The organism is Alteromonas sp. B31-7, from assembly GCF_015767655.1.
Taxonomy (GTDB): Bacteria; Pseudomonadota; Gammaproteobacteria; order Enterobacterales; family Alteromonadaceae; genus Alteromonas; species Alteromonas australica.
On sequence record NZ_CP065233.1, the window covers coordinates 2,595,212 to 3,056,584 of the forward strand.

Here is a 461,373-nt window from a genome sequence, read left to right on the forward strand (position 1 = left end):
ATCCGTCACGCCAGATATGGACGGTGATGCCATTGGCGGCTCTGTGTCTGTAAAGAGCGTTAGCGCATTTGATAAGCAGCAAGACACCGCCAGCGTGACCGTACAAGCCAGTCAAAATGACCTGCGCGACGAAACTAGCCCTAAGATCTCTGGCACGTTTACGCAAAAAATCACCCCCGACTTTGGCGTGGCCGCGGCCCTGTCCTACTTCGACCGTGAGTTTGGGTCTGACAACATAGAAAGCAATGGCGATGATGAAGTTGAACAACGTCATTATTCTATTACCCGCGAACGTTTGGGTGCAGCGGTAAACTTTGATTACCGTCCCGATTTTAATAACCAATACTTCTTGCGCACTTTGTACAGTGAGTTTTCAGACGATGAGTACCGTATGGCGAATGCCTTTACCTTCGACGGTGAAGACTCAGAAATTGTTCGTTCAAGCAAAGACAGATACGAAAGCCAAAGTATATTTACTGTAGCCTTAGGCGGTGAGCATCAACTCGACACGTGGCAGGCAGATTGGCAAGTTGGCTATGCAATGTCGGATGAAGATGAACCTAATGCGCTCTATTACGATTTCGTCACCGAAAACGACAGCATTGAAAGTAATTTGGAAACCATGATCCCACAGGTCACCCAAGATGCTGACGCCATGGATTTGTCTACCTATGAACTGGATGAAATCGCGTTTGAAGATAACTACACAAAAGATACGGAAACCAGCTTCAAACTTGATTTAACTCGCCCTATCACCTTAGGTGACTATAAAGGTGAGTTAAAAATGGGGACTAAGTATCGCACCAGAGAAAAAGACAGAGATAGCCAAATCTTCATTTATGATGGTGATTTTGACGATATTGCCCCCGCTGATTTTGCGGGTGCGTCGCCAGACTACAGCCTAGGTGACTTTGGCCCAAGTTTAGATCGTACTGGACTGCGAGATTTCTTTAACACTAACCGCAGTAACCTAGAGTTGGCTGAACTCGATTCAGAAATTGAATCTAATGGCGCAACCTATGTTAACCAAGAAGATATTTTTGCCGCCTACGTCATGGGCAGTGTGGATATTAACAACTGGCACATTGTGGCAGGTGTACGCTATGAAAGCACAGATTTCTCCACCGAGGGAATGCGTGTAGAGCTAATCGAAAATGAAGAAACTGATGTTGAAGAAGTGGTTAACACCCCTTGGGCTTCTGACAAAGATTACGATCATTGGCTGCCAAGCATCAACGTGCGTTACAGCTTTTCTGAAAAGCTTCAACTTAGAGGCGCCTATACACAAACCATTTCTCGCCCTAAATTCGAAGATGTGGCGGCCTTTCAAATCATTGAAAGTAAAACCGAAGAAGATGATGGCGAATTTGTTACTGAGCGCGAAGCTGAAGTGGGTAATCCTGAGCTAAATCCGTATGAAGCACAGAACATCGACATTGCATTGGAATACTACCCAGGCGACATTGGCGTATTATCAGCAGGTTACTTCTACAAAGATATCGACAACTTTGTTGTATTTGCCGATGTAGCGGGCACAGAAGGCTGGGAAGGTTACGACGAGGTAATACAAGCTATTAATGGTGACACCGCCACCTTACACGGCTTAGAGCTATCGTGGGTGAAGGCATTTAATAACGGTTTCTTAGTGGCCGCCAATGCCACCTTTACCGACTCAGAAGCCACCACTTATCTGGAAGGTGAAACCTACGAAACGCAATTGCCGAACCAGTCAGATCGGGTGGGTAACCTCACGTTCGGCTACGAAGCTAACGCCTTTAGTTTACGCTTAGCCATGACCTATAAGAGCGAAAACTTTGAAGAAATTGACGGCGATATGCTGCGCTTTGAAGATGATCACACCCAGGTGGACTTCATGGCTAAGTACTTTATCAACGACGACATGCAATTGTACTTCAATGCCGTTAACCTCACCGATGAACCTTTCTACAACTACTTCGATACGCGCAACAAAAATGCGCAATATGAAGAATATGGCCGCACTTACCAAGTTGGCTTTACGTGGCAGCTACGCTAATTATTTGCCCTATACCAAGCTAAGCGGGTGCGCGTGAGCGCACCCTATCGATACAACAGAGACAACTTCATGCGACTATTTTTACTAGGTTGGTTATTGGCCTGTTCACTATGTTCAGCGCAAACCACTTCATTAGACTATTACAAACAACATGCTATTAAAGGCGTACCCACAGAAGCCCAAGGGGTTTCCTTTCTGGTACTGGGCGATTGGGGCAGAAACGGCCATTTTTATCAAAAAGAGGTGGCGAAATGGTTAGATATCGCCAGTTATCAGTTGGATGCCGAGTTTATTGTGACCACGGGCGACAATTTCTACGACAATGGTGTTGCATCAATACACGACCCCTATTGGATAACCTCCTTTGAAAACATCTATCACTATCCACATTTGTTTATTGACTGGTACCCAGTGCTAGGCAACCATGATTATCGAGGAAATTGGCAAGCGCAAATCGATTACAGCCAGGTTAGCCGTCGCTGGCAAATGCCTTCGCAGTATTATGAAAAGTACATCACATTGGACAACCAGCAACAGGTTCAGTTGCTGTTTATCGACACCAGCCCGCTAAACCCTGACTATGCGTTTGAAGAAAAATATCGCAACGCCTATTCACAGGGGCATGAAGAACAATTGGCGTGGATTAACGACAAATTGGCTAACAGCCAGGCCACATGGAAAATTGTTATAGGGCACCATCCTCTTTATTCCAGCGGTAAGCGCTACGGAAAAACGGACGCCATTAAAGACGTGCTTGAACCTATTTTTGAAAAATATCAGGTGAATGCCTATATCGCAGGGCATGAGCACGATTTACAACATAATCAAATTGCGGGCAGCGAACTGGTGCATATTGTCTCTGGCGGCGGCTCTGAAGTGCGCCCTGTGGGGCAATACGACTTTACCCAATTTGCAAAATCTACCGGTGGCTTCGTTGCCGTAAGCCTTAATAATGCGTTATTAACCTTTCGCTTTATTGACCACAACGGCCAACTTATCTATTCCCACCACATCAAGAAATTAGAGAAATAATAATGACAGCGCTATCCATACCCACGCTTCTTCCTACTCCCCTTCGTTGGGCTTTATCCCTTTTCGTTGCACTCGGTTGCAGTGCCTGCGCCACCAACACAGAAAACGCAACGCCCCCACTTGCGCTGCAAGCCGTTGAACATGAGCTGGCGGAATACCCGCTGCCTAGCGACATACGTTCAGCGTCACCTTCACATGTAGACACACTGTTTAGCAAGGGCGTTGAAGCGCTTTGTGCAGGAAAAATCGGCGCCTATTATCACATGATTAATGTTGATGCCGAAAACATGCTGCACCACTACGAATGGCGGGGCAATACCCCCACTCTATTGCGTTCTTTCGCCATCGGCCCTGGCATAAAAAGCTGTGCGATAACGGAAGCAGAAAACACGCAGCTAAAAAGCGCCACCTTATTCCTTGCCGATGAATTTTCGGGTCTTTGGGCCATGCCATTGCACCCAGAACATGAAGTATCGAAATCATTGCAATTCTATCAGCCTGACACCCCAGTAGAAGGGGTGGCAACAGGCTATTCGCACGCTACTGGCCCGTTAGTGGCGTGGGTAAGCCCAGCGCACAGCGGTGTGTGGCTGCAAACCCAATGTGCCCGTCATTACTTTTCTTTTGATAAGGACATTGCTCCTGAATTAGTCCGTTTTTCATCACCAGATTCGCCCGATACCCCAGTGCCCATGCTGTATGTTAACGATGACGAAACGGGCGCGGTTTATGCGGCAAGCCTTACCGATAAACTTAGCGCCTGTGATGCCCCAGCAGCGTCTTCGCAATCTACAGCGATACCATTACTCGCCGTGTACGAAACCACGCCCGTGGATAACTATGGCGACGCGGCTGACGACCCCGCTATTTGGTATAACAGTCAGTCCCCAGCGCAAAGCCTGATTATTGGCACCGACAAAAAAGGCGCACTAAACACGTATAGCCTGCAAGGAAAGCGCATGGCTAGCCACCCCATTGGTAAGGTGAATAATGTGGAAGTCGTCGCCATATCGTCAGCGGGCGTAACGCCTACTGGTACGCCCATTAACGCGCTCGCCATTGCGAGTAATAGAACCCACAATAGCCTGTCTGTTTTATCTGTGGCACAAGGCAGCGGCGAATTGGCTTTATTGTCAGATATACCCACACCACTTTCAGACATATACGGCCTCTGTGCGTTTAACCACAACGGCAATATTGATGTGTTGGTGAACAGTACCAGTGGCGAATATTTACGTTATCAGCTTAGTTTGAACCCTGATAGCGGCAACATTGATGCAAGCATGGTGCACGCCTTCACCTTGCCCTCGCAACCAGAAGGCTGTGTGGTTGATACACAAAAGGGGGTGGCATACCTTGGGGAAGAAAGCACAGGTGTATGGACACTAGATGTAAATCAAACACAGGCCAGCCCACAGCTTGCCATCACCATTGCTGCGCCCGTAGAAAGTGATGTTGAAGGGTTAAGTTTGTTTGATGTGGATGGTGTGCGCTATTTGATTGCATCCAGCCAAGGAAACAATCAATACGCTGTCTATTCCACCGATCACACCTTTTCGTTGATTGGCATGGTTGAAGTTGCCGCGAATAGAGAAAAAAGCATTGATGGCGCATCGGAAACCGATGGCTTAGCGACCTCTAATTATAACTTTGGTGGCGAATTTAGTGAGGGAATATTCGTGGTTCAGGATGGCAGAAACATTATGCCCAGTGAACGACAAAACTTTAAAATAGTAACCGGTGCATCACTGGCTAACGCCATACGTAGCCTAAATGCCGCTAACTAAGGGTTTCAAGCGATGTAGACGTACACGCTATGGGCGAAATAATGACAAAAATAAAAACCAATAAATAAAAAAGTAAGGCAAATTCGGCCGCTGAAAAGCGGCCTTTCTATTGCAACATTCATTGGTACTGGCTAAACGAAAAAACACGTTTCGCTAACTGGCCTGCTGATAACCTGACCGTAATTGAATATCAATGGCTTTAAGTACCGACGAACGGTTAATCGTCCCCAGTAAAACGCCGTCATCATCAACCACGGGATACACCCTGGGTTTATCGCGAATAAGTAACTGCGCTAACTCAATCACAGATAAGTAAGGTTTAATGGAGATCACTGGCGTTCGCATCATCTCTGATACCCGACAAATTTGTTCTCGATAATAACTTGAAGCAATCATCTGCGCGATGCAATCTTGCTCAGACAAAAAGCCAACCACCTTCCCTTTTTTATCAATAACTGGCCCGCCACTTTGCCCACTGATTAATAGCGCTTCTACAGCTTCAGCAACCGTCATCTCTGGATTCAATTTTACCGGATGCACATTCATATAGTCACTGACTTGCAACGATTCCATACATTTCTCCCTGCCGAAGCGCACATGGTTGTCGGTTACTGCTGGCAATGGCGTTACGGCACTGCATATTGTTAATATTATTTAGATATGAAGTTAAATTAACCTCACCTTTCAAGATTAGTCACAAATTTAATTTTCGGCTACTTTTTCCAGCATAAGGTTGGTGTAAATATGGTGTCTAGTGGATAAGTTTGGTAAACCACTACAGCCAGTGTACACTTCGCCTCAATATCTTTATTCAATTAAGCAATAGTAACGCAATGCACGAACCCTCTTTTCTCTGGTACGATTTTGAAACGTTTGGTACCAGCCCACAAAAAGACATGCCTTGCCAGTTTGCGGCAATTCGCACCGATAGCGATCTCAACATTATTGGTAAACCTATCAATATCATGAGTGCCATCGCGAATGATTACCTTCCCCATCCAGAAGCCTGTTTGGTCACGGGCATTACTCCGCAGCAAACCCTTCGGGATGGCAGTAATGAAGCCGATTTCGCTAAGCGCATTTACGAGGAAATGGCGACACCTAACACGTGTAGTGTGGGGTTTAACAGCATTAGGTTTGATGATGAAGTTGCTCGTTTTCTGTTTTACCGAAACTTTTATGACCCCTATGCCAGAGAGTGGCGAAATGGCAATAGCCGCTGGGACATCATCGATGTCGCGAGAGCTTGCTATGCCTTGCGGCCTGAGGGTATAAATTGGCCAACCAAAGAAGATGGCTCACCCAGTTTTAAACTTGAAGCGTTAACCCAAGCCAATAACATCAGCCACGAGAATGCCCACGACGCACTTAGTGACGTGTACGCCACCATTGCGCTGGCAAAGCTGATGAAAAACGCCCAGCCCAGGCTGTTTGAATATGCTTTTTCATTGCGTATTAAGCATAATGTATGGCAGCAAATTGACCTTACCAAGCCGTCTGTTTTGCTTCATATTTCGTCCAAACTCCCCGCACGTCAGGGATGCTGCACCTGGATAATGCCAATTGCAAAGCACCCGACTAACGGCAATGCGGTGATTGCTATTGATTTATCAAAACCTGTGGATGGCCTACTGAATGACACCGCAGAAGAAATAAAAGCAAACCTTTACCGTTCACAAGAGTCGTTAGGACAATCGTCGCGGCCAGGATTAAAGCTTATTCATGTAAACCGTTCTCCTTTTGTCACCACGGCGAAAGCCATGACACAAGAGAATGCCGATAGACTCGGCTTAGACAGAGACACCTGTTTAGAAAACTACCGCCGCCTCTCTCAGCACACCGACCTCGCCCTAAAACTCTCAAAGGTGTTTGAAGACGGTGAGTTTGATGACGATCAAGATGTTGATCATGCTTTGTACAGCGGAGGCTTTTTAAACGACGAAGACAGACGTTGGTGTGAGCAGGTATTAGAGGCGACACCTGATGCTTTAGCTGCACTGAGTGATCAAACTCAGCACCCAAGATTGAAAAGCCAGCTGTTTAGGTATCGGGCGAGAAATTTCCCCAACACCCTAACATTCGATGAAATGACCAAGTGGCAGCGCCACCGGCAAGCGCGCTTAACCGATGCCCAGTCACCGGCTTCAATCACGCTAGAGCCTTATATGCTGCGTTTAGAGCAGCTGGCTCAAGTACACAGTGATAACCCAGAAAAACAAGCCATACTGCGTGCACTTTATCAATATGCTGAAAACCTTTGACCTATTATCTTAAGGGCATTAAATTAGTCTTTCGTCTACCAAGGAAACTAGCGAAGCCCGCCTACATAAATGGCATAAATTTGCTTAACGCGACCAAATGACATTCATGTGTGGCAAAGCCTAGCCGATAAACAAAGATAACAATGACGTTTGCTGTCCAAAGGAATTTAAGTAGTGATGAACGGCGTAACTATTAGCTTCGACAAAACAAGAACATATATCAATCTTTCGCTGTCACCCTCAGACTTTGATAAAGAGGTGGATGAACGGGCGATAAAGCTTGAATTAGAAAAAGGTGAAACTAAACGCTTATTTGTTTCAGACACGGCACTAAAATCAGCCTGCGATACCGCAAACCACTACTTTAAAACTGGCGATGGCACTGTGGTTCAGGAACGTATTGGTGAACGGAAAAACGCGGAAGTCGTCTATCGCATTCCCGAAGACGGCATGTCTGCCAACTTAGTGCTTACCACGCCCTATGGCGGAAAGCTTCCCAGCTTAGGTACACTGAAACCCCTCGCAATAAAAAATAACATTCGCCGCGGTTTAGGCACAAAAATCATCCAATCTATGCTGAAAGAGGCGAAAACGGCCCCACCCGGCACCATAATAGAAAAAACAGTCGCGAAAGGCTTACCCGCAAGAAACGGGCGCTCATCTCGTTTCATTCCTTTGGTTCCCAACGCATTAGAGCGTGTGCTTCGCCCTCAAACAGGCGCAGGCGAACGCGTCGATATGCGCAATCTTGGGGAAGTCATTTGCGTAAAGGCAAATGTGCCCGTATTAAGACGGACTGAGCCTACGCCAGGTCGCACCGGGTTTGATGTAAAAGGTAATTTGCTTGACCCTAAACCCGGTGAATGGGTGGAGTTTCGCCACGGGAAAGGTACCGCCCAGTCAGGCAGCGATCAGAACACTCTCGTTTCCACCATTGCCGGTATGCCTAAATACCAAGACCAAACCATGAACATTGACGACACCTTCATATGTAGCGGCGTGAATGTAGGTACGGGGCATGTGACTTATGAAGGCGCAGTCTTGGTGAACGGTGACGTTACCGAAAAGATGGAAATTAAAGCGAAAGGCGATGTCACCATAAATGGTTTTGTAGAATCAGCACGCATTGAATCTGACGGCGACATTATTATCACCGAAGGTGCCATGGGCAAAGTGAATGACAACCCCGGTGAATTTAACTGTCAGCTGATAGCCGCGGGTAGCGTTCATGTTCAACATGGACAAGGCATAGATATCCAGTGTGCAGGCAATATCACCATTGGCAGACAGCTCGCTTACAGCAGGTTACGCTGCGCCGGATCGGTTACCGTGGGGAACATCGATAATCCGATGGGCAACCTATTTGCCTGCGACATTATCAGTCAAAATAAGGTCGAGGCAGGGACATTAGGGGCAATCTCTGGCAGCACACTACAAGTTGATTTTAGTCCTGGCTTTAATTTACTCATTGAGCGCAAAGAAGCATTAGAGGAACTGCTTCGTCAAATCAGAGAAAATAATTCAAAGCACAAAGAAAAAATAAACATTCTTAAAAGCAAAAAGGTACCGAAAGAACTTAAAGCCAAAGTGGCTGATGCTTTGGAAATGTTTAACAATGAATCTGCCCTTTTAGAATGGATTGAAAGCAAAGTCCTCGAAGTCAAAGAAACCAAAGATAGATATCACTCTGATATAAAACTCATTGCCAACAAACGGCTATACCCTGGGGTTTCCGCTAAGTTAAACAATCGCGCGTGGCGGTCAGATAGAGAATACGACAGAAGCCGCGTTAAATTTGAAGGGCACCAATGGTCCTGCGAACCTATGATCTCTTAAGCGGTGTTGTTCAACTGGGGTTAGGTTTTAAAGCTAAAGGCGTGATATAAACTAACGCCCTATTCAGCAATGGCTAATTTACCGAACCCCAGTCGCTTCGATTGATAAAGCGCTTTGTGCGTGCGTTCAAACCAGTCAGGAAAGCCTTCGCCTTCTTTTAAGTCAGACAATCCCACCGCCACTGTCATATCTGCCTCGGTAATATCCCTATTGGCCGTAACGGCGGTAATTAGCCGCTCGGCGAGGACTTCACCTTCTGCCAAATTGGTTTGTGGGCACAATACGGCAAATTGCTCACCTGAAAAGCGTGACACCACGTCAACCTCCCTCACCGTAGCCAAACAAACCGAAGCCAGTATTTTTAGCACTTGCTCACAATGTTGAGGGTCAGTCTCATGCCTTCTGTCTTTTGTGGGGATTAACTCAAGCACAATTAACGACGCCCGAGTATGAAAACGTAAAAAGCGTGAAATTTCTTCTTCCGCTTTTTGAATCATGTGATTACGATTATACAACCCGGTCAGCGAGTCATGGGCTGAAAGAAACTCCAAGGTACGGTTTCTGTCTAATAACGTGGTTTGCAAAGACTCAATTTCTGCATTTTTCTGTTTCATTAAGCGCTTGTATAGCGCCACCGTTCTATTGCGCCAAACTAGCCCTATCACCACAAGCAGCACAAACATCAGGGTCATGACCAGCTTCACATAATCCCGTTGATAGCGCACTTGTACATCGTTCCACTGACGGTATATCTCCACACGCTTAGTTTCTGGAATAATCGCAATAGCTTGATTAATAATGGGCAGAATATCGCTGATTGACTTGTTCACCCCAAAGCCAAGGGAGTCAAAAGGTTCGGCGTAGCCCACTATGGCAACATCCTGAATATTCTGATTATTAATGTGCGTATTCACGCTCATTAATGAGCCCACCATGACATCAAATTCGCCCTGCATTAATTGCAGCAACCCTTCACGCTCAGACTTAATCAATTTTAAGCGTAATTCCGGATAATAACGGGTAATGTACTCAACTTGTCGATAACCTTTTACAATACCCACAGAACGATTACCAATACCCGCATACCCTTGCAAAATAGGCGTTCCCTTTCTGGCGACCAAAATATTAGGGGCTTCAAAATAAGGGATAGAAAAATCTAAAAACTGCTTCCTAAAATCTGACACGTTAAGCATAGAAATCATCTGACACTTGCCCGCTTGCACAAACTCTAAACTTTCCTGCCAGCTCTCTGTAGGAACCAATTGAAAAGCGATACCTGTATAATCAGAAATTATTCGCATATAGTCGGCGGATATCCCTATATGCTGGCCGTTGCGAATAGCCTCGTAGGGTGCCCAGTCAGGATCCACGCAATAAGAAATGGTATTATCGGGGAGAATAGATGAGGTTGTATCAGAGGTTGGTGCTTGTGCAAGCTGTGCCGTGGCAAACGGCGACCACAGCAAACTGATAAACAAAACGCTAACGCTTAACCGCGCAATAAGATTCAAACAACACCACCCAAGGAATACTTACTTTTAAATTTTTATTGAGGCATCAGTATCTTTTGTTAAGCATTAAAATGCAACACGACCCTCTCTCGCATGCTCACGTTGCATGCAATTTCCAGCAAATTTCCCTATTTTAGTGTGAATATCCCTTCATGATAGCAGCACGTTTGCAAACATCAGTTTGCAGTTCTGTAAAACTTTGGTAAATGCTTTTCTCTTTTTCCCATCACGCTCGCCAACAGCGCGTGGAAAAGATGCGCATTTTTTCCCATCATTTTCATCAATACCGAAAATCTGGCAAATAGCATAGGCCTAATCTAAGACAAACGCCACCAAGGATGTACATAAAGTGCCAGTCTTTTTTACCTTGACCTCAACGCAACAAAAAACATCATTGATTCGTCAAGCAAACCAATGATGTTTATGATGAATTTCGTTATACGCTAACGTTAAAGCATTTCCACAGCCAAGGCGACACCTTCGCCACCACCAATGCATAAAGAGGCAATCCCTTTTCGTGCATTTTTTTGCTTTAATGCATGAAGTAACGTCACTAAGATTCTTGCCCCAGATGCGCCAATAGGATGACCAAGAGCACAGGCGCCTCCTTTAACATTCACTTTCTTTTCATCTAATTGTAACTGACGAATAGCCATCATAGTGACCATTGCGAACGCTTCGTTGATTTCGAACAAATCCACTTCTTCTTTAACCCAATTCGCTTTTTCTAAAACCTTCTTCATCGCCCCCACTGGCGCAAGTGTGAAATTTTCAGGTTCAATAGAATGGGTGGCATGAGCGACCACTTTCGCTAGTGGGGTTAACCCTAACTCAGCGGCTTTCGACTCACTCATCACCACCAATGCCGCCGCACCATCGGAGATAGAACTTGAATTGGCTGCGGTGACCGTTCCGTCTTTGGTGAATGCCGGGCGCAATGTAGGTATTTTCTCAGGTCTGGCATTACCCGGGCCTTCATCGGTGTCTACCACCACGTCGCCTTTTCGAGTCTTAATAGTAACCTCGACTATTTCATCACTAAAGCCACCACTATTAATGGCTTCGTGAGCTTTAGACAACGAACTTAAGGCGAATTCATCCATATCTCCACGACTAATATTTTGTTCATCCGCCGTAGATTGAGCAAAGCAGCCCATTGCCTTTCCGTCGTAAGCGTTTTCCAGACCATCAAGCATCATATGATCGAGTACTTGGCCGTGGCCCATACGATAACCGCTTCGGGCTTTGGGCAATAAATACGGAGCATTACTCATACTTTCCATGCCGCCAGCGACAATACTTGTAGCACTGCCCGCTTTAATAAGGTCGTGAGCAAGCATGACTGCTTTAAGGCCTGAACCGCATACTTTATTGATAGTGGTTACACCAGCGCCAAGCGGCAGACCTGCGGCTAATGATGCTTGACGAGCAGGAGACTGTCCGAGACCAGCAGGCAACACACAACCCATGATAACTTCGTCGATATTGTCGCCGCCTACCGATTCACACGCCGCTTTTATCGCCGTTGCACCAAGGTCGGTAGCGGTAACACCAGACAACGAGCCATTAAAGCCCCCCATTGGCGTACGTTTAGCCGCCACTATCACTACAGATTCTTCGCTCATTTTTAGCCCCTATTTTATTCAAATTCAGCTACTTAACTAAGTAGCTCTACACATGCGTATACAAATGTAGACACTCATTAATGTGGGAACTGCTCACCGCCCACATGAAAAATTGACGTTAGCAAAATGTTACTTTACCTTAACGTAAAATGTAATTAACGTTAACGTAAACCTCTCACAAACGTGTGTCAACAATCACTAACAGTGCAATTTAAAAACAGCGCTTGTTATTTGTACGAAAAAAGGTAGGTGCAATGATCACCCAAAATAATGAAGCCACCTATGCGATTGGTGAGCTAGCAAAAGAGTTTGATATTACGCCTCGTTCAATTCGCTTTTACGAAGAGCAAGGCCTGCTAAGCCCCAAAAGAACCGGACAAAACCGCATTTACGACAATAAAGATCGTGTGCGCTTAAAACTGATCCTGCGGGGCAAACGTCTTGGCTTTTCCCTGGCAGAAGTAAAAACACTGTTTGAAATGTACGACGCGAACCCAAATTCCGCGGTTCAACTTGAGGCCATGTTAGCCATGACAGAAAAAAAGCGGGCGGTACTACACCAGCAGCTTGAAGACATACAAATGCTAATGACGGAATTAGATGATGTAGAAGCACGTTGCCGCGAAGAACTCGAAGAACTAAAAAGAGGAAAAATTGCATGAACACTGCCTACCCTACCCTTAATTTTGGTTTAGGCGAAGAAATAGACATGCTGCGCCAGCACGTTTACCACTTTGCCAAAAGTGAAATTGCCCCTCTCGCTGAACACGCCGATACTAGCAATCAGTTTCCCAACGCCTTGTGGCCCAAATTAGGTGAAATGGGGCTATTAGGTGTCACAGTAAGTGAGCAATACGGTGGGGCAGACATGGGATACTTAGCGCACACGGTAGCCATGGAAGAAGTCAGTCGAGCCTCTGCTGGTATAGGCTTAAGTTACGGTGCCCATTCAAATTTGTGCGTAAACCAGATTTTTAAAAACGGGAATGAACAACAAAAAGAAAAATACCTACCAAAGCTAGTCTCGGGGGAACACATAGGTGCCCTGGCCATGAGCGAACCTAACGCGGGCTCAGACGTGGTAAGTATGAAACTTCGTGCCGAAAAAAGGGGCGATAAATACATTTTAAACGGCAACAAAATGTGGATAACCAACGGCCCTGATGCTCATACCTTTGTCATTTATGCAAAAACCGATGTTAGCGCAGGTGCAAAAGGCATAACGGCCTTCATTGTAGAGCGCGACTTTGCAGGCTTTAGCCGTGCACAAAAGCTAGACAAACTAGGCATGCGCTCGTCAAACACCTGTGAACTTGTATTTGAAGACTGCGAAGTACCGACCCAGAACATCTTGGGGCAAGAAGGAGAAGGCGTAAGAGTACTCATGAGCGGCTTAGATTACGAGCGGCTGGTACTGTCTGGCGGCCCTCTTGGCATCATGCAAGCGTGCATGGATATTGTGGTGCCCTATATTCACGATAGAGAGCAATTTGGACAGTCTATTGGCCAGTTTCAGTTGGTACAAGGCAAGGTTGCCGACATGTACACGCAAATGAACGCGGCGCGAGCCTACGTATACACGGTGGCGAAATCTTGTGACAGAGGGGAAACCACACGAAAAGATGCCGCCGGCGCCATTCTTTACGCCGCGGAACTCGCCACCAAAATAGCGCTAGATGCTATCCAGTTGCTCGGTGGCAATGGCTACATTAATGAATACCCCACAGGCCGGTTATTGCGAGACGCAAAGTTATATGAAATTGGCGCTGGCACGTCTGAAATTCGACGCATGCTCATAGGCCGAGAACTATTCAATGAATCTGCTTAATCCGGTTAATGCGCATTAAAACAAAAATAAAAACACACCGACACGACAGAAGCGATGTGAATTAAGGAGGGGGCATGCCCGTTCTACAATCCAAAATTAATGTGAAATCCGATGGGTTTGCAAACAACGCACAGCATATGCAAACCTTAGTCGACGATTTAACAAACAAAGTAAGCACCATTAAAAAAGGCGGAGGCGAAAGTGCCGCCGAGCGCCATCTAGCAAGGGGGAAATTGCTTCCCCGAGACAGAATAAACGCATTGTTAGATGCCGACACCCCCTTTTTAGAAATTGGCCAACTTGCCGCATGGGAAGTTTATGACGACTACGTCCCTTGCGCAGGCGTTGTGGCCGGTATTGGGCAAATTCACGGTACTTTGTGCATGATTGTGGCTAACGATGCCACGGTAAAAGGGGGCACCTACTATCCCCTAACAGTGAAAAAGCATTTACGCGCACAAACGATTGCCGAACAAAATCACCTACCCTGCATCTATTTGGTGGATTCAGGTGGTGCAAACCTGCCCCGACAAGACGACGTATTTCCAGATAAAGAACATTTTGGTCGCATTTTCTTTAATCAAGCCAACATGTCTGCCAATAACATTCCACAAATAGCAGTGGTAATGGGGTCTTGTACCGCTGGGGGGGCTTATGTGCCGGCCATGGCTGATGAGAGTATTATTGTAAAAGAACAAGCCACTATCTTCCTGGGCGGCCCGCCACTGGTAAAAGCGGCCACAGGCGAAGTAGTCACCGCAGAAGAGCTTGGTGGCGGCGACGTCCATACCCGTATTTCAGGGGTAGCCGATCACCTAGCCAACAATGATCATCACGCCTTACAGTTGGCCAGAGACGCAGTGGCAAGACTCAATAGAGATACCCAGCATAGCCTGCCCCCAAAGCCTTCTGTTTGCCCGCGTTATCAGGCCTCAGAAATTTACGGCATTGTGCCATCAGATAGCAGGCAAACCTATGATGTACGAGAAGTAATCGCCCGCATTGTGGATGATTCTCAATTTGATGAGTTTAAACCCCTCTACGGCACCACCCTAGTATGTGGTTTTGCCGATATTTTTGGCTACCCTGTCGGCATTGTTGCGAACAACGGCATATTGTTTGGTGAAAGCGCGCTAAAAGGTGCTCACTTTGTCGAACTATGTGCAATGCGAAAAATTCCTTTGGTTTTTTTACAAAATATCACCGGCTTCATGGTAGGCAAGCAATATGAGCACGGGGGTATAGCCAAACACGGAGCAAAAATGGTCACCGCGGTTGCTTGCGCCAATGTCCCAAAACTGACTGTCATAATTGGCGGCAGTTTTGGTGCCGGGAACTATGGTATGTGTGGCCGCGCCTACGACCCTCGCTTTCTATTTATGTGGCCAAATGCTCGCATTTCGGTCATGGGAGGCGAGCAAGCTGCTGGCGTACTTGCGCAGGTAAAAGCCGATCAAAAAGCCCGTGAAGGCACACCTTGGAGTCAAGACGAGCAAAACCGCTTTAAGCAGCCTATTCTTGATAACTACGAAAAACAGGGGCATCCCTACTATGCCTCAGCACGCTTATGGGACGACGGCGTCATTGACCCCGCTGACACCCGAACGGTATTAGGCCTTTCTTTAGCCTCTGCGCTTAACCGCCCCATTGAAGACACCAAGTTTGGTGTTTTTCGAATGTAGTGTTTTTCGAATAAAGTGTAAGGAGAATCAGAATGCACCAAGACGTTACCTATGAAGTTGATCAAAGGCAGGTTGCACTTATCACGCTTAACCGTGCAGAGAAACACAATGCCTTTAACGACGCCATGATAAACACCCTAACCCACTATTTCGAGAAAGCCGCACAAGATAGCCAAGTTAGAGCGGTCGTGCTTAAGGCGGAAGGCAAAAGTTTTAGCGCCGGGGCCGATGCGCAATGGATGAAGAAAATGGCCAGCTACAGCGAGCAAGAAAACCATGCTGATGCCATGAAGTTAGCCACTATGCTGCATACCCTTTACAGCTTGCCTAAAACCACCATAGCACGGGTACAAGGGGCGGCATTTGGCGGTGCCGTAGGCCTGATTGCCTGTTGTGACATTGCAATAGGCAGCAAGTTAAGTAAGTTTTGTTTAAGTGAAGTGAAAATTGGGCTTATTCCCGCCACCATTAGCCCCTATGTCATCGAAGCAATGGGCACTCGGGTTTGTCGACGTTACTTTCAAACCGCAGAAGTATTTTCGGCTAGACGCGCCCGCCGCCTGGGTTTATTAAGCGAATCCGTAACCGAAGACGAGCTAGACAGCACCATAGATCACATTATCCACGGGCTATTAAAAAATGGCCCGCAAGCCGTTAGCCAAGCAAAATCCTTGGTGGAGTTTGTGGCGAATAAGCCTATTAATGAAACCTTAATGAATGAAACAAGCCAGCGCATTGCAAAAGTGCGGGTGTCAGAAGAAGGGCAAGAAGGCCTGTCAGCCTTTTTAGAGAAGCGCGTTGCCCGTTGGCAGGAGCAATAACCATGATACAAAAACTACTCATTGCAAACCGTGGTGAAATTGCCTGCCGTGTAATCAAAACGGCAAAACAACTGGGTATACAGACCGTGGCGGTTTATTCGCAGGCAGACTGCAACGCCATGCACGTTAACATGGCAGACGAAGCGGTGTTATTGGGCCCTGCCCCTTCAAAAGACAGCTACCTGAAGTATGACGCCATTATTTCCCATGCCAAAAACTTAAGGGTAGACGCCATTCACCCTGGGTACGGTTTTTTATCTGAAAATGCTGATTTTGCACAACAATGTGAAGCCAACAACCTTGTGTTTGTTGGCCCGCCCGCCAGTGCTATACAAGCCATGGGCTCGAAGTCAGCGGCAAAGCGTATTATGGAAGACGCAGACGTACCTTTGGTGCCTGGTTACCATGGCGATGATCAAACCCCCGCAACGCTTAAGAAAGCAGCCGATGACATGGGCTACCCTGTGTTACTGAAAGCGGCAGCAGGAGGCGGCGGCAAAGGCATGCGTCAAGTTTGGCATGAAGACGAGTTTTACCCAGCGCTGCAAGCCGCTAAACGGGAATCTATGGCCAGCTTTGGCGACGATCACATGTTGGTAGAAAAATACCTTACTCGCCCCCGACACGTTGAAATACAAGTTTTTTGCGATACCTTTGGTCAGGGTGTCTACCTCTTTGAGCGGGATTGCTCGGTACAACGCAGACATCAGAAAATTATTGAAGAAGCACCGGCGCCCAATATGCCCGAAGGTGTGCGTGAACAAATGGGCGAAGCCGCGCTAAAAGCCGCTAGTGCAATTCACTATGTAGGCGCAGGTACCGTGGAGTTTCTACTGGATGACGACGGTGCCTTTTATTTCATGGAGATGAACACCCGTTTGCAAGTTGAGCACCCCGTTACCGAAATGATCACCGGTGAAGATTTGGTCGCTTGGCAATTACAGGTTGCCGACAAAAAGCCACTGCCCAAAACGCAAGCAGAATTGAAATGCCAAGGGCATGCATTTGAAGCGCGTATTTACGCAGAAGATGCCGACAACGACTTTCTGCCTTCCACAGGTCATTTAGCCCTGTTAAAGCCCCCCGCCACCAATGCCTTTATTCGGGTGGATACTGGGGTGACACAGGGCGACGATGTTTCTGTGTATTACGACCCCATGATCGCCAAATTGGTGGTGTGGGGAGAAAACCGAGAATTAGCGTTAAGCCGTTTGTATCAAGCCCTAGGGGATTACCATATTAGCGGCGTGACCACTAACATTCCCTTTTTACGCAAGGTCGCCAATAGTCAGGCGTTTAAACAAGCCGAGCTTACGACCACCTTTATAGAGAAATTCGCGGATCAATTAACTTTTGACGAAAGCGAATCACGTGGGCTTCCATTACCCGCCATGGCACTTTACGTTTTGTTAGACAGAGCCTCCAACGAAAAAATGGGGCGACACGTTAGCGAACGCGATCACACCTCCCCTTGGCAACAACTGGGCACATGGCGGGCGAATTCCACCTATGAAGAAACCCTGTCTCTTGAAGTAAATAACCACACTATTCGTGTTGAAGTGCAACATATCAAGCGCTTAAGCGTGACTGACCCGCGCCAGTGGCGTATCAAGTTACCTGAACAAGAGGTTGTTGTATCAGGCTCGCTCAATGGCAACACCTTGCAGGCCACCATTGGTGAAGTGAAATCGGCGTTTACGGTGGTCAAGCATAATTCACAATTTAGCCTGTTAAATGCAGGGATATGTACTAACTTTCAACTTATACCCCCTGATTTAGGGCTGGATGGTAGCGACAGTAAAGATACGAATACAACAGCACCAATGAACGGTACGATTGTGGCGCATCTGGTTCCCCCCGAAGAGCATGTAAAGCGGGGCGACCCCTTGTTAATAATGGAAGCGATGAAAATGGAACACACTATCACCGCCCCTAGTGATGGAAAAGTAGACGAGTATTATTATGCGGTAGGCGAGTTAGTTGATGGCGGTGCAGCCCTGTTTGCATTTACGCCACATACAACCGATTAGGAGCTAAACTATGTTGCCTAAGCAAGTGAGGATTGTGGAAGTGGGGCCAAGAGATGGCCTGCAAAATGAGAAAAGCCCATTTTCTGTTGAGCACAAAATTAACCTGATTAATCTACTCTCTCAAAGTGGGTTGAGTTACATTGAGGGGGGCAGTTTTGTCTCTCCTAAATGGGTGCCACAAATGGCTAACTCAGCACAAGTGTTTACCCATATTGACAGAGTTGAAGGTGTCACCTATTCAGCGCTTACACCGAATACCCAAGGCTTTGAAGACGCGTTAGACAGTGGTGTAGATGAAGTCGCCATATTCGGCTCGGCATCAGAGCGCTTTTCGCAAAAAAACATCAACTGTTCCGTAGACGAAAGCCTTGACCGGTTTGCGCCTGTCATCGAGCTAGCCAAGCGGTATGAATTACCCGTAAGGGGCTATGTTTCATGTGTGATGGGCTGCCCTTATGAAGGGGATATTCCCCCAGAAAATGTGGCGCATATTGCACGGCGCTTACACGACATGGGGTGTTACGAAATTTCCTTGGGCGACACCATTGGCGTTGGCACACCCACGCAAACCAAGCATATGCTAGACGCCGTGGGCAAGCAGGTTCCTATGGCCAATATTGGTATACACTTTCACGATACCTATGGGCAGGCTCTAGCTAACATTTATGCCGCCCTTGATTACGGCATTGCCAGTATTGACAGCGCAATAGCAGGGTTAGGCGGGTGCCCATATGCCAATGGCGCTAGCGGAAATGTGGCCACGGAAGATTTACTTTATATGCTTAACGGCATGGCAATAGACACTGGCGTCAACATGGATTTGCTCTTAAAAGCCTCAGCGTTTGTGTCTGAAATAACCCAACGCCCGGTAGAATCAAAAGTCGCAAACGCTTTGCTAAACGGATAATTCCCGTCAACGCGCTTCTGGGCAACGTAAAAGTGATGCTGTACCACAGCATCACTTTTCTTTAGGCAATAAAATTGTACTGATGATGGCCACCACCAGCATAGCGGCCATAATATATACAACAGAGAAGGTCAAAACCGACGAAAGAAACGCGTACAACCCGCCAAATGCCAGCAGTATCAGCCCTATGGCGGTATTGGAAAACCCGACTAATTCTGTGCGACCTTGCCCCTCTTTCACGTCTAAACTGTAGGTTTTTCTGCCGGTTCTCACCCCAGCGTGAGCAACAGACAAAACAAAAAAGAGTAATGCTGAAAACCACAAACCATTAGGGTTAAATACAAGCAATGCCACGCACGCGCTTAACGCCAATATACCGGCTATCTGCAAGGTGCTTCTCGCGCTTTTATCAGCGACCTTTCCCCATAAAAAAGACGACAATAACGCGGCCAATGCTTGTGCGGCCAGATACACGGGCAACAAGGAAGTGGCCTTTTGATCGCTCTCAAGCATAAAATAAGGTGCCACTAATGCCGAATGAACAAACAACCCTCTTACTGCAATAAAGGTATAAACCGTTCTATCAAAATTAACACTTAATAGCCGGCGATTTTCATCATCGCTCCCTTCTTGGCCCTTGTTGTTGTCCTCGGCTTTCACATAGGTTTTAACAGGCAGTAAACAAAGAAGCGTGATGATAAACGACACGCTAGACCCTGCAACCAATCCAATCACCGCATAGTTTTGCAACGCTTGTTGGTAATAAACTAATGGCACCGCCACACACAATGTCATTAAACCTGACGCCGTTGAAGCAATGCCCACCAGCCTGCCCCGTTCCCCTTTTTCTGCGACATCGGCTTCCATATCTTTAATGGTAAGAGAACACGCCGAACGGCCTATGCTTAAGGCAACAAGCGCCGTTAGCACAACGGCGCCCGCAGCCACACCACTTAGCACTAAGGCGGCAAGCAAGGTGGTGGTAATGGCGCAAATTTGTAAGGCCATTCCAAGGCGCCATACATGATGACGAGCTTCGTGTTTACGTAAATAAACGCCAATAAAAGCTTGTGGTAACAGTGCGCCAGACTCGCGAATAGGCACCAACCAGGCCACCATCCATACGGGTGCAGAAAGGGAAAGCAACAATGCGGGCAAGGTGGTTTTTGCGGATGCCAATAAATCCGCGAGTTTGTTAAAAGCCAGCGCTAGAATTAAACGACGCTTATTATTTGCCATTGGGTGTAGGCTCTCCGACTGGGCAATAAAATATACTCAACCACAAAAAAGGGCCGTTTTCACGACCCTTTTTGCATTTACATCCACATTGTTAAAGTCACCAGCACAATTTAGATCACTTTTTAATCTAACCACTTTACCCCTCTTATTTTAACGCTATCGGTTGCTAACCCTGGGGGGTTCACAACGTAGCAGCACATGAAGGCTAACTTTGGTTTTCAATCACCGTTTTCAAATTCTCTAACCCCATTTCAAAATCGGGACCAATTAAACCATCAATCATGAGTACAAAATAACGATCAACCGGGTTCATGCCTACCTCGCCTTCATCGGTCCAGGTCACCAAGGTGCCTTCTTCCGTGGGCGTAAGCGATACAGAACCTGTGGATCCCATATCAAAATCGGGAAAATACAGTCTATACTCCACATTTTTGTTATGTACTAGCTGGGTAATTTCCATTTCACCATTGCCTTCTGTGGCACTTTGCCACACAGAACGCATACCAATTGCTCTGTCTGGGCCACTGTAGTCAATGACCATGTTTGGATCCCGTTTAAACCAAACACCCCATTTTTGCCACGCTTTTAAATCCACCACTTCAGGATAAACTTCACTGGGGTTGGCTTTAATAAGAATGCGACGTTCCACACTGTATTCACTGGGCAAGAAGAAACCAATAACACAGACAATCACGATTAACGCACCTATGCCTATTAAGAGCTTTTTTAAAAACGCCATCTAGTTCTCCACTGGTAGTTAAAGAGTTGCTATCGCATCAAACATAACATTTAATTAACAAACTTAGTAGCCCTGGGTAAAGTTGAGAATGATTATTCTTAACTACAGCCTTGTGTTTCACATTAAATGGAAACGTTTCCCACATTTCGACGACGATCACGATTATTTTACATACGTATGCAAAACCCCATGGCATTCTAATTATTCTTGTGTAATATGAAGTTAGGTTATCTACAAGCCAAGTGTCAGGGTTTACATACCATCCCCTGTCATGCTTTCTTGGCACCTATTCAAACAGAGCTTAAGCTCGCCGACACTGCAGTTTTGTGTCTCAATGATGGAGAAATAAGATATGGCAGATAACAGTTCACGCTATATCAGTAACTTGACTCGCGATACCTACGCGCTCATCTTAGCTGGCGGTAAGGGGTCTAGACTGCATGAACTGACCACATGGCGCGCAAAACCGGCGCTTTATTTTGGCGGTAAATTTAGAATTATCGACTTCCCACTCTCTAATTGCATTAATTCAGGTATTCGACGGGTTGGTGTAGTCACCCAATATAAATCACACTCGCTTATTCGACACCTTGTACGCGGCTGGGGGCACTTCAAAAAAGAACTCGGTGAATCAGTAGAAATACTCCCCGCGTCTCAACGATTTTCCGATAGCTGGTATGAAGGCACCGCAGACGCAGTTTTTCAAAACATTGATATTATCCGCGACGAGTTACCTAAATACGTTATGATTTTGTCTGGCGACCATATTTACCGAATGGACTATGGCACCATGCTGGCGCACCACAAAGAATCTGGTGCGAAAATGACCGTCTCCTGTATGTCGGTTCCCATTGAAGAAGCCGCAGGCGCATTCGGGGTAATGTCAGTAGATGAAAACCTTCGTATTAATGGCTTTCAAGAAAAACCTGAACACCCTGCTCCTTTGCCCAACGACGACACCCGATGCCTAGCCTCAATGGGCAATTACGTATTCGACACCGAATTTTTATTCGAGCAGCTACGCAGAGACGCGGAAACCTCAGGCTCACAGCGTGACTTTGGTAAGGATATTATTCCTTCCATTATTAAAGACCATCCTGTTTATGCCTTCCCGTTTGAAAGCAGTGGCGGTGATAATGCCTATTGGCGCGACGTAGGCACCATAGACTCCTTCTGGGAAGCCAATATGGAAATGGTTGCGCCCGTGCCGCAGCTCAATCTCTACGATCAAAAGTGGCCGATTTGGACTTACCAAGAGCAACTTCCCCCGGCGAAGTTTGTGTGGGAAGACCACGACAGGCGCGGTGAAGCTATTAACTCAGTGGTGTCTGGAGGCTGTATTATTTCAGGCTCAACATTGCGTGCGTCCATCTGTTTTTCAAATGTACGTGTCCACTCCTATGGCCTAATTGAAGATGCGGTTATTCTTCCTGATGTTGAGATTATGCGCCACTGCAAGCTTAAAAAGGTGATTATCGACCGAGGCTGCACCGTACCCGAGGGCACTGTCATTGGCTACGATCATGACGCAGACAGGGCAAGAGGATTCAGAGTCTCTGAAAAAGGCGTGGTATTGGTTACCCGTGAAATGCTTGGCCAACCTGTGGGTGGCTTAGCCGCCGTGTAATGAGCAATAACACTACCATACTAGGTACACCTGGTGTACCTAGCGCGCATTCCACTTAGACAACGTGGTTGATATCAAATTAGCCACGTTTTCTGGGTGTTCTAACGGAAACATATGTCCCCCTTCTAAACTCGTATGAGTGATTGCATTTTGCTTCATTAACCTGGTGTACATTGTGGGCTTGCACACCTGGCTTTGCTTACCTGTAACAAGTAGCGCGGGACACGATAATTTACCTTTATATCGCCCCAAATTGTGTGGCACATTTCTAAACAATGCCGCTTCCACATCAGCTTTAAAACCTAATCTGGCCTCATCCCCTTGATGATGAATAACGCTTTTCACGTAATCCCGTACGCATCGTTTATCCATATTGCGAAACAAGGCTTTGCCATGAAAGTACGCGTCTAAATCTGTGTTAGCTGGCCAGCGCGTGTTACGAGTTTCAGCAAGTTTTGCTGGGGTAAGCTTGTTAATTAACGGTGTTTTCTTGGCAAAACGGAAGAAGTGGCTCATGGGCCCTACCACAAGCGGCGGGTCTAGCATGATGACGCCGCGAAACAAATGAGGCGCCTCACACGCCGCCATATAGGAGATAACCGCCCCAAAGGAATGACCCACGGCAAACACACCGCGCTCATCCCGGTTTTCCCGTTCAACGTGGTTAATTAACTCTTTCACTTGATTTCGCCAATTACCGTTTACTGGCAAGGCATCATCGTGACCAAACATACTCACATGAAGACGTTGAAAATGATCAGGAAGATAAGAAAATAATGTGTTGTAACTTGCCGCAGGGAAACCATTTGCGTGGGCAAAATGAAACGTTAATGATGATTGCGACAATGATATGCTCCTTTCACTGACGTACTGCTAATAGCATTAAAAACCGATGGCGTTAACCTAAAAAAACCTTATTAGGTACTTAGCGATTAAGCACCTAATAAGGGAACAGAGTCTACTACAGGCCCCGACGCTCTGCCATCTCCCAATCTTTGACTATCTTGGTGCTTGTCCATAAGAACACCATAATAGACAGCCCATAAGGAATTAACAGATACAAGAGCGCTGTGCGCAATGCTTCCGTTTCACCTAATGAAGGAACCAAGGCCTGACTAATAACACCGGTTAACGTAGGGCCACCACCTAATGCAATAATATTAAGTACAAAGAAAAATAATGCGGTAGACATAGCGCGCACATTAAGCGGTGCTAGAGTTTGTGCCATTGCGAAGCTTGGTCCTAAGTACGAACCGCTGGTAAACAATAAAAAGCCCATTAACCCCACAGACAACCACAAATCTTGTACTTGCAAAGAAAAGTAAAAGGCGGGCACGCCAATAATTAATGCGATAGCCGGCAATAACGCATACGCTTTTTTGTTTTTCTTGCCCCATTTGTCGGCCACATAACCCCCTAACCAAACGCCAGCGGCGTATGCGGTGCCGTTTATAATGCCAAACACAATGAGTAATTGCGTAATATCCAGCCCTGCAAACGCCCTGACGTAATAGTCTATTACCCAAGTGGAGATAGCATAGTTACCGAAGGAGCCAAAGGAAATCCCCAGTGCCATGCCCCACCATGTAGGCACTTTCAACAAGGTTTTTAGCGACGCGGTCACACTGGCTTTTTGCGCTGATGGCGCGTGAGAAGCCTGAGATTCAGACTGAAGCTGAGATTGGGTTCTCACCGGTTCTTTAACGGTAAATTTTAAAAGCAAGGCCAATAGCACACCGGGAATGCCCACACTGTACATCACCGTTCGCCAATCGGCGGTTCCTCCCTGCAAAAAGAATGCAGAGGCAAAAAACGCTAACATCACACCGAAAGGAATACCAAGCGAATAAATAGCTAACGCACCCGCCCGCTTCTCTTTTGGAAACAGGTCAGAAATAATGCTGTGTGAAGGAGGGCTTCCACCCGCTTCGCCTATGCCCACACCAATTCGCGCCACGGCGAGTTGTACGTAGTTAGCCGCTAACCCAGATGCCGCGGTGAAACCACTCCATAAGGTTAACGAAATAGCAATAATATTCACGCGACTGTATCGGTCTGCCAGCCATGCGATTGGGATACCCATCACAGTATAAAGCAGCGCAAAATAAATCCCTTTTAGCCAGCCTAACTGCGCATCGTCTAGGCCCAAGTCGGCCTTGATGAACGGAGATAAAATGCCGATAATTTGCCTATCAATAAAGTTAAAGGCATACACTAAGGTAAGTACAAAGAGGACATAATTGCGATACCGCCGCGAAGGTGCTGCATTCTCGTTAGCTGGAAGCCCGTGAGCATGAGTTAAAGCCATACCATTCCCTTTTAAATAGGTTGAACGGCTAGTCTACGCACCTAGTTAATTAAGTGGCAACTAATTGTTAGTTATTTGTTAACATAAGAAGAAATGTTGAGTCAGACTTTCTGTTCACTGCCGCTTGATGTAGGATGTTGACACCCTAACTGATCAGACCAGATGGATTACAATGACGGTAGATTCACTTTTAACGTTACCTGCATTAGATGCGGTTTCAGACAATAGCTGGAAAGTAGATAATCTTATTATTCCCAAAAATTGGGGACAAGGACGCACTGCGTTTGGTGGCATAACCGCAGGTATGCTGTACAGTGCAATAAGGCAACAAGTTGAAGAAAGTCGCGTTTTGCGTTCTTTCACCACTAACTTCGTTGGGCCGTTATCGTTAGATGAACCTTTTTCCATTGAAGTTACAAAATTAAGAGAAGGCAAAAATGTCTCTCAGTTTATTGCTCACGCCACGCAACAGGGAAAAAGTTGTATTTTCGTGCAAGCCTGTTTTGGTATTGGTAGAAAATCGGGCATACGGGTAGAAAATACCGAAATTCACGGCATGCCTGAACCCACCAAAGCCAAGTTTATTCCCCAGATACCCAAGGTAACCCCTAAATTTCTGCGTCATTTTGACTTAGCCATCGACGCTGGCGGTATTCCTTTCACACGTAAAAAAGACAGCATATACCATGGCTTTATGCGCTTTAAGCAGCCACCTGCAAGCATTAACGATGCTCACATCATCACCCTTATTGATGCTTGGCCGCCTACTCTGCTACAGATGATGAAATTCCCTGCTCCGGCAAGTACCGTCAGCTGGAATATTGAGTTTATTCACCCGCATAAGCCAGTGTCACCCACCGACTGGTTTGCGTATAAAGCGCATACGCGACAAGCCGCAGATGGATACGGTCACACCGAAGCTACCATTTGGGATAAACACAACGAAGTCATTGCTATTAGCAGACAAACCGTGGCGGTTTTCGACTAGGTAACACCAGCAACGTTGCTTGTTCAATAAGGCTACAACCGTCTTTGAGCGTAGCCTTAATACAACATAAACGCACTGGGGTTAAACAGCGAAATAACCGACACGCATTGTAAGTTCGTAATATCTAGCGCATCTTCCAGATCATTGTCGTCTAAGGCTAGCTGTTGCGGTAGGTGTGGTTCTAAATTGTTATAACTGGGGTAAATTTCCGGGTTAACGTTATCAAGCGCTAAAACGTACGAAAGCTGCAAAATACAGGTTTCCACATCGCTAGAGGGGGTCTCTGTTTTGTTCATCATGGAAATAGGTTGATAAATAGTCTCAGGCAGCGACCAAGCCTTAATAAGCGACGCACTTAACTCGGTGTAAGTAAACCCAAACACCGCTCGCTGTAACTCTACCGGTGACACTTGAGCAGTGAACCGTTGGCATTTTTTCACGCCATCGGGGTTGAAGGTAACTGCCACAAGCTCACCAATATTGTGCAAAAGGCCAGCAACGAACAGTCGCTCAGGCTCTCGAATATTTCTGACGTCAGTGAAATACTTAGCCAACAAACCACACGACACACTTTGCTCCCAAAACTTATCCAAATCAATTATTTGACTATCAATATCTTTGAATGCGTGACTCACACCGTAAGCTAACGCAAGGTCGTAGGTAGACCGCGTGCCCACCACCTGAATGGCTTTAGTGACGGTATCAATTCGATTGGGAAAACGATAAAGCGCGGAGTTCGACACCCGAAGCAATTGCGTGGTAAGCGCAGGGTCATAGGCAATAATTTCTGAAATATCATCAATGCTGGAAGCCTGATCGTCCATACACGCTTTTAGACGTGTTACCGATTCCGGCAGCACAAACAAATCGTTCGCTTTTTCCGTCATTTCTGAAATGTTCATGTCGGTGTTAGCTCCAAGTAAGGACGGTTATTTATAGTTAGATTAGACGCCATTATTAAAAGGCTCAATCAACCTTTAGTACATTGCGCTGGATTTTTCGAGTTTAGACTAGGAAGAATATGTTACAGCCTTTCGGCTTCACCATGCTAAAATTTGCGCTTTTATTACGTAAAACTAAATGCTTGTGTTAGATAAACTGCTTAATATTCTTGTAATAGGCTATGTATGGCCCGAACCTAATTCTTCGGCGGCGGGGAAAAACATGCTTTCCCTTATTCGTAGCTTCGTGGCCAAGGGGCATACGGTAACTTTTGTGACAGCCGCCACAGACAGTGTACATAAAGCAGATTTAACCGCGTTGGGGGTTAACTGTGAAACGGTAGCACTGAACTGCAGTAGCTTTAACCAGCAACTTTTGCAATTTGCACCCCAGGTAGTGGTGTTCGATAGATACATGACACAAGAGCAATTTGCATGGCGGGTTAAAGAAACCTGCCCAGACGCCTTGCACATTCTTAATACTGAAGACTTACATAGTTTACGGCATGCACGCTTTGAAGCGGTGAAGCGGGAAAACGACGCGACTAAGGCGCACTTAAATACTGCACTCGCTCAGCGCGAGATAGGCGCCATATTACGTAGTGATATCACACTGGTCATCTCAAGCGCCGAATACCAACTGCTTACACATGTTTACCGTGTGCCCGAATCTCAACTGTATTATTTTCCGCTAGATGCAGGCAAACCGCTAGAAAGCCCTCCCTCGTTTGAGGAAAGGCAAGATCTCGTGACCATTGGTAACTTTCGCCACGCCCCTAATTGGGATGCTGTTTTACAACTTAAAGCCATGTGGCCGGCTATACGAAAAGCATTTCCTTCGGTAAACATGAAAGTGTATGGCGCATACCCACCGAAAAAGGCCACCCAACTGCATAATCCCAAACAAGGGTTTTATGTGGAAGGATGGGCCGAAGATGCCGATAACGTTATTGCCCAGGCGCGCTTGCTGCTTGCCCCCATACGCTTTGGTGCGGGCATTAAAGGAAAGTTATTAGATGCCATGCGCTGCAATACCCCTACCCTTACCACCGACATGGGGGCTGAGGGGCTGTTGCCGCCTTTTGACCCCAACGAGTCTGACGAGCATAACCCTCTGTGGGGTGGCGCGCTATTACCCACTCCCTGTGAAAAGGACAGTCAAATACAGCCGTGGATCAACGCTATAGCAGCCCTGTATCATCATCAAGACCAATGGCAGGCCGCAGTGGAAAAAGGCCAAGCGCTGCTTTCTAGCTACCAGAAAGACGTGCAGCCATCAGCATTTATAAACCACGTGGAAAACTTGCATCAGCGCCTTGCTGCCCACCATGACTCCTTATTTTTCCATGGCTTGCTATGGCAGCAATCGCTGAATGCCAGCAAATACATGTCGCAGTGGATAGAAGCGAAAAACCGCGTGTAGCGGTTTGCCTCTTGCTTTTTGCCTTTTACTAAAGCCCAGATAATCTTGCCAGCACCGCATTGATCCCGTTCGCTCGCGACTGACTTAAGTGGCGTTCTAGATTGTTTTCACGTAAATACTGATGAAAATCAAACGCCCGTCTTTGTTCAGCAGTTAGCTGATTCGCTTTTTCCAGCAATACTGCCAGCACACCACGAATGATTTTACTGGGTGAATAAGCGGCCAGCGTAGTAGGGATATTGGTGTGTGTTTCTTCCTGCATTGACGCAGACGCATCTGATGCCACTTCACCTAACCATACGTCGCTGTCGCACCCTGGCACATAATGCTGTGCGGTGCGCAAAGCTTCGGGCAAAATAGGCAACTGCTTTGCTGCCAGCATCATTGCCCGCGTAGCCCCATCCCAACCTTTCGCACTGGCGACCGATTGCGCAATAGGTAATGGGTCCGATGGGAATTGACTGCTACACATAACGTATAAATTTACCTTTTTGCCTACACTAAACCATCAACAACCGAGCTAGCTTGCCAATTCTGCGGCAAGATCGTCGGCGCTCATCACCAAATTCTGCTCATCACTTTTCGTGGGAAACATCACCAATTCCACACCATTTTTTGCCAGTCCCGGCAACCACGTTTGGGTAAACTCATCAAGGGCCACGGCAACACACTCGCTATCAAGGCCGTTTTCATTGACCCAATCTTGTGCTAAATCCACATGAGGAAACAAAGGCAAGCGTACTTCATTGTCATCCTCAAGCATCACAAAACCGTCTTGCCCCTTAACCAGCCACACTTCTTTTGCTTTTGGTACGTAGGTAACCACCAGCATTTGACGGTCTTCTGCAGATAGGGATTTTGCTTGAGCAAGCGTAGCGTCGTTCAGGGTTTTGGTTAAAGTATCGGGGAACACGTTGGCGACCTTCGTGGCAATTAAAAGCGGCAAGTATACCCTGTAACTATGGCTACGCAATCTCTAAGCCATAAAGAATAAACTAGGTTCAATGGAACCTTCTTGTTACTATGCTAAATGCTTCAACAGGACACATTTATTCGCGAAGCATGGAAACCATCCATGCCGTTATTAACGCCATCAGCATGCCTTCACATAACTAATCTTTTATATGCACACATTATTTACTGAATTAAAAACAAAAACGGCTGAACGCCATCGTGAATTGGAAAACACCGCGCCTTTTTCTTCGTTTCACCGGTCTAACTCCATTGACGTCATTCAATACAGTGCCATATTGCAAACCATGTGTCAGTTTCATCAAGATGTCACGGCTTATTTAACCTCTCAACCAAACAGCGCCGGCTTACGCGCCCTAAATATAGACAGCATGCTGCCTTTTTTAGGCGCCTCTCAGGTGTTAGCGTCGCTTAAAACAGATCGTCAAGCCTTAGCGCAATATGCCCCGCAACGGGAAAAAAACCGTGGGAACGCTGCCATTACCGACGCCCCATTTACCCACAGTATTTCTTCTGTTATTGCTGCCATGTATGTTTGGTTAGGCTCTTCAATGGGCGCAAATATGCTTGTTCGCCGAATACAAAATCAAAACGAGCGAATAAGCCCTGCGTTACCTGTCCATTACTATGGCGAAATGGCCAGTAAGGCCAAGCATTGGGTGGCCTTTAAAGCTCATATCGACAACCGTCTTGCGCCGCTGTGCCAAACATTAGGCGTTACCGAAGCGCAATTTTCTTCATGGGTAGTGGCTGATGCAAACCAATGGTTTACGCATTTAATAGCATTAGGGAATCAAGCTTCTTTGCAACCGCGCCCCCACGAGTATTGCGGTTAATTCAGTGCAATAATTTGATAGAATACAAAAAATTTCCATGGGAATAGAAGTAAAATGAAGGTTATCTCTTTTAATATCAATGGCATTAGAGCCCGCTTACATCAGTTGCAAGCATTAATAGACACCCACCAGCCAGACGTAATAGGTTTACAGGAAATTAAGGTTCACGACGAACAATTTCCCGTAGAAGCGGTGGAAGCCATGGGATATCAGGTGTTTTTCCACGGTCAAAAAAGCCATTACGGCGTGGCCTTCTTAGCGAAAAAAGCGCCCTTGTCTGTCCAAAAAGGCTTTCCTACTGACGAAGAAGATGCCCAAAGACGGATGATCATATTAAAAACCACCGACGATAAAGGTGATCCGGTTACCATACTAAACGGGTATTTCCCTCAGGGTGAAAATGAAAAGCATGAAACCAAATACCCAGCCAAGCGCAAGTTTTATCAAGATTTAATGCATTACTTGAATACTTACCACACCCCTGATGAAAAAGTGATTGTGATGGGAGATGTGAATATTTCACACACAGACCTTGATATTGGCATTGGGGAAGAAAACAAAAAGCGTTGGCTACGTACCGGTAAATGCAGCTTCTTACCTGAAGAAAGACAATGGCTAAACACGCTAATAGACTGGGGCTTTGAAGACAGCTTCAGAACCCTAAACCCAGATACAGACGATAAATTCTCATGGTTTGATTATCGCTCAAAAGGCTTTAACGATAACCGTGGTTTACGTATTGATTTAATATTGGCTACACAAAGCTTGCACGCTGACTTGTCTGAAGCGGGCATTGATTATGAACTGAGAGGAATTGAAAAGCCCTCAGATCATGCGCCAATTTGGGCAACCTACACTAGCGAGTAAATTCAATAGGTTAAACACAGAACCAGAATATGACGTTAATTCAATGGGTATGTTTAGGCGTTTACGCACTTGTTCTTACAATAAGTATTAAGAACATCTCGCTTATAGGTTTATCAAAAGACAAACACCAACAACATTTGGTGTTTGGCACCGCTGCCACCCTTTTCGTGTTGTGGATGTTTAGGGCAGGTATTTTTGATGGGCTAAACGTGCATATTCTGGGGTTAAGTGCGGTGACCCTTATGCTGGGCTTTCGCTACGCGGTGATAACCGCCACCCTAACTCTGGTTGGTGCAACGGCCGCAGGCTATGGGTCATGGCAAAGTATCGGTGTAAACGGCGTTTTTGGCGTGCTATTGCCCATAGGTATCACTTACTTGGTACTTATGCTGACGTTTCACCGCATTGCTAGACATTTGTTTGTTTACATTTTTTTGTGCGCGTTTTTTCCAGGGGCATTATCCACTGCACTTAAAATTCTCACCCTAAGCGGCTATTACTATGCCGACAATCTGTATAGCTGGGATACCATTTACAATAATTATTTATTGCTCACCCCCTTACTCGTATTTCCTGAAGCGTTAATTAATGGCATGGCTATCACTATTTTGGTGATTTACCAGCCCAAATGGGTATACACTTTTCAAGATAAATTTTATTTAGACAAATAAAAAAACCGCTTATAAAAGCGGTTTTTAGTGATTCGGCTTTACCAGCAAACTTCATGTTTAAGGCTGGTTTTGTACGGACTACTTTTTAAATAAAATATCCATAACATCAGCCAGCTCGCCTTTACCTTCACGAATTTCTTCTTCAGATAAACCTGCAATCTCGTGAGGGAACACCAACCACTCATCGCTTTCGTTTACATAGTAATCTGGCACTATGTCAGTGGTGTTATTTTGAGGCTTGTACCACGGGCATGCAATACGAATGTCTTTGGGCATATTCAAGCGCATTAATTTGTTAATTTGCTTTATAAGCGCATCTACGCTGCGGCCAGAATCAAACACATCGTCAACAATTAATAGCTTATCGTTGGCGTTAGCGTTTTCAACCAAATAATGTAACCCGTGAACACGGATTTCTTTCGATTGCTTATTAATGCCATAGTAAGAAGAGGTACGAACGGCAATATGATCAGTAGGGGTATCTTTAAATTCAAAGAACTCTTGAACCGCGATACCAATTGGCGCCCCACCACGCCAAATACCAATAATGAAGTCGGGACGAAACCCGTCCTCATAAACCTTTGCCGCTAAGCGAAAGGAATCCTGTAATAGCGATTGCGAGGTAATAAAATTCTTATTCATGACGTCCCACTGGCCAAACTTTAAAAGACCGCGAGTATAGTGAATTTCACAACTATTTGCACGGCATATTCGTATTCTTATTCATTTTGAAGTGCCAAAGATGGCTGGGTTTTCATCGCTTTACGGGCTGGATAAATACTTGCACATAAGCAAAGTAGTAAAGAAAGTAAAACAACGGTTATAATTTGCGATAGGCGCATATCAATAGGCAATCCTTGGCCATCGGCAGACAGCGCGATAGGCGAACCTATCCAAGCTAAGAAAGTATTTAGCTGCAAGGTAACAACCACCCCCAACACTAGCCCTATACTTGCGCCTTTTACCCCATTAAATAAGCCATTGAAAATGAATATCCACATTATGGTACTTGGGGTCATGCCTTGGGTTTGCAGCACCGCAATGTCCCCTTGCTTTTCAGAAACCACCATCACTAAGGCAGAAACAATATTAAAAGCGGCCACAGCGATAATTAACACCAACATGAGAAACATCATGTTTTTTTCCATTTTTACCGCATCAAATAACGGCCCTTGGCGTTCTCGCCAGGTTTTTAATTGCAGCCCTGGCTGCTGTGCATTTAATTGCGCAACAGGCACCGCGTATTCAAAAGCATCATCTAAAAATAGGCGGGTAGATTCCCCAGCGCCTTTTGGGTCACGCAATAGTCGATTAACGTCATCTTTATGCATGTAAATGGCTTTGTCATCCATTTGCGAACCCATATCAAAAATACCACTTATGGTAACCAGCCTTTGACTGGGCATGCGGCCAAATGGCGTGTACACACTCGCACCGGCGACCATAATGCGCAGTTGGTCGCCTATTCTAGCGTCTAGCTTTATGGCCAGCGCGCGGCCTAAAATCACATGATATTGCCCCGCTTCAAGACTATTAAAACGCCCTTGTTCCATTTGTTGCGCCACCATGGCATTGGCTATCATAGTGTCGGGCACCACACCATGCACCTGCACGCCCCTTAACTCTGAGCGAGACTGCACCACGGCTTCGGTTTCTCTATAGGGCATCGTTGTTATAACGTGAGGCAAGGCGCTCAGCGTGCTTTCATCTACATCGCCCAGTACTTCAATGTGTGGCACTATGCCGAGAATTCGGGTTTTAAGCTGCCCTTCAAACCCGTTCATTACCGAAATAACAATAATAAGCGCGGTAAGTCCCAGCGCGATGCCTGCCACTGAAAAGCGATTAATAAAAGAAATAAAACTGTTTGCACCTGCAGATTGGCTAGGTCCAGACTTCGCATAGCGATATGCAATAAAGGCAGAGAGAGGATAAAACAATGCTACGCCCTAACGGTTGTGCCCTTTTCTCGTTTAATCCGTATTGAAAAGCAACCAGCTTATTCAAAAGGCGAGATGACGGGCTAATCTCAAAATAGTAAAGTGCGTATACTACGTGTAAGCTACTGGCCGTACAAGATAAGTGGCGGGAGAATGAAGTGGAAAACCTGAGCCTAGAACAAAAAAAAGCACAGTTTGAAGAATACTTTTCAATTGGGCACAGCATAAACGCCAATGTTATTGCTGTACCCAATGATGCGGTTCCTCAGGATGAAGACGAACTTGCCGCCGCTATGCCCTATGCATTTCGCATTGCCAGTGAAATGGCGAGTATAGAAGCCCAAGCCTTACGGCCACTGCGCCACTTAAGTGATCATGCTGAAGCCTTAACCGAATACCTTAACCATCAGGCGAAAAAAATTGACCTAATGATGTCGTTTATTTTGCACCAGCAAGATCAAGCTGACCATCGTTTTGAAACGGTAAAGTTTGGGGGTGGCGGCGTGGTTATTAAAAGCGCCACGCCGTTCGAACTAGGCAGCTTTGCCGAAATAAAGCTATTTTTAGATTCTGAGGCCGCGGCCATATTTTGCTTTGGTGAAGTAATTACTTGCGAGAATGTAGAGGATGATTACCATATAGCCTTTATCTTCACTACCATACGCGAGCAAGATCAGGAACTGCTTGTTCGAGCCAGTTTACATTTGCAAACGCAACAGCTTCGTAAACGCGCACAACAGAAAAAGTCAGGCGAATAAACACGCCTTTCGTAAACGTATTAAAAGTTTTAGGAACACATGACTGCGACCCTATTATCACTGCCAATACCCGCGCAGAAAAAAGCCACATCTTCTCAAGATCATAAACACTGGGGGCAACTGCAAGGCAGCAGCCCGGCGCTTTGCATTGCACAAGCCCAAGCACAATATAACGGCCCCATTGTTTTAATTACCGCCGACACACCATCGGCGTTAAAACTTGAAAAAGAATTGGCCTTTTTTATGGCCGACGATAATGTACCTATTACTCTGTTTCCAGATTGGGAAACCTTACCTTACGACACTTTCTCTCCCCATCAAGACATTGTTTCTCAGCGCTTAGAGACCCTATTTAGGTTTACCCAACAGGTAGATGGCATTTTCATTGTGCCCATCAACACCCTGATGCAGCGCCTTGCCCCCACCGACTATTTAGCCAAATACTTGTTAATGCTAAATAAAGGGGACACCTTAGACAGAGATCAATTTAGACGCAACTTAGAGCAAGCGGGCTATTTGCATGTAAGCCAAGTAATGAGCCATAGCGAGTTTTCGGTACGTGGCAGTATTATCGACTTGTTCCCTATGGGCAGCGATAAACCCTTCCGCATTGATTTATTTGACGATGAAGTAGACTCCATTCGCTTTTTCGATACCGAAACCCAGCGTTCTGGTGATGCCGTAGACAAAATACGTTTATTACCCGCCAGGGAGTTCCCTACCGATAAAGCGGCACTGAATTTATTTAGGCAACAGTTTTTAGAAAAATTCGACGCCAACAATGCGCAAGAGTCGGTATTTTCGCAGGTTACCAAAGGTACAATGCCAAGTGGCGTAGAGTATTACTTACCGCTATTTTTTGAAGCCACCGCCACTTTATTCGATTATTTACACCCGAAAAGCCTGTTGTTATTGCACGGAGATGTACAAGACGCCAGTGAGTTTTTCTGGGCCGATGTTCAAGAGCGCTACGAACAATACCGCTATAACCCGGCACGCCCTTTCTTGCCTCCAGAAGATTTGTTTTTGCCTATAAACGAGTTGTTTGGTGCCATAAAGCAATGGCCGAGAGCCTCGCTAAGCGCCTACGTATTGGACGACAAACCTGGGGCATTTAACCTTGGCTGCGACAAGCTTGACGACATTGCCATTAACTCGCAGAAAAAAGCCCCTGCGCAACAGCTAATTAACACGGTGAATGACGCCACCCAGCGTGGTGCCAAAGTGCTCTTTTGTGCAGAAACCCAAGGCCGTAAAGAAGGGCTATTAACGGTATTACGAAAAGCCGGTATAAAACCGAGTTTTACGCCATCACTCAATGCATTTTTAAGTGAAGGCGAGCAAGTAGGCATTACCGTGGGCATGGTGGAACACAGTTTCAGATGGGTGAATAACCAACAAGAACTGCTGTTCATTACCGAAACCGAACTGCTTGGGCACAAAGTAAGCCAACGCAGGCGCAGAGACAAACGCACTGCCACTGACGAAAGCGCCATTATTCGAAATTTGGCCGAACTGTCTATTGGCCAGCCCGTGGTGCATCTCGATCATGGTGTGGGAAGATACTTGGGCTTACAAACCTTGGATGCCGGTGGCGTGGCTACCGAGTATCTGTGTATTGAATATGCCAAGCAATCGAAGCTGTACGTGCCGGTGGCTTCCCTGCATTTAATTTCACGCTACACAGGCGGCGATGCAGACACCGCCCCCATTAATGCGTTAGGGTCGGATGCCTGGTCGAAAGCCAAGCAAAAAGCCGCTGAAAAAGTACGTGATGTGGCCGCCGAACTGTTAGACGTTTACGCCCGCCGTGCTGCCAAGCCCGGTTTCGCTTACCCGATTAATTGGGAAGATTACCAAGCCTTTGCAGACAGTTTCCCCTTTGAAGAAACCCCCGATCAGGCGCAGGCCATTGCGGCGGTTATTCACGATATGGGGCAACCGCAAGCCATGGACAGGTTGGTGTGTGGTGACGTGGGCTTTGGAAAAACAGAGGTAGCCATGCGCGCGGCTTTCCTTGCCGCAAACCAAGGTAAGCAGGTGGCTATATTGGTGCCCACCACCCTACTTGCCCAGCAACATCATGAAAACTTCAAAGACAGATTTGCCGCGTGGCCGTTTGAAATTGAAGTCATGAGCCGTTTTGTTAGCGGTAAAGCACAAAAAAGTATTATAGAGCGCATAGCCGAAGGAAAAGTAGACATAGTGGTAGGTACCCACAAACTGCTTTCCAGTGAGTTGAAGTTTAACGACCTAGGCCTTGTAATTATTGACGAAGAACACAGATTTGGTGTTCGCCAGAAAGAAAAACTGAAGTCGCTTCGCGCCGATGTAGACATATTAACGCTAACGGCCACGCCTATTCCAAGAACCTTGAATATGGCGCTATCGGGTATGCGCGACTTATCTATTATTGCCACCGCGCCAGCAAGACGTCTGTCGATAAAAACCTTCGTTCAGCAACGCAATAAAGCCGTAATCCGCGAAGCAATCATGCGTGAAATTTTACGCGGGGGTCAGGTTTACTTCCTTCACAACGAAGTAGACACCATTGCCCGAACCGTAGAAGAAATTGCCGAAATTGTGCCCGAAGCCCGCATTGCCATGGGTCATGGGCAAATGCGTGAGCGCGAACTAGAAAGCGTGATGAGCGACTTCTATCACCAAAGATACAATGTATTGGTGTGTACAACCATTATTGAAACCGGTATTGATGTGCCTACCGCGAACACCATTATTATGGATAGAGCCGATCATTTAGGGTTAGCACAGTTACACCAGTTGCGTGGCCGGGTGGGTCGCTCCCATCACCAAGCCTACGCCTATTTACTGACTCCGCATCCTAAGCGAATGACGAAAGACGCGGTTAAACGTCTGGACGCCATCTCCCAATTGGAAGACTTAGGTGCAGGGTTTGCGCTTGCCACACACGACTTGGAAATTCGTGGAGCCGGTGAACTCTTAGGTGATGACCAATCAGGTCAAATCGCCAGCATTGGCTTTAGTTTATATATGGACATGCTAGATAAAGCCGTTACTGCCCTTAAAAACGGGAAAGAGCCTTCGCTTGATGACGCTTTAGCAGGCCATACGGAAATTGAACTTCGCATTCCAGCCTTGTTACCCGAAGACTACATTGCCGATGTTAATACTCGCTTGTCGTTGTACAAACGCCTTGCCGGTTGCACCACGCAAGATGATATTGATGAATTTCAGGTAGAGTGCATCGACAGGTTTGGCTTACTGCCAGATGCTGCGAAAAACCTCGTGCAAGTGGCTGAACTAAAAATAAAAGCAGAGGCCTTAGGTATACTTAAAGTAGACTTGTCTGCCCAAGGCGGTACTATTGAATTTAAAGAGACCACCAAAGTAGACCCCGGCTTTATTATTCAGTTAGTGCAAACTAAACCGAATACCTTCAAATTTGAAGGCAGCCAAAAATTAAGAGTGGTTAAACATACAGAAACCGCAGAGCAACGTATTGCACTGATAAGCGGTATCATTGCCGATTTTGCCAAGGAGTCGCGATAGCATGATGTTTTCTCGCAAGCACGCTATTAAACGCGCTAAGTCACATTCGTTAGGTTCGTGTTCAGTTCGAAAGGTGCCCATGTTCATGTCAAGTGCACTGCTAAGCGCCTTAACAGTGATGTCATCGGCACAGGCCAACGACGACTGGTGGTTTGACGTAGAAGTGATTGTTTTTGAGAGAAAGCTGTCGCTTAGCGAGTTAGACGAGCAATTTGAATTTGTGTCGTCATTGGCAACACCGGATATTGAAGCCGATGTGATTGGCGATGTTATTCGACCAGACATTCGTTGGATAAAACAGAATTTACCCAGTTGCACGGCAGACACGCCTCCCCCCTACCCTGAAGAATCGCTGATTACCCTTACGTTTGACGACGCTATACCTTCTGATGAAATAGCAGAACAAGATTCGCCTCAAACACCGGAAGTTGAAAGCCCCGAGGTAATACCCCCCTTAGCAACTCAAAGAGAAGAAGCCAGCCCGTGGTCGGCTGAAGAGCTCAGCGTTTATGCAAAAGATTATGGACCAAGCGCAGACACCATAGCCGGCTATTGGTTGTCTTTTTATACCGAAGAAAACGCCTTATTTAACCCGGTGACCGTGCCCGAAACCCAGTTTTGCGAGCCCGCGTTTACCACCGACACATGGTTAAGCTTTGAACAAGGTGAATGGCAAACTCATTACCCTGATAATCGCTTGCCTGCACCTGCGGCCTTGCCCATTACCCCAGAAGGCAACGATTGGCCTTACGCCAGCCATGCGCACCTATTACCTGCATCCGCGCAAGAGCTTACCAGCTTGTCACGACAAATTCGCCAGAATAGAGAACTCACCCGATTACTCCATGTAGTGTGGCGACAGCCTGTTATGTTTGGCAAAGACAACGCCTTTAATGTGCGGTTATTCGCCGGTAAAAACTATGCAGACAGTTACGATATTATGGGTAACCCCATTCAAACGGCTGTTGAACTAGGCAGTACACTGGCAGATGAAAGTGGTGAAAATGATGACAGTGTCGAAAACGACGAAAATAAAATTCAGCTCAACGAAGACGCTAGCCCAACTAGTGACAGCCTAGTAAGTTCAGGAACACAAAACGACATTTTCAGTAACCTAGAGAAGCGGTTAGCCCAACCTACCCCAGTGGAATTTGACCACTTCACTGACGACGATGCTCACACTCAAAGCAACGATGAATTATTGAAGGTAGATGCTGCATTTCGCCCCCCAATTTGGCAACTAGACGGCAATGTTAAGGTGTTTTTGAAATACATTAACCGCGTACCCTATTTACACATTGACAGTAACTTGTTTTATCGACAACCCATTCCCCTTAGCGATTTGATAGACAGTGATGAAAGTGGCTCAGCAACCAATACTTTTGCGAATCAACCTGAAGATGGGCGACTTAATTCTGAAACATTACCTGAGTATAAATTAGCATCGGTGCCATTTAGCGAACAGCGTCGCGTCATTAGTAAGCAGCTGCACTACTTTGATCATCCCTTGTTTGGCATGATCATAGAACTAAGACGCTACCAACCACCTACGGCAGTAAAGGATTAATTGCGCTTATGAAAATTTATACGAGAACGGGTGATAAAGGCAGCACGCAAGTTTATGCCGACAAAGCATTACGGGTAGAAAAGGACGACACGGTAGTGCAAAGCTATGGCGATATTGACGAACTAAACAGTCAGCTTGGCTTACTTGCCGCCGTAGCAGCCCCAGAACACAGAGAAAGTATTTACACCATTCAGCGCAATTTGTTTCAGGCCGGTTTTGCCATTTCTGCAAGCTCTACCCTTACCCAAGATGACGTAGCGACACTGGAAACAGACATTGATGCGCTAAGCAAAAAAATGCCTCCGCAAACCGATTTTGTATTACCCGGGGGAAGCAAAGCAGGCGCCCAATGCCATGTGTGCCGTGCGGTATGTCGCCGAGCAGAGCGCGCGGTAATCTCGTTAAGCAAACACTACGACGTACCACCTGTAGTGCCCGCTTATTTAAACAGGCTTTCCGATTACTTATTTACCCTAGCAAGGTACATGAATGTGCAAGCTGGGGTAGAAGAAATAAAAGTATAAGCGCTTTAGCACTTAGTTTATTGGGTAGTGATTTAATAACGCTTTTGCTTGTTGGTATGCTTGAGCAGCGCGGGCTGGCAAAGGCACGTCACACATCGCTTTTAATGAGTCGCGTCCTACGCTGTTTGTATAGGTTGCCTCGTCGCACACGGTTTCAAGTGCATCCAAAATGGCTTCTGCCCCTTTCACGTTGTTACAGGCCAATACCATGTTGCAGCCCGCGTTTAACGCCGCCCTAGCCCGTTCGGGATAATCGCCAGCCACACTGGCACCGTGCATCGATAAATCATCAGAAAATATGGCACCTTTAAACCCTAAAGCTTGGCGTAACTGGGTTTGAAGCCACCAGGATGAAAACCCTGCAGGTGCACTGTCTAGCGTTTTATAGATGACATGGGCAGGCATGATACCTTGCAATAAATTCGCTTGAATCAGCGCCTCGAATACCACCATGTCGGTTTGTGCAATGGCGTGGAATTCCCGTTCATCAACGGGTAACGCCACATGAGAGTCTGGCGCTACGCTGCCATGCCCAGGAAAATGTTTTCCAATGGCGGGCATATCACAGGCTTGCAGCCCCGAAATCAAGCCTGTGGCAAGCGCAATCACTTCGCTAGCATTATCGGCGAATGCCCTATCGCCAATCACCTGAGACACCCCATTAATGTCTAACACGGGCGCAAAACTAACATCGATAGAATGTTGCTTTAATTCATAGGCAAAGGCAGTACCACATGCCTTTGCTAAGGCTATCCCGTCGGCTGTGTTGCCGGTAAGTTGAGAAATAGCCCCCATGGCAGGAATTGCCGTGAAGCCGTCTCGAAAGCGTTGCACTCGCCCGCCTTCGTGATCCACAGCAATAAGAATGGGCTTGATTGCCGCCGCGCGAATTTCTCGGGTGAGTTCGCTTAGCTGTGCTTTGTTGTAATAATTTCGACTAAAAAGAATGACCCCGCCGGTGACCGGGTGTGCTAATTTCTCTTTTTCTTCAGGCAGTAAGCGCTCTGCCTCGCAATCTAACATCAACGGGCCCATGCTTGCCTCTTTTCACCTGTCATAAAACATCACTTTAATTTTATAGTTTCGGTGGTTAGGATAGATAAAAAAAAGGAGTAATACACGTGTTAACTTGGATTAAGTGGTTGGTTTTAAGCGTTATTGCAATAGTCGCATTAGGAATAGGCGCGATTTACCTTTCCTTATACCTAAGTTTGCCCACGTTAGACGGTAATGCCAGTACTGAGCATATCCACACCAATACCCTGTTGTCTCGCGACGAGATGGGCCATGCCATTATAACTGCTCAAAATAAGCGCGACGCTGCCTACGCGTTGGGCTTTGCCCATGGGCAAGACAGATTTTTTCAAATGGATTTACAACGCAGAACTGCGTCAGGTGAATTGTCTGAATGGGTAGGAAGCGCCGCCCTTAATTTAGATAAAAAACACCGTTTCCATCAATTTTCTCAGCGCGCACAAACAGTTTTCGACACCTTACCCGCCAGCCAGCAACAAGTGCTTATTCACTATGCCCATGGTGTTAACGCCGCCCTTGAAGAAATGACTGTAGCGCCCTTTGAATATTTGGCTGCTGGCGTAACGGTTCGCCACTGGCGACCTACCGACAGTATTTTAGTGGCCTATAGCATGTACTTAGACTTGCAAGGCGGACAAGTTGCTATAGACCTTGCCCGTACAGCGCTAAAAGACACCTTTGGTGAGCCCTTATATCGCTTTGTTACCCAACCGAGCAACTATCAAGCGGCCTTAGATGGGAGTGAAATACCATTAAGTGACGACCCCATACCCGATTACCCACGCTTACCAGAAGTCAAACAAGAAGATATGGCCAACGCCAACATAGCGGGTGAAACGCATTACGATGCTACCCCACCCCCAGATATTGGCAGTAACAACTGGGCGGTTAGCGGTAAACTTACTGCCACAGGAAGCGGCATGCTGGCCAATGACATGCACCTTGGTTTACGGGTGCCCATTATTTGGTATAGAACCCAATTAAACTATACCGACAAAGGCAAAGACGTACAGGTAACCGGCGTGTCCTTACCTGGCCTTCCTGGCGTTATCGTGGGCACTAACAATTATATCGCGTGGGGTTTTACCAACGCCAACTTAGATAACGTGGATTGGATAGCCCTTGATGACGACACCCCAACCACACAAGTAGAAGAAACAATTAACCTCGGGGATGGCACCACCACATTTACGTTACACACCAGTGAATTTGGCCCGGTAAAAACCATCAACAATCAGCGCTACGCCTTAAACTGGGTAGCACACCACCCCTTTGCCGTAAACTTGTCGGTCACCGACCTTGCCCTTGCTCGCAGCGTGGACGAAGCCATTAACATTGGAAAGCAAATTGCCATTCCAACACAAAATTTAGTCATGGTAGATGTTCAAGGCAATACAGCTTGGATGCCTGGCGGTGCGGTGATGGAAAGACGTAAAGCAAGTTTTACTGCCATTCCCCAATCAGCCGCCGAAAATCTCCAGCCCCGCAAAGCCACTACACTGCCGGTAGTTAAAAACCCCTCCAGTGACAGAATATGGACAGCAAACGCAAGGGTGATTAACGCCAACGACCTTTCACGCTTAGGTGACGGAGGGTATGCACTAGGCGCAAGGGGAAGGCAAATTCGCGACCGCTTATTTGAAAAAGACACTTTTTCGGAAGAGGATTTTTACGCCATTCAATTAGATAACCACGCCCAGTTTTTAATTCCGTGGCACGACTTGCTTTCTGGCTTGCTTATTCAGCATGACATCGAGTTTAAAATGGACATTGCCTATTTGGGCAAATGGAAAGAATGTGCGTGCGAAGACTCAGTAGGCTATACCCTTGTTAAACACTTTAGACGCCAGGTAATACAAAAACTATTTGGCCGGCTTTTCTCTACACTCGACAGCCAAGGTGTGAATAGTCGTACCTTACTAAGAGGCATAGAACCCTCCGTATGGCAGCTTATTCACACGCAACCCAATGATTGGCTTCCTGACAACACCGACACCTTCGATGAACTGTTAGTAGATGCCTACAGAGAAGCAAAACACGCCCTGCTAGATACCTATTCCCCCAAAGAAGCCGACATGGAAACCCTAAGGTGGGGCGCCGTCAACGCCTTAAAGGTAGCGCATCCCTTTGCCTCACAAATCCCCTTAGTAGGCAGCTTATTGAACATGGACGACGTCGAAGGGTTTGGCGATACTTATATGCCATCGGTACAAGCACCGGGGTTTGGTGCCTCTGAACGCTTCTTTGTTAGCCCTGGTCACCTAGACCGCGCCATTCTCACCTTACCCGGCGGACAGTCTGGTAACCCGCTTTCGCCATTTTTCTCCCGTGGGTTTAACGATTACGCCACCCACGCCGCAACGCCGCTGTTACCCGGCGAGGTACTACATACCCGTCGCTGGTACAAAAAAGAAGAGTAACAGAGCAGTGAAAGAAAAAGAGGACAGTAAAAAATAATGACACCTGCCATCACACTGTTAAAAAAGAAAAAAGTACCCTTTGAAGTATTGCAATATAGCCACGACAGCAACGCCAGCAGTTATGGATTAGAAGCGGCTGACAAGCTTAATCTTGACGCCAACAGTGTGTTTAAAACACTCGTGGTGGCAGATGACAACAACAAGCTAGCGGTGGCACTAGTGCCGGTAAATACCAAACTAAGTGAAAAGAAACTAGCTAAAGCATTAAAGGTAAAAAAAACCGCCATGGCTAGCGCCGATGCGGTTATTGCGGCCACAGGGTATATTCTAGGTGGGGTTAGCCCCATAGGGCAGAAAAAACGTTTGCCCATGGTGATAGATGACAGTGCCAAGGCGTTAAATACCCTTTATGTTAGTGCAGGCAAACGGGGGCTAGAAGTGGCGCTATCACCGATAGATTTAGCCCAGATCACCGCAGCCAAGTTTGCCGCAATCGCCACCACCCAATCATAAACGGCTAATTCGACGTAGCCTGTGCTTGCCACTGAGTTTCCGCTTCTTTTAACGCAGCCTCACTGGGTGGTGTTTCACCAGAAAGTGTCTCTGCAATTTGACGTATTATGGCGTCACGCTTGGCAAGTAATGCTTCAGCGCGAGGGAACAAATCTTTCGCTTCCGGATACTTAGTTTTAAGCGATGCGATATCTTCCAAGGCATAATACCGTTGTTCAAACTCTTGGTTAAACAGCTGACGTTTCGCATTAAAAATAACATACTCGCGGGCGTGATTAGAGTGAAGGTAATCAATGTCTTGCTGCGACAGCGAGGCCGCCTTCCCTACTTCTACTGCTTGCGCTATCCAGCCATCAATAGCGGCGTAATCGTTATTTTCTACCGCTTGCTTTACACCGGCTTGTAAGTCAGAGGCGTGTAAAAGTTCCATCACCGTAATAAGCGGAACCTGCGCTGATTCATCTGCTTTGTTGTAAGCATGATTAGACAAAAAAACAAGCCAAGCCGCGGCGGCCAAAACTACAATAGAAAGCGCTACCAGTGCTTTTTTCACACTTCCCTCCATTTACTTATTAGGCGAAATAAAAATACAGATTCAAGGCGTCATCACTGAACGTGAAAAACCTAAATTGAGGAAACACAAAAAAGAGCGAGATCAGTCCCGCTCTTTTTTAGTCTTGTAACAACCAGCAGATTACTGGTCGACAGGAGAAGAGTTTTCTACACGACTCTTCAATTTTTGACCCGGGCGGAAAGTAACCACGCGGCGCGCTTTAATAGGAATGTCTTCACCGGTTTTAGGGTTCCGGCCCGGACGTTCGTTCTTATCGCGCAAGTCAAAATTGCCAAAACCTGACAGTTTTACTTGCTCACCAGCTTCTAGCGCGCCTTTAATCTCTTCGAAAAAAAGCTCGACGAGATCCTTTGCATCACGCTTGTTTATACCCAGTTTTTCGAATAGGTGTTCAGCCATCTCGGCTTTGGTCAATGCCATAGTTTACTCTCTTAACGCGGCCCCAAACTCAGATTCCAGACCTTTAACCACAATATCCACAGCCTGCTGAATTTCAGCATCTTCCAAGGTTTTTTCCGGATCTTGTAAATGAAGTGACAAAGCAAGACTCTTGTAACCAGGTTCAATTCCCTTGCCTTTGTACTCATCAAACAAGTTTAGGCCAACTAGTTGATTTACGCCAATTTTTTGTATGTAAGAAAGAACATTTCCTACACGCACTTCATCTTTAACCGTAATAGCAATATCACGGCGGTTAGATGGGAAGCGCGATACAGGTACCGCAGACGGCAACACTCGTGTTGTTATTGCATCTACTACTAGCTCAAACACAAACACTCGCCCGTTAACACCCAACATTTTTGAAAATTGTGGATGCACAGCACCAATATAGCCAACTTCTTCATCATTAAGCAAAACTTTTGCAGTCATTCCCGGATGCAACGCACTATGTGAAGCTGTTTCAAAGGTAAATTCACCGCTTTTACCCGTTAAAGACAGCAATGCTTCTACATCGGCTTTAGCATCAAAAAAGTCGACTGGGCTATCTTCCATATCCCAGTGCTCTTCGTTACGACGCCCTGCTACTACACCACCAATTACCTGCTGTTGCAATACTCCATTAGGTGTATCTGCTTGAGGTATAAAGCGTAATCCAGTTTCGAACAAACGTATACGGCTTTGCTGACGTTTTTGATTATACGCAGTAGCACCTAAAAGACCGGGCCACAAACTCACTCGCATTATCGACATATCGCTAGAAATTGGATGCGGTAACACTAACCCTTTCGATTCTGGGAAAAGCGCGTTTTGCACCTTGGGGTCGACAAACGAATAGGTAATGGCTTCATTGTAGCCGCGGCTTAGCAATAAAGACTTCAAATTATTGATATCAAGCTTAGCTTCTTGCGACGGCAACATGGCCAAGGTAGCTTTTGGCGCAACATTTGGAATGTTGTTGTATCCGTACACCCGCGCAATTTCTTCAATAAGATCTTCTTCAATGGCAATGTCAAAACGGTAACTCGGCGCAGTGGCTTCCCAACCTTCATTGGTTTCGGTTACCTGCAAACCTAAGCGTGTTAAGATTTCTGACACCTTGCCATCGTCAATGCTAATGCCCAAAACACGGCTTAAACGTTCACGGCGTAATACTACTTTAGCCTGTTGGGGAAGCTTGTCTTCTGCAACAGCTTCAACCACAGGGCCAGCGTTGCCACCACAAATGTCAAGGATAAGTGCCGTAGCACGCTCCATGGCTTTAGCTTGTAGTAGCGGGTCTACACCACGCTCATAGCGGTGAGAAGCATCAGTATGCAAACCGTACTGGCGAGCACGGCCCATAATGGCATCGCGACTAAAGAACGCGCTTTCAAGTAAAATGTCTTGAGTTTCGGTAGTCACACCTGAGTGAAGCCCACCAAAAATACCCGCCATGGCTAATGCTTTATTATCGTCGGCAATCACCAAAGTGTTGCTTTCCAGCTTAGCTTCAGTTTCGTCGAGTAACGTAAGGGTTTCACCTTCGTTAGCCAAACGCACATTAATGTTGCCTTCAATGCTAGCCAAGTTAAACGCATGCATTGGCTGACCAAGTTCAAGAAGAACAAAGTTAGTAACATCGACAATGGGGTCGATACTGCGAATACCACAACGACGTAGCTTTTCAACAAGCCACAATGGCGACGCGGCGTTTACATTAACGCCTTTTACCACACGGCCTAAATAGCGTGGGCAGGCATCATCAGCGCTTAGCGTAATTTTCAGCGTGTCATCAATCGTTGCGCTGACTGCTTCAACAACAGGCTCGCACACGTCTAGGTTGTTCAATACACCCACTTCACGGGCAAGACCACGAATACCTAAACAATCGGCACGGTTAGGAGTAAGGTCTACTTCAATGGTGTTGTCGTTCAGGCCAAGATAATCACGAATGTCCTCGCCTATTGGCGCATCTGCCGGTAATTCAATAATACCGTCGTGATCATCGCTGATACCTAGCTCAGAAAAACTACACAGCATGCCAAACGAAGGCTCGCCACGTAATTTCGCTTTTTTAATTTTAAAGTTGCCCGGTAACACGGCACCTACACAGGCTACCGCCACTTTAATACCCAAACGGCAATTAGGCGCGCCACAAACAATATCTAATAGCTCGTCGCCACCCACATTAATTTTTGTTACGCGAAGTTTGTCGGCATTAGGGTGCTGGCCACATTCAACCACTTCACCCACCAACACACCTGAGAACTCACCCGCTACAGGCTCTACCCCATCCACTTCAAGGCCAGCCATGCTCAACTGTTCAGACAGCGCATGCGCCGACAGCGACGGGTTAACCCACTCACGTAACCAATTTTCACTGAATTTCATGTGTATTCTCTGCCTTAGTTAAACTGCTTAAGGAAACGTAGGTCGTTCTCGAAGAACGCGCGTAAATCGTTTACGCCATAGCGCAACATGGTTAAACGCTCTACGCCCATACCAAAGGCAAAGCCAGTATATTCTTCAGGGTCTATACCCACCGACTTCAATACATTAGGGTGAACCATGCCACAACCCAATACTTCAAGCCATTGACCGTTCTTGCCCATCACATCCACTTCTGCTGAAGGTTCTGTAAATGGAAAATAAGACGGACGAAAACGCACTTCTAACGACTCTTCAAAGAAGTGATGTAAGAAGTCGTGCAGAATACCTTTAAGATCAGTAAAGCTTACGTTCTTATCTACCATTAACCCTTCCACTTGGTGGAACATTGGCGTGTGGGTTTGATCGTAATCGTTACGATAAACACGCCCAGGGGAGATAATACGTAAAGGCGGTTTTTCCGCTTCCATAGTACGAATTTGAACACCAGAGGTTTGCGTACGAAGCATCATGTCTGGGTTAAAATAAAACGTGTCGTGATCGGCACGGGCTGGGTGATTAGCTGGAATATTCAGCGCATCAAAGTTGTGAAAGCCATCTTCAATTTCAGGCCCTGTTTTCACCGCAAAACCTAGCTCACCAAAGAACGATTCAATACGCGCAATGGTGCGGCTTACAGGGTGTAAATTACCCGGTGCTTCAACACGGCCAGGTAAAGTGACATCCACCGCTTCTTCAGACAACTTACGGTTTAACTCTTCGTTACGTAAAAAGTCACCTTTTGCCGAAATAGCCTGCTGAATAACCTGTTTAGCTTGGTTAATTTTTTGACCAGCAGCAGGACGTTCTTCGTTAGATAACTTTCCTAACCCTTTAAGTAAGTCGGTAAGTTTACCTTTCTTACCCATGAATTCGACCCTAACCTGGTCTAGAGTGGCTGCATCTTGTGCAGCGTCAATCTGGCTTTGTGCCTGATTGATAATAGCGTCAAGCTCCATGTTTTCCTCAATTGACATGATGACTGGATAACCACGGCGAAACGGCACACGGCCTTAAAAGCGCCTAAATATGTGGTTTGCCTGATATAAAGGCAGTAGTTTACACGAGAGTGCGGCGAAACCGCTACCCTATATGGCTGATATTGGCAGATTTTGTTGAGAACCTGGAAACTTCACTGTGTGCTTCAACCACCTAAAGAAAGTAAATAGCTTTAAATAGTACAGTGATACTGTTCATGACACAGGTTTATGTGTATAAAATTAATAGTATCAGCCCACATAGGTACTAAAACGAAATGAAGTTCAGGGAAGACATACAAGGTCTACGTGCGCTCGCCGTATTGAGTGTAGTTATTTACCACATAAGCCCCCACCATTTGCCCGGAGGCTTCATTGGCGTAGATATATTCTTTGTTATATCTGGCTACCTAATAATGGGGCAAATATACAATAAAGTTCAAAATAGTACATTTTCGTTTTCAGATTTCTATGTAAAACGGTTTAAGCGTTTATTCCCGGCCTATTTTGTAACCGTGGCAATATCCTCCATTTTTGCTTTTTTCTACTTTCTTCCTGGAGAATTTGGCAAATATGCGTGGAGCTTAGTTGCTTCTTGCCTATACGTTTCAAATTTTTATTTTTATACCAAGTCAGGGTATTTCGATAGCGAACTTCAAGGCTCTCCCCTACTACATACTTGGTCGCTTTCAGTGGAAGAGCAGTTTTATGCCGTTATGCCAGTGATTATGGTAGTAGCGTTTGGTGTATATAAGAGGTTATCGCTTTTAATATTAAGCGGTTTGGCTGTATTGAGTTTTGCCCTATGTGTTTACTTAACCCAAAGTGACGTTAGTTTTGCTTTTTTCGCATCATTTACTCGGTTTTGGCAATTTATACTAGGTGGAGCTATTGCCATTTACAGTTTACACATACAAAAACATCGCATAGTTTGTGAGGCAGTGGCCGCTGCCGGCGTATTCACTCTGCTTACAAGCTGTATTTTATTAACGCATGATGAATTTCCTGGAATAAAAGCGGTTATTCCTACATTAGCGACAGTGGCTGTCCTCGCATTTTCAAGAAAAGATTTATTCATCTATCGATTATTGGCGCTTAAGCCTGCTGAATTTATCGGCAATATTTCATATTCCCTTTATTTGTGGCATTGGCCTGTCATCATTTTCTATCAACTTCATTTCGAAACAGACCTAAAAGCCCTTGATAAAATAGTTGTGTTAGCCTGCTCAATATTACTCGGCATTCTCTCCTATTATTTTATAGAAGAGCGCTTTAGAAAGCGTGTATCTAGTAAGGTAAAACCTGCGAAAAGAGTTTATTTTCAGGTGGCGACAATGAGTGCAGCACTGTGTTTTTTGGTGTATGGACTAACTGAAATAATGCCTATGCGCTTTTCAGAAAAACAATTGGCCTTTGAGCGGTTCATGGAAAACCACGAACCAGACTACTTTAGACCTGGCGTATGCTTCTTAACGAGCAAGCATCCTGACATTTCTTATTTTGACAAAGACGCGTGCTTAGTTGCGCAAGAACAAAAAGAAAACATTTTATTGGTAGGCGATAGCCATGCTGCACATTGGTATGCTGGATTAGCGGCAAATAAAAAGCAAAATCAAACAATAAGCCAAATCACCGCAAGTGGTTGCAAGCCTACTATAAGTTACAAAGGTAAAAAGCGATGCACAGCGCTAATGCGCTATGCGTTTGAGCAAGTAATTCCGTCTGGCAAATATGACAAAATCATTATTTCTGCAAGATGGAAAATGGATGACTTACCATGGCTACTTAGAACGCTAGAACAAATAGAAGTAACGAAAGCTGAAGTTACAGTGTTTGGCCCTATTATTGAATATACACAACCCCTGCCTCGTATTTTAGCGCACAGCGATTATGAAGAAAAATTAGTGCGAACGCGAAAGTATGACTTTATAGAAAGTATTGACGCAGAATTTAAAAGCAAGCTTAGCGATAGAAATGTGAATTATAAATCGATTTTACAAAATATCTGCGCCACTGCAGCAGATTGCAAAACTCTTGTAGAGGGCAAACCCATGCAGTTCGATTATGGACATTTGACTCAGGAAGGCTCGCTAATGTTAACTAAGGGATAAGTCTTTGAACCTCTGCTCGATAAAATATAAAATCTAAGCGTTGGGGGGGAAGTAGCCAAAAGTTTTAGAGGGTATATTTGACATGTCTATTTTTTTTACACGAGCATTAATCTCAGCTCACTAAAAACATATAACCACATGAATAAAAGGAAAAATATATTATTGGCACATTAAGTGCTTTAAGTTAAGTAGAATCTATTACCAACTCTTTGGAGCTGTTATGTTTAAAAAGTTTTTTCAGGCAACGCTAGCGGTAGTAACGTTATCGTCGGCTTTACCAGCAAGTGCTGCTGTTATCTTATCTTCAGATTTTACAGGTACGTCAGGTGACGCATCAAACGTTACTTGGACTGAAAATGATGTAAGTGTGACAAACACGCTTGATCCTCAGGATTCTAGCTTCAATTCGTTGGATTTGTTCAGTAATTCAACAAACATGTTTACAGTTGATCACAATATACATACTAGTGGCGACTGGTTTGTAGATATTGTGATTTCCGCTAGCGCGTTAATTGAAGACATTATCCTAGACACCTTATCGCTAGATGCTTCAATCTTTAATAACAGTGGTAGCTTACAGACTACTCAACGAGACCTAAGCTTCTCACTTGAAGTGTTCGACGGATTAAGTTCTGTTTTTTCTGATACAGTAAGTGTCTTTAGTGGTGATAATAACGATTCAGGTTTTGTTGCAACAGAATCTATCGAATTTGATTTGCTGGGTTTAATTTTAGACGGTGGTGAAGACTACACGTTTCGCTTGACGGCATCCGGAACAGGTGGTGGTAATAACGCCGGCTTCGATAACTTTTTGCTGGCAGGAACTTCTAATGCGTTACCTTCTGTAAGCGTATCGGCTCCAGGCAGCATGCTTCTATTATTAACTTCGCTGTTACTTTTGTTTTTTCGCTCTAGAAAAATTATTAAATAGAATTATTCAATATAATTTATTTAAGAAAGTATCCTGCCAGTTATACTGGCAGGTATTTATTTTGAACCACTACTTTACAATTATTTAGCTCAACATATTTAACCTAATAACTCCTATTCTATCCATTAGTGATAACTCATATTGTTGAACGCCATCACCAAAATCTCTATTATTGTGTTGTGAAAGATAGCGCTAGCCTTAATTAGAACTCCCAAGCAATATCTTACCCTCTTAAAGTTACAGCATGAAGCATGGTCGTCTGATCGCTATTTCCCAATTATGGTGCTGTCCACTTCCCCATTAATGACACAGTTCTAAACTGGAGTTTTCCAGTTTTTCTCGGTAAGCTGCCGGAGGCAGATTTCCGATACTTTCATGGGTTCTTTCTTCGTTATAATCTAGTCGCCAGAACCAAGACATTTCTCTCACTTGGCCGATATTCTCAAACAAGTAGGCATCTAGAAACTCTCTGCGGAATGAGCAGTTAAAGCGTTCAACAAAGCCATTTTGCTGTGGCTTGCCCGGCTGAATATATAACAGTTCAATATGATTGGTTTCACACCAATCTGTTAGCGTGGCTGAAATTAGCTCGGGTCCATTATCCATGCGCAGTTGCTTAGACAATCCGCGTTCAGTTTTAAGCTGTTCTAATACGCGTACTACGCGGCCAGCAGGTAATGAGGTGTCTACTTCAATGGCTAAGCATTTCCGTGTTCCTTCATCCACCACATTTAATGTTCTGAACCGCTTACCGCAGTATAAAGTGTCATGCATGAAGTCCAACGCCCATTGATGGTTCGCCTGCTCTAAGACTTCCAGCGGCTGTACTATTCGTTTAGGGAGCACACGTTTGGTTCTGCGCCTTAAATTCAATCCCATTTGACAATACACGCGATAAACGCGCTTATGGTTGAACGGAAAGCCTTCGAAACGCATTCGGCCAAAGCACTTCCAGAAGCCTGCTCGTGGCGACTTATCAAGCACAGCATTGATAGCATCAATGACAGCAGCATCTGCTTTGCGCCAGTCTCGTTCGGGGCGGTAGAAGGTCGAACGGCTAATACCAACAAATAGGCAAGCCTTTACGATACTCAGCCCCGCATCAACTAGTATGCTGACGCTCTCTCGTTTCTCTGCTGTCACCAACCCTTTTTTGCGACGAGTTCCTTAATCGCATTATTTTCTAGGCTAACGTCAGCGAACATCTTCTTTAGCTTGGCATTTTATTCTTCAAGCTCTTTCAGTCGTTTAACGTCAGACGCTTCCATGCCACCGTATTTGGACTTCAAGTTGTAATAAGTGGCACTGCTGATACCGTGTTGACGGCAGACTTCCTCAACCTTCATACCTGCATCAACTTCTTTTAACACCCCAATAATCTGAGATTCTGTATAGCGTGATTTTTTCATAGTCGTCTCCTGCATTAATCATTGCAGAAAACTCCAATTTTGAGCTGTGCCATTTGTAGGGCAACGCTCCATTAGTTACATTCTTGATAATTTAAGTAACATAAAATTAACCGGATAAAATTTCACTTTTATTTTCTTCTTTTAAAATTAGATTTTGACTCTATGTGCTTGAATTTGATAATGTAGAAAACTCCAATTTATATCGCTATGCTCATTTAGAGCGTTGTGCGAATTAGTTCACGAATTATATGAATCAAAAGTCGCTTCAAGATAAAACCTTTTCATCTATTGCATGGTCTGGTTCTATTCAAGTTCTATCCCAAATATTAAATTTTGGTTTGGGCATTATACTAGCTAGACTACTGACCCCAGAAGATTTTGGGATTATGGCGACCATACTGGTATTTATAGGTATTTCGCAGCTACTCAGTGACTTTGGATTAAGTTCCAGTTTAATTCAAAAAGAGAAAATTACAAATACAGAATCATTCTCATGCGCTGTTTTAAATACTATTTTCGGAGGGTTATTTACTTTCACTTTAATTATATTCCATAATGATATAGCTAATTTTTATAATGAACCCCAACTAAAATCTATAGTTTTAGTCATCGCCCCGATCTTTATTTTGCACAGTATGTGTAGCGTTCCACAAGCATTACTTAGCAGGGAATTAGAACATAAGAAGATATCTATAATCGGCCTAATTTCCATGATAACTAGCTCTATAATCGCAGTTGGTTTAGCTCTTGCAGATTTTGGAATATGGTCACTAGTATCCCAACAATACATAAATGTAACGCTAAGAACGATAATGCTAATCTACCTATCTGAACTTTCTCTCTCTCGATTCAATATTTCTTCGATACGTGGGCTATTTAATTTCAGTGCAAATGTTTTCTTGACAAGATTAATTCAACAAATAGCTCAGCAAACAGACAAAGTATTAATCGGAAAGTATCTCGGAACCTCTGAGTTAGGACTTTATTCAAGAGCCTTTCATTTTACCGCTTTTCCTATTAATAATGTCACAAGAGTAGTAAGTAATGTTTTATTTCCCGCACTTACAAAAGTAAATGAAGATTCTGATAAAGTCGCCTCTGTTTATCTAACTGTTATCGGTTATATAGCGATTATAACGTTCCCTACTCTATCGGGGTTTGCCTACCTTTCATCAGAGATTATAATAACTCTATTAGGCGATCAATGGCTTCCTATGCAACCATATTTAGTCTTTTTTAGTATTATTGGAATTGTCTCTTCGATTGGCCAAGTATCTACCCCCTTTTTCCTTTCTCAAGGAAAAGCAAATTTACACTTGAAGCTTAATTTATTTACACAGCCAGTTAAGACCTTTTTCCTTTTAATCGGAATCAGCTGGGGTCTTGAAGGGGTTCTGATAGCAAACGCTGCTTCATCTTTTGTTAGTTTTACATCGTCACTTCTAGTCTTAATGCTATTTGTGAATGTAACTGTAATGAGTATCATTAAAGTTTTGTATAAAACTTTATTGGCAACTTGCCTTATGATATTCGCACTGGAAGCTATAAATATTTTATTTATTTACAATTCACCTACACATAAACTTTTTTGGAACACACTGATAGGAAGTTTACTCTACATTTTATTAAATTACTTATTGATAAATAGGTCATTTCTAAATTTGATTAATTTATTGATATCAAGACTAAATAAATCCAAAGTTAAATTTAAGATTAATTAAAAGGTAAATTTATGCCACTTTATTTAAGTGAAAAGATAAATATATTATTTATACATATTCCAAAAACAGGAGGTACCACCATTGAAAATTGGATTATGAGTACCGGAAATTTTAAACAATTATTTTTCAGTGAGCATATATTAGAGGATACGCGAGTTACTGGTCAACACTTTGGTCATGAAACGCTTAGTGTTCTTATTGGTGATATAAATAATAGTCATTTATATAAATTTGCTGTAGTAAGAAATCCTTATGATAGATTAATTAGTGAGTTTTTTTATCGCGTAAAGACCAAGGACCTATTGTTAGGGAAACGCCCTGAGAAGTATTTTTCGACCTGGGTGGAAAATATTTTAAATAAGTATAAGGAAGATAATTCGATTTTAGACAATCATATTCGTCCACAAAGATTTTTTGTAGGAGAAGATGTGAATTATTTTAAATTCGAAAATGGAATTTATGGAATTATTGAAGACTTGGCTAATGAGTTAAATATAGAAATCACACAAACTATAGAAAGTAAAAAAGTTGGAGAGCGAAAAGAAGTCATGTGGAGTGAATCCGCTTTAAGAAAAGTAAAGGAAATTTACGAATGTGATTTTGAATACTTCAAATACTCTAAAGAAGAAATAATAACAGAGGAAGTAAATTTACTGAAGAGAATAGGTTGCAAAATTGTATTTTATTTTAGAACCAAAAAGAGGCTCATTAAATTAATAAACCTCTTTAATTAAATATAAAATCTAGAACTTAATTTTTCTATATAGAGCAGCCATGAAACTCCTTATATTTGATCTTTCTTTATTTTTAATTTCATCATTTAGTAATTTTTCATATATTCCGTCTACACCATATTTTTTTAGTGAGGATAGATAATGTTCTACATATGGCATAAGCAATTTATCTTTGCCAAAATAAACTCCTCGAAACAAACTTTTAGTAAAATGAATAAACACAATTTTATATTTATTGTTTATTAGTATTTCTCCATCTTCATTTCTCGACCTTTTGCAGTCAATTTGATTCCAATTACCAATATTGCAACCCATATGTCGAATTGATTCAACACCACCGTATCGACTAGGTAATATATCGAGGTATTTTTGATCGTCATGCATACCTCTTTCTCTATTCCTTTCCATCGAATAAAGACAGCAATATGCCCAATATTCCAAAGCTTCAACTCCTTCTGTAGAAGCGCCAACGAATCCACCGTTGTACATACCGTCCAGAAAATTCAGTTCGAAATTACGTGAATCTTTATAGGGATCAGACGATCTCCAGTGCGGCGAAAGCAATATAGAACAATTATCCAAAGCATCCATTAAGAATAAGTAATCATTAAAAAACTGCAAATCACTATCAAGATAAATGGCTTTTCGGCACCTATTTCTTAATAGAAATGTTAGCAGAACCGGCTTCATCCCCCATCTATAAGCATCATGATAATCATTAGAATACTTATTTTTAAGCTCCGCAATAATATTGCTATATGGTTCTATATCTTCATAGTAAAGAATCTCAATATTTTTATTTTCTAAGCTTGCTATAGATGACTTAGATAACTTATTGTCGGAAACAAAAACAATCAACTTAACTTCATCATCAAAAGATTTTAATGAATCATAAAGAACATGTGCATAAGCTAGATAATCTGCAGTAATAATTGTACAAAATGTATTTTCCATAAAAAACCTAATTTAAAAATTAAAAGACTACTAAATATTAAACCCAAAAAATCATTATTAAAATAAAAACAACCATATAAAAATGTTTAATAAAAAATACTGCTTTGGAAAAGCTAATGCATAACATAAAATTATTATATGACGTTGGCAATAATGGAATCTATCAAAATACCACCACCTTTCTCATTAGAACCTATATCCGAGTAAAATAGCACTTTTATCTCTACTTGATACGCTCTATCCGGAATAGGTGATGTTATGCGAACTAACTTCCCAGATGTCATATCTGAAACTGTAGTGTCTCTTAACTTTGAGGTTTTGCGTGTAGCGCTTGCAATTTCACTCTCAGTCATTGAATAAAAAACAGTTTCAATTGAAACGAATGAATTATCAGTATTCTTCGTAAGTTTTTCACAATGATACCGCACAGCCAGCATACAAAGGCTACTTGAGTAACAGTCCATTTTTTGAGAGATACCAATTGAACTTGCCTGCCCGGCAGCACATTGAATTTTCAGCATTTCCTTTCCATTTATACTTAATGCTCGTATTTCCCCAAAATCTCCTAACATTCTCCACCCAATAGGAAAACTAGAACTATTTGAGTGTTTAAAATCACCATTCAGCAAATACCTTCCAACCAAATTCTTCGCGATTGGAATTGGGCTATCTGTATAAAATAGGGAGTTAATATGCGCCCCCCCTTCAAGATAAACTCGACCACCGCCACCAACCAGTTCTAAGTAGCCATCGCTTTCATATTCAATGCCATCATCTTGATACGCGGCTAAATCGGGGCGATAATTGGGCGCCGCGTTGTAGCTAGGGCTTATAAATACTAACCCGCCAGCGTAAGGGTGCTTATTTTTGCTGGAGCCCGCTTTGCAGTAGAACAAGGTGCTGTAAATTGGCGTGTCTCTAATCACTATTTGGGGCTTATCCAACACACAATAGGCATGTGAACCTATAACCTCTAAAAAACGCTTATTTTTGGCGGTAGATTGAGGGTTTTCAAAATGCGGGCAGTTCATCTTCACTACAGCATCACCATTAATAACAACACGCATGTTATTAAATGAACTTCCGTAAATGATGAACTCACCTGTGTTAAAATTAACCTTACCTAGTTCATTATCTGCCACTCTTCGATGGTTATCGGCTATAAAGCAATTTGTTAGCTTTATACTTTCACCAAAATCAATGCCATTAAAATAAAAAGGGGTCTGCCAAGAGCCCCCCATAGTATTAACTTGCCGCAGCTCACAAGCCCACACCCCAGGGTAAAAGCTAACAACGTCATCAAAGTCGAAAACCGATACACGTGCTATGGTGAACTTACTGGTAACCACTGCCCCATTCATAGAACGAAGCGATTCTGAATGCCCAATACATAAGCCTATACCTGCTAACATATTGTTGTAACTACCAATATTGAAACCTTCTAATGGATGGTAGTTTGAGTTATTAACCAAAGACGCGTAATGATGGCCATACTTAAATCGGCCTAATATTTTAACGGCGTATCCGGCCTTAGGGGCACTTTTCCAATGTAACTTACAGATCCCGCTGCAATACCAACCGCCCGACTCTACATAGATATCGAAGGATGTATTGCTTGAAAACTCGTAAACAACATTTGCATCAAAAACCAGTCTGTTACGGGAACTTGCTGCCATACAATATTTGTTGGCGAGCTGGACATATTCCGATTGGCTTAAATCTCCATCATTGAAATCTTCAACAAAAACATCACCAAGGGCCTTTAAATAAAGGCCATCATTTAGGGGTAATGGCGTCTGTTCAGTGATGACCACCCATTTAGTTTGTTTGGTATATAACAAGTCACCCGCTTGATGGTTTCGAAAATTAAGTATGTCTGTAACATTTTGGAAGTTAACTAGATTAAACGCTCGCAGTAATGTTTGGGCTAGTTTATCTATACTTTCTATTTTAGGTTGTACAAGCGCTTTAAGATCGATCATAAGAAGTCTCCCGTGCTGTTTACGATACTAATGTAAGAATAAGTTAGGGTAACTTCGTACTTATATACTTCCACATTACACGAGAGCCATACTGAGACAAATGTCTCTCATCGAATATTACATTTTCAATATCGAGAACCGTATTACGAAAATGGTGCTCGTTACATATGTAGCCTATAATTGCAGATTAACTAGAGTAAATTTCATCCAATGCATCCGCGAGATCTCGCATTGTATAGGTCAATGTATATTCGCTGTTTAACCTTTCTTTTGTAGAAAACAGCCACTTTTTATCAGCGGTATTAAATAAGCGAACAAGAGACTGTTTTATTGGCTGCTCTAGTTGTATCGAAAATTCACTATTAGGTAATATTTCAGCTAGCCCTCCTGCCCCACTGTGAAATACAGGGCAACCACACACTAGCGCCTCTAGTGCTACTAATCCGAACCCTTCCCACCTAGACGGTACAATAAGTCCATCGCACCCCTTCATATACTGTAAGACTTCTTTTTTTTGCTTCCAGCCTAATGCAATTAAACGGGGATCTTTAAAGCACTCTGCGGTATCAGTGTTTGATACCACTGCGCCACCAATACAATAAACACGAAACTTGCTATTGTTACTTAATCGAACAGCCTCAGCCAAAACATCAAAGCCTTTTTGCTTATCGAAACGCCCTACGTATAAATAATTTATAAAATCATTATCTAACGATATAGGGAGAATTTCATCTTCTGCTAGCTCTACTGTATTTCTAACAACTTTTAGCTTTTCTTTCGCAATCCCAAAAGACACAGCAGATCGTTTGTCGTGTTCACTTATACACACTACATTGTCAGTGCACCCTAAAAGGCTTTTTTCTATAAAAGCAAATAAACGCTTAACCCAAATGGGCTTTTGCATATCAAATGCCCAACCATGGCTACAATAGACTATTTTGTATGGTTTCTTTTGTGTGAATAGCAAAGGTAGACGAAACCAAAAACCAGCAAACGTACTATGAAGGTGAACCACGCTGGGTTGAAACTCATTAACACCCTTTAAATATGTACGGGCCATTTTCCATTGGACTGGCACACTCCTTCTGTTTAGCTGTTCAAATGTATCAATAATACTAAGTGGTACGGTAAGCTCTTCTAGTTGCTCGCTAGCAACAATTAACTTAACGTTTTCTATCCCATATATGCTTATTTGGTGAGGTATAAGTTCGTTCAGGTAGGTCGCAATACCTCCCGTAACCGATTCGCAAATATGCAAAACTCTCATTTATAAATTACTCAATTAAAAATAGTGTGAAGTAAGCAAAGATAATGCCGTGCTAAAAAGGAATTTTTTATACGTATAGCTATAAGGCTAACATGTGAAGGAAAGTATCACCTATGTGATACATAAAAATGACAAATATCTGAAAGGCCTCAATTACACAAACTCAAGAATTTATACTTTAGTATAACTTTCAACAGCGCTATAATGTTAACAAATAGATAACAACCCATAAAAACCAACAAGGATTGATGGTGAAGAAAAAAGTTATTCAAATAGTGAGAGCCCCCGAAGGTGGTATTCGAAAACATATACTTTCTATTGTCGAAGGCCTCCAAGGGGAAAATTTTGAGTTTTATCTTATAACCAACGAGCAAGGTGGCGATGTTAAATACTTCAATTTCATTGAAAGTAATTCTTCGTACCAAACACGAATATTAAACTTACCCATAGTAGACCAACCTAATTTTTCTGACCTATCAAATTTATTCAAAATTTATAAGTATCTTAAAGAGATTAAACCTGATGTAGTTCACGGGCATGGAGCCAAAGGTGGGCTCTACGCGAGGCTTGTTGGAAAATTAGTGAGCGCAAAGGTTATATACACTGCACATGGTGGCTCCTTACACTCAATGTTTGGTATAGCTAAAAGCAAAGTCTATACGCTGGTAGAAAAGGCACTGTATTATTTAACCGACACTCTTGTTTTTGAGTCGAAGTATTCTATGACGCAGTATGTCGGTAAAGTACACAAACAATCTCAAAAGTTTTGCCTAAATTATAACGGAATAGAATTTAAAGAGAAGTTTCATCAGTTAAAACCACGAGTGATTGACCCCAAAAAAACGATAATAATAGGTTCATTTGGTCTTTTAAGACCACTGAAGGGGCATAAATTACTCATACAAGCTGCTAAGCTTCTGATATCTGCAGGAATAGAGGTAAAGGTAAAAATTTTTGGAGAAGGAGAAGAAAAAAACTCATTATTAGCCTTAGCACAAAATTTAAACATACAAGATAGCATATCTATTAACAGCTACATCGATAACGTTGACGAAGAAATTGAGCGCTGCGACATAGTGGTTCACCCTTCTTATATAGAGTCATTTGGCTATGTACCACTTGAAGCAATACGTAAAGGCGTGCCAGTTATAGCGAGCCTAAACGGTGGATTAGCGGAAGTTTTAAACAACGGCAGATTGCAGTATCCTATTTATGAAATGAATGCGCGCGCCATTGCTGAACAAGTTAAAATTATTTTAAACGAAGGAGAAAAGCTAGATGTGGTACGAAAAGAGGCTTTCGAATATTGCTATAGGAATTTTAACGAAGAGTCCTTTTTAAAAAACTTTATTGAAATTTATAGTAAGTAGACCGCGGGTAGATTGCTTAATGATAGCTGTCTGCGCTATTTTATAACCTTAAAAAATAATCTAACAAAATGACTTCATTAGATAGGCGAGCCTTTATAAAGGTATTTCTAGCATCAACTTTGTTTCAAGGTTGTGCAGGGGTGCCCTTCAACAGAGCATACACAGGGCAATTACTTTTTCGTAATGAACTAACAGGAAACTTGCACTTTGGAACTGAAACACTTAGTTGGTCGAGCGAGACATTAGCGTGGATGTGATTACCTAAGCTACTGCATCGCTCAAAACTAATCGCTCACTTGCTACTTTCTTGAAGGCTGCGCTAAGTTGAGCGCCAAAAGCCAAATATTTATAGAAGTGTACACTTTAAGCATATAAAAAAGAAAAAACAGTATGACAGTGTTTTTGGTGCTTTGCAGCTTTGCATGCACTATTGTTTTATAAGCGCCAACAGGAGGCAATATGCCTCTGGTAAACGACCATTTAATGGCCTCCGTGCGTTCTTTCTTATATCGCCCACCAGCAACCCTTTTCGCCTTTATGAGCAATTCCTTTAATGAATCTCGTGCGGGGTGCTGAACCATCACGTTATCATAATAACGCATGGTAAGCCCCTCTTCAGTCGCTCTTAAATTCCATTCAACATCACCGCCAGACATTAGGTCAGAATTAAATGGGCCAATCAATTCAAAACATTCACGTCGAGCGATTAAATTGGCCGTAACAGCAAAGCCACTTTCCACATAATCGGCCTGTTGAAATGCAAATACTGAATCGTATAACTCTACTAACTTAAAAGTTTCGTGCGCTGAAAATACTTTCACCCTGCCAGCAATTCTTTTAACCTCGGGAGACGCATTAAATATAGTTACTGCACTTTCAATCCAGTCACTAGCAGGTTTGCAATCGGAGTCAGTAAAAAATATCAACTTTCCGTTCGCTCTTGATAAGCCTAAGTTTCTAGCCGCATAAGAACCAGGTTTACTTTCAGCCAAAATAGTAACATTTTCAGCAAGTTCCATAGGTGGTGGCGTATCTTGAGGATCATTATTTACCACAAATATTTCTATAAGGCTTGCGCTGTAACTTTGCATTTTAAGCGCATCTAAACAAGCAGATAAACGCGGCCAATCGTGGTATGTGGGTATAATTACAGTTACTAGAGGGTTAGTCTCTATCATAGTGCTTTCCATAAGTATGATACAAAGATTTATTAGCAGATAGTCTAGACTCTATGTTCACATCATTATCAAGGCCACAACTTTCTATCCACAGCGTATTATTTACTACTGCTCTATAAAATTTATTAGTTCTTGGGTTAAATTAACAGAATTAAATTCATCTTCAACTTTCTTTCTTGCATTTTCTCTAATTTGAGCTAAGTCTGCTCGCGATACAGCTTGATTAATTATTTTATTTAACGCTACTGCATCTTTCTCTGGTGCCAGAAATCCGTTAACACCATTCTCTATCAACTCAGGAATACCAGAATGTTCTGTAGAAATGACGATAATGCCCGCAGCCATGGCTTCCATCAGTGAAACCGGAATACCTTCCATATCACCTTGAGTGTCTATCACCGAGGGTAAAAGAAAAATATCTGCTTTACGCAGGTATTCTTTAACTTCACTATGAGAGCGCGCACCCAGGAAATTTATATTTTCCGTATTAGCCTGCTCCACTTGATCTTTTAATTGCTGAACCAGCTGACCATTACCAATGTAGTTATATTCATAGGGAAAAGACAAGCCTAAACTAACCGCTTCAAAGGCATAGGTTAGCCCTTTTTTCTCGGTAGCTCTTGCTACAGTCAGTATGTTTATAATATTTTTCAAAGGCTTAGGCTGAAAGGGTAAAGATTGTGTATCTACCCCCATGTGCAGAACCGATACATGCTCCTCAGACGCTCCCCATTCAATCAATCGCTTTTTCCAAAAATCACTAATGGGTAATAACTGATTATTCCCTTTACACAAGCCAACATACCTTGTTTTCCATATCTTGATTTGTTCGTGTTCACTCATTTCATAGCCGTGGAATACAGTGAGAAGTTTGCCTGTAATGACTCCAGTATCTATCGCGCTTTGAGTTATTACACCAAATTGACCAAAGTGAGCAATGAACACACCTTTCTTATGTGCCTCCGATAGTTGAGTATTACAAGAAAGAAAATGATACAGCCTTAGTGAATTAACTGCATTTTTAAAGTCTCTTGCTTTTACCAGATGAAATGCCAATGCTATAACTGACTTAGCGCGAATTACAGTGAATAAGGAAAATACTATAATGAAGATTAATCTAGCTAACTTTCCTAATTTACCCTTTCCGGTATATATAAATTCCGTTCGTTCTAACAGATTGAATTTAGAAATACTTGATTGAATTTTCTCGTCAACTTTTTCTTGAGAAAGAGAAACTATTCTTACATCGTAATCATTCTCTATTAAATTATTAATCTGATCTATCACGAAGGTTTGTGACAAGACAGGAAATGACTTTAAGATATACGTAACTTTTTTCATCTAAAAAGTAACCCTTTAATTAGGCTTAATTATTGGTGACAAATAACTCATCACTTTTTGAGCATACCAAGGACGAAAATGATTACTGTCCTTAAAATAAAAATCTCCATCTAAAGATCTAGCCTCGCAAAACCGGCTACATAAATACTCTATGGGTCTGATTATTTCTATATTTTCAGCAAGGTCTATTTCGTTTAATGCTTTATTATGCAAATGATAAGAATTAATAATATCCTCGACAGGAATTTTCAATGATGTTCCTGTTCGGGCTATTACTTTAGGATCGAATTTTTTAGAACGAGGATCTTCGGTTAGAATATAAACGTTTTGAGCCACAGATGAAAATTCTTTCAATACTTTCCCATATTCAAGAATACGGTTTTTAAGAGTAGAATCTTTTTTTGATTCATTATCAGGAAGGTAGCCATCTAACGCGTAATAAGACGTAACTATTTTAACGGGTCTAACTATTTCCAAGAACTTTCCAACATTCTTAATATTATCGCAACTCCATTTGGGGTTCTCCATAGAAGCAGTTAAAAAGCAACCGCCCTTCGTCAAATAATAAACATTATAAAAATCGTTATATTTTTTTACAAAGGGGTAAGTATGCTCTATATGACTAGCACCAATAAAAAGTATATTATCTTGTGACGTGCCTTCAATAAAACGGACATCATGCCCCGCCACTCTCAAATTTGGCTCTGGATAATCAAAATCACCAATAGCTTCTAAAGCTTGTAAATTCAACTCCCGTTGCTCTCCACTAAACCTTGTTGCCACACCGTTATTAGCAATAATAAATGCACACACTGCAATAACGGGAATACTCAATATGATAGGTTTAGCTTTATAAAAACGGGTTAAAGGTATTTTGTTGCTTAAATTAGCACTCTCTATAAAGTGGTAACTCAATGCTCCGGCAACAATTGAAAGTAGAATACCGATTAAAAACCAGTTTTCTAAAGAATAGTAGTAACCTAACGTTACTATAGGCCAATGCCATAGATAAATGGAATATGACCATTTGCCTAAAAACTGGGCAACAATATTGTTTGTTATTGGTGAGCGTTGCTGATTCGATATAAGAACTAGATAGGTCGCGAAACATGGCAGCAGAGCCATATAACCAGGCCAAGCCATTTCACTTGAAATCACAAAACTTGATACCAGCATGAGTATAACACCAACTACATGCGCAATTCTTTTTACGTTTTCGTTAAGTGATAGTGGGTAAACAAACGCAATTCCCCCCAGTAGCATTTCCCACGCTCGCGTTGGCAACAAAAAGTACGACGCTACACTATGGCTTTCAGAAAAATAAATGCTAAATAAAAAGCTGAGAATCAAACCTATAATTAGGGCTAATTTTGTTATACCTAAACCTAGCAACCTGTAAATGACCGCTAGAACCACTGGGTATATGAGATAAAACTGCCATTCAACTGATAAAGACCAAGTATGTAAGAGAAGCTTTTCATTTGCAGCCGCAGCAAAATATCCAGATGTTTTCCAATAAGAAAAATTTGATAAAAATAAAATTGAAGCAATACTATCTTTAGCCAACGCTTTATAGTCAATAAGCGAAAATAAAAAATAACCTATAAATAGCCATGCCGCACACAAAAAGATAAGTGCTGGCAGTATTCGATTTGCCCGTGACAAATAAAACTGCCAAATCGAAAGGTTATTCGATTCTAGCTTACCTAATACAATACCCGTCATAAGAAAGCCAGATATTACAAAGAAGATGTCTACACCAACAAAACCACCTTGCAATAGGCTTTCGTCAAAATGAAAAATAACCACAAATGCAACAGCTAGTGCTCTTAATCCATTAATGTCAGTTCTAAATTTCATTAAATTGCCTTAACAATAAAGTGTCATATACGCTTTAGCTGTAGTAATAACGCGCATTCAAGCTAAGCGTTTTTCATTCAAGCTTTTCATTAAATAAGCAACCACTAGTGGCGCTATATAGTGGCCATCCGCAGGAATATAGAAAGAGGTAGACACTACAACAAACAAAAACATGACGTACAAATAAAAATCTTTCTTTTGATTGAGTTTATTTAAGAAGTACCTGATTGCTTTTATGTAAAAAAACAAAAATACCATGCCACCGATAATTAACCAGTCCATTAAAAACGTTTTTGTTCCTACACCTTTCACTTGGCCTACCACAAAGTATTTCATTACTTCACTGTAATTAAATGTATTTGGGAAAAGGTAATCCAATATATCCATAGCTATAGGGCCACAGTTATAAATGCTAGGAAGAAAACCAAAGTAACCAGCACCAATGGGATAATGAAACAAAGACACTATTGCAGTTAGTGAAATAGTTGAACGAGTAGCCACGCTAGTATATTTTTGAATATCCGTTGCAAACATGGCCGCAATCGAGTCTTGAGAAGCAAGTAATACCAGCGGTATTAATAATGCAGAGCTTAAATATTTTACTTTTGTAGATACCCTGAAAAAACAGATTATGTACGAGAGAAAAAAAGCTAACATAAAGCTTAATACACCGCCTTTCGATGTAGTAATGAATGTGAGTAAACTAATTGCAATGATGCTGTAAAGCGGTCTAATTTTTTTTATATGACAAAACAATAAGCATGCCAAAACAAACTGAAACGCAAAGGTACTAGCTTCTAATGTAAAACCACGCATACGGTGCGGTGAGAAAGCTGCATTGTGCTGCAAAAATGAGGGGGTGTTTACCACACTTGGCGCCAATAAATTCACTAAATAAATAAGAAAAATCATACAAGAAAGTATGAAGCACCCTGTAACCATAGTTTGCATACTTTGCCGCATTGTAAACAAGAAAACCGTGAACGTAGGGATAACAATTAAGACAAATCTGCTTCCTCTATCAATGAGAAACCCCGTATCGAACTCTAAAAAGAAAAGCAAACTTACAAAAGAAAGCCCTAACGTTAAGAAAAAGAACTTAATTACATTTAAATCGAAAGCTGGAAGTTTGCGGATATCGGTAAGAATAAGAAGCAGCATAACAGGCACCAAAATGATACCAAGCGGCGCGGTAAAAACGCCACCAATTGAGGCTAAAGCCGTGTTCTCAAACGGCAATAATACACAGAGCAAATAAAATACAATTCGTTTAATATTCATGTCGAACTTTACAGGCTTTAGTTAGCATTGGCTTTAAGATTGCGGAGGGAAAAAAACTAAGTATTTTGAAAACTAATGTAGCAAAATACCTTATGGAAAAACTACTTTTCAAATTTACCTGCAAGTAGGTTTTCCTTGCCAATGTTTCATCAATTACGCGAGAGCTATTGCATTTATTAGATATAAGTTTAAACAAGTAATTAAGATACATCGTTGCTACAAAATAGTTTTTATACTTAGTCGTATTGTCAGATACAGGTATATTCTTAATTACGTCGAATGCTTCAAAATGATTAAGCACCTTTTCGGTAGCCACTACATTAGTGACCGAGCCTTTGTGAATGAGGTAATTGTAATACCTACGTTGGTCAATATGCACCCACTCGGCATTGTTTATACATTCAACCATAAACAGTACATCTTCAGATAGTGCGAGTTTCTGGTTGAAAAAAATACCTTTACCCAGCAAAAATTCCCGTTTACAAAGAATACTACAAATATGACTAAATATTTCTTTGTTAAAATAATTTTTAAGCGCATTCGAACCAGAATAAATGCCTGGTGCACATTTGTGAGTTTGGTAGAGTGTTTTATTATTTATACGATCTATTATTCTGGAATCAAATATTAACAGCTCTGCATTCTGGCTTTCTCTGGTCGCCGATTCCCACATTCCGATAACATCAGAGTCATAAAAATCATCAGAATCCAAAAAGGCTATATACTCGCCTTTCGCAGCCTTTATTCCATTGTTACGAGCTCCAGACACTCCGGTATTCGTTTGCCTTATTAAATTAACCCCCTCTATTGCTTCTACCGTAATAGGTTTGACAGAACCATCGTCAATGATAAGGAGTTCAACTACTGTGCCTAGGCAGCCCATAGATACAAACGTATTTACTATTTGGCTGATGCCAGTTTGATTGTTAAATACAGGAATAATGATTGAATATTTAATGCTATTCATAACTTAACGTACTCGACCAAAGCTTGTTTATGTTTTCTTTCTCAGTTTCTCGTGCAAATTTAATCGCATTTTCAGACAGGCTTAGGTAAGTCTCTTTGCTTTCAGCAATCGTTCTAATTGCATTTACGAACAAATCAACATTATAAGGGGGAACTATATAGCCGTTCTCATCCTTTTTTATAACCCATTGCAGCGCATCGAAGGTATCGTAAGCAATGGTAGGCAAACCTTGACTTCTCGCTTCAATGAGCGTTTGGCCAAACCCTTCGTAATGGGAAGTCATCACAAATATATTGTGTTTTCGTAACACACTTTGAACGTCGGAAGTTGGGCCGTAAAAAGTGACATTAGAGAAGCCTTCTATCAATTGCTCTAACTGCGCTATCTCGTCTTTTGGCCCATCTCCGAAAATAGAAAGCGTATAGTCGGCAGGAAGATTACGCATTATTTCAATAAGCCCGGTGAAATTTTTCTGGTGTTCGTGAATTCTCGCAATCGTGATAAGTGCCTTCCCTGGTGTAGCGACACATTCTGCAGTAGGTAATTTACATCCTCTTGGTATCACAACAACCTCTTTAAACCACCCTCCATAACATTCATTTACAACTTGTTTATCTATTTCAGTATAGACAGTAAACACATCAACATATTTAGCTAGCATACGCATTACAAATGTTTCAAGGCCAGAGAAATAAACGTCTAGTCTATTCGTTTGCACTAAAACAATCTTACTTGCCGACCTTACATGATGGGGCATATAAAGAAGATCATTTGGGTGGAAAATAACGACAGTATTCGCTTTTTGATTGGTGACAACTTCGCCAATCATATTTCGCTGTTTAAACTTAGTAAAAATTTTATGGACAATAGCAGGGCTACCATTGCTTCCATAACTTACGTACTTCACCTTTGAGTTTTCAGAGAAATTTTCTAAAGATGGTGTATGTTGAAAAAGCTCAATGATAGTTTGTCCATCAAAACTTGTTTGAATTTCACGAATAAGTGTTTCTACACCACCGATAGTTGTGGATTTCATGGGGTTAATTGTAACCAATGCCATGTACAAAGTCCCTTTAACTCTAGCGTACCTCCCCCCCACTGCGTGCAGAGGCGAGTACTTATGATCTATTGAATATGTATCGAGAGTGCAACTTTTAAACACGTTGCTTGAGTTGTTGTACTGCTACTTTTTACTGTATACCGTCTCGTCGACGACTTAAATAGAATTTTTTATTATTTGGTCATTTCGCATACTAACGTGTTTTTTCAATACTCATTTGTACGTTTAGGGTTTAACGTCAATAAAAAGATATGCTTTCTTGGTCATAATATTATTATTTTATGGTACATTTTTAATTAATAGGCGAAATGCAAAGATTCTAATTTTGGTTCATCTCTTCCTTTACTCTAAAGCGAATTGCTCTCAGCGCCCCCATTTAGCAGGTAAATCTATAGCGTACGGATTTAGTTGCTTAATTATTGTGGCGTGCCTGCTTCCTAATGCGCTAGCCTCACTAAAAAGCATTTTCACTCAAGAGGTTTACACGCGTATTTCCGAACGCTATGGAAATACGGCATCACGAGAGATATCTGAATGGAATAAACTACTCGTAGACTTACAGGCTGATGACCTTGATGAGAAGCTATACAGTGTTAATCGTTTTTTCAATCGATTTGATTTTGTCAGCGATATCGAGCATTGGAAAGTGTCTGATTATTGGGCTACGCCCATTGAGTTTATTGCAACGGGTGCGGGAGATTGCGAAGATTATGCGATAGCGAAGTACTTTTCGTTAATTGAACTAGGCATTCCAGAGTCGAAACTTCGACTTATGTACGTTACAGCATTAAGATTAAAACAACCTCATATGGTACTAGCATATTATGATACTCCAACCTCAGTTCCACTGGTGTTAGACAATATAAATAAGCGTATACTCCCAGCAAATAAACGCCGGGATTTAGCGCCAATTTATAGTTTCAACGGTGAAGGGTTGTGGGCTGCTAAAGCAATGGGTAATGGCAGAAAACTTAGGGGCGGTGGTTCCATGAAAATGTGGGACGATATGATTGCCAGACTAGATGAAGTGATTGAAGGGAAATAAATAAAACCATGAAACTCTCGAATCAGCTTAGTATAAGCCTTCTTATATTTTTGCTTGCCGTATTTATCGGGTCATTCTTGATAAACGTGAAACTTACTCGCGAATATGTGAATGAGCAGCTTGCAACACATGCACAGGATACTGCGACTTCACTGGGTTTATCTATTAGTCCATACGTTTCTGAAGATGGAGGCCTCCCCATTGCAGAAACTATGATCAATGCAATATTTGATAGCGGCTATTACCAAACTATTTTGCTTACAGATTTAGACGGAAAGCCCGTTATTGTGAGAGAAAACCCAAACAAGATTGATACGGTACCAACCTGGTTTACTAATGTAGTAGAAGTCACTCCACCGACTAAAGAAACAAACTTGACTGACGGATGGAACATGTCTGGTTACTTAGCTGTAAAAAGCCACCCTGGATTAGCAAATGAAAAGCTTTGGGAAAGTATCACACAAAGCGCGATTATGTTCTCTGCCGCCTTTGTAGTCGCGTATATTGTGTTGTTTTTTATAATACGCGCTATTACTAAACCCCTTAGTATCGTTATCAGTAAAATAACCGATATTCAGCAGCTTGAATTTTCTCAAATAGAGTACAAGCCATTCACAAAAGAGCTTTCTTTTATTGTCGCGGCTGTGAATAAGCTTTCTCACTCTGTTGAATCTATGTTTAAAGAACTATCGCAAAAAGCCGAGCAATTTAAAGCGATAGCTTTTGAAGACTACGTTACAGGCTTATTAAATAGAAATGCGTTTAAACGTCATTTGAATGCACTGTTAAGTTCTTCCGCAACGGGTGAAAATGGCTATTTAATCGTTATACGCTTAGCGCAATTAGCGCATATCAATAACATGAAGGGCGCATCAGAGGGCGATGAATATCTCAAACGCGCAGCTAATGTTCTTCGAAAATTGGTAACTCGGTACGACGACAAAGCAAATTGTTTTAGAGTTTCAGGAGCTGATTTTGCAATTTGTATGGAAGGGATCCCACAAGCTGAATGTGCCCAACGCGTAGAGGAATTAACTCAACAACTAACGGCTGTTGATATGCTTAAAGATGGGAGTAAGGTTGTATGGGTAGGCGGCACAGAGTTTTCAAATGGAGAAATATTCTCTGATGTTATGGAAAAGGCTGATAGCGCCCTGCTAGCCGCAACAAAACTAGACAGGTGCTGGCAATTAGCATCAAAGCTTTCCTATATTCAAAGTAATACGGAATGGCGCGCTCGCTTAAATGGCATTATTGCCCACCAGAATGCCGATATTTTTATTCAGCCTATTTTAAACATGACGGATAACGAGGCTATTTATTGCGAAGCATTTGCTCGATTTAAAGACTTATCCAATGATGCGTATATCCCTATGTCGCAGCTTATTCCTGCATCTGAAAGACTAAACCTTATTCCACAAGTTGACACACTTGTAACGACATTAATTGTGAGAAAACTCCATACTAGTGATTTAACTATTGCAGTGAATTTATCTGCCGCCTCCGTATGCGATGACGAATTTGTTAAATGGCTAAAAGACTATCTTGCAGACAACAAAATTGTTAGTTCAAGGCTAGTCTTTGAAATCGAAGATGATGCGCTTATTCACAATAAGCGTGCTGTCATTGATTTTGCTAAAATAGTTCGCAGTGTTGGCGCTAAGATAACAATTGAACACTTTGGGGCTAACTTGGCATCTTTAACAGGCTTAAGAGCCATACATCCCGACTTTGTTAAAATTTCAGGAAACTTAACTAAAGAAATTAATGAAAGCAGCGACAATCAATTATTTATCAGCAGCTTAGTGAGCATAGCTACGAGTTTACAAATTGGTGTTATAAGTGAACTGGTTGAAAGCGAAGACGAATCCAACACGCTAACGAGTTTGAAAGTGACTAATCAGCAAGGATATTTTCACGCTCGCCCTGAAATTTGGAAATAATGGCCAAATTACCTAAACTATTTTTGGTTAATACGTATACAATATTAAGTGTATGGGATATTATTACGGTTATATAAAGCAATAACTTCTGAGGATGCTTTTATGAATAAATTTCGCGCTCTACTTTTTCTCGTTTTTTCAATATCACTGGTTAATGTTGCCAGCGCTCAAGACATCGTTGAGCCTGGAGAACAAATTAAAACTATTATCGTAGATAATACTAACGACGATTCAGCAAACGACGCTGTTGTGCAACAGGTTGTTGCTGCATTGCTGTCAGGTGATGTTTCAGGTTTATCTGAAGAGGCCATCGCTTACCTAGAAGCTAACGAAGATCTTCTTGTACAGCTTCTAGCGCTGATTGATGCCAACACAACTGGTTTTGACTTAGCAGCTGCAGGTATGGCGCTTTATCCTGATAACGCTGAGAGTGTGGCTATTATCGCAATGATGCTATTCCCAAGTAATAGACAAGAAGTTTATAACTTAGCATTACAAACCGGCGCTTTCACATCAGCTGAAAATGCTCAAATTGCCCTTGTGTCTGCGGGTGTTGATGTTTCAGGTCTATCTGAAACTGCTGCAGGCGGCGATGCACTTACAGCGGCGGCAGATTTACCAACTGGAACAGACGATACTACACCTGGCGCAGGTGGTGACACTATTTCAGCAAACTAAGACTACGCTCGGCAATAATCTAAATAACAAATGCCTAAAATGACAAGATATTCAAAGGTCGAAAAATCAGTTTTCGGCCTTTTTCTTTTATTGATGCTTTGGCTTCCAATTCCTCTTGGGTCTAACCGTCCATGGGCATGGGCAATACTAGAGTTAACCACTTTTACACTTTTAATCGCTTTGGTGATATTTTACTCTGCCGCTGTTTTTAAAAGCATCAGAGAAAACAGGCTTGTTTTCATTCTAGCGTTATTGTTTATTGTAGCCCAAGCTATTACTATTTTCCCTCTACCCTACCAATTGGTGGAAACATTACGGCCTGACAGGGTACTCGGTGTTGAGCAGTCTGTATTACCTTTCCTATCGATGAGTTTTGATGTAGCACAAAGTAAAATAGCACTGCTAAAAACGGTGGCTTATTTTTGTTTATTTTTGCTAACCCTCAGTTTAGTCACATCAACCAAGAGAATTAAATTACTTCTACTTACTCTCAGCCTTGCAGGTATTGTACAAGCTACCTATGGTGCCTTTGAGGTTTTGCTACATACAGAGGAAAGCTTAATTTTTAAGTATAATGTGAGCAATATTGCTACTGGCAGCTTTGTCTATAAAAACCATTATGCCAATTATTTAGTGCTTACGCTCAGTGCCGCGCTGGGCTACCTAATTGCTAGCAGTAAGTTTAAGCAAGGGAGCAACTCTAAGCGAGAAATTCTCAAGTACTGGTTAGATTTCATACTTAGTAAAAAAGCGTTGGTGCGTATAGGCATAGTTATAATGGTCATTGCACTCATCATGTCACGCTCCCGCATGGGAAATAGTGCATTTTTTGTAGCTATGACCATAACTTCATTGCTAGGCTTGCTGCTATTCAAACGAAAAAGCAGATCGTATGTATACCTCTTTATTAGCTTGTTAGTTATAGACATACTTGTTGTAAGTAGCATATTCGGGTTGTCCGAAGTTAAGCAAAGAATTGAACAGACGAGTATGGAAAAAGAAACCCGCGATGAAGTAATAGATGACACTTTACCTATTTTAAGCCAATTTATGTTTATAGGTAGCGGTGGCGGCACCTTTTATACCCTATACCCCAAAGTTCAGAATGAAAAAATTCAGCACTTTTACGACCATGCTCACAATGAATACCTTCAGTTTGCAATGGAATTTGGCTGGCTAGCAAGCGGTATTTTGATGATATTAGCTTTAATATGCTTTGCAACTTCTATAAACGCTTTACGCAAGAGAGAACGGCAAGCATACCTGGGAGCAGCATTCACATGTACTATGGCATTTATTGGAATGGTGATGCACAGCAGCGTTGACTTTCCGTTACAAGCGCCGGCTAATGCTGCAACCTTCATGGTTATTTTAGGCATTGGCTTAAAAAGCAGGAAGGTTTATTAATATTTGATTTTAATTTTTAAATAAATGTAATAAGTTAGTTAATAATTTTAAAGGCGTTTGGAAATTGCAATGACTGTTACAGGGAAAGATTTAAATGTAGGTATAGTGCACGATTGGTTACCGACATTGGGAGGCGCAGAAAAAGTTGTACAACAGTTAACCGATTTGTATCCCAACAGTGAAATATACACCCTATTTAACTTCCTCGATGAAAAAGACAACAACTTCATTGGCTCCCAAAAAATAAACGTCAGCCCGCTTAACAAGCTCCCATTTGTAGAGAAATACTACAGAAACTTACTCCTTCAATGCACTCGACAAATAGAACAATTTGATGTTTCACGACACGATGTGGTTATCAGCTCATCAGCAGCGTTAGCGAAGGGCGTTATTACCAGCGTAGATCAGCCGCATATATGTTATATGCATAGCCCCGCCAGATATGCATGGGACTTAAGTCACGAATACATCAACGACATTCAAGGCGTTCTAGCCCCAATAAAGAGAATGATAGCCAAAGAACTTATTTATCGCTATCGATTTTGGGATATGAGAAGTGTTAATACTATTGACGCCATAATCTCAAATTCTAACTTTATAAAGAAACGTATTGAAAAGGTGTATAAGCGAAGTTCCCACGTCATCTATCCACCAGTTGATATTGAAAAGTACGCATTAAATACACGTACTAGGGATGAGTATTATGTAACAGCCTCTAGATTAGTTGCTTACAAGAAAATAGACCTTATTGTAAAAGCATTCTCATTGAACAAGGCGAGGAAGTTAGTTGTAATTGGTGATGGTCCCGAACTAGCAAACATAAAAGCTCTCGCGACTCCTAATGTAGAATTCGTTGGCTACCAAGAGCAAGACAGTATGGTGCAACTTATTCAAAACGCAAAAGCTTTTGTTTTTGCTGCTTTTGAAGATTTTGGCATTGTACCAGTAGAAGCTCAGGCATGCGGCACACCGGTAATTTGTTTCAGTAAAGGTGGCACATCCGAGACAGTTATCGATGTAAATGACAGTATAACGCCTACGGGAGTCTATTTTCATGAGCAACATGAGAGACATATTGAAAACGCAATTACTCAATTTGAAAGTCAAATTGATAAATTTTCCGAAATAGCATGTAGACACAATGCAGAGAGATTCTCTCAAAAGCGATTTAGAAGTGAAATTTCAAGCTTTGTGAATAATATGATGAATCGAAATACGTAAACCGCTTTTCGCTATCTACAATCTTTAATCTTCGACCGTATACGAGACGGCTCACCTTCTAACAATCTACAGGCAAAGTCCTGCAACTGAAACATATTGATTGAATGCAGTATGTCGCGCTCACTCAAAGGGTTTCTCAACCCTAGCGCGAGGTGCTTTGGCAATTGCTTGTACACCAATACATACCCTGAAGATCTTGCCCTGTAATGTGCCAATCCAAACTTTACTATAAATTTGTGAACAGAAGCTTGCTGCGGGCCTGTGATTATCGCTTTCTCAAGATACTGCTTAAACTCTTCATCTAATTCCCCCAACTTCCATTTAACAGAGGCTAGGTTTATCCACGTCGGAGCCCACAAGGGTCTGTATGCCAAGCTAGTTTGATAATTTTGCATAGCTTCTTGCAATAGCAATACACTATTTTGTTTATCAACAATTGCTTTCCATTCAAATACTTGGCCCCTTGATTGGTAATACAATGGATTATCTGGCATTAGTGCAACTGCGCTATTAATACGCTCTAAGTTTTCATCAACATCTTTTAGTCGCAGTAACTCTGGATTTTCTCTCCAAAAATCAAGGCTGTTTTTTACATTATAATAGTGAAGTTGGGCAATCCCGAACACGAAAGCGTAATAAATCGAGCAAAGCAATACTGCAATAAAGCTTAATGTAAAAACTCTTCTCATTATTTATCACTATTTACTGCTGAAATAATGAGAGAGGGTGTGGTCACAAAGATCTTTTTCGCAAACTCAGCGTCTGTGTTAGAAACGAACTGAAATGCCTCTCTCATATCATTGGGTCGCTTAGTAAGATTATGCGTATCAGACGCGACGATGTGAACCTTTTTCGTTTCAACTAAGCTACGAGCAAAACCCTGAACTTTTTCACCGAACCTACCTGTAAGCGATCCTGCGGTGATTTGAAAAAGAGCATGAGTATTTCTTAGCCGCTCGAACTTTAAAGGCTCAGCAAGAAGTTCTCTGTTTCTTTCAGGGTGGGCTATAACGGACAAGATATTTTTAGAAAGTAACCATTTAATAAGCATTTCCACCCCCACCGGCACGTGACTATGGGGCATTTCTAATAGCAATACTTTTTTAGAGTTTAGAGTGCCTAAAAAAGGAATAGCATTGTTTGCTACCCACTCTGGAATTTGCTCAGAAACTCTCACTTCTGCACCATACGACAGCGATAAGGGTATTTTATCCTTAACCAGTGCGTGTTGTAACTCGTGAAAAACTGGTTTGATAGTTTTTAAACTGTTATCAAAATAGCCCGAATGTATATGAGGTGTGCATATCATATGGGTAATGCCATTTTCCACGGCTTGTTTAGCCATCTCTAATGACATCGATAGAGAGCGAGAACCGTCATCAATGCCCGGTAAAATATGACTGTGTATATCGATCAAGGTTACAAAAGCCTACTATGCGTTTTCACTAGTATAGCCGTATTGATCGTAAAAACCGGCATATTTATAAGATACATCAGATTTTCGTAAATCAACTTGATTAAGTACAACACCATCAACTCTGTGACCAACTTGGATCAGGCGAGATAAGCCATTATTAATTAGCTTGTCACTCGTAGCGTTTGCTCTTACAACATAGACTATAGAGTCTGTTCGTTCAGCCACTATCATTGAATCACTAACCGCCTGCGTGGGTGCAGTATCAATCACCACATAGTCATATTTTTCTTTTAGCTTGGTGACCAATTCAGTAAACCCCCTACTTGCCAGTAATTCCTGAGGGTTTGATGGTACAGTTCCAGCGGTAATAACATCTACACCCGATTCTTCATCATGATTTAGACACTCATCAATACTATGGGTTTGCATTATCAAATTTGCCACACCGGGTTGATAAGAGGGTATACCAAATTGCTTGCCAATACTGGGGCGCCTCAAATCCGCATCTATAAGAATAGTTTTCTTTAATTGTCCGAACGCAAAAGCTAAATTAATGGAAACCGTCGTTTTGCCCTCTTTGGGCACACTTGAGGTTACCATAACAACCTGTTTTTCTTTATCAATATTCAGTAAAGACAAACTGGTTCTAAGTGTTCTCAACGCCTCAGCAAATTGATGCTTAGATGAGTCAAAGTAAGACCTAACGGGTAAATCAGTTTTCTTTTTATGGGGCATCCATGGAATAAGCCCCAACATACGTTGCCCTAGCTTTTTCTCAACATCTTCTACAGACGTTATACCGCTATTCAACGTTTCCATAAGAATGGCAACGAATACCCCAAAACCGATGCTAAATACGAAAGCAGCAGCAATAAGCAGCTTTTTATTTGGTTTAGAAGGCACACTTGGTGCAATAGCCTTATCCAAAATTCTTGCATTTGCAGTTTCGAAGCCACCTAATTCGTCAGTCTCTTTCAAACGCGTAAAAAATGAATCGTACAGTTGTTGGTTAATATCCACTTCTCTTTGTAGGGCTAAACGTTGGTTTTCTAACGTTGAAAGTTTGCGGTAGTTCGATTTCGCTTCTTCGACCTGCGCTTGTAATAATTCTACTCGTTCTTTCGACAACAAATACTGTTTATTAATACTAGACACCAAGTCTCGCGTTTGCAGGGCTAAAGTTTCTCTAATAGAGCTTAATTCAGCATTTGCTGCAATCATGTTGGGATGTTTTGGCCCATAGACCTTACTTAATTCAGACACCCTTGTCATGGCTTTCGCTTCGTCTCGTCTCACATTTTGAATAGTGGGATGATTTAAAACCTCGGGTAAACTGGCTATGCCTTCAATGGAATTATTGGTTTGGGTCTGTCTGTAAATAGTCTCATTAAGTTTTAGCGCATTTTGCGCGTCAAGCAACTGCTGCCCTAACCCCTCAAGTTCGTCTGCAGCTAACCCAACGACACCATCCAGATTAACCACTTGATTTTTCTCAAAAAATTCTGCCAGCTTCTTCTCAGAAAACACCAATTTCTGCTTCAAGCCTTCTAAACTATCCGTTAAGAATGAGGTGGCTTTAGATGTCATTTCTAGCTTAGCTAACAGATAATTATCAATATATTCTTCCGCCAACGCATTCGCGATGGTAGCCGCCAACTTTGGTTTGTCCGAATTAACTGTCACTACCATTACTTGAGTTTTACTTACAAGAGACAGCTCGACAGAGCGCATGAGTTTACTCGTTGCTATACGGAGGTCTATCGCTTCTTGCTGTTCTTCCGTTCTTTCCACTTCTATTTTTTGAGGCATAAAAGGCAGAACTTCAGCTAGTGTTTCTTTTAAAGACGTCATTAACGGTTTGTCATCTTCACTTGGCATAAAATCAGCGTTTTTGTGGAGATTTAATTTCTTAACCGTTCTTTCAGCTATTTGACGTGAACGCAGAATTTCAAACTGTGTTTGCATGTAATCTTTTCTATTGCTATCGAAACCATAGACTTCTTCGATAGAAACAAGATTGGTATTTTCTGAATCAACCAAAATAGTAGCTGATGATGAGTAAATAGGCGTCATCCTAAATACAAGAAGTGCAACAAGTACTGTAAAAGTAATTGCTAAAAACACGATACGTAAGGTGTGACGTTTTACAATTTTGAAGTAGTGGGCAACGTCTATTGTGTCCATATCCGTTGTTTTTTGCCCTGCATCATCCATATTATTTACTGCCATTTTCAATCTCGCGCTCTTAAAAGAATCGTTGCTTTATGGTAATAATATCCCCAGGCTGGATCATATCAGAGACCCTAACATTCAATTCTTCCGCTACACCATCTAGTTCACGTACAATTATGACATTATCTTTTGAAGCTCTGTCGGTATAACCACCCGCTAAGGCTGCAGCCTTATTAACAGAGAGGCCAGGTTGATAAGGGTAGCCACCTGGGCGTTTAACCTCTCCGTCAATAAAGAAGGGCCTGTATTCTAAAAACGTGACTAATACTGAAGGATCAACAAGATAGTCACCTTTAAGGCCATTATATATTAGTGCCTCAACTTCGGCGGTGGTTAAACCTACTATCTTAATTTCTCCCAGAAAAGGGTAATTAATAGTCCCCACATCTGGAAGCCTAATTTCCATGGACAAATCTTTTTGACCAAACACCGTAATGCTTATTTTATCCCCAGAGCCCAATTGATATTGACTCATTCCTAAGTTACCTACTTGGGCTAACGCCTTACTACAGCAACAAATTAAAACAAAATAAAACAGCGATTTTGTTAATAGCTTCACAAAGTAACCTCAAATGAAACGCCAATGTTATTTCTATCGTAACCTAGGGTATCTCGGTTACTCGATAACTCTGAATACTCGTAGAAGAACGAAACACTCAACCATCTTCTTGCCTGATATGAAGCTGACATTGTATAGATGGTAAAATCATCCTCACGTTCAGTGATGGTATCGTCATTTAAAATATAGGTGTTGTCTATAGTGGTAACGCCCACATTAGTTGATAAGTAATCGTACCAATCGTGATTCCACGAAACACCGTAGTCTCTACTTCTAATTAAATCGCCTTCGCCGTTTGTTTCTCTTGTATCTGCACTGGTTGACAAGGTAATTGTGGTGTACTCAATTGGTTGCCAGTCTACCCCTACTTCCCAATCGGTGCCGTAAAAGTTATCTCGTTCCGTAGTTTCAAAGTCTTTTTCCTGATAACCCAACTTCGCGAAGCCCGTTGTAGCAGCGGTACTCTCCCACGTGGCACCTAGTAGAACCCTTGTAACATCACTGTTTCTGATAGTATCGGACTCAGGTTGATAATCGTATCGAACAAACGACTTTGCAACATCGACAACAATATTTGTAGATGGTGAGATACTGTAACTAAATTCTGCACCAAGTTTATTGATAAACCGATCTCGAATTAAGTAGGCCTCTTCTTCCTTGTCGTAGTCAAGAGTGTTACGAGATGCGGAAAATGTTAGCAGCCCTGCGGATGTTACACTGCCATAGATATAATCGGCATTAATAACTGTACTTTTGTAAGTATCAGGTGACGTAATATCTTCCCCACTGCCGATAGACAGTCCTGTACCTCTATCCTCGTGGCCATCTTCGTATAGCGCACTTACATCAATAGCGTGTCGACTATTTAACTCAAATTCACCATTGGCTGACAAAAAATGATCTGTGTAATCATCGTCGGTACTCGTGAGGTACTCGCCTCGCTCAATTCTATAACCCAAATTTATGGGGTTACTATTCACTTGCGTACCTAAGACTATTCTTGGAGAAAATGTAGCTTTCCAACTGTTAATGTTTTCATCATCATCAGTTGTACGCGTAATGTTGTCTATATAGCTAAGAGAAGAGTCAAACGTAGGAATGATATCAAAACTACCGGCTTGAATACGTCCTGCGTCCTGTGCTTGGGTGGCTGCGGTGGCAAAAATTGCCATCATGGCAGCTAACTTATTAATCCTTACAATCATATTTGCTCCTAATAATTAATATCGGCTTTAATGAACTAAAACCGTGCAATATTAACTACCATTGCACCATTAAGCGTTTCAACGTGGTTAAAATAAAGGTTTTTTCGAGAAAACGGAAGCCAACATAGCTATGCTAAATACATGCCACTGTCTACTACTCTAATTATGAAACATTGCAACTTTATTGCAAGGTTCTTCGTATACTGCACAGAGCATGAATACCGTTACGATAGTGTCACATATTGTTGATAAGCTTGGAATACTAAAAATAAAAATACTTTCAACAGAAACCGATTGTGGAATCAGTTTTGCTTATACTTTAGTGTACCCACAGCCATAATTATGAAAGTTTATTACCTTTTTTGCGATAAATACGATCACATTTAGCCCCAATAGCTAAATAACCACGTTAGCGACACTATTCAGATTCACAAAAGGGAGCAGTCTACATTGAATCAGGAGCACCATGTTCAGCGTAGTAAGAACGGAGCCATTATTGTAAAAAGCCAAAATGGGTTTTCTACGCTATATCGCCTTGTTGATATTTCTATTATCACGTTCTTGTTTTTAGTGGTTACAGGCTTTTCTCACACGTCGGTTACTACGGAAAATCTTTTACTTGTATGTACTTACATTATTATGTTCCAGCTTTCCGCCGAAGGTATGGAGCTTTACCGTTCGTGGCGCGGTTTTAGAACCCCAGAATTATTAAGGGCAGCAGCAATCACCTGGCTGTTAAGCTTATTAGGTACTTTTGCCTTGGGTTTTCTTTTTTCGCCGAAGGTCAATTTAGCGCCGGTGCTTATTTTAGGTTGGTTAGCGTTATGTTTTTTCTCGCTACTTATTTGGCGTTTTGTTATGCGGAAGTTTTTGTTCCGTTTAAGAAAGCGAGGGCTTAACTCTAGACGTTCTATTGTTATAGGTGCGACTCAGCTTGGCTATAATGTCGCACATCAGATACAGGAAAACAGTCATTTAGGTATTACCTTTAACGGTCTGTTTGATGACAGGAGCGAAGATAGACTAGCGCATGAATTCAAAAATCAAGTTTTAGGCACAATTGAAGATGCCATAGAGATGGCAAAGCGGAACGAGGTTGATTATCTCTATATTGCCTTGCCAATGAGTGCTGAGAGCAGAATACGGCACATTCTAGATAAATGCAGTGACACTACTGCCAATGTTTATATTATCCCTAACTTCTTCATGTACAACTTGTTAAATGCGCGCTGGCAATCTGTAGGCTCTGTTCAGGCACTCAGTGTTTACGACACACCCTTTCAGGGTGCTAGTAACGTATTGAAACGTACCGAAGATATTATTTTGAGTTCGTTTTTCCTTACTATGCTGGCTTTGCCCATGCTAGGTATTGCTGCCGCAGTAAAATTAACCTCTAAAGGGCCTGTTATTTTTAAGCAAAAGCGCTACGGGTTAGACGGTAAGCAAATCACGGTATACAAGTTTAGGTCTATGACCACGCAAGATAATGGGCCGGTCGTTAAGCAAGCCACAAAAAATGATAGCCGCTTAACCAAAATTGGGGGTTTCTTGCGCCGTTCTTCCTTAGACGAGCTTCCCCAGTTCATTAATGTACTGCAAGGGCGTATGTCTATTGTAGGCCCACGCCCTCACGCGGTTGCACATAATGAAGAATACAGAAAGCTCATTACCGGCTATATGCTTCGCCACAAAGTGAAACCTGGCATTACCGGCTGGGCACAAGTCAACGGTTTACGGGGCGAAACAGAAACCGTCAATAAGATGGTTCAGCGTGTAGAGTACGATTTAGATTACATTCACCGCTGGTCAGTGTGGTTCGATATTAAGATTATCTTTATGACGGTGTTCGGTGGCTTGGCTAATAAGAACGCTTACTAGAATATGTGATTACTTAATGCTGGCATAAGTACCTTCTGTTTATGTCAGCATTAAAGATAAGACACACAGAAACGAAAAAAGGCGAGCATCCTGCTCGCCTTTTTCCGAAAGAACTTAAACTTAATTAGTTAATAATTAAGCTAATGCGCCTTTAGCCGCTTCGACTAATGCGCTGAAAGCTGCTTTGTCATGTACTGCGATGTCGGCAAGGATCTTACGATCGATTTCAACAGACGCTTTCTTCAAACCGTTAATGAAACGGCTGTATGACATACCATTTTGACGTGCCGCAGCGTTGATACGTGCAATCCAAAGTTGACGGAATTGACGTTTACGTTGACGACGGTCACGGTAAGCATATTGACCAGCTTTAGTTACGGCTTGTACCGCTACGCGATAAACACGTGAACGAGCACCGTAATAACCTTTTGCCTGCTTGAGGACTTTTTTGTGACGAGCACGTGCGATAGTGCCGCGTTTTACTCTAGCCATTTATCAGTCTCCTAAGTCTTAAACGTAAGGCAGCATGCGCTGAACTAATTTAGTATCAGAGTCATGAACCAATTTTTTGCCACGTAGGTGACGTTTACGCTTAGTGCTCTTCTTAGTCAGAATGTGACGTAAGTGAGACTGTTTGCTTTTAAAGCGGCCAGAACCCGTTTTCTTGAAACGTTTGGCGGCACCGCTTACAGTTTTCATTTTAGGCATTGCTAAAACTCCGCATTGTTAAGTATCGACATATTTTGCGTGCAGTCGCGTTAATGTCGGTTAATGTTTAGCAGCAAGGTGTTTCAGGTTGCAGATTCCTGAAAACTTTAGACCGTTACTACTTCTTATTTGGGGCTAGCACCATGATCATCTGGCGGCCTTCCACACGACGTGGGAAAGACTCGCAGGTAGCGATATCTTCTAAATCGCCTTTAACGCGATTAAGGAGATCGATACCGATGTCTTGGTGCGCCATTTCACGTCCGCGGAAACGGATTGTGACTTTGGCTTTATCACCACCTTCAAGAAAGCGACGCAGGTTGCGCAGTTTGACCTGGTAATCGCCTTCATCAGTGCCAGGGCGAAATTTAATCTCCTTGACCTGAATTTGCTTCTGTTTTTTCTTCTGCTCTTTTTGAGCTTTACTTTTTTCGAAGAGGAATTTGCCATAGTCCATAACTTTACAGACTGGCGGCTCGGCATTCGGACTGATTTCTACTAGATCTAGGCTCGCTTCTTCAGCGGTACGCGTTGCTTCTGCAAGCGAAACCACACCAACCTGTTCACCGTCTTTGCCAATTAATCTTACTTCTCTGGCTTTAATCTCATCGTTTATGCGGGCTTTGTCGCCCTGAGCCTTGTTGTTAGCGCCTTTAATGTGCTATTCCTCCAAACATTTAATTCTTCTGTCTGCTTCCGGGTGGTTCGTATGAACCTGAAACTAAAAACCAAAAGCAGACACCATCTGTGCATTATACACAAAAATTGCTCAACTACTTAATGGTCTTTTCCATTACTTCTTGTTGAGCCATGGCAATAAAGTCTTCTAAGCGCATTTTGCCTAGGTCGTCGCCGCGACGAGAGCGTACTGCTACTTCGCCCGCTTCCATTTCTTTATCGCCTACCACCAGCATGTACGGAACACGCTTTAAGGTGTGCTCGCGGATTTTAAAGCCAATCTTCTCATTTCTCAAGTCAGACTTTGCTCTAAATCCACTTTCTTGCAGTTTTTTTACGCAATTAGCGGCGTAATCTGCTTGTTTGTCAGTAATATTCATTACCATAACCTGCTGCGGTGCTAACCACAGTGGGTAAAAACCAGCAAATTCTTCGGTTAAAATACCAATGAAACGCTCAAGTGACCCTAAGATTGCTCGGTGAATCATAACCGGTACTTTGCGCTCGCCATCTTCTGCTACATAGGTAGAACCTAAACGACCCGGCATTGAGAAATCAAGCTGAACCGTACCGCACTGCCATGCACGATCTAAACAGTCGTGTAACGTAAACTCAATTTTAGGGCCGTAAAATGCGCCTTCGCCTGGCTGATAATCAAATTCGATATCGTTGGCTTTAAGGGCATCGGCTAACGCGGCTTCTGATTTATCCCAAATTTCATCTGCACCTACACGCTTTTCAGGGCGCGTAGACAGCTTCACTTTGATATTTTCAAAACCAAAAGCGGCGTAAGTTTCGTACACCATCTTAATACAGCCGCTTACCTCTTCTAGGATCTGTTCTTCTGTACAGAAAATGTGAGCATCGTCTTGTGTAAAGCCGCGAACGCGCATTAAACCGTGCAGCGCACCTGAAGGTTCGTTACGGTGACAACAGCCAAATTCAGCCATACGAAGGGGTAAATCGCGGTACGATTTTAAGCCTTGATTGAAAATTTGCACGTGACCCGGGCAGTTCATGGGCTTAACCGCATATTCACGCTTTTCAGATTCTGTGGTGAACATGTTTTCTGCGTATTTGTCCCAGTGGCCTGACTTTTCCCAAAGTGAACGGTCCATCATTAATGGGCCTTTCACTTCGTCGTAACCATATTCGCGCAGCTTTTTACGTACAAAGCTTTCAAGCTCGGTGTAAATAGACCAGCCGTCGTTATGCCAGAACACCATACCCGGCGCTTCTTCCTGCCAATGGAACAGGTTTAATGCCTTACCAATTTTTCGGTGATCACGTTTTTCAGCTTCTTCTAGGCGCTGAAGGTAAGACTTAAGCTGCTTTTTATCAGCCCAAGCGGTACCGTAAATACGTTGCAACATTTTATTGTCGCTATCACCGCGCCAGTATGCGCCCGCCACTTTCATTAATTTGAAGTGGTGGCAGAATTTCATATTAGGCACGTGAGGGCCACGACACATATCTGTGTATTCTTCGTGATGATAAAGTGCTGGGCGGTCATCCTGACTGATGTTTTCATCTAGGATTTCCATTTTGTAGCTTTCGCCGCGCGCTTCAAACGCATCGCGAGCTTCTTGCCAGCTTACTTTGTTTTTAACCACTTGGTAGTTGGTTTTGGCCAGTTCAAGCATACGCTTTTCTAGCTTGGCTAAATCTTCCTGGGTGAGGCTCTCCTCCATATCAACGTCATAGTAAAAACCATTGTCGATAACAGGGCCTATCGCCATTTTGGTATTTGGCCAAAGTTGCTTAATGGCGTGCCCCAATAAGTGGGCACAGCTGTGGCGAAGTATTTCTAAGCCTTCGTCATCTTTAGCAGTAATGATTTGAAGCTGCGCATCGCTATCAATCATATCAACGGCATCGACAAGCTCGCCGTTAACTTTTCCTGCAATGGTTGCTTTGGCTAAACCAGGGCCAATATCGTTTGCAACGTCTAGTACAGAAACAGAATTATCGAAAGCGCGTTGGCTTCCATCAGGAAGGGTAATTACTGGCATTTGAATTCCTTTACAGTGGTGACGCCTACTCTGCGCCACTTGCGTATTTTAAATAAAATGCGTGCGTTATGCGCACGTCAACGGTTTTAGCTAGCCGTTCTAGTGCGGCTACGCATACAAAAAGCTGTTGCGGATTATAACGGCTCATAGGTCAACTGCAATGGGCAAAACAGGAATTTCGAAAAGGAGGCAGTCACTATTGGTGAATTTTGGGGTTTTCTATCATTTTCATCCATACTTATCAGTGAATTAACCCTTTGGGGCAGCTATACGTATGTGGCATTTTATTAGCGAACATATCTCTCAGGCTACTGGGCAGTTATTTATTTGTGAGCATGCGCGTGTGGCGCAAGGGGGAGATAGCCACGCTTGCTATATTATTCATGACCACCAGCATCGCTTTTTCGTTAAAACCCGCCCATATGATGACACCCAGCAGCTTAGCCACGAAGCTGAAGGGCTTACCGAATTAAGTGGTACTCAATGTGTACTTACGCCCTCGGTTATCTGCCATGGCGTAACACGGGACGAATCGCCTGAAATGGAATATCTCGTATTAAGTTATGTGAAATTTATCACGCCTTCCCAAGACGCTTATCAACGACTTGGTGAACAGTTAGCCAGCCTGCATTTATACAATGGATTTTCAAGCTATGGCTGGCCCCACGACAATTACATTGGGCTTAGCATACAGCGCAACGGAAGAAAGAGTGATTGGGCCGCGTTTTTTGCTGAATGCCGTATCGGCAGTATGTTAGAGCGCTTAGCAGAGCAAGGGCATTACATCGTTAATATCGATAATTTTGTTGATGACACCAAGCAGTATTTTTCTCATCACCAACCTCACCCTTCACTGCTGCACGGCGACTTATGGCACGGTAACGTGGGGTTTTGTCATAGAGGCCCTGTGGTTTTCGACCCTGCTATTTATGTAGGCGACAGCGAGTCAGATTTAGCCGTGGCTGAGTTATTTGGCGGTTTCCCCGCCGACTTCTTTCACGCCTACGCTGAGGTAAAACCCATTAGTCGTCATTATGCTGAAAGAAAACTTTTTTATCAGCTGTACCATATTCTTAATCACGGGTTATTATTTGGCGGGCATTATTTAGCCCAAGCTAAAGATTTCATTAACACGATTCGCTCGTAGTACGTACTGAATAATTCTAACGTGAATGAAGCATTGCTATTGATTGGAGTTTTCTTTTTATGCCCCGTAACGCCTCCTCTCCTGTTGCCTTAGTGACAGGCGCTGCCAAACGATTAGGCTTAGCCATGGCCACCCACTTACATCAACAAGGCTACAATATTATTGTTCACTTCGGCGGCTCGAAAGAAGATGCGCTTACCCAGGTGGCTACGTTTAATGCCCTGCGCAGTAACAGTGCAGTGGCCTTGGAGGCAAACCTTTGCGACATACAGCAAGTAGAAGCACTGGCTGAGCAAAGTTTAGCAAAATGGGGGCGTATTGATGTGTTAATTAATAATGCATCTAGTTTCTACCCTACCCCACTTGGAAACATTGGTGTGCAAGATTGGACCTCGTTAGTGGGTAGCAATGTGCAAGGGCCGCTATTTTTATCTCAAGCGTTACATGCAGCCTTGAAAGCTCAGTGTGGCTGCATTGTTAATATGGTTGACATGCATATTGATCGCCCGTTACCCCACCATAGCGTATACAGTTTAGCAAAGGGCGCGTTAGCCACGTTAACTAAGTCACTCGCCTTAGACATGGCGCCTGACGTTCGTGTGAATGCGATTGCGCCTGGGGCAATATTACTTCCCGAACGCGCATTAACGGAGCACGAAAAACAACAGATGTTGGCAAGCATCCCATTGGGGGAGCTAGGTCGCAGTGAAGACATTGCACAAACAATGGCGTTTTTAGTGAATTCACCCTACATAACAGGTCAAATTGTGTACGTGGATGGGGGCAGAAGCTTGCATACTGGTGCGAGTGCTTAATTGTGGCTTATAACAGGTGGCAGGCCGCAATGATAATCACTCACGTTCATCGCAAACTTAAGGGTGTGCCTATAGTGGGGAGTTCATGGGTTCCTGCAACAATAGTGAGCTTACTGCTTTGCGCAGTATTAGGCTGTTCAGGGCAATCTCAGCTTGAGTCGGCGGTAAATGAATATCGAGCTCGCTTAAATCGGGTGTTAGGTATTTCTATTCCGGCTGCTAAATGGGATGATTCGCTTACGTTTGCCCTTGCCTATCCTACTGCCTCTGCACTTAACGTGAACATAGTTCCTATGAACATCAACCTTAGAGACTTTTACGCCATTCAAGATTGTGAATTAGGCCGAATTGTCGCCGAGCGTAACACGGCATTAGGAAAAACTCAGCTGCCATCGCAGCGTTTTATCTATGAACAAAAATTACTGACGGTATTGGCCAAATGTGCCGCAATAAGCGCCGAGGGTAATCAAAAGCTGTCGACACAAATTGAACGCTGGCTAGAGCAAAAGCAGGCTCAGTGGCCAAAAGTTTGGGCACAGCTTATTCAAAATAGTACTGAAATGAAGCAAGGCCTTAGCTTGGCTAGCGCCCCTTTAAATACCCGTGATGGAAACGAAGGTGTTAGCGCGGTTAATGCACTGTTTTACCTTGATCATTTACGCCAAACTCAGCATGCCACCACCCCATTAGACAGCACGGAACTTGAAGCTCAACTTCAAATGATTGGTTCGGTACGTCTACCGGCAAAAATATGGCTAACCCAACGTATATTAGCCACCGAGTTACACCAATTAACTGAGCAACTAAAGCACCCCCTTGCGCATGTCAGTTGCCCTAACGGTAACGCCAGCGACAAGGCTAAAATATTACGAAATGTCTTTTATCTGTTCTTTATTGAAGAGATTCAGCCCATTGGCAGTAAGGTAAATCAATTTCACTATCAGCTTAATCCACTATGGCAAAGTTGGAGCCAATCAAGGGCGCTTTCACCTGCGTTTAAAGCCTTTATTGAAGGTAACGCAGAGCACGGATTTCAACAATATCAACAGTCAATGAAGGCGCATGTCACTATGTGGCAAACCTTTCTTTCTCGTTGCAACCTTGCGCCTGTGGCTGGTTGACGTTGCCGAACAGCCTAGAACCGGGCCCTACACCGCTTTCCAACGGCGAGTTAATGCCTAGAAAGCCGCTAGGATAGAATATTGTCGCCGCTTTCTGGGTCGCGAGCGCGCTGGGCCTGTTCACGTATTTCGTGGGCTTCGCTAGATACATCATCATGAGAGATATCCTGTGCTTTCTCGCCCTTATTTAAGGTAGCGTTAGAGGTGTCTATTTCGTTGGCTTTATCAGTTGGCGAAGGTGCTTTTACCGAAGGTGTATTTTCATGCTCTTGGGTGTTGTCATGTTCACCTTCAGAAGTCCCATTGTGTATGACTAAGCCTTCAGGGAAAATTCGCTCTCTTGCATCGTCAGGCATGCTAATGCCTTCTTGTGTGTAAAGGGCAACTAATTCGCGCATTAACACCGAGGACATTTTCAATACACTGGTATCCTCTACGTTTACCCAGAAATAGACTTTCAAATTGTAGGTGGACGCGCCAAGGTTATCGATAAGTATCTGTGGTTCAGGGTCGTCGAGTACATTAGGATGCGCGTTGACTGTGTTAAGCGCCAATGATTGGGCATGTTTTATGTCAGCATTGTACCCCACCCCTAATACAAAGTGCCCGCGCATTAAAGGGTTAGCCGTCAGGTTTTTAATCACTCCTTTGTAAATAGTGGCGTTTGGAATTTGAATGTGGTTTCCATCAAAATCCACCAATGTGGTGGCCCTTGCTGTCACCTTTTGAATAATGCCGGTGAATTCATTTATTTGAACAATATCGCCAATTTTAAAAGGCCGCTGTACCGTGAGTAGCAGGCTAGAAATAAAGTTTTCCGCAATATCACGAAAGGCAAAGCCTAAAATTAGCCCCACTACCCCCGTACCACTTATCACCGCGACGGCAAAACCGGTTAACCCCGCGAGAAACAGAAACAAGTACACACCTAAAAGCATGATCACTAAACTGATACTTCGCTGTACCACCGACTTTATTAACGGGGTTAACGAGGAAGATGCCGCGGGCTTTAACAATAAGCGAGAAACAGGCCCCGCAGCTAAAATAAACAGCACCATAATAAGCAGACCAAGAGCCAGACCTGGTAAGCGGTAGAGAAACCCTTGCCATAGCTCAACCATTAACGATTGAGCTTCTCCTAGCGGCACTGGGGCGTTGATATCTTGCTGCATCAGCAACACTTGTGGTGTTTCGAATACGGGTAGCTGGAATACGCCGTGTAACTGATTATTCATACCCACGTTTATGTGCCTCCATGTCCATAAATTTGCCCGCTAATGCTAAGCAATGAATACGCAAAATAAACTTGCACCTGTTAGGTAGATATCACCAAATACGAGCCTAAACCTACCGTAAATAAAAAACTACCCCAAATGGCGTGTTCAATAACCACAACCGGTGTGGAGTTTGTTTGCATGTATCGGTACCCAAAAATGGCGCCACCTACCCACGATATCACCACGGCAACCCAATTGCCGTACACGAGATGAGCCAACCCAAACACAAACGTACTTAGCCCCCACCTTGCATAGCGCGACGGCAAAATACGCTTGTAACGGTGAAAAAAGAAGGTACGAAAAATAATTTCCTGCGGGATCACCGAGACCACAGGATAGATAAGTAAGGTAACTACCCACATCCACGGTTGGTTAATTGGCCAGTGTAAAAATAACTCTGGTTTAACGAGGTATACCACAAGTGCAAGTAAACTTGCCCAGGGAATAAAAAGCTTCAACGTACTTTTTATATGCGTTTTGTAGTCGTCCCAATGCCATAATCGTACGCGGTGAAACTGCTTGTCGGCCAACAGGGCGGCTAAGCAGCACACCCCAATAATGCAAAGAATCGGCATTAACCAATCAGCGAAATGTTTTATCCAGTAGAGTACTGCAAAAGGAAGCGCTACAAAAAGCAGGATCAATTCAGCCCACAACTTTGCCACAACACACTCCAAATCATTACCATCTAATGACACTTTTGTGAAAGTGCATATGAAAGTGTAGTGCCAAATTGCGGTGATTGACGATATTATTGAATTAGTCTTTAGAGTAATTCCGTAAGTTATTGGTGTGTATTAGCTTTTCAGAAACACTAAATTATGAGTACACTAGAGGCTAAATGAATGGCTTTGCGCTTGGCAAACGCATTGTGGTTACAATGTGTAGGCCTAACAGACTGCGGGCAATTTTTACTGCCTGACAAATCGCCCTTAAAACGAATAGCAAAGGCAATGGATAACGATGCCAAGTAATAACTATGCCAAATAACAAGACTGCGAATGTTTTAAACCAAATAGAAAAACATTACGCTTTGCTATCGCCCGCCGGCAAACGAATTGCGCAGTACTTGCAGCAAACGCCACTGGCGGTAATTTCTCAATCTACCGCCCAAATTGCGGAAAAAACACAAACATCAAAAGCCACGGTCAGCCGTTTCTTCCGGCAACTCGGGTTCGACTCCCATCAACAAGCAAAAGACACCTTATTATCGTTGCGAGAGCAAGGTGTACCAGTGAATACCCATACTTCCTTTAGTCACCATCAAGAACATGAATTTAGTAATTTAACGCAAACCTTTGCCGGCATTCATGAAGATACCTTGCTTGATATTGCCGAACGCTTAGCCAAAGCAAAGCAAATTACCCTGATTGGTTTTCGTAATGCCTACCCCTTAGCGCTACACTTTCGACAACAACTAAAGCAAATTCGAACGTCAGTTAGGCTACTCCCACAACCTGGGCAAACATTAGGGGAAGACATTGTGGATCTCGGCGACGATGATGTTGTCATTCTATTCGGCTTTCGTCGTCGTACTCGACAATTTAAGTATGTACTCAGTGCCATTAAGCACGCTCAAGTCATTTTGATTACCGATCCCACTGGGCAAATTTATCGTAACCAAGTTAGCAAGCTTGTTGTTTGTCATTTAGGTAACGACGCACCGTTTGACAGTTACGCTGCGCCCATGAGTTTATTGTCTGCTATTTGCAATCGTACCTACTCTCTTTTAGGTGATGCGGCAACAGAACGCGTTAATTCAATTACGGAAACGTATGCGTCTTTAGACGAACTTGAACGTAAATAGTTGTAAAGAGGCTTGAAAATCCATTAAATTGATTAAACTTTAAGCGATAACGGCCGATAGTAAGTACGAGGCATTCGCTTTTACTAATAATACGTGTTGCCCAGTGCCGTACCACTCGCGCTGCCAAAGCAACCTTACTACGTTGTTGGAGTTTACATGGACAAGCCCCACCTTGTGCTTGAAGAAGCAAGTCGAGTACTTAGTTTCTGGTTTGATGACCTGAGTTCGGAGCAATGGTTTATGCAGGATTCTGCGTTAGACCGAACAATCTCATCACATTTTTACTCGTTACACCGGTCTGCGGCCTTAGGTGAATTGTGGCCATGGAGAGCCACACCAACAGGCAGATTAGCGGAAATTCTCGTATTGGATCAATTCTCTCGCAATATGTTTCGCCATACCGCACAAGCCTTCGCCTATGATGGAATTGCACTTGTACTGGCGCAAGAAGCGGTGAGCGTAGAAGCCGACAAAACCCTTACGCCACAACAAAGCGCCTTTTTATATATGCCCTTTATGCACAGCGAGTCTTTAGCCATTCACGATATTGCGCAGCAGCTATTCTCCGCCCCAGGCTTAGAAACTCAGTTGGATTTTCAGCAACGCCACGTCGCTGTACTTCAGCAATTTGGTCGTTACCCACATAGAAACCAAGTGCTGGGGCGTAAATCCACCGCAGAGGAATTAGCGTTTCTTGAACAAAACCCTCAAGGTTTTTAGCTTACCCATTTGTTTCACCCTAACTCTCTGACTAAGCGAGTGAAAATGTAAGGATGAAACACCCGCACCAGAAAAAGAAACAAACGTTTCACTTGACAAATATTAGAAACGATTGTTTCATGGTGCTATTGAAAATTTAACCAAATAGTCTGCTGTGTCTTCTCCATTTATTAGTATCTCAAGCGAATACGCTGTCGCCCGCGAGGCTTTTAATAGTGCCCGTGGTGAAAGCGCAACAAGCCAACCCTTAACTGGGCTTAGACTTGCAGTAAAGGACTTGTTCCACATGGCGGGCTTACCCACTGCGGCTGGCAACCCAGACTGGTTAGCCACACACCCGCTGCCTAAGAAGACACATAGCACGGTAGACACCTTACTCGATGCGGGCGCGCAATTTGTCGGGAAAACCATTACCGATGAGTTGGCCTACAGCCTACATGGGCAAAACAAGCACTATCCCACATTGCTAAACCCCGCTGCACCAGCGCATATTCCAGGCGGTTCTTCGTCGGGTTCAGCGGTAGCAGTGACTGAAAACTTGGCCGATATTGGCCTAGGTACAGATACCGGTGGGTCTATTCGCGTTCCCGCCAGCTACCAAGGTTTGTGGGGCTTGCGCACCACCCATGGTGCTATTTCCTGTGACAACATGGTGCCATTAGCGCCTGCTTTCGATACCGTAGGTTGGATGACAAGAGACCTAAGTACACTCGACGCGGTGGCTCAGGTTTGTTTAAATCAAGAGCACCAGCGTCCCGGTGCTACTGAGGTTAAACTTGGTGTGGCTGAAGGGTTGTTTAAGCAGGTAGCCCACAAACATTTATGTCGCGATTGGTTAGATCAGCTTCCCAAACACACCACGCTAAGCCAAGTAACACTCAGCGCGCTCCCAAGTTCAGCCCTTGATTTAGAGGCACTGGCCACCGCAAATACGTTTCGTATTTTACAAGGTGCTGAAATTTGGCAGCAGCACGGCAACTGGATAGACGCCCACAATCCCGACATTGCAAACGATATTATGTTGCGCCTCAACTGGTGTAAAACTATCACCTCTAGTGATATTCAAAGCGCCATGGCCCAACAACAGGTAATAATTAATCATCTTGATTCGCTATTTGCAGAGATAGACATATTAGTTATTCCTACCACCCCTGGCGTTGCACCACGTTGCGACGCCGACGATGACACACTGGCAAAAGATAGAAACACCCTACTCGGCTTTACCGCACTGGCAGGCTTAGCAGGGTTACCACAACTACATTTGCCCTTATTTACCCTACACAATGCCCCCTGTGGTTTATCACTGGTGGGCAAAAAAGGCAGTGATCTTGCTTTAATTAGTATGGCAAAAAAACTAGCGAATACCTGAGTTGCGCCTTAAAACAAATAAAACGAGACGTAACACAATAAAGAAAATATCGCTGTAATAAGCTTGCATCAACGCCTTGACAACAAGTGGAAAGAACAATGACTGAAAAACCGAATATTGCATTTACAGCTCCTCACTTTGCTGCCTCTCAAGTGGGCTTAAATATACTTGAAAAAGGCGGCACGGCGATTGAAGCCATGGTGGCCGCGGCAGCATCCATTGCTGTTGAATACCCTCATATGAATGGGTTAGGCGGCGATGGTTTTTGGTTGATAAGCGAACCTGGAAAAGCACCGATAGGCATTGATGCATCGGGCATTGCTGCGAAAGGCGCCACACCTGAATTTTATGCAGGGCTAGACGCTATCCCTAGCCGTGGTGGAAAAGCCGCGCTGACCATGGCGGGTGCCGTCGCGGGGTGGAACGAGGCACTAAAAATAAGCCACGAATGGCAAGACGGCCTTAAGCTTAGCACCTTACTAGACACAGCAATTAGCCAAGCCAATTGGGGTATTGAAGTAACACAAAGCTTAACCGATGCCAGCAATAAAACCTTCGATGACCTCGCCAGCGATGAAAACTTCGCGCAATTTTTAATTAAGGGCAAAGCGCTTAAGAAAGGCAAAATTCTTAAACTAACTGCCCTGTCGAAAACCTTATCTCACTTGGCAGAAAAAGGGCTAGACGACTTTTACAAAGGCGAGTTAGCGGAAAAGTTAGCAGCAGATTTAGCGGCGGCGGGATCACCAATTCGCCTTGAAGATTTTCATGAATACGAAGCCAAACGTGTTACGCCGCTGTCGGTAGATACCAGCAAGGGTAAGATCTTCAACTTGCCTGCGCCAACCCAAGGGGTGGCATCGCTCATTATTTTAGCGTTATACGACAAAGTACAACACCTTGGAAGCAGTGATGCAGATATGGTGCATTTGCTCATTGAATGCACCAAACAAGCGTTTATCGCCAGAAATGCCAACGTGACTGACCCATCACGTACTCCCGTTGACCTGCAAAGTTTATTAAGTGACGACGTGCTCGATGACATGGCTAAAAACATTTCGCTAGACACCGCGCAGCCGTGGCCCCATGTTGCCAAGCCGGGTGATACCATTTGGATGGGATGCTGTGATAACGAAGGCAGAATGGTGAGCTACATCCAATCTCTTTATTGGGAATTCGGCTCTGGCGTGGTTAGCCCTCAAACGGGGATCGTTTGGAATAACCGAGGCACCTCGTTTTCTCTTGACCCTGCCAGCAATCAGTATCTTGCACCAGGCTTAAAGCCTTTCCATACCTTAAATCCAGCGTTTGCTGAATTAAGTGATGGACGACGCATGAGCTACGGTACTATGGGGGGCGAAGGTCAACCACAAACCCAAGCTGCGGTATTTGCTCGCCATGTGTATCACAAGCAACCTATTGCGAAAGCTATCTGGCTAGGTCGTTGGCTGTTGGGCAGAACATGGGGTGACGAAAGTCATAACCTAAAAGCCGAAAGAGATTTAGTGGAATACGTAGGCGAGAGTTTAGTCGCTCGCGGCCACGACATGGTTACCGTTGACCCATGCAATGAACTTATGGGGCATGCAGGTGCTATTATCCGTGAGACCTCAGGTGAAGTCAGTGGTGCCAGCGACCCTCGTAGTGACGGTAAAGCCTATTTAGGTCACCGCTAAGCCCTTAATCAACTCAATAAGAGACCTTTTTACATGCAGTTTATACTCGATAATTTAACGGTTATTTTATCGTTAATTGGCACCGGCGTTTTTGCTGGTCTACTGGCAGGAATGCTAGGTGTAGGTGGCGGTATTGTTATTGTCCCCGTGTTGTTTTTCCTGTTTCAGGCACTTGGCGTGTCGCCGGAAAGTGCCATGGTCATTGCCACTGCCACGTCTTTAGCCACCATTGTACCTACATCGGTTAGCTCTATTCGTGCACACCATAGCAAAGGCAATGTGGATTTTGCCCTGTTAAAGGCATGGGCGCCCTTTATTTTAGTCGGCGTGTTAGCGGGCAGTTATTTGGTCACTGTGCTTAATGCCACCTATCTCACACTGTTGTTCGGCGTAATAGCAATACTCTCTGCTATCAATATGCTGTTAGGTAAAAAAGACGCCATATTTTCGTCTTTGCCGGGCCGAATTGGCCAGTGGATAATGGCAGCTTGCATTGGTTTGTTTAGTTCAATGGTGGGTATAGGTGGAGGCACACTAACAGTGCCAACGCTAACCTTTTGCAACTACCCAGCCCATCGCGCGGTGGGTACTGCAGCAGCAGTAGGGCTTATTATCTCTCTCCCTGCCGCCATAACCCTGTTATTCGCTGGAACAACCCCTATTGATGCACCTTTTGCTACCTATGGTTACGTTAACCTTCTTGGCTTTATTTGTATTGTTCCCCTCACCGTGTTTTTTGCCCCTATTGGTGCAACTATCGCGAGTAAATTAGATGCAGCCATGCTTAAGAAAGTATTTGCTGTAGTTCTTATCATCACTGGCTTGCGTATGCTAGCGCAAGTTTTCCTATAGGAGCGTATTCATGTCAGTTCTTTCTCCCCTTACACCGCCACCACGTTTATTGATGGGCCCAGGCCCAATAAACTGTTATCCGCGAGTGTTATCGGCCATGGCCACCCAATTAGTGGGTCAATACGATCCGGTCATGACAGGTTATATGAATGAAGTCATGGCCTTGTACCGTGATGTGTTTAACACAAAAAACCAACAGACTTTCCTGGTTGATGGTACCTCAAGAGCCGGTATCGAGGCGGTGTTAGTGTCTGCCATTGAGCCCGGCGATAAAGTGCTAGTGCCCATTTTTGGCCGCTTTGGACACCTACTTGCAGAAATTGCAGAGCGTGCCGATGCCGACGTTCACACCATTGAAGTGCCATGGGGTGAAGTCTTCACTGCCGCTGACATTGAAAAAGCCATTCAAGAAGTTCAGCCGAAAATGCTTGCCATTGTACAAGGTGATACGTCCACCACTATGCTTCAGCCACTAGAAGAGATTGGTTCTATATGTGAAGCCCACGATGTTCTTTTTTATTGTGATGCAACCGCTTCGGTGGGTGGCAACCCATTAAAGGTTGATGAATGGAAACTGGACGCCGTTTCAGTGGGGCTTCAAAAATGTTTAGGCGGCCCTTCGGGCAGCGCGCCAATTACCTTAAGCGATAAGTTTGTGAAAACCGTTCGCACCCGTCATCACGTAGAAGCCGGTATTCGCGACGCCCATCACGAAAGTGCTCGCGGCCCTAAAATTCGTTCTAACTATTTCGACTTACCTATGATCATGGATTATTGGGGAGAAGAACGCTTAAACCACCACACTGAAGCCGCCAGCATGCTTTATTGTGCAAGAGAGTGCGCACGGGTTCACCTTGAAGAAGGCCAAGAAAACGTCATAGCCCGTCACAAAGTGGCTGGCGATGCCATGTTAGCCGGTGTGCAAGCAATGGGATTGGCTCCCTTTGGTGACTTAAAGCATAAAATGTATAACGTGGTAGGTGTGTATATTCCTGACGACGTAGATGGTGAAGCCGTACGCGAAGCTTTGCTTTTACGCTTTAACATTGAAATTGGCACCAGTTTTGGGCCACTTAAAGGCAAAATCTGGCGCATAGGCACCATGGGTTATAACGCCCGAGAAGATGCCGTTCTTCACACACTACAATCGCTAGAAACCGTGTTACGCATGCAAGGTATGACATTGCCACAGGGTGCAGGTGTAGATGCGGCATTAGCCGTGTTTACGGAGGCGGCAAATGACTGAATTTGCCGATGCTGCTGCTCAGGTAATGGCGCGATGCGAAACCTTGGGAACACTAAGCCAAGATCCTTCTTGCCTTGATAGACGCTATCTCACAGAGCAGCATAAATTAGCCAACCAGCTTACCTCTGGGTGGATGATTGAAGCAGGTATGACAACCTGGCAAGACGCCGCGGGCAATATTTGGGGGCGCTATTCATCGGCGGTTCCTAACGCACCGCGAATGATATTAGGTAGCCACCTAGACACCGTACCCAATGGTGGGAAATACGATGGCATGTTAGGGGTTGTCGCCGCCATTACGCTCGTCGCCTTGTTTAATGGCGAACAAAAGAAGTTTCCTTACCACATCGATATTGTTGGTTTTTGCGATGAAGAAGGTACCCGGTTTGGTACCACCTTGCTGGGAAGTCGTGCACTTACCGGCAAATGGCAGGATGAGTGGCGTCGCTTAAAAGATGAAAACGGTGTGTCTTTAGAACAAGCCATGGCCGAATTTGGTCTTAACTTTGATGAAGTGCCTAGTGCCGCTATTCCAGCCACTGACGTATTGGCTTACTTAGAACTACACATCGAGCAAGGCCCCGTTCTTGAACAAGAGAACTTGCCCATTGGCGTGGTAAGCGCTATTGCCGGTGCAAAGCGTTTTAATATTAATGTTCAAGGTATGGCAGGGCACGCCGGCACTGTGCCTATGTCGATGCGCCATGACGCGCTTTGCGCAAGCGCTGAGATGCTGTTGGCGGTAGAGTCAATCAGCCAGCAGCGAGCGGGCGTGGTAGCCACTGTAGGTAAAATTGAAAATGCCCCAAATGGGGTGAATGTTATTTCGGGCAAAACTGTATTTTCATTAGATATTCGCAGCGAAGACGACAATTTGCGCGATGCCGTTTTGGCAGAAATATTGCAGAAATTTGAACACATTGCAGCACTTCGCAATGTAAAACTCGAAATAGAACAAACCCATAGCGCGCCAGCGGTATTGTGCGATGAAGCACTGAAGGCGGCTTTAGTTAAAGGTGTTGAAGCAAGCAATATTCCCGCAAAAATATTGGCTTCTGGTGCAGGTCACGATGCCATGGCCATGGCAGAAATATGCCCAGTTGCAATGCTCTTTACTCGCTGTAAAGGCGGTATAAGCCACCATCCTGCTGAGTCTATTACTCATCAAGACGTGGAAGCGAGCCTAAGCGCGTTACATCACACTATTGGTGCATTGCATTCAAACATAAGTGCACTGGGTTAAGCATAACAGGTATTTAAAGCATGAAAATTAAAAGGATATATAACGACGAGCATGGAAAAAGCCATTTTGGCGAGGTGGAGATCCCGCTTGCCGATGGTGGTCCCATAGGGCTGTTGTCTGAAAAGTATGGCGCTGGAAAAATCATTTTCCGTGAAACGCCCGCTGACTACGACTTTAAATGGCACCCTGCCCCGGCTCGTCAGCTATTGTTTATCATAAAAGGTCGTGCAGAATTTACTGTGTCAGACGGTGAAAGGCATGTATTCGGTGCTGGCGATGTTTTACTGTTGGAAGACACCGAAGGCGAAGGCCACTGCTCAAAAGCCATGTATAACGAAGTAAGACACTCCATTTTTGTTACCCTTGCGCCAGACGTCACCTTCTAATGTTTTTGTTCGCGGTAAACGGATGCGCGCCAAAATAGCGCACGCACCCGTTACTGCACCATAAAGGTGCGCCTTAATTATTCAAAGGTTCCTTCTCTTTTCTAGAGTCATATAATACCTCTTTAAATTCAACAAATTACAAATTTTTAACACCCCTAACCAAATGGTCAGCATCTTGCAAGTTAGCTGTTTTCACCGCTATGAGCTTGTATGTTGTTTACCCGTTTCTTTCTGTTTTGCGCTGCTTCTTTCTTCTTTAGTTTCCACCTGTTCGCCAACACGCTATCTCACCCGGTGTCGATGGATAGCTGGTTTAGCGAATTTAAGCGCAACGCTTCGCCCTCAGAGCTATATCAGTTTGTGCATTCTCTTCCTAAGGGGGGCGATTTGCATCATCATTTATCGGGCTCAGGTTACGGCCAATGGTGGTACGACATTGCGTCGTCAGCGGAAAAAAATGGCGGTTACACCTACTACACTCGGGTAAGCGATAAGGGCTGTACGGCCTTTGGGGATAATGCATTCGACTTTGAAACCCCGCACTTTCTTTTTCATACCATCGCCCAGCCTACATGGCAGGGGTTAACGCAATGCCAACAAAAAGAATATGTTGCGCTGGCGAAATTGGACCACAACCAACGCCTTGGCTTTATAAATAGTATTCAATTAGATAAACCCCATGAAGGCAGAGACGAGTTTTTCGAGCGCCATTGGCAACGGTTAAACGAACTAACCGCCAACCCTGTGCTTATGGCGAAAATATTGCTGTTAAACATGCAAGCCTACCAAAAAGAACATTTATATTACCTGGAAACACAGGTGAATATACGCAACAAAATGTACCCAGATGGCTCCCTATATACCCCCGAGGATGCGCTGGCCGTGTTTACCGACATGCTTAACAGTGCAGAAGCCAAAGCTACGGGAGTAACCGTTAGGTTTCAATATGCCCTAGTACGGTTTACCCCGAATACCGATGAACAATTAAAATGGATATATGCGTTTGTAGACCAACATCGTGATTGGTATGTGGGTATTAATCTGGTCGGGAGAGAAGATGATCCCAAAGGCCACCCAACGCGATTCAAAAAGGTGTTACGTCAATTACGGGCCCAATACCCTAAAATAAACCTCGCCTTTCATGCCGGGGAATCTGAATCACCTAACGAAAATATTAAAGACACACTTTTGCTTGGCGTAGACAGGATTGGCCACGGCATTAATTTACTGAGTGATGATGATACCTACCTGTTAATGAGAAATAACCGCTACTTAATAGAAACCAACCTTATTTCTAACTTGAAATTAGAATACATTGAACGTTTTAGTGAACACCCCTTTCCACAGTATTTGCGCACAGGCGTGCCCACTGCACTTTCTACCGATGATAAAGGCATGTGGAATTCTTCTTTAACCGACGAGTATTACGTTGCGGTTACCCAATTTAATTTAAGTTGGACAGAGCTAAGGCAGTTAAGTGAAAACAGCTTGGCCTACAGCTTTCTCCAGCCAAATGACAAGGCACAACACTTGCAGAAGCTCTCTGACGCACTCGATATATTTGAGCGCAACAGCGTCATGCAGCGGGGCACTAAAACAAAGCCCCGCTACAGCCCCTTTATTTGCCAATTTGAACCTGTGCTTTGTACTGAAAGGAATAGTCAATAATGTCTTCAAAAAGTCATGATTTACTCTATAGCTTGCATGACAAGCCTGGGGCGTTGGCCAGTTTCACTGCGGCCTATCAGCATATGCTAGCAAGTTTTGTGGGCATTATTACACCCACCCTGATTATTGGTGCCACCCTTTCACTGCAAGAATATGTTCCCTACTTAATCAGTATGGCCTTATTTGTTAGCGGCGTGGGCACAGCCATTCAAACCAAGCGAGTCGGCCCTTTTGGCAGTGGGCTTGTGGCCATACAAGGCACCAGTTTTGCGTTTATTAGCGCGCTACTACTTGCGGGTGCAAAAGTGAAAAGCGACGGTGGCACAGCCGAAGATATCTTGGCTATGTTGTTCGGTTTAACCATTGCTGGCGCCTTCGTTGAAATATTGTTTAGCCTTTTTATTACGCGCCTAAAACGTATTATTACACCGTTAACCACGGGCATTGTGATCACCTCCATTGGTTTGTCGTTAATCAATGTGGGTATGACTGATTTAGCCGGTGGTTTTAACGCTGAAAGCTTTGGTAGCCTATCGAATTTAGGTATTGGCGTGGCCGTATTACTGGTTATTGTCTTTTTAAATGCGTCGGCCAACCATTGGTTACGTTTGTCGGCCATTTTTATTGGCATGATTATAGGCACCTCATACGTTGCACTAACCCAAGGCATGGATTTTTCTCACCTTGCTACACTGCCCGCCATTGCCGTACCCACGCCCTTTGCCTTTGGCATAGATTTCGATATAAACCTCTTTTTACCTATTGCCCTTATTTACCTGTTTACTGCCATTGAAACGGCGGGCGATCTCACTGCCAATAGCTTGTTTTGCAAAGAGCCGGTGAGCGGGCCACTTTACCTTTCCCGCATTCGTGGCGGTATTCTAGGCGATGGTTTTAACTCAATTTTAGCGGGGGTGTTTAACACCTTCCCTAATACAACCTTTGGGCAAAATAACGGCGTAATTCAACTCACCGGTATTGCCAGTCGAAAAGTCGGGTTCTACGTGGCGGGTATGTTTATCTTTATAAGTTTCTTCCCTGTGGTAGGCGGCATCCTTAAAGCAATTCCAAAGCCAGTATTGGGTGGCGCAACCCTGGTGATGTTTGCCATGGTGGCTGTAGGCGGCCTAAAATTGCTGGCAAGCTACGCACTCGATAGGCGTAGCAGTTTAATTACTGCCTGTGCTTTGGGCATGGCCATTGGGGTAATGATGGTGCCCGAAGCATTAGACCAACTTCCTTTGTGGTTGAAAAACGTGCTCTTATCACCGGTCACCTCAGCAGGCTTAACGGCAGTCATCCTTGACCTTACCCTGCCCGGGGCTAAAAAAACCACTTGTACTGAAGATAGCCCGAGTGTTACGCCACAGAGTAAGGAAAAATCTGATAACGCCCCGCCACGTTTTAAGCAGGAAAAAGAAGCTTAACTGTAACTGGCCTGCTTATTAACCCGCTCATTAATCAGATATGCCGTTTGTCGCAAGAATACGTTCATTCATCGTGCAATCGGCGTATTTTGGTGCATAAATTCACCGCTGTTTTATCGCTAAGTTTAGATCTTACGTTTTAGCCATCAGCTTTTTTGTTAACCCCCTTCTTTAACTTTACTTAAGCAATTGAATTTACGTTATTTATTTTCTGCACCTAGGATTCAAGAGATTGTGAGCCAACGGAAAATAAAAAACTGACCACTTGGTTATGCTTGGCACGCCTTCTGCTCTTTCTTTACAAAACAGACTTAACTCACACAAAACATACATTGAAATGAAAGGGAATTTTATGGCACTAACCTATAAACCAAATCGTCTGTCACGTGTTGTGGCCATCGCATTATTGAGTTATCACCTACCAAGCGTGGCTCAGGAACAAACCACTTCAGACGAAAAAGATGACGTTGAACAAATAGAGGTTCTGGGTAAAAAGTCGGATTACTACTCGATAATGCCAGAAGAAGACTCCAGCGGCGCATTTGGACTCAATAAAAGCCTTTACGAAACCCCACGCTCTATTACTGAAATTAGTGAAGATTTAGTGGACAAGTTTGCCTTGCGCAGTGTCGATGACCTAGTACGCTTAACGCCTGGGGCTTTTACCAGTTCATTTTTTGGTATAAAAGGTGCCATGGATATTCGCGGTGAACCTGCAGACAACTACTTTCGAGGCTTTCGCCGTATTGCCAACCCAGGCGCATTTAATACCATCGTGCGAGGCGCGGAGAAATTAGAAGTTATGCGAGGCCCAGTTTCGCCTTTATATGGCAGTGGTAGTGTTGGTGGCCAACTTAACTATCTTCCTAAATCAGCGAAAGTAGACGGCAGCAAATACATTGACGACGTTACCGGTGAAATATCGGCAACCTATGGTTCGTATAATCAACGAATAGTATCGGGTAGCCTAGGCATTCCCCTTCAAATTGGCGGCAAATATGGTGGGTTACAGCTTTTCGCGGAAGTTGAAGACTCTGAGTCCTATTTTGATGGCTATGAACCTAGCAGCGAGTTAATACAAGCCGCAGTCGATTTTGACTTAAGCGACAACACCACCCTGCAATTCGGGCTTCAATATCAGACGACAGATAGCATTCAGGTTCCGGGTTGGAACCGTGTTACCCAAGACTTAATTGATAACGGCACTTATATTACAGGTGCAGCACCTACTTTAAACTCCGACAACGGGATAGGTGCAAACACATTATTGCCTCAAGAGTCGTCGTTTATTACTCCGTTTGCGCCAGGCTTTTTAAACAATGCATTTAGTAATGTGAACAGTTGGTGTACCGCAGCAGATGCAGACAGTGGAAACGCCACTTACAACGGGCTATCAGTTAGTTGTGCAGGTGGTTTTGGTAACTTTTTAGCCGACCGTAGTTTAGACAACCCGTACGCGTTAACCGATGTTGGCACCACACAAATTGACCATCAAACCACCTTCATAGACGAGGAAGATTACGCTGATACCACCGCCCTCACGGTATATTTCGATGTAACCCACGAGTTTGAAAGTGGCACCATTTGGAAGAATGAGGCATTTTACGATTATTTAGACCACACAAAGTATCAAAGCTGGGGCTTTACCGCCTATTACCCAGATGCCTATTTGTATGAATTACGCAGCAGTTTAACCTTTGAGTACGAGGCGGATAATTTTACTGCCACCAGCATTGGCGGCGTCAACTATCGAGAGGAACACCTCGATAATTACGCAGCTTGGCTTGATGAAACCTTCGATTTTCGCGATATTTCCGTGGGGCCGACTGCCAACGATCGTATATCTCCGGCCACCTTTGACCCCTACGAAAATGCTGAGCTTATTTATGACGATGAAGGTAATGTCACCGGTGTAGAAGGCACACTAGAACGTAATTTTAATGAAGTGCACCTGTCTAAATCGGCAAACGCGGGAGTGTTTTTCCTCACCGATATAAACTATGGCAAAGTGAATTTACTGCTTGGTGGGCGTTACGACTATTTTGATGTTGAGTCTGAAAATGGCTGGGTAAGTCTGCTGGGGGCAGAGCAAGGCAACGGCGTGGTTAGCGGAAGCGATACAGCGTTTAGTTTTAACACATCACTTTCCTATGATGCTGACGGTATTATTCCTTACGTAACCTATTCCGAGTCTAACTCACTGAGCACCAATCAGTTGGGCGGCATTATTCCTACCACTATTGAGAATAGTCAATATATTCAAAAGTCTACACTCACTGAAATTGGCCTTAAGATGAACTTGTTAGATAACAAGCTTTATTCCGCTATTGCGTACTATGACCAAGATAAAACCTACAGAGAAAGCCAAACCGGTGCGCTTGTTGCCGTGTACGGTGAAGGTTTAGAGTTTGAAGCGCGCGCGTTAGTGACTGAAAACTTGTCGATACTTGCCACTGCCACCCATACTAAAACGGAAGAAGTCAGTAATAGCGCACTTGCTGTGATAAACGGAGCCGACTTTGCAGCACAAAATGGCCTAAACCCTGAAGACGTATACGGTGGACGTATTGCGGGCCCGCGTGCCGCATTCGTTGGCGACAACGTACGCTTAGACAGAGGTGGTCTGCCAGACAACATTGTAAGCTTGTATGGTACGTGGGTGCAGCCTATGGGTGATGCAGCCGTAACTGGTAGCTTAGGGGTCACCTGGGTAGATGAAACCTACACCGACATCATGCAAACCGTTATGCTGCCAAGTTACAGTATTTGGAATGGTTCATTAAGTTATTCAAACGGCGCTGTAACGGCATTGTTGCAAGCGAATAACTTACTTGACGAAGAATATTATACCTCAGCGGATTTATTCGACTCTGTGGTTGTTAAGCCCTCTGCAGGCAGAACGTATTCACTCACGGTCACCTATACGTTTTAACCTGCGCAAGGTTAATCGCTATGCGGTTAACGCCGCATAGCGATTAACTATTGGGGCTCCTGTATAATAAGCTTCGCCGTGAGTTTCTGTACAATAGGGGCAACAACAAAAATAGTAGGGAATGCAATAACAAACGCCTTCCAATATGCGTCCATCCAGAGAACAAAAAAATCACTCACCCAGCCCAAATTAATGAAGGTAATTATTCCACTCATTAGAAAGCTCATTAATAACGACATAAAAAAAGCGAAAACCAACCGCTGATATTTTGCAGAGATCATAACTATCCAGAATGTGAAAAGATTAACTGACGATCGCGGTCTAACGCCAAACACTGGCGAAAAGCGTGTCTGCATGAAAAGAACCATAACCGCATAGCTTCAATATTGAATGATAGAAGTTTCAGTATCTTGGCGTCAAAGCAGGGATAGCACAAGTCTAAATGTGCATCAGCTAAAAAGAGATTAAGCGGTTTTGTACGAGGCGAGTTCCCTTTTGGTGCAATGCTTCACGGGATATCACTCTAGTGGTGCAATTAGGGCAACCCACCGACATTTTACAAAACTATAACATATGCTGAAATTTCTTACTTTGAAATGTCACTGTTTATCAATAACTTACAAGCACCTCAGAAATTGACCAGTTGGACAGGAAGCTGGCACTTATTGTGCTAAGTAACGACATGCATACTTTTATTATCCCGTGCATAAAAACCTGTTCCAAGGTTAATAAAAATAATGAGGAAAACATGATTAACACTACATTCAAATTAAACCCGCTTGCACGTGCTTTAACCGTAGGTTTGGCATTGTCTGCATCATCACTTGCTGTAGCGCAAGAAACAGAAGAGACCGTTTCTGATGCAGATATTGAAAAAATTGAGGTTAAGGGTTCACTAGGCAGCTTACCTGGCCAAGACGTAGAGTCTGTATTCGGTTTTGGTAAGTCAATCCTTGAGACGCCGCGTTCAGCTTCAACCATTTCGCAAGAACAAATGGAACGTTTCAACGTAGCCGATATTGATGAACTTGTGGCATTTGCACCAGGTACCTTTACCCAATCGTTTTTCGGGGTAGCAGGTTCATTGGATGTACGTGGTACACCCGGCGAAGTTTACTTTCGTGGCGTCAGACGATTAGACAACCCTGGTAACTACCCTACGCCTATCGGTGCTTCAAGTAGTGTTGATATTGTACGTGGTCCAGCTTCACCTATTTATGGTCCAGCGAAAATTGGCGGTTACTTAAACTTTAACCCTAAATCAGCGAAAGTTGGCCGTGGTCAGTATTTAGATGAGCCTACTGGCGCAATGTCGTATACCACAGGTTCGTGGGATAAAAATATTGTTACCGCAGAAGTTGGTGGCCCTGGTAAAGTCTCTGGTAAAGACTTCGGTTATTACATCTACGCCGAAATTGAGAATTCAGACTCTTACTACCGCAACAGTGAAACAGACCAGACTGTGGTGCAAGCGGCTTTTGATATGGATCTTACTGATAAGCTAAGCATTGAGTTTGGCGGTATGTACCATAAATATGATGGTAACCAGAACGCAGGCTGGAACCGTGTTACGCAAGATCTTATCGATAATGGCACATACATCACGGGTGATGCACAGCCTCTTGATACAGACGGTGATGGTAGCATTAGTCACTGGGAATACTTTGCTGAGAACTTATTTGTTGAAGTTGATCCGCTTACTGAAGACGGTTCTAGCTTCAGCGATGCTATGGCATTAGTTAACGTAGGTACTGCGAAACTTGGCCGCGATCAAACGCTAATTGCGGCAGACGATGTACTTGCAAACGAAGTAAGTACGTTCTACTTCGACATGCTTTACTACACTGATAACGGCTGGGAAATCAAAAACCAGTTTTTCTACGAAAGCTATGAAAACTTAAACGAAAACGCCTATGGTTTTTCTCAATTCCACGATGCTTACGTAGTAGAAGACAAAATTGTATTTGGTACAGAATACGAGTCTGACACCTTATTGGCACAATTCCAGTTTTCACCCTCTGTTCGTTACACTGATTTCGAAAGTGGTGACGATTTTATCAACGAATTCTTCGATCGTCGTGACCTTACCGGTGAATCGACTGCACTTGATAGACGTTTACTGGCAACCCGCGCAGGTTGGGGTTACTCAAACTACGACGTAGGTAACTACCTTAACCTAGGTATGGCAGCCATGACTGACCTAACTTGGGAAAGCGGCCTAAACCTTGTTCTAGGTGTGCGTTATGATTCAGTAGATGTTGAAAGTACTACACCAGGTGGCTCTACACTGTTTGGTGGCGATGCAGACGTTAGCGCAGAAGATACAGAAGACGGTTTCTCTTGGAATGCCAGTATCTCATTCAAAACTGAAATTGGCTTAATTCCTTACATTACGGCAGCAGAGCAAGCGACCATTGTAGCAGGTCAAGGTGCGAACATTGACGTAGAGAACATTCCAGGTGGCTATTTCGATACCTCTGAACTGTTTGAATATGGTGTTAAAGGTTCATTCCTAGACGATAGCTTGTACTTTGCTCTATCAATCTATGAGCAAGAGCGTACTGATATTAACGCTCAGTCTACGGTTACCAACAATACCACCAACAACGAAGGAACTGAGTTTGAGGTTCGTTGGGTAGTGAATGAGCAACTAGTACTGTCAGCCGTTTACACTAACATTGAAGTGACCAACCTGACCGCTGTTGCAAGTAGCTACCAGTTTGGTTTCTTAGGTGCAGAAGACTTCGCGAATATCGACGATCCTTCAATCTTCTTCGGTGGCACACCAAACGGTAATACTGCCTACGACAACGTTGAAGCCATTAAAGCCGGTATTCCTGAAAACACGTATGGCTTAACCGCTACCTACGATTTCCTTAACGGTTATGCAGCAAGCGTTAGCGTTGTGAATGCTGACGAGGTGGCATCGGGTTACTCTGGTGCGGTAACGCTACCTTCTTACACCTTGGTGAACGCAGGTTTATCTTACCAAGCTGAAGACTGGAGTGTTAACCTTACCGTTAAGAACCTAACTGATGAGAAATATTTCCGCTCTAACTTCCCTGACTTGTTCGGTAGCCAAATTGTACTGCCTGAACTACCACGTCACTGGAACGCGAAGTTCTCATACAAATTCTAAGCATTTAACGTTGAGTGCTTAACTTTAAAGGTGAACCTGTTATTCAGGTTTACCTTTTTTTTAATCTCGAAAAAGGACCACTATGCGCTTAGTCACTCGCTTATCCGCCCTTCTATTATTTTCACTTTTTTCTTTTAATACGGCATTGGCCGAATCCTCTTCACCAATAGAAATAAAAGCAGTTGTTGTTGCCATGTTTGAAATTGGCGAAGACGAAGGCGACCGACCTGGTGAATTCCAGTTATGGAAAGAGAAACAAAAGCTAACCAGCCATTATCCGCTTCCTCATGCTCATCATGATATCTTCGTAAACGAAGAAACCGGTGTTTTAGGCATAGTGACGGGAATGGGTATCGCCCGCGCTTCGGCAGCTATAATGTCACTTGGGTTAGACCCTCGCTTTGACTTAACTCACGCGTATTGGTTGGTGGCCGGCATTGCAGGGATTGATCCTCAAGATGGCACCATTGGTTCGGCTATATGGACAGATTATGTGGTAGACGGCGATTTAGCACACCAAATAGATGCCAGAGAAATACCCGCAGACTGGTCCACAGGCTACTTCCCTTTATTCGCGCATTCTCCGTATGCCAATGCAGAGGACGTTAACCCGCTCAATGCGCCAAACGGCGAAGTGTATGTGCTTAACCATGATCTCATGCAATGGGCATTTGAAAAAACAGCTAATATTCAATTACCTAATACATCAGCAATGGACGCCCTGCGCGCCAAATATGTAAAATTCGCCAATGCACAGAAAACACCTTCGGTAATGAAGGGGTCGCATCTGTCAGCTTCAACATTTTGGCACGGTAAGTTACTGAACGATTGGGCCAATGAATGGGTCTCTTACTGGACAAAAGACAATGGAAATTTCGTGACGTCAGGAATGGAAGACTCCGCAACATTACAAGCGCTAACATACCTTGATAATGCAGGAAAAGTCGATAAAAACCGCCTTTTAATTTTACGAACAGCAAGTAACTTTACCATGCAACCAGGGGATTTAACGGCGGCAGAAAACCTAAAATTAGAAAGCTCTGGTGAAGGCTATGCTGCCATGTTATCAGCGATTGAGTCGGCTTACCTTGTGGGTTCGGTTGTCATTGACGATGTAGTGAAACATTGGGATAAACGAAAAACACAGTTACCTACACCCTCACAATAATGCGTTAACCCCCGTTGGCTAGTGCTGTCGAATGGCTGAGGCTTTATTGTTCAGCACTTGCCTTAATATGTTGGTCACCGACGTTTGTTCAACTGGCTTGGCAAGAAACTCTGCCATGCCTGCCTTGTGGCATGCTTGGCGATCGTCATCTGTGGTGTTTGCCGTTACCGCAATAACACGGCCATTCACAGGAAGATAGCCCTCCTCCACGATGATTTTCGTGGCACTCAACCCATCCAGCACGGGCATAGAACAATCCATAAAAATAATATCGTAAGGTTTGGCCTTGGCCTTTTCTACCGCTATTCGCCCATTCTGTGCCTCGTCTGCCTTAAAGTTAAACTTCTCGAGCATAGAGCTAAGAACGATTCGGTTAATATCGTTATCATCCACCACTAAAATAGATAATGGCAACGCAAGTAACGTGGAAGGTAAACTGTCTGTATCAGACATTTCTTGTTTTTTTGCAGACGGCTTTTCAATAGGAATAGGAATAACAATGTCAAAACAACTGCCCTTTCCTTCCTCAGTGGTAATGTCTAACTCCCCTTCCATCTTATCAATGATCTGTTTTGCAATAGATAAGCCCAAGCCACTGCCACTGCCCTCAACAGACGAAAACTTATCGCCATGAATTAAAGGAACAAACAAGCTTTTAACCGTGGCCTCAGACATTCCTTTACCGGAGTCTTCAACGGAGATGAGTAAGTGCTGCACGTCCGCGACATCTTTGAGTGTCACATGCACGGAAATATGGCCTTGCGCGGTGTATTTCACAGCGTTACTCAAAAGATTATTCAAAACTTGGCTTATTCTTGCTGCGTCACTGTGTATATAAGTGTTGGGAGGAAAGGTCACTCCCGAATAGAGCCGTAAGCCTTTTTCTTGGCATTGCGGCTTGAACACATCAAGCAAATCTTCCACCAGTGCACGCACACAAAAATCGGACGTGACAAGTTCAAAATTTCCGCTAGACATATCTGTGTAGTCAAGCACATCGTTAATCAAGCTAAGAAGTTTGTCTGAACTTTTTAACGCCAGTTCTGTTTTTCTTGCGCGAATATGCTCTCTGTCTTCAAAGCGAATAGCTTGCAGCATGCCAGTAATACCATTTAATGGTGTGCGCAATTCATGGCTAATCCTTGAAAGCAATTCACCTCGAGCATTGTAGGCTTTCACTGCGGCTTCACGCTGTTCGTCCAACTCTAACCGCAGCGCCATGGCCTTATTCACATTCTGGCAAGTGCCAAACAAACGTACACACACACCATCTACCATTTCTGCCATACCGTGGGTTTCAATCCACACAGGATTCCCCTTTGCAGAAATCAATTGCAAGGTGGCATTCCATGACTCACCGGTTTTTATTGCAGTACTGACAATTCTAGAAATCTCGTCTCTATCGTACCCTTCTTTATAAAAATAGATTGCCGTGTCGAGTTGTGGAATAAAGTACTCATCAACTTCATGGATAACCCGTGTTTGACTAGACCAAGTCAATGAATTATTGAGTAAATCGACTTCCCACGTACCTATATTCGCTACGCTTTGCAGTTTTTCAAACAGGAGGTTATTTTTAAATGAGTCTTTGTATTCTACTTCGATTAAGAGGGATTTAAGCCAGCCATTTAACAGCGTGAGCTTATCTTTAAGCTCACGGCTATAGGTGATAGGGGTATCAAAAATAAATATAAATACAACTTGGTAAGAACCATAAGCATAAATGTCTCCACAAACAAAGGACGAAGCCCCAAGGTAAAGATTCGCCCAATGCAGAAATCTCGGTTCTGCTTGCTCATGAGACGTAGGCAAGGGAGAGGATTTTGCAAATGGCAAGGGAGGCATTAACGGTAACGAAGGCGGCTTTTGCAGTGTGGCGCGTGCAATCACATCGGTGTAGTCGTCTGCAAGACACAAGGCGACGCCTTGCGAGGCATTAAGCGACTCACACCCACATCGTAACAACTGTTCGATGCGGGCTACTTTTGTAGTATCTTCACTTGCCATGGCTTGCTGAAGGCCTGTACCGTTTACCATTAACTGCTACCTATTGCTTGCTCTACAAGTAAGTGGTTTTATTCAAAAACCTGAATGCTTGTTAAGTGTAGCGAGAATAGCGTTAATGAAAATTAAACAATAGGCTAGAGTTTATCGGCCTACGGCTCTATTTCTTCCAAATTCTTTTGCTTCGAACAAGGCGATATCCGCCTTTTCGATTAAATCAGAGATGCCTTCTTCAAGCACGTGCGAAGCCGATTGACTACAATAGCCTGCACTTAACGTCACTCTTCCTTTACTACTTGAGTCATGAGCTAGGTTCAAATCATACACAGCTTTAATAAGGTTGTCGGCCACTGTTTTTGTACCCGCCAGATCGGTATAAGGCAACAGTAAAATGAACTCTTCGCCGCCAAAACGAATGGCCGCATCCTTTGGTCTTTTCACATGACTATCAATTGCGCTGGCAACTTTTTGCAAACAAATATCACCTTCAAGGTGCCCATATCTGTCGTTGAACATTTTAAAGTAATCAATATCCATCATGATCAAGCCGACTTTTTGCTGATCTCTTGCTACCTGCTTAATCATGAGTGGCACTTCATTGGTCAAATACAATCGGTTGTATAACCCTGTAAGCTGATCATGAAACGTCATTTTCGCCAGTAACTCCATACGGAGTTTGTTTTGCAGGTGATTCTTAATTCGGTGCACTAAGGTGGAGGAGGTAACGGGCTTTACAATAAAATCTGACGCCCCTACTTCCCAGCACGCATTTTGAGTTTCAACGTCATTGGTAGACGTCACAAATATGATTGGAATATGCTGCCCACCCGGCATACTTTTAATATGCTCACAAACTTCTAGGCCATTCATGTCTGGCATGTTCATATCGAGCAACACCAAATCGGGCTGTATTTGCTTGCAGGATTCAATGGCTTCTTTACCACTTTCTGCAGAGTCACACGTAAAAAAAGGCGTAAGAATGCTAGACAATATTGTTCTGCTCATTGCTTCATCATCAACAATAAGCACACGACATTGTGTATAAGGCTTCAATTCTAACTGCATTTTATTTATTTAAGTCTAGCTATTTCATTAATAATGTCTAAAGTACCAATAAATTAGGGATTTACAAGCATTAGCATGCATTAAGACTTTTAAAAACCGTAAAGACACTTTACCTATACGATTATGGAAGATTGTTCTGATAGGTATTTTCGCAAGAAAGCGTTTTCAGCCAGTGGCCTACACATTAAATAACCCTGCCCGGTAAAGCACCCTAATTCTTTTAAGGCAGTAAGGTGCTGCTCAGTTTCTATACCCTCTGCGACTAACGCTAAATTTAAACTTAATGCTAGGCGTACTATCGCATTAACAATATCAAATGCTTGGCTATCAGTATCCATGTCTTGTACAAAAGATTTGTCTATTTTAAGCACTTGCAACGGAAACCGGCGTAAATACGATAGGCTGGAGTAACCTGTACCAAAGTCATCTAGCGCTAACGATAGCCCCAAACGCTTTAGGGCGGTAAGCATGTCTTTAATTTCTTCAAAATCAGCCATTAACGCTGACTCTGTCACTTCTAATTCTAATAGCGACGGGTCTATTTCAGACGCGCGAATAATGTCTTCCACTTCGTCAGCGAAAGCTTGGTTGGCAATTTGTTGAGCGGAAACATTCACAGCGAGCTTTATCGGCCTACCTTCTCGTTCGCTCGAGCGAATAAAGTCGCACGCTTTTCGCATCACTTGCGCCCCTAATTCATGTATAAGGCCCGTTTCTTCGGCTAAGGGAATAAATTCGTCAGGGGGAATAACACTGCCATCAGCGTCTATTAGACGCACAAGACACTCAGCGCCAATAATCTGCATTGTATTTAAATCGTATTTAGGCTGATAAAACAAGGTGAGTGCGTTTTCCTTAATTGCCTTGCGTAGCTTGGCTTCCGTTTTTATTCGTGACTGCATGGCAAAGTGCAAATCTTTAGAAAAGAAACTGAATTTGTCTTTCCCCGTAGATTTTGAACTGTACATGGCCGAATCTGCATGACGCATCATTTCTTCTGCGCTACTTGCATCTTGAGGATACAAGCTGATACCGATACTCAGGGTAACCTGGTGTTGATGCCCTGCAACGTGAATAGGCTCCCTGACGTGTTGTAGGCAGGCCATCGCAGTGCTTTCAGCTGAAAAACTGCTGTCAATATCAACAAGCAAACAGGCAAATTCATCCCCGCCAACCCGCGCTAGTGTGATTGAGGTGCCACAAGCCTGCTGAAGTCTGCTTGCCACCGACGTAATAATAGCATCTCCAATTTCATGACCTAGCCCGTCATTCAGGTACTTAAAATTATCGATATCGATAAGCAGTAAAGCGACGCTCTTGTTTACCACACGACTTCGGTTAATCGATTGCACGAGACGGTCGTGCAGGAGCAACCGATTTGGCAGGCCGGTGAGTTGGTCATGATTGGTAAGGTGAGTCATTTGCACGGCCATTGCTACCGCTTCCGATACATCCTGAAAGACGATAACCGCCCCTTTCAGCTCACCGCCATCGTCATAAATAGGCGATGCGGTATCTTCTACCCGAAACTCTTTGCCATGTTGGCTTATTAATTTAGCGTTATAGGCCATGCCCACGGGGTGCTTTAACTTTAATGCGAACAAAGCGGGATTAGCGAGAGGCTCGCTGGTGGTGGCATCGGCTAATTGCATGACTTTATCAATATGAACACCAGTGGCTTCAGCCTCCGAGAAACCGGTTAAGCGCTGGGCTACCGGGTTAATATAGTTCACCTTACCTTTTACATCTATCGCCACTACCCCATCTGCAATAGATTTTAAGGTAATGTCTAGGCGCTCTTTTTCTTCTGAAACCTTTTTATTTACCCGGGCAACTTCACGCTTTTGTTTTTGAATAAGCAACTGGTTTTTAACCCGCGTTCTACATAGCTCTACATCAACGGGCTTGCTGATAAAGTCGATGGCACCTAACTGTAGCGCTTTTCGTTCATTTTCCGTGTCGTTGAAAGAGGTGATAAATATAACTGGAGTATCTTTTAGGGAAGGATCGGACTTTAAAATAGTACAAATATCAAACCCGGTCAGTTGAGGCATGTTGATATCGAGAAGAATCACATCGGGTCGATGTTGTTCTATAAGCTTTATTGCACGATGACTCTCTGATGTACTGATAACAGTACCCAGTGTTTCTACAGCGGTTTCAATGATTAAAACGTTCGCCGGTTCATCGTCTACAATAAAAACCTTTTGCTTAACGTCGTCCATAATACTTCTCATTTCCTTTTTTGACGCATTAAGTATCGGCTAATGAATCAGATCATCTATTGTACTTTAGTATAAGTTAACAAAGCTTTTAGTAAACAACAACTAACACCTAACCTAACGACTAACATCATAAACTTTTATTGACCTTATGCTATTTAACGTTTTGAATACGGGATAGAACAAAAAATGGAAAGAGCCATGCGTACAGAAAATGAATTTCGAAACCTGAGTAATCACCAGCCGATTTGGGACAAGCAAGAAGCATTGAGACGACTGGGTAATAACGCGTCGTTGTTACACACCATCGCTGGGATGTTTATTGCACAAATGGAAGACAAATTAGCCGAATTAAACTCAGCGCTAGAAAAAGGAGATCATGAGGCTACGCGTTTTGTGAGCCACTCTATAAAGGGAAATGCCGGTGATGTTGGCGCAGTAGCAGTACATAAAATGGCAGCTGAACTAGAGAAACTGGCAAAAGCACAAAACCTTGATGATATAAACGCGGTTATGCCCCTTTTTACTGCTACCGTATCCGCTACCCTGGCCGCCATGGGTGAAGAGTAAGAATAGACTAAGCCGCTACTCAGCGGCGGCGTGGATATAGGCTTCAAAAGCCTGATTTATTGCATTCAAATGCAGCTGTTTTTCTTCCTTCGATAAGAAGCTGGCTTTGAAGCTGTTTTCAGCCAATGCTTTAATTTGATGTTGAGTAATGGGTAACGCACGGGCCAACGCTTCAAAATTTTCATTCATAAAGCCACCAAAATACGTGGGGTCGTCTGAATTGACGGTAACCAACAACCCTTGCTCTAGCAATTCCAGAATATTATGGCCTTCCATATCGTCAATGACACAAAGCTTTAAATTGCTTAGCGGGCATACCGTCAGTGGAATTTGTTTCTCATTAAGATAACGCATTAAGGCATCATCTTCTTGGCAGCGCACCCCATGATCAATTCTGTCTACTTGAAGTAAGTTAATGGCTTCCCAAATATAGGATGCGGGCCCTTCTTCACCTGCGTGAGCAACAATTTTAAAACCTAATGCTCGCGCCCGCTCAAACACCCGCTGAAACTTAGACGGCGGATGGCCCAGTTCAGAGCTGTCTAACCCTACTGCAGTAATCTCACTATAATACGGCTCAGCTTGCTCGAGGGTGTCAAACGCCTCTTCTTCCGGCAAATGCCGTAAGAACGACATGATGAGATAGCAACTAATACCCAATTCGCTTTTCGCCTTTCTCATTGCACGTAAAAAGCCAGGCATAAAAACGTCGAAGCCTATGCCTCTTTGCGTGTGTGTTTGCGGGTCGAACATAACTTCGGTATGGGTAATATGCTCTTCTGCGCAACGAGAAAGGTACGCCCACATAAGCGCAAAAAAATCATCTTCATCAATGAGAACACCGGCGCCTGCATAATAAATATCTAAAAAGCTTTGCAGGTCTGAAAACTGATAAGCCGCAGCAATTTCCTCCACGCTTTTATAAGGCAGTGTGATATTATGCTTTTTTGCCAGGTGCCACATTAGCTCAGGCGTTAAACTGCCTTCTATATGAAGATGCAGTTCAGCTTTTGGGAGTTTTTGTATTAATGATGAAAACGACATGGCCCTCTCCGTACCGAGAATACATTGCACCATAAAAGAGCATGCAAAGCTCAAAATCGTGCAATCTCTTGATTGTTATTGTGGATTTTAGCGCAATATCACGCTCTATACATAAAGCTTGTAAAAGTACTTGCAAGGCTTATGCACTCTTTCGCTGGCGTCCTGCTAACGAAGCGTCATCTGGCTATGATTACCGTAGCACAAATCGCACCAATAAACTGACTAATTGGTCAAATTATTGCAACGCAAACAATATCAACAAGCGCTGCTGTTAACATTTGCAGCAAATACGCTCAAAATGGCACGGTAAAATAGACGCTTTGTACTATTTTTAGTGTCGCTATAATAAAAATCGATTCAACGTATAGAGAAAACTGCATGTCCAACAACGTATTTGAACGCCTTTTTAAGCTTCAGGAACATGGCACAACCATTAAAACAGAAATTATTGGCGGCTTAACAACCTTTGCTGCCATGTCATACATATTGGTGGTGAACCCAGGGATTTTGGGGTTAAGTGGCATGCCCGTAGAAGGTTTAATTACCGTCACAGCTTTGGCTGCCTGTATAGGTACATTACTGATGGCCGCTATGACAAACTACCCCATCGCGTTGGCGCCCGGCATGGGTTTAAACGCATTCTTCGCGTTCACGATTTGTATGTCGAGAGAAATCCCCTGGGAAGCGGCATTAGGCATAGTATTCTGGAATGGGATACTTTTTCTTCTGCTATCACTTACAGGGGTGAGAACGAAAGTGGCCGAAGCGATTCCTCCCACCCTTAAAATTGGGGTGCAATGCGGTATAGGCTTGTTCATTGCGTTTATTGGGTTGAAAAATGCGGGGCTAATCGTGGATAACCCTGCCACCTTCGTGCAGTTAGGTGACCTTTCTGACCCTGCGGTTATGTTAGCCTTGGTAGGTATTATCTTTACGGTGGTGATGATGGTTAAAAAGGTCACCGGAGGCATTTTACTTTCCATTATTCTACTTACCGTTATTGGTGCTTTCATCCCCACCGAGAATGGAACCTTAACCGCCACACCCGAAGCGATTATTGGGTGGCCTGAGCCAATCTCTGATACCTTTTTTGCGATGGACTTTTGGTACCCCATTGACCATATCGGTGAAACTTGGGATCTTATCTTTGCGCTAATGTTCGTTAATATGTTCGACACTATTGGCACCTTAATAGGCGTTTCCCGTCGCGCAAATTTGCTGACTAAATCGGGTAAGCTACCAAAAATTGGCCCTGCCATGACCGCAGATGCATCCGCCAGTGTGTTAGGTGCCATGGTGGGCACATCGCCGGTCACCAGTTATGTAGAATCTGCCACTGGGGTGTCAGCGGGCGGTCGAACTGGGCTTACCGCTGTGGTTGTTGCCATCTGTTTCTTATTGGCGCTCTTTTTAACACCATTGATGAAAGTGATTCCTTTAATGGCCACTACGCCTGCCCTGCTTATGGTAGGCATATTAATGATGGAATCTATTCGCCAATTAGACTTTGAAGATTTGGGTGCTCTGGCAACGGCAACGGTGGCCTTGTTAGCGATGCCACTAACGTTCAGCATCAGTGAAGGGATTGCGTTGGGCTTTATTACTTATGTGGGTGTGAAAGTCGGTACCGGTAAATTTAAAGAGGTCACGCCCCTTACCTATGCGCTCGCGATCATCTTTATATTGCGTTACCTGTTCGACCTAAAATAGGGTTGAATGAAACTAATTAAAAAAAACCGAAGCGGTTTGAAGTGCACTGTTTATACGTGCGCTTCAAGACACGGCTTCGGCTTTTTTGTCAATACGCTGATTTGCTAAAATGGGCGGCGCTAAGCAGCCTATTCCAGCCCTTCGTAATTAAAGGTAACGGCCTTATTTCCCATAAACACAATTTTCACATGTTTGGCTTCTTCATTGCCCCATGTGCAAGCCACTGTACCCAGTGTTTTGCCGCAGTTATCAGCACTGCCTAAAATCGCTTCTACTTCTTTTTGAGACATGCCCATTTCAAGCTTGTCGTAATTTTCTTTGTTTAACTTAGAGCATCCGCTTAACGCGAGTGCGCCACATAAGGCAATTAACAGTTTTACTTTCATTGTTATTCTCCTAGTTATTCTTCTAACCTTTCGCTTGCTTCAAACGGATGAGTCGCTAACCAGTGTTGGGCAATTTGTTCGCGGGTTGCTAACCACACTTTGTCATGAGACTTTACGTACTCAATAAACCGTTTCAACGCCGCCATGCGTGCTGGGCGGCCTATAATTCTACAGTGTAGACCAATGGACAACATTTTGGGGGCTTCATTCCCCTCTTCATAAAGAACATCGAAAGCGTCTTTGAGATACTGAAAAAACTGCTCTGCGCTGTTAAACCCTTGCGGTGTTGCAAATCGCATATCATTGGTATCTAGGGTATAAGGCACCATAAGCAAGGGCTTGCTGTAGTGACAATCGTAATACGGTAAATCGTCAGCGTATGAGTCGGCGCAGTACATAATGTCGTCACGCTCAGCGATTAACTTAAGCGTATTAGGGCTGGTACGCCCGGTATACCACCCTGCGGGCTTGCTACCGGTCAGTTGCTCGTGAAGTAAAATAGCGTCGTCAATTTGCTTTCGCTCTTCGGCTTCATCCATATCTTGGTAATGTACCCAACGCATGGCATGGCTAGCAATTTCCCACCCAGCATCAAGCATGGCTTGCACCGCTTCAGGGTGGCGCTGCATTGCCATGGTGACGCCAAACACAGTAACAGGAATATCATAATTGGTGAGTAATCGGTGCAAGCGCCAAAATCCAGCGCGGCTACCATATTCGTAGATTGACTCCATACTAAGATGGCGATCTTTATAGGCTTGCGCACCTATGATTTCAGACAAAAAGATTTCAGAGGTGTCGTCGCCGTGCAATACACAGTTTTCGCCGCCTTCTTCATAATTCAAAACAAAGTTAATCGCGACTTTTGCTTTGTTAGGCCATTGAGCTTGCGGTACGTTTTGCCCGTACCCGACAAGATCTCTTGGATAGTGTGATGAATGTGCCGTCATTTATTCCCCTCTATACTTCTCTGGAATTGGCAATTTACAGCCGCCTAAAATCAGTTTCACAAGTTGTGCTTTGGCGTCTTCAAAGTCTTTTTTCACCATTTTTTTGCCTCTAAGGCGAGTTATCTGAGCGGCAAAATCGGCATAGTGCTGTGTGCTCGCCCAAATGGTGTATAACAAATATTCGCCGTCTACTGGCGCGAGTTTACCTGCTGCAATCCAATTATTAATAAGCTTAAGCCTGCCTTTCATCCATTTGGCATGCTCTTCATCGAAGTAGCCCGTTAAATTCGGTGCACCGTTTATAATTTCCATGGCGAAGATTTTGGAGGATAGCGGGTGAGTGCGAGAGACTTCAATTTTCTCTGCGATGTAGTCAGCGAGTACGTCTGCAGGGTCGTCTTCTACCGTTGCCCTATCAAAACGAGAGTTCCATAGTAATAAGGTTTCTTCTAAAACCGCAACATACAGCTCTTGCTTAGATTTAAAGTAATAAAGCACATTGGTTTTAGGTAAACCGGCTTCATCTGCAATTTTCTGTACTGCTGTGCCTTTGAAACCAAACTGAGCAAAGCATTTCTCAGCGGCTTGTAGAATTTTTCGTCGATTCATTGCGCCAACGCCACCGTCGGCTCCGTTTGTTCTTGTCATTCCTATCTACTTTCCTTCCAAAACCATAAGTGGTTTGTACTTAACGTCAACACGTTAGCATGCTTTTGGTGCAAGCTTAAAAGACTAATTATGCAATCTCTTTTTAACGTTTTAACATCTTAATAGTAAAAAATTGATTTTACTTACTTTTCTATTACCGAATTAGATACGTTAATCCTTGCACGATTCTTGCCTAATTTAAAACATACCAGGCTAAAACACTGCACGATTTGCAGCCTCATTTATGGGCTACGTCAAGTGAGCCTTTTTTTATAAGCAATTATTTGACCATATGGTCTACTTTTATTTTAAAAATCCAGCTATATTAGTAGGTACAACAATGAACTCTAGTTTTAAGGTGCGGGTATGATTCGCTTTCTTATTAATAAGGACTTAATTGAGCTTGACGATGCCCGAGCCGATTTAACCTTACTTCAATTTTTACGAGAACATCGTAAGCTAACGGGCACAAAGGAAGGTTGTGCGGCCGGAGACTGCGGCGCATGTACCATTGTGCTTGGCGAAGTTAATAACGACGGTTCTGCTTTACACTATAGAACGGTAAATAGCTGTATTACTTTAATGTCAGCGGTGCATGGTAAACAGTTGATTACTGTTGAACATTTAGCTGATGAAGGCACGCTGCACCCCGTTCAACAAGCACTGCTAGATTACCATGGGTCGCAGTGCGGCTTCTGTACACCTGGCTTTGTTATGTCCATGTTTGCCCTTTATCATAACGCAACGGCCCCCACCCGCGACGATGTTTTACACGCCTTGTCAGGTAACTTATGTCGATGTACTGGCTACCGCCCCATTATTGAAGCGGCGCTAGCTTCATGTCAGGGTGAAGCCGCCGACCACTTTGCAAAGACGGCATCAAACACACTCGCTAAACTGAAAGACATTCAAGACAATGCAGGGACGGCTATAGGCTCATCTGGCGTTATTATGCCAACCAGCAGAGAAGAGCTGGCTAACGCGATACAAGGTTACCCCGCCGCCCCATTAGTGGCCGGTAGTACAGATTTTGGTTTGAGCATCACTCAGCAGCTAAAAAATGTTGAGAAGGTAATCAGCCTTTCAGCCATGGATAACTTGAAAAAATGCACCAAAACAGAGCAATCACTTATTATTGGTGCAGGTGCTCCCCTTAATGATATTGCGTCACCGCTACTTTCCGCTTTCCCGCAATTGGCAGAATTAATCACGCGCTTTGCTTCGCTGCCCATTAGAAACCAAGCAACCCTAGGGGGAAATATTGCCAATGCCTCCCCTATTGGCGATATGCCACCCGCGTTACTCGCTTTAGGAGCCTCATTGCATCTCGACAACGGACAACAGGTTCGCGTAATTCCTTTGAAAGGCTTTTTCATCGGCTACCGCCAAACTCAGTTGGAAAAAGGGGAATGGATAAGCGCCATTGAAATCCCGCTATTGTCCAAGGACAATAACGTTGCTGCGTACAAAATATCTAAGCGCATGGAAGATGACATTTCTGCCGTATGCGCCGTGTTCAACCTGACATTGGTAGATGGCGTGGTGACGTCTCTTCAAACGGGGTTTGGTGGCGTGGCAGCCACACCTGAAACGTGTCCGACACTTGAGCGGGCGCTAATAGGAAAGCAATGGCAAAGTGCCGACTGCTTGCACCTAGGTAAGCAAATGCTGAAAGACGCGTTTAACCCTATTGATGATGTACGTGCCAGTGCAGCCTATCGTAATCAAGTGTTAAGTAATTTGTGGCATCGATTCTGGCTTGAAAACCAAGCCCAAAACACCATTGAAACTCGGGTGGTTCAACATGCGTAAACTCATTGAAGCAGGCAATAGACAGCACCGCCAATCGGCAGTACATACCTCGGTTAAGCATGAAAGCGCGGCGCGACAAGTGCAAGGCGGTGCCAACTACATTGATGACATCGTTGAACCTCAGGGTACGCTTTATGCCGCGGTAGGTTTGAGCCAACAAGCCGCTGGCAATATCAAAGACATCGACTTAAGTGACGTTCGAGCCAGTGAAGGTGTGGTTGACGTCATCACCATAGACGACGTACCAGGCCACAAAGACATAGGCCCTGTGTTTGCGGGTGATCCGCTACTGGCTCATCATGAAATTAAGTTTTATGGCCAGCCCTATTTCGCTGTACTTGCCACATCGGTAAATCTCGCTAGACAAGCCGCATTAAAAGGTAAAATCACCGTAGAAGAGACCTCTCCAACCCTTACCGTAGATAGCGCATTAGCGAAACAGTCTTTTGTTCGCCCCACCCATGAATTTGGCCAAGGCAATGTTGAACAGCAAATGGCTGACGCTACGCATAAAGCGTCTGGAACTTTATCTATCGGTGGTCAAGAGCATATGTATTTGGAAGGGCAAGTTTCGCTTGCCATTCCTGATGAAGACGACCGCATGAAGATTTACACGTCAAGCCAGCACCCCAGTGAAGTTCAAAAACTCGTGGCTGAAGTATTAGATGTAAAGCTGCACCGGGTGATGGTTGACATGCGTCGTATGGGCGGTGGTTTTGGTGGTAAGGAAACGCAGGCAGCCCAGTGGGCATGTATTGCGGCCTTACTTGCCTCGCGTAATCACTGCGCGGTGAAATGTCGACTTCCTCGCCAAGTGGATATGCATGTCACGGGGAAACGCCATCCCTTTGAAAACCGTTTTGAGGTAGGGTTTGACGACACCGGCCGTATTCTGGCCACCCACATGGATATTAACGGTAACTGTGGTCATTCGCCTGACCTATCCGACGCCATTGTTGACCGCGCTATGTTCCATGCGGACAACGGCTACTATTTAGGGGCCAGCCACATTGTAGGTCACCGTTTGAAAACCAATATGGTGTCTCATACCGCCTATCGAGGCTTTGGTGGCCCACAGGGCATGATCATGGCCGAAGCGCTAATTGATAAAGTCGCCCGCCACCTAGAAGTAGACCCGCTCACCATTCGCAAGCGCAATCTTTACGGAGAAAGCACTGGCACAGTCACGCCATACGGCATGGAAGTAGAGCATAACCTGCTGCCTGAGATAATGACCAAGCTAGAAACTGATGGGCACTATTGGGCGCGCAGAAAAGCGATAACGGCGTTTAACCGTAATAGCCCGGTGATTAAAAAAGGCTTAGCGCTAACCCCCGTTAAATTTGGTATTTCGTTTACTGCCAAGCACCTTAACCAAGCCGGCGCTCTTGTTCACATTTACACCGACGGTAGCATTCAAGTGAATCACGGTGGTACGGAAATGGGACAAGGCTTACACACCAAAATTGGTCAAATTGCGGCTAACGAGTTTGGTTTATCTATAGATATGATTGAAGTTACCGCCACACGGACCGATAAGGTGCCAAATACCTCGCCAACGGCGGCATCAAGTGGGACCGATTTAAACGGTAAAGCGGTTCAAAATGCCTGTGTCACGCTAACCACCCGTTTGGCAGAATGCTTTGCTGCGTCTCTCGGCATGGCCGACCAAGCGAATATGGTTCGTTTTGAACATGGCAATGTCATTCTGGGCGAGCACAGCACACCGTTCGCCGAATTAGTTCAAGCCGCCTACTTTGAGCGTGTATCGCTTTCAGCCAGCGGCTTTTATAAAACCCCAAAACTGCACTATAACCGCGATACCGGTGAAGGCCGTCCGTTCTTTTACTTTGCCTACGGTGCATCGTTGTCAGAAGTATCAATAGATACACTCACCGGCGAATATACCGTTGACCGCGTTGATATTCTTCATGATGTGGGTGATAGCCTCAACCCGGCCATTGATAAAGGGCAGATTGAAGGGGCATTTATTCAGGGTATGGGTTGGTTGACCACGGAAGACTTGCGCTGGAATGAGGCAGGTAAACTTATTAGTGAAAACATGGCCACGTATAAAATTCCTGCAATTGGCGATACCCCCAAGCACTTTGACGTGCAGCTGTTCGGTCGTAAAAACGCCGAAGACAGTATTTATCACTCAAAGGCGGTGGGTGAGCCTCCGTTTATGCTGGCGATTTCAGTTTGGTGTGCGCTTAAAGATGCCATATCAAGTTTGTCGGGTTACAAACTAGCCCCCCAACTTGATACACCTGCGACGCCAGAGCGCGTGTTAAACGCCGTGCTTGCAGCGCAAGGGCAATAAGGAAGGCATGCCAATGATGAAACCATCCAGATGGTACGAGGGCGTTGCCCATTGTCAGCAAAACGGTATTGGCTATGTGTTAGTTACCGTGGTGAGCGTGGCAGGTTCAACGCCCCGTGAAGCTGGCAGTAAAATGGTGGTAACCGGTACAGAAAGCATTGATACCATTGGTGGTGGCCATCTAGAATTTGACGCGATTAAACGTGCCAGAGAAATGCTTGCGAACCAACACTGTGCAAGCAGACGCACGGGCAATGATGCTAATCAACCGTCTCGCACCTATACCCACTCTTACCCATTAAGCAGTGCGTTAGGGCAATGCTGTGGCGGCGCAGTAAAAGTGCTATTTGATGTGTGTAACTTAGACGCACAACATATTGCCATATTCGGGGCTGGACATGTGGCTAAAGCACTAGTGCCCATTTTAGCGCAACTGCCTGTGAGAATTAGCTGGATAGACAATAGAGCATCGTTGTTTCCTGAGCAGGTGAGTGACAATGTGACGGTTGTGGTTGAGGAGCAGCCCGAAACCGAGGTAAATCGCCTTGAAGACAACACATGGCTTGTGGTGCTTACTCACGACCATCAACTAGATTATCGTATTGTGGAGCGTGCGCTTAAGTACCCAGCATTGCCCTTTGTGGGCTTAATTGGCTCAGATACCAAAGCAAAACGCTTTACGACAAAGCTTTCTCACCGAGGCTTCGATGAGCAGGCGTTATCTCGTTTAGTCACGCCCATTGGTCATTTATCCATTCCAGGAAAACGGCCAATTGAAGTGGCGGTATCTATTTCCGCCCAGATCATTACCATGCTGAACAGCCCGCCAACGTCTGTAGCGCCTGGGGTAGAGAAGCAGGTTGATGCACTAACCCTACGTGATGAGAGATGCTCAACCTCGATAACATCAGAATGACGAATTCAGGACACTCCACCATGACATTAAACGAACTAAATGCGCTGACGCCCAGCCAGGCCTATCAGTACTTTGAACAGGCTTGCGCGGCAAAAAACTGGGTTTCTCAGATGGTAGAGGCTCGCCCCTACTACAGCCTTGCGCGTATTGAAACCCAAGCCAAGCTAGCTTGGAAAGCCTGCAATAACGACGATATTCTCGAAGCCTTTACGGCGCACCCTATGATTGGCGATGTAGACTCCCTACGTGCGAAGTTTGCGAACACAAAAGCCATTGCCTCAGGAGAGCAGTCAGGCACCGCGCAAGCGTCTGAAGAGACCCTGTTGGCACTGAAAAAAGCGAATGAAGATTACCTTAAAAAGCATGGCTTTATTTTTATCATTTGTGCCACGGGCCTGTCTGCTGACACCATGTTAAACGCGCTTTTAGCACGTTTACCCAATTCAACCGATGAAGAAATAACCATTGCTGCCGGCGAACAGTTAAAAATTACCTTGTTGAGGCTGAATAAAGCACTAACAGAAGAGGAAAAAAGTGAATGAACACACTCTCTAGCCACATATTAGACACCACTAGCGGCAAACCCGTTGAGGGGATCAAACTGACACTATCACGTCCAGACGGCAGTACCCTAACCGGCACTACAGACAGCGATGGCCGCTTTAAGGATTGGGGCACCCCATTTGAAGCAGGTATTTACACCTTGCGTTTTCATTGCCACAAATACCTTATTTCTACCCACGGCAAAAGCTTCTACCCTCATATTGATATTTGTTTCGAACTAGGCGATGAAGGCGGGCACTATCACGTGCCTTTACTTATTTCACCCTTCGGCTTTAGCAGTTACAGAGGCAGCTAAATAACATGCAGCTTATTCGTGCGAACATTGCGCACTTTCCCACAGCCACAAAACAACCCGAACAGGATATTAGCATTATTCTGGATGGCGGCCTTGTGATTGATAACGGCACCATTGTTGCCGTAGCCCCATTTAACGAGGTTAACGCTAGCTTTCCACAAGCAAGCATTGTGGATCATTCTGGCAAATGGCTAGTGCCCGGTTTTATCGATAGCCACCTGCACTACCCACAAACACAAAGCATCGCCAGTTATGGCGAACAATTACTAAGCTGGCTTGAAAACTACACGTTTCCTACAGAGCGATTATTTAGTGAAACGGCTCACGCCAGCGATATTGCCCAGGTGTTTTTACGTCAATTATTGAAAAACGGCACCACCACTGGGTTTGTTTTTTCATCGGTTCACAAAACCTGTTGTGATGCTTTATTTACTGCCGCCAACGAAATCAACATGGCCATTGTGGCGGGTAAAGTGTGCATGGATCGTAACTGCCCTGAAGATTTGCAAGATTGTGCTGACTCGGCGCAACGAGATTCCGCTGACCTGATTGAAAAGTGGCACAATAAGGGGCGAAATAGGTATGCCATTACACCGAGGTTTGCGCCCACCAGTACAGAAGCACAGATGGCCAGCTTAGGTGAGTTAGCCTGCCAGTACCCCGATGTATTTATTCAAACCCATTTGTCAGAAAACCTAGACGAAATCGCATGGGTAAAAAGTTTGTATCCTAATGCAAAGAGCTATTTGGATGTGTACGACACTTATAACATGGTGCGCCCCCGCGCTGTGTTTGGTCATGGCATCCATTTGCACGAAGAAGAATGGCAGCGTCTGCACGACACTGGCGCAACCCTTGCTTTTTGCCCTACGTCTAATTTGTTTTTGGGTAGTGGGTTGTTTGATAGGGAAATGGCTAAGCAACAGGATGTTCATGTTGCCCTTGCCACCGATGTGGGTGCAGGCACTAGTTTTAGTATGCTTAAAACCTATGGGGATGCATACAAAGTAAGTCAGTTGCGTCATGCCCCTATAAACCCGTACGACGGCTTCTATTTAATGACGCAAGGGGCTGCGGTAGCACATAAGTGGGAAAATGAAATTGGAAATTTAAACCCGCAAAGCGCAGCGGACTTTGTCATTTTAGACCCCCATTTTGACGAATTAACCTCGTTAAGAATAAAACCTGACGCCCCCTTCGATGACGTGTTTTTCGCACTTAGCATTTTAGGTGATGATCGCGCGCTAAGTGAAACATGGGTAAACGGGCGTTGTCGTTATAATAAAAAGGAGTTAACCCATGCCATGGTTTGATTGGTTTAGTTTATTTATTCGCTGGTTTCACGTTATTGCGGGCGTGGCATGGATTGGCGCGTCATTCTATTTCATTTGGCTAGATAACAATTTACGTACTCCGCCAAAATGGAAGCAAGACAAAGGCATAAAAGGTGATTTGTGGGCCATTCATGGCGGCGGTTTCTATGAGGTAGCAAAGTATGCCTATGGCCCAGAAAAAATGCCAGAAACACTTCACTGGTTTAAGTGGGAAGCCTACACCACTTGGCTGTCGGGTTTTGCACTTTTAGTCTTGGTGTATTACTTCGGTGCATCCGCCTACCTAATAGACCCTAGCGTAAACAACCTTAGCCCCACTGAAGCGATTAGTTTGGGCTTAGGATTAATATTTGGCGGCTTGTTTGTGTATGAAATGGCGTGCAGAAGCCCACTAGCAAAATACCCATTACTGTTTGGCTTATGCCTAGTCGCGCTGATATGTGCGGTGACGTTTCTGTCGACACAATGGTTTAGCGGCAGAGGTGCCTATATTCACGTAGGTGCGCTAATCGGGACCATTATGGCCGGCAATGTCTTTTTCAACATTATGCCCAACCAACGCAAGATGGTAGCAGCGGTGGCACAAAAAGGTGACATTGACCCACAATGGGGAGCAGGCGCTAAGTTACGTTCAGTACACAACAACTATTTCACCTTACCTTTGTTGTTCATCATGATTTCAAATCATTATCCGATGACTTACCAACACGAGTATAACTGGTTAGTGCTCATTGCAATCATGGCGAATGCGGCTTGGATTAGACACTTTTTCAATCTGCGTCATGTGGGTAAAACTAAACCTGCCATTTTGGTGTCAGGTGCTATTGGAATGCTGCTTATTGCACTGGCTGTCTCTTGGCCTTCAAGCCAAAGCGTCTCAGTAGAAAAGAGCGAACATGGCGACCAAGCCCTTGCTGTGGTTACCGACAGCCGAATTGAGGAGTTAGTCAACACACACTGTGTTAGCTGCCATGCGAGCACGCCTACCGACGACATTTTCAAAGTGGCGCCACTGGGGGTTGTATTCGACAACTGGCAAGATATTGAACGCCAGTCAGCCCAACTTGTTCGACGCACAACCGTCACTAGAGACATGCCGTTTTTGAATAAAACGCAAATGACCGAAGAAGAACGACAAGAGATTGCGACTTGGTTTGCTCAGCGGCAAGCGGCCCAGGATTAGCCTACCTCTTTATCCACGCCAGCATTCGAATGATGCTGGCGTTTTTGTTCGTACATTGACGCATCTGCCGCATCTATCCATTGTTGGGGGTCGTTAATATCGGGGGTCCACTCACTTATTCCCACGCTAAAAGAAAGCGGAATAGTATTGCCAACCTCGCATTCTACATTGATAGGTGCGGCCAATAAGCGGTTAAAAAACTGTGTCGTGTCATTCCCATTAGTACCGTACAAAAGCAAAACAAACTCATCACCGCCTAGGCGGGCTAATTTGTCGGTTTCCCGTAAGTGCCCCTGCATATATTGCGCGAATGAAGTCAATGCTAAGTCACCGGCTTTGTGCCCGTAGGTATCGTTTATGACTTTAAAGTTGTTTAAGTCGATGAACACCAAGGTAGACACAAGCTCACTGCGCTTCATTTGCACGATAGATTGATCAAGATGCTGAAACATCTCACGCCTATTGGCTAACCCCGTGAGTGAATCTGTTTTCGATAATGCTTCTAACTTTGCTACCGCGTCCACTAAGGCTGCTTCTTGCTCTTTTTGCTGGGTTATATCATCAGCTGTGCCGGCAATCATAGAAAGCTTATCTTCTTCATCATAAAGCGGGATCCCCCTATCATGAATGTACTTAACCTTACCGTCAGGATCGTAAATACGGTACTGTACATCCCAAGGTGCTAGGGGCTTATTTGCAAAAACCTGCGCCACCCGCGTTCTATCCTCTGGGTGCACATAGCTTAAGAACTTTAAGGGGTCGTTCGCTACCACGGATACATCCCGGCCAAATATATTTTGAAAACCCTCATTGGCATAGTGCAGTTTAGCTAAATCTGCCGATGCAACCCATATATAAGTACGTGAAGAAAATGCCGATACAATTTCACTGAACAGTGCTTCTGCCTGAAACAGCTCCGACTCTACCTTTTTCATGTTGTCGATATCTTCAACAACGGAAATAAAATAATCTGGCTTGCCCTGTTTATCTCTCACTAACGAGACCGTGAGCTTCCCCCACACCTCGTGCCCCTCTTTATGCAGGTATTTTTTTTCTAGGCTGTAGGTATCAATTTCACCACAAAGGGTTTTGTTTAGCAGGTTTAAATCTGTTGCAAGGTGAGAAGGCGCAGTGATTTCTTGAATAGACAGGGTTGAAAAAGCCTCAATGTCATAGCCGAGAAAATCGCTCAGCGTTTTATTTACCCGTATGAATTCCCCAGAAGGACTTACATGAGCCAAACCCACCGCACAATGGTGAAAAGTTGTTTCAAACATTCCCTAATACTCCGTCACCATGGCATTCCATTACGCTGGTGTGCAATTGCTTAACTTAAATTGTTGCTATGCTGCTTCGTTGAAGTGTAGCTTAAAAAAATAAAAACACCTTTATTTTTTACTACTTTTGTCTAATAAAAATTAAAGAACAAAATAGACGTGTAGGAGAAGATAATTAACGGCTGAAGCGGCCCCCCGTATGGCTAGAGCTGCAGAAGCCAATAACCCTAAACAATGCAAATTTAGATGAAGTTCACCGCAATGCGCCACGTTTATTTGAAATGAACTAAAACGCGCATCAAGTGTGCGACACTTTTTGTCGCACCCTATCTCTATGATATCGTGAAGTTACTCACGTAAAAGTCAGTTCACCACAATGAGTGCATTTCAACGCAAGTTAGACATTCTCCAATTCGTGCCGTTTGCGCCTAGAAAGGTATCAAGTCGGCAAATATTCGAGAACCTTCAAAACTGTGGGCATCATAATATCGACATGCGCACGGTTCAACGAGACCTAGTGAGCTTAGAAAACATTGGGCTTTTTGGTCTAGACGTTGATAAACGCTCCAAACCTTACGGCTGGTTTATCAACGCTAATTTTAAAAAGCTCAATGTAAGCTTAATGGATGGCAATACCGCGTTAGCCTTTAAAGTGCTAGAGCAGTCAGGCGCAACGCTTCCTAATTCTACGTTAAAAGAAATGCAGCCCTATTTTGCAAAAGCGTCTCAGGTACTTGAGCAAGACAGCGAATCTTTGCTAACGCATTGGTTAAGATCGGTGGCCGACTCCCAAATTTCTCAACCACTTATACCGCCAGAAATAGATGCCACTTCCTTTGAACGGTTGAAAAGCGCCATCTTCTTTAAGAAGCAAATTTCTGCTGATATTAAACGTATATTTAGCGGTAGCACTGACATGGTTTGGAAGCACTACGACAGGGTTAACCCCATGGGGTTGGTTAAGCAAGATGGCCGACAACTATTTGTATGCACCTTCGGCGCGCTGCACAAAAGGCGCTACGCTTTACCGCTACAATTCATTAGAAACGTTACCGTAACTGATGAAGACTGCCAACAAGCCTTTGGCGAGTTGGAAAATATTCAGACATTAACAGCCAAAAATAAAGAAAACATACAGCTAGAGCTACGCGTGAATAACAACGCCCTATTTTTACTTCACGGCTATAGGCTAAGCGATGATCAGGTTATTACTCCGTCAAACCAGGCTGATAAATCGCGGTTAACCGCTACAGTTGAAGATACCAATAAACTGCGCGCATTTTTAAGAGGCTTAGGTGACAACATTGAAGTTATTGCGCCGCAAAAGTTACGGCAATACTTCAAAGCGCTGTCGAGCACACTGCATATGACTTATTTGGGAGACGTTGATAGCAGTAGTTAAACGGCTATCAACGATAAAGCGGCCTAATGCTCGGGCGCAATCAGCGTCATAGCAGCTCTTTTCCTCGAAGCCTTAAGTACGTTGGAATTTCAAGGTAGCCAGATGCGTGCTTCATCGGTATCACATTTTTCTCTTGGTCAAATTGCTGTTTCTCCACAGGCACCCCTGTTGCGATAATTAACACTTCACCAAAATGTGGTAGCTCGGGGGATAAAGTCACGCCAGTAATAATGAGAGTTTGGGGCCCATCTACGAGTAATTGAAGCGTGGCTAGCATTTCTTCATACATAGCCAAACTCGGCTCTTCTCTGCAGGTTAGCTGTGCGATAACCCCCTGCGCCCCCATTATGTTTTGCTTATCAACCAGCGGGTTTTCTAACGCATGCTTAAGTGCACTGCTCAATGAACTGTCGTCCTCTGCTATGCCAACACCTAAGGCGGTGTCACCCTCTAAGGAGAGAATGTGACTGAAGTCATTGATATCGACGTTGATGTACCCAGTGTTTGTTAACATCACGATGATGGCTTCCACTATGCTATGCATTTGGGCATCGCAATGGCGAAAAGCAGAAAGCAAGCCTACAGTTTCATCCAAGGCCGATATCAATGAATCGTTAGACATCACAAGCGTTGCGTTTGCTTTGCTACGTATTTCCGCTAGCGCGTGCTCAGCAATATCCACTCTCAGCCCTCCTTCAGTTTTAAAGGGGAGAGTGACAAAACACATGACATCAATTTCATTCTCTTTGGCTAAGTCAATAAGAACTGGAGAAGCACCACTTCCCGTTCCTCCACCTAACCCTGCAACAATGATAATAAGGTCAGCTCCCTCAATAAGCACTTGTAGCGCGGCCTCACTTTGACTCGCAGCGCGCCTTGCCACCTCAGGATCAGCGCCCGCGCCAAACCCCTTAGTGGTGCCCTCACCAATTAACACCACTTCATGGTTATGACATCGATGTAAAGCGGCGATATCTGTATTAATTGAACTGAATCTGATACGTTCGTGAGAGCACAGACTGGCCATATTTGTTACCGCGTTGCCACCGCAGCCACCTACACCGATGACGTGAATATTGATTTGACTGGTTTGAACGTTTTCCATGCTTTTACTCGTAATGGCTCACCTTTAATAAGCATGAAGCATGGATACGACAAAATGTGACGCACTCGGTGTATTAGAAGAAAATTAACGACGCTAACTGAACAAACGCAATAAAGCTCGCCACGAACAATAGGTAATTGCGCCGCCGAGATATGATGAAAACTGAGTATAGAAGAAGTGGTGCGTCTACCCTGATTCGAACAGGGGACCTCTACCATGTCAAGGTAGCGCTCTAACCAACTGAGCTATAGACGCAAATTGAAATGCTAACAACCATGAGGGTGTCGAGTTGTAGCAACGGCGCGTATAATACTGATGCAGCGCGCTGGCTGCAAGAAAAAATTCACGCCGTGGCATTCAAGTGCCTAATAAGCAACCAAATAGACGAATTAGCCCCCACGCTGGGCAAACGTGAATGGCTGTATTTTATCCACAATACTGCCATCTCCCGCTATTTTCATAAAGTACTCGCCTAATCTGTCTGTTTCACTCAGCACGGTTTGCCAATATGCGATTCGGGCTGGGGCGTCTAGTACTTCAAAATCTTTTCTATCGGGAATTTTGCCAAAAGGTAGGCTGGCGATAAATGCTTGTGAGGGCACCATCATTACTACGTTGTCGTAACTGCTCTTATGAGGAACGCGACGTTTTAAGCCCTTATCGAACCATCCCGGTATTGGCTTGTTGTAAAAATGGGGATACAGCACTAATCCATCTTCAGGGCCAAGGGATATATCGAAATGGTAGTCGATAATGCCCCCGTCTCTATACATGCCAGGGGGGGCGCCTTCTATGTCTGTCACACCTTCAATGACCACTGGTATTGAACCTGAGGCCAATAAAGCCGCATGTATATTACCCTCGGTTAACAGATGATACTGCGTGGGTAGATGATAGGGATCGCTTATGCTTAGGTTACTACCTGGCGATGAAAATACATAGCGGGTATACAACTTTGCCAAATGCTTACGGCCTATGGTGTTTGTTGCCGCGCTCATAGCAAGGCCGCGTAATTGTTGAAATTTACCTTCAAAGCGAGTGGCACCTAGGCATTTTGCTACAATTAAATGCGCTTTGAATCTGTCATTTTCCAGCGCACTTTTCTTGCCTTCATCGTCAATCATATAAGTGAGAAGATCTAAGGCTTTGGCGGTGATTTCTCGTGGAGTAGGCTTGTTGCTTGAGTAGGTGGTGGTGGAATAGGCACTGGCTAAGCGATTAATAGCCACAAGGGGATCTTGCTGTACGGCACACATGGCTCTAAATGCGCCAGCAGAAGAGCCTATGACTTGTACTTGGTGGTGAATGCCAGCAAACCATTCTGGAAATAGTACCCGGTCTAACCCCGCCAATGAAAACCATTTTGGCCCACCAGAGGCACCAAGAAAATACTGAAACAGTTGTGGCGAAAACCCCTCTTTTTGGATTCTAGCGCGCGCCGCTTCACCTGCGTAAATATCTAAAGGAACCAACGAATTACCCTAATTTGTTCACCGTGGTGCACAATTTACCAGTAATTTATAGAAAAGTAATAACTTCACACCAATTTAACAGAAATCATCGTGCTTATGGTTTAACCAAGCCATTTCTTTCTATGCTTTCTGCTGCGCTTATTCCGCCGGCTTGATACAACATAGCTCAACACGGTGTTAACCCTGCCCAACTGCAACGTAAAGTTTCTAGAACACCGTAATCTAAAGCAATACCTATCATATGCACGTTAACAATTGATTTACCTTTTCACCTTCTCTACTCTTTTGCCTATTAACCACATCATAACCAGACTTACCGCCTCCCTTCTTTACATCAAGCTACGTTCGAACAAACCATGAAGGCGGTAAAGGTGTTTAAGGAGCCGTCTGTGGCAAAACTGCAATACCTAACAGGTTTTAATAATGAACATGAAACAGAGGCCTTAGCAGGTGCGTTACCTATGGGGCAGTTTAGCCCGCAAAAGGTGGAGTATAACTTGTATGCGGAACAACTCAGTACTACAGCTTTTACGGCTTCAAGGGCAAGCAATAGGCGTAGTTGGACATACAGACTGCACCCTTCTGTTGCCATGTCAGACTTTGAGCCTATGGCTTTAGGTAACATCGTCACAGCCCCTCATACAACACCTTGCCCACCCAATGCAATGCGCTGGAGCCCCTTCCCTTTTACAGATGAACCCACTGATTTTGTAAACGGGTTAACTACCCTGGCGGCGAATGGCAGTGCGCATACTCACATCGGCATGGCGATACACCTCTACAGTGCAAATGCCAATATGGAGAAGAAAGCCTTTTATAATGCTGATGGGGAGTTATTAATTATCCCTCAACACGGGGAAATGTTGATTAAAACGGAGTTCGGCAGGCTTAGCCTTGAGCCGGAGGAAATTGCCGTTATTCCACGAGGCGTAAAATTCTCAATAGACGTTAGCTCTGAACATTGCCGCGGCTATGTGTGTGAAAACTACGGGCAACCTTTCACGCTGCCAGAACGCGGGCCTGTGGGGGCAAATGGCTACGCTAATCAGCGTGATTTTCACTATCCTGTGGCCTGGTTTGAAGATAACGACAGTCCACATACGTTAGTCACTAAATTTGACGGTCAGCTGTATCAAGCCACTTTGCTTCATTCTCCTTTTGATGTGGTGGCTTGGGTGGGTAATTCTGCGCCTTACAAGTACAACCTGAACGCGTTTAACGTGATTAATTCAGTGAGTTTTGATCATCCCGACCCCTCTATTTTTACCGTATTAACCTCGCCGTCTGCCCATGAGGGCACAGCAAACGTGGATTTTGTTATTTTTCCTGAAAGGTGGATGGTTGCAGAGCACACCTTTCGGCCACCGTATTATCACAGAAATATCATGAGTGAGTTTATGGGCTTAATTAAAGGCGCCTATGATGCGAAAGAAAAAGGGTTTGAACCTGGAGGCGCTAGCCTTCACAACTGTATGACGCCCCATGGCCCTGAGGCCGCCGTGTTTAATAAAGCAACCCAAGATACGCTGACCCCTCAAAGATACAAAGATACCCTGGCGTTTATGTTGGAATCGAGTTTAGTGATTAAGCCCACGCCTTTTGCATTGAACACCCCCTGCCGACAAACCGACTACATAAACTGTTGGAAGGGATTGAAAAAGCAATTTACCGGGCAACCTGAGTAGCGCGTACATGCACTGTACGCTTTACTGCACACTTGCGCGTTTTAAAATACAGAAATAGCACTTAAATTTCAATAAGTTAAACGATCACTCTGGAAGTTTAATACGGATTTTTCTGAACTGAAAACTATTCGTTACACTTGGTGCCGTACTCTCACTATTCCTATTGCTCTTCCACCATTGCTGAGTGAACCTGCTCGTGTTTACAATATTTTCACAAATTAAGCATAAACCCTAAATGAAAGCTTATTAGGGTAAGCACATAAAAATGTGAGGGATGTAATGGCTGACTTATTCGAAAACCCTATTGGGCTTGATGGCTTTGAATTTTTAGAGTTTACCGCCCCTGAAAAAGGGATACTTGAGCCTATTTTCGAGGCCATGGGCTTTACCCGCGTAGCGCGGCATAAATCAAAAGATGTAGAACTCTGGCGCCAGGGAGACATCAACTTACTGAGCAATTACGAAAAGCACTGCCACGCGGGTTATTACGCGGAAGAACATGGCCCATCTGCATGCGGTATGGCGTTTAGAGTGAAAGACGCACAACATGCTTACAGTGAGGTGCTCAGCCGGGGTGGCCAGCCTATGGATACTTATACCGGCCCCATGGAACTCAAACTGCCAGCGATTAAGGGCATAGGTGGCGCCATGCTCTACCTCATTGATAGGTACGAAGGCGAGAACACCATTTATGATATTGATTTTCATTGGATTGAAGGGGTAGACCGTTACCCAACAGGGTGTGGCTTTCATACCTTAGATCACCTTACTCATAACGTTTACCGGGGCAGAATGCAGTATTGGGCTAACTTTTATACTGATTTATTTAATTTCCGCGAAATTCGTTACTTTGATATTAAAGGTGAGTATACCGGCCTACTATCCAAAGCCATGACGGCGCCAGATGGTAAAATTCGTATTCCTCTTAACGAGGAAGCCGTGGGTGGGGGTGGCCAAATAGAAGAATTTCTAATGCAATATAATGGAGAAGGTATTCAACATATTGCCTTCGCTTGTGACGATTTGCCTGCGTGCTTAGATAAACTAAAAGCCAAAGGCATGAAGTTTATGACACCGCCTCCAGATACCTACTACCAAATGTTAGAAGAACGCCTGCCCGGCCATGGTGAGCCCGTTGACGAATTACAGGCTAGAGGCATTTTATTAGACGGCACGACGGAAAATGGCGAACCTAGGCTGCTTCTTCAAATCTTTTCAGAAACCGTGTTTGGCCCCGTATTTTTTGAGTTTATTCAGCGGAAACAAGATGATGGATTTGGTGAAGGGAATTTTAAAGCCTTGTTTGAGTCCATCGAACGCGACCAACTAAGCCGAGGTGTGTTAAAAGATAAAGCCAGTTAACCCAGCCTTACCTTTTTTCGTGCAGACCCAATTGGCCGTACTGATATTCACGGCGAATTGGGTTGCCGCGCTTAGCTGTTTTTTTCAAACAAACCACAGCTTATCCCCGCGGGATCCGTCACAATACAAAACCTATCTTCGCCAAACTGTCTAATTTTCCCTACCAGGGTGCCGCCTAAACGTTGACTTTTTTGCAATGCCGTATCTAGATGGCTCACGGTAAAATAGGGGATCCATCCATTCGGCATGTTTTCATTACAGCCTTTTTTATGACAGATACCCCCCGCTGGGGTACCGTCTGCTTTCATCATCACGTAATCGTTGTAATCGCCCATGTCGATGGCTTCTTTTTTCCATCCCATCACTTCAACATAGTAATCAGCTAATGTATCTGCCTTTTCAGTGGTGAGGTCGCACCATAAACTATCGCTCATTGTCGTCACCTTATTTTTATCGTTGTGTCTTTCGATTTGCTTATTAACAATCGGTTTTACAATTATAAACCCTACCCCTTTTAGGCCTATTTCGTCGACAAAAAATACGCACTGTCAAGAAAAGAAATTCAAAAATAGAAGAACATTTTCACAAAATTGTATAGACAGCGGTTGTGGAAAATGCTTGCAATACAGTGAATGTTATCCACTGGCTATTGTTTGTACAGTTTATTTATTTGTTTATTTTCATGCACTTATAATTAAGCCCCAAACTACTCAACAAACTTATCCACAGATTAAGTGGATAACACTTGGCAGTTAGTCACAGATGGTGGTTTAATGTGGATACTTTACTTCGTTAACATTTCCTTGGTTTTTCATGCCCAAACAAACCCTAGAGGTGCTCCCTCAATCTTTTACCATTCACAGTTTAGATGGCGACAGTGATATACCTGCTGAGGTGCTCAAAAGCCCATTATTTTTTCTCGGCAAAACCCAAGATGAACTGTCGATTGTGGTGCCTGATTCGGTCTCCATAGACTCCCTTGAAAGCGACGAAAATTGGAAAGCACTTGAACTTATTGGCCCACTTCATCTTTCAATGGTGGGCATTATGGCGCAAATAGGCGCGGTATTAGCAAAAGCCAAAGTGTCTATTTTCGTGGTTTCTACTTTTGAAACCGACTTTTTCCTTGTGAAAGAAAATAAACTCAACGATGCGCAAAAAGCCTTGGTGAAGGCGGGATATTCAGTAAGAGGAATGGTGTCTTGATCACAGATAAATTGCTTGTAGAGGCGCCAGACTCTTTTCAACGCGCCATTCCCATTGCGGCCCCCGTGTCTGGGAAATGTGCGAGCTTGTCCACACTCTCTGATCCCCTCTTTGCAAAGGGCGCGTGGGGTCCTGGCTTCGCCATACAAACTTCCGAAAGCAAAGCCCGCGCCCCATTCGAAGGAACTATTCTTGCTGTGGATCCCCTCAATTACGCCATTACCCTGAGGTCGACGTTTGGATTAAAATGCATCGTTAAGTTTGGCGAGCAAACGAATGGGTTATTGGGTGAGAAATTTCAGTGTGAGGTTAAACAAGGCGATAAAATAAATAAGGGTAGCCTGCTATTTTCTGTAAATTCTGCATGGTTGAAGCAACAAGGCGTGGCAAATATTTGTATAATGTCGGTATTAAATGCGCAGGCCTTGAAGGGGCTGCTGCCTACACAACAAAAATACGTTGACGGCATGCAAGACAGTCTCTTCACGCTTTTTTTATAAATGCACCTATTAACGTAAGTAAAATAGGTAGGTCGCCAAGACATAAATCACATTTTACACCTTCAGGATAGACATATTATGAGCACGACGCTTTACGGTATAGCCAATTGCGATACCATAAAAAAAGCAAAGAAATGGTTAGCTGAACACAACATTGATTTTGTGTTTCACGACTATAGAAAAGATGGCATTTCAGCGGCGTTCCTCACCACTGCTGAAAGCGCATTGGGTTGGGAAGTGATGCTAAATAAACGCGGCACCACCTACCGCCAACTTGATGATGCTGATAAAGCCAATTTAGATAAAGAAAAAGCGCTTTCGCTTCTAGAAACCCACCCTGCCATGGTTAAACGCCCTATTTTGCTTCACAATGGCACCTTTCACATTGGTTTTAAACCTGCGCAGTATGAGGACATATTTTGATTAACGATACCGTTATCGATATTGCAAAGAATTTAATGAATCGCCGCTCGGTCACACCCGAAGATGAAGGTTGCCAAGAAGCGATGAAAGCGTTTCTTTCTACACTAGGTTTTAATAATGAAACCATGGTGTTTGAAGATACCACTAATTTGTGGTCTCGCCGGGGTAATGAAGGCCCAGTGTTTTGCTTTGCAGGGCATACTGACGTTGTTCCTAGCGGCCCAGAAGATGCCTGGAAAACGCCGCCATTTACCGCAACTGAAGTAGGCGAATTCTTGCATGGGCGCGGCGCAGCCGATATGAAAGGAAGCCTCGCGGCAATGCTTGTGGCAACAAGAGAGTTTGTGCGGGATTATCCTGCCCATAAGGGCAGTATTGCGTATCTGATTACCAGCGACGAAGAAGGCCCATTTATTAATGGCACCACCCGCGTTATTGATACGCTAGAAGCCCGCAATGAGAAAATTACATGGTGTATTGTTGGTGAACCCTCTTCCACCACAGAAGTGGGTGACATTGTTAAAAATGGACGACGAGGCTCGTTAACTGGTGATTTAACCGTGAAAGGTATTCAAGGGCATGTGGCCTACCCTCACTTGGCCAGCAACCCTATTCACCTTGCCACCCCTGCACTGACTGAACTTGCTCAGTCTCACTGGGATGATGGCAATGGGTTTTTCCCGCCCACCAGCTTTCAAATCTCGAATATTCACGGTGGTACAGGGGCAGGAAACGTCATTCCTGGTGAACTTCAGGTATGTTTTAACTTCCGTTTTTCTACCGAAGTTACCGATAAACAGTTAATTGAGCGTGTTACCCATATCTTAGATAAGCATGAACTCGATTACGACATTAAATGGACATTCAACGGACAGCCGTTTTTGACCGATACTGGCGCATTGCTAGATGCTACCCAAGAAGCCATTTTAGCGGTTAAAGGAGAGCCCACTGTATTGTCTACGGCAGGTGGTACGTCTGACGGACGCTTTATAGCACCTACAGGTGCGCAAGTGATTGAGCTTGGCCCGGTAAATGCGACTATCCACAAAATTGATGAATGCGTAAAAATGTCGGATTTAGAGCAACTTGCTGATATTTATTACGGCATTCTTGTGCGATTACTCGCCTAGTCTCAGCCCCAATATCATGTTAACCCACCTTTCATACTCTTCATCTCGTTGGTTAGGCATATCGCCTCACCAACTGATGGACGCCGGCAACGGCCATTTACTTCTCCCCGCTGTATTAGACGCATTTAGCGCCATGCAGCAGGATGCCAAGCAAGAAGGTATAGACTTACAATTGGTGAGTAGCTACCGCAGTTTTGAACGACAGTGCCTCATTTGGAATAGAAAGTGGCGAGGAGAAGCGAAGCTTCTTGATATCTATGGCGTACCGTTAAACCCTGAACGTTTAAGCAACGTAGAAAAACTGCATGCTATTTTAATGTGGTCAGCGTTACCGGGCGGCAGTCGCCACCATTGGGGGTCTGATATTGACGTTTATGATAAAGCCGCGGTATCCCAATGGGATGGCGACTTTCAATTGGTTGAAACGGAATACGCCGCTGATGGCCCTTGCTATCCGTTGGCGCAGTGGTTAAATGAAAACATGGCGCACTATGGCTTCACTTTACCTTTTGCGCGCTATTGCGGTGGCGTGGCTCGCGAACCCTGGCATTTATCCCATGCCGACAGTGCAAATTTGTTTGAAAAACAAAGAAACCTAGCAAGCCTAGTCACGGCCATTGAAAATAGCGATCTTGAGGGCAAAAGCACCGTGCTTGACCACATCCACATGATTTACCGTCGCTACATTCTAAATTTGGGAGAGTAATACGCACATGGATACCACTTGGGTCGTTGTTATCATTGTATTGGTATTAGGCGTGGTGATTGGCAATATCACCCTACTAAAATACAGCGCGAAGTTTAAATTCCCGCAAGAAGTGAAAGATCAAACCCAGAAACACAAAGACAACAATAAAAACGGAAACGGGCAAGCAAAAAAAGGGTTCGATGACGAAGAAGACGAGTGGTAAGTCAAGCGAGGGAAATCCGCCATTTCCCTCGCCTTTCTGCGGCATTTAGCCGCAGATAGTGTATTGTAAGGGTTACAATGGTGAGGTCTTCACCGCGGTACCACTGATGCTGACCATCAGCATGCTGCCTTTATCGCCAATAACTTGGTAGTCTAAGTCAATTCCCACCACTGCGTTTGCCCCCATGCTTCTTGCCTCGTGCTCAATTTCATTGAACGCCAGCTTTCTTGCACGCGTAAGCTCTTCTTCATAAGAACCCGAACGGCCGCCCACGATATCGCGGATAGACGCAAACAAATCTTTGAAGATATTGGCGCCCATGACAGCCTCGCCAACCACAATGCCGCAATACTCATCTATTTTCTGACCTTGCAATGAAGGCGTAGTAGAAATAATCATAAACAAACTCCTTTGTTAAACGCCACTACTTTTTCAGACTATGTAAAAAAGTAGAGTAAATTAACGTTAGGCTAGCAAGCTCAATAGAAAAGTGCGAGAGATTCTCTGTAAGTAGATATTAATACACTAGCCTTTTCGATGTGGTAAGGGCATGCTGGTTGATTGCCCCAAACGGGCTTAGGCCAAGCCACATCATGGGTAAACCTTGCTACATGGTGAATATGCAGTTGCTTCACCATATTGCCAAGGGCTGCCACGTTAAGTTTATCGCACTGTGTTTTTTGTTTTAGTACATGGCTTACAAATCCAGACTCTTTTAAAAACTGCTGTTGCTGGGCTTCATCTAAATCAATAATCTCTGCCACATCGGCTACCCGAGGCACTAAGATTAACCACGGGAACTGGTTGTCGTTCATCAACAAGACGCGGCACAAAGGTAAGTCACTTATAAAAAAGGTATCTTTATCTAACCGCTCATCTAACTTAAACATCTAGCGTCTCCAGCTTGGTGGGGACCACGGTAAGCATAGCCCGTTGACCAATCGCCACGTCAGCATTAGGAAAAACAATCGCTTCACCGTCTTGCTGTGCGACATAGGTTTTACCTGACTCAGAAGCAAGCACAGTGCCCTTTGTAAAATCGGTAAAATTGGGCGTGTCGTCGTCAAAGTGCAAGGTAAAGTCATCTGCGTTTTTGATCACCACTTGATTCACCCGAAAAATATCCAATTCATCCATAGACACTTGCGGTGAAAAATCTTCGCGACTAATCAGTGACGTTATCGCCTCTTTCGCTAGCGTAAACCGTGACATATCGTTTTCACCAAACGGGCGCACTTTACCTAGCTCCACGGTGAATGCATGAGCACCGTGCTGGCGTGACGAAAAATAGCTAAAGGTAGTCGTTGGGTTTTCTGAAAGTAGAATTGTTTTTACCCCGCAGGCCGCCAGAAAAGCGAGCTGCCCTTTGCTGTAGCGCCTCTCGTGCAAATAAGGGTAAACCGCAAACTTCTCGTTTTTAGAGCTTCGTATTGCGGTGTGTAAATCGTAGTGGAATTTCTGTTCGTCGGCTTGTGCATGAGCGAAAAACTGGTTTATTGCCTCTTCCAATGCTTTTGCGCGCTGTCTTTCTATATTGTTACAGCCCTCGCCTTCCGAGTGAGCACCACTAAACAGGCGGTTCATGTTTTCTTCAACAAACCGCTTGGCAATATCCATTGCAGGTAAATTACCAAACAAAAACAAAACGCGATGGGTCACTTCAAGCCGCCCTGTAAGAATTGACTTAACCCAGTCATCGCACATTTCTATTGGTGCCGTTTCGTTGCCATGAACACCGCAAGATAAAACAATATGCTTAGTGCTTATGTTGTCTGAAGAAAGGGGCGTGAATTCAATAATCCCTGGCGCAGAGATAGCAACTTTCGTGTGATTATCGAGTTCAAATTGAATAGGGGTTTGAAAGCGCTGAGGCTCGGTTCGAGAGAGTGAAAGAAACTCACCGTGTTGTATAAGTTGTTGCATCAATTAAGCCATACGTGTTGCGAATGGCGATAGTCTAGCGACTTGCGGGGACTATTGCACGTTTGACGGTTTTAATCACAACCCATTTTTAGTTTTTCAATACAATATACTGTTAGGCTTGGCGAGGTGACGTGCCAACAATAATATCTCGCTGCGCTAATTGAATGAAACTCCCTAAAGGAACGGCCTTAGAAAACAAGTAGCCTTGCCCTTGGCGCACGCCAACTTCACGCAAAATATGCAATTGCTTTATGGTTTCTACGCCTTCGGCGATAACGGCACAGCCTTTCGCCTTCCCAATGATATTTGCCGCTTCGATAATGGCACGGTTGACTGGATGATCAGTTAGCTCCATCACAAAGGTTTTGTCAATTTTAAGGGCGGTGAGATCTAAGTCTCGTATGTAAGCTAAATTGGAATACCCTTTTCCAAAATCGTCCACCGAGATCGCGATCCCCATAGCCCTTAGCTCATCTAGTTGCTTTTTCACCATCAAGGAATTTGACAAGGCGACGTCTTCTGTTAATTCAAGCTCGACGCGATTCAGCGGCATACTGTATGTTTCGCTAAGCAGCTTTAACGAAGGCAATAAGTGATTGTCGTATAATTGGGTTGGCGAGATATTGACAGAGAGTGTAATAGGCAGACCGTGCTTTTCCAATTCAACCAAGCTTCTAAACGCTTGCTCTAGTGTCCAATAACCCAATTCATTCATCATGTTATACGATTCGGCTGCTTCAATGAGCGGCCCGGGGAACAACACGCCATCGAGCGGATGATTCCAACGCAATAAACATTCTGCACCAATAACGTTCAAGGTATTTAGATCGACCTTTGGTTGGTAGTACAGCTCTAGCTCGTTTTGTGATAATGCCCGTTTGAGGTCGGCTTTTAGCGCTAAACTACGACCGGTTTCGGTCTTATCATGCATGCTTAAAGCGTAGTAATTTTCGTACTTATTTTCTTTTGCTTGTTTTAAGGCCGCTTCAGCACGAGAAACAAATGCTGTAATTTCAAACTCGTCACACCGCCCCTGCACCACGCCGACATTAAAGTCTGCAATAAAGGCATGCTCGTCGTGATACATAGGTGTTTTGAAATGCTCCACTAGTCGCTCAAACATATCGCGAAGAAACGTTGCATTTGAGGTATTAAGGAACACTACGCCAAAAACATCGCCACTTATTCTTCCAATACGCACTTCCTTGTTGAAAAGTACGTGAAGCCTGTTTGCAATCTCTAGCAAGAACCTATCACCCACGGTGATACCCAGACTCGTTGTGACATCGGAAAATCGCACGATATCGATAAGCATAAGTGACAAAGAATGACACTGATTTGCAGAGGCGTCGATGGTGTTGATAAAGGCGTAACGATTGGGAATGGTTGCCAAAGTCGAATGCATTCGGCTCATAATTGTATCCTTGCACAAAACGGCGGCTAGGTGTCGAGCTAGTGTAGAAAACTCTGTCTTGCCTGACTACTCACCGGGCGCATAAAAGAGTATGTTTTTTAATACCTACTTATAAATTTTTGAAGTTTTACTTAACTAAACGCATCATTTACTTTCTGTTAAGGCCAAATGTGGGCACCTCATTGGCTAACCCAAGGTGCGTCAACCCTTAGCCCACAAAAGAAAAAGGCTCAGAAAGCGTAACACTTCTGAGCCTTTAGATACCTAAATGTGCGATTAGTTCTCAATCTTACACGGCGAAAGCTTCCAAATTCTATCGACGTAATCTTTTATGGAGCGATCTGACGTAAATTTACCCATCTTCGCCGTATTAATAATTGCCATTTCAGCCCAGCGTTCTTTATCTCTATAGGCTTCATCTACGGCAATTTGTGCATCAGAATAGCTTCTGTAATCCGCCAAAACCATGTAAGGGTCGCCATGATCCAATAGGCTTTGTTTAATAGAGACCAGCGCGCCTGGCTTACCCGGCGTGAAGTAATCCGTTTCTAACCAATCCAATACCGCTTTAATTTCAGGATCTTTATAGTAGTAATCAAGAGGGTTATAGCCCTTGGCTTTAAGCTCATTCACTTCTTCAACGGTAAGGCCAAAGATGAAGATATTATCGTCGCCTACTTCCTCTGCAATTTCCACATTTGCACCATCTAGCGTACCGATAGTCACGGCCCCATTAAGCGCCAACTTCATGTTACCTGTACCTGATGCCTCTTTACCCGCGGTACTAATTTGCTCAGACACATCTGACGCAGGAATCATTTTCTCTGCCAAAGACACACGGTAATTCGGTAAGAAAACCACCTTAATTTTGTTATTCACACGAGGGTCGTTGTTAATTTTATCTGCTACCTTGTTGATGGCATAGATAATGTCTTTCGCTAACTTATAACCCGGCGCCGCTTTTGCACCGAAAATAAATACTCTTGGGTGCATATCGTAGTCTGGGTTCTCAAGAATACGACGGTACAAAGCCATGATATGAAGTAGGTTCAAGTGCTGACGCTTGTATTCATGCAGACGTTTAATTTGCACATCAAAAATGGCATTAACGTCCACTTCTAAATCCAACGATTGACGGATTTCTTCAGCCAGCAATTCTTTGTTTTCTAACTTTACTTTCATGAATTGCTTTTGGAAGGTTTTGTTAGACGCAAATTTGGCTAACCCTTCTAACTTGTACAAATCTTTAGGCCAGTCTACGCCAATCTTCTTATCAATCAGTTTAGAAAGTGACGGGTTACACGCCTTCAGCCATCGTCTTGGCGTGATGCCGTTGGTCACGTTAGTGAGTTTGCCCGGGTATAATTCGTCAAACTCAGGAAACAGAGAAGACTTCACTAAGCGAGAGTGCATTTCGGCCACACCATTCACGGCGAAAGAACCGATAACAGACAAGTGGCCCATGCGCACCATCTTTTCATGGCCTTCCTCGATTATAGACAGTTTGGCTTTCATGGCGTTGTCGCCAGGCCACTTTTTGTCAACCTCAGCCATAAATCTGTGGTTAATTTCATAGATAATTTCTAAATGACGAGGCAGAATTTTTTCAATCATGCGAGCAGGCCATTTTTCTAACGCTTCTGGCAATAGCGTATGGTTCGTGTAAGCAAACACTTGTGTACAAATGCCCCAGGCTTGATCCCAATCTAACTCAGCTCTATCTACTAAAATTCGCATAAGCTCTGGGATGGCAATGGCTGGGTGAGTATCGTTAAGTTGAATCACCACCTGGTCAGCAAAACGGCTCCAATCATCACCATGAGCACGCTTGTAACGACGAATAATGTCTTTCAGTGAGCACGAGCAAAAGAAGTATTGTTGTATAAGACGTAATTCTTTACCCGCTTCGGTTTCATCATTGGGGTAAAGCACTTTCGAGATGGTTTCAGCCTGCACATTTTCTCGTTGTGCATCCACGTATCCCCCCGCGTTAAAGACATCCCAGTTGAAATAATCAGAGGCTTCTGACTGCCATAAACGCAGTACATTCACAGTTTTGCCTTCATATCCCACCACTGGGATATCCCAAGGCACCCCTTTTACGATAGAACCAGGATGCCATTCTTTAAGCACTCTGCCATTTTCGCCATATTTGGTTTCAACATAACCAAATAGAGAGACTTCTTGAATAGACTCTGGTCGGCAAATTTCCCAAGGGTTACCATAATCGCGCCAACTGTCTGGACGCTCTATCTGCGCGCCGCTTTTAATTTCTTGTCGGAATAAACCATGCTCGTAGTGAATACCGTATCCAATTGCCGGTAACTCCATGGTGGCCAAAGAATCAATAAAACACGCGGCAAGACGACCAAGGCCGCCGTTGCCTAATGCCATATCAGGCTCTTGCTCCATGATGTCAGTCAGCTCAACACCAAGTTCTTTTAGTGCCCCACTGGCTACCTCAAAAAGACCAAAGTTTTGCAGGTTGTTTGACAGCAAACGCCCCATAAGAAATTCTGCAGAAAAGTAGTGCACAGCGCGGGTGTCGTTAAGATAGTGGGTTTTCTGTGTTTTACGTAACCCCTCTAACACATGCTCTTGCATTGCGGCACAGGTGGCCTTCCACCAAGCGTGATTGTTCGCTTTGTTTTCATCCGTACCCAAGGTACAGTGAAGGTGCTTGACTACAGCGGCTTTGAAGTCAGATTTGTCAATTTTTGCGGGAGATTGGGTGTTGTTCGCTTTAGCGTTCATTGTGCGGTCTCACTCTATCAGAGAAGGTTTTCCATCACGCCAACATGTAATTAAATTACATAAATAGCACGTCACATGAGAGCAATATAGCAGCACTTAAACGATATTGTTGTGATAATTTGGTTAAAAAACGAAAAAATCGACTGAATTCGTATGCATTCAGTCGATTTTTAACATATTTATTACAAAACATCGATTAGCTAGGTTATTTTTTAACCTTATTTGATGATTTTACCTACTAGTGCCTCGGCTTCAGCAATCAATTCTTGTAAGTGACTTTCACCTTTGAAGCTTTCAGCATAAATTTTATAGATTTGCTCGGTACCAGAAGGACGCGCAGCAAACCAGCCATTTTCCGTAGAGACCTTCACGCCACCAATTGCTGCGTTGTTGCCTGGAGCATGGGTTTGCACAGCAAGAATGGGTTCACCGGCAAGGGTATCGCTGGTTATCACAGAGGCGTCCATGGCGGATAGTTTTTGTTTCTGTTCCAATGTTGCAGCAACATCTACGCGGCTATATACGGGAGCAGAAAATTGTTCCGTTAATCCTTTATAGTGTTCACCCGGATCTTTTCCTGTCACTGCCGTGATTTCCGCCGCAAGTAAACAAAGAATAAACCCGTCTTTATCTGTTGCCCAAGTTTCGCCGTCGCGCTGTAGAAAAATCCCCCCAGCACTTTCTTCTCCGGCAAAGCCAATTTTGCTTTGCGACAAACCTTCAACAAACCATTTGAAGCCTACCGGCATTTCAGCAAGTGGCTTATCTAGACTTTTTGCAACCCTGTCTATCATGCTGCTAGACACCAGTGTTTTACCAATATTTAGGCTCTGTGGCCACTGAGGACGATGGGTATAAAGGTATTGAATTGCCACCGCAAGGTAATGATTGGGGTTCATTAAACCTGCGCTTGGACACACAATGCCGTGGCGATCAAAGTCAGGATCATTGCCCCAAGCTAAATCAAAATCATCTTTTAATTCAATTAATCCAGCCATGGCATACGCGCTTGAGCAATCCATACGTAATTTGCCGTCTTTATCTCTGCGCATAAAACCGAATTGGGGATCGACCGCTTGATTAACAACGGTAATGTTCAGGCCATACTTTTCTGCAATCTTAGACCAGTAACCTACTCCCGCACCACCTAGGGGATCGGTGCCAAGTTTAAGGTTGGCATCGGCAATGGCTTGCATATCTATCACGCTGGCCAAATCGTCGATGTAGGGTTCCATAAAATCTTCTTCGCGCACCAAGCCTCGTGCTTTGGCTTGGCGAATATCTACCCGTTTTACTGCCACATTTCCATCAGCAATAAGCGCATTTGCGCGATCTTGAATTTGTTTGGTGACGTCGCTGTCGGCTGGGCCGCCATGGGGAGGGTTATACTTAAAGCCCCCATCTTCTGGAGGATTGTGTGACGGTGTAATCACAACACCATCGGCTTTATCACTGCTATTGCGGTTGTGTCGAATAATGGTACGAGAAATAACCGGTGTAGGCGTGTACCCCATACTTTCGTTGTCACTGCGCTGAATAATAACATCAACCCCGTTAGCACCTAGCACTTCTATTGCCGTTATCATGGCCGGTTCCGACAAGGCGTGGGTATCTTTACCTACGTAAAGTGGGCCCGTAATACCTTCTTGCTCTCTGTACTCAACCAAAGCTTGGCAAATTGCCGCAATGTGAGTATCAGTGAAAGTAAAATTAGCCGCGCTGCCTCGGTGCCCTGATGTACCAAAACTTACCGCTTCACCGGGTGCAGAAGCGTCTGGCTTATAGCTGTAATATTGACTTACCAATGCGGCAACATTGATAAGTTGTTCGGGAGCGGCAGCTTTACCTGCTTGCGGATGTAATGCCATGAAATCGTCCTTATTCAGTATTGACTGTTTTTATTTACCTTCCGGTGCAAATCGGTTCACCACCGTTTCAACTACCTCTGGTGCGTAACCCAGTTTACGCAAAACTTGTTCCAGCATGTTTACTTTCTTTGCCGTATTGTTGTTAGTCACAACCCAATAGTCGCTATCAGGTATGGCTTTCGGATTGGTACTGCTGCCATTTTCAAGCAAAGCTTCTTTGCTTTTTGCGAAGTAAGTTCTGTTTTTACCCACAATAGACTCAACCTGACTAAAGCTGTTCGCGTTGAGTTTGTGCGCTGCACTTAAGATAAACAAGAATTGATCAACGCGCTTGGTGAAGGTTGCAAGCGCATCCTGTGACACCGCATCGACAATATCGTTTTTCTTGTGCGTTTGAATATCTTCTGAAACAGGCGCTTGCGGAGATGGCTTAGCCGTGGCTGCTACCTTCGGCGTTCTCGCTGGGGCTGCCGTTTTTGTGGGCTGCTTTGGCGCAGCCGCAGTCGTTTTCTTAACGGCGGGTGCAGGCTTTACTGCCTCCGTGGCTTTAGCCGTTTCTACCTTAGGTGCTGCGGGTGTCGCTTGTGGTGTATTTACCGCTGCGCCATCTTCAGGCAACAATAACCTACGAAGAATTTGTGATGCACTCTCGCCAATATGCTTGGTTTGGCTAGCGATAAATGCATATAAATCGTCATCTATTTCAATGCTTTTCATAACTACTTCCTTAACATGAGGCACCATTATAGACAACCCAACTCGCTAACGCAGCACTATTTATGATCTGGTGAGTATTTTATCCATTAGGTGAAAACCGATTCACCTTGGATTGAAGATTATGCGTATTAAACATGACAATAACATGTAACTCAGTGCCAGGACGTTTTAGAAAATACCATGACGATATTCATAAGTGCTTTGCACTTCCCCCCTCGTCAGCGGCAAGTCAGCTTTGCTTCCTTGACGTTATTTATGTGTTCATATTGGTGCAGTCAAGGCTAATTTTGCACCAAGTTCGAAAAGAGCGGCTGTCCTCGCCTTGTTTCCATCGCAGACATCACAAATGCAACCAATTGAAATAAAAAGAATAAATATAAAGTTAATGGCGATGGCATTAATTTCGCTTAGTAATAATCACTTGTACTCGCACTGACTTACAATGACGTAAGTGCTTACATCGATGTAAGTAACAGCGGCTACATGAGGAATCTGCACTGGTCACCCGTAGTACGTGCATTCACAATTTGTTTATTCGGATAAAGACGTCCATAGCACTTTTCTTCATTGAAGAGCGCTGTGGACGTCTTTTTTCGTTTTAGGCAGGTGAAAACGGCAGTGACTGACATTTAACTGAACAACAACAAAGGTAATTAACTATGGCGTATTTACAACCCGCTGAATTTGCCACAAAAATGGTAGATGCAGGTGAAGCTAAAATTTACATGTCTACCCGAGACACTCTCATTCGCGCATTTATGGCTGGTGCTATATTGGCTCTAGCGGCTGTCTTTGCTATTACCGTTGCCGTGCAAACAGGGGTGTTCCTCATTGGCGCCGTTCTCTTTCCCATCGGCTTTTGTATGCTGTACTTAATGGGCTTCGACCTACTCACCGGTGTTTTCATGTTAACGCCACTGGCGTGGTTAGCGAAGCGGCCCGGCGTAACGCCCTCACAAATTCTCCGTAACTGGGGGTTTGTTTTCTTGGGTAACTTTGCAGGCGCACTCACCGTGGCCTTTATGATGTCGTACATTTTCACCATGGGCTACAACGTCGATGGCGGCGCTATTGCCACTAAGGTAGCCAGCATTGGTGAAGCAAGAACCTTAGGTTACGCTGAACACGGCGTGGCTGGCTGGATCACCATCTTTATACGCGGAATGCTATGTAACTGGATGGTGTCATTAGGCGTTGTGGGCGCGATGATTTCAACACATGTAAGTGGCAAGGTGTTGGCAATGTGGTTCCCTATCATGCTGTTCTTCTTTATGGGTTTTGAGCACTCGGTTGTGAACATGTTCCTGTTTCCATTTGGTTTAATCATGGGCGGTGACTTCTCAGTGATGGATTACTTCGTATGGAATGAGATTCCTACAGCCTTGGGGAACCTGGTTGGCGGCTTAGCCTTCACTGGCTTAACCATTTATACCACCCACGTGAAAACTGCACCTAAGCGCAAAATTCCGGTAGCAGGTAAACCTGCGACTAAAGCCGCGGTAGTTTAACGCTCAGATAACCGCCGGCCATTCGCTGGCGGTTTTTACTTATGAAAAACCAACTCACCACACTTACCTACAGCGAATATTCTAGCGCAGGCGCTAAACCAATTAATCAAGATGCCTGTGGCTGTCATATTATTGATGTCGCAGCAGTTACATCAAACCTTAGCCAGCAATTAAAAGGCCATTGCTTTGTCCTCTCAGATGGGATCAGCAGCAGTTCGGTAAGCCAAGTCGCGAGCGACCTCGCTGTGAAAACGTTTTTAGAAAGTTACTATCTCACGCCAGATACCTGGACAGTCATTCAAAGCGCGACCATGGTGATTCGCAATATCAACGCCACCCTTTATCGACGTACTCAAGATAGCCCTTATTGCTACTCGCCAGATAGAGGGTATGTATGTACCTTTTCCGTGATCATTATTAAGGGAAACAACGCCCATATTTTTCACGTGGGCGATGCATGTATTGGTATTTTTAAAGCAGATAATTATGACATTATTACGTCCGCCCACCGCACGGTAGGCGAGCATGGTGGTAGCTTTCTCGCGAATGCCTTAGGGTTCAAATCAAAACTGGATATTGAATACCACAGCATTGGGTTAGAAACAAAAGACACCCTGGTCATGATGACAGATGGCGTGCATGAATTTGTGCCAGCACATCAATTAGGCGAAGTGGTGCTCGGGGAGTCTCTCAATAACACCACTGCCGAACGTATTGTAGATTGTGCAACCGCGAATAAAAGTGATGACAACCTGACTTGTCAGGTGATTACAATTGATCAACTGGCTAACGCGCCGCTCGCGATAGAAGACACCCCACTCCCTTTGGCGAACGCATTAGAGGAAGGCGCAAATTTAGATGGTTACCTTATAGAAAGGTTACTGTATCAATCTGCACGCAGTGCTTTGTATTTAGCTAAAGAGACAAATACACAAGAAAGGTTAGTCATAAAAACCTTAGCCACTGAACTTGCCCAAAGTGAAAAGCAAGTGACGTTATTTAGCCTTGAAGAATGGCTGGCAAAGCGGATAACTAACCCCCACGTGATTAAAAGCCCTCCCCGCAAAACTGCACCAACGCAGCAGTATAGTGTGTTTCAATACGTCGAGGGGCAAACCCTTGCGCAATGGTTAGTTGATAACCCTACACCGAGCGTCTCTCAAGTGCGGGATATTGTGGAACAGATAGCCAATGGCTTAAACGCTATTCACCGTGAAGGTATTTTGCATCAGGATATTCGCCCAGAAAACATCATGATAAATAGCGCCGGTAAATGCACGATTATCGACTTGGGCGCAGCCTATGTGGCAGGAATAAGCGAGTTAAACCAAGACGAAAATGGCGATCAACACGTACTAGGTACCGCCACTTACAGTGCGCCTGAATATTTTCTCGGTGATACCGGCCGAGAAGTCTCTGATTTATTTTCATTAGCGGTACTTACGTATTACATGCTCAGTGGCCGATTTCCTTATGGCACAAATGTGGCCAAGGCGCGCACGATTTCAGCCCAGCAGCGTCTGCGCTACCACAGTGTGTTGTCATCGCATCGAGAAATCCCCCCTTGGTTAGACGATACACTTAAACGGGCATTGCAGGTGAACCCAGACAAACGGTTTCAGGTTATCTCTGAGTTTGTTTACCACCTTCATAACCCTACATCGTCTTACTTAAATAAAGGCCGTTTACCCCTTATCGAAAAGCACCCTATTCGTTTTTGGCAGGGCTTGTGCCTTGCTTTAGTTATAAGTCATTGCGTCACCATAATTTTGCTGAGCTCGCAGTAAAGCTCTTTAACAACATAGAGGAAATATTATGATTACCAGCCGAACCCAAGTTACCGATATGATCCAGTCAGCAAAAGTGCTCAAGGGCATTAAATGGCGTCAAGTTGCTGAGGTTGTTGGACAGTCGAAGGAATGGAGCACCGCGGCCTGCCTTGGTCAAATGGCCATGACAAAAGAACAAGCGACCGCCGTTGGTGAGTTATTTGAGTTAACCGACGAAGCTGTCGCTTGGTTACAGATAGCCCCCTATAAAGGCTCGCTACCTACCGAAGTGCCTACCGATCCACTTATTTATCGGTGGTATGAACTCGTCAATGTGTATGGCACCACATTAAAAGAACTTATTCATGAAGAGTTTGGTGATGGCATCATGAGTGCCATCGACTTTTCCATGGACTTACAGCGAGAAAACGACCCAAAAGGCGACCGTGTGAGCGTGGTGATGTCGGGTAAATTCTTACCCTACAAAATGTATTAAACGGATTGCCTTGGCCAAGCAATAGCGCATCTTTATCTATTGTTTGGCTAGAAATCTAAGACCCATTCGCTAGAGCAATAGGGGTGCGATAAACCGCGTAGGACGAAAGCGCCCTAGTTTTGCCACGCTGACAATTTGTGAACGAGGCCGTTTTTTACTGCCGGCCATTCGTTCGCAATAATTGAAAACACCACCGTATCTCTGATAGAACCATCGGCAAGCACTTGATGACTGCGCAATATACCGTCTTGTTTTGCACCCAGTCGAGCAATGGCAGTACGAGATTTTTGATTATGCCAATGAGTTCTAAACTCCACCGCTATGGTATTTAGCGTTTCAAACGCGTGGGTTAGCAGCAATAACTTACACTCCGTGTTTACCCAAGAGCGCTGAAAACTTTGTGCATACCAAGTATACCCAATTTCAACACGGCGATGATGGCGGTCTGCATTGCACAAACGCGTTGAACCTATGAGGGTATTACTTTGTTTATCAATCACCACATACGGCAGCGAAAGGCCTAAGCCTTGCTGCTCGAGCGCAGTATCAATGTAGGAATCAATAGCGTCCTCATTTGGCACAGAGGTAAACCACAACTTCCATAGCTTACCGTCAGAAGCCGCCTGTAATAGCGCATCTTTGTGCGTAACTTGCATTGGCACAAGCTTCACCTTATCCGATTCTAGCGCTGTTTCTATTAACTGCATGAACCTGTCACCGCGTTGACACTGAATACCGTAACTTATCGTGGCTTGGAATACATCGTCAAGAAACGTGACGTAGTCAGTGTTTAGTTTTCTAGAAAATTTTGCCGTCAGTATGAAGGAATACTAGTAAAAGTTATTCAGCGATTTTATTGCACCCACAAAAAAGCCGGTCATTCGACCGGCTTTTACAATGCTTAAGCAGTGAGCGAGATAAACTCCCTCAACGGTAAGGGCTAATTACTTAGCCGCTTTACGCGCTTTTGCTTCTTCAATCACTTTGTCAGATACGTTCTGAGGACATGGTGCATAGTGGCTGAACTCCATAGAGAACTGACCACGACCTGATGTCATTGTACGTAGTGAACCGATGTAACCGAACATTTCTGATAACGGCACGTCAGCTTTAATACGAACGCCTGTTAGGCCAGCTTCTTGGTCGCTTAGCATACCACGGCGACGGTTAAGGTCACCGATTACGTCACCCACGTGATCTTCCGGCGTGAATACGTCAACTTTCATGATTGGCTCAAGAAGTTGTGCACCCGCTTTCGGGATTGATTGACGGAATGCGCCTTTCGCTGCAATTTCGAACGCGATTGCTGATGAATCCACTGCGTGGAAGCCACCGTCAAATAGCTCTACTTCAACATCAAGTACTGGGAAGCCAGCAAGAACACCTTCGTCCATCATTGACTTGAAGCCTTTCTCAACCGCAGGCCAGAATTCTTTAGGTACGTTACCACCAACAACGGTAGATTTGAACGTAAAGCCTGAACCTTGCTCACCTGGCTTGATGCGGTAATCAATCTTACCAAACTGACCAGAACCACCAGACTGTTTCTTGTGCGTGTAGCTATCTTCAACTTCTTGCGTGATAGTTTCACGGTAAGCTACCTGAGGCTGACCAACGATAAGGTCTACACCGTAAGTACGCTTAAGGATGTCTACTTTGATGTCTAAGTGAAGCTCACCCATACCTTTAAGGATGGTTTCACCAGAGTCTTCGTCAGTTTCAACCTGGAACGATGGATCTTCTGCAACCATTTTACCGATAGCAATACCCATTTTCTCGTTACCGCCTTTATCTTTAGGCTGTACAGCAATCGAGATTACTGGCGTTGGGAATACCATTGGCTCTAGGGTTACTTTATCCTTCGGATCACACAGAGTGTGACCAGTTTGAACATTCTTCATACCCACGATAGCGATGATGTCACCCGCTTGTGCGCTGTTTAGCTCAATACGATCATCAGCTTGCATCTCTACCATACGACCAACACGCTCAGTCTTACCTGTGAACGAGTTCATGATGGTATCGCCTTTGTTCAGCTTACCTGAATAGATACGTACGAAGGTTAGTGCTCCAAAACGGTCATCCATGATCTTAAACGCTAACGCTTTAAACGTTTCGTCAGCAGATACTATGGCGTGCTCACCAGTTTCGTTACCTTCTTCATCCATCAGTGGCTGAGGGTCAACTTCTGTAGGCGCTGGTAGGTAATCAACAACAGCATCAAGTACTAGTTGAACACCTTTGTTTTTGAATGCAGAACCACAGTATGTTGGGAAGAACGCAAGATCACGAGTACCTTTACGGATACAACGCTTGATATCTTCAATAGAAGGTTCTTCACCTTCCATGTAAGCTTCCATTAGATCATCGTCTTGCTCTACAGCAGTTTCGATAAGTTGCTCATGGTATTCGTTAACTTTGTCTACCATGTCCGCAGGAACATCTTGGATTTCATAGTTTTCTGGAAGACCTGTGTCATCCCAAACGTAAGCTTTCTTAGTAAGTACGTCTACAACACCTACGAAGTCATCTTCAATACCAATTGGTAGTGTCATAACTAGTGGCACCGCACCAAGTACTTTACGTACTTGCTCAGTAACACGGTAGAAATCAGCACCCATACGGTCTAGTTTGTTAACGAAGATAATACGTGCAACTTCTGATTCGTTAGCATAACGCCAGTTGGTTTCTGATTGTGGTTCAACACCACCAGAACCACAGAATACACCGATACCACCGTCTAGTACTTTAAGTGAACGGTAAACTTCAACGGTAAAGTCAACGTGTCCGGGAGTGTCGATTACGTTGAAACGGTGATCTTTCCAGAAACAGCTAACCGCTGCAGACTGGATGGTAATACCACGCTCAGCTTCTTGTTCCATGAAATCAGTTGTTGATTCACCATCGTGAACCTCACCAGTTTTATGGATTTTACCAGTAAGCTTCAAGATACGTTCTGTTGTGGTCGTTTTACCCGCATCTACGTGGGCAAAAATACCAATATTTCTGTAATGAGATAAGTCTGACATTAGTTCACTTTCAATTGGTTCAGAGTAAAAAAACGGCTGGATTATAAGGATTTCTGTACCAAATTTACACCTTTTTTAGCACAAACAGAAAAATCGTTTGCACAAAACCAAGCCACCATCAATTCTTTTTCTTAAGTATCAGCAACTTACTAAGTTATGATACTTTTTTTAAAATAACAAAATCACACCTCATCTTCTGAAGTGCGAATAATTGTTACTGTTACTTCATCTCTGTCGTGGTAGAGATGCCTCACCTTTACCGAAAATGCATCATTAAGCGCATCTAAACGGCCTACCAGCAACGATATGGCCTGAGTTACGGTTTCATAACGTCGCTTCATTGGTAGCTTCAAATTAAAAATGGCATGGGTGGCCCAATGCTTTACCAGCCAATCCCCCATTAATTTAGCTACTCTGTCGGGTTGTTCAATCATATCACATACAAGTAAATCTACACGACCAAATTGTGGTTTATACGCAAACCCATCGGCTGCATGATGTTCAACCAACCCTGTAGCCATTAAGCTATCAGCAATTAAACCGTTATCAATCGCTTCTACGTACATGCCACGTTTCACCAATTGATAGGTCCAGCCCCCGGGGCACGCCCCTAGGTCCACTGCCCGGCCGCCACTGCGCAATACGCGCGTTTGCTGTTTGCTGCTAAGCATATTCACCAGCGCGTCTTCAAGCTTTAGGGTGGAACGACTTGGTGCATCACTTGGAAACTTAAGACGACATATACCTAAGTGATCCTGACTGGCATAGTTGGGTAAGGTATAGCCAATAAAACAGTTTTCAAATGATTCGAAGAAAATATGCAATTTTGGCTTACCCGCATTTTCTTTTGCCGTAAGCCAACCTGCTTTGCGCAGCGCCTGGCGTAAGGGAACCGTAAATTTACGACAAAACTTTGCCAGTGTTTTCCCGTCTTCTGTATCAGGGTACTCCACATCGATGGCACCAAAAATAGAATAGGGTAATTCACCTTCTTTTAGTGCTTCTAAAACTTGCCCCACCCTGTCGTCTTTTTCAATATCCTTCATTGCACAAAACACCGCCACGAGTTGGCGAGGAAAGATACTTTGACTCACAGCAAACTGCGTAATTGCATTTTCTAACTGGGTGTCGTCATACAGATGATATAACGCAAACCCACTTTGTTTTTTCGATACCGGGTACCCATAAATTGCAGCTTCGCCATATCGGGTGGTTAGCTCATTCGCCGTATCGTTTTCGTAACCCGGCCTACAATAGGCAAGTACGCTTGTATTACTCATGTCGGTTGCCTTTATTTTGTTTGCCTGTTTGCTTATTTCCTTTCAAAAGCGCCACCACTAACATTCCCCAACCGGTGATAAAAAACACCCCGCCTAACGGAGTTATTGGGCCAAACCATTTTGCACCAGTCATCGCTAGCGCATAAAGGCTTCCGCTAAACATCAGGCAACCGAGGACAAAACACAAAGCGACGGGATTGAGCCATCGGCTATGTGAGTAGGTAATTAACGCGGGTAAAGCGAGAATAGCTAAACCGTGATACATCTGATAGCGCACACCAGTTTCAAAGGTAGTTAAACTTTCTGGCGGTAATACCTGCTTAAGCCCGTGAGCGCCGAAGGCGCCAAGAATAACAGCCAGCGCCGCTAGCGCGGCGCCTATTACCAAGTAATACCGGGAAAAGGTTGAATAAGGATCGGTATGTAAGTTCATTTTTGACACTTGTATTAGATAAGTCGGGAGATGAAATCAACACAAAGCTTGGCGGCGTAAACCATGTGTTCGTGTTGTGTTTTTCCGCTCGCTTTGCGCGGTTTAAAGCTATGATCGCCATCGGCTAAAAACACGCAATCAATGCTTGCGGGCAAAGTGTAATTGAGCACTTCTTGTTCGGTGCCAAAGGTATCTCTTTCACCTTGAATAATGAGCATGGGCTTTGTCAGCGTTGGCATATGGGCAATGCGAGTTTTCTCAGGTTTACCCGGAGGGTGAAATGGATAACCGAATACCATCGCGCCGTGTATCTCGTCATGTTCTTGGTACAGCATACTGGCCATTCTGCCCCCCATTGATTTGCCGCCCACAAAGGTGGGTAAACTACTATGGATATTTTCAGTGATATGGGTAATAACCTCGGCAAAATGCGCTAGCAATTTGTCTGCTTTGTCTGGCGGTCGGCGTTTGCCCGTTTCCTTCATCTGCTGCATGTAAGGAAAGTTAAATAACACAACTTCTATGCCTCCGGCGACCAAATGAGAGGCCATCTCTTGCATAAAAGGGTGCTCTTTCCCTGCGCCAGCACCATGAGCCAAAATGAGCCTAGCAATGGGCGTTTGCGGTGACTTAACGTCTATATCGACGGAACTGCTTTTATCGATAGTCATTAAACATCCTCTTGTTCTTCTTCCACCAGCGCCAAGATCCAGTCTCTAAACGCGGCGATTTTACCCAACTCAGCCTGGGATTCTTCACACACTAGATAAAACGCATCACGACTTTCCACGCGTTCTTCGAACGGCATAACGAGGCGTCCTGCTTCAATTTCAGGGCGAGCAAGTATGGTATTACCCAACGCAATTCCCTGCCCCAAGGCGGCCGCCTGAAGTACCAACATTGAGTGGCTGAAAACAGGCCCGTGATTCACATTAACGCCAGTAACGCCAACATGCTTTAACCAATTTTTCCAAGCGGAGCGACTTAAATCATGAAGCAGCACGTGATGGCGTAAATCTGCCAAACTGGCCAACGGCTTAGGACTATTAAATAACAAAGGCGAACAAAGTGGCGTTAAAAACTCGCGATGGAGCTTATCGGCTTGTAAACCGCTCCATCGCCCTTTGCCATAATAAATAGCCACGTCCACGTCATCTTCTAAAAAGCCCTCATCAAAATCCACGGCTTTAATGCGTACATCGATGTCTGGGTGGGCCAAACTAAATTTATTAATACGGGGGACTAACCATTGGCTGGCAAAACTTGGCGGCATAGCCACTGTTATCGCCCCCTTGCTGCCCTTCGCAAGAAGTCTTTCTGTCGCCTCTTGCAAATGCTTAAACACATCTTTTAGTTCAAGGAAATATGCTTGACCTTCTTCCGTTAACAGCAACGTCCGATTCCGCCGTAAAAAGAGTTTCATTGATAAGAAATCTTCAAGGGCTTTAATTTGATGACTAACAGCAGCCTGGGTGACAAAAAGCTCGTCTGCCGCTTTGGTAAAACTTAAATGACGCGCGGCGGCTTCAAAGGCTTTAAGCGCATTTAGAGGGGGGAGTCTTCGGTGCATGCTGCCCTTTTAAACCTACTATGACCATTTGGTTAAATATACATTAGATTTTCTAATGAACACCCATACATTTACTCGTTTTATTTTTGCTCAATAAGTGTCTATTATTTACGCAAATCTTGAAAGAGTTAATATATTTCAAAACTTTACAAGGTTCAATTGTTAAACAATTTAACAATTAATACAAACTTTTAAATAAATTAAATTAGGTGTGAATTATGAAAACCATGAAAAAATTACTTGTCGCTAGCGTCTCTGTTATGGCGTTTGCTAGCGCCGCTGCGAATGCTAACGTAGAACCAGAAAAGATCAATCTTGAATCACTTATTAATGATGCAATGATCAGCATCAACATGGCAGACGTTTTGCCAAAAAATGATGCGCATATTGTAGTGAAGAAACAATCCACCATGATGTTGAACGAACAAACTCAAGAAGCGTTGCATAAAAACCTACTGGCCATGGCTAAGGCTAAAAAGGACGCACAGCTTTTAGTCGAAAGCGAATAAGTCGACATCACACCTGATTGGTATGCCAGCACTTCCTGTGCTGGCATTCACCATGATGCTTACATTCAAGTATTGCTCGTATCGAGCGGTGCGAAACCTTTTACCAATTCATCTAATGCTTTCATTTGTTGCAAATACGGTTCTAGCTTTGCTAACGGCAACGCGCATGGTCCGTCACATTTTGCTTCATCAGGGTTCGGATGAGCTTCAATAAATAAACCTGCTAACCCTAATGCCATTCCACTTCTGGCGAGCTGCGCTGCCTGCGCACGTCTTCCATCCGCAGAGGTTGCACGCCCTCCAGGCATTTGAAGTGCATGGGTAGCGTCAAAGATCACCGGCGCATAACTTTTCATTGCATCCATGCCCAACATATCAACCACCAAATTGTTGTAGCCAAAGCTGGTACCACGTTCACATAAAATCACCTTTTCATTTCCCGCTTCACCCAACTTAGCGATGATATGGCGCATTTCGTGAGGCGCAAGAAATTGTGGTTTCTTAACGTTAATGACATTGCCGGTTTTCGCCATAGCCACCACTAAATCCGTTTGGCGAGCGAGAAAAGCCGGTAGCTGAATAACATCGACAATTTCAGCCACTGGCGCGGCCTGATGTGGCTCATGCACATCCGTAATCAGTGGCACATTAAAGGTAGACTTTATTTCTTCAAATATACGTAAGCCTTCTTCCATACCTGGCCCGCGGTATGAGGTAACAGATGAACGATTAGCCTTATCAAATGAAGCCTTAAACACATACGGTATTCCCAGTTTTTGGGTAACCTCTGCATAGTGCTCAGCGATTTTCATCGCTAGATCTCGTGATTCTAAAACGTTCATTCCACCAAACAAGACAAAAGGTGAATGATTCGAAACGTCAATATCGCCTACGCGAATGACCTGATTAGACTCTGACATAGTGTTTACGTGTGTCCTGTAAAGTTTAAAATAATGGCTGCTTAGTAACAGCAACCATGGCCGTCGTCATAAGTACACCTAAGGCAGCAACAAAAGCCACCCATTTCCCCACCGAAGTTTTTGCTTTTTTCAGGGCAATAAGGCCTAACACAATATAACCAATGACCCCGATAACTTTATACGTAAGCCAGGCGTTAACAATGGGGTATTGAGATAAGATGAAACATAACCAAATGGCGCTTGCCAGCAAAATAGTGTCGATAATATGAGGGAGAATTTTCACCCATTTTTTATTAAGTGCTGTGCTGTCAAACTGAGACCAAATAAATCGGAATATAAAAAAGAGAATGCTTAATCCCACAGCGGTTAAATGGAGGTGCTTAGCCATCATGTACATAAATATTGTGTCCTGTTCGTTTTCATTATTTTTAATCTACGTATTATACGTAGTCTGGCACATCTGGGTATTGCTTTTGTATAAGCATGAAGTCATCAATGTGGTCGATGAGGTATTCAACCAGTCTAGGGTCAAAATGCTGCGCTTTTTCCTGCTCCAATACGCTGATGACTTTTTCCACCGGCCACGCATCTTTATAAGGCCGTTTGTTCACTAAGGCATCAAAAGCATCCAGCAAAGTAGCAATTCGGCTTTCCAGCATAATATGTTTCGCTGATAAGCCATCGGGATAGCCTTGTCCGTCCCAGCGCTCGTGATGTTGCTTAGCTAGCGTGGCTGCCAACTGGATAGTGGGACGCGTAGAATCTTTTAAAATTTGATAACCAAACTCAGCGTGTTGGCGAATGGCAAAAATATCTTCATCGCTCAACGGTGCTGTCTTTTGTAAGATGGTTGCCGGTACCCGTGAGTTACCCACATCGTGTAATACAATGGCTTGTTTAAAAACGTGCACTTCCGATTCTGATAAACCTATGCCCTGTGCCAGCACTTCTGCCATTTCTGCCATACGAGTAAGGTGGTGACTGCCTTGCTCTTCATGCTCCATGGCTTTACCCAAGCGTTCTATTATCTCCCGCTGGGTTTCCTCCACATCCATGGTTTTTAGTACATTATCAAAAGCCAGTTGTACGCTATTTGAGAAACGTTTAATTAAATGCTTGTCACCTTCACCGATGCGCCTCGGTAGCCCCGATAAGTAAAGTAATGCACCGTTCTGGGTTTTGCTATTACAGTAGGCCACCACGTGATCTTCAGCATAGACAATTTCCCGTGTCGCCATGGCACGCTGGCACAGCTCATATTCGGTACGCGACACAGCGTCTTTTAAGGGTACACCTTCTTTCTCTGCGTATTCACCATTCCCAGCAAAGACATAAAGTTGGTTGGTTTCTGTGCGATGCATTCGCTTTGGTGCAGCTTGCGGGGTGGCGGCGACAGCAGTGGTTATGTATGCTGCATCACGGGAGCATCCCAGTATAGAGGCCAATTGCTGAATAATACCCTGCATGAACTTTTCCAGGGAGTTCGACGAAAAAAGATCGACTGACGCATCGATAATTTTTTCAAGACCCGCTCGGTTCTCTTCAATTACCACGATGTCACGATAAGAACGCAGTGACGCAATAATGACCGTGAAGAGTTTTTGCGCTGTCAATTCAGTCTTTGATTTATAATCATTAATATCATAATTAATGATGACATCTTTTTCAGGCGCTTGCCCCGGTTGCCCGGTTCGCAGGATAATCCGCGTAAAATGATTATCTAATTCGTTTCGAATGTAGTCGGCAACCTTTAATCCCGCATCGTCGGTTTCCATCACCACATCTAACAAAACCACTGCAATGTCATTATTTTCGCGAAAGCATTGCTTCGCTTCTTCCCCACTGTACGCACTAACAAATGTCAGGGTTTTACCGTTGAGAGAAAAATCATTTAAGGCAAGCTTGGTGACGGCGTGAACCTCAGGTTCATCATCGACAATCAAGATTTTCCATGCACCTAAATCTTCTTCTATCTCATCATCATCTTCATCGATGAAAAGCAAGTCATCACTCATTAAAACATCCTGTTAGGCATTGGGTATAGACGAAATACTAATGCAAATAAGATTATTCGCAAGTTTGCCAATAGCCTACGGTGACTCTATCGAGTTGGCTATAGTCTTGATGTGTCTCAATATTGACAAATCCGCGCTGGCTAAATAGCGCCCTTATGGCGTCACCTTGGTTAAAACCATGCTCAAACGCCAGCAGGCCGCCTTCGTGTAAATAGCGGGGCGATTGCTGAATAATATGGCGAATATCATCGAGGCCGTCGTCTCCAGATGTCAAGGCTGAAGAGGGTTCAAACCTTACATCACCTTGATGTAAAAAAGGGCTAGATAATTCAATATAAGGCGGGTTAGAGGCTATGATGTGAAAACGTTGACCTTCAAGTGCGTCAAACCAGCTACTCTGCTTAAACACCACATTACTGATATTATTCCGCGATGCATTTTCCTTTGCCAGCGACACGGCCTCAGGTATAAGGTCAACGCCGGTAATGCGGGCATCGGGTAATTCTGATGCCAGGGCTAACGCGATGGCGCCGGTTCCGGTTCCCAAATCACAAATAAACAGTGGTGATGAACCAGAAAACTGTGACATATTGGCAAGCACCTGTTCAACAAGCACTTCCGTATCGGGGCGAGGAATAAGGGTATGCTTGGAGGTGGCCAAGGTTAACGACCAAAAATCCCGAGTCCCCGTTAGATAAGCTACAGGATAACCCTGTTTACGCCGTTCAATAAGTGCTTGGTATGCACTGAGTTCAGAAGCAGTGAGTGTGTTGTCTGGCCATGTAAACAAATAGGTTTGCGTTTTGTCGAGTACATGGCACAGCAACACTTTAGCATCCACAGACGGAGATTCCCCTCCTTCAAGGGCAATCACCGCCTGTTTCAAGGCTTCATCAATGGTGATCATTACTCGTCTGACAACGAGGCTAATAAATCGGCCTGATGTTCTTGCATGATAGGATCAAGCAATTGCTTTAAATCACCTTCAACCACTTCATCTAAGCGATAGATAGTGAGGTTAATACGGTGATCAGTAACACGCCCTTGTGGGAAGTTATAGGTGCGGATACGTTCAGACCTGTCGCCACTCCCAACTAAGCTCTTACGGGTTGACGCTTCTTCAGCTGCACGCTTCTCTTCTTCAATTTGATTAAGACGCGCTTGCAATACCGACATCGCTTTAGCCCGGTTTTTATGCTGCGAACGCTCATCTTGACATTCTACCACCAACCCTGTGGGTAGGTGAGTAATACGAATGGCTGAGTCAGTTTTGTTAACGTGCTGACCACCCGCACCCGAGGCCCTGAAAGTATCGATGCGTAGATCTGCTGGGTTTATCTCGATGGCTTCTGATTCAGGCACTTCCGGCAGTACTGCCACAGTACAAGCTGAAGTATGAATACGCCCCTGAGATTCGGTTTCAGGCACGCGTTGCACACGGTGTCCACCAGATTCAAATTTTAAAACGCCGTATACGCCTTCACCGCTAATATTAGCCACCACTTCTTTGTAGCCACCATGCTCACCCTCGTTTGCATTCACAAGTTCTACACGCCAGCCCTTGCTCTCGGCGTATCGACTGTACATACGGAATAAGTCGCCGGCGAAAATGGCGGCTTCATCCCCACCGGCACCGGCACGAATTTCTAAAAAGCAGTTGTTATCATCGTTAGGATCGCGAGGCAGGAGTAGTACTTGAAGCTCAGTTTCTAGACGCTCTATTTCGCCTTTTGCCTCTTTCATCTCTTCCTGCGCCATTTCACGCATTTCAGCGTCGTCTTCGTTCATCATTTCTAGCGCAGATTCGAGCGTTTCCTGCGCTTGCTGATAGGCATTAAACCCAGCAACAACGCCTTCTAATTGACTGAACTCTTTCGACAAATTACGAAACTTATCCTGATCGCCAATCACCGCTGGGTCGCCTAATAACGCCTGAACTTCTTCGAAACGCTCAACCAGGTTTTCGAGCTTTCTGACCACCGACTCTTTCATATTTTTCTTTTTACCTTATTTTTTAATATCTGACGTGGTGTCAGATAGCGATAATGCTTGCCCTAACCAGCGACTTAACGCTGGGTCGTCGTGCATTGCGGCCTCTCTTAGCGCCAATGTGGTGGGATGTAGCAAGGTATTGGTAAGTTTATAGGCCATTTCCGTTAATACTGACTCTGCATCTTTACCTTCGCCTAATTGCACAAGGGCTTTTTCAACTAATTCATCCCGATGCGTTATCCCTTTTTGACGATACTGCCTAACCAAATCAATAGACTGTTGAGATTGCTTCCAGCCCATGTAGTCGCTAGCCTGCTTTTCAATCAGCTTCTCTGCTTCTTGTGCAGCTTGCTCTCGGTTAGCAAGATTCTTCTGAACAATATGCTGTAAATCGTCCACTGTATACAAATAGGCGTCGCCGAGCTCGTTCACTTCAGATTCAATATCGCGAGGAACGGCTAAATCAACTAAAAACATTGGCATGTTTCTACGTTGTCTCAACGCTTTTTCAACCATACCTTTACCTATTAAAGGCAGCTGGCTCGCAGTAGAACTAATGACAATGTCAAAATCTTTTAAATGTTCAGGCACCTGTGACAATGTAAACACACTGGCATCTAAGCTTTCTGCGAGGGCCTCTGCTCTTGCCACAGTGCGGTTGGCTACAGCCAAACAGGTCACGCCCTGCTCTTTCAAGTGTTGCGCCACAAGCTCAATGGTTTCCCCGGCACCCACCAATAACACAGAACGTTTAGGTAACTCTGCGAAAATATGCTTGGCAAGTTGCACGGCCGCGTAAGCCACGCTCACGGCATTGGCCCCTATTTCGGTTTCACTGCGCACCCGTTTAGCCACAGAAAACGTGTGCTGAAATAGTTTGTCAAATTCGCTACTTACCATGCCTGAATGCTTGGCATCGCCAAAGGCTTGTTTCACCTGCCCCAGTATTTGAGGCTCACCTAAAATAAGTGAATCTAAACCACTGGCTACACGCATAATATGCTTTACAGCGTCATCTTGACTCAAGATATAACTGTTTTTCTCAATTTCATCTACGTCGAGGTGATGAAACTCTGATAGCCAAGATAACAGTGTCGTGGCAGAGTCATGTTGAGCATTGACATATAACTCCGTTCTATTGCAGGTAGACACAATCACCGATTCATTAACCCCCTCTAACTTTTTTAGGGACGCAAGCGCTTCCACCAGTGAATCTGGTGTAAAAGCCACTTTTTCGCGAAGTGCGACGGGGGCAGTTTTGTGGTTAATACCAAGGGCGAGTAGTGTCATTAAAATCTATGCTGGCAACGTCGGAGCGGCATTGTACGAAAAAGCCAAAATGATTGAAAGTGTTGGTGAAACTGTGTTCCCATAAACTGATAGAATTATTATAGACAAATATCATGACTCGACATTTACTCTTTTTGCTTATTATGTTGCTCACCATGAGCGCCTGTTCGGTGACCCCAGACGGCCCACAGCACGCGGTAAACCTTAGCGCGCAGCTACAGCAGGTGGCAAAAGTGCAGCAGTGGGAATTGCGCGGAAAGATGGCATTCAGGCAAGGTAAAGAAGCGGCCAGCGCCAACATTTCGTGGAAAACAGATGGCGACGATTTTAATTTTCGATTAACCAATTTGCTTGGCATTACCCTAGTGCACTTGGTGGTTGATGATGATCTGGCCACTTTAGAGGCAGACGGTAAAACCTATAAAGACGCCATTCCTGAGCCACTGATTTACTACGCTACCGGAATGGCGATCCCCGTGGCACCTTTATTATCATGGATTAAAGGAATGCCCTTGGCGAATGACAGTTATCAGTTGAATGACAAAGGTCTACTCGCCTCTCTGGAAAGTCAATGCAATGCCTGCGAAGGCTGGCAAGTCACTTATGGGAATTACGGTAACGTGGCCACGCCCACAGGTGGAGATATTTGGTTACCGCATGCAATAACCTTAACACAGGAAAGCCCGTTACCGATTAACGAGGCACCAAGTAATAAACCTGTTACCACTGTTTTAAAAATAAAAATATATCAATGGACATTACCGTGACCGTAAATAAAGACTGGTGGCCATCACCGGCAAAATTGAATCTCTTTTTACATATCTTAGGGCGATACGACAACGGCTATCACAAGTTGCAAAGCCTATTTCAAATGCTTGATTATGGCGACAAGCTCGCGTTTGATATCAACCATACAGGCACTATTGCCATGTCGACGCCCTTAAAAGGCGTAAAAGACGAAGATAATTTAATTATCCGCGCCGCTAAATTGTTGGCCGCGCAGACGAAAACTAAGCTGGGTGCCCACATTAGTCTAGAAAAATGCCTCCCTATGGGCGGCGGTATTGGCGGCGGCTCATCCAACGCAGCAACCACCTTAGTTGCCCTAAATGCCCTTTGGGGTACAAGGCTATCTGTCCATCAACTCGCTGATATTGGCCTACAACTTGGTGCCGACGTGCCCATTTTTGTACGTGGCGAAACCGCTTTTGCCGAAGGCGTAGGAGAACAAATTACGCCTGCCCCACAGCCTGAACAATGGTTTTTGGTGGCTAACCCCAATGTACATATTAGTACCGGCGAAATATTTACTGCACAAGAATTAACCAGAAATACCCCATCAATGGATTGGGCCGACTATAAATTCGAAGAAACTCGAAATGATTGTCAGCAATTAGTCGTTAATCGCTATCCGGAAGTTGCAAAATTATTACAGTGGTTGGTACACTACGCACCGTCGCGAATGACGGGCACGGGTGCTTGCGTATTTGCGCCTTTTTCTGATGAATCTTTAGCCAATGATGTTCAGGGTAAATTACCCAGTTCATGGCAGAGTTTCGTGGCAAAAGGTGTTAATCGCTCACCGCTATTAGAAAAACTAGAAAAATACAATAGTGTGAACGCCACATCGGACACGAACTAAAAATTGGGGTATAGCCAAGTTGGTAAGGCAGCGGGTTTTGATCCCGCCATTCGTAGGTTCGAGTCCTGCTACCCCAGCCAAACCTCTTTTATCAACGCACTGAGGAACCCACTTGTGCCAGATATGAAGCTCTTTGCAGGTAATGCCGTACCAGAACTTGCCCAGAAAGTTGCCGATCGCCTTTATACGAAACTTGGAAACGCCAAAGTTGGCCGTTTTAGTGACGGTGAAATCAGCGTAGAAATTCATGAAAACGTCCGTGGTTCGGACGTTTTTATTATCCAGTCTACCTGTGCACCCACTAACGATAACCTAATGGAACTGATTGTCATGATTGATGCGCTTCGCCGTGCATCAGCAGGTCGTATTACCGCGGTCATTCCTTATTTCGGTTATGCACGCCAAGACCGTCGTGTTCGCTCAGCAAGGGTGCCAATTACAGCAAAAGTCGTGGCCGACTTTTTGTCAAACGTGGGCGTAGATCGTGTTCTTACCATCGACCTTCACGCAGAGCAAATCCAAGGTTTCTTCGACGTACCTGTAGACAACGCATTTGGAACGCCCATTCTGCTTGCCGATATGGTACAACGCGACTTTGCTGATCCTGTTGTTGTTTCCCCCGACATCGGTGGTGTTGTGCGCGCTCGGGCAACCGCTAAGCTGCTTAACGATGCCGACCTTGCCATTATCGACAAACGACGCCCTAAAGCGAATGTTGCGCAGGTAATGAATATCATTGGTGATGTTAATGACCGCGACTGCATTATAGTAGACGACATGATTGATACCGGTGGTACACTAGCGAAGGCCGCTGAAGCTTTGAAAAGCCATGGCGCGCGCAATGTTTACGCTTATGCGACCCATGCTATTTTCTCTGGCAATGCAGCGAATAACCTTAAAGAGTCTGTAATTGACGAAATTATCGTTACCGACTCTATACCGTTAGCCGCTGACATGCAGAAGATTGGCAAAGTAAAACAGCTTACCTTGTCTGAAATGCTGGCCGAAACCATTCGCCGTATCAGTAACGAAGAATCTATATCAGCGATGTTCGAATACTAACGTTAAGTTAGTGCGTTGCTATATTTATAGCAGCTATATCGCTGATTGATGACCAATAAAAAGCGAGCTATTAAATAGCTCGCTTTTTTGTTTTGTAGCCCTGCATAAATAACGGTTGAAGATTAATTTTTCAGCGCTATTTTTTACACACTTAGCCATTTTTGCTTATAACATCGCGAAAATTAATGGCGCCAATTAGCAACATAACATTGTTGGTTTTACCCAATTCATGAGAAATTTTGAAAACTTTACAGGCTCTCGGTTCCATTCCCACTTTCCTTTTTACCACGTCATTGTCAGGTCTGCTGGGTAAAGGGTTTCTCGCTCATAAACAAAAACAGCCTCGTGAGAGGCTGTTTTATTTATTCAAGTGAATTGGCCATTAGTTTTTCGGCTCAGGGTCCACTTCTTCTTCATCTTCATCTGGCATATCGATGTCTACCACGGGTACTTCAACTTCTTTAGTTTCCGTACGTACGTCAACATCGGCGGTGTCTACGTCGTATTCAGGCATGTTACCGCCCTCGACATCGATATCTGGCATTTCGCCATCATCTTTTTTTACCACATCATATTCAGGTAATTCACCCCCGTCTGCATCCACGCTGGGCAATTCACCTTCTTCTGTTTTATTTACATCACAGGCACCGAGTGCAAGGGCTACAGCCGATACGGCAAATAGTTTATAAAGTTTAAGCATGTCTCTCTCCTTAACGTTGCTTATTAAAATACTTAACTTAAGATGGATAAAGCACGACGCATGCCAAGCTAACAACACACGTATATACAAGGGTAAAAAAATACCCTATTGAGTCAGCCGGCGATGAATGAGGCTTTCAATCAGACGCGATTCATTTTATGGTCACGTTATAGACAAAGAAGGATTTTCATTATGATGACGCTTCCCCGCAATCGGTGGCTTATTTCTGTTACCGCCTTATTGTTTACTGTTTCATGCTCTGGTGATGATGAGGCAAAAAACGGAAAGTCGGCCGACAAGACAGTCGAAAAGCATGTACCCAAACTTCACGATGCTGAACCGTTAAAACCTGAGTCACTGAAACCTTTGGAGAACGCCCCCGTGACTCCCCTTCCTCAACAAGGTCATGAAATGAAAGAAGAGGTGACGCTTACAGGATCTATTTTTTATAAATCGCTAGAAGGTGGCTTTTATGCATTTGTATCAGAAGACGGAAACCGCTACACCTTGCATGGGTTAAACGAAGCATTTCAACAGAACGGGTTAATTGTTGAAATCAGCGGCCACCCAAAACCTGACATGATGACGACCACTCAATACGGCACTGTCTTACAGGTAAACCACGTGAAGGTACTGGACGCGTCAAGAGTAATAGGTAAAGACGGAAACCCCACTCATTAGTGAATTTAGTTAGGGTTAGCGTGTTCATTTTGAGATTAATCTAATTTGAACTCAAATCACCCCATTTTTGCCTGGCTAATAATTGTAAGTTTTAAATACTAGTGGTAGAATTCGCCGCCCTAAAAATTTGGGGACGCTCATTATTCGCTGTTTTAAATTAAAAACGGTCGGTAATGTTAGCGACAATCACCGTGAGTTTTGGTCGCAAAAACTCACACCATTACATTTATTTTTGGAGACATATAATGTCTGACGCTATTTTTAACCTAGACGCTTCTATTCGTACAGACCTAGGGAAAGGTGCGAGCCGCCGCCTACGTCGCGAAGAGAAACTTCCTGGTATCATTTACGGTGGTGAAGAAGCACCTGTTTCTATCACGCTAGATCACAACAAAGTAAACAATGCTGCTGACTTTGAAGCGTTCTACTCTCACGTTCTTACACTTAACGTTGACGGTAAAGCGACTGAAGTACTGGTTAAAGACATGCAACGTCACCCGTACAAGCCAAAAATCATGCACATCGATTTCCAACGTGTTGTTGCTGGTCAAGACGTTCACACTAACGTACCTCTTCACTTCGTAAACGAAGAGAAGTCTGCAGCAGTTAAAGCTGGCGGTATTGCAGAGCACCACGTAACTGAAATCGAAGTAACTTGCCTACCTAAAGATCTTCCTGAGTTCATCGAAGTAGATATGGCTGCTGTTGAAATGGGTCAAACCCTTCACCTTTCAGACCTGACTCTACCTGCTGGTGTAGCTTCTGTTGAGCTTGCAAAAGACGACGAAACTCACGACCTTGCAGTAGTGACTGTTAAGCCTGCGCCTAAAGCAGCTGACACAGAAGAAGGCGACGAAGAAGCTGCTTCTGAGGAATAATCAGCTTGTCTGATATTCGTCTTATCGTGGGCCTGGGTAATCCAGGCCCCGAATATGAAAATACCCGACACAATGCCGGTGAGTGGTTTCTCAACCAACTAGCCGACACCTACCATACCCCACTTAAACCAGAATCCAAGTTTTTCGGTAAAACTGCACGCATAACAATGGCGGGTAAAGATATTCGTTTGCTCTATCCCACCACCTTTATGAACAAAAGCGGTCAAGCAGTCGCCGCCCTTGCAAACTTCTATCGAATAGAACCAGAACAAATTTTAGTGGCATTTGATGAACTTGATTTGCCTCCTGGGGTAGCCAAATACAAAATTGGCGGTAGCTCTAGCCAAAATGGTGTTAGAGACATTGTGGCTAAATTAGGTAACAATAAAAACTTCTTGCGTCTGCGTATAGGCATTGGACACCCTGGACATAAAAGTCGGGTTACAGGCCACGTATTAGGCAAGCCGCCAGCGGACGAAAAAACAGCCATTGAAAGCGCCATTGATGAAGCGGTTCGATGTACTGAGTTACTGTTAAAAGAAGACTTAAAACAAGCGCAAAACCGGCTTCATTCGCACAAAGCGTAAATTGCCAGATTAACTATTTCTAGACAAGGGTCCATCACATGGGTTTTAAATGCGGTATTGTTGGCCTACCAAATGTAGGTAAATCAACGCTCTTTAATGCACTCACAAAGGCAGGTATTGAAGCGGCCAACTTTCCTTTTTGTACTATTGAGCCAAACACAGGCGTTGTACCTGTTCCGGATCTTCGCTTAGATAAACTTGCAGAAATCGTTATTCCACAGCGTGTTATTCCTACCACAATGGAATTCGTTGATATTGCTGGATTAGTCGAAGGCGCATCAAAAGGTGAAGGCCTAGGAAATAAATTTCTTGCTAACATTCGTGAAACAGATGCTATTGGTCATGTAGTACGTTGTTTTGACGATGAAAACATTGTGCATGTTTCTGGAAAAGTCAGTCCGCAAGACGACATTGATGTTATTAACACAGAACTTGCATTAGCCGATTTAGAAACAACAGAAAAAGCACTACACCGTGTGGCTAAGAAAGCCAAAGGCGGAGACGCAGACGCTAAATTCGAATTAAAAGTGCTTGAGAAAATTAAGCCTCATTTGGATGAAGGCGAATTATTGCGCTCAGTTGAGCTAAGCAAAGAAGAATTAGCTGCCATTAGTTACATGAACATGCTGACGCTTAAGCCAACCATGTACATTGCCAACGTAGATGAAGACGGGTTTGAAAATAACCCCTATCTAGACATGGTAAAAGACATTGCTTCAAAAGAGAATGCCGTTGTGGTTGCTGTTTGCGCCTCAATTGAGTCTGATATTGCAGAACTCGATGACGAAGAGCGTGACGAGTTTATGCAAGATATGGGGTTAGAAGAGCCAGGCCTGAACCGCGTTATTCGAGCGGGCTACAACCTGCTTACCTTGCAAACCTACTTTACTGCAGGCGTAAAAGAAGTACGCGCGTGGACCTTCCCTGAAGGTTCAACAGCACCACAAGCCGCTGGTAAAATTCATACCGACTTCGAGAAAGGCTTTATTCGTGCTGAAATAGTCAGCTACGATCATTTCGTCGAGTTCAACGGTGAGCAAGGTGCAAAAGATGCGGGCAAGTGGCGATTAGAAGGTAAAGACTATATCGTTAAAGACGGCGATGTCATTCACTTTAGATTTAACGTTTAATCAATGTGATTTGCAACTGAGCAGCGCCAACTAAACCTAATAGAGAAAGCCGATACTCGCGTATCGGCTTTTTTGTGCTTTAGATACTGCTCTCGTTAAGAAGGGCCGAGAATTGAATTCTACGCTTTTTCAGCACGCTTTCGATTACTGAATCCTACTACACCTAATGCACACCCCATCATAATGAAAGTGCCAGGCGCGGATACATCTACCACATCGTAGTTGTATACCAGTGTTGAGCGTGCCGTAGCGTCTGCAAAAATCTCAGAAGTCACATCACCACCACTAAACAGCGCTTCTAGAACTGACGTGGCGTCTAACCCCAAGGACACGGTTCCATTACCTATAAACTCACTGAGTATAGCTTCGTCAGTCACTGTTTCAGAGGTGGCATCTGTGTCGCTAGAAAATGCGTATGTCACACCAGATGTTCCAGAAAAGTCAGTGGTGCCGTCATAAGTTTCTGCGAGAAAGGATTCCGAAAAGCTTGGGTTTACCGTTAATAGTGCGTTATTTGATGGTGAACTTAACGTAAGGGTAACCAACGCGGAAAAATCGATATCTGAACGGGCCAAACCATCTTCATTTTCTGCTTGCGCTTGCCCCATTATTTCGCCATCGAGGGTAAGGACAGCCGAGGTTAGTACTCGGGTTCCCCCCATAGTGTCGAATTGTTCGAAAAAGAAAGTGTCAAAATTAGGGTTTACGCCTGGTGTGCCAAAGTCTTGCACGCCATCTTCACCTAACTCCCCACTACTGTTATAAAAATCAACGAAGTCCACTTGCGCATCCGTGGAACCACTGCCAATAATTGTGGCTGCATTAAGCGCTCCACTCACTAAAATCCCCGTTAATGCTAACGTACCTATTCCTAACCGTTTATCCATATGTTTTATCTCACTTTTTTACAAAGAAAACGTCCCTTCTCTGTATTAATTCAGCAAGACCTATGCCGACAGCCTCCTTACTAAAAATAGATAAAATAGTTATAAAACAGCAAGTTAAAACAAGATCACACCCATCATATGGATCACCTACCAAGAGAATAATCTACACCCTAAAATAATTTCAATCGTTGTATAAACATTACAAATAATACATGGTGAGCAAAATGATAGTGCGTGAGCTGTAGTTGATTATGTAGTAGCGAAAGAGTATCAAAGTTGGAGGATAGCTATGTGGCAGGCATAAAAAAACTGGCCATCAAGGCCAGTTCTTTTTTTGATAATACTAAGTCAATTCTCTAAATAGTGAGAAGCTATATTACTAACTGATTTTTTTGCGGTTAACCATTCCAAGAAATATCAATACGCCGCAGAAAATGCCAAGGGTATTTGGCCCAGAAGCTGAAACGATAGTGTTCTCGTAAGTATACACGTAATTTAATGAGCTAATTGCATCATAATTCCAGCTTACACCGGCTGCACCAGATGCATCTGCAACTGTTTGGCTTAAGGTTGAGAAGAATAAAGAAACAGTGTCTGTACCATTTCCAATAAAATCACCAAGAGTATAAGCAGTGCCTGTAGTCGAACTATCAATGTTCAGTGTATCCGAAGCAGTTTCAGCCACCTCGCTACTATCACCGTCAGCTAAATTACCGATAGTAACTGAACTTTCAGGGTCCACCATCTCAATATATGTTGGACCGGTAAAATTATTTGTAAAGGGGTCGTACGAACCTAACGCCAAACCCATTAGCAAATTGCTCTGGTTAGCGTCAGAATTACCCGTATCGGAAGACCATAAACCAAATCTTAGCGTGAGTTCTGCTGTGATCTCTTTCGCTGCATTAACACCGTCGTCTGGGTCGTCATTATCCAGTTCAATCTCACCATAGGTTGTACCGGAGAATGCTAGGGATACATTAACCAATGTACCCAAAGAAGAATCGAATGTAGGAATTGATAAATCTTCGTAGGTATCATAAAGCGATCCCGAAGACCCTATAGGACCACCTGAAACGCTACCAGAAACGGTTTCGGTTACAACCGCAGCCTTTGCAAATCCACAAGCTAAAAGCACAGGCAGCGCAATCAGTTTTATTAGGTTACTTTTTTTCATATTAGGGACTCGGTTATTAAATAAACGCCGTAGCGCTTATTTATTTTAAATTATGCTGAATCTAACAAGAACTAGCATAGACCAAGCAGGAAGCGAGCCAACTTTTAAAGCACTGATTTACAATGAAATTATCAGATATAAATTTCAAATTGTAAATAATTCTGACAGAAAACATACATAAAACCGGCTTTACCCCCATTCGCTCAGATAATGCCTTACTCGCTAAGGTTTCTTAAATATCATCCGTCTTTAACTATATTTTTGGCACTCGCCGACTTTGGCTAGCTTCGAACAATAAATCTGCCATTCCTATTTAATGACTTATCGACTTACGTCTAACTGTAAAATAAATACCAAAAGCGGGACGCATTCATTTACGTTAGTATGAACAAACTATACCAATAAGAGAGTATACTTATGCACCTTAAACCCTTAATAGCATTGATGGTTAACTTCAAAGCTATGCCTTATCGTTCTGCACGAAGCTTCACTACCGCTCTCGTTGCCTTGCTGGCCCTCATTATTCCTTGTATACCCAGTTATGCAGTAGAAAATACTCATTGGCAGAAAGTTGTGGCTGACAATCTTGTTACCCTCCAAACCCACTACGGCCCGGTCACCATTGCCCTTGAACCCGATCTGGGCCCCCAGCACGTTGCACGTTTTAGAAACCTTATAAAGGAAGGGTTTTATGATGACCGTTATTTTTACCGCGTAGTTGATGGCTTTGTGGCGCAAGGCGGAAGTAACGAGACTCACGAAGTCACACCCAAAACCAGTCTTTTAAAAGCAGAGTTTACTGTTCCCTTGAAGGAAGCAGCAATGGTAGTTGAAAACAATGATCCCTTTGCGCCTGCTACCGGGTTTTATCATGGCTTCCCTGTAGGCATCGATAAATCAAGACAAGAAATGTGGGCCCTTCACTGCCCGGGCACCGTTGCTTTTGCCCGTGATAACGAAAAAGACACCGGCAGCACAGAGTTCTATATTGTTATTGGGCAGGCTCCCCGTCATTTAGACAGGAATATGTCAGTGGTAGGTAGAGTCGTCGCTGGCATGCCCGCATTACAAAATCTGCCTCGGGGCGACAATGACAAAAGCGGCTTTATTGAATCCCCTCCCGCAGAAAGCAAAATTGTCTCTACATATATAGGTGCAGCAAAAGCCTCAACAGCAAATGATGCGCGAGATACATTGCCATTTTATCTCCAATTGCCGACCCATAGTGAATACCAAAAGCGTATAGCGTTAGGGAAAAACCTTGAGAGCCCTTTCTTTCACGACAAAGTTTACGCCCCTAGGCCCATTGATGTTTGCTACTACACCACGAAAGCGACCCAGACGCCTTGGTAGTCAGTGTGGGTGATTAGCGCAATTTTGACTAATTTACCCGCATTTTGCTGATAGTTTGGCTTGTAAAGAACACATATTGACCAGTTAGAAAAAGTTAGTTAAAAAGGGGTTGACGGGTGCAGGGTGAATACGCATAATACGCGCCACTTCCTGAGAGGGAAGAGAAAATAGAAGGCTACGTAGCTCAGTTGGTTAGAGCACATCACTCATAATGATGGGGTCGCAAGTTCGAATCTCGCCGTAGCCACCACTTTCTCATATATCTCTTTTAGGAATGTCTAGCTGCGCGGAAGTGGTGGAATTGGTAGACACGCTGGATTTAGGTTCCAGTGCTTCACGGCGTGAGAGTTCAAGTCTCTCCTTCCGCACCACAACTGGGGTATAGCCAAGTTGGTAAGGCAGCGGGTTTTGATCCCGCCATTCGTAGGTTCGAGTCCTGCTACCCCAGCCATTCTTTTTGAGTCAGCTAGTGTCTATGCGGAAGTGGTGGAATTGGTAGACACGCTGGATTTAGGTTCCAGTGCTTCACGGCGTGAGAGTTCAAGTCTCTCCTTCCGCACCATTTGGGGTATAGCCAAGTTGGTAAGGCAGCGGGTTTTGATCCCGCCATTCGTAGGTTCGAGTCCTGCTACCCCAGCCATATTCTAAAAAGCCGCTCCCTTGAGCGGTTTTTTAATGAAGTTAGAAAGAAAGGCTACGTAGCTCAGTTGGTTAGAGCACATCACTCATAATGATGGGGTCGCAAGTTCGAATCTCGCCGTAGCCACCATTCTTTATAGTTTCAATCGTTTTGTATGTTTACGCGGAAGTGGTGGAATTGGTAGACACGCTGGATTTAGGTTCCAGTGCTTCACGGCGTGAGAGTTCAAGTCTCTCCTTCCGCACCAATTGGGGTATAGCCAAGTTGGTAAGGCAGCGGGTTTTGATCCCGCCATTCGTAGGTTCGAGTCCTGCTACCCCAGCCATATTCTAAAAGCCGCTCCCTTGAGCGGTTTTTTTTCGCCTTTCATTTGCTGAACACAGCAGAAACAGGTGAAATAAAACACACTATTAGCATTTGCATAAACTTTCGTTAACCAAGCATAAATCTTCACTTAGTAACTGGCTTTTCTAGCTTCATTTCACCAAGGGGCATGCTAGTATTGACCTTTAATCAACGATGGGCTTCACCTATTAACACGCTAAATAAAGCATGCATGCTCTTATTCTAGCTGCCACTGGCGCTTTATAGTGAAATTTCAGCCCGAATTAAAACAATAACAAAGGACAGTACGTGATAAACGAATTCGTTTCATTTGTGAATAATATTTTATGGGGCGACGGCCAAGTTCTCATTATTATGCTACTTGCTTGTGGCATTTGGTTTACCGTTAAACTTGGCGGTGTACAACTGCGGCATTTTGGCCATATGTTTAGCCTACTCAAAGGCAGTACTACAGCAAGTAAAGACGGAATAAGCTCCTTTCAGGCATTATGCACAAGTTTATCTGCACGTGTAGGCACGGGTAATCTAGCTGGCGTAGCTGTCGCAATTTCTTTAGGCGGCTCAGGCGCAATCTTCTGGATGTGGATGATAGCGTTATTAGGCATGGCTACGGGCTTTGCAGAAAGTGTGTTAGGCCAACTGTATAAAGTGCGTGATGAAAATGGCGAATTTCGTGGCGGCCCAGCTTATTACATTAAGCAAGGCTTGAATAAAACCTGGTTAGCCGTCGCCTTTTCTCTTTGCTTATTCTTCGGCTACGGATTTGTGTTTAGCGCGGTTCAAGCCAACACTATTACTGATGCGCTTAACAATGCCTACGCTTTCCCTAGCGAGTACGTGGGGATCGCCATTATTGCATTGGCTGCATTAATTGTTGTGGGTGGCTTACGAGGTATAGCGCGTTTTGCTGAGTTTGTGGTGCCTTTTATGGGCATAAGCTACGTGTTAGTGGCGCTAGCTATCACCTTTATTAATATTTCTGAACTGCCTGCTATGTTGATGGACATCATTACATCGGCATTTGGCTTTCAAGAAGCCGGAGCTGGTGCATTAGGTGCAGCCATTAAAAATGGTATTCAGCGCGGTTTATATTCAAATGAAGCTGGCAGTGGTTCAGTACCTCACGCGGCAGCCAGTGCAGTACCTAACCCTAATCACCCCGTTTCCCAGGGATACATCCAAATGTTAGGGGTATTTTTAGATACCCTTATTTTATGTACTTCCACTGCATTTATCATTCTTCTTGCTGGTGGCTCAAGCTCCGATCAAATGGAAGGCATTCGGCTCACCCAAGATGCCATGAGTAGCCACTTAGGCGAAGGTGGCACTGACTTTGTTGCCGCTGCCATTAGTTTATTTGCCTTTACCTCTGTGGTTGCCAACTATGCTTATGGCGAAAGTAATTTGCATATGTTTAAGCTAGATAACAAAATTGGCCGTGCCGTTTATACCATTGGTTACTTGGGAATGATTTATTGGGGCGCACAAGCCGCTCTGCCTCAGGTATGGGCCATGGCCGATATGGCACTTGGTTTAATGACCGTGATTAACATCATCGCCATTGTGTGGATGACACCCACCATAGTGTCAATAAGCAAAGATTACTTTAAGAAAAAAGACAGTGGTGAAAAGGTAGAATACAGCGTTGGCGATTGTGACATTCAAGGCAAGTCTGAAGACGGCGTGTGGGACTAAAACGAGTCGCCTTTTTACGCCATAGTTATGAAAAAGGGCTAACACACTGTTAGCCCTTTTTCTTTCTAACCTACAATTCAACCAACCCTATCCACTTTCCCATCTATGGCTATTCTGGTCTTAGCAGCTCAAAGTAATTTTCTTGAGAAATGGTGTAGTAGTCGCCCTGCCCGCCCCCACGACTGACAGGCGCACTCTTTAGCGTACTGTAAACACCGTTTTCTATCAGTGATTTATCAATATGCACTCCCACGACTTCACCCATAATAAACCAACTGTTCACCATATCGCCAGACGAGGATTTTAGCTGAACCACTTCGGTTAATTTGCATTCCATACTGACTTTACTCGCCTTAACACGAGGGACATTCACTATTTGACTTTCTACCGTTTCAAGACCCGCCGCTTCAAATTCACTTTCGTTAGGTGCCAACGGTTTACTGGTTACATTCATTGCCTCTACCAGGTCTTGAGAAACAAGGTTCCAGCAGAACTCGCCGGTGTCTTGCACATTGATGAGCGAGTCTTTTTTGCTACCCACACACGAAAAGCCAATAATGGGCGGCGTATAATTTAATGCATTAAAAAAACTATAAGGAGCAATATTAAGCACTCCCGCTTTTGATTTTGTGGAAATCCAACCAATGGGCCGCGGGGCAATAATGGCATTAAAAGGGTTATGGGCTAAACCATGTCCTTCATTAGGTTGATAAAAGTGACTTTGCGACAAAACCATTCCTTAAATTTTATGGTAGGGTAAACAACTATGAATACATATCTATAGCTTTTCAAGAATAACTAACCCGAGGTTTTATATGACTGCAAGAAGTGTCGCTTTTTCACGAACAAGACTCACAGAGTTGATGGTACCTTCATTTGCGAATTTCGGTGGAAAGGTTCACGGGGGCGTTATTCTCTCGCTTATGGATAAAGTTGCATACGCCTGTGCAAGTAAGCACGCGGGCGCCTATTGCGTTACAGTGACGGTGGATGGCGTTGAGTTTTTACAACCTGTTGAAGTAGGCGATTTACTGCATTTGGATGCCACGGTACATTTTGTTGGTAACACCTCCCTGGTTGTAGGCATTAAGGTAACGACGGAAAACATTAAAACCAACGAGGTAAAACACACCAATAACAGCTTCTTTACCATGGTGGCGAAAGACGACTGTGGCTCACCGGTTCAGGTCCCCGAATTAGAACTGGCTACCCATAACGAAATGCGTCATTTTGTGACGGCCATCCGTCGAGCTAAGATAAGAAAAGAAGCACAGGTGCGCCTACAACATGACTACGATGCCTTTATACCCAAGGAAGACTTTGCCTTGGTCGACACACACAGAGGAAAGATTACCTTCGACCGAAAAAGCTGAGTAAAGGGGATTGCGTTAGAAAATGCGGCGAGGCTTTATTTAAAACAATTCCATTTCCCGCCGCACTGCTTAGCTGAATACCAAAAACGTGGCGCGAGCACTACGCCTTTTTAAGTTTCTTCTTTAACTTTTTCAGCTTACCTTGTTGCTTTGAAATTTTAGCTTTCGTTGCTTTGATTTCTTTTTTTAGCTCTTTTTTCTTAGCCATATTTTTATTCCTTCCGTTATTATTGTATTTGCTACACAGTGACTACTCACTTTTTAGCTTGATATTTTCATCGCTCTGTCCTTCACCGTTCAGTGCAATGAAATCTCGAATGAAGCGCCTCACTTCCCGAGCGGCTGAAGTATCAAGCGCTTCACACAGCGCGATAAATTCTGCTCGCTCTTCATCATTAATGCGAATAATCATCTGACTATTCTTTTTCTTCTTTTTATTGTTTTTTTCAGACATCTTGAATCCTATGTTAGGCAAGACAACGCCATTCACTTTAAAATGTATATCTAATGTATATACATTTCAAGATGAATTTACCCTTTTTACGGGATGGTTTATAAAACGAGCAAGAATGCGGGGTATGGCATGATAGCGCTGGAAATGTAGGCGAAAAAAAACGGAAGCAAAGCTTCCGTTTTTTCATTTGGTATCATTTAGGTGACCATTCAAACTTTTTGAATGGTTCATCCACCGGTGTCTCAGCAATGTGATTGGTGTAGTTACTCATCACTTTTTGCGCAAGAATTAAAATAATCTCTAACAATTGCTGATGTTTATAACCAGCGCTATAAAAAGCGTCTAATTGGGCGCTATCAATGTTACCTCGGTTGCGGGTTACCGCCAGTACGGTTTCTTTCAGCGTATTTAGCTTAGCATCCGAAAGTGTATCGTCATTACGTAACTCTTCAATTAAGTCGTCGCGTACTTTCATGCTTTTTGCAATACCAGTGTGAGCAGGTACGCAATAGTGACAACCATGTTCAACATTCACTGCCTGCCAGACAACTGTCAATTCTTCTGCATCAAATGAAGTTTCTTGCGCTAACTTATGAAGTACTTGGTAACCTTCAAGTAACGTAGGCGCTTCAGCCATAACCCCATGCAAGTTCGGGATCATGCCGAAAGCTGCTTGTGAATTATCAAGTAAAGGCTTCGCTGCTTCTGGCGCTGACTCTTTCGAATGTATAGTAAAATCGCTCATGTCACTCTCCTATTGATGTGAACAAAAATATGGCATAACGCAACTTAGCGTTACCCAAATTCAATGCTATGAGATCAATAATAGGTTTACTTGAACGATCGTTCAAGTAATAATTGAACACATGTTCAAAATATTCACGTATAAGGTATGCAGCTATGAAATATGACCATGATAAAGTCATCGAGAATGCCACAACCCTTTTTTGGAAACGCGGCTTTCATGCGGCAGGTATGCGTGATATTCAACAAGCTCTCGATATGCGCCCAGGCAGCATTTATGCGCGATTCCAAAGCAAAGAGGGGTTATTCAAACTTGTTGTAGAGCGCTATGCAGAAAACAGCCAAGCAAAATTAAAGGCCGTGGCGAATGAAAGTTCTCCACTCGCAGCGCTGCGCGCTTTCTTCGAAAATGCCTTAATTAGCCCCAACGAACAACGATACATGCGTCAATGTCTGTTGGTGAAATCTATCGCTGAACTGGATGTGATAGGCGATATCGCGAAAAAAGCGGTGATTGATAGTATGGAAAAAGTTAAAGGCTGCTTTATTGATGTCGTCAACGCCGCCATTGAAGCGCAAGAGTTACCTGAATCTACACCTGTTACACTTGCCGCTGACTGGCTTCAAAATCAATTTGTCGGTATGCGCGCCTTTGCGCTATTGCAAGATGAAGAAGCGCCCATACAAACGATGATAGATAAAGTGTTGTTAGATATTAAAGGCCAATGGCCGGCCGATACCACACATTAGTCTGTATGTGCCGTCGCCAAGTGCTGAAGCTTGCTGGTGTGTCTTGAGCGTGTTAGGAATAGCCTACGGTTCTTTGCACACCATCAGCGGCTAAGAAAATAGTAACCGTAATAGCTGTGCAAGGAGCAATATGCCCATAAGGGGCCAGATCCACTTTGCCCATTTTGCAGCGTCTTGGTGACTAATGCGCAATTTAGAGCGCTCGATTAAAGGAATGATTAACGCTAGCGCGCCAAACAACACCGCCAGTAAAATTAGCACTTCCATTATCTTAATCCTATCGCGTATTTAAGCACTTCTCTCTTTGCAGGTTCAATACGCTGAGCAACCGAAAGAAGTTGGTTTCTAAACCATTTAATGGGGGCAAGATCATTACTAAACAAGGTATAAAACCCATCCATGGCACTCATCATTAGCGCATTGTCACGTCGCCGAGGCGCTTCATAGTTAGCTTTAAGCGCAGCACGAAATCCATTTGAAGATAAAAGCTCATGGGAAGATAACGCAGTATATTGGGCTGATACTGCCAATAACGCCTCAACGTCTTTGAAACCTAGGTTCACCCCCTGCCCCGCTAGCGGGTTAATCGTATGTGCAGCATCACCAATGAGTACACAATTCCCTCTTATATATTCACTTGCATGGGCGCGAGTCAAAGGAAATACGGCTTTATCTACAATAGTGAAGCCATTTCCATCAGCGGTGAGTTCTAAAGGAAACGCATTCATGATTTCTGAGGATAACTGCCCATTATTAAGCTTGGACAAATTCGCAAGCACATCAGGATTATCGTACCAAACCAACGAACCATAATTGCCAAACATGGGCAAAAATGCTCTTGGGCCTTGTGGTGTAAATTGTTGCCAAGTGATGGGCTTTACAGGTTTATCCAATAAAATGGTAATGCCCATTGCCTGTTGTTGATACTGCCAGCCCGAGCTACCAATTCCCATGGCTTGCCTCACTTGAGAGTGCGCGCCATCTGCGCCAATTAACCAGGTTGCACTCACGCCCTCCCCATTACAAAGCACTACCGAAACCTGTTTATTTTCTTCACCGCTGTCACTTTGCTCGATATGTTTTACCGACTGGCCACTGTAAATATCGACTTGGCTACATGCCTCTAGCGCTTTATGACAACCTAGTTGGATGAGCCTGTTTTCGACAAAATAGCCAAGCTGCTTTTCGCCCACACTTTGTGAAGTGAAATCGGTACGATGCTGTGGTGCATCCCATACACTCAGCCCGGTATACGCTTTGTAACGCATGGATTCAATGTATTGCCATGCACCGAGTTTACGCAACAAACTTACCGATGACGCACTAATGGCAGACACCCGTAGGTCTGGGCCATCTTCCGCATTAAACTCTCGAGGCAGCGTAGGTTCGATAACTGCAACTTTGAACCGCTGCTGCGCAAGCCCCAATGCTAGGGCGGCACCCACCATGCCACCACCGTTTATACAAAAATCGTACATATCGTCTCCCGCTGCCGTTAAGGTGTGCGAATTAGTATTAAATCATACGCTTGCATTATGTCGTAAAAGCTTAAGCTGTGGAAATGAAAACCTAGTCATGTCATCAGCTGAAGGATTTATCAAGGAATCCTATGAATACGCTGGGAAATTGCGACTATTACAGGTAAAATATGCGGCTATTTTGAACATCTTCCCAAATCTGCGCGCACCGGCTTTGTGTATCAACACCTAACGTGTTCATTTTTAATGGCTGGGCAATAGCTTACGGGAACTTTAACAGGTTATAGAATAGTTGTTATGACTAAAAAGCTGTATATCAAAACCTGGGGCTGCCAAATGAACGAGTATGACTCGGAAAAAATGGCAGACTTGCTCGATTCCACCCACGGGTACACGCCTGCAGAAACCCCGGAAGAGGCAGACGTGATTTTGTTGAATACTTGCTCTATCCGCGAAAAAGCGCAAGAGAAAGTGTTTCATCAACTTGGCCGTTGGAAAAATTTAAAACAGGACAAACCCGATTTATTAATTGGCGTGGGCGGCTGTGTGGCATCACAAGAAGGCGATGTTATTCGCCAACGCGCTCCCTACGTGGACTTAGTATTCGGCCCTCAAACTCTGCATCGTTTGCCAGAAATGATTAACGAGTTACAAGGTGGCGCTAAATCGGTTATTGATGTTAGCTTTCCAGAAATTGAGAAATTCGATCGCTTACCGGAGCCTCGTGCAGAAGGCCCTACTGCGTTTGTTTCCATTATGGAAGGTTGCTCAAAATATTGTACTTTCTGCGTAGTGCCTTACACACGTGGTGAAGAAGTGAGTCGCCCGGTAGACGATGTACTTTTAGAAATAGCCCAATTAGCGGGTCAAGGTGTGCGTGAAGTTAACCTGTTAGGTCAAAACGTTAATGCGTTCAGAGGCGAACACTTTGATGGAACAATATGCACCTTTGCAGAACTTTTAGAGCTTGTTGCGTCTATAGACGGTATCGACAGGATCCGTTATACCACATCGCACCCCGTTGAATTTACCGACGATATTATTGAAGCTTACGCGTCTATTCCTGAATTGGTCGATCATCTGCACCTTCCCGTGCAAAGCGGTTCAGATCGTATCTTGAACTTAATGAAGCGTGGCCACACCGCCATAGAATATAAATCAAAAATCCGTAAGCTTCGTAAAATTCGCCCGAATATCAGTATGTCGAGCGACTTTATTATTGGGTTCCCAGGTGAAACGGATGCCGATTTTGAAGCAACAATGGATTTAATTAAAGCCGTTGATTACGACCTTAGCTTCAGCTTTATTTATAGTGCTCGTCCAGGTACCCCCGCCGCTGACGCAGTAGACGATGTTAGCGAAGAGACGAAGAAACAACGCTTACACCTTTTACAACAGCGCATTACTCAACAAGCATTGAGAATTGCCCGCCACATGGTAGGCACCGAACAACGGGTGTTAGTAGAAGGGCCATCGAAAAAGAACCCAATGGAGCTTTCAGGACGTACTGAAAACAACAGAGTGGTAAACTTTGAAGGCACGCCGGACATGATTGGTGAGTTTGTTGATATTAACATTACCGACGTTTTCACTAACTCATTACGCGGCGATGTAATACGTAGAGAAAGTGAAATGGGCTTGCGAGTCGCGGTTTCGCCCCAATCTATTATGGCAAAGCATAACGCTGAGCAACCTGATGAATTAGGTGTGGGTACTTTCACCCCTGCCTAACCACAAAGAAAAGTGAGGAATACAGTAGTTTGAGTACATTGGTAAGTAACGAATTTGAATTAGAACCGGCAGATACTAAGCGTTTGTCGAGTTTGTGCGGCCCATTTGATGACAATATTAAGCAAATTGAACGCAGGCTAGGTGTAGAAATCACCTACCGAAACAATGCTTTCAAGGTGCTAGGTGAACCACAACAAATGAGCAGTGCTGCAGAGTTACTTAAATCACTGTATGTGGAAACTCAGCCCATTAAAGGGCGTATTCCTGAGCTTGAGCCCGAACAAGTTCACCTGGCTATTCAAGCGTCTCGCGTTATCGAGCAAGATGCTGAAGGTGGTTATGGCAAAGAAATTAATATTCGCACCAAACGTGGTGTCATTAAGCCACGAAACCCCAATCAAGCTCAATACGTGGCTAATATTGTCAATCACGACATTACTTTTGGTGTTGGGCCGGCAGGTACAGGAAAAACTTACCTTGCCGTTGCCGCAGCCGTAGATGCCTTAGAACGTCAAGAAATTCGCCGTATATTACTGACACGCCCAGCCGTTGAAGCGGGTGAAAAGCTTGGTTTTCTACCAGGTGACTTGTCGCAAAAAGTAGATCCTTATTTACGCCCACTGTACGACGCCCTATTCGAAATGCTTGGTTTCGAAAAAGTAGAAAAGCTCATGGAGCGCAACGTCATTGAAGTTGCACCATTAGCTTATATGCGAGGCCGTACACTTAATGACGCCTTTATTATTTTAGATGAAAGCCAAAACACCACGGTAGAACAGATGAAAATGTTCCTTACCCGTATTGGCTTTAACTCAAAAGCCGTGATTACTGGCGATATCACCCAAGTAGACTTACCTCGCGGCGTGAAGTCTGGTTTGCGCCACGCCATTGAAGTGTTGAGCCAAGTTGATGATATATCATTTAACTTTTTTAACGCTGAAGACGTTGTCCGCCACCCAGTGGTCGCTCGTATTGTCAGGGCCTATGAGCAATACGAAGCGGATCAGGAACGTATAAGAAAACAACGCAAAGAAGAAGCGCTGCAAGCGCAACGGGATGCTGAAGCTAAAGCGTCTGACAGTAGCGAAAACAAGCAGTGATTGCGATAATTGACTACCAACAAGCGTTTGAAGGTGATGAAGGGATAGCCAGTGCAATCCCTTCTTTGCCACAAATAGAGCAATGGGCAAATGCGGTACTTGAATGTCAGGGTTTAGGTGAACATGAAATTACGGTACGTTTCACCGATGAAGAGGAATCGCAGTCTCTGAACTATGAATACAGAGGAAAAGATAAGCCCACGAATGTGCTTTCCTTTCCTTTTGAAGCGCCACCAGGCATAGAAATGAATTTGCTGGGTGACCTTGTTATCTGTGTCCCTGTGATAATGCGAGAAGCAGAAGAACAAAACAAACCTCATTTGCACCATTACGCTCACATGGTGGTTCATGGCATCTTACATCTACTTGGCTTTGATCACATTGAAGATGACGAAGCGGAGGCCATGGAAGAAAAAGAAATTTCAATTCTAGCCACATTGAAGATAGACGACCCCTATCAAATTAAGTAACGTATTACTTTAACTACCGCTCAGCTGAAAGGCCATGGATGACAACGCCAATTCACCCTCGTGATATTAAAAATGACCCCGTTATAAGTCGTTTACTGGAAAAAATGCCAGATAAAGTGGCAGATTCATTTGACGAAGAACAGCTGTCTCATATTAGAAACGCTATTGGTGCCCGTGAATGGGGAAAACATAAACTTGATATTCGAGGCACCATTAAGTTCTTTAAATGGCGCTATTATTATGTTGTTTTAGCCGGTAGAAACCGACGTTCGTTGTCTGATGCTGAAGTTAGGTTTGCCACGTTAGTCAATGCCGCTTTTTTTGCTGTTTTTTTGCTGGTATCCATTTTAGTAGGTCTGATCGTTCTCTATTTAGTAAAATCAGCGCTTGGCATTAACCTTATTGACGGTTGGAGCCTTGGACTGTGGAGTTGGTTCAAAGAGAGCGTTCTTAACTAAATACAAGAAACCAAACACCACAACGTTAAATTTTATAATAACTTCTATACCAGTTTACAAAATTTGTTATGCCTTCCGTAATAGATACCTTGGGCATGTAACCTGTATTTTTATTTAAAGCATCAACATTTGCGTAAGTAGCAGGTACATCTCCAGCTTGTATAGGAAGTAAATTCTTTTTCGCTTTAACACCTAATGCATTTTCTAAGGTTTCGATAAAACTCAGTAAATGTACGGGCTCGTGGGCGCCAATGTTATAGATTCGATAAGGCGCTTTACTCGTTGAAGGATTTGGTGTTTTCCCGCTCCAAGACTCATCTGAAGCTGCGTTATTGTCAAGCGCCTTTAAGACTCCATCGACAATATCATCTACATAGGTGAAATCTCTATAATGATCGCCGTAGTTATACACTTGAATTTCATCACCCGCTAATATTGCTTTTGTAAACTTAAACAAAGCCATATCGGGGCGCCCCCAAGGGCCGTAAACTGTAAAGAATCTTAACCCAGTCGTAGGAAGCCCGTATAAATGACTATAAGAGTGGGCCATTAGCTCATTCGCTTTTTTAGTGGCGGCGTAAAGACTTACGGGATGATCCACATTGTCAGACTCTATAAATGGCATGGTTTCGTTCGCACCATATACCGAACTAGAAGAAGAATAGACGAGATGCTTTATATTCTCGTGTCGACAGCCTTCAAGAACATTAACGAAACCGACTAAGTTAGAATCTACGTAAGCATGTGGGTTTTCAATTGAATAACGAACACCAGCTTGCGCTGCCAAATGCACTACTTTATCGAATCTTTCGTCTTTGAATAATGCTGCGACGCCTTCTTTATCCTCAATCCCTAACTTCACAAATGAAAATTTATCGCCATGGGAACTTTGACTAATGTCCTGAAGCCGCGCTTCTTTAAGCTCTACTTCATAGTAGTCATTTAGATTGTCAATACCTACTACAGTATGCCCAGCGCCTAACAACGCTTTACACGTTGCTCCACCAATAAAACCTGCAGCGCCAGTAACCAAAACCTTCATGTTATCTTTATCCATATTTTAATATATTTGTATGTTCTAATTTTGCGCCATGAGATACAAGAAAACTTTTTATTTTTCCACCCACTTTTCAGTGTATCGAGTGTCGTTTCATTCGTTTAATGACTCTTAGCCAACAATATGCTTTAATCAATGATGGCCGATGAAAAATAAATTCTTACAAAAATCATGCTACTCCATACTATATTTCGGCTACCCTTAAAAACGCTTTTTACTGAACAATATTTGGTCGAGAGTTTTAAAAATGGATAAAGAGGCTTTAGCAGTGCACAGCGACATGGACCCCGATAAAATAAACACATCGTCAAAAGGGGGCTTTATAGTAAGAAACCAAAGCGGCTTCTCTACTGCTTATAGACTCGTTGACTTAGTTATCATCACTTGCATATTCTATGTTTGCCACCTTTATCTCGTCAGTTTTATCCCTGACAATAGCATTGTGGCCCTACTCATTTTTGCAGTTATATTTCAACTAGTTGCAGAAGCTATGGACTTATACCGCTCTTGGCGCGGATATAGCACCACTGAAATACTGAAAAATACAGGCTACTGCTGGAGTATCACCTGTATCCTCTCACTGACTGCGTATTTTATAGTGGGTATTAACACCTTAAACAATGCTGTTTTGATTTCGTGGTTCGTCACCTCTGCCGGCGCATTGCTCAGTTGGCGTTTCGTCATGCGTAAGTTTCTCTTTAAAATTAGACAAAGCGGCATGAACACCCGCCAAGCCATTGTTATTGGCGCCACCAAAACTGGGTATAGCTTAGCGCATCAAATTGTTGATAACGAACAGCTGGGCATTAATTTTCAAGGCATGTTTGATGATCGCGCCGAAGATAGGCTGCCACACAAGTTCAAAAACCAAGTACTTGGTGGTATTGAAGATGCCATTGAAATGGCGCGAGCGAATAAAGTGGACTACATCTATATTGCCCTTCCTATGAGTGCGGAAAATCGCATCCGCGACATCTTAGAAAAGTGCGCAGACACCACCGCAAACGTTTATATTATCCCTAACTTCTTTATTTATAATTTGATGAACGCGCGATGGCAAAGTATTGGTTCGGTGCAGGCGCTTAGTGTTTACGATACCCCGTTTCAAGGGGCCAGCGATATTCTCAAGCGCGCTGAAGATATTGTACTCAGTAGCATTATTTTGCTTATGCTGACATTACCTATGCTATGTATTGCCGCAGCGGTCAAGCTCACCTCTCCCGGCCCCGTCATTTTCAAACAGAAACGTTATGGTTTAGATGGTAAGCAAATTCTTGTTTATAAGTTCCGCTCAATGAAGGTACAGGATAATGGCCCCGTGGTGAAGCAAGCCACCAAGAACGACCCAAGAATTACTAAACTCGGTTCTTTTTTACGTCGAACTTCGTTAGACGAACTGCCTCAGTTTATTAATGTCTTACAGGGGAGAATGTCAATTGTGGGCCCCCGCCCCCATGCTGTTGCGCACAATGAAGAATATCGTAAGCTGATTAAAGGCTATATGCTTCGTCATAAAGTACGCCCCGGCATTACCGGCTGGGCGCAAGTTAATGGGTTGCGCGGTGAGACGGAAACCATTAACAAAATGGTGAAGCGTGTGGAATACGACCTTGATTATATTCATCGCTGGTCTGTATGGTTAGATTTGAAAATTATTTTCATGACAGTGTTCAATGGGTTCATTAACAAGAACGCGTATTAGTCGCTTTTTTCAGGTGCAACCATTCACATCAGGAGAGCATTTACCGCTCTCCTTTTTTATTCGAATTTAACCGTTTTTTCTTGCCGATTTGCCCATACTATTGCTACAAAGTAATCACTTAATGTATGTTTTTACACTTTCAACCAATAAAGCATTGACGACCTGTCGTAAGACATTTAACGTTGGCGTTGATTTAATAAAAAACTGGACACTATGAGCGACGATAATCCTCACTCTACCAACGGCTCCTCAGGCAAAAGTTGGTTAGATAAACTCAAGCTTTCAATCTCTGGCGAGCCGAAAAGTAAAGAAGAACTGGTGGAAGTTATCTCTGAAGCCGAGCGTAGCGAAATTATTGACCCGCAAACACGGGAAATGATTGAAGGCGTGATAGGTGTTAACGAGATGCGTGTGCGCGATATTATGATCCCGCGGGCACAAATGACCACTATTGATGTCGAGCAAGACGTAGAAGCCTTTCTTCCCGTGATGTTGGAATCTGCCCACTCACGTTTCCCTGTTATTAGCGAAGACAAAGACCATATCGAAGGCATTTTGCTAGCGAAAGATTTGCTTAGCTATGCGTTTAATGCTGAACGGGAATTTAATTTGCGCGATGTGTTGCGCCCTGCGGTTATTGTGCCTGAAAGCAAGCGTGTTGATGTGCTTTTGAAAGAATTCCGCCAACAACGCTATCACATGGCCATTGTGGTCGATGAATACGGCGGTGTGTCAGGCTTAGTGACGATTGAAGATATTCTTGAGATTATCGTAGGTGAAATCGAAGATGAATTTGATACCGAGGAAAGCGGTACCGATGATATTCGCCCGTTGAACAAATCGACCTATTCGGTGAAAGCGCTCACGCCCGTGGACGAATTTAACTCCTTCTTTGAAACCAGCTTCAGTGAAGAAGAAGCCGATACTATTGGTGGTATTGTGCTCAAGGCATTTGGCCATATGCCAGAAACCAATGATGAAGTCACCATTGGCGATATTCAGTTTAAAGTGACAAACTCAGATAAGCGTCGTCTTATTCAACTGAAAGTCTCAGTCCCTTCTTTGGAGTAATTCTTCTGAAGACATTACTCGCGTATTTGTTGCTAGCCATTTGCGGTGCTAGCCTTACATTAGCGTTTGCACCTTTTAGTATATGGCCCCTAGTGATTCCCGTATTGGCCTTGGCTATTCGCCAAATTGCCAAACTTCGCCACAGAGCTTTCTTAGCTGGCTGGGTGTTTGGCATGGGCTGGTTTGGTGCGGGAATTAGTTGGGTACATGTCAGTATTGCCGATTTTGGTGGCCTACCGCTGGTAGGGTCGCTAGCTATCATGGCGTTGCTTTGCGGTTACTTGTCATTATTTCCTGCATTGGCCTTTAGCCTCACTTCCCGCTTTTTCACGGTGAACTTGTGGCCATTAGCGCTCCCGTTTTTCTGGTGTTTAAGCGAATGGTTGCGTAGCTGGTTGTTGTCTGGTTTTCCTTGGCTGTCCTTAGGCTACAGTCAAATTGACAGCCCCTTATCGGGTTGGGCGCCTATTATTGGTGAAACAGGGTTGACAGCCCTGTTACTTATTGCCGCTTCACTTCTTGCTTGTAATGGGTTTAAGCGAGCAACCCTCTATGGCGGATTAATATCACTGGCCATTTACGTTAGTGGCTGGTTGGCTTTACAGCATGCTTGGGTTTCGCCAAAACAGACTTACTCTGTCGCCATGGTACAAGGTAATATTCCACAATCCTTACGCTGGGTGCCTGAGCAAGATCAACCCACCATGGATAAGTACTTACACCTTACCGAGCCGCTTTGGAATAGCGATTTAATTATATGGCCAGAGGCCGCTGTGCCAAAATTAGAGCCGCTGGCACAGCCCTATTTGGCTAGGGTTAATGAACGTGCATTTAACGAAAATACCGCGCTAATTACAGGCATCGTTAACTTTAATTGGGAAACCCAAGAAGCGTGGAACAATTTAATTGTTTTGGGTAAACGCACGCCTACGGCGACACTTCCTGATTACCAGTACTTTCATAACAATCGCTTTGCAAAACACCATCTGTTACCTGTGGGTGAATTTGTTCCTTTTGAAGACTGGTTGCGCCCTCTTGCGCCCTTGTTTGATTTACCTATGTCTTCGTTTGCTAGAGGGGCGTATCAACAAGCTAATTTAGAGGCAAATGGCATTCACTTAGCCCCTGCAATTTGCTTTGAAATTGCCTTTCCTCGCCAAGTGGCAGCAAACCTTTATGCTAATACGGATATGATTATTACTGTCAGTAATGACGCCTGGTTCGGTCGTTCTCACGGCCCTGCCCAGCATTTAGAAATAGCCCGTATGCGCGCCCTAGAGTTCGGGCGGCCAGTCTTACGGGCTACCAATAACGGTATTTCTGCGTTTATTGATGCGAAAGGACAAATTACCGCCCGCTTACCTCAATTTGAAGCGGGTAGCCTAACGGCACCGGTCACGGCAACCGAAGGGCTTACTCCCTATCGTCAACTTGGCGACCTCCCTATGGGAATATTATTAACGCTATTGCTCATCGTTAGCATCACCAGCAAAAAGCACAGACGTTTATTTAGCTAGTTCAGCGGTTTGATTCGCAAGGTGAACAGGTAATGACGCAACAAAAAAGCGGAAATGACGAGGTCATTTCCGCTTTTATCCATGCAAATGAGCACTCTCTTTGTATTACGCGCCCGCCGCTTGAATAGCCGTAAGTGCAATGGTAAAGACGATATCATCAACTAAAGCGCCACGGCTTAGGTCATTAACCGGCTTTCTCATACCTTGTAGCATGGGCCCTATGCAAACAAGATCAAAGCTTCGCTGAACAGCCTTATACGTGGTGTTACCCGTATTTAAGTCTGGGAATACAAACACATTGGCCTTGCCCGCCACGGGGCTATTTGGCGCTTTACTGCGCCCCACACTTTCAATGGCAGCAGCGTCATACTGAAGCGGCCCGTCAATAAGTAAATCAGGGCGTAGCGACTGTGCAATTTTAGTGGCTTCTCTTACCTTTTCTACGTCAGAGCCTGCACCTGAGTCGCCAGTACTGTAACTGATCATGGCCACCCGTGGCTCGATGCCGAACATCTCTGCCGATGTAGCAGATTGTATTGCAATATCGGCCAACTGCTGTGCATTAGGATCGGGGTTGATGGCGCAGTCGCCGTAAACCAGAACTTGGTCTGGTAATAACATAAAAAACACTGAAGACACTAGCGACGCATTTTCAGCGGTTTTGATAAGCTGCAAAGCGGGGCGAATCGTATTCGCAGTGGTGTTGACCGCACCGCTGACTAATCCATCGACATCGTCGTGTTGAAGCATCATTGTGCCTAAGGTGACATTGTCTTGCAGCAGTTCATTAGCAACCACATCGGTAACGCCTTTGTGACCTCTTAGCGCGACCAATCCTTCCACGTACTGCCCGCGAATAGCTGAAGGTGAGAGAATTTCCACCCCTTCACCCAGGGAAACACCTTGTTGTGCTGCCACCCTTTGAATTTCGGCTTCTTCACCTAAAAGTACTGGCCGTGCCAAACCACGCTTTGCACATATCGCAGCAGCTACCACTGTTCTTGGTTCATTACCCTCGGGTAAAACAATGCGCTTATTCACTTGTCGAGCACGATTCGTGAGATAAAAACGAAAGGCAGAAGGAGAAAGCTTTTTCTGACGAGACACTTTTTCTGTTAGCGAGGTAACCCAGCTAGCGTCTAAACTTTCTGCGGTGTGCACCATGACTTTTTCGATACGTAAGCTATCATCAACAGGGACTTCTTGATTAAACGCATGCAAGCCTTGTGCAGTTTGCCAGGTATTAGTATTCACCGACATCACTGGTAACCCGGTTTCCATGGCTTGGTTACAGAGTTTTTGAATATTCTCATCAATACTATAGCCGCCGGTAAGCAATAGTGCGCCTAACTTGGTGCCATTGAGCGCCGCTAAGCAACAAGAAACGAACACATCGCTTCTATCTCCAGACAGTACCAATAGCGCCCCGGGCTTAAGCGCATGTGTCATATTGTGAATTTCTCTCGCACAAAACGTCACACTGCTTAGACGGCGAGAGGCAATATCCCCTTCGTTTATTAACTGAGCGTCGAGGTGTTTCGCCACATCAATAGCGCGAGGCGACACTAAATCAGCATTCCAATCAACACTGCCCAAAAAGGCTAAACCTTTAGAGAAAATAGGCAATGAACGAAGCGCTTCACATCTTTCTTCATCGTGCTCAGGCGCGTCTATTGCACCAATATCAGCGCGAAGCCTTCCATGCTCATCTAATGGTGCATTCACTTTATTGAAAATGCAGCCTACCACTTTCTTACTTTTGTGGCCGCCATAGGTGTCCACCACAATTTCAAGACGATGGTTAATATCCACGGGGTTTTCATTGCCTGGTACGCACACAAATACGATATCGGCGTCTAGCGCACGACTAATTTCTAAGTTCAATCGCTCTGCATAAGGGTGGTGGCGAGTGGTCACTAGTCCTTCAATCACCGTGACCGCGTCACTTTGCTGATGCTGTTCGAATCGCTCAATAATCTCTTCAAGCAATTCATCAGTATTGTCGCTACTGATCATCTGTTCCACATAGCCTAATTCAAATGGCTTTATTGGCTTTACACTGCAGTGGTGACTAATGATGGTTGTAGAGCGCTCTTCACCATTATCACCTCTTCGTGGTTGGGCTAGTGGCTTGAAAAAATTAATCTTGATGGCTTGTTCTTCTAAAGCACGAACTAACCCCATGCTAACCGTAGTAAGACCCACACTGGTACCTACTGGAATTAACATAATTCTGCGTGACATATAAACTCCTGGTAAATTAGGCGAAGGTTGCGGCTTCAGCAGCAATCACCCACTCTTCGTTAGTGGGTACGACAAAAACACGCTTATTGGATGAATCAGACGCGATATCGCCGCCTTTACCAAACCGCGCCTGTAGATTTCTGTCGATATCAATATCTACACCTAAATGAGAAAAATAACCCATAGTGGTCTCACGAATAAGGGACGAGTTTTCCCCAATGCCGCCAGTAAATACGATGGCGTCTAGTGATGGCACCGCAATCATGTACCCGCTAATATATTTGGCTAGCCTATAACAGAACATTTCAATGGCTAATTTCGCCCCCTCATGCCCTTCAATTGCAGCATCTTCTAATGTTCGACAATCGTTGCTTAACTCCGAAATGCCTAACAAACCCGACGACTTGTTCAGCAAATCATTAATTTCATCTGCCGTTTTGCCCAGTTTATTTTGCAGGGTTCCGGGTAGGCTTGGGTCTAAATCACCGCTTCGGGTCCCCATAATGAGCCCTTCTAACGGAGTAAAACCAAGGCTGGTATCAACGGCAACCCCCTGCTCTATGGCTGTCACACTGCAACCATTACCCAAATGAGCACTAATAATACTGGTTTGTGCCACTGGCTTATCTAGCAGCGCAGCCGTACTGTCTAAAATAAACTTGTGACTGGTGCCGTGGAAGCCATAGCGTCGAATGCCGTGATCGCGATACAACGCTTTCGGAAGCGCATAAAGATACGCCTTTTCAGGCATCTTTTGAAAAAAGGAGGTATCGAAAACCACCACATGAGGCAAATCTGGGTAGGCTTCTTGCGCCGTTGTAATACCTTTTAAATTCGCCATATTATGCAAAGGTGCCATACTGGCGTACTTTTCAACGTCAGCGAGTACACTGTCGTCCACCAATGCGGCTTGCTTGAAACGCTCACCACCGTGAACGACGCGATGTCCAACTGCAATGGGCGCAACCCCAGTATCGGTAATCACCGTTTGAATCGCATTCAGTGCTTCTGTATGGCCGGCATTAGGCGACAATTGCACTTTATTTTTACTGCCATTATGTTTGAAAGTGAGACTAGCATCGCTATTTCCTAAACTTTCCGCTATCCCTGATAATCCTGCTTCACCGGTATCTGCATCTATGATGGCAAATTTAACCGATGAGCTCCCACAATTTAAAACAACGACGTCTCTTTTCATTCGATCACTTTAAGGTATGAAGTTAACAATACAAACACGGATAAGTGAAACAATTTTGGGCATTTTCACTTAGTAAACAATAGTTTTAATTGTAGCTTAAATATCATGAAAACAACATCTTAAATGAAAGTAATTCTCAACAACCGGGTTAATAATTCCCCCTTTCACTGAACAAAAATAACGATGACAAAAAATTTTTAATTTTTTTTGTTTTTTTTCTTGAAAAGCCATTTCCTCACCCTATATATGAATTGTCGGCGCTGAAAGGTCAGGTCGACAGAAATGCCGCCGAAGTATCGGGGCACAATTTTTAAACATATTGCTTTATATTGAGGATATGACTATGCGTACTATCGATCTATCTCCACTTTACCGTTCATTTATTGGTTCAGACCACCTAGCTTCATTAATTGATGCTGCGTCTCGTGCTGAAAAACAAAGCACTTACCCTCCGTATAACATCGAACTTCTAGACGATGATAAATATCGTGTCACTATGGCCGTTGCTGGCTTCAGCAAAGAGGATGTCACCATAGAAGTTCAGGAAAATACGTTAACGATTACGGGTAAAAAGGCCACTGAAGATAAGGAAGCCACTGAACGTAAGTTTTTACATAAAGGTATTTCAGAGCGTAACTTCGAACGTAAGTTCCAGTTGGGCGACCATGTAAAAGTACTTGCGGCCGACATGGAAAATGGCTTATTACACATCGATATGGAGCGTGTCATTCCAGAAGCGAAGAAACCAAGACAAATTGAAATTGGTTCAAGGTTGCTTGAAAACAACTAATTGATCTTCATGTTCCCTGGTTTTTGACGGCGCCTTATGGCGCCGTTTTTTGTCTTTCCCGATTGATTAGAGTAAACCTTTCAGCTTCGCTAGCCCATAAGCGTTGCAGGTTGACGCATCTTTTATTTCACCGCCGACCACTTTTTCATGAAATTTTTGTAGAGGCATGGGTACGATTTTTAAATCTTCCTCTTCAACATCTAGCGATTGCTTACCTTGGGTCAGACCTTTTGCCAAATAAATATGGTAGCCCTGATTACAAAAACCGTAGGCAAGATATTGAAACCCCACATAGATCATTTCATCGACAAGCATTCCCGTTTCTTCCTTAAGCTCACCTTTCGCTAATTCACAGGGATCGGCTTTTGGGTTGTCTTCCCAAGCTCCTTGAGGTAATTCGAGTTGGCGAGAGCCTATGGTATAGCGATATTGTTCAACAAGATAAATGGTATCCTTGTGTACCGGTAAGATAATGGCAAAATCAGGCTTTTCCACCACGCCGTAAAGGCCTTCTTTGCCGCTCGTTCTGACTATTTTATCTTCTCTAACGGTTAGCCATTTATTCTTGTAAACGGTACGAGACGCTAATGTTTCAATGTCCTTTTTCATTGCTTTACTCTTCACGTTTAAATAAAACCAGTGTAAAGACGCAAAACCGTATAAACAATGCGTAAAGGCAACATTATTCAGTTAATAACACGTTGCCCCTATTCGTTGTCCACTTTAAATCCGTCTATTGTGCGTTGAAGCAGAAGGTTATTCTCCTTCATTTCGCCAGATAATTCAGATAAATGTGTGGCAATGTTGACTTCATGTCGGGCCGCTTCTTCAACATTTACCACATCTTGTGCTATCTCTAAAGTGGTTGCAGATTGTTGTTCTGCGGAAGATGACATGGTGTTAGCCATACCTTCTACATTGGTGGCAGCTTCCTTTACTTTTTCCGCGGTGGAGCGCCCTTCGTTGGTCACTTCCATAGAATTGGTGATAGAGGCCACGTTTTTATTGATATCAGCAACGACTATCACACTGGCATCTTTTAAATTAGACAGCAAACTAGAGATTTTATCAGAGGAAGCACGACTACTTTGCGCAAGCTTCCTTACTTCATCGGCAACCACAGCAAAACCTCTGCCATGCTCACCTGCACGGGCTGCTTCAATAGCTGCGTTTAGCGCCAATAAATTAGTCTGATCGGAAAGCGAGTTAATGGTATCCAGAATAGAACCAATTTCTGTCACTTGCTGCTCCATGTCGGCGGCATTTTGTTGTACACCTTTAATATCATTAGATAATACTTCCATACTATGACGAATTTTGTCATTCGCCATTAACGACTGTTCAGCTAATCCGTCTAACTGCTTACTGGCACTTAACGTATCTACCGCTGCTTTAGCAATTTCTCGACTGGTTGCCGCGACTTGCTCAATGGCTGAAGCAATATTTGCCGTAAGCTGTTGGGTTTTCCCAGCATCTTCGAGCATTTCGCCACTGGAGTCTTCTAATTGATTAGAGAGTCGCGAACTCGTCAAAATGGATTGGCCTAACCCACGGACAAGATCTCGCAATGCGAGAATGGTGGCATTAACTGAACGAGATATTTCACCCAGTTCGTTCTTGGTGCTCATTGATAAATCGATGGTGAGATCACCCTCTTTGGATATTTTATCTAGGTTTGCCACCAACTTATTTAACTGTTGCGTAATAATGCTGTGCAAAGTGCGATATATGACAAAAATAAAAAGCGTGAGTAGCACAATGGCTACGAATGTTACCACTAGGTTTGTGTTCGCGCGGTTTGCTTTCGCGTTAACATTATTGACCACGTAATCAAACCGCTCACTTAGCAGGCCTGCAATTCCACCGATTTGCTCTGTGGCCATGGCGAACCACTCTGTATTCGTGGGCAGTGTAGAGAAGTCAGGGTTATCGGAGGTGACATCGTTGACTATTTGTGTAATTTGTTGGCTTGTGCCACTGTTCATCAACGCCTTAAACCTCATTAATGGGTCGCCGTCTAAATTCAGTAGCAGTTTTTCTTCTATGTACTGGGTTTCGTTCGTATAAGCCGCTATCTGCTGGCTAACCGGATTAGAGATACGTCTTGCGGCCAATACGGCGTTCACTTTGCCTCGACGCTGCCCCATTTTTTCTTTGGCTTTTGCAAATAGCAAGGCTTGCGACAATGCCCGTTTAGCATCCGGGGCATTGACTAGCATGGTCAGTGCGTTGGTGGCATTTAACGCGCGTTTATTCAGGTTACTGTAATAGGTAAAGGCGTGCTTCCCATTCGCCTCGTCTACTTGCTTTCTCACTTCAGCCTTTTCGTTTAATAGCGCCAATACCGGTGAAAGAATGACGCTAATCGACGGTGACTCCGACCAGTCTGAGTCCATTATGCTGTTGACTTTTTCAACCGCTGCGTCGGCTTTCTTTCTCTGACTTATCACTTTGTTTCTAGATGCGTCACTTGGATTACCTAAAAAACCTGCCGTTAATCCCCGTTCAACAGCATGATGATGAGCCACTCGCTCTACAGCCGTAATAATTGTCACTAGTTTAATGTCTCGATTAGCAGAAGATAAAACGTCTCTAGAGGCGCTTATGTCTTTGTAAGCGAGGAACATAATTGATATGAACAAGCAGGCTGTACCTAAAATGGTAAGCTGTAACACCGAAAGTTTTTTCAACGCCATAACGAATGACAGCCTCTTTGTAGATAGGGGTAACGGGTTATGTCATTTAATCAACACCATGTTGGCAATACGGGAAACGCATCAGGTTATTGCTAAATAACATATACACTTCCAAAAAGTAGCCTATTATCGGTGTATTTCACATCTATCAATTAGTTTAAGGTTTGTCGACATTGCAGGGCGTTGCACAGATATTTTTGGAGATAAAGAGGGGCTTAACAATGAATGAGAAATGAAGCTATGACGGGCACAAGGGGTGCCGAGAAGACTGAGTAAAACCAGTGGCCTGAGCCACTGGCATACGGTTTGTCAGATGTATTCAACTTCTATGATTTCGACTTCAACAGTGCCAGCGGGCGTTTGAATAGTCACCATGTCATCAAGTTCTTTACCTATTAAACCTCGAGCGATAGGAGAGTTAACCGATATAAGGTTATTTTTAATATCTGCTTCGTCATCACCCACAATGCGATACGTCGTTTCTTCATCAGTATCTACATTTAAAATGGTTACGGTAGTACCAAAAATGACTTTACCTGTATTTTCCATTTTTGTGACATCGATAATTTGGGCGTTAGAAAGCTTTCCTTCGATATCTTGGATACGACCTTCACAAAAGCTTTGTTGTTCACGCGCAGCGTGATACTCAGCATTTTCTTTTAAATCGCCATGCTCACGGGCTTCGGCAATAGCCTCGATAATCCGTGGGCGTGTTTTAGTTTTAAGCTCATTTAGTTCGTCACGCAGCATTTGAGCGCCACGCGCTGTCATTGGATACTGACTCATGAATACAGTCTCGTCTAGCTAGTTAATTTTAAACAGAAAAGTGCGCCTTCTGGCGCACTTTTATTCATTCACATAAATGTCATATAAATAGGATACCGCGTATCCCTTGTTATGTCATTAGTGTTCGAGTCTTGCGTGAAGCTCTTGTACAGACGCGACTTTATTACGGTCATCGGCAGATTTCGCACGAATAGTGGCAAATGCCGCATTCATTGTAGTGGTATAAGTCACCTTATTCACAAGTGCTTCGCGACGAATATAGACAGAATCCGTAATGGCTTGTCGACCTTCTGTGGTGTTAATCAAATAGGCATATTCACCATTTTTGATAGCATCAACAATGTTTGGGCGGCCTTCAGACAGCTTATTCACTACCGTGCTTTCAATGCCGGCTTCATGAAGTGTCGCTGCCGTTCCGCGGGTAGCTTCAATACTAAAGCCAGCTTCGGTTAGCGCCTTCGCCAAACCAAGGATTTTACTCTTGTCTGTATCACGTACAGAGATGAGAGCCTTTCCTGCCTTGGGTAACGGTGCGCCTGCACCTAAGTTAGCTTTCGCATACGCTTCCTCGAAAGTATCACCCACGCCCATTACTTCACCTGTAGAGCGCATCTCTGGGCCCAATAGTGGATCGACACCTTGGAACTTAGCAAAAGGAAGTACAACTTCTTTTACCGAGTAGAAAGGAGGGATAATTTCTTCAGTAACACCCTGTTCAGCCAGTGTCACTCCAGCCATGGCACGTGCTGCAACTTTGGCGAGTGGAACACCTGTCGCTTTGGATACGAAAGGCACAGTACGCGCTGCACGCGGGTTTACCTCGATGAGGTAGACTTCGCCGTCTTTAATCGCAAACTGGGTATTCATCAAACCCACCACCCCAAGTTCGAGTGCCATAGCACGTACTTGCTCGCGCATGGCATCTTGAATATCTTTAGACAGTGAATGTGGTGGTAATGAGCATGCCGAGTCACCTGAGTGAACACCTGCTTGTTCAATGTGTTCCATGATACCGCCAATCACCACCTCTTTGCCGTCGCAGATGGCATCGATATCAACTTCAATTGCGTCATCCAAGAAACGGTCTAACAAAACAGGGGCGTCATTAGACACTTTCACCGCTTCATTCAGGTAACGCTTAAGGTCTTTAATGTCGTAAACAATTTCCATTGCGCGACCACCAAGAACGTAACTTGGGCGTACAACCAGAGGGAATCCAATCTCTTCAGCCATGGCTAGGGCTTGCTCGACGTTGGTAACTGTCGCATTCGCAGGCTGCTTAAGATTAAGCTTGTTCACCATTTGCTGGAAACGCTCACGGTCTTCCGCGCGGTCAATGGCCTCTGGAGACGTGCCCATAATGGGTACGCCGGCGGCTTCTAACGCACGGGCGAGTTTTAGTGGGGTTTGGCCACCATACTGCACGATGACGCCCTTCGGCTTTTCCTTTTCGACAATCTCAAGGACATCTTCAAGGGTTACTGGCTCGAAGTACAAGCGATCAGAAGTGTCATAGTCGGTAGAAACCGTTTCAGGGTTACAGTTAACCATGATTGTTTCATAACCGTCTTCACGCATAGACAGCGCTGCGTGCACACAGCAGTAATCGAACTCGATACCTTGACCAATACGGTTTGGACCGCCGCCCAATACCATAATTTTGTCTTTGTCCGTCGGCGCAGCTTCACATTCTTCATCATAGGTTGAATACATGTAAGCGGTACTGGTAGAAAACTCTGCCGCACAGGTATCCACACGCTTATAAACCGGTGAAATACCGAAACCTCGGCGGGTTTCACGTACATCATTTTCAGCAACTTTGGTCAACTCAGCTAAGCGAGAATCAGAAAAGCCTTTACGCTTAAGCTGACGCATAAAGGTTTCATCAATACCTGCCAAGCCCGTTTCCGCAACCTTTTTCTCTAGCAAGACTAAGTCTTCTAACTGAACCAGGTACCAAGGGTCGATATTCGTGAGGTTAAACACCTCCTCAACACTCATGCCCATACGAAATGCATCGCCAATATACCAAATGCGCTCAGCACCTGGCTCGCGAAGTTCGTAAATCACCTTATTACGGGCTTCCGGGTCGTCTAAATCCACCATGGAATTTAGCCCGTTTGCACCAACTTCCAAGCCACGAAGCGCTTTTTGTAGTGATTCTTGCTGGTTACGACCAATGGCCATCACTTCGCCCACTGACTTCATCTGAGTGGTTAGGCGGTCGTTAGCGCCCGCAAACTTCTCGAAGTTAAAGCGTGGAATTTTCGTTACAACATAGTCTATCGACGGTTCAAAAGACGCCGGCGTTAGGCCACCTGTAATGTCATTAGCAAGTTCATCAAGGGTATAGCCAATAGCTAGTTTGGCTGCGACTTTAGCAATTGGGAAACCGGTTGCTTTTGAAGCCAGTGCAGATGAACGAGACACCCGAGGGTTCATTTCAATGATAACCATACGGCCAGTTTTAGGATCTACACCAAACTGTACGTTAGAGCCCCCGGTTTCAACACCAATTTCACGTAGTACAGCCATCGCCGCATTACGCATAATTTGAAATTCTTTGTCGGTCAGGGTTTGTGCTGGTGCCACTGTGATTGAATCGCCAGTATGCACACCCATAGGGTCGAAGTTTTCAATGGTACACACAATGATGCAGTTATCGGCTCTGTCGCGAACCACTTCCATTTCATACTCTTTCCAACCCAACAACGATTCATCAATAAGAAGTTCGTTAGTAGGTGAAAGATCTAAACCTCGAGTACAAATTTCGTTAAATTCTTCGATGTTGTACGCGATACCGCCGCCGGTGCCACCCATGGTAAACGATGGGCGAATGATACAAGGAAAACCAATGCGGCTAAGGACATCATGCGCTTCGTCCATGCTATGAGCAATCTCTGCTCGCGGACACTCAAGGCCAATGTTTTTCATTGCCTGGTCGAATCGCTCTCGGTTTTCCGCTTTGTCGATGGCATCTGCCGTTGCACCGATAAGCTCACAACCAAATTCATCAAGTACACCATGTTTGTCTAGGTCAAGGGCACAGTTAAGTGCAGTTTGTCCGCCCATGGTGGGAAGAATAGCGTCTGGACGCTCCTTCTCAATAATTTTGCGTACCACTTCCCAATGAATTGGCTCGATGTAAGTTGCATCTGCCATTTCAGGGTCAGTCATAATGGTTGCTGGGTTAGAGTTAACCAAAATAACACGGTAGCCTTCCTCTCGAAGGGCTTTACACGCTTGAGCGCCTGAATAATCGAATTCACAAGCCTGGCCGATAACAATAGGGCCAGCACCAATGATAAGAATACTTTTTATGTCGGTACGTTTTGGCATAGCGGGCTAATTCCTACTGCTTGTGTTGTTCAATAAGTTCAATGAAGTGGTCGAATAATGGCGCCGCTTCATGAGGACCTGGGCTGGCTTCAGGGTGGCCCTGAAAACTAAACGCAGGCTTGTCGGTGCGATGTATACCTTGCAACGACTTGTCGAACAACGAAATGTGAGTTACTTCTAGGTTATCTGGCAAGCTAGATTCGTCTACAGCAAAACCGTGGTTTTGGCTGGTGATCATAACTACATTACGCTTAAGGTCTTTAACTGGGTGGTTTGCACCGTGATGACCAAACTTCATCTTTACGGTGGTTGCACCACTCGCTAAAGCGAGTAACTGATGCCCTAAACAGATACCAAAGACTGGCGTACCTGTTTCTACGATGGTTTTAATCGCTGTGATAGCATAGTCACATGGCTCTGGGTCGCCTGGACCATTTGAAAGGAAAACACCATCTGGATTCATGGCAAGCACGTCTTCAGCAGGCGTTTGTGCTGGCACTAGGGTAATTTTACACCCTCTGTCGGCTAACATGCGAAGTATATTGCTTTTCACACCGTAGTCGTAGGCGACCACATGGTATTTGGCTTCTGCAGGCGTGACGTAGCCTTCGCCAAGTTTCCAACTGCCCTCAGTCCAGGTTTTTGACTCAGAAATACTAACAACTTTCGCCAAGTCCATGCCTTTGAGGCCCGGGTAGGCTTTTGCTTGTTCTAATGCTTTGGCTTCGTCTAGCTCGTCGGTGCAAATAATACAGCCGTTTTGCGCACCCTTGTCACGTAAAATACGCGTTAAGCGGCGGGTATCAATATCAGCGATTCCCACAACACCTTTTTCTTTAAGGTATTCAGACAGTGTCTGCTGTTGTCTAAAGTTACTCGCAACAAGAGGTAAGTCACGAATGATAAGACCTTTCGACCAGATTTTATCTGCTTCAACGTCTTCTTCGTTAGTACCAGTGTTGCCAATGTGAGGATATGTAAGGGTGATGATTTGTTCAGCGTAGGATGGGTCGGTGATGATTTCTTGATAGCCGGTCATTGAAGTATTAAAAACAACTTCACCAACGGCCGTGCCTTGCGCACCAATCGCCGTACCTTTAAAGACAGAACCATCCTCTAACACCAAAAGGGCAGAATTAGCCAAGTCAACCTCCAGATTAAGGATAACTATGTGTTTGCGCACTTATTTGCACAAACCCCACAAAAAACGGGAGGTAATGAAAACAATACATCCCGTTTTACGATCTTTGCAGCTAATAAAACCGCACTCTTCAGCCAATTTCTTGGCTTCAAAATACGAAATTCTGGCAAATTCCGGCGAGTATACATGACTCATCGAAAATGTCTAATTTATTTGCGTTAAACATGCAAAATAACGCTTATATCAGCAATTTTGCTCAGAAGCTTCGAAAATGCAGCTTATCGTACAAATTTAGCACTATTTAGAGCCTCGAAGGTTTCTCTACTCCCTTCCAATTTACGATTAAACGTCGCCCTTTTAGGATACGTTTAATTTTAAATTGAGCACGTCTACCATGGAGTATAGGCCAGGCGTCTTGCCGTGCAACCATTGAGCAGCATGCACCGCTCCTTTAGCGAAGGTTAAGCGGCTAGACGCTTTATGGGTAATTTCGAGTCGTTCGCCAATATCCGCGAATAACGCAGTATGCTCACCTACAATATCGCCGGCGCGTACAGTGGCAAAACCAATGGTGCCCTGATCTCGCTCCGGTTCTTTACCTTCGCGACCATACACAGCACAGGTTTTTAAATCACGCCCTAATTCATCGGCAATCGCTTCACCTATTGCCATGGCGGTGCCTGAAGGGGCGTCTTGTTTAAAGCGATGATGCGCCTCGGTAATTTCAATGTCAGCGGAATGTCCGAGCACGCTTGCTGCTTGACGGACAAGCGAAAGCATCAGGTTAACGCCCACGCTATAATTAGCGGCAAACACAATAGGAATATGCTGAGCTGCAGCATCTAATAGACCAAGCTGTGTTTCACTCAACCCTGTGGTACCAATAACAACGGGGGTTTTGGTGTCTACGCACCACTGCAGGTTGCTTTCCAGCGTTACCGGTAACGTAAAGTCAATCATCACATCCGCATCATTTTCAGATAACGATGAGATAGCACTGCAATTCACGTCTTTTTTACCAATACCTGCGAGTTCTCCTACATTCATACCAATCCAAGGTGAATCATCGCGCACCGTAGCCACACTCAACACGGTGTTTTCATTTTGTTCCAGTGCATCAATTAGCACTCTTCCCATGCGCCCATTGGCGCCAAACAACCCTACCTTCATCTCGTTAAACTTTTCATTTCAATAGCTATACCTAGGTGGCATTTTGCCAAATGCTTGCACTATTGCAATGCGAACAGCGAAAAATCGCAAATAAACTTTTAAACGGGGGCTTTGGCGTAAATATTTACTGGTTCTCTCGTCTTTCAGTCGTCATTTGCGCTAGCATAGAAAAAAGCGCTTTAACTCTTTTTAATTGGATTGACTGCCATGCAAAGACAACTCATTTGGGACATCCCTACCCGTTTATTTCACTGGCTATTAGTGCTCAGTATTGTGGCACAATATGCGACCGCTGAATGGATGGATAATGCGACTCAGTGGCACTTTTATATTGGCTACTTCACACTGGGCTTACTTGTGTTTCGCATAATCTGGGGAATTATTGGCCCTGAATATGCGCGCTTTTCTCAGTTTGTTACCGGTCCAAAACAGGTCATAGCGTATTTACGTACGCTCTTTGATAAAAATAGCCCAAGTGTGGCAGGCCATAACCCTCTAGGGGGGTGGTTTGTCATTGTCATGCTTACCCTATTAATTATTCAAGCGATAAGTGGGCTATTTATGACTGACGACATATTTTTAGATGGCCCGTATCGGGCAATGGCCGACGACAGCACGCTAGATGTCATGAACACGTTACATCACCTGGCTTTTGATATCTTAATATGGGTCATTGCGTTGCATATAGCGGCTATCCTTTTTTATGCCGTTTACAAGAAGCAAAAACTCGTACCTGCCATGCTGCATGGTAAAAAAGACACACATTCACCAGCCATAAAATCGTCTAAATTGGTTTTAGCGCTTATTGTTGCTGTATTAAGTGCAGTTGCGCTTTACTATGCAATTGACGTGCTCCCCCCTGAACCAGAAATAGAAGAGTACTTTTAACAGTCGGCTGCATTAACAGCCCGCTATTCGGGCTGTCTAATGCGGACGTTCTGCCGACGCAGTGTCGCCAGTGTGGGCTTTTTCAGAAAGTAGCTTTTCACGCCAAACGTGTACACGCATTGGTTTATCGAGGAAGTAGCCTTGAAAGCCCGTACAACCACAATCTTTTGCGTACCTAAGTTGGTGAGTATTCTCAATGCCTTCAGCAACGGCTCGCAGGTCGAATATTTTCGCCATGTCACAAATACTGTTTATCAGGAGGCTTTTACTGCCGTCAAGGTTCACTTCATCTATAAAATGACGATCCACTTTTAACTCTTTAATGGGTAACTCTTTCAAATAGCTTAAATTGGAATTACCACGACCAAAATCGTCGATAGAAAAAACGAAGCCTTTCAGGGCGAGTTCTCTAATTCGCTTTCTTACTAATCCAAAGCTGTGAATAAGCGTACCCTCAGTTAATTCTAAGGTAATACTGCCAGGGGGAACTTTCCAACGGTCGACAATGGACAACAAACTTTCACTAAAATCAGCACGGGCAATGTGTTTAGCGCTAACATTAATCGCTAATCGTGTTTGAATACCCACCTCTTGGCAATCGCATAGCAACTTACAGGTTTCATTCATCACCCATTGGCCAATTTCGACAATAATGTCACTTTCTTCGGCAATGGGAATAAACTCACCAGGGCTGATAAGCCCTAACTGTGGATGTTGCCAACGTAACAACGCTTCAGCACCAATGATATTTCCCGCATCACCGTATTGAGGCTGTAACACGATGAAAAGCTCTTTGTTCTCTACCGAGCGAAGTAAGGATTGCTTGATATATTGATAACGTTCATAGCGCGCCGTAGAGCCTTGGTACAACCGCACTCTCTCGTGGGTGTTTTGTAAGCTGCCTTCAGGCGGCGTTTGAAAAATCATATGTTTCACTTTTTCAAAACATAGATCTTTTCCTTCCAGCCAACAGGTATTCACGTTAGCTTGCAGATAGTGAGGGCTATTGTGCAAGGTAATATGACCAAACACATCGTTAACCAATTTCCACTCCACTTCGTTAATTAGCGCGCTGGCGCCATTTTCTCCGTCTTGCAATGGCGCCTCGTACATCACTAGGTAACTGTCTCTGCTTTCGCTGTAAACCCTGTATGTGCCGGAAAAACTACGCTCTAATCTAGCCGCAATAATACGAGTAATGTAATCGGTGGTAGCTCCACCAAAGGCTTGTCGGTACTGATCTAAATTAACAATATTAATTCGCAAACAAAACAAGTAGCCTAGGGTAGCTTTGCATTCTCTAATAGTACGCTTTAGCGTAGTATCGAACGCGTGTAAGTTGGGTAACTTGGTCACTCTATCCAGATAGGCGGCATCTTTAAGCTGTTCTAACTGGAAATTTTGTTCCGTCATATCACGGCACAAGGCCACAATGCGCCTTTGATTATCAAGGAAAAATGTTGAAAAAATAACATCTGCACAAAAGTTGCCGCCATTTTTTCGTTTCATGACCAGTGCTTTTGCCATGCTTTCGCCCTTCATACAGCTGCTTTGGGCGAGAAAATCTCTAACATCCTTAATTTCTTTTGCCGCCGACTGTTGCTGACTATATCCTTTGGCATAACTGCTTAGCTGACCACTTTCATTTTTATCCATGAGAATAAATATCTCTTGCCCTATCATTTCGTCAGGGTCGTAACCAAATACCTGCCTAACCAAATTGTTGGCCGTTATTACCGTGCCTTCTTCATCGAGGGTAAGCAGTGCATGCCCTAAGTTATTCAGGATGGTAGAGAGGTATTGGGTGTAATTGTGTTGCGTGTCAGACAGGCGCTTGGTTTCGGTGATATCTTGTGCAGAACCAAAAATGCGATACACCTTGGGGCGCTTTTTACTCGCGATACACTGAGCCTTGCCGGTCATTTTCAACCATCTTTTATGCCCTTCCCCATTGATAAACTCGGCCTCCAGCGTAAATGCGTTGCCTTTTCTAAGTACTTCAAGGATAGCCGCCCTAATATGCTTACGGCTCTTTTCTGTAAAGTTGCCTAGTGCTCGATCTAACGTGACTTGTCTACCTGGCGTCATACCAAACAGGCAGTAAGTTTCGTGGGTCCAGGTTATTTCACGTTGCGCAACATCAAACTCCCAACCGCCGGTATGGGAAATTCGGCCAATTTCATTCAGTAAAGCAACTTTCTCTTGGAGTTTATCGGTGAAAGGGTGCTGAAGTAATTGATATTGCAAACGCAGCTCAATTTTCTGACGTGTGATATCAGCGAAGCTTTGCTGCTCATTAGTTAACGATAAATTGGGATGAATCAGCAGTAGCGCACCAATGCGGTTGCCGTGAATATCGCATACTGCCCCCATGACGACGTAATGGGCGCTGTAGTCACCAAGTGTGGCTGGCAGACTAAACTCATTCGCACTTATCGGCGCACTGAGTGTAGTTAAAGACAAAAGCACGTGTGCATGCTTTGGTAAACTGATTACCGTTTCTTCTGATACGGTGTTCTTACTATCACAACATACCACACTGACTTTATTTTCTTTATGGTGCTGAGACACGAAGATGACACAACTGGCACCGCTGTTAACTCTGCCTTCGTTAAGGTGCTCTATTAGGTCGGAATGTGTACTGTTTCTCACATAAGCAAACATTCCATCGTTAAACTGCATAAGGAGCCACTCCACCTCTTCTCTTCTGGTATACGATAATCCACCGCTAACGGGCTTCCATGATGAACCGCATGACAAAAATAAAGCGAAAATAAAAAGATCGTTTGGGACTTTGAGAAAGTCAGATTAGAAACACAGGCAAACGATTCAAATGAACATTATTTCGCCAACAATAGAGAATTTTTGTACACTTTTCCAGCAGAAATGCGTTTTATTCGCAAGAAGTTTCTAAATTGTATCAATATCAAAACGCTACGATTTTAGAAATATCGTCCACAGGGGATAAAAGACGGGATAAAAGAGGGATACGTGAGGAGTACGCAGGCTATACTCCTCATTGATAAAGCTTAGTCTTTCTTATAATCGTCGTGACACGATTTACAGCTTGCACCAATTTTGCCAATTGCCGCACGGTAGGCACTTTCATCGCCGGTTTCAACGGCAGCCTGCAACCCCAGTGATGCGGTTTTCAATGCATCGGCTTTACTTGCAACGTCTGAGAAGTTTTCCCAAATGGCATCTTTTGCACCGGTTTCAACGTCGAAACTACGTGTATCTACCGACAAGTAGTCTGTCATCATATCAGCGAGTTGCTCTAAGCGAACCGCATTGGTTTTCATCACACTTTCGTCATAAGGCAATGCGCCTTTCGCCATGCCACCAAGTGGCCCCATGTTACTCTTTACAAGCTGGAATATTGCTTGGCGATACTGTGTGGCCGCCTTAGCATGCTTAGCCGATGATGCTTCTGTCACTTCAGCTGCCACTGCTGCCGATGACGCTAAAGCCCCTAAAGATAAAAATACAGCCAGTGATTTCTTTACTGTGTTCATGCCTATTCCTGTAAAAATTAAAACGGTCATCTCTATCCTGAACAATCGCCATAATATTGGCAAGGTTTATTACGCTAAAGTTAAGATAAACAAAGATTAAAGGAATAAAAAAGCCCTCAAAATGAGGGCTTTATATAAAATTGGCTGGCAATTTTAATTAGTGAGGTCGTCGAAGAACTTTTTGACGCCATCAAAGAAACCTTGTGCCTTTGGGCTGTGCTTGCTTGAAGCTTTACCCATGGACTCTTCCAGTTCCTGTAGCAATTCTTTTTGACGTGAAGATAGATTAACCGGGGTTTCTACCACGACCTTACACATTAGGTCGCCAATGGCTCCACTGCGAACTGATTTTACGCCCTTACCACGTAACCGGAACATACGTCCAGTTTGAGTTTCTGGGCTTATCTTCAATTTAACTTTGCCATCTAAAGTGGGGACTTCTAATTCGCCACCCAGTGCTGCTGTGGTAAAACCTAACGGCACTTCGCAATATAAGTTATTGCCATCACGTTGGAAAATATCATGTTCGCGCACATGCACTTGTACATACAAGTCACCTGCCGGTGCCCCATTTTCTCCAGCTTCCCCTTCGCCCGACAAACGAATTCTATCGCCTGTATCAACACCCGCGGGGATTTTAACGTTAAGGGTTTTGGTTTTTTCTTTACGGCCATGCCCATGACAGCTGTTGCAAGGATCTTCAATAATCTTACCTTTGCCAGAACACGTTGGGCAGGTTTGTTGCACCGCAAAGAAACCTTGGCGCATTTGTACTTGGCCGTTGCCATGACAGGTTGGGCATGTTTTTGGTGAAGAGCCTTTCTTCGCACCCGAGCCATCGCACACGTCACACTCAACTAATGTGGGTACACGGATATCGACGCTCTTACCGCGAACGGCTTCTTCTAGAGAAAGCTCTAGGTTATAACGAAGGTCTGACCCTTGTCGCGCACGAGATTGTCGGCCACCGCGACCGCCGCCACCAAAAATATCGCCAAATACATCGCCGAAAATATCTCCGAAATCGGCACCACCACCGAAGCCTGCGCCACCACGATTAGGATCGACGCCTGCGTGACCATATTGGTCGTACGCCGCACGTTTTTGCGAGTCTGATAGTATTTCGTAGGCTTCTTGGATTTCTTTGAATTTGTCTTCCAGCCCTTTATCGCCCTGTGTACGGTCAGGGTGGTATTTCATCGCTAGTTTTTTGTACGCCTTTTTAATTTCGCGTTCACCAGCGCTTTTATCTACCCCTAGTACTTCGTAGTAGTCACGTTTCGACATATCGTTTACTTATCCTACTTTTTGTCGACAGCCCCTATAATTGGCACTCTCGAATCTACATCTGTGAGTTGTGAGTCCTTACAAGGATTGCATTCATGCTTCCCTCGACACTAACACAACAAAGGCGCAACAAGAAATTCCTGCTGCGCCTCAACTGCTAAATCAGCCCACCAGCTCTGTGTCAGCGGGCGTATCGCAACAGCTTACTTTTTATCGTCGTCTTTCACTTCTTCAAACTCAGCGTCAACAACGTCATCGTTCGCTTGACCAGAAGCTTGCTGCTCGGCACCTTCTGCACCACCAGCGGCAGCACCTTGTTGTGCTTGCGCCGCTTCCATCAACTTGCTAGACGCTTGAATAAGTTCTTGCGTTTTCGCTTCGATTTCTGCTTTGTCTTCGCCTTTAGACGCTGTTTCTAGCGCAGTAAGGGCTTCTTCAATTGGCGCTTTATCTTCTGCACTTAGTGCATCGCCAACTTCTTCAAGCTGCTTACGTGTAGCGTGGATCATGCCGTCAGCTTGGTTACGTGCTTGAATTAGCTCTTCAAACTTCGCATCCGCTTCCTTGTTCGCTTCGGCGTCGGCGACCATTTTTTCAACTTCTTCATCGCTTAAGCCTGAAGACGCTTTAATAGTGATCTTCTGCTCTTTACCTGTGTCTTTATCTTTTGCGGACACATGTAGAATACCATCAGCATCTAGGTCGAAAGTGACTTCGATTTGCGGAACACCGCGTGCTGCTGGACGAATACCTTCAAGGTTAAACTGACCAAGAGACTTGTTGCCGCTTGACTGCTTACGCTCGCCTTGTAGTACGTGTACGGTTACCGCAGACTGGTTGTCTTCCGCTGTAGAGAATGTTTGCGACTTCTTCGTTGGAATCGTCGTGTTTTTCTCGATAAGCGCAGTCATTACACCACCCATAGTCTCGATACCTAGAGACAGAGGCGTAACGTCTAGCAGTAGTACGTCTTTAACGTCCCCAGAAAGTACACCACCTTGAATAGCTGCACCTACGGCTACCGCTTCATCAGGGTTAACGTCTTTACGTGGCTCTTTGCCAAAGAATTCAGTGACATACTTCTGTACTAGCGGCATACGTGTTTGACCACCCACAAGGATGATGTCGTTGATGTCGCCTACAGATAGGTCTGAATCAGCTAGTGCTTGCTTAAGTGGGTTAAGCGAGTTTTTCACTAGGTCTTCAACCAAAGACTCAAGTTTTGCACGCGTTAGCTTAATCGCTAAGTGCTTAGGACCTGTTGCATCGGCCGTGATGTAAGGCAGGTTAACTTCTGTCTGTTGTGAAGAAGAAAGTTCAATTTTCGCTTTTTCACCGGCTTCTTTAAGACGCTGCATAGCAAGCGGATCTTTACGAAGGTCGATGCCTTGGTCTTTCTTGAATTCTTCAACAAGGTAGTTGATAACACGGTTATCGAAATCTTCACCACCAAGGTGAGTATCACCGTTAGTCGCCAGTACTTCAAAGGTGTGTTCACCGTCTACTTCATCAATTTCGATGATAGAGATATCGAAGGTACCACCACCTAAGTCGTATACCGCTACAACGTTATCGCCTTGCTTTTTGTCCATGCCGTAGGCAAGAGCAGCTGCAGTCGGCTCGTTGATGATACGCTTAACTTCAAGACCTGCGATACGACCCGCGTCTTTCGTTGCTTGACGCTGAGAATCGTTAAAGTAAGCAGGAACAGTGATAACTGCGCCAGTCACTTCTTCGCCAAGATAATCTTCAGCGGTTTTCTTCATTTTCTTAAGTACTTCGGCAGAAATTTGCGGTGGCGCCATTTTCTCGCCTTTCGCTTCTACCCATGCATCACCGTTGTCAGCCCCTACAATTTTGAAAGGCATGATGTCGATGTCGCGTTGTACTTCTTTGTCTTGGAAACGACGACCAATTAAACGCTTGATTGCGAATAATGTGTTTTCAGGGTTAGTAACTGCTTGACGCTTTGCAGACTGACCTACTAATGTTTCACCGTCGTTTGTATATGCAATAATTGAAGGCGTTGTACGATCGCCTTCCGCGTTTTCAATTACGCGAGGTTTGTCGCCGTCTAGAACTGCGACACATGAATTCGTTGTACCTAAATCGATACCAATGATTCTACCCATTTTGTGTCTCCGAAAAAGTTTCTTAATTCTGTACTTTTAGTGGGGTTATTCCCCGTTCTTTTCAATAGTTGCCAGTAAAAAAACTGACAATTTTGTATCGTTTTACCCGCTTTACCTAATTAGGCTTGGGTGTCGACACCACCACTTGGTGCGCGAGATACCATTACCATGGCTGGGCGCAACAAACGGCCATTAATTTGATAACCTTTTTGCATGACGGCCATCACTGTGTTTGGCGCGTGATCTGCACTTTCTTGCATAGACATTGCCTGATGCAGGTCAGGGTTAAAGGTTTCACCCTGTGGATCAATAAGGCTTAATCCAAATTTCTCAATAGTGCTTAAGAAAGTTTTGTGGGTCATTTCCACACCTTCTAGTAACGGCTTAACCGCTTCGTCTTCACTGTCGGTCATTTCAATTGCACGTTCGAGGTTGTCGATGACCGGAAGTAATTCGCCAGCAAAGCGTTCTAGCGCAAACTTACGCGCTTTTTCTACTTCACCATCTGCACGGCGGCGCGCATTTTCAGCATCGGCACGTGCACGAAGTACACCTTCTTGCTGCTCTTTAATGGTGGCTTGCGCTTCAGATAGTGCTGTTTCCAACTCGTAAATGCGCTGTGCATTTTCATCCAGCGGCGCTTGCTCACCCTCTGCCACTTCAACTTCAACCTGTGCTTCTTCCGTTGCCTGCACGGTTTCGTCTGCTGCACTCTCTTGTTCTGCCTGCACGTCGCGATTTTCGCTCATGCCTACCTCCAACGTTTTTCTTAATTTGGGCAATGCGCAATGACGCTTCGTCATTGCTTGTATATCTGTTGCGGTTATTTATGGGGCTAGTTTTAGGGTGTTCAAGGGTATCCACATAATTTTTGTGGATGAAGGGGAAAAAAATGGCAATTAGATGGAATGAAATGAAAATGAGCGGTACGATGCCACTAAATGTAAATAAAAAGTTAAGTATATTTTCGTCGCCTTGTAGCCAACGAATTTGCTTTTTATCGTTCTTTTGATATGGATATTACATGCTCAGTATCTGGACTGTAGGTATTTTAGTTAGCTTGTATCTTGTGACGCTATTTGCCCTTGCCTTTTGGGGCGATAAATACCTACGCGACAATCAGCAACATCCTATTTTGTACAGTTTAGGGTTGGGTGTGCACTGTACTTCCTGGGCATTCTTTGGCACCACATCACAAGCCGCTGAATACGGCTGGGCCATTATCCCCACTTATTTAGGTATTGTCCTGACTATGGCCTTTGCCTTTCCCGTACTCCTCAACATCAGTCGCTTATGCCAGCAACATAATATTAGCTCTTTGGCAGATTTAATTGCCATGAAATATCGCCATTCCCACTTAATTGCGGCGCTAATCACAGTGTTATGCTTTATTGGTGTCATTCCTTATATTGCCCTTCAACTTGATGCCATTACTAAGTCGATAAATTTGATCACGGCAGACACACAAAACAGTGGGCCAAAGGTAAGTATATACGTGGCAGCGTTAATGACCCTTTTCGCAATAATATTCGGCACTCGCTCACTAAACCTCACCGACAAACACCCTGGATTGCTGCTAACCATTGCTTTTGAATCCATTATCAAACTTTGCGCACTGTGTGCCATAGGTATTTTTGCCTGCTTCTATTTATTCGATGGGGTATTGGATTTAGTCGCGCATGCATCACGCGATCAGGCGGCAAACGAGGTGCTATATGCCGATCGTGCCCCTTGGGTGTATTTAACTCACGTCTTGCTCGGCGTGTGCTCAATGTTCGTGCTGCCGCGTCAATTTCAAATGAATTTTATCGAACAAAATGGGGAGGGTGAACTTCGTACAGCTCGTTGGCTGTTTCCCCTTTACTTACTGGGCATGACGGTGTTTTTACTGCCTATTGCACTGGCTGGAAAAATGTTGCTCCCCACTACCATGGCGTCGGACACGTATGTTATTGCTCTGCCACTTTACAGCAATAACCTTTATTTATCGGCGTTTGCCTTTATCGGCGGTTTATCTGCAACCACCAGTATGGTTATTGTGGCGACACTGGCGTTGGGGATTATGATAGCGAATAACTTGGTGACGCCCCTATGGCTAAAGGTCAGACTTAAACGCACGCCCAATCATACCATGCAGCCCACGAAAATTTTGGCGATCCGACGTTTGACCGTATTAGTGGTATTGTCTGTGGCGCTTTGGTATCACTTGAACATAAGCCAAGCCGCGCCCCTTGTTAAAAGTGGTGTAATTGCCATAGCGTTGCTGGCGCAATGCATGCCAGTTCTCATGTTTGGTCTTTATTGGAAAAAGAGTACGAAATGGGCGGCGATTTGCGCATTATTGAGCGGTCTAGGGTGTTGGTGTTATTTTCTTTTATATCCTAGCTTACTGTCGAGCTACTATTTTAACCCTCCACCAAGTGATGCTGAACTTGGCTCAGGTTTCGTTTTCTCCTTGTTAGTTAATTGCACCACGTTCATCGTTATTGCTTTACTCTCTCAACGAAACAAAAGCAGTGGGAAAGGACAAAAAGAATCGCAATCAGTCCCGCCGTTTCTCTCTGTGAAAGTCCGAGACCTCATTACTCTCAGCCAGCGTGTGCTAGATAAGTCGTCTCATCAAAAACTGACTCAGCAACTGTCGGTAGATTTACATCAAGCCTTCGCTAACGGCTACGCTAGTCATGCTTTGGTAAATCGTGTTGAAAAGCTACTGGCCGCCCAAGTTGGCGCGCCTAGCGCGCGTATTTTACTTGGCGCAATTGCGGACACCGGCGGTGATACCCTGCCCGATTTAGTGGACTGGGTAGAAGAAGCGTCCCAGTCATTTCAGTTTAACCACGAGGTGCTTCAGTCTTCGGTTCAGAATATTGAGCAGGGTATTAGCGTGCTGGACGAAAAGCTTAGGCTATTAGCGTGGAATGACAGATACGTGCAATTGTTCAACTACCCTAAGCATTTTTTAAAGGTGGGCATGCCCATTACTGACATTCTCAACTTTAATGCAAAACGAGGGTTATTCGGCGCACTTCATCAGCCCACAACCACGTTAAAACCAGCAGAAATATCGTTAGAAGAAAGTAATAGTAGTGCTCAAGCTGAGATAGAGAAACGTGTCGGTTATATGCTCAATGGCAGTCGCCATAAGTATGTGCGAAAGCAACCCGACGGCAAAGTGATTGAAATTAATGGCGCTCCACTTCCTGGAGGCGGCTATGTAACCACTTTTAGCGACATTACTGAGTACATTTCTATTCAGAAAGCCCTGGAAGGGGCAAAAAGTGATTTGGAAGCCAGAGTGGTGCAACGCACCTTAGAGCTGGAAACGGCAAAACAAGACGCGGTGAATGCAAATGAAAGTAAAACCAAATTTTTAGCGGCAGCGGGGCATGACCTAATGCAGCCTTTCAATGCAGCCAGCTTGTTTGCCGCGATGCTAAGCAAAAAGACCGAGGGGAGTGAATTAGCTAGCTTATCCGAAGGCGTAGTGAATTCTCTGAACAATGCACAAACGCTCCTCTCCATGTTATTAGATATGACCAAGCTGGAATCTGGCATTTTAAAACCCCAGAAAACCACCTTCCCTCTTGATGATATTCTTTCTTCTCTGCAGCAAGAATTTGGGGTTATTGCTAGCCAAAAAGGAATCACACTGAATTATATTAAAACGCATGTCTGGGTGTATTCTGACAAAAACTTGTTACGCAGAGTCATTCAAAACTTAGTGTCTAACGCTGTGCGCTATACTCAGGAAGGTAAAATTCTGGTGGGTGTACGGCGGGGACGTCAGTCATACTTACAAGGCGATTCCCCTACTGTTAAAGTCAGTGTATACGATACTGGAATGGGCATAGCACCGCATCATCAGCAGGACATCTTCGGTGAATTCCATCAGCTAGACAATAGCAAAACCAATGAAGGTATAGGCTTAGGTTTAACCATTGTCGATAAAGTATGCCGATTACTAGACCACAGTGTGAACATCACGTCTGAGCTTAACCGAGGTAGTTGTTTTAGCGTGTGTGTAGAAAGGGTGAGCAATAATGAAAGCGAACATAAACACGTTGTCACCTCCAATGAAACAACCTCGCTCTCCCAAACACCTAGCAGCCTAGATAAAGGCCAAAATTTCCTTTACAACAAACGCATAGTGTTGGTTGAAAATGACGAGCAAGTCGCGTTAGCAATGACACATTTACTTAGTGATTGGGGAGCACAGGTACATTGGCTAAAAGACAAAGGTGACGCAAGCCGTTTAACCGCACGGGATTACGACGTGTTAATTGCCGACTACCATTTAAACTTCGGTGAAACTGGATTTGAAGTGGCTGAGACGCTGGAGCGCCTCAATATTACCTTTTCATTTAAGTTACTGATCACGGCGAACAGAAGCACAGAAATACGAGAAGAGAGTGCGCAAAAAGGGTTCGCCTACTTACCCAAGCCAGTAAAACCATTAGCACTCAAACGCACCCTAAAACAGTATTAAATGAGGTTACTGCGGCACAGCAACATGCAACTTGCCTCTCTTGTAATCTAAGGTCACGATAAAATCTTTCAGAAGATCGTAGCCAATGAGGCCGACAACACGTTTTCCGCCAATACGGCTGCCCGTTTGCTCGAACTGGCTCTCCAAATGGGTTTTTTGACCTTTTGCGGGAAAGCGTATTTGCACATCACTAATTTGATAGGGGCCGAACCGCACGGTTTCAGCTGTTGCGTATTCGTTTACGCCCATACTATTCGCGCCGAAAGACGCATTTGCTCCCTCTACATTTTCGAGTAAGCCCGCCTTGGATGCCGAACTGCGATCGATTAACACCGAGCCTGCATTTCCCGTATCTACGCGTAACCACATTGGCTTACCATTAATTTCGATTTGGGCAATCGGCATACCGCTACCTTTCTGGGTGACGGCTTTCACATTGGCCATTTCTCGCATATCAACCACATCACGAGTGAGTAACCGCATTTTCTTATTGGGATAATCTAACTGCACAATAAAGTTGGAAAAAAAGCCGGCCCCCAAAAGCATACCATTTGAATGATGACCTAAATTCCCTTCAACTAAACCGTCTAACTCAATAGGCAACCCAAAGATTTCCACTGCCACATTGTTGTACGCGTTTCTAGTTTCAACATCGTAAACCCCTTTAACGTTGACTTTGCTTCCTCTGTTCAATTCAAGTTGATGTTTACCTATAAACGCTTTATTTATACTGTTAATTTGCGCCCCTGAGTCCAACATTACACGGGTGGGGATCCCTTCTATGTTTACCGGAAAGAACACGTGACCATTGTCGAGAGTAAAATCGGTCCACTGAGATACAGCAGCGTTAGCGAAAGAGTAAAAAACAGAAGTGAGAAAAAAAGACAATACAAAGGTAGCTAGCTTCATAACGTTCCTTGTTTAACCTAACAATGTACAAATTTCGTTCGAAAACAATAACGTTAGCACAGCTTATTAGCCTGGGTCGAGTCACCTAGCGTAAAATTAAAAGAGGAAATGTCAGCATCGGGTCACTTAAATTTACACTACATCGTTATAATGGTGAGTTACTTCCCCCTAATTCGTTAACATGGCATTTTTAAATGCAATGCCCGCCTTAGTCCGATTGATGACACCCAACTTCTTTAATACCGCTGATACATGCTGCTTTACCGTAGACTCTGAAATAGCAAGTTCATAGGCAATTTGCTTGTTAAGCAGGCCGTCCGCCACCATCTGAAGCACCTTAAGTTGATGAGGCGTAAGCAGTTTCAATTTACTGGAAAATTCATTGCAAAAGTGCGTTTGTGTTTCATTATCCAGTAAGGCCGCAGTGGGTACCCATGTATTCCCTTCCAATACCGTTTCCACGGCATCAATAATACAATCTACCGACGCCGACTTTGGGATAAAGCCACTAGCGCCAAGGGCGATGGCCTTCTCAACGATAGTGGGCGACTCTTGTGCGGTGATGATCACCACTAACACATCAGGGAATTGAGCTTGAATTTCCACTAAGCCATTAAGCCCCTCAGTGCCCGGCATGGTCAAATCAAGAAACACCATTTCCACATCGGGATGGGCATGTAAACGTTGGAGCGTTTCTGGGTAACTCGACGCTTCTAGCAATTGAATATCCGGCAAGGTCCCTAAGGCATGGCACATAGCGGCTCGAAAAAGCGGATGATCGTCGGCAATAAGCATGTTAACTGACATGTAGCCACCCATTTGTAACTAATTTGTTAATATAATAATACCATGGTCTTACCAAGATGGATAAACACAAATTAGGCAAACGCGCATTTTACTGAACAGAAACCTGTTTTCATAAGAATGCGCGCTGCGCTAATGCCTACTTACTCTAGATTAAAAGCGATAACCTACCGTGAGATGAACGGTTCGAGGGTCGCCGTAGTAACCTATCAGCGTGGTATCACCACCTAAACCCGGGCCGTAGTTTCCGTCTTCATCTCGGGTGACAAAGTCGTAGCCGCCAACCAGATATTCTTCGTCAGTAAGGTTTTTAACGTGGAGCCCGCCATACCAATTTCCACTAACACTTTCCCAACGGGCACTCAAATTAACCATGCCGTAGGCATCTTGCTGAATAAGATCGCTTGTTTCAAAAATAAGGTAGTCGTCGCGGTAGTAATAATTTGCATTAAATGTAATATCACCAAAGCTGGTCTCCAGCAGGTAATTTGCATTCAAATTAAAGGTATTTTCAGGGGTACTGGCTAAACCAATTAAGGGGGGAATCGCGTTGTTTTCCTTGATTTCAAAATCAATGTAGCCGTAAGCCACATCAAATTGAAGGTTGTCTGTGGCTACCCAGGTTAACTCCAACTCGGCCCCTTTTGCCGCCGTTTCAGCTGCATTTCTCAAGCGCTGATCTAGCGCTGTCGGGTCGGTCAAATCCCCTTCTACCCCTATGTACTGTCTGTCTTTATGGTCGTACGAAAACAAAGTAACATTCAGGCGAAGCGCGTCAGTCAGATCGCTTTTCATGCCCACTTCTATGCTGTCTACCACTTCGGGTTCTACACCAGGTTCATTGGTGGTTGCCCGGGGGTTGAAAGTACCTGACTTAAACCCTTGAGAATAACTGGCAAAAAACATCATATTGTCGTCAAATTGGTATTCCACGCCGACGCGAGGCGTAAACCGAGACCAACTTTCAACCGCAGGGGCATCAAGCACATCGTCACCATTGGCGTCTGCCCCGAGTACTTGAGGCACTAACTCGCCATCCGGGCGCACATAGCCGTCAACCCAATCAGAATAAGGATACACATTGGCGAAAACCAGCCCGTTATACACGGTAGCGGTTTTTTCTTCGTCAGTGAATCTAGCGCCAACGGATAGCGACAGTTTATCGGTAACATCATAATTTAGCTGCGTATAGGCGGCCCAACTTGTTGAGTTGTTGCAACCGGAGACCTCGCGGGTTAACCCCGTTGCCCCTAATGACACGCCTAACACCCCTAAAATAGCATCAAAGTTACCGCAGCTTTCACCGTCATAGAAATAGAGGCCTGAAACAAGACTGAGTTGATCCCCGATATAGTTCGCCTGAATTTCATGGGTATCGTTACTGTCGTCATATTCAGCTGGCACATCAAATATAGGTAAAGGGGTGTTATCAAAATCGATGTTAGTTGGAGAGTAACTTTCTCGGTGTGAACCTATGTATTTAAGCTCTAAATTGTCAGACACTTGGTACCGCGCCAACCAATTGTACCCTTCCAACTCAACTTTATTCCACGTTGGCAAGCTGGTGTATGAGTCGTATTTTGAGTCGGGTACAGGCGCATCGGTTAACAGGCTAGGTAGCAGTCGGTAACCCCCTTTTGCGTTTGAGGTGTCTTCGGTTTTATCCCAGCCAAACCTAAAAAAGAGCTGATCGCTTGGATGAATTTCTAACGTTACCCGCGCGGCCCACAAATCTTTATTGTAGTTTTCTTTATCCTGATTGGGCAGTGCACTGATTAAATATTCGCCAAACCCATCACGATTTAAATTTGCATACCCCACGCCCAGATACACGGTATCTTCGATTAGTGGAAACTGACCCGTTAGCTTTACATCTCGCTGACTGTAACTACCAAGCGTAGCCTCAAGGTTCATTTGCATTTCACCCGTCATTTCCTGGGTGACGTATTTCACTGCGCCACCAATGGTATTTTTCCCATAAAGTGTTCCTTGGGGACCACGCAATACTTCTATTCGCTGCACATCGAGTAAGTCCAGTACCGCCCCTTGAGGCCGTGCGATATAGACATCATCTACATAAATTCCAACCCCCGGTTCGTAACCCCAAAGTGGGTCTTGCTGCCCTAAACCTCGAATAAATGCAGTAAGAGTAGAGTTGGTACCCCGGCTTGTCTGCAAGGTTGTATTTGGCGAAAACTGCTGTACTTCGGTGAGTACGCTAATGCCTTTTTCTCCCAGTTCCGCAGCACCAATTGACGTGATAGCCACGGGGGTTTCTTGTAGCGACTCCACGGTTTTACGCGCGGTAACCTCTATGCGCTCTAGCTTGCTGGTTTCTTGCGTGGTTTCCTCATCTGCTTGTTGTGCCTGCACAGGTGAAATCCATAGTCCTGTGGCCACTGCCATGGCACATAAAGTGAGAGAAGTATTAGGTAACCGCGCTGTGCGGTTGCTGTGTGTGGTTAATGACATGAGTGAGTCCTTTTTTGTTTTACGTTGTTTTCACTGCCGGATGTTCTGCCTACGGTCAAAACCACTTTAGTTAAATATTTGTTAACAGTATGTAGTACCATCGTACTATGGGAATTTATATAAAGTCACGCCACACTCAGTGCTTAAGTTAAATACATATGTTTAATTTTCATTCGTTTAGAAAAGTCATTGGCTTGCTAAGCATTTACATACAACCCCATCAACTTAACTGTTCCGGATTATCTGCGGTCACAGATTCTTAAAGGAAAATAATTATGTTAAGTATGATTGGCCTGGTAGGCGGGCTGCTGTTGCTTATTGTATTAACCATTCGCGGGATGAATTTATTCATTGCTGCGCCACTTTGTGCGCTAGTGGTTGCCATCACCAATAATATTTCGGTGTTTAGCGGTGAGGTTAACTTTGTCGAAACTTATATGAACGGATTCTCAGGCTTTATTGCATCTTGGTTTTTTATGTTCTTGCTCGGTGCGCTTTTCGGCAAGTTTATGGAAGACACGGGGGCAGCTGAATCGGTTTCACGGTGGATAATTTCAAAAATTGGGTTTCAGCGTGCCGTGCTGGCAGTGGTATTGGCATGCGCCATTTTAACCTATGGTGGCGTGAGTGTATTCGTGGTCGCGTTTTCGGTATACCCTATGGCGGTAAGCTTATTTAAAGACGCCAATTTACCTCGGCGCTTTATACCCGCCGCAATGGCTTTTGGCTCTGTTACCTTTACCATGACATCGGCCGGGTCGCCCGAAATCCAAAATTGGATCCCCATCAAATACTTAGGTACCTCGCCTTTTGCGGCGTGGGAGGTCAGCCTTGTTGTCGCAGTATTTATGGCATGTTTCGGATATTGGTGGTTAGCCAAAATGATTCGCAAAGCGGTCGACAATGGTGAACAGTTTACCGCACGTGACACCGACCCCGAGCTGACAGCGCGCGCTCTGCCTCATCCGCTCACGGGTATAATACCGCTTGTGGTGGTGCTGGTGATATCTTTCTTATTTCATGAATCATTGGCACAATTAGCATTAATATTGGCCTTGGGCGGCGGTGTACTGTGTTTATTGGCCATAAACTATTCCCACTTTCATAGCCTATCGATGGCGGTTAATACGGGAACCACTGGCGCGCTAATCGCCATCGGTAACACGGCGGCAGTGGTGGGGTTTGGCGCCATCGCTAAAAATACAGATGCCTTCCAACAAACCGTATCTCTTATGACACAAATTCCTGGCAACGAGCTTATTGGCGCCGCCATTGCCGTTAGCGTTATTGCCGGGTTAACAGGCAGTGCATCGGGCGGACAAGCCATCGCACTGCCCTTGGTTGCCCCTCATTATCTCGACCAAGGCGTAGAGCCTGAGCAACTGCATCGCATTGTCTCAATATCATCGGGCGCACTGGATTCTCTTCCCCACAATGGCTATGTGGTAACCACCATTCGCGCCATTTGTCATGAAACCCATCAAGCCGCCTACTGGGCGGTAGGGGCACTGACCGTGGTGGTGCCGCTCATTGGGCTGGGTATGGCCATTGTATTATTCAGCATACTTTAAGGAGGTATAGCTATGTCGATTAAACAACGCACAAATTGCACACCGAGCCCCCATAACAAGAGGTTAGCCTGGTCATTTTTCACCCAATTCGTTTGCCTTTTTATGCTAATAGCAATGCCACCCAGCCTTTTCGCTAAGCAGTTAGGTAACGCCCAAAACACCGCCCCGCTTCTCGTTAAAAAGCACGTGTTCACTATGGCTAACTTCTCCACCTTCGGCGGCAAGGTTATTGAGGAAATAAACGTTGGATGGGAGGCATATGGCAACCTTAATGAGAACAAAGATAATGTTATATTAATAACCCATTACTTTTCAGGGTCATCACATGCTGCGGGAAAATACACGCCAAGCGATGCCTCTGCCGGCTATTGGGATAGCATCATTGGTCCTCATAAGGCCATTGATACCAAAAAGTATTTTGTTGTCAGTGTTGATTCACTCGTTAACTTAAACGCCTACGATGACAATGTAATAACCACGGGGCCAGCATCGATAAACCCTCGCACGGGCAAAGTCTATGGATTGAGCTTTCCCGTCGTGACTATTCGCGATTTTGTTAATGTTCAAAAGGCATTGCTAGAAAGTTTAGGTATTAAAAAGCTTCACGCTGTTATTGGCCCATCGATGGGGTCGATGCAGGCCATTGATTGGGCTAGCGCTTACCCCGATTGGGTACCACGAATGATTTCTGTCATTGGCGCTGGAGAAAGCGACGCTTGGACAACTGCAAATCTCGCTCACTGGGCTGCCCCCATAAAACTGGATAGCAAGTGGAACAAGGGAGATTACACGAGGGATAACGGCCCCACTGATGGTTTAACCGCGTCGCTTATGCTGATTACACAAAATGCCTTAACCCCTGAATTTTTCAATGCTCAAGGTGCTCAACTCGGGTTTCACAATACCGAAAAAGCGCCTCTTGAAAACATTAACCAATCGCACTCTATTGTTTCTTGGCTGGCATCCCGCGCGCGCGCTCGTAGTGCAAAGATGGATGCCAATCACCTTTTGTATTTAGTAAGAGCCTGCCAATTGTTTGTGGCGGGCCATCGGGAAACCCTGGCTTCAGGTATGGAACAAATCAGGGCAAAAACCCTCTTCATTCCGTCTTCATCAGATCTTTTATTGATGCCCTATTTATCAACATCCGCATACAGCGCGTTAAAAGACATGAATAAAGATACGTTTATTGATGAGTTACACGGGGATTTAGGCCATTTAGAGGGCGTGACCGGTATTCATGCTCAAGCCGAACGCATACGTGCTTTCTTAGAAAGCGAATAAAGAAAGGAATAGTTATGAAAGTAAACGCACCACTTTTAACTTCTCTTATTGCATTGTGGACGATGACACCTTCAAGTGTGGCACAAGACAACACGGTGCCGCCTCCACTTTCTCTTGATATGACAAACGTCACTGTGTCAGGACTTTCTTCTGGCGGGTATATGGCGACACAGTTTCACCTGGCCCACAGTGATTGGGTGACTGGCGTGGGCGTACTGGCAGCAGGCCCCTATTATTGTGCTCAAGGTGATATTACCCAAGCGCTGGCGAAGTGTGTTGACAAACTAGCGTCGCCCATTGATATCGTTGCGCTAAATAAACACGCTAAAACGTACGAAGAACAGGGAAAAATTGCGCCACTAGAAAACCTTCATGCCGCGAAAGTTTGGCTCTACCATGGAACCAAAGACACTCGCGTTATTCGTAAAGTGAGTGATCGCCTCTACGAACAATACCAAGCGTGGGTAGACGAAAACAACATAAAATACGTGAATGATAAGCCTACCGCGCACCTATTCCCTACGCAAAAAAACGGAGGCGATTGCCAAACATCAAAGGCACCTTATATTGGAAAGTGCAATTATGACGCTGCGGGCGCGATGCTTTCTCATTTGGTGGGCGATCTCAATTCGCCAGACGATCAGCTTTCGGGCGCACTTTACACCATTGATCAACACGCGTCTTCTGGAGGACACGCCAGCACATTAGCCAAAGAGGCTTTCGTTTATGTGCCGGAAAATTGTGCTAGTGGGGAGCCTTGTCGAGCACATATTAGTTTTCATGGCTGCAACCAATACGCCGATGCGGTGGGCAATGCCTATGTGACTCAAACGGGAATCAATACTTGGGCGGATGATAATAACATTGTTGTATTGTACCCGCAGACGAAAAAGTCGTTATTTATGCCGCTAAACCCCCAAGGATGTTGGGACTGGTGGGGCTACACCTCATCAGATTACGCTAACCGTGATGGCGAACAAATTAAAGCGGTAACCCAGATGCTGAAGTCGCTAAATCACGAAGGGGGAAGCGCACGTCATTTTGAGGCAGAAGGCGCCAAAATGAAGGAGACCCCAAATGAATAAACGCACAGTTTTCGTCACCGGTGGCGCTAGCGGTATTGGCTATGGCATCGCGAAGTCCATGATGTTGAACGGCCATTATGTTGTTATCGCCGATATTAACGAGCACGCAGCACAAGAGGCGGTATCGCGGCTAATTAACGAGTGTGAGCAACAAGGTGTTGACTGTAGCGCCAACATACGTGCCGTTGCGGTAGATGTATGCGACGCCCAACGCGTTTCCGCCTTACCCGATAAATTAGGCGAGCTGCATGTCGATGTGCTTATTAACAATGCAGGCATTCAACACGTTGCTAAATTAGAAGACTTCCCAGCCCATAAATGGCAGAAACTTATCAATATTATGCTGGTGGGCCCCGCCTTATTGACTCAAACATTTTTACCCGCCATGCGTGAAAACAACTTTGGCCGCATAATCAATATTGGCTCTATTCACTCTCTTGTGGCGTCACCCTATAAGTCTGCCTATGTCTCGGCCAAACACGGGCTGCTCGGCTTTGCGAAAACCCTCGCGCTCGAAACCGGTGACAGCAACATCACCATTAACACCCTCTGCCCTGCCTACGTAAAAACCCCATTGGTGGAGCAACAAATCGCAGCGCAGGCAAAAGAAAATAACCTAACAGAAAATGACGTGATTAATAAAATCATGTTAGAACCTATGCCCAAAAAACAGTTTATTGAAATTGATGAATTGGCTGATACCGCTTTATTTTTAATGTCAGACAGTGCGCGTAATATTACTGCGCAAGCAATAGCACTGGATGGGGGCTGGACGGCGCGGTAATGCGTTTCTTTTGTTAAACACCTGTGCTAATGTCCAATCCATTGGAAATGAAGGACATTAGCACTGTATGCCCTATCAAACCGTTGCTCTAATTGGAAAACCTCAGCACGCGGCTACCCACGATAGCCTAAATATACTCGCCGATTATCTACTTGAAAAAGGCTGTAAATTGCTGGTGGAAGAAAGTATAGCTAAAGAGCTAGACACAGATAACCTACAAAGCTGTAACCTCGTCACGATTGGCAAAGAGGCCGACTTAGCCGTGGTGGTGGGCGGCGATGGTAGCATGCTAGGTGCTGCCCGCGTATTAGCCCGCTTCGACATACATGTTGTAGGTGTAAATCGTGGCAATCTTGGCTTTTTGACCGATATACACCCAGATGAAATAAGTCAGCAACTCGACTTAATCTTTGCCGGACAATGCGTGGTTGAAGAACGGTTTCTTTTAGAAGTCGGCGTTTATCGCCATGAAAAGCTGAAAAGTAATAACGCGGCGGTGAATGAAGTGGTGCTGCATCATGGCAAAGTTGCACACATGATGGAATTTGAAATTTACATTGATGATCAATTTGTGTTTAGTCAACGAAGCGACGGCCTCATTGTTGCCACGCCCACTGGTTCAACCGCCTATTCATTGTCGGCTGGCGGCCCTATCATTATGCCAAAGCTCGACGCGCTAACCTTAGTTCCTATGTTTCCGCATACGCTTAGCAGTCGCCCCATTGTGGTAGACGCTGATAGCCAAGTTTCTATGAAAGTGTCGAAAGTGAATAGTGACTCCCTTCAGGTAAGTTGCGACAGCCATATTGTACTGCCCGTTCTCCCCGGCGACGAAATTCGCATTAATAAGGGCGCAGACAAATTGCACTTAGTGCATCCAAAGGGTTACAGCTATTTCAACGTTCTACGTAAAAAACTGGGATGGGGAAGTAAACTTTATTAAAGCACACTGAGTCTCCCGCCTAAGTTCCAGACGGGTGACTCTGCATTTATTACACGCCCCATTACAAAACTCCGTACCTTTTTCTCAAAATCTATCACATTGAAATCTAAAGATTTTTTAATACATCCCCAATTTCCCTTTCATATCGGTAACTTACCCTTTTTTTAAGTTAGTCGGCATATGGGTTGCACTCTGCTAAGTAAGATTCTTACACACAAAATTGTGAATGTTTCCTGCGTCTGTCGTCGGCAAGGTCGCTTTCATTAGCACAGGCCTGCTCGCGTAATAATAGATCGCGACGCTGGACGAAATAGCGGTTTTGTGTGGAGCAATAATCGATATATAGGAGATGTTATGAGTAACAGTGAAATTAAATTTACTGCCCCAGGTATGGACAATGAAACCGCATCAAAAACTATCGAGGTTCTTGAGAACCGCCTAGTGGCGCTGCTTGATCTTCAACTTACCTTAAAACACATTCACTGGAATGTAGTGGGCCCTAATTTTATCGGCGTCCACGAAATGCTAGACCCTCAAGTAGACGCTGTTAGAGGAATGACAGATACCATTGCAGAGCGCATAGCCACCCTAGGCGGGGTGCCTAAGGGCACACCTAAGGCTATCGTAGAAGGTCGAAGTTGGGAAGATTACAGTCTAGGCAAGGGATTAGTACTTGATCACTTAAAAGCGCTGGATAAAGTTTATGAGGGCGTTAATGGTGATCATAGAACTGCCATTGAGCGTCTTGGCGACATTGACCCCGTTTCTGAAGATATGGTGACGGGTCAACTGGCTGATTTAGAGCAATTTCAGTGGTTTGTTCGCGCGCACATTGAGTCTGGCAGCGGCGAATTGAGTCAATAATCAAAAGACGAAAAAGCAACGTCGTTTGGAAGCGGAAACCTATGGTTTCCGCTTTCTATTACGTATTCCAATCACGAATATTTAGCGGAGACAAACGGTGCTAAACCGCACTATTCTTCACCGCTTAAGATAGCAATTATCTTTATTTTCCGTCATCATTCCCCCACCTTTCTACATTTTAGTTAGATGATTCTCACTGTATGTTATATCACCTTCTTGGAACGCTAAGTGCCTGTGCATTTTTACTCACTTGGTATGGGCTTGCGCATCAATGGCTAGTGATAGAACGAAAAAAAAGAGAAATAGGAAAGGCAACGGCGAGCCTATCGACTAACCAATTTGCCTCTAGTTTTTTCGCATTTTACGCTAACTTTATATTCGGCATCGCGATTAGCCCCTTTAATCACTACTTGGTATGGACCCGACTCGGCGCCTTAATCTTAATTTTGCTTATTCTTTTTAGAATATGGCAAGACAGGCATAACCGCACTGTAAAATGGGTATTTATAACTGCCCTATGCGCATTAACGCTAGGCTTAGTTTCTATGCTTTTTCGACCCTATGAAGGTATTGCACAACTTGGCGCAAATGGCTTGATGCTTGTTGTTACAGCGATTCTTGTTCAAGGTACCCTGCATCAATGGTTAACGTTACGGCGAGCTAAAACTGTAGGAACTTTATCTAGCCATCTATTTCGCAGTATATTAATTAAAGACCTGACAACGCTGGCCTTTGCACTAACAATGCCGATAAGTATAGCTTGGCCATTACTGGTGCTTAATGGCGCAAGTGTTGTGACACGAGGCGGGCTGCTTATTCAAATGGAAATAATGAAAAGAGAGCCGCAGTGAAACGTCAATCACTCCCCCTTTGTGCAAAATTTTTTCTCTATTGTTATTACATAGCAATTAACTAACTCATTGATCTTAAAAGCGCTCATTAAATAATCGCTTTAACTTGCTATCACAGCCTAACGCTTTTTACTTTACATTGGCGAAATACTGTATATATTTACACGTACTGTATATATCATCATGTTCAACGTTTGCGAGTGTGGTTATGTTAGCGCATCTTTCTATTTCAAATTTTGCCGTTGTCAAACAGTTATCTGTACAACTAGAGAATGGCTTAACCGCCATCACAGGTGAAACCGGCGCAGGTAAATCAATTGCTATTGATGCCTTAAGTTTATGTCTGGGTGAAAGAGCCGACGCTAATGCGGTGCGCAAAGGGGCAGCAAAAGCAGAAATTATTGCCCATTTTTCGCTAACCGATAACCATAAAGCAAAACATTTCCTTAACGAGCATGAACTCACTTCTGACGAAGATGAAAACAGCTGCTTTATTCGACGTATTATTTCAAAAGAAGGGCGCTCTAAAGCCTTTATCAACGGGGTGCCTGCCTCGCTTCAACAGCTTAAAGGCTTGGGTCAATTTTTGTTGGCTATTCACGGCCAAAATACCCATTTACAGCTGCTTAAGGAAGATTATCAACGTCAATTAGTGGATAGTTTTGCGTCGCACTCCTCCTTGCTTAGTGAAGTAAAAAGTACATTTTCTCAGTGGAAACAAAAGCAAAACACCCTGACAACGCTTAAAGCGCAGGCACAGCAAAGGGAGGATCGCCTGCAGTTATTAACTTACCAAGTCAAAGAGCTGGATGAATTTGCCTTAGAGCAAGGAGAGTTTGAAGAGCTTGAAATAGAGCATAAGCGATTAAGCAACGGCCAAAGTTTACTCGAACAAGCTCAAACCAGTGTGTACAACTTGTATGAAAGTGACGAAGGGAATGCCCTTTCAGTCATTCAAAATAGTATTGAAAGGTTAGGCGAACTAGAAGCGCACGATGCAACCTTAACGCCTATCATATCCATGTTAAACGATGCTTCAATTCAAATTGAAGAAGCCGCCAGTGAATTAAGAAGTTATTGCGATCAATTAGAAATTGATCCCTTACGCCTTCAGCAGGTTGAAGCTAGGTACGCGAAAGCCATGGAGCTTGCGCGTAAACACGCTGTCATGCCTGAGGCGTTGTTTTCTCATCACCAATCCCTGGTCAGTGAGTTTACTGCACTGGGTGAACAAGAGACTTTGCTAGGTACGCTGGAATTAGAGGTTGAACAAAGCCACAGCGCTTATCTCCTGGCCACCAAAAAGCTCTCAGAAAGCCGGTCTATAGCTGCATCGAAGTTAGCCAGTGCAATTGAAGCACAAATTCAACAAATGAATATGCCCCATGCAAAAGTGAATATCGACGTTGAATACGATGAACTGAAAAAACCAGTGAGTTATGGCCTCGATACTGTGCAATTTAACGTGTCTACCAACCCTGGCCAGGAAACAGACAAATTAGAAAAAGTGGTCTCAGGAGGCGAACTGTCACGCATTGGTTTGGCAATTCAGGTTATAGCAAGTGATAACCATGCGACGCCGACGATGATTTTCGATGAAGTGGATACCGGGATTAGCGGCCCCACGGCGTCTATTGTAGGTGGTTTATTAAGACGCTTAGGAAAGGCTCACCAGGTCATGTGTGTGACACATTTACCTCAAGTTGCAGCACAAGCGCACAATCAGCTTTTCGTCACCAAGTTAACCGATGGTGAAAGTACAGAAACTCAAATGCTAGCCCTAACAAAGCAAGACAGGATAGACGAACTGGCTCGCCTATTGGCTGGTGACAAAGTCACCAAATCAGCCTTAGCGAACGCAAAAGAGCTACTTAAAAGCGCATCATCGAACTAAAATGCAGTTGATTGGTCATAGTTGTCAATGTAGCATGCCTTCGCGCTTGCAATAAAATAGCTTAGGTTTTAGATTTTTATAAACCTTTAGGCACTAACAAAGGCAATACTGGACTTAAAAACGCATGAAGTTGCAACATCTTTTAGTAATACTTGGCATTACCCTAACCTCTACCGCTTGTACGAACTGGATCTATCGCATTGATGTCCCTCAAGGGAACTTCCTTGATGAGCGGGACGTTAAAAAACTACGCGTAGGCATGACGAAAGAGCAAGTCAAATATGTACTGGGAAACCCGGTGGTTAAAGACTCTTTTGATGATGACACTTGGTATTATGTGTATGACATGAAAAGAGGTATGAGAAAGCGTGGGGAAGATTTTCAAAAACAAATGACCATTAATTTCGTCGATAACAAAGTAGATACCGTAGAAGGTGACTTTGAACTATCTGAAGAATTTAACGTCCCTCTAGACAACTAACATAAACGATGAGGCAGTTAACTTAACTGCCTTTTTTGTGCTCTACCGTTTTACTACATCACAGTGAGGTTATTCTATGGAACACAATTTCTGGCACAGTAAGTGGCAAAATAATGAGATTGGCTTTCATGAACCCACAGGTAACCCATTTTTGGTTAAATATGCCGATGTGATATTGAATACATCACCTGCCCTGCCCCCACGCATTTTTGTACCGCTTTGTGGTAAAACAAGAGACATTGCATGGTTACTATCTCAACAGTGCCAGGTGATAGGCGCTGAGTTAAGCGAAATTGCTATACAGCAACTATTTGAGGAATTGGGCGTTATCCCAATCATTCGGGAATTTGCACATGGCAAGGTTTATCAGAAAAATACGTTAACCGTTTTTGTGGGTGACATTTTCACGTTAACGAAAAACGACATAGGTCCAATATCCGCGGTTTACGATAGGGCTGCCTTAGTGGCACTACCAGAGGCCTTAAGAGCACAATATACTCAACATATAGTGGCACTCACCCAATGTGCTCCTCAACTTATAGTGTCATTTGAATATGACCAAAATGCCATGCCTGGGCCGCCGTTTAGCGTAAGTGAAGACACCGTTACCGCTTTGTATCGTGAACACTACAAGGTTGAATGTATAGAGCGCTCTAATCTAGAGGGCGGATTAAAAGGTAAAGTTAATGCCAACAACTTGGTTTTCACGTTAACTCCCAATAAGACGCTCGACCGCAAATAATATAGCACCGATTAAACCGCCCACTAGGGTGCCATTAATACGCACTTTTTGCAGATCTCGCCCGATATTAAGTTCAACTTGCTCGGCCATTTCTCTTTCATCCCAACTGTTGATGGTATCTCTAATATGCCGGGTTAAGAAATCAGCTAATTCTGGTGCCATGTATTTTGCCGCCTCGCCGATATGGGTATTAAATGCCTGTGATAAATCACTGTTTTCAGTAAGGCTAATACCCAACTCTTGAAGCCAGCGAGAAACCTTGGTTTCTACCAGCCCCTCACGTGCTTCTAAAGATGCCAGAAGCCAAGCGTGAAAACGTTGCCAACTTTTGTGAATATAACCGTTTAGGGCGGGGTCGTAAACCAATTGCGCTTTGTACCTGTTAACCTTTTCCTCCATTAAAGGGCTGTGCTGAAGTTCATAAAGAAATTCATGCACCTGTTCATCAAAAGCGTGTCGAATTGGGTGCTCTGCGTCATGATAGATATCGTCAAGGATGCTGGAAACGGCCTTAACAGCGATAAGTGCTCCCTTTTCACTTAACCAACTTGAGGGAAGAATTTTTTCCACCCGGCTATATTCTGTCTTTAGCCACGCCACTAAGGTTTCAGCAATATACTCTTGCGTACTAGGCTGCGACATTAAACTGGCAAGTTTGCCAAGAACCTTATCGAGCACAACCTGATGCTGCCGCTCTTTTGTTACCGAATTTAAAGAAGTGACCATGAGTTGCCGTAAGTCGATTTGCTTCAACCCTTTATGTGCCGTTTTTGCGATAAAGGCTTTTACCGGCTTGTCGTCAATCACCCGCAATATTCCGCTTAAAGCATCACACAAGAAGCGACTTAATCGTGTACTGTTATTTACGTTAGATAGCCACCTCCCTGCGCCTTTCGCAGGATCACTTTCTTTAATCAGCTTCTCAATTGCCGTGGCGTGAAAAAATTTATCCTTAACAAAAAGGGATAAGTTATCAGCGATTGCTCGCTTATTATTGGCCACAATATTGGTATGGGGAATGGGGTATCTAGCAGGAATAGGCTTAAATAAGGCGGTGACCGCGAACCAATCGGCTAGCCCACCAACCAATGCAGCTTCGCTGGCCATTTTTATCAACCCAAGCCACCAAGCACTGGCGAGCTCTGGGAAAAACTTCGGTATCAGAATAGTGCCGACAAAAATACTCCCGGCTACCACTAAACACCACAATGCTAACTGCTTTGCTTTTCGCAACTGAACTTGCTTTTGATGCACTGTGATCTCCTAACCTACCTACTCATTTATTTGTGTAAAACTCGCTGCCCTGACGTATCGATAATTAGCGTACCATCTTCTTTTTGGTAAGGGCCCGTTGGCCATAGAGGTAAAATATCCAAAATAGCATCACTAGGCCTGCACAAGGCAACCACTTCTTGAGACGGCCGTTTTGGCACTCTCGTCGCCTCAACCTCATATTCATCAACTGACATGCAAACCATAGGCCTATTCACCAAAATGGGGTGAGCTAACATAGCTTCAAAGAGAACATCATCCGTCACTGATTCATCTAAAAGCCCTAGAGCGTCTGCAGGCGATTTTGTGGTTCGAAGCGCCTGCCTTGGTGTTATCTCCGCCGCGCTTAGCAAATAATCGAGTTGTTCCCGATCCCAACCTTCTTTTACATATTCAATAACCTGCGGGCTGTACCCTGCATCTCTTATTATTTGAAGTACATTGCGAGAAGTGCCGCACTCTGGGTTATGGTAAATGGTAATCACCCTTATCTCCTTTACGTAAATTATTCGCTATAACAATATCCTACCTCTGTTACCAAAATATGGACAATCATCAAATAATACCCCATGCGACTGTCCAATATGTGCTTTTGACTGTCCCATTTTTTCTTCTTCTGTTTTGACTGTCCAATTCCGTTTGACTGTCCAATTTATCTTATGACTGTCCAATCTGTCTTTTTGTACTGGAGACGGCTACAGGAAAGTTATTTGAAAACTCAATAAGTTAGTCAAAATGACCACTCCGTAATCATCCTGACTAACCCGCATTTCTCACAAGAGGAAAAATATCAGTAACCCATTGAATAATATGAACTATATAACTTGGCACAACTTGTGGTTACTTTTTTACAGCTTTGGCTAATATCCATCTTGGTTTTAGCATCTGTGCGAGGAGCCATACCTCATCATGTGCTTTTCAGTGAACAAATAATAAAATAGGAATAATCATGTCTCATCACCGTACCTTACTGGCCGCAGTGCTCATTTCTTCTACTTTTTTAACCGGCTGTATCATTCAAGTTGGTGACGCCAAAGCCAATAATGGAGACGGCTTAAGCAGCCTCTTTGGCAATATTCATGTGGAGGAACACGAGCATGCAGGTGAAATTTCATCGGTTAACGGTAACGTGTCTTTAGACCATCACGCTCACGCAGAGCAGGTCAGCATCGTCAACGGGGATCTCGATATCGAACAGCACGTGAATCTACGCGCAATCGATATTGTGAATGGTGATATTAACGCAGGCGACCACCTGCAAGTGCGCGCAGGAATAGCCACCGTCAACGGTGACATAAACCTTCACAAAAACAGCCAGATAGAAAACAGCATTACTTCTGTAAACGGCGATATAAATTTAGTTGGCGTAACGGTGAAAGAAGATATTGAAACCTTAAATGGCGATGTTAATCTTTCAGTTATGAGTGTTATCTTCGGTGATATCACCTATAAAAAGCCAGATTCTAAATGGTTCGATTCCGATGACAAACCAACATTAACGATAGATAAAACCGTTAAGATTCATGGCAGTATCATATTAAACCGTCCTGTCTCCTTGGTTTTTGAAAATCCAGCGCATCACCAGAAAGTAGTTGAAAGTTACCATGTTGAACAGTAAGGTCAGTGGCTATTTTCACCGTTATCGTAAGTTATGACTGAATTAGAAAAAATGCTTTCGGGGGAAATGTATTTCCCCTCAGATAAAACCCTCACAATGATGAGGGTTGCCTGTCGCCAACAACTCGATGTATTAAATCGCACCTGCCAAAGTGAACATAAAACCCGTACCCAACTGCTTAAAAAGTTGTTTGGTGGTACAGGCAAGCGTCTTTATATTGAATCTACGTTTAAGTGCGACTATGGTGAAAACATCTTTGTTGGCGAGAGCTTTTACGCCAATTTTAACTGTGTCATTCTTGATGCTGCCCCCGTCACTATTGGTGACAACTGCATGCTTGCCCCCCAAGTCGGGCTCTATACCGCTACTCATCCCATTAACCCCACTCAGCGTGCGACCGGCGTCGAGTTTGCTAAACCCATTACTATTGGCGATAACTGTTGGATAGGCGGCATGGCAGTGATCAACCCTGGTGTGACACTTGGAAACAACGTGGTTGTGGCATCTGGTGCTGTAGTAACGAAAAGTTTTGGTAGTCACCTAGTTATTGGCGGCAACCCTGCTCGAATCATCAAAACGATTGATCCTGACGCCTCTTAAACACCGCGCCTTTAACGTAAAGGCGCGGCTTAAGTTTTAATAAAGCATGGCTAAGGGTGACAAGCCCTTAATCCCAGTTGGGCGCAAAATCAGGGTTAACAATGCGATCGCCATTATCCAAATCGTCAATACGCTTTAAATCATCCGCGGTTAAAACCACACGGCTATAATCTACATTTTGTGCCAAATGAGATTCACTAGTAGACGAAGGAATGGCAGAGATTTTTCGCTTTTCCATCCATGCTAAAACAATTTGAGCTGGACTAGCATCATGATCCAGCGCTATCGCTTTAAGGGTTTCATCTTTCATGACTTTACCAACGGCAAACGGCATATAGGCCGTTACCCCTATACCTTTCTCTCTACAGGCTTCTACTACCTGTCTATTTTGCATAAACGGGTGTAATTCTATTTGGTTGGTGTAAATTTCACCTTCACCTAGAATGCGTTCAGCCTGCTCTAATTGGCCTATGGTAAAGTTAGATACCCCAATATGGCGGGCTAAGCCAAGCTGTTTTACTTCTTTTAAGCTTCCCAAATAGTCTTCCATGGTTAAGTCATCACCAGGGTAAGGCCAATGGATCAAAAGTAAATCAACATACTCTAACTTTAGCTTTGCCAAGCTTTCGTGAACACTTGGAATAAACGCATTTTTGCCTAAGTTTTCGTGCCACACCTTTGTGGTTACGAAAAGTTCAGAGCGGGCTAGACCACTTGTTTTGATGGCGTCTCCAACGTTCTCTTCGTTATCATAGAATTGCGCAGTATCAACATGACGAAATCCAACCTTAAGTGCCGAGGTTACCGCTGAAGTCGCCTCATCCCCTTCTAAACGAAAGGTTCCCATTCCTAACTGTGGCATGTCTTTCATAAATCTCTCCTTGTCGCTGAAAATGTTCGTATCTTGCTTTTGCTACGAATGAAGCCTAGGTGGAGATCGCCTGAAGTAATCATAGATGTAAGGCGCGGGAAGGCGTTTTAAGGTCTTATAGAATGGTAAGGCGAGATGATTAATGACTTAGGAGACTATTTGGCAGTTTATCATTTACAATAAACCGCCAAAAAATGTGGATAATTAACGTTTGGTGTTACGCCCCACCCGCTTTTTCACACCTTGCTCTTTTTGCTCTTTACGCACTTTGTGCTTTTTAACAGAGCGACGCATACGGCTTAAGCGAACATGGTCTAATTTATTTTGACGAACATTAATCATAGACTGGGTTTCTTCCGGTAATTGCACAATGCCTCTTAAAGCATTGACGTCCTCCAGCCCAAGTTCAACCCACGCCCCTTGAGGTAAACGTTTTTGTAACGCTAGAGGCCCGTATTTTACCCTTATCAAGCGGCTAACTTGCACACCTTGGGATTCCCAAAGACGTCTGACTTCGCGATTACGCCCTTCTTTCAAGGTAACGTTAAACCAGCGATTCATGCTTTCGTCTTCCGCCCCTACAGGGGCCACTTTACCTGTAATAGACAAAAACTTAGCTTCGCCATCTTCCAACTGAACGCCTTTTTGCAACGTCGTAAGGGTTTGGTTAGTGACGTCGCCAAATACGCGTACAGCGTATTCTCGTTCAACTTCGCATTTCGGGTGCATTAAACGGTTTGCCAATTCACCGTCATTGGTGAAAAGTAACAAACCACTGGTGTTCATATCCAACCGCCCTACGGTGATCCAACGCCCCAATCTAATCGCGGGCAGGCGATCGAAGACAGTATCTCTGCCGTCGGGGTCATGACGACTACACAGTTCACCTTCTGGCTTATTGTACATAAGCACACGGCATACTGGCTGTTCGGTTTGTCGTGATAAAAGGTGGCCATCTACACGAATTTGCGCAGACCCGTCGACTCTGTCGCCCAATGTAGCAAGCGTACCGTTTACAGATACTCTGCCTTGTTCAATCCAACGTTCCATTTCTCGTCGCGAGCCTAGCCCTTGGTTGGCCAGCACTTTTTGCAACTTTTCAGTCATGGGTTATTTCACTCTTTGTTTGCTTGTTTACGGTCGCACGGTCTAGCTTTCAGACGGTGCCTCATTTAACACCTTAAGCGACGAGTAGGTATCTAAATTATCAGCTAACGTTTCAAACGCTTCTGCACTAGGAAGTTCAGAAAGTGACGTCAACGAAAAGTAATCTAAAAAGGTTTTTGTTGTGGCATATAACGCAGGTCTCCCTGGTACTTCTTTATGCCCAACAATGGTTACCCATTCTCGTTCTGTGAGTGTTTTCATAATATTGCTACTTACCGCTACTCCTCTTACTTGCTCAATTTCTCCACGAGTAATAGGTTGACGATAGGCGATAAGTGCCAATGTTTCCAACATGGCGCGAGAATAACGCGGCGCGTTTTCTTGCCATAAATTGCTTAACCAGGGGCTAAGCGCATCTAACGATTGAAAACGAAAACCACTACTAACTTCTACAAGTTGTACGCCACGAGGCTGATAGTCGAGCTTAAGCTCGTTCAAAACTTTGCTTAAGGTTCTATCAGCTACGGAAAATCCAGCTAAAACAGTTTCTTTAAGCTCTTGTTTTGTTATTGGTTTATCGGCCACAAAAATAGCAGCTTCAACCAATTGTTTAAGTTGCGTGGTATTAATCTTTTTCATTCGTGCCTAATTTTACATGAATTCGCGCATAAGGACCTGCCTGAATACAAATTATTAGTTGTTCTTTTACTAACTCTAAAATGGCGAGGAAAGAAACCACTACGCCGGCCTTCCCTTCATCAGTACTGAATAACGTGTCTAAGGGCGTAAATGCCTCTCGATTTACCATGCTCAAAATCATAGACATTCGCTCTCGCGTACTCAGTGCTTCTTTCTCAATAGTGTGATGTTCAAACGCCGCAGCTCTTTTTAGTGCCGCGCTAAATGCCAAGACGATCTCGGCAAGACTTACCTCTGGATCCACCCTCACAGGGGCAATCCCCTCATCAAGATCAACCTGTGTAAGAAAAATATCCCGCTCTAGTCGGGGTTGCTCGTCTAAATCTTCCGCGGCCTGCTTCACCACCTCATATTCTTTTAAACGGCGAATCAATTCTGCCCGTGGGTCTTCTTCCTCGTCACTGTCACTTTCTCGTTTTGGGAGCAACAATCGGGATTTTATCTCAGCCAGTATTGCCGCCATTAACAAATATTCAGCGGCGAGCTCAAGCTTTAACGCCATCATGGCATCGACATATTCCATGTACTGCTTGGTTACAACAGCCACGGGCAAACTTGTTATATCGAATTTTTGCTTCCGAATAAGATACAAAAGTAAGTCTAATGGCCCTTCAAAGGTATCTAGAATAACCTCTAGGGCATCGGGAGGAATAAACAAATCTTCGGGCTTTTCAATTAAGGCTTCGCCATTGATAAAAGCCAAAGGGAGCGGTTGCTGAACAGGGGTAGACACTGCATCGTCAGTGGTAGTTACTTCGCTCACCTGTTCATCCTCACGTTAATGCCTTCATAATGAAGCGTATTTGAAACCACCATTGATTACTCAAATGGGGTTGTATCTCCAGTACCTCGACGCAAAATGACAGGTACATCGTCGGATAGGTCTACCACCGTGGTTGGTTGCTCACCAAGGTACCCGCCGTGAATAATAACGCCCACCTGCTTTTCAAGATTATCACGTATAGCATCAGGGTCTGACTCAGCCATTTCATTGCCCGGTAAAATTAGCGATGTAGACATTAATGGCTCGCCTAAGGTTTCAAGCAATGCTAACGCTATGGCGTTGTCTGGCACACGTAAACCAATGGTTTTACGCTTAGGGTTTTGTAATCGTTTAGGGACTTCACGGGTGGCTTTCAACACAAAGGTGTACGACCCCGGTGTATTGTTTTTGATTTGCCTAAACGCGGTGTTATCCACTTTTGCGTAAATAGAAAGCTCAGACATATCTCGACACATCAGGGTGAAATTATGATCTTTGTCAATTTGTCGAATTCGGCAAAGCTGCTCTAAAGCGCGCTTGTCTTCCATTTGGCAACCAATGGCATAGCCCGAATCCGTTGGATATACCACCACCGCACCTGATCGAATCAATTCACAGGCTTGATTTAGTAATCTTTGTTGTGGATTTTCTGGATGAATATAAAAAAACTGGCTCATACTAATGCTCTCCTTTACGCGAGGGGCGTGCTTTGATTTACGGCCCCAGATACATAGGGCCAATCGTGCCAAACCGGAGTAAGTGCGCTATTAATGCCTAAATTTTTGCCAAGTTCTGTCCAACGCGAAGGAAAATGAAAATCAGACCCTGCCGATGCTAACAAACCATGGCTTTTGGCGAGTTCATTAATAAGTTCTTGTTTACTTTTGTTTATACCTGGAAACGCGGTTTCAATGCCGTCCCCCCCTGCGGTAGCGAACAAATCGACCAATCTGCGCAGCCATTTAGCTGTCATATCATAATGAGCTGGATGCGCTAAAATGGCTTGCCCACCTGCTTGATGTATCCAAGCAATTGCACTTTCAATAGACGGCCAATCGGCCTTAACCGCGGCGCGCTTCCCTTTACCCAGATACTTTTTAAACGCCGCCTCCATAGATGCAACACCATAATTATTCACCAGCACTCTGGCAAAATGCGCACGAGTTACCTGCCCCACGCCAGCGAGGGATTGCGCACGTTCAAGTACACCTTCAAACCCACATTTGCTGAGTTTTTCTGCAATGCGCTCGGCGCGGTCTTGTCGCACTTGAGCTTGGCCGGCTAAATTGGCTAAAAAGGCACTGTGTTTGCGATCTACGTTTAAACCAACAATATGGATATCAAAACCATGCCAATTGGTTGATATTTCAACACCATCCACTATGTGCAGGGGCCGTTTCTGTGATGCCTGGGTAAGGTGTGCTTCTTCTAATCCCCCCACCGTATCATGATCGGTTATGGCAAGAACGTCCACCTGCATGGTATGCGCCCTAAGCACTAATTCTTTAGGGGTAAGGTGTCCGTCTGAATATTTTGTATGACTGTGTAAATCTATTTTCAAGGGTCTACTTTCAAACTTTTATGCAAATAATGGGTTGACACAAAGGCCAAATTGTTTTCTTCTATATAGTAGAGTATACGGATTAACAAACTCGATGCCTATCGAAGTTTGAAAAAGTTCGACATAAACACGAGATTATTCATGCATCAAATGACAATCACAACAGCAATTAAGCTTGCAACTTGGTGGTGGCACTCCCTCGATTAACGGGTGGTGTGCGCTTTGGTGCGTAAAAAAAACACAAAAGGCCCGTTTTAACGGGCCTTTTTTTTATTCTTTTGCAGTTGGAGAGTGGCAAAAATGAGTTTAGCGGAACTGGGAACTGTCCCAGGAAAAGTGGAGACGATTGAGCAGGTTGGTCACTATATTGATGACCCGCTTGCCGCGTTTTCACATCTGTGTGCAGAGCGGCCAAATGCGTTATTGCTTGAGTCAGCTGAAATTGAGTCGAAAGACAACTTGCAAAGTTTGCTGATGGTTGACGCGGCATTACGAATGGAGTGCCATGGCAACCGAGTAATGGTAAGCGCATTGAGCCACAACGGAGCATCTGTGCTTCCACTATTTAGTCAGCATTTGCCTCAAGGGCTAACCTGTATCGAAAATGATGACGCAACGCTAACCTTATTGTGTGAAAGCGCTGATGCATCCTTAGACGAAGATAGCCGACTAAAAGCAGCAAGCGTAATGGATACGCTGCGAGTTGTAATTAACGGCATCACACCTATCAGACAACACCCTCATGCTTTGTTTTTAGGGGGGGTGTTTGCGTATGACATGTTAGCCGGTTTCGAAAACTTACCTGCGGTTGGTGAAGGTGAAAACGATTGTCCTGACTTTGTGTTTTACTTAGCTGAAACCCTGATAACCGTTGACCATCAAACTCGTGAAACCCACCTCATTGGCAGTGTGTTTAGTGGCGAAGATGTGGCTCGACAGTATTTTGCGATATCACAACGACTAGAGTCCTTGCACCAGCAACTGCATACCATGCCTGCCACGCCGTCATTCATTAACAAAAACGCCAATGCGCCAGACGCCTGCGACGTTTCAGTAGACAAAACAGACGCTGAATTTTGTCACGATGTACACGCCTTAAAACAGCACATTTTGGCTGGCGATATCTTCCAAGTGGTTCCTTCACGTACCTTTTCGCTTCCTTGTCCGTCTCCTCTTCTCGCTTACGCCCAACTTAAAGTGCAAAATCCAAGCCCTTACATGTTTTACATGCAGGATGAGGCTTTTTCTATTTTTGGCGCGTCACCCGAGTCAGCATTAAAGTACGACAGTGAAACTAACCAAGTTGAGATTTACCCTATTGCGGGTACACGTCCTCGCGGTAAGCGGGAAGACGGCAGCATAAATCACGATTTGGACAGTCGTATAGAGTTAAACTTACGGGAAGATGAAAAAGAAAAAGCAGAACACATTATGTTGGTGGATCTTGCCCGTAATGATGTGGCGAAAGTCAGCCGTCCGGGCACGCGCTACGTAAAAGATTTACTAAAAGTAGACCGCTACTCTCACGTTATGCATTTAGTGTCACGGGTAGTCGGCCAGCTTAGAGACGATTTAGACGCCTTACACGCCTATCAAGCCTGTATGAACATGGGAACCCTGGTGGGCGCGCCCAAAGTGAGTGCTGCCACCCTAATTCGTGAGACTGAGAAAAAGCGACGAGGCAGTTATGGTGGCGCGGTAGGCTATATCAACGGCCAAGGCGATATGGATACCTGCATTGTGATACGTTCTGCGTTTGTCAAAAATAACACCGCTTATATTCAAGCTGGCGCTGGCGTAGTTTACGACTCTGTAGCGCAAGCTGAAGCGGACGAAACTCGCGCAAAAGCCCAGGCGGTGATAAGTGCGGTGCAATCAGCACTGGCCATGGAGAAACAAGCATGAAAGCGCAAACCACCTTATTCTTACTTGATAACGTAGACTCATTTACCTACAACTTAGTGGATGAACTACGTACCTTAGACTTGGCGATTAGTGTTTATAGAAACACCGTATCCGCAGAGGTTATTTTTGCAAAAATGCAAGAGCAGGCAGCCAAAGGCCCCGTATTATTAATGCTATCTCCCGGCCCTGGCGCACCTAGCGACGCAGGTTGCATGCCAGCATTGCTGAAACAAGTGGCTGGCGTTTTCCCGGTCATTGGCATATGTTTAGGCCATCAGGCCATTGTGGAATACTATGGTGGAAAAGTTGGGCGTGCCAGCTATGTTATGCATGGTAAATCATCGGCCATTTCTCATACGCAAACAGCCATGTTCAATAAGTTGCCACACCCCTTACACGTTGCCCGTTATCACTCTTTGGTAGCTCACACCCTACCTGACGCACTGGAGGCTTGTGCCACGTGTGAAGATGAAGACGGTTCGCAGACTATTATGGCTGTGATAAATAAAGCCGACGGCATGCTTGGCTTTCAATTTCACCCTGAATCTATTTTAACCGCGCAAGGTAGTATGTTGCTTAAGCAAAGCATCGACTATTTAACGTTGCAGGAATAAGCATATGGTAAACGCAACAACTCTATTAGACGCTTTAATAGCAAAAACATCGCTGTCGCAAACAGAAGCTTACTCGCTATTCAACAGTATTATGCATGGTGAACAAAGTGAATCTATGATTGCAGCAGTGCTTACTGCCTTAAAAATGAAAGGTGAATCGCCGGGTGAAATTGCGGGTGCCGCCAGTGCCATGGTAGCGAATGCATTGCCCTTCCCTACGCCAGAATACGACTTTGCTGATATTGTGGGTACCGGTGGAGACGGCCATAACACGATTAATATTTCCAGTGCGGCTGGCGTCGTCGCCGCGTCTTGTGGTGTAAAAGTAGCTAAACACGGCAATAGAAGTGTGTCGAGTAAATCGGGCTCGGCAGATCTCTTTAAACAGTTTGGCTTAGCACTCGACATTTCCCCAGAAACGTCTAGAAAATGCTTAGATGAAGCAAATTTCACATTTCTATTTGCGCCGGTTTATCATGCAGGCATGCGCCATGCAGCCCCCGTCAGAGCTGCGCTGAAGACCCGAACCTTATTTAACATATTGGGTCCATTGGCAAACCCTGCCCGCCCAACCCATGGTGTATTCGGGGTTTACTCACCGGAACTGCTTGAACCTTACGCAAAAACCCTTATGCTGCTAGGCCAACATCGCGCCAATGTTGTACATGGCGATGGTTTAGACGAGTTAGCCTTGCACGGTGAATCTACTATTTTCGATCTTGAGCACGGTGATATTCGTAAGCTTACCGTTACCGCAGAAGACTTTGGGCTACCATCCTTTCCCCTTGCGGCCATTGAAGGGGGAGAACCAGAAGAAAACAGAAAATACATTGAGGCTGCCCTTGCCGGTGAAGGTGAAGAAGCTCACCGCGCCGCTATTGCAATGAACTGTGGGGCATTGCTTAAGGTTACGGGACACGCCAACACGTTTAAAGACGGTGCTGAAATGGCCATGGAAGCCATGCACGCAGGACGCCCGCTGAATGTGTTATCCCAGGTCGCTAAAATTAGTCAGGAGGTTAGCACAAATGCCTAATGTGCTAGAAAAAATTGTTGTCGATAAGCGCCATGAAATAGAAGAAAGAAAACGCGCGTTTCCACTCTCTTCATTTAAAGATGAACTCGTGCCTTCTCAAAAAAGCTTGTTTGCAGCGCTTAGCCAACCCAACGCAGGGTACATCTTCGAATGTAAAAAAGCCTCACCTTCAAAGGGGCTTATTCGAGAGCATTTCGATTTAGATGAAATCCTTGAAGCCTATAGCCCATATGCGGCAGGTATCTCAGTGCTGACTGATGAGAAATATTTCCAAGGTAAATTCGAATACCTTGAATATGTTACTGCCCGTGTCACGCAGCCGGTTTTGAATAAAGATTTCTTTGTAGACACCTACCAGGTATATCTTGCACGTTATTACAATGCAGATGCTGTGCTGCTCATGCTAAGCGTTTTGAATGACGAAGAATATCAATCTCTCGCCGCCGTAGCAGACACCCTTTCCTTAGATATTCTAACTGAAGTGAGTAATGAAGAGGAAATGGCTCGCGCCATCGCGCTGGAAGCCAAAATAATTGGCATTAACAATCGTAACCTACGCGACCTTTCTACTGATTTGGCCACCACCGAACGCTTAGTTCCGCTGCTAGAAAGTGCCACTCATGATTATGTGGTTATTTCAGAGTCAGGCATTTATACGCACCAAGATGTATTGCGTTTATCACCCTTATGCCAGGGTTTCTTGGTGGGCAGTGCACTCATGGCTGAAAAAGACCTGAATGTCGCCGTTAAAGGCCTAGTGTATGGCGGTGTGAAAGTGTGTGGGTTAACCACACCTGAGTACGCTAACAACGCGTTTGCCGCCGGGGCGAGTTATGGGGGGCTTATCTTTGCAGAAAAATCTCCTCGATACGTAACGCCGGAAACGGCACTCACCATAGTCAATGAGGTGCCTGGCCACTATGTGGGTGTGTTCGTCGATAAACCCATTGATGAGGTGGTTGCAACTGCCACACGATTGTCGCTACGCGCGGTTCAGTTGCATGGTAGCGAGGATGCGAACTACCGTGAACAACTTAACAGCAAATTGCCTTCCCACTGCACTATTTGGCAAGCCGTTGGGGTATCCGACAACATCCCGAATAACGTTTACACCTTGCTGAATGACAACCACGTAGAACGCATATTACTTGATTGCCAAGTGGGAAATAGCAAGGGCGGCACGGGCAAGCAGTTTGATTGGTCGTTACTTCAAAACATCGACAAGAAAGAAAAGCTAATTATTGCCGGAGGTATTAATCCGGACAACGTCGCCGACGCCATTTCAACAGGTTGCGGCATGCTAGATGTAAATTCAGGGGTAGAAACCGCCCCAGGCGAAAAGTGCGCTGACAAGCTTGCAGCACTTTTTACAATTTGTCGCCGCTATTAAAGACGAAATACAGGACATTCCATGAATCAACTTGATACTAAATTTGGCAAATTCGGCGGCATGTATGTGCCCGAATTGCTTATTCCTGCACTCGATCAGCTAGAAAAAGCGTTTTTAGACGCCAAAGAAGACCCGAGTTTTAACGAAGAGTTTCTTGCGTTACTAAAAGACTATGCTGGCCGCCCAACGGCCATGACACTGACCAGAAACCTCGTCAGCAACCCCAAAGTAAAGCTCTATTTAAAGCGTGAAGACTTACTACACGGTGGTGCTCATAAAACTAATCAGGTACTTGGACAAGCCTTATTAACAAAACGCATGGGCAAAACTGAGGTAATTGCAGAGACCGGGGCAGGCCAACATGGTGTGGCTACGGCTCTGGCTTGCGCATTGTTAGGTTTAAAAGCACGTATATATATGGGCGCGAAAGACGTGGAGCGTCAAGCGCCAAATGTATTTCGCATGCGTTTAATGGGTGCCGAAGTTATTCCCGTTAACGCGGGCTCAGGCACATTGAAAGATGCCGTTAACGAAGCAATGAGAGATTGGTCAGCCAACTATGATAAAGCGCATTACCTATTGGGCACCGCTGCTGGACCTCACCCTTTTCCTACTATTGTTCGAGAGTATCACCGTATGATTGGTGAAGAAACCCGTGCACAAATACTAGAGAAAGAGGGACGCCTTCCTGATGCGGTTGTGGCTTGCGTGGGTGGTGGCTCTAATGCCATAGGCATGTTTGCAGATTTCATCGACGAGCCTTCAGTGCGCTTAGTGGGTGTAGAGCCTGCAGGAAAAGGCATTCACACAAAAGAACATGGCGCTACTATAGTGACAGGTACAAAAGGGATATTGCATGGCGCCTATACCTTTATCATGCAAGATAAAGAAGGCCAGATTGAAGAAAGTTACTCGGTGTCAGCCGGGCTAGACTACCCCGCGGTAGGCCCGCAGCATGCCTATCTTTCAGAGATTGGTCGCGCAGAATATGTTGCGGCTACCGATGAAGAAGCCCTCAATGCGTTTAAACTGCTCGCGCGTAAAGAAGGAATTATTCCTGCGCTTGAGTCGTCTCATGCACTTGCTCATGCTCTTAATATGGCAGATGAAGCCGAAGAAGAAACCCTTATCGTTGTCAACCTTTCTGGTCGCGGCGACAAAGATTTAGCACATGTAATCAATATACTTGGGGATGAAGTATAATGGATAGATATTCAGAAATGTTTGCGCGCCTTAACGACAAAAATGAAGGTGCCTTCGTTCCTTTCGTTATGATTGGCGACCCCGACCTAGCAACGTCCGAAGCCATCATTTGCCAGCTAATTGAGGCTGGAGCAGATGCGCTAGAATTGGGCATTCCCTATTCAGATCCTATCGCGGATGGCCCCACCATACAGGCCGCCAGTATTCGAGCACTCAGCCATAAAGTGACTGTCGCAGATTGTTTCGCATTACTTGGCCGCGTGCGTGCTAAATACCCTTCGATCCCGATGGGTTTATTGCTATATAGCAACCTTGTTATGGCACAAGGGATTGATGGATTTTACGAGAAGGCCCACCAGGCCGGAGTAGACTCCATTTTAATTGCCGATGTTCCAATCCGAGAGGCTGCACCTTTCCAGAACGCAGCAACGGCGAATGAAATATCACAAATTCTGATTGCGCCGCCCAACGCAACTGAAGAAACAATGGAAAAGATAGGTGAGTTTTCAAAAGGTTATACCTATTTATTGGGAAGAGCTGGCGTTACAGGTGCCGAAACCGCAGCCAATATTCCAGCGTCAGAACTTATTGAGCGGCTGAATAAACACAATGCAGCTCCGGCACTTCTAGGGTTTGGCATCTCAACCCCAGAGCAAGTAAAATCTGCAATTGAAGCTGGCGCTGCAGGGGCTATTTCGGGTTCTGCTACGGTTAATATCATCGCCGCGAATTTGGACGATACGGACGCAATGTTAACGAGTCTGGGTAGCTTTGTTCAGGCTATGAAAGCGGCAACAGTAAAAGGGTAATTAAATGTTGTACATGATATGTGCTACTGATGTTGAAGGCAGCTTGGATAAACGACTTCAAGCTCGTCCGGCGCACCTAGAGCGATTGCATCAATTAAAAAATGAAGGCCGTTTAATACTGGCTGGCCCTTTTCCTGCTATAGATAGCCCAGATCCCGGCCCTGCTGGGTTTACCGGGTCGCTTGTTGTAGCCGAATTTGGAAGCTTGGAAGACGCCCAGTCTTGGGCTAATGACGACCCATATGTTGCCGCTGGCGTATATGAGAGTGTTGTGGTTAAGCCTTACAAAAAAGTTTTACCTTAGCAGCGATTAAACAGGTGCAAGTATTATCCTTGCACCTGCCTGCTTTTACACTTTCGGTACTTTCATCACCGCTACATTTGTAACACGTCATTCAGCTTCATTGCTGTGACTTATAGCGAAACTCTGTCGTGCTCGCCCATTTCGTCGCCATTCAATGTTTTCCCCGTCATCATTTTAAACATGCCCTTCAAACTCGGATCTGCATGCCATATTTCAGCGTCTACTAACTCAAACCTTAGCATACGCAGATTAGGGTCATTTTTGCCTTCGTCGTACCAAGCTTCAACCGGGTTAGACCAATACTTATCAATAATTTCAGGTCGTAATTCCCTCACCAATACGCCGCGAATGCAAGCGAAGACGTCATGGCCTTTGGAAGAAAAATGAACCATGGCCTCCCCGCCTTCAGCGATACGGTTATCTTTTCTGGTATAGAACCAAAATTCACCGTTAGCGTGCTTATCAAGTTGTGCTCGCATTGGCTCTGCATGCTGATATTTACCCACTAAGCTCACCATAACATTAGGACTGCTCGCCATGGCTTCCCACATTTCTTTTTTCATGTCCGTCGTCATACCTACTCCTTTCTAAATCAACTAAATGTTAAGCAAGTCACTCGCTTTGCTCCACCTATACCTAACGAATGCATAGCCTAAGCCAACTGCTGTAACACCATGAGAAAAAGCCCCAAAACCATTAAAAATGTGGATAACAGCTAATTTGTATGCGGATTGGACAGTCAAAGAAGCGGATTGAAACAGATTGGACAGTCAAAAGTACTCTGTCTAAAAGCGACTCCCTCAACCCAACGCGCCTATTTTCCCTACGCCCAGAAAATTTTTCACGGTGAGGCCAAGCTTGTGACGCAACGACTTAAATTGGACAGTCATAAAATTTGGCGGGTATTGCCTGAGATTGGACAGTCACAAACAGATTGCGACTGTCCAATTTGACCTAGTTAGACAATAATCATGTTTGACTGTCCAATCTGTATGTTTGACTGTCCAACTTTGACAGGTTTTAAAAAACTTTCTCTATTTCGATTAAACTACCCTCGTCAATTAAATGATTATTGTTGTAAAGTTTAGTTGTGCGAGGCTCTGTTTTATATACACTTCATTAGGCTGAGAGTAGACTAAGCATACGAGATTCAGCGTTCATTCAGCTGGTATCATTAATATGGTTAGGGTAAGTAAGCAGTGACATGGGTTTTGAGAGGTTTTATGTTCAAATTGCTTAAATCAAAGGCTATTTTACTAGTGGTTGCTGGCGTATTGTCGGTAGGTACAGCTGCGGCTCAAGAAAAGGAAAAAGACCTGAGTAAGAGCCAAGCGGTAGAACGTGCAAAGCAAGTTGAAAAAGGCCGTGTGTTAAGGGTTGATCAAACCTCAAGAAATTACCGTGTAAAAATGTTAAAAAAATCTGGGCGCGTTGTGTCTGTAGATGTAGATAAACGCTCAGGTAGAGTAAAAGACTCTCAAAAAGGAAGTAGCGAACACTAATGAGAATTCTAATTGCCGAAGACGACAGTCGCTTGTTGACGCAACTCGACACATTACTCCAACAAAATGGATATAGCGTAGATTTAGCAGATAACGGTGAACACGCCCTCTATCAACTTAACGAATTCCCTTACGATTTGGCCATTATTGACATCGGCCTTCCAAAATTAGACGGGTTTGATGTAATTCGAAAGGCCAGACAGGCAGATGTATCCTGCCCAGTGCTTATTCTTACAGCAAGAGATAGATGGCAAGAGAAAGTAGAAGGCCTCGATGCTGGCGCCGACGATTACCTCACCAAGCCTTTTCATAATGAAGAGCTACTGGCCAGGACTAAAGCCCTCATTCGCCGGGCATCTGGCCAAGCAAACCCCGTTGTTCAGTTTGGGCCTGTTGCACTAGACACTGTGGCAGAAGAAATTAGAGTAGACGATGCGCCGCTAGATTTAACCGCCTATGAATACAAAGTCATGGAATATCTAATGCTTAATCCGCAGAAGGTGGTGTCGAAAACGGAACTGACAGAACACATCTACGATCAAGACTTTGATTTAGATAGCAATGTAATTGAAGTTTTCATAGGTCGCCTACGCAAAAAAATAGATCCTTCAGGTGTGTTAAAGCCCATAGACACCTTACGGGGGCGAGGTTATCGGATTAATAGAAACCTATGAGGCAACTTTCTCTTAAGCTTCGTAGCCTTCTTTTTGCCGTCAGTATCCTCGCTATTTTTACCCCTGTCAGCGTATTTGTCCTCGACGAAGCCTATACCGATAGCTTAACCCAAGCGAAAATGAGTGAGCTAAGGCTCATGAATTTGGGTTTACTTTCGGCTTTCGAGTTAGATGGCGATGTACCCTACATGCCGGAAATTTTATACGAAGAGCAACTGAACCTACCAGGTTCAGGATATCTTGGGCTTATCGTATTCCGTGATCAAGTAATTTGGCAGTCGGCATCCGCGTTGGAATATACCCTATCGCCTCCCGATTTAATCACCCAAGTTGGGAATGAGGCTTTTGTCGAGCATTATTCTACGCATTTCGATACTCAAGGTGACTACTTTGCGTATGCTTTCACCGCTGAATTCGCCTCTAGCGCTGATTTTGAGCCTGTTCATTTCTATATTTTCAATGACAAATCACACTTCTCAGAAGAGCGTGGCACCTTCATGTCCACTGTATGGCAGTGGTTAGCAATGTTGGCCTTAGTCCTTCTTGTTTTTATTGTGATTGGTATCAACCTCATTTTGAGCCCGGTACGATCCCTTATTGATGAAATATCACTGACATCGCAAGGCAAGCAGCAGAAGCTAAATAACCGTTATCCTAAGGAATTCACTTCGCTAAAAGCCAGCATCAACGAATTATTACATTCTGAAGCCGCGCAACGGGTAAAGTACAAAAATAGCTTAGGCGATTTAGCTCACAGCTTAAAAACTCCGTTAGCGGTAGCTTTAGGTACCCCTCGCCTGCCAGAGGAAGCGAGTGAATCACTAGGGCAAATCGACCGTATTATTCAGCGACAATTAAAGCGCGCGGGGGCTGGCGCCACGGGTTGGCAAACATCGATTCTCATTGAACCTGTACTGCAAAAAGTGGCCAATGCAATGGATAAAGTACACAGAGACAAGCAAATATCGATTACGCTAGATATTGAAGAACAATCACGGTTTAGAGGGGATGAAACTGATTTGCTCGAGATGTGTGGCAACCTTATCGATAACGGGTGTAAAGCTGCGAAAAACAGTATTTTGGTGACTGTCGCTCGCGATGAAAACTGGCTTTCTATCACCGTAGATGATGATGGCCCAGGGATAGCGCCGGAACAAAAGCAAACATTGTTAGAGCGCGGGGCACGCCTTGATACCTATACAGAAGGTCAAGGCATAGGGATGGCGTTAGTTAACGATTTAATATCCGCTTACGAAGGAAAACTCATTATTGATGATGCGCCACTAGGTGGAGCTAGAATTATAATGAAGTTTCCTATTCACTAAGCAGGCGTAGTTTTCTCGCCTTCGCTAGAAAGTAAAACCGCTAGCCATTTTGTTTCATCTCGCGACTCCAGTGCAATTTTTACCACCATGGTAAGCGGTACCGAAAGCAACATTCCCACCGTGCCCAGTAACCATCCCCAAAAGATTAAGGAAAGAAATACCACTAAGGTAGACAAGCCCATACCTCTTCCCATGAGACGAGGCTCTACCATATTGCCCATGATGGTATTAACCAGCACAAATGCTAATGCTACGAAACCAGCAGACGCCAAGCCGTATTGCACAAAAGCAATAAGTACCGCTGGTAGTGCGGCAATAATAGAACCGATGTTAGGAATAAAGTTAAGCATGAACGCAAGAACAGCCCACAGCATAAAATGATCAATATTCATTGCATACAACGTAATGCCGATAATAAGCCCTGTCCCTAAGCTAACCACTGTCTTGATAGCCAAGTAGCTATTCACAGAGCGTATAAACCTGTCGATATGCTGTAGTTTCATATCTGGGTCGGCAAGAGCGATGTGCAAACGTCGAGGAATGCTGTCTGCTTCAAAAAGCATAAAAATCACTGTTAATAGAATAAGGAAGAGGTTGGAAAGCACGCCTCCCATACCACTGATAAAATTTGTAGCTACCGACATTGCAGTGGCTGGGTCTAGATGGGATGCAATCAGCTCTCTATTAATGTGAATATTATATTGCGCTAATTTTTCTACTATCCAAGAAAACTCAGAATCGAGTTGCGTACGATATTGCGGTAAATTCTCTCTAAACTCGGTTAGCGACTGTCCAACTAAACCTGCGAGTAAGAATCCAAAAACCACAATTAAGAGTATTACTAATGTTATCGATAACCACTTTGGTACCCCAAAGCGGCTTGTCCAATGGATAATAGGGCTACATGCAATAGCAATAAAAATAGAAAGAAAAAACGGCACCATAATAGTGCTCGCAGCTTTAATGCCTGCCATTAAAACAACAAGGCAAGCTAACACTAATAACGCTTTTGCAAACGGCGATCTCAGTTCCATGGACATTTTATGCTACATTCCTAAAGAAAAACTCGACCACTTTACAACGAGTTATAAATAACTACAAACAGAGAAAACTATGACCTTCAATCTAGCAACCATAAAAATCAAAAACCTGAGATTACGTACTTACATTGGAATAAACGAAGACGAGATTAAAAACAAACAGGATGTTGTTGTTAACGTTAAGATAGATTACGACGCAGAGAAAGCGACCAACACCGACAATATGAGCGATGCACTTAACTATAAAACCATCACGAAAGCGATAATAAAATTAGTGGAAGATAATCGCTTTTCTCTTCTCGAAAAACTCACCGCCGATGTGTTAAGCATTGCAGCAGAACATTCATCTGTACGTTACGCTCAAGTAGAAGTAGATAAACCACATGCATTACGATTTTCAGACTCCGTTTCTCTCACCTTATCGTGTAACAAAACAGGTTAACTCTTAAATAGGCGCAACGTGCTATGAATATTTTGATTACCGGTGGAACAGGCCTTATTGGCAAAGCCCTTGTAAAAAGCCTCTCAGGTGAGCATAGTCTGACCGTAGTAACACGAGATATCACTAAAGCTAAAGAGACACTTGATAGTTTAAGTCAAAATTCCCCGGTATCGTTTATCGATAGTATTGATGCTATAGACGACATGGCTCGCTTTCATGCGATAATAAATTTAGCCGGTGAGCCTATTGCTGACAAACGATGGACCACCAGCCAAAAGAAACGTATTTGCAATAGCCGGTGGGACACCACTGCGCAGCTGGTTGCTAAAATCAATAGCGCGTCTTCACCACCACGGGTATTTTTATCTGGCTCAGCCATTGGCGTTTACGGTGATAAAGGAAGCCAAGCGGTCACTGAAGAAACACCCCCACATAGCGAGTTTACACATGAACTTTGTGCAAAATGGGAAGCGATAGCCAATACTGTAGACGGCCACAACACCCGAGTTTGTACGTTAAGAACGGGAGTTGTGCTTGCTAAAAATGGCGGAGCACTAGCTAAAATGGCACTACCATTCAAATTAGGGGTAGGCGGTAAACTGGGGCATGGCAAACAGTTTTTTTCTTGGATCCATATTGACGATATGGTGAAGGCAATTAGGTTTCTGCTAGACAATGATAATTGTCGAGGTGCCTTTAATATGACCGCCCCTGAACCTGTGACCAATTTGCATTTCTCCCATACCCTGGCAAGTAACCTATCACGGCCTTGCCTATTTACTGTGCCCTCTATAGTTATGAAAATCGCCATGGGCGAAAGCTCAACCATGATCCTAAATGGTCAAAACGTTATTCCCGCCAAATTAACTGCCGCGGGATTCACATTTGACTACCCTACCCTGAACGACGCGCTTTCGAACATCTACCGCACAGAATGAACCGGTACTTTTATCGTCGGTATTGGACGCTTTTTGACTGTCCAACTTGGCCACGTAAAATTTATAAAACGACATGTTGGACAGTCATATTCGTTCGATAAAAAACCATTATTGGCAAAGTGAGAGTAGAAAAATGAAATTGGACAGTCAAAGTATATGTGACTGTCCAATTTTGTTTTCAATTTTTTTACCAAGACCTAAACCATTTTTCGCAGCAGCGCAGCAGTGTTTAAAGTAAGTAGTCGCCAGCAACCAAGTGCCCCTAACGTTCCTACTACAAACGCTCCTACAAATGGCGCAATAACCCAATATTCCATATGTAAGCTTGCTGGCATTTGAAATACTGAGGTTTGTAGTAGGAACAAACTTAATTCGTTGGCAAGTGCAGCCATAAAGCCTGCGACAATGCCAATAATAACAAACTCGAAAATCACGCTTTTCCGTATCAGGCTTCCTTTTGCGCCTAAGGTTCTAAGGATTGCTATTTCCTGCTTTCGCTCATCCATACTTGCTTGCACTTGCGCTATCAAAACCAGTGATCCTGCAAATAAAACAAGAACAAGAATGAACTCAACCGCAACAGAGACCTGATCGACAATGTCTCTTAGTTGATTTATACGCGCATCAACATCAAACATTGTAAGCGATGGGAAAGGTTGTAAAAGCGCCGTCAATTTAGCCTTTTCCGACGTAGGCAAATGGAAGCTCGTAATGTAGGTAGGGCTAAACGCTTTCATAGCCGCCGGGTGAATGACGAAAAAGAAATTAGGCTGCATTGTTTGCCAATCAACCTTGCGTAAACTGGTTACTTCAGTTTCAACAATTTCACTGCCCACGTTGAAGGTTAATTTATCACCCAGTTTAATATCAAGGCGTTCAGCCACATCCTCTTCTACGGATACGGGGAAGACCGTGGTGTCTGGCTCAACTGAGGTATCTCCATGCCATTGCCCATCCACTATGATATTTTCTTTTTGCAGAGTATTACTCCAAGTAAGGTTGGCTTCCCTTCCTAACCCTCTACGCCTTTCATTATCAGCATTGTCCTCTTTGGTCACCTCGGTATTCACCCTTTCATCGTTTACCGAAACGAACCGCCCTCTTATTACGGGATAAAATTCTTCAATATTTACGCCATTTTCAGAAAAGTGACTGTCCAACTTATCTTTCTGCGTGTCGGTGATGTTAATTAGAAAGTAGTTCGGTGTGCCTTGGGGAAGCTGAGAGCGCCACTGAGAAACCATATCATTGCGCATAACGAGAACGACTAAGAGCAACATGATTGTTATTGAAAAACTGATTAACTGTACGCTGTTATCCATGGCTCTGCGTTTAATTCTAGCCCATGCTAGTTGCCAGGCGCCCATTTTACCTGCTCCTAACTTTCTTCCTAGCGCAATTAAACCATAGGTAGCGATGAGCAACCCTGCCACCAGGGCGACGCCCGACGAAAACAGAATTAAACTTATCGTAAAATCCTGACTATAGAGAAGCATGAGTAGAAACACAGCCGAGCCAGACGCTAAAAACTGAATACTGCGCGACCGTAAATTTGACGCCATATCCCGCCGAAGTACACGCAAAGGAGGAATAGCAAAAAGCTGCATTAGTGGATAGAGAGAGAACAGTAACGCGCAGGTAGCCCCTGTTATTACTGCAATGATAACCGGTTTCCAATGCCAAATCCCTATAGCGACATCTACCTGATCTGCAAGCAACCACACTACGGCTTGTTGCCCGATAAAACCGATGATAAGCCCAATTGCAATGCCTAATAAGGTTATAAAAATAACTTGTAGTAAATAAATGGTGCGGATAGTTTGTTTTGTTGCGCCCAGTGTTTTCATGATGGCGACAGGGTCGAAATGTCGCTGACTGTATCTTTGCGCGGCAACGGCAATAGAAACAGCGGCAAGCACAATGGCCAGCAGGCTAGCCAGCAAAAAATACCGCCCTGCACGCGCAACTGAGCGACCAATTGCCGATTCATCATCGGCTACCGTCCGCCAACTGTGTAAATCATCTTGCAACTGAGGCTGCAGCCAATCGTAAAAGGCGCTCAATGCATCTCCATCGCCTTTAAAGTAGCTAACATATCGCGCTCTACTTCCCGGCCCAGTTATGGCTGTACTTGCTAAATCGGACAGTCTAATTAACACAATTGGATCTGTATTAAATACACTGAAGCCTGCATCGGGAATATCGACTAGTACTTTGGTTACTGTGAATACTCCATCTCCAATTTCTATCTCATCGCCAAGCTGAATGCCTAGCGACTGAAATAGTCGTGATTGGATCCACGCTTGCCCTGCTTGCGGTAATTGATCCGCAATTTTTTTAGCCCCAAATGCCTGCTCAGCAACGTTTACGTTACCTTTAAGCGGATATGCTTCGTTCACCGCTCTTAAGTCGGCCAATAACATTTCGTCATCATAAAACACCATAGAACGCGCCGTCACTTGCTGGGCGGTATCTAAACCAAGTGTCTGGGCTTCTTTTAACCAAGCCTCATCAATGGGTTTATCAGATCGCAGTTGAGCGTCAGCAGCAATAAATTCAGCTGATCGCGAGGTTAAGGCGCTTTGTAAACGCTCGCTAAAAAGGGACAGCGAAAGCACCGCCCCCACAGACAAAATGATAGCGAGTAAAATTATAGTCAGTTCGCCACGGCGAGCTTCATGACGAAAAAGGCGCCATGCTAGGCTTGAGGTTGTCTTCATTTAGACTACCTCACGGTCTACGGGGTGGGTGGATTGCCTGGTCTCAGATAGCTCACCGGCTGTCATGGTTAACTGACGATCACATTTCGCTGCCAAATGATTGTCATGGGTTACTAACACAAGCGTAGTGCCCTTTTCCCTATTCATTTTGAACAGCAAGCCTTCAACTTTTTCACTGTTTTTTGCATCCAGGTTACCAGTAGGTTCATCAGCAAATAAGATTTTTGGCGAAGTGATAAACGCCCTAGCGATTGCCACTCGCTGTTGCTCTCCTCCGGATAACTGATTTGGAAAATGGTGCGCTCTATGACTTAATCCTACGTCGCTTAAGATATCCATTGCCCGTTGCTTAGCATTAGACAAGCCCGCTATTTCTGCGGGGAGCATGACGTTTTCAAGTGCGGTTAAACTCTGTACCAGCATAAAACTTTGAAAAATAAAGCCAACATGCTGCCCTCTAAATACAGCTCTTTCCTCTTCACCCATAGTGTGGAGGGGCGCTCCGTTCAACCAAATTTCTCCATTCGTTGACTCATCCAAGCCGGCAAGCAATCCTAAAAGCGTAGATTTTCCTGATCCTGACGCACCAATTATTGCAATAGACTCACCTGCCTTGACTTCAAAGGAAATTGGGCTAAGGATCTGAAGTTCACCCTCACTCGTAGAGACTACTTTCGTTACTTTAGATGTTTTAATCATAGAGGTCATCAATTCGTGTTTTATAGTTTGCGCAACATTGCGTTCGTCTTTTTACTTTTAATACCCACATTTGCTCAGTCAGATCAACATGATAGTGATGAAAAAGAGCCTAATGCGAAATTACTGATACTTGGCGATAGCCTATCGGCTGCCTATGGTTTAAGGCAAGAAGAAGGTTGGGTAAGTTTGTTACAAAATACGTGGCGAGACGAGAACATTCCGATTGATATTGTAAATGCTGCGGTAAGTGGTGAAACGACTGATGGCGGATTAGCGAGACTACCCAGGTTGTTAACCCAACACCAGCCCTCCCATGTACTTATTGAACTCGGGGGGAACGATGGCCTACAAGGGCACAACGTAAAAAAAATTAGAAGCAATTTGGTTGCGCTCGTGAAAATAGCACAAGCCGCTGACGCCAAGGTGTTTTTGCAAGATATGCAAATACCTACAAATTATGGCAAACGCTATACCAACATGTTTGGTGAGAGTTTTGACAGGGTTGGTGAAGAACTTAATGTGCCGGTTATTCCCTTTTTCTTGCAAAATATTGCGCTCGACACGTCGTTGATGCAGCGAGACGGCATTCATCCAAATGCAGAAGCACAGGCTTTGATCGCTGAGTTTATGCATAGACAATTAATGCCGCTGTTCGATAATTAACCCGAATTATGTGCTAAACTTACCGACGATTTTGATTTAACTTAGTAACAATCATCGAGGAGGGTTTATGGACGTTTCATCTACCAACGCGACACCCGTGTCTACAGTGGTTCAAAACACCACTCAAGATCCACGACAGCCTATAGAACGCCGACAGGAGCCTTCACAAGAGGTGCGTACATCGTCTGAAGCAAGTGCCTCAGCCCCTTCATCTGATTCTCGTGTGGGTTCAACAATCGACACTTATGTATAAAAACCGTACTGAAGCACAGTAGTATCTTCCGAAGAAGGGCGCATAATCATCTTTAATTCGCATTGGAGATACGGATATGCCCTTACCTCGGTATAAGCAAGTTAATGTAGACGTCACCCCATACTATCACTGCACTACTCGTTGTGTTAGGCAGTCATACTTGTGTGGTTGTGATAATGAAACTGGTAGAAACTTTGAGCATAGAAGAAAGTGGATTGAAGACCGACTTCATTTGCTTTCCAGCTCATTTTCAATAGAACTATGTGCATATGCAGTCATGCACAATCATACCCACGTTGTCCTTTTCGTTAATCGAGAACGGGTCAAAGATTGGAGTGTGAGAGAAGTATTCAATAGATGGCGAAACTTTTATAAATGCCCTCCATTGGTCCAACGCTACTTAGATGATATTGACGATCAAGCATTTAGCGAAGCAGAAGAAAAAATTTTGCTAGAGTATGCTGAAGAATATCGCCGTCGATTGTGCTCTGTCAGCTGGTTTATGCGTCTTTTAAACGAGTACATTGCACGCAAAGCGAATAAAGAAGACGACTGCAAAGGTTACTTTTGGGAACGAAGATTTAGGTCTCAGGCGCTTTTGAATGAGAAAGCGCTAATAGCAGCAATGGCATATACAGATTTAAACCCTGTTCGCGCCAATCTTGCGCCCACGCCTGAAGAATCAGACTTCACCAGCGTGAAGTACCGCATCAATGCTCGTCGAGCAAGAAAATCGCCCTTATTTTTAAAGCCTTTTTCAGGCTGCATTGATAAACGAGGTCGCTCTGCACTGCCTATCACGCTAGATAGCTATTTAAGTTTGGTTGATGAAACCGGCAGGTACGTAAGAAATGACAAGAAAGGAACAATTAGCTCCTCACTACAACCTATATTAGATAGGCTAGAGTTGGAGGCGCCGGCCTGGTTAACGATTTCTTGCCAGTTGGAAGACACGTTTTCAGGCCCGATCGGGACGCCCATTGCTATTGTAGACTTCGCTGAGCAGTGCCAGTACGGGAGAACGCCCAATGTTACCAATGCAACACGGTATTTGATGTGAGCTTGCATCACGTCGAACAGCTAAACACCTCGCTACTCTCTAAAAAGGGCTATTTTCAATAGCCCTTACACCTATTACCGTTGATCACCCTCGCTAAATCAGCTTACTTCTAACCCTTCAATATTCTGTATTCCAATTGCCGATCGCTTTTTTGTTGAATTCGAAATAGGAATGATGAAAAAGAGGAACAAAAAGGGACAGTCAAAACAAAGTTTGACTGTCCCTTTTTACAAACACTTACCTTAAGCTTCCTAGTTGGACAGTCATTACTGAATTAGACTGTCCAATCTGAGTTATCGATAGTAGTAGGAAGGCTTTTTAGCGTCACTTTGCATAAGAGAAAGATATCTGTCTCTTAATTTTGTTTGACGAGACTCCATGTCCACAAATTGTCCGTTGATAATCACCATTTCAGCCGCTTCCGTTACTTCTAAAGGGTCGCCACTCCAAACGACGATATCTGCACGAGCGTCCTTTGCAAGCACACCTATTTGACTGTCCAACCCGAGAATTTTAGCTGGAACCCGTGTAAGGCTAGCGAGACCTGCCTCATAAGAAAGGCCATTGGCAACTGCATTTCCTGCATGTTGCGCTGCTAACCTAATATTATGGGTATCCATACCGATAGCAACTTCAACGCCGGCTTGTTCTAATCGAGCCGCGTTTGCCAACGTTGCACCCATTTGGTCAAACCCGCCAGGTAGATTGTACTCTGGGTCAATGATGACGGGGATTTTCGCTTCTGCAAGCGCCTTTGCTTCACGCCAAGCTTCTACTCCATGAACCAATACGAGATTAATGCTTGGGTGTCGCTTCTTAAACGCAATAACCTGGCGTATGTCAGCAGCACGGTCTGCTTTCATAAACAATGGAATATCACCGGCTATAACCTGTTTAATCACCGGTAAATCTTCACGAGAACTAAGTCCAAACCATGGCGTGGTTGATGTCACATTACTTTTGGTACTCGCCGCTTCGTTGATAACTTTTTCTAACATTACCCATAAAGAAGCGCGGGAGCCTCCTGCCACTTCTGCTCCTTGACCGCCCACGTCAATTGAAATAAAAGCTTGTGACTTTATTACAGGCTCATCACCGTCTAGAGAAATGACAGCACCCTGCCCGTTAAACAGGAAATGCCCCCCCATCATACCGGTTGCCGCAGCTGTCATGCCTTCTAATCGTGTGATCTCAAATAGTGACGAGTCTGGATTAATACCATAACTGACGTCGAGTGCCGCACCTGTTTTAGTAATAGGCGATGTTTCGATACTCGCATCTACCACGCCAGATGAAGAGGAAACCTCAACGAGCCCTAACGACGTCAACGCGCCAATGAACCCTGGGGAAATAACTTTTCCAGAAACATCCACCACCCGATATTCTGAAGGAACTTCTGTTCCCTCAATGACAGAAACAATATTTCCATCACTGACAAGAACACTGCCTTTTTCAATCACTCCCTGTTCACTCATGGTATGAATTTTAGCCCCAACTAATGCGAGTTTTTCTGCATAGGTAGAATGAATGGATAGCATCGCTAATGCTATTACAATTAAACGCTTCATTTGCTGTCTCCTTCACCTACTTGTCCAATTTCAAAATCGCTTACAGGCCAATCTTGCTGAGCGTCTAGAGCGTATGCTAAACCGCCATCAATAAACACACGTTCTGCTTTGGTATAGGTAGAAAACGGGTCCCCACTCCAGAGAACGATGTCCGCTTGCTTACCCGCTTCTAAAGAGCCTGTTTGATCAAAAATTCCTAATGATTTAGCAGGATTGGCGGCTAACCATATCCACGCTTCTTCCTTAGAGATATTTAGCCCGGCTCGTTTGCCATCAGACCACGCTTTTGCGGCTTCTTGATTCAACCTTTGTATACCCAAATCACTGTCAGAGTGAACAATGGCGCATGCTCCGGCGGCATGCACAGCTGGAATATTTTCTCGAATTCCATCGTAAGCTTCCATTTTGAACCCCCACCAATCGGCCCACATGGCTGAGCAAACTTGGTTTTCTTTTAGGGTATCAGCAATTTTGTAGGCTTCCACGGCGTGATGGAATGTTCCAATTTTATAATTGAACTCTTTCATGACATCCATCATCACTGTCATTTCGTCGGCACGATAGCAATGCATGTGTACGAGAATATCACCTTTTAATACCCCTGCGAGTGTTTCTAGCTTTAGGTCTCGTTTCGGTGGCGTGGGGGATTTCCCTGCATCGAAATCACGCTCGTAACGCTCCCACTTACGTATATAATCCTGTGCATCTGCCCATGCTTGACGATACCCAGCTACGTTCCCCATTCTGGTCATAGGGCCGCCTTTTTGACCATAAACACGTTTGGGGTTTTCGCCACAAGCCATTTTCATGCCATACGGGGCGTCTGGGAATTTCATAGATTGCATGGTTCGGTTTGGTACATTTTTTAACACAACTGAACGACCACCGACTAAGTTTGCACTACCTGGAAGAATTTGAAGCGTAGTTACCCCTCCCGCTAGCGCGCGAGTAAACCCCGGATCTTGTGGCCACACTGAATGTTCAGCCCATACTTGCGCGGTAACAGGGCTGGTCATTTCATTGCCATCAGAATGAGACTTTGTCGAAGGAGAAGGATAAACACCTAAATGGCTATGGTTGTCGATGATCCCAGGCGTTACCCACTTCCCTTCTCCATCAATCACCACCACGTTATCAGGTGCAGGTAGCGACTCACCAAGTGGCGTTGTACTCAAGCCTACAATCTTCCCATCAGAAAATAGAACCGCGCCCTTATCAATTTTATTGCCTATTCCATCAAGTATGGTGACATTTGTGATTAACGTTGGTTTGCCTACAATAGGCGTGTACGTACTCGGATATGGATTTTCATTTATAGTGACTTTATCTTTCGGCTTTTGCTCTTTGTTTTGCGCGTCATTACATCCCAACAACGCAATCGTACACATGCAAGCAGCAGCTAGAAATAGCTTACTTGGTTGGACGTTCATGATTTCCCCAGACATATTTAGTTATTTTTAATAACGCAAAATAAATTAGCGTTGAAAACGATTATGCTAAATATAGGGAAATAAACAAGTTTAGTTACTGATACAGTTACAGCGCTATACCAGCGTGCTCTGATAAAACCTTTACAATATCTTGTGATTGCGTGAGCCTGCGAATATCGTTAAATAATAATTCGGCTTCAGGATATTGCCTTTTTAGGTATCCACACCACTGCTTTAACCGGTTAGGATAGTATTTGCCTTTATCTCCAAATATTTCGTAACCGGAATACTGGATAAGCAGTGAGGCCAGATCTTTCCATGCCATGGGCGCTTCATTGTTTTTAATACACAAAGCTAAATTGGGTAAGGCCAAGGCCCCTCGTCCTACCATTAAATTCGTACAATGAGATTCGTCTTGGCATCGTTTAGCATCAGAAGCACTCCATATTTCGCCGTTTGCCACGAGAGGAATAGAAGTGTGCTGCTTTATTTTTGCTATCCACTCCCAATAAGCGGGGGGCTTATACCCTTCCGTTTTGGTTCGCGCGTGGACGACAAGCTCAGAAGCACCTGCCTCTGTTATAGCCATTGCATTATCTACGGCTAAGCTCTTATCCTCGAAACCCAATCGAATTTTAGCCGACACTGGTATATGGGAAGGAACCGCATCTCGAACAGCTTTAACAATATCGTAAAGCGCTTGAGTTTCTTTAAGTAAAACCGCCCCACCCTTGCTTTTGTTTACCGTTTTAGCAGGGCACCCAAAGTTTAAATCTACACCAGGAGAGCCCAACTCTATGGCAGTTTCCGCGTTTTCAGCCAGCCACTGCGGGTGCTGCCCTAACAGTTGCACACGAACGGGAACACCCGAGGGTGTTTTTCCACCATGATGCAATTCAGGGCACAGGCGATAAAATGTTTTCTTAGGCAGTTTTTGATCCACAACCCTCACGAATTCAGTTACACATTGATCATACCCACCTACTCGGGTGAGCATATCTCGCATTAGATGATCAACTACGCCTTCCATCGGCGCTAACATAATTTTCATTGTGTGCTAATTCGCTAGTAGTAAGGTCAAAATTTCGGCGCGAGAGTGTATCAAAATGGCATGTGGGTGACCATGAATATCACGAACTTAAAAGAAAGTTTTCACGTCGCAGTGTGAGAAGCTTCGTTGTCTGCTTTATCCGCCAAACTAAAAGTGACTGTCCAACTTGCTTTGCCAACCTAAAAGTGACTGTCCAACTTGTTTTGACTGTCCAATCTGTTTACTGTCCAACTTGTTTTGACTGTCCAATCTGTTTACTGTCCAATCTGTTTTGACTGTCCAATCTGTTTCAATCTGTTTCAATATGTTTTGGGAAAGTTTAAATGAGGTAACTTGAGTGTGACGTAAGTTTATGTAGAGAGATGGGTAAATCGCTCTCCTGTATCAAGGCTATTGATTGTCGGACTCTAACTGTGTATTTGCATGAAGGCGTGCTAATACATTGGCTTTGTCTTTTGACGAAAGCCCCGCCCAGTTAGCGATTTCTTCCATCGTTCGATGACACCCCTTACACACGTTATCATCGTTTAATTTGCATTGCGCAATGCATGGAGAAGGTATATGCACCGTTTACTCACTCTTAATTTTTTCTGCCTCATTAAGTGCAACAGAGGATTTTATTGTAGTCAACGCTCGTTCGCTAAGCTCTTTATTCGACCAGAGGCATACATAGCACCCATACTTTTCATTGAGGTAACGCTCAAACGCCTCTTCGTCATTACCGTCATAACGAACTAAAGATTGTTTATTCCCATCATAAATCACAGCAGAAAATGTAAACACAAAAAGCCTCCTATTACTGGAGGCTAAATATACATCTAGACGTCTAAACGTTCAAGCGTCTATTTTATGAAGTTTAGTGAAGCACAAACCGCCGCCACTTGCGCGTCGTTACAGTTCTCAGGGGTCGCCTGCTTGCTATCTGGATAAACTTCGGTAGTGGTAACGTACATTGCGTCAGTCATACCTCCGCATAAATAAAGCGATTTCTTGTCGTAACAAATCACGCCTTCACTAACGACTTGCGCACCAATTATCTTGCCATCACTATCTGCTGGGGCGATATGTGTGACGACTTTTACAGCATCTATCACCGCTTTTTGAAAATCGAGTTGGGGGTTTGTCGTATTGGCAACGGTATAGAAACCATCTGGTATGTTCCAATTATCATGCGTCGTTCCATCGCGCGCTGCCAGCGCTGGCCTAAATTCTGAATTATCCGTATCGGTTGTTTCATGTAAATCGATATGAAGCGTAAAGGTCTGTTCTAGTGAAGCAATAAACGCCATTAATTGTGATGATTCGGGCGCTGGGGAGTCTGTGTAAAAGGAACGATTAGGATCAATAGCCAAAGGATTCCATCTATTAATGGTTTCATACCCCCAAGGGCTCACACAAGGAACCACAACTAGGTTTATATCTTTTGCATAGTTCAAAAGGTTATTTCTGATAAATTTAAGCGCTCCTTGTACACCACTTGTTTCGTACCCGTGCACGCCTCCAGTAACCAGCGCTGAGGGCTTAGCGCTGTCGAAGCACTCAGGTACTATTGCGTACAAAGGATAGCGCTCTTCATCGTATGGCAGTGAACCGTATTGCACCACCTTAAACCCTGTCGGGACAATCCCCATAAGTTGTTGCACCACTTCATCATGATAACTACGTTGTACAACCTGTGCTGCTAGCCATAACTCTTTTTCTTTGGTTCCCCATGGCTTTCCAGGAGTACCGATAGCGTAATTTTGCATAGAAACCTCTTAATCGTTGACTGCATGATAGCAGGCGTACACACAGATGTGTTTTTACATTGATGAATTGAAAGCACAATGGCACAAATTATATCTGCGGACGCTAAATTGGACAGTCTAATTATCACTACATTGGATTTAAACTAGCTTTTTGAAACTAGTTTTTGGACAGTCACTTTATTTGTTGGACAGTCACTTTTTTTGACTTTATTTGAAAAAGTCAGAAATTGGACAGTCGAAAAGTGTAAGTGGCTCACCAATGAACTTGATGATAGTAAGACGAAAAAAAACCAGCCAAAAGGCTGGTTTTTTTATATGGCGTCCCCTAGGGGATTCGAACCCCTGTTACCGCCGTGAAAGGGCGGTGTCCTAGGCCTCTAGACGAAGGGGACAGAAACTTGACTGTGAAGCAAAACCTCACTGAACTTCTGTAAAGCTAGATTAATTCGTTACTACGAACCACTATCCTTACTGAAATTTCCGTCCGAAGCTAATACGTTAACTTCAGCCTATTTCACAGTATTAATCGACTGTGACGCGATAAATATGGCGTCCCCTAGGGGATTCGAACCCCTGTTACCGCCGTGAAAGGGCGGTGTCCTAGGCCTCTAGACGAAGGGGACAGAAACTTGACTGTGAAGCAAAACCTCACTGAACTTCTGTAAAGCTAGGTTAGTTCGTTACCACGAACCACTATCTTTACTGAAATTTCCGTCCGAAGCTAATACGTTAACTTCAGCCTATTTCACAGTATTAATCGACTGTGACGCGATAAATATGGCGTCCCCTAGGGGATTCGAACCCCTGTTACCGCCGTGAAAGGGCGGTGTCCTAGGCCTCTAGACGAAGGGGACAGAAACTTGACTGTGAAGCAAAACTTCACTGAACTTCTGTAAAGCTAGATTAATTCGTTACCACGAACCACTATCCTTACTGAAATTTCCGTCCGAAGCTAATACGTTAACTTCAGCCTATTTCACAGTATTAATCGACTGTGACGCGATAAATATGGCGTCCCCTAGGGGATTCGAACCCCTGTTACCGCCGTGAAAGGGCGGTGTCCTAGGCCTCTAGACGAAGGGGACTGAAAATAGTTCTTCGAACACATTGCATTCGAGGTATTTAGAAAGTTGGATTAAGCAAACAAATTAATTGCTCTTTTTCTTACTAAATTTTCAGTCAGAAGTTGTGTTAGCAACTCCAGCCTAAATTTGCTCCAATTTAAAAATTGGTGGAGCCAGGCGGGATCGAACCGCCGACCTCCTGCATGCCATGCAGGCGCTCTCCCAGCTGAGCTATGGCCCCATCATGTCTCAGTCAGTTTTGTGTGACTGTTCCGTGACAGCGGGGCGCATTCTAGGCATCCGCCCCTGTCATGTCAACGGTTTTTTTATGAATTTTCTCTGTTTGCTATAAAAGTAAGCGCTTTGTCGATTCTCTCGCCAACTTTCTCTTTTGAAAGCAAATTAAGGGTAACATCTAAAGAAGGCGAGTTACCTCCACCCGTAGCAGCTACACGTAGCGGCATGCCTACTTTTCCCATACCCACTTCAAGTTCTTCAGCGGTTGCATTTATCGCCGACTGGATACTTTCAGGGTTCCATTCTTCCAGCGCCATTAGTTTATCTTTAACGCGCTCTAACGGACCCCGTGCCACAGGTCGAAGGTGCTTTTTCGCCGCGTTCGCATCAAACGCTTCGTAATCTTGATAAAAGTAGGTAGAAATCTCTGCAAGCTCTTTTAATGTCTTCACCCTGTCCGCTTGAATAGCAATGACAGACTCAAGCGCTGGCCCTGCGGTTAAATCTACATTTAACGTTTCAAAATGCCATTTCGCATGTGCTGCCACTTCACTCGCTGGCAATGTCTTTATATAGTGCTGGTTTAGCCAAATCAGTTTTTCTGTATTAAAGGCTGATGCTGATTGCCCTATGCCATCCAAACTAAAGTGCTCAATCATCTCATCAAGCGTAAACACTTCTTGATCGCCATGTGACCAACCTAGTCGCACAAGGTAATTAAGTACGGCTTGAGGTAAAAAACCGTCATCACGATATTGCATAACACTGACAGCACCATGACGTTTCGACAGCTTTTTACCATCGTCACCCAAAATCATTGAAACGTGAGCATACTCTGGTACAGGAGCACCTAATGCTTCAAGAATATTAATTTGGCGCGGGGTATTGTTGATGTGATCTTCACCACGTACCACATGAGTAATGCCCATATCCCAATCATCAACAACCACACAGAAATTATAGGTAGGCGTGCCATCTGTACGTTGAATGATCAAGTCGTCTAGTTCAGTATTGCTGATTTCGATTTTGCCACGTACATGGTCGTTGATAACCACTTTACCGTCTAACGGGTTTTTGAAGCGAATGACAAAAGGCTGCCCTTCTGGGTGATCCGTTCTATCGCGCCATGTACCTGGGTAGCGGGGCTTCTCGCCACGCTCTTTTTGCCCTTCACGAATGGCATCTAATTCTTCTGCGCTCATGAAGCACTTGTACGCTTTACCTTCATCAAGCAATGTTTGAATGAGTTCTTTATAACGGTCGAATCGGTCCGTCTGATAAATAGGGCCTGTGTCCCACGTTAACCCTAGCCACAACATGCCATCTAAAATGGCTTGTTTTGCTTCTTCTGTAGAACGCTCTATATCTGTATCTTCTATACGCAAAACAAATTCACCACCTTTGCTTTTTGCGTAAAGCCAAGAATATAGTGCGGTACGTGCGCCGCCTACATGTAGATAGCCCGTTGGGCTTGGTGCAAATCGTGTTACAACCGACATGATCACTCTCTATCTTTAATTTAAGTCTAAGTGGGGCGCATTCTACCAGCGTAACGGTTGCGACAAAAGCCACATCATTGACTTGTTGCAACTAATTATTCCGCCACTGGCATTCTGATATCTTTGAAAAGTAACATCGCTTATGAGCCACCAGATGCTTTAACAAACACCTATATTCGGGCCATAAATTGGAGTCCTTGTTTACTGCCGCGCAAAAAGAAAAACCCCTTATTGCTTTAACCGTTACTAAAAATGATGCTCTTTTCATCAATTTAATCAAAATGGCAACAAAATGATTATTTTTCATGCATACGGTAATTTTTCTTTAATTTTATTGTTGACACTATCGGAAGCAACTCTATAATACCGCCCCACTTGCCCAGGCAAGTAAACAAACAAGATGGACGCTTAGCTCAGTTGGGAGAGCATCGCCCTTACAAGGCGAGGGTCACTGGTTCAAGCCCAGTAGCGTCCACCACTCTTCTAGAGCGGATTCTTGTTTGACTTGAAAATTTTATGGACGCTTAGCTCAGTTGGGAGAGCATCGCCCTTACAAGGCGAGGGTCACTGGTTCAAGCCCAGTAGCGTCCACCATTTCATACAGTTTTCAAGTACAATTCTTTTATGGACGCTTAGCTCAGTTGGGAGAGCATCGCCCTTACAAGGCGAGGGTCACTGGTTCAAGCCCAGTAGCGTCCACCATTCTTCTGTCTTATTAAAATTCCTTAAAACGTTAAACGCCAATCACTGTTTCAACAACTTCGTTGCGAGCCACAGTCGTGTTCAATAAACAAATTGGACAGTCAAAATACCTTTATTCGCTCAGAACGCCAATTTAATGTCATCGTTTTTGGTAACGCTCGGCTTCTGCGACTAAACTTATTATATCGAATACGCTCTATTTTCCACTACGGAAAGGTTATGAAACCGAACATTGCGAAACGAGCACGGGTACTAGTTGCTGAAGACCAAGCTTTAGCGAAAAGCCATATGAAATATGCCCTTGATGAGCTTGGGTTTGAGCATGTGGATTATGTTGTTAAGCCTACGCAAGCACTCAATGCGTTAAGTCAGCAACATTATGACGCTGTAATTTGTGCCTACGACTTACGCGAAGATCATGGCGGTTATTGCCTGTTCGAAACCCTAAAAGCGCAGCACCTAGTTCCCCTCACCACTGGGTTTATTTTCACAAGCGCTGACACCAGCCCAGAAGCAGTACATGCCATTGTAGAACTACAGCCCGATGAGTTTCTTGCGAAACCTTTTTCAGTAAACCAGCTTGAAAAACGGCTATCAAAAGTTATTGCGCGCAAAATGGTGTTGAACCCTATCTATCAGTATATGGATGAAGGTAACCTAGAGGGTGCTCTGATGGCCGTAGAAGCATTTATTTTAGAACCTAAATATGCTGAGTATTTTCCTTTAGCGCTAAAGGTAAAAGGCGATCTATTACTTTTGAGCAAGCGATATGATGAAGCAAAGTCATTTTTCCAAGGCATCATTAATGTACAAGAATTTGCCTGGGCAAAATACGGGCTCTGTAAATCCTTGGTCAACTTAAAAGAGTTTGAGGACGCCGAGCGGGCTATATTAAGCCTAGCGCTAAACTTAGAAAGTAACCTTGCCTCCTATGATTTACTTGCAGAATTAAAAATTCGAGAGGAAGCATTTGATGATGCCCTTGAGTGTATCAATATTGCTCGAGAGGTTTCGCCAAGAAACGTAAAACGGCATCAAACCGCTATGGAACTCTCTCGTATTACTCATGATTATCAAGAGCAATTTGATAGTGCGAGGAAAATTGTCCGGTACGCTAAGCAATCCATTCATGAGTGCGCAGAGCACTATTTAACTGCTGCCCGCGCGGGGGTAGATTTTGCCATGACGTCATCCCCTTCAGAGGTATCTCATATTGTTCAGCAAACCAACGACTATTTGCGAGAATTGAAAACCGCCTACCCCAAAGAAGATGTGGCGCAACAAGTTCATGTTATTAATGCCAGAATTTGCTATTTACAAAATGACAGTGAAAAAGCCAAAACGATGATGGAATCCTTAGATTACAGGCATTGGGAAGACAAGCCCACGGAAGCCCTTATCGATTCAGCAAAAGCCTTTCACGAAGTGGGGCTGCAAGGAAATGCCCTAAAGATACTTGAAGTATTAGAACAAAAGCTAAGTGACAGTGACAGTGACAGTGACGAGCCTAATCTTGTTTCATTCTATATAAAACAAGAAAAACGTGAGAAGGCGTCTATACCCTTAAGCCCCAAAAGCCTGAACAATGCCGCCGTGCTGCATTATCAACAAGGCGATTTAGCCAAGTCATTCAATACCTTTTTACAAGCCTACCAAGTGATGCCTAAAAATCCGGCCATCGCCTTAAATTTATTGCAGGCAATAACGATGCGCGCAAAGCAAGGTCAGCCACGAATAAACAAAGTGGTCAGTTTGGTTAAGCGCTGTCGCACAACGATTGAAAGTTCAGAATTAACAGAAGAGCAAACACAGCGCTATAACAATATGAAAACCGTCCTTAATCAGGTTGCGTAAACCACGACGTTTTCGTGGAACAGGTTGTCTTTATATTCTAGTTCGTGGCTAAACGTCATACCTAAATTTTTCATAACTTTGATTGACGCTTTGTTCGCTGGGTTAGCAATGGCGGAAAATTTATCGATGCCAGTTAAATATAAACTGTCTTTCACTGTTTTCGCGGCTTCTGTCGCAAAACCCTGCCCCCAACTCGAACGCTTAAAACGCCAGCCTAATTCAATATTATCTGTTTCTGGTGAGTGGGTGAAAAAGCCAAACGGACGAACTAAAATCCAGCCAATACTATCCCGAGATTCTGTGACTTCTACTCGCCATAATCCCCAACCTAGCGCTGGGTTAGAGAAAGCTTGAACCCGGGGTATAAAAATATGGCGTATATCTTCTCTGCTGGAAGGTTTACCACCATTGATGTAGCGCATAACCGCTTCGTCTTGGTCAAGCTCCCACAAGAACTCAACATCCTTTTCGGTAACGTAGTGATAAGATAACCGCGCACTATTTCCTATATGCATATACTTCCTTTTATCGCAAATTTAGCTTTTATTGTTGTTTTTGTCGGCGTGGCGAACGCCTTATAGATCGCCATTTAAGGTTAGCGCCTAACCTTTATTTTTGTTGCGTCTTTAGCCCGTTAGCCCCCTAACATAGCAAGGTGCGTGGTTGCACCTGTATTACCATCATGTAGATAATGGGCTTCGTGCTTTTGACCTAAACATTCTATGAGAAATTGCTTAAGGCCTGCCACGTCGCCATCTGCCAACAGATGGCGCATATCAATGCCATGCTCACTGAATAGACACAAATGCAGTTTGCCATTTGCTGCAACCCTAAGTCGATTACAGCTTTTACAGAAATCTTTACTGTAAGGCATGATAAGACCTATCTTTCCCGCGTAATCAGGATGAAAAAACTCTTGCGCTGGCCCGGCGTCTTTTCGTTTTACTATGGGTTGCCAACCTTGTGCTAGCAGCGTTTGCTTAATGGGCCCGCCACTTTGATGCTGCTGATTGAAAAACTGTGGAAGGTCCCCCGTCTCCATTAACTCTATGAACCTAAGGGTCACTGGCATCTCTTTTAACCATGCCAAAAAACGGTGAAGGCGAGCGTCAGAGAAGTCGTTCAGCAATACCGTATTAACTTTGACATCAAGGCCCGCATTTGCAGCTGCATCAAGCCCTGCGAGTACCTCTTTTAATTTATCTTGCCCTGTAATAGCAGCGAATTGACGAGGATCTAAGCTGTCTATGCTCACATTAACTTGATGTAAGCCAGCGTCTTTCCACTGTTTGGCATGAGCAGACATTCGTGCACCATGGGTTGTCATGGCGATACGCTCAATACCCGGAGTTTGCGCCGTCAAATGCAATACATCTAAAAAGTCACGACGAAGGGTAGGCTCTCCACCGGTAATTCGCACTTTAGACGTGCCTAACTGCGCAAAGGCAGATAATAAGGTTTGAATTTCATTTACGGATAAAAAGCTATCACTAGAAGGGCCTTGATAGCCATCAGGCAGACAATACTGACACCGGAAATTACACGCTTCCGTTATCGACAAACGTAAATAATGAAATTGTCTTCCAAAGCTATCTACTAACAAATTTTCTCCTACACTCAGCGTTATGCGCGTCTGTTTTCATTCACGCACACCCTGTAGTGTACTTGTGCGCGCATCAGATTGAAATGATCTGCAATGTATATTTAAGAATGAATTGTTCTCTTTCTATTTTTAACTCTCCACCAGGCTTTCAAGTACGGACATGACACGCTTGTTAATTAAGAGGTTCGGGGCACTGAGCCCTCTTGACGCCTGTACATACGAAAATTATGTATATTTTAAACGCATTCTCTCATTACGGCGTAACAGCTTAATGGGTTCTATCCTGTTAACATTAACGCTTCTACTTGCCGTTTAACAAAGAGTCATTTCAATTCATGCCAAGACGCCATAACACAGTGTACGATAATGCCCCGGTAAAGTGGCATGTGCTGAAACAACTGCGCCCTTATTTATTGGAGTTTAAACGGCGAGTTGTACTTGCCCTGCTTTGCCTGGTGGCCGCAAAACTCGCCAGCATTGGGTTACCTTATGTGTTGAAGTACACGGTAGACAGCTTAAATGGCGATTTAACCACCCTTGCCCTGGCAGTACCCATCAGCCTTATTGTGGTGTACGGCACCTTAAGGTTACTCAATGTGCTGTTAGGGGAAGTGAGAGATACCTTGTTTGGTAGAGTCACCGAGCGAGCTATGCGTCGCATTGGCCTAAACGTATTTAAACATCTACATAACCTCGATTTGGGTTTTCATCTCGACAGGCGTACCGGCGGTTTATCAAGAGACATTGAGCGAGGCACATCAGGCATTAGTTTCTTAATGCGGTTTATGGTGTTTAACATTGTGCCTACCCTGCTCGAAATTGGGCTTGTGGTAGGCTTGCTTCTGTTTCAATTTGGTTGGTCATTTGCGTTTATCATCATTTCCAGTGTAATTTGCTATGTGGCGTTCTCAATGAAAGCCACCGACTGGCGCACTCGATTTGTTCAGCAAATGAACGAGGCCGATTCCACCACTAATTCCCGTGCAGTCGACAGCCTACTTAATTTCGAAACAGTTAAATATTTCAACAATGAAGCCTTTGAGGCGAACCGATACGACAACGATTTAGCCCAATGGGAAGTGGCAAGGCGCAAAAATCGATTATCTCTCTTCGCTCTTAATGCAGGCCAAGCCAGTATTATTGCCACTGCCATGACAGCAATGATGGCCAATGCCGCATTCGGCGTAATGAACGGCGATATGACGATTGGTGATTTTGTGCTCATTAACGCCTTCACCATGCAAATTTTTATGCCGCTTAATTTTTTAGGCTTTGTATACCGAGAAATAAGGGGTTCACTGGCTAACATTGATAATTTATTTTCACTACTCGCTCAGCGCCCGGCCATTTCTGATAAACCTGATTCACTGGCGCTCACATTAAAAGGCGGTGTTGAAAATGCGACTGTCCAATTTGAGAATGTACATTTTAGTTATCATGACGCGCGGCCTATTTTAAATGGCATTACCTTTCAGGTTGAAGCGGGCAAGAAGGTGGCCATTGTCGGCGAAAGTGGCGCAGGCAAGTCCACCATCATGAAGCTACTTTTTCGCTTTTATGAACCCACGAGGGGCACCGTATGCGTGAATGGTCAGGATATAAGCCAAGTCACCCAAAACAGTTTGCGAAGTCATATTGCTATTGTGCCCCAAGACACCGTTCTCTTTAACACCACATTGAAAGACAACATCGCCTATGGAAACCCTAACGCCACTGACGAAGAAATTATGCATGCAGCATCACTTGCCCATTTAAACCACTTCATTGCTCAACTTCCTGATGGCATAAACACAAAAGTGGGTGAACGTGGCCTTAAGTTATCCGGGGGAGAAAAACAGCGCGTAGCAATTGCAAGAGCACTGCTAAAAGGCGCGCCCATTATGATATTTGATGAAGCCACATCGTCATTAGATAGCGAATCGGAGCAGGCCATTTTAGCTGCGCTACGGGATGCCGCAAAAGGCCATACCAGTTTAGTGATTGCCCACCGGCTCTCTACAATTATTGATGCTGACAATATACTGGTGATGAACAAAGGTATGATTACCGAACAAGGCACACATAGCCAACTACTGCAAAAGCAAGGTGTATATGCCAAACTATGGCACACGCAGCAGTCAACTCGAAAGCGCTAATATTTAGGCGCCTTTCTCGGCCAATAAATCGTTATAAAAAAGCACAGGTTATGGATCCCGAACTGATAAAAACCACCGTCAATCAGATTATGCCCTTTGGTAAATATGCAGGGCGTCGCCTTTTCCATTTACCCGAACCTTACCTTGTATGGTTTCACAAACAAGGCTTTCCTAAAGGCAAGCTAGGCGAACAATTGGCATTGATGTATGAAATAAAACTCAACGGTTTGGAATCGGTTGTTGAGCCCCTACTCGATGATGACTAAGCCAGCGAAATCATGGAAGTGAGCTGACGTAGTCTAGCCTGAAACATAACAACGGCATCAGGAATCCATGCCGTCACAATGTGCTAAAGTGCCTTTTTAACGCTAGCTTGAAAGATTTCCCCACCTTTAAATTTACGCCCCCACTGAGGGTGACAGTGTCGGTATTCAGACACATCAGTGTCTTTTTATTAACCACATAGGATTTGTGTATTTGTAAAAAATCGACCTTAGGCAAACCTTCAAGAAGTTGTTTCAACGTACTATTTGCCAGCAACATGGTTTGTGTTGTCCACACTTTTACGTAGTTTCCATACGCTTCAAGATACACAATACTGTCGATGTCTAACCTGTGTATCTCACGTCCTACTTTTACTTGTATTTTTGAGGCATGGTTGTGCACTTGGCATCGTTCTCGAACTTTATCTAATGCTTTTGACAGCCGTTGGCTGTTCACAGGTTTCAGCAAATAATCTGCAACGTCGAGTTCAAATCCGTCAATGGCAAATTCTGAATACGCGCTCACAATAATCACTTGCGGCGGATGAGCGATGACTTTAAGCATATCAATGCCGCTTAGTGCCGGCATATTAATATCAAGAAAAAGAAGATCCACGTGGTGTTTTGCCAAGTGCTGCAGTGTTTCTGTAGCACTAAAACACCGCCCCACTATAGCGATATCCGGATGTTGCTTTAAGTGATGCAACAATACGGTGTGTGCTAAGGGTTCATCGTCAACAATCAGTGCTTTTAGCATGGCTGTAAATCCAACGTTAAACTCGCTACCCAGGTACCCTCTATGACGTCATTATCGAGGGTATTATGTTCACCTGGCAACAGTGAAAGCCTTCGGGCAACATTCGTTAACCCCAAACCTGTCTGACTCGCTTGTTGAGAACCAGACCAAATGGCGTGTTCAGGTTGAGACAGTGCGCCTTCAGCAAGGTATGGGCTTTGGCATGAGAAGTGAAGCACACCGCACTCATCAATACGTATCGACACATTTAATACACTCGGCTTTTCCGCTTTTTCTATGCCATGTTTGAACGCATTTTCCAGCAATACTATCAATAAAAGAGGGGGTATTTGATACCCTTTATTGCAGGTAGGCCAGCTTACATTAATTTCGCAATCGCTTTGATATCTTAGGCCTTGCAGGGCTAAATAATCATTCACATACGCCAGTTCATCCTCTAACGCGACCCACTCTTGCTGGCCTTTATACACCGTATAACGCAATAAATTAGATAGATGCTCTATGCTTGTTGGTGCCCTATCCGACTTTTCTAATGTTAGTGCATACAGGTTGTTTAGCGTGTTAAAGAGAAAATGCGGGTTAATCTGTTGCTGTAACAATTGCAATTCAGTACGAACTTTATCCTTTTCTACACGGGCGAGTGTTGCATCAAACGACTTACGCTCGAACGCCAAAATAACGGGCATAGTGACCGCTAAAAAAGCAAACATAAAACGGAAATTATCCAAATCAAACGCATTGCTGTTTTCAGAGGGAAGTAATGTCAACGACGACTGCGTATTTAATGGCAACAGCAGTGCACTTGCACTCAACACAGGTGTAGCTAGCAGAATAAATACAAGAGCAGTGGCTGCATAAGGGATTAAGCCTTGTGAAGATAATACCCTACGGATTAACCAGTATCGGTTAACCCAGTATATAAAAAAAAGTATTGCGGCCAGCCACAAAAACTGAAAAAAGTACGCCACAAAGCGATCAAATTCACCCACCACTTGATTGAGATCTACTTTCATTGCCAGCGGCTGGTTGTTCATAGGATCGGGGGTATACAAAAATATGCCGGTGCAACCAATTACCCAAATAAAAAGCGTGGCCGCAACCATTGCATCGAGTGAAAACACACGTTGAACCCACAATGCCGATTTTACATTGCCGCTCGACGGTGTTTTATGAAAATGATGTAGCCCTCCAAGTAAGGCGCCCACTATAAAAAACCAAACAATTTGACTGTCCAATTTGGTATGACTGTCCAATTTGGTTAGGCTGTCGGCTGAGGGGGCTATAACAGCGGCAGTTGATTGTGGTGGCTGCGCGGAAAAAGGCAGAAGTAATTCGCTGGGAAGATTCGCTGAAAAGAGAAACAATGAATAAAGCAGGCATACGCTAAACCATACCAGCGCGCCCCAGGGACGATGCAAACATGACAACAACCCCACTGACGTTAAGTAAGGCACTGATAGAAGTATTGCTTTTAAATGCAATACAATAAAGCGTGAGCCATGCTGCGCCTGCTCGTGAACAAAGGATAAATTAGCCGCCAGCAATATAGCGGCAACTAATGGCAGCAAACTGGCCAGTAAACCTCTATCCATTTTTAGGGCAATAGTCATGTCACTCTCTTTCAGTTTTCGCTTCCAGACTGTCAACAAAAACAGATATTTGCACACAGAAAATGATGAAAATACGCTTTTTACTGATGAAAGTAAAAAAAGCCCCCTTATTTGGCCTCTCGTCACGCCATCATACCCTTTAGTCACGCTGTAGTTTCACAACGCTATTTTGTATTTATAGTGCAAACATATCATTCACCTTTACTGATGAAGGCTCACATGCTTACTGTAAAAAATCTCAATAAAACCTATACAGACGGCACACATGCACTAAAGAACATTACCCTCACATTCCCTACAGGTATGGTAGGGCTGCTTGGTCCAAATGGTGCAGGAAAATCCACACTTATGCGAACCCTAGCCTGCTTACAGCCACCCGACTCAGGCACGGTATTATTCGATGGCATCGATATTGTTGCCCACCCCAATGCCCTAAGATCCCAATTAGGCTACTTACCTCAATCCTTCGGTGTATACCCACACCTTAGTTGCCGACAACTTTTAAAACACATAGCCTCGCTAAAAAAGGTGGATAAAAATAAAGTAGATGCGCAAATATCTTCACTACTATCATTAACAAATTTAACCGCAGTCGCGAATAAAGCGGTAACTCAATTCTCAGGCGGCATGCGGCAACGCTTCGGTATTGCTCAGGCACTGTTAGGTAACCCGAAATTAATTATTCTGGACGAGCCAACGGCAGGTCTCGACCCGCTTGAACGTCAGCGTTTACATAGTTTACTGGTAAAAATCAGCAAGCAAACACTTGTGTTACTGTCTACTCACATTGTGGAAGATATCGAAAACCTGTGTGGTCACGCTGCTATTATCATGCATGGTGAAATAGTCGATAGCGGCGAAATCCCCAATTTGATTGCGCCTCTACAAGGAAAAATTTGGGAATCCTCTTTGCAACCACCTTGTGGAATGCTGGTGTCTGAGAGCTATCATTTCGGGAAAGACGTATGGCGTGTTTATCATCACGAGGCTCCTTGCAGCGAGGCAATAAGCCGAGACGCCACCCTTGAGGACAGATACTTCTACGAATTAAATAAGGAGCAATGCTAATGCTTCTATTTTTTTCAGGATGGATAAACGAATGGCGTCTTTATCTCCGTCACCCCAGCGTTTGGTTAAGCTTTATTATTTATGCTGGCTTTGGCATTTTGTTAGCACAAGGGTTATCGGTTGACGGCGACGTGTTAACTAAGCGGTTAGTCCTGCTAAACAATGCTGCAATGATGCTTACCTTGCCAATTATTGTGGGGCTGTTAACGCCGGCATTGCTGCAGCGCGATACCCTTTCTCACATGCACCCACTGATAGCCGTCACACCAACCTCTGCAAAACAACAGTTTATATTACGTGGAGGGGCTTTTTTCTCCCTACTTTGCCTGCTAACACTTCTTTGTATTGTCGGGCAAATTTTAATGATTTCTCCCTCCGCCTCACAAAGCTCTAGCTTATTGCAAAGTGCCCTTAAAAATACCCTTTTTTTATATTGCCCCATTTTAGTGTTATTCACTGCATTGGCGCTCGCCTGTGCCCGCTATTTCAATAACGCCTTACCGAGCTATGTTGTCATGTGTGCAATGTGGGCGGGTTATGTCATGCTAGCATCGATTAATGGGTCGCCACTTTTAGCGGGAAGTCGTGTACTTTCTCCTCAATGGTATGCGCTCATGTCGTGGCTAGACCCCTACGGATTCACGGCCGTGTACCAGCAATTAGAACAAAATACTGACTGGTCGCTGACGTTTAAAATCCTTTTAAATAGAGGGTTGTGGCTGGCAGTTGCTGCTGGTATTTTTTACATCGCCAGAAGTGCCTTTGATGCTGAATCACGTAATCCAACACGTGTTTTACTCAAGCCCAAAACCGTTAAACCCCTAAATTGGACAGTCACTTTTTTATCTGGGTGCGTCAGAAAAAATTCAGTGTTACGTTACTTATTCTCTCGCCGCGACATCGGTTTAACGCTTTTCCCGCAAACTTTGCGCTCATTAACCTTGTCGACGACGCTTATCCTGGTGTATGTCATTTATGCCTGTATGGTATTTTCTGAAGTGCTGTCAGGTATAGGTTATGCCGAGCCTTTTTCTCAGCTAAAAACCATCACCAGTATGGATGCTCTGGCGAGGGTAGTATGGAATCTTATGCCGTTTGTCGGTTTCATTCTCATGAGTATTTGGGCATGGATACTATGCTGGAAAGATAAGCGATATCAAATGGTAGAGCTGGTCGCAGCAACGCCAACCGGAAGTCGTCATTTAATCACCGCACAGTGTTTTTCGCTTACCTTAATGTGGGGAGTTTTTTTAGGCGTAACCGCCATAGCGACTATGACGGCGCAATTATGGTGCAACAGCCCCCTGTCTTACGAGACATACGCTGAAACCCTATTGTTAACCGGTTTACCCCTATTGTTATTCGGCTTGCTCTGTCTTGTTGTGCATCATCTTTCACCAAACCCTCTCATTGGCGGGCTTATTTGTGGGTTAATGATTGTCATAAAGTTTTCACCCATTATGAGCATGGTGGGAATACCACACCCGTTATGGGATATTGCAGGCACGCCTCTTCAAGTAGCCAAACTTCCCGTTGGCTTTCAAATGAGTCAGTCTGCCTTTTTACCTTTTTTCAGCTACTGGGCTTTACTTACCACCTTACTGCTGTTTCTTGCCATACGAAAAAGCCATAGGGGCACCGGTTATACGCATTTGTTTAGCCGCGGTCACTTCCCATTAAGGGTGGCTGTTTGCGCGATGCTTTTTAGCGGCACTTTTATATTGCATAGCGCTCTAAAAGACGAGCGCGCATTAATGATGCCCAGTGAGCGCCACCACGTAAAAGCGGCCTATGAAAAACGTTACCTTCACTGGAAAGACAAGGCGCAACCTGTGGTCACCCATATTCAGGCGAATGTGCGATTTTACCCCCTACGCGGCATCGCTGATATTGCACTTTCTCTTACCTTAACCAACCATAGTAACAGCCGTATCGATAAAATATTGGTGGGTGCTCATCCGGATTTCACACCAGAGAACATCGATGTTGAAGGGGCAACCCTAAACCATTACGACGTTTATACACAGCAACGTGAATTTGACCTTGTTAACCCATTGCTCCCCGGACAATCAAAACAGCTGAATGTTGCTTTACAGGTGGCGAATAAAAACTTGTGGACGTCACCCACTCACCACGTTATCCGCAAGCCTTTTAGCTATTTACGTGGTGTACCTCTTATTCCCAGCATTGGCTTTAATCGCTATTTCACATTGACGGATAGTTCACTTCGTGAAGAGGCAGGGCTACCGGCTTTGCAATATCCCATTGCGAGTGCCTTGACGGCCTCTAACGCAGAGATCAGCGCAGAAGCGCAAAGCGTAATGGTAACGTCTGAACTCACTGCTCCAGTCGGCTATTTCACTCTTGCTCCTGGCGAAAAGCGTAAGCAATGGACTGAGCAAGACGGCGACGAGCACACCATGACTACGCTTTATGCGACTCGCGAACCAATAAGAGCCATTCCAGCGTGGATAGCCACCGAATTTACCCACGCTCACGAGCCGGCTGTCCTTGCAGACAAGAGCGTCGAGGTAAACCTGATTGGCGCTGATAATGAGGAGGCAAAAGATGTTCATCTGCGCGCCGCCACCCAAACTTTAGCTTGGTTTGAACAGCACATAGCGCCCTACCCTTATGCCCAGCTTACTTTCGTATTTGCACCTGACTTAGGTCCAAGTGGTTATGCGCTGCCTCAGGTACTTATCTTCGATCATTTGCTCGCGATGCGAACTACCCCCATGGAAGATGGTTTTGATCAGCGCTACAGAAGAGCAGTACATGAAGTGGCTCACCAATGGTTTGGTCATCAGATTGGCTTTGGGTTACCCGCAGATAGTGCGTTCTTAGTCGAGTCATTAGCCAAATACGTTGAATTAGTCATGCTTGAGCCGCGGGGCACAATGAATAAGCTAGTTGAGTATGAAGCGCGCCGTTATGCCCATTACCAACAAGGCAATACCGCGCCACCTGTGGCTTTCATCAATGGGACTGAGACAGCAGATGTTTATTCTCGAGCTACGCTGGTATTTGCAGAGCTTAGACAACTCGTTGGCGACAAACCCATTACGGATACCATTCGCGCGTTATTTGAACGGCAAAAAAGCACAGGAAAACCTGTGGCTGCCATCGACTTTGTTCGTCTGCTTTTAGCACGCACCGATAGGGTTCATCACAAGCGTATTCAGCAGCTGTTTCTGGAAGAAAGCTAAAAAAAAGCTGCGTTTTACGCAGCTTTATACGTTAGACCACTAAACCGGCTTATGCATGGCGTAAATGGTCTGCAACGAGGAACGCCATTTCCAATACCTGATCCGCATTTAAACGCGGATCGCACTGGGTTTTATACGCTTGGGCTAAATCTTCGTCGCCAATTTCGTAAGCACCACCCGTACATTCTGTAACGTGCTGGCCTGTCATTTCTAAATGAATTCCACCCGCATGTGTACCTTCGTCGCTATGGGCTTGGAAGAATTGCTTTATTTCTTTCAAGATAGCATCGAAGTTACGGGTTTTATAACCGCTAGAGGCACTAAACGTATTGCCGTGCATAGGGTCAGAACTCCATACCACATGACGGCCTTCTGATTTCACCTTACGTAATAGACGAGGTAAGTTGTCAGCAAGGTTGTCTGCGCCCATACGGGTAATAAGGGTTAACCGGCCAGGGTCATTATTCGGGTTCAACGCGTCAATCAGGCGAATAAGTTCATCTTCTTGCATACTTGGCCCCACTTTGACGCCAATAGGGTTATGTATGCCACGGAAGAACTCTACGTGAGCGTGATCTAACTGACGTGTACGCTCACCAATCCATACCATGTGAGCAGAACAATCGTAAGGCTTACCTGTTAGGGTATCTACACGTGTCAACGCCTGCTCATAGTTGAGCAATAAGGCTTCATGAGACGTAAACAATGACGTTTCATGAAGTGTGCTACTGGTTTGCGAATTTATCCCAATGACATCCATAAACTCTAACGAGTCTTGAATACGCATAGCCATGTCGTGGTAGCGTTCTTTTAGTGGGTTATTCTCCACGAACGCCATATTCCACCGATTAACTTCATGTAAGTCAGCCAAACCGCCTTGAGCAAAAGCACGTAATAAATTCAGGGTAGAAGCGCTTCGATGGTAAGCTTCTAAAAGCCTATCTGGATCAGGTCTTCTTGCCGCTTCAGTAAACTCAAAGTTATTAATAATATCACCGCGATAGCTCGGTAATGTTACCCCATTCACTGTTTCAAAATCTGACGAACGAGGCTTCGCATATTGGCCCGCCATACGCGCAACTTTTGTCACAGGGCAACGTCCTGCGAACGTTAGAACAATGGCCATTTGCAGGATAACTTTAAAGGTATCGCGAATTTTAGGCGCATTGAACTCATCGAACGACTCAGCGCAATCGCCACCTTGTAACAAGAACCCTTTACCTAAGCTTACTTCACCTAGTTGGCGTCTTAGTTCTCGCGCTTCAGCAGCAAAAACCAATGGCGGGTAGGTACTAAGCGTGTGTTCTACTTCTTTCAACCGCGCTTTATCATCGTATTCAGGTTGCTGAAGAATGGGCTTTTGTCTCCAGCTATCTACTTGCCAATTGCTCAATGAGTTTCTCCTGATATTAGGGCAAAGGTGTTTATTCACTTTAGAGGGTCATTTTACCATAAAATGGTGGCTGCAATAAAAACCTCAACTTGAAATTATAGAAAGTTATCTTAACTTTGCGCCTTTATATGAGAAATTAAGCCATCTGAGGCGTGTTCAATCAAATCCAACACCAATTCGAAGCCCCCTTTCCCCCCATAATAGGGATCGGGCACTTCTTCTTCAGTGCTATCGCAGAAACTAAGAAATAGATGAATTTTATGGTGGTGCTCACTTGGCGACATCCCATGCAGGTTTTTCAAATTGCTATTATCCATAGCCAGAATGTAATCAAACTTTTCAAAGTCGTCGTCATCGACTCGGCGGCACTTCAAGCCGCTAAAGCTGTACCCTCGGTCTGTGCCTGCCGATTGTGAACGCTTATCAGGCGGGCTACCAATGTGGTAGCCATGTGTGCCAGCAGAATCTATGATCAAATCAAGGCCTGCATCGTGGGCTTTTTTCTTAAATACCGCTTCTGCAGTAGGCGAACGACAAATGTTCCCCAAACAGACAAACAAGACTGCTATTTTATCGCTCATTAATGACATCCTTTTAATGGTGTGGCCGCCCCATGACTAAACTTTATATAAAAGTTCGCGTATGATATGCCGTCCTGAAAAATGTGGAGCTTATATGACCGCACATGTACTCATGTTAAGTAGTTCGCGTGAAGGCGACGAAGCCTACCTCACGCACGCCAAGGCGCGTATTCTTGCACACTTAGGAGACATTCGCGACCTTGTGTTTATTCCTTATGCCGCGGTAACTCAAAGCTACGACAGCTATGTAGACGCTGTGGCTTCTGCATTGCCTGAATGCAATGTGGTGGGTTTACACACCTTTGACGATCCTGTGGCCGCCATTCACAATGCGTCAGAAAATGGACACGCGATTGTTGTGGGCGGTGGGAATACCTTTCATCTCTTACATTCTTTGTACCGCTTTGCCTTGATGGTACCGCTGAAACACGCGATTTGTAATGGCGTGCCCTACGTAGGCTGGAGTGCTGGCTCAAATATTTGTGGTCAAAGTATTCGTACGACCAATGATATGCCTATTATTGAGCCGCCAAGTTTTGACGCATTAGAAGTGCTGCCGTTTCAAATTAACCCCCACTACACAGATTATCACCCGCCTGGGCATAACGGTGAAACGCGGGATCAGCGACTGGCGGAATTCACCACATTAAACCCAGAGATACCTGTGGTGGGTATTCGAGAGGGCTCAGCGCTGCTGTTATCCGGCAGCACCCTCACCCTGGTTGGAGAAAAAAGCGGGTTTATCTTTCAGGGCAACAATAAAACGCCTGTTCAACCGGAACAAGATTTAACAGAGTTGTTGAACCGCGCTGATTAATTCTTGGCTATTTGGCGCTACCTGATAAGGCACCTCGAGTAACAAGGGCGCGGGTAGCGCATGCTTTAATGTAGCCAGGTTTTCTTTATACCTTGGCATCTCGCCGGTAATATCGTTGGCAACCCATCCTTTTATATTAAATCCATCATGGGTAATGGCCTCCGCCGTTAAAAGAGCATGATTGAGACACCCTAGTTTCATGCCTACCACAAAAATCACTTCCATATTTAGTTTAGCCACAACGTCCGGTAAATAGGTGCTTTCACTTAGAGGAAGTCGCCAGCCGCCAGCGCCTTCCATCAAAAGTACGTCAGGTTTGTATTGTTGAAGTTGCGACAAACCTTGGCTAATTGTGTGTTCGCTTAAACTCACGCCGGCTTCTGCCGCTGCAATATGCGGGGCAATAGGCGGTACAAGGGAGATGGGGTTAATAATAGATAGAGGTAACTTAAGGCTGCTGGCCTGCTGTATCGCTAAAGCGTCTTCATTTACCCACTCACCGTTTACCTTGTCACAACCCGCTGCAATAGGCTTGTAACCGACACTGCTTTTGCTTATTGCTTGGGTAGCGCGCAGTAGCTGGCAGGTTACGTAGGTTTTTCCTACTTCGGTATCGGTTCCGGTGACAAAATACTGCTTCATAACTTTTCTAACCTAAAATGACTGACATGGTAAGACAGATGAAGGGCATTCTCTTGCTGTTCTTCGTGCGGTAAGTTTCGATACGCAAGATCTAATTTTGTAATATCTCGCTTGGTCAACGATTGTGCTGGGCTAGCTGTGCCGCCCGCCCCCACATGTTTAATCGACCCTAATAACGGCATAATGCCCTTGTGCTTATCCACATAAACTTTTGTTATTAAACGGCTTACCCGAAATCCCGCGTGCAAAAATGCAGTGAGCCACTGGGCCGCAGAGGGCATAGCAATATTGACGGGATGCAGGCGAGCCAGTGCTCTTGCTTTATGGAGTTCGGCAAACGAACCGTCCAACATGATTGCTAGCTCTGCTTGCCCGCCTTTATTCAACACCCGATAAAACTCTTGTGCAACTTGCTCTGGCGCAGGGCACCACTGAAGCGCCATAGAAGAAAACACCCAGTCGAAGGTACTAGAAAGCACAGGAAGTTGTTCTGCAGAGCCTTGGGCGAAATGCAGATGGGGGTAGGATTGACGGGCAAACGCCAACATACCTTCAGCAATATCTACACCCGTCACCTCTGCCCCCTTTTCAAACAGCGACTGAGTGTGACGCCCTGTGCCACAGCCTACGTCTAAAACCTTGTGCGCAATACTTGCCGGCAAATTGTTAAGCGCGGCGGTTGCGATACACTGCTGGATATTGGCTTTTTTGTCATACTGAGTCGCTGCGCGACTAAACTTATCCGCTATCGTGTAGGTATGAGCGGATGGTGTTTTGGTTGTGGGTTCAGTGCCGATTTTATCGTTAGAAATCGCGACCGATTGTGGCGGTATTAGGTTCATGACCTGTCCTCGATAGCTAACGAAAGGGCATCTATAAGCACATCAATATCTTGTTTGTTATGCGTCGCACTTAAGGTAATTCGTAATCGGTCTTCGCCTTTCGGAACCGTAGGATACCGAATAGCAGGCACCCAAATCCCCCGAGCTTTAAGGCCTTCACTGAGCGCTAGCGCTTTTTGCGGGCTTCCCACGATTAACGGCTGAATGGCGCTGTTGCTGGCTTTCAGGGTAATAGGGGTAGACTGCGTCATAAGCCCGCTACCTTCATCTACGCCTGCATTCTGGCCAAAGGCGCGCTCAATGCCTTTTCTAAAGTGGGAAATGTTGTCGTAAAGCGTATCGCGTCTAGATGAATCAGAGGCAATATAGGTTAATGAAGCAAGGGTTGCTACTGCTTGCGCCGACGGCATGGCAGTAGAGTAAATGTAATGTTTTGCAAAATTGACCAGAAAATCGATAAGCGCTTGGCTACCTGCAATAAAGGCGCCCGCGGTGCCTATTGCTTTGCCAAATGTGCCCATCACTATGGGCACGTGGCCTTGAGTAAGCCCTGCAGCTTCAACGGTGCCTAAACCTCGCTCACCCAATACGCCCATGCCATGGGCATCATCAAGCATAAGCCAGGCGTCATGGGCCTTCGCTATCGCCACCAAATCGTGTGTAGGCGCGCTGTCTCCATCCATACTGAAGATGCCTTCAGTCACAATGAGTTTATCGCCTGATACAGGCTTTTTCAGCAGCGTTTGTAAATGGGTTTTATCATTGTGAGCAAATCGCCTAAGCATGGCCTTACTTTCATTGGCCGCTTCTAAAAATGATGCATGCATTAAACGGTCAGCAAATATAGATACGCCTTCTGTAGACGCATTAGCAAGAGCAAAACATAACGCTTGATTAGCCGCATAGCCCGAATTGAACAGCAACGCTGCCTCACGATTGAGCCCTTCTGCCAGGTAGGCTTCAAGGGCCAAGTGGGCCTGACTATGCCCGGTAACCAGCGCAGAAGCCCCACTGCCAGCACCAAACTGTGCTAGCCCTTCCACCCAGTTTTGCAACACCCCGTCGTGATGTCGCATGCCAAGGTAGTCATTGCTGGCAAAATTCAAATAATGCTTGTTGTTTATGCAAACAATATTGTCTTTCTCGTATTGCTGACAATGACGTTGCCGTAAATACCCTTGCTCTGCCCGCGCTTGAAGCGCAGGCTCAAGCCAATCAAAGGCCATTATGCCTCCGCTACAGCCGGCTGCGGCTTGGCCGCGGTGGCATCGTAAAACAACTCACTCTTGTCCGACTCATTTTGCTGAGCAATTTCTTCTTCTAACACCTGCTGGTGAGCTTCGTCAGAAAAATCTCGGGTTCGTTCAGTGTTAATGCCTAGCTTTTTAAACAGCAAAACGTCTTCATGGGTGTCTGGATTCGAGGTGGTTAATAGCTTACAACCATAGAAAATGGAATTGGCTCCTGCCATAAAGCATAGTGCTTGCATTTGTTCGTTCATGGCCTCTCGCCCGGCAGATAAGCGAACATGAGACTTCGGCATCATGATACGTGCCACAGCAATAGTACGAATAAACTCGAAATAATCTAAATCTTCCACATTATCTAGCGGCGTGCCTTTTACTTTTACCAACATATTAATCGGTACGCTTTGTGGCTGCTCAGGCAAATTAGCCAATTGCACTAGCATGCTTGCCCTATCTCCGAGCGTTTCTCCCATACCTACAATGCCGCCTGAACATACATTCATGCCCGCGGCGCGCACGTTTTCAAGGGTATTTAGCCTATCTTGATAAGTACGGGTAGTAATGATATCGCCGTAGTATTCTGGCGAGGTATCAAGGTTATGATTGTAATAATCCAGCCCAGCTTGCTTTAGTGCCACGGCTTGATCGCGGGTTAACATGCCAAGTGTCATACAGGTTTCGAGGCCAAGTGCCTTCACCTCTTCTACCATTTTGACAATATAGGGCATGTCTCTGTCTCTAGGGTTACGCCACGCGGCGCCCATACAGAAACGGGTAGACCCAACTTGCTTCGCTTCTTTCGCTCGCTCTATTACTTTTTCAATCTCAAGCAGACGCTCTTTTTCTAGCCCAGTGTCATAACGTGCACTTTGCGGGCAATATTTACAGTCTTCTGGACACGCACCGGTTTTAATCGACAATAAGGTGCTGACTTGAACTTCATTAGGATCAAAGTGTTGGCGATGGACTACCTGCGCCTGAAAAAGCAAGTCGTTAAACGGAAGGGCGTATAGCGCCTCTACTTCGGCTTTTGTCCAATCTTGACGAATAGTGTGTGATTGCGCGGTTGGCGCTGAAGCCAGACTCATTGACTGTCCTTTACTAATTAAGAATGCTGGCTTAGTCTATGCGCCCTAGCAAAGTTGTCAACTCTGACCATTTAATAAAGTTTACTAACGGTTATATTTTGAACAATATAGAATTTGATAAGCAACATATTTGGCACCCTTACACCTCGGCTACCCAGCCACTTCCCTGCTATGAAGTGACAGGAGCAAAAGGGGTTGAGCTCACATTAACCAGCGGTGAAGTACTAGTGGACGGGATGTCCAGTTGGTGGGCAGCCATACATGGTTACAATCACCCAACCATTAATGCGGCTGCGCATCAGCAAATTGAGGCTTTTTCTCATGTTATGTTTGGTGGCATTACCCATCAACCCGCTATTGATGTATGTAAAACGCTGCTTGATATGGTGCCCGATGGTCTCGCCCGTGTCTTTTTGGCTGACTCAGGTTCGGTATCAGTAGAAGTCGCCATAAAAATGGCCATACAGTATTGGGTATGTCAGGGTAGAAGTGAAAAGTGTCGCATTGTCTCGCCGCGAAATGGCTATCATGGCGACACCTTTGCTGCCATGTCTGTGTGCGATCCGGTTAATGGTATGCACAGCTTGTTTGAAAACGTACTTAGCAAGCAACTGTTTGCGCCGGCGCCGCAAACACGGTTTGATCACACCTTTAGCGAAGATGATATTCTGCCTTTAGAAGAGCTATTTGAAAATCACCACCATGAAATTGCCGCTTTAATTCTCGAGCCCATTGTTCAAGGGGCAGGTGGTATGAGAATGTACCACCCAGAATACTTAAAGCGTTGTCGGCAATTGTGTAATACCTATGATGTACTATTGATATGCGATGAAATTGCAACAGGATTTGGTCGAACGGGCAAACTGTTTGCCTGCGAACACGCTGGTATTTCACCAGACATTATGTGTTTGGGTAAAGCCATTACGGGTGGCTACATGACGTTAGCAGCCACCTTATGTACTGAGGATGTTGCACAAGGTGTGTGTCAGGGAGAGCCAGGAGTGTTTATGCACGGCCCTACCTATATGGGTAACCCGCTAGCTTGTGCAGTGGCCAACGCCAGCTTATCCTTAATTAATCAAAACCAATGGCAAACCCAAGTCCCCGCGATTGAGAAACAATTACAGACAGAGCTTGCAAAATGTGCCGACCTACCTTCGGTGGCCGATGTTCGCGTTTTGGGCGCTATCGGAGTAGTTGAGACCTATACACCGGTGAATGTGGCTGAAATACAAAGGCATTTTGTAAAAAGCGGCGTGTGGATCCGCCCTTTCGGTAAGCTGGTATACATTATGCCTCCTTACGTTATCAATGCATCTCAGCTATCTCGGTTAACAGACGCAATATATTCGTACCTTAGCCGATAATAAAACACAGTGATATGCGCCCAATCAGGGGGCGCTAAGCACATCAAGATGCGTGCGCTTGTTAGGTTTGTTTAAGGCATAATTTTTCATGTTAGTTCGGGTTTTCGATAAGCTTATTTTTGCTATTCTTTTTATTCTGGCGCTTCAGGTGCCCATATTAGCCGACCATTATCGCCAATATTTAAGCGGTTACTATGACGCCACCCGTGAAGAAGTGACCGCACTTTCAACTCTCGCCAAAAAGCATGGCTACCCCTCTGCTAATGCCATGCTAGAGGCCTTAAAGCAAAATCCAGAAGCCGTTGTACGTGAGGATGCGCAAAGAAAAGCAGTAATGTTCAGCAAGCTTACTGATATTGAAGATGGTATTCGAATTTTGGCTCACGGCCATTATTTCGAAAAGCTTTGGTACATGGCTACCCCGTCGAAAACCCCTACCTTGGGTAAAGTGTTAACTAACTATTCCCCCTCTATTCCCTTATCCCCATCAAGTCTGGCATTTAGCTTAGTGACGGCTATCTTATTAAACCTCTTGTTGTGGAGCCCCTATTTTTGCTACTGCCAAGTCAAAAAAGTAAAACACGCTCACCATAGCTATCGGTAAAAATTCCTGAGTTGGCCTAATTGGCACTGTTAATGCAATTTCTATTGTAGGTAAACCGAGTTTCCTCAGCACATTGACTGTGGCCTATTAGGGAAACACGAACGCCAGGTTTTAATTTTATTATTTTTCACACACTTAATTGAAAAAAGAAAAGAAGGAAGGTGAAACAATGCCTACAGATGCACAATTACTCATTGGAAAAATGTTGCAAATTAAAGACAAAATTACTGCTAAGCGCCACTGTATCCCCAGCGATCTGCAAAGCGAATGGCACGCCCTTGATGAACAAACTGCCTGCTTTAATTCTGAAGCAATGTTTGAAAATGCAGTTAAAGGGAAAGGGTTTAGCAAGCATATTGATTACTCGGGCTCAATTAAAGAGTTGTCTACCCTCGTTAAGCGCTTAGACTCATTAAATAAAGAAGTGACAGTGTCCCAAATTTCGCACTAAGCGCCAGTGCATGATGCATAATTATCAGTATTGCGTAAGCAAGGGTTAAAATGGTTTAGCATCAATGATAACCAGTGCACTGATTTTTTTACTGCCATAGGTCGCAAGGCGTAAAAAGTCCTCTTTAGCAATAGGAATATGCTGAAACTCCATTTTATTGTGAGTGTCTGCGTCTGGGTCGTGAAGGTAGAAACAGAGGCTATCAGCGCCTGTAATAACCACCCAATGTGGTGCTTTTTTCTTATCGAAAGCATAGGTACTAATTAAACAAAGTACTGCCCGGTTCGCTGTAAGTGCATGATCAATGTCATCAAGATGCCATGCCCCTATATCAACCGGCATTGATTTATCCTGTGCTTGGCGGTAGAAGTCTTCTTCTACATGGGCGATAACGGCTTTTTTGTGCGCGCTTCGTACACCGTCGACAAACAACGGCAAAGCGTGGCTAATCAGTACTCTCGCGTTAAACCCCTGATGTATCGCCGCTAACCCTAAACCGATAGGATGGCAACCGCCATGACCCGAGGTCATGTATATGGTGGTAGCAACCCGCCATATATCAAGTTCCATACGCTGATTCATTTCTGTGCTTTTACGCAACTGTTTTAGCGCCATCATCAAAGATGCTGGCCCACAGGTAAAAGGCGTGGTTTGCTGATACCAAGGGTAAATATCTTGGCGAATTTTTATGTCAGACGTTAAGCGTTTTTGCATACGTAACGCGTCGCTATGGTCACCATAATAATCTTCATACATACCAAATGGACTAAATCCCAGCCTGTCATACAGAGCAATGGCGCCCTTATTGTCTATAGACACTTCAAGGCGCATAAAGGGCTTTCCCCGCTGTAACGCCTGCTCCTCTAATGCGGTTATTAAGCGCGCCGCTACACCACTGCCCCGTGCTTCTGGCGACACGGCGATAGAATACAAACGTGTAAGTTGTGTGCCCCGGCGCAACAGAAGTAGCGCATAGCCCACTAACATGCTCGGCGGCGGCGATGTTGCTACAAGGAGCACCGCCTGTTGGCTTGTCACATAGTGCTTAAACCGTCTTGCCGTTAATCTATCGGTAGAGAAACATTGCTGCTCCAGCAACACTAACGCTGGCACATCGGCAAGCGTTGCTTGCCGAACACCTACAGGCGCACTTTTGAAAGACGGCGTTAAGGTCGTAGATGCGCTTTTTAGCCCGTTCTTTTCGCTTAATGGAATCATCGGCCCCGTAACTCTAATCTATCCGCAAATGCCTGCATGATGATTTCATACAGTGCGCTTCCTAAATATTTATCTTCGATACCCGCGTCAATACTTGGGTTATCGTTAACCTCAATCACGTAAACCTGGTTGCCTGTTTGTTTAATATCGACGCCATACAAGCCGTTACCTACCACTTTGGCCGCTTTTAGTGCTGCATTAATCACAGGTTTTGGCACTTCAAACGTTGGCATGGTGGTAAAACCGCCAGACGAGAAACGTTCGCCTTGGTGATGATAAATTTGCCAATGATTTCGGGCCATAAAGTACTGGCACGCATAAATCGCTTTCCCATTTAACACACCGATACGCCAGTCAAACTCGGTATAAATGTACTCTTGAACCAAAACCAACGCTGACTCATTCAGCATGCTACCCAACCGCGTTTTGAGCTCGTCAATATTTTGCGCTTTATAAACGCCACGAGAAAACGCGCTTTCTGGCAGTTTTAACACCAAAGGTAAGCCAAAACTTTCAATCAGGCTTTCACACACTTCATCCGTTACTTTTGACACGAACGTTGCTTTAGGGGCAGGCACTTTTTGATACGTAAATGCGTCTTGCAAAAACACTTTATTACAACAACGTAATATGGATTGAGTATCATCCATGACCACCACACCTTCCCGTTCTGCTGCTCGCGCTAGCCGATACGTATGGTGGTCGATGGCAGTGGTTTCGCGAATAAACAAGGCATCGTACTGGCCTAATTCTTCAGGTGATAATCCACTGACTACGTTAGCTTGAAACCCTAGTTTTTCAGCAGCCTTTACAAATTGGCGAATGGCTTTATTGTCACTTGGCGGCGTTGGCTCTTCTGGGTTGACTAATATCGCCATGTCCCAGCGCGGACGCTTGCTCGACTTTGACGCTTTCCACTGTTTTTTTGTATAAGCTTCTATATCAGCAATGCATGCGTGTTGCTGTGCTTCATTTAGTTTTGCAAATGCGCAAGCCTCTACATCAGCCACACCCACAAGGCTTTGTTTCCCCGCGATGCCTGCTTGCTCTAGAGGAGACACGTTCAGAGTGAGCAACAAAATAGGGCATGGATACTTTTCAAACGCTTGCCGAGCTAGTCGCTTAAAACGCTGATCTTTAACTTCACCAAAAAGTACCAATAAAGGTGCCGAAGGGAGGCTGAAGTCACCGTTTACTAACGGAGCTGAAAACGGAATTTTATCTACCCGTCGCGCCTCGGCAAGGCGTAAGTCATTGATCGTATTGACCGCAGGTAAAACCGAATGCTGACGAGCTTGCGCTAACAATGAACAGTAATAGCCTTCCCCTAAGTAGCGACTGGTATCGCATAAGTTAATCACTCGCGTCTTAGGTTCATTCAATTTAGGAAAGTCAGCTAAATAGTCATTAAAGGTGAGTACCGTTAACGGGCTATGGCGAAATGGCGCTGTATCTTCGGCCACTATCAGGGTGTTGTGCATGTATTTCGCTTCTAAAAGAGACCAGTTGAGTTACAATCGTTGGCTGATGTCATAGAACACGCGAACAACGATTCATCACATATGAATGGCGCGAAGTTTACGCCGAAATTAAGTTTTGCAAAGTGGATTCAGCACGGCTTTTTTTCATCGTAATGACAACAAAATATCATCAGAAAGTAATAACGCTGTAGACGTAGGAGAACGTATGTTATTAGCGAGTTTTGCCATTCTAATTGGCCTTCCGGTGTTGCTGTGGAGTGCCAGTAAATTTGTAGGTGGTGCAGCGGCTGTCGCCAATCATTTCGGCGTTTCCCCTCTTTTAATCGGGATGCTGATTATCGGTTTTGGTACCTCTGCCCCAGAAATCATTGTTTCCATTTTTGCTGCTATTCAGGGTAACTCAGGAATTGCACTGGGAAATGCCTATGGGTCGAACATCGCCAATATTATGTTAATTCTTGGCTTAACCGCGTTAATTAGCCCCATAGCGGTACGTTCAGAAATCATCAAAAAAGAACTGCCTGTACTATTGGGTATTACTTTTTTCGCCGCATGGCAGTTACTTGATCAACAGGTTTCCAAAGACGATGCGTTCTCTCTATTAGGGTTATTTGTACTGCTAATATCGTGGAGCATTTGGCACGGTATGCAAGGCAGTAAAGATGCACTGGCCGATGAGTACAGCGAAGAGTTAAACACCACTGAAGGGACAGTAAAAACCCATGTAATCTGGCTTATTGCGGGGTTGCTTTTACTGGTGGCGAGCTCGCGTATGTTGGTATGGGGCGCGGTGGAAGTTGCCGGTTTCTTCGGTGTGAGCGACACTATTATAGGGCTAACAGTCATTGCCATTGGCACCTCGTTACCTGAACTCGCGTCGTCACTTATCGCAGTGAAAAAAGGTGAGCATGACTTAGCGCTTGGCAATGTAATAGGGTCGAATATGTTTAATACCCTTGCTGTGGTGGGTATTGCAGGCACTATTCAGCCCATGGCCGTTAGCGCAGACTTTTTATATCGCGATGTCATTGTGATGTTAGCCGCCACAGTGGCGCTGTTTGTGTTTTGTATTGGTATTAAGCGCCAAGGGCGACTGAATCGACTGGAAGGTGGTGTGTTAGTAGCCGCTTACACCGGCTACACGTATTGGTTAATTACCGCTGCCTTTATTTAAACACATCGAAGGTGGTGACTATGGTAATTAAGCTTACCGCAGCAATCACCGCCAGCACGATAAGATTACTACCGAACGTATCCCCTCGCCGCCTGCTGCGGCGAGCGCGGATAACAATGCTCACCAAGCTAACGCCTAAGCCAAGTTGCAATACGCCCAGCATGGCTCTTACATATTCTGGCGACCAACTATTCTTCCCTTCCACACCCCAATAGCTTTGCACGCCACTGATAAAGTCGGGTCGGGCGAAATGAAAAAGTATCAGTGCCACAACCAGAGAAACCCAACCAATCACATTCAGTGTTAGCATAACTTTAAAAAGCGGGGTTTGCGTACGAGGGGTAGAACGCCTTTCCACAAAGCCTGGCGGTGTATTTTTATTTCCCATTTGTCACTCTGTTCTCTGGCATCCGTTGTTAGGTTGAGTATACTAGCGTGCTGTTACATTGTTGTTTGTATGCAGTTAGCTGGGTATGGGGTCATACCTTAATCATATTAACTGCAAAAACGCATGTTCAGACGAGTTAATTACTATGCTATGCCGAGTTATCGGCAAAGAAATCTAAAACATTGATTATTTAGTGAAGAATTTGTGCCTAGGCACATTGTTGTTGGATATGTCACTATGACAGATAACAGCATAAAATCAGTAAGACGGAGAAAATAACATGACGCATGCGCCCGTAGTTGACGTACTTAAAGGCAAGTACGCCGTTGGCGAATCGGTAACCGTAAAAGGTTGGGTAAGAACACGCCGTGACTCTAAAGCGGGGTTATCATTTGTAGCACTTCACGATGGTAGCTGCTTTGATCCTGTTCAAGTCATTGCACTGAATTCTCTGTCTAATTACGCCGATATTCAGCGCCTGACTGCGGGCTGCTCATTAACGGTAACAGGCACGGTAAAAGAGTCTCAAGGACAAGGGCAAGCCCTTGAAATTGATGCTACCGACGTTGAGATTGTGGGTTGGGTAGAGAACCCAGACACCTACCCTATGGCCGCTAAGCGCCACAGTATTGAATATCTGCGTGAATACGCACACCTGCGCCCTCGTACCAATGTGATTGGCGCGGTTACTCGTGTACGCAACTGTTTGTCGCAGGCCATTCACCGTTTCTTCCACGAAAAAGGTTACTACTGGATCTCTACGCCTATTTTAACGGCGAGCGACACAGAAGGCGCCGGTGAAATGTTCCGAGTATCGACACTCGACATGATGAACCTTCCTCTTGATGACAAAGGTAATGTTGATTATTCCGAAGACTTTTTCGGTAAAGAAACCTACCTAACAGTATCAGGTCAGCTTAACGTTGAAACCTACTGTACTGCGATGTCTAAGGTGTATACCTTTGGGCCAACGTTCCGTGCAGAAAATTCAAACACTTCTCGTCACTTAGCTGAGTTCTGGATGATTGAGCCTGAAGTGGCGTTCGCTGAACTAAAAGATGTGGCGCAACTTGCTGAAGACATGCTGAAATATGTATGTAAAGCCGTACTTGAAGAACTGCCTGACGACATGGCATTCTTTGCCCAGCGTATTAAGAAAGACGCCGTAGAGCGTTTAGAAAAACTGGTAAATTCAGACTTTGTTCGTATGGATTACACCGATGCTATCGAAATCCTTCAAAACTGCGGAAAAGAATTTGAATTCCCGGTTGAATGGGGCATCGACCTTTCATCTGAACACGAGCGTTACCTAGCCGAAGAGCACGTTGGCGCGCCAATCATCATGCAGAACTACCCCAAAGACATTAAAGCTTTCTATATGCGCATTAATGACGACGGTAAAACCGTGGCTGCAATGGACGTATTGGCACCCGGCATTGGTGAAATCATTGGCGGTTCACAGCGTGAAGAGCGCCTAGATGTGTTTGATGCGCGCCTAGATGAAATGGGCTTATCTAAAGAAGACTATGCGTGGTATCGCGATCTGCGTCGTTACGGCACCGTCCCTCACTCAGGCTTTGGTCTTGGTTTTGAGCGCCTTGTTGCTTACGTCACTGGCATGCAAAACGTACGTGATGTTATTCCGTTCCCACGCACACCGGGCAACGCTAGCTTCTAAAAAGCGAAGTGAAAGTACACCTGAAATACAAAAAAGCTCGCTATCTTTATAGCGAGCTTTTTCTTTTAAGTGGTAGTAGCAAATATCTGATATTACCGCTTCGGCGATTCGATTTTACCTTCATCTGGGAGACAGCTATAAGCGTAATCAATCGCGCTGCTGTGGGCCGCTTTAGACAATGAGCAGACGCTCAAGCTGGGCGATATTTAAACCTGCGGATGGTCAAAACGCACATCGCTTAGGCTTTGGGAAAGTTATGATTTGTAGGGATGCAAATCTTCCAAGCCAGGCATCTTTGACCTGTCAATATTCAATCGTGTAGATTTTCCTAAGCATTTCCTATTTGCCGCAAAGATTGAGTTTTAGAGATAGCGCTCTTACATACTGAGCCCTGTGTATTTGGCCGCAAAAGCAAGGTATTCTGCTGTCTTCTTAATCGCCATTTGAGTATTTGATCCGCCAGCTGTATGACCACTTTGTTCGTCATACTTCAATATTATTGGGGATACTCCAGAACTAAATTGTTGAAGCTTAGCTGTCATTTTTCTGGCTTGCAACGGCGGAACTCTAGTATCAAAATCTCCGCTACTAATATACATTGCTGGATATGATACGCCTTGCTTTACGTTCTGATATGGAGAGTATTTAATAAGAAAATCAAAGTGGGCTTTGATTGATGCATCGCCATATTCTTTTAGAGCAGGCGCATTATTATTTTTAAAACGATAATACCCAATCATATCAAGATCAGGGTAATGGCATAGAACTACATTCGCTAAGTCTGGCTTTTGAGTTGTAACTGCACCGACCAACAAACCACCGTTACTCCCCCCTTGAATTGCCAATTGCTTCTTGGTTGTAAAACCCTCCTCTTTAAGCCAGTTTGCAGCGGCTATAAAATCATCAAAAACATTTTGTTTGTTTTGGAGCTGTCCTTGACGATGCCATTCTTTACCAAATTCGCTTCCGCCTCGAATGTTGGCGATAACGTAGTTTCCACCCGCTTCTATCCATGCGGCCTGTGCATCTGAAAACCGAGGCATTATACTTTGAGCAAAACCTCCATAACCATATAATATAGTTGGTCGAGGCCCCATCTTATGAAACCCTTTGGCACCTAATATTGATATTGGAAAGCGAGTACCATCTTTAGAAGTTACCCAGTATTGCTTTACCTCAAATTTATCACTGTCAAAAGGAACCTTGGATTCGGTGTAAAGACTAGATTTTTTCTCCTTAACATTAAACTCAAAGGTTTTTCTTCCAGCTAAAAATGTGTCAGTTCCAAAATAAAGTACCTCAGAATTTTTATGGCTCGATAGTCTAGTTACTTGTGAGTGAGCAGGGACAGGTATTTGATAAAGAAACTCTCCTTCAGGTGAAAATACATGCAACTTATGTTGTACATTTTGTAGATAAGTGATGACATTCTTATTATCCGCTACATTTATATCCTCGATAACGCGTTCGGCGTCTTCTGGGATAATTAACTTCCAATTGGCCATATTGAGCTTTGATAGATCAACCTCATAGACTTCGCCATTGTTGGCAGTTAGGTTGCTGTAAATATAGAGCTTTTCTCCAATAAACCACGGCATAAACAAACCATCCAACCCTTTAACTATGGCTTTTGTTTCACCATCACTTCTTGTATCTCGTAAGTAAAGATCAGATCTTGTCCAGCCATGCTCAACGGAAAATAGCAGGTATCGGCCCGAATCAGATTCATCAATGCTAATCCAATTTTCAAGCGGCTGCCCTTGTCCGAATAAAACTTCATCATCGCTAAAGTCAGTTCCATATTGATGAGAATAGATTAATACCGATTCACCGCGTGTACGCTTTGTATAATAATATCCTTTTCCATCGGTTTTAAACTTCACCTGATCGTAGAGACCGTAGGGCAAGACCTCACGGAGATCTTTTCCTGTTACTGTGTCTCTAAATCGTATTTCCATTTCATCCGCGCCAGTGAGCGTGACTCCATAGGCTACTATAGTCCCATCTTTGTTTGTATCGAGAATTGAGATATTTGCAGTTCCATCTTCACTAAACTCTGAGGGATCAAGTAAGACTCGCTCCATTCCCTTCTCATCGATAACGATATATTGCCAGAAATTACTATTGATGGGATGCTTCCATACAAAGGTAAAGTCGCCTGCAACAGTTGGAGATCCATTAAGCTCTACATTTTTCATACGAGCCAGAGCTTTCTCAAACATAGGGAGAGCTTTAAGGTTAGACAACTGAGCATCAGCAAATGCTTGCTGATCTTTGATCCAGTTGCGAGTCTCAATTGATTCGTCGTCTTCCAACCACCGAAAAGGATCCGGAATCTTATGCCCATGTATTTCATCGACAACAATTATTTGCTCTGATGCAGGATAAGAAAACTTCGTTAACTTTGAAGAAGCATTAACGTCGACGATGAACAGTAAAAAAAAGCAAAGCGCAACAAATAATATCTTCATACTGCAACCTTCCAGGGTGGCTATTTTTTGTACAGAGAGTATTGCATAGATATGTATTCCATACAAATTGATAATACTGGCTGAATACTCGATACAAACCCATCGCAAAATGCAAACACTTTTAATAAAGCGATCGCCACTACTTTTCTCTTCGTGGAAGCAGGAAAGGACTGCCTGCGATTAAGAAAGCTCCAATCTGGGGGCTTTCAACAATTAAGAATGCTACTGCTATCCAGATCATTTTTAATCAAGAGTTATATATTACTCAACGGCTGCAATACGTACCAAACCGCAATAACCTGATTTTTATTCCCCAGGAATCTATATATCCACAAAGCTAGTTATTAGTAGCTAATAGAGCGTCTGCTTTTAATGACATCTCAAATATTGAAATCACAAGAATATTAACCTTTGCTTAAAGAACGTGTGATTGTTGGTTACTTGCTGCTCCGTGAATCGAGATACGGAGAACCATTATGGTTATCAACGAAAAAGCTAATGCCCAACGGGCACCATGGAATAAAGGTAAGTTGATTGGACAAAAGCTACCATTAAAAGCATCGCAGGTTTGGTCGATAAGGACGCTTTTAGCAAAATCTGGAAACAAGAGAGGCTTAGCGCTTTTTAATCTTGCCATAGATAGCAAATTACGAGGGTGCGACTTGGTAAGGATAAGACGTCGAGATGTTGCTCACAGTAATCGTGTACTGAGCAGAGCGACCATCATGCAGCAAAAAACACAAAGTCCGGTGACGTTTGAAATAACGGAAAAAACTAGAAACGCATTAGACGAATGGTTTATTGAAGCGGACGTGAAGCTTGATGACTTTATTTTCAAATCTCGTCTTCATGATTCACCGCACATTACAACACGCACCTACGCTAGGATTGTAGAGGGCTGGGTCGAATCAATAGGTTTGGACCCTTCCGATTATGGAACGCATTATCTGCGTAGGACTAAAGCATCTTTACTATATAAGATGAGGCATAATTTGCGTGAAATACAAATTCTACTTGGCCACAAGAAAATAGAGAGTACCGTTCATTACTTAGGGATAACGGTAGAAGATGCTCTAGAAAGCTCTGAGCATCTTGATTTGTAATCGAAAACTTAACGGATTCAAGGATGTAACCCAATCGCACGAACTAATTACTTTACTGGGGTACGGCATTGCCGTACTATGGTGTTATGATTTTTATCGAAACTAGCCTTTTCACCAAACTGCTACCTAGTTACTTAGGCGATGATGATTATCGAGGCCTACAAAATTATCTTTTACAACACCCAGAATCTGGTGATGTTGTGAGAGGCTCTGGAGGCGTTAGAAAAGTGCGTTGGGCAGCCGACGGACAAGGGAAAAGTGGCGGTGTTAGGGTTATTTATTACTGGAAAAAATCCGATGATGAAGTGTGGATGTTGACCATATACGGTAAATCGGACAAAGCAACCATACCTGGTCATCAACTTAAAAAGATCGCGGAGGCTATTAATAATGACAAATCGTGATTTAGGTGCCGAAATTCTTGCGGGCATTGAAGAAATTCAGAGCTTTAAGAAAGGAGAAGTAGAACTAAAAACTACGCAACTTTCAGAGCCATCATCGCCTGATGTTATTAGGGCAAAACTTAGAATGTCTCAGGCGGCATTCGCAGCCATGCTCGGAGTCAGTAAGCGAACATTGCAAGACTGGGAACAAGGTCGTCGTGAACCAAATGGCCCTGCTATTGCATTATTGAGAATCGCTGAACAACACCCAGAAGTATTCTCAGACTTACACTAAACTAGCATTCACAAACCACTGTCTGCTTTTGGGTATATTCATACCGGTTCGCCAGCGTCCGCTTTGCGCCTTCGGTTTTTCATTGTTTGGTTTTGCCTATGTCCGCTTCACGTACAGACCGTGTGAAAACTCATATTAATGGTTGCTGTTTTTAAATTGAATAATACGGTAATTCTAAGTCCACTATAATTTTTGAAGGAGTGTTTCCACAACTCTCATGTCTTCATTGCAGATATGAGACCGCTAACGCCCATGATATTCATCATTCTTTTGAAGTTGTATGCCAAGACCTGCAAACTTACCTCTGTTTTTACATGTTTTAATGTTCTTGTCAGTAATTGTTGCGTTCCTGCCCATTGCTTTATTGTGCCAAAGGGATGCTCGACGGTTTGATGCCTCAATATCATTGCGTTTGGCATGTTTTTATAAGCTTGTGCCACGCGTTCAACATGCTCCTCATCATCGAGTCTTCGGATCCGTCTTCCTGCTGGTGATGTTGTGCACCGCGATTTCATAGTACAACCTTTGCAGGTCATGACCGACATGTAAGCGCGTAGCGGTTTTCCTTTGTCAGTTGAAACAAAGCTAAACGGGATATCTTTGCCAGCAGGACATTCATAGACGTCTTTTTCTTTCTTATAGACAAAGTCTTCTTTGGTAAACAGTCCTTTTTTTCGATTAGCCGAAGTACGGATCTTCGGAACAATTGCAGTAACGCCTGCCTCATGAACAGTCTTAAAGCTCGTGCTGTCGTCATAACCTCTATCAGCAAGAATGGTAATGTCTTGTTTACCTAACGCTTGTTGCACATGCTGGCTCATCGGGACAAGCTGATGTCTGTCACTTGGGTTATTAGTCACGTAATGGGCAAGTATCAAGTGATGTTGGGTGTCGACAGCCGCTTGAATATTATAGCCAACTAATACGCCTTTATGCTTTAGTGCCATTCGCCTGCTGTCGGGGTCGGTATAGGAGATTTGTTTGTCGGGTAAGGTTTCCAATTCTTGCTGTATTGTTTTCTCGCTTACCAGACGCGCTTGCAGTTTAGCGAGCTTGCCTTTCAATTTTTCTGCGTCTTCAGTGCGGGACTGGCGGTCTGCTCTATCGAGCTCCATAAGATAATTGGCAATATCTTTTTCGGTTGTTTCGATACACGTCTTTATCAAACCACGTGAGTAGTTCTTAGCGATATTGTTAACCGCTTTGAACTTAGTGCCGTCAATAGCCACGATGGCATCCGTAAACATATTGAGTTCACGGCATATCAACACAAAGCGCTTACAGACTTGTTGTATCGCGTTGCCGTTGTCACGTCTGAAATCAGCAATCGTTTTAAAATCTGGGGTAAGACGCTCAACCAGCCACATCAACTCGACATTACGCTGCGTTTCTTTTTCTAAACGTCTGCTTGATTGAATGCGATTAAGATAACCATAAAGGTAAATCTTGAGCATCGTTGCCGGAGAATAGCTTGGCCTACCTGTTTTGGCTGGTTGGCAACGTGCAAAACCCAAGTCAGATAAATCTAATGAATTGATAAACATATCGACTGCACGAATCGGATTATCTTCATGGATGTAGTCATCTAAAACTTCGGGGAACAGCGTGCTTTGTGTTCGGCTTTGGCCTTCGATAAATCTCGACATGTGATTGAAACCTATCAATTTTTTGATAGTTTTATTGTACCAATTCAGATATCAATTGAGGACCGATACTTAAGACCGATTGATCATATAAAAAGTCTGCTTAGACCAAAAGGTGATCAATAGTTTTCACACAGCCTGCGTACGGAACTGCCTAACAGTGACCACTGACAGGCATAAATAGACAAGACAGACATTAAGCGACGTTATTTTCTACTTCTGTTTAGTCAAGGGAACTGACTTAAACGCTATTACTGGCGTTTGAAGTCATATTTACCACCGCCTTGGCTCAGAATAAAACCATTTGACTGAGATGATGAGGCGCTCGGTTTGTCAAAGTTGATGACGATACCAGCAGGATCAAAACGAAATTCTGTTTCTGAATACGCTGTCAGTGGAAGAGCGCCTTGGCCCTCTCCTTGACTCATCAATCTTCCATTTTCAACCCAGAAGCGAATTTTAATAGGTACTTGTGTGCTCGCATATTTACCTTCGAATGAGCTTAAGATCTTTTCGCTTAACGTTATAGGTTTTGCAGAAAAGTCCGGAATATCTATAGAAAGACCGTACATGGTTTTTAGAACGGCAATCAACACATCGTTGAAGTTATAGTTTAATGCATTGCTTAGCACAGTTATGTTTAGCCCGTCCTCTGTATTGTAGCCGGCTGCGGAAACAAATCCGTCAATGCCACCAAAATGCCCGTAAAACTTCTTCTCGCCAAATGGGGCCGCAGTCATACCTAAGCCATAACCATCCTCAAGCTTCATCATGGTACTCAACGAATCGCTTGATATCAGTTTACCGCCAAACAATGCAGTAAAAAACTGATTGGTATCTTTCGCAGTAGAAACAATCGCTCCTGCTCCGTGAGGCACACTCATATGCGTTTCTGGCTGCTTGATCCAGTGCCCGTTGTGTCGATAAGTCGAGGCTTCATTTTCTTCAATTTCAATGCTATTGCCGTAATAAGTGCTGTTTAAATCTAATGGTTGAGTAATTTTCTTATTGATTATTTCTTTAAGCGGCTTGTCGTGTAGCGATTCAATGATGAAACCTAAAAGCGCGTAGTTAGAGTTAGAATACTTATGTTTACTACCCGGACTAAACTCAGGCTGATACTCTCGAATCCTTGAAACAAGCTGCTCTTCTGTCTGCGGCGTCGTCATAAAACTCGTGTAATCAGGGTCATTGGTATAGTTGAATATCCCTGAACGGTGACTCAATAAATGCTTAATGTTGATTTGTGCCGAATTGGGGATGGCAGGGTAGAACTGGTCTAGCTTTGTATCCAAACTCAGTTTCTTATTTTCGATAAGCTGCATTATCAGTACCGCTGTGAAAGTCTTAGTTACTGAGCCAATGCGAAAACGTGTTTGGGCAGAGATTGGACTATTATCTTCAACTGATGCCAGACCTGCATAGTGCTCATAGCGTGGAACACCATTCTCAGTCACATACACCGCAGTCATGATCTTATTATTGTCACTAAGGGTCTTTAAATAGGTATCTAGGTCGGCTTGATGTTGGCTCAAACTCTGTGCAGCAGTGGGAAGAGTGAACAGTACGGCTGCGAATTTTGCCCAAAATAATATTAACCTTATCTTCGTCATCCTTTCCATTTCGTTTCCCTTAATTTGTAAACTGAATGAATTTATTCGTCCTGTTTTATACTATGGGTTCTATTAGCAAAATGCGACCTAAAATCACAAAGTTGATGTGCTGCTGTGTAGCCGTTTTTTCTGTGGTGAAGTATTTCAACTCGAGCCTAGCAAAGGACCGCTTCACGTACACAGTTGACCTACAATCAGCTTTGGCTGGCACCAATAGACAATGAACGGACATTCAATAACTTCTAAATAAGGGGCGCGGACATGTGGGCTAAAATCCGAGCGAAGCGAGTCAGCCCTCATGTTTGAGTCCCAGCCCGCGCAGCGGGCGAACTTGATTTTTTTGTTATGCGCGTTTTATACCGTAGCCAAATTATACGGTGAGACATGTAAAGAGCTTTGATATTGTCTTGTTTGCCACAAATCAAATGCATTTTGCAAACGAAGCCAATGGGCCGCAGAAGGCTTACCGAAAACGAGTTCAAGACGAAGAGCCATCTCTGGGGTAATAGCCCCTTTGCCATTAAGAACTTTCGATAATGTTTTACGGCTCACATCTAAATGTTGCGCTACATCAGTAATAGTCAGTTCTAGAGCATCAATAACAAGATCTTTGAGTATCTCACCGGGATGCGCAGGGTTATGCATATTCATTAGTGATAATCCTCGTAATTAACGATTTCAACATCTCGTCCAACAAAGCGGTATGTAACTCTCCAGTTTCCACTTACCTGAACAGACCAAATATCATTTCTGTTACCTTTGAGTTTGTGCATATAAAGGCCGGGTAAATCCATGTCATCAGGTGTTTCGGCTTGATCGAGATTCGACAGAATAAGACGAAGCTTTTTTTCGTGCTTTTTCTGAATTTCTGAAGTGGTTCCTTTAGCGTAAAACTTCTGAAGGCCTTTATGTATAAAACCCTTAATCATCATTTTATTGTAACCTTAAGGGTTACAAATTGCTAGCGTAATTTTCTGAGCGCATAACAATTTAATAGTGCGCAAATTGCGCGTTTTTCTTCCGAGCATGTGCTCGTTTTTATCCATAGTGCCATCATTCAGAGTTTACTGAAAGTCAAAGAGTACAGAGGTTACGCTTAATAAGGGCTAATTACGTAAAGGACAAAAACGCGCGATTGGGTCGTTTTCCTGAATATAGGGGAAAGGCAGCTACAACCGTATACGTAGACAGGCATCTAACTCTCAACAATGACAATATTTTGGGCAGAAACTAGCTCATGGGGTCCTTTAAGTAATAGATAACCAACTTCCGGTTTACGTACCTAGGCTACTGCCAGGATTCGATTGAATTCGGTTAATCGAACCTGGCAGAGAAAGTTGCGGCCTATTCAGTTAGGTTTTTACACGTCTTTGCCGAACAAGCACGACCAACATCAGCATGATCAACCCGTAGCTAGTGCTGCCACCACCTGAGCCGCCGCTAACGGCATCGTTGCCTCCGCTGAAATCACCGCCATAGTCGTTGCCGCCATCATCATCACCGCCATCACTGGTCGTATCATTATCTATGATAGTAATAATAATTCGGCCCGGTGCTGATACTACGTCTGGACTAGCGCTGGTTATCTCAAGCATAAAGTTTTCCGCGCCTTCTTCTAATGTGTCTTCAGAAATCGACACCATCACAGATTTTGATGTTTCACCATCGGCAAATTCCACTTCTTGTGTGGTAAACGCAAAGTCACTCAAATTGGCATTATTTTCGTAGGCATACACAGTAACCACTCTCACACCTGAATCACCGCCAGTTCGGGTCAATGCTATGCTGACCTCACCGGCAGACTCATCTACCTCAATCTCACTTTCACTGAACCCGATAACCCCCGTTACCTCATCGTTGTCTTCGATAGTCACTGTATGTGTCGTTATGCTTCCCAGGTGCTTATCATCCGCATCGATAACAATACTGAACGATTCATCTTCTTCTTCGATAGCATCATCAATAATGGCCACCTGTATTTCTGCGATAGTCTGATTCTCTTCAAAATAAACAACTTGCTCAATGGCGGTGAAATCGTCGCCTGAAGCTGACCCTACTTGCGTTCGAACATCAATCGCAAGAGGTCCGGCAATGCTCCCCTCACGATACACATTGATAGTAAAAGTGCCATCAGCTTCGTTTACTGTTGAGGCCGCAGTATCAAAAGACACCACACCAGTTTCTGAATCGTTATCTGTTATTTCAATGACTGTCATTCGAAAATCACCGTACAAATTTGAAGGTAAGCCATCTAACCTTAATGTTACATATTCATTTTCTTCCGCCTCATCGTCATCATGAATGGTGAAAGTCACTAATTTTTCGGTATCGTTCGGCGCAAATGTCACCGTGCTCTCAGGCAAACTAAAGTCATCATTTTCCGATGCCGTGCCATTATTAGTCACTATTGTGACGGTACGAGACTCGCTATCGGTGGCGTTTCTCACCAGTTTTAGTTGTAATTCTCCGTCATTTTCAAAAGTCAGTTGATAGCCTTTTTCAAAATTAATTTGACGTTGAACAGATTCTTCGTTGTTTATCTCAACGGTTAACGCACCGTTTGCTGGGTTAACCAGCACACCTTCAGGGTTAACCAAGCGCAAGACGATATAGCGGCTCTCAAATTCATCCTCCAATACATCATAATTTAACGTAACCGTTCTAAATGAATCTGAACCTGCAAATTCAATTTTGGTTTGCGCTAATGTGAAGGTATCTTCAGAGGCGTCTGTAAGCGCTAAGGGTGAAATTTCCACAGAAAATGCCCCCTCAAGTCCTACCGGGCGGTTGAGCACAATTTCAATAGCACCGTTCTGATTAAAGGCCGACTCAAATAAGGTATCCCAACCGATAGATGGCGTACCACTATCGCCACTATCAACTTCAAAGTCACTTCCATCTTTATTATCGTTTATGCTCACATCGATAGTGTCCAACTCTCCTAGTTGAGCATCTACCGCGTCTGTTAGCGTTATTTGAAAGGTTTCTTCACCTTCAATTTTAACGTCATCGTAGATGTTTAGGCTAAACTGCAGTGCATTCTCGCCCTTTGAAAATTCGAGTGTTTCGTTGGGTCCATAGTAGTCATTGTAAAAGGTTGCCGTGCCACCTGATGTTGCAATGTCGACACTTGCAGTTAATGCAGAGTTGCCCGTACGTCTTACCACACCCGTGTAGGATGTCGTATTTTTCACCTCAAAAAATGTCAGGCTTGATACATCAAACTGGATCACCGAAGGGTTGAGATCATTTTCAGTAGGGTTGGTGCCCGCAGATAATTCATCAATGTTACCGATACCGTCTTGGTCAAAATCGTTGCTGTCATCGTCTGTTGAACAATCAAAATCTAAATAGGCATTGCCTGAGAGAAGTGTACGAAGGTAATTAATTTGCCAGCAATAAAACGTAGCATCTGAAGCCGAATACAAAGAAAGGCTTCTTAATCGAAACGCGCTAAAAAAGCGAGATAGATCCACAGCATTCACGTCGTATAGTGACAGTGAAGTGAGTGTTGAGTTGCTCGCACTGATATAAGGAATGGCACTGGCACTAACACCGTAAAGTGTAAGTGACTCTAATGTGCTTATTTCTTTTAACTCGGCCCAACTACGAATGTTACCCGCAAAGTATGTACCCGCATCTAGTTCCTTTAAGTTTACTAGCCCGGCAATAGCTGAAAAGTCGGTTATTGGGTTAAAGGCAATATTCAACTTAACCAGGCTTGTCAAAGACGCTAGCGCGCCAATATCGTCTATATTGTTGTCATAAAGGGAAAGTGATGTTAGCCCATGAAGCTGCGCTATTGCGTCAATAGAAGAAAGTGTTGAGCGCGCAATCTCTAAAGAAGTAAGATTGGGAAAACCTTGAACAAAAGACACATCTTCGATGGAGATATCAAATAACCTTAACGTTTCCAACATAGGCCAATCAAGGGTAGACGGAAGACTGCCAAGCCCGTCACTTTCAATTTTAAGGTAAAGTAACGCCTTTGCCTTCGATAGGCCGCCTAACGAAGTAATAGGCGCATTAATGGTGACATCTGATAAGGTTGCCGACCCAAAAGTATCGGGTAGTGAAGTCAGATTTTCGCTATCTAAAAGCAGTTCTTCTAATTGAGGTAGGTCTTGTAAGATGGTAGCGGCATCGTTGTCAAAATTGTTCCCACCAATACGCAATTGTTTTAACCCAGTAAGAGAAGAGAGCGACGAAAAATCGGTGGCGATGACGTCATAAAGGGCCAAGTTAGTCAGCTTAGTAAGGCTGGCGAGTGCAGATAGGTCAGTGGCTTGCAATTGGTTAATAGAAATATAATCAAGGTTGGTAAAACTCTCTAGCCCCGATAAGGACGTGACTGGGTCATAACACCACAACGAAGTGAGCTGTTCAGCGAAACCGTACCCCTCATGATTCATGCTTTCTAAACATTGTCGTAAATTACTGTCTGAGACATTACTTAACGCATCAGCAAAGGGAGTGCGAACCGTATTTTCATCTACGTAAGCAGAAACAATATGGCGCACTGCATTAACCGCTGCTACCGCATCCGCGCCATAGTTGGCATCTGTTTTAGATACCCCACACGGGAGTTCTCCACACAGCTTTGCTGGGTTTGAGAAATAAGGAACTTCACTGGTATTGCCAATCCAATAAGACATGATAGTACTGAAGCCAACGCCATCTGGGATGGGAATGCGATACCCAACACCGTAATCAAAGTCTGATCCTGTCTCCCCTTGAGGGCGAGAGTGCCCTAAACCAAGGTTATGCCCAAGTTCATGTGCAAACGTAGACGCCGATGAATCAACATCAGACTGGCTGTACATGCTATTTGCACCGGAATATTTGATATGACCGTTTTGGAATGCGATACCGGCTGAAGAATCACCGGTTAAATTCGGTGTGAGCAGCGCCACCGCATCTGCCCCGAATTGATAGCGGTGTACATCAATTTCCTCGAATGGGGGGTTACCTTGAGAAAGGTCATCTAAGGCATCAGAGCCATTTGCATAATCATAGTCCACTGCTACCGAACCTTTAAACCTGACTTTCGCAAAAATACCTGAATCTTCAAACGCTTGATTGGTATAGGCAATAAAATGGTCGATGGTAGTGTGAATATCATCAATGACGTCAGTGACATTGTTAGAGTAAACAAATAACACATCAATATAAGCAATTTCGCCCGTCTCAGTTGAGACGGCTTTCATGATTGCTTCGTCGTCCTGTGAAGCATGACGTTGGAGCGATTCATCTATGGCTGAGTGTTCTTGTTGTGCAGACATAACACCTTGGGATAAAGCGGTGTTTTTACCATTCTGAATAGCAGACGCTACGATAAAATCATCTTGAGTAAACCCTTTTGCATGAAAGACTTCACTTGGGTTGCTCAATACAACACCAGCTTCAGAGCCCAAACCCGACAAGAGGCCATGTGAGGTCACCAACTCTAAACGGATGGCGCTTTCACCTAGCGTGATCACCGATGATACCGGTAAACCACCTACATAAGAGCGAAGGATAATATGACGCGAACCGCTCGCGCCTTTTACAATATTAACCACCTGACTTTCAACTGCCTCGTCTGGCAGGTTCATTAACAGGGCATCGCCTTTCTGCAATCTTTTGAGTGCATCAACGTCGAGGGTAGCTGCTGAAAAGAGGTGCTTAGTGTGAACAGAAATATGAGAAAAGCTAGACACGCTTTTTTCGTCTAGCTGATTTGAGTACGACGTAAACAATTGAGTTTTAGCTGCGACAGGTTGTATCACCCACATCGCGAAGACGAGCGCAAAATACACGTATTTCACGTTTAATTCCTTTTAATTGAGTCCCTTTGATAGGGTGAAGCTAGAGCAAAAAACGCGAAAAATCAATAACAAAATTAACCAGCCAGTGAATTTAGGGGGTGTTGTGTCTACGCCCCTACCCTTCGACTTTACCTTTCCCTATTGCCGCTGAATCACACGGAATAACGTTGTATTCATAGCCTAATTCAGATTCTGTTGTCGTAATTTGCAAAATTTCATAGTCATTTATTTCAATAACTCGACTGTTTTCAACATGTGCGCAGCGCGAGCGGGTGTCAGCCTCGTAGCGGTAAATAAACGCAGCTAATAATAGTAACTGTCCTTGTCGAAACGCTTGCGCACGTTTTGTTGCATTGACAATTAGCTCACCAAGCTCGACGTCAGAAACATCTTCTGAGTCATTCAGCTCACTGATTATCTTTTCCATACTAAGCGAAGGTTGTTTAGGGTCTTTTTCTTCCACGCCAGGCTGAAGGGGCAGTTGAAGGGGAGCCGAGGTTTCTGCGGTAGCGGGATCGCCGACAAGCGCCACGTCATTAGCGGGTTCACACTCACTTCCTATCACGACACTGTGATCTTCTATGCATGAGAATTGGCCGAACACGCCAAATTGCGTAGCGATAAGAATGGCTTTGAAAAAAAGTGCCGCCGTCCACAAATACCGCACTAACGCCGTGGTAAACACAAATCGATAATTGGGCGCGTGCCAAAGTTTATGCAACCCCATCGGTTTCAACAGTAACAGTAAAAACAAATAAACGGGCGTTAGCAAGGTAATCATCAAAAGTGCGATTACCGTGGTGATAAAAAACCAGCTGGGTAACATTAATATCAGTGCTAGGTTGTGACTATAGGGCAATGCGTTGGCCGAGATACCCGTAATCTCATTCACCAACCCTCCTGCAGATGCCAGTGCAAAATTTGCAATCACCGCATAGATAAACAGCACGAAGGCTTTCCCTGGTAAGCTGTGCCACGCCAACATAAATCTGGGCCACACTTCCTTCGCCAACCCCACCAGCACAAAACTAAACATAACAAACTGATAAAGGAAGCTATCTAAATCAAATAAAAACAAAGCCAAAAACATGGCAGTCGCAATGAAATAGCACCGCTGCGGGAATAGGAGGCTGCGCCAAAAGCGCACTAAACCAAGATTTCGCTTGGTAACAAAACGCTCCCCTTGCCTTCTCTTTTGTTTAATAAAGTGCTGTATCGTTTCCGTATTTTTCATTTTTATATTCTTATTATGATGTTGCCTTGCAACAAGCTAGTGCGTGTACTTCCCGACCGACGCACAATACGCTATTCTGTAAACACTAAAAATCAGTGTGTTATACCTTTGATATATTATTTGCCGGACATAGTAAATTAATACTATGAAAAATCATGATTCTTTAGCATTGGTCTGTGAACAGTGCCATACAGAAGTAAAGATTCCATCTTTGGAGCATAAACAGCGCGCAGTGTGCCCTGTTTGTCATCACACGCTCATTGCTTATAAGCGTAACGGTACAGAGAAGGTGTTAGCGTTTGCGTTCAGCGCCTTAATGTTTTTGCTATTGTCGTTACCGTTTAATTTTCTCACCTTTAAGGCCAGTGGGCAAAAACACAGCATCGACTTACCCTCGGGGATTACCGTGTTAATAGAACACGATTATCTGTCTTTAGCTATTATTACCAGCTTAGCGACCGTACTGCTACCCGGCGCCGTACTCATAGGTTTAATCGTGCTAGCGCTAGCGCAACTTAACAATCATAAGCCCTTTTATCTACCGCGTGTGTTTCAGCTAGTCAAAGCCCTTTTACCTTGGAGCATGGCCGAAATATTTTTGGTGGGTACGCTCGTTAGCTTAATTAAAATTACAGAATTGGCGGATGTGTCCATTGGTATGTCGTTCTATGCCTTTATAGGTTTTAGTGCCTTTACTGCAATCAGTATTGCTCAATTTGATACCACCCGATTTGCACTTTGGCTTCGTCAAGGTGAAGCGCCCTCCCCCAAACCTTTAAGTCAAGCACAAGCAAACGCCAGCATCCAGCGAACCTGGGCACTCCTGTTTACGGCCTGCTTGCTTTACATTCCAGCCAATGTACTGCCAATCATGTATACTGAACTTTTTGGGCAGGAAACACCTAATACCATTATAGGCGGTGTCATTTCTCTATGGGAGTCAGGGTCTTACCCTGTGGCACTGATTATTCTGATTGCCAGTGTCATCGTGCCCGTGGCAAAAATTATCATTTTGGCCTGGCTTAATTATTCAGTGCAACGACAAAAAACAAACTCTCAATTACTACGTGTTCGATACTATCGCGCAACAGAAGCGATCGGTCGTTGGTCTATGATTGACGTTTTTGTGGTTGCGGTGCTTGTCGCGCTAATACAAATGGGAAACACCCTCTCTATATACCCTGGCCAAGCTGCGCTAGCCTTTTGTGCTGTGGTATTTGTAACAATGATAGCCGCCATGACATTTGACTCGCGGTTAATCTGGCAGCCCTGGAAAAAACAACAATGACCCAAGACGCTAAGGTTAAATCTACCACTTCCATTTCACGGATTTGGATCATCCCTATTTTGGTGGTGCTCATCGGTGGCTGGATGGTGTATTACCAATGGAAGAATCAAGGCCCTCTTATTACGTTAGAGGTGCAATCTGCAACGGGCATTGAGGTTAATAAAACCCCCATAAAGGTGAAAGACCTCGAAATTGGCCAAGTGAAGAAGATCACGCTTAAGCCCGATCTCGAAGGGGTTTTAGTGACGGCGAGAATTGATGCAAATGCCGCACATCTACTCACTGAAAATACTGAATTTTGGGTTGTTGCCCCTCGCATTAGCTTTTCAGAAGTGTCTGGGCTCAATACGCTTTTATCAGGCAGTTATATTGCGATGTCGGCCGATGATACAGGCAAAGAAAAACTGCACTTTGTTGCATTAGAGCGCCCCCCGGTTACCCCACCAGGCACCCCTGGACTTCATCTTATTTTAAAAAGCGATGATGAGTTTGCCTATAAACCCGGCGACCCCATCATTTACAAAGGTTTTAAAGTGGGCGAGTTTGAAGACGCGGTATTTAATATTGAAGAACGTGTAGTGTATTACGATGCCTTTATTGAAGCGCCGTATCATAAACTGATTACCGAAAATACCCGCTTTTGGGATGTGAGTGGCGTGAAGCTTCTGCTTGAATCTAGCGGCGTTAAGATGCAAACCGGTAGTTTAGAAACGCTATTGGCAAATGGTATTACCTTTGGCATCCCCGAAGGCGTTCCCACGGGAGAAAGAGTGGTAGATAATGCATTTTTTACTGTATATGAAGATGCCGCCTCAGCGTCTAACGCCCGCTATAAGTTAGCCGCTGAATACTTGTTACTTATTGATGAAAGTGTACGCGGGCTGACCGTGGGCGCGCCGGTAGAATATCGTGGCATTGAAATTGGCAATGTCACCGCCATCAACTCATTTCCTGCCGTTGAAGGCAATATTTTAGAGCGCGACTATCCTATTCCTGTCCTCATTAATATTTACCCAGGAAAGGTTCGTCAACCTGATACCCAAGAAGGCTTGTACGCAATTCAGGAAACGATGCGAAATTGGCTGAGGAAAGATTTACGTGCCACACTAAGAATGGGCAATGTACTTACAGGCGGTCTCTATGTGGACTTACAACACGTAGCCAAGCCAACGGGAAGCACGGAAATAACAAGAATTAACGGCTATGAAGTGATTCCCACGGTGTCGAATGAATTTACCCAGCTAACCCAAAAAGCAGATGCTATTTTAGATAAGATAAATCAGCTTCCACTTGGTGATATGGTCGATAATGTATTGGTTGCCGTAGAGGATATGAAACTTGCCGCACAATCCGTAGAAACTGCGAGTGACGACTTCGATTTACTTATTGCCGACATTGATGCCAAACAGCTCAACAATAACTTGAATCAAGTACTGGTCAGTCTTGACAGTTTACTGAAAAATTACAGCGACGGTGGCCTGAGTAAAACCGAAATAAAAGAAACGGTAGATGCCATGCAAGACACGATGCGAAACTTGCAACCCGTTCTTCAAAAGTTAAATCAATCGCCTAACAGCCTTATTTTTACCGATTCGAATAGCAGTGACATTGAGCCTAAAGCGAAGCGCTAAGTGAGTATAAACATGACGTCAAAACACATAAACAGTGTATTTATTGCTAACACGCGAAGCACCGCTTTTCGACTACTTGGGCTGGCGTTTGTTTCTTTATTCTTTGTAGGCTGTTCTTCCTCTAGTCAGCCCTTATCGTATTATTTATTGCACGATACCTCGACAACGCCCCCGGCCACAACTTCGACGCCCTCAGTGGCCATACTAAATAAAATAGTGCTACCCGATTATTTGAAACAACGTGGCTTGGTAGTACAAACCTCAGAAACCGGTATTCACATTGCCAGTGAACACTTTTGGGCAGAGCCTGTAGAGGAAGGCCTTACTAAGTCATTGCGTGACGCGCTGCGTAATCAAAATGTGGATCTCATTACCCATGCGATGGGGGCCGAAGACGTGAACGGCTACATAACGCTACGAATTGATGATTTCATTGCCACCTACAATGGCGATATTATTCTGCGAGGTGAGTTTTTTATAAAATTCATCGATGAAACCAACGTCAGCGACCATTTTTATATTACGTTGCCACTTAGCAGTGATGGATTTGAAGCGAGCGTTAAAACAATGCGGCACGCTATAGGCCAGTTGGCGGTTGAGATAGCGGCAAATATGGATAGAAGTTAAAACCTGTATGCTAAACGCCATTAACCACTTTGTCAGTAGAGGGACGAAACGCCACTACGATGATGAAACAAATCGACGCATCATTGTAATCAATCTGTTTTCTGCTGTTGGCACTTCAATTACGTTCGTATTAGGCATTAGAGCGTTATTCTCGCAAGACCACACCTTGGCGTTTACTCTCTTTATTGCCAGCATTCTATTTGCGCTTTCTCAAGCTGTGCAAGTGAGTTCAGGCACAGCAAAAGGCAGAATCATCTCTGTCACTTTGCTCATCACCTGCTTAATGATGCTAATGGCTACATTAATCATCACCGGCGGAAATTCCTCCACAGGCCCACTTTGGATTTATACTGTGCCTCCAGTGACGATGTTTTTCGCGGGGTTTAGACGTGGACTTTTCACGCTTTCAGGTTTTACCGCCATTATAGTGGCGTTACTGTTCTCGCCAAATGATGCGCTCTTACTAACCACCTATACCTATGAATTTAAAACTCGCTTACTTTATTCATTTTTAACGGTGTCTTTTTTATCTGCATTTTATGAATATAGCCGTCAAAAAAGTTACGATACCGCCGTATTTTTAAGTGAAAAGTTTGAAAAGCAGGCCCTACATGACTCCCTGACACACCTGCTTAATCGCCGCGGCGGTCAACAGCAGCTTGAACAGGAATACAGCCGATTACAAAGAAGCAAAAAACCTTTTGCCATTGCCCTCGCTGACATTGACAGATTTAAATCTATTAACGATGCATTAGGTCACGAAGTGGGTGATGAAGTGTTAAAACGTGTAGCTGGCAAGCTAAATAGTCGGCTACGTGGTCAAGACGTGTTATCTCGTTGGGGCGGCGAAGAGTTTCTCTTTATCTACCCTGAAACCGATGAAGCCAATGCAATGTCTGCCGCCGAACAAGTGCGTAAGTTGCTCGATGAATCTCCCGTGGTCATCAACGGCCAAACCCGTAATGTAACCATAAGCATAGGTGTAACAGAATTAACACCGTCCACCTCCTTGAGCGATGCCCTAATTAAAGCAGATAAGGCGCTATATAAAGCAAAAGACAGCGGACGAAACCAAGTGATTGCGGCCTCCTCGCTCTAACAGGGCGTACCGCCTCATTTGCATCTTTACAATTTGCTGACTTACGTTTGGTTACAATTAGCACATTCTTACGCAACATTTAGGTCGTAGACTACACCCTATAACAAACCCCTAAACCTAAGTCGACTATTATGAAATTGATGAAATTCGTACTCCCAGCCGCTATTTTGGTTGGAGGATATCTTGTCATGAAAGGCATAGAAGTATCTGCTGCAGATGTTAAAGCCGACGCACCAATAGATACCCGTCCAACTGTGACCGTTTTGTCGTTAACACCAGAGACCATCGCGGTGACGTTATCGTCTTATGGTGAAGTTAATCCATTAGAAAGCACTAACCTAGCCGCGCAAGTTGCCGGAGAAGTCGAGTCCTGGAACCCCAATTTTGTAGCCGGCGGTATCGTCAGACGGGGCGACGTCCTATTCTCCATAGAAAAAGACGCCTATGAAGCTGCACTCTTATTAGCCGAAGCTAATTTAAGCAGCGCCAAAGCACAGCTTATTCAAGAAGAAGCGCAAGCGGAAGTGGCTCGACTCGAGGCGAAAACCATGCCCGATGCTCGCGTCACCGACCTTTATTTAAGAAAGCCCCAGGTAATGAGTGCACAAGCGGCTGTCAAATCAGCAGAAGCCCAGCTTAAAATTGCCGCCAGAGATTTAGACAATTGTGAAGTTCGCGCGCCTTATGATGCTCTGATTGTTTCTCGTGACATCAGTAAAGGCGATTATGTCACCCAGGGCATGAAAACTGCCGTTATCAACAATGTTGAGTTTGCTGAGGTAACTTTCCCTGTTGCAGGTTTCGATCGCCAGTTTGTAGGTGCCGACATCATTGGCAGCCCCGCTACCTTAGAATTAGACGCCCCCTTAAAAACACACATTACCGCCACTATTCATAGAGATACAGGCATTATTGATAGCACCACGCGAATGACGCACTTTGTGGCGCGAATTGACGACCCTTACGCGTTAAACGGCGATAAAACCGTGGTTAAATTCGGCTCCTACGGCACAGTAGTGTTCAAAGGGAAAGCGTTAGAAAATGTGTACCGAATTCCACAAACCTTGATCACGAGTCGAAAAATTTGGACCCTTGATGAAGACAACAACCTTGTGGCGCAACCCGTCGAAGTGATAAGAGAAGATGGCACCGACTTCCTTATACGGGGTAACTTCAACGCCAAGAGTGTGGTGATGTCATTGCCTGAGTATCCCCAAGAGGGCATGCCCGTTAAGGTTATTGCAAGTAATGATCAATTACTTGTTTCTCACCACGTAGAAAAATAAGGGCCTCCTCATGGAAAATCGCTTCGATCCTAATAGCGGTATAATCTCTTGGTTTGCCCGAAATTCAGTCGCTGCTAACTTATTGATGATATTCATTATTGTAATGGGTATTGCTAGCTTCATGACCATACAGCGTCAAATGTTTCCTAACATCGAAATTAACTATATTACCGTTGAAGCGTCATACCCAGGCGCTTCACCGCAGGAAATTGAAGAAAGTATCTTCATCAAAATAGAAGAGTCGCTTAAAGATATCACTGAAATAAAGCGTACCGTATCCCGCGCGTTTAGAGGCAGTGGTGCAGTCACATTGGAAATTGATCCCGACGAAGATTTAAGTGAAGTACTCGATAAAGTTAAACTTCGCATCGACGGCATTGCTACCTTCCCAGCGGGCATGGAACCGGTTCAAGTTTCGCAAATCGAATTTCGCCAAGATGTGATTGAAATGCCCTTAACCGGCGACATTCCCCTTGATGAACTCAAAACCATCGCTCGAGAAGTTGAAGATGAGTTATTACAATTGGGCACGGTGTCATTGGTAGATATGTCTGCACCAGACGATGAAATTGCCATTGAAATAAAGCCTGATGCATTACGCAAATATAACTTAACCATTGCAGATGTTAGCCGTGCTATCAGTAACTACTCCGCCAACATCTCGGCTGGGCAATTACGCACAGAGTCTGGGATTATTTCTGTTCGGGTCGAGAACCAATATTACCGTGGCGATGAATTTTCGACAATTCCCGTCATTATCGGCAATGCAGGCGCAAAAGTGACCCTTGGTGATGTCGCCGATATTAAGGATGGTTTTACTGAAGGCGAGCGCTACTTTAAATACAACGGTGTTAACGCCATTTGGATGTCAGTTAAAGCCACCAAAACGCAAAATACGATCCCGGTGGCCGAAACGGTCAAAGCCTATATCGAAAAGAAAAACCAAACCTTCCCACAAGGCGTGAGTTTGGAAATTCTAGTGGATATGACTTACTACCTAAATGCACGCTTAGACATGATGCTGTCAAATCTATTACAAGGTTCAATATTAGTCGCATTCATGCTGAGTCTTTTCCTTCGCTTTAGATTAGCGCTATGGGTAATGATAGGTTTACCTGTGTGCTTTTTAGGTGCGGTTATGCTTATGCCTGTGTTTGGAATAAGCATTAATATTCTGTCGTTGTTTGCCTTTATTATGGTACTGGGCATTGTGGTTGACGACGCTATTGTTATTGGAGAAAGCGCCTACTCGGAAATTGAAAGCAAGGGCGGAGGCGTTGACAATGTCATTCGAGGCGCTAAGCGTGTGGCAACGCCTGCCACCTTCGGTGTATTAACCACCATCGCGGTTTTTGCCCCCTTTACGTTAAGTAGCGGGCCAGAAGGCGCTTTCTTTTACAACATTGCTGTGGTGGTCATACTCTGTTTAGCCTTCTCATTAATTGAGTCTAAGCTAATACTCCCAGCTCACTTAGCGCACACTAACTTTAAACCTATTCACCCCAAAAGCTGGCGCGCCAAGTTTAACAAAGGCTTTTTTGGCTTTGTGAACGGCCCTTACAAGCGCACGCTTACCAAAGCGATAGAATGGCGCTGGGCAGTATTGATGATATTCATCGCCTTGTTTATGGTGAGCTTAGGGCTAATTAATGCCAACTACGTGAGAATGGTACCCAATCCCAAAGTGCCACACGACTTCCCTAGCATCCGTATTGAAATGAACGAAAATGTGTCGGATAGCGCCACCATCGATGCACTTAAAATAGTTGAACAAACCGTTCTTGATATTGATAAGCAAATTGTGGATGAGTTTGGTACTGGCATGATACGAGATCGCTTGGTCTTTAATAAGCAACGCACCGAAGGGGAAGTGATTACTCCCCTAGTGTATGAAGATGACCGCCCTATCGACACATTTGAATTGGCCCGCCGTTGGCGCGAAGCCATACCTGAAATCCCTGGTATGAAATCATTCACTGTGGTTGACGATGTTAACGGTAACGGTGATGACGGTGAATTTGGCTATCTGCTTTACGGCCCTGATATTAATACCTTGAATGCTGCTGGCCTGAAGTTTATTGAGATGCTTCAACAGCAAGAGGGGCTTTTTGATATTAGCTCAACCATTGATCCACCCAGTAAAGAAATGCAAATGACGTTACTGCCTGTGGCCTACGATTTAGGGCTTAGTTTGTCTGATATCGCGGGGCAAGTGGGTGCCGGCTTCTACGGCGGCGAAGCCCAACGAGTGATTCGAAACGGTGAAGAAGTGAGAGTGATGGTTCGCTATCCAGAATTTACCCGCGAACGCTTTTCAGACCTGAAATACACCGTGATTAAAACACCGGGTGGCCAAGATGTGTTGCTAGGTGACGTAGTAGAGCTTAACGAAAAACCGGGTATTAGTTATATTCGACGAGAAGCCGGCTACAGAAGTGTGTATGTATGGGGCAACATTGATGAAGAAGTGGTTGAACCCAATGAAATTATCGAAGAAATAAAAGAAAACTTATTGCCTGAAATGCAAAAAGCCTTTCCTTCTGTTATGACGGAACTGGGCGGTGATATTGAAGAGCAGCAAGCCCAGCAGAATGAGCAATTGCTATTTTTCTTAGCGGCAATGATTATGGTGTACATACTTTTAGCCGTTCCGCTAAAAAGCTACGGCCAACCGTTAATTATTATGTCGGTGATTCCTTTCAGTTTAACCGGCGCAATTTGGGGGCACTATTTCCTAGGTTTAGATTTAAGCATGATGTCGACATTTGGCTTAATCGCAGCGGCGGGGGTGGTCATTAACGACTCACTGGTGATGACCGACTTTGTTAACCAGCGTCGTGCACAAGGCTATAGCATAAAAGATGCGGTCACCGAGGCGGGAAGCGCTAGGTTTAGGGCTATCACCCTTACCTCAATTACTACATTTGCTGGTGTATTGCCTATAATGTTCGAAACCAGCTTGCAGGCTGCCTTCGTCATTCCCATGGCCGCAGCGCTAGGCTTTGCCGTGCTTTATGCCACCGTGGTTACGCTTATTTTAGTTCCCTGCCTGTATCTCATTCTACTGGATTTAGGTAAACCATTTTCTTGGATTAAAAAGCGGATAACGCGCCGAACCGGCAATGAAGAAGGGCATGCAGCACCACCTTCTGAAGCAGAAGCTCACTAACACGACAAAACTGCGAAATTAAGTCACACCTAGGTGTGACTTAATTCCTACCATCAAAAAAGGCCAGCGACTTCAGTACTGGCCTTTTTCATTCATGCATTGACATACAATATCTTCGGTTAGGTCTGACGAATTTCGTATCGACTTAATATTAACGCGGCGGCACTTTGGGCTATTTTGTCTTTTTCCTGAGCACTCAGTGCTGGTTCAATTTTGGTCACTTGAGGCCAAAAACACTGCCCTTTGATTAAACTGTCTAATTCATTAACCACTTGCTGCAAATCGTCGAAGGCCATGCGGTTATCTTGGTGGGCAGCTTTAAGCCATCTGTGCATGGCTGTTTCTTGAGCCCGTAGATGTACAACCTCATCTTTCAACTTTTCGGGCTCGTAGAAGAAATGCCCTACGACCACACGGGCAAGATCTAAATGCTCATCCGCACTGACAAAGTTAATTTCTTCCATGATTAATGATTCAAGCTGACTCTGTAACGAAGCCTGTGTGTCGTAGGCTACATCAATATCGACCAGCGCATTTTGAAACTGCTCTTTGACGATGTGCATAACCAATTCTTCTTTGGCTGAGAAATGGTTATAAACCGTTCGCTTAGACACACTCGCCATTTCAGCCAGCTTGTCCATACTGGTTCCTATTACACCGAATTCCTGAAACGCCTGTCTGGCGGCGGAGATAATCGCTTCGCGTTTTTTATCGCTACGCGTTCGTGTGGTCGTCATAATTCATAAATATAGAAAAAGTATAGTTTCATTCTACACTCCACAGTTTACTTTTCAACGTATTAACCCTAAAATGCACCGCTTAGTTTACTTTAAAGTTTTCGTGTGTGAACTAGTCTATACTTGGTTCACCTCTGCTACGGATTACCATTATTATGCCTTTTTTGCGCCACCGACATATTTTAGCACTGGCCACTCTGACAGTGTTTTCACTTTCCGCCTGCACTTCCGAGCAAGAAGTAGAAGATAAAATAGAAGCGCCACGCTTCGTCAAGTTGGCAAAAGTGAGCCATGCACCTGCATTTGACGAATTCACCTTCCCCGCCGTTGTGTCAGCAGTGAAAACGGTGGATTTAAGTTTTGAGGTGTCTGGTCGCCTTGTACAAATGGACTTGGTGACAGGTAGCGACATTAAAAAAGGAAAACTGCTGGCGACCATCGACAGACAACCTTTTGAGCGCCGCGTAGATGAGCAACGCACGCGTTTAGCACAATCGAAGCGAGAATTAGATCGTATCGAGAAAATGTTTTCGCAAAGCTTGGTATCGCAAAGCGCATTAGATTCAGCGAAAACCTCTTACGAGTTGGCGGTTATCGATCTTAAAAATGCAGAGCAAGATCTCAGCTATACCCGTTTGTATGCCCCTTTCGACGCTAAAGTGTCTCAGCGCTTGGTGGAAAACAACAGTTTTGTTGCTGCCGGCACGCCGATAGCCCGCCTGCAAGATGTTTCAAAAATTTACTTTAATATCAATGTGTCAGAACGGTTACTTACTGCCAACCTCGGCAGAGGCATTAAGCAAGCCAGTGCCACCCTAGCCACCGACACAAGTCAGTGGTACCCCATTAATTACGTAGAACACAGTACGCAGCCAGACCCTGTTTCCCAAACGTACGAAGTGGTATTTTCCATGGAGCCTCGTAACGATCTCCCGCTGACCCCAGGGGCTCGTGCGGTGGTGAAAGTGAGTTTAGAAGGCACGCCTTATCCCGACAGCCTGGTGGTTCCGGTAAAATCTTTGGTAGAGGATGAAGCAAATCAGTTTGGCGTTTGGGTGTACGATGAAAAGACAGGAACAGTCAGCAAAACCCCTGTAACGGTAAACCATATTGAAGATGCCTTGGCGGTGATAAGCAGCGACTTATCGGCAGGTCAAAGTGTGGTGGCAGCTGGCGCATCACAAATGCGAAATAACATGAAAGTTCGACCTTACGAGGGAGAGCTGTAATTTATGGATATCGCACGTTATTCTATTGATAAGCCAGTAAATATTTGGCTTATGGTGGTCATATTATTGCTTGGCGGTTTAATCGCTATGGCGAATATCGGTCGGCTTGAAGACCCTGCTTTTACCATTAAGCAAGTCAAAGTATACACATCTTACCCTGGCGCGGGCGCTGAAAAAGTGGAGCGGGAGATTACCGAACCATTAGAAATTGCTATTCAGCAAATGTCGCAATTAAAAAAGCTAAATTCCGTTTCTTCTCCCGGCCTATCTGAAATTACCGTTGAGGTTGAAAGTAACTTCGACAGTCATGAACTGCCCCAGATTTGGGACGAATTACGCAAGCGACTGAGAGATGCCTCTAGCGCGCTACCCACAGGCGCACAAGACCCTGTGGTGTACGATGATTTTGGCGATGTATATGGGCTGTATTACGCGCTCAGCGCGCCAGATTTTAGTACGCGGGAACTTCGTGAGTTTGCGCGTATTATCCGCCGTGAACTACTCACCACAGAGGGCGTCGCAAAGGTCACAGTAACCGGGGTACAAACTGAACAAATTGTTGCCTATATCGACCCTTATCAATTAGCCGGGCTTGGCATTTCCTTTCCTGATTTAACCTCACTTTTTGCCGATAACTTACGCCCCTTTAACGGCGGTCGAGTTAAAGTCGACGAAAAAAATGTACGTTTAATCGTTGAGCGAGCGCCCGACAAACTTGAAGAAATTTCAAATTTATCGTTAGTGATCCCGGGGACAAACCGCTCAATTCGCGTGGCCGATGTGGCAACCTTAAAACTTGAGCCTGCAGATATTCAACCTGTGTATATCCGTTACAACGGAGAAGAAGCGCTCACTTTAGCGGTGTCGGCGTTAAACGACGTCAATATTGTTGATGTTGGAAATCAGGTGAATGCCAAGGTTGAGCACCTTTTGAAAACCCTACCCGTGGGTATCACTCTTACGCCGATTTACGATCAAGCCTCTGTGGTGGATGAATCGGTAGATGGATTTATTAGTAACCTCGTAATGTCGGTGGTGGTGGTTACGCTAACACTGTGCCTATTTATGGGCTGGCGCTCTGGTGTAGTGGTAGGCATGGTGCTACTAGTCACGGTTATGGGCACGATTTTAATCATGTGGTTAATGAATATTCAGCTACAGCGGATTTCACTTGGTGCTATGGTCATTGCCATGGGTATGCTTGTGGACAATGCCATTGTAGTGGCTGAAGGCATGATGATTCGAATGGCCACCGGCGGAACCGCAAAGTCGGCAGCAAGCTTTATTGTAAAGCGAACACAGTGGCCATTGTTGGGAGCCACCGTTATTGGTATCGCCGCGTTTTCTGGCATAGGCTTGTCTGATGATGCCACAGGTGAATTCCTCTATTCATTGTTTGCCGTGGTCATGGTGTCACTCTTAATGAGTTGGGTGCTAGCCGTAACGCTGGTGCCGGTTTTAGGCGCCTACTTCTATCGTAAAGGCATGCAACAGGTTGGCGACGATAAACCTACCACCATGCAACGCTGGTTTACGGGCGTACTAACACAAGCACTAAGGCTTCGCTGGGTAACCATTGCCGTACTCACTCTAATTACCGTGGTGGCCTATGGTAGCTTCGGTATGGTTAAGCAAGGTTTCTTCCCGCCTTCCAATGCTCCTATTTTCTTCGTTCACTACTGGGGGCCGCAAGATAGAGATATTCGCGCCACAGAAGCGAAGGCGAAGTTGGCAGAGCAACGGCTGCTCAACCAAGAGAATGTCACCGCAGTAACCACGTTTATAGGGCAAGGTGCAGATAGATTTACGCTAACCTATGCCCCCAAAAGTGCCAACGAAAACTATGGCTTCTTTATGGTACGCGTCAATGCGTTAGAAAACGTTGCTGGGGTTGTGTCCAATTTACAAAATGCGCTCAATGATATTGATTTAGACGCCAACTTCTACTTTGAACGCATGCAGTTTGGTCCAGGCTCTGGCGCGAAATTAGAAGCGCGTTTCTCTGGTCCTGATACCGAAGTATTACGCCAACTCGCTGAGCAAACGAAAGGCCTGATGATGGCCGATGGCGCGATTAAAGACATACGTCACAATTGGCGTGAAAAAGGGGTGGCGATTAACACCCATTACGACAATTACAACGCAGGGATTGCGGGGGTGTCACACTCTGACTTCAGCCAAACAGTACAATACGCCAGTAACGGTTTATCCCTGGGTACCGTACAAGATGGCGACTATGCCTACAGCATTGTCGCAAAAATGGCTCGACCTGATGATGCTGATTTACAAGCCATTAGAGAAAGCCAGGTTTGGTCGTCTCAACAGCGACAATATGTTCCTTTCGCGCAGGTGTCTAGCGGGCTAGAAGTGATTACCGAGGAGTTACGTATACACCGTAAAGACAGAGTAAGAACAATTACAGTGGAAGCTGAACCCGGCGACAATGAGACCGCTGCAAAAGCTTTTGCGCGAATTCGCCCCGTTATTGAAGACATCGAGTTACCACCCGGCTATTCGCTGGAATGGGGAGGAGAATTTGAAAGTTCTTCAGATGCGCAAAAAGCATTGGGCGCAGGATTACCCGCAGGCTTCTTAGTCATGTTCATTATTTCTGTGTTGTTGTTTGGTCACGCTCGTCAACCACTCATCATTTGGCTGGTGGTGCCCATGGCCATTGTGGGTGTGGTTGCAGGGTTACTCGCCACAGATATGCCATTTGGCTTTATGTCATTGCTCGGCTTCTTAAGCCTGTTCGGCATGTTAATTAAAAATGCCATAGTACTCATTGAAGAAATTGACCTTCAAATTGAAGAAGGGCGAGAAATTCGTAAGGCAATTGTGGAAGCAACGCTCAGTCGTTTGCGGCCGGTTTCCCTTGCGGCTGTTACCACCATTTTGGGTATGGCGCCATTACTCTTCGATGCGTTTTTCGCCGATATGGCTGTCACCATCATGGGCGGCCTGACGTTTGCCACAATACTCACGCTAATTGCGGTACCCGTGCTATATAGCATATTGTTTAAGGTAAGTTACCGAAAGGCCTAAAAGAAGAATGACGAACCGCGGTGTGTTAGGCTTTTTTCGCCTGCACCCGCTGTTCCATAAATGCCATAACATCCCGCCAAGACACCATTCCTACTGGCTGCTTTTCGGCATTAACAACAGGAATACAAGATATTTTGTGATTGTTGAACAGATGAATCGCATCCACTATTTTATGCTGTGGCGACAAGGTGATGACTTCACGCGTCATGATTTGATGCGCCCTTCTATCTAACGTAGCTCTATCTCTTTGCTTTTCGCTGATAGTATCTACAAACGGGCTGATATTTTTAAGCAGATCACGGTCTGAAATAATGCCTTCAACACGGTTATTTTGCACCACTAATAAATGGTGAAACCCCGTAGCATCGAACAGCTCCCTTAGCGATTGAATACTATCGTCTAAGTGAACACTCACCACGCGGGTAGACATAATTTCAGCTAAGCTCATGAAGCTTCCTTTTGCCTTTAAGCACTTAAATAAATGATTCATGCGTGTGACCGCGTATTAAAATTAGCAAGAATCGTCTTTACACGCAAAAATGCCTGCTTACCGTTAAGTAAGCAGGCGAAGGGCGCGTTGGCCAACAAGGGCTGCGCGACGGGAAAGAAACCGTTATGGTACGCTAATAACAATCTTACCCATTACCTGACCGCTAGCGAGGCGGTCGTGGGCTTGGCTCGCTTCTGACAATGAAAATGCTTGATTATCAAGCACGGGCGCTAATTTCCCTGCATCTGCCATCTGGGCAAGTGTAGTGAGTATTTCGCCGTGGGCACTGCGGTTATGGTTATGAATCATTGGAATAAGCATGAAGACAACATGCAAACTTAATCCGCTGAAATGAACGGGGGATAAGTCCGTCTCTAGCAAGGAAACCGTGGTAGATACTTGGCCATTTAACTTTGCAGCAGCAAAAGAGTTTTGTAAGTTCGGCCCACCCACGGTGTCGTATACCACATCAAAGCCTTTACCTTGTGTATGGGCTTGTACGTAGTCTGACACTTCTTCATTTCGGTAATCGATATACGTGGCGCCTAATTTTTCAATAAGCGCCGCCTGCGCCTCAGAACCTCCAGTGGCATAAACATTTGCACCGAAAGACCGCGCTATTTGAATCGCGAGATGCCCAACGCCACCCGCGCCACCATGCACCAGCACTGATTGCCCTTCTGATGCCTGTGCTCTGGTTAAACCTTCGTAGGCTGTAATCCCCACTAAAGGAATGGCGGCCGCTTCACGCATAGAAAGAGACGTAGGCTTGTGAGCAATAAGCTGTGCATCTGCTAGCATGTATTCTGCCATCGCGCCCTGCAAGTCACCAAGGCCACCGGCGCAACCGTATACTTCATCGCCAACCTTAAAGCGTGTTACGCCTTCTCCAACTTGGTCAATAACACCGGCGAAATCCATGCCCAGCACACCTGGTAAAGCAGGTGCAAAAGGTAAGTCTGTGCCCATTTGTCGAATCATCATATCAATTGTATTAACACTAGTGGCTGCAACCTTTACCACTACATGCCCAGGCTTAACATTCGGTTTTTCAAGTTCTGCGGATGTAAATACGTCAGTGCCGCCAAAATCTTCAATAACTGTCGCTTTCATAGGGTTCGCCTCGTTGAAGTAAGTTCAGGTACTATCATAGACACTAGCCAGCCACATGATAATTAGGGTATAAACACATTCTGTTTATAGGTTTTATTGATAATTGACATGAATATCGACCATCTCAAGCTATTTGCTCGCATTGCTAACACCCACAACATTAGTGTGGCGGGTCGTGAGCTGAATATTTCTCCCGCCGTTGCTAGCGCGCATATCAACAAATTAGAAGAGACATTGGGCGTGCGACTTATCCATAGAACCACCCGCAAGGTTTCATTAACCGACGAAGGAAAGGTCTTCCTGCCCCACGCGGAAGAGGTGCTTACCAGCATTGAAGTTGCGCAGGCGGCGGTGGGTGTGGGGGCAGATACACCACAGGGTACCTTAAGGGTGACCGCGCCGGCATCTTTTGGACGTATGCATTTAGTCCCCGCTATGGACGAGTTTTTATCGCGCTACCCCGACTTAAATATAGATTTTCGGTTTAGCGACAGTATTTTAGATGTGGTTGAAGGCGGTTTTGATGTCGCCATTCGAAATGCTGAACTTAAAGACTCGAATCTGCACGCCAGAAAACTGGCCGAGGATAAACGGGTAATTGCAGCCTCACCTGATTATATCAAAAAATACGGCGAGCCTAGCAGTATTCACGAACTTAAAAATCATGCTGCGGTCAATTTAACGGGGCTAGAAACCTGGGAATTTAAAACGCCCCAAGGCGTAGTAGGCATTAAGCCGAAGAACCGTTTGAGAATGGACAATGGAGAAGCGGTTCGAGACGCATGTATTGCGGGAAACGGGCTAACATTAACCGCCACCTGGTGCAGTTACCCTTACCTGAAAGATGGGCGATTAATTCAGGTGCTAAAAGATACCCCTTTAGCCTCCCAAAGTGCGCTTTGGGCAGTCTATCCTAGTAATCGTCTACTTGCGCCTAAAGTACGCTTGTTTATCGACTTTCTTATTGAGCGATTTAAAGGCACACCTTATTGGGATAAGGCACTTTTTGACTGAAGTGGGGATACATTAAGGGGTATCAATGAAACTGGATGAAGCCCCATTTTACCCCTTACTTACCCTTTCATACATTGGATAAATTTACCACACGCTGGCTAAATTTGCTTACCTAGCATGCGTTTTAACGTACCGTCTTTGTCCACCAAGTGATGTTTAAGCGCACCGGCAATATGCAGCACTAACGCTGCAATAAGGGTATAACCTAAATAAAAGTGAATAGCCGAACCTAGCTTTGACAGCGCGTAGTTTATGGGTAAGGTTTTCTCAGGATCTTCGACACTAAAATTAGGCGCAAAAACTTCTAAACCAAATACGTCCAACCCATGGCCGCCAAGTACCGACCCCATTAATCCGGAAATGGGCATAAGTAAGGTACTTACAATCAATACCCAGTGCACCACCGTCGCCAGAGTGTGCTCCCAACTGGCATATTGACCTGCCGGTGTAGGCCAACCATTCTTCATACGCCAGACTACACGTGCTAATGCCACGAACAGCAAAATAAAGCCCGTTGCTTTATGAATAGGGAATAGCGAATACACGCCCTCTTCGGCCATATAAATGCCGGTTGCGAGCATACCTATTATGGTTAACCCAACCACCCAATGAAGTAGAAGCGTCACGGGTGAAAACTTTGTTGCTGAATCGTACTGCATGTATCCCTCTGATTATTAACAACCTAAAACAGGAGTAAATAGTATAGCCTTTTAACCAATGAGGTGAGCAATAAGTTTTCGTCACTGACATCTTTACGCATTCTATACTGAATTACGTCAGTTGATTGCTGCTCTACTCATACTAAAAGGAGCGCACAAAAAGTGCGCTCCTTGTCTCACTGATGGTAGTAAACCCTAGCTAACAAGGGTTTACTGGCGGATGACTTATCGTTGCCAGAAACGAATATTACGCAATGAACCGACAAACTCATCAGCGCTGACGTTTTCAAGATTAATAAAGCCATCGTCCATTTTACTCTCAAGCCCTGTGGCTTTAATTAATGGCAGCGCCGACTGGGTGTAGCCAATGAACTTGTTATGGGCAAAAGCGTCCGAAACGAAATCTTTTGCTTCAGGCTTTTCAGCAAGCATATTGGCACCCTTTTCAGAGACGAGCAGAAGGACGGCGTCATAAAGTACCGATGGGCCACCATCCACTTTTTGCTGCGCGTCAACCTTCTTACCTTTATCACAGGTGACACCACCAATTTGCGGCGCCACAACTTCATACATGGCACCTTCACTGTCTAATGCCGCGGTGACATTTTCCAAAATACTGCCGTCTAAATCGTCACTGACTAAGATACCTAATTTTCTGCCTTTAAAGTTTTGAGGCGCATTTTTTAAAATACTTAACGCATCAGAAGCTGGTAGGTCGTCACGGGTAGACATCGCTGCTTCAGCAGGTTCGGGCATTTCAGCTAAGCCAAGGGCTTCGGCAACGCCTTCTGCCAGTGATTTGTCCACATTTAACAAGTGGGACACCATACGCTCACGAATAGGCAAATGCTCGACTTTCGACAACTCGAATGCGAAAGCATCACGCATATGCATTTGCTCCGTCTCCGTTTGACTAATGTAGAACTGGCGCGCCTGGCTATAGTGATCAGCAAAGGTTTCTGAACGATGACGTACCTTTTCACCCATAACCTCTTCATGATGAGATTTAAAACCGTGTTCAGGGCACGCTCGAGGGTTATTTTCATCCCCTGCCCAAGAGTTGGGCTCGTAATTCGCTCGCCCCTTTGGATTATGCATAGCCATGTGACCATCTTGCTGGAAATGTCGCATAGGGCATTTAGGCGCATTAATAGGCAAGTGCGTAAAGTTAGTACTACCTAAGCGCTTAAGTTGGGTGTCCAGGTAAGAAAAATTCCGCCCCTGCAGTAATGGGTCGTTAGTAAAATCAATGCCTGGCACTATATTTTGGGTACAAAATGCCACTTGCTCCGTTTCTGCAAAGAAATTATCTACCACCTTGTTAAGTACCATTTTACCCACGATTTTTACGGGGACTTGCTCTTCGGGTATCAGTTTGGTGGCATCAAGCACATCAAACTCAAAGTTATCTGCGAATTCTTGATCGAATACCTGCATGCCCAATTCCCACTCAGGGAAATCACCTGCAAGAATAGCATTCCACAAATCTCGGCGGTGAAAATCAGGATCTGCACCGTTTATTTTCAGTGCCTCATTCCACACTACCGATTGTAAACCTTGTTTTGGCTTCCAATGAAACTTCACGTACTTCATTTCGCCTTTGGCATTGATTAACTTAAAGGTGTGCACACCGAATCCTTCCATAAAGCGGAAAGAACGTGGGATAGCGCGGTCTGACATTGCCCACATCAACATATGCGTTGACTCTGGGCTTAGGCTGCAGAAATCCCAGAAATTGTCGTGAGCGGTTTGTGCCTGCGGGAAGCCGCGGTCAGGTTCTTGTTTGGCTGAATGAATAAGGTCGGGAAATTTGATGGCGTCTTGAATAAAGAAAACCGGGATATTATTACCGACAAGATCCCAATTACCTTCTTGCGTATAAAATTTTACCGCAAAGCCTCGCACGTCACGGGCTAAATCTGGTGAACCTTGGTTGCCTGCTACCGTGGAGAATCGTGTAAATACCGGTGTTTTTTTACCTTTGGTTTGGAAAATATCAGCACAAGTAATGTCAGACAGTGACTCATACGTTTCGAAATAGCCATGTGCCCCATAACCTCTGGCATGCACTACCCGTTCAGGAATTCTTTCATGGTCGAAATGAAAGATCTTTTCTCGCATAACGTGATCTTCCATCGTTGTGGGCCCTCGAGTGCCCGCCTTCAATGAATTTTGATCGTCGTGAACCGGGCATCCTTGCGCTGTCGTCATTGTAGGGTAGTCATCTCCCGCCTTTTGATGAAGCTCGCCGCCTTGTCCTTTATTTCCATTGTACTTAAATGATTCAGCCATGATAAATCCTTGTTGGTCAAAAATAGAACACACATAACGCAATGAATGAATGTTATGTTTGCAACATATCAGCAAGGACAATTCCACATTAAAAAACCATTTAAATCATTAACTTATTCAAGTGTAAAGATTGTATGAATAGCAGAGTTACAATATAACGGAAAATTTTACAGTCGGAGATTTTATCAAGATTAGTCGATAAGAACAGACAGGATAAGAGGACCTGCGGAAAAAACGCGTGCCTGTGCACGCCCTTTTCCCTAAAAATAAGCAACAACAATCACACTCTGTGTTAAGTGGCTTCCACGTAGTGTTTATCTAACACGGCGTGAAGACTAGATATCAATGCAGTCCGATTGTCTTGACTTAGTGCAAACCCGTGAGGCGCAGCGAACCGACCCGCGTCATTATCAAAATAGGCCCCTTTCACCTTGGCAAAATCATCGTGCAATGCGGCTTTCACAAAAATTTCAGCGCCCTCTTTAAGATTACCACCTGCAATGCCGTACGCTTCTTTTACCATTTTACTGCCTAGTAAGGATTTAGGGTTCACGCTAATAAAGCTAGGCCCAGTTTCACTGTATTTTTCACCTAAAAATTGGGTGAACATGGTAAGGGCTAGCTTACTTTGGGCATAAGCTAAACCATCGCTTAAGCTTGGCGGTGCGCCCACAAGGTTAACGTCTACTGGCGCTTGAGCAGCCGACGATACATTAATCACCCGCCCATCTTCAGGCATTAAGGAGAGAAGCTCAGTGGAAAGCACATAAGGAGACAGCGTATTCACCATGAAACGTACATCTAACCCCTCACCTGTGGTGGGGTTTGACGTGACAAATACCCCAGCGTTATTAATAATGACATCTAGCTGCGACACACTACTTTTTATCTCATTAACGAGTCCCCGCAAGTCGGCGAAGCGACTTAAATCCGCACACAGCGTTGACACATTTAATGAATCCAGCTGGCCTTCTTGTTCGGGCTTAGCATACTCATCCATTAGCATCTGCTTCACCTTGTGTAGCTTGTCAGCACTTCGACCATGCAACAGAATATGGTGCCCTTTTTGTGCAAGCATCTTGGCAGTTTCAAGGCCTATACCATCGGTTGCCCCTGTGATTAAAATTGTTTTCATGCGTTTGCTCCTTGGCAACTGGTTAATGCCTGGCCTGACTCAGTGTGAATAGTAAAATGAGGCAACACAACTTCGGCGAGTTTCGCCAGTGTGTCCTCAACGTTTGCTCGATTAAACCTTAAGTTAAACGCCACATGATTTACGCCACAGGCCTCCAGTGATTTAAGATAAGAAAGAAGGGCGTTCACGCCACATCTCACACCTAAATGTATAGGTGAAATGGGGGCGTCATCCTGTGCTTCTATGTCAATGTACAAAGGTTGCATTACAGGCTTATTGTAACGACACACCTCACTCACTCTGCTTCTGAAGCTTTCAATAACGTGCCCTTGAATTTTGGGGCTTCGCGGGTAAGTAATTAAGCCATCTAGATGTTTGGCTCCCCAATTCGGAGTTTGCTGAGACCCACCGGTAATTAACATGGGGAATCCCCCTTTTGTGGGCTTCGGTAGAAGATCTAGCGAACCATCGAGTTTACCAAAGCTATTCTCAATCTGTCCGAACCCTTTTAACGCCAGACGAATATATTCAATGCTTTCGCGAAAGCGCTCTCCCCTGTCGTCGAAACCCCGATTAATTGCAGGATATTCTTCTGGCCTGTCGCCAGAGGCAACGCCTAGTAACAAGCGTCCGTCACTTAACACATCAACGCTTGCTGCGGCTTTCGCTACCTGTGCAGCGTGGCGCTGGGGCAAGACTAATGAGGCAACCCCCAACGCAATGTCTTTACTGGCAACGGACAACGCACCGAGATAAACAAAGGGGTCAAATACCTGCCCTGCATCCCCAAATGAAGGCACATTAAATAACACGTCTCGCAACCAAACGGCTTTAAACCCTAGTTGTTCTGCCAACTGCACCCTTTCAATGTGCTCTTGCATGGTAGGCACTGGCCCATACGGATAAGACTCAATAGGCACAACTAAGCCTAATGTCATCGCGTTTTCATTAAATGTAGTAGAAAACCCACGATTAAATGCAGCGAACCCTGTTGTGTTTGTAGATGAAGTCATAGGCAAGAGAAACCGTGTTTGTTGTCAAAGAACCAATACCAGCAGTTTATCAACACACTAAATGAAACATAATAAGACGTATTAAAGAAGCAGTTTCAACGAATACTTTATAATCCAAGCAACTTTCACATTCACTTATATCCTCAAAGGAATATTTATAAAAAGCGTCTAGCCAGCGTATTAATTTATTTATAGACTGCATGCATAAAAATAATGCGACAGGCATAGCGTTGGTGCGCTTTTTTTGATTCTCAGGTTTGCACCAACATACATAGGTTTACGTTGAAAGAAGGTTTCTAAGTTAATGTCTCAACAAAAAGTAGGTTTAGTGGGCTGGCGCGGTATGGTTGGCTCTGTATTAATGCAACGAATGCAAGAAGAGCAAGATTTTGCCCACATTGAACCCACATTTTTCACCACCTCGCAAAAAGGGTTACCTGCACCTGATATTGCCGGTGCCCAGGCAGGTGTATTAGAAGACGCCTTTGATATTGCAGCACTTAGTCAGCAAGATATTATTATTACCTGTCAAGGTGGTGACTACACTAAAGCCGTTTACGCAAAATTGCGTGATGCTGGTTGGAAGGGCTATTGGATTGACGCAGCGTCGGCACTGCGCATGGCTGATGATGCGATTATTGTCCTTGACCCTGTTAACGGTAACGAAATTAAGCATGGCATAGAACAAGGTGTGCGCACTTTTGTTGGAGGCAATTGCACGGTTTCACTTATGCTTATGGCGCTAGGTGGCTTATTTGAAAAAGACTTGGTTGAATGGGCGTCACCCATGACCTACCAAGCGGCTTCTGGCTCAGGTGCTAAGCATATGCGTGAACTCATCAGCCAAATGGGTGCCATTCACTCGGCTGTAAAAGATAAAGTCGATGACCCTGCCACGGCGATATTGGATATAGACCAGCAAGTTGCCGAATTTATTCGCAGCGATGACTACCCAAGCGATCAGTTTGGCGTTCCTTTAGCCGGCAGTCTTATTCCGTATATTGATACCCAGTTACCTTCTGGGCAAAGTCGTGAGGAATGGAAGGCACAGGCGGAAGCAAACAAAATTTTAGGCGCAACTGAGAGCCCCGTACCTATCGACGGTATTTGTGTGCGTGTAGGCGCCATGCGTTGTCATAGTCAGGCCATTACCTTGAAATTAAAGCAAGACCTTTCGGTTGAAGAAATTGAAACCTTACTTGCTGAACACAACGAATGGGTGAAAGTCATACCTAACGATAGAAATGCCACCATGGAAGAGCTAACGCCAGCGAAAGTCACGGGGACCTTGTCCATTCCCGTAGGGCGTATTCGTAAATTAACGATGGGCCCGGAATACATTTCTGCCTTTACCGTTGGCGATCAGCTGTTATGGGGTGCTGCCGAGCCTCTTCGCCGGATGCTACGCATTATACTTGGTAAATAGTTGTTCTTGTAAAGGCTCCAGTTGGAGCCTTTTTCATGTTTTCGCGTGCGGTAAATAGCGTATATAAATAAGGATGTTTTCCAAACATGGAGCCCAACTACGAAAAATATAGCCTTGATGAACTGTACGATGCCCTATCACACATAGATAAAGCCGCCTATCCTGAGCGCGAGAAACGGATTCAAGACAATATTAAAAAGCGACAGCAAAGCGCATATTCGCAGCAGTTACACACCTCTATTGAACCACACGTTATCACCCCCTCCCCCTATCAAGATGAGAAGCAAGCGTCAAACTGGATTGCCAAATATTGGAAGGGACAGTTTTCGTTACCGATAAGCTATTGGCTGGTGGGTATTGCTATCAACCTTTTCATTTTAGCCTTTGGCGCATTGGTAGAAAATAGAATAGAACACGCAAACAGCCGGTTAAGCTTGGGTGTATTTATGCTATCACTTTACGCCGTGATACTGCCGTTAATCACGTGGCAAACCGTGGGCATTTATCGCTCAGCTAACAGGCATCCATACCGCGGCGGCTCTATGTTGTGGGCGAATGTCGCCAAAGCCATAATCATCATCAGCACTATTGGTTATATCATCAATATATCGACAACGGGTATCCCCGTTCTCAAAGAGTCATATTCCCTCATCACCCAACATCAAGAATACCCAGAACTTCATTTCAGGTTACTTAATAATGAAACTGAGCTTGAGTTATACGGGGGCATTGAGGTAGGCAGTGAAAAGCAACTTGAAGCACAATTAGATGCCCACCCTAATATTAAGCTTCTGCACTTGCACAGCATTGGGGGGCGTATGCTAGGTGCAATAAGGCTTGCGGGTATTGTTAAACAACGAAAACTTGATACCTACGTTAAAGAACGCTGTGCATCCGCCTGTACCGTAGTTTACTTAGCAGGTGTGAACCGCCTCATTGGCGAAAATGGCGAGTTGGCCTTTCACGCTGCTGGTATAGGTGGCACTTCTACCCACAACAACGAAGCCCTTAGCAGTTCGCTTAAAACACAATATATCAATGCTGGCGTACCCAAATGGTTTTTAGAAAAAGTGCTGGCAACACCGAATGAAGATTTATGGATCCCTGACCATAACGACTTACGTAAAGCGAAAATCATTACCCAAGTTGTGAACAGTGCAGAGTATGGATTTAGTGGCTTTGGCAGCGACGAAAACATTACAGAAGAAGCGATAGAGCAAGGGCTGCTTACCCACAGCTACATGAAAGCCATGAAAAAATTTGACTCTGAGACTTACGAAAAAGTCATTGCTATTAATAGGCAAGTAATGAGAGAAGGCGGCACAATGAATAGGGTGTCTGTTGCCATTAATCAACTTCTACAAACGCGCATTAATCATTACCTTGCTCACGCAAGTGACGAAGCGGTATTGTACTACTGGCAGACTATCATTGCACAAATGGTAGCCTTACGTACTCACTCCCCTCTTGCCTGTGCCTCGTTTGCCTTTCCCAGCGACATTCCATTGCAACATCATTATGGAAACGAAGGCACCCTACCTTCGGCGCTTATAGAACAAGAACTCGACGCAATGGCTGATTTAATAGGGAGCTTTTCTCCTAAACCTGCGCTTTTAAGTGATGAAGACAAACAAAATTACATTAACCGGGTGGTGAAAAATATGAAGCAAGAAAATGCAGACTATTTCGAGGTTATTCAAGCGCCTGCTGATTATTTGTCAGATCCTGAAATATTGTGCTCAGCGTCAATTTCATTAAACAAGCATTTTGTGGCGTTTAAGCCAGAAGTGAGCGGCGCTCTGCTAAGAACCATTAATACGCTCTAGGTTAAGTTAACGTTTTGCGCTATGGTAAGCGCAATGAGTGTATAGGTTATTCGTTATATAAGACGTATAATCAAACGTAAGCAAAAACATTGCTGGCGTACGAACACAGAAACACCCGTGTTATTAAGCTTTTCATATGGCCTAGTGAGACATCAACGTTAACTTAACGCTTTATATAATAAGAATCATGAGCGCATGACTATGTATCGGGTTTTACTATTTACACTGACAATATCATTCTATTTTTGTGCACTACCTATCCAGGCTAACGCCTCAGATAAAACCAATGTACACGCTGAACTCGCGCAATTTGAGGCTCGATTATCGAATGAGCGCCCAATGCCCATTGGGGAAATTACCGAAACCCTCGAGGCAAAGCTAAATGCCAGTGATTATTCTCTAGAGGAAAAACGCCACCTCGGAGCACTGTATACCGCATTAAAATTACGTTTACATCACACCCCTTCAAAACCCATTTATGATTTACTTTCCCGCCTAGCGGATAACTCCCCCTCGGGCATGAAAATTAAACTCGGTTTGGCTCGAATAGATGGGATTAATGCCAAATACGACAGTGCTTATACCTACTTTGGGGAATTAATTAACGCCGATTTTAATGACAAAGAAACCAAAGCGTACGCCCTTGCTTATCTCATTTTAACTTACAATGAGGCACAAGTTTTTGCCTCCAGCGCGGAGTTGCTTAATACCTTAGAAGAGCTAAGTCGAGAACTTGCCTCGCCAAAACTTACCGCGCTTTATTATTATATGTTGGCTGATTACAACCATTCTATTCAATCTTATGACATTGCCTATAACTACTACAAAAAATCGCTGGCACTTGCGCAAGAGCATCACTTTTGGGTGCTGATCAGCGATAATTTGTACGTTATTGGCATTCTTTTTAGAAACCAAGGCCAGTACGAAAAAGCCATTAGTTACTTTGAAAAAACCATCGAAAACGACAAGAACATAGACATGAGTTACTCAGAGTACCTCGCTTTGTACGGCATGGCGTCTACCTACTTTAGAACCGACGATATCGACAAAGCACTCGCCCTGGCAGATAAAGTGACCTCCCACCCACTAACGGTCTCATTTTACGACAGCGAGATATACCGACTTAAAGCAAAGGCATTATTGAAAGTAGACCGATTAAAAGAAGCCAGAGAAGCCCTTGATATGTCTCGGGCTATGTACAACGATTATCGCACCGATGAGAAAACAACATGGCGTGCCGATTTAGAAAAGTTAGCCGCTGAAATCACCGCTAAAGAAGGTGATTTTCAAACGGCTTATTATGAATACATTCAGTTTCACAACGACTACGTTGAAGCCAAAAAGTATGAAGAGCTAGAATTACTGGAAAGTGCCGATTTAATTAACCAAATTGCGCAGCAAAAAGAACGCGCCTTGCAATTGGAAGCTCAAAACCAAGCCTACTTGTCGATGCTTGAAGCCAAAGAAGCCGCACAGCAAACCCAAAAGCTCTATACCCGCTGGCTCATTGTTTTCGTGGTATTAACCCTGCTGACGTTAGCGACCATATTGGTGCTTTTCAAAAAAGCCAAACAAAGCAATGCACTCACCGCATTAGCCAAAGAAAAGGCAGAGCTTCATAATCGCTTAAAAACCGAATTCATTTCAAACATAAGCCATGAAATTCGTACCCCGTTAAATGCCATCATTGGGTTTGGTCAGGTCTTAACCGAAAAACTTCAAGATAAAGACACAAAAAAACTCACCAACCAAATTGTTAATTCATCTGAGATGCTGCTTCAATTGATTAACGATTTGCTCGATTTTTCAAAAATTGAAGCGGGCAAATTGGCATTAGATTACGGCCCCTACAACCTACGGCATAGCTTGAAAAAACTTGCTGACATTTTTCATGCTCAGGCTGCGAACAAAGGGTTAGCGATTGTTTTCAATATTGACAAAGCGTTACCTAAACAACTGATTTACGATGAACTACGCGTTAAACAGGTGCTTGCTAATTTAATTAGTAACGCAATAAAGTTTTCAACCCAGGGCCATATTGAAATTGGTGTACACGTTATTAGGTTAACTGAGCAAGACTGCACGTTGGAAATTTGGGTTAAGGATCAGGGTATAGGCATTAGCGAAACACAAAAGGAAAACCTGTTTCAGCCTTTTATACAAGCAGAAAGCTCTACCGCCAGAAAATATGGCGGTTCAGGGCTAGGACTGAATATAAGCAACAAACTGTTGCAACTCATGAATTCACAAATAGCCGTTGAAAGTGATATTGGAAAGGGCTCGCGCTTCTCTTTCACTCTTACCTTACTTACAGCGAATCAACACACACCTTTACCTGTGGATAAGCCAGCTCCTGTTCTCGAATTTTCGAAAACCCACGTATTATTAGCTGAAGATAACGATATTAACGTTGAAGTTATCCAGGCTATGTTAGCGGCAACCAACTTACAAATAACCCGTGTAAAAGATGGCAACCAAGCTATTCATGCCTTCGCCGACAAGGGGTTTGACATTATTTTGATGGATATTCAAATGCCCGAAATGGATGGTTACGAGGCTACACGGGTTTTACGACAACAAATGGGCGTTACGCACCCGATAGTGGCGTTAACCGCCAATGCCATGCAACAAGACATAGACGCGTGTTTTAGTGCAGGTATGGATGCCCACATAAGCAAACCTATCCAAAAAGAAAATTTAATGACCGTGCTACAGCGCTTTTTGCAATAACCACAGCCCGCGTATGTGAGCATTTCCCTCTCTATTTCACACTTTGTAACAAACCTCTATGCGGCTATAGACCAAAGTGCAACATTGCAACTAGGCATCTTTATTCCTCGCTGTTATATTGAACAGTCGGGACAATCTAATAAAGACAACAATGACGACATCTTCGCTATTAAAACTTTCAACCTTACTGATAGGCGCAAGCTTACTCGGTGCTTGCACAAAACCTGAACAACCATCCGCGACCAACTCTACAGAACAGTCCGCACAAGAATTTGTTCTAAATTATGAAAAGATTACCCTTGATAACGGGTTAGAAGTGGTTTTGCACCAAGACAAATCAGACCCGGTAACGGCCGTGGCGCTCACGTTTCATGTTGGTTCTGCTCGGGAAATAGAAGGGCGCACAGGCTTTGCGCATTTATTCGAACACTTGCTGTTTTTAGAATCAGAAAACTTGGGTAAAGGTGGCTTAGATAAAATGAGCTCACGCATTGGCGGTTCTGGCGCTAACGGCTCTACGAGTAGAGACCGTACCAACTACTTCCAAACCGTGCCAAACGACGCGTTAGAAAAAATGATTTGGGCTGAAGCAGACAAGCTCGGCTTTTTCATCAATACCGTGACAAACGCTGTTTTATCGAAAGAAAAGCAAGTGGTCAAAAATGAAAAACGCCAAAGAATAGACAACCGCCCTTATGGCCACGCAAATTATGTTGTTGATAAAAACTTGTACCCGGAGGATCACCCCTATAACTGGCAAGTCATAGGCTCGTTAGAAGACTTACAAAATGCCACACTTCAAGATGTGAAAGACTTTTATAAAAAGTGGTATGTGCCGAACAATGCGACCTTAGTTATCGCAGGCGACTTTGACGCAGAACAAGTGAAAGCCTGGGTACATAAGTATTTTGATGAGATTCCCCGCGGTGAGGAAATCAAGCCACTTGTCGACAAGCCCGCGGTGCTTACCGACAGCAAGCTTCGTATGTACGAGGACAACTTCGCGCAACTGCCTGAATTACGAATGGTTTGGCCAGGCGTCGACCTTTATCGTAATGACGCCTATGCGTTGAATGTTCTTAGCCAGTATCTTTCAGAGGGTAAAGCAGCGCCACTAAACAAAATATTAATAGATGATAAAGCCCTTACCTCCAATGTTTCCATGTACAGCAGTGACTCTGAAATTGCCGGCGAAATTTCCATTATTACGCGCGCCTATCCAGGTACTGATCTTGATGATGTAAAGATGGCCATTGAAGAGGCATTCACTGAATTTGAAGAAAACGGCATCAGTGATGAAGACTTAGCCCGTATCAAAGCCGGTATAGAAGCTTCGTTTTACAATCGCTTATCTAGCGTGTTAGGAAAGGCCTTTCACTTAGCACAGTATAATATCTTTGCAGACGACCCAGGCTACGTGAACGAAGACATTAAGAAGTTTCTTGCAGTGAGCAAAGACGACGTTATGCGTGTTTACCGCCAGTATATTAAAGACAAGGCATTTGTCTCTACTAGCTTTGTTCCCAAAGGACAGGGTGAACTTGCTTTAGAGGGGGCTTCGCCGGCGAACGTGGTAGAAGAAGCGATTGTTGCAAATACAGAGGGGGAAACCTTTGAACTGCCCGCAGACACAGAGTATGTCAAAACCCCGTCAAGTTTTGACCGCAGTATAGAGCCAGCGTATGGTGAAACGCCCACCCCACCGGTTCCTGAAGTATGGCACACCGAGTTAAGTAACGGGTTAACCTTGTATGGCATTGAAAATGACGAACTGCCTCTGGTGGAATTTACGCTGCAGATTGACGGTGGCTTAAGTGCGGAAAGCATGGACACCGCCGGTGTGGCTAACTTGCTTGCCTCAGTGCTAGAAAAAGGTACTGCGACAAAAACCCCTGAAGAGTTAGAAAGCGCACTGGCTATGTTGGGCGCGAGTATTGATATTTCAGCCAATCGTGAATCTATTGTGGTTTACGGCAATACCTTGTCTAAAAACTACCAATCTACGCTTGCACTCGTCAAAGAAATGTTGCTTTCCCCTAGATGGGACGAAAAAGAGTTTACGCTGGCAAAGCAAAGCACGCTAAGCACCATAGCCCAACAAAAAGCTAACCCTAACAATATAGCGGATAACGCATTTGCAGCCTTGCTCTATGGTGAAGATCATATCTTCTCTTTGAACCCAATGGGTAATGAAAGCACGTTATCGAACATTACCATGGACGACCTTAAAGCCTATTACGCTAAATATATTGCCCCAAACCTTACCCACGTCCATGTTGTGGGCGCAGTATCTTCAGAAACGGTGATAGAGACAATGAAAGGTTGGGTGGAAGGCTGGCCTACGAAAGCGGTAAACCTACCTGAGCTTAAGGTCGCTAATACCCCTGAAACATCCAAAGTGTACTTTTATGATGTGCCTGGCGCGAAACAATCGGTGCTGCGTTTTGGCTACCTCGCCATGGCCGAAACCGACGAAGACTTCTACCCTGCCACAGTAATGAACTACAAATTGGGAGGCGGTGGTTTTGCGTCACGTTTGACCCAGTCGTTACGCGAAGGTAAAGGTTACACTTACGGTATTCGCTCGGCGTTTAGTGGTTCGGATATCCCTGGCCCCTTTATCATTGGAAGTGGCGTACGCACCAACGTCACCTTCGAGTCTGCGGCCCTAGTAAAAGAAATTTTGACGCTCTACCCTGACACCTTCAGTGAAGAAGATTTAGTCAATACGAAAAGTTTCTTCCTGAAAAGTGCAGCCAGACAGTTTGAAACTGCCAATGCGAAGTTGTCACTACTACAGAAAATGAGCCGCTATGGCTGGCAGGCAGATATTGTTCAAACCCGCCAAAATATTGTACAAAACATAACCATAGAAGACATTCAGCAGTTAGCGACCACTTACGCAAACCCTGACAAGATGATTTGGTTAGTGGTTGGCGATGCTAAAACACAGCTTCCCAGGCTAGCAGAACTGGGCTTCGGCGAGCCTATCCTCTTGAATGCAGATAACGCTAGCATGTCGTCCTCAAAAGAATAGAAACCCTTCTGACAAACAGCGGAAAGTCCATTTTCCGCTGTTTGCATTTCCCTATCACACCGATTCATTCTTTCAATTTTTCCCACTATTCACTGCTCTATATACTTGTCGTCTTCACATTAACGTTCGACGAGGCAAAATTCGTGCAGTTAACATTAACGTCTACAAGGCAGTTTTCAACACAGATAGCCGCCAATGAAAATACAGTCAAAACCGCGCTCATTGCAGAAGGGGGTGGTCAGCGCGGTATTTTCACAGCAGGCGTATTAGATGCATGGTTGTCTCATCAATACGACCCTTTTGACATACTTATAGGTACATCGGCCGGTTCTCAAAACCTAACCAGCTTTTTGTCACGGCAGAAAGGCTACGCTAAACGCCTTATTCGCGGCTTGTCTCGCCACAAGCGCTTTTTCCACGTGGGAAGAAGCCTACTAGGCAGACACATTGTTGACTTAGATTGGTACTTCGACAAAACCAAAGAAGCTAACCGACGGTTAGATTTTGCCACTGCTGAACACAATGCCAAACAAAGAGAAGTACTGTTTACCGCAACCAATGCGCGTAATCGAAAAGCCTACTATTTCAACCCACTAGCCAAGGCAAACCATTGGTTAGAGGTGATAAAGGCCTCCAGTGCCCTTCCCTATTTATATAAGCAAGGTGTGCCCCTAGTGACCGAAGGGTGTTCAGACACGCAAAAACCGAATACTGACTTTTATTTAGACGGTGGGTTAGCGGCGCCTTTGCCGGTGACTGAAGCGTACAAGCGCGGCGCGCGCAAGATTGTCGTTATACGTACGGTGGATGAGAAATTTCAAGCGCAATCAGCATGGTTAGCAAAAGTGAGCGCCCTAGTGTGCGTCTCTGGCCACTGCCCTAAAACCATCGATTTTTTACTGCAGCATAAGCAGGCATACCAACGAGAATTGGCGTTCTTGGCTAACCCACCCAAAGACGTGGAGATCGTTCAAATTTTCGCGCCAGAAAAGTTGCAAAGCAAACTACTTGGCAGCACCGATGGCGATTTACGCTTCGATTACAATTTAGGCGTCAAAGCAGGATTAAGCTACCTTAATCAGTATACAAAACCGCTATCTCAAAAGCGCACTGCGTCGTCTACGGATGAATTAACCGCCATGGTGAGTAGCAGGGCCACGGCGCGCGCCCAGCAGCAGAACGACCAAGCGCTAGCACAGTAGCCAATAGATGAAGTGACGCTGACGGTAGCGGATTTAGGTTCATTTAACAGCCAAATTTTTTATGACTGTCCAATTTCTTGGTTTAACCAGTCGAGTAAACAGGCATATTGTGCGCGAGCGGCAGAAAAGTCGTGGTGGGACGATAAAGGGGTAGGAATAGCCACACACGCCACTCCGGCCGCTACCGCTGACGCTACACCAAAACCGGTATCTTCAACGGCCACAGCCTCGTCTGCGCTAAGCTCCATGAGGCGAAGCGCCTTAAGGTAGCAATCTGGCGCCGGCTTTCCTGTCGCTACATCATCCGAAGATACAACGCATTCTACCCACTTTGATAGCCCGTAGTCTTTGAGCGTGCGCGCTACTGAAGCCCTGGCCCCGCCGGTAACGATAGCGACCCGTATGCCCTGCTGATAACACTGCCACAGCACCTCTTTTGCGCCGGGCATAAGCGGGAACGCTTGTGTGCTTAAATAATCTAAAGTCAGGGCTCTACGACCTTCAAACAGCGCTTGTGGCGTAAGGGGTAGATTGAATGCTTTGATAATGTCAGGGGCATTTTCACGCACCGATACACCAGCCATTTGTTCATTGTAATAATCGCTGGTTATGCTGACGCCGTAGTGTGATAAAAAGCGTTGCCACAAATCAAAATGGATGGCTTCAGAATTAATTAACGTCCCATCATGGTCGAACAGCACGGCCTTCATAAAAATTGCCCTTATTTAGCGATAACATTAAGAGTTCATAAGTGAATTTTGTCCACAGAGTAGCATTTTTCTAGTATAAATATTAAACCAGAAGCGCTATTCTAATCTCAGTATGTGGGCCGCAAATTCAATTCCGGTGTCCACCGATGCAAGCACGCTTTTTATGGACGAGACAGTGGGTAACAGGAACAACCAATGCCAATAAAAAAATGGGCCGCTCAATACAGTATCGCCTTTCCAATTATTTTCGCTTTATTGGCTGGAATTCAGTATTTAAAAGGCCAAACTCTCGGTTACTCTGTGGAATTCGGTGTCATTTGGACAGTCATTTCACTCTCCATTTTTGCCGCACGCCGTGCATATAATTTTCGCAAAAACATTGCCTGCCAAGTATGTAACGATATTCCCAACCAAAACGAAAACCAACCCTAATCGAAGGGATGGGACTTTGTACATCCCCCTAAAAACAAGGACACTTATGATGAGAATTCGAGTTTTAGCATTGCTGTTGCTGAGTTTTAGTCACTCCTCATTCGCTTTTGAGGATGAAATAGAAACGTTTTTTTCGCGGTATGAAGCAGGGAAATTTAATGAAGCCGTAGACGCCATTTATTCCACCAACAAGTGGATGGACCAAAAGTCTGATGATATACACAATGTAAAAATACAACTTCAGAATTTAAATAGCTTAGTGGGTGATTACCACGGCAAAGTTAAGTTAGGGGAGCACGAGGTGGCCGACAGGCTAGTATATGTAAGCTATATGGTGCTTTATGAACGACAACCAGTGAGACTAGAATTTATGTTCTATCGCCCCGTGAATGACTGGATCATTTATTCGTTCTCATTCGATGATGAAATAGACGGCGAACTTGTCACTGCGGGAAGAGAGAAGATTGTAGGCTTTTAAAAATAAGCCAAATGACTTCGCCACCACGTAAAAAAGGGGTCAGAGTCTGAGGGATCCCCACGAATTTAATTTCATGTGCTTCCGGCCTAGGCCCCATCTACTATAGAGCTGTACCATTTAAGTGCAGCTTCCCACTGTCGCATGGTAAACCGTATTCGACACGCGATAGCTCTGAGGCCGAGGTAGTGGAATGAGAGGACGTTTCTTTTTTCGGTATTCGTTTGGAATCGGCGATGTTTTTTTGAAGAGATGAGCACCATACCCAGTAATATAGCAACAAGTGACGCTAACGTGGTCAGCAATACTAGTATTGTTAGACGCTGCTTTTTAACACTTTTGTTTTGTTCATAACCAAGCCCGAACTTGGTGCTTTTCATATCTCTGAACCCTTCTTCAATCTGCATGCGCTGGCGATAAATAGCAACGACTTGTTTCGATAAGCTTCGGTGAGATGCGAGTGATGTGGCTAATAGCCACGGGTCTTTCGCCCCCTGCGCATGCACTTTTGAGCACTTTGAGGCTTTGCGCGTACCATCTGGATTTGAAGCATGTCGTCCTTTAGATTTCTGTTTAAACAGAACTAGCGTGCAGGTAAAGGGGTTGCTCCTTACTATTTGGCTGTTATCTAAACGCTTCGGTCGACAGGTTGCTTGTGCGTAAAGATGACGAATACATTGCCACGTATTTCCTCTATCAAGCGAGTAAAAATGTGGCTTGCGGATACGCCCAACAATATCCCATCCTAGCACCTTAACTTCTCTAAACCGAGGCGATTATACCCTGCGTCGGTGACGATAATGGGGCGACAGTGAGAAGGTAATATCGCGTGCAACGTCTTTAAAAATATTTTGTCTGTGGCTGGTTTCTCTTTCGTCTTATTGCAGTGCTCTTTTTGATAGTGTGTGATGGGCCTACCTTTCAAAGATATCGCCGCGCGTAACAGAAAGTGCTTTTTACGGTCATCCAAATCTGACCCATCTATAGAGATAACGGGGCGTGAAGTGTTACCACAAAATAGTTGGCCGATAGATGCATAGATAAGCGGCACTTCACCAAGCAGATTGGGGTTTGAAAGCAAACGGTCAGCACGTTTAATGCGATGTTTCTCAAACGCTCTGGTGTCAATGCCTCGGCCTATGCTGGTTACGGTTGCAGCGCTTCCATTAAGCAGGCTTTTGACGCACGCCGTTACCGCATCCTGACCAGTTTTATGCATTTTTAAGCTGACAAGCGATACGACTTTGTTCACAATAAACAGGGCATTCATGGTAGTTTGGTCTCAGTGATGTTTGGCGAATGATCTGATCACCAAAGGTCATGAATGTTCCTATCTTTTTTATCTCACTGATTTCGCTATATTATTTGTGGGGATACCTCAGACTCTGACCCCATTATTTTTGCCTTAATGTTTACTTATGTGTAAGCGTCTAATTTTCCAAAGTATTTAACATTATTTGTTGAAAAGTAGTCAGTTATTTTTACATAAAATTTAAAAGGGGTTTGAAAAAAAACTAAATTATTGATAATTAGTAATAATTTTTATTGGTTTGCTTTTTGCTTATGTTGCTCTGCCAAGATGATTTTGGATAACACTATATTGTATATTATATAAGGGAATAATAATGCACTGCAAATCAATAACACAACTTTTAGTTGCCTCTTTACTGTATTTCACAGTTACTAATGCACATTCTACAATGATTTTAAACATAGATTCTGGCACAACCTTAGTTGGGGTACAAAACCTCAATGTTGATGGCACCCTCTATAATGTAGAGTTTATCAAGGGCACATGTTTTGATGTCTTTGGCTCATGTGATAGTTCTGCCACATTTGTGTTTTCTAACGAATCGAGTGCCTTGCTTGCTGGGCAAGCACTATTAGATCAAGTATTTTTAGATTTGGTCTCTGGTGAAAATTTCGATACCGAACCGGGTACATACCCCGCACAAGGGTGTGGCAACTACTGGTTATGTGAGTCTATAATACCATATGGTGCGAATACCTCTCATGTTCAAGGGGTTGTAGTGATAAATGCACGTCCCGGTTGGGCAGGTTCGGCTGGACCTGATGGCACAGGACTGGATTCAGTCTCAAACGTTGGCACAAGCTTAGTGACTGGCCTGGAAACTTCCTATGCGAGATTTACGTTGGTGGAGGTTAGCAGTCCGAGTGTCTTTATATTGCTTTTACTGGCGATGAGCACAATCATACTGCGTCAAAAGGGACGCAGCTAATATAAAATGTCATTCATCATTGCTTGGCATTTTACGTATTCTTCATTTATATCACGGTTAGTATAATGCATATGTGTGTTACTAACCTGTGCTTGTGTTCTGATTGTTCTTATAATTATTAGGCAGCATATTTAGCATTAGTTAAGCGCTATCTGTTTGTATTTCAAATATATTTTCGGTGGCGTGAGAAGCCGACAACTCAATTCTTGATAGCTCTCCAATATATAGAATTTCCATTTAATGGGGTCAGAGTACATTTTGAGGCCATTGAATTAATGGGGTCAGAGTACATTTTAAGACCTTTCGCCTTTTATCCGTAAAAGTACTCTGACCCCATTTTTTTATGCCTTACTTAGTGTTAGCAGACAGCGTCAGCCCACTGGCCAATGCTTGAATATAAAAAATAGTTAATCTCCTTGTGAATTTGCTCGTACAAATTATTTTAATCGGCATGTCAAGGAGAACATCATGTCTTCAACTTCAAAAGTGTTATCGGAACTATGTCATTTAGATTTTGATGCCTTAGCGGCCTATGAGGCCTCGCTCGAGCGAATTGAGGATCTTACTTTGAAGGAAACCATCGCTACATTTAGAGACGATCACAAGTCTCACATCGACGCGCTTAACAATATGTTGACGCAACGGGGTGAAGATAAGGTAACTGACGCAGATTTTAAGAAAGTACTGACTAAAGGGAAAGTTGTCATTGCAGGCCTTATTAACGACAAAGCTGTCTTAAAAGCCATGGTAGTTAATGAAGAGGTAACGACAAAAGCCTATGAAAAGGCATTAGATCACGAAGACTTCTCTGTTGCAGAACGCGTCATAATCGAAAGACACTGGGCTGATGAGAAGCGCCATAAGCAATGGTTTTCTGATGCAGCAGAGCGACAATAGCAATAGTGTTAACTGGGACTGCCTCTGTTTCCATGCAATAGAGTCGTAGTTCGACAATGCAAATCATAAAAAAGGGCGATATTCATCGCCCTTTTTTTAATTCTCGTTTATCAACTAGAGTCGTAGGCTAAGGGAGGTGTTTGCCCCCTGTAACCCCTAAGATTTCTGCAGTGACATAACTAGATTCTTGTGAAGCCAAATACACGTATGCAGGCGCGAGTTCTGCAGGCTGCCCAACGCGACCTATTGGCGTGTTTTCACCGAAATTGGGGAGTTTGCCTGGCGCTTGTCCACCGCTTTGCTGAATGGGTGTCCATATGGGACCTGGCGCAACGCCATTAACCCTAATGCCCTTTTCAATCAGCATTTTCGCGCAGGATTTCGTGAATGAGGTAATGGCCCCTTTGGTTGAAGCGTAGTCTAGTAAGCCTGGGGATGGTTGATAGCTTTGAATCGACGTGGAATTGATGATACTGCCACCGGGAGGCATATATTTCGCAGCAGCTTTAGTGATCCAAAACATAGCAAATACATTGGTTTCGAATGTGGTTCTAAACTGCTCTGTGGTTAAGTTTTCGATATCTTCCACAAACTTTTGTTTACCGGCATTGTTCACAACAATATCTAAACCACCTAAGAAGCCCTTCGCTTCATCAACCAGAGAAACACAAAAGTCTTCTTCTTTGATATCGCCAGCGATACCTTTCGCGCTAACACCCGCTTCTTTCAATATTTCTAACGTCGACTCCCCGTCCACTTTTTCAGAAGGAAGGTAATTAATCACGACATCTGCGCCTTCCCGGGCAAAGGCTATAGCCACTGCACGTCCAATGCCTGAATCACCGCCAGTCACCAGCGCTTTGCGTCCTTTCAGTCGCTCACTCCCACGATATGTGGTTTCTCCGTGATCTGCCGATGGGTCTAATTTTTTATCCAAAGCGGGATCAGGTTGGTCACTGTTATAGTGGGTATGGTCGCTATCGTACTGAGTACGTGGATCGGTCATCGTGTATTGGTCTTGCTTCGACATAATTGCTCCTCCTTAATGAAATACACGTCATCATTTGTATCACTCACCTTCTCAGCCTGCATGACTCATGCCGATGGGTAGAAAAGAACAACCGTTTAACTAGGCACACTATAAATGGCAAGATATTGTAATTAGCTGTTGAAAAATAAAGAAAAGTAAGAAAGGAGATGGGTAGATTTACGTTTAAAATCTAGCAGCATAGACCCCAATATTTCTGTGCTCAGTAAAACCTACTTATTATGGAAATAATATACACGGACAACGTGTGTAGCAATGAAGGCGGAGCATGAAAAAGTAATCGCCACATGACATATAGTGAGTATATTTATTACGAGCACAAAAAAACCGGCGCAAAGCCGGTTCTTCGAATTTGGCGGAGAGAGAGGGATTCGAACCCTCGTTAGGTTTAACCCTAAACACACTTTCCAGGCGTGCGCCTTCAGCCACTCAGCCACCTCTCCAAATTGTCTTGTTTTGCATTGAGCAAAACATGTAACTCTGTGTTGCAATGTTGCAGCGCGCGTATAGTAGGTAAAGCGGGCTAGTTAATCAAGACGTAGCTTAAAAAAATCGAACAACTGCCCATTTAATGAACGCTTGAGTTTACAAACCCTGCTTTGCTTTTAAATCGGCGGAAAATGCCAACATGCGATCGAGTGGGATAAGGGCGCGTTCTCGTAAACTGTCGTCTACAAAAATTTCGTGGCCACTCGCACCTTCTGTTAACGACGCCTTAATCGCTTCTAAGCCGTTCATTGCCATCCAAGGGCAGTGAGCACAACTTTTACATGTAGCGCCGTTACCGCCTGTTGGAGCCTCAATAAAGGTCTTGTTAGGCGTAAGTTGCTGCATCTTGTAGAAAATACCCTTATCGGTTGCCACAATGAAGGTATCGTTGTCCATGGTTTGTGACGCTGCAATTAATTGGCTGGTAGAGCCGACGGCATCGGCCATATCAACCACACTGGCTGGCGATTCAGGGTGAACTAAGATAGCGGCATCTGGATACAGGGCTTTCATGTCTGCCAGCTTTTGCGCTGAAAACTCATCGTGCACAATGCACTCGCCTTGCCACATAAGCATGTCGGCACCCGTTTGTTTCGCAATGTAAGAGCCTAAATGACGATCCGGACCCCAAATTATCTTTTTGCCTTCGCTGTCTAGGTGCTCAACAATTTCTAACGCAATACTAGATGTGACTACCCAGTCGGCACGCGCTTTTACTGCTGCCGATGTATTAGCATATACCACGACGGTATGATCAGGATGTTGATCGCAAAAAGCACTGAACTCTTCTACCGGGCAGCCAATGTCTAAGGAGCACGTTGCTTCTAGGGTTGGCATCAGTACTGTTTTTTCAGGGCTGAGAATTTTAGCGGTTTCACCCATGAAGCGTACGCCAGCCACGATTAAGGTTTGCTCTTGTGCATCGCGTCCAAAACGCGCCATCTCTAACGAGTCTGCTACACACCCACCGGTTTCCTCGGCTAGGGCCTGAATTTCATGGTCGGTGTAATAGTGTGCCACTAATACGGCATTGCGCGCTTTAAGCAAAGACTTAATCTCAGCTTTAAGTGCTGCCTTACGGGCATCTGATAATGGCTGTGGTTTAGCTGGAAACGGATACTCTACCTGTTCCACACGAAAAGCTACTGACATTGACCTACATCTCTGTTGCGACAAGGGCGTGGATTATACCCAACTGTCATAAAAATTACACACTACTTAGGTAAGTACAATGATGTTTTTTTCAATGGTTTTATTCTAAAAAATTGAATATAAAGCGTACAGCGGGGTTAACATCCCTATGCGACGATTGATCATCTGTATGACTAGCATTAATGTGGCTCTTCATCATTAACGGGGGACATCCGCATTCATTAAACTGATTTTGCGAAGAATCATTTAATGGAGAGTACAGATGTCCCACGCAGGTACTATTTTAGGCATAAGTGAGTTAGAAATAGAACGTGTTCATCGACATGATTTTATTGAAGTGTGGGCGAAGCCTACTAAAAAGCCTCTATGCAAGCATTGTGAGAGTCGACATTTACGCATAAAAGCCACACATAAGCGCACTGTAAAGCACACGCGTCAAGGTAATCAGGTGCTAACGCTACATTTAAAGGTGCCTAAGTATCATTGTCGATGCTGTGGTCGTTATTTCAGGCATCCTTTTGTTGGGATTCGGCCTCGCTATCGGGCATCAGAGTGCTTTCGCTTGGAAGTCTTTGAGGCGCACCACGGCGGTGTTACGCAGCGTGGCATCTCACGCACACATCGCATTAGTCCAACTACGGTAGAGCGGTGGTACCAATCTCATATCAGCCAAAAATATAAAGAGATTATCAGTCGCCCCTGCCCCGAGATGTTGGGGCTAGATGAACACTTTTTTACCCGTAAGAAGGGTTATGCGACGACGTTTGTAGATTTACGACATCGTAGTGTGTTTGATGTAAAACTGGGACGTTCTGAATTAAGTTTACGCTCGTATTTGCGCCACCTTCCCAATAAAGAGAACGTGAAGCTCATCGCGATGGATTTGTCCGAAACGTATCGCAGCATTGCTAAAAAGTACTTTCCTAACGCGACAATCGTCGCTGACCGTTTTCATGTGGTGCGCTTGATCAACCATCACTTCTTAAAAGCGTGGCAGCAACAACACCCTGAAGGACGTAAAAATCGGGGTTTACTTAGTTTGATGCGACGACATCAATGGCATTTAAGCGAAGAGAAAAACAGCAACCTACAACGCTACTTAGCTGACTATCCGGTGTTGAAAACACTGTATGAGGTCAAACAGAAGCTCATCAGGTATATGCTGTTAAAGACTATGAATGAAAAACGAATGGAGAAGACATTACCGAGGTTCTTAGACTTGCTTGAACAGTTACATCACAGTCCACTTCGTGCACTGGCCAATACCTTAACTTCGTGGTTGCAACCTATCATCGCCATGTGGCGCTTTACACGAAACAACGGGATCACTGAAGGCTTCCACAACAAAATGGAAATGATATCGAGAAGAGCGTATGGTTTTAGAAACTTTGAAAATTATCGAATAAGAGTGATGACCCATTGTGGATGGGATGGTGTTATCAATAGGGTAAGGTGAATGCTTATCCCCCGTTTATGGGGTAGAGCCATGCGACGGCATCAATGGCGACTAAACGAAGATAACAGAGCAAACTTAGACCGTTACTTGGCGAACTACCCCGTCCTACGCGCATTGTATATAACGAAACAAAAGCTTATCCGTTTCGTGCTGATGAAAACGATGAACCAAAATCGGATGGAAAAAAAGCTACCTCAATTCTTAGAGTTACTCGCACAATTGCATCAAAGCCCACTCAAAGCCTTAGCGAAGTCCCTGACGTCCTGGCTACAACCGATAGTGGCAATGTGGCGCTTTACACGGAACAACGGCGTCACCGAAGGCTTCCACAACAAAATGGAAATGATATCGAGAAGAGCGTATGGTTTTAGAAACTTTGAAAATTACAGAATAAGAGTGATGACCCATTGCGGATGGGATGGTGTTATCAATAGGGTAAGATGAGTGCTGATCCCCCGTTTATGGGGTAGAGCCATACGCACTTGATGGTGGGTCGTGCTGGATTCGAACCAGCGACCAATTGATTAAAAGTCAACTGCTCTACCAACTGAGCTAACGACCCATCAAGTGACACAACAACTGTTCGTGTTCTTTTGAACCGAACCACAAGCTTTTTATGGGCTTGAACTGGTTGCTTTGCTTTGAAATGATGGTGGGTCGTGCTGGATTCGAACCAGCGACCAATTGATTAAAAGTCAACTGCTCTACCAACTGAGCTAACGACCCATCATTTTTGAGCTAGGAGAAGAAGTGGTGGGTCGTGCTGGATTCGAACCAGCGACCAATTGATTAAAAGTCAACTGCTCTACCAACTGAGCTAACGACCCTTCTTTCCTACCGTTGCCTGTGTCTTGGCAACGGCGGCATATAATACTCAGATTTTTTTCTGACGCAACCCAAAACCCCTTTTTATTTTCATTTTTCTGTCAAAAACCTTCCAAGCGGTCAAAATCAGTACAAATCGTTCGTTTATTCTTCCTTTACGGCAAAGATAACGTTGAGTTTGGGATGAATCGAGACGTTACTTTTTGTACACTTCTGTCCTACTCATAGGCAGAAAGTTTGTTAAAACCTAAGTACTTAGTATGAGTACACAAATTTTCTTAGGCTAGATTAAAAAAAACCTCTCAAATGAGAGGTTTTTATTTAAAGGTTGTTTAATCTCGATGATGCTAATCGCGTGGCCGAGGAGTTTGGATACTCATCGACAACTTGCTGAAATAGCTGTTTCGCTTGATTAATATTACCCGTGCGTTCAGCAATAACACCTAGCTTTAATAACGCGTCTGCCCGCTTACTAGAATCAGTAAAGCGCGTCACGACAGTATTAAACTGCTCACTGGCTTCTGCCCATTGCTGCTTATTAAACAACAATTGCCCAAGCCAATAGTGCGAATTCGGCGCATATTCACTATTAGGAAAGCGTTCTATGAACGATTGAAACGCAGGAATAGCTTTGTCGTATTCCCGTGACTTAAGAATAAGGTTCACAGCGCTGTTGTAGGCGTCTTCCTCACCCTGCTGGGTAACTTGCTGTAGCGCTTGTCTTGGCGTGGCTCCTGATGCGCTTACCGACGACGTAACGGCGTTACCTGTGGAGCTTGTGACGCCATTTTGCTTAAGCGCTTCTACCCGCTTATCTATTTCTAGATACAGCTCCCGTTGGCGCTCTAGCACTTTTTCCAGCTCGTTGGTATTCACCTCTACCGCACCACGAAGTTCATCAACTTCATTTTGCATATTGTCTAGCTGAGCTTGCAAACGGTGCTGCATTTCAGTGCGGCTTTTTACGATCCGTTCTAATACTGCTATGCGCTGCTCGAGATCGTTACCGCCGTTAGCATCGTATACGGGTGCTTGCGCGCTTGCGTAACTGGAGACGACAAAGGCGGCACCAAAGGTGACGCCTAATTTAAGTTGTCTTAAAGAGGGATAAGCCATTATCGGTAAACAACCACTCCGCGACGGTTCTGTGCGAATGCATATTCAGTAGAACCCATTACCGCTGGCTTTTCTTCACCATAAGAAACCACTGAAATTTGGCTGCTGCTTACGCCAGCATTCATTAGGTAAGTTTCAACTGACTGGGCACGACGCTCGCCAAGCGCAATGTTGTACTCAGGGGTACCACGGCTGTCAGTGTGACCTTCAATTGTCACTTTAGTACCTGGATTTTTCACCAAGAATGCCGCGTGCTTATCAAGCAAACGTTGGAACTCAGGTTTAATACCTGAACTGTCGAAGTCGAAGTAAACTGTTTGTTCGTTCTTCAGCGCTTCCATTTCTTGCTGAACCATTTCTTCTTGACGCTTCAAACGCTGTGCAGCTTCTGCTTGCACACGCTCAGCTTCTGCTTCACGGGCTTCTGCTTCAGCGGCGGCTTGTTCTTGTGCTAAACGGTTACGCTCAGCGGCTAATTCTTCTTCGCTAGGACCTGAAGAACAGGCCATCATTGTCACCACTGGCAAAGCGATAATGAAGCTTTTCATTACTTTATTCATTTGCATCCTACTAATCCTTAAATTTTATTGTTTACTGTATCAGTGTTTAGAACAAAAATGGTGACCAACTTGGTGCTTTTACCTGCCCATCGGCTGCTGGTAACCTAGCTTTAAAACGCCCATCAAGAGAAACAAGCGATAACACTTGTGTACCCTCGTGTAGGGTGCTGTATATAATCATACTGCCATTGGGTGCAATACTCGGCGACTCGTCCAAATAGGTTCTTGTCAGCACTTGAGGTGAACTACCGTCTAACGGTTGCTTAGCAATATGGTAGTTCCCATTGGTCTGATTGACCACCACCATTTGCTTTCCGTCAGGGGTAATTGTACCTCCGAGGTTTTGCTCACCAACGAAGGTAACGCGTCTTACCTTCTTAGAATCTAAATTTACGCTATAAATCTGGGGTTTACCACCCCGTTCCGAGCTAAAAATTAACCCACTACCATCTGGCAGCCAGGCAGGCTCAGTATCAATCGCACGATTACGTGTAATTCTACGCAAGTTTTTTGTCGCAAGATCCATGATATAGATCTCTGGGTTTCCATCTTTCGATAACACCATAGCAAGTTGCTTGCCATCTGGCGAAAACGCCGGGCTACTATTTATACCAGGAAAATCGGTAACGCGGGTACGCTCACTCGTGTAAATATCCTGTATAAATATCTGCGGGCGACGATTTTCAAAGCTAACGTAAGCCAATTTTTCACCATCCGGCGACCATACTGGCGACATCAACGGCTCAGGAGATGAAAGTAAGCGCGTTTCGTTTTCCCCATCATAATCGGCAATAACAAGTTGATACGGCTTTTTGTGCGTATCTCTGTCCCGTACTATGACATAAGCAATGCGTGTAAGGAATGCGCCGCGTACTCCTGTCAGTTTTTCATATACGACATCACTAATTCTATGTGCATACTGACGGAAATCTTGACCATCAATTACCGCCTGGCGTGCAACAATGACATGGCTATTGCTGGTGACTAGCTCACCGTTTTTAAGCACTTGAGCTTGCCCACCATCTAATTGCCCTTTCAGCACATCGATAAGCTGGTAAGACACCACATACTTGTTTGCGCCCTGCTCATCAATACTGCCCACAAGCACGGTATCCACCCCCATTGTGGCCCAAGCACTATAATCAACATCTTCTGCCGTTTCAGGGTACTGTGGCATGTCATTGGTGGACACCGGATTAAACTTACCGCTGCGCATTAAATCGGCCATCACCACTTCTGAGATTTCACCGGGTAGTGCTCCTTGCCCTTTCCACTTAAAAGGAACAACCCCAATGGGCCGAGCACTGTTCATCCCTTCTGTGATGACTATTTCCAAGGTAGCGAACACCTTAGCACTAAACACCATTGCAATGGCTGCTATCCATAAACCTCGTATTTTCATTTCACTACAGTTCCACTTTTAAGTTGATATCTTTTAGCTGTTCGTACACATCTGGCGCAGTTGACACTGGTAGCTCTTCTGCTCGCCTGACGGCACTCTCGGCGGCGCGACATAAGGCATCATTACCGCCAAGTACACGAATACTGGTGACGAACCCTGTGGTCGCCAACTTTATATTTAGCCGGCACACCTTCCCTTCAAAACTATCGTCATAATAGAGGTTACGCTTAATAGTCTGTTGAATAAGCGCGGTGTACCTCTCTACCTCAGTGAGCACCTGCTTGCGACGTCTAGCTTGCTGCGCCGCCTGCTCCTGTGCTAACTGCTCTTGCATTATTCTTTCCATTTCCGCTTTTTCTTTCGCGTCTTTTTCTTTTTGTAAGGCTTCCGCCTTCTCGCGGGCCTCTCTTTCTTTGCGTTCTTTCTCTTTTTGCGCGGCTAATCGCTCTAATTCTTTTTGCCGCTTCGCTTCTGCCGCTTTTGCTTCCCGTTCTGCCTTCGCACGCTTAGCGGCTAGCGCCTGCTGGCGCTTTTGAGCTGCGGCTTCTTGTGCTTTACGCTGGCGCTCTGCTTCTTTGGCACGCGCTTGCGCTTCTGCTTGAGCTTGGGCACGCTTAGTATCGGCAATTTTTTGTGCATCTATAAACGTTGCTTCAATTAACGGTGCATTTGAAGGAAGACTAGGTAAGGGATCTGGCGAAAAACTGACGCTAATTAGCAACAGGGCCGCCACTACCGTGTGCAGCCCTAGGGATTTATAAATGGCAACAGATGATGCTGTCATAAAAGGGTTACCCTACTCCGGCTCTACAGGATCTGTCATTAACCCAACTGAGGGTACACCCGCACTTTGCAATAGCACCATTAATTGAATCACTTCGTTGTACGCAACCTGACCATCTCCCTTCACTACCACTGGCGTGTTTTCATCTTTTTGAAGCTGCGCTTGCACTATTGCTGCAAGTTCGTCTTTGTCGATAGGAGATTCTTGGTCATCACCAACATTTAAATAATAGCGGCCTTTCACGTCTACCGACGCAATAATGGGGGGATTGTCTTCTTGCTCAATAGGGTTGGCACTTGCTTTAGGAAGATCTACCTTTACCCCTTGTGATATTAATGGTGCGGTCACCATAAAAATAATGAGTAGTACCAACATAACATCGATGTAAGGCACTACGTTTATTTCTGAAACCGGTCTTCTGCGTTTTCTCACGTACATAACAAGTCCTCGCTCGTGTGTGAAGTTAGCTTAGGCTTGTGGTTGTTGTGCTTGCGACGCCATGGCTTGGCGGTGCAATATGGCAGAAAACTCTTCCATGAAATTGCCATAGTTATTCTCTAACTTCTCAACCTGATGGCTAAAGCGGTTGTATGCAATAACAGCAGGAATTGCCGCGAATAAACCAATCGCTGTGGCAATCAAAGCTTCAGCAATACCTGGCGCAACCATTGCCAAGGTGGCTTGTTGCACTTCACCTAGCGCGATAAAGGCATTCATAATTCCCCATACGGTTCCGAAAAGGCCAATATACGGGCTAATGGACCCTGCGGTGGCGAGAAAAGGCAGTCGACTCTCTAATTCTTCTACTTGGCGCGACATGGTAACCCTCATAGCACGATAGGTACCATCAACCACACCATTTGTGCTGGTGTTCGACTTCCTCAAACGGACAAATTCTTTAAAACCCGCACAAAAGATGCTGCCCATGCCAGTCAGGTTGTTTCGCGCAGAAAGTTCTTGATAAAGACGGTTTAAATCTGCGCCTGACCAAAACTTGTCTTCAAACTGGCGCATTTCTTCTCGTGCTCCTGATAACGCTCTACTTCTTTGAAATATAAATGTCCAAGAGGCAATGGATACACTCAATAAAAGCAGCATGACCAGTTGAACGATAAAGCTGGCCTGTAGAAAAAGTCCGATAAAAGTAAGATCAGATGACACGCGAAATTTCCCCTAATAATGTACGTGGTAAACGTCTGGGCTTCATTGAGTCCAGATTAACACAAGCAACGAGCACCTCGGCGGTGACCAATATCGTTTCTTGTTTATTTTTAATGGTTTGTTTAAATGTCATGCTAGCGCCTTTTAATTCTACAACCTGAGAATCAATACTCAACAACTCATTAAACCGAGCAGGCGCATAATTATGCATTTCAACGCGTTTGACGACAAAAGCGACCGATTGTTCCATTAATGTGTCTTGCTCGAAGCCTAAGCAACGTAACCACTCTGTACGGGCTCTCTCCATAAACTTTAAATAATTGGCGTAGTACACAATACCACCTGCATCGGTATCCTCGTAATACACCCTCACCTGATGTCGATGCATAACTATTCCTTTACCGTCAATAAAATTAATCTATAAATACAAAAACAACGCACAACCCAACGGCAACTCATCGCTAAATTTCACCGCCACATCCTACTATAAACGCCACTTTAAATCATTTTTTGACGCACGATTAACATATAAATAACACATTAGATATTCTAATGAATTAAAACAATTTTACTCAATTGTAAGAATTCTGCGCTTACCTATAATACGCAGCATCAGTCGTACAGAGCGTAATGGTGGCAAGCACGGTTACGCTAGAGTTTTTCTCTTGTAAGACATGAGTTCCCTGGATTTATTTCCTTCAACACTTGTTGTTTTCGCCCGCTCAAATGAGCGGGCTTTTTTTTGCTTTCAATCCTTTGTTTTGAATAAAACATGGCAGTGCTTTAACACTGCCATTAGAAAAGGCTTAATTTGAAGGTGTAAAACCAAAATGAAGATAGGCTCGTTGCGATACTATTCGGCCTCTGGGAGTGCGTTGTAAAAACCCCTGCTGAATAAGAAACGGTTCAATGACGTCTTCGATGGTTTCTTTTTCCTCACCGATGGCAGCGGCCAAGTTATCCAACCCTACAGGCCCACCATCAAACTTCTCTATAATGGCAGTTAGCAATTTACGATCCATGTAATCAAAGCCTTCTTTATCCACATCCAGCATATCGAGTGCTTTAGCCGCTATCTCAGCGCCCACCGTGCCATCGGCTTTAATTTCAGCGTAATCTCGCACCCGTCGAAGTAAGCGGTTTGCGATACGAGGCGTACCTCTTGAGCGACAGGCGACTTCTTGAGCGCCTTCTTCACTCATGGATAAATTCAAATAACTTGCGCTTCGTGCGACTATGCTGGTGAGATCTTTAACGGAATAAAATTCCAGACGCTGTACTATTCCAAACCTGTCTCTTAGCGGTGATGTTAGAGAGCCAGCACGGGTGGTTGCGCCCACGAGAGTAAACGGAGGTAAATCCAGCTTAATTGACCTAGCCGCAGGCCCTTCGCCAATCATAATATCCAGTTGATAGTCTTCCATGGCGGGATAAAGTATTTCTTCCACCACGGGGCTTAATCGATGAATTTCGTCGATAAAGAGTACGTCGTTACGCTCTAGGTTTGTCAGCAAGGCCGCTAAATCACCTGCCTTTTCAAGTACCGGGCCTGAGGTGGTTTTAATGTTCACGCCCATTTCGTTAGCCACAATATTGGCTAACGTGGTTTTACCCAATCCTGGCGGGCCAAAAATGAGCAGGTGATCTAAGGCATCGTCACGATTGCGTGCCGCTTGAATGAAGATTTCCATTTGCTCACACACATGGGGCTGACCGGTATAATCGTCCAACATTTTTGGCCGAATGGCGCGGTCGATAACTTCATCTTCGCTGCTAGCATCCGGCGTGATAAGTCTGTCGGCTTCTATCATGATTGCTCTGCTTATTTAAATGTAATTTATATGGCCGCTTTGAGGGCTTCACGAATAAGCGCTTCGCTTTCCATGCCTTCGCTATACACGCTGTCGACAAGCTTACTCGCCTGCGCAGGTTTGTAGCCAAGTGCAATAAGCGCGCTTTGTGCTTCTTCACGGGTGTCGTTCACTTCAACAAAGGTATTGGCAGATAACAAATCGCTACTCGGTGGCGGTACTGCAATACTTTGTGCTTTACCAAACTTAGCTAATCTGTCTTTAAGTTCAACCACCAAACGTTCTGCAGTTTTTTTACCTATACCGGGCAAGCTCACTAAGGCTGACACATCTTCGTTTTGTACACTGGCAAGAAATTGCGATGCTGACATACCCGATAATATAGCAAGCCCTAGTTTTGGACCGACACCATTAGCTTTAATCAGTTCGCGAAACAAGCCTCGCTCCATCTTATCGGCGAAACCAAAGAGTAACTGCGCGTCTTCCCGTACCACGAAATGGGTATACACCACCACTTCGTCGCCTACTGCGGGAAGTTGATAGAAGCTGGTCATAGGCATATGAATTTCGTAGCCAACACCGGCTACATCAACAAGAATTTCTGGTGGCTGTTTTTCAGCCAACGTACCGCGAATTCGTCCAATCATGAAAAGTCTCTTTGCTTAGCTTTATAAAAGCGAAAGTTAGGATTGGTTCTAGCAGATTACCGTAGTCGGCCACGTACCGTTTTACGTGCTTGCCCCGCCATATTAATAAGGCTTTGTTCAGTATTGGCATGACACAAGGCAACCGCTAAGGCATCAGCCGCATCGGCTTGTGGCGTACCACTTAAATTCAATAGATGCTTCACCATGTGTTGCACCTGTGTTTTATCGGCACTGCCCTTTCCTACCACAGCTTGCTTTATTTGCCTTGCACTGTATTCAGCCACGGGCAAACTTGCCTGCGTTGCCGCCACTATCGCTGCCCCTCTTGCTTGGCCCAACTTTAAAGCTGAATCGGGGTTTTTCGCCATAAAGACTTGCTCAATTGCAAATTGCGCAGGCGAATACTGTCGAATAATGTCACTAATGCCAGTATAAATATTCGCTAATCGCGCGGGTAATTCTGCCGTACCAACACGAATACAACCGCTGGCTACATACACCAATTTACCTTGCTTTCGCGCAATTAAACCGTAACCGGTAATCCTAGAACCTGGATCTATACCCAGTATAACCATTAAGGCACACTCGGTACAAACAAAGATACCGCTTCTTTATTTGAGGGGGACCACAAACGGGCTAATGCATCTTCTTTGGACACCCATTCATACTGAAGATGTTCAGTAAGCACGAGAGGAAGCGCGCTGTCTATTTGTAATGAGAATACGTGCTCGGTATTAAATACCGTACCTGGAGGATAGCGGTGACGCCAGCGGTTACGTATTTCGTATTTGTTTTGTTTGTTATGGTTATTCAACACAAAGCCGTGAATATTGGCATCGATACCAATTTCTTCTGCCACTTCACGACGCGCCGTTTCAGCGGGAAGCTCCCCTTCTTCCAACGCACCGGTTACCGATTGCCAGAAAGTGGGATCGTCTTTGCGCTGCAGCAATAGCACTCGGTGGTGTTGGTCATACAACACCACCAGCGCTGATTCTGGCTTTTTATAGGCCATAAATTAAGGTTGCTTCTTCACCGTGGCGATAGCTAAGTCTTCAAGCTGCTGCGGATTAGCAGGGCTTGGGGCGGACGTTAGCGGGCACGCTGCCGTGGTGGTTTTAGGGAATGCCATCACATCACGAATAGAGGTTGCCCCGGTCATAAGCATAACCAAGCGATCTAACCCGAATGCAAGCCCTGCGTGTGGTGGCGCACCAAAACGAAGTGCATCCAGTAAGAAACCAAACTTGTTCTTCGCTTCTTCGTCGTCAATACCAAGAATATTGAATACAGCCGACTGCATGTCTTCATTGTGAATACGTACCGAACCACCACCAAGCTCTACTCCATTTAGTACCATGTCGTAAGCATCTGACAATGCATCAACGGGGTTGGCTTTAAGCTCGTCAGGTGTTAATCCACGAGGCGCAGTGAAAGGATGGTGGATAGCATGAAGCTGGCCATCAAACTCTTCAAACATTGGGAAGTCTACAACCCAAAGTGGCTTCCAGTCACCGTCGAGTAAGTCGAAGTCTTCGCCAAGCTTAAGGCGAAGCGCACCCATGGCTTCAGTCACTACGGTATAATTATCTGCGCCGAACAGCAGAATATCACCAGCCTGCGCACCTGTGCGCTGAATAATGGCATCAGTAATATCTTCGCTTAAGAACTTAAGAATAGGCGATTGCAAACCTTCTTGGCCTGGTGCGAGTTCATTGACTTTAATCCAGGCTAAGCCTTTCGCACCATAAATACCCACAAACTTTGTGTATTCATCAATTTGCTTACGTGACAGCGACGCACCGCCTGGGACACGTATAGCCGTTACACGGCCTTTCGGGTCTTTTGCTGGTCCGCTAAACACTTTAAATTCAACGGATTCAAGCAGGTCTGCCACATCGGTTAATTCTAATGGGTTGCGTAAATCAGGCTTATCGCTACCAAAACGTTGCATGGCTTCGGCGTAAGTCATGCGCGGGAAGTCACCTAAATCAACATCAAGCATTTTACTAAACAAATCACGAATCATGCGTTCAGTGATAGACATAACACCGTCTGCATCTAAAAACGTGGTCTCAATATCGATTTGGGTAAACTCTGGCTGACGGTCGGCACGTAAGTCTTCGTCGCGGAAGCACTTAACGATTTGATAGTAACGGTCCATGCCCGACATCATCAGCAGTTGCTTAAACAACTGAGGAGATTGCGGCAGGGCAAAAAACTCGCCTTTATGAGTACGACTAGGAACTAAATAATCCCGCGCACCTTCAGGGGTTGCTTTGGTTAAAATAGGCGTTTCAATATCTAAAAAGCCTTCTTCTTCTAGGAAACGACGAACAGCACCAGTGACTTTGGCACGAAATTGTAAGCGCTGGCTCATTACAGGACGACGAAGATCAAGGTAGCGATAACGAAGACGTTGCTCTTCCGAATTTTCCTGATTCCAATCAAGAGGCAACACATCCGCTTTATTGATGACCTCTAGGCCTGTCCCTAGAATTTCAATTCCGCCCGTGCGCATATCTTTATTCATTTGGCCTTCGGGACGTGCACGAACTTTCCCCGTTAGCTTAACGCAAAATTCACTACGTAGCGTATTGGCAACCGCTAATACATCAGGTAAATCAGGGTCGAACACAACCTGTACAATGCCCTCGCGATCGCGAAGATCTATAAAGATAACGCCACCTAGGTCGCGACGCTTGTTAACCCAGCCACAAAGCGTGACTTCTTGTCCAATGTAAGATGAATCGATATTCCCACAGTAATCTGTGCGCATGGTCCTTGACCCCTGATATTTTTTCTTGCTTAACACTATGGTTAACTGGCTTTGTAGCGCGTTAGAAATGCTCTACAATGGCGCTCAAATTTGCGCGGCGTAACCATCTTGCTCAATGTATTAGTTTAAAGGCCGCATAGTATAAACAAATGCGCCGTAAAGCCCAATGACAAATGTAAACTATCCCACTTCTGGCAATAATGAGGTTTCTGGTATCACGCACAACGCCCATTCCCTCCCTCCCGTTTTTATCGGCTTGCCTATGTGGCAGCATAGCCATTGGCCGCAAACCTGGTTTGCTGGCCTGCCAAAAGCGCAAAGTCAGCTCGTTCAATACGCACAAGAATGTAATACGGTTGAAGGGAATACCACCTTTTACTCGCTTCCTCATGCCGATGCGGTAGAACGCTGGGCTGCTTCTGTACCCGAGCACTTTTCGTTTACCTTTAAATTTAGTCAAAACATCACTCATGTTCATCAATTGAAGCATTGCGAGGAAGACGTTCAAGCGCAGTTAGCTCTGTTGGCTGGGTTAAAAAACAAACTGGGCCTAATGATGGTGCAACTCCCCTCCCAATTTGGCCCTCAAAAGCTCAATGACCTCGAGCGCTTTTTGACAATGCTGCCTGACACTATAAGCGTAGGTGTGGAAGTTAGGCACCTTGATTTTTTTGCCAAGGGTGAAGCAGAAAAGGCATTTAACCAGTTACTAATTAGGAATAATGCGAACCGCATCATGATGGATACCCGGGCACTTTTCACCGGCCCTTGTCACGACACGCTATTAAAAGAGGTGAGAGAAAAGAAACCCCGAGTGCCTGTGAATGTCATCGCAACCGGCGATAAACCAGTTGTGCGCTTTGTCGGCAATAATAACGAGGTAGACAACGAAAGCTGCTTACGACCTTGGGTAACGAAAGTGCATCGGTGGCGTTGCCAAGGGAAAACGCCTTACGTGTTCTGTCATCGTCCAGACAATAAAGACGCCCCTTGGTTGGCGCAGTTATTCATCGATATGTATAACACCGCCTTCCCAACAACGCCTTTACCTAACCTTTCGCTAAAGGTGAACCCCACACAAGATGCCTTGTTTTGATGCTGCGTGGATAGCCGTTAGCGAAAATCCGCCGCATCGAGTTCGTGTTTCTTCATCAGCTTGTGCATGTCAGTTCTATTTCTACCGGCTAACTCAGCGGCACGTGTCACGTTGCCATCAGTCATTTTAAGTAACTTGAATAAATACTGTTGCTCAAACGCGTCTCGGGCTTCAGTCAGTGTAGGCCAACTTTGCTTGGTGGCAGATAACGCCTGCTCAACCAAATGTAGTGGAATAACCGGCGTTTGCGTAAGCGCCACACATTGTTCAACCACATTCACCAGCTGACGCACGTTCCCAGGCCAAGACGATGTGACTAACTGCTGCATCGCATCATCGGAGAATTGGCTGACATTAACCCCATGACGCTGAGCACTTTGTTGAAGCAGTGAACGTGCAAGCAGAGGTATGTCTTCACTGCGCGCTTTAAGAGAAGGCAGCTTTAAATTCACCACGTTTAGTCGGTAATATAAATCTTCCCGAAAAGTACCTTCTTCCATCTCTTTATGTAAATCTTTGTGCGTGGCCGAGATAATACGCACGTCAATATCGACATGTTTACTACTGCCAACTGGCCGGATTTGACGTTCTTGTAAGGCCCGCAATAGCTTCACTTGTAACGTCATTGGCATATCACCAATTTCGTCTAAAAATAAGGTGCCCCCATCGGCCTCTCGGAACAAACCAGGATGGGCTGATACCGCCCCGGTAAATGCCCCTTTGGCATGACCAAATAATTCAGATTCCAGCAAGTTTTCCGGCAGTGCGCCACAGTTAATGGCCACAAAGGGTTTATTGTTTCGGTTGCTCGCTTTGTGTATCGCATTGGCTAATAATTCTTTACCTGTGCCGCTAGCACCGCTTATCAGTACAGACACTTCTCGCTGTGCAATACGATAGGCTTGGTCAAGTACATTCAGCATATCTGGCGAGCGAGTGATGATATCTTTCGCCCAATCCCCAGGCTGAGCCGCTTGTGACTGACTCAACGCTTTTTGCAAAAGCGTACGCAGTTCGTCATGATCAACCGGTTTAGGTAGAAAGCCAAACACACCGCGCTGCGTGGCAGAAACAGCATCGGCAATGGTGCCGTGGGCTGTCATCAAAATAACCGGTATATCTTTTCTGATGCCCATGATTTCTTCAAATAAACTAAGGCCGTCTAACCCAGGCATACGAAGGTCGCTGAGTACCACGTCATAACTGTCGTTTTGTAATTTTTTAAGTGCACTTTGCCCGTCTTCAACAGCGGTCACTTGATAACCTTCTCCTTCAAGGCGAATGGTTAATAGACGCAAAAGGCTTTTATCATCATCTACTAGCAGTAGCTGTGGCTTGTCGACATTGGGCTCATTCACTGTTGATTACTCCTGCTCTTGTCCATCAATGTTGCTTCTATTTGTAATAATTCTTCTAATTTACGCTGCTGTGCGTCTAGTTCTTTTTGTAATGATTTTAATGCCAGCGCATTGTGCGCATTTTCTTTACTCAATACGCTCATGGCCGATTCTAGTTCCATCTGCTGTTTATTCGGTTTAACAGCAATGGTTAACAGTAAGGTTTTAGACAGCTCAGTAAATTGATCGGTAATATCGTCTAACGCTAGCTGGGCACGCAGTTTATCCTGATACGGTGTATCTGTCGGTAAGGTGAGAAAAAACTGACGCAGTTTGTCTTCCTCGGTTTTCCCTAATTGGGCGATGGCTTCTTTTCGTTCACTCCACGGCGTACTGTCAGCATCTAACCACAAATTCACCCAAAACCTGACATCGCAATTCGCAGGGAAACCTTCTGGCGCATGGGTAAACCAGCAAACGTTGTGCTCAACAACTTGCGGCTGAGTCGGGGGTGTTTCTTGCGGCGTCACCTCAGCCGTTTTAGATTCTGACAGGACACTACACGCTGACGTCAACGCAATCGCCAGCATCAATACTATTATTCTCATTTTATTTTTCCTGTTGCGGAATTGTCACTCTAAAGCATACATCGGCATAGTCTACATCAACTACCTTAACATCGCCGTGCATTAAGCGCGCACAATCGGCAACTATCGACAACCCTAGTCCTGTTCCAATAACATTGTCGTTTCTAGGCTCCGCACCTCGTGTGAAAGGCTCAAAGAGGGTAGCCACCGAGGACTGAGGAATTTTTTTGCCTCGGTTGGCAACGTCTAATACAGTGAACTTGCCCGCTTGATAAATATGTACGTTGATGGGTCTACCCAATGCACCATGTGCCACAGCATTGGACACCAAATTATCAAGAATTCGGCGAAATAATTCTTCATCAATCCATGCGCTATCTACATCAACATTCACGATGACTTCACGTTCTTGCAATGCCAGTGCATAGTCTTCCAAACAGGCATCCACCAGCTTTTTAGGTTGCGTTTGCACGTGTTTGGGTTGCGCTTGTTGCAATAGTAAGTTGTAGTCTAATAGCTTTTCCACCAAGGTATTCAGGCGTTGCGTACTGCCGGTAAGTAATGAAAGCACTTCCTGCTGAGCATTATTTAATTCACCCACCACATTTTCAGACAATAAACTACACCCCTCTTTAATACTGGCCAGTGGCGTCTTCAGCTCATGGGCTGCATGGCGCAGTAATGCGGTTCTGATGTGTTCTAGCTGCTGAAGCCTGTCGTGCAACCAGTGAAGATCTTTTTCAACGTCAATCAGCTCTCTGGGGGCGTGGCGCGATAATGGGGGCAAGTCCCCTTTTTGGTGAGCCACAATACGAATAATTTGCTTTAATTTATTGACTGGATTAACAATAAGTTGGCTGCCAAGCAAAATTAGCAGCAAAGACACACTCACCAGCATGGCTGTTGACCACGCTTGCTTCGCTTGCATGGCGTTTAAATCGTCTTGCTGAACTTTAACGCGGTTTGCAATGGCATTTTCAACTTCCCCTCGTAGCGCAGTAACGCTACTGGACACCGACGCTAAATAGGCATTTAGTAAGAGTTGATCTTCTATATTTCGATAGTCTGACAGCTGAGACAATTGTTCGAAGAGCGGGTCACAAGTGGCTGGAACCGACAGTGCTTGGCATAAATTATCAGCCGCCACTGCAAATTGGTCGAGGGCGTTATCAGACAGCGCAGCGACTTTTTCATTTCTAATCACCGTAAATTGACGAATACTACGCTCTAGTGCCGTCACCGCACCATCCAAACGCTGCATATCGCCGACCACGTCTACCACATAACGGGTTTCTAACGTGGTCATTTTCCCCACTTTCGCTAGATCACTTTGACTTTGCCAAAGCAATGCAATGAGTGGAATAAGTGCCAGTACAAAGCTGCCTAACGTAAGTTGGCGTAGCGAACCGAATTGAACCAGACGTTCGCCAAACGAGAATTTGTCGATCAGAACCTTATCCTTTCTAAATTATTACCTTACCGATAAAATGTGTCGGGAAGGTCATCTGCCCTACGGGACTAATCCCCCGCTTTGTTAGGAGCGGTACTGCCTGGGGTGAGTTTACTTTTTGCCAACTCAGTTTCCGTTAATTTGCCATCTTCGTTGTCGTCAATTAATCCGAAGTTACGCAAAAGCTCAGTATGGCGTACCGCTTCTTTCAGTGATATGACACCGTCTTTATTAACGTCTAATTGCTGCATTAACCGTTGTGCGGCGGTGGCGTTTGCCTCTGCCACCATAATCCCTTGAAGGGCTGCTATGGTAAGTAACAATAAAAATACTTTCTCTCGCCGTTTCATCATGAATCCTCCGCATTGCTGCATATCTATAAATCCCTTATTGCGCTCTTCTTTTTACTCAACCCCTGGCGCGTCACTCATTATTAGCATAGCTAATTTCGAGCCAATGCAAAATAAACCATAAATAATAACAACTTAAAGCCTACCTTTCCGTTTAACGCTTAACACAATGTCTCTTATTGGTAACACTTTTACCCATAGTTGTGTAAATCGGGAGAGCGTGAAAAACAAACACTATTGTTTATTCACCAAAGCGGCAACATCAAATGCGGCGGGCATTTCAAGTAAAGTAGAAAGGGGGACAGGTTTACTGAACATATAACCTTGAATTTGATCACACCCGTGTTCGGTGAGATATTGCCACTGGAACGGACCTTCAATGCCCTCTGCACATACACTCAAAGATAGCCGTTTAGCTAAATCTATAATTGCCCCCGTCACCAGTTGGCTGCGCTCAGAGGTTTCCAATTCCCGGATAAATTGCTTGTCTATTTTTAATGTATCTATACTTATTTGCGTAAGATAACTTAACGACGAATAGCCGGTTCCAAAGTCGTCCAACGCAATCGCACAGCCCATATTACTCATCCGTTTAAAAAACTTATTGGATAACGCAAAGTTTTCTAGATAGGCCGACTCTGTCACTTCAAATTCTACGTATTCGGGATTCACCTGATACGATTGGAACACCGTATAAATATTATCGAATAGATGGCTATTGCGTAAATCATGCCCTGATAAATTAATGGACACCCGAAACCGCTTATTTAGCCACTGCCGTAAACGGGGTAAATCTTCACTAACACGCTCTATTACCCATTGCGTTATGGCACTTATCTTTCCGCCTTGTTCAGCAATTGGAATAAATTCACTCGGCATTACCATACCGAATTCTGGGTGTTCCCAACGTAGCAAGGCTTCTAAGCCCACTATCTCAGCGTGCTTATTAACCTTAACTTGGTAGTACACCTCAAACTCGTTTTGGCTTAGGCTTTGCTCAATGGCGTTTGCTAAATGTAACTTCCGCTTATGGGAAGCCACCATATCCAGGGTAAATACGGTAAAACTGCCCCGCCCTTTTGCCTTTGAACGGTACATTGCTAGGTCAGCATTACTCATTAACTCACTTAAGTTGTAGTGCGCATCTGCTGCTTTGGCGATACCAACACTAACCCCCACCGTCAGCGACAAGCCTCTTAGGTTGAAAGGTTGTTCAAATGCAGCAATAAGACGAGAGGCTAAACTTTCAATACTGGCATCTCTCACATCGCGGTCAGGTAAAATAAGAAACTCATCGCCGCCTAAACGCGCCACAAGATCCCCTTCGCGAACCAGGTCGCTCACCCTATCTGCCACTTCAATAAGAATTAAATCGCCGGTTTCATGACCTAATGAATCGTTAATGCCTTTAAAGCCATCTAAATCAAAAAACAGCAAGGCTAAATCATCATTGTTACGCTTTGCTCTGGCTAACTCTAGTTTAAGGTTATCAAGTACAAACTGGCGATTGGGTAAGCCGGTTAAACTGTCATAATTCGCTAATCGAGACATTTCGTCTTGCTGTTCAATTAATATTTGTTTTTGTTCATGATTAATAAGTAGCTCTACTTCAATCATTTCAAGCAAGCGGTTAATGCTGTCGCCAAGGGCTCCCACTTCGTTGTTGTCCACTAGGTGGTTTCTAAGCGCATAGTCTTTTGTTTCGATGACCGAGTGCGTAAACGACGTTAAATTCGTCAGCGGCTTTAATAAACGGTGTATCCAATACAAACTGCAAAGTACGCAAAACAACCAAAATGCAAAAACAAGCGGAAAGATTTGCCAAAGTAATGAGGAAATACCGCTAGACACCGACGATTTGGTATCAAAAAATAAAACCAGATACCCATCGGGGTATATGTCTTTCCCAATCGTATGCCTTACCGCAATTGCATGCTGATCGTACGAACTGCCCTCTGGTAAGGCCTGAACGTCAGCCTGTTGAAAGAATGGCTCGATAAGCCGTTGGCCTACTCGCCCAGCTTGTTCTTTTATGAGTGTAGCGTCGCTGTTATAAATACGGGCCCCAATAAAATGGTCATTGGTGCTGAACAGTGAAACAATTGTTTGGGTAAATTCTTCAGGCAGGTTTACATCTGTCATATGGGGCTGAATCATCGTCGCCACCGCTTCACTATAAGTGCTGGCATGCTCTTTCGCTGACGCCACATAGGTGATTTTGTGCTCGCTGACTGCCAACCACAGAACTAATAACGCCATTAAAGACAACGACACTGTGATGATAATACCCACAGGCCCTTTGATAGACTTAAACACTTAAACGTCCTCATCTTTCTGCCCGTTTAACGTGTTTTGGGTCAGAAAAGCTACTGCAACTTAAAAAATACCAACTATTGACTAATTGACAAGTAAAATAAAGCCGACGTTTATAGCATATTTTAAATTAAAAGGTGAATGTTTAGCCGTTTCATCGCAAGTTTGGGTTGATATTCGTCAACCCAATAAGGAGGGAGTCGGGTTATTCGTATTTATACTTACACTTCACCATCGGTAACCGCCAATTTGGTTTTAATAAATTGACTATGGGGTATGTGAAGCAAATCTGCAATGCGACGAATAGTATGTTCTTCAATAGGCGCAATCGCGTTGTCTGCATAGGCGACTTCCCACAAACTTTTTAATATGGTGTGTTTTTGCTGATTGTCGCAATGCGTATTAATGACTTGGGTAAATTGCACCAGGTCTACCGCTTCCTCAGCAGAAGCCTGCCCTTCTTTCGCTAAGGTCGCCAGGGCTTCTTGGGAAAGGGAAAATTGCCTATAAAGCTGTTTCTTATAAGCTTCTAACTCAGCCTCTTCGATGTTTGTATCTGCGCGTATAATCTCACTTAATAGTGAAGCGGTAGCAAGTTCCACGGTAAGCTCAGGTTCTTGTGTGGACGCATGAGACTCAAATAATTGCAGTAACGAACGCAACATAACGGTTTACTCCTAACTTTACTCAATTCGTTTTCACTACATATCACAACTTTGAATAAATACGCCGCGTATGCGCTCAAAAGTAGAGATACATCGTTCAGTTAGTAACGTTTGTCTTTAGTAAACAGATTATTTTGCTGCCACCTTCTTCAAAGAGAATGTCATGACATAAGCTTTTTATCAGCGCTAACCCACGTCCAAACGTCGCTTCTTCACTGGGTTGAGGAGAAGCCTGGTATTCAAAGCCTTCACCGCTGTCTTTAACCGACACTTTAATGAGGTTGTCTGTAGGTAATGCTGTGATGTTAATATTAATAAAACCATGCTCAAGCGCAGCTAAACGTAACTCCCGCTCAGCATAGTAGTGAGCAAACCCTTCTGTTGAATGTTTAATTGATGAATCCATTTTTAGAATGCCATGTTCCAACGCATTGCTAAACATTTCAGAAATAACCGTAAATAAGGTTGAACGCACCAACTGGATTCCACTGCATTGAGATGCGACTTGCAACACCCGCTGTAATACTCCTTCCAGCTTTAAATGCTGATGTGTCAACGCTATATCAATAGAGGCCGGAATATCTAATTCAACAGGGGCGCATTTGTGTAACGCCAACGGCTGGCTTTTAAACACCACAACAGTAACATCGTCATCGAAAACATGATGATTATTGTAGGATTTCGCATGTTGATAAAGCCCATTGGCAGTGACCACCGCGCTATTAAGGCACCACTGCCGAATCCCCTCTTCTCCTAACATTTCTTTTTTATCGTTGGTGACTTCCATCAAACCATCGGTATAGCAAACGAGTTGGTCGCCATGGCGCATGGTTAACGTGTCGCTATCACTATTGAATTCTTGGCTTTCAAGAATACCCAATGCCATATGCTTGGCGTTTAAACGGCGGACGTCTCCATTTTCGGAGACCAACAACATTTCTGGCATCCCTCCCTGCCACAACGTAAGGCGCTTGCCGTCTGCACCAATTTCACCAATCACTGCCGCCATAAACATATCGGCAGGTAAAAAGCGTAAAAGCACATTGTTTAATTCTAACGCGAGTTCACTCACCGCGAGACCTTTCGCGGTCATTTCCTGAAAGGCGCGGGTGACGGGGAGTGCGCCAATGGCAGAGGCAAGGCCATGGCCGGTAAAATCTCCCACGAGAAAATAGAGTCCGCCACTTGGGCTGGGCTTACAAATAAACACATCACCATTAAAGGTTTCAGCAGGCGCTAGGTGATGATCAAAATAGGTGAGGATCTCGTCTTCATTAACAATGGCGTGGCTGAAGATGTGCTCAACAATGGCATGTTCGCGAGCCACCCTTTGTTGGTAGAAACGTAACGCTTTGTTTTGCTCTTCTATTCGAGCGCTTAACGCCCAAATTTTCTCATGGGCTTTAATTTTCGCGGTTAGAATATGTTTGTCAAACGGCTTGGTGGCAAAGTCGTTGCCGCCAACTTCGAGGCATCTGACTAAGCTTTCTTTATCGTCTAATGCTGTAATGAATAATATTGGAAGATAGCGGTTTTTAACATGCTCTCTTATTTTTGGCGCCACCTCAAACCCGGTTAAGCCCGGCATAATGACATCCAACAAGACTAAGTCGGGAGGTTGTTGGACGATGATATCTAGCGCGGCCTCTCCGCTTTCAGCTTCAATGCAATCGGTAAATCCGGCCTCACGCAACATGCACAATAACAGTGTACGATTAATTTGCTCATCATCAACAATCAGTATTTTCATGCTATTACGTCAATTAAAATTCGCGGCATTAATAAACTGTCGCCCATTATCGTAGCGTAAACTTTTTATCAAATCGGGAAATTTGCAAAATACGCGCAACAGGTGGTCTAGCGTTTACAATGCTGTAGGTGAGATCTTTCCCTGTCAGCGCCTTTTGCATATTTAACAGCATTCCGAGGGCAGAGCTATCCATGTATTCTGTTTTCGCTAAATCTACCGAGATATGGTTAATACCGCTAGGCAAGTCTTTATATGCTGCACGAAACGCCTCGACTTTACTGAAATCGAACTTTTCCCCTATATCCACTATGAGGGTTTGATTGTCGCCACTGACGCGAGTATTCACATCCATAATGCCTCCATTATTCGCAAGTGCGGTTGGTGCGCAAATTTTCCAATAACGGTCATCTAAAAAAGAGTTTCTGATAAGAAAGTAAGCGCTTATTTGCTATCATTCATAGTAGCTTAGTTTAAAACCTATGCCAGCGATGTGTTTTTATCAATTGGTCTAACGCTAGACAGCACATCATTGGCTATAAAAGGGGTCATGAGCACTTTTAAGGAGGTGATATGCAAGATTGGCAAGACGCACTTTTGGTGTACAGCACAGAAAGTGGAAAAATAAAAAACTCGCCTAAAGAAGAAACGCGTTCTGTTTCTTCAGATGGTATTGTACGCATTCATAGAGAGACAAAAGGTCGGAAAGGAAAAGGCGTATCTCTTATTAAAGGACTAGACTTAGCCCCAGACGAGTTAAAAAAACTCGGTACAGAGCTTAAGAAAAAGTGCGGATGTGGTGGCGCTGTCAAGGACGGCGTTATCGAAGTACAAACCGACGATCGAGAAAAACTAAAAGGCTTGCTGCAAGCAAAAGGCTTTAGCGCTAAAATCGCTGGAGGTTAACAATAAACCTTCAATTTCCTTAATAAATAACAAAAAGAGTCTGGAATGGAAAAGCTGTCAATTTCTGATTTACACATTATTCTCGTTGAGCCCTCGGATACTCAACGTAAAATTATCACTACTTTATTGCTTAAAGAGAAAGTAAAGGAAATTGACCCCGTCAGTACCCTTTCAGAGGCAATGTCAGCAGTGAAAGCCCATGGCGCGGATTTAATAGTAAGTGCCATGTACTTTGAAGATGGCACCGCCATAGACTTATTGAAATTTATTAAGGAAAACGACGAGTTTAAAACGATTCCTTTTATGTTGGTATCAAGTGAAAACCGAATCAGCAAATTGGAAGAGTTTAAGCAAGCCGGTGTTGCCGCTATTCTTCCCAAGCCCTTCGAGCCTCTGCACTTATCTCGCGCCCTTAACGCCAGCTTAGATCTTATCAATCACGATGAGCTAGAACTTGAGCTGTTTGATATTCATGATGTACGTGTGCTTCTGGTAGACGACAGTAAACTAGCACGTAACCATATTCGTCGCGTACTAGAAGGGATGGGTTTACAGCGCATTAAGGAAGCCGAAAACGGGGCCATGGCACTTACCTTTATTAAAGATGAGGCCTTCGACTTAGTGGTAACCGACTACAACATGCCGGAAATGGATGGCAGAGAGTTGTCAGAGTTTATTCGCTTTAACCCAGAAACCACCCACATTCCTATTATTATGGTGACGTCGGAGTCAGCGGACAGCGCCCACATGGCCAACATCCAGCAGACGGGCGTTAATGCCTTATGTGACAAACCCTTCGAGCCTACAGAAGTACGCCAGATGTTAGCAGCGCTGTTAGGCAACGAATAATCTGCTTCGCGCTGGTCAGATAGCGCGCTCGTCTATCTTGTTATGCGCACTGAATCAAGAGGTAAGTACAATTTCTCTTTTCACCATTGTAATAAATGGTTGACAGAGCGCACGTGCAAGCATAAAGTTTGAGGCATGAAACAGAATAATATGTATGCAGTAGCTTTCTTTTTTGCGTTTATGCTCTTTAAATAGGGAGGCGCAGCTACATGCATAAAAACCTCCCTCAACGGGAGGTTTTTTTTTAGCTTTTATCAACAAGTGGAAAACTATGTCAAAGAACGCTTTAGACGCCGTAAGAGAACGGATAACCGCCTTAGACAGCGAACTTCTTACGCTACTGGCTGAACGTCGAACCCTCACTAACGAAGTTGCTGAGACCAAAATTAAGCATCACATTCCTGTACGCGATCAAAAGCGTGAAGAACAGCTGCTTGTTCGCCTGATAAAAGAAGGTAAGGATGTAGGCCTAGATCCCCACTACGTGACCCAGATTTTCCATGTCATCATTGAAGATTCTGTACTTAATCAGCAAGCCATGTTGGCCGAGCGCGCTAACCCTGGCAGTACGCTGCCATTGAATCGCGTAGCATTCTTAGGTGATAAAGGCTCTTATTCCTATTTAGCCACACAGAAGTATTTTTCACGTCGCCCGGGCGAGCTATTGGAAATAGGCTGCCAAAGCTTTAGCGAAATAATTCAAAAAGTAGAAAATGCAGAAGCCGATTACGCGGTATTGCCCATTGAAAATACAACCTCGGGGAGTATTAATGAAGTTTACGACCAGCTTCAGCATACCCAACTTAGCATTATTGGGGAGCTTACCCACCCTATTCGTCATACCCTGTTGGTAGGAGCTGACACAAGCATAGACAAAATTAAAACCTTGTACGCTCACCCTCAGGTATTTACTCAGTGCAGCCACTTTCTTGCAGAGCTTGGCAATGTGGAAGTAAAAACCATGGATAGCACCTCTTCGGCCATGCTTACTGTCAGCGAAATGAAGCGTGATGACGTAGCGGCAATTGGGAGTGAAGCCGGTGGTAACCTTTATGGGCTTACGGCAATAAAAAGCAACTTGGCCAATCAAAAAGAAAACCACAGCCGCTTTATTGTTGTCGCACGTCAGCCTGTTGTTGTGCCGCTTCAAGTTCCGGCTAAAACAACCTTGGTCATGTCGACAATACAAAAACCCGGGGCGTTAGTCGAAGCCCTGTTAGTCCTGCGCGACAATAGCATTAACATGACTAAGCTTGAATCTCGCCCAATTCCCGGCAACCCATGGGAAGAAATGTTTTACATTGATGTAGAAGGCAATGTAGAAGATGGACCTGTGCAAAATGCCATAGATGCATTGCGCCCTATTACTCGCTATATCAAAGTCCTCGGGTGCTACCCAAGTGAAGAAATCAGTCCCACCAAAGTGGCGGCGGCCAGCGCCCTAGCGGAATAATTCACGGCGTTCTCACGCATAAAAAAGCGACCAATAGGTCGCTTTTTTATTAGACTGTCGTTGCCTTAAAACAACACTACGTTTTATTGCGAAGTAGCTGTCCATCATCGGCTTTCAATAGCAACTGTTTGCTATCCACTAAACAGGTTTTTGCGTACTCACCGAACCATTGCCCAATGTCGGAAAATTGAGCAATAAAGGCGTCTTTGTCACCCTGTTCAAGCAAGGTCAAAGCCAGGCCAAATCTGTCATAAAAACGGCGCAACAAGGCAAAGTTATCTGGATTATTAAAGATAATATCAGCGTAAAGCGCGGGAGCTTGTGCAAACAATCGCCCCACCATTGCCAATTCAAGCCGGTAGATGGGAGAGCTAAACATAGTGAGGCTTTCAAGATCCGGGTTTTCACCCTTTAAATGCGCTCCATACACAAAGGTATTAAAGTGACGCATGACTTGAATATAGGCCATGGCTTTATCATGCTCTTGCGACGTACTTTGATGAATAGTGGCGCCCCAAATACGCATTTGATCAATTAACCAGCGATAGCGTTGCTGTTGACGGCCATCACAGACCACCACAACTTGCTTAATCATTCCCGGTGCATCTGGGCCAAACATAGGATGTAATCCAACCACGGGGCCTTGGTGAGCTTCTAACATGGCCTTAAGTGGCTTATCTTTGATACTAGTAATGTCCGCGAGGATACAATCCTCTGGCAGCATGGTAAGTTGCGCAATGACGTGCTCAGTCACATTGATAGGCACGGCAACAATGACTAATGCTGCCTGACTTAAGGTTTGCTGGGCATCGCCTGATTGCCAGTCTTCTTGTTCCACAACGGTAACCTGATAGCCACTGCGTTCGAATAAACCCACGAATACCTTACCCAAAGCACCAGCACCACCAATGACAACAACCTGCCCTAAAGACGGGTTAACACAGCGATATCGATTGTTTTGAGTATGATATGACTCACGCATGATTCTGCGTAGTAAATCTTCGGTGAGGTCGGGCGATACACCTTGTGCTTCTGCTTGCGCACGGCGAGACGTAATGAGGGCTTTTTCTCTTTCAGGCACATAAACTGGCATACCAGCTTCGGCTTTTATTTGTCCGACTTGCGTTGTTAGCGCACTGCGCTTTGCTAAAAGCTCGACGAGCTGTGAATCCAGCTCGTCAATTCCTTCACGCAGCGTGTTCAATTGCTGCGAAAAATCTGCCATTACCTGTCATCCTTCAAATCAAAAATGCACGGCTGCCTTATTAGGCCACGTCTGTGCGTTTATTTTGACGTAAGGGTAACACAGTTATTAATTTATCTCTGGTTTGGCTTATTAATGTTTCTGTGGTTTCCCAGTCAATACAACCGTCGGTAATAGAAACACCAAACTCCAGCTCTTCCGGCTTTTTACCGTCAGCCTTTTGGTTGCCAGCCTTAAGGTGGCTTTCTAACATAACGCCGATGATAGATTGGTTACCTTCTAAGATCTGATTCACTACGTTTTGCGCCACGAGCGGCTGTCGACGATAGTCTTTTGATGAATTAGCATGGCTACAATCAACCACTAAACCGGCCGTTAGCCCTGCTTCTTGTAATTCTAACTCGCACTCAGACACGCACACAGAATCATAGTTTGGCTGTTTGCCACCACGCAGGATAATGTGCCCATCTGGGTTACCACTGGTTGCAATCACACTCACTTGACCTTGCTTGTTGATACCCATGAAACGGTGACCTGATGCCGCCGATTTAAGTGCATTTATTGCGATGTCTAAGCTACCGTCTGTCCCATTTTTGAAACCCACAGGCATAGAAAGGCCACTGGCCATTTCACGGTGAGTTTGCGACTCAGAGGTACGTGCACCTATCGCAGACCAGCTGAATAACTCAGCCAAGTATTGCGGGCTAATTGGGTCTAATGCTTCAGTAGCAACAGGCAGTTCTAATTCAGCTAACCAAATCAGTAATTCACGGGCTTTACGCAAGCCGGTTTCGATATCAAATGAGCCATCAATATGTGGGTCGTTAATCAATCCTTTCCAGCCCGTGGTGGTTCTTGGCTTTTCGAAGTAAACACGCATAACAATAAATAGCGTGTCTTTGCATGACTCGTGCAGCTCTTTCAATTTAAGCGCATAGGCTTTGGCCGCTTCAATATCGTGAATTGAGCACGGGCCGCATACCACAAGCATGCGGTGGTCACGGCGGTGAATAATGTCAGAAACAATTTTGCGCGACTCAGAAATAGCGGCTAACGCTTTATCCGAAACCGGTAACTCTGCGCTAAGCGCTTCGGGGGTTATCAACACGTCTTCGGCACTAACGTGGATATTATTTACAGTGTCCTTAATCATGGGGCTCTCTTAACTACTAAAACAAGAAAAATGTAAACGTTAAAAGAGGGCGTACTTTAGTGTAAACTTAATTGTACAAGAAGGCGCTTCTATATTTCTTTAACGTCATTGACTTTTTAACAACTTACGATTAATAGCGCAAGCTTTTGCACATAATACTTTAATCTAGGATAGATTCGTAGCGAAAGCGCATGAAAATAAGGCATGCAAGACACTCGCCTGCGCACTTTTTAATCACTTGTGAGCATTTTGCCGCCGTGGATTTATCCTAAGGCCGCTAAGCATACGCCAAAGCGCCAGCCCCTTTTAATTGAATAAAATAAATAGTATTGATTTTTAAATCCTATCAAAGTGTTGCAAGATACGCCCAAACATTGATAGTAGAAGTGAAAAAAATATGCATGCTCTTTCCCAACTCACCTTTGAAGGTAACGTTGCCATACTCACCCTGACGGCAGGTGAAAACCGTCACAACCCAGCCTTTGCGCAACATTTATTAGCGCGCCTTGAAGACATACTCGCCAATGAGGTCTGTAGCGCGCTAGTGCTTACGTCGGACGATGAAAAATACTTCAGTTTGGGCATAGATACAGACTGGTTAATGCCCGCTATGCAGCATAAGCAATTCGACGATATTAAAGACTTTATGCACACTATGGATGAGGTGTTTAAAACCTTGTTGCTTTACCCTATTCCGGTGATTGCTGCTATTAACGGTCATGCCTTTGGCAATGGTGCCATTCTCGCTTGTGCCTGCGATTTTCGTTTTATGCGCGCAGATAAAGGGTTTTTCTGCTTTCCTGAGGTAGATTTATCTATTCCGTTTTTACCCGGCATGATCGAATTCGTTAAAAAGGCTATGCCTTACTATCGCTTCAACGAGATGAAGTTATCGGGGCGACGGGTTTCTGGTACTGAACTGGAGCAGGATCATGTGATTGAACGTGCGTTCGACTCACAAGAAACCTTAATGGAAGGTGCAATTAACTACGCAAAAACCTTCGATAAAAAACGCAGCATATTTGGCGAGCATAAAAAAAGGTTACACAAGTCAATGATTGACACAATCGATAATGAAAATGGTCACTTTATTGATAACTTAGTGTTGATGGTATAGCAAAAAGCGCCAAGTAAGACCGCCCATAGGCGATGCAATTAAAGCAATCATGCTTTGGCCAATTGAGCACTTCGAAAAAATTCACCATTTACATGGTGCAATTCTTCATTCGATCTTTTTTGCATTGTCTATTGTTCCCACGGGCGAACGTTATTGTCATTTTACACAACAGCAGAATAACTATTCTGCATAACAGATGAAATTTTCAACTGTTTAAGAGGCGCGTTTATGGCACTTTTTCGCTAGGCGCTGCGTTGCGTTTTTTAAAAAGATTAACACGCCAGCCCCAATGCTCAGAGCCAACTCGCAACAAAACAGTGACCAAGATGGAACCGACAATACACCAAACGTAGGGAATATCTAACGAGAATAGCGCCGCATAAGTAAGCCCACCCGCTAAACACGCCGAGGCATACACATCGCCCTGCATAACTAAGGGAATTTCTCTGCACACAACATCTCGCATGAGTCCTCCGAATATACCCGTCGTCATTCCCATGGTAATAGCGACAATCATACCGCTTCCATTGATTAAGGCTTTCTCTATGCCCATGATGTTAAAAATGGCGAGCCCCACGGCATCAACAAAGATGAAATAGTAATTCGATAGCGGTGGCATATAGCGGATAAACAAAATGGTACCGATAATGGCAGAATAGGTGGAAAGGAGATAATCAGGGCTACTGATCCAAAAGATAGGTTCACCTAAAAGCACGTCTCTCACCGTGCCCCCGCCCAGTGCTGTCATTGCCGCCACAACCACGACACCAAACCCATTGATCTTTTTTTCGTGCCCAAGCAGGGTGCCTGAAACGGCAAAAAATGCCACCCCTAACACGCCAAGAAAGTGAAAGTATTCTGTTGTCATTCCGTTGCGCTCCCGACGTTCATATCTTTTATTCTTAATTAGCGGGGGAATAGATCGGATTAACAGGCACAAAAAAACCCGCTTAAAGCGGGTTTTTTCGAAGTTAACAATAACGCAAGGATTAGTAATCTTAGTTAAGCTTCTCTTTGATACGTGCAGATTTACCTGAACGCTCACGTAGATAGTAAAGCTTAGCACGACGAACCGCACCGCGACGTTTAACTTCGATTGAAGAAACTGCCGGGCTGTGTGTTTGGAACACACGCTCAACGCCTTCGCCGCTAGAAATTTTACGTACGGTAAAAGACGAGTGCAGACCACGGTTACGCTTAGCGATAACAACACCTTCATAAGCCTGAAGACGCTCTTTGTCACCTTCGGTAACGCGAACTTTAACAACTACTGTGTCACCTGGACCAAACTCAGGTACATCAGTTTTAAGCTGTGCTTGCTCAATTTTCTTGATGATATCTTGACTGACTTTGCTCATCATATCCTCTCGTCCTAGTTAACTGTCATCTTGCCGCAACAGTGCTTGATAGTGATCAAGCAAACGTTGTTGCTCCTCAGTCAGAGCTAGGTGATTTAACAAATCAGGGCGACGCTGCAAGGTTCTACCTAAAGACTGCATCAATCGCCACTGCCTAATTTTTTCATGATCACCACTTAACAACACCTCGGGCACCTTTTGACCATCAAGTATTTCGGGCCGCGTATAATGCGGGCAATCCAAAAGACCGTCAGTGAAGGAATCTTCTACTGCTGAGGCTTTATGCCCCAACACGCCAGGAACTAACCGTGCAACTGCGTCCATTAAGACCATTGCAGGCAATTCACCGCCGCTTAACACGTAATCACCAATAGAAATTTCTTCATCTACATGGCGTTCGATCACACGTTCGTCGATACCTTCATATCGACCACATATTAAAATAGTGCGGTCGATATTAGCCAAGCGCTGCGCGCCAGCTTGATCAAGGGGTTTCCCTTGGGGTGATAAGTAGATCACCTTGCTATTTTCGCCACCCACTTTCTTGGCGGCTTGTATTGCGTCGGTAAGCGGTTTTACCATCATCAACATGCCGGGGCCGCCTCCGTAGGGGCGATCGTCTACTGTTCGATGGCGGTCATGGGTAAAGTCACGGGGGTTAAAGGTATCAACCGATAAAGTTCCAGACTTAACTGCTCGTCCAATCACACCCTGTTGGGTGAAAGGGGCAAACATATCTGGAAACAGGCTAACAACACCAAACCACTTTTCCGGCGTCACTTAAAACCCCGGATCCCAGTCAACTTTAATGACCTTCGCTTCCTTATCTACCTCTTGTACAACTTCATCGAATACAAAAGGTAAAAGTCTTTCTTTTTGACCAAAAGCATCGCCCACATTTGCTTTAACGTGAATCACGTCATTCGCACCTGTATTAAACACTTCTTTCACCACACCTAAGTCGTAACCTTGCGTTGTTACCACTTGCATGCCGGTGAGCTCACGCCAATAAACCCCTTCGTCACCTAAATCAGGCAGCTGTGAAGCATTTATGTTGATATCCAAGTTTTTGATACGTTCTGCATCATCTCGGCTATCAACGCCCACAATTTTTGCAACGAGGCTTTTACCGTGCGGTCGCCATTGGTCAATTTGGTATTCTTTTTCTTCACCAAGAAACCATGGTAAGTACTCAAAAATACCTGCTGGTGTTTCTGTATAGCTGTTGATTTTGACCCAACCTTTAACACCGTAAGGTGCGCCAATTTTGCCAACAATCACTTTGTCAGACGCTAGACTCATCTATACTCACCAGTTAAAACAGCTTACGCTGCAGATTTTTTAGCTTCTTTTACCAAGCTAGAAACGCGCTCTGATAAGCTCGCGCCTACGCCAACCCAGTATTCAACGCGCTCAAGATCGATGCGAAGACGTTCCGCTTGACCTTGTGCAGTTGGGTTGAAGAAACCGATGTTTTCAATGAAACGACCGTTTCTTGCACGACGGCTATCAGCCACCACTAGTTGATAAAATGGACGCTTTTTCGCGCCACCACGCTGTAAACGAATAGTAACCATAAATGCCTCAAACTCGTTGTAGCGTTACCGTTAACTTAAGCCTTCGATTAACGTCTAAAAATTAGACGCCAATTGGAAGGCCGCCGAATTATACGGATATAGCGGGTGAATGCAAGTGTAAATGCAATATTGAAGGGGATTTAGTGAACAAACACCCGCTTGGAGCACAATGCTCCACGTGAATGCAGTAACCTATTGTTATTTTATTGAATTCCGTATTCGCCTAAACGATAAAGCAATACCGCCGTTTTGTGCATATTTTGCGAAAAGGTTGTCATGTCAGCCACTTCATCTTTGGTGTGTCCGCCCTCACCCATAAGGCCTAGGCCATCAATCGCCATTTCAACATAATTTGCCGCAAATGAAATATCTGCAGCGCCCGCATTTCGTGGGTTAACAGGTGCAATTGGGCCATAGCCCAACGACTCACTCACATCGCTATACATTTCAAGTAACGCGTAGTTCTTATCTGTCGGCGCCATTGGCGGATAACCTTCTTCGAACGTTAATCGCCCAGAAGTATGCAATAGGCTATCTGCCACGATTTCTTGCATCACCTGCTTCGCGTGCTCTAGTTCCTGCAACGACAATGTGCGAATTCCGCCTTTTACCACTACGCTTTTGGCCACCACGTTGGTCTTTCCAAATGCCTGCAATGTAGAGGTTTCAGCATCGGTGCTCACTTCAGTTCCACCCGCTATCAGGCCTGGGTTGAACGTAATATTGCCTACACCTGCTAACTTTTCACGAAATGCATTTAGAATACGTGCAGTTTCGAATACCGCACCATAGCCTACTTGGTCAGTAAATATTTGTGAGGAGTGGGCTGGCTTCCCTGTTACCTCTAACTGCCAGTTAATAGACCCTCTGCGGGCAACAACCGCGGTCTTTATATCGCCATCAGCATCTTCAAAGCCCAATGCAATGTCAGCCCATTTCGCCGCATCAATTAGCGCTTTTTTCGATAACGACAAGGGTTTACCACTACTTTCCTCATCCCCCGTCATCACCACCTTGATGTTAACCTTGTCTAATAAATTAAGGGCTTTGAGGGTTCTAAGCGCGGAGATAATAATCACATCGCCACCTTTCATATCAGTTATCCCTGGCCCTGCAATGTGGGTATCATCCACTGGTAAAAAGGTTTGAAAATGATCATCTTTCGCAAAAACAGTATCTAGATGGCCAATCATCAAAATTTTCGGCCCCATGTTGCCATAGCTTGCCACTAAATGACCAGCGCGATTAAACTCACTACCATCAACCCACAGGGTTTCAAACCCTAACTCTTCAAATTCGGTTGCATAGGCTGCCCCTACGGCTTTTACTCCCGAGAAATTCATGGTGCCGCTATTGATGTTAACGGTTTTTTCTAGCAATGCTTGAGATTGTTGAAGGTGTTGATTGATGTGATGAACTATCTTTTCTTCAATATCGTTGCTATTTGCCATACAAGGTTGACTGGTCAACACAAGAAGGCTAACTAACAACGTATTAACGTCGATTCTTTTAATAAATTTTATCATTACTGGATTATCTCTTGAGCATAGTAAGAACGATGAATAACGAGAGTAAAGCGCCCACTCGATAAAGTACAGAGGTTGCTTACAGAGCGAGTTTAGACAACCGAGACAATGTAAAGGTGGCGTCGTTATAGTCATGAGGAAGGTATTGATAGCCTTTGGGCGCCTTTAAAATTAAACTAGGAAAACCCTGCGCGCCAATGGCTCGCCCCATGTTGATTTCTTCAATAAGTTGGTTTTGGGTGTCTAGGCTATTTAGGTCTTTTTCAAACTGTGTGCTATTCAGGCCTATCTCGCTGGCCAATGTCACTAGGGTGCTATCGTCCGATGGATTCATAGCATTGAGGTAGTACCCGTGCTGAATGGCACTGATCATGGGTAATTCTTTGGTAACGTCTTGGTTTCTGGCTGCTATAACTGCCCGACAAGAGGGATAGGTTGAACGACGAGGCTCGCATTTTTCCCAAAAATCAAAGTTAAACTGTGTGCCTGGAACTTTTTGCATAATAGTTCGCCAGTAGCCGCTGATAGCAGCCTGCATTGCGCTAGGCATCGGCTCGTTAGAGTCAGGCGCTAGACCGCCTAATAAATAGCGTACCTTTATATGTTCTGGCAAATTCTGTTTTATTTCTGCCCAAGTAGGGGCAAACGCCCAACACCAACTGCACATGGGGTCGTGCACATAGAAGAGAATGGCTTGGCTATCTTGTGGCATTATTCAAATTCCTGTTCGTTCTTTAATTCATGCTGGCGAGGCAAGGCCATGTTAAGTGATTCACGTTCTATCAATAGAGAACACGCCCCTTCTCAAATGAGGCACGCCTCACTTGCCCTATGTGGAAACCTTAGATGTTATAACTTTTTATTTACAACATACCATTTAAGACTTCACAAGTGCTCATTTTTACACTACCTTAGATAGACGTCTAAACGTCCAAATAGAAATTCTAACTCCTTAAGGTATGTTCAATGAAACCTGAAACCATAGCATTACACGCAGGCTATACTAGCGAAGAAACCACGAAAGCGGCAACCACGCCTATTTATCAGACGACTTCATACACGTTCGATAACACCCAACATGGCGCGGATTTATTCGACTTAAAGGTGCCAGGTAACATTTATAGCCGCATTATGAACCCCACCAATGCAGTATTAGAGCAACGCCTAACAGAATTAGAAGGGGGCGTTGGCGCCCTGTCGGTGGCCTCTGGCATGGCCGCCATTCGCTACGCCATTGAAGCTATTGCTGAAGTGGGTAGTAATATCGTGAGCGTGGGGCAGCTATACGGTGGCACATACAATTTATTCGCCCACACGTTTCCACGCCAAGGCATTAGCACCAAGTTTGTACAAGCCAATGACTTCGATGGCCTAGCCGCGGCAATTGATGAAAACACGAAAGCAGTATTTTGCGAATCTATTGGTAACCCAGCGGGCAACGTAGTAGATATTAAACGCTGGGCGGATATTGCCCACGAGGCTGGCGTGCCACTCATTGTAGACAACACTGTTGCAACCCCGGTTTTATGCCGTGTATTCGATCATGGTGCCGATATTGCCGTGCATTCACTCACAAAATACATTGGTGGCCACGGCACCACAATAGGTGGGATTATTGTTGATTCGGGTAAATTCGATTGGGCCGCTCATGCCGATAGATTTAGCATGCTGACAACACCAGATCCTAGCTATCACGGCGTCACTTACACAGAAGCACTTGGTCCAGCAGCCTACATTGGTCGTTGTCGTGTGGTGCCGCTTCGTAATACAGGCGCGGCACTTTCAGCGCAGAGCGCTTTTAATATTATGCAAGGGCTAGAAACCCTCTCACTACGTATGGAACGCCACTGCGAAAACGCAGAAAAAGTGGCCGCCTTTCTAGAAAAGCACCCTGTCGTGAATTGGGTAAACTATGCGGCCTTGCCTACTAGTGATCACTACGATACTTGCCAGCGTATTTGTGGAGGTAAAGCAGCGGGTATCATCAGCTTTGGTATTGAAGGTGGAATTACTGCAGGTTCAAAATTTATTGATGCACTTAAGTTAATTCTGCGCTTAGTTAATATTGGCGATGCTAAGTCTCTCGCCTGCCACCCGGCAAGTACTACCCACCGTCAGTTAAATGCTCAAGAACTGGCTTCTGCGGGCGTTAGCGAAGATATGGTTCGTATTTCTGTGGGGATAGAACATATTGACGATATTGTGGCTGATATTGAACAAGCATTGGCCGCCAGCCAACGCTAAATATTAACCTAGTAACTTGGTTACTGAGACGACCAATATTGGGGTTCGACACGCAGACGAGAACCCCAAATCCCCTCCTTATAATAGCGTCTATATTTCACTTCAGCTCCACCCACCTGATTTACTGCATCTGTAGTCGCATGAGTAAATCAACATCAGTCAATTCAGCGTATAGTCTTCAATATTCCTAATTTCTGCCGAACTCACGAATACGTAAACGACACAGAATTCGTGGGTTACAGGTTCAGGGTTGCCCCAAAAAAAGTTCGAAATATTACAAAGAGGTTATTTTGGCTACATCGCTCAATGAAGTGTCTACAAAGCAAGTATTGCAATGGATTGGTTCCCATTTATATCAGTATAAGAAACGTGTGGCTGGCGCCGTAGTTGCTTTGTTTACTGCCGCTATTGCCTGGCTAATGCTCGGACAAGGTATTAAGTATGCTATCGACAGTGGTTTTGTAGAAAGTGCACCAGAAATATTAAACAAGGCCACGGTCATCGTGCTAGGGATCACCCTTGTGGCCTGCCTTGCCACCTATGCACGATTTTATCTAATGACATGGCTAGGTGAGCGGGTAAGTGCCGATATTCGCAAACAGGTGTATGCCCATTTATTATCCTTACCCCCCTCTTTTTTTGCCGAACTTCGCACTGGCGAAGTGATTTCTCGTTTTACCAGTGACACCACTATTATACAAACAGTAGTAGGGATGAGTTTATCCATGACATTGCGCTCAGTGGTCACCTTTTGTGGCGCCCTGGTGTTGATGGGCATTTCCAGCCCTCTGCTTACATTTTGCGTGATTGTGGCAGTACCCGCTGTACTTGTACCTATTAAAGTCCTGGCACCACAGGTTCGTCGATATGCAAAACTAAGCCAAGACAAAGTAGCGGATTTAGGGGCGCATATCGATGAAAGCTTACATGAAATTATGACGGTTCAAGCCTACACCGCTGAAAACAAAGAACGGGCCCATTTTACGTCTAGAGTAGAACTTGCCATGGCCGCAGCGAAAAAGCGTATTCATTATCGCTCATTGCTCATAGGCTGCATTATGTGCCTGAGCATGACCGCGATTATTTTCATTGCTTGGGTGGGCGCTAGACAAGTATTTGAAGGCAGCATGACCGTTGGTGAATTGTCCGCTTTTCTATTTTATGCAGTCATGGCTGGAGGCAGCATTGCCACAATCAGTGAAGTTATCGGTGAAGTACAAAGGGGGGTCGGTGCATCCGAACGCCTCTACCAATTGTATTACACTCAACCCGATATAATCAGTGTTGATAGCACCGATGCTCAACCAGGGATACATGACGCTACACGCACCTCTAATGCGCCAACCATTACACTCGAAAAAATATCCTTCTCCTATTCAGACCAAGCCCCACTGTTTGATCAGCTAAGTTTGCATATTAATGCGAGAGAGACCTTGGCACTGGTTGGCCCTAGTGGCGCGGGAAAAACAACGCTATTCCAGTTGCTCATGCGTTTTTACGACCCCCAGCAGGGCCATATACTGTTTGATGGCGTGCCTATCTCATCTTTGCCCTTGCCCACGGTTAGGCAGCAAATTGCAATTGTCACGCAAGACCCCGTGGTGTTCGCAAGTAGTGTGATGGAAAACATTCGATATGGAAATGAAAATGCCTCGGATGAAGATGTGATAAGTGCTGCTAAACAGGCTTTCGCCCATGAATTCATCGACAATTTAGACAATCGTTATAACACCGAACTTGGCGAACGAGGCGTGAAATTGTCGGGTGGACAAAAGCAACGTATCGCCATTGCCAGAGCCATTTTAGCCAATCGGCCTATACTGTTACTCGATGAAGCGACGAGCGCCTTAGATGCCATGAGCGAGCGCATGGTTCAACAAGCCATGAATCGTCTCATGCAAGGAAAGACCAGCATTGTCATTGCCCATCGCCTTGCCACTGTGCAGCATGCCGATCGTATTGTTGTGATGGATGATGGCAAAATTGTAGCCACAGGCACCCATAGTGAATTGATGAAAAGCGATACCTTGTATAGGGAATACGCTGAACTGCAATTGCTTAGCTGAACCGCCTATGGTGCTATACAGTACTAAAATGAGCAGGCTATATCGGCGATTTTTTAGCCAAACCTATTCAACAAATAAAAATAAAAAACGCTTCGGGATTTAAAATGAAAAATGTGTTTAACCAGTATGCTAGGGCTTCTCTATGTTGCCTCGCACTGGCGGTAGCTAGCGCGCCAAGCTTTGGCCAGTATGTAGGTGATCAACAAGCAAAGCTTGTGGTAACTCAACCTGTCACTTTTATGCACGAAACGCGCAATGTGGAAGCCGTTGGAAGCGCGGAAGCCGTGCGTTCAGTGACGCTTTTCTCCCCTGTTTCAGACGAGGTTGAAGAAATTCACTTTGTACCGGGTCAATCCGTTGAGGCAGGTAAAATACTTGTTCGATTGGATGACAGACGCCAACAAGTGGCCGTCAAACGCGCAGAACTTACCCTTGCTGATGCCCAAAGAACCCTCGAACGCTTAGCGTCAAGCTATAAAAAAGGCGCGGTGCCTATTAGTGAACTGGATTTAGCCAGAACGCAGCGAGACCTCGCAGAGGTAGCGCTTGAGGAAGCAAAGGTGGACTTAGAAGACAGGCATATTGTAGCGCCCTTTGATGGCGTTGTTGGCATCACCGACATTGAAGAAGGTGACCGCATCAACGAACAAACCGTCATCACCTCCATTGATAATCGTTCTAAGCTATTTATTAATTTCAAAGCGCCTGAAGCCGCTTTGCCAGTTTTACTCAATGCGCCCGAGGTTACCCTTGAACCTTGGACTGATAGGGAAAACACCCTGAAAGCAGAAATTGCTCAAGTGGATTCTCGTATCAATGAGACAGACCGAACCCTACGGGCACGGGCTTTATTAGACAATTCTGCAGATAAATATCGTCCGGGTATGAGCTTTCGCGTGCACTTGAGCATCAAAGGTGACAAATTTGCGGCCATTCCCGAAGCCGCTTTGCTGTGGGGCGCTAATGGCGCTTATATCTGGCTAGCAGAAGACGGCAAAGCAAAGAGAGTGGATGTAAGTGTTCACCAACGCCTTCGAGGCACTATCTTAGTCTCTGGCGATATTGAAGAAGGGGATACCCTGATTTCAGAGGGTGTTCAACGACTTCGTACTGGGCAAGCCATCACCACTGAGCTAGCCGGGGGCCTTAGCAATGAGTAAGGCGCCGATGACGAATGATTTACCTTCATTATCCATACGTCGACCGGTGCTGATTGTTGTTTTAAATCTGCTGATTGCCATTGCCGGTTTAGCCGCACTGAGCGGCCTAGAGGTAAGGGAACTCCCCGATGTTGATACACCCACAGTGACGGTGACCGCCTCTTACCCTGGCGCCTCCCCTGAAACAGTAGACGCGGAAGTGACAAGCCGTTTAGAAGGCGCGGTGGCTCGGGTAAGCGGTGTAAAAAATATTTATGCCCAAAGCGAAGAAAATTCAGCCCGTGTGCGTGTAGAGTTTCGTCCCGGCATTAACTTAGAAGACGCGGCCAACGAAACCCGTGAATCGGTTAGTCGAGTTCAACGACAACTCCCTGAAGACGTGGAACAAGTTTCTATTATCCGCGCCGACAACGACGCCCAAGCCGTGGTTAGTCTTGCTATTTCGAGCAATACGTTAGATATGGAAACCCTGACCGAACGGGTAGATACCGACGTTGCGCCGTTGTTTTTAAGTATTCCAGGTGTGGCAGACGTGAGTTTAAGCGGCGATCGCGCCCACGTACTTCGAGTGTCCGTCGACCCGCTTCGCCTTACCAGTTTCGGCTTGTCGATGACCGATATTGCCGACGCCCTAGTCCTTGCGCCTTTTGATGTGCCGGCCGGCAGTATTCAGTCAGCAGATCAAGCATTGATTGTACGTGCTGATGCGACATCGGTGTCAGCTCAAGATGTTGGCGACATTGTCGTTAGTGGCGATATACGCATTAACGATGTGGCCAGTGTGTATTTTGGCCCCGCGGACAGCTCAAGTGTTGTGCGCTTAGATGGGCAACCGGTTATTGGGGTGGGGGTTATTCGACAAGCGAGCTCAAACACCATAGAAATTTCTGATGAAGTGCTGGCAATGGTAGCCGACCTTGATAAACGCTTTACCGACATGGATATTGTCGTGACTGCTGATGATGCCGAATTTATTCGCGACTCAGTTAAAGAAGTGGTGGTTTCACTTAGCTTAACCGTGGCACTTGTTGTCGTGACCTTGTTGGTATTTATCGGCAGTTGGCGGGCCACCATAGTCCCTGCTCTTTCAATACCGGTTTCACTTGCTGGCGCATTGGGCATTATCTGGGCCATGGGTTTTTCCATCAATATTCTTACGTTACTTGCACTGGTGTTAGCCACCGGCATGATTGTAGATGATGCCATTGTCGTCTCTGAAAACATCCAGCGCCGACGTGGCATGGGTCTCGGTGCCCGAGCCGCGGCTGTGGTGGGTACACGTGAGGTCTTTTTTGCTGTTATTGCTACCACGGCGGTATTGGCCTCGGTGTTCATCCCCATTGCGTTTTTGCCGTCTACCGCGGGTAGATTGTTTAGGGAATTTGGCGGGGTACTTGCTGGCGCTGTGATTATTTCTTCTTTTGTCGCCTTGTCTCTGGTGCCAGCATTAACCGCTCGATTAGCAGTGAAAAAGCAAAAACAGTCTGGCTTCTTTCACGCTACGTTTGGCCGATTTGGCCACGCTTGTCTTCGTGTTTACCAATATACATTGGTCAAAGCACTAAAATATGCATGGCTCGTTGGTGTCCTGAGTTTACTGGCTGGTGGTGGCGCTTATTTACTGGCGAAAAATATCGACAATGAGCTTTTACCCAGTGAGGACAGAGGCACTATTCGCATCTTCGCGCGGGGCCCCGATGGGGCTGGATTAAACTTCATGGATAGACAAGCCGAAAAAATGGAAGAGATGCTGCTGCCATATGTTGAAAACGGCACCATAGATTCAATTTATACGGTAGTAGGCAGGTGGGACCCGAATATCGTTTTCATTACCGCCCCTTTACAGCACTGGGATGACAGAGATAAATCCCTTCAAGATGTGGTATCTGAAATCCGTCCTGGGTTACAAAATATTCCTGGCGCTCCGGGTAACGCCTTTGGTGGCAACAGTTTGAATTTACGTGGCCAAGGTGGCGGTTTGGAAATTGCCCTTACCGGCGATACTTACGATAACATTCATAAAGCCGCCATGGCATTTGCAGCCACCCTTGAAAGCGAACTCCCTGAACTTGGCCGCCCCCGTGTGAGCTATGACCCTACACAACCACAAATGCGCGTTAACATTGATAGACGCCGTGCAGAAGAACTGGGCGTGCCGTTAAGTGATATTGCCAGCACACTCACCGCGGCAGTGAATGGTGATGATATCGCTGATTTAAATGTGGGCGACCAAGCTATTCCTATTATGTTGCAGACAAACAATAGAAGCACGGTGAACCCTTCAGACTTAACCAACTTGTACGTTAAGAGCAACGATGGCAACTTAATCCCGCTTTCGAGTTTGGCGTATATCACGGAAGAAGGCGTTGCTGCCGAGCTTGAACGCCAAGCCCAGCGACGTGCCATTAAGGTAGAAATGGAATTACCTGAAGACATTCCGTTAAGTGAAGTGGTGGAAAACGTGCGCACCCTAGCGCAGCAGAACCTGCCTGATGGCATCGGCTTAGTCTTTTTAGGCGAAGCGCAAACCTACGAAGAGACATCGCAACAAGTGGCGTTAACCTATGTACTTGCCTTCGTCATTGTATTGCTGGTATTGGCGGCTCAGTTTGAAAGTGTGAATAGCGCAGTAGTGGTCATGCTAACCGTCCCCTTTGGGATCGCAGCTGCCATTTACGCACTGTATTTAACGAGCACCAGCATTAACATTTATTCGCAAATAGGCTTGGTTATGCTTATTGGCCTTTTAGCCAAAAATGCCATTTTGTTGATAGAGTTTGCTGATCAGCTCAGAGACAAAGGTTTGAGTGTTTACGATGCCATCGTAGAGGCAGGTAAAGTGAGATTGCGCCCTATTATGATGACACTGGTGTCAACCATATTAGGTGGCCTTCCCTTAATTCTTTCTACTGGCGCAGGCGCCGAAGCACGTAACGCCATTGGCTGGGTAGTATTTGGCGGCTTAGGCATAGCGGTGGTGTTTACCCTGTATCTAACCCCGGTACTTTATCTGGCTCTTGCTCGATTTACTAAGCCTAGAGCCGATGAAACCGACCGGTTAGAGCGTGAAATGGAAGCCGCTGGCGAACACGTATAACCTGAATTCATAAGCAATAGTGGTTGGCCTTTTCCTCTTGAGTCAAGGCCAACACATTCTCAATAAGCTCGTCAAAATAAGGATTGTAAGTTAACCGAGCGTATACACGGTTTTCGTCTGTATAGCCCCAAGGGCCATACCACACCTCTTTTCCTGCGATACACCTTTGTTCCTTTTCTGAAGATTGTCCATTGTCGCAAATACGAAAATCAGATGCTGTGCCATACAAAGGGTTACTCTCTGAGAAAAGTACGCTCATATGCGAGGCGGCGCTAATGCTTTTATCCGGCAGTTGCATCGCTTGTAATACTAGATTAGACGTTTCAACGGCGGCTTGACCCTCTAACATTGGCATTTGCTCGCCTTGCCATAACAAACACTTACGTGAAGAGGTAAACTTCGAATGAAATTGAGTAGCAACGGTATGTGTGTCCACCACACTGTCTTTTTCTGCCACTACCATTAACACGGGCACATCAAGCTGTTGTTCCTTAAACCTCGCCTGCAAAGCATTTACGCTCTCTTGATAGGCTGCAAATCCTGGCATGGCGGTAGAATTATATCGGCTTGGGTTGTCTTCCTTTTCTATGTTTGGCCATACAAACAGTGAATCCACATAAGGCGTCAATTTTGACACGAAAAAGCGCGCTTTATAGGCGGGTGAAAATAACAACAAACCTGCGATGGCATCATTATCAAATGCGTTAAGGGTGACCAGATTTGCTCCGGTGGAAAAGCCACCTGCATAGAGGGTATTCACCTCTTTCTCAAACGAAGCCAGCTGGAAGTCAGTTTCATCTTGCCATTGCTGGTAGGAAACACGCAACATATCTCCAGGCTTGGTGCCGTGCCCTGGCAGTAAAATGGTTCTCGCTCTCACGCCGTTTTTGCAAAGCGCATTAGCCACATCATGGAAAAAATAGGGAGAATCGCCTAAACCATGTACCAATAACACACCGGTGTCGGAATTGCTGATACCGCATTCATAAGGCATATTCATAGCAATTTCTTCAGCTGGATTTTCACCGACAAAATACCGTTCAGCTTCTATCCATTGTTTAACCTGTGCTTGGTATTCATCAAACGGGGCAACCCCAGTGGGGAAATTGTCGTGGGATGCAGAAAATTGGGGAGATTTGACCGATTGGCAACTTGCTAAGGCAAGTAACGATGCCCCAGCAATCAGGGTGATTACGGGGCGCTTACGAATAGTGAATAGCTTCATTGATGACGAATTGTATCTCCGTGATGATTATGGTCACCATTTTTACCCGATACTAACGCTTTTGCGAGAAGTTTATGGGTAAGGACAGATAAAAGCTCCGTTTCTTCTTCACTTCGCTCTCCATCCACCCCTGTTATCGCCATGGCGACTTCTAAGGTTTTCTCTGCGTCATAAAGAAGGTCGTCTTTTAAACTCCGCATGTATTGCAACGTATCACCCGTATCAATGGCGTTGCGTGTTTGATAGATGGTGTCAGTCAGAAACGCTTCAGGACATATTGGGCTTTGCCAGTCTAATTCTTCAACCACTGAATTTAGGTAATCTTGCTCTGATAGCGTTACCATACCGTCTACTTGATATAACAATACTGATAGTTTGATTAGCGCTTGATTAAAGCTTTGTTGCTGTGAAAGTTGCATATTTGTATCCCCTTCGTACCGTACGCACCGGTACCACTACATTGTCCGCATCCTGCGAGACACTTGTTTTACGCTGTGCCAACAAATTAGCTGAGCTCGTTGACAGCAGTATTACGTCATCATGAACAATTTAGTTCATCATGTTAAGTTTTTGTAAAAACGAGTGAATAGTATAGAAGATTTCATTGAAAAGCCAAGCAGAGAAACTCATCATTTTGGCTAGGGTTGTACAATGTTTCAGACTAATGGGTGGCGCGCTACCATTAGCGATTAACATGCAGCGCGCCTTGAATTTAACGGAGGCCCAGCGTTATATCATTGATGTAGAAGTTGCCCGTATAGGTTTTATCGTTTTCTCCATGAGGATCTAGCGCAAAAAATTGTTTTTCCTGATCGGCTAAGGCTTGATACCCCCCAATTACCTGATAAATCCATACCTCTTTATCGAAACTTAATGCTTTCTCTTGGTAATAGGTCAGCGCAGTTTTAGGCTGCCCTGAGTCAATAACATCACAGAAGTATTCCTCTACTGCCGCTTGCAGTGGATCCTTCTCAAGCGCCACTGTTGACTGCTCTGTTACGTCAATATCCTGTTGTTTATTCTCGGCCTCTTGCTGTCCTTGACGCTTGTGAATATGGGATAATGAAGCAACCATACTATGGTAATCTTCTTCATGCTCAACGCTATTCACGTCAACCGAAGCAGGCTTAATAATACTGGCGGTTTGATTAAACAATACAGGCACGTGGGTTAAATTCGCATAATTGCCTGGAACAAAATCCGGTTGCTGCTCCATATGCAACAAATACCCTTTGAGCAATCGAGTGCGCCCTCTAAACTCTCTAAAACGGCCCAGAAGGTCGAGCAACCTTGCTTGTACCACAGACAGTTCCTGTGCGGCCTTTGAAAACCGTTGCTGAAGAGAAACCACCAGCAAGTGTCGAAGCTCTCTATTTGAGCCTGCAATTTCACTCAATTCATCAAAACGGAAGCATTCTAATTGAGACAGTAAATCTGTGACCTGCCCTTGCGCTAACTCGTTTTCCCGTATTTTTGCATCAACCGATGACACGTAACCAAATTCATTGTTGATGCGGCTAAACATGACTCGAACACTGTTTGAAAGCGACTCTGATAGCTGATATACATGCTCAGTCAAATCGCTCATATAAGCAGCGGCTTCATTATATTTATTATAGTGAAGTGACTCTTTGTAATGTTCCGCTAAGGTTTTAAGGCTTGCCAGCGAGGCACCAATATTAGCATTGATGGTGCGATTCCGCTCATCTTGTAAACTGCCTTCTAGTAAGGTTCTTACCGCGCTTTTTAAGCGTAACTCACTTTGAGGGTCTGGCCGCCAAAGCACACCCAGTTGCACCAGTTGCTCAAGGATTTTTGGCGAGTAATCTTGCTCGTTAACAGTGCCGTTGATATAAGCCTGCATAATAAGCTCACTATGCCGCCCTAGGGCATTGAGTAGCTTTGTACCGGCTTGAATAAGAACTTGGCTCATAGCAAGCTTCCTTGCGAAATAGCCGCCTCCGCCTGTTCTGATAAACTCAGGGCTTCCGTCTCATCGATAAAACGAATCATCTCATAAAGATGTTCCACCTTACCTGTGGCTAAATAAATTTGCTTCTCCGAGTTAGGTTTCGACAAATAACCTAATTCTGTCAGCCGCTTAAAGACTTGTTTAAGCTGTCCGTCAAGATTGACACTGGTTGAACCAAACATGCGATAACGAGAAATTTTCTCTAACTGCTCTGCATACGCAGGCGTATCTTCGATGGTGGTTTGTAGCTCATTCAAACGAATAGCATTGCCCATAGTCACCGGCATATCTGACTCGCTGGCCTGTTGAACCAATAAAAGCCATTCAACCAAGGGGATCAAATTTGATGCAGTGTCCTGAAATTGCTGTGTCAAAACTTTCCGCTCTGGTTCCCCAATAGTGAGGTAACTGGCGAAGAAAACATCGCCGTCAGCGGTGGTTGATAACGTACGGTTCAACAAATTTAAATGAGGTTCAAGTTGTTGCGCATTGTCTCTGCTTTTCAAAAAGCGCCAGGCTTCTTCGTCTGTCACTTGGCAAATGAATGCACCTTGCAATAGTGCGCTCAATACATAACCTTGTTCTGTCATCATAATGACGCCTCCTGACCTTTCGACTCACCAACTTGCTTGGCTTTCAAACGCTCGGCAATGGCGCTTGTTTTTGGTTGAACCACTTGCAATTGTCGAGTGACTTTGTCGATGAGATAACGATTTCTAAACAGTGTAAGTACTTCTGATTCAGGGTTAGGAAACGCCCCCACCACACTGATATTATTGTTCTGACACGCATCAAATATCTTTTTCACGTTACTTTGGTGTAACGTGCCAAGTTCATCTATGGGCCAATGCACGGTAGCGTCCACATCTCCACGCAACAAACGGGTAAATGCGAGGAGAAACTTACACAGAATAAGGTAGGCCATACCATGACTGGAAGACTCATTTAATTGACGGTCGGTACGAATAATTAGGTCACTATTGCCTTCACGCAAATGTAACTCGATATCAAGCAACTTATTAATACCGCCTGTGAGTGCAGCGCGACCTAAAATATCTAATACCTTACGCATACTCATTCCGTACTCGTCATCCGGCAGGGTATTCGCACCAGCCTCCATCCAATCTTGATAAAGCTTGCGGAAGTATTCTAGTTCTGGCCAGAACTCTAGTTCACTTATTTTTGAACGAATTTTAACGGCTGAATCGGAAACGCCATCTAAGAAGAGTTCGCTATCAACTTCTTGGGTAATACGCTTGCTTTGCGTCACAATACGTTTATCGATGTCGGCCAAAACAAAATAGTATTGTGACAAATCTGCGCCAAAAATACGGCCTTGTTCGCGCAAGCCCTGGAGTTTTTGCGGCACAATGACATTTAACAGCTGCGATAAGTGCTTCACCATACGACGATGATCAAAGCTTTTAACGCCATGAGCATTAATGGTGGCGCATTCTTCCCTCGCCCGCTCCCATGTGTCAGACAAACCTGTCCCCGCTTGGGCGGCAATAAGTTGGTCAAAGCGTTCCACGTAGGCACGGATGTCACTGAGTAAGTTATCCCGTTCTTGTAATTGGCTTTGTACTTGTGAAATACGCTGGCCAATACTGATATCATCATGTTTGATATCGCTACTTTCTTCACCCGCTTGTAATGTAAGCTTCGCCAATGCCTTACTTAGTGTATTCACTTGCTCTAGGTATTCGCTGGCGGTTTTGAGTGTAGATTCTAGCTGCCCGTGGAGGTCTTGTAACTGCTCTCGCGTTGCTTTATAAGTACTTTGTTTTGCCGCTAAGTTACGTTCTGATTCGCCCAGTAATTTACGCGCTTTAGACAGTCCTTCTTGCCAAACCACCTTTTGCGTCGTAAACGTATTTTTATACCAGCGATCGTAATCAGCCACTTTGTGACGATGGGTTTCAGTGCGTGAAATATCATCTTTAAGTTTATTGATGTGTTTCTTCAGTTGGCCAATTTCATCCACATCGACACCGCGATGACTAAGCTCACTTTCCAGCCAGTCTTGCATATCTTTTTTATCTTGCGTGGCACTGTCTTTAGCTTTGCGCATATCGCTATCGAGTTGTGATAGGCGTGCTTCACTATCTGCTATTAATTGCTGCCAATGAAACTTATGTTCTGTTTCAGCTTCTCGTTGCTGATCTTTAATTTCGTCGCGGCTAAGATCAAATTGTGCTTTGGCTTGTTTTTGCTGTTGTTGATTCGCTTCAAGTTTAGCTTTTGCTTTCTTCTTACGGGCAGTTAGTGCCTGTTGGTATTCACTTAAAACGCTGTCTCTGTCTTGTTGCGCTCGTTTTCGTGTGGCTTCTGCACTTTTCACGCCGTTATCTTTTTGCGTCACCACAAGCTCAGCATTTCGAACGTCTTCATTTGCTTTTGCCAGTCGCTGCTCACATTCATTCTGCGCCGCCAATGCCGCAGCTTGACGAACTTCGGCTTCTTGTAACTGTTGCTTCAGCGCTTGCTCGGTTAATGCGTAATCGGGGGTCTCCAGCGCCGATAGCGCTAATTCAACGCCCATAAAACTGCTGGCTTCTTCCGCCGTTTGGCTACGCATTGTGGGGGTAAGATCGGTGCGCTCTAAAAGTTCGGGGCGAATGACTTTACCTAATGAAACTTCCCAATCATCAACGTTGGCGCGTAGGAACTCTAATAACGACCCTTCGCCTGGGTAAAGTAAGCCATTTATCTTATTTACCGCTTTTTCTTCCTGCTGGAAAGCGTGGCGCGCTTTGTCTAGCGCGTGTGAACACTCTTTGCGAAATTCAATGGCTTTGTTATGGGCTTGTTGGGCAAGTCTCAATTCCGCTCTTGCTGAATCTTCATTAATCGAAGCTTCTTTGATGGCAGCATCAAGCAAGTCTAATTGCGACTGTTCAAATTCATTGTATCCGGCATTGGTTAATGACGCTTTTAGTTCGGCCTCGGTCACTTTTAGTGCATTTTCCGTGGCTGAATAGTCGCTTTGCAATGTTGCTAGTTGCCCCGAGTAATCATCTCTAATTTTACTTAAGGCTTCTCTTTCACTTTGCTGCTGCTGTGCTTTGTTTTCTGCCGCCTCTTGCCGTGCCGCCGACATTTCTTCTAACCGAATAGACAGCTTTTCACCTAACTCCGCGATGCGCTTGTTGTATGCCGATTCGATATCTTGATGTTTCTCGGTTAATAATTGATAACGCCCCTCAGCTAACTCTCGGGCGCTGTACCATTGAGATAAATTAGCAACATCATCTTTAAGCTGCTCTATGTTCTCATCTTGCCACTTATCGAATTCACGTTCGACGGTATCAAGTTCACTGGTAAATTTTTCTACATCGGCTCGCGCAGATGAAATGACTTGGTTTAAATGATCTCGTGTGTCACTCCACTCGCTATCCGTTTGTTTACGCTGAAAACTGTTGTCATCTAGGGCACTTTTCGTGCTTTCCACCCGCGCGGCAAGAAAGGTTTTATCAAGCTCAAAGCTGTGCTTTAAATTTGCGAGAACTTGCTCAGTGCTCGTTAGCGCCATTTCGGCTTGTTCAAGCTTGCTAAATTCCGGGCGAATATGATCAAACTGCTTGATTAACTGGCACTCTTTAATCCAGTCGTCAACTCTGTGGCGACTTAAACCCGAGGTAGGCGGCGTGACTCCATCTTCTTCCAAAATAGCCGCGATCATCGCTTTGATGGTTTCCATCTTCCCTTCTTTGGAATGCACAGCTTTCGCCAACTTTTCTATGTGACGCATGTGTTTCGACGGGGCACAGAGGCTGAATATTTTAGCGTAGCCAAGTAATTCTCGTGCATTGCTACTTTGATTTAGCGCCCCTTGGTCATTTTGAATAACCGCTCTAAAATCTTTTGTGGTGAGTAAACTGGTCACCATCGTATTGTTGCGCTTCATTGCGCGGGCTAATTCAGCACTACTGACACTGGCATGCTTGCCATTTTTCTGGGCAATTAAATAGTCTTCAATAGCAAAGGGCTTCCCAATTAAGCGGTAATTAACCCCTGTACCATTAGAACTTAATACCGCTTGACATAAATCGCCCTCAGCGCGGGTATATTCATAGATAATAAAACTAGAAAGCCGAGGCAAGTACCAACGTTCAAAGCTATCTCGGGTGGCCGGAACCACACGACTTGGATACTCGCCATAAAAAACAGGGATTAAACGTTGTAGTGTCGTTTTTCCCGAAGCGTTGGTTCCGCAGATGTTTGTGTGACCATCAAGCTTTAATTCAACCACACCGGGAAGGTGGGTGTCGATAAGAATAATACGATTTAAGCCTGCCATATACTTCCTATAAATAAATTCACTGTGCACACGGTTTACTGTTGGGCATGGTGTGCAAAGTGTGCCTTAACGTCGGTATGCAAATGCTAACCACAAGGCGAATAAAACGTTTAGCTAACCGTGGAGTGTATTACGAATTCGGGTGTTTTCACAGATGGTTTATTGCAGAGAAGAGATTCACAGTATTAAGCGATCACTTTTTAGCCTGCATTCCCCTTTTTCAATGCTTGTTGCGGACTTTTACTCAACCTGCTGAGGCATTCATTCAGGCCATACGAAACACAAGCATGCCCTGCTTATCACTAACAAACCTAACCAATAAAATGCTTGATCTATTACCAATTAAATAACATTATTATACCAATTAAAAACATTTGACTAACAAAAATGAAAAAACCTGCCCGAAAAAACGCCTTTGATAACGAATATAAAGTGGTTATTTATTTTATCGCAGTGGCATTACTCATGCTTTGTATAAAGGGATGTGGTGGCGGAGGGTCAACTAGCACGGCCAATACAAGCCCAGTTTCAGATGACAGTACCTCCGAAGAGACCACGCCACCGCCTACAGACAATAGTGCAGAAACCGGCTTTACCAGCTTAAGTGAAGTTACACTGAGTGCCGATGGCCCCGGTACGCCAGACAATACTTATGAACGCATAGAAGCCGTCTTCGCAGAGGGTAGTATTGAGGCCCCAGATCTCTTTGAGGGAGATCACACAGACACACCGCATATTGTAGAAGATACCGACGATATAGTAGGTGATCATTTTGTGTTTCTAGCCCATCGAGACTTAGATTTTAACAAGGGCGTTCAATCGGACCGTCAACGAAATGAAATTAAAAGTTATGACAAAAGCGACAATAAGGTATTGGGATTTAAAGATGAAACCATGCAATTCGAATGGTATTTTCATGTTTCCAGTGAAATGTCGCTCACCAGCAAGTTTAGTCACTTTTTTCAATTAAAAGCCCGTAACGATAGCGAAGATGACAGCAATGGCAATGACGACCAACCCGTCATCACATTATCAGCAGTAGAAAAAGACAGTTCAGGCAAAGAACTACAAGTGCGGCACAGTACGGGCAACAACCCAGACGGCACCCGTACTGATGATGTTTATTTGGTAAAAACCAATTGGAGCGATATTGCTGATGAGTGGGTACATGTCTTTGTGCAATCCACGTTCAGTGAAGAAGGTACTTTTAAAATGGTGCTTACACGATTGCGTGATGACGCTGTTATTATTGATGTAGATGAATCGAATATCGACATGTGGCGAGGCGTGTCAGAGGAAGACTTTATTCGCCCTAAATGGGGTATTTATCGCTCCACCGCTGAAATAGAAAAACTCAGAGCGGACGAAGAGCAAGTTCGCTTTGCGGATTTTGTCGTACGTAAGGGCACCCCAGATTAAAAAACCTCAATGCCTTTTCGGCATTGAGGTTTTGTCTGCTTCTTACTATGTTCTAACGCGGAGGGAAACCGCCTCCTCCGCCAAAACCGCCTGGACCGCCGCCGAATCCACCTGGACCGCCTGGACCTCCAAATCCGCCACCACCTGGAGGCATCATACCTTTCATTTGGCGCATCATTTTCTTCATTCCGCCACCAGACATTTTCTTCATCATTTTTTGCATTTGCGTAAACTGCTTCAAAAGACGATTAACATCTTGAATTTGGGTACCAGATCCAGCCGCTATACGGCGTTTACGTGAACCTTTGATAATTTCAGGTCGTGCGCGTTCTGCCGGCGTCATCGAGTTAATGATGGCTTCCATCTGATTAAACTGCTTGTCATTCGCTTGATCTTTGATTTTGTCCGTCATGGCCCCCATACCAGGAAGCTTATCAAGCATTCCCATCATGCCGCCCATGTTTTTCATTTGCTCAAGCTGATCTTTAAAGTCCTGCAAGTCAAAGCCTTTGCCTTTTTGGACTTTCTTCGCCAACTTCTCAGCTTTAGATTTATCAACTTTGCGCTCAACTTCTTCAATGAGGCTAAGCACATCGCCCATGCCTAAAATTCGTGACGCGATACGCTCAGGGTGGAAAGGCTCAAGAGCATCCACCTTTTCGCCCATACCGATAAATTTAATAGGTTTACCGGTAATGTGGCGAACAGACAGCGCCGCACCACCTCGGGCATCACCGTCTGCTTTGGTAAGGATAACCCCAGTGAGAGGAAGTGCATCATTAAACGCCTTCGCTGTATTCGCCGCGTCTTGCCCCGTCATAGCATCAACCACGAACAAGGTTTCTACCGGTTTAACCGCACCATGTAATTCTTGAATTTCATTCATCATGTCACTGTCGACATGCAAACGACCCGCCGTATCTACGAGCAGTACATCGAAGAAATTTTTCTTTGCTTCATCGATGGCACTTTCAACAATGTCGATAGGCTTTTGAAGAATGGTTGAAGGATGAAAAGCAACATTCACTTCGTTAGCAAGGGTTTCTAACTGCTTAATTGCTGCCGGACGATAAACGTCGGCACTCACCACCATAACCTTTTTCTTTTCGCGCTCGGTCAAGTATTTGGCGAGTTTTCCCACCGAGGTGGTTTTACCTGCCCCTTGAAGACCGGCCATTAAGATAACAGCAGGAGGTTGCGTGGCGAGATTGAGCTTTTCGTTAGCCTCCCCCATGACTGATTCAAGTTCAGATTGAACAATCTTTATAAAAACTTGACCAGGCTTAAGGCTTTTGGTGACTTCGGTACCTACAGCGCGTTCTTTAACTTGTGCAACAAATGACTTAACCACTGGCAAAGCGACATCGGCTTCCAGTAATGCCATACGCACTTCGCGTAAGGTTTCTTTAATATTTTCTTCAGTCAATCGCCCTTTGCCGCTCACATTACGAAGCGTTTGACCAAGGCGTTCAGATAAATTTTCAAACATAGTATGAAACTTCTACTTATTTCAGACGTAATGACGCCATTGTAACGCAAAAGACATGGTTAACGTACCGTCAAATGACACAAATTCTGTGATTCTAATTTGTACGGCCAATTGAAAGGCAGTGAGAGGAAAAATCTCATTGGTACGCACGCTCAACCTTGCGCTTTTACAAAGATCTAATGAATTTTTTAGGTGGGATCGATTTATAGAAAAACAAGGAGATGGTTGAATTTCCCTGTCTTTTCCAGTATCAATAGCGGCATATTGGTGTAAGCCACCATTTTTTTGCAGGAACAATCATGATCACTGTTATCGCACTTGCAGCCGCCTTGCTTTATGCGCTGTCTGCATTCGTGCTGCTAGGTAAATTTGTACATCAAGAAGGCCCCAATAAAACCGCGGGATTGACGATTGCCGGTATTGGGGTGATCGCACACATGGTATTTTTACTAGAAGCCATCATGGGCGCCACTGGGCAAAACATGAGTATTACCAATGTACTTTCGTTGGTATCGTGGATTATCACGGTGTCGATGTTAGTCTTCGCCCGTACCATTCCAAATTTAATTTTATTACCCGTTGTATTCGGGTTTGCTAGCTTGAGTGTACTTGCCTCTTTACTGATACCCGTGTCGTATATCATGCATATTGAACTACAGCCGGGCTTAGTTATTCATATCAGCTTGTCTTTGTTTGCCTATTGCACATTGGTGATTGCTTTTCTTTATGCGTTGCAGATGTCTTACATCACTTACCGATTAAAACAAAAGGGGGCGGCACTGCTTCATTCATCATTGCCCCCGTTAATGTTGGTAGAAGGTATTCTGTTTAAACTTATTTTGGCTGGAACCTGTCTACTTTCTGTGTCGCTATTAAGTGGCTTTATCTTCCTAGAGGATATGTTTAACAAAACGTATGCACACAAAACCGTGCTCTCCATCTCCGCTTTAGTGGTATACCTCATTTTGCTTGTTGGCCAAAAATTGCGAGGTTGGCGAGGAAGGCAGGTTATTATTTTAACCGTGTTAGGTGTCCTGCTGCTTTCTTTAGCCTATTTTGGCAGCAAGTTAGTCAAAGAAATATTGCTTTAGCGGCAAGTGGGCTGTGCTAACCTGATTGTTGTAAATAACACAGAGTGACTCACGGGGGGTATTTTTTACTTGAAACCCCCACCTCAAATTACTACATTTGAATACCATTACCTGATAGGAAACCAATAGTTGGACGACATATCTACGAGTACGCTGTTTATCGCGCTCGGCGTACTCATTTTACTTTCTGCGTATTTTTCTAGTTCTGAAACCGGCATGATGTCGATAAACCGCTATCGACTCAAGCATTTACAAAATGAAGGTAACAGTGCCGCTAAACGTGTGCAAAAGTTGCTCGATCGCCCAGACAGGCTCATTGGCTTAATTCTTATTGGCAATAACTTGGTCAACATTGCGGCATCATCATTGGCCACAATTATCTGTATTCGGTTATTCGGCGACTATTGGGGTATATTTGCAGCAACTTTTGGGCTAACCCTTATATTATTAATTTTCGCGGAAGTGACGCCAAAAACATTGGCGGCGTTGTACCCAGAAAAGATTGCCTTTCCGAGCTCGGTGATATTGTTGCCGCTACTGACCGTCCTCTATCCATTTGTTGCCTTTATCAACGGCATTACTAATGGCATTCTCGCGCTGTTAAAAATAAATCCAGTGAATGGCAGTGATGACTCACTTAGCCGAGAAGAATTGCGTACTGTGGTTTATGAAGCAGGCAGTTTAATTCCGAAAAAACACCAAGATATGCTGGTCAGCATTTTAGATTTAGAAAACGTCACCGCCGAAGATATTATGGTTCCACGCGCGGAAATTGTGGCCATCGATATCAATGATGATTGGCGTAAAATTCAAAAACAATTGACCCATGCGCAACATACGCGAGTTTTGCTTTATCGCGATAGCATTGACGACTCTGTCGGTTTTGTCCATGCGCGGGATGCACTTAGATTGCTGTCTAAAGACCAATTCACCAAGTCGAGCTTGCTGCGTGCAGTTAGAGAAATCTACTTTACTCCTGAGTCTACCCCACTGCATACGCTGATGTATAAGTTTCAAGCAGAAAAAGAACGTATTGCGTTAGTGGTGGATGAATATGGCGATATCATGGGGCTTGTGACGCTTGAGGATATTCTCGAAGAAATCATCGGTGACTTTACAACAAGCATGGTGCCTGATCACAGTAAAGAAGCACATTTACAACAGGATGGCTCGGTACTGGTAGACGGAAGTGCCAACATTCGTGATTTGAATAAAGAAATGGATTGGAATCTACCAATAGAAGGGCCTAAAACATTGAACGGCCTACTATTGGAATATCTAGAGGAAATTCCAGAAAACAAAGTGAGCGTTAGGTTAGCCGGTTATCCCCTAGAAATTGTAGATATATCAGAAAACATGATTAAAACCGTCCGGGTAATGCCTGAACGTTATATTGCACCTCAATCTCAGTCCTCAGATTAAGCTTCATCCACTGCTTTTCTCGCACGTCTGGCAAGTGCTTGCGCTTTTGCGGCGGCCACCTTGTCAGATAGCGAAGAAAGTTTCTCCATGATGTCCTGTAACTCCTCATCCTCACGAAGGTCAGCCTCAGCCATATGGGACTGAAGTGATCGTTTGAGAAGTTCAGGAATAGATTTGGTAGTCATTTCCTGCCCTATAATAGAATAAACCTTGACGCTCTCAATAGGGTTATCGGTCGCATTCCCAACTTCTAGAGGATTAATTCCATTAAATGTGCTTAAAAATGTGCGGCGTTGAATAGCCAAATATCACTGACCATGGCAAAGCGAGTTAAACACCTGCGACGAGTTAGATGCCTTGGTAGTGCGTGACCAATTCGCCCCGTTGCGTTTGCAAAGAATATTTTATAACGGCCACCGACGCTGTGGCAAAAAGGCTAGTGGTGTAAGACTCGCAGAGCTCGTCCACTAAGTAACTGACTAACGGCATATGGCTTACCACCAAAATGCGTTTAAGGGGGGATGTACTGTTGGCCGCGCTATGTAATCGCGCTGAGAGATAATCTGCGACAAGCTCTGCTGAACCGTCAGGCACAATATCCTCACTTATTTCAACCTTGTCGGCAACGATGTCTAACGACACCGTATCCAAGGTTTGACGAGTTCGACGGTAAGGGCTAACCAACGCAAGCCCCACCTTTTTATCCTGACAATAGTGGGAAGCTAGCCACTGACTCGCTACTGCTGACTGATGCCTTCCTAGCGATGTTAGTTGTCTACTTTTATCATCATGGCGGGGCATTTCAGCTTCGCCGTGACGCATGATAAAGAGATAAATGTCGTCGTTGCTACTTTGACCTGACATAACATTACGCATACTATTAATTATATGCGCTAACGATAGCAGAGAGACTAAGTTACGCCTAGCATAATTAGCCCTATATTGGGGATAAAATTGCGTTATTACATGTCAGGGAGAAAAGAAGTTCGCGGTTTCCTGAATTTATTGACCCGAATATTTGTATCGAGATCATGTGAACAACCTTATAGATTTTGAAAGCGCACATCACTTCACCTTGAAAAATGGACTGCGCGTGATGCTTTGTCATCAGCCTAAAAGCGATACGTCTTATGTATCTTTATCAGTGAGAGCGGGACACTTTTACGACCCTGAAGATTGCCAAGGTTTGGCGCATTTGCTTGAACATATGCTGTTTATGGGGAGTCGTCACTTCCCCAAGCCCAACGCTATAAACAGCTATATTGAGCAACATGGTGGGAGTATTAATGCATGGACTGGCACCGAATACGCCAATTACCACTATCACTGTGATGGCAATAAAATTATTCAAACATTGCCAGCGTTTGCCAATATGATACGCCAACCCATCTTGGATGAAACGGCCTTGGTCAATGAAATTAATGCCATTGACGCCGAATTTCATTTTAAGAAAAAAGACGACTTACGCCGCCTTTATCAAATTCATAAGGAAACGTGTAACCCACACCATCCTTTTACGAAGTTCTCAGTTGGTAACACCAATATATTTTCAGCATTCAGTGTGGCGGAACTGCGCACGGCACTGAAAACGCTGCATAAAAACTATTACTGTGCGTCAAATATGTGTTTGTGCGTAGCCAGCCCAGTACCTGAAGCGCAACTAGAAGCGTTAATTACCCAAGCGTTTGCTGGCTTAGAGCGGGGCCAATTAGCCAATGACAACTGGCCTGACTTGTATACAAAGCAGCAACTCGGCATTCAAATAAATATAAAGCCGCTGCAAAAAGCGAGACGAATGATTGTAACCTTCGCGCTGCCAGGCATTCATAACGACGTTGAAACCAAGCCGCTCAATTACGTGAGTCATTTACTTGGCGATGAAGGTGAAGGTAGTTTACTGGCCTTTCTAAAGCAGCGAAACTGGGCCGTTAATCTCATCGCTGGTTCAGGCATTGAGGGCGATAAGTTTAAAGACTTCAACATAAGCTTTCAGCTAACACAAGAAGGTCTCGCGGCGAAAGAGGACATTCTTACAGCCCTATTCAGCTACCTTCAGCTGATCAAGTCTTCCATCGATGAACCCTGGCGGTATGAAGAAAAAGCGCAACTTACTGCTTTGGCGCTCGATTACGAAGAAAATGTGAAACCACTAAATTTGGTGAGTGAATACGCGCAACACCGGTTTATATTTTCACCTAAAGAAATTAATAGTTTACGTTCTACCATTGGTAGCTTTAACGCAGAAAAGCTTAATGAAGCACTGTCATTTTTTGCGCCTCAAAACCTACGTTTAAAAATTATATCACCCGACGTTTTCACAGATAAAAGCTGCGCATTTTACGACGCTCAGTACAGTGTAAAGCCGCTTTCTCCCTCACTGCTGTATTCGTTGAATCATCCTCCTCTCATGGAATCGCTTCGTTTACCACCACCTAACCCCTATTTGAGCAACGCGTATCATTTGGTGCTGCCCGAAACGGGTTATGGTACCCCCAATAAATTAATCGATAAGGAAGGGCTACGGTTTTGGTTTGCACAAGACCAACAGTTTTTTAGCCCTAAAGGCGATATTTATATCTCATTTGATATGGCGGCATTTTCCAGTTCGCTGGCGGCGGTTGCTGCTAAACGCATTTGGTTGAGCGCACTTAACGATTATCTACAAGCAAAATACTATCGCGCTGAAATTGCGGGTTTGCATTACCGTATTTATGGTCACCAAGCTGGCTTTACTATTCATACTCGGGGCTTTACCGAGCAGCAAACCTTATTAGTGAATCAGTTACTCGACGCGGTAACGGCTTTTTCCCCTACGCAAAAAAGCTTTGAGCACTACAAAGAATTACAATTACAGAGTTTGCAAAATTCGCTATTGAATAAACCCACCAACCGCTTATTCTCTCGCCTTAGCGTGCTGATACAACGAAACACACAAGCCCCCATTGAGTTATTGGACGCCGTCACTGACTCTACCTACGAGGCAATGCTGGCAACATGCAAAGAAGCATTTAGTCATTATTACGTAGATAGTTTTATGCACGGAAACTGGAGCCTCAAGCACGCTAACACCTTTGCCGACGCCCTAGTGACGCAATGCACAAACGCAAATGGAAAACCGCTATCCCGCGCAGTGTCTAAATTATCTGCTGGCGAAGCCCTATATCATCATGTGCCTTGCGAGCACGACGACGCCGCTGTGGTGCTTTATCTTCAAGCCCCTTCGCCAAGCTTAACTGACACCGCATTATGCATGGTCTTAGAGCAAATGCTTGCGGCGCCTTTTTTCAATGCGCTTCGCACCGAACAGCAATTAGGTTATATCGTTGGCACCGGCTATGTTCCTCACAATCAGCATCCGGGTATGGCATTCTACGTGCAAAGCCCAAGTACCTCGCCCAAGAAGTTACTGGATGCCATGACCAGTTTTCTATTTCAACAATTAGACGAGATAGAGTTTTACCGTTTTTATTGGCCCACCATTAAACAAAATATGTTGAAACAATTGGAAGAAAGAGATTTAACCTTATCGATGAAATCTCAGCGTCTTTGGGTGGCACTGGGCACCCACGACCTCGCCTTTAATAGAAACAGCCAATTAGCGGCCTGTATTGACGCGTTAACCTTTGAAGAGATTCAGCTTTACGCGCACAAACTAGCCAGGCGTGAGCACTGCGGTGAACTAATTTTATATGCCAGTGGCAAATTTGAAGACTTAGAGACACCGGATGAAAGAACGGTGAGAAGTATCTCTGAGTTTAAGGCGCAAGTACCTTATTACTAAGATTCACTATTTTAAAGGTAAGTGGGGAAGAATAATCGGTATTTGGTCAACAATTGAACCATCATTTCCATATAAATAAAAAGTCCTTGTAGCTAGCACCTTAATTGGGCATATTTGTTATCCTGGTTGTTAGGGATTCGGCCAGTCCTAATAGAAATTATAATGATAAGGTGTAATGCCAAAGGTGTGTAGGTGCGCTCAACCCTAGCTTGCTCAGTATTGATATTGTGGCTGCAAATCATCGGAACTTTTTTCTCCGATGCGACAGCTATAGAGGTCGCTGACCTTCAATTTACTGAATTAAATAGCCGTAGTGGCTTGTCAAATACAAACGTCCTCGACATTGTCGAGGATGATAAAGGCTATATATGGCTCGCCACCATGAATGGCTTAAACCGTTATTCAGGCTACGATATCCAACAATATCATCCGTCAGATATTGACCCCAATGCGCTGCCTAGTGGTTTGATTCACAAATTACTGGTAGACGACAACGGTGACCTTTGGGTAGGCACGCATTCAGGACTAGCAAAATACCGTCCGTTAACCGACGATTTTGAACGTTTCACCAAAGACAACACTGTAATGAAGTACGACTCGGTGATGGCCATAGCGCAAGGCGAGTCTGGCGAGATTTTATTTACAGATCCCAAGTACCTGTATTCTCTTGACCCCAAAACGGGTGTCGTAAAAATAGTGACCCAACTTTATTCCACGCCAGTGGGAACGCGCGTAATTTTTGACGAACCAAACAGAACCTGGGTGGGTTCTAATCAAAATTTTGCACTCATATACGATAAGTCGTCTGGAACTCTCTATCAAAGTGACCAAATCAATCCTTGGGGTATTTTCTTAACAGATACAACAGTCAATGATATTAAGATACTGGATAACCACTACTGGCTAGCTACCGATAATGGTGTCATCGTACTCGCTGCCAATGGCAATGTGGTTAATCATATTAAATTCTCAGAATTTGGCTCAGACAGTCATGTTCTTATTACTACCATTCTTAATGTTGGAAATAGGCTATGGCTAAGCTCAAAAAATGATGGCGTTTTAATAGCCGACTTTATTGACAACTCCTCCACGCAACTTGATGGCAGTTCCTTTACACGAATCAATGCGGACAACGGTCAACTAACAGGCTTAACAGAAAACTTTATTTTTTCTTTACACGAAGATAGGTCGGGTAGCGTTTGGTTAGCCACCTCTCAAGGGGCCTTTAAGTACAATAAAACCTATTCACAAGTTAAGTTCTTCCCGAGCACCAGCACCCAACAAAGCTCTGCGGAAAGCGCTATCATCTGGGGCCTTGCTGAATCCAGTGATAACAGCGTTTTCTTTGCGTCACAGCAAAATGGTATTGGTAAATTAGAAAAGGTCAGTGGTAATATTAGCTACCTCCCTTCTCGCCCAGAAAAAGCAGAAAATGTTACCTATTGGGACCTTGTGATCGACAAAAACGATGGCTTTTGGGCAGCCGCCTCTAACGGCCTTAGAAAGTATCAATACACGCAAAACACCTTGGTCTTAGAAGACACCTTTTTTGAAAGTCACTTTGTCGACTATATCCATTACGATGGTCAGTCGTTATGGGTTTGGTTAGTAAATAAAGGCCTGCATTCTGTGGATACGACAGCAACTGCCAGCGACACTGGCAGACATGCAATAACGGCGTATGATATTGGTATTGAAGATACGTTCCATCTTCCTATTTACACTGACAGTGCTGGCAATATATGGTTGCGCCACGAAGAAGGGTTAGTTTTGTTTAACCCCAAATCCGGCAACATTTTACGTCGCCTCGATTCTACCAATGGGTTAAATTCACTGGTATATAGCGTGTATGAAACAGCAGAATCCTTCTGGTTAACCACCCGTTCTGACGGGGTGGTCGAACTAGATAAAACAACCTACAACGTGGTGCGAAAACAAGCCCGGGACGATAAAGATGGCTATATTTTCTCTTCCATTGGCATAAACAATGCTATTTGGTACGCAGACAGCGCTGGCGTACACCAAGTTGAATTACCATCTTTACGTGAAATAACAACGGTGTCGAATATTCAGTTAGAGTTTAACTCTTTAGGTGAAAGTGCGGTGTTAGCCACTGACATGGGAGACATTTATTTTGGTGGAAATAAAGGGTTTAACAAAGTAAGAGCAAGAACCCAAAGAAATACCAAAGCCATGCCCCCTACCCGCTTACCTGAACTTTTTGAGTTTAGTGTATTCGGGCACTCCTCTTCTCCCTTTGAACTTGGCACAAACCAAACAAAAGAGAAAGGATTATCTCGTCGACAGAATATAACCTATACGTCCAGCACCCTGCTAGAGCACCATGAATCTCGCTTTAGTATTTCATTTGGTTTACTGAACCCTTTGTACCCAGAAGAAGTGCAATACAGGTACAAACTGGCGGGCTATGACAAACTGTGGACAAATATTGGGGGGCAGCGCACTGCCCAATTTAATAATGTGTCTTTTGGTAATTACACCTTTGAAGTACAAGCAAAAGAGCCAGGTAAAAACTGGTCGCCTAGCCGTAAACTAACCATTCAAATTGCGCGCCCCCCCTGGTTACACACTGTTGCATTAGTATTTTATGCGCTGCTTCTTACCGTAGTACTTGCCTTTGTTATTCGCCAGTATCAACTGAGAAAGTCCAATCAATTGGCCATCAAAGAGTCTGAAGAGCGGTTGAAGCTAACCCTGTGGAGCTCTGGCGATGAGCTGTGGGATTGGGACGTTTATCGCGGCCAAGTTTATCGGGCTAATACCTGGGGTACACTGGACTTTCCTCAGGATGACATTAGAACCACAGGCGCCTTTGACGCCAATATACACCCTAATGACATTCAGCGAGTCAAAGATGCGTTAAGAGCGCACTTAGAAGGAAAAAGTGACTTTTACGAGTTAGCTTACCGAGCAAAAACTTTCAAAAATCAGTGGGTTTGGATATTAGATAGAGGGAAAGTGGTTGAGAGAGACCACAACCAGCAACCCGTAAGGATGACAGGGACGCTAAAGAATATTAACCACCTGAAAGAGGCCGAAGAACAACTTAATTTGTTTAAGCGCTCTATTGAAAACATTTCAGAAGGCGTATTTATTACCAATACGCAATTTAAGTTTATTTCAGTGAACAACGCCTATTGCCAATACACGGGAGAAACCCGTGAGCAGGCCTTAGCCAGCTACATGAACTTCCTCCTTTACCCAGATGCGTTCACAGAAGAAATTAAAAAAACATTAAGGACTAAAAGCAATTGGTCTGGCGAGGTAGAATCTGTACGCATGAATGGCGAACGCTTTGAAATGGAGCTAAATATTGATGCCGTGCACGACGAAGACGGGCGCATCAGTCATTTTGTAGGTGTATTTAGCGACATTACCTCTCGTAAAAGTACCGAAAAAGAGCTATTAAAGTTAGCTAACACAGACCCGCTTACTGAACTGCCCAATCGGTCTTTCTATCAGGCAAGCCACCAAAACTTAGTCAGGAAGGCCGCACCACACACCTTGCTATGCTTAGACATGGATAACTTTAAAAAGATTAACGATTCATTGGGGCATCAAACCGGTGATATTTTAATTAAGCAAATTGCGAAACGTCTTCAGCGTATTACTGGTAAAAATGCAACCTGTTACCGCCTAGGGGGAGATGAGTTCAGTGTATTAATGGAAGACAGTGCCGATATACACACCGTTACCCACTACGCCCAAAATTTACTCGATACTTTGTCTCGCCCGTTTATTATAAATAAACAAGAATTTGTATTAGGTGCGAGTATTGGCATTGCATTTTTCCCCAACGACGGCACTACACCACAAGAAATGCTGAAAAATGCCGATACGGCCATGTATTTTGCTAAGAACAATGGCGGCAATAGCTATCAGTTCTTCAGTGGCGAGATGAACCAAAACGCGGTCCGACAGTTACAAATTGAAAACTTGATCCGCCAAGGTATAAAGGATGACTTATTTACAGTTTATTACCAACCCAAGGTAGATATTGCGTCTGGGAAGTTGGTAAGCATGGAAGCGCTAGTGCGCTTTGAACACCCAGAAAAAGGCATAGTAAGCCCTGGGCAATTCATTCCATTGGCCGAGCAGACCGGCCAAATTATCGAAATTGGTGAACAAGTCTTACGAAAAGCGTGTGCAGATACGAAGCGCTGGGTTAACCAAGGTATATTCACCGGCAGAGTGGCCGTGAATATCTCCGCCAAGCAATTCGAACTGCCCGACCTAGATGATAGAATCAACAAAGTGTTGAATGAAGTAGGCCTGTCGCCTTTACATCTAGAGTGTGAAATTACTGAAGGCACTCTGATGGAAAACCCAGAGAACGGGCTAAGAATGATGCGCCGGCTTCGTGAAAAGGGGATTCATTTAGCGTTAGACGACTTTGGTACAGGCTATTCGTCCCTCGCCTACCTAAAACGCTTCCCGCTAAACACACTAAAAATAGATAAAGCGTTTATCGACGATATTGCCAAAAGTAGCGTAGACCGGCATATGGCTGCCGCCATTATCAGCATTGCCCATAACCTCGGTCTAAAAGTAGTAGCTGAGGGTGTGGAAGACGAGCAGCAGCTCAGTATCTTACGCCGCTATGACTGTGAAATGCTGCAAGGTTTCTTGTATAGCCGCCCCATTAATGCCGATCGCTTCGAAAAACTGCTGTCGGAAAACCAACAGTTACACAACCTGCTAGGGCATTCAAATATTTGACCCTCTCCTTTAGTCTATTAGACAAAAGCGGCAAAAAAACGTCAATAAAATAGCCTCACCTTCCAAAAATAAACTTAAGCCATTGTATTTAAAGAAAAATAAAAAGTGGCACAAGTTTGGCTTATACCTCTGTACCGATGAAAACCTTTTCCGTCGGCTTTGTTTGTTCAAAAATAAAAATCAGAGGAAAATGAGAATGTTAAAAGAATATGCTGTTGCACTAGTATTATCTACCGCTGCCCCTGTTGCTGCTGATAAACAAGAAGGTGCTGATAAAGCCCCTGAGCAGAAAAAAGAAACAGTGTCTCAACCACAGCAATATCGTCCAAAATCAGGTAATGGTGTAGGCTGGCCTTACGCTATCTAAGACTGAAAAATATTCATAAAAGAGAGAGCATAGACTCTCTTTTTTTATGCTTACTATGTAGGAAGGAGATTTACACACGCAGACACGCTGTACGGCTAAATGTGGATAGTCAGGCATACGCGCTTAGTAAGATTACCTTTACCCCTAGAGACGTGTTACGCAGCCATATACAGGTTATTGAAACCTACGGCACGGCGCCAATGAATATGTTTAGCAATGCTGTACATGGGCAAAGATGCTACGCCAAAAACCATCCCTGCACACCACCACCGCTTAGCCGGCATTCCCCACTTTAACGCCTCAATATACAGTAAACCGCTGATCACTAAATTAATCATTAATATTGTCCACATTATTCAGTAATCACTCTCTATCTATAAAAACGCAGTTAACTTCTTATTTGAACGCCAAAAATTTGACACTTTATATTAATTATGGTGCGGAATTTACCGCAAAATTGATGAATAAACCATCACTTTTGGCGCATACGCACAAAAAAGCCGGGCCAAGCCCGGCTTTTAACATTTTAATTACAAGTTAATAAAATGTTTCGCCACCCTCGGCCATTTTAACCAGTACGTCCGCAGGAGAAAATTTGTCACCTACGGTGCTCGCATAGTGATTTAATCGAGCGACAACATCTGATAGACCAAGGGTATCCATATAACGGAAAGGTCCGCCTAAGAACGGCGGGAATCCAATACCGAAAATAGCGCCGATATCTCCGTCTCTGGCATTTCTTATGACGCCTTCATCAAGACAACGGGCCGCTTCGTTTAGCATCATTAACACACAACGTTCAGCCACTTCTTTTTCACTCAGTTTTGAGGATGGGGATAAACCAAGCAATGAGTAGATGCTTTCATCCACTTCTTTCCCCGGCTTTTTGCCTTCGTATGAGTAAAAACCTTTTTTATTCTTCTTCCCTTTGCGGCCATCAGCAAGGACTTTGTCAAAAGCAGATGGCGCTGTAAAGCGATCGCCAAAGGCTTCAACTAAGAATGGGATAATTTTCGTTCCCACGTCAATGCCCACTTCATCAAGTAATTTAACAGGCCCTACTGGGAACCCAAACTTAACCAGTGATTTATCGATATGCTCAATAGGCTCTCCCGCTAGAATGAGGCTCGCAGCTTCATTCATATAGGGGGCAAGAATACGGTTAACATAAAAACCTGCGCCGTCTTTAACTACAACCGGTGTTTTGCCCTGTTTCTTTGCGAACTCAACGGTAGAAGAAATCACTTGGTCAGAGGTTTTTTCATGTGCAATAACTTCGGCTAACGGCATTTTGTCTACTGGAGAAAAGTAGTGTAAACCTATCACGTTTTCTGGGCGCGCCGCTTTCGCAGCAATTTGCGTAATAGGAATAGATGACGTATTGGACGCAAAGATCGTACTTTCTTGACAATGAGCTTCAATATCCGCCACCATCTTTTGCTTCAAATCTAAATCTTCAAATACCGCTTCCACGACAATATCGGCATACTGATACCCACTGTAATCCAAGGTGCCCGTGAGTAACGCCATTTGTTTTTGCATTTCACTATTGCGAATAAAGCGTTTTTTGACTTTTTTATTTAAAATGTCGTAGCTGTACTTCATTGCATTAGCAATCCCCTCAGCACGCACATCTTTAATACGTACAGGGACACCGGCTTTTGTTGACGTAACGTAAGCGATTCCGCCTCCCATTAAACCGCCACCCAGCACGCCTACTTTATTCATTTTTTCAGGCTTAACACCCTCAACACCATTTTCTTTCTTCATCTCTGTAGTAGCGAAGAATATTTGACGAAGTTGGAAAGATTCTGGCGTCATGACCAGCTTACCAAAGGCTTCTGCTTCAGCTTTTAGGCCTGCTTGAATACCATCATTAACGCCGGTTTCAATCACATCGATAATGTATCCAGGCGCGGGATAATTACCCTTTGTTTTCGCAAAGGTAGCTTCTCTCGCCTTTTTAAACATCATGCTTTTACCTGGCCCGGTATTTTCTAGCATTTTGTTCATCAGACCTTTTTGTGGCGCTTCACGCTCAGGCTTGCGTTTTAACGCAAACTGTTCAGCAACCTCAAGCAACACGCTATAGGGAACAACATCGTCAACAATGCCGTATTTTTTAGCTTGCTTCGCCCTAACAGAAGACCCTGTTAGCATCATTTTCATGGCTTGTTGAATACCAATAAGGCGAGGTAGACGTTGTGTTCCTCCACTTCCCGGTAACAAACCCAGTTGCACTTCAGGCAAACCAACTTGTGTGCTCGCTGCATCGGTACAAATTCGGTAATGGCAAGCAAGGGCAAGTTCTAGCCCGCCACCTAACGCCGGACCATGAATAGCAGCAACAAACGTGGCTTTCATGTTTTCGATACGGTCAAATATGGCCTGACCACCGGCGGCAATTGCGGTTGCATCTTCAGCGCTCTCGCACGCTGCCAGCATTGAGATGTCTGCACCAGCAACAAATGAGTTAGATTTTCCGCTGGTTAACACCACCCCTTTAATACTGCTGTCGCCATCAATATCATCAAGCATCGATGAAATTTCATCACCAAATTCGGCTTTAAGCGTGTTCATAGACTCGCCAGGCACATCCATTGTCAAGATGGCTACGCCGTTGTCTTGCTTGGTTAGCGTAAATGCACCAGAAGCTGGTTGAACGTCATTTGTCATGTCTATTTCCTGACTCATCTTATTCTGTCTCCACAATCATGGCTGCACCTAAACCACCTGCAGCACACGCAGTAACAAGGCCCGTTCCGCCGCCTCTACGATTCAGTTCATTGAGCATCTGCGTAATCATACGCGTACCTGTTGCCGCAAATGGGTGACCATAGGCGATAGAACTACCCATTACGTTAAACTTGTCCATATCGATTTCGCCAGTGGCTTTAGTACGTCCTAGCTTCTCTTGTGCAAATTTGTCGCTAGCAAACATCTTAACATTGGCAAGGGTCTGCGCAGCAAACGCTTCGTGCATTTCTATCAACGTTAAATCGTTTAATGTCATTCCTGCGCGATCAAGGGCAATTGGCGTTGCGTAGGAGGGTCCCATCAGCATATCTTCCCATACATCAATAGCAGAAAATGCATAGCTTTTAATGTAGCCTAATGGTGTGTAACCAAGCGCTTTTGCGCGACTCTCTGTCATCATTACAACTGCAGAGGCCCCATCGGTTAAAGGTGTAGCATTAGCCGCTGTAACCGAGCCATACTTTTTATCAAACACTGGACGCAGTTTTGCGTAGCCTTCTAACTTAGAGTCAAAGCGTACGTTATTGTCACGCTCTAGTGCGCCTTTATAAGGTTCAGCGTAAGCTGTCATGACTTCACCTGACAGTTTTCCCGCCTCCCAACTCTCTGCCGCTAAGCTATGAGAACGGTGAGCCAATTTGTCTTGATCTTGGCGAGAGATTTGATGGCTTTTAGCCATTTGCTCTGCCGTTTGCCCCATAGATAAGCCGGTTGAGTATTCCGCTACCGCAGGAGGCACAGGGGCCAGGTCTTTTAAGCCTAAGCGCTTAAAGATATTCAGTTTTTGACCCAGTGTTTTTGTCTTTTGCAAATCGACCAAAGCGCGGGCAAGGTTTTTTGATACACCGATAGGTGAGACAGATGTGGAGTCGGCTCCACCGGCTATACCTACCTGGACAGTGCCTGCCATCATACTTTCAGCGATGTTTACAGTGGATTGAAAACTCGTCGCACACGCTCGTGAAACACTATAAGCATCGGTATGAACGTTCATGCCGGTGCCCAAAACAATTTCACGAGCAATGTTGGGGGCCTCTGGCATTTGCACGACTTGGCCGTATACCACTTGGTCAACCCACTCTTTTTTAATGCCATGACGCACGAGAAGCTCGTTAACGACCATTTTACCTAAATCGACTGCTGGGACACCGTGGAAGTATGTTGCCATTTTCGCAAACGGAGTACGAAGCCCCGCGACAATGGCGATGCGATCACCCTCTCGGGTAGTAACTGATTGTTTTGTAGCCATATTGCACCTAAGTTAATGACCGAGACTTACGCAATTGCAAGTGGTCTGACCTGTAATGAACCTAATTTTTACAAACAATGAACAAAATAGCAAATTATCCACCCCTTCATCATAGTTTCAGCTGAAATCTTTACCGTCTTATAGCAGAATTTCATGAGAATCGATTTATGGCCTTGAGATTGGGTAAAATGAACCATATATGAAAACCATAGTCTGTTTTGTATAAATCTTCATGAATGCCTAAGTTCCCCTTAGGTTTAACGACTAAATTTTTCCTATAACTAGAATTTTAACGGAACGTTTGCATTATGGCGGCACAGCAGTTTCAGCAATTACATGCGTACTTAGATCAGCAAATTATTGGTCAAAGTGCACTTACAAAAAGTATTCTTATTGCACTATTGGCCGATGGGCACCTGCTCGTGGAAGGTCCTCCAGGACTTGCCAAGACACGTGCTATCAATGCATTAGCCAATGGCGTAGACGGCGATTTTCATCGCGTTCAGTTTACCCCTGATTTGCTTCCTGCCGATCTTACTGGGACAGATATCTACCGCCCTGAGACCGGTGAGTTTGTATTTCAAAAAGGCCCTCTTTTTCATAATTTAGTGCTAGCCGATGAAATTAACCGGGCACCGGCAAAGGTTCAGTCAGCCTTATTAGAAGCCATGGCTGAGCGTCAAATTACGGTAGGCAGTAAAACTTACCCGCTGCCCCCACTGTTTTTAGTAATGGCAACACAAAACCCGCTAGAGCAAGAAGGGACTTATCCCCTACCAGAAGCGCAATTAGACCGCTTCCTCATGCATGTGGATATTGATTACCCCGACGCACAAACCGAGTTGGAAATACTTAGACTTACTCGTGGAGAAGCCCTGTCTGCTCCTCCTGTGACACCGCCTACGCTTTCACAAGAAGATATCTTTAGTGCAAGAAAAGCGGCCCTGAGTCTGCATATGGCACCCGAGCTAGAGCAATATTTAGTGCAGCTTATTATGGCCACCCGTAAGCCTGAACGTTTCGATGCTAACCTGGCTCAATGGATTGCGCTTGGCACGAGCCCGCGCGCCACAATTAGCCTCGACAAATGCGCTAGGGCCCATGCCTGGTTAGCCGGTCGAGATTTCGTCGGCCCGGATGATATTCAAGCAGTTGCGCACAATGTATTGCGCCATCGTATTATTTTGTCTTACGAGGCTGAAGCTGAGGGCGTTACGGTTAATGATGTTCTCGATAAGATTGTTGCTACCGTCGCAGTTCCATAAATGATGAATACCCTAACCACTCAACTGCAATTGTTGAAAAGCAATGGCGTTAGCCTCTCTACGCCTGAGCTACTTCGCTACCAACAGTTGGCAAAACTGTTTAGCTTAGTGCCCAAGCGGGCACCACAAGCCAAACTTGCCGGTAGCTACCTTACTAAACATAAAGGTAGAGGCATGGAGTTTGACGAAGCCAGACATTACCAACCCGGCGATGATATTAGGGCAATTGATTGGCGTGTAACGGCAAGAACAGGTAAAACACATACAAAAATTTATCGCGAGGAACGGGAGCGTCCTGTCTTTCTTTTTTGCGACTTTTTGCCCTCAATGATGTTCGGCACGAAGCTACTGACTAAATCCGTGCAAGCCGCCCATACGGCTGCACTCATAAGTTGGTCTGCTGCTGCCCGTGGCGACAAAGTCGGCGCAATTGTGTTTAACCAAGCACGGCACAAGGAAGTTAAACCTTTGACCCGCAAAAAAGCGGTGTTGCATATATGCCACGAGCTTAAAGACGTTCATTCATCAAGTCTTGCTTCCACGGTAAATCGTGAGGAAAGCCTTAACGCCTTTGCTGACGCATGTGCAAGAGCAAGGCGTTTAGCTAAACCAGGCAGTTTAGTTTATCTTGTGTCCGACTTTCAAAATTTAAGTGCGAAAGCGCTTCAACACCTTAGCCAGTTAACCCGACATTGTGAAGTCCGCGCCATCGTAGTGGAAGACCCAATCGAATTAGCCTTACCCTCAACGACAAATATACAAGAAGTTAAAGTCTCCGACGGCACAGATCAACAAAGTTGGTTACTAGGCGACAGCAACGAACAAAAGGCATACGAACAATGGCGTGCAAAAACCCGGCAAGATACAGAACACACCTTGAAGAAAGCGAACATCGCGCGATTTCACGTGTCATCGGGTTTCCCGCTTGACCAACAGCTTCAAGCCATGCAACGGGAAGTGATGTAATGCAAATGAGCCCGAACGCTGCGCAAACCGATCCACTAGCACAACTAAAAGACATTCACCCTCCTTCACAGATAAACTGGTGGCCTCTCGATTGGGGATGGTGGACACTGCTGGTTCTACTTCTCGTCGCCATTAGTACTTTAGCGGTGTTTTGGTTACGACGCCGCGCATTTAACCGCGCCCGCAAGGCTGCTCTTGTTGAGCTATCAAACATCAGCGAAACCGATGCAAATTGGCCTATGCAGATAAATAGCCTATTAAAGCGCACCAGCAAAACCTATTTTTCTAACGAAGATGTCGCCAGCCTTTATGGCCGTCCTTGGTTAGAATTTATGTTAGCCCAAGTCGCTAAATCTAAACTTGGTACATGCAATGAGGGGCTTAAACAACTGACACAACAGCTGTATTCACCTTCGGTAGACGCTACGCAATTTACACGTTGTAAAAGCGCAGCAAAGTACTGGCTTAAACACGCCAACTTTAAGAAAAACAATCGCCGCGCTCATGCGTACACATCCTCCGCGGAGGTAAGTCATGTTTGAATTTGCTTGGTGGTGGGTGCTCTGCGTTATTCCCCTCCCCTTTATCATTCGATGGCTTGTTAAACCCAAGCAAAAAAGCGCCTTAGCAGCGCTGAGAGTGCCAGCTTTAAGACCCAACATGGTTACTAGCATCCAGGCAACTAAATCTCGTAAGGTACCGCTTTTGGTCGCCTCTGCCATATGGCTGGGGCTTGTACTTGCAGCCGCACGCCCCCAGTGGCTGGGGGAGCCTATAAGTATACCTAGCGAAGGTCGTGAAATGATGTTGGCTGTCGACCTTTCAGGCAGTATGAAAATTGACGATATGCAGTTAAATGGCCGTCAAGTGAACCGTCTCACCATGACAAAATCTGTGCTATTTGATTTTATCAAGCGAAGAGTGGGCGATCGACTTGGCTTGATTCTGTTTGCTGATACTGCTTATTTACAAGCACCGCTTACCTACGACAGAGATACTGTGGCAACCTTATTAAGTGAAGCTGTGATCGGTTTGGTGGGCGAACAAACTGCCATTGGTGATGCGATAGGTTTAGCAGTCAAACGGTTTGATGAAAAAGATGAGTCAAACAACGTTCTTATTCTACTCACTGATGGGCAAAATACGGCGGGTAATATTACCCCTGAGCAAGCGAAAACCTTAGCCATAGAAAAAGGGGTAAAAGTTTACACCATTGGAGTTGGGGCAGATCAAATGCTGATTCAAAGCTTTTTCGGTAGTCGGCAAGTCAATCCATCTCAAGAACTCGATGAAGACATGCTTATGGACATTGCCGAGTCGACAGGTGGAAAATACTTTAGGGCAAGAGACGTCAATGAACTAGAAGCTATTTACGCCACCTTAGATACCCTTGAGCCCATTGAAGGCGAAACACGTAAAATGCGGCCACTGACCTCTTTATTTTATTACCCCTTAGCTTTGGCTTTTATTTTGTCACTGGGCTGGGCGCTGGTTCACTTACTTACGGGCGCATTGCGCCAGCTTAGGTTACCCAAAAAGGAGGTTGAATAAAGTATGCCACTTCACGATTTTCATTTTATTCGACCTGAATGGCTTTGGGCTATTATCCCCACGCTGTTGGTTTGGCTGTGGTTAACTGTTTCGCATAAAAAACAATCGGGCTGGCAATCGGTTATTCCAGCACATTTATACGATCACATGTTGGTAGGTCAAACACAAAAAGTCAGGAAGCCCGCGTATTCAGTTTTACTTGTAGTGTGGATAATTGCTCTTTTAGCCCTTGCAGGCCCCACGTGGGAGCGCTTGCCACAACCGGTATATCAACTGAAAAATGGCCATGTCATTGTGCTTGATATGTCGTTGTCTATGCGCGCCACTGATGTCACTCCTGATCGCATGACTCGCGCTAAATACAAAGCCATCGACCTTGTAAACTATATAGGCGAAGGTGAAATGGGCCTCGTTGCCTATGCTGGAGACGCATTCGTCATCAGCCCTTTAACGAAGGATGCACAAAATATCTCCGCCTTATTACCCAGCCTCTCACCAGAAATCATGCCGGTTCCTGGCAGTGATCCACTGTTAGGTATTGAACGGGCTGCAGAGCTACTTACTAATGCAGGCTACAGTAAAGGCGCTATCTATTGGATTACCGATGGCATTGATAACAAACAGCAAACTGAACTCCAACGCTTTGTGAAGACGTTACCTTTTACGCTTAATGTACTTGCAGTGGGAACCAAAGATGGCGCACCAATAAAACAGGTAAATGGCGAATTGCTTAAAGATGCCAGTGGCGGCATAGTCGTCCCAAGGGTCAATGAGAATGCTATCGCCAGTATTGCACGTGCAGGAGGCGGAACTTTTCAACGTTTGGCCACCAATGATAGTGATATTAAAGGATTGGTGTCAGTAGATCGATTTTCCTCAGACAGTGAATCTTCCGAAAGTGATGACAGCAAAGATAACAATGGCGACAGATGGAGCGAGCTAGGCCCTTATCTCCTGCTACTACTATTGCCCTTTGTTGCCTATGGATTTAGGAAAGGGGTGGTGATTTGCTTACTAATAGGTTTGTACCTGCCACTTTCCACGGACACCAGCTATGCGCAAACAAGCGCGCCGGTTCAACCCACCACTGAAAATGAAAGCCCGCCTGTGTCGTGGTGGGAAAAACCATTTTTAAATCGCGATCAGGAAGGCTTTGCTCACTACGCTGGCGACGACTTTGGTAATGCGGCAAATACGTTTAAGAGCCCCCAATGGCAGGGCGCTGCACATTATAAAGCGGGCAATTACGAAGATGCGCTGCGTGCATTTGAACAAGTAGATGGCGCTGACGCACTTTATAATCAGGGTAATGCCCTTGCTAAAATGGGCGATCTCGATGCAGCCATTGAACGATATCAACAGGCATTATCGATAGACCCCGACCACAAAGATGCCGCAGAGAATAAGGCCTTGCTTGAAGCATTGAAAAAGCAACAGGAGCAACAGCAGCAACAGCAGCAGCAGCAGCAACAAAATGGCGATGACAATCCTCAGGATCAATCTGAAAACGGAGATAGTCAGCAAAATCAAAACAATGAAAATCAAACTGACGAGAATCAGCAAGGCAATGGTGATCAGCAGTCTCAGTCGCAACAAAATAATGAAGCGGGTGAGCATCAAGACGGCCAAAGTGGGGATCAACAAAGCGACACTGATGAGCGAAATTCCCCATCAGAGAGTGAAAGTCGCAACGCAGAGGACCAAGATTCTGACACTGAAAATGAGGCTCAATCCCCTCAACAATCTGCGCAACAAGAGCAGCAGGACGGCGCCGAACAGCCTGTTCAAGGGCAAGCCGGTGAACTCACCGATGAAGAAAAAGAACAACAACAGCGAATAGAGAATTTAATGCGGAAAGTTCCTGATGACCCTGCGTTTTTATTAAAACGAAAAATGCAGCTAGAAGCACAAAAACGACAACGTCAGCGCATGCCTTCAAACCGGAGTGATTGGTAAATGAGAGTGTTAATATTCACATCCACCTTGTTTCTTATGGTATTCCACAGTGTAGTGGCAATGGCAGAGGTAGAAGAAGTTCAAGCAACCATAGATAAAAACCCAGTTATGGTAGACGAAGCCATACGGCTAACTATCACGGCAAATGGTAGCGCCAATCGAGATGCTTTTGACAGTTCCGCGTTACTTAAAGACTTTGTGGTGGGTCGAACTTCCGTCAATAGCCAAACATCCATTGTTAATTTTGATACTAAGCGAACCACAACCTGGGTCACTACCCTCTTTCCACGTAAAGAAGGCAGCTATACCATTCCTTCATTTACCATTGAAGGAAAACAGACTCAGCCTATTACGGTGAAGGTGATCCCTGTTCAACAATCAGATAAAGTGGCTCGAGACTATTTTGTGACCACTGACATCGATCTGCAAGAAGCCTATTTAAATCAACAGTTACTCTACACCGTGAAGTTACACCTTGCGTCAAACATTGAACGAGGAAGCCTTCAAAGCCCAGAAATGCCCAATGCTGATATTCGTCAATTGGGTGATGATGCGCAGTACACAGATATTATCAATGGCAGACGCTATCAAATTATTGAACGGAAATTTGCCATAGTGCCGCAAGCGTCTGGCGAATTTACCATTCGCGGCCCAATCTTTACAGGGGAAGTCGCAGCGCCAAATACGAATCAACGGTTCGGATTTTTCAATCGTACGCAACAGGTAAACAGAGTCGGGCCTGACATTACCATTCAAGTAAACCCTATTCCTAAGAACATCGACTACCCCTGGCTCCCCTCAGAAATGGTACGTTTAGACGAAGAGTGGCCGCAAGGAGAGAGCTTCACCGTTGGCGAGCCCATCACTCGCGTGGTAACACTTACCGCGATAGGTGTGGTAGAAGAGCAATTGCCTGACATTCCTGAATTCTACCCGCCGAACTTCAAACTTTATCCCGATCAATCATCCACGACCACGGTGGAGAAAGATAATGCACTCATCGCGCAACGAATGTCGTCCCTTGCCCTTATTCCTACGCAAGCGGGCAATATCGTGCTCCCTGAAGTCACTATCCCTTGGTTTAATACTGTGACTGAAAAAACCGAGTATGCCACGCTACCCGCCAGAACCGTTTCGGTGTCGCCTGCCGCACCGTCAGTCGCCGGCCAACCGTCACAAAGTGCGCCTTTACCCTCGTCAGCGTTAGATAACCCAACGTCTCAAGCGCCAGAAAAACCAGATTCATTCGATACGGATAACAAGCCTGCCAGTGACATCTCGTCTACACCTTCCTATTTGACATGGCTGTTTGCTGTGTTGTGGGTGTTAACCGCTATGGGTTGGGCGATAACCTACAGAAAACGCCGTTCCCTTTCCACCAGCAGCTCAGCTAGCCTGGTGTCAACGGGTAAAAATAGCCTATCTGAAGCAGACGCGTTCAAACAGTTAAAGCAAACAATACGCACAAAAAACAGCCAGGATATCAGTGCTGCACTACAGCAATGGTTGAAATTACTTTACCCGGACGCTAAGGGTATTATCAGCCCCTCTCAGTTTACTGAAACACAGGGCATTCAACAGCCATACAATGATCTACTTAGTGCGCGATTTGGTAAAAGCAGTACGCAATGGGACGACAAGGCCTTCGTTCAAGCAATTGAAGATGCCAGAAAAAAAGTAAAGGAAAGTCAACGCGCAGGGCCTCACTCCCTCGCACCACTTTACCCGAGTGTTTGAGCGTTAACCCATTAATAAAATAATAAGCAGCAGTAAAACTGCTGCACTTACACCTTAGGGAGACACTATGAGTATAAAAACGATAGCCTATTCGTCACTGGCATTGCTAGTCGCGGCCACCACTGCTTGCACCCCGGCTTCCCCTCCACAAAACACCGCTGTTAGTGCCGAAGCTGATGGACCTGCAGGTCAGACTGAATCCCAACGTTTGCAAGCCTTTTTCGAGCGCACTTTCGACGAAGATCTTAAACGCTCGCCTACTTTTCAAAGTCGTCTTGGGAAAAAATGGGATTATGATAAATGGGACGACGTTTCTGAAACACAAATGGACAGTCGCGTAGCCATCCTTAAAAACAGACTTGAAACCATTGAGCACTTCGATACCGCTAACATTGTCGAAGCAGGAACAACTTAGTCTTCGCTTGTTTAAGCTAGGGGTAGAACGCGACCTTGCAAATGACAAATTTCGGCATCACAAGTATATCGTGCATCAGTTTCGGGCTGCCCATACCCAAATACCCAGTTTCCTGATCAATATTCATAAAATCAATTCAAAAGACGATGCCAAAGCCTATATAAGTCGACTCGATAATGTACGTACCTATTTAGGTCAGGTTATTGATCAAATGAAGCTGAGAGAGGAAGCCGGCGTATTCCCACCCGCTTGGGCATATGACCAAATGATTAAGGCATCAAAAAATGTCATTTCCGGCGCGCCTTTCGACACCAGTGACACTCCCTCTACTCTGTGGAAAGATTTCCAAAATAAAGTGAGCCAATTAACCTTAGATGAGGCGGAAAAAAATACATTATTAGGTGAAGCCAAAGCAGCGTTAGTCACGTCTGTCATGCCGGCTTACGAGAACTTTATTGATGCCTTAGCTCACCAGAAAACACAGTCTCCCGAGGGAGACGGCGTTTGGCGTTTACCCGATGGAGAAGCCTGGTATCAAAATCGCCTGGCATGGTTTACGACTACCGATCTTACCGCTGATGAGGTTCATCAGTTAGGCTTAGACAATGTCGAACGCATCCACAACGACATGCGCAAAATTATGAAACGTGTGGGATTTGAAGGTAGTTTACAAGAATTCTTTACATTCATGCGAGAAGATCCGCAATTTTACCTTCCAGCGACCCCAGAAGGGCGTCAAGCGTATTTAGATACGGCAAAACAGCGTATTGACGAAATGCGAGAGGCGCTACCAGACTATTTTGGCATACTTCCGTCAGCGCCCATGATAGTCAAACGAGTAGAAGCATTTAGAGAACAATCCGCAGGCAAAGCGTTTTATCAAAGCCCTGCGCAAGATGGCAGCCGTCCCGGTATCTATTACGCCAACCTTTACGACATGAACGCGATGCCGACCTACCAGCTAGAAGCCCTCGCCTATCACGAAGGAATACCGGGTCATCATATGCAGCGAGCTATCGCCCAAGAGTTAGACGGCATTCCCCAGTTCCAAAAATTTCTTTCGTTCACTGCCTACACTGAAGGTTGGGGCCTTTATACTGAAGAACTAGCGAAAGACATGGGGTTTTATAGTGATCCTTATGCAGATTTTGGACGCTTAGCGATGGAATTATGGCGAGCATGTCGTTTAGTGGTTGATACGGGTATTCATGTCAAAAAATGGTCTAGAGAAGAAGCGGTAGATTATTTGGTGGCGCAAACCCCTAATGCCAAATACGATGCACAAAAAGCTATCGAACGGTACATTGCTATGCCGGGCCAAGCCACCGCTTACATGATTGGCAAACTTAAAATTATGGAACTTAGAAATAAAGCCATGGAAGAACTTGGCGATAAGTTTAGCTGGCAAGGCTTCCATGACCAGATTTTGAAATACGGCCCCGTTCCATTATCAATACTGGAAGAAAACGTTAATCAATGGATTGCCGAGCAGAAATAGCTATCTTACGCGTTGGCATTGCGATTCAGATTTAAACAGGCACATAGACAGCCTAAGCTGGGCAATGCCCAAAAATCGCCGATAAACCATATGAATGAGCACTTTAGGTTAAGTTTAAAGTGCTTTTTTTTATGCCATAATAAAATTCTAATAGAAAATATCGGATTTTTTAATGTTTGCACGAAATAGATCTGAGGGTGTTCAGGTCTTATCCAGCATGAACGCAAAACAAAAAAGATATGAAGCGCTTGTAAAAGCTTTTCATGCAGACATATATCGTTACGCCTACTGGTTGGTCAAAGACAGAAGCGTAGCTGAGGACATTGTGCAAGAAACATTTCTTCGCGCATGGCGCTCCCTTGACGCGTTAAATGACGAAAAAGCAGCAAAGTCTTGGCTAATTACCATACTCAGGCGCGAAAACGCCCGGCGATTCGAGCGTAAGCAATTAGACGTTGTCGACATAGAGGATGTCAGTATTCACGATGATACCCAGCGCGCCGATGAAGATATTCAAGACAGAGAGCTTCACAGACTCCTAGGTAGCTTAACATTGGAATATAGAGAGCCTTTGATACTTCAGCTTATCTTTGGCTACAGTGGAGAAGAGATTGCTAATCAACTCGGTTTAAACAAAAACACCGTAATGACACGATTGTTTAGAGCTAGGAATCAATTAAGAGAATCACTGGAAAATGAGAGTGAACAGCGAGGTCGTATAAATGGATGAGTTAGAATTTAGGCGCAGAATTTATGCCGATCCAGAAACGACTGACAACGACGTTGTCGATGCTGCAAAACAGGACGACAACAAGCGTAAATTTTGGAATGAGCAAATTCAGCTAGACCGGCAATTAAGAAAAGCGGTGAAGGTTGATGTACCAGAAGACTTATCCCATCGTCTTATATGGCAACAGTCCGCAAGCGAATTCAAACGGTATCAAAAACGCAGTAGATGGTATATGGCATTAGCGGCATCGGTGGCATTTACCTTTGGTATTGGATTCACAATGTGGTACCACCAGCCAATCAGCATTGGCGGACAAGCCTTGGCTCATATGCAATATGCAGAAACTGAGCGAGCGCATTCCCTGCTTCCAGTGAACTTAGAGATGGTAAACGCAAAACTCGCCAGTTTTGGCGCTAGCTTTACCGACATGATAGGTGAGGTGGAAGTGGCTAATTACTGCCATTTAAGTACCGTTAGAAGCTTGCACCTTATTGTGAATACGCCACAAGGAAAGATGTCTGTGTTCATCGTACCTGAGCGCGGGGATATTCGTGTACCGAGTGAGTTTGACGACAAGCAATATCACGGTGAGAGCATGAAGTTAACCCATGCGAATGTCATGGTTGTAGGCAGTAAAGACGCTGACCTCAGTGAAATGAAAAAGCAAGTGTCGGAAAAAATCCAATTCTCGATTTAATCAGTAAGCTACTGAAAGTAATAATTTAAAGTCGGCCCAGCAGGCCGATTTTTTATTTTCAGTACTGTCCTCTCGTACAGGTATTCAAATGCCCCGAGATAACCTATACTAAGGTCTAACTAGTTACAGTAAACTAAAACTCACCTGCTTTATGGCAGTTGTTAAGTAGAAGTAGAGCTCATTGTATGTATGCGCCCTGTTGTCACCTAAAAATAAAATTCAGACCCTACTTAATCCTCTTTTTGGCTTTAGTATTTTCAGCCTTTCCCACCACCGCCAATATCAATCAGACGGCTGAAGAAGAAAAGTTTCGCCAATTAGGCAATCTGCTCAAAGCTGTAGTTTATCAATGGAATAGCCCCGCTGGGTTAAACAACATAGAGATTGCTAGACTCATAGAAGAAAGTGGTATTAAGCGCGACAATTCCACGATTGCGAGCGTTATTAGAGCTGTTATGTACGAAATGACCGCTGGAAATATCAAGGAAGATAAACTGCCACTAGATACTCCTAACGCGATTACAGAAAAGCAATGGCAATACTTAAAGAACCTAAACATAGATAGGTATGCCGCATTGAAGTCGTATTACGTTATCGCCAGTGCAGCAAGTCGTAGATACAAGCAAAGTGAGCGATTAAAAAGAAGTATTCCATCTCTTCACGCTCTAAAAGAAGAACTTATTCAATCTGGTTCTACAACGGCTGTAGCAATCTCAAGTATCTGGCTAGCAATGGAATATTCAGAGTTACATCCACTGAAAACAGTGGTAGAACTAGAGTACGCCCTCCCTCACCTTCCCGATTACGATGAGAAATATAGTCTTGAGACCGCACTAGATAAAACTCTTGCACACTCATGGTTAGCCGAAGCTTACATGAACCTAAATGTGATTTCTCGGTCTCTCGAGCATAATTTGCAGTTGATTGAGCAGGCCAAGAAAAACAGTAGACTATCAGCTTTCACCTTCTCAGGAGCAATTGAAGCTTTATGCAGGCTCACAAATTTTAGTGAAGCATTAAAACTAATCAAAGAAGCTAACTTCGTTGCTCGTCAAAGTGGGGACTTAAGTCAGGAGCTATTTGTGTTAATGTTGGAGGCAGGTGTTTATGCGAATAGATTACAACCTGGTGATAAGCAAAGAATTCAACGCATAACTACCGACCTTTCTCGATTTAAAGATCTAAAGTTACCGGTCAATATCATAACTTCACCACTAATACTAAATCTATATAATCTAGCGGTTATCGGTAGCGATACAGACTTTAAGCAAGCTATCATTTCCTATTCGTTAAAAATAAACAATGAAGCAGAGGTTGCTTACTATAGTCGGCCACTTTTGTTAAATAAGCATCAGCAGCTTAGAAACATCTATAAACTAAGGGGCGATTTTGAAAAAGCTCTGTTTCATCAGCAAGAATATGAAAACTTGCTGGTGCAATCTCGCAACTTGCCGGAGCAACTTGATAACCTTGTCAACGACTCTCCTTTAGAGCGTGATATAACCATTAGCAAACTGCAAAGGCTGGCACTCAGTAAAGATAAACAAAACCTCGCTTTAAAAGCAGAACGACTACAAGCCATATTGTTTGGTGTGGTGGCGGCGTTAACCACCTTGCTACTGTTTTGGTTCTGGCGTGGTCAGCGCTCGAAGGCGAAACTCGGCGACATTGATGATCTTACCGGTGCCTTTACCCGCAGAGCCATGTTTCGAGCCGCGTCGAAACCGATGAGTTCTAAGGTGGCTTCTTGTCTAGTACTTATCGACCTTGATCATTTCAAACGAATTAATGACAGGTTCGGCCACGTAGTGGGCGATGAAGTATTGTCTACCTTTGGTAGAGTTACCCGTGAACGTATTCGCAAAACGGACACCTTTTGTCGGTATGGCGGAGAAGAGTTTTTGCTTTATTTGCATGACACCAATGAAGACAACGCAGCTACGCTGCTTAAAGATATAAAACGTTCTATGGAATTACACACCCACTGGCAAGCAACCGACGAAGTTTTCTCAGTGAGTTTTTCAGCCGGAGTGGTCGAAATTAAAGGCGAGAAGAATATCGAAAAAATTATAAAAGCTTGCGACCACCTGCTTTATAAGGCGAAAAATGCCGGCCGAGGCAAAATAGAAACCGTATCAATACAAAGGTATTTCACAGAGCAAGTTTAACCCCAGTGTAGTTGCTACTCGCCTTATATAATCCTTTATTTCCCCAACATCGTATAGAAATCGTGCAAGGTGTTCCACTGGCATAGAGACTCTGCGCCATTGGTGTTAGCATGAAATAAAAAACACAGGGAATTTATATGGATACTGGCACGATAATCTCGTTGGGTTTGTACTTTGTAGTGATGCTAGGTATAGGCTTATTTGCTTACCGGCAAACAGACACCAATGTTGAAGGCTATATGCTAGGTGGTAGACAATTAGGCCCTGCTGTCACAGCATTGTCTGCTGGCGCCTCAGACATGAGCGGCTGGATGTTAATGGGCTTACCGGGCGCCATGTATGTCTCAGGCCTCTCTGCTGGCTGGATAGCTGTAGGGCTAACACTCGGTGCACTGGCTAATTACATGTTAGTGGCCCCCCGACTCCGCGTTTACACCGAAGTCGCCAATAACTCAATTACATTACCTGACTATTTCGAAAACCGCTTTAACGATAATTCACGATTATTGCGAGTTATCGCATCGGTGGTAATTGTTATCTTCTTTACGCTTTACACTTCATCAGGCGTTGTGGCTGGCGGAAAACTCTTCGAAACCTCTTTCGGTTTAACCTACGAAACCGGCTTATACGTTACCGCAGGTGTGGTAGTGGCCTACACCTTGGTGGGTGGTTTTATGGCTGTCAGCATGACCGATTTCGTGCAAGGCTGCATTATGTTCATTTCGTTAATCATGGTGCCTGCGGTGGTGATTACCGAACTCGGTGGCATAGGTGCATCTATAGATGCTTTGGACAACATTAATCCCGCATTATTTGATGCCTTTATGGATGCCTCTTCAAACGAAGCACTTACCTTTATTGGCATTGTGTCGCTCATGTCTTGGGGGCTAGGTTACTTTGGCCAACCTCATATCATTGTGCGCTTTATGGCAATTCGTTCTGTTGATGATATCCCCACGGCGCGTAACATAGGCATGAGTTGGATGATTGTGTCTATTATCGGGGCCTTAATGACAGGTCTATTCGGGCTGGCATATGTCACAGGCAACAATAACACCATAGACCCTGAAACGGTGTTTATTTACTTGTCGCAAATTTTGTTTCACCCCTTCATTGGTGGATTTTTACTCGCCGCAATCTTGGCCGCCATCATGAGTACTATTTCATCTCAGTTGTTAGTTACCTCAAGTTCATTGACTAGCGATTTTTATCAAGCATTCGTGCGCCGCGATGCTACCGATAAAGAATTAGTCATCGCAGGAAGAGTAAGCGTGGTGGCCGTAGCACTTGTGGCTATTTTTCTTGCCTACGACAGAGACAGCACTATCCTCACCTTAGTCAGTAATGCATGGGCGGGCTTTGGCGCGGCATTTGGTCCACTGGTACTATTTAGTTTGTTCAAACGAGAAATGACCCGCCGCGCTGCGCTCGGTGGCATGGTCGTGGGAGCGGTCACAGTATTACTTTGGATTTACTTACCCATCGAAATTGCAGGGCAACCTTTAGGTGACTGGATGTACGAAATTGTACCTGGGTTCATTCTTTCGAGTTTAACCATTATGATTTTGAGCAAATCAGGTACGCCTCGTGACGGCGTGGTGAATACCTTCGATTTATTCCAGCAAAAACTAAACGCAAGAAAATAGCTTAACCGTTACTCATAAGAGCCCCAGCAAAGTTTACCTTTCTGGGGCTTTTTTGTCTCTATTCTCCCTCCGCGTGTGACTTATGCTTCAATTGCATGACAGATTTATTTCTTGGAATAACAGAAGTATTTTAAATATCAAAATGGCATTAGCCAGGGACTAAATGAATATGTTATCTTCTATGCAGAAAAATAACCCGCATATAACTTTTTTGCATATAACATAAATCGGACTTCAAAATGACTGCTAGTATCCCGTCTGTAACGCATTTGAAACAACTCGAAGCCGAGAGTATCCAAATTTTCCGTGAAGTCGCCGCTGAGTTTGAAAACCCAGTGATGCTTTATTCTGTTGGAAAGGACTCTTCTGTATTGCTTCACCTTGCCCGTAAAGCCTTTGCCCCGGGTAAAATCCCCTTCCCGCTTTTGCACGTAGACACCACCTGGAAATTTGGTGAAATGATCAAATTCCGCGACGAACAAGCAGAAAAGCACGGCTTTGACTTGCTTGTTCACATTAACGAAGAAGGTGTTGAGCAAGGTGTTGGCCCCTTTACTCATGGTTCGGCTAAACACACTGACATCATGAAAACAGCTGCACTAAAGCAAGCGCTGAACAAATACAAATTCGACGCAGCATTTGGTGGAGCACGTCGAGATGAAGAAAAATCACGGGCGAAAGAACGTGTTTACTCATTCCGTGACGAAAACCATCGCTGGGATCCAAAAAATCAGCGTCCAGAACTTTGGAATATCTATAACTCGCAAATTAATAAAGGCGAGAGCATTCGCGTATTCCCAATGTCTAACTGGACTGAGCTAGACATTTGGCAATATATCTACCTTGAAAACATTGATATTCCTCAATTGTACTTGTCTAAGCCTCGCCCAGTGGTTGAGCGAGATGGCGTACTTATTATGGTTGATGACGATCGCATGCCACTTGAAGAAGGTGAAGTCCCAGAAATGCGCTCTGTACGTTTCCGTACGCTAGGCTGTTACCCACTTACAGGTGCGGTAGAGTCAGAAGCCGCCACCTTACCCGAAGTTATTCAAGAAATGCTTCTTACTAAGACCTCTGAACGTCAAGGCCGTGTTATCGACCATGACAGTGCGGGCTCTATGGAGAAGAAAAAAATGGAAGGGTACTTCTAATGGCCACCGACAATGTTGTTTGGCATAAGCACGAAGTCAATAAAACAACACGTTCTGAAAAGCTGAACCAAAACCCACGGGTGTTTTGGCTTACAGGCCTTAGCGGTTCAGGTAAATCGACGCTAGCCAATTTGCTTGAGAAAAAGCTTCACGAGCAAAACAAGCACACGTATTTACTTGACGGTGACAACGTGCGCCACGGACTTTGTGGAGACTTAGGCTTTAGTGATAAAGATCGTGTTGAAAACATTCGTCGCATTAGCGAAGTCGCTAAGCTATTTGTAGATGCTGGAACCCTTGTACTCACTGCGTTCATTTCCCCTTTTAAGGCGGATCGTGACTACTGCCGCAGTTTGCTTGAAGAAGGTGAATTTGTGGAAGTCTTTATCGACACACCTCTTGAAGTTTGCGAGAGCCGCGACCCTAAGGGTTTATACAAAAAAGCGCGTAGCGGAGAGATTAAGGATTTCACCGGTATAGATTCGGCCTATGAAGCGCCAGAAGCGCCGGAAATTCACCTCACCTATCAGGATGAGCCAGCAGAGCAAACCGTTGAACGTTTGTATGCTTTGCTGCAAGAAAAAGGACTCGTATAAATGTCAGTGCCGATTAATTCATTAACCCAATCCATATTGGGTATAGCGAAAGACGCTGGTGCAGAAATAATGGCGATTTATGAAAAAGATTTCGCTATTTATGAGAAACAAGACACCAGCCCTTTGACAGAAGCTGATTTAGCCGCACATAACGTCATTGTTAACGCCCTTGAGTCGGTTTCAGATTTACCTATTTTGTCTGAAGAATCAGCAGATATTGCATGGGATGAACGTAAAAGCTGGCAATCTTATTGGCTGGTTGACCCCCTAGATGGTACCAAAGAGTTCATTAAGAAAAACGGTGAATTCACAGTTAACATTGCCCTTATTGAAGACGGTAAACCTACCCTGGGAGTTGTGTATGCTCCAGCGCTTAATAAAAGTTATGTCGGCGTAGTAGGTGAAGGTGCATGGACAGAGGTAGACGGTGAATTTACCCCTATTTCTGCTCGTAAACATGACGGAAGCGAAGTATGGAAGATTGTGGGCAGCCGCTCACATCAAAGCCCTGAAATACAAAACTTGCTTGCCCAATTATCTGGCGACACTGAACTTGTGGCCATGGGCAGCTCGCTTAAACTGTGTTTAGTAGCAGAAGGTGAAGCGCATCTTTACCCACGCTTAGGCCCTACGTCTGAATGGGATACCGGTGCAGCTCATGCTGTGGCTCTCGCCGCAGGCGCGAATGTCACCGTTCTCGACCCAGCAAACCCACTAGATAACAATGCTGATGCTTTGACCTATAACCAAAAAGAATCAGTGTTAAACCCCTTTTTCCTTGTGAGCGCATAACATGAACAACGAAAACGAATTATTAAGACAGGACATTCTGTCTTACCTAGAGCAACACGAACAAAAAGACATGCTACGTTTCCTTACTTGCGGTAGCGTAGATGACGGTAAGAGCACCCTTATTGGCCGCTTGCTTCACGACTCAAAAATGATTTATGAAGATCAACTTGCTGCCATTACTAAAGACAGTAAGAAAGTGGGTACCACTGGCGAAAAAGTGGATTTGGCACTTTTAGTTGATGGCCTTCAGTCAGAACGTGAACAAGGTATTACCATTGATGTGGCTTACCGCTACTTCTCTACAGATAAGCGTAAGTTCATTATTGCTGATACCCCAGGACACGAGCAATATACCCGTAACATGGTTACCGGTGCCTCAACCTGTGATCTTGCCATCATTCTTGTGGATGCCCGTGGCGGCGTTAAAGTGCAAACTAAGCGTCACTCTTTCTTAGTTTCACTACTTGGCATTAAGCACGTTATTGTGGCTATTAACAAAATGGACTTAATGGATTATTCCGAAGAGGTGTACAACCAAATTCAGCAAGATTACCTGAAGTTTGCTGAGCAACTTGATATACCTGATATTCAATTCGTCCCTATTTCAGCGCTAGAAGGCGATAATGTGGTGGGCCAAAGTGAAAAAACACCTTGGTTCGATGGCACGCCATTGATGCAAATGCTGGAAAACATTGAAATTGGTGAAGACGACAATCACGAAGATTTCCGCTTCCCTGTTCAATATGTTAATCGCCCCAACCTTGATTTCCGTGGTTTTGCTGGCACGGTAGTGTCTGGGCAAGTAGCTCCAGGTGACGAAATTACCGCGTTACCCTCGGGCAAGACGTCCAAGGTTAAGCAAGTGGTGACCTTTGAAGGTGATCAAGAGCGCGCATACGTGCCTCAAGCGGTGACATTAACCCTTGAAGACGAAATTGATATTTCCCGTGGCGACATGATTGTGAAGTCAGATAACCTTCCATTGTTATCTACACAATTTAAAACGCACCTCGTATGGATGTCAGAAGAGCCGTTAATGCCAAACAAGCAATACTTGTTTAAATTTGCGACTAAGTCTACGACAGGTGTGGTTGCCCACATCGACAATCAGATTGATGTAAACACCCTTGATGAAAAAGACGCAATGCACTTGAATCTGAATGAAATTGGCGTGGTAGACGTTAAATTCACTCAGCCTATCGCCTGCGACCCTTACAAGCGTAACCGTCCAACTGGCTCATTTATAGTGATTGACCGCCTGACCAATGGCACCGTGGGTGCAGGTATGGTGATTGACGCTATTGCTGCTGATGCACAACACGAATCACCTAACTTCTCTGAGTTCGAATTAGAATTCAATGCACTGGTTCGTAAACACTTCCCACATTGGAACTCTGTGGATATTAGCAAGCTGTAAACAGGGCTGGACATAAATGGATATAAACCAGTTCATCGTACTGGCGATTTTCGCCGGTACGATACTGGCGTTGGTTTTTAGTCACCAACGCCCTTCAACTGTGTTTTCAGGTGCAGTGTTAGGGTTGCTGCTTACGCAGCAACTCACGCTGGACGATATTTTGCTAAACCTGACCAACAAAGGTCTGATCACTCTTGTCCTATTGCTGCTAGTCAGCAGCGCTATAGATAAAACAGCACTGATTAAACGTATTGGGCGAAAACTCGTCACGCCAAATTTTAAGCAGTCGTATTGGCGGCTTTTTTCATTAACGTTTGTATCATCTGCGTTACTGAACAATACGGCCATTGTGGCTAGTCTCATTGGGCCTATCAAACAAAACCAATATCATGCTGCGTCGCGTTTACTGATCCCGCTCTCCTATGCCGCTATTCTTGGAGGCACAGTTACGTTAATAGGTACCTCAACTAACTTAATTGTAGATAGTTTTCTTCAAGAACATGGTCACCCAGGGTTTAACTTTTTTGACTTTACACTGTACGGCACAATTGCAGGTCTTAGTTGTGGCTTACTGATGTTCATTCTTACGCCATTACTGCCCACCATTTCGGGGAAAAACAATAACTACCACGAGTACATGGTTGAAGCGGAAGTCGAGGCCGGGTCTGAACTTATCGGCAAAACCGTTGAGCAAAACCACTTAAGAAACTTGCCTGAACTCTTTCTCGTGGAAGTCGTTAGAGATGGCAACCTGATCTCTCCGGTTTCTCCCGATCTAATAATTTTAGAGCAAGACAAACTTATTTTTTCTGGCAATGTACAAAAGCTTGAAAACCTTAGCCACATAAAAGGGTTAAGCATGTTTGCTGAAACCGATGGTGTGTTAAGAGAGAGCCTCACTGAAGTAGTGATTGCCAACCGTGCACAGGTGATAGGTCAAACCATTAAAAACTTGGGCTTTCGCGCACTTTTTGATGCTGCGGTGGTGGCTATTCGCCGAGACGGTGAGCAATTATCCGGCAAACTCGGTGAAATAAAGCTGAAAGCGGGCGATTATCTGTTGCTGGCTGCAGGACCTGACTTTGCCACCCGACAAAACCTCAATAAGAACTTCTTTATTCTGTCTGAGCAACGCATTGCCCGCCCATTGTCAAATAAGCAAGAGTGGATCACCTTAGGTGGGTTTATCACGATTGTCGCTCTAGCTGCATCAAACTTGGTTTCACTAGCCATGGGCTTACTTGTTCTAGCGGCAGTGTTAATTGGTGCCCGGGTAACCAGCAATGGTGAAATGAAGCGTAATTTACCGCTCAACCTGATTATTGTGATTGTGGGTGCATTAAGCCTAGCCACTGCGCTGGAGAGCTCGGGGGTCATTAGTACCACCACCGCTCACTTAATGCCATTTCTCGCAGACACCAATTGGTTTGTGGCGTTGATTGTGGTTTACGTGACAACACTCGTGCTTACCGAGTTTGTGACCAATAACGCAGCGGCAGCCTTGATGTTTCCGTTTGCCTACGGGTTGGTAGAGATTATTGGCGCTCCGCTAATGCCATTTGCGTTAGCCGTCGCCTTCGCGGCAAGTGCAAGCTTCATCTCGCCCTTTGGCTATCAAACTAACTTGCTAGTGTTTAACGCTGCAAATTATCAATTTAAGCACTTTATAAAGATAGGCTTACCGATATCCGCACTGTATAGCAGTATTGTGCTAATACTACTCAACTTTACCTATCTGCAATAAGTGGATAATTAAAGCAAAAAAGAGACACATTTTTTTACCAAAGAGTGTCTCTTTTTTTCGTTCTACGCCTGTACTTAGCCAGAAATAGCCAGTAGTCTAGGTTTTACAATTAAAAAAAATAACTCATAGAAATCTGGAGCATAGGATGCACTCAGTTACTAACCCCCTTCAAGCGTGTAATGATATTTTTTTCAAGCCGGGCGGCGTGTTTACGGCAGTTGGCGAGAAAAATAACTGGTCTTGGGTCGCCTTTATCGTCGTTATTGTTATGGCATTACTCCCACAATACTTGTTTGTCAACTTTGTGGATATTGCCTGGTATCAAGATTTAATCATTTCCACTGAAGGCGATTTAAGCCCTGCAGAAATTGACCAGCGCCGTGCATTTATGACCCGTTCTGCGTTTATGCTTCAGCATGTCGTATTTACTGGCATAGGCTTTATTGTAATTCAGGCCATCATGGCGCTTTACCTTCATCTTTGCACGCGCAATGACGATAGCCATGTATTCGGGTTTACTGACTGGTACGGTTTCATGTGGTGGACTGCGATGCCCGCGGTAATTAACTCTCTGGTCGCAGTAGCACTATTGCTATTTTGGGCCGATCACCAAGTTTCACCCGCGATACTGGCCCCCTTCTCATTGGCTTTTGTTCTGGGTATTGAAATGTCATCTCAGTGGTACGGTGTCGCATCGGGATTAAGTCTAATTACCCTTTGGTCTATTTACTTGATGGCTGTTGGTATTGCTCGTTGGACTTCGTTTTCAACGAAAAAGAGCGTCATCATCGCCGCCGCTCCCACGGTGTTTTTCACGTCCTTGTTTGCCCTATTCGCCCTCACATAAACCATAGCGCGTTGCCGCTGATGTTAGGTCAGTGGCAACTGCACGCTAGGTTTAGAAGTCACACTCATCGGACGAAAATAGTCCTTATTCTCGTAAAAACACGGCGTTTGTTCCTGATACCAATGAGGAATACCAAGCAGTGGAATGGGCTTCAGCAGTGGCGCACGATTAAAGTTGTCTAGGGCTTGAATACGCTCACACAAAGCCACATCCAAGCGTTCATGTTGCCTTTCTACGCTCTCATTAGAAAAGCCCCTAGGCACTTTTATCGCCATCCATTTGCCAGTTAACCCTTCAAAAGGCGATAACATCATCTCAAAATTCGCATGCCCGAAAACAAATGGATGGAGGATTTCTCCCCAAGCGCTGCGCTCTTCTAAAAAGACCTGATTCCACTGGTGGTGAGCCAGTTGGCTAAGCAACGCATTACCTTTTTGAAGGTGATCTTCTTCTACGGCGATAACCACACCACATTCATCAAAATGGGTGATCCTATTTCGTCTCGGTGTTCTTGGATGCGCGCCTTTTAGATTGATATCTTCCATATGCAATCTATTCAGCAGCGCCTTTGTTCGGGGGAACTGAATCCACACAAGCGCATTGAATAAGTCATGCCAACTGTGTTCTCGTGTGGGCACTTGGCTATCCTCAGCGATAATCGCTTCGTAGTACCGAGATTCCGATTCTGGGTATTCACCTTGCGCTTTAAATTCGGGGCCATGCCACACTTCCCTTGATGCTCTAGCCACTTGGTTAAGTTGATGCGCACTGGGAAAAGAAGCACTATTATCAAGTAAGCCAGCATGATTAAGCACCGCTAACACTGGCCCTGCACACTGGGTGCGTAAAACATCCGGTTGCCAAAGCAATTCACTGAAATTCATACAAACTATTGGGTTGAAATACGGTTTTCTCTATACTGGGTGATATTGTAGAGCAAACAGAGACTAACAATGAAAAAAATGTTTTTGCCCTTGCTTGTACCTACCCTATTAAGTGTAGTTGCTTGCTCCCCTAATAACGACAGTGGCGTTCAAAATGATGCTAAGCCTGATGCAGTGCAAAGCAGCAACTTTGAGGCGATTTACTCAGGTATATCCGATAGCGATATTCGTGCACCGCTTAAAACCTTGTCTTCAGATGAATTTGAGGGACGTCTGCCCACCACACCTGGTGAAACAAAAACCATCGAATACCTCGTTGATGCGTTTAAAAACGCAGGTCTTCAACCTGGAAACGGCGACAGTTATTTGCAAAAAGTCGCCTTAATGGAAATTACCGCCGATCCAGATATGACAATGACCATTGGCGATAACCAATTTGCCTATAAAAAGGATATGGTTGCCTCATCAAAACGTGAGCAAGCCACCATTGCGCTTGAAGACTCCGAGTTGGTGTTTGTGGGCTATGGTGTAAATGCGCCAGAGTACGATTGGAACGACTATGAAGGGCTCGACGTAAAAGGCAAAACCGTGGTGATATTGGTCAATGATCCCGGTTTTGAAAACCCCGAAAGCGGCAAATTTCAAGGCACCACCATGACTTACTACGGTCGATGGAGCTACAAATATGAAGAAGCTAGCCGCCAAGGCGCCGCTGGTGCAATCATCGTTCACGAAACAGCGCCGGCTTCTTATGGCTGGTCGGTGGTTGCCAATAGCTGGAGCGGCCCACAATATGGTTTAGTTAGCGAAGATAAAGGGGCTAGCCGTGTTGCGATGGAAGGCTGGCTAACCCTTGATGCAGCACAAAAAGTATTTAGCGATGCTGGACTAGATTTTTATGAAGAAAAGGCCAAGGCGATGCAAGGTCCTTATCATCAGCCAATGAACCTTACCGCTTCAGTTACTGTTAAAAATACATTCAAAAAGTCAGAAAGTCACAATGTGATAGCCACCTTGCCTGGTGCTGAACTTCCCGACGAACATGTTATTTATACAGCTCACTGGGATCATTTAGGTAAAGATGAGAGCAAAGAAGGCGATCAGATTTACAATGGCGCCCTAGATAACGCAACAGGTACTGCCGCAATTCTTACGATGGCAAAAGCCTATGCCAACCTAACGCCTCGACCAAAGCGTTCAGTGTCATTTCTTGTCGTGACTGCCGAAGAACAAGGCTTACTCGGCAGTAAATACTACGCCACTCATCCTGTTATTCCCATGGATAAAACCGTCGCGAATATTAATATGGATGCCATGAATGTGTTGGGCAAAACAAAAAATGTAGCAGTGGTCGGCATGGGGAAATCTGAATTAGAAGACTACCTTGAAAAAGCAGCCGCGAAGCAAGGGCGTACGCTCACTCAGGAAGATCGACCCGAAGCAGGCTATTATTACCGCTCAGATCACTTCAGTTTCGCCAAACAAGGTGTACCTGCACTCTACGCAGAAGGCGGAGATGAGCCTTTAAATGAAGAGGTGGCAAAATACCGCAAGCGTATGAAAGTCATCAAAACGGGTTGTTATCACCAAGTTTGCGATGAATACCGTGAAGACTGGGATTTAGGCGGTGTGGTTGAAGATACCCAAATGCTATTCGACGTTGGCGTAAACGTCGCCAACGCAGACAAATGGCCTGCGTGGCGCTCCACTAGCGAGTTTCAGCGTACCCACTAAGAATGCAGCTATAGCAACAAAAGCCCGCCAGGCTAAAAAAACTGGCGGGCTTTTTCACATGAAGATGGCTTTAAGTTCTTCGGCTCCGAAGGTCGCAATTTCAAATGCAATAAGCAAAATAATTATCCATTCTAGAAACGAGGAATGCTTGTGATTTAAGTCATCCGCTAACATCTCGAAAAGCTCATGGATCACATCCAGCTTATTGGATAATAGGCCTACTCTAGAACTAATATCTAAATAACGGGCAGATGCACTATAGGCGTATTCATATTCGGGATATTCCCAAAAAAACTCTGGGGTATCCAACAAGCCGTAATGTAAAAAGATGTCACTTTTAGTACTGAATAAATGACCACGGATTTTCGCCAGTGCTGAACGACTCAAATTTATCTTTCCTGTTTGCGCCAACGCTCTTGGAAGATAAGCGTACTGAGAGATGGTTGTTTGCGCTTGTTGTTCATACTCATTAAGTTTCAGTGACTGAGCAATTGCATGGCTAATAGACAGTCGTAACAGCGGTTCACTATCCCCAAGGTGAATCATGTCATGCTGAATTTTTAACCCGCCCTCGGTAATTTCGAAATGAAAATGCTCTTGATGTTCCGTATTTAATAGCGCCCCCGATAGATTGAGTTGTTGCAATAAAAGTGTGCGCTCCACGTCCTCAGCGCCCCAGAAAATAATAACCCCATACGCAAATACCCACGCTTCTCCCCCCTGCAAAGGGAAATAGGTGGCGTCTCTGTAACGAACAGCCTGCATATTAAATGTACACTGAGTAAACATTTCTTCAGGCACAAGATAAGCTGACACACGATGATGAATAAATGGCATACCTAAAACCAAATGGTGGAAAATTCGGCAGGATTATGCGCGCAATTTATGGTTGTGGATACAAATATAAACCAATAGAAATCAATAAGATAAAAATAATAAATATGAATAGGGTTCGGCAACGTATCCCGCTATCCCGTTAAGCAGGTTATTCAAACGCCATGCAAAAGTGTTTAATTAACACACAACCTTAGCCAGTAACGATGTTTTTGGAATAATAATTTCCATTTTCTCATCATAATGTGCTTGCAATTTCCTGTCAGACTGGCACATTCAAGGGCAAGCGAATAAGAAGATAAAATAAAAGCAAAAACCTTCGCATGCTCTAAACGAGTACCCGACAGAAAACTTCATTAATTTTTCAACAAGTGAACAGAGAGAATCCGTTTTATGTGTGGTATTTTCGGTATCCTTGATATCAAAACCGACGTGTCTGAACTCAGAACCCAAGCCCTCGATTTATCCAAACTTCTGCGCCACCGTGGCCCTGACTGGTCGGGTATCTGGAATAATGACAATACCATTCTTTGTCACGAAAGACTGGCTATTGTAGACGTTGATACTGGTGCTCAGCCATTAATAAGCCAAGATGGCAACCAAGTATTAGCCGTGAATGGTGAAATTTATAACCACAAGCAACTTGCTGAAAATTTAGCACAGCCTTACCCGTTCAAAACACGCTCTGATTGCGAAGTTATTTTGCCGTTATTCCAACAAAAAGGCATTGAGTTTATTGATGAGTTGGAAGGCATGTTTTCATTCGTTCTTTACGATGAAACACAAGATGCGTATTTAATTGCACGTGACCATATTGGCATCATCCCGTTATACACGGGGTATGATGAACACGGTAACTTCTATGTAGCGTCTGAAATGAAAGCGCTCGCACCTATGTGTAAGACCATCAGCGAGTTCCCTCCAGGTCATTACTTATGGAGCAAAGAAGGCAAAGTCACCAAGTACTACAAACGCGACTGGATGGAATATGACGCGGTAAAAGATAACACCACCAACTTAGAAGATTTACGTGTGGCGTTTGAAAAAGCAGTGAAGTCGCACATGATGTCTGATGTTCCCTATGCCGTGTTACTGTCTGGTGGATTAGATTCTTCATTGGTGTCAGCAGTTGCCGCAAAATATGTGGCTAAGCGCGTAGAAGACGAAGATAAAACTGATGCATGGTGGCCTCGCTTGCATAGCTTCGCGGTAGGTTTAGAAGGTGCGCCAGATCTTAAAGCAGCGAAAAAAGTCGCTGACATGATTGGTACCGTTCACCATGAAATCAACTTCACTATTCAAGAAGGTCTTGATGCCATCCGTGACGTAATTTTCCACTTGGAAACTTACGATACCACGACTATCCGCGCGGCAACGCCAATGTATTTGATGACCCGCAAAATAAAAGCGATGGGCATTAAAATGGTGTTGTCAGGAGAAGGTGCGGATGAAATCTTTGGTGGTTACTTGTACTTCCACAAAGCACCTAACGCAAAAGAGTTCCATGAAGAGACAGTGCGTAAACTCGATCGCCTTCATATGTTTGATTGCGCCCGGGCGAACAAAGCGACTTCTGCTTGGGGTGTGGAAGCCCGTGTGCCTTTCTTAGATAAGAACTTTATTGACGTTGCTATGCGCCTTAACCCTCAAGACAAAATGTGTCTAGACGGGAAAATGGAAAAATGGATTTTACGTAAAGCATTTGATAACGGTGATACCTTGCCAGCAGAAGTGTTATGGCGTCAAAAAGAGCAGTTTGGTGATGGTGTGGGTTACTCTTGGATTGATTCAATAAGAGAGTTTGTTGAAGGCGAAGTGAGCGATCAACAACTCGCTACCGCAGAATTCCGCTTCCCAGTAAATACGCCAGATACCAAAGAAGGGTATTACTACCGCACCATTTTTGAAGGATATTTCCCACAAGAAAGTGCGGCCAAATGTGTGCCAGGTGGTAAATCTATCGCCTGTAGTACCGTAGAAGCACTGGAATGGGATGAAAGCTTCAAGAACAATGCAGACCCATCGGGTCGTTCAATGAAAGACGTTCACGCAGGCGAGTCTTAATACCCCCCTTCGTATGACCAATGAAAACAGGCCGCTATGCGGCCTGTTTTTTTATACTCGCTTAATGTTATGGCGTGACCACCGAGTACCACAATTGCTTATTTCCCACCGGCGTGTTCGGTGGGAGTAATGGATTTTCCAACGTATATATTCGTCGAGAATCCATATTTAAAGATTCAAGTAACGTTTTGTGGGTAGAAAGAAACAAATCATCAAAAGAACCATCGGCTATAGCTCGCTCTAATCCCGTTTCAATTAACCTTGCTAACGTGGGGTTACTTTTGCTCACAAAGTAATACATGGCAGTGGGGTAATAGAGCGCCATGTCGGGTTCAACTTGCAGAACAGACCCCCTCCCTGCCGTTTCCATTTCAGCTGTTATTTCAATCACCGAGCGTGGAAAAAAGTCGCCTTTCCCCTGCAATAACAGCGCGTAAGCTTGTTTAAATTCTGGCACCGTAAAAACGTTAAAACCGTTTGCTTGCAATATTTTCGTATCTGGCCATTCTTCTCCTTGCAAAGGAGTAAGCTTCAATAAGTCGCCTTTCGACTTAACCTGTGCGAATTTGTCTTTTTTCTCTTCGTTAATCACGAACACCCGCATACCAATTAACCCTTTGGCAATGGGGATACGGATAGGGAGCAAATCCTTTTCTCGCTGAGTATCAGTCATACTCCAAACAACATTCACTTCGCGATTTTCCCTTAACTGCCGAAGTGCTTTGCCGGTAAGCAAAATTCGGTCTGAGGGTAGCAACTCGTAATTAACACCTGTTTTTTCTAGGGCCAGCTTAAGTAACGCAATAGGGTACTCGGTACGCGCATCTGTATCGTCAATGGGGCGCGGGTAGGTAATTGTCCACAATGCAGCGTCTGCAACAGGCGATAAAAGTAAGCCCCAAAAAGTCATCAACAGCGTGAAAATACATTTCATGAACACCGCTCCCTTAAATCCAACATTAATTCAGTACTTAGCATGTTTATTATTCAATACCGATATATTTGTGCGTCTGTAATGATAGACGCCAATTACGGGAAATACAGGTTTTGACGGCTAACTCGGTGGCACGTGCCTGTTGGCTGATGGGTTGTAAACACACTTGTTTATCGTCTAGGGATGACACTTTTTCTAGCAGGATATCAAGTTCATCAATATGCTTTTGCATTGCAATGGGGTGTTTAATTTCGTTGGCCCGCTCTAGCGCGCTTACCAATACTTCCATGCCCCCTTTCATATTAATTTTGGGCGACACAGTGACGTATGTACGTGGGTCACAACGCACTTCAAACGTACCGCTGGTTTCAATTTGTGTGGTATAGCCACGGTTATGCAATAACTCGGTGAGTGGGATTAAATCGTACATACAAGGCTCCCCCCCTGTAATAACCACATGCTTCGCCACATAACCTTGCGCTTCAAACAAGGCTAACAATTCATTTTCGTTGACGTCAAAGTAATGCTCTGACTCTTCATTTTTTGCAATGACGGCTTGCGCTGTAGTTACCAGAGCATCATCCAGCGTCCATGTATGTTTTGTATCACACCACGGACAACCAACCGGACATCCTTGCAAGCGAACAAAAATAGACGGGATCCCCGTATGCGCCCCTTCGCCCTGAATGGTTTCAAACATTTCATTAATGCTGAGTGTGATAGATGTCGACAAAATTTAGCCCTTTTACAATTGTATGTTGGGATTTTACCAAGGATCACATAAAATTCGGGTATAATTTCTTAAATTTTAAAAACTATGTCAGAAAACGTCGTTGTTATCTATTCAGGCGGGATGGATTCCTTCACCGTCTTACACAAAGCCATAAGAGATGGAAAAAAAGTAAACGCATTATCGTTCGACTACGGACAGCGTCATAAAAAGGAACTCGATTACGCCGCAAACGTATGTCGGTCTTTAAACATTCCTCACAAAGTGGTGGACATCAGCGCCATTAACACCTTAATTGGCGGTTCGTCGTTAACCTCAGATATTGAAGTGCCTGAAGGCCACTACGAAGAACCTAGCATGAAGCAAACTGTGGTACCCAATAGGAACATGATTTTACTTTCATTGGCGGTGGGTTACGCGGTGAGCTTAGAAGCAAATGAAGTGTACTATGGCGCGCATTCTGGCGACCACGCTATTTACCCGGACTGCCGACCAGAGTTTGTTGAAAAAATGAATGATGTTTGTCACATTGCCAACTACACCCCGGTAGACATTGTTAGCCCTTATTTAAAAGTGAGTAAAACCGATATTCTTACCGATGGACTGAAAATGGGCTTAGATTATGGGCTAACTTGGACCTGCTACAATGGGCGAGAGAAAGCTTGTGGAAAATGTGGTGCCTGTGAAGAGCGCTTAGAAGCCTTTCGCGACAACAATGCAACCGACCCCCTTGAGTATGAAGCACACTAACGTGTGCTTTGTGAGGGGCTTTCTTTCGCCTTCATCTTAGCAAGTAGCCGTGTGAGTAAATGTACCGCGGCGACAGAAAGAAACGCACTCACCCCTAGCGCGCCGCCCACACCAGCGATAAACGGCAATAATACCTCGTAACAGGCAGCAAACAGGCTACCTGCCACAGTAACAGCCATCATTCCAAATCGGTGAGGCGCGCTCATTCCTACAAAACTTCCACCAAAAAATGCCGCAGCCCACATATCCGGAGCTACACCCAATAAATACAGTACGCAATAGAACAATAACGTGAGCAAACTAGAAGCGCGAACAGGTGTAAACTTAGCGTGATGTGAAAGGAAATAGGTTAACCATGCACCAAGCAACGAAGAGGCAAATATTAGGATCACCGTCATAGAAAGTCCCTTACGACCAAACCACCAGCCACCGCCACGAAAGCAATTGCACCTAGCCGACCTCCAAAGCCGGTAAACAAGCCACGGGTAACCGTATAAAAACTAGCGCCAAGCACACAGATAAGTGCAAGTAACCACCACGATTCAATGTAGTTTCCCGAGCACATGCCAGCAAAGGCTCCCGCGTAAATGGCCGCTTGTGGGTGATGTTCATATGATGCTGGGAAATTCCAAAAGCTACCTGCTAACCCAACTATTGCCGCTGCCAATACTACTGGGACTTGCAGCAGGGTATGGAGCGCGAAACAACTAAACGCGCCAAAGAAAAAAGCGAACAATTTACTTATGAAAAAAATAGCGTTTACCCAATAAAAATGCCCTATCGATTAGGGCATTCATTATGGCATACATTCTCGCTGAGAAAATGGGGGAAGGCCTACTTTTGGCTTTCCGCAATAAAGTAAGTAAGTTCTTTAATACAGTGCCTTAATACAGGGTTAAGACGAGTATTTTTTCCGTTGATAACAAATAGATTATGGCTGAAGTTAAACAAACTGCCGTTGGCAATAGGCACCAGCCCGAGTGCCGCGCCCTGCTCTTTAGCCATGTAGTCTGGTAATAAACCAACATATTCGCCAGTCATAATGGCCGACATGGCTGCATCAAAAGAGTCTGAAAATGTTTGAATGGCTAAACGTGATTCATCTTCAATATAATTGGCTGACGATAAGCCTGAAATACCAATCGCAGGGTAGTCCTCAATATTCACGTTGTCGGGTAATTCACAATCACGGTATTTGGCTAACGGATGAGTAGGCGCACAATAAAGTCGCCCTTCGGTAGCAATACCGATTGGGTGGAAGGTAACCGACTCAGGTTTTACCATATCATAGGTAGAAACAACCAAGTGACATTCACCTGATAACGCCACATGCTCAACTTCATTGTACAAGCGGGTTTGGATATTCACATGAATATCATCAAACTTTTTCATTGTACTTTTAACCGCTTTACTTACAGCTAAGTGCATAGATAGCGGTAAGCCAGCCATTAACACTAACGTAATGTGCCCTGAGTAATCATCGTGAAGTGATTTTAAATTAAATACAAAGTTATCGAAGGCGTTGAAGATACGTTTTGTTTCTTGGAATACAACTTCGCCTTCTTTCGTCATTTGAAAACCGCCTCTGCCTCGATGACAAAGAACAAGATCAAGACGCTCTTCCAACTTTTTAATGGCAGCACTTATGTTGGGACGCTGCATACGCAACACTGGTTCTGCCGCAGTAAATCCGTTGCAGCTTGCTACTGCGTAGAACACGCGAAGTAGCTTTATATCCGATTCCTGTAGACGGTTTAGCATAGAGTCACCCGTTTTAGGTATAGTTATAGATACTCAATAAGTGACTATATGCAAGTCGTCCTTTTATTACAACGATAAAATTAGCCTTTCTACCGTAATTTACAGTAAAAATTTCGCTTATTGGCCAATATTGTGGTTATCTCACCTCATACTAAAACTTTAGTATAAGCAGTTAGAGGTTAAGAGAGGGCCACAACTTGTTTTCTTAACGCTTCAATGTCATCCCGTAAGGATGCCGCCTTCTCAAATTCAAGCTCTCGGGCATAATTGAACATTTGCTTTTCCAGCTCTGCAATCTGATCCATAAGGTCGGTAGCACTGGCCGCTTTTTGTTGTTTTTTCTTCTCTTCAACTTTGCGTAGCCGCACCTTTCCAGACGCAGGGTGAGCGCCCTCGCCTAAATCCATAATATCGGTAATAGGCTTATTCAAACGCATAGGGGTAATGTTGTTCGCCGTATTATGTTCGATTTGCTTCTGACGACGACGCCCGGTTTCGTCCATGGCTTTACGCATAGATTTAGTAATAGAATCGGCATACAAAATGGCTCGGCCATTAATGTGTCTGGCGGCCCGACCGATTGTTTGAATGAGTGAACGCTCTGCGCGTAGGAAACCTTCTTTATCGGCATCTAATATTGCAACCAAAGACACCTCTGGCATATCAAGGCCTTCTCGTAACAGGTTAATTCCCACGAGCACATCAAACTTACCAATCCGTAAGTCTCGAATAATCTCGATACGTTCCACGGTATCAATGTCTGAGTGCAAGTACCTGACTTTCACACCGTGTTCGTTAAGGTATTCGCTTAAATCTTCTGCCATTCGCTTAGTCAGCGTGGTAATCAATACCCTTTCATCAACTTTCACCCGCTTTTGAATCTCAGAAAGCACGTCGTCAACCTGAGTAGCAACAGGGCGAACTTCAATTTCAGGATCCAGTAAGCCCGTAGGACGAACAACTTGCTCTACAATATCGCCCTGCGTTTTATTCAATTCATATTCGCCTGGCGTTGCCGACACATAAATAGTTTGAGGGCATATTTGTTCAAATTCGTCGAATTTAAGCGGGCGATTATCTAACGCTGATGGAAGACGAAATCCAAATTCAACTAAGGTTTCTTTGCGGGATCTATCCCCTTTGTACATGGCTCCCACTTGCGATACGGTAACGTGAGATTCATCTATAAACATTAAGCCATCCGCTGGGAAATAATCTAATAAGGTTGGCGGTGGCTCGCCTGGCGCCCGACCAGAAAGGTAACGAGAATAGTTTTCTATCCCAGAGCAGTACCCCAACTCCATCATCATTTCGATATCAAACTGTGTACGCTGAGAGATACGTTGCTCTTCCAGTAATTTGTTTGCCTGTTGCAACTGAGTTTTACGTTCTTTTAGCTCACCTTTAATACGCTCGATAGCATCGAGAATCTTTTCTCGAGGTGTAACATAGTGGGTTTTCGGAAACACCGTTGCCCGGATAACCGATTTATCGACCGCGCCGGTAAGCGGGTCGAAAAGGCTTATTTTATCTATTTCATCATCAAACAGCTCAACCCGAACCGCTTGCTTTTCTGCATCGGCGGGAAAAATATCTATAACATCGCCACGCACGCGAAATGTGCCTCGCTCAAAAGCTAAATCGTTGCGTTTATATTGTAATTCAGCAAGACGACGTAATATGTCCCGTTGATCCATGGTGTCGCCTTGGCGCAAATGGAGCAGCATTTTCATATAGGATTCAGGGTCGCCCAAACCATATATTGCAGACACACTTGCCACAATTACGACATCCCGGCGCTCCATCAGCGCCTTAGTCGCAGATAATCGCATTTGCTCAATGTGGTCGTTAATTGAGGCATCTTTCTCAATGAAGGTATCTGTACTAGGAACGTAGGCTTCCGGCTGATAATAATCGTAATAAGAAACAAAGTACTCTACCGCATTGTTAGGGAAGAACTCTTTCATTTCGCCATACAATTGCGCAGCAAGGGTTTTATTGTGCGCCAAAATTAAGGTAGGACGTTGCACTTCACTAATCACGTTTGCCATAGTAAAGGTTTTTCCTGAGCCAGTAACGCCCAATAGGGTTTGCGCGGCTAACCCACTCTCTAGCCCATCCACAAGGGTAGCTATAGCGTTGGGTTGATCGCCTGCTGGCTTGTAATTTGAATGAAGTTCAAATCCTTTACTCATTAAACACTACCTTTTTTACTTGCGTTCATTGTGTACGTCGCTAGCATCGAATTGCGTGATTGCTCGTTGAAACACCACCACCGACACACATGCCATTGCGATGTTTGCAATAACTGTTCCCCAGAACAGCCCCTTTAAGCCATACAAATAACTCGCGGCTACACTTATTGGGACGAAAAATACAAATAATCGGATCACACTTAATGCTAGCGCGCTCATAGGCCGATGCATTGCATTTAGCGAAGAGTTGGTAAGTATGATAATACCCTGCATGCCATAGCCTAGCGGCACTATCATAAGAAATAACTGAATAAGTGCTGACACTTCGGGTTCTTTCGCAAACGCAGCGCCTATCCACGTGGACAACACCCACATAATGACGAATACGGTGAATTGCCAAAAAAGCACAAATTTGAGAGTTAACGAATAAGCGCGTTTCACCCGGTCTATTTTATTTGCCCCAACATTTTGGCTTATGAACGGAGGAAGCGTCATAGACAATGCTAATACAAGAATACTGGCAATAGACTCCAACCGGTTCCCTACGCCCCACGCAGCCACTGCGGCGGGTCCATAAGCAGCGACAACCGCTGTCATCACTCCACCGGCTATTGGGGTTAACATATTGGCTCCCGCTGCAGGAAGGCCAATACGCAGTATTTCACTGCTACTGGCCTTTAACTCAGTAAAAGACAACAGCCTAGGTAACATTAATTTACGTTGCACCGCTAACAGATACAGGATCCAAAACGCGCCCACACACCACGCTAGCAGGGTGGCTAATGCGGCACCTTGAATGCCCATGGCCGGTACCGGACCAAAGCCAAAAATAAAGACAGGGTCAAGAATAGCGTTAATACCGCCTACGCTTGCCATTACAACACTTGGCGTACGCGTGTCACCACACGCCCGAAGTACACTATTGCCAACCATAGGTAGCGAGAGAAAAACGCTAGAGAGATACCACAGCCCCATATAGTCATAAATATAAGGCATCAATAAAACTGGGGCGTTTAACATAGAGAAAACGAGCTCGATCGTGAAATAACCCACGCAAGCCAAGCTTCCAACCAATATGGCGGATAACATGAGTGAACCGGTAGCATAATGCTGGGATAAGGTTAAATCATTGCTACCCTGTAGTCTGCCAATAATGGCAGATGTGCCAATGCCCAGACCAATGTTAAGACTAATCACGGTGAACGTCACAGGGAAAGTAAAACTAATAGCGGCAAGTTGCTCAGTGCCCAGTAAGCTGACAAAAAAGGTATCTATCAACCCGAAGCTCATCATCATGATCATGCCCAGAATCATTGGAATGGTCATGCGCTTCAATGTGGAACTGATATCACCTTCAATTAAACTGGATGTTTTGCCAGCAGACGTGTTTTTACTCACGAGCCCTCTCAGTGTTATAGGTTTTAAATGTAGTGTTAAGCCCACTACTCACGTTTTGGGCTTCACCGTTCTCGGTAGCAGCATATTGATTTTACCGATTCCAAGAATCAAAGAGCATAAGTCTAAGGGACGCACTCTTAATAAGCTACGATAAATCGACCAAGCTTCTAAAATGAGAGAAGGCCATCTCACTCCCTACCCGATTTGACGAAAGCAGGGGTGTTTTTTAAACTTTCGTCTAATTATTAAACGAAACCCGTGTAAATGATCGTTTTTGCAGTCGAAGTCCTGCTAGTTTACTCCATGGGATAGTTAACCAACGCTTTCGGCTCCGTGACAAATTTGTGACATCTAGATGTCGTTTATAAGTCACCACGTATTTTAGAAAGCGCTATTTGTAATTTATTGATTTTACGCAATGATTGTTAAACATTTGTAAATTCCACTTCGCGGCGACCGCAAAAATCGTTCACCAAGTGTGCATTCGGCGATTTAACACACAAGATATTTTTTGTCCACTAGATCTAAAAAGATCATCTAGGCAGATCAATTAAAAACACCTAAGTGACTATTTTATATGTAAATAACAAAATAATTAACACCAATAGCTATTGATCATACTCCACATGATCAGTGTTCATGTGGCGGCAAAAAACATCTATCAACACACTTATCCACAGATTTAGTGGATAAGTAGCTACAAGCCAGTAACCACGCTACTTTTTGTGACAAATGATTTTGGTAAGGTAAGTAACAACTAACCTTGCGATACTTACGTACAGGTTACACATTTATTAAATACTGTATATACACTCAGTAATCAAAGCTTTTGTTATTCTATTTTGTTATAGATGTTTTATAATCGGGATAGGAAATAAAATCCCTTACTTAGAAAAAAATGGCATCGACGTCTGTGCCTACTATTTCAGTGGGTGACGCCAATGGCTCAATAAATAACCATTATTTTTCGGCATTTGGTGCTTAATTAAGCACAAAAGCGCTAAAAAGCTATTTTTTGTCCACTTAGCACAAAAAAATGCGGAAGGTTGTTGACAGCAACCGAGTACCTCTTTAATATTCGCCTCCGTTGAAAAGCAGGTCCCCCTTAGCTCAGTTGGTTAGAGCGACGGACTGTTAATCCGCAGGTCCCCCGTTCGAGTCGGGGAGGGGGAGCCAACTTTTCATCAACAACTTAGGTGTCGATTCCCCCTTAGCTCAGTTGGTTAGAGCGACGGACTGTTAATCCGCAGGTCCCCCGTTCGAGTCGGGGAGGGGGAGCCACTTAGTTGGCTCATACGCGATAATCTCCCAGCAAGACCTTTTTAAGATTTCCTTCGAAATTTACGAATAAAGACATTAAATAACCCTAATTCAATCAAGTTGTTAATCTGCCCTTAAAAGGCGATAATAGCCGCCAAAATTTTGAATTCATAAATGGGCAACGCCCATCACGCCCTTAAACGGGAATTGTTATTTTCATGACTGATTTTTTATTGCTTCTTATAGGCACAGTATTAGTAAACAATTTTGTTCTGGTTAAGTTTCTAGGCTTATGCCCGTTTATGGGTGTGTCCAGCAAACTAGAAACCGCTATGGGTATGTCTATGGCGACAACCTTTGTACTGACGCTTGCCTCAGCAACCAGTTACCTCGTAGAAACCTATTTATTAGCACCCTTGGGTATTGGCTATTTGCGCACATTAGCCTTCATTCTGGTTATTGCTGTTGTGGTACAATTTACAGAAATGGTGGTTCACAAAACCAGCCCTACCCTTTATCGCCTTCTGGGCATTTTCCTTCCCCTCATTACGACAAATTGTGCGGTACTTGGTGTTGCATTATTGAACTTAACTGAACAACACACTTTTATTGAAAGCCTAATTTACGGCTTTGGTGCTGCTGTAGGTTTTTCTCTTGTTCTTGTTTTATTTGCCGCTATGCGAGAACGTTTGGCCGCAGCCGATGTGCCCGTGGCCTTTAAAGGGGCGTCTATTGCGATGATTACAGCGGGCTTGATGTCTCTCGCGTTCATGGGCTTTAGTGGATTGGTGAAAATATAATGACCATTACCTATGCCGTTATCGCGTTGGGCGCACTGGCGCTACTTTTTGGGCTTATTTTAGGCTATGCCAGTATTCGCTTTAAGGTAGATGCCGACCCCTTAGTCGATCAGATTGACGAAGTGCTTCCGCAAACCCAATGTGGCCAATGTGGCTACCCCGGTTGTCGTCCTTATGCTGAAGCCATTGCCAATGGCGATGAAATTAACAAATGTCCTCCCGGTGGCGAGTCGACAATTAAAAAATTAGCCGACTTAATGGGCGTTGAACCCAAGCCTCTAGACGATGCCCACGGCGAAGAAGACGTCAAGAAAGTAGCCTTTATAAGAGAAGATGAATGTATAGGCTGCACTAAATGCATTCAGGCCTGCCCCGTAGATGCCATACTTGGCGCAGCCAAACACATGCACACGGTAATTGCAGAAGAATGTACAGGGTGCGATTTATGTGTAGATCCCTGCCCTGTAGATTGTATAGACATGGTTCCAGTAACAGAGACAACTGCTACATGGAAATGGGACTTTTCTTCATCACCCAAGGGTGATATTCCAATTAAAATGGTGTCTTGAGCGTTGAAGTATCCAAGTTTTGACCACATCATCGAGTCATTAAACGCGGGAAAGCTATTTTCTTTCCCTGGTGGTGTGCACCCTGACGACAAAAAATCGCTGTCTAATACAGAATCAATCGCCACGGCTCCAATGCCTGATATCCTAGTGCTGCCTTTGCGCCAACATGTAGGCTCTGAAGGGCAATGCTGCGTTAGCGTGGGTGATTATGTTTTCAAAGGGCAACCGATATCCACCACCACATCGCCCTACTCTGTGCCGGTACATGCACCTACCTCAGGCGAGATCATTGCCATTGCCCCTCACGTAGTCGCTCACCCAAGTGGGCTAACCGAAATGTGTGTGAGTATAAAACCTGATGGCAAGGATACATGGGGAGAACTCACGCCATTAATGGATTATCAGCAGCGTGATAAAAGCCAGGTTATTGAAGCAATCTGCCAGGCCGGTGTCGCTGGCATGGGTGGAGCAGGTTTCCCTACCCATATAAAAACCGCAAACAGTAAACCCGTCGAATTCTTAGTGATTAATGGTGTGGAGTGCGAACCCTACATCACCTCTGATGATAGGCTAATGCGTGAACACGCCTGGCAAATTAGACAAGGTCTAGATATTCTCAATCACCTTGTTTCACCAAAAGCTATTATTATCGCGGTTGAGGACAATAAACCTCAGGCCATTGAGGCGTTAAATATTGCCTGCCAAGATAAACAAGAATATCGGGTTGTACCAATAGAAACCAAGTACCCCGCTGGCGGTGAAAAACAGCTTATTCAAGTTCTCACCGGGCGCGAAGTTCCACGTAATGGTTTACCTGCCGATGTAGGGGTAATCATGTTTAACGTAGGCACATGTTATGCTATTGCCGATGCCATATTGCACGGTAAGCCCTTGATTGAAAGAATTGTTACCGTGACAGGCGACGCAGTAGAACATGCGCGAAATTTCCGCGTATTGCTAGGTACGCCAGTCTCTCACTTACTTGATGCCGCCAAATACCAACCTAAAAAACAAAAAAGCCCCCGGGTTATTATGGGTGGGCCAATGATGGGGTTTGCGCTAGCAGACGCTACCATTCCGGTGGTGAAAACAACTAACTGCTTGTTAGTTCCCAGCAAAAAAGAACTTGTGGCGGATAACGCAGAACGGCCCTGTATTCGCTGCAGCGCCTGCGCTGATGCCTGCCCCGCTTCACTATTGCCTCAACAGATGTTTTGGCACGCGAAAGCAAAAGAATACGACAAAGCAGAAGAGTACGATTTATTCGATTGCATTGAATGTGGCGCGTGTGCATACGTATGCCCGAGTGAAATCCCGTTGGTTCACTATTATCGCCAAGCGAAATCTGAAATTAGACTGCAAAGAGATGAGCGCAATAAAGCAGAAAAAGCCAAACAACGATTTGAAGCACGCAATGAACGTTTAGCGAGAGAAAAACGGGAACGAGAAGAAAAACACCGTAAGGCAAAAGAGGCACGTTTAGCCGCCACTAAGAATAAAACCACAACAACCGCTAGCAGCGGTTCTGAGAGCGCTAAAGGCGGTGCTGCGAAAGATAAAGTAGCAGCGGCATTGGCACGAGCAAAAGCCAAAAAAGCCGCTCAGCAAGCTCAGGCGAGTGCTGATGAAGCAAGCCTAAGCCAGTCTACAGAAACCGATAACGCCAAAGACGCGAAGAAGGCACAAGTTGCTGCCGCTATTGCACGAGCAAAAGCGAAGAAAGCCGCACAACAGGCCGAAACAACATCTGCTACGCCGTCGAGTGAATCAGCCACGAACGCGCCTGACTCACCGCCACAGCAAACTGAATTATCAGCGGCAGATGAGAAAAAAGCCCGGGTAGCCGCCGCCGTTGCTCGCGCTAAAGCCAAGAAAGCGGCGCAAGCTAAAGCGTCAATGTCTGATGCGGCAACTGAGAACAAAACAGACTCATCTAGCGACGGCGCTAAAGAAGAAAGCGCACCCGTATCGAGGCCCCCTGCCGGTTTGTCTACTGATGAAGCAGACAGCAAAAAGGCGCGAATTGCCGCTGCCGTTGCGAAAGCTAAAGCGAAAAAAGCCACGCAACAAGAAACGGCAGAAGAAACCAAAACACCTTCTTCCCAAAGCAGCGAGCAATCCACTGAACAGGCTGAGCAGCAAGACGTATCCGATCCCGCCGCAGAGAAAAAAGCTCGAATTGCAGCGGCTGTGGCTAAGGCAAAAGCCAAGAAGGCGAAAGCTGAGCGTGAGAAAAATTCATGAAATTATCGTTATCTAGTTCACCACACCAAAGAGTAAAGCGTGATACCGGCCAAGTCATGCGCTTGGTGGTTTATGCCATGATCCCCGGCATTTTGGCGCAGGCGTACTTTTTTGGTTGGGGCGTACTCATTCAAGCATTACTTGCCGTCATCAGTGCCACGGTGTTTGAAGGTATTATACTATGGCTTAGAAAACGGCCTATCGAGCGCACATTAACCGATTATTCAGCGGTAGTGACTGGCCTGCTTATTGCCATAAGTATTCCCCCTACACTGCCTTGGTGGATGACAGTAACAGGTGTATTTTTTGCTATTGTGGTCGCAAAGCACGTGTATGGCGGGCTAGGTTTTAATATATTTAACCCCGCCATGATTGCCTATGTGGTGCTACTCATTTCCTTCCCCGCAGCCATGAGCCTTTGGTTAGTGCCCGTTACCCATGCCAGCATTACGCCCAATTTGTTAGATTCGGTATCGCTAATTTTCAGTGGCTATACCACCAGCGGCTACGATGTCACTCAGCTGCGCACCATTGCCGATGGCGTCACTATGGCCACTCCCTTGGACACATTAAAAACCAATTTAACTCAAGGGTTAACTTATTCTGAATCGCTTGCTCAACCCATTTTTCAAGGTGGCTTTTTTGATGCAGCCGGTGCCGGATGGGGCTGGGTTAGCCTAGCCTACCTATTAGGGGGCGTTTGGCTAGTAAGACTAAAAGTCATCAGTTGGCACATTCCATTAAGCCTTATGTTAGCGGTAGCCATTTTATCCTCGCTGCTTCACATGGTAGACAGCGATTACTTTGCATCACCACTCTTCCACCTGTTAAATGGGGCGGTCATGGTAGGGGCATTTTTTATTGCTACCGACCCTGTGTCTGCTTCAACCACGCCTAAAGGGCGAATTATTTTCGGTGCAGCCATTGGCTTTTGGGTGGTCATTATACGTACCTTCGGCGGCTACCCCGATGCCATTGCATTTGCTGTTATTATTATGAACATGGCCGTTCCTCTAATAGATTATTACACCAAACCTCGTACCTATGGTCGTGGCGTTCGCAAGGTTCAACGGGGAGACTAACGCAGATGAAAGATACTCTGGCGAAAAATGGGCTGATGTTAGGCACATTCGCGGTAATCACCACGGCGCTCATTGCCATGACATTTTTTGCTACCGAGCCGCGAATTGAACAACAAAAAGCACGTAAATTATTAAGCGTGCTTAATGAAGTTGTCCCCCATAAATTACATGACAATGCCATGTATGCAGACTGCACTGAAGTGGTATCAAAGCAACTGGGCAATACCCTGCCCCACCGGGTATATCGTGCCACGCTAAATGGCGCTCCCTCGGCACTTGTTCTAGAAGCCACAGCGCCCGATGGCTACAGTGGTGACATTGAATTAGTGATTGGCGTAGACACCCAGCTCAAAGTACTAGGAGTACGGGTTCTAGAGCATAAAGAAACACCTGGGCTAGGCGACAAAATAGAATTATCGGTAAGCAATTGGATAACCCAATTTACTGGAAAACGATTTAATGCCGATGCCTTAGCAACCTGGCAAGTAAAAAAAGACGGTGGCGAGTTTGATCAATTTACTGGGGCAACCATCACCCCTAGAGCCGTAGTAAGTGCAGTAAAAAATGCGCTTCTGTTTGCCGCTGAGGAGCAAAGCAAACTGTTTTCTGCTCCTAATGCTTGCCTAACCACCGCGCCTACAAGTGAGGTGTCATCATGAACGACTATCGCGATCTAACCCTGCAAGGGATTTGGAAAAATAACCCGGCACTAGTGCAATTGCTCGGGTTGTGCCCGCTTTTAGCGGTAACTGCAACCTTTATCAATGGCCTTGGGCTAGGCTTGGCTACATTACTCGTACTCATAGGTAGCAATGTCACCGTTTCCCTTGTGAGAAATATTGTACGTAACGAAATTCGAATCCCAGTTTTCGTTATGATTATTGCAGCCTTTGTAACGATTATTCAGCTACTCATGAATGCCTTCACCTACGAGCTTTATTTGGCGCTGGGCATTTTTATCCCTCTCATTGTGACGAACTGCGCCATTATTGGTCGAGCAGAAGCCTTTGCGTCGAAGAACACGCCCCTTCCCGCCGCTTATGACGGCCTAGTAATGGGGCTTGGCTTTACATTTGTACTGGTTGTTCTAGGCGGCATGCGTGAAATTTTAGGGGCTGGAACTCTGTTCGCGGGTGCTGACCGCCTTTTCGGCCCAGTAGCACAAAACTGGACACTAGTGTTTTTTGAAACAGATTATCCATTCTTACTGGCAATTCTCCCCCCTGGCGCCTTTTTAGGCATGGGGTTACTCATTGCCATAAAAAATATGGTTGACGCACGCATTGCTGAAAAAACACATACCGTAAAAGAAAAAGCCGAACGTGTTCGTGTAACCGCCGAAAGTGTTTAATTTTCATTTTAAGAAGATATAGAACGTCAGATGAATAATGCCAAACGTCGCGAAATTCTAACTCGATTACGAGATGCGAACCCTCATCCCACTACCGAACTAAACTTCTCAACGCCCTTTGAGTTGTTAGTCGCCGTTACCTTATCGGCCCAATCAACCGACGTGGGTGTTAATAAAGCCACCGACAAACTTTTTCCGGTGGCGAATACGCCCCAAGCTATCGCCGACTTAGGCGTAGAAGGCCTTACTCAGTATATAAAAACCATTGGCCTTTATAACTCCAAAGCCAAAAACGTGC

387 protein-coding genes, 24 tRNA genes and 3 pseudogenes (2 of these 414 only partly in view) are annotated in these 461,373 nt (G+C 44.6%); 210 read left to right on the plus strand and 204 right to left on the minus strand.

What is annotated here, in order from left to right; all coding sequences use genetic code 11:
• The 3 genes from IUA53_RS11125 to IUA53_RS11135 all read left to right on the plus strand — a co-directional run.
• Positions 1–2,035, plus strand: partial view of a TonB-dependent receptor gene (locus IUA53_RS11125; RefSeq protein ID WP_196899507.1) — the 3' portion only. 665 nt of this gene lie to the left of the window's left edge; the window shows 2,035 of its 2,700 coding nt (coding positions 666–2,700); its start codon lies beyond the left edge, outside the window; it ends in the stop codon at positions 2,033–2,035.
• A 69-nt stretch (positions 2,036–2,104) separates the two neighbouring features.
• Positions 2,105–3,067, plus strand: a complete 963-nt coding sequence (locus IUA53_RS11130) for a metallophosphoesterase (RefSeq protein WP_044056862.1) — start codon at positions 2,105–2,107, stop codon at positions 3,065–3,067.
• 2 nt (positions 3,068–3,069) lie between these two features.
• On the plus strand, positions 3,070–4,854 hold the full coding sequence (locus IUA53_RS11135; RefSeq protein ID WP_196897103.1) for a phytase: 1,785 nt from the start codon (positions 3,070–3,072) through the stop codon (positions 4,852–4,854).
• Between the two features lie 153 nt (positions 4,855–5,007).
• Here IUA53_RS11135 and IUA53_RS11140 read toward each other — a convergent pair whose 3' ends face one another.
• Positions 5,008–5,427 (minus strand): CBS domain-containing protein, encoded by a 420-nt coding sequence (locus IUA53_RS11140; protein WP_044056861.1) that lies wholly within the window; start codon positions 5,425–5,427, stop codon positions 5,008–5,010.
• Positions 5,428–5,687: 260 nt separating this feature from the next.
• Between IUA53_RS11140 and sbcB the strand changes: the two genes are divergently transcribed.
• Both sbcB and IUA53_RS11150 read left to right on the plus strand, forming a co-directional pair.
• Positions 5,688–7,115 (plus strand): exodeoxyribonuclease I, encoded by a 1,428-nt coding sequence (gene sbcB / locus IUA53_RS11145; RefSeq protein ID WP_196897104.1) that lies wholly within the window; start codon positions 5,688–5,690, stop codon positions 7,113–7,115.
• Positions 7,116–7,292: 177 nt separating this feature from the next.
• Entirely contained in the window at positions 7,293–8,951 is a 1,659-nt protein-coding gene (locus IUA53_RS11150; protein WP_196899510.1) for a DUF342 domain-containing protein, read from the plus strand.
• A 59-nt stretch (positions 8,952–9,010) separates the two neighbouring features.
• Here IUA53_RS11150 and IUA53_RS11155 read toward each other — a convergent pair whose 3' ends face one another.
• Positions 9,011–10,462: a diguanylate cyclase gene (locus tag IUA53_RS11155; RefSeq protein WP_156026742.1), complete on the minus strand. Its 1,452-nt coding sequence runs from the start codon at positions 10,460–10,462 to the stop codon at positions 9,011–9,013.
• 449 nt (positions 10,463–10,911) lie between these two features.
• Positions 10,912–12,087 carry a thiolase family protein gene (locus IUA53_RS11160; RefSeq protein ID WP_044447092.1) on the minus strand — a complete coding sequence of 392 codons (1,176 nt, stop codon included), beginning with the start codon at positions 12,085–12,087 and terminating at the stop codon, positions 10,912–10,914.
• Positions 12,088–12,341: 254 nt separating this feature from the next.
• On the opposite strand from IUA53_RS11160, the gene IUA53_RS11165 reads away from it, so the two are divergent.
• The 6 genes from IUA53_RS11165 to IUA53_RS11190 all read left to right on the plus strand — a co-directional run bounded on the left by IUA53_RS11165 (position 12,342) and on the right by IUA53_RS11190 (position 19,355).
• Positions 12,342–12,749, plus strand: a complete 408-nt coding sequence (locus IUA53_RS11165) for a MerR family transcriptional regulator (protein WP_044056857.1) — start codon at positions 12,342–12,344, stop codon at positions 12,747–12,749.
• Positions 12,746–13,915 carry an isovaleryl-CoA dehydrogenase gene (locus IUA53_RS11170; RefSeq protein WP_196897105.1) on the plus strand — a complete coding sequence of 390 codons (1,170 nt, stop codon included), beginning with the start codon at positions 12,746–12,748 and terminating at the stop codon, positions 13,913–13,915. Before IUA53_RS11165 ends, IUA53_RS11170 begins: the two co-directional genes overlap by 4 nt.
• Positions 13,916–13,989: 74 nt before the next feature.
• A complete protein-coding gene (locus IUA53_RS11175) occupies positions 13,990–15,597 on the plus strand; it encodes a carboxyl transferase domain-containing protein (RefSeq protein ID WP_044447090.1) in 1,608 nt (535 codons plus the stop codon).
• 32 nt (positions 15,598–15,629) lie between these two features.
• The gene (locus IUA53_RS11180) at positions 15,630–16,418 is read left to right on the plus strand and encodes an enoyl-CoA hydratase/isomerase family protein (protein ID WP_044447088.1); all 789 of its coding nucleotides are present in this window, start codon (positions 15,630–15,632) and stop codon (positions 16,416–16,418) included.
• Positions 16,419–16,420: 2 nt separating this feature from the next.
• Positions 16,421–18,448 carry an acetyl/propionyl/methylcrotonyl-CoA carboxylase subunit alpha gene (locus IUA53_RS11185; RefSeq protein ID WP_044447086.1) on the plus strand — a complete coding sequence of 676 codons (2,028 nt, stop codon included), beginning with the start codon at positions 16,421–16,423 and terminating at the stop codon, positions 18,446–18,448.
• Positions 18,449–18,458: 10 nt separating this feature from the next.
• Positions 18,459–19,355, plus strand: a complete 897-nt coding sequence (locus tag IUA53_RS11190; protein ID WP_044056852.1) for a hydroxymethylglutaryl-CoA lyase — start codon at positions 18,459–18,461, stop codon at positions 19,353–19,355.
• Between the two features lie 51 nt (positions 19,356–19,406).
• Here IUA53_RS11190 and IUA53_RS11195 read toward each other — a convergent pair whose 3' ends face one another.
• Complete coding sequence (locus tag IUA53_RS11195; protein WP_044056851.1) at positions 19,407–20,594, minus strand: MFS transporter; 1,188 nt, start codon at positions 20,592–20,594, stop codon at positions 19,407–19,409.
• A 205-nt stretch (positions 20,595–20,799) separates the two neighbouring features.
• Positions 20,800–21,333 carry an SRPBCC family protein gene (locus tag IUA53_RS11200; protein ID WP_044056850.1) on the minus strand — a complete coding sequence of 178 codons (534 nt, stop codon included), beginning with the start codon at positions 21,331–21,333 and terminating at the stop codon, positions 20,800–20,802.
• 352 nt (positions 21,334–21,685) lie between these two features.
• Between IUA53_RS11200 and glgC the strand changes: the two genes are divergently transcribed.
• Positions 21,686–22,960 (plus strand): glucose-1-phosphate adenylyltransferase, encoded by a 1,275-nt coding sequence (gene glgC / locus IUA53_RS11205; protein ID WP_196897106.1) that lies wholly within the window; start codon positions 21,686–21,688, stop codon positions 22,958–22,960.
• 39 nt (positions 22,961–22,999) lie between these two features.
• On the opposite strand, the gene IUA53_RS11210 is transcribed toward glgC, so the two are convergent.
• Together IUA53_RS11210 and IUA53_RS11215 are read right to left on the minus strand one after the other, a co-directional pair.
• A complete protein-coding gene (locus IUA53_RS11210) occupies positions 23,000–23,806 on the minus strand; it encodes an alpha/beta fold hydrolase (protein ID WP_044056848.1) in 807 nt (268 codons plus the stop codon).
• A gap of 115 nt (positions 23,807–23,921) precedes the next feature.
• Positions 23,922–25,268, minus strand: a complete 1,347-nt coding sequence (locus tag IUA53_RS11215; protein WP_044447081.1) for a spinster family MFS transporter — start codon at positions 25,266–25,268, stop codon at positions 23,922–23,924.
• A gap of 172 nt (positions 25,269–25,440) precedes the next feature.
• Here IUA53_RS11215 and IUA53_RS11220 point away from each other — a divergent pair, with 172 nt between their 5' ends.
• Entirely contained in the window at positions 25,441–26,256 is an 816-nt protein-coding gene (locus tag IUA53_RS11220) for an acyl-CoA thioesterase (RefSeq protein WP_044056846.1), read from the plus strand.
• A 56-nt stretch (positions 26,257–26,312) separates the two neighbouring features.
• Here the strand turns inward: IUA53_RS11220 and IUA53_RS11225 are convergent, their stop codons facing one another.
• Positions 26,313–27,158 (minus strand): HDOD domain-containing protein, encoded by an 846-nt coding sequence (locus IUA53_RS11225; protein ID WP_044056845.1) that lies wholly within the window; start codon positions 27,156–27,158, stop codon positions 26,313–26,315.
• Positions 27,159–27,336: 178 nt separating this feature from the next.
• On the opposite strand from IUA53_RS11225, the gene IUA53_RS11230 reads away from it, so the two are divergent.
• The gene (locus tag IUA53_RS11230) at positions 27,337–28,620 is read left to right on the plus strand and encodes a glycosyltransferase (protein ID WP_044447079.1); all 1,284 of its coding nucleotides are present in this window, start codon (positions 27,337–27,339) and stop codon (positions 28,618–28,620) included.
• A 28-nt stretch (positions 28,621–28,648) separates the two neighbouring features.
• On the opposite strand, the gene IUA53_RS11235 is transcribed toward IUA53_RS11230, so the two are convergent.
• Together IUA53_RS11235 and IUA53_RS11240 are read right to left on the minus strand one after the other, a co-directional pair.
• Entirely contained in the window at positions 28,649–29,092 is a 444-nt protein-coding gene (locus IUA53_RS11235; RefSeq protein WP_044447077.1) for a SufE family protein, read from the minus strand.
• Between the two features lie 48 nt (positions 29,093–29,140).
• Positions 29,141–29,533, minus strand: coding sequence for a DUF2750 domain-containing protein (locus IUA53_RS11240; RefSeq protein ID WP_044058839.1), 393 nt, complete (start codon positions 29,531–29,533; stop codon positions 29,141–29,143).
• A 211-nt stretch (positions 29,534–29,744) separates the two neighbouring features.
• Between IUA53_RS11240 and IUA53_RS11245 the strand changes: the two genes are divergently transcribed.
• Genes IUA53_RS11245 through IUA53_RS11255 form a run of 3 tightly spaced genes read left to right on the plus strand, consistent with a single transcriptional unit; the run spans position 29,745 to position 31,966 of the window.
• Positions 29,745–30,428: a biliverdin-producing heme oxygenase gene (locus tag IUA53_RS11245; RefSeq protein WP_196897107.1), complete on the plus strand. Its 684-nt coding sequence runs from the start codon at positions 29,745–29,747 to the stop codon at positions 30,426–30,428.
• A gap of 54 nt (positions 30,429–30,482) precedes the next feature.
• The gene (gene xthA, locus IUA53_RS11250) at positions 30,483–31,295 is read left to right on the plus strand and encodes an exodeoxyribonuclease III (RefSeq protein ID WP_044056842.1); all 813 of its coding nucleotides are present in this window, start codon (positions 30,483–30,485) and stop codon (positions 31,293–31,295) included.
• A gap of 29 nt (positions 31,296–31,324) precedes the next feature.
• Entirely contained in the window at positions 31,325–31,966 is a 642-nt protein-coding gene (locus IUA53_RS11255) for an energy-coupling factor ABC transporter permease (protein WP_196897108.1), read from the plus strand.
• A gap of 78 nt (positions 31,967–32,044) precedes the next feature.
• On the opposite strand, the gene IUA53_RS11260 is transcribed toward IUA53_RS11255, so the two are convergent.
• The gene (locus IUA53_RS11260; RefSeq protein WP_044056840.1) at positions 32,045–32,608 is read right to left on the minus strand and encodes a phosphoribosyltransferase; all 564 of its coding nucleotides are present in this window, start codon (positions 32,606–32,608) and stop codon (positions 32,045–32,047) included.
• A 77-nt stretch (positions 32,609–32,685) separates the two neighbouring features.
• On the minus strand, positions 32,686–33,906 hold the full coding sequence (locus IUA53_RS11265) for a lipoprotein-releasing ABC transporter permease subunit (protein ID WP_044056839.1): 1,221 nt from the start codon (positions 33,904–33,906) through the stop codon (positions 32,686–32,688).
• 158 nt (positions 33,907–34,064) lie between these two features.
• On the opposite strand from IUA53_RS11265, the gene IUA53_RS11270 reads away from it, so the two are divergent.
• The 4 genes from IUA53_RS11270 to IUA53_RS11285 are packed head-to-tail and all read left to right on the plus strand — an operon-like array spanning position 34,065 to position 40,286.
• Positions 34,065–34,664, plus strand: coding sequence for a PilZ domain-containing protein (locus IUA53_RS11270; protein WP_044056838.1), 600 nt, complete (start codon positions 34,065–34,067; stop codon positions 34,662–34,664).
• Positions 34,665–34,703: 39 nt separating this feature from the next.
• Positions 34,704–38,195 (plus strand): transcription-repair coupling factor, encoded by a 3,492-nt coding sequence (gene mfd, locus IUA53_RS11275; RefSeq protein WP_044447071.1) that lies wholly within the window; start codon positions 34,704–34,706, stop codon positions 38,193–38,195.
• A gap of 1 nt (position 38,196) precedes the next feature.
• Positions 38,197–39,762 carry a CsiV family protein gene (locus IUA53_RS11280; protein WP_196897109.1) on the plus strand — a complete coding sequence of 522 codons (1,566 nt, stop codon included), beginning with the start codon at positions 38,197–38,199 and terminating at the stop codon, positions 39,760–39,762.
• An 8-nt stretch (positions 39,763–39,770) separates the two neighbouring features.
• Positions 39,771–40,286, plus strand: coding sequence for a cob(I)yrinic acid a,c-diamide adenosyltransferase (locus IUA53_RS11285; protein ID WP_044447069.1), 516 nt, complete (start codon positions 39,771–39,773; stop codon positions 40,284–40,286).
• 12 nt (positions 40,287–40,298) lie between these two features.
• Here IUA53_RS11285 and nagZ read toward each other — a convergent pair whose 3' ends face one another.
• Positions 40,299–41,309, minus strand: coding sequence for a beta-N-acetylhexosaminidase (gene nagZ / locus IUA53_RS11290; RefSeq protein ID WP_196899512.1), 1,011 nt, complete (start codon positions 41,307–41,309; stop codon positions 40,299–40,301).
• A gap of 98 nt (positions 41,310–41,407) precedes the next feature.
• On the opposite strand from nagZ, the gene IUA53_RS11295 reads away from it, so the two are divergent.
• Together IUA53_RS11295 and ybaK are read left to right on the plus strand one after the other, a co-directional pair.
• Positions 41,408–43,741 (plus strand): penicillin acylase family protein, encoded by a 2,334-nt coding sequence (locus IUA53_RS11295; RefSeq protein WP_196897110.1) that lies wholly within the window; start codon positions 41,408–41,410, stop codon positions 43,739–43,741.
• A 36-nt stretch (positions 43,742–43,777) separates the two neighbouring features.
• A complete protein-coding gene (gene ybaK / locus IUA53_RS11300) occupies positions 43,778–44,254 on the plus strand; it encodes a Cys-tRNA(Pro) deacylase (protein WP_044056833.1) in 477 nt (158 codons plus the stop codon).
• A gap of 4 nt (positions 44,255–44,258) precedes the next feature.
• Here ybaK and IUA53_RS11305 read toward each other — a convergent pair whose 3' ends face one another.
• From IUA53_RS11305 to pheS, 4 genes are all read right to left on the minus strand, one after another.
• A complete protein-coding gene (locus tag IUA53_RS11305) occupies positions 44,259–44,807 on the minus strand; it encodes a hypothetical protein (RefSeq protein ID WP_196897111.1) in 549 nt (182 codons plus the stop codon).
• Positions 44,808–44,948: 141 nt separating this feature from the next.
• A complete protein-coding gene (ihfA, locus tag IUA53_RS11310; RefSeq protein ID WP_044056831.1) occupies positions 44,949–45,248 on the minus strand; it encodes an integration host factor subunit alpha in 300 nt (99 codons plus the stop codon).
• A 3-nt stretch (positions 45,249–45,251) separates the two neighbouring features.
• Positions 45,252–47,639, minus strand: a complete 2,388-nt coding sequence (pheT, locus tag IUA53_RS11315) for a phenylalanine--tRNA ligase subunit beta (protein WP_196897112.1) — start codon at positions 47,637–47,639, stop codon at positions 45,252–45,254.
• A 14-nt stretch (positions 47,640–47,653) separates the two neighbouring features.
• On the minus strand, positions 47,654–48,634 hold the full coding sequence (pheS, locus tag IUA53_RS11320; RefSeq protein WP_196899513.1) for a phenylalanine--tRNA ligase subunit alpha: 981 nt from the start codon (positions 48,632–48,634) through the stop codon (positions 47,654–47,656).
• A gap of 296 nt (positions 48,635–48,930) precedes the next feature.
• On the opposite strand from pheS, the gene IUA53_RS11325 reads away from it, so the two are divergent.
• Together IUA53_RS11325 and IUA53_RS11330 are read left to right on the plus strand one after the other, a co-directional pair.
• Complete coding sequence (locus IUA53_RS11325; protein ID WP_196897113.1) at positions 48,931–50,763, plus strand: acyltransferase family protein; 1,833 nt, start codon at positions 48,931–48,933, stop codon at positions 50,761–50,763.
• A 220-nt stretch (positions 50,764–50,983) separates the two neighbouring features.
• Positions 50,984–51,694, plus strand: a complete 711-nt coding sequence (locus IUA53_RS11330; protein ID WP_196897114.1) for a hypothetical protein — start codon at positions 50,984–50,986, stop codon at positions 51,692–51,694.
• A 300-nt stretch (positions 51,695–51,994) separates the two neighbouring features.
• Here the strand turns inward: IUA53_RS11330 and IUA53_RS11335 are convergent.
• Positions 51,995–53,103: pseudogene (locus IUA53_RS11335) on the minus strand (IS3 family transposase).
• Positions 53,104–53,351: 248 nt separating this feature from the next.
• Between IUA53_RS11335 and IUA53_RS11340 the strand changes: the two are divergent.
• The gene (locus IUA53_RS11340) at positions 53,352–54,824 is read left to right on the plus strand and encodes a lipopolysaccharide biosynthesis protein (RefSeq protein WP_196897115.1); all 1,473 of its coding nucleotides are present in this window, start codon (positions 53,352–53,354) and stop codon (positions 54,822–54,824) included.
• Positions 54,825–54,835: 11 nt separating this feature from the next.
• Positions 54,836–55,558, plus strand: coding sequence for a sulfotransferase family 2 domain-containing protein (locus IUA53_RS11345; RefSeq protein WP_196897116.1), 723 nt, complete (start codon positions 54,836–54,838; stop codon positions 55,556–55,558).
• Positions 55,559–55,567: 9 nt separating this feature from the next.
• Here IUA53_RS11345 and IUA53_RS11350 read toward each other — a convergent pair whose 3' ends face one another.
• From IUA53_RS11350 to IUA53_RS11360, 3 genes are all read right to left on the minus strand, one after another.
• Positions 55,568–56,512, minus strand: a complete 945-nt coding sequence (locus tag IUA53_RS11350; RefSeq protein ID WP_196897117.1) for a hypothetical protein — start codon at positions 56,510–56,512, stop codon at positions 55,568–55,570.
• Between the two features lie 134 nt (positions 56,513–56,646).
• Positions 56,647–58,494 (minus strand): hypothetical protein, encoded by a 1,848-nt coding sequence (locus IUA53_RS11355; RefSeq protein ID WP_196897118.1) that lies wholly within the window; start codon positions 58,492–58,494, stop codon positions 56,647–56,649.
• A gap of 187 nt (positions 58,495–58,681) precedes the next feature.
• Positions 58,682–59,761, minus strand: a complete 1,080-nt coding sequence (locus tag IUA53_RS11360) for a glycosyltransferase family 4 protein (RefSeq protein WP_196897119.1) — start codon at positions 59,759–59,761, stop codon at positions 58,682–58,684.
• 248 nt (positions 59,762–60,009) lie between these two features.
• On the opposite strand from IUA53_RS11360, the gene IUA53_RS11365 reads away from it, so the two are divergent.
• Positions 60,010–61,131 carry a glycosyltransferase gene (locus tag IUA53_RS11365; protein WP_196897120.1) on the plus strand — a complete coding sequence of 374 codons (1,122 nt, stop codon included), beginning with the start codon at positions 60,010–60,012 and terminating at the stop codon, positions 61,129–61,131.
• 299 nt (positions 61,132–61,430) lie between these two features.
• Here the strand turns inward: IUA53_RS11365 and IUA53_RS11370 are convergent, their stop codons facing one another.
• From IUA53_RS11370 to IUA53_RS11395, 6 genes are all read right to left on the minus strand, one after another.
• Positions 61,431–62,309 carry a glycosyltransferase family 2 protein gene (locus IUA53_RS11370; protein WP_196897121.1) on the minus strand — a complete coding sequence of 293 codons (879 nt, stop codon included), beginning with the start codon at positions 62,307–62,309 and terminating at the stop codon, positions 61,431–61,433.
• A gap of 105 nt (positions 62,310–62,414) precedes the next feature.
• Entirely contained in the window at positions 62,415–63,650 is a 1,236-nt protein-coding gene (locus tag IUA53_RS11375; protein ID WP_196897122.1) for a glycosyltransferase, read from the minus strand.
• 15 nt (positions 63,651–63,665) lie between these two features.
• Complete coding sequence (locus IUA53_RS11380) at positions 63,666–65,510, minus strand: acyltransferase family protein (protein ID WP_196897123.1); 1,845 nt, start codon at positions 65,508–65,510, stop codon at positions 63,666–63,668.
• Positions 65,511–65,567: 57 nt separating this feature from the next.
• Positions 65,568–66,671, minus strand: coding sequence for an oligosaccharide repeat unit polymerase (locus IUA53_RS11385; protein WP_196897124.1), 1,104 nt, complete (start codon positions 66,669–66,671; stop codon positions 65,568–65,570).
• 109 nt (positions 66,672–66,780) lie between these two features.
• The gene (locus IUA53_RS11390) at positions 66,781–67,758 is read right to left on the minus strand and encodes a glycosyltransferase (protein WP_196897125.1); all 978 of its coding nucleotides are present in this window, start codon (positions 67,756–67,758) and stop codon (positions 66,781–66,783) included.
• Positions 67,751–68,818 carry a glycosyltransferase gene (locus IUA53_RS11395; RefSeq protein ID WP_044447045.1) on the minus strand — a complete coding sequence of 356 codons (1,068 nt, stop codon included), beginning with the start codon at positions 68,816–68,818 and terminating at the stop codon, positions 67,751–67,753. Before IUA53_RS11395 ends, IUA53_RS11390 begins: the two co-directional genes overlap by 8 nt.
• A gap of 415 nt (positions 68,819–69,233) precedes the next feature.
• Here IUA53_RS11395 and IUA53_RS11400 point away from each other — a divergent pair, with 415 nt between their 5' ends.
• The 5 genes from IUA53_RS11400 (at position 69,234) to IUA53_RS11420 (ending at position 75,112) form a co-directional block, all read left to right on the plus strand.
• A complete protein-coding gene (locus tag IUA53_RS11400; RefSeq protein ID WP_231401320.1) occupies positions 69,234–69,863 on the plus strand; it encodes a transglutaminase-like cysteine peptidase in 630 nt (209 codons plus the stop codon).
• Between the two features lie 8 nt (positions 69,864–69,871).
• Positions 69,872–71,806, plus strand: coding sequence for a bifunctional diguanylate cyclase/phosphodiesterase (locus tag IUA53_RS11405; protein WP_196897126.1), 1,935 nt, complete (start codon positions 69,872–69,874; stop codon positions 71,804–71,806).
• A 102-nt stretch (positions 71,807–71,908) separates the two neighbouring features.
• On the plus strand, positions 71,909–72,484 hold the full coding sequence (locus tag IUA53_RS11410; RefSeq protein WP_044056816.1) for a hypothetical protein: 576 nt from the start codon (positions 71,909–71,911) through the stop codon (positions 72,482–72,484).
• A 39-nt stretch (positions 72,485–72,523) separates the two neighbouring features.
• Positions 72,524–73,891 (plus strand): O-antigen ligase family protein, encoded by a 1,368-nt coding sequence (locus IUA53_RS11415; RefSeq protein WP_196897127.1) that lies wholly within the window; start codon positions 72,524–72,526, stop codon positions 73,889–73,891.
• A gap of 69 nt (positions 73,892–73,960) precedes the next feature.
• Positions 73,961–75,112 carry a glycosyltransferase gene (locus IUA53_RS11420; RefSeq protein WP_196897128.1) on the plus strand — a complete coding sequence of 384 codons (1,152 nt, stop codon included), beginning with the start codon at positions 73,961–73,963 and terminating at the stop codon, positions 75,110–75,112.
• Between the two features lie 11 nt (positions 75,113–75,123).
• Here IUA53_RS11420 and IUA53_RS11425 read toward each other — a convergent pair whose 3' ends face one another.
• From IUA53_RS11425 to IUA53_RS11445, 5 genes are all read right to left on the minus strand, one after another.
• Positions 75,124–75,801, minus strand: a complete 678-nt coding sequence (locus IUA53_RS11425; protein WP_052364325.1) for a VpsP family polysaccharide biosynthesis protein — start codon at positions 75,799–75,801, stop codon at positions 75,124–75,126.
• Positions 75,801–76,529, minus strand: a complete 729-nt coding sequence (locus IUA53_RS11430) for a tyrosine-protein phosphatase (protein ID WP_196897129.1) — start codon at positions 76,527–76,529, stop codon at positions 75,801–75,803. The genes IUA53_RS11425 and IUA53_RS11430 overlap by 1 nt, the downstream gene beginning before the upstream one ends.
• Positions 76,530–76,544: 15 nt before the next feature.
• On the minus strand, positions 76,545–78,758 hold the full coding sequence (locus IUA53_RS11435) for a GumC family protein (protein ID WP_196897130.1): 2,214 nt from the start codon (positions 78,756–78,758) through the stop codon (positions 76,545–76,547).
• Positions 78,759–78,774: 16 nt separating this feature from the next.
• Complete coding sequence (locus IUA53_RS11440) at positions 78,775–79,236, minus strand: polysaccharide biosynthesis/export family protein (RefSeq protein WP_196897131.1); 462 nt, start codon at positions 79,234–79,236, stop codon at positions 78,775–78,777.
• Between the two features lie 80 nt (positions 79,237–79,316).
• Entirely contained in the window at positions 79,317–80,525 is a 1,209-nt protein-coding gene (locus IUA53_RS11445) for an outer membrane beta-barrel protein (RefSeq protein ID WP_196897132.1), read from the minus strand.
• 450 nt (positions 80,526–80,975) lie between these two features.
• On the opposite strand from IUA53_RS11445, the gene IUA53_RS11450 reads away from it, so the two are divergent.
• Positions 80,976–82,403, plus strand: coding sequence for an undecaprenyl-phosphate glucose phosphotransferase (locus IUA53_RS11450; RefSeq protein WP_231401139.1), 1,428 nt, complete (start codon positions 80,976–80,978; stop codon positions 82,401–82,403).
• Positions 82,404–82,538: 135 nt separating this feature from the next.
• Here IUA53_RS11450 and rplT read toward each other — a convergent pair whose 3' ends face one another.
• The 4 genes from rplT to thrS all read right to left on the minus strand — a co-directional run bounded on the left by rplT (position 82,539) and on the right by thrS (position 85,801).
• Positions 82,539–82,895, minus strand: a complete 357-nt coding sequence (rplT, locus tag IUA53_RS11455) for a 50S ribosomal protein L20 (RefSeq protein ID WP_012518092.1) — start codon at positions 82,893–82,895, stop codon at positions 82,539–82,541.
• A gap of 18 nt (positions 82,896–82,913) precedes the next feature.
• Positions 82,914–83,111 (minus strand): 50S ribosomal protein L35, encoded by a 198-nt coding sequence (gene rpmI, locus IUA53_RS11460; protein ID WP_044056810.1) that lies wholly within the window; start codon positions 83,109–83,111, stop codon positions 82,914–82,916.
• A gap of 118 nt (positions 83,112–83,229) precedes the next feature.
• Positions 83,230–83,769 carry a translation initiation factor IF-3 gene (gene infC / locus IUA53_RS11465; RefSeq protein WP_081869472.1) on the minus strand — a complete coding sequence of 180 codons (540 nt, stop codon included), beginning with the start codon at positions 83,767–83,769 and terminating at the stop codon, positions 83,230–83,232.
• Positions 83,770–83,884: 115 nt separating this feature from the next.
• Entirely contained in the window at positions 83,885–85,801 is a 1,917-nt protein-coding gene (thrS, locus tag IUA53_RS11470; RefSeq protein ID WP_044056808.1) for a threonine--tRNA ligase, read from the minus strand.
• Positions 85,802–86,075: 274 nt separating this feature from the next.
• Between thrS and IUA53_RS11475 the strand changes: the two genes are divergently transcribed.
• The 3 genes from IUA53_RS11475 to IUA53_RS11485 are packed head-to-tail and all read left to right on the plus strand — an operon-like array spanning position 86,076 to position 88,884.
• Positions 86,076–86,948, plus strand: a complete 873-nt coding sequence (locus IUA53_RS11475) for a fructosamine kinase family protein (RefSeq protein ID WP_044447028.1) — start codon at positions 86,076–86,078, stop codon at positions 86,946–86,948.
• Positions 86,949–87,007: 59 nt separating this feature from the next.
• On the plus strand, positions 87,008–87,763 hold the full coding sequence (locus IUA53_RS11480) for a pteridine reductase (RefSeq protein ID WP_044447026.1): 756 nt from the start codon (positions 87,008–87,010) through the stop codon (positions 87,761–87,763).
• 29 nt (positions 87,764–87,792) lie between these two features.
• Positions 87,793–88,884: a DUF3080 family protein gene (locus IUA53_RS11485; RefSeq protein ID WP_196897133.1), complete on the plus strand. Its 1,092-nt coding sequence runs from the start codon at positions 87,793–87,795 to the stop codon at positions 88,882–88,884.
• 68 nt (positions 88,885–88,952) lie between these two features.
• Here the strand turns inward: IUA53_RS11485 and IUA53_RS11490 are convergent, their stop codons facing one another.
• The gene (locus IUA53_RS11490; RefSeq protein WP_044449421.1) at positions 88,953–90,056 is read right to left on the minus strand and encodes a mechanosensitive ion channel family protein; all 1,104 of its coding nucleotides are present in this window, start codon (positions 90,054–90,056) and stop codon (positions 88,953–88,955) included.
• Between the two features lie 143 nt (positions 90,057–90,199).
• Positions 90,200–90,826: a CPBP family intramembrane glutamic endopeptidase gene (locus IUA53_RS11495; protein WP_044056805.1), complete on the minus strand. Its 627-nt coding sequence runs from the start codon at positions 90,824–90,826 to the stop codon at positions 90,200–90,202.
• Positions 90,827–91,140: 314 nt separating this feature from the next.
• On the opposite strand from IUA53_RS11495, the gene IUA53_RS11500 reads away from it, so the two are divergent.
• The 11 genes from IUA53_RS11500 to IUA53_RS11550 all read left to right on the plus strand — a co-directional run bounded on the left by IUA53_RS11500 (position 91,141) and on the right by IUA53_RS11550 (position 105,487).
• Positions 91,141–91,968 (plus strand): MurR/RpiR family transcriptional regulator, encoded by an 828-nt coding sequence (locus IUA53_RS11500; protein ID WP_044447023.1) that lies wholly within the window; start codon positions 91,141–91,143, stop codon positions 91,966–91,968.
• 156 nt (positions 91,969–92,124) lie between these two features.
• Positions 92,125–92,688 carry a DUF924 family protein gene (locus IUA53_RS11505; RefSeq protein WP_044447021.1) on the plus strand — a complete coding sequence of 188 codons (564 nt, stop codon included), beginning with the start codon at positions 92,125–92,127 and terminating at the stop codon, positions 92,686–92,688.
• A 154-nt stretch (positions 92,689–92,842) separates the two neighbouring features.
• Positions 92,843–94,057, plus strand: coding sequence for an amidase (locus IUA53_RS11510; RefSeq protein WP_044447019.1), 1,215 nt, complete (start codon positions 92,843–92,845; stop codon positions 94,055–94,057).
• Positions 94,058–94,155: 98 nt separating this feature from the next.
• Positions 94,156–95,733: a gamma-glutamyltransferase family protein gene (locus IUA53_RS11515; RefSeq protein WP_196897134.1), complete on the plus strand. Its 1,578-nt coding sequence runs from the start codon at positions 94,156–94,158 to the stop codon at positions 95,731–95,733.
• 33 nt (positions 95,734–95,766) lie between these two features.
• Positions 95,767–96,585 (plus strand): sulfite exporter TauE/SafE family protein, encoded by an 819-nt coding sequence (locus IUA53_RS11520; protein WP_196897135.1) that lies wholly within the window; start codon positions 95,767–95,769, stop codon positions 96,583–96,585.
• A 10-nt stretch (positions 96,586–96,595) separates the two neighbouring features.
• Entirely contained in the window at positions 96,596–97,831 is a 1,236-nt protein-coding gene (locus IUA53_RS11525; protein ID WP_044056799.1) for a pyridoxal-phosphate-dependent aminotransferase family protein, read from the plus strand.
• Positions 97,824–99,074: an allantoate amidohydrolase gene (locus IUA53_RS11530; RefSeq protein WP_044447014.1), complete on the plus strand. Its 1,251-nt coding sequence runs from the start codon at positions 97,824–97,826 to the stop codon at positions 99,072–99,074. Before IUA53_RS11525 ends, IUA53_RS11530 begins: the two co-directional genes overlap by 8 nt.
• 20 nt (positions 99,075–99,094) lie before the next feature.
• Positions 99,095–99,460 carry an AraC family ligand binding domain-containing protein gene (locus tag IUA53_RS11535; RefSeq protein WP_044056797.1) on the plus strand — a complete coding sequence of 122 codons (366 nt, stop codon included), beginning with the start codon at positions 99,095–99,097 and terminating at the stop codon, positions 99,458–99,460.
• Between the two features lie 210 nt (positions 99,461–99,670).
• Positions 99,671–101,128, plus strand: coding sequence for an adenosine deaminase family protein (locus tag IUA53_RS11540; RefSeq protein WP_052806628.1), 1,458 nt, complete (start codon positions 99,671–99,673; stop codon positions 101,126–101,128).
• On the plus strand, positions 101,128–102,555 hold the full coding sequence (locus IUA53_RS11545) for a uracil-xanthine permease family protein (protein ID WP_196897136.1): 1,428 nt from the start codon (positions 101,128–101,130) through the stop codon (positions 102,553–102,555). Before IUA53_RS11540 ends, IUA53_RS11545 begins: the two co-directional genes overlap by 1 nt.
• A gap of 352 nt (positions 102,556–102,907) precedes the next feature.
• Entirely contained in the window at positions 102,908–105,487 is a 2,580-nt protein-coding gene (locus tag IUA53_RS11550) for a TonB-dependent siderophore receptor (RefSeq protein WP_196897137.1), read from the plus strand.
• 47 nt (positions 105,488–105,534) lie between these two features.
• Here the strand turns inward: IUA53_RS11550 and IUA53_RS20420 are convergent, their stop codons facing one another.
• Positions 105,535–105,855 (minus strand): DUF2798 domain-containing protein, encoded by a 321-nt coding sequence (locus IUA53_RS20420; RefSeq protein ID WP_332310776.1) that lies wholly within the window; start codon positions 105,853–105,855, stop codon positions 105,535–105,537.
• A 380-nt stretch (positions 105,856–106,235) separates the two neighbouring features.
• On the opposite strand from IUA53_RS20420, the gene IUA53_RS11560 reads away from it, so the two are divergent.
• Positions 106,236–108,626, plus strand: a complete 2,391-nt coding sequence (locus tag IUA53_RS11560; RefSeq protein WP_196897138.1) for a TonB-dependent siderophore receptor — start codon at positions 106,236–106,238, stop codon at positions 108,624–108,626.
• Between the two features lie 82 nt (positions 108,627–108,708).
• Complete coding sequence (locus IUA53_RS11565; protein ID WP_196897139.1) at positions 108,709–109,794, plus strand: purine nucleoside permease; 1,086 nt, start codon at positions 108,709–108,711, stop codon at positions 109,792–109,794.
• Positions 109,795–109,812: 18 nt separating this feature from the next.
• Here IUA53_RS11565 and IUA53_RS11570 read toward each other — a convergent pair whose 3' ends face one another.
• The 3 genes from IUA53_RS11570 to IUA53_RS11580 all read right to left on the minus strand — a co-directional run bounded on the left by IUA53_RS11570 (position 109,813) and on the right by IUA53_RS11580 (position 115,088).
• Entirely contained in the window at positions 109,813–111,831 is a 2,019-nt protein-coding gene (locus IUA53_RS11570; RefSeq protein ID WP_196897140.1) for an ATP-binding protein, read from the minus strand.
• Positions 111,832–111,942: 111 nt separating this feature from the next.
• A complete protein-coding gene (locus IUA53_RS11575) occupies positions 111,943–112,863 on the minus strand; it encodes a diguanylate cyclase (RefSeq protein WP_196897141.1) in 921 nt (306 codons plus the stop codon).
• 113 nt (positions 112,864–112,976) lie between these two features.
• Entirely contained in the window at positions 112,977–115,088 is a 2,112-nt protein-coding gene (locus IUA53_RS11580; RefSeq protein ID WP_196897142.1) for an EAL domain-containing protein, read from the minus strand.
• Positions 115,089–115,286: 198 nt separating this feature from the next.
• Here IUA53_RS11580 and IUA53_RS11585 point away from each other — a divergent pair, with 198 nt between their 5' ends.
• On the plus strand, positions 115,287–115,655 hold the full coding sequence (locus tag IUA53_RS11585; RefSeq protein ID WP_044449416.1) for an Hpt domain-containing protein: 369 nt from the start codon (positions 115,287–115,289) through the stop codon (positions 115,653–115,655).
• A gap of 15 nt (positions 115,656–115,670) precedes the next feature.
• Here IUA53_RS11585 and IUA53_RS11590 read toward each other — a convergent pair whose 3' ends face one another.
• Positions 115,671–116,699 (minus strand): adenosine deaminase, encoded by a 1,029-nt coding sequence (locus IUA53_RS11590; protein ID WP_196897143.1) that lies wholly within the window; start codon positions 116,697–116,699, stop codon positions 115,671–115,673.
• A 378-nt stretch (positions 116,700–117,077) separates the two neighbouring features.
• Here IUA53_RS11590 and IUA53_RS11595 point away from each other — a divergent pair, with 378 nt between their 5' ends.
• Complete coding sequence (locus IUA53_RS11595) at positions 117,078–118,409, plus strand: NCS2 family permease (RefSeq protein WP_044056789.1); 1,332 nt, start codon at positions 117,078–117,080, stop codon at positions 118,407–118,409.
• A gap of 128 nt (positions 118,410–118,537) precedes the next feature.
• Here the strand turns inward: IUA53_RS11595 and IUA53_RS11600 are convergent, their stop codons facing one another.
• The 3 genes from IUA53_RS11600 to IUA53_RS11610 are packed head-to-tail and all read right to left on the minus strand — an operon-like array spanning position 118,538 to position 120,393.
• Complete coding sequence (locus tag IUA53_RS11600) at positions 118,538–118,795, minus strand: lipoprotein (protein ID WP_044056788.1); 258 nt, start codon at positions 118,793–118,795, stop codon at positions 118,538–118,540.
• A gap of 14 nt (positions 118,796–118,809) precedes the next feature.
• On the minus strand, positions 118,810–119,745 hold the full coding sequence (puuE, locus tag IUA53_RS11605) for an allantoinase PuuE (protein ID WP_196897144.1): 936 nt from the start codon (positions 119,743–119,745) through the stop codon (positions 118,810–118,812).
• Entirely contained in the window at positions 119,746–120,393 is a 648-nt protein-coding gene (locus tag IUA53_RS11610; protein ID WP_044056786.1) for a TetR family transcriptional regulator C-terminal domain-containing protein, read from the minus strand.
• Between the two features lie 366 nt (positions 120,394–120,759).
• On the opposite strand from IUA53_RS11610, the gene xdhA reads away from it, so the two are divergent.
• Genes xdhA through IUA53_RS11645 form a run of 7 tightly spaced genes read left to right on the plus strand, consistent with a single transcriptional unit; the run spans position 120,760 to position 128,820 of the window.
• A complete protein-coding gene (gene xdhA / locus IUA53_RS11615; protein ID WP_196897145.1) occupies positions 120,760–122,205 on the plus strand; it encodes a xanthine dehydrogenase small subunit in 1,446 nt (481 codons plus the stop codon).
• On the plus strand, positions 122,198–124,528 hold the full coding sequence (gene xdhB, locus IUA53_RS11620) for a xanthine dehydrogenase molybdopterin binding subunit (protein WP_196897146.1): 2,331 nt from the start codon (positions 122,198–122,200) through the stop codon (positions 124,526–124,528). The genes xdhA and xdhB overlap by 8 nt, the downstream gene beginning before the upstream one ends.
• A gap of 16 nt (positions 124,529–124,544) precedes the next feature.
• On the plus strand, positions 124,545–125,444 hold the full coding sequence (gene xdhC / locus IUA53_RS11625; RefSeq protein ID WP_196899517.1) for a xanthine dehydrogenase accessory protein XdhC: 900 nt from the start codon (positions 124,545–124,547) through the stop codon (positions 125,442–125,444).
• Positions 125,445–125,464: 20 nt separating this feature from the next.
• Complete coding sequence (uraD, locus tag IUA53_RS11630) at positions 125,465–125,986, plus strand: 2-oxo-4-hydroxy-4-carboxy-5-ureidoimidazoline decarboxylase (protein WP_044056783.1); 522 nt, start codon at positions 125,465–125,467, stop codon at positions 125,984–125,986.
• Positions 125,983–126,303, plus strand: a complete 321-nt coding sequence (uraH, locus tag IUA53_RS11635; protein WP_196897147.1) for a hydroxyisourate hydrolase — start codon at positions 125,983–125,985, stop codon at positions 126,301–126,303. Before uraD ends, uraH begins: the two co-directional genes overlap by 4 nt.
• A 5-nt stretch (positions 126,304–126,308) precedes the next feature.
• Entirely contained in the window at positions 126,309–127,616 is a 1,308-nt protein-coding gene (gene guaD, locus IUA53_RS11640; RefSeq protein ID WP_196897148.1) for a guanine deaminase, read from the plus strand.
• Positions 127,603–128,820, plus strand: a complete 1,218-nt coding sequence (locus IUA53_RS11645; protein ID WP_044446999.1) for a urate hydroxylase PuuD — start codon at positions 127,603–127,605, stop codon at positions 128,818–128,820. Before guaD ends, IUA53_RS11645 begins: the two co-directional genes overlap by 14 nt.
• Here IUA53_RS11645 and IUA53_RS11650 read toward each other — a convergent pair.
• Entirely contained in the window at positions 128,817–130,097 is a 1,281-nt protein-coding gene (locus IUA53_RS11650) for a diguanylate cyclase (RefSeq protein WP_196897149.1), read from the minus strand. The two genes, IUA53_RS11645 and IUA53_RS11650, sit on opposite strands and share 4 nt — an antisense overlap.
• A 376-nt stretch (positions 130,098–130,473) precedes the next feature.
• Here IUA53_RS11650 and IUA53_RS11655 point away from each other — a divergent pair, with 376 nt between their 5' ends.
• Positions 130,474–131,499 (plus strand): helix-turn-helix transcriptional regulator, encoded by a 1,026-nt coding sequence (locus tag IUA53_RS11655; RefSeq protein WP_196897150.1) that lies wholly within the window; start codon positions 130,474–130,476, stop codon positions 131,497–131,499.
• 46 nt (positions 131,500–131,545) lie between these two features.
• On the opposite strand, the gene IUA53_RS11660 is transcribed toward IUA53_RS11655, so the two are convergent.
• The 3 genes from IUA53_RS11660 to IUA53_RS11670 all read right to left on the minus strand — a co-directional run bounded on the left by IUA53_RS11660 (position 131,546) and on the right by IUA53_RS11670 (position 134,076).
• Positions 131,546–132,604, minus strand: a complete 1,059-nt coding sequence (locus IUA53_RS11660) for a cell division protein FtsZ (RefSeq protein WP_196897151.1) — start codon at positions 132,602–132,604, stop codon at positions 131,546–131,548.
• Between the two features lie 178 nt (positions 132,605–132,782).
• Positions 132,783–132,859: transfer RNA gene (locus tag IUA53_RS11665), tRNA-Val, on the minus strand.
• A 134-nt stretch (positions 132,860–132,993) separates the two neighbouring features.
• The gene (locus IUA53_RS11670; RefSeq protein WP_044446968.1) at positions 132,994–134,076 is read right to left on the minus strand and encodes a hypothetical protein; all 1,083 of its coding nucleotides are present in this window, start codon (positions 134,074–134,076) and stop codon (positions 132,994–132,996) included.
• A 389-nt stretch (positions 134,077–134,465) separates the two neighbouring features.
• Here IUA53_RS11670 and hmgA point away from each other — a divergent pair, with 389 nt between their 5' ends.
• Positions 134,466–135,761 carry a homogentisate 1,2-dioxygenase gene (gene hmgA, locus IUA53_RS11675; RefSeq protein ID WP_231401141.1) on the plus strand — a complete coding sequence of 432 codons (1,296 nt, stop codon included), beginning with the start codon at positions 134,466–134,468 and terminating at the stop codon, positions 135,759–135,761.
• A gap of 279 nt (positions 135,762–136,040) precedes the next feature.
• The gene (hppD, locus tag IUA53_RS11680) at positions 136,041–137,123 is read left to right on the plus strand and encodes a 4-hydroxyphenylpyruvate dioxygenase (protein ID WP_044446964.1); all 1,083 of its coding nucleotides are present in this window, start codon (positions 136,041–136,043) and stop codon (positions 137,121–137,123) included.
• A 71-nt stretch (positions 137,124–137,194) separates the two neighbouring features.
• Here the strand turns inward: hppD and IUA53_RS11685 are convergent, their stop codons facing one another.
• The gene (locus IUA53_RS11685; RefSeq protein ID WP_044056773.1) at positions 137,195–137,557 is read right to left on the minus strand and encodes a glyoxalase; all 363 of its coding nucleotides are present in this window, start codon (positions 137,555–137,557) and stop codon (positions 137,195–137,197) included.
• Positions 137,558–137,936: 379 nt separating this feature from the next.
• Here IUA53_RS11685 and IUA53_RS11690 point away from each other — a divergent pair, with 379 nt between their 5' ends.
• From IUA53_RS11690 to IUA53_RS20285, 6 genes are all read left to right on the plus strand, one after another.
• Complete coding sequence (locus IUA53_RS11690; protein ID WP_044446962.1) at positions 137,937–138,329, plus strand: ACT domain-containing protein; 393 nt, start codon at positions 137,937–137,939, stop codon at positions 138,327–138,329.
• Positions 138,326–138,829 carry a PTS sugar transporter subunit IIA gene (locus tag IUA53_RS11695; RefSeq protein WP_044446960.1) on the plus strand — a complete coding sequence of 168 codons (504 nt, stop codon included), beginning with the start codon at positions 138,326–138,328 and terminating at the stop codon, positions 138,827–138,829. Before IUA53_RS11690 ends, IUA53_RS11695 begins: the two co-directional genes overlap by 4 nt.
• 78 nt (positions 138,830–138,907) lie before the next feature.
• Complete coding sequence (locus IUA53_RS11700; protein ID WP_044446958.1) at positions 138,908–139,252, plus strand: ArsC family reductase; 345 nt, start codon at positions 138,908–138,910, stop codon at positions 139,250–139,252.
• Positions 139,249–140,382 (plus strand): succinyl-diaminopimelate desuccinylase, encoded by a 1,134-nt coding sequence (dapE, locus tag IUA53_RS11705; protein WP_044446956.1) that lies wholly within the window; start codon positions 139,249–139,251, stop codon positions 140,380–140,382. Before IUA53_RS11700 ends, dapE begins: the two co-directional genes overlap by 4 nt.
• A 16-nt stretch (positions 140,383–140,398) precedes the next feature.
• Positions 140,399–141,088 carry a M15 family metallopeptidase gene (locus IUA53_RS11710; protein ID WP_044446954.1) on the plus strand — a complete coding sequence of 230 codons (690 nt, stop codon included), beginning with the start codon at positions 140,399–140,401 and terminating at the stop codon, positions 141,086–141,088.
• A 7-nt stretch (positions 141,089–141,095) separates the two neighbouring features.
• Positions 141,096–141,293, plus strand: coding sequence for a DUF2897 family protein (locus tag IUA53_RS20285; RefSeq protein ID WP_044056768.1), 198 nt, complete (start codon positions 141,096–141,098; stop codon positions 141,291–141,293).
• A 72-nt stretch (positions 141,294–141,365) separates the two neighbouring features.
• Here the strand turns inward: IUA53_RS20285 and IUA53_RS11720 are convergent, their stop codons facing one another.
• From IUA53_RS11720 to seqA, 7 genes are all read right to left on the minus strand, one after another.
• On the minus strand, positions 141,366–141,692 hold the full coding sequence (locus tag IUA53_RS11720; RefSeq protein ID WP_044056767.1) for a heavy metal-binding domain-containing protein: 327 nt from the start codon (positions 141,690–141,692) through the stop codon (positions 141,366–141,368).
• Between the two features lie 80 nt (positions 141,693–141,772).
• A complete protein-coding gene (locus IUA53_RS11725) occupies positions 141,773–142,183 on the minus strand; it encodes an HIT domain-containing protein (RefSeq protein WP_044056766.1) in 411 nt (136 codons plus the stop codon).
• Positions 142,176–143,216 (minus strand): succinylglutamate desuccinylase, encoded by a 1,041-nt coding sequence (astE, locus tag IUA53_RS11730; RefSeq protein WP_044446953.1) that lies wholly within the window; start codon positions 143,214–143,216, stop codon positions 142,176–142,178. Before astE ends, IUA53_RS11725 begins: the two co-directional genes overlap by 8 nt.
• A gap of 112 nt (positions 143,217–143,328) precedes the next feature.
• A complete protein-coding gene (locus IUA53_RS11735; RefSeq protein ID WP_044446952.1) occupies positions 143,329–144,630 on the minus strand; it encodes a putative bifunctional diguanylate cyclase/phosphodiesterase in 1,302 nt (433 codons plus the stop codon).
• A 276-nt stretch (positions 144,631–144,906) separates the two neighbouring features.
• Entirely contained in the window at positions 144,907–147,384 is a 2,478-nt protein-coding gene (locus IUA53_RS11740) for a glycogen/starch/alpha-glucan phosphorylase (protein ID WP_044056763.1), read from the minus strand.
• A gap of 218 nt (positions 147,385–147,602) precedes the next feature.
• The gene (pgm, locus tag IUA53_RS11745; RefSeq protein ID WP_044446950.1) at positions 147,603–149,252 is read right to left on the minus strand and encodes a phosphoglucomutase (alpha-D-glucose-1,6-bisphosphate-dependent); all 1,650 of its coding nucleotides are present in this window, start codon (positions 149,250–149,252) and stop codon (positions 147,603–147,605) included.
• Between the two features lie 30 nt (positions 149,253–149,282).
• Positions 149,283–149,969, minus strand: a complete 687-nt coding sequence (seqA, locus tag IUA53_RS11750) for a replication initiation negative regulator SeqA (RefSeq protein ID WP_044446948.1) — start codon at positions 149,967–149,969, stop codon at positions 149,283–149,285.
• 659 nt (positions 149,970–150,628) lie between these two features.
• Between seqA and IUA53_RS11755 the strand changes: the two genes are divergently transcribed.
• Genes IUA53_RS11755 through cynS form a run of 3 tightly spaced genes read left to right on the plus strand, consistent with a single transcriptional unit; the run spans position 150,629 to position 153,742 of the window.
• A complete protein-coding gene (locus IUA53_RS11755; protein WP_044056760.1) occupies positions 150,629–151,477 on the plus strand; it encodes a formate/nitrite transporter family protein in 849 nt (282 codons plus the stop codon).
• Positions 151,478–151,518: 41 nt separating this feature from the next.
• On the plus strand, positions 151,519–153,264 hold the full coding sequence (locus IUA53_RS11760; RefSeq protein ID WP_044446946.1) for a bifunctional protein-serine/threonine kinase/phosphatase: 1,746 nt from the start codon (positions 151,519–151,521) through the stop codon (positions 153,262–153,264).
• A 28-nt stretch (positions 153,265–153,292) separates the two neighbouring features.
• Positions 153,293–153,742, plus strand: a complete 450-nt coding sequence (gene cynS, locus IUA53_RS11765; RefSeq protein ID WP_044056758.1) for a cyanase — start codon at positions 153,293–153,295, stop codon at positions 153,740–153,742.
• Between the two features lie 113 nt (positions 153,743–153,855).
• Here cynS and IUA53_RS11770 read toward each other — a convergent pair whose 3' ends face one another.
• The 6 genes from IUA53_RS11770 to IUA53_RS11795 form a co-directional block, all read right to left on the minus strand.
• Positions 153,856–154,449 (minus strand): GNAT family N-acetyltransferase, encoded by a 594-nt coding sequence (locus tag IUA53_RS11770; RefSeq protein ID WP_044446944.1) that lies wholly within the window; start codon positions 154,447–154,449, stop codon positions 153,856–153,858.
• A gap of 237 nt (positions 154,450–154,686) precedes the next feature.
• A complete protein-coding gene (fusA, locus tag IUA53_RS11775) occupies positions 154,687–156,771 on the minus strand; it encodes an elongation factor G (protein WP_044056756.1) in 2,085 nt (694 codons plus the stop codon).
• 182 nt (positions 156,772–156,953) lie between these two features.
• Positions 156,954–158,051, minus strand: coding sequence for a 23S rRNA (cytidine(2498)-2'-O)-methyltransferase RlmM (rlmM, locus tag IUA53_RS11780; RefSeq protein WP_044446943.1), 1,098 nt, complete (start codon positions 158,049–158,051; stop codon positions 156,954–156,956).
• A complete protein-coding gene (locus IUA53_RS11785; protein ID WP_044446942.1) occupies positions 158,044–158,484 on the minus strand; it encodes a DUF423 domain-containing protein in 441 nt (146 codons plus the stop codon). The genes rlmM and IUA53_RS11785 overlap by 8 nt, the downstream gene beginning before the upstream one ends.
• A 14-nt stretch (positions 158,485–158,498) precedes the next feature.
• Complete coding sequence (locus IUA53_RS11790; RefSeq protein ID WP_044446941.1) at positions 158,499–159,155, minus strand: alpha/beta family hydrolase; 657 nt, start codon at positions 159,153–159,155, stop codon at positions 158,499–158,501.
• Positions 159,155–160,054 (minus strand): transcriptional regulator GcvA, encoded by a 900-nt coding sequence (locus tag IUA53_RS11795; protein ID WP_044056752.1) that lies wholly within the window; start codon positions 160,052–160,054, stop codon positions 159,155–159,157. The genes IUA53_RS11790 and IUA53_RS11795 overlap by 1 nt, the downstream gene beginning before the upstream one ends.
• 218 nt (positions 160,055–160,272) lie before the next feature.
• On the opposite strand from IUA53_RS11795, the gene IUA53_RS11800 reads away from it, so the two are divergent.
• On the plus strand, positions 160,273–160,563 hold the full coding sequence (locus tag IUA53_RS11800) for a hypothetical protein (RefSeq protein ID WP_231401142.1): 291 nt from the start codon (positions 160,273–160,275) through the stop codon (positions 160,561–160,563).
• Positions 160,564–160,628: 65 nt separating this feature from the next.
• Here IUA53_RS11800 and kdsA read toward each other — a convergent pair whose 3' ends face one another.
• Genes kdsA through hemA form a run of 6 tightly spaced genes read right to left on the minus strand, consistent with a single transcriptional unit; the run spans position 160,629 to position 166,780 of the window.
• On the minus strand, positions 160,629–161,483 hold the full coding sequence (kdsA, locus tag IUA53_RS11805) for a 3-deoxy-8-phosphooctulonate synthase (protein ID WP_044056751.1): 855 nt from the start codon (positions 161,481–161,483) through the stop codon (positions 160,629–160,631).
• 25 nt (positions 161,484–161,508) lie between these two features.
• Positions 161,509–161,880, minus strand: coding sequence for a SirB2 family protein (locus IUA53_RS11810; protein WP_044056750.1), 372 nt, complete (start codon positions 161,878–161,880; stop codon positions 161,509–161,511).
• Positions 161,881–161,923: 43 nt separating this feature from the next.
• Positions 161,924–163,498 carry a DUF3369 domain-containing protein gene (locus IUA53_RS11815; RefSeq protein ID WP_044446940.1) on the minus strand — a complete coding sequence of 525 codons (1,575 nt, stop codon included), beginning with the start codon at positions 163,496–163,498 and terminating at the stop codon, positions 161,924–161,926.
• A 52-nt stretch (positions 163,499–163,550) separates the two neighbouring features.
• Complete coding sequence (gene prmC, locus IUA53_RS11820) at positions 163,551–164,402, minus strand: peptide chain release factor N(5)-glutamine methyltransferase (RefSeq protein WP_420535574.1); 852 nt, start codon at positions 164,400–164,402, stop codon at positions 163,551–163,553.
• A gap of 2 nt (positions 164,403–164,404) precedes the next feature.
• Positions 164,405–165,490, minus strand: a complete 1,086-nt coding sequence (gene prfA / locus IUA53_RS11825) for a peptide chain release factor 1 (RefSeq protein ID WP_044056747.1) — start codon at positions 165,488–165,490, stop codon at positions 164,405–164,407.
• Positions 165,491–165,505: 15 nt separating this feature from the next.
• Positions 165,506–166,780 carry a glutamyl-tRNA reductase gene (gene hemA / locus IUA53_RS11830; RefSeq protein WP_044056746.1) on the minus strand — a complete coding sequence of 425 codons (1,275 nt, stop codon included), beginning with the start codon at positions 166,778–166,780 and terminating at the stop codon, positions 165,506–165,508.
• A 113-nt stretch (positions 166,781–166,893) separates the two neighbouring features.
• Between hemA and lolB the strand changes: the two genes are divergently transcribed.
• From lolB to IUA53_RS11850, 4 genes are all read left to right on the plus strand, one after another.
• A complete protein-coding gene (gene lolB, locus IUA53_RS11835; RefSeq protein WP_044446938.1) occupies positions 166,894–167,547 on the plus strand; it encodes a lipoprotein insertase outer membrane protein LolB in 654 nt (217 codons plus the stop codon).
• On the plus strand, positions 167,532–168,422 hold the full coding sequence (ispE, locus tag IUA53_RS11840; protein ID WP_044446937.1) for a 4-(cytidine 5'-diphospho)-2-C-methyl-D-erythritol kinase: 891 nt from the start codon (positions 167,532–167,534) through the stop codon (positions 168,420–168,422). The genes lolB and ispE overlap by 16 nt, the downstream gene beginning before the upstream one ends.
• 4 nt (positions 168,423–168,426) lie before the next feature.
• Positions 168,427–168,502 (plus strand) — tRNA-Gln (locus IUA53_RS11845).
• A 43-nt stretch (positions 168,503–168,545) separates the two neighbouring features.
• Positions 168,546–169,484, plus strand: coding sequence for a ribose-phosphate pyrophosphokinase (locus tag IUA53_RS11850; protein ID WP_231401321.1), 939 nt, complete (start codon positions 168,546–168,548; stop codon positions 169,482–169,484).
• 382 nt (positions 169,485–169,866) lie between these two features.
• Here the strand turns inward: IUA53_RS11850 and IUA53_RS11855 are convergent, their stop codons facing one another.
• Positions 169,867–170,184 (minus strand): hypothetical protein, encoded by a 318-nt coding sequence (locus IUA53_RS11855; protein WP_044056743.1) that lies wholly within the window; start codon positions 170,182–170,184, stop codon positions 169,867–169,869.
• Positions 170,185–170,376: 192 nt separating this feature from the next.
• Here IUA53_RS11855 and IUA53_RS11860 point away from each other — a divergent pair, with 192 nt between their 5' ends.
• The 4 genes from IUA53_RS11860 (at position 170,377) to ychF (ending at position 173,460) form a co-directional block, all read left to right on the plus strand.
• Positions 170,377–170,865, plus strand: coding sequence for a hypothetical protein (locus IUA53_RS11860; RefSeq protein ID WP_044056742.1), 489 nt, complete (start codon positions 170,377–170,379; stop codon positions 170,863–170,865).
• 245 nt (positions 170,866–171,110) lie between these two features.
• A complete protein-coding gene (locus IUA53_RS11865) occupies positions 171,111–171,743 on the plus strand; it encodes a 50S ribosomal protein L25/general stress protein Ctc (RefSeq protein WP_044056741.1) in 633 nt (210 codons plus the stop codon).
• Positions 171,744–171,748: 5 nt separating this feature from the next.
• Positions 171,749–172,330 carry an aminoacyl-tRNA hydrolase gene (gene pth / locus IUA53_RS11870; protein WP_044056740.1) on the plus strand — a complete coding sequence of 194 codons (582 nt, stop codon included), beginning with the start codon at positions 171,749–171,751 and terminating at the stop codon, positions 172,328–172,330.
• 38 nt (positions 172,331–172,368) lie between these two features.
• Entirely contained in the window at positions 172,369–173,460 is a 1,092-nt protein-coding gene (ychF, locus tag IUA53_RS11875; protein ID WP_196897152.1) for a redox-regulated ATPase YchF, read from the plus strand.
• 119 nt (positions 173,461–173,579) lie between these two features.
• On the opposite strand, the gene IUA53_RS11880 is transcribed toward ychF, so the two are convergent.
• Positions 173,580–174,347 carry a choice-of-anchor E domain-containing protein gene (locus IUA53_RS11880; protein ID WP_196897153.1) on the minus strand — a complete coding sequence of 256 codons (768 nt, stop codon included), beginning with the start codon at positions 174,345–174,347 and terminating at the stop codon, positions 173,580–173,582.
• A gap of 379 nt (positions 174,348–174,726) precedes the next feature.
• Positions 174,727–175,524 carry a choice-of-anchor E domain-containing protein gene (locus IUA53_RS11885; RefSeq protein ID WP_196897154.1) on the minus strand — a complete coding sequence of 266 codons (798 nt, stop codon included), beginning with the start codon at positions 175,522–175,524 and terminating at the stop codon, positions 174,727–174,729.
• Positions 175,525–175,941: 417 nt separating this feature from the next.
• Between IUA53_RS11885 and IUA53_RS11890 the strand changes: the two genes are divergently transcribed.
• The 10 genes from IUA53_RS11890 to IUA53_RS11935 all read left to right on the plus strand — a co-directional run bounded on the left by IUA53_RS11890 (position 175,942) and on the right by IUA53_RS11935 (position 179,557).
• A complete protein-coding gene (locus IUA53_RS11890; RefSeq protein ID WP_196897155.1) occupies positions 175,942–176,877 on the plus strand; it encodes a peptidylprolyl isomerase in 936 nt (311 codons plus the stop codon).
• A gap of 173 nt (positions 176,878–177,050) precedes the next feature.
• Positions 177,051–177,127 (plus strand) — tRNA-Met (locus IUA53_RS11895).
• Between the two features lie 36 nt (positions 177,128–177,163).
• A tRNA-Leu gene (locus IUA53_RS11900) sits at positions 177,164–177,248 on the plus strand.
• A gap of 4 nt (positions 177,249–177,252) precedes the next feature.
• Positions 177,253–177,328: transfer RNA gene (locus IUA53_RS11905), tRNA-Gln, on the plus strand.
• Between the two features lie 26 nt (positions 177,329–177,354).
• A tRNA-Leu gene (locus IUA53_RS11910) sits at positions 177,355–177,439 on the plus strand.
• A gap of 2 nt (positions 177,440–177,441) precedes the next feature.
• Positions 177,442–177,517 (plus strand) — tRNA-Gln (locus tag IUA53_RS11915).
• Between the two features lie 52 nt (positions 177,518–177,569).
• A tRNA-Met gene (locus IUA53_RS11920) sits at positions 177,570–177,646 on the plus strand.
• Positions 177,647–177,679: 33 nt separating this feature from the next.
• Positions 177,680–177,764, plus strand: a tRNA-Leu gene (locus IUA53_RS11925).
• 2 nt (positions 177,765–177,766) lie between these two features.
• Positions 177,767–177,842: transfer RNA gene (locus IUA53_RS11930), tRNA-Gln, on the plus strand.
• Between the two features lie 308 nt (positions 177,843–178,150).
• The gene (locus IUA53_RS11935) at positions 178,151–179,557 is read left to right on the plus strand and encodes an alanine/glycine:cation symporter family protein (protein WP_196897156.1); all 1,407 of its coding nucleotides are present in this window, start codon (positions 178,151–178,153) and stop codon (positions 179,555–179,557) included.
• 109 nt (positions 179,558–179,666) lie between these two features.
• On the opposite strand, the gene IUA53_RS11940 is transcribed toward IUA53_RS11935, so the two are convergent.
• Positions 179,667–180,287, minus strand: coding sequence for a flavin reductase family protein (locus tag IUA53_RS11940; RefSeq protein ID WP_196897157.1), 621 nt, complete (start codon positions 180,285–180,287; stop codon positions 179,667–179,669).
• An 85-nt stretch (positions 180,288–180,372) separates the two neighbouring features.
• Between IUA53_RS11940 and IUA53_RS11945 the strand changes: the two genes are divergently transcribed.
• The gene (locus IUA53_RS11945) at positions 180,373–180,930 is read left to right on the plus strand and encodes an acyl-CoA thioesterase (protein WP_196897158.1); all 558 of its coding nucleotides are present in this window, start codon (positions 180,373–180,375) and stop codon (positions 180,928–180,930) included.
• 250 nt (positions 180,931–181,180) lie between these two features.
• Here IUA53_RS11945 and IUA53_RS11950 read toward each other — a convergent pair whose 3' ends face one another.
• Both IUA53_RS11950 and IUA53_RS11955 read right to left on the minus strand, forming a co-directional pair.
• Complete coding sequence (locus IUA53_RS11950; protein ID WP_044056733.1) at positions 181,181–181,384, minus strand: hypothetical protein; 204 nt, start codon at positions 181,382–181,384, stop codon at positions 181,181–181,183.
• A gap of 193 nt (positions 181,385–181,577) precedes the next feature.
• Entirely contained in the window at positions 181,578–182,129 is a 552-nt protein-coding gene (locus tag IUA53_RS11955; protein WP_044056732.1) for a carboxymuconolactone decarboxylase family protein, read from the minus strand.
• Between the two features lie 155 nt (positions 182,130–182,284).
• Between IUA53_RS11955 and IUA53_RS11960 the strand changes: the two genes are divergently transcribed.
• The gene (locus tag IUA53_RS11960) at positions 182,285–182,878 is read left to right on the plus strand and encodes a TetR/AcrR family transcriptional regulator (RefSeq protein WP_044446929.1); all 594 of its coding nucleotides are present in this window, start codon (positions 182,285–182,287) and stop codon (positions 182,876–182,878) included.
• A gap of 90 nt (positions 182,879–182,968) precedes the next feature.
• Here IUA53_RS11960 and IUA53_RS11965 read toward each other — a convergent pair whose 3' ends face one another.
• Complete coding sequence (locus IUA53_RS11965; protein WP_196897159.1) at positions 182,969–183,145, minus strand: hypothetical protein; 177 nt, start codon at positions 183,143–183,145, stop codon at positions 182,969–182,971.
• Positions 183,145–184,356, minus strand: a complete 1,212-nt coding sequence (locus IUA53_RS11970; protein WP_196897160.1) for an FAD-dependent monooxygenase — start codon at positions 184,354–184,356, stop codon at positions 183,145–183,147. Before IUA53_RS11970 ends, IUA53_RS11965 begins: the two co-directional genes overlap by 1 nt.
• 297 nt (positions 184,357–184,653) lie before the next feature.
• Here IUA53_RS11970 and miaB point away from each other — a divergent pair, with 297 nt between their 5' ends.
• From miaB to IUA53_RS11990, 4 genes are read left to right on the plus strand one after another with little or no spacing between them, the layout of a single operon-like run.
• Positions 184,654–186,087: a tRNA (N6-isopentenyl adenosine(37)-C2)-methylthiotransferase MiaB gene (gene miaB / locus IUA53_RS11975; RefSeq protein ID WP_044056729.1), complete on the plus strand. Its 1,434-nt coding sequence runs from the start codon at positions 184,654–184,656 to the stop codon at positions 186,085–186,087.
• 29 nt (positions 186,088–186,116) lie between these two features.
• Positions 186,117–187,187 carry a PhoH family protein gene (locus IUA53_RS11980; protein ID WP_044056728.1) on the plus strand — a complete coding sequence of 357 codons (1,071 nt, stop codon included), beginning with the start codon at positions 186,117–186,119 and terminating at the stop codon, positions 187,185–187,187.
• On the plus strand, positions 187,184–187,657 hold the full coding sequence (gene ybeY, locus IUA53_RS11985) for an rRNA maturation RNase YbeY (protein WP_196897161.1): 474 nt from the start codon (positions 187,184–187,186) through the stop codon (positions 187,655–187,657). Before IUA53_RS11980 ends, ybeY begins: the two co-directional genes overlap by 4 nt.
• A gap of 38 nt (positions 187,658–187,695) precedes the next feature.
• Positions 187,696–188,115 (plus strand): hypothetical protein, encoded by a 420-nt coding sequence (locus tag IUA53_RS11990; protein ID WP_044056726.1) that lies wholly within the window; start codon positions 187,696–187,698, stop codon positions 188,113–188,115.
• A gap of 25 nt (positions 188,116–188,140) precedes the next feature.
• Here the strand turns inward: IUA53_RS11990 and IUA53_RS11995 are convergent, their stop codons facing one another.
• On the minus strand, positions 188,141–189,157 hold the full coding sequence (locus IUA53_RS11995; protein ID WP_196899519.1) for an NAD-dependent epimerase: 1,017 nt from the start codon (positions 189,155–189,157) through the stop codon (positions 188,141–188,143).
• 262 nt (positions 189,158–189,419) lie between these two features.
• Between IUA53_RS11995 and IUA53_RS12000 the strand changes: the two genes are divergently transcribed.
• The 3 genes from IUA53_RS12000 (at position 189,420) to lnt (ending at position 193,462) form a co-directional block, all read left to right on the plus strand.
• On the plus strand, positions 189,420–190,874 hold the full coding sequence (locus IUA53_RS12000; protein WP_196897162.1) for an undecaprenyl-phosphate glucose phosphotransferase: 1,455 nt from the start codon (positions 189,420–189,422) through the stop codon (positions 190,872–190,874).
• A gap of 213 nt (positions 190,875–191,087) precedes the next feature.
• Positions 191,088–191,945 (plus strand): HlyC/CorC family transporter, encoded by an 858-nt coding sequence (locus IUA53_RS12005; RefSeq protein WP_044056725.1) that lies wholly within the window; start codon positions 191,088–191,090, stop codon positions 191,943–191,945.
• A gap of 5 nt (positions 191,946–191,950) precedes the next feature.
• A complete protein-coding gene (lnt, locus tag IUA53_RS12010; RefSeq protein WP_196899522.1) occupies positions 191,951–193,462 on the plus strand; it encodes an apolipoprotein N-acyltransferase in 1,512 nt (503 codons plus the stop codon).
• A gap of 105 nt (positions 193,463–193,567) precedes the next feature.
• Here lnt and pta read toward each other — a convergent pair whose 3' ends face one another.
• Positions 193,568–195,706, minus strand: a complete 2,139-nt coding sequence (gene pta, locus IUA53_RS12015) for a phosphate acetyltransferase (RefSeq protein WP_196897163.1) — start codon at positions 195,704–195,706, stop codon at positions 193,568–193,570.
• 16 nt (positions 195,707–195,722) lie between these two features.
• The gene (locus IUA53_RS12020) at positions 195,723–196,904 is read right to left on the minus strand and encodes an acetate kinase (RefSeq protein ID WP_196897164.1); all 1,182 of its coding nucleotides are present in this window, start codon (positions 196,902–196,904) and stop codon (positions 195,723–195,725) included.
• 343 nt (positions 196,905–197,247) lie between these two features.
• On the opposite strand from IUA53_RS12020, the gene IUA53_RS12025 reads away from it, so the two are divergent.
• Positions 197,248–197,694, plus strand: a complete 447-nt coding sequence (locus tag IUA53_RS12025; protein WP_044056721.1) for an Hsp20 family protein — start codon at positions 197,248–197,250, stop codon at positions 197,692–197,694.
• 66 nt (positions 197,695–197,760) lie between these two features.
• On the opposite strand, the gene IUA53_RS12030 is transcribed toward IUA53_RS12025, so the two are convergent.
• From IUA53_RS12030 to dapB, 6 genes are all read right to left on the minus strand, one after another.
• The gene (locus IUA53_RS12030; protein ID WP_196897165.1) at positions 197,761–198,303 is read right to left on the minus strand and encodes an NUDIX hydrolase; all 543 of its coding nucleotides are present in this window, start codon (positions 198,301–198,303) and stop codon (positions 197,761–197,763) included.
• Positions 198,304–198,401: 98 nt separating this feature from the next.
• Positions 198,402–200,390, minus strand: a complete 1,989-nt coding sequence (locus IUA53_RS12035) for a methyl-accepting chemotaxis protein (RefSeq protein WP_196897166.1) — start codon at positions 200,388–200,390, stop codon at positions 198,402–198,404.
• A 309-nt stretch (positions 200,391–200,699) separates the two neighbouring features.
• Positions 200,700–201,176, minus strand: coding sequence for a transcription elongation factor GreA (greA, locus tag IUA53_RS12040; RefSeq protein ID WP_044446912.1), 477 nt, complete (start codon positions 201,174–201,176; stop codon positions 200,700–200,702).
• Between the two features lie 117 nt (positions 201,177–201,293).
• The gene (carB, locus tag IUA53_RS12045; protein ID WP_196897167.1) at positions 201,294–204,515 is read right to left on the minus strand and encodes a carbamoyl-phosphate synthase large subunit; all 3,222 of its coding nucleotides are present in this window, start codon (positions 204,513–204,515) and stop codon (positions 201,294–201,296) included.
• 13 nt (positions 204,516–204,528) lie between these two features.
• Positions 204,529–205,659 (minus strand): glutamine-hydrolyzing carbamoyl-phosphate synthase small subunit, encoded by a 1,131-nt coding sequence (gene carA, locus IUA53_RS12050; RefSeq protein ID WP_044056717.1) that lies wholly within the window; start codon positions 205,657–205,659, stop codon positions 204,529–204,531.
• A 354-nt stretch (positions 205,660–206,013) separates the two neighbouring features.
• Positions 206,014–206,826, minus strand: a complete 813-nt coding sequence (gene dapB, locus IUA53_RS12055; protein WP_196897168.1) for a 4-hydroxy-tetrahydrodipicolinate reductase — start codon at positions 206,824–206,826, stop codon at positions 206,014–206,016.
• Between the two features lie 207 nt (positions 206,827–207,033).
• On the opposite strand from dapB, the gene IUA53_RS12060 reads away from it, so the two are divergent.
• Positions 207,034–207,714: a cytochrome b/b6 domain-containing protein gene (locus IUA53_RS12060; RefSeq protein ID WP_196897169.1), complete on the plus strand. Its 681-nt coding sequence runs from the start codon at positions 207,034–207,036 to the stop codon at positions 207,712–207,714.
• Positions 207,715–207,750: 36 nt separating this feature from the next.
• On the opposite strand, the gene IUA53_RS12065 is transcribed toward IUA53_RS12060, so the two are convergent.
• The 5 genes from IUA53_RS12065 to grpE form a co-directional block, all read right to left on the minus strand.
• Positions 207,751–210,396, minus strand: a complete 2,646-nt coding sequence (locus IUA53_RS12065; protein WP_196897170.1) for a GGDEF domain-containing phosphodiesterase — start codon at positions 210,394–210,396, stop codon at positions 207,751–207,753.
• A 347-nt stretch (positions 210,397–210,743) separates the two neighbouring features.
• The gene (locus tag IUA53_RS12070) at positions 210,744–211,229 is read right to left on the minus strand and encodes a c-type cytochrome (protein WP_044058816.1); all 486 of its coding nucleotides are present in this window, start codon (positions 211,227–211,229) and stop codon (positions 210,744–210,746) included.
• Between the two features lie 153 nt (positions 211,230–211,382).
• On the minus strand, positions 211,383–212,516 hold the full coding sequence (gene dnaJ, locus IUA53_RS12075; RefSeq protein WP_044056713.1) for a molecular chaperone DnaJ: 1,134 nt from the start codon (positions 212,514–212,516) through the stop codon (positions 211,383–211,385).
• 203 nt (positions 212,517–212,719) lie between these two features.
• A complete protein-coding gene (gene dnaK / locus IUA53_RS12080; protein ID WP_044056712.1) occupies positions 212,720–214,648 on the minus strand; it encodes a molecular chaperone DnaK in 1,929 nt (642 codons plus the stop codon).
• A 119-nt stretch (positions 214,649–214,767) separates the two neighbouring features.
• Complete coding sequence (grpE, locus tag IUA53_RS12085; protein ID WP_196897171.1) at positions 214,768–215,397, minus strand: nucleotide exchange factor GrpE; 630 nt, start codon at positions 215,395–215,397, stop codon at positions 214,768–214,770.
• Positions 215,398–215,672: 275 nt separating this feature from the next.
• Between grpE and IUA53_RS12090 the strand changes: the two genes are divergently transcribed.
• Complete coding sequence (locus tag IUA53_RS12090; RefSeq protein WP_196897172.1) at positions 215,673–219,137, plus strand: PAS domain-containing hybrid sensor histidine kinase/response regulator; 3,465 nt, start codon at positions 215,673–215,675, stop codon at positions 219,135–219,137.
• Positions 219,138–219,143: 6 nt separating this feature from the next.
• Here IUA53_RS12090 and IUA53_RS12095 read toward each other — a convergent pair whose 3' ends face one another.
• From IUA53_RS12095 to IUA53_RS12105, 3 genes are all read right to left on the minus strand, one after another.
• Positions 219,144–220,046, minus strand: coding sequence for an aspartyl protease family protein (locus IUA53_RS12095; RefSeq protein WP_044056709.1), 903 nt, complete (start codon positions 220,044–220,046; stop codon positions 219,144–219,146).
• A 168-nt stretch (positions 220,047–220,214) separates the two neighbouring features.
• Positions 220,215–220,853 (minus strand): response regulator transcription factor, encoded by a 639-nt coding sequence (locus IUA53_RS12100; RefSeq protein WP_044449406.1) that lies wholly within the window; start codon positions 220,851–220,853, stop codon positions 220,215–220,217.
• A 150-nt stretch (positions 220,854–221,003) separates the two neighbouring features.
• Entirely contained in the window at positions 221,004–223,322 is a 2,319-nt protein-coding gene (locus IUA53_RS12105) for a TonB-dependent receptor (protein ID WP_044056708.1), read from the minus strand.
• Between the two features lie 275 nt (positions 223,323–223,597).
• Here IUA53_RS12105 and IUA53_RS12110 point away from each other — a divergent pair, with 275 nt between their 5' ends.
• From IUA53_RS12110 to tmpT, 10 genes are all read left to right on the plus strand, one after another.
• Positions 223,598–224,893: a GntP family permease gene (locus IUA53_RS12110; protein WP_044056707.1), complete on the plus strand. Its 1,296-nt coding sequence runs from the start codon at positions 223,598–223,600 to the stop codon at positions 224,891–224,893.
• 114 nt (positions 224,894–225,007) lie between these two features.
• Positions 225,008–226,177, plus strand: coding sequence for an E22 family MetX-like putative esterase (locus IUA53_RS12115; protein ID WP_231401322.1), 1,170 nt, complete (start codon positions 225,008–225,010; stop codon positions 226,175–226,177).
• A 14-nt stretch (positions 226,178–226,191) separates the two neighbouring features.
• A complete protein-coding gene (locus IUA53_RS12120; protein ID WP_196897173.1) occupies positions 226,192–227,262 on the plus strand; it encodes an extracellular catalytic domain type 2 short-chain-length polyhydroxyalkanoate depolymerase in 1,071 nt (356 codons plus the stop codon).
• Positions 227,255–228,046 carry a 3-hydroxybutyrate dehydrogenase gene (locus IUA53_RS12125; protein WP_196897174.1) on the plus strand — a complete coding sequence of 264 codons (792 nt, stop codon included), beginning with the start codon at positions 227,255–227,257 and terminating at the stop codon, positions 228,044–228,046. The genes IUA53_RS12120 and IUA53_RS12125 overlap by 8 nt, the downstream gene beginning before the upstream one ends.
• Before the next feature lie 67 nt (positions 228,047–228,113).
• On the plus strand, positions 228,114–228,989 hold the full coding sequence (nadK, locus tag IUA53_RS12130) for an NAD(+) kinase (protein ID WP_044056705.1): 876 nt from the start codon (positions 228,114–228,116) through the stop codon (positions 228,987–228,989).
• Between the two features lie 354 nt (positions 228,990–229,343).
• Positions 229,344–229,853, plus strand: a complete 510-nt coding sequence (gene dps / locus IUA53_RS12135) for a DNA starvation/stationary phase protection protein Dps (protein WP_196897175.1) — start codon at positions 229,344–229,346, stop codon at positions 229,851–229,853.
• Between the two features lie 200 nt (positions 229,854–230,053).
• The gene (locus IUA53_RS12140; protein WP_044446892.1) at positions 230,054–230,704 is read left to right on the plus strand and encodes a hypothetical protein; all 651 of its coding nucleotides are present in this window, start codon (positions 230,054–230,056) and stop codon (positions 230,702–230,704) included.
• 208 nt (positions 230,705–230,912) lie between these two features.
• Complete coding sequence (gene recN, locus IUA53_RS12145; RefSeq protein ID WP_196897176.1) at positions 230,913–232,598, plus strand: DNA repair protein RecN; 1,686 nt, start codon at positions 230,913–230,915, stop codon at positions 232,596–232,598.
• 124 nt (positions 232,599–232,722) lie between these two features.
• Positions 232,723–233,079, plus strand: a complete 357-nt coding sequence (locus tag IUA53_RS12150; protein ID WP_044056701.1) for an outer membrane protein assembly factor BamE — start codon at positions 232,723–232,725, stop codon at positions 233,077–233,079.
• Positions 233,080–233,155: 76 nt separating this feature from the next.
• On the plus strand, positions 233,156–233,821 hold the full coding sequence (gene tmpT / locus IUA53_RS12155) for a thiopurine S-methyltransferase (RefSeq protein WP_196897177.1): 666 nt from the start codon (positions 233,156–233,158) through the stop codon (positions 233,819–233,821).
• Here the strand turns inward: tmpT and IUA53_RS12160 are convergent.
• On the minus strand, positions 233,789–235,075 hold the full coding sequence (locus IUA53_RS12160; protein WP_196897178.1) for a DUF445 domain-containing protein: 1,287 nt from the start codon (positions 235,073–235,075) through the stop codon (positions 233,789–233,791). The two genes, tmpT and IUA53_RS12160, sit on opposite strands and share 33 nt — an antisense overlap.
• A gap of 26 nt (positions 235,076–235,101) precedes the next feature.
• Positions 235,102–235,578, minus strand: a complete 477-nt coding sequence (locus IUA53_RS12165) for an arsenate reductase family protein (protein WP_196897179.1) — start codon at positions 235,576–235,578, stop codon at positions 235,102–235,104.
• A gap of 464 nt (positions 235,579–236,042) precedes the next feature.
• Here IUA53_RS12165 and IUA53_RS12170 point away from each other — a divergent pair, with 464 nt between their 5' ends.
• Both IUA53_RS12170 and IUA53_RS12175 read left to right on the plus strand, forming a co-directional pair.
• Positions 236,043–236,711, plus strand: a complete 669-nt coding sequence (locus IUA53_RS12170; protein WP_196897180.1) for a hypothetical protein — start codon at positions 236,043–236,045, stop codon at positions 236,709–236,711.
• Positions 236,712–236,744: 33 nt separating this feature from the next.
• Positions 236,745–237,311: a sugar O-acetyltransferase gene (locus IUA53_RS12175; RefSeq protein WP_196897181.1), complete on the plus strand. Its 567-nt coding sequence runs from the start codon at positions 236,745–236,747 to the stop codon at positions 237,309–237,311.
• Positions 237,312–237,378: 67 nt separating this feature from the next.
• Here the strand turns inward: IUA53_RS12175 and dkgB are convergent, their stop codons facing one another.
• The 6 genes from dkgB to IUA53_RS12205 all read right to left on the minus strand — a co-directional run bounded on the left by dkgB (position 237,379) and on the right by IUA53_RS12205 (position 242,312).
• Complete coding sequence (dkgB, locus tag IUA53_RS12180; protein WP_044056695.1) at positions 237,379–238,182, minus strand: 2,5-didehydrogluconate reductase DkgB; 804 nt, start codon at positions 238,180–238,182, stop codon at positions 237,379–237,381.
• Positions 238,183–238,386: 204 nt separating this feature from the next.
• On the minus strand, positions 238,387–239,289 hold the full coding sequence (gene rluB / locus IUA53_RS12185; RefSeq protein ID WP_044056694.1) for a 23S rRNA pseudouridine(2605) synthase RluB: 903 nt from the start codon (positions 239,287–239,289) through the stop codon (positions 238,387–238,389).
• A 42-nt stretch (positions 239,290–239,331) separates the two neighbouring features.
• A complete protein-coding gene (gene scpB / locus IUA53_RS12190) occupies positions 239,332–239,928 on the minus strand; it encodes an SMC-Scp complex subunit ScpB (RefSeq protein ID WP_196897182.1) in 597 nt (198 codons plus the stop codon).
• Complete coding sequence (locus IUA53_RS12195) at positions 239,915–240,751, minus strand: segregation and condensation protein A (protein ID WP_196897183.1); 837 nt, start codon at positions 240,749–240,751, stop codon at positions 239,915–239,917. Before IUA53_RS12195 ends, scpB begins: the two co-directional genes overlap by 14 nt.
• A 56-nt stretch (positions 240,752–240,807) precedes the next feature.
• The gene (locus tag IUA53_RS12200) at positions 240,808–241,428 is read right to left on the minus strand and encodes an L-threonylcarbamoyladenylate synthase (protein WP_196897184.1); all 621 of its coding nucleotides are present in this window, start codon (positions 241,426–241,428) and stop codon (positions 240,808–240,810) included.
• Between the two features lie 14 nt (positions 241,429–241,442).
• On the minus strand, positions 241,443–242,312 hold the full coding sequence (locus IUA53_RS12205; RefSeq protein ID WP_044056690.1) for a PHP domain-containing protein: 870 nt from the start codon (positions 242,310–242,312) through the stop codon (positions 241,443–241,445).
• 300 nt (positions 242,313–242,612) lie between these two features.
• On the opposite strand from IUA53_RS12205, the gene IUA53_RS12210 reads away from it, so the two are divergent.
• Genes IUA53_RS12210 through IUA53_RS12240 form a run of 7 tightly spaced genes read left to right on the plus strand, consistent with a single transcriptional unit; the run spans position 242,613 to position 249,573 of the window.
• Positions 242,613–244,217 (plus strand): anthranilate synthase component 1, encoded by a 1,605-nt coding sequence (locus IUA53_RS12210; RefSeq protein ID WP_196897185.1) that lies wholly within the window; start codon positions 242,613–242,615, stop codon positions 244,215–244,217.
• Positions 244,214–244,831, plus strand: coding sequence for an aminodeoxychorismate/anthranilate synthase component II (locus tag IUA53_RS12215; RefSeq protein WP_044056688.1), 618 nt, complete (start codon positions 244,214–244,216; stop codon positions 244,829–244,831). Before IUA53_RS12210 ends, IUA53_RS12215 begins: the two co-directional genes overlap by 4 nt.
• A gap of 4 nt (positions 244,832–244,835) precedes the next feature.
• Positions 244,836–245,867, plus strand: coding sequence for an anthranilate phosphoribosyltransferase (gene trpD / locus IUA53_RS12220; RefSeq protein WP_196897186.1), 1,032 nt, complete (start codon positions 244,836–244,838; stop codon positions 245,865–245,867).
• Positions 245,860–247,257, plus strand: a complete 1,398-nt coding sequence (gene trpCF, locus IUA53_RS12225) for a bifunctional indole-3-glycerol-phosphate synthase TrpC/phosphoribosylanthranilate isomerase TrpF (protein ID WP_196897187.1) — start codon at positions 245,860–245,862, stop codon at positions 247,255–247,257. Before trpD ends, trpCF begins: the two co-directional genes overlap by 8 nt.
• Before the next feature lie 21 nt (positions 247,258–247,278).
• Positions 247,279–248,460 (plus strand): tryptophan synthase subunit beta, encoded by a 1,182-nt coding sequence (gene trpB, locus IUA53_RS12230; protein WP_196897188.1) that lies wholly within the window; start codon positions 247,279–247,281, stop codon positions 248,458–248,460.
• A complete protein-coding gene (gene trpA / locus IUA53_RS12235) occupies positions 248,460–249,269 on the plus strand; it encodes a tryptophan synthase subunit alpha (protein ID WP_044446878.1) in 810 nt (269 codons plus the stop codon). Before trpB ends, trpA begins: the two co-directional genes overlap by 1 nt.
• A gap of 4 nt (positions 249,270–249,273) precedes the next feature.
• Positions 249,274–249,573 (plus strand): YciI family protein, encoded by a 300-nt coding sequence (locus IUA53_RS12240; RefSeq protein WP_044056683.1) that lies wholly within the window; start codon positions 249,274–249,276, stop codon positions 249,571–249,573.
• A 110-nt stretch (positions 249,574–249,683) separates the two neighbouring features.
• On the opposite strand, the gene IUA53_RS12245 is transcribed toward IUA53_RS12240, so the two are convergent.
• Entirely contained in the window at positions 249,684–250,148 is a 465-nt protein-coding gene (locus tag IUA53_RS12245; RefSeq protein ID WP_196897189.1) for a pyridoxamine 5'-phosphate oxidase family protein, read from the minus strand.
• 648 nt (positions 250,149–250,796) lie between these two features.
• On the opposite strand from IUA53_RS12245, the gene IUA53_RS12250 reads away from it, so the two are divergent.
• The 3 genes from IUA53_RS12250 to IUA53_RS12260 are packed head-to-tail and all read left to right on the plus strand — an operon-like array spanning position 250,797 to position 253,074.
• Positions 250,797–251,075, plus strand: coding sequence for a PepSY domain-containing protein (locus tag IUA53_RS12250; RefSeq protein WP_044056681.1), 279 nt, complete (start codon positions 250,797–250,799; stop codon positions 251,073–251,075).
• Positions 251,075–251,749, plus strand: coding sequence for a response regulator transcription factor (locus IUA53_RS12255; protein ID WP_044056680.1), 675 nt, complete (start codon positions 251,075–251,077; stop codon positions 251,747–251,749). Before IUA53_RS12250 ends, IUA53_RS12255 begins: the two co-directional genes overlap by 1 nt.
• Positions 251,746–253,074, plus strand: a complete 1,329-nt coding sequence (locus IUA53_RS12260; protein WP_044056679.1) for an ATP-binding protein — start codon at positions 251,746–251,748, stop codon at positions 253,072–253,074. Before IUA53_RS12255 ends, IUA53_RS12260 begins: the two co-directional genes overlap by 4 nt.
• Here the strand turns inward: IUA53_RS12260 and IUA53_RS12265 are convergent.
• The gene (locus IUA53_RS12265; RefSeq protein WP_196897190.1) at positions 253,071–254,114 is read right to left on the minus strand and encodes an AI-2E family transporter; all 1,044 of its coding nucleotides are present in this window, start codon (positions 254,112–254,114) and stop codon (positions 253,071–253,073) included. The two genes, IUA53_RS12260 and IUA53_RS12265, sit on opposite strands and share 4 nt — an antisense overlap.
• Positions 254,115–254,187: 73 nt before the next feature.
• On the opposite strand from IUA53_RS12265, the gene folX reads away from it, so the two are divergent.
• Together folX and IUA53_RS12275 are read left to right on the plus strand one after the other, a co-directional pair.
• Positions 254,188–254,556 (plus strand): dihydroneopterin triphosphate 2'-epimerase, encoded by a 369-nt coding sequence (gene folX, locus IUA53_RS12270; protein WP_044056677.1) that lies wholly within the window; start codon positions 254,188–254,190, stop codon positions 254,554–254,556.
• A gap of 23 nt (positions 254,557–254,579) precedes the next feature.
• Positions 254,580–255,494 carry a TIGR01777 family oxidoreductase gene (locus IUA53_RS12275; RefSeq protein ID WP_196897191.1) on the plus strand — a complete coding sequence of 305 codons (915 nt, stop codon included), beginning with the start codon at positions 254,580–254,582 and terminating at the stop codon, positions 255,492–255,494.
• Positions 255,495–255,691: 197 nt separating this feature from the next.
• Here IUA53_RS12275 and IUA53_RS12280 read toward each other — a convergent pair whose 3' ends face one another.
• Entirely contained in the window at positions 255,692–258,214 is a 2,523-nt protein-coding gene (locus IUA53_RS12280; RefSeq protein WP_196897192.1) for an ABC transporter permease, read from the minus strand.
• Positions 258,215–258,913 carry an ABC transporter ATP-binding protein gene (locus IUA53_RS12285; protein WP_044446870.1) on the minus strand — a complete coding sequence of 233 codons (699 nt, stop codon included), beginning with the start codon at positions 258,911–258,913 and terminating at the stop codon, positions 258,215–258,217.
• 15 nt (positions 258,914–258,928) lie between these two features.
• On the opposite strand from IUA53_RS12285, the gene IUA53_RS12290 reads away from it, so the two are divergent.
• The 3 genes from IUA53_RS12290 to IUA53_RS12300 all read left to right on the plus strand — a co-directional run bounded on the left by IUA53_RS12290 (position 258,929) and on the right by IUA53_RS12300 (position 260,889).
• Positions 258,929–259,576: an arylesterase gene (locus IUA53_RS12290; protein ID WP_044446868.1), complete on the plus strand. Its 648-nt coding sequence runs from the start codon at positions 258,929–258,931 to the stop codon at positions 259,574–259,576.
• A gap of 67 nt (positions 259,577–259,643) precedes the next feature.
• On the plus strand, positions 259,644–259,829 hold the full coding sequence (locus tag IUA53_RS12295; RefSeq protein WP_044446866.1) for a hypothetical protein: 186 nt from the start codon (positions 259,644–259,646) through the stop codon (positions 259,827–259,829).
• Between the two features lie 76 nt (positions 259,830–259,905).
• Complete coding sequence (locus IUA53_RS12300; protein WP_044056671.1) at positions 259,906–260,889, plus strand: hypothetical protein; 984 nt, start codon at positions 259,906–259,908, stop codon at positions 260,887–260,889.
• Positions 260,890–261,182: 293 nt separating this feature from the next.
• On the opposite strand, the gene IUA53_RS12305 is transcribed toward IUA53_RS12300, so the two are convergent.
• The 12 genes from IUA53_RS12305 to gltX all read right to left on the minus strand — a co-directional run bounded on the left by IUA53_RS12305 (position 261,183) and on the right by gltX (position 269,486).
• Positions 261,183–262,457 carry an amidohydrolase family protein gene (locus IUA53_RS12305; protein ID WP_044446865.1) on the minus strand — a complete coding sequence of 425 codons (1,275 nt, stop codon included), beginning with the start codon at positions 262,455–262,457 and terminating at the stop codon, positions 261,183–261,185.
• Positions 262,454–263,890 (minus strand): amidohydrolase, encoded by a 1,437-nt coding sequence (locus tag IUA53_RS12310; RefSeq protein ID WP_044449400.1) that lies wholly within the window; start codon positions 263,888–263,890, stop codon positions 262,454–262,456. Before IUA53_RS12310 ends, IUA53_RS12305 begins: the two co-directional genes overlap by 4 nt.
• A gap of 103 nt (positions 263,891–263,993) precedes the next feature.
• Complete coding sequence (gene dusC / locus IUA53_RS12315) at positions 263,994–264,938, minus strand: tRNA dihydrouridine(16) synthase DusC (RefSeq protein WP_044056669.1); 945 nt, start codon at positions 264,936–264,938, stop codon at positions 263,994–263,996.
• Positions 264,939–265,328: 390 nt separating this feature from the next.
• On the minus strand, positions 265,329–265,505 hold the full coding sequence (locus tag IUA53_RS12320; RefSeq protein ID WP_082052866.1) for a DUF1289 domain-containing protein: 177 nt from the start codon (positions 265,503–265,505) through the stop codon (positions 265,329–265,331).
• A gap of 3 nt (positions 265,506–265,508) precedes the next feature.
• On the minus strand, positions 265,509–265,721 hold the full coding sequence (locus IUA53_RS12325) for a hypothetical protein (RefSeq protein WP_044446863.1): 213 nt from the start codon (positions 265,719–265,721) through the stop codon (positions 265,509–265,511).
• 59 nt (positions 265,722–265,780) lie between these two features.
• On the minus strand, positions 265,781–266,686 hold the full coding sequence (locus IUA53_RS12330; RefSeq protein ID WP_196897193.1) for a M14 family metallopeptidase: 906 nt from the start codon (positions 266,684–266,686) through the stop codon (positions 265,781–265,783).
• Positions 266,687–267,002: 316 nt separating this feature from the next.
• Positions 267,003–267,078 (minus strand) — tRNA-Glu (locus tag IUA53_RS12335).
• Positions 267,079–267,233: 155 nt separating this feature from the next.
• Positions 267,234–267,309 (minus strand) — tRNA-Glu (locus IUA53_RS12340).
• Positions 267,310–267,464: 155 nt separating this feature from the next.
• Positions 267,465–267,540, minus strand: a tRNA-Glu gene (locus tag IUA53_RS12345).
• A gap of 155 nt (positions 267,541–267,695) precedes the next feature.
• Positions 267,696–267,771: transfer RNA gene (locus tag IUA53_RS12350), tRNA-Glu, on the minus strand.
• A 144-nt stretch (positions 267,772–267,915) separates the two neighbouring features.
• Positions 267,916–267,991: transfer RNA gene (locus IUA53_RS12355), tRNA-Ala, on the minus strand.
• An 85-nt stretch (positions 267,992–268,076) separates the two neighbouring features.
• Complete coding sequence (gltX, locus tag IUA53_RS12360; RefSeq protein ID WP_044056666.1) at positions 268,077–269,486, minus strand: glutamate--tRNA ligase; 1,410 nt, start codon at positions 269,484–269,486, stop codon at positions 268,077–268,079.
• Between the two features lie 402 nt (positions 269,487–269,888).
• On the opposite strand from gltX, the gene IUA53_RS12365 reads away from it, so the two are divergent.
• The 4 genes from IUA53_RS12365 to IUA53_RS12380 all read left to right on the plus strand — a co-directional run bounded on the left by IUA53_RS12365 (position 269,889) and on the right by IUA53_RS12380 (position 272,042).
• Positions 269,889–269,964: transfer RNA gene (locus IUA53_RS12365), tRNA-Val, on the plus strand.
• 40 nt (positions 269,965–270,004) lie between these two features.
• Positions 270,005–270,080: transfer RNA gene (locus IUA53_RS12370), tRNA-Val, on the plus strand.
• 32 nt (positions 270,081–270,112) lie between these two features.
• Positions 270,113–270,188: transfer RNA gene (locus IUA53_RS12375), tRNA-Val, on the plus strand.
• A 219-nt stretch (positions 270,189–270,407) separates the two neighbouring features.
• A complete protein-coding gene (locus tag IUA53_RS12380; protein WP_196897194.1) occupies positions 270,408–272,042 on the plus strand; it encodes a response regulator in 1,635 nt (544 codons plus the stop codon).
• Here the strand turns inward: IUA53_RS12380 and IUA53_RS12385 are convergent.
• Both IUA53_RS12385 and moaA read right to left on the minus strand, forming a co-directional pair.
• Positions 272,030–272,557: a GNAT family N-acetyltransferase gene (locus IUA53_RS12385; protein ID WP_044056664.1), complete on the minus strand. Its 528-nt coding sequence runs from the start codon at positions 272,555–272,557 to the stop codon at positions 272,030–272,032. The genes IUA53_RS12380 and IUA53_RS12385 overlap by 13 nt on opposite strands.
• A 119-nt stretch (positions 272,558–272,676) precedes the next feature.
• Positions 272,677–273,645, minus strand: coding sequence for a GTP 3',8-cyclase MoaA (moaA, locus tag IUA53_RS12390; protein WP_196897195.1), 969 nt, complete (start codon positions 273,643–273,645; stop codon positions 272,677–272,679).
• Positions 273,646–273,980: 335 nt separating this feature from the next.
• Between moaA and IUA53_RS12395 the strand changes: the two genes are divergently transcribed.
• Together IUA53_RS12395 and IUA53_RS12400 are read left to right on the plus strand one after the other, a co-directional pair.
• Entirely contained in the window at positions 273,981–275,780 is a 1,800-nt protein-coding gene (locus tag IUA53_RS12395) for an ABCB family ABC transporter ATP-binding protein/permease (RefSeq protein WP_044446849.1), read from the plus strand.
• Between the two features lie 50 nt (positions 275,781–275,830).
• Positions 275,831–276,046, plus strand: a complete 216-nt coding sequence (locus tag IUA53_RS12400; RefSeq protein WP_044446847.1) for a DUF3820 family protein — start codon at positions 275,831–275,833, stop codon at positions 276,044–276,046.
• Positions 276,047–276,119: 73 nt separating this feature from the next.
• Here the strand turns inward: IUA53_RS12400 and IUA53_RS12405 are convergent, their stop codons facing one another.
• Together IUA53_RS12405 and IUA53_RS12410 are read right to left on the minus strand one after the other, a co-directional pair.
• On the minus strand, positions 276,120–276,800 hold the full coding sequence (locus IUA53_RS12405) for a LytR/AlgR family response regulator transcription factor (RefSeq protein WP_044056660.1): 681 nt from the start codon (positions 276,798–276,800) through the stop codon (positions 276,120–276,122).
• Positions 276,794–278,410: a sensor histidine kinase gene (locus IUA53_RS12410; protein ID WP_052806620.1), complete on the minus strand. Its 1,617-nt coding sequence runs from the start codon at positions 278,408–278,410 to the stop codon at positions 276,794–276,796. Before IUA53_RS12410 ends, IUA53_RS12405 begins: the two co-directional genes overlap by 7 nt.
• A 219-nt stretch (positions 278,411–278,629) precedes the next feature.
• Between IUA53_RS12410 and IUA53_RS12415 the strand changes: the two genes are divergently transcribed.
• On the plus strand, positions 278,630–279,478 hold the full coding sequence (locus tag IUA53_RS12415; RefSeq protein ID WP_044446843.1) for an ABC transporter ATP-binding protein: 849 nt from the start codon (positions 278,630–278,632) through the stop codon (positions 279,476–279,478).
• Positions 279,478–282,687, plus strand: a complete 3,210-nt coding sequence (locus IUA53_RS12420; protein ID WP_196897196.1) for a M1 family aminopeptidase — start codon at positions 279,478–279,480, stop codon at positions 282,685–282,687. Before IUA53_RS12415 ends, IUA53_RS12420 begins: the two co-directional genes overlap by 1 nt.
• A gap of 49 nt (positions 282,688–282,736) precedes the next feature.
• On the opposite strand, the gene IUA53_RS12425 is transcribed toward IUA53_RS12420, so the two are convergent.
• Both IUA53_RS12425 and IUA53_RS12430 read right to left on the minus strand, forming a co-directional pair.
• Positions 282,737–284,080 (minus strand): class II 3-deoxy-7-phosphoheptulonate synthase, encoded by a 1,344-nt coding sequence (locus tag IUA53_RS12425; protein WP_044056658.1) that lies wholly within the window; start codon positions 284,078–284,080, stop codon positions 282,737–282,739.
• Between the two features lie 110 nt (positions 284,081–284,190).
• Positions 284,191–284,661, minus strand: coding sequence for a low molecular weight protein-tyrosine-phosphatase (locus tag IUA53_RS12430; RefSeq protein ID WP_044056657.1), 471 nt, complete (start codon positions 284,659–284,661; stop codon positions 284,191–284,193).
• Positions 284,662–284,755: 94 nt separating this feature from the next.
• On the opposite strand from IUA53_RS12430, the gene pepE reads away from it, so the two are divergent.
• Positions 284,756–285,478, plus strand: coding sequence for a dipeptidase PepE (gene pepE, locus IUA53_RS12435; RefSeq protein WP_196897197.1), 723 nt, complete (start codon positions 284,756–284,758; stop codon positions 285,476–285,478).
• Here the strand turns inward: pepE and bioD are convergent.
• The 4 genes from bioD to bioB are packed head-to-tail and all read right to left on the minus strand — an operon-like array spanning position 285,449 to position 289,297.
• Positions 285,449–286,120, minus strand: coding sequence for a dethiobiotin synthase (gene bioD / locus IUA53_RS12440; RefSeq protein ID WP_196897198.1), 672 nt, complete (start codon positions 286,118–286,120; stop codon positions 285,449–285,451). The genes pepE and bioD overlap by 30 nt on opposite strands.
• Positions 286,117–286,962, minus strand: a complete 846-nt coding sequence (locus IUA53_RS12445; protein ID WP_196897199.1) for a methyltransferase domain-containing protein — start codon at positions 286,960–286,962, stop codon at positions 286,117–286,119. Before IUA53_RS12445 ends, bioD begins: the two co-directional genes overlap by 4 nt.
• Positions 286,959–288,188, minus strand: a complete 1,230-nt coding sequence (locus IUA53_RS12450; RefSeq protein WP_196897200.1) for an aminotransferase class I/II-fold pyridoxal phosphate-dependent enzyme — start codon at positions 288,186–288,188, stop codon at positions 286,959–286,961. Before IUA53_RS12450 ends, IUA53_RS12445 begins: the two co-directional genes overlap by 4 nt.
• Positions 288,188–289,297 (minus strand): biotin synthase BioB, encoded by a 1,110-nt coding sequence (gene bioB, locus IUA53_RS12455; protein ID WP_044056653.1) that lies wholly within the window; start codon positions 289,295–289,297, stop codon positions 288,188–288,190. The genes IUA53_RS12450 and bioB overlap by 1 nt, the downstream gene beginning before the upstream one ends.
• A gap of 98 nt (positions 289,298–289,395) precedes the next feature.
• Here bioB and bioA point away from each other — a divergent pair, with 98 nt between their 5' ends.
• The 3 genes from bioA (at position 289,396) to IUA53_RS12470 (ending at position 291,719) form a co-directional block, all read left to right on the plus strand.
• Positions 289,396–290,664 (plus strand): adenosylmethionine--8-amino-7-oxononanoate transaminase, encoded by a 1,269-nt coding sequence (gene bioA, locus IUA53_RS12460; RefSeq protein WP_442859003.1) that lies wholly within the window; start codon positions 289,396–289,398, stop codon positions 290,662–290,664.
• Between the two features lie 88 nt (positions 290,665–290,752).
• Positions 290,753–291,268, plus strand: a complete 516-nt coding sequence (locus tag IUA53_RS12465) for a DUF2937 family protein (RefSeq protein WP_044056652.1) — start codon at positions 290,753–290,755, stop codon at positions 291,266–291,268.
• 169 nt (positions 291,269–291,437) lie between these two features.
• Entirely contained in the window at positions 291,438–291,719 is a 282-nt protein-coding gene (locus IUA53_RS12470) for a hypothetical protein (RefSeq protein ID WP_044056651.1), read from the plus strand.
• 45 nt (positions 291,720–291,764) lie between these two features.
• Here the strand turns inward: IUA53_RS12470 and IUA53_RS12475 are convergent, their stop codons facing one another.
• Together IUA53_RS12475 and IUA53_RS12480 are read right to left on the minus strand one after the other, a co-directional pair.
• Positions 291,765–292,937 (minus strand): GNAT family N-acetyltransferase/peptidase C39 family protein, encoded by a 1,173-nt coding sequence (locus IUA53_RS12475; protein ID WP_196897202.1) that lies wholly within the window; start codon positions 292,935–292,937, stop codon positions 291,765–291,767.
• Positions 292,934–294,418, minus strand: a complete 1,485-nt coding sequence (locus IUA53_RS12480) for a RimK family protein (RefSeq protein ID WP_196897203.1) — start codon at positions 294,416–294,418, stop codon at positions 292,934–292,936. Before IUA53_RS12480 ends, IUA53_RS12475 begins: the two co-directional genes overlap by 4 nt.
• A 205-nt stretch (positions 294,419–294,623) precedes the next feature.
• Here IUA53_RS12480 and IUA53_RS12485 point away from each other — a divergent pair, with 205 nt between their 5' ends.
• The gene (locus IUA53_RS12485) at positions 294,624–295,592 is read left to right on the plus strand and encodes a calcium/sodium antiporter (protein WP_044056649.1); all 969 of its coding nucleotides are present in this window, start codon (positions 294,624–294,626) and stop codon (positions 295,590–295,592) included.
• Here IUA53_RS12485 and IUA53_RS12490 read toward each other — a convergent pair.
• Complete coding sequence (locus IUA53_RS12490; RefSeq protein WP_044056648.1) at positions 295,585–295,980, minus strand: hypothetical protein; 396 nt, start codon at positions 295,978–295,980, stop codon at positions 295,585–295,587. The two genes, IUA53_RS12485 and IUA53_RS12490, sit on opposite strands and share 8 nt — an antisense overlap.
• A 280-nt stretch (positions 295,981–296,260) precedes the next feature.
• Between IUA53_RS12490 and asnS the strand changes: the two genes are divergently transcribed.
• Complete coding sequence (asnS, locus tag IUA53_RS12495) at positions 296,261–297,658, plus strand: asparagine--tRNA ligase (protein ID WP_044056647.1); 1,398 nt, start codon at positions 296,261–296,263, stop codon at positions 297,656–297,658.
• 377 nt (positions 297,659–298,035) lie between these two features.
• Here asnS and IUA53_RS12500 read toward each other — a convergent pair whose 3' ends face one another.
• Positions 298,036–300,129, minus strand: a complete 2,094-nt coding sequence (locus tag IUA53_RS12500) for a prolyl oligopeptidase family serine peptidase (RefSeq protein WP_196897204.1) — start codon at positions 300,127–300,129, stop codon at positions 298,036–298,038.
• A gap of 476 nt (positions 300,130–300,605) precedes the next feature.
• Here IUA53_RS12500 and IUA53_RS12505 point away from each other — a divergent pair, with 476 nt between their 5' ends.
• From IUA53_RS12505 to IUA53_RS12515, 3 genes are all read left to right on the plus strand, one after another.
• On the plus strand, positions 300,606–301,232 hold the full coding sequence (locus IUA53_RS12505) for a tyrosine-type recombinase/integrase (RefSeq protein ID WP_196897205.1): 627 nt from the start codon (positions 300,606–300,608) through the stop codon (positions 301,230–301,232).
• Between the two features lie 86 nt (positions 301,233–301,318).
• Positions 301,319–301,636: a type II toxin-antitoxin system RelE/ParE family toxin gene (locus tag IUA53_RS12510; protein WP_196897206.1), complete on the plus strand. Its 318-nt coding sequence runs from the start codon at positions 301,319–301,321 to the stop codon at positions 301,634–301,636.
• Positions 301,623–301,910: a helix-turn-helix domain-containing protein gene (locus tag IUA53_RS12515; RefSeq protein ID WP_044446270.1), complete on the plus strand. Its 288-nt coding sequence runs from the start codon at positions 301,623–301,625 to the stop codon at positions 301,908–301,910. The genes IUA53_RS12510 and IUA53_RS12515 overlap by 14 nt, the downstream gene beginning before the upstream one ends.
• Before the next feature lie 215 nt (positions 301,911–302,125).
• Here IUA53_RS12515 and IUA53_RS12520 read toward each other — a convergent pair whose 3' ends face one another.
• The 6 genes from IUA53_RS12520 to IUA53_RS12545 form a co-directional block, all read right to left on the minus strand.
• Positions 302,126–303,556 carry an IS1182 family transposase gene (locus IUA53_RS12520; protein WP_044446271.1) on the minus strand — a complete coding sequence of 477 codons (1,431 nt, stop codon included), beginning with the start codon at positions 303,554–303,556 and terminating at the stop codon, positions 302,126–302,128.
• A gap of 248 nt (positions 303,557–303,804) precedes the next feature.
• The gene (locus IUA53_RS12525; protein ID WP_196897207.1) at positions 303,805–305,175 is read right to left on the minus strand and encodes a serine hydrolase domain-containing protein; all 1,371 of its coding nucleotides are present in this window, start codon (positions 305,173–305,175) and stop codon (positions 303,805–303,807) included.
• A gap of 345 nt (positions 305,176–305,520) precedes the next feature.
• Positions 305,521–305,817, minus strand: coding sequence for a HigA family addiction module antitoxin (locus IUA53_RS12530; protein WP_044056641.1), 297 nt, complete (start codon positions 305,815–305,817; stop codon positions 305,521–305,523).
• The gene (locus IUA53_RS12535) at positions 305,817–306,098 is read right to left on the minus strand and encodes a type II toxin-antitoxin system RelE/ParE family toxin (RefSeq protein WP_442859004.1); all 282 of its coding nucleotides are present in this window, start codon (positions 306,096–306,098) and stop codon (positions 305,817–305,819) included. The genes IUA53_RS12530 and IUA53_RS12535 overlap by 1 nt, the downstream gene beginning before the upstream one ends.
• Positions 306,099–306,518: 420 nt before the next feature.
• Positions 306,519–310,973, minus strand: a complete 4,455-nt coding sequence (locus tag IUA53_RS12540; protein ID WP_196897208.1) for a Calx-beta domain-containing protein — start codon at positions 310,971–310,973, stop codon at positions 306,519–306,521.
• Between the two features lie 115 nt (positions 310,974–311,088).
• A complete protein-coding gene (locus IUA53_RS12545; RefSeq protein WP_196897209.1) occupies positions 311,089–312,207 on the minus strand; it encodes a hypothetical protein in 1,119 nt (372 codons plus the stop codon).
• Positions 312,208–312,352: 145 nt separating this feature from the next.
• Here IUA53_RS12545 and IUA53_RS12550 point away from each other — a divergent pair, with 145 nt between their 5' ends.
• The 6 genes from IUA53_RS12550 to IUA53_RS12575 all read left to right on the plus strand — a co-directional run bounded on the left by IUA53_RS12550 (position 312,353) and on the right by IUA53_RS12575 (position 321,307).
• Positions 312,353–313,495, plus strand: a complete 1,143-nt coding sequence (locus IUA53_RS12550) for a paraquat-inducible protein A (protein ID WP_196897210.1) — start codon at positions 312,353–312,355, stop codon at positions 313,493–313,495.
• On the plus strand, positions 313,492–315,126 hold the full coding sequence (gene pqiB / locus IUA53_RS12555; protein WP_044056637.1) for an intermembrane transport protein PqiB: 1,635 nt from the start codon (positions 313,492–313,494) through the stop codon (positions 315,124–315,126). Before IUA53_RS12550 ends, pqiB begins: the two co-directional genes overlap by 4 nt.
• A gap of 12 nt (positions 315,127–315,138) precedes the next feature.
• A complete protein-coding gene (locus IUA53_RS12560) occupies positions 315,139–315,753 on the plus strand; it encodes a PqiC family protein (protein WP_156026737.1) in 615 nt (204 codons plus the stop codon).
• 7 nt (positions 315,754–315,760) lie between these two features.
• Positions 315,761–316,852: a sensor domain-containing diguanylate cyclase gene (locus tag IUA53_RS12565; RefSeq protein ID WP_044446813.1), complete on the plus strand. Its 1,092-nt coding sequence runs from the start codon at positions 315,761–315,763 to the stop codon at positions 316,850–316,852.
• Positions 316,853–316,983: 131 nt separating this feature from the next.
• Positions 316,984–318,138 carry an efflux RND transporter periplasmic adaptor subunit gene (locus tag IUA53_RS12570; protein WP_044446811.1) on the plus strand — a complete coding sequence of 385 codons (1,155 nt, stop codon included), beginning with the start codon at positions 316,984–316,986 and terminating at the stop codon, positions 318,136–318,138.
• 10 nt (positions 318,139–318,148) lie between these two features.
• Complete coding sequence (locus IUA53_RS12575) at positions 318,149–321,307, plus strand: efflux RND transporter permease subunit (RefSeq protein WP_044446809.1); 3,159 nt, start codon at positions 318,149–318,151, stop codon at positions 321,305–321,307.
• 119 nt (positions 321,308–321,426) lie between these two features.
• Here IUA53_RS12575 and IUA53_RS12580 read toward each other — a convergent pair whose 3' ends face one another.
• Positions 321,427–322,044, minus strand: coding sequence for a TetR/AcrR family transcriptional regulator (locus IUA53_RS12580; protein WP_231401143.1), 618 nt, complete (start codon positions 322,042–322,044; stop codon positions 321,427–321,429).
• A 155-nt stretch (positions 322,045–322,199) separates the two neighbouring features.
• On the opposite strand from IUA53_RS12580, the gene IUA53_RS12585 reads away from it, so the two are divergent.
• Positions 322,200–323,273, plus strand: a complete 1,074-nt coding sequence (locus IUA53_RS12585) for an efflux RND transporter periplasmic adaptor subunit (RefSeq protein WP_044056632.1) — start codon at positions 322,200–322,202, stop codon at positions 323,271–323,273.
• 3 nt (positions 323,274–323,276) lie between these two features.
• Positions 323,277–326,318: an efflux RND transporter permease subunit gene (locus IUA53_RS12590; protein WP_196897211.1), complete on the plus strand. Its 3,042-nt coding sequence runs from the start codon at positions 323,277–323,279 to the stop codon at positions 326,316–326,318.
• 25 nt (positions 326,319–326,343) lie between these two features.
• On the opposite strand, the gene IUA53_RS12595 is transcribed toward IUA53_RS12590, so the two are convergent.
• Both IUA53_RS12595 and IUA53_RS12600 read right to left on the minus strand, forming a co-directional pair.
• The gene (locus IUA53_RS12595; protein ID WP_044056630.1) at positions 326,344–326,766 is read right to left on the minus strand and encodes a CBS domain-containing protein; all 423 of its coding nucleotides are present in this window, start codon (positions 326,764–326,766) and stop codon (positions 326,344–326,346) included.
• A gap of 165 nt (positions 326,767–326,931) precedes the next feature.
• Positions 326,932–327,921 carry a zinc-dependent alcohol dehydrogenase family protein gene (locus IUA53_RS12600; protein WP_044446805.1) on the minus strand — a complete coding sequence of 330 codons (990 nt, stop codon included), beginning with the start codon at positions 327,919–327,921 and terminating at the stop codon, positions 326,932–326,934.
• 108 nt (positions 327,922–328,029) lie between these two features.
• Here IUA53_RS12600 and IUA53_RS12605 point away from each other — a divergent pair, with 108 nt between their 5' ends.
• Positions 328,030–328,935, plus strand: a complete 906-nt coding sequence (locus IUA53_RS12605) for a LysR family transcriptional regulator (RefSeq protein WP_044446803.1) — start codon at positions 328,030–328,032, stop codon at positions 328,933–328,935.
• 98 nt (positions 328,936–329,033) lie between these two features.
• On the opposite strand, the gene IUA53_RS12610 is transcribed toward IUA53_RS12605, so the two are convergent.
• The 4 genes from IUA53_RS12610 to IUA53_RS12625 form a co-directional block, all read right to left on the minus strand.
• Positions 329,034–329,594 carry a cytochrome b gene (locus IUA53_RS12610; RefSeq protein WP_044446801.1) on the minus strand — a complete coding sequence of 187 codons (561 nt, stop codon included), beginning with the start codon at positions 329,592–329,594 and terminating at the stop codon, positions 329,034–329,036.
• 225 nt (positions 329,595–329,819) lie between these two features.
• A complete protein-coding gene (locus IUA53_RS12615) occupies positions 329,820–331,886 on the minus strand; it encodes a catalase (protein ID WP_044446799.1) in 2,067 nt (688 codons plus the stop codon).
• 292 nt (positions 331,887–332,178) lie between these two features.
• Complete coding sequence (locus tag IUA53_RS12620; protein ID WP_044446798.1) at positions 332,179–333,021, minus strand: SDR family NAD(P)-dependent oxidoreductase; 843 nt, start codon at positions 333,019–333,021, stop codon at positions 332,179–332,181.
• Positions 333,018–334,034, minus strand: coding sequence for an LLM class oxidoreductase (locus tag IUA53_RS12625; protein ID WP_044446797.1), 1,017 nt, complete (start codon positions 334,032–334,034; stop codon positions 333,018–333,020). The genes IUA53_RS12620 and IUA53_RS12625 overlap by 4 nt, the downstream gene beginning before the upstream one ends.
• A gap of 304 nt (positions 334,035–334,338) precedes the next feature.
• On the opposite strand from IUA53_RS12625, the gene asd reads away from it, so the two are divergent.
• The 5 genes from asd (at position 334,339) to IUA53_RS12650 (ending at position 344,255) form a co-directional block, all read left to right on the plus strand.
• On the plus strand, positions 334,339–335,460 hold the full coding sequence (asd, locus tag IUA53_RS12630) for an aspartate-semialdehyde dehydrogenase (RefSeq protein WP_044446796.1): 1,122 nt from the start codon (positions 334,339–334,341) through the stop codon (positions 335,458–335,460).
• A gap of 86 nt (positions 335,461–335,546) precedes the next feature.
• Positions 335,547–337,286 carry a hypothetical protein gene (locus IUA53_RS12635; RefSeq protein WP_044446795.1) on the plus strand — a complete coding sequence of 580 codons (1,740 nt, stop codon included), beginning with the start codon at positions 335,547–335,549 and terminating at the stop codon, positions 337,284–337,286.
• A 195-nt stretch (positions 337,287–337,481) separates the two neighbouring features.
• Positions 337,482–340,016, plus strand: coding sequence for an ATP-binding protein (locus IUA53_RS12640; protein ID WP_231401144.1), 2,535 nt, complete (start codon positions 337,482–337,484; stop codon positions 340,014–340,016).
• Positions 340,017–340,167: 151 nt separating this feature from the next.
• Positions 340,168–343,053 (plus strand): M16 family metallopeptidase, encoded by a 2,886-nt coding sequence (locus tag IUA53_RS12645; RefSeq protein ID WP_044446794.1) that lies wholly within the window; start codon positions 340,168–340,170, stop codon positions 343,051–343,053.
• 185 nt (positions 343,054–343,238) lie between these two features.
• Entirely contained in the window at positions 343,239–344,255 is a 1,017-nt protein-coding gene (locus tag IUA53_RS12650) for a patatin-like phospholipase family protein (RefSeq protein WP_196899528.1), read from the plus strand.
• 59 nt (positions 344,256–344,314) lie between these two features.
• Here IUA53_RS12650 and IUA53_RS12655 read toward each other — a convergent pair whose 3' ends face one another.
• Positions 344,315–344,965 (minus strand): HAD family hydrolase, encoded by a 651-nt coding sequence (locus IUA53_RS12655; protein WP_044446792.1) that lies wholly within the window; start codon positions 344,963–344,965, stop codon positions 344,315–344,317.
• Between the two features lie 195 nt (positions 344,966–345,160).
• On the opposite strand from IUA53_RS12655, the gene IUA53_RS12660 reads away from it, so the two are divergent.
• Together IUA53_RS12660 and IUA53_RS12665 are read left to right on the plus strand one after the other, a co-directional pair.
• Positions 345,161–345,397, plus strand: a complete 237-nt coding sequence (locus tag IUA53_RS12660; RefSeq protein WP_044446791.1) for a hypothetical protein — start codon at positions 345,161–345,163, stop codon at positions 345,395–345,397.
• A 46-nt stretch (positions 345,398–345,443) separates the two neighbouring features.
• Positions 345,444–345,875, plus strand: coding sequence for a hypothetical protein (locus tag IUA53_RS12665; RefSeq protein WP_156141757.1), 432 nt, complete (start codon positions 345,444–345,446; stop codon positions 345,873–345,875).
• An 86-nt stretch (positions 345,876–345,961) separates the two neighbouring features.
• On the opposite strand, the gene IUA53_RS20290 is transcribed toward IUA53_RS12665, so the two are convergent.
• The gene (locus IUA53_RS20290) at positions 345,962–346,624 is read right to left on the minus strand and encodes an IS4 family transposase (RefSeq protein WP_231401145.1); all 663 of its coding nucleotides are present in this window, start codon (positions 346,622–346,624) and stop codon (positions 345,962–345,964) included.
• Positions 346,618–347,142, minus strand: coding sequence for a hypothetical protein (locus tag IUA53_RS20295; RefSeq protein ID WP_231401146.1), 525 nt, complete (start codon positions 347,140–347,142; stop codon positions 346,618–346,620). Before IUA53_RS20295 ends, IUA53_RS20290 begins: the two co-directional genes overlap by 7 nt.
• A gap of 430 nt (positions 347,143–347,572) precedes the next feature.
• Here IUA53_RS20295 and IUA53_RS12675 point away from each other — a divergent pair, with 430 nt between their 5' ends.
• Entirely contained in the window at positions 347,573–348,112 is a 540-nt protein-coding gene (locus IUA53_RS12675) for a hypothetical protein (protein WP_052806618.1), read from the plus strand.
• 468 nt (positions 348,113–348,580) lie between these two features.
• A complete protein-coding gene (locus IUA53_RS12680) occupies positions 348,581–349,009 on the plus strand; it encodes a ferritin-like domain-containing protein (RefSeq protein ID WP_044446789.1) in 429 nt (142 codons plus the stop codon).
• 127 nt (positions 349,010–349,136) lie between these two features.
• On the opposite strand, the gene IUA53_RS12685 is transcribed toward IUA53_RS12680, so the two are convergent.
• The 3 genes from IUA53_RS12685 to nadA form a co-directional block, all read right to left on the minus strand.
• A complete protein-coding gene (locus tag IUA53_RS12685; RefSeq protein WP_044446788.1) occupies positions 349,137–350,039 on the minus strand; it encodes an SDR family oxidoreductase in 903 nt (300 codons plus the stop codon).
• Between the two features lie 371 nt (positions 350,040–350,410).
• Positions 350,411–350,500: transfer RNA gene (locus IUA53_RS12690), tRNA-Ser, on the minus strand.
• A 142-nt stretch (positions 350,501–350,642) separates the two neighbouring features.
• A complete protein-coding gene (gene nadA / locus IUA53_RS12695) occupies positions 350,643–351,698 on the minus strand; it encodes a quinolinate synthase NadA (protein WP_044056614.1) in 1,056 nt (351 codons plus the stop codon).
• 262 nt (positions 351,699–351,960) lie between these two features.
• Here nadA and IUA53_RS12700 point away from each other — a divergent pair, with 262 nt between their 5' ends.
• Complete coding sequence (locus IUA53_RS12700; protein ID WP_196897212.1) at positions 351,961–353,154, plus strand: ISL3 family transposase; 1,194 nt, start codon at positions 351,961–351,963, stop codon at positions 353,152–353,154.
• Between the two features lie 30 nt (positions 353,155–353,184).
• A pseudogene (locus tag IUA53_RS12705) lies at positions 353,185–353,598 on the plus strand (ISL3 family transposase); the annotation flags it as partial.
• 42 nt (positions 353,599–353,640) lie between these two features.
• On the opposite strand, the gene IUA53_RS12710 reads toward IUA53_RS12705, so the two are convergent.
• From IUA53_RS12710 to aspS, 15 genes are all read right to left on the minus strand, one after another.
• A tRNA-Lys gene (locus tag IUA53_RS12710) sits at positions 353,641–353,716 on the minus strand.
• Between the two features lie 88 nt (positions 353,717–353,804).
• Positions 353,805–353,880, minus strand: a tRNA-Lys gene (locus tag IUA53_RS12715).
• A 25-nt stretch (positions 353,881–353,905) separates the two neighbouring features.
• A tRNA-Lys gene (locus tag IUA53_RS12720) sits at positions 353,906–353,981 on the minus strand.
• Positions 353,982–354,300: 319 nt separating this feature from the next.
• Positions 354,301–355,095 carry a tol-pal system protein YbgF gene (gene ybgF, locus IUA53_RS12725; RefSeq protein WP_044446709.1) on the minus strand — a complete coding sequence of 265 codons (795 nt, stop codon included), beginning with the start codon at positions 355,093–355,095 and terminating at the stop codon, positions 354,301–354,303.
• Positions 355,095–355,661 carry a peptidoglycan-associated lipoprotein Pal gene (gene pal, locus IUA53_RS12730; protein WP_044056611.1) on the minus strand — a complete coding sequence of 189 codons (567 nt, stop codon included), beginning with the start codon at positions 355,659–355,661 and terminating at the stop codon, positions 355,095–355,097. The genes ybgF and pal overlap by 1 nt, the downstream gene beginning before the upstream one ends.
• A gap of 40 nt (positions 355,662–355,701) precedes the next feature.
• Complete coding sequence (gene tolB, locus IUA53_RS12735) at positions 355,702–357,057, minus strand: Tol-Pal system beta propeller repeat protein TolB (RefSeq protein WP_044056610.1); 1,356 nt, start codon at positions 357,055–357,057, stop codon at positions 355,702–355,704.
• 4 nt (positions 357,058–357,061) lie between these two features.
• Positions 357,062–357,841, minus strand: a complete 780-nt coding sequence (gene tolA, locus IUA53_RS12740) for a cell envelope integrity protein TolA (RefSeq protein ID WP_044056608.1) — start codon at positions 357,839–357,841, stop codon at positions 357,062–357,064.
• Between the two features lie 12 nt (positions 357,842–357,853).
• Positions 357,854–358,279 (minus strand): protein TolR, encoded by a 426-nt coding sequence (gene tolR / locus IUA53_RS12745; RefSeq protein ID WP_044446707.1) that lies wholly within the window; start codon positions 358,277–358,279, stop codon positions 357,854–357,856.
• A 30-nt stretch (positions 358,280–358,309) separates the two neighbouring features.
• Positions 358,310–359,002, minus strand: coding sequence for a protein TolQ (gene tolQ / locus IUA53_RS12750; RefSeq protein WP_044056605.1), 693 nt, complete (start codon positions 359,000–359,002; stop codon positions 358,310–358,312).
• Entirely contained in the window at positions 358,992–359,390 is a 399-nt protein-coding gene (ybgC, locus tag IUA53_RS12755; protein WP_196897213.1) for a tol-pal system-associated acyl-CoA thioesterase, read from the minus strand. Before ybgC ends, tolQ begins: the two co-directional genes overlap by 11 nt.
• Before the next feature lie 418 nt (positions 359,391–359,808).
• Positions 359,809–360,813 (minus strand): Holliday junction branch migration DNA helicase RuvB, encoded by a 1,005-nt coding sequence (ruvB, locus tag IUA53_RS12760; RefSeq protein ID WP_044056601.1) that lies wholly within the window; start codon positions 360,811–360,813, stop codon positions 359,809–359,811.
• A 26-nt stretch (positions 360,814–360,839) separates the two neighbouring features.
• A complete protein-coding gene (ruvA, locus tag IUA53_RS12765; RefSeq protein WP_044056600.1) occupies positions 360,840–361,460 on the minus strand; it encodes a Holliday junction branch migration protein RuvA in 621 nt (206 codons plus the stop codon).
• Positions 361,461–361,516: 56 nt separating this feature from the next.
• A complete protein-coding gene (gene ruvC / locus IUA53_RS12770; RefSeq protein WP_044056598.1) occupies positions 361,517–362,035 on the minus strand; it encodes a crossover junction endodeoxyribonuclease RuvC in 519 nt (172 codons plus the stop codon).
• Positions 362,035–362,475 (minus strand): dihydroneopterin triphosphate diphosphatase, encoded by a 441-nt coding sequence (gene nudB / locus IUA53_RS12775; RefSeq protein ID WP_044056597.1) that lies wholly within the window; start codon positions 362,473–362,475, stop codon positions 362,035–362,037. Before nudB ends, ruvC begins: the two co-directional genes overlap by 1 nt.
• Positions 362,476–362,478: 3 nt before the next feature.
• Entirely contained in the window at positions 362,479–364,239 is a 1,761-nt protein-coding gene (gene aspS / locus IUA53_RS12780; RefSeq protein ID WP_196897214.1) for an aspartate--tRNA ligase, read from the minus strand.
• Between the two features lie 166 nt (positions 364,240–364,405).
• Between aspS and IUA53_RS12785 the strand changes: the two genes are divergently transcribed.
• Positions 364,406–365,335: a DUF72 domain-containing protein gene (locus tag IUA53_RS12785; RefSeq protein WP_231401148.1), complete on the plus strand. Its 930-nt coding sequence runs from the start codon at positions 364,406–364,408 to the stop codon at positions 365,333–365,335.
• A 17-nt stretch (positions 365,336–365,352) separates the two neighbouring features.
• Here IUA53_RS12785 and IUA53_RS12790 read toward each other — a convergent pair whose 3' ends face one another.
• The 8 genes from IUA53_RS12790 to IUA53_RS12825 all read right to left on the minus strand — a co-directional run bounded on the left by IUA53_RS12790 (position 365,353) and on the right by IUA53_RS12825 (position 374,139).
• Positions 365,353–366,693, minus strand: coding sequence for a sigma 54-interacting transcriptional regulator (locus IUA53_RS12790; protein WP_044446703.1), 1,341 nt, complete (start codon positions 366,691–366,693; stop codon positions 365,353–365,355).
• Positions 366,690–367,280: a hypothetical protein gene (locus IUA53_RS12795; protein ID WP_196897215.1), complete on the minus strand. Its 591-nt coding sequence runs from the start codon at positions 367,278–367,280 to the stop codon at positions 366,690–366,692. Before IUA53_RS12795 ends, IUA53_RS12790 begins: the two co-directional genes overlap by 4 nt.
• 1 nt (position 367,281) lies before the next feature.
• A complete protein-coding gene (locus tag IUA53_RS12800) occupies positions 367,282–368,679 on the minus strand; it encodes a sensor histidine kinase (RefSeq protein ID WP_044056593.1) in 1,398 nt (465 codons plus the stop codon).
• Positions 368,680–368,777: 98 nt separating this feature from the next.
• A complete protein-coding gene (locus tag IUA53_RS12805) occupies positions 368,778–369,062 on the minus strand; it encodes an EF-hand domain-containing protein (protein WP_231401149.1) in 285 nt (94 codons plus the stop codon).
• Positions 369,063–369,293: 231 nt separating this feature from the next.
• A complete protein-coding gene (locus tag IUA53_RS12810) occupies positions 369,294–371,375 on the minus strand; it encodes a putative bifunctional diguanylate cyclase/phosphodiesterase (protein ID WP_196897216.1) in 2,082 nt (693 codons plus the stop codon).
• A gap of 218 nt (positions 371,376–371,593) precedes the next feature.
• Positions 371,594–372,037 (minus strand): tellurite resistance TerB family protein, encoded by a 444-nt coding sequence (locus IUA53_RS12815; protein WP_044056590.1) that lies wholly within the window; start codon positions 372,035–372,037, stop codon positions 371,594–371,596.
• A 97-nt stretch (positions 372,038–372,134) separates the two neighbouring features.
• Positions 372,135–373,787 (minus strand): ATP-binding SpoIIE family protein phosphatase, encoded by a 1,653-nt coding sequence (locus IUA53_RS12820; RefSeq protein ID WP_196897217.1) that lies wholly within the window; start codon positions 373,785–373,787, stop codon positions 372,135–372,137.
• 46 nt (positions 373,788–373,833) lie between these two features.
• Positions 373,834–374,139, minus strand: a complete 306-nt coding sequence (locus tag IUA53_RS12825) for an STAS domain-containing protein (protein WP_044056587.1) — start codon at positions 374,137–374,139, stop codon at positions 373,834–373,836.
• Between the two features lie 218 nt (positions 374,140–374,357).
• Between IUA53_RS12825 and yciH the strand changes: the two genes are divergently transcribed.
• The 3 genes from yciH to pheA all read left to right on the plus strand — a co-directional run bounded on the left by yciH (position 374,358) and on the right by pheA (position 376,992).
• On the plus strand, positions 374,358–374,690 hold the full coding sequence (yciH, locus tag IUA53_RS12830; RefSeq protein ID WP_044056586.1) for a stress response translation initiation inhibitor YciH: 333 nt from the start codon (positions 374,358–374,360) through the stop codon (positions 374,688–374,690).
• A 45-nt stretch (positions 374,691–374,735) separates the two neighbouring features.
• Positions 374,736–375,539: a response regulator gene (locus IUA53_RS12835; protein WP_044056585.1), complete on the plus strand. Its 804-nt coding sequence runs from the start codon at positions 374,736–374,738 to the stop codon at positions 375,537–375,539.
• Between the two features lie 271 nt (positions 375,540–375,810).
• Positions 375,811–376,992 (plus strand): prephenate dehydratase, encoded by a 1,182-nt coding sequence (gene pheA / locus IUA53_RS12840; protein ID WP_044056584.1) that lies wholly within the window; start codon positions 375,811–375,813, stop codon positions 376,990–376,992.
• 76 nt (positions 376,993–377,068) lie between these two features.
• On the opposite strand, the gene tyrA is transcribed toward pheA, so the two are convergent.
• Both tyrA and IUA53_RS12850 read right to left on the minus strand, forming a co-directional pair.
• Positions 377,069–378,217 (minus strand): bifunctional chorismate mutase/prephenate dehydrogenase, encoded by a 1,149-nt coding sequence (tyrA, locus tag IUA53_RS12845; RefSeq protein ID WP_044056583.1) that lies wholly within the window; start codon positions 378,215–378,217, stop codon positions 377,069–377,071.
• Between the two features lie 40 nt (positions 378,218–378,257).
• Positions 378,258–379,349, minus strand: coding sequence for a 3-deoxy-7-phosphoheptulonate synthase (locus tag IUA53_RS12850; protein ID WP_044056582.1), 1,092 nt, complete (start codon positions 379,347–379,349; stop codon positions 378,258–378,260).
• Between the two features lie 397 nt (positions 379,350–379,746).
• Between IUA53_RS12850 and IUA53_RS12855 the strand changes: the two genes are divergently transcribed.
• A complete protein-coding gene (locus IUA53_RS12855; protein WP_196897218.1) occupies positions 379,747–380,466 on the plus strand; it encodes an enoyl-CoA hydratase/isomerase family protein in 720 nt (239 codons plus the stop codon).
• A 226-nt stretch (positions 380,467–380,692) separates the two neighbouring features.
• Here the strand turns inward: IUA53_RS12855 and IUA53_RS12860 are convergent, their stop codons facing one another.
• The 7 genes from IUA53_RS12860 to IUA53_RS12890 form a co-directional block, all read right to left on the minus strand.
• Positions 380,693–381,334, minus strand: coding sequence for a trimeric intracellular cation channel family protein (locus IUA53_RS12860; protein ID WP_196897219.1), 642 nt, complete (start codon positions 381,332–381,334; stop codon positions 380,693–380,695).
• A gap of 130 nt (positions 381,335–381,464) precedes the next feature.
• Positions 381,465–381,824 carry a 50S ribosomal protein L19 gene (gene rplS, locus IUA53_RS12865; protein WP_044058798.1) on the minus strand — a complete coding sequence of 120 codons (360 nt, stop codon included), beginning with the start codon at positions 381,822–381,824 and terminating at the stop codon, positions 381,465–381,467.
• Between the two features lie 18 nt (positions 381,825–381,842).
• Entirely contained in the window at positions 381,843–382,604 is a 762-nt protein-coding gene (trmD, locus tag IUA53_RS12870; RefSeq protein WP_044056578.1) for a tRNA (guanosine(37)-N1)-methyltransferase TrmD, read from the minus strand.
• The gene (gene rimM, locus IUA53_RS12875; RefSeq protein WP_044056577.1) at positions 382,605–383,126 is read right to left on the minus strand and encodes a ribosome maturation factor RimM; all 522 of its coding nucleotides are present in this window, start codon (positions 383,124–383,126) and stop codon (positions 382,605–382,607) included.
• A gap of 23 nt (positions 383,127–383,149) precedes the next feature.
• Positions 383,150–383,401 (minus strand): 30S ribosomal protein S16, encoded by a 252-nt coding sequence (rpsP, locus tag IUA53_RS12880; RefSeq protein WP_044056576.1) that lies wholly within the window; start codon positions 383,399–383,401, stop codon positions 383,150–383,152.
• A 203-nt stretch (positions 383,402–383,604) separates the two neighbouring features.
• Positions 383,605–384,927: a M20/M25/M40 family metallo-hydrolase gene (locus tag IUA53_RS12885; protein ID WP_196897220.1), complete on the minus strand. Its 1,323-nt coding sequence runs from the start codon at positions 384,925–384,927 to the stop codon at positions 383,605–383,607.
• A 79-nt stretch (positions 384,928–385,006) separates the two neighbouring features.
• On the minus strand, positions 385,007–385,639 hold the full coding sequence (locus IUA53_RS12890; protein ID WP_196897221.1) for a DsbA family protein: 633 nt from the start codon (positions 385,637–385,639) through the stop codon (positions 385,007–385,009).
• Between the two features lie 254 nt (positions 385,640–385,893).
• Between IUA53_RS12890 and IUA53_RS12895 the strand changes: the two genes are divergently transcribed.
• The 4 genes from IUA53_RS12895 to IUA53_RS12910 all read left to right on the plus strand — a co-directional run bounded on the left by IUA53_RS12895 (position 385,894) and on the right by IUA53_RS12910 (position 393,494).
• Positions 385,894–387,171: an O-acetylhomoserine aminocarboxypropyltransferase/cysteine synthase family protein gene (locus tag IUA53_RS12895; RefSeq protein ID WP_196897222.1), complete on the plus strand. Its 1,278-nt coding sequence runs from the start codon at positions 385,894–385,896 to the stop codon at positions 387,169–387,171.
• Between the two features lie 290 nt (positions 387,172–387,461).
• On the plus strand, positions 387,462–389,237 hold the full coding sequence (locus IUA53_RS12900) for an ABC transporter transmembrane domain-containing protein (protein WP_196897223.1): 1,776 nt from the start codon (positions 387,462–387,464) through the stop codon (positions 389,235–389,237).
• A gap of 104 nt (positions 389,238–389,341) precedes the next feature.
• Positions 389,342–390,397 carry an efflux RND transporter periplasmic adaptor subunit gene (locus tag IUA53_RS12905; protein ID WP_044446682.1) on the plus strand — a complete coding sequence of 352 codons (1,056 nt, stop codon included), beginning with the start codon at positions 389,342–389,344 and terminating at the stop codon, positions 390,395–390,397.
• The gene (locus IUA53_RS12910; protein WP_196897224.1) at positions 390,390–393,494 is read left to right on the plus strand and encodes an efflux RND transporter permease subunit; all 3,105 of its coding nucleotides are present in this window, start codon (positions 390,390–390,392) and stop codon (positions 393,492–393,494) included. Before IUA53_RS12905 ends, IUA53_RS12910 begins: the two co-directional genes overlap by 8 nt.
• A 7-nt stretch (positions 393,495–393,501) precedes the next feature.
• On the opposite strand, the gene IUA53_RS12915 is transcribed toward IUA53_RS12910, so the two are convergent.
• The 5 genes from IUA53_RS12915 to IUA53_RS12935 form a co-directional block, all read right to left on the minus strand.
• The gene (locus IUA53_RS12915) at positions 393,502–394,719 is read right to left on the minus strand and encodes an alpha/beta hydrolase (RefSeq protein ID WP_196897225.1); all 1,218 of its coding nucleotides are present in this window, start codon (positions 394,717–394,719) and stop codon (positions 393,502–393,504) included.
• Entirely contained in the window at positions 394,716–395,138 is a 423-nt protein-coding gene (locus tag IUA53_RS12920; RefSeq protein ID WP_044446678.1) for a tellurite resistance TerB family protein, read from the minus strand. The genes IUA53_RS12915 and IUA53_RS12920 overlap by 4 nt, the downstream gene beginning before the upstream one ends.
• Positions 395,139–395,431: 293 nt before the next feature.
• Entirely contained in the window at positions 395,432–396,652 is a 1,221-nt protein-coding gene (locus IUA53_RS12925; RefSeq protein ID WP_044056565.1) for a hypothetical protein, read from the minus strand.
• Positions 396,649–397,284, minus strand: coding sequence for a condensin complex protein MksE (locus tag IUA53_RS12930; RefSeq protein ID WP_044056564.1), 636 nt, complete (start codon positions 397,282–397,284; stop codon positions 396,649–396,651). The genes IUA53_RS12925 and IUA53_RS12930 overlap by 4 nt, the downstream gene beginning before the upstream one ends.
• Complete coding sequence (locus IUA53_RS12935) at positions 397,281–400,991, minus strand: ATP-binding protein (RefSeq protein ID WP_196897226.1); 3,711 nt, start codon at positions 400,989–400,991, stop codon at positions 397,281–397,283. The genes IUA53_RS12930 and IUA53_RS12935 overlap by 4 nt, the downstream gene beginning before the upstream one ends.
• A gap of 387 nt (positions 400,992–401,378) precedes the next feature.
• Here IUA53_RS12935 and IUA53_RS12940 point away from each other — a divergent pair, with 387 nt between their 5' ends.
• A complete protein-coding gene (locus IUA53_RS12940) occupies positions 401,379–402,410 on the plus strand; it encodes a hypothetical protein (protein WP_044446674.1) in 1,032 nt (343 codons plus the stop codon).
• 52 nt (positions 402,411–402,462) lie between these two features.
• Here the strand turns inward: IUA53_RS12940 and ffh are convergent, their stop codons facing one another.
• Positions 402,463–403,899, minus strand: coding sequence for a signal recognition particle protein (gene ffh, locus IUA53_RS12945; protein WP_044056561.1), 1,437 nt, complete (start codon positions 403,897–403,899; stop codon positions 402,463–402,465).
• A 299-nt stretch (positions 403,900–404,198) separates the two neighbouring features.
• On the opposite strand from ffh, the gene IUA53_RS12950 reads away from it, so the two are divergent.
• Positions 404,199–404,990 (plus strand): cytochrome C assembly family protein, encoded by a 792-nt coding sequence (locus IUA53_RS12950; protein WP_044056559.1) that lies wholly within the window; start codon positions 404,199–404,201, stop codon positions 404,988–404,990.
• Between the two features lie 129 nt (positions 404,991–405,119).
• On the plus strand, positions 405,120–406,412 hold the full coding sequence (locus tag IUA53_RS12955) for an HlyC/CorC family transporter (RefSeq protein ID WP_044056558.1): 1,293 nt from the start codon (positions 405,120–405,122) through the stop codon (positions 406,410–406,412).
• Here IUA53_RS12955 and IUA53_RS12960 read toward each other — a convergent pair.
• The gene (locus IUA53_RS12960) at positions 406,409–406,597 is read right to left on the minus strand and encodes a hypothetical protein (RefSeq protein WP_044058795.1); all 189 of its coding nucleotides are present in this window, start codon (positions 406,595–406,597) and stop codon (positions 406,409–406,411) included. The genes IUA53_RS12955 and IUA53_RS12960 overlap by 4 nt on opposite strands.
• Positions 406,598–406,760: 163 nt before the next feature.
• The gene (sixA, locus tag IUA53_RS12965) at positions 406,761–407,276 is read right to left on the minus strand and encodes a phosphohistidine phosphatase SixA (protein WP_231401150.1); all 516 of its coding nucleotides are present in this window, start codon (positions 407,274–407,276) and stop codon (positions 406,761–406,763) included.
• 169 nt (positions 407,277–407,445) lie between these two features.
• On the opposite strand from sixA, the gene IUA53_RS12970 reads away from it, so the two are divergent.
• The 3 genes from IUA53_RS12970 (at position 407,446) to IUA53_RS12980 (ending at position 415,300) form a co-directional block, all read left to right on the plus strand.
• Positions 407,446–410,193, plus strand: coding sequence for an insulinase family protein (locus IUA53_RS12970; protein WP_196897227.1), 2,748 nt, complete (start codon positions 407,446–407,448; stop codon positions 410,191–410,193).
• Positions 410,194–410,385: 192 nt separating this feature from the next.
• The gene (locus tag IUA53_RS12975) at positions 410,386–414,933 is read left to right on the plus strand and encodes an EAL domain-containing protein (protein ID WP_196897228.1); all 4,548 of its coding nucleotides are present in this window, start codon (positions 410,386–410,388) and stop codon (positions 414,931–414,933) included.
• Between the two features lie 196 nt (positions 414,934–415,129).
• Positions 415,130–415,300 (plus strand): hypothetical protein, encoded by a 171-nt coding sequence (locus tag IUA53_RS12980; protein ID WP_196897229.1) that lies wholly within the window; start codon positions 415,130–415,132, stop codon positions 415,298–415,300.
• 155 nt (positions 415,301–415,455) lie between these two features.
• Here the strand turns inward: IUA53_RS12980 and IUA53_RS12985 are convergent, their stop codons facing one another.
• The 3 genes from IUA53_RS12985 to fadI all read right to left on the minus strand — a co-directional run bounded on the left by IUA53_RS12985 (position 415,456) and on the right by fadI (position 419,306).
• Positions 415,456–415,638 carry a hypothetical protein gene (locus IUA53_RS12985; RefSeq protein ID WP_231401151.1) on the minus strand — a complete coding sequence of 61 codons (183 nt, stop codon included), beginning with the start codon at positions 415,636–415,638 and terminating at the stop codon, positions 415,456–415,458.
• Between the two features lie 199 nt (positions 415,639–415,837).
• Entirely contained in the window at positions 415,838–417,976 is a 2,139-nt protein-coding gene (fadJ, locus tag IUA53_RS12990; protein WP_196897230.1) for a fatty acid oxidation complex subunit alpha FadJ, read from the minus strand.
• A 19-nt stretch (positions 417,977–417,995) separates the two neighbouring features.
• Positions 417,996–419,306, minus strand: a complete 1,311-nt coding sequence (gene fadI / locus IUA53_RS12995; protein ID WP_044056553.1) for an acetyl-CoA C-acyltransferase FadI — start codon at positions 419,304–419,306, stop codon at positions 417,996–417,998.
• Positions 419,307–419,614: 308 nt separating this feature from the next.
• Here fadI and IUA53_RS13000 point away from each other — a divergent pair, with 308 nt between their 5' ends.
• The 17 genes and pseudogenes from IUA53_RS13000 to IUA53_RS13080 all read left to right on the plus strand — a co-directional run bounded on the left by IUA53_RS13000 (position 419,615) and on the right by IUA53_RS13080 (position 440,485).
• Positions 419,615–420,571 carry an AAA family ATPase gene (locus IUA53_RS13000; RefSeq protein WP_196897231.1) on the plus strand — a complete coding sequence of 319 codons (957 nt, stop codon included), beginning with the start codon at positions 419,615–419,617 and terminating at the stop codon, positions 420,569–420,571.
• Positions 420,572–420,574: 3 nt separating this feature from the next.
• The gene (locus IUA53_RS13005) at positions 420,575–421,537 is read left to right on the plus strand and encodes a DUF58 domain-containing protein (protein WP_196899533.1); all 963 of its coding nucleotides are present in this window, start codon (positions 420,575–420,577) and stop codon (positions 421,535–421,537) included.
• A gap of 5 nt (positions 421,538–421,542) precedes the next feature.
• A complete protein-coding gene (locus IUA53_RS13010; protein ID WP_196897232.1) occupies positions 421,543–422,079 on the plus strand; it encodes a DUF4381 domain-containing protein in 537 nt (178 codons plus the stop codon).
• Positions 422,072–423,088 carry a vWA domain-containing protein gene (locus IUA53_RS13015; protein ID WP_196897233.1) on the plus strand — a complete coding sequence of 339 codons (1,017 nt, stop codon included), beginning with the start codon at positions 422,072–422,074 and terminating at the stop codon, positions 423,086–423,088. Before IUA53_RS13010 ends, IUA53_RS13015 begins: the two co-directional genes overlap by 8 nt.
• Positions 423,089–423,091: 3 nt before the next feature.
• Positions 423,092–425,044: a vWA domain-containing protein gene (locus IUA53_RS13020; protein WP_196897234.1), complete on the plus strand. Its 1,953-nt coding sequence runs from the start codon at positions 423,092–423,094 to the stop codon at positions 425,042–425,044.
• On the plus strand, positions 425,045–426,781 hold the full coding sequence (locus IUA53_RS13025) for a BatD family protein (RefSeq protein ID WP_196897235.1): 1,737 nt from the start codon (positions 425,045–425,047) through the stop codon (positions 426,779–426,781).
• 67 nt (positions 426,782–426,848) lie between these two features.
• Positions 426,849–428,694, plus strand: a pseudogene (locus tag IUA53_RS13030) (DUF885 domain-containing protein).
• Positions 428,695–428,866: 172 nt separating this feature from the next.
• Complete coding sequence (locus IUA53_RS13035) at positions 428,867–429,424, plus strand: sigma-70 family RNA polymerase sigma factor (RefSeq protein ID WP_044056547.1); 558 nt, start codon at positions 428,867–428,869, stop codon at positions 429,422–429,424.
• Positions 429,417–430,121, plus strand: coding sequence for a DUF3379 family protein (locus tag IUA53_RS13040; RefSeq protein ID WP_196897236.1), 705 nt, complete (start codon positions 429,417–429,419; stop codon positions 430,119–430,121). Before IUA53_RS13035 ends, IUA53_RS13040 begins: the two co-directional genes overlap by 8 nt.
• Positions 430,122–430,363: 242 nt before the next feature.
• On the plus strand, positions 430,364–432,289 hold the full coding sequence (locus IUA53_RS13045) for a GGDEF domain-containing protein (RefSeq protein WP_196897237.1): 1,926 nt from the start codon (positions 430,364–430,366) through the stop codon (positions 432,287–432,289).
• A 137-nt stretch (positions 432,290–432,426) separates the two neighbouring features.
• Positions 432,427–433,935, plus strand: a complete 1,509-nt coding sequence (gene putP / locus IUA53_RS13050; RefSeq protein ID WP_044056545.1) for a sodium/proline symporter PutP — start codon at positions 432,427–432,429, stop codon at positions 433,933–433,935.
• A gap of 239 nt (positions 433,936–434,174) precedes the next feature.
• Complete coding sequence (cysD, locus tag IUA53_RS13055; RefSeq protein WP_044056544.1) at positions 434,175–435,089, plus strand: sulfate adenylyltransferase subunit CysD; 915 nt, start codon at positions 434,175–434,177, stop codon at positions 435,087–435,089.
• Positions 435,089–435,685 (plus strand): adenylyl-sulfate kinase, encoded by a 597-nt coding sequence (cysC, locus tag IUA53_RS13060; protein WP_044056543.1) that lies wholly within the window; start codon positions 435,089–435,091, stop codon positions 435,683–435,685. The genes cysD and cysC overlap by 1 nt, the downstream gene beginning before the upstream one ends.
• Positions 435,686–436,477 carry a 3'(2'),5'-bisphosphate nucleotidase CysQ gene (gene cysQ / locus IUA53_RS13065; RefSeq protein WP_196897238.1) on the plus strand — a complete coding sequence of 264 codons (792 nt, stop codon included), beginning with the start codon at positions 435,686–435,688 and terminating at the stop codon, positions 436,475–436,477. It abuts the gene before it with no gap.
• A 1-nt stretch (position 436,478) separates the two neighbouring features.
• Positions 436,479–437,894 (plus strand): sulfate adenylyltransferase subunit CysN, encoded by a 1,416-nt coding sequence (gene cysN / locus IUA53_RS13070; protein WP_044056541.1) that lies wholly within the window; start codon positions 436,479–436,481, stop codon positions 437,892–437,894.
• A 16-nt stretch (positions 437,895–437,910) separates the two neighbouring features.
• Positions 437,911–439,638 carry an SLC13 family permease gene (locus IUA53_RS13075; RefSeq protein ID WP_196897239.1) on the plus strand — a complete coding sequence of 576 codons (1,728 nt, stop codon included), beginning with the start codon at positions 437,911–437,913 and terminating at the stop codon, positions 439,636–439,638.
• 145 nt (positions 439,639–439,783) lie between these two features.
• Entirely contained in the window at positions 439,784–440,485 is a 702-nt protein-coding gene (locus tag IUA53_RS13080; protein ID WP_044446653.1) for a YIP1 family protein, read from the plus strand.
• Positions 440,486–440,508: 23 nt separating this feature from the next.
• Here the strand turns inward: IUA53_RS13080 and IUA53_RS13085 are convergent, their stop codons facing one another.
• The gene (locus IUA53_RS13085; RefSeq protein ID WP_196897240.1) at positions 440,509–441,369 is read right to left on the minus strand and encodes a DUF3025 domain-containing protein; all 861 of its coding nucleotides are present in this window, start codon (positions 441,367–441,369) and stop codon (positions 440,509–440,511) included.
• A gap of 69 nt (positions 441,370–441,438) precedes the next feature.
• Between IUA53_RS13085 and IUA53_RS13090 the strand changes: the two genes are divergently transcribed.
• Positions 441,439–443,103, plus strand: coding sequence for a M28 family metallopeptidase (locus IUA53_RS13090; protein WP_196897241.1), 1,665 nt, complete (start codon positions 441,439–441,441; stop codon positions 443,101–443,103).
• Positions 443,104–443,157: 54 nt separating this feature from the next.
• On the opposite strand, the gene IUA53_RS13095 is transcribed toward IUA53_RS13090, so the two are convergent.
• The gene (locus IUA53_RS13095; protein ID WP_044446647.1) at positions 443,158–443,940 is read right to left on the minus strand and encodes an RMD1 family protein; all 783 of its coding nucleotides are present in this window, start codon (positions 443,938–443,940) and stop codon (positions 443,158–443,160) included.
• A 390-nt stretch (positions 443,941–444,330) separates the two neighbouring features.
• On the opposite strand from IUA53_RS13095, the gene asnB reads away from it, so the two are divergent.
• The gene (gene asnB / locus IUA53_RS13100) at positions 444,331–446,001 is read left to right on the plus strand and encodes an asparagine synthase B (RefSeq protein ID WP_044056535.1); all 1,671 of its coding nucleotides are present in this window, start codon (positions 444,331–444,333) and stop codon (positions 445,999–446,001) included.
• Between the two features lie 67 nt (positions 446,002–446,068).
• Here the strand turns inward: asnB and IUA53_RS13105 are convergent, their stop codons facing one another.
• Complete coding sequence (locus IUA53_RS13105; protein WP_044446645.1) at positions 446,069–446,935, minus strand: amino acid ABC transporter substrate-binding protein; 867 nt, start codon at positions 446,933–446,935, stop codon at positions 446,069–446,071.
• 49 nt (positions 446,936–446,984) lie between these two features.
• A complete protein-coding gene (queE, locus tag IUA53_RS13110) occupies positions 446,985–447,635 on the minus strand; it encodes a 7-carboxy-7-deazaguanine synthase QueE (protein WP_196899535.1) in 651 nt (216 codons plus the stop codon).
• Between the two features lie 117 nt (positions 447,636–447,752).
• On the opposite strand from queE, the gene queC reads away from it, so the two are divergent.
• Positions 447,753–448,415 carry a 7-cyano-7-deazaguanine synthase QueC gene (gene queC, locus IUA53_RS13115; protein ID WP_044056533.1) on the plus strand — a complete coding sequence of 221 codons (663 nt, stop codon included), beginning with the start codon at positions 447,753–447,755 and terminating at the stop codon, positions 448,413–448,415.
• Here queC and IUA53_RS13120 read toward each other — a convergent pair.
• The 5 genes from IUA53_RS13120 to IUA53_RS13140 all read right to left on the minus strand — a co-directional run bounded on the left by IUA53_RS13120 (position 448,412) and on the right by IUA53_RS13140 (position 453,685).
• Positions 448,412–448,813: a hypothetical protein gene (locus IUA53_RS13120; protein ID WP_196897242.1), complete on the minus strand. Its 402-nt coding sequence runs from the start codon at positions 448,811–448,813 to the stop codon at positions 448,412–448,414. The genes queC and IUA53_RS13120 overlap by 4 nt on opposite strands.
• Positions 448,810–449,082: a hypothetical protein gene (locus IUA53_RS13125; RefSeq protein WP_332309689.1), complete on the minus strand. Its 273-nt coding sequence runs from the start codon at positions 449,080–449,082 to the stop codon at positions 448,810–448,812. The genes IUA53_RS13120 and IUA53_RS13125 overlap by 4 nt, the downstream gene beginning before the upstream one ends.
• A 167-nt stretch (positions 449,083–449,249) precedes the next feature.
• The gene (locus IUA53_RS13130; protein WP_044056531.1) at positions 449,250–450,176 is read right to left on the minus strand and encodes a LysR family transcriptional regulator; all 927 of its coding nucleotides are present in this window, start codon (positions 450,174–450,176) and stop codon (positions 449,250–449,252) included.
• Positions 450,177–450,355: 179 nt separating this feature from the next.
• A complete protein-coding gene (gene uvrB / locus IUA53_RS13135) occupies positions 450,356–452,371 on the minus strand; it encodes an excinuclease ABC subunit UvrB (RefSeq protein WP_044446638.1) in 2,016 nt (671 codons plus the stop codon).
• Positions 452,372–452,386: 15 nt separating this feature from the next.
• On the minus strand, positions 452,387–453,685 hold the full coding sequence (locus IUA53_RS13140; protein WP_081869563.1) for an MATE family efflux transporter: 1,299 nt from the start codon (positions 453,683–453,685) through the stop codon (positions 452,387–452,389).
• A gap of 1,183 nt (positions 453,686–454,868) precedes the next feature.
• Here IUA53_RS13140 and IUA53_RS13145 point away from each other — a divergent pair.
• From IUA53_RS13145 to nth, 9 genes are all read left to right on the plus strand, one after another.
• Positions 454,869–454,945, plus strand: a tRNA-Asn gene (locus IUA53_RS13145).
• A gap of 28 nt (positions 454,946–454,973) precedes the next feature.
• Positions 454,974–455,050, plus strand: a tRNA-Asn gene (locus tag IUA53_RS13150).
• Positions 455,051–455,247: 197 nt separating this feature from the next.
• A complete protein-coding gene (gene rsxA, locus IUA53_RS13155; protein WP_044056529.1) occupies positions 455,248–455,829 on the plus strand; it encodes an electron transport complex subunit RsxA in 582 nt (193 codons plus the stop codon).
• Entirely contained in the window at positions 455,829–456,398 is a 570-nt protein-coding gene (rsxB, locus tag IUA53_RS13160) for an electron transport complex subunit RsxB (protein ID WP_044056528.1), read from the plus strand. The genes rsxA and rsxB overlap by 1 nt, the downstream gene beginning before the upstream one ends.
• A gap of 3 nt (positions 456,399–456,401) precedes the next feature.
• On the plus strand, positions 456,402–458,642 hold the full coding sequence (gene rsxC, locus IUA53_RS13165) for an electron transport complex subunit RsxC (RefSeq protein ID WP_196897243.1): 2,241 nt from the start codon (positions 456,402–456,404) through the stop codon (positions 458,640–458,642).
• The gene (gene rsxD, locus IUA53_RS13170; RefSeq protein WP_044446634.1) at positions 458,639–459,724 is read left to right on the plus strand and encodes an electron transport complex subunit RsxD; all 1,086 of its coding nucleotides are present in this window, start codon (positions 458,639–458,641) and stop codon (positions 459,722–459,724) included. The genes rsxC and rsxD overlap by 4 nt, the downstream gene beginning before the upstream one ends.
• Positions 459,725–459,729: 5 nt before the next feature.
• On the plus strand, positions 459,730–460,383 hold the full coding sequence (gene rsxG, locus IUA53_RS13175; RefSeq protein WP_044446632.1) for an electron transport complex subunit RsxG: 654 nt from the start codon (positions 459,730–459,732) through the stop codon (positions 460,381–460,383).
• On the plus strand, positions 460,380–461,075 hold the full coding sequence (locus IUA53_RS13180) for an electron transport complex subunit E (protein ID WP_044056524.1): 696 nt from the start codon (positions 460,380–460,382) through the stop codon (positions 461,073–461,075). Before rsxG ends, IUA53_RS13180 begins: the two co-directional genes overlap by 4 nt.
• A gap of 30 nt (positions 461,076–461,105) precedes the next feature.
• Positions 461,106–461,373, plus strand: partial view of an endonuclease III gene (gene nth / locus IUA53_RS13185; RefSeq protein WP_196897244.1) — the 5' portion only. 365 nt of this gene lie beyond the right edge of the window; only the first 268 of its 633 coding nucleotides appear in the window; its start codon is at positions 461,106–461,108; the stop codon falls past the right edge of the window.

Coding starts and splice junctions, on each gene's coding strand:
- IUA53_RS11130 (WP_044056862.1), top strand. CDS start 2,105: ATGCGACTATTTTTACTAGGTTGGTTATTGGCCTGTTCACTATGTTCA.
- IUA53_RS11135 (WP_196897103.1), top strand. CDS start 3,070: ATGACAGCGCTATCCATACCCACGCTTCTTCCTACTCCCCTTCGTTGG.
- IUA53_RS11140 (WP_044056861.1), bottom strand. CDS start 5,427: ATGGAATCGTTGCAAGTCAGTGACTATATGAATGTGCATCCGGTAAAA.
- sbcB (WP_196897104.1), top strand. CDS start 5,688: ATGCACGAACCCTCTTTTCTCTGGTACGATTTTGAAACGTTTGGTACC.
- IUA53_RS11150 (WP_196899510.1), top strand. CDS start 7,293: ATGAACGGCGTAACTATTAGCTTCGACAAAACAAGAACATATATCAAT.
- IUA53_RS11160 (WP_044447092.1), bottom strand. CDS start 12,087: ATGAGCGAAGAATCTGTAGTGATAGTGGCGGCTAAACGTACGCCAATG.
- IUA53_RS11165 (WP_044056857.1), top strand. CDS start 12,342: ATGATCACCCAAAATAATGAAGCCACCTATGCGATTGGTGAGCTAGCA.
- IUA53_RS11170 (WP_196897105.1), top strand. CDS start 12,746: ATGAACACTGCCTACCCTACCCTTAATTTTGGTTTAGGCGAAGAAATA.
- IUA53_RS11175 (WP_044447090.1), top strand. CDS start 13,990: ATGCCCGTTCTACAATCCAAAATTAATGTGAAATCCGATGGGTTTGCA.
- IUA53_RS11180 (WP_044447088.1), top strand. CDS start 15,630: ATGCACCAAGACGTTACCTATGAAGTTGATCAAAGGCAGGTTGCACTT.
- IUA53_RS11185 (WP_044447086.1), top strand. CDS start 16,421: ATGATACAAAAACTACTCATTGCAAACCGTGGTGAAATTGCCTGCCGT.
- IUA53_RS11190 (WP_044056852.1), top strand. CDS start 18,459: ATGTTGCCTAAGCAAGTGAGGATTGTGGAAGTGGGGCCAAGAGATGGC.
- IUA53_RS11195 (WP_044056851.1), bottom strand. CDS start 20,594: ATGGCAAATAATAAGCGTCGTTTAATTCTAGCGCTGGCTTTTAACAAA.
- IUA53_RS11200 (WP_044056850.1), bottom strand. CDS start 21,333: ATGGCGTTTTTAAAAAAGCTCTTAATAGGCATAGGTGCGTTAATCGTG.
- glgC (WP_196897106.1), top strand. CDS start 21,686: ATGGCAGATAACAGTTCACGCTATATCAGTAACTTGACTCGCGATACC.
- IUA53_RS11215 (WP_044447081.1), bottom strand. CDS start 25,268: ATGGCTTTAACTCATGCTCACGGGCTTCCAGCTAACGAGAATGCAGCA.
- IUA53_RS11220 (WP_044056846.1), top strand. CDS start 25,441: ATGACGGTAGATTCACTTTTAACGTTACCTGCATTAGATGCGGTTTCA.
- IUA53_RS11225 (WP_044056845.1), bottom strand. CDS start 27,158: ATGAACATTTCAGAAATGACGGAAAAAGCGAACGATTTGTTTGTGCTG.
- IUA53_RS11230 (WP_044447079.1), top strand. CDS start 27,337: ATGCTTGTGTTAGATAAACTGCTTAATATTCTTGTAATAGGCTATGTA.
- IUA53_RS11235 (WP_044447077.1), bottom strand. CDS start 29,092: ATGTGTAGCAGTCAATTCCCATCGGACCCATTACCTATTGCGCAATCG.
- IUA53_RS11245 (WP_196897107.1), top strand. CDS start 29,745: ATGCACACATTATTTACTGAATTAAAAACAAAAACGGCTGAACGCCAT.
- xthA (WP_044056842.1), top strand. CDS start 30,483: ATGAAGGTTATCTCTTTTAATATCAATGGCATTAGAGCCCGCTTACAT.
- IUA53_RS11255 (WP_196897108.1), top strand. CDS start 31,325: ATGACGTTAATTCAATGGGTATGTTTAGGCGTTTACGCACTTGTTCTT.
- IUA53_RS11260 (WP_044056840.1), bottom strand. CDS start 32,608: ATGAATAAGAATTTTATTACCTCGCAATCGCTATTACAGGATTCCTTT.
- mfd (WP_044447071.1), top strand. CDS start 34,704: ATGACTGCGACCCTATTATCACTGCCAATACCCGCGCAGAAAAAAGCC.
- IUA53_RS11280 (WP_196897109.1), top strand. CDS start 38,197: ATGATGTTTTCTCGCAAGCACGCTATTAAACGCGCTAAGTCACATTCG.
- IUA53_RS11285 (WP_044447069.1), top strand. CDS start 39,771: ATGAAAATTTATACGAGAACGGGTGATAAAGGCAGCACGCAAGTTTAT.
- nagZ (WP_196899512.1), bottom strand. CDS start 41,309: ATGTTAGATTGCGAGGCAGAGCGCTTACTGCCTGAAGAAAAAGAGAAA.
- ybaK (WP_044056833.1), top strand. CDS start 43,778: ATGACACCTGCCATCACACTGTTAAAAAAGAAAAAAGTACCCTTTGAA.
- ihfA (WP_044056831.1), bottom strand. CDS start 45,248: ATGGCATTGACCAAAGCCGAGATGGCTGAACACCTATTCGAAAAACTG.
- pheT (WP_196897112.1), bottom strand. CDS start 47,639: ATGAAATTCAGTGAAAATTGGTTACGTGAGTGGGTTAACCCGTCGCTG.
- pheS (WP_196899513.1), bottom strand. CDS start 48,634: ATGGAGCTTGACGCTATTATCAATCAGGCACAAAGCCAGATTGACGCT.
- IUA53_RS11325 (WP_196897113.1), top strand. CDS start 48,931: ATGAAGTTCAGGGAAGACATACAAGGTCTACGTGCGCTCGCCGTATTG.
- IUA53_RS11330 (WP_196897114.1), top strand. CDS start 50,984: ATGTTTAAAAAGTTTTTTCAGGCAACGCTAGCGGTAGTAACGTTATCG.
- IUA53_RS11340 (WP_196897115.1), top strand. CDS start 53,352: ATGAATCAAAAGTCGCTTCAAGATAAAACCTTTTCATCTATTGCATGG.
- IUA53_RS11345 (WP_196897116.1), top strand. CDS start 54,836: ATGCCACTTTATTTAAGTGAAAAGATAAATATATTATTTATACATATT.
- IUA53_RS11350 (WP_196897117.1), bottom strand. CDS start 56,512: ATGGAAAATACATTTTGTACAATTATTACTGCAGATTATCTAGCTTAT.
- IUA53_RS11355 (WP_196897118.1), bottom strand. CDS start 58,494: ATGATCGATCTTAAAGCGCTTGTACAACCTAAAATAGAAAGTATAGAT.
- IUA53_RS11360 (WP_196897119.1), bottom strand. CDS start 59,761: ATGAGAGTTTTGCATATTTGCGAATCGGTTACGGGAGGTATTGCGACC.
- IUA53_RS11365 (WP_196897120.1), top strand. CDS start 60,010: ATGGTGAAGAAAAAAGTTATTCAAATAGTGAGAGCCCCCGAAGGTGGT.
- IUA53_RS11370 (WP_196897121.1), bottom strand. CDS start 62,309: ATGATAGAGACTAACCCTCTAGTAACTGTAATTATACCCACATACCAC.
- IUA53_RS11375 (WP_196897122.1), bottom strand. CDS start 63,650: ATGAAAAAAGTTACGTATATCTTAAAGTCATTTCCTGTCTTGTCACAA.
- IUA53_RS11380 (WP_196897123.1), bottom strand. CDS start 65,510: ATGAAATTTAGAACTGACATTAATGGATTAAGAGCACTAGCTGTTGCA.
- IUA53_RS11385 (WP_196897124.1), bottom strand. CDS start 66,671: ATGCTGCTTCTTATTCTTACCGATATCCGCAAACTTCCAGCTTTCGAT.
- IUA53_RS11390 (WP_196897125.1), bottom strand. CDS start 67,758: ATGAATAGCATTAAATATTCAATCATTATTCCTGTATTTAACAATCAA.
- IUA53_RS11395 (WP_044447045.1), bottom strand. CDS start 68,818: ATGGCATTGGTTACAATTAACCCCATGAAATCCACAACTATCGGTGGT.
- IUA53_RS11405 (WP_196897126.1), top strand. CDS start 69,872: ATGAAACTCTCGAATCAGCTTAGTATAAGCCTTCTTATATTTTTGCTT.
- IUA53_RS11410 (WP_044056816.1), top strand. CDS start 71,909: ATGAATAAATTTCGCGCTCTACTTTTTCTCGTTTTTTCAATATCACTG.
- IUA53_RS11415 (WP_196897127.1), top strand. CDS start 72,524: ATGACAAGATATTCAAAGGTCGAAAAATCAGTTTTCGGCCTTTTTCTT.
- IUA53_RS11420 (WP_196897128.1), top strand. CDS start 73,961: ATGACTGTTACAGGGAAAGATTTAAATGTAGGTATAGTGCACGATTGG.
- IUA53_RS11425 (WP_052364325.1), bottom strand. CDS start 75,801: ATGAGAAGAGTTTTTACATTAAGCTTTATTGCAGTATTGCTTTGCTCG.
- IUA53_RS11435 (WP_196897130.1), bottom strand. CDS start 78,758: ATGGCAGTAAATAATATGGATGATGCAGGGCAAAAAACAACGGATATG.
- IUA53_RS11440 (WP_196897131.1), bottom strand. CDS start 79,236: ATGAGTCAATATCAATTGGGCTCTGGGGATAAAATAAGCATTACGGTG.
- IUA53_RS11445 (WP_196897132.1), bottom strand. CDS start 80,525: ATGATTGTAAGGATTAATAAGTTAGCTGCCATGATGGCAATTTTTGCC.
- rplT (WP_012518092.1), bottom strand. CDS start 82,895: ATGGCTAGAGTAAAACGCGGCACTATCGCACGTGCTCGTCACAAAAAA.
- rpmI (WP_044056810.1), bottom strand. CDS start 83,111: ATGCCTAAAATGAAAACTGTAAGCGGTGCCGCCAAACGTTTCAAGAAA.
- thrS (WP_044056808.1), bottom strand. CDS start 85,801: ATGCCAGTAATTACCCTTCCTGATGGAAGCCAACGCGCTTTCGATAAT.
- IUA53_RS11475 (WP_044447028.1), top strand. CDS start 86,076: ATGTGGCATTTTATTAGCGAACATATCTCTCAGGCTACTGGGCAGTTA.
- IUA53_RS11480 (WP_044447026.1), top strand. CDS start 87,008: ATGCCCCGTAACGCCTCCTCTCCTGTTGCCTTAGTGACAGGCGCTGCC.
- IUA53_RS11485 (WP_196897133.1), top strand. CDS start 87,793: ATGATAATCACTCACGTTCATCGCAAACTTAAGGGTGTGCCTATAGTG.
- IUA53_RS11490 (WP_044449421.1), bottom strand. CDS start 90,056: ATGCAGCAAGATATCAACGCCCCAGTGCCGCTAGGAGAAGCTCAATCG.
- IUA53_RS11500 (WP_044447023.1), top strand. CDS start 91,141: ATGCCAAATAACAAGACTGCGAATGTTTTAAACCAAATAGAAAAACAT.
- IUA53_RS11505 (WP_044447021.1), top strand. CDS start 92,125: ATGGACAAGCCCCACCTTGTGCTTGAAGAAGCAAGTCGAGTACTTAGT.
- IUA53_RS11515 (WP_196897134.1), top strand. CDS start 94,156: ATGACTGAAAAACCGAATATTGCATTTACAGCTCCTCACTTTGCTGCC.
- IUA53_RS11520 (WP_196897135.1), top strand. CDS start 95,767: ATGCAGTTTATACTCGATAATTTAACGGTTATTTTATCGTTAATTGGC.
- IUA53_RS11525 (WP_044056799.1), top strand. CDS start 96,596: ATGTCAGTTCTTTCTCCCCTTACACCGCCACCACGTTTATTGATGGGC.
- IUA53_RS11530 (WP_044447014.1), top strand. CDS start 97,824: ATGACTGAATTTGCCGATGCTGCTGCTCAGGTAATGGCGCGATGCGAA.
- IUA53_RS11535 (WP_044056797.1), top strand. CDS start 99,095: ATGAAAATTAAAAGGATATATAACGACGAGCATGGAAAAAGCCATTTT.
- IUA53_RS11540 (WP_052806628.1), top strand. CDS start 99,671: ATGTTGTTTACCCGTTTCTTTCTGTTTTGCGCTGCTTCTTTCTTCTTT.
- IUA53_RS11545 (WP_196897136.1), top strand. CDS start 101,128: ATGTCTTCAAAAAGTCATGATTTACTCTATAGCTTGCATGACAAGCCT.
- IUA53_RS11550 (WP_196897137.1), top strand. CDS start 102,908: ATGGCACTAACCTATAAACCAAATCGTCTGTCACGTGTTGTGGCCATC.
- IUA53_RS20420 (WP_332310776.1), bottom strand. CDS start 105,855: ATGGTTCTTTTCATGCAGACACGCTTTTCGCCAGTGTTTGGCGTTAGA.
- IUA53_RS11560 (WP_196897138.1), top strand. CDS start 106,236: ATGATTAACACTACATTCAAATTAAACCCGCTTGCACGTGCTTTAACC.
- IUA53_RS11565 (WP_196897139.1), top strand. CDS start 108,709: ATGCGCTTAGTCACTCGCTTATCCGCCCTTCTATTATTTTCACTTTTT.
- IUA53_RS11570 (WP_196897140.1), bottom strand. CDS start 111,831: ATGGTAAACGGTACAGGCCTTCAGCAAGCCATGGCAAGTGAAGATACT.
- IUA53_RS11575 (WP_196897141.1), bottom strand. CDS start 112,863: ATGCAGTTAGAATTGAAGCCTTATACACAATGTCGTGTGCTTATTGTT.
- IUA53_RS11580 (WP_196897142.1), bottom strand. CDS start 115,088: ATGGACGACGTTAAGCAAAAGGTTTTTATTGTAGACGATGAACCGGCG.
- IUA53_RS11585 (WP_044449416.1), top strand. CDS start 115,287: ATGCGTACAGAAAATGAATTTCGAAACCTGAGTAATCACCAGCCGATT.
- IUA53_RS11590 (WP_196897143.1), bottom strand. CDS start 116,699: ATGTCGTTTTCATCATTAATACAAAAACTCCCAAAAGCTGAACTGCAT.
- IUA53_RS11595 (WP_044056789.1), top strand. CDS start 117,078: ATGTCCAACAACGTATTTGAACGCCTTTTTAAGCTTCAGGAACATGGC.
- IUA53_RS11600 (WP_044056788.1), bottom strand. CDS start 118,795: ATGAAAGTAAAACTGTTAATTGCCTTATGTGGCGCACTCGCGTTAAGC.
- puuE (WP_196897144.1), bottom strand. CDS start 119,745: ATGACGGCACATTCATCACACTATCCAAGAGATCTTGTCGGGTACGGG.
- IUA53_RS11610 (WP_044056786.1), bottom strand. CDS start 120,393: ATGACAAGAACAAACGGAGCCGACGGTGGCGTTGGCGCAATGAATCGA.
- xdhA (WP_196897145.1), top strand. CDS start 120,760: ATGATTCGCTTTCTTATTAATAAGGACTTAATTGAGCTTGACGATGCC.
- xdhB (WP_196897146.1), top strand. CDS start 122,198: ATGCGTAAACTCATTGAAGCAGGCAATAGACAGCACCGCCAATCGGCA.
- xdhC (WP_196899517.1), top strand. CDS start 124,545: ATGAAACCATCCAGATGGTACGAGGGCGTTGCCCATTGTCAGCAAAAC.
- uraD (WP_044056783.1), top strand. CDS start 125,465: ATGACATTAAACGAACTAAATGCGCTGACGCCCAGCCAGGCCTATCAG.
- uraH (WP_196897147.1), top strand. CDS start 125,983: ATGAACACACTCTCTAGCCACATATTAGACACCACTAGCGGCAAACCC.
- guaD (WP_196897148.1), top strand. CDS start 126,309: ATGCAGCTTATTCGTGCGAACATTGCGCACTTTCCCACAGCCACAAAA.
- IUA53_RS11645 (WP_044446999.1), top strand. CDS start 127,603: ATGCCATGGTTTGATTGGTTTAGTTTATTTATTCGCTGGTTTCACGTT.
- IUA53_RS11650 (WP_196897149.1), bottom strand. CDS start 130,097: ATGTTTGAAACAACTTTTCACCATTGTGCGGTGGGTTTGGCTCATGTA.
- IUA53_RS11655 (WP_196897150.1), top strand. CDS start 130,474: ATGAGTGCATTTCAACGCAAGTTAGACATTCTCCAATTCGTGCCGTTT.
- IUA53_RS11660 (WP_196897151.1), bottom strand. CDS start 132,604: ATGGAAAACGTTCAAACCAGTCAAATCAATATTCACGTCATCGGTGTA.
- hppD (WP_044446964.1), top strand. CDS start 136,041: ATGGCTGACTTATTCGAAAACCCTATTGGGCTTGATGGCTTTGAATTT.
- IUA53_RS11685 (WP_044056773.1), bottom strand. CDS start 137,557: ATGAGCGATAGTTTATGGTGCGACCTCACCACTGAAAAGGCAGATACA.
- IUA53_RS11690 (WP_044446962.1), top strand. CDS start 137,937: ATGCCCAAACAAACCCTAGAGGTGCTCCCTCAATCTTTTACCATTCAC.
- IUA53_RS11700 (WP_044446958.1), top strand. CDS start 138,908: ATGAGCACGACGCTTTACGGTATAGCCAATTGCGATACCATAAAAAAA.
- IUA53_RS11710 (WP_044446954.1), top strand. CDS start 140,399: ATGTTAACCCACCTTTCATACTCTTCATCTCGTTGGTTAGGCATATCG.
- IUA53_RS20285 (WP_044056768.1), top strand. CDS start 141,096: ATGGATACCACTTGGGTCGTTGTTATCATTGTATTGGTATTAGGCGTG.
- IUA53_RS11720 (WP_044056767.1), bottom strand. CDS start 141,692: ATGATTATTTCTACTACGCCTTCATTGCAAGGTCAGAAAATAGATGAG.
- IUA53_RS11725 (WP_044056766.1), bottom strand. CDS start 142,183: ATGTTTAAGTTAGATGAGCGGTTAGATAAAGATACCTTTTTTATAAGT.
- astE (WP_044446953.1), bottom strand. CDS start 143,216: ATGCAACAACTTATACAACACGGTGAGTTTCTTTCACTCTCTCGAACC.
- IUA53_RS11735 (WP_044446952.1), bottom strand. CDS start 144,630: ATGAGCCGAATGCATTCGACTTTGGCAACCATTCCCAATCGTTACGCC.
- IUA53_RS11740 (WP_044056763.1), bottom strand. CDS start 147,384: ATGAACGCTAAAGCGAACAACACCCAATCTCCCGCAAAAATTGACAAA.
- pgm (WP_044446950.1), bottom strand. CDS start 149,252: ATGGCATTACATCCGCAAGCAGGTAAAGCTGCCGCTCCCGAACAACTT.
- seqA (WP_044446948.1), bottom strand. CDS start 149,969: ATGAAAAGCATTGAAATAGATGACGATTTATATGCATTTATCGCTAGC.
- IUA53_RS11755 (WP_044056760.1), top strand. CDS start 150,629: ATGGCGTATTTACAACCCGCTGAATTTGCCACAAAAATGGTAGATGCA.
- IUA53_RS11760 (WP_044446946.1), top strand. CDS start 151,519: ATGAAAAACCAACTCACCACACTTACCTACAGCGAATATTCTAGCGCA.
- cynS (WP_044056758.1), top strand. CDS start 153,293: ATGATTACCAGCCGAACCCAAGTTACCGATATGATCCAGTCAGCAAAA.
- IUA53_RS11770 (WP_044446944.1), bottom strand. CDS start 154,449: ATGCAGTTAATAGAAACAGCGCTAGAATCGGATAAGGTGAAGCTTGTG.
- fusA (WP_044056756.1), bottom strand. CDS start 156,771: ATGTCAGACTTATCTCATTACAGAAATATTGGTATTTTTGCCCACGTA.
- rlmM (WP_044446943.1), bottom strand. CDS start 158,051: ATGAGTAATACAAGCGTACTTGCCTATTGTAGGCCGGGTTACGAAAAC.
- IUA53_RS11785 (WP_044446942.1), bottom strand. CDS start 158,484: ATGAACTTACATACCGATCCTTATTCAACCTTTTCCCGGTATTACTTG.
- IUA53_RS11790 (WP_044446941.1), bottom strand. CDS start 159,155: ATGACTATCGATAAAAGCAGTTCCGTCGATATAGACGTTAAGTCACCG.
- IUA53_RS11795 (WP_044056752.1), bottom strand. CDS start 160,054: ATGCACCGAAGACTCCCCCCTCTAAATGCGCTTAAAGCCTTTGAAGCC.
- IUA53_RS11800 (WP_231401142.1), top strand. CDS start 160,273: ATGAAAACCATGAAAAAATTACTTGTCGCTAGCGTCTCTGTTATGGCG.
- kdsA (WP_044056751.1), bottom strand. CDS start 161,483: ATGTCAGAGTCTAATCAGGTCATTCGCGTAGGCGATATTGACGTTTCG.
- IUA53_RS11810 (WP_044056750.1), bottom strand. CDS start 161,880: ATGTACATGATGGCTAAGCACCTCCATTTAACCGCTGTGGGATTAAGC.
- IUA53_RS11815 (WP_044446940.1), bottom strand. CDS start 163,498: ATGAGTGATGACTTGCTTTTCATCGATGAAGATGATGATGAGATAGAA.
- prfA (WP_044056747.1), bottom strand. CDS start 165,490: ATGAAAGAGTCGGTGGTCAGAAAGCTCGAAAACCTGGTTGAGCGTTTC.
- hemA (WP_044056746.1), bottom strand. CDS start 166,780: ATGACACTACTCGCCCTTGGTATTAACCACAAAACTGCCCCCGTCGCA.
- lolB (WP_044446938.1), top strand. CDS start 166,894: ATGACTCGACATTTACTCTTTTTGCTTATTATGTTGCTCACCATGAGC.
- ispE (WP_044446937.1), top strand. CDS start 167,532: ATGGACATTACCGTGACCGTAAATAAAGACTGGTGGCCATCACCGGCA.
- IUA53_RS11850 (WP_231401321.1), top strand. CDS start 168,546: ATGAAGCTCTTTGCAGGTAATGCCGTACCAGAACTTGCCCAGAAAGTT.
- IUA53_RS11855 (WP_044056743.1), bottom strand. CDS start 170,184: ATGCTTAAACTTTATAAACTATTTGCCGTATCGGCTGTAGCCCTTGCA.
- IUA53_RS11860 (WP_044056742.1), top strand. CDS start 170,377: ATGATGACGCTTCCCCGCAATCGGTGGCTTATTTCTGTTACCGCCTTA.
- IUA53_RS11865 (WP_044056741.1), top strand. CDS start 171,111: ATGTCTGACGCTATTTTTAACCTAGACGCTTCTATTCGTACAGACCTA.
- ychF (WP_196897152.1), top strand. CDS start 172,369: ATGGGTTTTAAATGCGGTATTGTTGGCCTACCAAATGTAGGTAAATCA.
- IUA53_RS11880 (WP_196897153.1), bottom strand. CDS start 174,347: ATGGATAAACGGTTAGGAATAGGTACGTTAGCATTAACGGGGATTTTA.
- IUA53_RS11885 (WP_196897154.1), bottom strand. CDS start 175,524: ATGAAAAAAAGTAACCTAATAAAACTGATTGCGCTGCCTGTGCTTTTA.
- IUA53_RS11890 (WP_196897155.1), top strand. CDS start 175,942: ATGCACCTTAAACCCTTAATAGCATTGATGGTTAACTTCAAAGCTATG.
- IUA53_RS11945 (WP_196897158.1), top strand. CDS start 180,373: ATGACTGCAAGAAGTGTCGCTTTTTCACGAACAAGACTCACAGAGTTG.
- IUA53_RS11950 (WP_044056733.1), bottom strand. CDS start 181,384: ATGTCTGAAAAAAACAATAAAAAGAAGAAAAAGAATAGTCAGATGATT.
- IUA53_RS11955 (WP_044056732.1), bottom strand. CDS start 182,129: ATGAGCGATTTTACTATACATTCGAAAGAGTCAGCGCCAGAAGCAGCG.
- IUA53_RS11960 (WP_044446929.1), top strand. CDS start 182,285: ATGAAATATGACCATGATAAAGTCATCGAGAATGCCACAACCCTTTTT.
- IUA53_RS11965 (WP_196897159.1), bottom strand. CDS start 183,145: ATGGAAGTGCTAATTTTACTGGCGGTGTTGTTTGGCGCGCTAGCGTTA.
- IUA53_RS11970 (WP_196897160.1), bottom strand. CDS start 184,356: ATGTACGATTTTTGTATAAACGGTGGTGGCATGGTGGGTGCCGCCCTA.
- miaB (WP_044056729.1), top strand. CDS start 184,654: ATGACTAAAAAGCTGTATATCAAAACCTGGGGCTGCCAAATGAACGAG.
- IUA53_RS11990 (WP_044056726.1), top strand. CDS start 187,696: ATGACAACGCCAATTCACCCTCGTGATATTAAAAATGACCCCGTTATA.
- IUA53_RS11995 (WP_196899519.1), bottom strand. CDS start 189,157: ATGAAGGTTTTGGTTACTGGCGCTGCAGGTTTTATTGGTGGAGCAACG.
- IUA53_RS12000 (WP_196897162.1), top strand. CDS start 189,420: ATGGATAAAGAGGCTTTAGCAGTGCACAGCGACATGGACCCCGATAAA.
- IUA53_RS12005 (WP_044056725.1), top strand. CDS start 191,088: ATGAGCGACGATAATCCTCACTCTACCAACGGCTCCTCAGGCAAAAGT.
- pta (WP_196897163.1), bottom strand. CDS start 195,706: ATGTCACGCAGAATTATGTTAATTCCAGTAGGTACCAGTGTGGGTCTT.
- IUA53_RS12020 (WP_196897164.1), bottom strand. CDS start 196,904: ATGAAAAGAGACGTCGTTGTTTTAAATTGTGGGAGCTCATCGGTTAAA.
- IUA53_RS12025 (WP_044056721.1), top strand. CDS start 197,248: ATGCGTACTATCGATCTATCTCCACTTTACCGTTCATTTATTGGTTCA.
- IUA53_RS12030 (WP_196897165.1), bottom strand. CDS start 198,303: ATGAAAAAGGACATTGAAACATTAGCGTCTCGTACCGTTTACAAGAAT.
- IUA53_RS12035 (WP_196897166.1), bottom strand. CDS start 200,390: ATGGCGTTGAAAAAACTTTCGGTGTTACAGCTTACCATTTTAGGTACA.
- greA (WP_044446912.1), bottom strand. CDS start 201,176: ATGAGTCAGTATCCAATGACAGCGCGTGGCGCTCAAATGCTGCGTGAC.
- carB (WP_196897167.1), bottom strand. CDS start 204,515: ATGCCAAAACGTACCGACATAAAAAGTATTCTTATCATTGGTGCTGGC.
- dapB (WP_196897168.1), bottom strand. CDS start 206,826: ATGAAGGTAGGGTTGTTTGGCGCCAATGGGCGCATGGGAAGAGTGCTA.
- IUA53_RS12060 (WP_196897169.1), top strand. CDS start 207,034: ATGCAAAGACAACTCATTTGGGACATCCCTACCCGTTTATTTCACTGG.
- IUA53_RS12065 (WP_196897170.1), bottom strand. CDS start 210,396: ATGCAGTTTAACGATGGAATGTTTGCTTATGTGAGAAACAGTACACAT.
- IUA53_RS12070 (WP_044058816.1), bottom strand. CDS start 211,229: ATGAACACAGTAAAGAAATCACTGGCTGTATTTTTATCTTTAGGGGCT.
- dnaJ (WP_044056713.1), bottom strand. CDS start 212,516: ATGTCGAAACGTGACTACTACGAAGTACTAGGGGTAGATAAAAGCGCT.
- dnaK (WP_044056712.1), bottom strand. CDS start 214,648: ATGGGTAGAATCATTGGTATCGATTTAGGTACAACGAATTCATGTGTC.
- grpE (WP_196897171.1), bottom strand. CDS start 215,397: ATGAGCGAAAATCGCGACGTGCAGGCAGAACAAGAGAGTGCAGCAGAC.
- IUA53_RS12090 (WP_196897172.1), top strand. CDS start 215,673: ATGCTCAGTATCTGGACTGTAGGTATTTTAGTTAGCTTGTATCTTGTG.
- IUA53_RS12095 (WP_044056709.1), bottom strand. CDS start 220,046: ATGAAGCTAGCTACCTTTGTATTGTCTTTTTTTCTCACTTCTGTTTTT.
- IUA53_RS12100 (WP_044449406.1), bottom strand. CDS start 220,853: ATGTCAGTTAACATGCTTATTGCCGACGATCATCCGCTTTTTCGAGCC.
- IUA53_RS12105 (WP_044056708.1), bottom strand. CDS start 223,322: ATGTCATTAACCACACACAGCAACCGCACAGCGCGGTTACCTAATACT.
- IUA53_RS12110 (WP_044056707.1), top strand. CDS start 223,598: ATGTTAAGTATGATTGGCCTGGTAGGCGGGCTGCTGTTGCTTATTGTA.
- IUA53_RS12115 (WP_231401322.1), top strand. CDS start 225,008: ATGCCACCCAGCCTTTTCGCTAAGCAGTTAGGTAACGCCCAAAACACC.
- IUA53_RS12120 (WP_196897173.1), top strand. CDS start 226,192: ATGAAAGTAAACGCACCACTTTTAACTTCTCTTATTGCATTGTGGACG.
- IUA53_RS12125 (WP_196897174.1), top strand. CDS start 227,255: ATGAATAAACGCACAGTTTTCGTCACCGGTGGCGCTAGCGGTATTGGC.
- nadK (WP_044056705.1), top strand. CDS start 228,114: ATGCCCTATCAAACCGTTGCTCTAATTGGAAAACCTCAGCACGCGGCT.
- dps (WP_196897175.1), top strand. CDS start 229,344: ATGAGTAACAGTGAAATTAAATTTACTGCCCCAGGTATGGACAATGAA.
- IUA53_RS12140 (WP_044446892.1), top strand. CDS start 230,054: ATGTTATATCACCTTCTTGGAACGCTAAGTGCCTGTGCATTTTTACTC.
- recN (WP_196897176.1), top strand. CDS start 230,913: ATGTTAGCGCATCTTTCTATTTCAAATTTTGCCGTTGTCAAACAGTTA.
- IUA53_RS12150 (WP_044056701.1), top strand. CDS start 232,723: ATGAAGTTGCAACATCTTTTAGTAATACTTGGCATTACCCTAACCTCT.
- tmpT (WP_196897177.1), top strand. CDS start 233,156: ATGGAACACAATTTCTGGCACAGTAAGTGGCAAAATAATGAGATTGGC.
- IUA53_RS12170 (WP_196897180.1), top strand. CDS start 236,043: ATGTCTCATCACCGTACCTTACTGGCCGCAGTGCTCATTTCTTCTACT.
- IUA53_RS12175 (WP_196897181.1), top strand. CDS start 236,745: ATGACTGAATTAGAAAAAATGCTTTCGGGGGAAATGTATTTCCCCTCA.
- dkgB (WP_044056695.1), bottom strand. CDS start 238,182: ATGAAAGACATGCCACAGTTAGGAATGGGAACCTTTCGTTTAGAAGGG.
- rluB (WP_044056694.1), bottom strand. CDS start 239,289: ATGACTGAAAAGTTGCAAAAAGTGCTGGCCAACCAAGGGCTAGGCTCG.
- scpB (WP_196897182.1), bottom strand. CDS start 239,928: ATGAAAAAGATTAATACCACGCAACTTAAACAATTGGTTGAAGCTGCT.
- IUA53_RS12200 (WP_196897184.1), bottom strand. CDS start 241,428: ATGAGCCAGTTTTTTTATATTCATCCAGAAAATCCACAACAAAGATTA.
- IUA53_RS12210 (WP_196897185.1), top strand. CDS start 242,613: ATGAGTTTAGCGGAACTGGGAACTGTCCCAGGAAAAGTGGAGACGATT.
- IUA53_RS12215 (WP_044056688.1), top strand. CDS start 244,214: ATGAAAGCGCAAACCACCTTATTCTTACTTGATAACGTAGACTCATTT.
- trpD (WP_196897186.1), top strand. CDS start 244,836: ATGGTAAACGCAACAACTCTATTAGACGCTTTAATAGCAAAAACATCG.
- trpCF (WP_196897187.1), top strand. CDS start 245,860: ATGCCTAATGTGCTAGAAAAAATTGTTGTCGATAAGCGCCATGAAATA.
- trpB (WP_196897188.1), top strand. CDS start 247,279: ATGAATCAACTTGATACTAAATTTGGCAAATTCGGCGGCATGTATGTG.
- trpA (WP_044446878.1), top strand. CDS start 248,460: ATGGATAGATATTCAGAAATGTTTGCGCGCCTTAACGACAAAAATGAA.
- IUA53_RS12240 (WP_044056683.1), top strand. CDS start 249,274: ATGTTGTACATGATATGTGCTACTGATGTTGAAGGCAGCTTGGATAAA.
- IUA53_RS12245 (WP_196897189.1), bottom strand. CDS start 250,148: ATGACGACGGACATGAAAAAAGAAATGTGGGAAGCCATGGCGAGCAGT.
- IUA53_RS12250 (WP_044056681.1), top strand. CDS start 250,797: ATGTTCAAATTGCTTAAATCAAAGGCTATTTTACTAGTGGTTGCTGGC.
- IUA53_RS12255 (WP_044056680.1), top strand. CDS start 251,075: ATGAGAATTCTAATTGCCGAAGACGACAGTCGCTTGTTGACGCAACTC.
- IUA53_RS12260 (WP_044056679.1), top strand. CDS start 251,746: ATGAGGCAACTTTCTCTTAAGCTTCGTAGCCTTCTTTTTGCCGTCAGT.
- IUA53_RS12265 (WP_196897190.1), bottom strand. CDS start 254,114: ATGTCCATGGAACTGAGATCGCCGTTTGCAAAAGCGTTATTAGTGTTA.
- folX (WP_044056677.1), top strand. CDS start 254,188: ATGACCTTCAATCTAGCAACCATAAAAATCAAAAACCTGAGATTACGT.
- IUA53_RS12275 (WP_196897191.1), top strand. CDS start 254,580: ATGAATATTTTGATTACCGGTGGAACAGGCCTTATTGGCAAAGCCCTT.
- IUA53_RS12280 (WP_196897192.1), bottom strand. CDS start 258,214: ATGAAGACAACCTCAAGCCTAGCATGGCGCCTTTTTCGTCATGAAGCT.
- IUA53_RS12285 (WP_044446870.1), bottom strand. CDS start 258,913: ATGATTAAAACATCTAAAGTAACGAAAGTAGTCTCTACGAGTGAGGGT.
- IUA53_RS12295 (WP_044446866.1), top strand. CDS start 259,644: ATGGACGTTTCATCTACCAACGCGACACCCGTGTCTACAGTGGTTCAA.
- IUA53_RS12300 (WP_044056671.1), top strand. CDS start 259,906: ATGCCCTTACCTCGGTATAAGCAAGTTAATGTAGACGTCACCCCATAC.
- IUA53_RS12305 (WP_044446865.1), bottom strand. CDS start 262,457: ATGAAGCGTTTAATTGTAATAGCATTAGCGATGCTATCCATTCATTCT.
- dusC (WP_044056669.1), bottom strand. CDS start 264,938: ATGAAAATTATGTTAGCGCCGATGGAAGGCGTAGTTGATCATCTAATG.
- IUA53_RS12330 (WP_196897193.1), bottom strand. CDS start 266,686: ATGCAAAATTACGCTATCGGTACTCCTGGAAAGCCATGGGGAACCAAA.
- gltX (WP_044056666.1), bottom strand. CDS start 269,486: ATGTCGGTTGTAACACGATTTGCACCAAGCCCAACGGGCTATCTACAT.
- IUA53_RS12380 (WP_196897194.1), top strand. CDS start 270,408: ATGAAACCGAACATTGCGAAACGAGCACGGGTACTAGTTGCTGAAGAC.
- IUA53_RS12385 (WP_044056664.1), bottom strand. CDS start 272,557: ATGCATATAGGAAATAGTGCGCGGTTATCTTATCACTACGTTACCGAA.
- IUA53_RS12395 (WP_044446849.1), top strand. CDS start 273,981: ATGCCAAGACGCCATAACACAGTGTACGATAATGCCCCGGTAAAGTGG.
- IUA53_RS12400 (WP_044446847.1), top strand. CDS start 275,831: ATGGATCCCGAACTGATAAAAACCACCGTCAATCAGATTATGCCCTTT.
- IUA53_RS12405 (WP_044056660.1), bottom strand. CDS start 276,800: ATGCTAAAAGCACTGATTGTTGACGATGAACCCTTAGCACACACCGTA.
- IUA53_RS12410 (WP_052806620.1), bottom strand. CDS start 278,410: ATGACTATTGCCCTAAAAATGGATAGAGGTTTACTGGCCAGTTTGCTG.
- IUA53_RS12415 (WP_044446843.1), top strand. CDS start 278,630: ATGCTTACTGTAAAAAATCTCAATAAAACCTATACAGACGGCACACAT.
- IUA53_RS12420 (WP_196897196.1), top strand. CDS start 279,478: ATGCTTCTATTTTTTTCAGGATGGATAAACGAATGGCGTCTTTATCTC.
- IUA53_RS12430 (WP_044056657.1), bottom strand. CDS start 284,661: ATGAGCGATAAAATAGCAGTCTTGTTTGTCTGTTTGGGGAACATTTGT.
- pepE (WP_196897197.1), top strand. CDS start 284,756: ATGACCGCACATGTACTCATGTTAAGTAGTTCGCGTGAAGGCGACGAA.
- bioD (WP_196897198.1), bottom strand. CDS start 286,120: ATGAAGCAGTATTTTGTCACCGGAACCGATACCGAAGTAGGAAAAACC.
- IUA53_RS12445 (WP_196897199.1), bottom strand. CDS start 286,962: ATGAACCTAATACCGCCACAATCGGTCGCGATTTCTAACGATAAAATC.
- IUA53_RS12450 (WP_196897200.1), bottom strand. CDS start 288,188: ATGGCCTTTGATTGGCTTGAGCCTGCGCTTCAAGCGCGGGCAGAGCAA.
- bioB (WP_044056653.1), bottom strand. CDS start 289,297: ATGAGTCTGGCTTCAGCGCCAACCGCGCAATCACACACTATTCGTCAA.
- IUA53_RS12465 (WP_044056652.1), top strand. CDS start 290,753: ATGTTAGTTCGGGTTTTCGATAAGCTTATTTTTGCTATTCTTTTTATT.
- IUA53_RS12470 (WP_044056651.1), top strand. CDS start 291,438: ATGCCTACAGATGCACAATTACTCATTGGAAAAATGTTGCAAATTAAA.
- IUA53_RS12475 (WP_196897202.1), bottom strand. CDS start 292,937: ATGATTCCATTAAGCGAAAAGAACGGGCTAAAAAGCGCATCTACGACC.
- IUA53_RS12480 (WP_196897203.1), bottom strand. CDS start 294,418: ATGCACAACACCCTGATAGTGGCCGAAGATACAGCGCCATTTCGCCAT.
- IUA53_RS12485 (WP_044056649.1), top strand. CDS start 294,624: ATGTTATTAGCGAGTTTTGCCATTCTAATTGGCCTTCCGGTGTTGCTG.
- IUA53_RS12490 (WP_044056648.1), bottom strand. CDS start 295,980: ATGGGAAATAAAAATACACCGCCAGGCTTTGTGGAAAGGCGTTCTACC.
- asnS (WP_044056647.1), top strand. CDS start 296,261: ATGACGCATGCGCCCGTAGTTGACGTACTTAAAGGCAAGTACGCCGTT.
- IUA53_RS12500 (WP_196897204.1), bottom strand. CDS start 300,129: ATGAAGATATTATTTGTTGCGCTTTGCTTTTTTTTACTGTTCATCGTC.
- IUA53_RS12505 (WP_196897205.1), top strand. CDS start 300,606: ATGGTTATCAACGAAAAAGCTAATGCCCAACGGGCACCATGGAATAAA.
- IUA53_RS12510 (WP_196897206.1), top strand. CDS start 301,319: ATGATTTTTATCGAAACTAGCCTTTTCACCAAACTGCTACCTAGTTAC.
- IUA53_RS12515 (WP_044446270.1), top strand. CDS start 301,623: ATGACAAATCGTGATTTAGGTGCCGAAATTCTTGCGGGCATTGAAGAA.
- IUA53_RS12520 (WP_044446271.1), bottom strand. CDS start 303,556: ATGTCGAGATTTATCGAAGGCCAAAGCCGAACACAAAGCACGCTGTTC.
- IUA53_RS12525 (WP_196897207.1), bottom strand. CDS start 305,175: ATGGAAAGGATGACGAAGATAAGGTTAATATTATTTTGGGCAAAATTC.
- IUA53_RS12530 (WP_044056641.1), bottom strand. CDS start 305,817: ATGAATATGCATAACCCTGCGCATCCCGGTGAGATACTCAAAGATCTT.
- IUA53_RS12535 (WP_442859004.1), bottom strand. CDS start 306,098: ATGATGATTAAGGGTTTTATACATAAAGGCCTTCAGAAGTTTTACGCT.
- IUA53_RS12545 (WP_196897209.1), bottom strand. CDS start 312,207: ATGAAAAATACGGAAACGATACAGCACTTTATTAAACAAAAGAGAAGG.
- IUA53_RS12550 (WP_196897210.1), top strand. CDS start 312,353: ATGAAAAATCATGATTCTTTAGCATTGGTCTGTGAACAGTGCCATACA.
- pqiB (WP_044056637.1), top strand. CDS start 313,492: ATGACCCAAGACGCTAAGGTTAAATCTACCACTTCCATTTCACGGATT.
- IUA53_RS12560 (WP_156026737.1), top strand. CDS start 315,139: ATGACGTCAAAACACATAAACAGTGTATTTATTGCTAACACGCGAAGC.
- IUA53_RS12565 (WP_044446813.1), top strand. CDS start 315,761: ATGCTAAACGCCATTAACCACTTTGTCAGTAGAGGGACGAAACGCCAC.
- IUA53_RS12570 (WP_044446811.1), top strand. CDS start 316,984: ATGAAATTGATGAAATTCGTACTCCCAGCCGCTATTTTGGTTGGAGGA.
- IUA53_RS12575 (WP_044446809.1), top strand. CDS start 318,149: ATGGAAAATCGCTTCGATCCTAATAGCGGTATAATCTCTTGGTTTGCC.
- IUA53_RS12580 (WP_231401143.1), bottom strand. CDS start 322,044: ATGACGACCACACGAACGCGTAGCGATAAAAAACGCGAAGCGATTATC.
- IUA53_RS12585 (WP_044056632.1), top strand. CDS start 322,200: ATGCCTTTTTTGCGCCACCGACATATTTTAGCACTGGCCACTCTGACA.
- IUA53_RS12590 (WP_196897211.1), top strand. CDS start 323,277: ATGGATATCGCACGTTATTCTATTGATAAGCCAGTAAATATTTGGCTT.
- IUA53_RS12595 (WP_044056630.1), bottom strand. CDS start 326,766: ATGAGCTTAGCTGAAATTATGTCTACCCGCGTGGTGAGTGTTCACTTA.
- IUA53_RS12600 (WP_044446805.1), bottom strand. CDS start 327,921: ATGAAAGCGACAGTTATTGAAGATTTTGGCGGCACTGACGTATTTACA.
- IUA53_RS12605 (WP_044446803.1), top strand. CDS start 328,030: ATGAATATCGACCATCTCAAGCTATTTGCTCGCATTGCTAACACCCAC.
- IUA53_RS12610 (WP_044446801.1), bottom strand. CDS start 329,594: ATGCAGTACGATTCAGCAACAAAGTTTTCACCCGTGACGCTTCTACTT.
- IUA53_RS12615 (WP_044446799.1), bottom strand. CDS start 331,886: ATGGCTGAATCATTTAAGTACAATGGAAATAAAGGACAAGGCGGCGAG.
- IUA53_RS12620 (WP_044446798.1), bottom strand. CDS start 333,021: ATGAAAACAATTTTAATCACAGGGGCAACCGATGGTATAGGCCTTGAA.
- IUA53_RS12625 (WP_044446797.1), bottom strand. CDS start 334,034: ATGACTTCATCTACAAACACAACAGGGTTCGCTGCATTTAATCGTGGG.
- asd (WP_044446796.1), top strand. CDS start 334,339: ATGTCTCAACAAAAAGTAGGTTTAGTGGGCTGGCGCGGTATGGTTGGC.
- IUA53_RS12635 (WP_044446795.1), top strand. CDS start 335,547: ATGGAGCCCAACTACGAAAAATATAGCCTTGATGAACTGTACGATGCC.
- IUA53_RS12640 (WP_231401144.1), top strand. CDS start 337,482: ATGACTATGTATCGGGTTTTACTATTTACACTGACAATATCATTCTAT.
- IUA53_RS12645 (WP_044446794.1), top strand. CDS start 340,168: ATGACGACATCTTCGCTATTAAAACTTTCAACCTTACTGATAGGCGCA.
- IUA53_RS12655 (WP_044446792.1), bottom strand. CDS start 344,965: ATGAAGGCCGTGCTGTTCGACCATGATGGGACGTTAATTAATTCTGAA.
- IUA53_RS12660 (WP_044446791.1), top strand. CDS start 345,161: ATGCCAATAAAAAAATGGGCCGCTCAATACAGTATCGCCTTTCCAATT.
- IUA53_RS12665 (WP_156141757.1), top strand. CDS start 345,444: ATGATGAGAATTCGAGTTTTAGCATTGCTGTTGCTGAGTTTTAGTCAC.
- IUA53_RS20295 (WP_231401146.1), bottom strand. CDS start 347,142: ATGAATGCCCTGTTTATTGTGAACAAAGTCGTATCGCTTGTCAGCTTA.
- IUA53_RS12675 (WP_052806618.1), top strand. CDS start 347,573: ATGATTTTAAACATAGATTCTGGCACAACCTTAGTTGGGGTACAAAAC.
- IUA53_RS12680 (WP_044446789.1), top strand. CDS start 348,581: ATGTCTTCAACTTCAAAAGTGTTATCGGAACTATGTCATTTAGATTTT.
- IUA53_RS12685 (WP_044446788.1), bottom strand. CDS start 350,039: ATGTCGAAGCAAGACCAATACACGATGACCGATCCACGTACTCAGTAC.
- nadA (WP_044056614.1), bottom strand. CDS start 351,698: ATGTCAGTAGCTTTTCGTGTGGAACAGGTAGAGTATCCGTTTCCAGCT.
- IUA53_RS12700 (WP_196897212.1), top strand. CDS start 351,961: ATGTCCCACGCAGGTACTATTTTAGGCATAAGTGAGTTAGAAATAGAA.
- ybgF (WP_044446709.1), bottom strand. CDS start 355,095: ATGGCTTATCCCTCTTTAAGACAACTTAAATTAGGCGTCACCTTTGGT.
- pal (WP_044056611.1), bottom strand. CDS start 355,661: ATGCAAATGAATAAAGTAATGAAAAGCTTCATTATCGCTTTGCCAGTG.
- tolB (WP_044056610.1), bottom strand. CDS start 357,057: ATGAAAATACGAGGTTTATGGATAGCAGCCATTGCAATGGTGTTTAGT.
- tolA (WP_044056608.1), bottom strand. CDS start 357,841: ATGACAGCATCATCTGTTGCCATTTATAAATCCCTAGGGCTGCACACG.
- tolR (WP_044446707.1), bottom strand. CDS start 358,279: ATGTACGTGAGAAAACGCAGAAGACCGGTTTCAGAAATAAACGTAGTG.
- ybgC (WP_196897213.1), bottom strand. CDS start 359,390: ATGCATCGACATCAGGTGAGGGTGTATTACGAGGATACCGATGCAGGT.
- ruvB (WP_044056601.1), bottom strand. CDS start 360,813: ATGATAGAAGCCGACAGACTTATCACGCCGGATGCTAGCAGCGAAGAT.
- ruvA (WP_044056600.1), bottom strand. CDS start 361,460: ATGATTGGACGAATTCGCGGTACGTTGGCTGAAAAACAGCCACCAGAA.
- ruvC (WP_044056598.1), bottom strand. CDS start 362,035: ATGGTTATACTGGGTATAGATCCAGGTTCTAGGATTACCGGTTACGGT.
- nudB (WP_044056597.1), bottom strand. CDS start 362,475: ATGGCCTATAAAAAGCCAGAATCAGCGCTGGTGGTGTTGTATGACCAA.
- aspS (WP_196897214.1), bottom strand. CDS start 364,239: ATGCGCACAGATTACTGTGGGAATATCGATTCATCTTACATTGGACAA.
- IUA53_RS12785 (WP_231401148.1), top strand. CDS start 364,406: ATGACAAATGTAAACTATCCCACTTCTGGCAATAATGAGGTTTCTGGT.
- IUA53_RS12795 (WP_196897215.1), bottom strand. CDS start 367,280: ATGAGAATAATAGTATTGATGCTGGCGATTGCGTTGACGTCAGCGTGT.
- IUA53_RS12805 (WP_231401149.1), bottom strand. CDS start 369,062: ATGATGAAACGGCGAGAGAAAGTATTTTTATTGTTACTTACCATAGCA.
- IUA53_RS12815 (WP_044056590.1), bottom strand. CDS start 372,037: ATGTTGCGTTCGTTACTGCAATTATTTGAGTCTCATGCGTCCACACAA.
- IUA53_RS12820 (WP_196897217.1), bottom strand. CDS start 373,787: ATGAAAATACTGATTGTTGATGATGAGCAAATTAATCGTACACTGTTA.
- IUA53_RS12825 (WP_044056587.1), bottom strand. CDS start 374,139: ATGGATGTGAATACTCGCGTCAGTGGCGACAATCAAACCCTCATAGTG.
- yciH (WP_044056586.1), top strand. CDS start 374,358: ATGCAAGATTGGCAAGACGCACTTTTGGTGTACAGCACAGAAAGTGGA.
- IUA53_RS12835 (WP_044056585.1), top strand. CDS start 374,736: ATGGAAAAGCTGTCAATTTCTGATTTACACATTATTCTCGTTGAGCCC.
- pheA (WP_044056584.1), top strand. CDS start 375,811: ATGTCAAAGAACGCTTTAGACGCCGTAAGAGAACGGATAACCGCCTTA.
- tyrA (WP_044056583.1), bottom strand. CDS start 378,217: ATGGCAGATTTTTCGCAGCAATTGAACACGCTGCGTGAAGGAATTGAC.
- IUA53_RS12850 (WP_044056582.1), bottom strand. CDS start 379,349: ATGATTAAGGACACTGTAAATAATATCCACGTTAGTGCCGAAGACGTG.
- IUA53_RS12855 (WP_196897218.1), top strand. CDS start 379,747: ATGCATGCTCTTTCCCAACTCACCTTTGAAGGTAACGTTGCCATACTC.
- IUA53_RS12860 (WP_196897219.1), bottom strand. CDS start 381,334: ATGACAACAGAATACTTTCACTTTCTTGGCGTGTTAGGGGTGGCATTT.
- rplS (WP_044058798.1), bottom strand. CDS start 381,824: ATGAGCAAAGTCAGTCAAGATATCATCAAGAAAATTGAGCAAGCACAG.
- rimM (WP_044056577.1), bottom strand. CDS start 383,126: ATGAGTCTAGCGTCTGACAAAGTGATTGTTGGCAAAATTGGCGCACCT.
- rpsP (WP_044056576.1), bottom strand. CDS start 383,401: ATGGTTACTATTCGTTTACAGCGTGGTGGCGCGAAAAAGCGTCCATTT.
- IUA53_RS12885 (WP_196897220.1), bottom strand. CDS start 384,927: ATGATAAAATTTATTAAAAGAATCGACGTTAATACGTTGTTAGTTAGC.
- IUA53_RS12890 (WP_196897221.1), bottom strand. CDS start 385,639: ATGCCACAAGATAGCCAAGCCATTCTCTTCTATGTGCACGACCCCATG.
- IUA53_RS12895 (WP_196897222.1), top strand. CDS start 385,894: ATGAAACCTGAAACCATAGCATTACACGCAGGCTATACTAGCGAAGAA.
- IUA53_RS12905 (WP_044446682.1), top strand. CDS start 389,342: ATGAAAAATGTGTTTAACCAGTATGCTAGGGCTTCTCTATGTTGCCTC.
- IUA53_RS12910 (WP_196897224.1), top strand. CDS start 390,390: ATGAGTAAGGCGCCGATGACGAATGATTTACCTTCATTATCCATACGT.
- IUA53_RS12915 (WP_196897225.1), bottom strand. CDS start 394,719: ATGAAGCTATTCACTATTCGTAAGCGCCCCGTAATCACCCTGATTGCT.
- IUA53_RS12920 (WP_044446678.1), bottom strand. CDS start 395,138: ATGCAACTTTCACAGCAACAAAGCTTTAATCAAGCGCTAATCAAACTA.
- IUA53_RS12925 (WP_044056565.1), bottom strand. CDS start 396,652: ATGAGCCAAGTTCTTATTCAAGCCGGTACAAAGCTACTCAATGCCCTA.
- IUA53_RS12930 (WP_044056564.1), bottom strand. CDS start 397,284: ATGATGACAGAACAAGGTTATGTATTGAGCGCACTATTGCAAGGTGCA.
- IUA53_RS12935 (WP_196897226.1), bottom strand. CDS start 400,991: ATGGCAGGCTTAAATCGTATTATTCTTATCGACACCCACCTTCCCGGT.
- IUA53_RS12940 (WP_044446674.1), top strand. CDS start 401,379: ATGAAAAAACCTGCCCGAAAAAACGCCTTTGATAACGAATATAAAGTG.
- ffh (WP_044056561.1), bottom strand. CDS start 403,899: ATGTTTGAAAATTTATCTGAACGCCTTGGTCAAACGCTTCGTAATGTG.
- IUA53_RS12950 (WP_044056559.1), top strand. CDS start 404,199: ATGATCACTGTTATCGCACTTGCAGCCGCCTTGCTTTATGCGCTGTCT.
- IUA53_RS12960 (WP_044058795.1), bottom strand. CDS start 406,597: ATGACTACCAAATCTATTCCTGAACTTCTCAAACGATCACTTCAGTCC.
- sixA (WP_231401150.1), bottom strand. CDS start 407,276: ATGTCAGGTCAAAGTAGCAACGACGACATTTATCTCTTTATCATGCGT.
- IUA53_RS12980 (WP_196897229.1), top strand. CDS start 415,130: ATGTTAAAAGAATATGCTGTTGCACTAGTATTATCTACCGCTGCCCCT.
- IUA53_RS12985 (WP_231401151.1), bottom strand. CDS start 415,638: ATGATTAATTTAGTGATCAGCGGTTTACTGTATATTGAGGCGTTAAAG.
- fadJ (WP_196897230.1), bottom strand. CDS start 417,976: ATGACAAATGACGTTCAACCAGCTTCTGGTGCATTTACGCTAACCAAG.
- fadI (WP_044056553.1), bottom strand. CDS start 419,306: ATGGCTACAAAACAATCAGTTACTACCCGAGAGGGTGATCGCATCGCC.
- IUA53_RS13000 (WP_196897231.1), top strand. CDS start 419,615: ATGGCGGCACAGCAGTTTCAGCAATTACATGCGTACTTAGATCAGCAA.
- IUA53_RS13005 (WP_196899533.1), top strand. CDS start 420,575: ATGAATACCCTAACCACTCAACTGCAATTGTTGAAAAGCAATGGCGTT.
- IUA53_RS13010 (WP_196897232.1), top strand. CDS start 421,543: ATGAGCCCGAACGCTGCGCAAACCGATCCACTAGCACAACTAAAAGAC.
- IUA53_RS13015 (WP_196897233.1), top strand. CDS start 422,072: ATGTTTGAATTTGCTTGGTGGTGGGTGCTCTGCGTTATTCCCCTCCCC.
- IUA53_RS13020 (WP_196897234.1), top strand. CDS start 423,092: ATGCCACTTCACGATTTTCATTTTATTCGACCTGAATGGCTTTGGGCT.
- IUA53_RS13025 (WP_196897235.1), top strand. CDS start 425,045: ATGAGAGTGTTAATATTCACATCCACCTTGTTTCTTATGGTATTCCAC.
- IUA53_RS13035 (WP_044056547.1), top strand. CDS start 428,867: ATGTTTGCACGAAATAGATCTGAGGGTGTTCAGGTCTTATCCAGCATG.
- IUA53_RS13040 (WP_196897236.1), top strand. CDS start 429,417: ATGGATGAGTTAGAATTTAGGCGCAGAATTTATGCCGATCCAGAAACG.
- putP (WP_044056545.1), top strand. CDS start 432,427: ATGGATACTGGCACGATAATCTCGTTGGGTTTGTACTTTGTAGTGATG.
- cysD (WP_044056544.1), top strand. CDS start 434,175: ATGACTGCTAGTATCCCGTCTGTAACGCATTTGAAACAACTCGAAGCC.
- cysC (WP_044056543.1), top strand. CDS start 435,089: ATGGCCACCGACAATGTTGTTTGGCATAAGCACGAAGTCAATAAAACA.
- cysQ (WP_196897238.1), top strand. CDS start 435,686: ATGTCAGTGCCGATTAATTCATTAACCCAATCCATATTGGGTATAGCG.
- cysN (WP_044056541.1), top strand. CDS start 436,479: ATGAACAACGAAAACGAATTATTAAGACAGGACATTCTGTCTTACCTA.
- IUA53_RS13075 (WP_196897239.1), top strand. CDS start 437,911: ATGGATATAAACCAGTTCATCGTACTGGCGATTTTCGCCGGTACGATA.
- IUA53_RS13080 (WP_044446653.1), top strand. CDS start 439,784: ATGCACTCAGTTACTAACCCCCTTCAAGCGTGTAATGATATTTTTTTC.
- IUA53_RS13085 (WP_196897240.1), bottom strand. CDS start 441,369: ATGAATTTCAGTGAATTGCTTTGGCAACCGGATGTTTTACGCACCCAG.
- IUA53_RS13090 (WP_196897241.1), top strand. CDS start 441,439: ATGAAAAAAATGTTTTTGCCCTTGCTTGTACCTACCCTATTAAGTGTA.
- IUA53_RS13095 (WP_044446647.1), bottom strand. CDS start 443,940: ATGCCATTTATTCATCATCGTGTGTCAGCTTATCTTGTGCCTGAAGAA.
- asnB (WP_044056535.1), top strand. CDS start 444,331: ATGTGTGGTATTTTCGGTATCCTTGATATCAAAACCGACGTGTCTGAA.
- IUA53_RS13105 (WP_044446645.1), bottom strand. CDS start 446,935: ATGAAATGTATTTTCACGCTGTTGATGACTTTTTGGGGCTTACTTTTA.
- queE (WP_196899535.1), bottom strand. CDS start 447,635: ATGTTTGAAACCATTCAGGGCGAAGGGGCGCATACGGGGATCCCGTCT.
- queC (WP_044056533.1), top strand. CDS start 447,753: ATGTCAGAAAACGTCGTTGTTATCTATTCAGGCGGGATGGATTCCTTC.
- IUA53_RS13120 (WP_196897242.1), bottom strand. CDS start 448,813: ATGACGGTGATCCTAATATTTGCCTCTTCGTTGCTTGGTGCATGGTTA.
- IUA53_RS13130 (WP_044056531.1), bottom strand. CDS start 450,176: ATGCTAAACCGTCTACAGGAATCGGATATAAAGCTACTTCGCGTGTTC.
- uvrB (WP_044446638.1), bottom strand. CDS start 452,371: ATGAGTAAAGGATTTGAACTTCATTCAAATTACAAGCCAGCAGGCGAT.
- IUA53_RS13140 (WP_081869563.1), bottom strand. CDS start 453,685: ATGATTCTGGGCATGATCATGATGATGAGCTTCGGGTTGATAGATACC.
- rsxA (WP_044056529.1), top strand. CDS start 455,248: ATGACTGATTTTTTATTGCTTCTTATAGGCACAGTATTAGTAAACAAT.
- rsxB (WP_044056528.1), top strand. CDS start 455,829: ATGACCATTACCTATGCCGTTATCGCGTTGGGCGCACTGGCGCTACTT.
- rsxD (WP_044446634.1), top strand. CDS start 458,639: ATGAAATTATCGTTATCTAGTTCACCACACCAAAGAGTAAAGCGTGAT.
- rsxG (WP_044446632.1), top strand. CDS start 459,730: ATGAAAGATACTCTGGCGAAAAATGGGCTGATGTTAGGCACATTCGCG.
- IUA53_RS13180 (WP_044056524.1), top strand. CDS start 460,380: ATGAACGACTATCGCGATCTAACCCTGCAAGGGATTTGGAAAAATAAC.